This window comes from Micromonospora sp. CMU55-4, assembly GCF_011602315.1.
Classification (GTDB): Bacteria; Actinomycetota; Actinomycetes; order Mycobacteriales; family Micromonosporaceae; genus Micromonospora; species Micromonospora chalcea.
In genome coordinates this window covers 225,070-593,639 of the sequence record NZ_JAAOLH010000003.1, presented here as the reverse complement: position 1 = coordinate 593,639, position 368,570 = coordinate 225,070, and the positions used below count along the sequence as shown (strand labels likewise).

At 73.6% G+C, this 368,570-nt stretch carries 330 protein-coding genes, 1 pseudogene and 3 riboswitches (1 of these 334 running past the window's edge); of the genes and pseudogenes, 188 read left to right on the top strand and 143 right to left on the bottom strand.

Translation table 11 applies throughout. The annotated features are described in order from the left end of the window. Window positions 1-318, bottom strand: a 318-nt coding sequence (locus tag HA073_RS08865) for a C39 family peptidase (RefSeq protein WP_205796416.1), incomplete at its 3' end; no start/stop codon positions are given. 847 nt (window positions 319-1,165) lie between these two features. Between HA073_RS08865 and HA073_RS08860 the strand changes: the two genes are divergently transcribed. Further along, window positions 1,166-1,681, top strand: coding sequence for a GNAT family N-acetyltransferase (locus HA073_RS08860; RefSeq protein WP_244206014.1), 516 nt, complete (start codon window positions 1,166-1,168; stop codon window positions 1,679-1,681). Window positions 1,682-1,956: 275 nt separating this feature from the next. Next, window positions 1,957-3,255, top strand: coding sequence for an NAD(P)/FAD-dependent oxidoreductase (locus HA073_RS08855; RefSeq protein ID WP_064446170.1), 1,299 nt, complete (start codon window positions 1,957-1,959; stop codon window positions 3,253-3,255). Between the two features lie 25 nt (window positions 3,256-3,280). Here the strand turns inward: HA073_RS08855 and HA073_RS08850 are convergent, their stop codons facing one another. The 3 genes from HA073_RS08850 to HA073_RS08840 form a co-directional block, all read right to left on the bottom strand. Next, entirely contained in the window at window positions 3,281-4,363 is a 1,083-nt protein-coding gene (locus HA073_RS08850) for an AI-2E family transporter (RefSeq protein WP_043324573.1), read from the bottom strand. 39 nt (window positions 4,364-4,402) lie between these two features. Beyond that, the gene (locus HA073_RS08845; protein ID WP_210888407.1) at window positions 4,403-5,191 is read right to left on the bottom strand and encodes a spermidine synthase; all 789 of its coding nucleotides are present in this window, start codon (window positions 5,189-5,191) and stop codon (window positions 4,403-4,405) included. Window positions 5,192-5,262: 71 nt separating this feature from the next. Further along, a complete protein-coding gene (locus tag HA073_RS08840) occupies window positions 5,263-6,234 on the bottom strand; it encodes a DUF2267 domain-containing protein (protein WP_113973793.1) in 972 nt (323 codons plus the stop codon). A gap of 183 nt (window positions 6,235-6,417) precedes the next feature. Here HA073_RS08840 and HA073_RS08835 point away from each other — a divergent pair, with 183 nt between their 5' ends. After that, window positions 6,418-6,732 carry a hypothetical protein gene (locus HA073_RS08835; protein ID WP_166456100.1) on the top strand — a complete coding sequence of 105 codons (315 nt, stop codon included), beginning with the start codon at window positions 6,418-6,420 and terminating at the stop codon, window positions 6,730-6,732. 74 nt (window positions 6,733-6,806) lie between these two features. Here HA073_RS08835 and HA073_RS08830 read toward each other — a convergent pair whose 3' ends face one another. Together HA073_RS08830 and HA073_RS08825 are read right to left on the bottom strand one after the other, a co-directional pair. After that, window positions 6,807-7,154, bottom strand: a complete 348-nt coding sequence (locus HA073_RS08830) for an STAS domain-containing protein (RefSeq protein ID WP_233514741.1) — start codon at window positions 7,152-7,154, stop codon at window positions 6,807-6,809. A gap of 43 nt (window positions 7,155-7,197) precedes the next feature. Next, window positions 7,198-7,542, bottom strand: a complete 345-nt coding sequence (locus HA073_RS08825; protein WP_043324565.1) for an STAS domain-containing protein — start codon at window positions 7,540-7,542, stop codon at window positions 7,198-7,200. 257 nt (window positions 7,543-7,799) lie between these two features. Between HA073_RS08825 and HA073_RS08820 the strand changes: the two genes are divergently transcribed. From HA073_RS08820 to HA073_RS08800, 5 genes are all read left to right on the top strand, one after another. Continuing rightward, window positions 7,800-9,560 carry a PP2C family protein-serine/threonine phosphatase gene (locus tag HA073_RS08820; protein ID WP_043324563.1) on the top strand — a complete coding sequence of 587 codons (1,761 nt, stop codon included), beginning with the start codon at window positions 7,800-7,802 and terminating at the stop codon, window positions 9,558-9,560. Next, a complete protein-coding gene (locus tag HA073_RS08815) occupies window positions 9,557-10,603 on the top strand; it encodes a B12-binding domain-containing protein (RefSeq protein ID WP_043330192.1) in 1,047 nt (348 codons plus the stop codon). Before HA073_RS08820 ends, HA073_RS08815 begins: the two co-directional genes overlap by 4 nt. Before the next feature lie 77 nt (window positions 10,604-10,680). Further along, window positions 10,681-11,028 carry an STAS domain-containing protein gene (locus HA073_RS08810; RefSeq protein ID WP_043324561.1) on the top strand — a complete coding sequence of 116 codons (348 nt, stop codon included), beginning with the start codon at window positions 10,681-10,683 and terminating at the stop codon, window positions 11,026-11,028. Window positions 11,029-11,098: 70 nt separating this feature from the next. After that, entirely contained in the window at window positions 11,099-11,545 is a 447-nt protein-coding gene (locus HA073_RS08805; RefSeq protein WP_030504307.1) for a response regulator, read from the top strand. Between the two features lie 117 nt (window positions 11,546-11,662). Beyond that, a complete protein-coding gene (locus tag HA073_RS08800) occupies window positions 11,663-12,136 on the top strand; it encodes an ATPase (RefSeq protein WP_166456099.1) in 474 nt (157 codons plus the stop codon). A 10-nt stretch (window positions 12,137-12,146) separates the two neighbouring features. Here the strand turns inward: HA073_RS08800 and HA073_RS08795 are convergent, their stop codons facing one another. Next, window positions 12,147-12,986 (bottom strand): hypothetical protein, encoded by an 840-nt coding sequence (locus HA073_RS08795; RefSeq protein WP_375336227.1) that lies wholly within the window; start codon window positions 12,984-12,986, stop codon window positions 12,147-12,149. A gap of 352 nt (window positions 12,987-13,338) precedes the next feature. Here HA073_RS08795 and HA073_RS08790 point away from each other — a divergent pair, with 352 nt between their 5' ends. Beyond that, window positions 13,339-14,289: an endonuclease/exonuclease/phosphatase family protein gene (locus HA073_RS08790; RefSeq protein WP_166456097.1), complete on the top strand. Its 951-nt coding sequence runs from the start codon at window positions 13,339-13,341 to the stop codon at window positions 14,287-14,289. 4 nt (window positions 14,290-14,293) lie between these two features. Here the strand turns inward: HA073_RS08790 and HA073_RS08785 are convergent, their stop codons facing one another. Together HA073_RS08785 and HA073_RS08780 are read right to left on the bottom strand one after the other, a co-directional pair. Continuing rightward, window positions 14,294-14,722, bottom strand: a complete 429-nt coding sequence (locus HA073_RS08785; RefSeq protein WP_013285994.1) for an OsmC family protein — start codon at window positions 14,720-14,722, stop codon at window positions 14,294-14,296. Between the two features lie 80 nt (window positions 14,723-14,802). Then, window positions 14,803-15,753, bottom strand: coding sequence for a serine/threonine-protein kinase (locus HA073_RS08780; protein ID WP_064446162.1), 951 nt, complete (start codon window positions 15,751-15,753; stop codon window positions 14,803-14,805). Window positions 15,754-15,883: 130 nt separating this feature from the next. Between HA073_RS08780 and HA073_RS08775 the strand changes: the two genes are divergently transcribed. Next, a complete protein-coding gene (locus tag HA073_RS08775; RefSeq protein WP_043324550.1) occupies window positions 15,884-16,108 on the top strand; it encodes a hypothetical protein in 225 nt (74 codons plus the stop codon). A 3-nt stretch (window positions 16,109-16,111) separates the two neighbouring features. Here HA073_RS08775 and HA073_RS08770 read toward each other — a convergent pair whose 3' ends face one another. Both HA073_RS08770 and HA073_RS08765 read right to left on the bottom strand, forming a co-directional pair. Next, on the bottom strand, window positions 16,112-16,909 hold the full coding sequence (locus HA073_RS08770; protein ID WP_064446161.1) for an alpha/beta fold hydrolase: 798 nt from the start codon (window positions 16,907-16,909) through the stop codon (window positions 16,112-16,114). Continuing rightward, window positions 16,906-17,799, bottom strand: a complete 894-nt coding sequence (locus HA073_RS08765) for an SDR family oxidoreductase (RefSeq protein ID WP_166456096.1) — start codon at window positions 17,797-17,799, stop codon at window positions 16,906-16,908. The genes HA073_RS08770 and HA073_RS08765 overlap by 4 nt, the downstream gene beginning before the upstream one ends. Before the next feature lie 137 nt (window positions 17,800-17,936). Here HA073_RS08765 and HA073_RS08760 point away from each other — a divergent pair, with 137 nt between their 5' ends. The 5 genes from HA073_RS08760 (at window position 17,937) to HA073_RS08740 (ending at window position 24,733) form a co-directional block, all read left to right on the top strand. After that, window positions 17,937-18,683: a response regulator transcription factor gene (locus HA073_RS08760; RefSeq protein WP_064446159.1), complete on the top strand. Its 747-nt coding sequence runs from the start codon at window positions 17,937-17,939 to the stop codon at window positions 18,681-18,683. After that, window positions 18,661-20,193, top strand: coding sequence for a cell wall metabolism sensor histidine kinase WalK (locus HA073_RS08755; protein WP_113973783.1), 1,533 nt, complete (start codon window positions 18,661-18,663; stop codon window positions 20,191-20,193). The genes HA073_RS08760 and HA073_RS08755 overlap by 23 nt, the downstream gene beginning before the upstream one ends. Before the next feature lie 45 nt (window positions 20,194-20,238). After that, window positions 20,239-22,692: a glycosyltransferase family 39 protein gene (locus tag HA073_RS08750; RefSeq protein ID WP_166456095.1), complete on the top strand. Its 2,454-nt coding sequence runs from the start codon at window positions 20,239-20,241 to the stop codon at window positions 22,690-22,692. Window positions 22,693-22,695: 3 nt separating this feature from the next. Then, complete coding sequence (locus HA073_RS08745) at window positions 22,696-23,919, top strand: dolichyl-phosphate beta-glucosyltransferase (RefSeq protein ID WP_064446156.1); 1,224 nt, start codon at window positions 22,696-22,698, stop codon at window positions 23,917-23,919. Between the two features lie 103 nt (window positions 23,920-24,022). Next, complete coding sequence (locus tag HA073_RS08740) at window positions 24,023-24,733, top strand: helix-turn-helix transcriptional regulator (protein WP_166456094.1); 711 nt, start codon at window positions 24,023-24,025, stop codon at window positions 24,731-24,733. An 11-nt stretch (window positions 24,734-24,744) separates the two neighbouring features. Here the strand turns inward: HA073_RS08740 and HA073_RS08735 are convergent, their stop codons facing one another. After that, entirely contained in the window at window positions 24,745-25,146 is a 402-nt protein-coding gene (locus HA073_RS08735) for a VOC family protein (RefSeq protein ID WP_043324537.1), read from the bottom strand. 179 nt (window positions 25,147-25,325) lie between these two features. Between HA073_RS08735 and HA073_RS08730 the strand changes: the two genes are divergently transcribed. The 4 genes from HA073_RS08730 (at window position 25,326) to HA073_RS08715 (ending at window position 30,394) form a co-directional block, all read left to right on the top strand. After that, the gene (locus tag HA073_RS08730; protein ID WP_166456093.1) at window positions 25,326-25,484 is read left to right on the top strand and encodes a hypothetical protein; all 159 of its coding nucleotides are present in this window, start codon (window positions 25,326-25,328) and stop codon (window positions 25,482-25,484) included. Then, a complete protein-coding gene (locus tag HA073_RS08725) occupies window positions 25,481-26,896 on the top strand; it encodes a methyltransferase domain-containing protein (RefSeq protein WP_166456092.1) in 1,416 nt (471 codons plus the stop codon). Before HA073_RS08730 ends, HA073_RS08725 begins: the two co-directional genes overlap by 4 nt. Continuing rightward, entirely contained in the window at window positions 26,889-28,934 is a 2,046-nt protein-coding gene (locus HA073_RS08720; protein ID WP_166456091.1) for a sulfatase-like hydrolase/transferase, read from the top strand. Before HA073_RS08725 ends, HA073_RS08720 begins: the two co-directional genes overlap by 8 nt. Window positions 28,935-29,110: 176 nt before the next feature. Next, window positions 29,111-30,394 (top strand): citrate synthase, encoded by a 1,284-nt coding sequence (locus HA073_RS08715; RefSeq protein ID WP_113973772.1) that lies wholly within the window; start codon window positions 29,111-29,113, stop codon window positions 30,392-30,394. A 179-nt stretch (window positions 30,395-30,573) separates the two neighbouring features. Here the strand turns inward: HA073_RS08715 and HA073_RS08710 are convergent, their stop codons facing one another. The 10 genes from HA073_RS08710 to HA073_RS08665 form a co-directional block, all read right to left on the bottom strand. Further along, a complete protein-coding gene (locus HA073_RS08710) occupies window positions 30,574-31,971 on the bottom strand; it encodes a glycosyltransferase family 4 protein (RefSeq protein WP_166456090.1) in 1,398 nt (465 codons plus the stop codon). A gap of 268 nt (window positions 31,972-32,239) precedes the next feature. After that, entirely contained in the window at window positions 32,240-34,189 is a 1,950-nt protein-coding gene (locus HA073_RS08705; protein ID WP_166456089.1) for a TOMM precursor leader peptide-binding protein, read from the bottom strand. After that, window positions 34,186-36,090 (bottom strand): hypothetical protein, encoded by a 1,905-nt coding sequence (locus HA073_RS08700; RefSeq protein WP_166456088.1) that lies wholly within the window; start codon window positions 36,088-36,090, stop codon window positions 34,186-34,188. The genes HA073_RS08705 and HA073_RS08700 overlap by 4 nt, the downstream gene beginning before the upstream one ends. Then, window positions 36,087-36,968, bottom strand: a complete 882-nt coding sequence (locus tag HA073_RS08695) for a TauD/TfdA family dioxygenase (RefSeq protein ID WP_166456087.1) — start codon at window positions 36,966-36,968, stop codon at window positions 36,087-36,089. The genes HA073_RS08700 and HA073_RS08695 overlap by 4 nt, the downstream gene beginning before the upstream one ends. Continuing rightward, window positions 36,961-38,544: a hypothetical protein gene (locus HA073_RS08690; protein ID WP_166456086.1), complete on the bottom strand. Its 1,584-nt coding sequence runs from the start codon at window positions 38,542-38,544 to the stop codon at window positions 36,961-36,963. The genes HA073_RS08695 and HA073_RS08690 overlap by 8 nt, the downstream gene beginning before the upstream one ends. 1 nt (window position 38,545) lies before the next feature. After that, window positions 38,546-39,334: an ABC transporter permease gene (locus HA073_RS08685; protein ID WP_223201086.1), complete on the bottom strand. Its 789-nt coding sequence runs from the start codon at window positions 39,332-39,334 to the stop codon at window positions 38,546-38,548. A gap of 7 nt (window positions 39,335-39,341) precedes the next feature. Beyond that, on the bottom strand, window positions 39,342-40,136 hold the full coding sequence (locus tag HA073_RS08680) for an ABC-2 family transporter protein (RefSeq protein WP_069089834.1): 795 nt from the start codon (window positions 40,134-40,136) through the stop codon (window positions 39,342-39,344). Further along, a complete protein-coding gene (locus tag HA073_RS08675; RefSeq protein ID WP_166456085.1) occupies window positions 40,133-41,140 on the bottom strand; it encodes an ATP-binding cassette domain-containing protein in 1,008 nt (335 codons plus the stop codon). The genes HA073_RS08680 and HA073_RS08675 overlap by 4 nt, the downstream gene beginning before the upstream one ends. Before the next feature lie 18 nt (window positions 41,141-41,158). Further along, window positions 41,159-42,511, bottom strand: coding sequence for a glycosyltransferase family 2 protein (locus HA073_RS08670; protein ID WP_082930928.1), 1,353 nt, complete (start codon window positions 42,509-42,511; stop codon window positions 41,159-41,161). A 94-nt stretch (window positions 42,512-42,605) separates the two neighbouring features. After that, the gene (locus HA073_RS08665; protein ID WP_166456084.1) at window positions 42,606-42,824 is read right to left on the bottom strand and encodes a hypothetical protein; all 219 of its coding nucleotides are present in this window, start codon (window positions 42,822-42,824) and stop codon (window positions 42,606-42,608) included. A gap of 543 nt (window positions 42,825-43,367) precedes the next feature. Here HA073_RS08665 and glgX point away from each other — a divergent pair. From glgX to HA073_RS08645, 4 genes are all read left to right on the top strand, one after another. After that, the gene (gene glgX / locus HA073_RS08660; RefSeq protein ID WP_166456083.1) at window positions 43,368-45,488 is read left to right on the top strand and encodes a glycogen debranching protein GlgX; all 2,121 of its coding nucleotides are present in this window, start codon (window positions 43,368-43,370) and stop codon (window positions 45,486-45,488) included. Window positions 45,489-45,491: 3 nt separating this feature from the next. After that, the gene (treY, locus tag HA073_RS08655) at window positions 45,492-47,792 is read left to right on the top strand and encodes a malto-oligosyltrehalose synthase (RefSeq protein ID WP_166456082.1); all 2,301 of its coding nucleotides are present in this window, start codon (window positions 45,492-45,494) and stop codon (window positions 47,790-47,792) included. Next, entirely contained in the window at window positions 47,789-49,522 is a 1,734-nt protein-coding gene (treZ, locus tag HA073_RS08650) for a malto-oligosyltrehalose trehalohydrolase (RefSeq protein ID WP_113973757.1), read from the top strand. The genes treY and treZ overlap by 4 nt, the downstream gene beginning before the upstream one ends. Window positions 49,523-49,689: 167 nt before the next feature. Continuing rightward, window positions 49,690-50,337: a maleylpyruvate isomerase family mycothiol-dependent enzyme gene (locus HA073_RS08645; protein WP_166456081.1), complete on the top strand. Its 648-nt coding sequence runs from the start codon at window positions 49,690-49,692 to the stop codon at window positions 50,335-50,337. Between the two features lie 18 nt (window positions 50,338-50,355). Here HA073_RS08645 and map read toward each other — a convergent pair whose 3' ends face one another. Further along, entirely contained in the window at window positions 50,356-51,129 is a 774-nt protein-coding gene (gene map / locus HA073_RS08640) for a type I methionyl aminopeptidase (RefSeq protein WP_166456080.1), read from the bottom strand. 66 nt (window positions 51,130-51,195) lie between these two features. Between map and HA073_RS08635 the strand changes: the two genes are divergently transcribed. The 3 genes from HA073_RS08635 to bla all read left to right on the top strand — a co-directional run bounded on the left by HA073_RS08635 (window position 51,196) and on the right by bla (window position 53,218). Next, window positions 51,196-51,486, top strand: coding sequence for a helix-turn-helix domain-containing protein (locus HA073_RS08635; protein ID WP_043324508.1), 291 nt, complete (start codon window positions 51,196-51,198; stop codon window positions 51,484-51,486). Window positions 51,487-51,536: 50 nt separating this feature from the next. Further along, the gene (locus HA073_RS08630; protein ID WP_166456079.1) at window positions 51,537-52,145 is read left to right on the top strand and encodes a DUF6518 family protein; all 609 of its coding nucleotides are present in this window, start codon (window positions 51,537-51,539) and stop codon (window positions 52,143-52,145) included. A gap of 146 nt (window positions 52,146-52,291) precedes the next feature. After that, complete coding sequence (gene bla, locus HA073_RS08625; protein ID WP_166456078.1) at window positions 52,292-53,218, top strand: class A beta-lactamase; 927 nt, start codon at window positions 52,292-52,294, stop codon at window positions 53,216-53,218. Between the two features lie 12 nt (window positions 53,219-53,230). Here the strand turns inward: bla and HA073_RS08620 are convergent, their stop codons facing one another. After that, window positions 53,231-54,709 (bottom strand): glutamate--cysteine ligase, encoded by a 1,479-nt coding sequence (locus HA073_RS08620; protein ID WP_113973747.1) that lies wholly within the window; start codon window positions 54,707-54,709, stop codon window positions 53,231-53,233. A gap of 157 nt (window positions 54,710-54,866) precedes the next feature. Between HA073_RS08620 and HA073_RS08615 the strand changes: the two genes are divergently transcribed. After that, complete coding sequence (locus tag HA073_RS08615; protein ID WP_069089827.1) at window positions 54,867-55,238, top strand: DUF3817 domain-containing protein; 372 nt, start codon at window positions 54,867-54,869, stop codon at window positions 55,236-55,238. Here the strand turns inward: HA073_RS08615 and HA073_RS08610 are convergent. Then, window positions 55,219-56,109, bottom strand: a complete 891-nt coding sequence (locus HA073_RS08610) for an alpha/beta fold hydrolase (protein ID WP_069089871.1) — start codon at window positions 56,107-56,109, stop codon at window positions 55,219-55,221. The two genes, HA073_RS08615 and HA073_RS08610, sit on opposite strands and share 20 nt — an antisense overlap. Window positions 56,110-56,145: 36 nt before the next feature. Continuing rightward, on the bottom strand, window positions 56,146-56,694 hold the full coding sequence (locus HA073_RS08605) for a hypothetical protein (protein WP_176722897.1): 549 nt from the start codon (window positions 56,692-56,694) through the stop codon (window positions 56,146-56,148). A gap of 142 nt (window positions 56,695-56,836) precedes the next feature. On the opposite strand from HA073_RS08605, the gene HA073_RS08600 reads away from it, so the two are divergent. The 4 genes from HA073_RS08600 (at window position 56,837) to HA073_RS08580 (ending at window position 62,930) form a co-directional block, all read left to right on the top strand. Further along, on the top strand, window positions 56,837-57,961 hold the full coding sequence (locus HA073_RS08600; protein WP_166456077.1) for a Vms1/Ankzf1 family peptidyl-tRNA hydrolase: 1,125 nt from the start codon (window positions 56,837-56,839) through the stop codon (window positions 57,959-57,961). Next, on the top strand, window positions 57,954-59,702 hold the full coding sequence (locus tag HA073_RS08595; protein WP_140946441.1) for a thiamine pyrophosphate-binding protein: 1,749 nt from the start codon (window positions 57,954-57,956) through the stop codon (window positions 59,700-59,702). The genes HA073_RS08600 and HA073_RS08595 overlap by 8 nt, the downstream gene beginning before the upstream one ends. A gap of 440 nt (window positions 59,703-60,142) precedes the next feature. Next, a complete protein-coding gene (locus HA073_RS08585) occupies window positions 60,143-61,552 on the top strand; it encodes a hypothetical protein (RefSeq protein WP_166456076.1) in 1,410 nt (469 codons plus the stop codon). Window positions 61,553-61,796: 244 nt separating this feature from the next. Continuing rightward, complete coding sequence (locus tag HA073_RS08580) at window positions 61,797-62,930, top strand: SigB/SigF/SigG family RNA polymerase sigma factor (protein WP_064446137.1); 1,134 nt, start codon at window positions 61,797-61,799, stop codon at window positions 62,928-62,930. 103 nt (window positions 62,931-63,033) lie between these two features. On the opposite strand, the gene ctaD is transcribed toward HA073_RS08580, so the two are convergent. The 5 genes from ctaD to HA073_RS08555 all read right to left on the bottom strand — a co-directional run bounded on the left by ctaD (window position 63,034) and on the right by HA073_RS08555 (window position 68,687). After that, on the bottom strand, window positions 63,034-65,037 hold the full coding sequence (gene ctaD, locus HA073_RS08575; protein ID WP_166456075.1) for a cytochrome c oxidase subunit I: 2,004 nt from the start codon (window positions 65,035-65,037) through the stop codon (window positions 63,034-63,036). 87 nt (window positions 65,038-65,124) lie between these two features. Next, complete coding sequence (locus tag HA073_RS08570; protein ID WP_064446135.1) at window positions 65,125-65,856, bottom strand: ATP-binding protein; 732 nt, start codon at window positions 65,854-65,856, stop codon at window positions 65,125-65,127. Between the two features lie 130 nt (window positions 65,857-65,986). Then, a complete protein-coding gene (locus HA073_RS08565; protein WP_166456114.1) occupies window positions 65,987-66,439 on the bottom strand; it encodes a DUF4383 domain-containing protein in 453 nt (150 codons plus the stop codon). Window positions 66,440-66,526: 87 nt separating this feature from the next. Next, complete coding sequence (locus HA073_RS08560) at window positions 66,527-67,681, bottom strand: glycosyltransferase (RefSeq protein ID WP_166456074.1); 1,155 nt, start codon at window positions 67,679-67,681, stop codon at window positions 66,527-66,529. 19 nt (window positions 67,682-67,700) lie between these two features. Further along, window positions 67,701-68,687 (bottom strand): glucosyl-3-phosphoglycerate synthase, encoded by a 987-nt coding sequence (locus HA073_RS08555; protein WP_375336229.1) that lies wholly within the window; start codon window positions 68,685-68,687, stop codon window positions 67,701-67,703. A 247-nt stretch (window positions 68,688-68,934) separates the two neighbouring features. Between HA073_RS08555 and HA073_RS08550 the strand changes: the two genes are divergently transcribed. The 6 genes from HA073_RS08550 (at window position 68,935) to HA073_RS08525 (ending at window position 75,778) form a co-directional block, all read left to right on the top strand. Continuing rightward, on the top strand, window positions 68,935-69,951 hold the full coding sequence (locus HA073_RS08550; protein WP_166456073.1) for a Gfo/Idh/MocA family protein: 1,017 nt from the start codon (window positions 68,935-68,937) through the stop codon (window positions 69,949-69,951). Continuing rightward, window positions 69,944-71,032, top strand: a complete 1,089-nt coding sequence (locus tag HA073_RS08545; RefSeq protein WP_166456072.1) for a zinc-binding alcohol dehydrogenase — start codon at window positions 69,944-69,946, stop codon at window positions 71,030-71,032. The genes HA073_RS08550 and HA073_RS08545 overlap by 8 nt, the downstream gene beginning before the upstream one ends. Before the next feature lie 157 nt (window positions 71,033-71,189). Beyond that, on the top strand, window positions 71,190-73,484 hold the full coding sequence (secA2, locus tag HA073_RS08540; protein WP_043324478.1) for an accessory Sec system translocase SecA2: 2,295 nt from the start codon (window positions 71,190-71,192) through the stop codon (window positions 73,482-73,484). A gap of 192 nt (window positions 73,485-73,676) precedes the next feature. Then, window positions 73,677-74,393 (top strand): GAF and ANTAR domain-containing protein, encoded by a 717-nt coding sequence (locus HA073_RS08535; RefSeq protein WP_205796412.1) that lies wholly within the window; start codon window positions 73,677-73,679, stop codon window positions 74,391-74,393. 76 nt (window positions 74,394-74,469) lie between these two features. Further along, window positions 74,470-74,973, top strand: a complete 504-nt coding sequence (locus HA073_RS08530) for a DUF2231 domain-containing protein (protein WP_064446131.1) — start codon at window positions 74,470-74,472, stop codon at window positions 74,971-74,973. A 52-nt stretch (window positions 74,974-75,025) separates the two neighbouring features. Continuing rightward, a complete protein-coding gene (locus HA073_RS08525; protein ID WP_166456071.1) occupies window positions 75,026-75,778 on the top strand; it encodes a class I SAM-dependent methyltransferase in 753 nt (250 codons plus the stop codon). On the opposite strand, the gene HA073_RS08520 is transcribed toward HA073_RS08525, so the two are convergent. Both HA073_RS08520 and HA073_RS08515 read right to left on the bottom strand, forming a co-directional pair. Further along, the gene (locus tag HA073_RS08520) at window positions 75,756-76,712 is read right to left on the bottom strand and encodes a DUF3500 domain-containing protein (protein WP_205796651.1); all 957 of its coding nucleotides are present in this window, start codon (window positions 76,710-76,712) and stop codon (window positions 75,756-75,758) included. The genes HA073_RS08525 and HA073_RS08520 overlap by 23 nt on opposite strands. Before the next feature lie 47 nt (window positions 76,713-76,759). Continuing rightward, entirely contained in the window at window positions 76,760-77,152 is a 393-nt protein-coding gene (locus HA073_RS08515; RefSeq protein WP_064446128.1) for an ankyrin repeat domain-containing protein, read from the bottom strand. A 70-nt stretch (window positions 77,153-77,222) separates the two neighbouring features. Here HA073_RS08515 and HA073_RS08510 point away from each other — a divergent pair, with 70 nt between their 5' ends. The 9 genes from HA073_RS08510 to HA073_RS08465 all read left to right on the top strand — a co-directional run bounded on the left by HA073_RS08510 (window position 77,223) and on the right by HA073_RS08465 (window position 83,158). Then, complete coding sequence (locus HA073_RS08510) at window positions 77,223-77,600, top strand: hypothetical protein (RefSeq protein WP_064446127.1); 378 nt, start codon at window positions 77,223-77,225, stop codon at window positions 77,598-77,600. A gap of 106 nt (window positions 77,601-77,706) precedes the next feature. After that, window positions 77,707-78,159: a cysteine dioxygenase family protein gene (locus HA073_RS08505; RefSeq protein ID WP_166456070.1), complete on the top strand. Its 453-nt coding sequence runs from the start codon at window positions 77,707-77,709 to the stop codon at window positions 78,157-78,159. A 38-nt stretch (window positions 78,160-78,197) separates the two neighbouring features. Continuing rightward, window positions 78,198-78,692, top strand: coding sequence for a rhodanese-like domain-containing protein (locus HA073_RS08500; RefSeq protein WP_064446509.1), 495 nt, complete (start codon window positions 78,198-78,200; stop codon window positions 78,690-78,692). 51 nt (window positions 78,693-78,743) lie between these two features. Further along, window positions 78,744-79,313: a winged helix-turn-helix domain-containing protein gene (locus tag HA073_RS08495; protein ID WP_043324471.1), complete on the top strand. Its 570-nt coding sequence runs from the start codon at window positions 78,744-78,746 to the stop codon at window positions 79,311-79,313. 291 nt (window positions 79,314-79,604) lie between these two features. Continuing rightward, window positions 79,605-80,210, top strand: coding sequence for a winged helix-turn-helix domain-containing protein (locus HA073_RS08490; protein ID WP_030504027.1), 606 nt, complete (start codon window positions 79,605-79,607; stop codon window positions 80,208-80,210). Between the two features lie 95 nt (window positions 80,211-80,305). Next, window positions 80,306-80,935 (top strand): uridine kinase, encoded by a 630-nt coding sequence (locus HA073_RS08485; protein ID WP_069089814.1) that lies wholly within the window; start codon window positions 80,306-80,308, stop codon window positions 80,933-80,935. Window positions 80,936-81,117: 182 nt separating this feature from the next. Beyond that, window positions 81,118-81,516: a TraR/DksA C4-type zinc finger protein gene (locus HA073_RS08480; protein WP_043324464.1), complete on the top strand. Its 399-nt coding sequence runs from the start codon at window positions 81,118-81,120 to the stop codon at window positions 81,514-81,516. Between the two features lie 47 nt (window positions 81,517-81,563). After that, window positions 81,564-82,433 carry a DUF72 domain-containing protein gene (locus HA073_RS08475; RefSeq protein WP_030504024.1) on the top strand — a complete coding sequence of 290 codons (870 nt, stop codon included), beginning with the start codon at window positions 81,564-81,566 and terminating at the stop codon, window positions 82,431-82,433. Between the two features lie 296 nt (window positions 82,434-82,729). Further along, complete coding sequence (locus tag HA073_RS08465) at window positions 82,730-83,158, top strand: DUF2267 domain-containing protein (RefSeq protein ID WP_166456069.1); 429 nt, start codon at window positions 82,730-82,732, stop codon at window positions 83,156-83,158. A gap of 71 nt (window positions 83,159-83,229) precedes the next feature. Here HA073_RS08465 and HA073_RS08460 read toward each other — a convergent pair whose 3' ends face one another. Beyond that, window positions 83,230-83,973, bottom strand: a complete 744-nt coding sequence (locus HA073_RS08460) for a PIG-L deacetylase family protein (RefSeq protein ID WP_166456068.1) — start codon at window positions 83,971-83,973, stop codon at window positions 83,230-83,232. A 187-nt stretch (window positions 83,974-84,160) separates the two neighbouring features. Between HA073_RS08460 and HA073_RS08455 the strand changes: the two genes are divergently transcribed. Both HA073_RS08455 and HA073_RS08450 read left to right on the top strand, forming a co-directional pair. After that, complete coding sequence (locus tag HA073_RS08455; RefSeq protein WP_026268594.1) at window positions 84,161-84,463, top strand: hypothetical protein; 303 nt, start codon at window positions 84,161-84,163, stop codon at window positions 84,461-84,463. 3 nt (window positions 84,464-84,466) lie between these two features. After that, window positions 84,467-85,741 carry a cupin domain-containing protein gene (locus tag HA073_RS08450; RefSeq protein WP_166456067.1) on the top strand — a complete coding sequence of 425 codons (1,275 nt, stop codon included), beginning with the start codon at window positions 84,467-84,469 and terminating at the stop codon, window positions 85,739-85,741. Window positions 85,742-85,824: 83 nt separating this feature from the next. On the opposite strand, the gene HA073_RS08445 is transcribed toward HA073_RS08450, so the two are convergent. The 5 genes from HA073_RS08445 to HA073_RS08425 form a co-directional block, all read right to left on the bottom strand. Then, the gene (locus tag HA073_RS08445; RefSeq protein ID WP_166456066.1) at window positions 85,825-86,496 is read right to left on the bottom strand and encodes a keratin; all 672 of its coding nucleotides are present in this window, start codon (window positions 86,494-86,496) and stop codon (window positions 85,825-85,827) included. Next, window positions 86,493-89,165 (bottom strand): FtsK/SpoIIIE domain-containing protein, encoded by a 2,673-nt coding sequence (locus HA073_RS08440; RefSeq protein WP_166456065.1) that lies wholly within the window; start codon window positions 89,163-89,165, stop codon window positions 86,493-86,495. Before HA073_RS08440 ends, HA073_RS08445 begins: the two co-directional genes overlap by 4 nt. Further along, a complete protein-coding gene (locus tag HA073_RS08435; RefSeq protein WP_069089807.1) occupies window positions 89,158-90,036 on the bottom strand; it encodes a hypothetical protein in 879 nt (292 codons plus the stop codon). Before HA073_RS08435 ends, HA073_RS08440 begins: the two co-directional genes overlap by 8 nt. A gap of 9 nt (window positions 90,037-90,045) precedes the next feature. Then, window positions 90,046-90,306 (bottom strand): hypothetical protein, encoded by a 261-nt coding sequence (locus HA073_RS08430; protein ID WP_030504016.1) that lies wholly within the window; start codon window positions 90,304-90,306, stop codon window positions 90,046-90,048. 174 nt (window positions 90,307-90,480) lie between these two features. Then, the gene (locus HA073_RS08425) at window positions 90,481-90,858 is read right to left on the bottom strand and encodes a hypothetical protein (RefSeq protein WP_043324447.1); all 378 of its coding nucleotides are present in this window, start codon (window positions 90,856-90,858) and stop codon (window positions 90,481-90,483) included. Between the two features lie 112 nt (window positions 90,859-90,970). Here HA073_RS08425 and HA073_RS08420 point away from each other — a divergent pair, with 112 nt between their 5' ends. From HA073_RS08420 to HA073_RS08410, 3 genes are all read left to right on the top strand, one after another. Continuing rightward, on the top strand, window positions 90,971-93,520 hold the full coding sequence (locus tag HA073_RS08420; RefSeq protein ID WP_064446117.1) for an ATP-dependent Clp protease ATP-binding subunit: 2,550 nt from the start codon (window positions 90,971-90,973) through the stop codon (window positions 93,518-93,520). A gap of 62 nt (window positions 93,521-93,582) precedes the next feature. Continuing rightward, window positions 93,583-93,753, top strand: coding sequence for a hypothetical protein (locus HA073_RS08415; protein ID WP_166456064.1), 171 nt, complete (start codon window positions 93,583-93,585; stop codon window positions 93,751-93,753). After that, window positions 93,753-94,103 carry a DUF3140 domain-containing protein gene (locus HA073_RS08410; protein WP_043324444.1) on the top strand — a complete coding sequence of 117 codons (351 nt, stop codon included), beginning with the start codon at window positions 93,753-93,755 and terminating at the stop codon, window positions 94,101-94,103. The genes HA073_RS08415 and HA073_RS08410 overlap by 1 nt, the downstream gene beginning before the upstream one ends. Before the next feature lie 47 nt (window positions 94,104-94,150). On the opposite strand, the gene HA073_RS08405 is transcribed toward HA073_RS08410, so the two are convergent. The 3 genes from HA073_RS08405 to HA073_RS08395 are packed head-to-tail and all read right to left on the bottom strand — an operon-like array spanning window position 94,151 to window position 96,059. Further along, complete coding sequence (locus HA073_RS08405; RefSeq protein ID WP_043324442.1) at window positions 94,151-94,387, bottom strand: hypothetical protein; 237 nt, start codon at window positions 94,385-94,387, stop codon at window positions 94,151-94,153. Window positions 94,388-94,407: 20 nt separating this feature from the next. Next, window positions 94,408-95,394 carry a LysR family transcriptional regulator gene (locus HA073_RS08400; protein WP_043324440.1) on the bottom strand — a complete coding sequence of 329 codons (987 nt, stop codon included), beginning with the start codon at window positions 95,392-95,394 and terminating at the stop codon, window positions 94,408-94,410. A 47-nt stretch (window positions 95,395-95,441) separates the two neighbouring features. Continuing rightward, entirely contained in the window at window positions 95,442-96,059 is a 618-nt protein-coding gene (locus HA073_RS08395; protein WP_030504010.1) for a hemerythrin domain-containing protein, read from the bottom strand. Window positions 96,060-96,186: 127 nt separating this feature from the next. Here HA073_RS08395 and HA073_RS08390 point away from each other — a divergent pair, with 127 nt between their 5' ends. After that, entirely contained in the window at window positions 96,187-97,515 is a 1,329-nt protein-coding gene (locus HA073_RS08390; RefSeq protein ID WP_043324436.1) for a M20/M25/M40 family metallo-hydrolase, read from the top strand. Between the two features lie 62 nt (window positions 97,516-97,577). Next, entirely contained in the window at window positions 97,578-98,231 is a 654-nt protein-coding gene (locus HA073_RS08385) for a hypothetical protein (protein ID WP_030504008.1), read from the top strand. 54 nt (window positions 98,232-98,285) lie between these two features. Here HA073_RS08385 and HA073_RS08380 read toward each other — a convergent pair whose 3' ends face one another. Both HA073_RS08380 and HA073_RS08375 read right to left on the bottom strand, forming a co-directional pair. Next, a complete protein-coding gene (locus tag HA073_RS08380) occupies window positions 98,286-98,477 on the bottom strand; it encodes a DUF5703 family protein (RefSeq protein WP_043324435.1) in 192 nt (63 codons plus the stop codon). Window positions 98,478-98,547: 70 nt separating this feature from the next. Then, on the bottom strand, window positions 98,548-99,516 hold the full coding sequence (locus HA073_RS08375; protein ID WP_030504007.1) for an aldo/keto reductase: 969 nt from the start codon (window positions 99,514-99,516) through the stop codon (window positions 98,548-98,550). Window positions 99,517-99,679: 163 nt separating this feature from the next. Here HA073_RS08375 and HA073_RS08370 point away from each other — a divergent pair, with 163 nt between their 5' ends. Next, window positions 99,680-100,732: an LLM class F420-dependent oxidoreductase gene (locus HA073_RS08370; protein ID WP_166456063.1), complete on the top strand. Its 1,053-nt coding sequence runs from the start codon at window positions 99,680-99,682 to the stop codon at window positions 100,730-100,732. Further along, window positions 100,729-101,565: an undecaprenyl-diphosphate phosphatase gene (locus HA073_RS08365; RefSeq protein ID WP_043324430.1), complete on the top strand. Its 837-nt coding sequence runs from the start codon at window positions 100,729-100,731 to the stop codon at window positions 101,563-101,565. The genes HA073_RS08370 and HA073_RS08365 overlap by 4 nt, the downstream gene beginning before the upstream one ends. A 57-nt stretch (window positions 101,566-101,622) precedes the next feature. Here HA073_RS08365 and HA073_RS08360 read toward each other — a convergent pair whose 3' ends face one another. Further along, a complete protein-coding gene (locus HA073_RS08360) occupies window positions 101,623-102,213 on the bottom strand; it encodes a hypothetical protein (RefSeq protein ID WP_166456062.1) in 591 nt (196 codons plus the stop codon). Between the two features lie 844 nt (window positions 102,214-103,057). Here HA073_RS08360 and HA073_RS08355 point away from each other — a divergent pair. The 4 genes from HA073_RS08355 to mshC all read left to right on the top strand — a co-directional run bounded on the left by HA073_RS08355 (window position 103,058) and on the right by mshC (window position 106,560). Next, a complete protein-coding gene (locus HA073_RS08355; RefSeq protein WP_166456061.1) occupies window positions 103,058-103,771 on the top strand; it encodes an MSMEG_4193 family putative phosphomutase in 714 nt (237 codons plus the stop codon). An 86-nt stretch (window positions 103,772-103,857) separates the two neighbouring features. Next, window positions 103,858-104,439, top strand: coding sequence for a DUF3090 domain-containing protein (locus HA073_RS08350; protein ID WP_043324423.1), 582 nt, complete (start codon window positions 103,858-103,860; stop codon window positions 104,437-104,439). Further along, entirely contained in the window at window positions 104,436-105,254 is an 819-nt protein-coding gene (locus HA073_RS08345) for an SCO1664 family protein (RefSeq protein ID WP_166456060.1), read from the top strand. Before HA073_RS08350 ends, HA073_RS08345 begins: the two co-directional genes overlap by 4 nt. A 67-nt stretch (window positions 105,255-105,321) precedes the next feature. After that, complete coding sequence (gene mshC, locus HA073_RS08340) at window positions 105,322-106,560, top strand: cysteine--1-D-myo-inosityl 2-amino-2-deoxy-alpha-D-glucopyranoside ligase (RefSeq protein WP_166456059.1); 1,239 nt, start codon at window positions 105,322-105,324, stop codon at window positions 106,558-106,560. A gap of 427 nt (window positions 106,561-106,987) precedes the next feature. On the opposite strand, the gene HA073_RS08335 is transcribed toward mshC, so the two are convergent. Both HA073_RS08335 and HA073_RS08330 read right to left on the bottom strand, forming a co-directional pair. Further along, window positions 106,988-107,785 (bottom strand): GntR family transcriptional regulator, encoded by a 798-nt coding sequence (locus tag HA073_RS08335; protein ID WP_166456058.1) that lies wholly within the window; start codon window positions 107,783-107,785, stop codon window positions 106,988-106,990. 115 nt (window positions 107,786-107,900) lie between these two features. Continuing rightward, window positions 107,901-108,770 carry a PAC2 family protein gene (locus tag HA073_RS08330; RefSeq protein ID WP_030504102.1) on the bottom strand — a complete coding sequence of 290 codons (870 nt, stop codon included), beginning with the start codon at window positions 108,768-108,770 and terminating at the stop codon, window positions 107,901-107,903. A 241-nt stretch (window positions 108,771-109,011) separates the two neighbouring features. Here HA073_RS08330 and metH point away from each other — a divergent pair, with 241 nt between their 5' ends. Continuing rightward, complete coding sequence (gene metH / locus HA073_RS08325; RefSeq protein WP_174535564.1) at window positions 109,012-112,527, top strand: methionine synthase; 3,516 nt, start codon at window positions 109,012-109,014, stop codon at window positions 112,525-112,527. A 141-nt stretch (window positions 112,528-112,668) separates the two neighbouring features. Here metH and HA073_RS08320 read toward each other — a convergent pair whose 3' ends face one another. The 6 genes from HA073_RS08320 to HA073_RS08295 form a co-directional block, all read right to left on the bottom strand. Beyond that, window positions 112,669-113,070, bottom strand: a complete 402-nt coding sequence (locus HA073_RS08320; RefSeq protein ID WP_166456057.1) for a hypothetical protein — start codon at window positions 113,068-113,070, stop codon at window positions 112,669-112,671. 71 nt (window positions 113,071-113,141) lie between these two features. After that, window positions 113,142-113,543, bottom strand: a complete 402-nt coding sequence (locus tag HA073_RS08315; RefSeq protein ID WP_166456056.1) for a hypothetical protein — start codon at window positions 113,541-113,543, stop codon at window positions 113,142-113,144. Between the two features lie 146 nt (window positions 113,544-113,689). After that, window positions 113,690-114,370 carry a DUF6069 family protein gene (locus HA073_RS08310; RefSeq protein ID WP_309227997.1) on the bottom strand — a complete coding sequence of 227 codons (681 nt, stop codon included), beginning with the start codon at window positions 114,368-114,370 and terminating at the stop codon, window positions 113,690-113,692. Between the two features lie 5 nt (window positions 114,371-114,375). Further along, the gene (locus tag HA073_RS08305) at window positions 114,376-115,377 is read right to left on the bottom strand and encodes an RNA polymerase subunit sigma-70 (RefSeq protein WP_375336226.1); all 1,002 of its coding nucleotides are present in this window, start codon (window positions 115,375-115,377) and stop codon (window positions 114,376-114,378) included. 72 nt (window positions 115,378-115,449) lie between these two features. After that, window positions 115,450-115,785, bottom strand: a complete 336-nt coding sequence (locus tag HA073_RS08300) for a YnfA family protein (RefSeq protein WP_166456053.1) — start codon at window positions 115,783-115,785, stop codon at window positions 115,450-115,452. A gap of 79 nt (window positions 115,786-115,864) precedes the next feature. Beyond that, complete coding sequence (locus HA073_RS08295) at window positions 115,865-116,044, bottom strand: hypothetical protein (protein ID WP_147265157.1); 180 nt, start codon at window positions 116,042-116,044, stop codon at window positions 115,865-115,867. On the opposite strand from HA073_RS08295, the gene HA073_RS08290 reads away from it, so the two are divergent. After that, complete coding sequence (locus HA073_RS08290; protein ID WP_043324402.1) at window positions 116,043-116,222, top strand: hypothetical protein; 180 nt, start codon at window positions 116,043-116,045, stop codon at window positions 116,220-116,222. The genes HA073_RS08295 and HA073_RS08290 overlap by 2 nt on opposite strands. A 9-nt stretch (window positions 116,223-116,231) precedes the next feature. Here the strand turns inward: HA073_RS08290 and HA073_RS08285 are convergent, their stop codons facing one another. After that, window positions 116,232-116,597 (bottom strand): hypothetical protein, encoded by a 366-nt coding sequence (locus HA073_RS08285; protein ID WP_166456052.1) that lies wholly within the window; start codon window positions 116,595-116,597, stop codon window positions 116,232-116,234. Between the two features lie 165 nt (window positions 116,598-116,762). On the opposite strand from HA073_RS08285, the gene HA073_RS08280 reads away from it, so the two are divergent. Next, on the top strand, window positions 116,763-117,503 hold the full coding sequence (locus HA073_RS08280) for a neutral zinc metallopeptidase (RefSeq protein ID WP_166456112.1): 741 nt from the start codon (window positions 116,763-116,765) through the stop codon (window positions 117,501-117,503). Window positions 117,504-117,618: 115 nt separating this feature from the next. Next, a complete protein-coding gene (locus tag HA073_RS08275; protein WP_104112479.1) occupies window positions 117,619-118,257 on the top strand; it encodes an HAD family phosphatase in 639 nt (212 codons plus the stop codon). 52 nt (window positions 118,258-118,309) lie between these two features. On the opposite strand, the gene HA073_RS08270 is transcribed toward HA073_RS08275, so the two are convergent. From HA073_RS08270 to HA073_RS08255, 4 genes are all read right to left on the bottom strand, one after another. Then, window positions 118,310-120,859 carry an ABC transporter permease gene (locus tag HA073_RS08270; protein WP_064446105.1) on the bottom strand — a complete coding sequence of 850 codons (2,550 nt, stop codon included), beginning with the start codon at window positions 120,857-120,859 and terminating at the stop codon, window positions 118,310-118,312. Then, the gene (locus tag HA073_RS08265) at window positions 120,859-121,623 is read right to left on the bottom strand and encodes an ABC transporter ATP-binding protein (RefSeq protein ID WP_104112477.1); all 765 of its coding nucleotides are present in this window, start codon (window positions 121,621-121,623) and stop codon (window positions 120,859-120,861) included. The genes HA073_RS08270 and HA073_RS08265 overlap by 1 nt, the downstream gene beginning before the upstream one ends. A 261-nt stretch (window positions 121,624-121,884) precedes the next feature. After that, a complete protein-coding gene (locus HA073_RS08260; protein ID WP_064446104.1) occupies window positions 121,885-122,568 on the bottom strand; it encodes a response regulator transcription factor in 684 nt (227 codons plus the stop codon). 606 nt (window positions 122,569-123,174) lie between these two features. Then, window positions 123,175-124,089: a PD-(D/E)XK nuclease family protein gene (locus HA073_RS08255; protein ID WP_043324392.1), complete on the bottom strand. Its 915-nt coding sequence runs from the start codon at window positions 124,087-124,089 to the stop codon at window positions 123,175-123,177. Between the two features lie 118 nt (window positions 124,090-124,207). Between HA073_RS08255 and HA073_RS08250 the strand changes: the two genes are divergently transcribed. The 3 genes from HA073_RS08250 (at window position 124,208) to HA073_RS08240 (ending at window position 127,039) form a co-directional block, all read left to right on the top strand. Then, window positions 124,208-125,350 (top strand): M50 family metallopeptidase, encoded by a 1,143-nt coding sequence (locus HA073_RS08250; RefSeq protein ID WP_375336225.1) that lies wholly within the window; start codon window positions 124,208-124,210, stop codon window positions 125,348-125,350. After that, entirely contained in the window at window positions 125,347-126,291 is a 945-nt protein-coding gene (locus HA073_RS08245; RefSeq protein WP_043324388.1) for a tRNA (adenine-N1)-methyltransferase, read from the top strand. Before HA073_RS08250 ends, HA073_RS08245 begins: the two co-directional genes overlap by 4 nt. A gap of 175 nt (window positions 126,292-126,466) precedes the next feature. Further along, window positions 126,467-127,039 carry a hypothetical protein gene (locus tag HA073_RS08240; RefSeq protein WP_043330176.1) on the top strand — a complete coding sequence of 191 codons (573 nt, stop codon included), beginning with the start codon at window positions 126,467-126,469 and terminating at the stop codon, window positions 127,037-127,039. Between the two features lie 61 nt (window positions 127,040-127,100). Here HA073_RS08240 and HA073_RS08235 read toward each other — a convergent pair whose 3' ends face one another. Beyond that, window positions 127,101-127,394 carry a ferredoxin gene (locus HA073_RS08235; RefSeq protein WP_043324386.1) on the bottom strand — a complete coding sequence of 98 codons (294 nt, stop codon included), beginning with the start codon at window positions 127,392-127,394 and terminating at the stop codon, window positions 127,101-127,103. Window positions 127,395-127,571: 177 nt separating this feature from the next. Between HA073_RS08235 and arc the strand changes: the two genes are divergently transcribed. From arc to HA073_RS08195, 8 genes are all read left to right on the top strand, one after another. Continuing rightward, window positions 127,572-129,353: a proteasome ATPase gene (gene arc, locus HA073_RS08230; protein ID WP_043324384.1), complete on the top strand. Its 1,782-nt coding sequence runs from the start codon at window positions 127,572-127,574 to the stop codon at window positions 129,351-129,353. A gap of 167 nt (window positions 129,354-129,520) precedes the next feature. Continuing rightward, a complete protein-coding gene (dop, locus tag HA073_RS08225; RefSeq protein ID WP_036344014.1) occupies window positions 129,521-131,038 on the top strand; it encodes a depupylase/deamidase Dop in 1,518 nt (505 codons plus the stop codon). 107 nt (window positions 131,039-131,145) lie between these two features. Further along, the gene (locus HA073_RS08220; protein WP_030504127.1) at window positions 131,146-131,352 is read left to right on the top strand and encodes a ubiquitin-like protein Pup; all 207 of its coding nucleotides are present in this window, start codon (window positions 131,146-131,148) and stop codon (window positions 131,350-131,352) included. A gap of 191 nt (window positions 131,353-131,543) precedes the next feature. Next, entirely contained in the window at window positions 131,544-132,026 is a 483-nt protein-coding gene (locus tag HA073_RS08215) for an endonuclease VII domain-containing protein (RefSeq protein ID WP_104112475.1), read from the top strand. Continuing rightward, entirely contained in the window at window positions 131,945-132,784 is an 840-nt protein-coding gene (gene prcB / locus HA073_RS08210) for a proteasome subunit beta (protein ID WP_309227996.1), read from the top strand. Before HA073_RS08215 ends, prcB begins: the two co-directional genes overlap by 82 nt. 63 nt (window positions 132,785-132,847) lie before the next feature. Then, a complete protein-coding gene (prcA, locus tag HA073_RS08205; RefSeq protein ID WP_113973697.1) occupies window positions 132,848-133,681 on the top strand; it encodes a proteasome subunit alpha in 834 nt (277 codons plus the stop codon). A gap of 149 nt (window positions 133,682-133,830) precedes the next feature. Beyond that, window positions 133,831-135,189, top strand: coding sequence for a Pup--protein ligase (gene pafA, locus HA073_RS08200; RefSeq protein ID WP_030504131.1), 1,359 nt, complete (start codon window positions 133,831-133,833; stop codon window positions 135,187-135,189). A gap of 62 nt (window positions 135,190-135,251) precedes the next feature. Beyond that, entirely contained in the window at window positions 135,252-135,470 is a 219-nt protein-coding gene (locus tag HA073_RS08195) for a hypothetical protein (protein ID WP_030504132.1), read from the top strand. Between the two features lie 7 nt (window positions 135,471-135,477). Here HA073_RS08195 and HA073_RS08190 read toward each other — a convergent pair whose 3' ends face one another. Then, window positions 135,478-136,422, bottom strand: coding sequence for a hypothetical protein (locus HA073_RS08190; RefSeq protein WP_166456048.1), 945 nt, complete (start codon window positions 136,420-136,422; stop codon window positions 135,478-135,480). A gap of 239 nt (window positions 136,423-136,661) precedes the next feature. Between HA073_RS08190 and HA073_RS08185 the strand changes: the two genes are divergently transcribed. After that, a complete protein-coding gene (locus tag HA073_RS08185; RefSeq protein WP_043330172.1) occupies window positions 136,662-137,210 on the top strand; it encodes a carboxymuconolactone decarboxylase family protein in 549 nt (182 codons plus the stop codon). A gap of 12 nt (window positions 137,211-137,222) precedes the next feature. Here the strand turns inward: HA073_RS08185 and HA073_RS08180 are convergent, their stop codons facing one another. Together HA073_RS08180 and HA073_RS08175 are read right to left on the bottom strand one after the other, a co-directional pair. Further along, complete coding sequence (locus HA073_RS08180) at window positions 137,223-138,308, bottom strand: DUF3866 family protein (RefSeq protein ID WP_166456047.1); 1,086 nt, start codon at window positions 138,306-138,308, stop codon at window positions 137,223-137,225. A 44-nt stretch (window positions 138,309-138,352) separates the two neighbouring features. After that, on the bottom strand, window positions 138,353-139,342 hold the full coding sequence (locus tag HA073_RS08175) for a cation diffusion facilitator family transporter (protein ID WP_043324375.1): 990 nt from the start codon (window positions 139,340-139,342) through the stop codon (window positions 138,353-138,355). Between the two features lie 104 nt (window positions 139,343-139,446). Here HA073_RS08175 and HA073_RS08170 point away from each other — a divergent pair, with 104 nt between their 5' ends. From HA073_RS08170 to tatC, 5 genes are all read left to right on the top strand, one after another. Next, window positions 139,447-140,445, top strand: a complete 999-nt coding sequence (locus tag HA073_RS08170; RefSeq protein ID WP_113973691.1) for a YafY family protein — start codon at window positions 139,447-139,449, stop codon at window positions 140,443-140,445. Next, the gene (locus HA073_RS08165) at window positions 140,442-141,449 is read left to right on the top strand and encodes a YafY family protein (RefSeq protein WP_043324373.1); all 1,008 of its coding nucleotides are present in this window, start codon (window positions 140,442-140,444) and stop codon (window positions 141,447-141,449) included. The genes HA073_RS08170 and HA073_RS08165 overlap by 4 nt, the downstream gene beginning before the upstream one ends. A 10-nt stretch (window positions 141,450-141,459) precedes the next feature. Continuing rightward, window positions 141,460-141,708: a hypothetical protein gene (locus HA073_RS08160; RefSeq protein ID WP_043324371.1), complete on the top strand. Its 249-nt coding sequence runs from the start codon at window positions 141,460-141,462 to the stop codon at window positions 141,706-141,708. A 216-nt stretch (window positions 141,709-141,924) separates the two neighbouring features. Continuing rightward, the gene (tatA, locus tag HA073_RS08155) at window positions 141,925-142,254 is read left to right on the top strand and encodes a Sec-independent protein translocase subunit TatA (RefSeq protein ID WP_064446099.1); all 330 of its coding nucleotides are present in this window, start codon (window positions 141,925-141,927) and stop codon (window positions 142,252-142,254) included. 21 nt (window positions 142,255-142,275) lie between these two features. Next, window positions 142,276-143,229 carry a twin-arginine translocase subunit TatC gene (gene tatC / locus HA073_RS08150; RefSeq protein WP_166456046.1) on the top strand — a complete coding sequence of 318 codons (954 nt, stop codon included), beginning with the start codon at window positions 142,276-142,278 and terminating at the stop codon, window positions 143,227-143,229. A gap of 261 nt (window positions 143,230-143,490) precedes the next feature. Here tatC and HA073_RS08145 read toward each other — a convergent pair whose 3' ends face one another. After that, window positions 143,491-144,375, bottom strand: a complete 885-nt coding sequence (locus HA073_RS08145; RefSeq protein WP_166456045.1) for an ABC transporter substrate-binding protein — start codon at window positions 144,373-144,375, stop codon at window positions 143,491-143,493. Between the two features lie 184 nt (window positions 144,376-144,559). Here HA073_RS08145 and HA073_RS08140 point away from each other — a divergent pair, with 184 nt between their 5' ends. The 3 genes from HA073_RS08140 to HA073_RS08130 all read left to right on the top strand — a co-directional run bounded on the left by HA073_RS08140 (window position 144,560) and on the right by HA073_RS08130 (window position 147,054). Further along, the gene (locus HA073_RS08140) at window positions 144,560-145,258 is read left to right on the top strand and encodes a hypothetical protein (protein WP_064446096.1); all 699 of its coding nucleotides are present in this window, start codon (window positions 144,560-144,562) and stop codon (window positions 145,256-145,258) included. Between the two features lie 111 nt (window positions 145,259-145,369). Beyond that, on the top strand, window positions 145,370-146,020 hold the full coding sequence (locus HA073_RS08135; RefSeq protein ID WP_187694154.1) for a fasciclin domain-containing protein: 651 nt from the start codon (window positions 145,370-145,372) through the stop codon (window positions 146,018-146,020). 116 nt (window positions 146,021-146,136) lie between these two features. Next, complete coding sequence (locus tag HA073_RS08130; RefSeq protein WP_374226008.1) at window positions 146,137-147,054, top strand: diacylglycerol kinase; 918 nt, start codon at window positions 146,137-146,139, stop codon at window positions 147,052-147,054. Here the strand turns inward: HA073_RS08130 and HA073_RS08125 are convergent. Together HA073_RS08125 and HA073_RS08120 are read right to left on the bottom strand one after the other, a co-directional pair. Continuing rightward, a complete protein-coding gene (locus HA073_RS08125) occupies window positions 147,017-147,973 on the bottom strand; it encodes a DMT family transporter (RefSeq protein WP_166456044.1) in 957 nt (318 codons plus the stop codon). The genes HA073_RS08130 and HA073_RS08125 overlap by 38 nt on opposite strands. 57 nt (window positions 147,974-148,030) lie before the next feature. Further along, window positions 148,031-148,795: an HAD family hydrolase gene (locus HA073_RS08120; protein ID WP_043330167.1), complete on the bottom strand. Its 765-nt coding sequence runs from the start codon at window positions 148,793-148,795 to the stop codon at window positions 148,031-148,033. An 86-nt stretch (window positions 148,796-148,881) separates the two neighbouring features. Between HA073_RS08120 and HA073_RS08115 the strand changes: the two genes are divergently transcribed. Further along, complete coding sequence (locus HA073_RS08115) at window positions 148,882-151,662, top strand: RNA helicase (protein WP_166456043.1); 2,781 nt, start codon at window positions 148,882-148,884, stop codon at window positions 151,660-151,662. A gap of 166 nt (window positions 151,663-151,828) precedes the next feature. Next, window positions 151,829-152,716, top strand: a complete 888-nt coding sequence (locus HA073_RS08110; protein WP_064446091.1) for an MHYT domain-containing protein — start codon at window positions 151,829-151,831, stop codon at window positions 152,714-152,716. A gap of 8 nt (window positions 152,717-152,724) precedes the next feature. On the opposite strand, the gene HA073_RS08105 is transcribed toward HA073_RS08110, so the two are convergent. Continuing rightward, window positions 152,725-153,648 (bottom strand): 5'-3' exonuclease, encoded by a 924-nt coding sequence (locus HA073_RS08105; protein ID WP_064446090.1) that lies wholly within the window; start codon window positions 153,646-153,648, stop codon window positions 152,725-152,727. Between the two features lie 99 nt (window positions 153,649-153,747). Between HA073_RS08105 and HA073_RS08100 the strand changes: the two genes are divergently transcribed. The 4 genes from HA073_RS08100 to HA073_RS08085 all read left to right on the top strand — a co-directional run bounded on the left by HA073_RS08100 (window position 153,748) and on the right by HA073_RS08085 (window position 157,382). Then, window positions 153,748-154,833 carry a DUF4037 domain-containing protein gene (locus tag HA073_RS08100; RefSeq protein ID WP_166456042.1) on the top strand — a complete coding sequence of 362 codons (1,086 nt, stop codon included), beginning with the start codon at window positions 153,748-153,750 and terminating at the stop codon, window positions 154,831-154,833. Window positions 154,834-154,961: 128 nt separating this feature from the next. Further along, the gene (locus tag HA073_RS08095; protein ID WP_043324356.1) at window positions 154,962-156,326 is read left to right on the top strand and encodes a PHB depolymerase family esterase; all 1,365 of its coding nucleotides are present in this window, start codon (window positions 154,962-154,964) and stop codon (window positions 156,324-156,326) included. A gap of 152 nt (window positions 156,327-156,478) precedes the next feature. After that, entirely contained in the window at window positions 156,479-156,601 is a 123-nt protein-coding gene (locus HA073_RS08090; RefSeq protein WP_043324353.1) for a ribosomal protein bL36, read from the top strand. A gap of 4 nt (window positions 156,602-156,605) precedes the next feature. After that, the gene (locus HA073_RS08085) at window positions 156,606-157,382 is read left to right on the top strand and encodes an SDR family oxidoreductase (RefSeq protein ID WP_166456041.1); all 777 of its coding nucleotides are present in this window, start codon (window positions 156,606-156,608) and stop codon (window positions 157,380-157,382) included. Here the strand turns inward: HA073_RS08085 and HA073_RS08080 are convergent. The 4 genes from HA073_RS08080 to HA073_RS08065 form a co-directional block, all read right to left on the bottom strand. Further along, window positions 157,342-158,097, bottom strand: a complete 756-nt coding sequence (locus HA073_RS08080) for a glycosyltransferase family 2 protein (protein ID WP_223201081.1) — start codon at window positions 158,095-158,097, stop codon at window positions 157,342-157,344. The two genes, HA073_RS08085 and HA073_RS08080, sit on opposite strands and share 41 nt — an antisense overlap. A gap of 90 nt (window positions 158,098-158,187) precedes the next feature. Next, window positions 158,188-158,826 (bottom strand): YdcF family protein, encoded by a 639-nt coding sequence (locus HA073_RS08075; RefSeq protein WP_069089783.1) that lies wholly within the window; start codon window positions 158,824-158,826, stop codon window positions 158,188-158,190. Window positions 158,827-158,842: 16 nt separating this feature from the next. After that, window positions 158,843-159,112: a DUF4873 domain-containing protein gene (locus HA073_RS08070; RefSeq protein WP_166456040.1), complete on the bottom strand. Its 270-nt coding sequence runs from the start codon at window positions 159,110-159,112 to the stop codon at window positions 158,843-158,845. Continuing rightward, window positions 159,109-159,825 (bottom strand): TetR family transcriptional regulator, encoded by a 717-nt coding sequence (locus HA073_RS08065; protein WP_030504073.1) that lies wholly within the window; start codon window positions 159,823-159,825, stop codon window positions 159,109-159,111. Before HA073_RS08065 ends, HA073_RS08070 begins: the two co-directional genes overlap by 4 nt. 48 nt (window positions 159,826-159,873) lie before the next feature. Here HA073_RS08065 and HA073_RS08060 point away from each other — a divergent pair, with 48 nt between their 5' ends. After that, window positions 159,874-160,764 (top strand): diiron oxygenase, encoded by an 891-nt coding sequence (locus tag HA073_RS08060; RefSeq protein ID WP_113973663.1) that lies wholly within the window; start codon window positions 159,874-159,876, stop codon window positions 160,762-160,764. A gap of 43 nt (window positions 160,765-160,807) precedes the next feature. Here HA073_RS08060 and HA073_RS08055 read toward each other — a convergent pair whose 3' ends face one another. The 5 genes from HA073_RS08055 to HA073_RS08035 form a co-directional block, all read right to left on the bottom strand. Continuing rightward, the gene (locus HA073_RS08055) at window positions 160,808-162,259 is read right to left on the bottom strand and encodes a cellulase family glycosylhydrolase (RefSeq protein ID WP_199496085.1); all 1,452 of its coding nucleotides are present in this window, start codon (window positions 162,257-162,259) and stop codon (window positions 160,808-160,810) included. Window positions 162,260-162,397: 138 nt separating this feature from the next. After that, window positions 162,398-162,688, bottom strand: coding sequence for a BON domain-containing protein (locus tag HA073_RS08050; RefSeq protein ID WP_043324334.1), 291 nt, complete (start codon window positions 162,686-162,688; stop codon window positions 162,398-162,400). Next, a complete protein-coding gene (locus tag HA073_RS08045; protein WP_166456039.1) occupies window positions 162,682-163,248 on the bottom strand; it encodes an STAS domain-containing protein in 567 nt (188 codons plus the stop codon). Before HA073_RS08045 ends, HA073_RS08050 begins: the two co-directional genes overlap by 7 nt. Next, a complete protein-coding gene (locus HA073_RS08040; RefSeq protein ID WP_030504078.1) occupies window positions 163,245-163,556 on the bottom strand; it encodes a hypothetical protein in 312 nt (103 codons plus the stop codon). Before HA073_RS08040 ends, HA073_RS08045 begins: the two co-directional genes overlap by 4 nt. A 9-nt stretch (window positions 163,557-163,565) precedes the next feature. Then, window positions 163,566-163,931 (bottom strand): STAS domain-containing protein, encoded by a 366-nt coding sequence (locus tag HA073_RS08035; RefSeq protein WP_043324327.1) that lies wholly within the window; start codon window positions 163,929-163,931, stop codon window positions 163,566-163,568. Between the two features lie 150 nt (window positions 163,932-164,081). Between HA073_RS08035 and HA073_RS08030 the strand changes: the two genes are divergently transcribed. From HA073_RS08030 to HA073_RS08015, 4 genes are all read left to right on the top strand, one after another. After that, window positions 164,082-164,756 carry a response regulator transcription factor gene (locus tag HA073_RS08030; protein ID WP_043324324.1) on the top strand — a complete coding sequence of 225 codons (675 nt, stop codon included), beginning with the start codon at window positions 164,082-164,084 and terminating at the stop codon, window positions 164,754-164,756. Further along, the gene (locus HA073_RS08025; RefSeq protein ID WP_043324322.1) at window positions 164,753-166,102 is read left to right on the top strand and encodes a HAMP domain-containing sensor histidine kinase; all 1,350 of its coding nucleotides are present in this window, start codon (window positions 164,753-164,755) and stop codon (window positions 166,100-166,102) included. Before HA073_RS08030 ends, HA073_RS08025 begins: the two co-directional genes overlap by 4 nt. Beyond that, a complete protein-coding gene (locus HA073_RS08020; RefSeq protein WP_064446082.1) occupies window positions 166,099-166,662 on the top strand; it encodes a GerMN domain-containing protein in 564 nt (187 codons plus the stop codon). The genes HA073_RS08025 and HA073_RS08020 overlap by 4 nt, the downstream gene beginning before the upstream one ends. Window positions 166,663-166,804: 142 nt before the next feature. Next, window positions 166,805-167,614, top strand: coding sequence for a SigB/SigF/SigG family RNA polymerase sigma factor (locus HA073_RS08015; RefSeq protein WP_043324319.1), 810 nt, complete (start codon window positions 166,805-166,807; stop codon window positions 167,612-167,614). Window positions 167,615-167,670: 56 nt separating this feature from the next. On the opposite strand, the gene HA073_RS08010 is transcribed toward HA073_RS08015, so the two are convergent. Then, on the bottom strand, window positions 167,671-169,665 hold the full coding sequence (locus tag HA073_RS08010; protein ID WP_166456038.1) for a glycosyl hydrolase family 28-related protein: 1,995 nt from the start codon (window positions 169,663-169,665) through the stop codon (window positions 167,671-167,673). Window positions 169,666-169,864: 199 nt separating this feature from the next. Between HA073_RS08010 and HA073_RS08005 the strand changes: the two genes are divergently transcribed. The 7 genes from HA073_RS08005 to HA073_RS07975 all read left to right on the top strand — a co-directional run bounded on the left by HA073_RS08005 (window position 169,865) and on the right by HA073_RS07975 (window position 183,620). Next, window positions 169,865-170,866 (top strand): LacI family DNA-binding transcriptional regulator, encoded by a 1,002-nt coding sequence (locus tag HA073_RS08005; RefSeq protein ID WP_166456037.1) that lies wholly within the window; start codon window positions 169,865-169,867, stop codon window positions 170,864-170,866. Between the two features lie 376 nt (window positions 170,867-171,242). Continuing rightward, window positions 171,243-172,619 carry an ABC transporter substrate-binding protein gene (locus tag HA073_RS08000; RefSeq protein ID WP_043324313.1) on the top strand — a complete coding sequence of 459 codons (1,377 nt, stop codon included), beginning with the start codon at window positions 171,243-171,245 and terminating at the stop codon, window positions 172,617-172,619. 60 nt (window positions 172,620-172,679) lie between these two features. Then, window positions 172,680-173,639 carry a carbohydrate ABC transporter permease gene (locus HA073_RS07995; RefSeq protein WP_166456036.1) on the top strand — a complete coding sequence of 320 codons (960 nt, stop codon included), beginning with the start codon at window positions 172,680-172,682 and terminating at the stop codon, window positions 173,637-173,639. A gap of 3 nt (window positions 173,640-173,642) precedes the next feature. After that, a complete protein-coding gene (locus HA073_RS07990) occupies window positions 173,643-174,530 on the top strand; it encodes a carbohydrate ABC transporter permease (protein ID WP_104112845.1) in 888 nt (295 codons plus the stop codon). Window positions 174,531-174,605: 75 nt separating this feature from the next. Continuing rightward, window positions 174,606-176,231, top strand: a complete 1,626-nt coding sequence (locus HA073_RS07985; protein ID WP_166456111.1) for a glycoside hydrolase family 13 protein — start codon at window positions 174,606-174,608, stop codon at window positions 176,229-176,231. Between the two features lie 154 nt (window positions 176,232-176,385). Further along, complete coding sequence (locus HA073_RS07980; RefSeq protein ID WP_166456035.1) at window positions 176,386-179,241, top strand: discoidin domain-containing protein; 2,856 nt, start codon at window positions 176,386-176,388, stop codon at window positions 179,239-179,241. A 92-nt stretch (window positions 179,242-179,333) separates the two neighbouring features. Then, complete coding sequence (locus tag HA073_RS07975) at window positions 179,334-183,620, top strand: discoidin domain-containing protein (RefSeq protein WP_166456034.1); 4,287 nt, start codon at window positions 179,334-179,336, stop codon at window positions 183,618-183,620. A gap of 210 nt (window positions 183,621-183,830) precedes the next feature. On the opposite strand, the gene HA073_RS07970 is transcribed toward HA073_RS07975, so the two are convergent. Beyond that, complete coding sequence (locus tag HA073_RS07970) at window positions 183,831-185,222, bottom strand: PLP-dependent aminotransferase family protein (protein WP_166456033.1); 1,392 nt, start codon at window positions 185,220-185,222, stop codon at window positions 183,831-183,833. 40 nt (window positions 185,223-185,262) lie between these two features. Here HA073_RS07970 and HA073_RS07965 point away from each other — a divergent pair, with 40 nt between their 5' ends. After that, a complete protein-coding gene (locus tag HA073_RS07965; protein WP_166456032.1) occupies window positions 185,263-186,225 on the top strand; it encodes a DMT family transporter in 963 nt (320 codons plus the stop codon). On the opposite strand, the gene HA073_RS07960 is transcribed toward HA073_RS07965, so the two are convergent. Beyond that, on the bottom strand, window positions 186,163-187,374 hold the full coding sequence (locus HA073_RS07960; protein WP_166456031.1) for a hypothetical protein: 1,212 nt from the start codon (window positions 187,372-187,374) through the stop codon (window positions 186,163-186,165). The genes HA073_RS07965 and HA073_RS07960 overlap by 63 nt on opposite strands. A 330-nt stretch (window positions 187,375-187,704) precedes the next feature. Between HA073_RS07960 and HA073_RS07955 the strand changes: the two genes are divergently transcribed. Then, window positions 187,705-189,270, top strand: coding sequence for a polysaccharide lyase family 1 protein (locus HA073_RS07955; protein WP_166456030.1), 1,566 nt, complete (start codon window positions 187,705-187,707; stop codon window positions 189,268-189,270). A 62-nt stretch (window positions 189,271-189,332) separates the two neighbouring features. Here HA073_RS07955 and HA073_RS07950 read toward each other — a convergent pair whose 3' ends face one another. From HA073_RS07950 to HA073_RS07930, 5 genes are all read right to left on the bottom strand, one after another. After that, the gene (locus tag HA073_RS07950; protein WP_166456029.1) at window positions 189,333-191,063 is read right to left on the bottom strand and encodes a cellulose binding domain-containing protein; all 1,731 of its coding nucleotides are present in this window, start codon (window positions 191,061-191,063) and stop codon (window positions 189,333-189,335) included. 27 nt (window positions 191,064-191,090) lie between these two features. Continuing rightward, complete coding sequence (locus HA073_RS07945; protein ID WP_069089767.1) at window positions 191,091-192,518, bottom strand: non-reducing end alpha-L-arabinofuranosidase family hydrolase; 1,428 nt, start codon at window positions 192,516-192,518, stop codon at window positions 191,091-191,093. 261 nt (window positions 192,519-192,779) lie between these two features. Beyond that, entirely contained in the window at window positions 192,780-193,844 is a 1,065-nt protein-coding gene (locus tag HA073_RS07940) for an SRPBCC domain-containing protein (protein WP_064446069.1), read from the bottom strand. Between the two features lie 21 nt (window positions 193,845-193,865). Then, a complete protein-coding gene (locus tag HA073_RS07935) occupies window positions 193,866-195,197 on the bottom strand; it encodes a low temperature requirement protein A (protein ID WP_166456028.1) in 1,332 nt (443 codons plus the stop codon). 87 nt (window positions 195,198-195,284) lie between these two features. Further along, window positions 195,285-195,875: a TetR/AcrR family transcriptional regulator gene (locus tag HA073_RS07930; RefSeq protein WP_166456027.1), complete on the bottom strand. Its 591-nt coding sequence runs from the start codon at window positions 195,873-195,875 to the stop codon at window positions 195,285-195,287. Between the two features lie 121 nt (window positions 195,876-195,996). Here HA073_RS07930 and HA073_RS07925 point away from each other — a divergent pair, with 121 nt between their 5' ends. Beyond that, complete coding sequence (locus HA073_RS07925) at window positions 195,997-197,637, top strand: MDR family MFS transporter (RefSeq protein ID WP_064446066.1); 1,641 nt, start codon at window positions 195,997-195,999, stop codon at window positions 197,635-197,637. Window positions 197,638-197,711: 74 nt separating this feature from the next. Continuing rightward, window positions 197,712-198,560 (top strand): phosphatase PAP2 family protein, encoded by an 849-nt coding sequence (locus tag HA073_RS07920; protein WP_166456026.1) that lies wholly within the window; start codon window positions 197,712-197,714, stop codon window positions 198,558-198,560. Between the two features lie 7 nt (window positions 198,561-198,567). Here the strand turns inward: HA073_RS07920 and HA073_RS07915 are convergent, their stop codons facing one another. Beyond that, complete coding sequence (locus tag HA073_RS07915) at window positions 198,568-200,625, bottom strand: cellulose binding domain-containing protein (protein WP_166456025.1); 2,058 nt, start codon at window positions 200,623-200,625, stop codon at window positions 198,568-198,570. Window positions 200,626-200,868: 243 nt separating this feature from the next. Here HA073_RS07915 and HA073_RS07910 point away from each other — a divergent pair, with 243 nt between their 5' ends. From HA073_RS07910 to mmsB, 9 genes and pseudogenes are all read left to right on the top strand, one after another. After that, the gene (locus HA073_RS07910; protein WP_043324278.1) at window positions 200,869-201,618 is read left to right on the top strand and encodes a lytic polysaccharide monooxygenase; all 750 of its coding nucleotides are present in this window, start codon (window positions 200,869-200,871) and stop codon (window positions 201,616-201,618) included. Further along, entirely contained in the window at window positions 201,603-202,223 is a 621-nt protein-coding gene (locus HA073_RS07905; protein WP_166456024.1) for a DUF305 domain-containing protein, read from the top strand. Before HA073_RS07910 ends, HA073_RS07905 begins: the two co-directional genes overlap by 16 nt. 15 nt (window positions 202,224-202,238) lie before the next feature. Continuing rightward, window positions 202,239-203,585, top strand: a pseudogene (locus HA073_RS07900) (PEP-utilizing enzyme); the annotation flags it as partial. Window positions 203,586-203,633: 48 nt separating this feature from the next. After that, on the top strand, window positions 203,634-204,002 hold the full coding sequence (locus HA073_RS07895; RefSeq protein ID WP_166456023.1) for a MerR family transcriptional regulator: 369 nt from the start codon (window positions 203,634-203,636) through the stop codon (window positions 204,000-204,002). A gap of 42 nt (window positions 204,003-204,044) precedes the next feature. Then, window positions 204,045-205,139: a 12-oxophytodienoate reductase gene (locus HA073_RS07890; RefSeq protein WP_166456022.1), complete on the top strand. Its 1,095-nt coding sequence runs from the start codon at window positions 204,045-204,047 to the stop codon at window positions 205,137-205,139. A 171-nt stretch (window positions 205,140-205,310) separates the two neighbouring features. Next, window positions 205,311-206,687 (top strand): endo-1,4-beta-xylanase, encoded by a 1,377-nt coding sequence (locus tag HA073_RS07885; protein WP_166456021.1) that lies wholly within the window; start codon window positions 205,311-205,313, stop codon window positions 206,685-206,687. A gap of 195 nt (window positions 206,688-206,882) precedes the next feature. Beyond that, window positions 206,883-208,022 (top strand): multiple monosaccharide ABC transporter substrate-binding protein, encoded by a 1,140-nt coding sequence (gene chvE / locus HA073_RS07880; RefSeq protein WP_043323299.1) that lies wholly within the window; start codon window positions 206,883-206,885, stop codon window positions 208,020-208,022. Between the two features lie 83 nt (window positions 208,023-208,105). Further along, on the top strand, window positions 208,106-209,644 hold the full coding sequence (gene mmsA / locus HA073_RS07875; RefSeq protein ID WP_166456020.1) for a multiple monosaccharide ABC transporter ATP-binding protein: 1,539 nt from the start codon (window positions 208,106-208,108) through the stop codon (window positions 209,642-209,644). Continuing rightward, window positions 209,641-210,888 carry a multiple monosaccharide ABC transporter permease gene (gene mmsB / locus HA073_RS07870; RefSeq protein WP_043323303.1) on the top strand — a complete coding sequence of 416 codons (1,248 nt, stop codon included), beginning with the start codon at window positions 209,641-209,643 and terminating at the stop codon, window positions 210,886-210,888. Before mmsA ends, mmsB begins: the two co-directional genes overlap by 4 nt. A 59-nt stretch (window positions 210,889-210,947) precedes the next feature. On the opposite strand, the gene HA073_RS07865 is transcribed toward mmsB, so the two are convergent. Next, a complete protein-coding gene (locus HA073_RS07865) occupies window positions 210,948-212,603 on the bottom strand; it encodes a glycoside hydrolase family 27 protein (RefSeq protein ID WP_113972957.1) in 1,656 nt (551 codons plus the stop codon). Between the two features lie 642 nt (window positions 212,604-213,245). Between HA073_RS07865 and araB the strand changes: the two genes are divergently transcribed. The 9 genes from araB to HA073_RS07820 all read left to right on the top strand — a co-directional run bounded on the left by araB (window position 213,246) and on the right by HA073_RS07820 (window position 225,513). Then, window positions 213,246-214,919 (top strand): ribulokinase, encoded by a 1,674-nt coding sequence (gene araB / locus HA073_RS07860; RefSeq protein ID WP_166456019.1) that lies wholly within the window; start codon window positions 213,246-213,248, stop codon window positions 214,917-214,919. Further along, window positions 214,916-215,587, top strand: coding sequence for an L-ribulose-5-phosphate 4-epimerase (locus tag HA073_RS07855; RefSeq protein WP_043323308.1), 672 nt, complete (start codon window positions 214,916-214,918; stop codon window positions 215,585-215,587). Before araB ends, HA073_RS07855 begins: the two co-directional genes overlap by 4 nt. A 96-nt stretch (window positions 215,588-215,683) precedes the next feature. Continuing rightward, window positions 215,684-216,679, top strand: coding sequence for an ABC transporter substrate-binding protein (locus HA073_RS07850; protein ID WP_043323310.1), 996 nt, complete (start codon window positions 215,684-215,686; stop codon window positions 216,677-216,679). A gap of 70 nt (window positions 216,680-216,749) precedes the next feature. Then, complete coding sequence (locus HA073_RS07845) at window positions 216,750-218,291, top strand: sugar ABC transporter ATP-binding protein (protein ID WP_043323312.1); 1,542 nt, start codon at window positions 216,750-216,752, stop codon at window positions 218,289-218,291. Further along, on the top strand, window positions 218,288-219,358 hold the full coding sequence (locus HA073_RS07840) for an ABC transporter permease (RefSeq protein WP_043323315.1): 1,071 nt from the start codon (window positions 218,288-218,290) through the stop codon (window positions 219,356-219,358). The genes HA073_RS07845 and HA073_RS07840 overlap by 4 nt, the downstream gene beginning before the upstream one ends. Next, the gene (yjfF, locus tag HA073_RS07835; RefSeq protein ID WP_043323316.1) at window positions 219,355-220,347 is read left to right on the top strand and encodes a galactofuranose ABC transporter, permease protein YjfF; all 993 of its coding nucleotides are present in this window, start codon (window positions 219,355-219,357) and stop codon (window positions 220,345-220,347) included. Before HA073_RS07840 ends, yjfF begins: the two co-directional genes overlap by 4 nt. A gap of 26 nt (window positions 220,348-220,373) precedes the next feature. Beyond that, window positions 220,374-221,876, top strand: a complete 1,503-nt coding sequence (gene araA / locus HA073_RS07830; RefSeq protein ID WP_166456018.1) for an L-arabinose isomerase — start codon at window positions 220,374-220,376, stop codon at window positions 221,874-221,876. A 247-nt stretch (window positions 221,877-222,123) separates the two neighbouring features. Next, window positions 222,124-224,202 carry an RICIN domain-containing protein gene (locus HA073_RS07825; protein ID WP_205796401.1) on the top strand — a complete coding sequence of 693 codons (2,079 nt, stop codon included), beginning with the start codon at window positions 222,124-222,126 and terminating at the stop codon, window positions 224,200-224,202. A 321-nt stretch (window positions 224,203-224,523) separates the two neighbouring features. Next, a complete protein-coding gene (locus HA073_RS07820; protein ID WP_176722811.1) occupies window positions 224,524-225,513 on the top strand; it encodes a LacI family DNA-binding transcriptional regulator in 990 nt (329 codons plus the stop codon). A 124-nt stretch (window positions 225,514-225,637) separates the two neighbouring features. On the opposite strand, the gene HA073_RS07815 is transcribed toward HA073_RS07820, so the two are convergent. From HA073_RS07815 to HA073_RS07805, 3 genes are all read right to left on the bottom strand, one after another. Beyond that, the gene (locus HA073_RS07815; RefSeq protein WP_166456017.1) at window positions 225,638-228,391 is read right to left on the bottom strand and encodes a beta-L-arabinofuranosidase domain-containing protein; all 2,754 of its coding nucleotides are present in this window, start codon (window positions 228,389-228,391) and stop codon (window positions 225,638-225,640) included. A 55-nt stretch (window positions 228,392-228,446) separates the two neighbouring features. Further along, window positions 228,447-229,829: a glycoside hydrolase family 43 protein gene (locus tag HA073_RS07810; RefSeq protein WP_069088442.1), complete on the bottom strand. Its 1,383-nt coding sequence runs from the start codon at window positions 229,827-229,829 to the stop codon at window positions 228,447-228,449. Between the two features lie 182 nt (window positions 229,830-230,011). Continuing rightward, window positions 230,012-230,224, bottom strand: coding sequence for a hypothetical protein (locus HA073_RS07805; protein WP_043323325.1), 213 nt, complete (start codon window positions 230,222-230,224; stop codon window positions 230,012-230,014). A 166-nt stretch (window positions 230,225-230,390) separates the two neighbouring features. Between HA073_RS07805 and HA073_RS07800 the strand changes: the two genes are divergently transcribed. Further along, the gene (locus HA073_RS07800; protein ID WP_166456016.1) at window positions 230,391-231,617 is read left to right on the top strand and encodes a sensor histidine kinase; all 1,227 of its coding nucleotides are present in this window, start codon (window positions 230,391-230,393) and stop codon (window positions 231,615-231,617) included. Beyond that, the gene (locus tag HA073_RS07795; protein WP_030499160.1) at window positions 231,605-232,261 is read left to right on the top strand and encodes a response regulator transcription factor; all 657 of its coding nucleotides are present in this window, start codon (window positions 231,605-231,607) and stop codon (window positions 232,259-232,261) included. The genes HA073_RS07800 and HA073_RS07795 overlap by 13 nt, the downstream gene beginning before the upstream one ends. 56 nt (window positions 232,262-232,317) lie before the next feature. Here the strand turns inward: HA073_RS07795 and HA073_RS07790 are convergent, their stop codons facing one another. Then, the gene (locus HA073_RS07790; RefSeq protein ID WP_166456015.1) at window positions 232,318-233,484 is read right to left on the bottom strand and encodes a serine hydrolase; all 1,167 of its coding nucleotides are present in this window, start codon (window positions 233,482-233,484) and stop codon (window positions 232,318-232,320) included. Window positions 233,485-233,719: 235 nt separating this feature from the next. Between HA073_RS07790 and HA073_RS07785 the strand changes: the two genes are divergently transcribed. Then, window positions 233,720-234,190 carry a hemerythrin domain-containing protein gene (locus tag HA073_RS07785; protein ID WP_064445625.1) on the top strand — a complete coding sequence of 157 codons (471 nt, stop codon included), beginning with the start codon at window positions 233,720-233,722 and terminating at the stop codon, window positions 234,188-234,190. Window positions 234,191-234,241: 51 nt separating this feature from the next. Here HA073_RS07785 and HA073_RS07780 read toward each other — a convergent pair whose 3' ends face one another. Then, window positions 234,242-235,099, bottom strand: a complete 858-nt coding sequence (locus tag HA073_RS07780; RefSeq protein ID WP_166456014.1) for a hypothetical protein — start codon at window positions 235,097-235,099, stop codon at window positions 234,242-234,244. A 349-nt stretch (window positions 235,100-235,448) separates the two neighbouring features. On the opposite strand from HA073_RS07780, the gene HA073_RS07775 reads away from it, so the two are divergent. The 5 genes from HA073_RS07775 to HA073_RS07755 all read left to right on the top strand — a co-directional run bounded on the left by HA073_RS07775 (window position 235,449) and on the right by HA073_RS07755 (window position 242,129). Then, window positions 235,449-237,065: a cellulose-binding domain-containing protein gene (locus tag HA073_RS07775; protein ID WP_166456013.1), complete on the top strand. Its 1,617-nt coding sequence runs from the start codon at window positions 235,449-235,451 to the stop codon at window positions 237,063-237,065. A gap of 180 nt (window positions 237,066-237,245) precedes the next feature. After that, window positions 237,246-238,055, top strand: coding sequence for an ABC transporter ATP-binding protein (locus HA073_RS07770; protein ID WP_166456110.1), 810 nt, complete (start codon window positions 237,246-237,248; stop codon window positions 238,053-238,055). 28 nt (window positions 238,056-238,083) lie between these two features. After that, window positions 238,084-239,073, top strand: a complete 990-nt coding sequence (locus HA073_RS07765) for an iron-siderophore ABC transporter substrate-binding protein (RefSeq protein WP_166456012.1) — start codon at window positions 238,084-238,086, stop codon at window positions 239,071-239,073. 5 nt (window positions 239,074-239,078) lie between these two features. Continuing rightward, window positions 239,079-241,181, top strand: a complete 2,103-nt coding sequence (locus HA073_RS07760) for an iron ABC transporter permease (RefSeq protein WP_069088447.1) — start codon at window positions 239,079-239,081, stop codon at window positions 241,179-241,181. Window positions 241,182-241,226: 45 nt separating this feature from the next. Beyond that, window positions 241,227-242,129, top strand: coding sequence for a siderophore-interacting protein (locus tag HA073_RS07755; protein ID WP_043323340.1), 903 nt, complete (start codon window positions 241,227-241,229; stop codon window positions 242,127-242,129). A gap of 46 nt (window positions 242,130-242,175) precedes the next feature. On the opposite strand, the gene HA073_RS07750 is transcribed toward HA073_RS07755, so the two are convergent. From HA073_RS07750 to HA073_RS07735, 4 genes are read right to left on the bottom strand one after another with little or no spacing between them, the layout of a single operon-like run. Further along, the gene (locus HA073_RS07750; protein ID WP_166456011.1) at window positions 242,176-243,960 is read right to left on the bottom strand and encodes an IucA/IucC family siderophore biosynthesis protein; all 1,785 of its coding nucleotides are present in this window, start codon (window positions 243,958-243,960) and stop codon (window positions 242,176-242,178) included. Next, entirely contained in the window at window positions 243,957-244,541 is a 585-nt protein-coding gene (locus tag HA073_RS07745) for a GNAT family N-acetyltransferase (protein WP_064445630.1), read from the bottom strand. Before HA073_RS07745 ends, HA073_RS07750 begins: the two co-directional genes overlap by 4 nt. Next, window positions 244,538-245,812, bottom strand: coding sequence for a lysine N(6)-hydroxylase/L-ornithine N(5)-oxygenase family protein (locus HA073_RS07740; RefSeq protein WP_113972946.1), 1,275 nt, complete (start codon window positions 245,810-245,812; stop codon window positions 244,538-244,540). Before HA073_RS07740 ends, HA073_RS07745 begins: the two co-directional genes overlap by 4 nt. A gap of 26 nt (window positions 245,813-245,838) precedes the next feature. Beyond that, window positions 245,839-247,392, bottom strand: a complete 1,554-nt coding sequence (locus HA073_RS07735; RefSeq protein WP_069088450.1) for an aspartate aminotransferase family protein — start codon at window positions 247,390-247,392, stop codon at window positions 245,839-245,841. Between the two features lie 228 nt (window positions 247,393-247,620). On the opposite strand from HA073_RS07735, the gene HA073_RS07730 reads away from it, so the two are divergent. Beyond that, a complete protein-coding gene (locus HA073_RS07730) occupies window positions 247,621-249,657 on the top strand; it encodes a penicillin acylase family protein (RefSeq protein WP_166456010.1) in 2,037 nt (678 codons plus the stop codon). Continuing rightward, entirely contained in the window at window positions 249,654-250,211 is a 558-nt protein-coding gene (locus HA073_RS07725) for a GNAT family N-acetyltransferase (protein WP_064445634.1), read from the top strand. Before HA073_RS07730 ends, HA073_RS07725 begins: the two co-directional genes overlap by 4 nt. A 13-nt stretch (window positions 250,212-250,224) precedes the next feature. On the opposite strand, the gene HA073_RS07720 is transcribed toward HA073_RS07725, so the two are convergent. Next, entirely contained in the window at window positions 250,225-252,450 is a 2,226-nt protein-coding gene (locus HA073_RS07720) for a hypothetical protein (RefSeq protein ID WP_043323352.1), read from the bottom strand. A gap of 174 nt (window positions 252,451-252,624) precedes the next feature. On the opposite strand from HA073_RS07720, the gene HA073_RS07715 reads away from it, so the two are divergent. Next, entirely contained in the window at window positions 252,625-253,542 is a 918-nt protein-coding gene (locus HA073_RS07715) for a redoxin (RefSeq protein WP_113972942.1), read from the top strand. A 22-nt stretch (window positions 253,543-253,564) separates the two neighbouring features. Continuing rightward, a complete protein-coding gene (locus HA073_RS07710) occupies window positions 253,565-254,794 on the top strand; it encodes an epoxide hydrolase family protein (RefSeq protein ID WP_051610913.1) in 1,230 nt (409 codons plus the stop codon). A 53-nt stretch (window positions 254,795-254,847) separates the two neighbouring features. On the opposite strand, the gene HA073_RS07705 is transcribed toward HA073_RS07710, so the two are convergent. Next, window positions 254,848-255,813, bottom strand: coding sequence for an N-acetylmuramoyl-L-alanine amidase (locus HA073_RS07705; RefSeq protein WP_030499177.1), 966 nt, complete (start codon window positions 255,811-255,813; stop codon window positions 254,848-254,850). Continuing rightward, complete coding sequence (locus tag HA073_RS07700) at window positions 255,813-255,965, bottom strand: hypothetical protein (protein ID WP_166456009.1); 153 nt, start codon at window positions 255,963-255,965, stop codon at window positions 255,813-255,815. The genes HA073_RS07705 and HA073_RS07700 overlap by 1 nt, the downstream gene beginning before the upstream one ends. A 210-nt stretch (window positions 255,966-256,175) precedes the next feature. On the opposite strand from HA073_RS07700, the gene HA073_RS07695 reads away from it, so the two are divergent. Then, window positions 256,176-257,411, top strand: coding sequence for a glycoside hydrolase domain-containing protein (locus tag HA073_RS07695; protein WP_166456008.1), 1,236 nt, complete (start codon window positions 256,176-256,178; stop codon window positions 257,409-257,411). A gap of 55 nt (window positions 257,412-257,466) precedes the next feature. Here HA073_RS07695 and HA073_RS07690 read toward each other — a convergent pair whose 3' ends face one another. Then, window positions 257,467-258,357 (bottom strand): SGNH/GDSL hydrolase family protein, encoded by an 891-nt coding sequence (locus HA073_RS07690; RefSeq protein WP_043323357.1) that lies wholly within the window; start codon window positions 258,355-258,357, stop codon window positions 257,467-257,469. Window positions 258,358-258,768: 411 nt separating this feature from the next. Here HA073_RS07690 and HA073_RS07685 point away from each other — a divergent pair, with 411 nt between their 5' ends. Then, window positions 258,769-259,842, top strand: a complete 1,074-nt coding sequence (locus HA073_RS07685) for a hypothetical protein (RefSeq protein WP_043323358.1) — start codon at window positions 258,769-258,771, stop codon at window positions 259,840-259,842. Between the two features lie 63 nt (window positions 259,843-259,905). Here the strand turns inward: HA073_RS07685 and HA073_RS07680 are convergent, their stop codons facing one another. From HA073_RS07680 to HA073_RS07620, 13 genes are all read right to left on the bottom strand, one after another. Continuing rightward, window positions 259,906-261,759, bottom strand: coding sequence for an AfsR/SARP family transcriptional regulator (locus HA073_RS07680; protein ID WP_166456007.1), 1,854 nt, complete (start codon window positions 261,757-261,759; stop codon window positions 259,906-259,908). Window positions 261,760-261,860: 101 nt separating this feature from the next. Beyond that, the gene (locus tag HA073_RS07675; protein WP_113972937.1) at window positions 261,861-262,817 is read right to left on the bottom strand and encodes a Gfo/Idh/MocA family protein; all 957 of its coding nucleotides are present in this window, start codon (window positions 262,815-262,817) and stop codon (window positions 261,861-261,863) included. After that, on the bottom strand, window positions 262,801-263,646 hold the full coding sequence (locus HA073_RS07670) for an inositol monophosphatase family protein (protein ID WP_069088457.1): 846 nt from the start codon (window positions 263,644-263,646) through the stop codon (window positions 262,801-262,803). Before HA073_RS07670 ends, HA073_RS07675 begins: the two co-directional genes overlap by 17 nt. Next, window positions 263,643-264,176, bottom strand: coding sequence for a flavin reductase family protein (locus HA073_RS07665; protein WP_166456006.1), 534 nt, complete (start codon window positions 264,174-264,176; stop codon window positions 263,643-263,645). The genes HA073_RS07670 and HA073_RS07665 overlap by 4 nt, the downstream gene beginning before the upstream one ends. After that, the gene (locus tag HA073_RS07660) at window positions 264,173-265,666 is read right to left on the bottom strand and encodes an amino acid adenylation domain-containing protein (RefSeq protein WP_064445641.1); all 1,494 of its coding nucleotides are present in this window, start codon (window positions 265,664-265,666) and stop codon (window positions 264,173-264,175) included. The genes HA073_RS07665 and HA073_RS07660 overlap by 4 nt, the downstream gene beginning before the upstream one ends. Window positions 265,667-265,731: 65 nt before the next feature. Beyond that, window positions 265,732-266,844 carry an acyl-CoA dehydrogenase family protein gene (locus tag HA073_RS07655; protein WP_113972934.1) on the bottom strand — a complete coding sequence of 371 codons (1,113 nt, stop codon included), beginning with the start codon at window positions 266,842-266,844 and terminating at the stop codon, window positions 265,732-265,734. Then, window positions 266,837-267,997 (bottom strand): acyl-CoA dehydrogenase family protein, encoded by a 1,161-nt coding sequence (locus HA073_RS07650; RefSeq protein WP_166456005.1) that lies wholly within the window; start codon window positions 267,995-267,997, stop codon window positions 266,837-266,839. The genes HA073_RS07655 and HA073_RS07650 overlap by 8 nt, the downstream gene beginning before the upstream one ends. Then, complete coding sequence (locus HA073_RS07645; RefSeq protein ID WP_043323366.1) at window positions 267,994-268,248, bottom strand: phosphopantetheine-binding protein; 255 nt, start codon at window positions 268,246-268,248, stop codon at window positions 267,994-267,996. Before HA073_RS07645 ends, HA073_RS07650 begins: the two co-directional genes overlap by 4 nt. A 4-nt stretch (window positions 268,249-268,252) precedes the next feature. Continuing rightward, window positions 268,253-269,500, bottom strand: a complete 1,248-nt coding sequence (locus HA073_RS07640; RefSeq protein WP_166456004.1) for an alanine racemase — start codon at window positions 269,498-269,500, stop codon at window positions 268,253-268,255. After that, on the bottom strand, window positions 269,493-270,992 hold the full coding sequence (locus tag HA073_RS07635; RefSeq protein WP_166456003.1) for a class I adenylate-forming enzyme family protein: 1,500 nt from the start codon (window positions 270,990-270,992) through the stop codon (window positions 269,493-269,495). The genes HA073_RS07640 and HA073_RS07635 overlap by 8 nt, the downstream gene beginning before the upstream one ends. Next, window positions 270,989-272,233 carry an acyl carrier protein gene (locus HA073_RS07630; RefSeq protein WP_166456002.1) on the bottom strand — a complete coding sequence of 415 codons (1,245 nt, stop codon included), beginning with the start codon at window positions 272,231-272,233 and terminating at the stop codon, window positions 270,989-270,991. Before HA073_RS07630 ends, HA073_RS07635 begins: the two co-directional genes overlap by 4 nt. Window positions 272,234-272,309: 76 nt before the next feature. Then, the gene (locus HA073_RS07625) at window positions 272,310-273,524 is read right to left on the bottom strand and encodes an inositol-3-phosphate synthase (RefSeq protein WP_051610915.1); all 1,215 of its coding nucleotides are present in this window, start codon (window positions 273,522-273,524) and stop codon (window positions 272,310-272,312) included. Window positions 273,525-273,563: 39 nt separating this feature from the next. Beyond that, window positions 273,564-274,838, bottom strand: a complete 1,275-nt coding sequence (locus tag HA073_RS07620; protein WP_240925580.1) for a DegT/DnrJ/EryC1/StrS family aminotransferase — start codon at window positions 274,836-274,838, stop codon at window positions 273,564-273,566. Window positions 274,839-274,943: 105 nt separating this feature from the next. Here HA073_RS07620 and HA073_RS07615 point away from each other — a divergent pair, with 105 nt between their 5' ends. The 3 genes from HA073_RS07615 to HA073_RS07605 are packed head-to-tail and all read left to right on the top strand — an operon-like array spanning window position 274,944 to window position 278,808. Further along, window positions 274,944-276,080, top strand: coding sequence for a glycosyltransferase (locus tag HA073_RS07615; protein ID WP_240925579.1), 1,137 nt, complete (start codon window positions 274,944-274,946; stop codon window positions 276,078-276,080). 14 nt (window positions 276,081-276,094) lie between these two features. Next, window positions 276,095-277,534, top strand: coding sequence for a condensation domain-containing protein (locus tag HA073_RS07610; RefSeq protein WP_166456000.1), 1,440 nt, complete (start codon window positions 276,095-276,097; stop codon window positions 277,532-277,534). 38 nt (window positions 277,535-277,572) lie between these two features. Beyond that, window positions 277,573-278,808 carry an MFS transporter gene (locus HA073_RS07605; RefSeq protein WP_166455999.1) on the top strand — a complete coding sequence of 412 codons (1,236 nt, stop codon included), beginning with the start codon at window positions 277,573-277,575 and terminating at the stop codon, window positions 278,806-278,808. 21 nt (window positions 278,809-278,829) lie between these two features. Here HA073_RS07605 and HA073_RS07600 read toward each other — a convergent pair whose 3' ends face one another. Beyond that, window positions 278,830-279,858 carry a ribonucleotide-diphosphate reductase subunit beta gene (locus HA073_RS07600; protein WP_043323372.1) on the bottom strand — a complete coding sequence of 343 codons (1,029 nt, stop codon included), beginning with the start codon at window positions 279,856-279,858 and terminating at the stop codon, window positions 278,830-278,832. Beyond that, complete coding sequence (locus tag HA073_RS07595) at window positions 279,849-282,257, bottom strand: ribonucleoside-diphosphate reductase subunit alpha (RefSeq protein WP_166455998.1); 2,409 nt, start codon at window positions 282,255-282,257, stop codon at window positions 279,849-279,851. The genes HA073_RS07600 and HA073_RS07595 overlap by 10 nt, the downstream gene beginning before the upstream one ends. Window positions 282,258-282,369: 112 nt before the next feature. Continuing rightward, window positions 282,370-282,586, bottom strand: a riboswitch (cobalamin riboswitch). A 120-nt stretch (window positions 282,587-282,706) separates the two neighbouring features. Here HA073_RS07595 and HA073_RS07590 point away from each other — a divergent pair. After that, the gene (locus HA073_RS07590; RefSeq protein ID WP_043323375.1) at window positions 282,707-283,534 is read left to right on the top strand and encodes a PrsW family glutamic-type intramembrane protease; all 828 of its coding nucleotides are present in this window, start codon (window positions 282,707-282,709) and stop codon (window positions 283,532-283,534) included. 35 nt (window positions 283,535-283,569) lie between these two features. On the opposite strand, the gene HA073_RS07585 is transcribed toward HA073_RS07590, so the two are convergent. From HA073_RS07585 to HA073_RS07565, 5 genes are all read right to left on the bottom strand, one after another. Beyond that, the gene (locus HA073_RS07585) at window positions 283,570-284,196 is read right to left on the bottom strand and encodes a LysE family translocator (protein WP_166455997.1); all 627 of its coding nucleotides are present in this window, start codon (window positions 284,194-284,196) and stop codon (window positions 283,570-283,572) included. Window positions 284,197-284,199: 3 nt separating this feature from the next. Then, a complete protein-coding gene (locus HA073_RS07580) occupies window positions 284,200-284,712 on the bottom strand; it encodes an acyl-CoA thioesterase (RefSeq protein WP_030499185.1) in 513 nt (170 codons plus the stop codon). A 130-nt stretch (window positions 284,713-284,842) separates the two neighbouring features. Beyond that, window positions 284,843-285,044: riboswitch (cobalamin riboswitch) on the bottom strand. A gap of 195 nt (window positions 285,045-285,239) precedes the next feature. Further along, entirely contained in the window at window positions 285,240-285,845 is a 606-nt protein-coding gene (locus HA073_RS07575) for a copper resistance CopC family protein (RefSeq protein ID WP_166455996.1), read from the bottom strand. Window positions 285,846-285,878: 33 nt separating this feature from the next. After that, window positions 285,879-287,102, bottom strand: a complete 1,224-nt coding sequence (locus HA073_RS07570; RefSeq protein ID WP_166455995.1) for a Dyp-type peroxidase — start codon at window positions 287,100-287,102, stop codon at window positions 285,879-285,881. Beyond that, window positions 287,099-287,665 carry a copper chaperone PCu(A)C gene (locus HA073_RS07565; protein ID WP_166455994.1) on the bottom strand — a complete coding sequence of 189 codons (567 nt, stop codon included), beginning with the start codon at window positions 287,663-287,665 and terminating at the stop codon, window positions 287,099-287,101. The genes HA073_RS07570 and HA073_RS07565 overlap by 4 nt, the downstream gene beginning before the upstream one ends. Window positions 287,666-287,878: 213 nt before the next feature. On the opposite strand from HA073_RS07565, the gene HA073_RS07560 reads away from it, so the two are divergent. Next, window positions 287,879-288,280 (top strand): Fur family transcriptional regulator, encoded by a 402-nt coding sequence (locus tag HA073_RS07560; RefSeq protein WP_043323380.1) that lies wholly within the window; start codon window positions 287,879-287,881, stop codon window positions 288,278-288,280. A gap of 46 nt (window positions 288,281-288,326) precedes the next feature. On the opposite strand, the gene HA073_RS07555 is transcribed toward HA073_RS07560, so the two are convergent. The 4 genes from HA073_RS07555 to HA073_RS07540 form a co-directional block, all read right to left on the bottom strand. Then, the gene (locus HA073_RS07555; RefSeq protein ID WP_043323383.1) at window positions 288,327-288,719 is read right to left on the bottom strand and encodes an SCO5389 family protein; all 393 of its coding nucleotides are present in this window, start codon (window positions 288,717-288,719) and stop codon (window positions 288,327-288,329) included. Between the two features lie 141 nt (window positions 288,720-288,860). Beyond that, a complete protein-coding gene (locus HA073_RS07550) occupies window positions 288,861-294,320 on the bottom strand; it encodes a carboxyl transferase domain-containing protein (RefSeq protein ID WP_064445656.1) in 5,460 nt (1,819 codons plus the stop codon). Window positions 294,321-294,552: 232 nt separating this feature from the next. Continuing rightward, a complete protein-coding gene (locus HA073_RS07545) occupies window positions 294,553-294,783 on the bottom strand; it encodes a DUF2188 domain-containing protein (protein ID WP_043323386.1) in 231 nt (76 codons plus the stop codon). 86 nt (window positions 294,784-294,869) lie between these two features. Further along, complete coding sequence (locus HA073_RS07540; RefSeq protein WP_166455993.1) at window positions 294,870-296,249, bottom strand: rhodanese-like domain-containing protein; 1,380 nt, start codon at window positions 296,247-296,249, stop codon at window positions 294,870-294,872. Between the two features lie 191 nt (window positions 296,250-296,440). Between HA073_RS07540 and HA073_RS07535 the strand changes: the two genes are divergently transcribed. Continuing rightward, window positions 296,441-297,091: a bifunctional 2-polyprenyl-6-hydroxyphenol methylase/3-demethylubiquinol 3-O-methyltransferase UbiG gene (locus HA073_RS07535; protein WP_166455992.1), complete on the top strand. Its 651-nt coding sequence runs from the start codon at window positions 296,441-296,443 to the stop codon at window positions 297,089-297,091. Window positions 297,092-297,097: 6 nt separating this feature from the next. Here HA073_RS07535 and HA073_RS07530 read toward each other — a convergent pair whose 3' ends face one another. The 7 genes from HA073_RS07530 to HA073_RS07505 all read right to left on the bottom strand — a co-directional run bounded on the left by HA073_RS07530 (window position 297,098) and on the right by HA073_RS07505 (window position 303,161). Then, the gene (locus HA073_RS07530) at window positions 297,098-298,300 is read right to left on the bottom strand and encodes a sugar efflux transporter (protein WP_205796399.1); all 1,203 of its coding nucleotides are present in this window, start codon (window positions 298,298-298,300) and stop codon (window positions 297,098-297,100) included. 68 nt (window positions 298,301-298,368) lie between these two features. Further along, the gene (locus HA073_RS07525) at window positions 298,369-298,674 is read right to left on the bottom strand and encodes a DUF2470 domain-containing protein (protein WP_013286808.1); all 306 of its coding nucleotides are present in this window, start codon (window positions 298,672-298,674) and stop codon (window positions 298,369-298,371) included. Further along, a complete protein-coding gene (locus tag HA073_RS30540; protein ID WP_240925578.1) occupies window positions 298,671-299,336 on the bottom strand; it encodes a heme oxygenase (biliverdin-producing) in 666 nt (221 codons plus the stop codon). Before HA073_RS30540 ends, HA073_RS07525 begins: the two co-directional genes overlap by 4 nt. Window positions 299,337-299,339: 3 nt before the next feature. Next, complete coding sequence (locus tag HA073_RS30535; RefSeq protein WP_240925577.1) at window positions 299,340-300,209, bottom strand: heme ABC transporter ATP-binding protein; 870 nt, start codon at window positions 300,207-300,209, stop codon at window positions 299,340-299,342. Beyond that, window positions 300,206-301,306 carry an iron ABC transporter permease gene (locus HA073_RS07515; RefSeq protein WP_113972921.1) on the bottom strand — a complete coding sequence of 367 codons (1,101 nt, stop codon included), beginning with the start codon at window positions 301,304-301,306 and terminating at the stop codon, window positions 300,206-300,208. Before HA073_RS07515 ends, HA073_RS30535 begins: the two co-directional genes overlap by 4 nt. Further along, window positions 301,303-302,337: an ABC transporter substrate-binding protein gene (locus HA073_RS07510; protein WP_309227995.1), complete on the bottom strand. Its 1,035-nt coding sequence runs from the start codon at window positions 302,335-302,337 to the stop codon at window positions 301,303-301,305. The genes HA073_RS07515 and HA073_RS07510 overlap by 4 nt, the downstream gene beginning before the upstream one ends. After that, complete coding sequence (locus HA073_RS07505) at window positions 302,334-303,161, bottom strand: neocarzinostatin apoprotein domain-containing protein (protein WP_166455991.1); 828 nt, start codon at window positions 303,159-303,161, stop codon at window positions 302,334-302,336. Before HA073_RS07505 ends, HA073_RS07510 begins: the two co-directional genes overlap by 4 nt. 193 nt (window positions 303,162-303,354) lie before the next feature. Between HA073_RS07505 and HA073_RS07500 the strand changes: the two genes are divergently transcribed. From HA073_RS07500 to HA073_RS07490, 3 genes are all read left to right on the top strand, one after another. Then, window positions 303,355-304,848 carry an HtaA domain-containing protein gene (locus HA073_RS07500; RefSeq protein WP_064445664.1) on the top strand — a complete coding sequence of 498 codons (1,494 nt, stop codon included), beginning with the start codon at window positions 303,355-303,357 and terminating at the stop codon, window positions 304,846-304,848. Between the two features lie 95 nt (window positions 304,849-304,943). Next, window positions 304,944-306,134, top strand: a complete 1,191-nt coding sequence (locus tag HA073_RS07495; RefSeq protein ID WP_166455990.1) for a WxL protein peptidoglycan domain-containing protein — start codon at window positions 304,944-304,946, stop codon at window positions 306,132-306,134. Continuing rightward, window positions 306,131-307,033: a hypothetical protein gene (locus HA073_RS07490; protein ID WP_166455989.1), complete on the top strand. Its 903-nt coding sequence runs from the start codon at window positions 306,131-306,133 to the stop codon at window positions 307,031-307,033. Before HA073_RS07495 ends, HA073_RS07490 begins: the two co-directional genes overlap by 4 nt. On the opposite strand, the gene HA073_RS07485 is transcribed toward HA073_RS07490, so the two are convergent. Next, entirely contained in the window at window positions 307,030-308,604 is a 1,575-nt protein-coding gene (locus HA073_RS07485; RefSeq protein ID WP_166455988.1) for an FMN-binding glutamate synthase family protein, read from the bottom strand. The two genes, HA073_RS07490 and HA073_RS07485, sit on opposite strands and share 4 nt — an antisense overlap. Window positions 308,605-308,644: 40 nt before the next feature. Here HA073_RS07485 and HA073_RS07480 point away from each other — a divergent pair, with 40 nt between their 5' ends. The 4 genes from HA073_RS07480 (at window position 308,645) to HA073_RS07465 (ending at window position 311,150) form a co-directional block, all read left to right on the top strand. Next, on the top strand, window positions 308,645-309,256 hold the full coding sequence (locus HA073_RS07480) for an RNA polymerase sigma factor (protein WP_069088477.1): 612 nt from the start codon (window positions 308,645-308,647) through the stop codon (window positions 309,254-309,256). Next, window positions 309,249-309,962: a hypothetical protein gene (locus HA073_RS07475; protein WP_166455987.1), complete on the top strand. Its 714-nt coding sequence runs from the start codon at window positions 309,249-309,251 to the stop codon at window positions 309,960-309,962. The genes HA073_RS07480 and HA073_RS07475 overlap by 8 nt, the downstream gene beginning before the upstream one ends. A gap of 65 nt (window positions 309,963-310,027) precedes the next feature. Beyond that, window positions 310,028-310,552: a hypothetical protein gene (locus HA073_RS07470; RefSeq protein ID WP_166455986.1), complete on the top strand. Its 525-nt coding sequence runs from the start codon at window positions 310,028-310,030 to the stop codon at window positions 310,550-310,552. Window positions 310,553-310,589: 37 nt separating this feature from the next. Then, complete coding sequence (locus tag HA073_RS07465) at window positions 310,590-311,150, top strand: DUF5872 domain-containing protein (protein WP_043323404.1); 561 nt, start codon at window positions 310,590-310,592, stop codon at window positions 311,148-311,150. Window positions 311,151-311,214: 64 nt separating this feature from the next. Here HA073_RS07465 and HA073_RS07460 read toward each other — a convergent pair whose 3' ends face one another. Continuing rightward, window positions 311,215-312,408 (bottom strand): endo-1,4-beta-xylanase, encoded by a 1,194-nt coding sequence (locus tag HA073_RS07460; protein ID WP_043323406.1) that lies wholly within the window; start codon window positions 312,406-312,408, stop codon window positions 311,215-311,217. Between the two features lie 202 nt (window positions 312,409-312,610). After that, window positions 312,611-313,591 carry a LacI family DNA-binding transcriptional regulator gene (locus HA073_RS07455; RefSeq protein WP_176722818.1) on the bottom strand — a complete coding sequence of 327 codons (981 nt, stop codon included), beginning with the start codon at window positions 313,589-313,591 and terminating at the stop codon, window positions 312,611-312,613. Between the two features lie 159 nt (window positions 313,592-313,750). On the opposite strand from HA073_RS07455, the gene HA073_RS07450 reads away from it, so the two are divergent. The 31 genes from HA073_RS07450 (at window position 313,751) to HA073_RS07300 (ending at window position 349,115) form a co-directional block, all read left to right on the top strand. Continuing rightward, on the top strand, window positions 313,751-315,061 hold the full coding sequence (locus HA073_RS07450) for an ABC transporter substrate-binding protein (RefSeq protein WP_166455985.1): 1,311 nt from the start codon (window positions 313,751-313,753) through the stop codon (window positions 315,059-315,061). Next, on the top strand, window positions 315,058-316,056 hold the full coding sequence (locus HA073_RS07445) for a carbohydrate ABC transporter permease (RefSeq protein ID WP_166455984.1): 999 nt from the start codon (window positions 315,058-315,060) through the stop codon (window positions 316,054-316,056). Before HA073_RS07450 ends, HA073_RS07445 begins: the two co-directional genes overlap by 4 nt. After that, window positions 316,053-316,919: a carbohydrate ABC transporter permease gene (locus HA073_RS07440; protein ID WP_043323413.1), complete on the top strand. Its 867-nt coding sequence runs from the start codon at window positions 316,053-316,055 to the stop codon at window positions 316,917-316,919. The genes HA073_RS07445 and HA073_RS07440 overlap by 4 nt, the downstream gene beginning before the upstream one ends. A gap of 39 nt (window positions 316,920-316,958) precedes the next feature. Beyond that, complete coding sequence (locus HA073_RS07435) at window positions 316,959-319,283, top strand: glycoside hydrolase family 3 N-terminal domain-containing protein (RefSeq protein ID WP_166455983.1); 2,325 nt, start codon at window positions 316,959-316,961, stop codon at window positions 319,281-319,283. Between the two features lie 149 nt (window positions 319,284-319,432). Further along, the gene (locus HA073_RS07430; RefSeq protein ID WP_166455982.1) at window positions 319,433-320,536 is read left to right on the top strand and encodes a glycosyltransferase family 39 protein; all 1,104 of its coding nucleotides are present in this window, start codon (window positions 319,433-319,435) and stop codon (window positions 320,534-320,536) included. Between the two features lie 101 nt (window positions 320,537-320,637). Next, window positions 320,638-322,491, top strand: a complete 1,854-nt coding sequence (locus HA073_RS07425; RefSeq protein ID WP_166455981.1) for a glycosyltransferase family 2 protein — start codon at window positions 320,638-320,640, stop codon at window positions 322,489-322,491. Further along, the gene (locus HA073_RS07420) at window positions 322,485-323,618 is read left to right on the top strand and encodes a glycoside hydrolase family 26 protein (protein WP_064445672.1); all 1,134 of its coding nucleotides are present in this window, start codon (window positions 322,485-322,487) and stop codon (window positions 323,616-323,618) included. The genes HA073_RS07425 and HA073_RS07420 overlap by 7 nt, the downstream gene beginning before the upstream one ends. Window positions 323,619-323,659: 41 nt before the next feature. After that, window positions 323,660-324,541 carry a DUF1963 domain-containing protein gene (locus HA073_RS07415; protein ID WP_113972912.1) on the top strand — a complete coding sequence of 294 codons (882 nt, stop codon included), beginning with the start codon at window positions 323,660-323,662 and terminating at the stop codon, window positions 324,539-324,541. Window positions 324,542-324,695: 154 nt separating this feature from the next. Then, window positions 324,696-325,586, top strand: a complete 891-nt coding sequence (locus HA073_RS07410) for an alpha/beta hydrolase (protein ID WP_113973098.1) — start codon at window positions 324,696-324,698, stop codon at window positions 325,584-325,586. A 93-nt stretch (window positions 325,587-325,679) separates the two neighbouring features. Beyond that, window positions 325,680-328,397 carry a LuxR family transcriptional regulator gene (locus tag HA073_RS07405; protein WP_166455980.1) on the top strand — a complete coding sequence of 906 codons (2,718 nt, stop codon included), beginning with the start codon at window positions 325,680-325,682 and terminating at the stop codon, window positions 328,395-328,397. Window positions 328,398-328,953: 556 nt separating this feature from the next. After that, window positions 328,954-331,233, top strand: coding sequence for an FAD-dependent oxidoreductase (locus tag HA073_RS07400; protein WP_166455979.1), 2,280 nt, complete (start codon window positions 328,954-328,956; stop codon window positions 331,231-331,233). After that, entirely contained in the window at window positions 331,230-331,550 is a 321-nt protein-coding gene (locus HA073_RS07395) for an antibiotic biosynthesis monooxygenase family protein (RefSeq protein ID WP_166455978.1), read from the top strand. The genes HA073_RS07400 and HA073_RS07395 overlap by 4 nt, the downstream gene beginning before the upstream one ends. Beyond that, entirely contained in the window at window positions 331,547-332,773 is a 1,227-nt protein-coding gene (locus tag HA073_RS07390) for a cytochrome P450 (protein ID WP_166455977.1), read from the top strand. The genes HA073_RS07395 and HA073_RS07390 overlap by 4 nt, the downstream gene beginning before the upstream one ends. A 52-nt stretch (window positions 332,774-332,825) precedes the next feature. After that, a complete protein-coding gene (locus tag HA073_RS07385; RefSeq protein ID WP_043323429.1) occupies window positions 332,826-333,491 on the top strand; it encodes a TcmI family type II polyketide cyclase in 666 nt (221 codons plus the stop codon). 93 nt (window positions 333,492-333,584) lie between these two features. Continuing rightward, on the top strand, window positions 333,585-333,968 hold the full coding sequence (locus HA073_RS07380; RefSeq protein WP_043323431.1) for a DUF1622 domain-containing protein: 384 nt from the start codon (window positions 333,585-333,587) through the stop codon (window positions 333,966-333,968). A 55-nt stretch (window positions 333,969-334,023) separates the two neighbouring features. Then, window positions 334,024-336,156, top strand: coding sequence for a heavy metal translocating P-type ATPase (locus tag HA073_RS07375; RefSeq protein WP_166455976.1), 2,133 nt, complete (start codon window positions 334,024-334,026; stop codon window positions 336,154-336,156). A gap of 94 nt (window positions 336,157-336,250) precedes the next feature. Beyond that, window positions 336,251-336,649 carry a molybdopterin-binding protein gene (locus HA073_RS07370; RefSeq protein ID WP_043323433.1) on the top strand — a complete coding sequence of 133 codons (399 nt, stop codon included), beginning with the start codon at window positions 336,251-336,253 and terminating at the stop codon, window positions 336,647-336,649. Continuing rightward, window positions 336,646-337,428, top strand: a complete 783-nt coding sequence (modA, locus tag HA073_RS07365; protein WP_166455975.1) for a molybdate ABC transporter substrate-binding protein — start codon at window positions 336,646-336,648, stop codon at window positions 337,426-337,428. Before HA073_RS07370 ends, modA begins: the two co-directional genes overlap by 4 nt. Further along, window positions 337,425-338,222 carry an ABC transporter permease gene (locus HA073_RS07360; protein ID WP_064445678.1) on the top strand — a complete coding sequence of 266 codons (798 nt, stop codon included), beginning with the start codon at window positions 337,425-337,427 and terminating at the stop codon, window positions 338,220-338,222. Before modA ends, HA073_RS07360 begins: the two co-directional genes overlap by 4 nt. Next, complete coding sequence (locus tag HA073_RS07355) at window positions 338,219-339,274, top strand: ABC transporter ATP-binding protein (protein WP_166455974.1); 1,056 nt, start codon at window positions 338,219-338,221, stop codon at window positions 339,272-339,274. The genes HA073_RS07360 and HA073_RS07355 overlap by 4 nt, the downstream gene beginning before the upstream one ends. A gap of 104 nt (window positions 339,275-339,378) precedes the next feature. Then, entirely contained in the window at window positions 339,379-339,642 is a 264-nt protein-coding gene (locus HA073_RS07350; RefSeq protein WP_205796395.1) for a hypothetical protein, read from the top strand. A gap of 49 nt (window positions 339,643-339,691) precedes the next feature. After that, on the top strand, window positions 339,692-340,711 hold the full coding sequence (locus HA073_RS07345) for a zinc-binding alcohol dehydrogenase (RefSeq protein WP_375336224.1): 1,020 nt from the start codon (window positions 339,692-339,694) through the stop codon (window positions 340,709-340,711). A gap of 2 nt (window positions 340,712-340,713) precedes the next feature. Then, complete coding sequence (locus HA073_RS07340; protein ID WP_043323437.1) at window positions 340,714-341,112, top strand: 6-carboxytetrahydropterin synthase; 399 nt, start codon at window positions 340,714-340,716, stop codon at window positions 341,110-341,112. A gap of 4 nt (window positions 341,113-341,116) precedes the next feature. Then, window positions 341,117-342,154 (top strand): glycosyltransferase family 4 protein, encoded by a 1,038-nt coding sequence (locus HA073_RS07335; protein ID WP_166455972.1) that lies wholly within the window; start codon window positions 341,117-341,119, stop codon window positions 342,152-342,154. Next, window positions 342,151-342,960 carry a class I SAM-dependent methyltransferase gene (locus HA073_RS07330; RefSeq protein WP_166455971.1) on the top strand — a complete coding sequence of 270 codons (810 nt, stop codon included), beginning with the start codon at window positions 342,151-342,153 and terminating at the stop codon, window positions 342,958-342,960. Before HA073_RS07335 ends, HA073_RS07330 begins: the two co-directional genes overlap by 4 nt. Before the next feature lie 147 nt (window positions 342,961-343,107). After that, a complete protein-coding gene (locus HA073_RS07325; RefSeq protein WP_240925600.1) occupies window positions 343,108-344,004 on the top strand; it encodes a lysylphosphatidylglycerol synthase transmembrane domain-containing protein in 897 nt (298 codons plus the stop codon). A gap of 69 nt (window positions 344,005-344,073) precedes the next feature. After that, window positions 344,074-344,703: a GTP cyclohydrolase II gene (gene ribA / locus HA073_RS07320; protein ID WP_030499246.1), complete on the top strand. Its 630-nt coding sequence runs from the start codon at window positions 344,074-344,076 to the stop codon at window positions 344,701-344,703. Next, window positions 344,700-345,389: a RibD family protein gene (locus HA073_RS07315; protein ID WP_043323447.1), complete on the top strand. Its 690-nt coding sequence runs from the start codon at window positions 344,700-344,702 to the stop codon at window positions 345,387-345,389. Before ribA ends, HA073_RS07315 begins: the two co-directional genes overlap by 4 nt. 107 nt (window positions 345,390-345,496) lie before the next feature. Next, window positions 345,497-347,176 carry an extracellular solute-binding protein gene (locus tag HA073_RS07310; RefSeq protein ID WP_043323449.1) on the top strand — a complete coding sequence of 560 codons (1,680 nt, stop codon included), beginning with the start codon at window positions 345,497-345,499 and terminating at the stop codon, window positions 347,174-347,176. After that, entirely contained in the window at window positions 347,173-348,198 is a 1,026-nt protein-coding gene (locus tag HA073_RS07305) for a sugar ABC transporter permease (protein WP_064445683.1), read from the top strand. The genes HA073_RS07310 and HA073_RS07305 overlap by 4 nt, the downstream gene beginning before the upstream one ends. Next, a complete protein-coding gene (locus HA073_RS07300) occupies window positions 348,195-349,115 on the top strand; it encodes a carbohydrate ABC transporter permease (protein WP_043323451.1) in 921 nt (306 codons plus the stop codon). The genes HA073_RS07305 and HA073_RS07300 overlap by 4 nt, the downstream gene beginning before the upstream one ends. 9 nt (window positions 349,116-349,124) lie before the next feature. Here HA073_RS07300 and HA073_RS07295 read toward each other — a convergent pair whose 3' ends face one another. The 5 genes from HA073_RS07295 to HA073_RS07280 all read right to left on the bottom strand — a co-directional run bounded on the left by HA073_RS07295 (window position 349,125) and on the right by HA073_RS07280 (window position 353,384). Beyond that, window positions 349,125-349,862 (bottom strand): amino acid ABC transporter ATP-binding protein, encoded by a 738-nt coding sequence (locus tag HA073_RS07295; RefSeq protein WP_064445684.1) that lies wholly within the window; start codon window positions 349,860-349,862, stop codon window positions 349,125-349,127. Then, a complete protein-coding gene (locus tag HA073_RS07290; protein WP_069088490.1) occupies window positions 349,859-350,635 on the bottom strand; it encodes an amino acid ABC transporter permease in 777 nt (258 codons plus the stop codon). The genes HA073_RS07295 and HA073_RS07290 overlap by 4 nt, the downstream gene beginning before the upstream one ends. A gap of 38 nt (window positions 350,636-350,673) precedes the next feature. Further along, window positions 350,674-351,528 carry an ABC transporter substrate-binding protein gene (locus tag HA073_RS07285; protein WP_043323458.1) on the bottom strand — a complete coding sequence of 285 codons (855 nt, stop codon included), beginning with the start codon at window positions 351,526-351,528 and terminating at the stop codon, window positions 350,674-350,676. Window positions 351,529-351,638: 110 nt separating this feature from the next. Continuing rightward, a complete protein-coding gene (locus tag HA073_RS30845; protein WP_255481362.1) occupies window positions 351,639-351,764 on the bottom strand; it encodes a hypothetical protein in 126 nt (41 codons plus the stop codon). A 33-nt stretch (window positions 351,765-351,797) separates the two neighbouring features. Further along, window positions 351,798-351,908, bottom strand: a riboswitch (SAM riboswitch). Window positions 351,909-351,977: 69 nt separating this feature from the next. Continuing rightward, complete coding sequence (locus HA073_RS07280; RefSeq protein WP_240925598.1) at window positions 351,978-353,384, bottom strand: NAD(P)/FAD-dependent oxidoreductase; 1,407 nt, start codon at window positions 353,382-353,384, stop codon at window positions 351,978-351,980. 446 nt (window positions 353,385-353,830) lie between these two features. Between HA073_RS07280 and HA073_RS07275 the strand changes: the two genes are divergently transcribed. Both HA073_RS07275 and HA073_RS07270 read left to right on the top strand, forming a co-directional pair. Beyond that, window positions 353,831-355,129: a hypothetical protein gene (locus HA073_RS07275; RefSeq protein ID WP_166455969.1), complete on the top strand. Its 1,299-nt coding sequence runs from the start codon at window positions 353,831-353,833 to the stop codon at window positions 355,127-355,129. Between the two features lie 64 nt (window positions 355,130-355,193). Beyond that, complete coding sequence (locus HA073_RS07270) at window positions 355,194-355,646, top strand: hypothetical protein (protein WP_064445687.1); 453 nt, start codon at window positions 355,194-355,196, stop codon at window positions 355,644-355,646. A 1-nt stretch (window position 355,647) separates the two neighbouring features. On the opposite strand, the gene HA073_RS07265 is transcribed toward HA073_RS07270, so the two are convergent. Together HA073_RS07265 and HA073_RS07260 are read right to left on the bottom strand one after the other, a co-directional pair. Next, window positions 355,648-358,179: a DUF6493 family protein gene (locus HA073_RS07265; RefSeq protein ID WP_166455968.1), complete on the bottom strand. Its 2,532-nt coding sequence runs from the start codon at window positions 358,177-358,179 to the stop codon at window positions 355,648-355,650. Further along, window positions 358,176-359,510, bottom strand: a complete 1,335-nt coding sequence (locus HA073_RS07260; RefSeq protein WP_166455967.1) for an SWIM zinc finger family protein — start codon at window positions 359,508-359,510, stop codon at window positions 358,176-358,178. Before HA073_RS07260 ends, HA073_RS07265 begins: the two co-directional genes overlap by 4 nt. A 59-nt stretch (window positions 359,511-359,569) precedes the next feature. Here HA073_RS07260 and HA073_RS07255 point away from each other — a divergent pair, with 59 nt between their 5' ends. Next, window positions 359,570-360,112, top strand: a complete 543-nt coding sequence (locus HA073_RS07255) for a GNAT family N-acetyltransferase (protein ID WP_043323469.1) — start codon at window positions 359,570-359,572, stop codon at window positions 360,110-360,112. 38 nt (window positions 360,113-360,150) lie between these two features. Further along, on the top strand, window positions 360,151-360,561 hold the full coding sequence (locus tag HA073_RS07250) for a hypothetical protein (RefSeq protein ID WP_069088496.1): 411 nt from the start codon (window positions 360,151-360,153) through the stop codon (window positions 360,559-360,561). Between the two features lie 47 nt (window positions 360,562-360,608). Here HA073_RS07250 and pgi read toward each other — a convergent pair whose 3' ends face one another. Further along, window positions 360,609-362,243: a glucose-6-phosphate isomerase gene (gene pgi, locus HA073_RS07245; protein WP_166455966.1), complete on the bottom strand. Its 1,635-nt coding sequence runs from the start codon at window positions 362,241-362,243 to the stop codon at window positions 360,609-360,611. 243 nt (window positions 362,244-362,486) lie between these two features. Here pgi and HA073_RS07240 point away from each other — a divergent pair, with 243 nt between their 5' ends. The 3 genes from HA073_RS07240 to HA073_RS07230 all read left to right on the top strand — a co-directional run bounded on the left by HA073_RS07240 (window position 362,487) and on the right by HA073_RS07230 (window position 366,445). After that, window positions 362,487-364,457: an ABC transporter ATP-binding protein gene (locus HA073_RS07240; protein ID WP_166455965.1), complete on the top strand. Its 1,971-nt coding sequence runs from the start codon at window positions 362,487-362,489 to the stop codon at window positions 364,455-364,457. 77 nt (window positions 364,458-364,534) lie between these two features. Further along, complete coding sequence (locus HA073_RS07235) at window positions 364,535-365,584, top strand: aldo/keto reductase (protein ID WP_104112602.1); 1,050 nt, start codon at window positions 364,535-364,537, stop codon at window positions 365,582-365,584. A gap of 318 nt (window positions 365,585-365,902) precedes the next feature. Beyond that, a complete protein-coding gene (locus tag HA073_RS07230) occupies window positions 365,903-366,445 on the top strand; it encodes an RNA 2'-phosphotransferase (protein ID WP_166455964.1) in 543 nt (180 codons plus the stop codon). A 7-nt stretch (window positions 366,446-366,452) separates the two neighbouring features. Here HA073_RS07230 and HA073_RS07225 read toward each other — a convergent pair whose 3' ends face one another. The 3 genes from HA073_RS07225 to HA073_RS07215 form a co-directional block, all read right to left on the bottom strand. Continuing rightward, complete coding sequence (locus tag HA073_RS07225; protein WP_166455963.1) at window positions 366,453-367,736, bottom strand: sulfite oxidase; 1,284 nt, start codon at window positions 367,734-367,736, stop codon at window positions 366,453-366,455. 84 nt (window positions 367,737-367,820) lie between these two features. Further along, window positions 367,821-368,459, bottom strand: a complete 639-nt coding sequence (locus tag HA073_RS07220) for a hypothetical protein (protein WP_064445696.1) — start codon at window positions 368,457-368,459, stop codon at window positions 367,821-367,823. Further along, window positions 368,456-368,570: the 3' end of a selenium-binding family protein gene (locus HA073_RS07215; RefSeq protein WP_166455962.1), read on the bottom strand. The gene runs 1,292 nt beyond the window's last position; the window shows 115 of its 1,407 coding nt (coding positions 1,293-1,407); its start codon lies beyond the right edge, outside the window; the stop codon is at window positions 368,456-368,458. Before HA073_RS07215 ends, HA073_RS07220 begins: the two co-directional genes overlap by 4 nt.

The window sequence follows — 368,570 nt, the reverse complement described above, 5'->3', positions numbered from 1 at the left end:
CACGGGGGTGATGTCGTTGATGGAGTTGGTGCCGGCTTCGGTGGTGCCCATCTCGCGGGCCATGGCGTGCACGTCGATGTTCTTGCCCTGCACGCTCAGCGCGTTGCGGGCGGCGGCGGGGCCGCAGAAGTAGAAGTTCGGCTGCGCCTCGTAGCGCACGTCCAGCTCACGCTCGCCGTGGCCCCTGCGGTCGGTCACCACACCGGTGCCGGTGGTGGGGGCGGCGTGGGCGGCGATGGCGGGGCCGGCGATGCCACCGGCGGTGGCGACGACACCGGCAGCGGTCAGAACGGTCTTGCGCAGCAGAGTGGTAGCCATGATGGTTGCCTCCCTGAAGTGGGGGATACGCGGCGGGGGTGCCGCGAAGGGGGAAAGTCTTGGGTGCCCGTGGAGGGGCTGGCACGCGGGCGGCCCGGAAGGGGCCAGCTCGTCGCGGCTCGGGGGATGTAACGACCTGCGGGCCGGGGATGATTCCCTCCGACCGTGGCTGCCAGCCGGGGGTGACCGGTGGCGTGGGTCTGGGGGATGTAACCACGACCGGACCGGGGCCATTCCCGGGGACGGCGGCGTGCCCGTCGCTCGGGGATGTAACGACGTCCGGGCCGGGCTGATTCCCTGACCTGGCGACCCGCGCGGGGGTGCCGGGCGGCTGGTGTTCGGCGCTCGTCCCGGTGTCCCGGGGTCAGCCATGTACAACGCCCCGCGCCCGCCACCGATTCCACCCTGACGGTGGCACCGACCACAGCCCCGCAACACAGCGAACCGGGCACCGACCGCCAAACGACCCGGCCCGCACATCGCCGACGGGTCCGCTGGCTCAAGAGCCCTCAAGATCCACCATGTGTGCGCGATCTTGCACTTATTGCCCCGGCAAACCTCGCAAAACAGGCAAGTCTTGGGCGGTAACTGCAAGATCGCGTGGGCGTGGGCGTGGGCGTGGGCAAGGGCGTGGGCGCGTCCGAAGGGCGGATTGGCGGTCTTGCCGATCGGGACGAGACCTCGTGCTGGGCGAGATCTTGGAACGAAATGGCCCCTATGGGGGCGCGTTCCTTCCAAGATCTCTTGTGGTCCTGAGAGGTGGAACAGCGCTCCCGGTGAGTAGGACAGCGGGTGGCGGAGCTGACCCGGGTGGGGCGGAATGGGGGCGGTGGCCGAGAGTGGGACGGTGCGATATCTGCGCAGCGACGGCCGCGTCGCCATCCGCCGCCCCCGCCCCGCCGACGAGGCGGAGTTCGTCGCCGCCGCCCGGCGCAGCCGTGATCTGCACCATCCGTGGCTGTCCGCGCCGGACGACACGCAGCTGTACGCGGCGTACCTACGCAAGATCCGGCGGCGGGACAGTTCCGGGTTCCTGTTCTGCGACCGGGAGAGCGGTGAGATCGCCGGGTACGCGAACATCAGCGGCATCGTGCGGGGCGCGCTGCGCGGCGGCTACCTCGGATACGCGGCGTTCCGCCCGTACGCCGGGACCGGGCACGCCTCGGCCGGGGTGCGCCTGGTGATCGGGTACGCGTTCGGGCCGCTCGGTCTGCACCGGCTGGAGGCGAACATCCAACCCGGCAACGAGCCGTCGAAGCGGCTGGCGCGTCGGCTCGGCTTCCGGCTGGAGGGCTTCTCCCCGGACTACCTGTTCATCGACGGCGCGTGGCGCGACCACGAACGCTGGGCGATCACCGCCTGACGACCGGCCGCGCCACCGCCGAACCGAGCAGCCCCAGCTGCCCGGCTTCGGGAAGGCGACCGGACTGCGGTACCCGGCCCGGTCCACCGCCCGCACACCGAAGAGCACGTTGTCCTTGGACAGGTCGACGGTCACCTCGGTGACGTCGCCGACCGGCAGCACCCCGCGGCGGAGGCGGTACATCCTCGCGTCGATCGCGAGGAATGTCCATATAGCCGCTGATGGATGGATCTTGGGTGTGTTTGTCGCAGGTCTGCCCGGGAACGGCAGCAGGCATGACGAAACCACGTGTGGTGATCGTGGGGGCCGGGTTCGCCGGGTACCACGCGGCCAAGACGTTGCGCCGACTGGCCCGCGACCGGGCCGAGATCGTCCTGCTGAACACGACCGACTACTTCCTCTACCTGCCGCTGCTGCCCGAGGTGGCGGCCGGCGTGGTGGAGCCGACCCGGATCGCCGTGCCGCTCGCCGGCACGCTCGACGGCGTCCGCGTGGTGGTCGGCGAGGCGGACCGGGTCGACCTGCAGAACCGGTGGGTCGGCTACCGCTCGATCGAGGGTGACCACGGTCAGCTCGCGTACGACCGGCTCGTGCTCAGCGTCGGCAGCGTCAACAAGCTGTTGCCGATCCCCGGCGTGACCGAGTACGCCCACGGCTTCCGCGGCCTGCCCGAGGCGCTGTACCTGCACGATCACGTGGTCCGACAGATCGAGCTGGCCGAGCTGACCGACGACCCGGCCGAGCAGCGGGCCCGCGCCACGTTCGTGGTGGTCGGCGCCGGCTACACCGGCACCGAGGTGGCCGCGCACGGGCAGCTGTTCACCGACCGGCTGATGGCCCAGCGCCCGCACCTGAAGGTCCGGCCGCGCTGGATGCTGCTCGACCTCGCGCCCCGGGTGCTGCCCGAACTGGACCGCCGGATGTCGGTCACCGCCGACCGGGTGCTGCGCAAGCGCGGCGTGGACGTGCGGATGAACACCTCGGTCGCCGAGGCCACCCCGGACGGGGTGATGCTCACCGACGGCGAGTACGTCCCGACGTGCAGCCTCGTCTGGTGCGTCGGCGTACGCCCCGACCCGTTCGTGGCCGAGCTGGGGCTGCGCACCGAGAAGGGCCGGCTGGTGGTCGACGAGTTCCTCAACGTCCCCGGCTTCCCGGAGGTGTTCGCCTGCGGCGACGCCGCCGCCGTGCCCGATCCGACCCGCCCCGGGCAGGTGTGCGCGATGACCGCGCAGCACGCCCAGCGGCAGGGCAAGCTGGCCGCGCACAACATCGCCGCGTCCTACGGTCAGGGCGTGCGCAAGTCGTACAAGCATCACGACCTGGGCTGGGTGGTGGACCTGGGCGGCAAGGACGCGGCGGCGAACCCGCTGAAGGTCCCGCTGGCCGGGCTGCCGGCCAAGGCCGTCACCCGCGGCTACCACCTGCTCGCCATGCCCGGTAACCGGCCCCGGGTCGCCGCGGACTGGGCGCTCGACGCGACTCTGCCCCGCCCCGCCGTGCAACTGGGCCTGGTCCCGGCGAACGCGGTGCCGCTGGAGAGCGAGTCACCGGAGCTGGCCCGCCGCCGCTGAACGCCGCGCACCCGCCGGCCGGCCCTCACCCGCCGGCCGGCGGCCGCTGCGCCGGCTCGCCGTCGGCCGGCTCCGGCAGGGCCTGCCGCCCGGCCGGCACGAACTCGCGCAGCAGCACCTGCGCGATGCCGGCCGCCGGGATCGCCAGCAGCGCGCCGACCAGGCCGCCCAGCTCCACCGCCAGCAGCAGGCTGACCAGCACCGTCAACGGGTTGAGCCGCACCGCGCGGGCCATGATGACCGGCTGCAGCAGATGGTTCTCCACCTGCTGGTAGACCACGAAGAAGACGAGCACCACGATGCCGGCGGTGGGGGAGTGCACGAATCCCGCCCCGGCCGCGGCGATCGCCCCGAGCGTGGCGCCGACCAGCGGGATCAGGTCCACCACGGCGACCGTCAGCGCGATCACCGCGGCGAACGGCACGCCGAGCAGGAACAGCACGACGAACGTCAGGCCGCCGCAGATCACGCTGATCAGCACGTTGCCGCTGAGGTAGCCGGTGACGATCCGGGACGAGTCACGGCCGATGCGCCGCAGCCGCCGCGCCGGGCCGTCGCCGACCAGCCGCAGCGTCGCGGCGACGATCTTCGGCGCTTCCAGCACCATCAGGTACGCCAGCACCACCACCGTGACCAGCGCGGTCACCGCCTGGGCCACGCTGCGGACCACCCCGACCGTCGGATCGCCGAGCCGCGAGCCGAACCGGCGCAGCTGGCCCGGCTCGGCGTACCGGAGCAGGTGGAAGCGGTCCAGCAGCCGCCCGACCGGTCCCCGCCCGGCCTGGGCCTCGCGCACCAGCTCCGGCAGCCGGTCGGCGAAGCGGGCCACCTCGTCCACCAGCGGCACCAGGATCAGCGCGCCGACCGCGGCGAACAGCGCGAACGCGGCCAGGAACACCAGCAGCGTGGCCAGCGCGCGGCGGCGTACCCGCCGCTGCAGGCGGTCCACGAGCGGTTTCAGCGCGACCGCGAAGAACACCGCCACCAGACCCCACACCAGCACCCGCCGGGTCGCCCAGACCAGCGCCAGCCCGACCACCGTGGCGAGGACCAGCCCGATCACCACAAGCGTCCGGCGCGCGGTGGACCGGTCGTCGGCGGTGCTCATCCGGCGCGGCTACCCGCCGCGCGGGGCGGAAAACCCGGCTCAGCCCAGGTCGGCGTCGGTGACCGGGAGGGCGCCGGCGGCGAACGCGTCGAGCGTCGCGTCGTGCAGCACGGTTCCGGGCACCGGATCGGCGGCGGCCCGGGCGGCGAGCCGGCGCGCCGGCAGCCGTCCCGGCGTGGGCGAGGCGGCCAGCACCACGTTGCCGTACCGCCGTCCGCGCAGCATCCGCCGGTCGGCCACCAGGCAGACGTCGGCGAACACCGCCCGCAGCGTGGCCACCTGCCCCCGGGTGTGCGCCAGCGGCGGCAGGTCGGTGAGGTTGATCAGATAGATGCCGTCCGGGCGCAGCACGCGGGCCACCTGCGCCGCGAACTCGACCGCCGCCACCTGCGGGGGCATCCGGGCCGCCCGGTACACGTCGGCCACCACCACGTCGTACGCCCCGGACGGCGCCTCGGTGACCGCCTCCCGGGCGTCACCGATCGCGACCACCACCTCCGGCGGCAGCGGCGGCAGCTTCCGCCGGACCAGCTCGACCACGCCCGGGTCCCGCTCGATCACCCGCTGCGCGGAACCGGGCCGGGTGCGCGCGAGCCAGCGCGGCAGTGTGAGCGCGCCCCCGCCCAGGTGCAGCGCCGTCAGCGCCGCGCCCCGCGGGGCGGCCAGGTCGATCGCGGCGGCGATCCGCCGCACGTACTCGAAGTGCAGGTACCGGGCGTCGGCCACGTCCACGTACGACTGCTCGACCCCGTCGGCCAGCAGCGTGCGCCCGGACGGGCGGGCCGGGTCCACCACGATCTCCAGGGTCTCGGTGTCGTCGTGATCCACGGCGGCACACGGTACCGCCCGGCCACGGATGGCCCCGGCCCGCGGGGGACCGGGACCGTTCCGCCGCCGGGTCAGCCGGCCGCCATCCCGGCGCCGGCCTCGTCGACTGCCGCGTCCACCCGGTGCGCGAGGTCGACGTCCGCCGCGGTCACGCCGTCGACCTGCTGTGTGCGGACCGTCAGCACGGCGTTGTCCGGGTCCGGCCGCCCGATCTGCGGCGCGCGCCCGGCCTCGGACTTGAGCTGGTCCAGCCGGTCGAGCACCCGGTCCAGGTTGCCGCCGGGCAACTCGATCGTGCGCACCAGCGACCGCCGGTCGCTGGACCAGTAGGGCAGCGCCGCGAGCGCGTCACGCAGCTCCGGCTCGGTCAGTGGCGCGGTGGCCGAGGACGCGCCCACCAGGCCGCCGCCGAAGTCGGTCGGCCCGAGCAGGTCACGCAACTCGTCGGGTACGCGCAGCGACTCGACCAGCTCCGCGTCGGCCTCACTGAGCGCGGCGAGCGTCGCCTCGGCCTGGTAGCGCGCCTGCTCCGGGGTGAGGCGGCTGTAGCGGCCGACCTCGGCCAGGAACCCGGGCAGGTCGCGGCGGGGTTCCATGCCGTACACCGGCACCACGTCGTGCAGGGTCAGCGGCACCGCCTCCAGCAGTCGCTCACGTTCCACCTCGTCCAGCGCCTGGGCCAGGGCCAGCACGGTGCCCTCCGCGGCGACCTTGGCCGTGGTGAAGTCCACCCCGGCGCGCCGGCTCACGTCGTCGACGAGATCCCGGTAGCTCATCGAGACCCCGGGTGACGGCGTCGGGTCCGGCAGCGGGCGCTGCTGCTCCGCGACGGCGACCGGCGGCGGCGCGGGACCGCCGCGCGTGGTGTCCGGCTTGTGTCGTCCGGCCGGCGGCGGGCCGGACCGGTCGTGCCGGTCCAGCGAGGTGACCTGCTTGGACGCGCTCAGGCTGGCGCCGGTCTGGCTCGGCCGCAGCCCTCGCTCGCGGGCCTCGCGGGCGAGAGCCCGGCGGCGCTGGTTGTCGCCCTCCATCTGCTTGCGCATCGTCGCACCTCGTTCCTGGTCGGTTGCGCTTGCGCCGACCGCGTTCCCGGCGCTGCCGGGAAGCTAACGGGAGGCCCGCCCGGCGGAGGCTTCACTCGCTGCGGGTGAGGAGCGCTCACCCCGGCGGGCGGCAGGATCGGATGGACCGGACAACTTCCGACGCACGCGGAAGGGCAGGTCGACATGAAACGGATCGTGGAGATCGTCCCCGCCCGTCCCGGGTGGTACGCCCGCTGGCGGATCGGCCCGGACGTCACCCGCTGCTACCCGGTGACCCTCTGGGCGCTGCTGGAGCACCACGACGGCACCGGGCGTGAGGTGATCGGCGTCGACTGCGTCGGGCAGTGGCCGGGCGCGGACGACGACGGTGCTACCGGAGACTTCGTCCGTTACCTGTTCCAGACGCCCGATTCCGGCGCGCCGGAGGACGCCGAGACCCCGATCGTGGGAGAGCCGCACACCACCGGCCCGCGCCGGCAGGCCGCGCCCGCCGCCTGAGCCATCCTCCCGGTCCCCGGCCCCTGGTCCCAGGGCCGGGGGCCACCCCTTCCCGGCAACGGCGTGCCGCGCGGTCAGCCCACCTCGCGGGCGCCGCCGGTCACGTCGCGGGGCGGGGCGGCCAGCAGCTCGGCCAGGCCGGTGCGGTCCAGCAGATGCCGTACCTGCGGATTGGTGTTGCGCAGCCGGACCGCGCCGGTGCCGGAGCGGTGGATCACCACGAGCGCGCTCAGCCCGGACGAGTCGCAGAGGACCACGCCGCCGAAGTCGAGCTCCACCTCCTGGCAGCCGTCGCGGCGAAGCCGCGCAACGGCCTCGACCAGTTCCGGGGCGGTGTCGTAGTCCAGCTCACCGGCCAGCCGCACCCGGACGGCGCCGGCGTCGAGCCGGTCCACCTCGATGGTCAGCATCTGGGAGGGCACGCTCCCATGTTCCCAGCCGGACCCCGGCGGGAAACCCCCGGGGTCACGCGGAGGCGGCCGAACCCGTGGCGGGCGGCCCGGTCCGGTCGTCGACCGGCGCACGGTCGAGCAGGCCGGTGACGCCGGTCAGGTCGAGAATGGTCTCCAGGAACCGCGGGACCGCGCGCAGCTCGATCCGGGTGCCGACCTGCTGCCCCTCCCGCCAGGCGTGCACGATCACGGACAGGCCGGTGCTGTCCAGGAACAGCAGGTCGGCGAAGTCGAGCACGAGCGTCGCGGGACGCCCGGCGAGCAGCCGGTCGACCTCCGCGCGCAGCGGCGCCGCGGTGGCGTAGGCCAGGTCGCCGCCGACGCCGATCACCGGGACGGCAGGGTCGGAACGATCCACGGAGATGCTCAGCGGGGTCGCCTCGGACCTTCTGCGTTGAGGAACCACCATCACGCCTTTCCGCACGCTGCCGGTCGGGCAGGGATGCCTGGATCGTAACAACAGCGGCACCGCCCCGCTGGGCGCGCGCGGGCCGCCCCAGCAGCGTCGGCTGGGTGGCGGTACCGGCATACCGGCGTAGTGTGGGGCGAAGAGATGTGGCCACAGGCGCCGTGCGGCGCCCCGGGGGTGCCGACGAGGAGAGTGGGGCTCAGCTGGTGACTGCTGCCGACGTCAGGGGTGCCGACCCGGGCGACGGACGGATCTCCACGCCGAGTGCCGCACGGGTCCCGGCGTGGTCCGCCGCCGCTGCGGCGACGCCTGCCCTGCCGCCGCTGGCAGCCGACCGCGGCCCCGCCGTCCCGGACTGGTCCGAGGTCGTCGAGCACTTCCGGGAGGGCCTTGTCGTCTGCGACGCCGACGGTGTCGTGCGGCACGTGAGCCCCGTCGCGGAGCGCCTGGTCCCCGAGGTGACCGCCGGAGAGCTGCTCGCCGCGGCGGGCGTGGACGCGCTGCGCGGCGACGGCCCGGCGGAGTTCACCCACCACGGGCGACGGCTGCGCGTACGGCCGGTCGCGCTGTCCGGTCACCGGCGCTGCTGGTACGTCGAGGACGTCACCGAGAGCGTCAGCCGGGCCGACGCGCTGCTGGCCGAGCGGGCCCGCTCGGCGTTCCTCGCCGTGGTCGGCGAGAAGCTCGGCAATCCGCTGCACCCCGACCGGGCGGCCGCGGCCGTGGTCCGCCTCGCCGTACCGACGGCGGCCGACGTGGCGGTCCTGGTGCTCGCCCCCCGCTCCGGCCGGTCCCGGTGGTGGCGGGCGGTACGCGCGGACGACCAGGCGCCCGTGGTGGACAGCGGCGTGCTGCCCGCCCCGGCGCTGCCCGTGGCCATCGAGGCCGGCCTGTCCGGCGCCGAGCCGCACGAGCTGGACTGGCTGGTCGAGCAGGCCGCCGAGGCGGGTTGGCTGCCCGGTCTGGACACCTCCGGCGCCGTCGCCCGGGTGGTGCCGCTGCCCGGCCGGGATGCGCCGGCCGGCGCGCTGCTGGTGGCCCGCCGCGCCGACCGCTGGTACGACGAGGCCGATGTGGACCTGATCCGCGCGTTCGCGGCACGGGCCGGCGCGGCGCTGACCACCGCTCTGCTCTACCGCGACCAGGCCGAGGTCGCCGACACGCTGCAGGCCAGCCTGCTGCCGGTCGAGCCGGCTCCCGCGACCGGCGTGCAGTGGGGCACCGCGTACCGGCCCGCGCAGGCCGGCCTGCGCATCGGCGGCGACTTCTACGGTTCGCACCAGCTCACCGACGGCGGGTCGGTCTTCTTCCTCGGTGACGTGTCGGGCAAGGGCGTGGAGGCGGCCGTCTTCACCGGCCAGCTGCGCCAGTGCCTGCAGGCGCTGCACCGGGTCGAGAGCCAGCCCGGGCGGCTGCTGAAGCTGCTCAACGACGCGCTGCTGGAGACCACCCAGGCACACGGGCAGGGCCGGTTCGCCACCATGGTGCTCGGCGTGGCGCGTCCGCACCGCGACGGCGGCCAGACCCTGACCCTGGCCGGTGGCGGGCACCTGCCCCCGCTGGTGCTGCGGGAGTCCGGTGACGTCGAGGTGGTGCCGTTGCGCGGCATGCTGATCGGCGTGGTGCCCGATCCCCGCATCGGCGAGGTCACCGTGCGCCTGGCGCCGGGGGAGACCTGCCTCTTCTACAGCGACGGCGTGACCGAGGCGCGGGGCGGCCGGCGCGGCGACGAGCAGTTCGGCGCCGAGCGGCTGCTCAACGCCGTGGCCGGCTGTAACCGGATGCCGGCGCCCGCGCTGGCCGAACGGGTCGAGCAGGTGACCTGTGACTGGCTCGCGCACGGCGACCACGACGACATAGCGGTGCTGGCGCTGCGGGCGACCGGCCCGGCCGGGCGGGCGCCCCGGCACCTGCACGCGGTGCCGGAACCGGCCGCGGCCGAGCTGACGAGGGAGTGGTCCGCGTGACAGTGCCGACTGTCGGGGTCGATGCGGGTCACGCCTTCGCCCGCTACCTGGAGTGCCTGGCCGACGCGGACGAGTCCGCCGCCGTGGCGGTGGCCGTGGGGCTGCTGGAGGCGGGCGTGCCCGCCGAGCGGGTGCTGCTCGACCTGGTCGCGCCGGCGCAGGCCGAGGTGGGCGAACGGTGGGCGCGCAACGAGTGGAGCGTCGCCGAGGAGCACGCCGCCACGCACATCAGCGAGCGGGTGGTGGCGGCGGTGGCCGCGTACGCCGATCCCCGGCCGACGCGGGGACGGATCGTGATGGCCTGCATGGACGGCGAGTGGCACGCGCTGCCGGCCCGGCTGGTGGCCGAGGTGCTGCGGTTGCGCGGCTGGCAGGTCGTCTTCCTCGGCGCCAGCGTGCCCGCCGCCCACCTGGTCTCCTACCTGCACCGTTACGACGCGGAGGCGGTGGCGCTGGCCTGCGCGCTGCCGATGCGGCTGCCGCACGCCCACCGGATGGTGGAGGCGTGCCGCCGCTCTGACGTGCCGGTGGTGGTGGGTGGCCGGGGCTTCGGCGAGGACGGCCGCTGGGCGCGTGTGCTGGGTGTGCCGTGGGCGCCGGACGCGCCGGCCGCGGCCGACCTGGTGGCCGACGAGCGGGCGCTGCGTGCGGCGCCGCCGGCCCGGCTGGACCACCTGGCCGACGACGAGTACGCCAGCCTGGTCAAGCGGCGCGGCGAGTTGATCGACAGCGCCCTGGCCGACCTGCGGGAGCGGGTGCCGTCGGTGTCCGGCTACACCCCGGCGCAGCTCGACTCCACGATCAGCGACCTCGGTTACATCGTGGACTTCCTGGCCGCCGCGCTCTATGTGGACGACGGGACGCTGTTCACCGCGTTCGTCGAATGGCTGGTGGAGATCCTGGTCAGCCGCGGGGTGCCGGCGGGGGCGGTCGGCCTGACGCTGGAGCACTATGGACAGCAGTTGCGCGACTTCCCGCGCGCGGCCGGTTTCCTCGACCGGTCCCGGGCTCTGGTCGGCGGCCTGTCTGCGGCGGGCCGCTGACGGCACCCGGATGGGCCGTCCCATATACTTGCACTACTGCAAGCGTTCGCCTGCGGTGGGGAGCGAGGGGGGCCAGGGTGACGTTCACCGTCACGTACGCCCAGCGGGACGGGGGCGGTGTCTGCCTCCGGCTCGCCGGTGAGCTCGACCTGGGCACGGCCCCCGAGCTGAACTCGGCGATCGACCGGCTGATCGCCGAGGGTCAGCGCGAGCTGCTGCTCGACCTCGCCGAGCTGACCTTCTGCGACTCCACCGGCATCGCCGCCTTCGTGCGCGGGGACAATCTCGTCGCCGCCGACGGCGGCTGGCTGCGCCTGACCGGGGCGACCGGCCGGGTGGCCCGGGTGCTGCAGGTGACCGGGCTGGCCGAGGTGCTCCGGTACGCCCGTGACACCGTCGACCCGGCCGCGCCGGCCGCCTCCTGATCCGGTACATTTCCCCGCCAGCAACCGGCCGTGCGGCCGGCCGCCCTCCTCGAGACAAGCAGGTAAGACGATGGGTCAGAGCAGCCCGAGCCCGGTTCGCATCCTGGTGGTGGACGACGATCCGGGTGACGTCCTGATGATCGAGGAGGCGCTCGCCGACTCCGACGTCGACAAGGTCATCGACGTGGTCGCCGACGGTCAGGAGGCGATGGAGTTCCTTCGGCGCGAGGGCCGGCACGCCGAGGCGCAGCGTCCGGACGTGATCCTGCTGGACCTGAACATGCCCCGGATGGACGGGCGGCAGGTGCTGGGCGAGGTCAAGGGCGACGAGAGCCTGCGGACCATCCCGATCGTGGTGCTGACCACCTCCAACGCCGACACCGACGTGGTCAGCAGCTACACGTTGCAGGCCAACGCGTACGTGACCAAGCCGATCGACCTGGACGACTTCAACGACGTGGTACGCCGCATCGACGAGTTCTTCGGCCGGGTGGTCGTGCTCCCGAAGCACCAGTAGGTGCGGGAAGTCCGGGCCTCCGCATCCTGAACATTTTGTGGGAACGGCCCCGCCCGTGAGCGACCGGCCCGCAGGATCGGCAGTGGGGACGAACACCGGCTGCCTGGGGGGCGACGCATGAGGTTCTCGGTGGTGGAGACCGGATACGACAGGCGTCAGGTGGATTCCTGCCTCGACGAGCTGAGCCTGCGGCTGGGGCGGCTGGCGGCGCGGGCGGAGGGCGCCGCCGGGGCCGGCCGGGAGTGGGATCAGATCCGGTCCGACGCCCTGCACCTGTGCGACTTCCTGCACCGGCGGACCGCGCCGGTCGAGGGCCCGGAGGCGGCCCGCCCGTCGCCGGCCGAGCGGGAGGCCGCCGAGCTGCTGGCCACCGCCCGCGCCGAGCTGGAGGCCGCCCGCGAGGAGGCCCGCCGGTTGCGGGAGGAGGCGTACGCCGACGCTCTGCGGGCCCGCCGCGAGTTCGAGGCGGCCCTGCTGGCACGGCGTCGCCGCGAGTCCCGGGTGGACGAGATCCTGGCCGGCGCGCACGGCGAGCGGGTGCCGGTGGACACCCCGACCGCCGCCGCGGGCGTGCGGCCCGGCGCCGCCTGACCGGTCGGGGTCAGGTCAGCGCCGCCACGATCGTCGCGGCCCGGTCCTCGTGCCGGGCGTACGCGTCCGGGTACGCGGACACCTGCACCGCCTGGGCGGCGGCGGTGACGCTCATGTCCGCCCAGCCGGGCACCTCGCGCAGGGCGGTGTAGAAGGCGCGGGCCGCGTACGACGGCCGCATGAGCTGGGCGACGGTGCCCCAGCCGCTGCTGGGGCGCTGCTGGAACAGCCCGACCGAGTCGTGGTCGGAGCCGCTGCCCTGGTGCGGGTGGTCGAAGGACTCCGGGAGCACGTCGCTGGCCAGGTTGTAGAGGTTGCTCTCCTGCATCGCGGTGGCCACCGCCACGACGAGCGCCCGGCGGGGCATGCCCATGTCCCGCCCCACGTCCACGATGATCTTCGCGTTGTTCATCTGCCGCTGGTCCAGTCCGGCGACCGGCCGCGGGTTTGTCGGGCGGGCGGGCTTGCGCGGCGGCTTCTTCGTCGACGCGGCCGGGCTCGGCGTGGCGGCCGGGGCGGGCAGGACCGGCGCCGCGGCGACAGGTGGCGCGAGGCGGGTGAAGTCGCGGGAGGCCCGCTGCTCGGCGGCGGCCCGGTCGGCGACCGCCTCGCGTACGTCCAGCCGCGCGGGGCCGGTTTCGCCGACGCCTGCTACGCCGATCAGGCCGAGGCAGCAGGTGACGCCGGTGGCCACCGCGATCCGGCCCGGTACGGAGCGGGCCGGGCCGCGCCGGGGCTGCTCCGGGGCGCGGTGACGCCCCACTCTCCGTTCGGCTGATGCCGGGTCAATCGTTCGGCGAACCGGGCGGTTGGCGGGCAGCGGCTGGTGGGAGGGGTGGTCGGGAGGCACCCGCCGAGGCTAGAGAGCTTCCGGCCCGTTGCCATCGGGGTGATTGGTGGCATGCGCCACAATCTGCCGGATTCGCGGCCGACAATTCACTCGGCCGATCACCAAACAAGCGAACCTCGCGTACCCGGAACATGCCTCATGTCGGTTTAAGGCTGGGAAAGAGGACGCGAGCACGAGCAACCCGGGCCGCGCGCCGCCCTCCACCGTTCGGGGGAGGGCAGGCTGGTCGAGCAGCCCCGCCGGTGCGGCGGTCCGCCGACCGGAAGCATCGACCGCCCCGGATGGCGGCGACCGCTGTGGATCATGGCGAGGCCCCGGCACGGTGACCCGGGCGCTCGTTACGATTCCGACGGTGACCGAGCAGAAGGCCGACGAGCGTGGCCCCGGAGAGCCGTCCGGCCGCCGGAGGCGGCGCGGACTCGTCGTCATCGCCTGCGCCGGGCTGCTCGCGGCGCTGCTCGCCGGCCATCGGGCGGTGCCGAACGTGCACGGGCTGGGCAGCCTGCTGGACAGCGCCGTTCCGCTGCTCGGCCTCGGCGTACCGGTGCTCGCGCTCGTGGCGCTGCTGCGCCGCTCCCGCCCGGCGCTGCTGGCGGTGCTGCTGCCGGCGCTGGTCTGGGCCGGCCTGTACGGGCGCGCGTGGCTGCCCCCGGCGGCCGGCGCGGCGGGCGCCTCGGTGCGGGTGGCCAGCCAGAACCTGCGTGTCGGCAACCCCGACCCGGCCGCCACGGTGGGCGCGCTCGCCGGCGACGGACCGGACCTGATCGGGCTCCAGGAGGTCGCCGACGGCGACCGGGTGGCGCCGGTCCTCGCCGGCCGGTACCCGCACCGCGCGGTGGTGTCGACGGTCGCGCTGTGGAGCCGGTGGCCGATCCGGGAGGCGCACGGCGTCGACACCGGGCTGGGCTGGGACCGCGCGCTGCGCGCCGTGGTGGCCGCCCCCCGGGGCGACCTGACCGTGTACGTCGTCCACCTCGGCTCCGCGCGCGCCGGGCACACCGCCACCCGGGACCAGACCGTCGCCGCGCTGGCCGACGCCGTACGCGCCGACCCGGCGGAGCGGCTGGTGGTGCTCGGCGACCTGAACACCGCCACCACCGACCGGGTCTTCGACCCGCTGACCCGGCTGCTGCGCGACGCTCAGGCCGAGGCCGGGCAGGGATTCGGCTTCACCTGGCCGGCGGAGCTACCGGTGACCCGACCGGACCACGTCCTCTACCGGGGACTCACCCCCACCACTGCCGGGGTGCTGCACACCCCGGACAGCGACCACCGCGCGGTGACCGCCGGCTTCCGCTGGTGAGCGCTCAGTGCCGGCCGTTCTCCGCCGGGGTCACCGTGAGCCGGTGCCGGCTCGGGTCGCCGCTGGAGAACGGCCAGAGCCGGTCGGCGTACGCGACCAGGTCGGCCAGCTGATCCCGGGTCAGTCCCGCCGAGGAGATCTCGGCGTGCACGTCGGCCCGGTAACGGCCGTCGTCGTCGCGGCCCAGTTTCGCCTCTGCGGTCACCTGCACGGTGTGCGCCTCGTCGGTGATCTCCCCGGCCGCCTCCACCGCCGCGTGGTGCAGGCAGGAGGCGAACGCCGCGGCCAGGAGCTGCTCCGGCGTCAGACCGGTGCAGTGCGGCGCCAGCGGGGACGCCAGGGCGGAGGAGAGACCGCCGTCGTCGGTGCGTACGTGACCGCCCGCCGCGGTCGCCGTGGCCGTCTCGGCCAGCCAGGAACTCGGATCCGGCATCGCGTTCCTCCCGTCACTCACCGGACCGCGTTCCCGGACCCCGAGCAGCGAAACCGCGCCCGGGCGGGCAGTAGGAGCGCTCAGCCGACCCGGCCGCTCGGCGCGGCGTCGACGGCCATCGCCTCGGTGGCCTCGGCGGCCGCCCGGCTGGTCCACGGCGAGACCTGCTCCGCGCGCTGGCGGGGCAGCACCGCGCTCATCGGCACGTACACCCGGGCGTCCACCGCCTCGGCCAGCAGCAGCGCGGCCATCGGGCTGGTCGGCCGGGCCGCCGGGTCGGCGTCGAGGCAGCTGCGGCACAGGTCGGCCACCTCGGGCGGCAGCCCGGGAACGTCGGGCAGCGGCCGGGGCTCGGGCCGGCGTCCCCCCGGCCCGAGCAGCCGGGTGGTGCTGTCCGCCTCGTACGGCAGGTGACCGGTGAGGCAGTAGTAGAGCAGCACGCCGAGGGCGTACATGTCGGCGGCCGGGGTGGCGGGCTGCCGGTCGAGCTGCTCCGGCGCCAGATAGGCGGGAGTGCCCACCACCACGCCGTCCGGAGTGTGGTCCGGCGCGCCGGCCGGGGTGGCGATACCGAAGTCGAGCACCTTCACCCCGCACGGGGTGAGGATCACGTTCGCGGGCTTCACGTCCCGGTGCACGATGCCGTGCGCGTGCGCGGCCGCGAGCGCGGCGCACACCTCGGCGCAGACCCGCGCCGCGATCCGCCAGTCCAGCGGCCCCGCGCGCAGGTGCGCGGCGAGCGTCTCGCCCTCGGCCAGCTCCATCACGATGTACGGCGCCGGCCGGCCGTCGGGCAGCGTGGCGGTGCCGAAGTCGTGCACGCTCGCGACGTTCGGGTGCACCAGGCGAGCCGCCGAGCGCGCCTCGGCCCGGATCCGCTCCACCGAGCCGGCCTCGCCGTCGAGCCGGGGCGAGATCAGCTTCACCGCGACGGTCCGGTCCAGCACACGGTCGTGCGCCCGCCAGACCTCCGACATGCCACCCAGGCCGGCCCGCTGTTCGAGCTCGTACCGCCCGCCCAGCGTCCGCATCGCCCACTCCTCGCCTCGTCCGGTGTGCCCTCCGGTCCCGCTACCCGGCCCCGGAGCTGTGCAAACCGGCGGGGGTTTCCATTCCGGCGGGGTAGCTTCGCGGCGAGGGGTCGACACAGGGAGGGCAGCGGTGGCTTCGGTGCGCGTACGGTTCGTCGGCGGTCCGGCCGACGAGCTGACCCGGGACCTGCCCGCGGGGCCGGACGGCGGGCCACCGCCCCGGTGGGTGCTGCGGCATCCCGAGGAGCCGGCCGAGGGGGTGGCCGACCACCTCTACGAACGCGACGAGCACGCCGCGGCGGGCGGCTGGACCATGCGGTACGTGCACACGTTCCCGTTCGGCGCGACCGAGTGAGGCTCAGCCCGCCCGGACGCCGGTGGTGCCGAGGATGACCGAGGCGACCAGCTCCGGATCGTCGTGCATCGGCACGTGGCCGCAGCCGGGCAGGTCCAGGTGCCGCGCGGCGGGCAGCCGGGTACGCGCCAGCGCCGCCTGCCGGTAGGGCAGGATCCGGTCCCGGGTGCCCCACGCCACGGTGACCGGCACCGTCGGCGCGCCCGCGTAGGCGTACCCCCGGCCGGCGCGCGCGACGGCGCGGAACGCCCGCGCCTGGCGCAGCGCGCGGGCGTCGGCGACCGCGTCGTCGAGGGTCATCCGGTTGGGCCGGGCCAGGATCATGCCCATCGCCAGCATCCGCAGCGCGGGCGCGGCGAACAGGCGGCGCAGCACCGGCTCGGGCAGCCGGGCCGCGTTGCGGTGCAGGGCGAGCACGGTCAGCGCCCAGCGCAGCTCGCGGGCGGTGCAGAAGCCGGCCGGGGACAGCGCGGTGGCCGAGGAGACCGCGCCGAGCGCGGCGAGTTCCAGCGCGATCGCCCCGCCGAGGCTGTTGCCCGCGACGTGCGGGCGCTCCAGCCCGAACGCGGCGAACAGTTCGACCATGGCCGCGGTCAGGCCGGGCATGTCGGCGGGCAGCCCGGTGGCGGGCACCGGGGAGCGGCCGAAGCCCGGCAGGTCGACGGCTATCACGTCGTGCGCCTGCGCGAGCCGGTCCAGCACCGGCCGCCAGGCGCCGCCGTGGTGACCGATGCCGTGCAGCAGCACCAGCGTGGGCCCGGCGCCGCGCCGCTCGTAGACGACCTCCACCGGCGCGGTCACGGCCGTCCCTGCGGCGTGCTGGGGCCGAAGCCCCGCCCCAAGGCGCGGGCCTGTTCCTCGATCAGCGGCACGGTGGCCCGGGCGGTGCGGCCCACCAGGCGGTCGGCCAGCGGGCTGACCAGCATCGAGCGTACGGCCTGCACGCCGGCGACGGCGCGTGGCACGTACACCCGGCGGCTGCGCCGCTCGATCGCCCGGACGAACGCCTCGGCGCACTCGGCCACCGTCGTGGTGCGCCGCAGCGGCCACGGCAGCTTCGCCAGCGCCGTTTCGAAGGCCGGCAGGTCGGCGCGCGCCTCGCGGACCAGGTCGGTGTCCACCCACGACGGATGGGCGGTGCCCACCGCCACGCCCCGGTGCGCCAGCTCCAGGCGGATCGCGTTGCCGAACTGCTCGACGCCGGCCTTGGAGGCGCAGTAGGCGGCCATGCCGGGCAGCGCGGCGAACGCCGCGGCCGAGGACACGATCAGCAGGTAGCCGCCCCGGTCGACGAGCGCCGGCACGGTCGCGGCGGCGGTGCGCATCACCCCGATCAGGTTGACCTCGACCGTACGCACCAGCGCCTCGACGTCGCCGACGGCGATCGTGCCGCGGTTGGCCACCCCGGCGTTCGCGACCACCGCGTCGATCCCGCCCAGCGCCGCCACGGTACCGTCGACCGCCTCGGCCAGCGCCTGCTGGTCGGTGACGTCGGCGGCGAACCAGGCGTGCCCGGGACCCAGCTCGGCGGCGAGCGCGGCGAGCCGGTCGGGTTCCAGCCCGACCAGTGACAACCGCGCGCCGCGTGCGGCGGCGAGGCGGGCGGTGTGCTCGCCGATGCCCCGGGCCGCGCCGGTCACCAGCACCACCTTGCCGGCCAACCGGCCGGAAAAACGACCGTCGATGGACATGCCGGGAAGTTACCACCGGGTAGCCCGGGTGTGGAAGACCCGGCCGGACCTGCCCGGATTCGAAGTCGGCCGGCGCGCACAGCTGGTACACAGGATCGGGACAGCCCGGCGACAGCGGGTCCGCCCACGATGGGGGCATGGTCATGAACGGGCAGGCCGCGCAGGGCCGCATCGAGCTGCACCGACCGGACGGCGAGCCGGTGCGGGTGCTCGTGGTCGACGACGAGCCGACGCTCACCGATCTGCTCGCCATGGCCCTGCGGTACGAGGGCTGGCAGGTCGCGACCGCCGGCAACGGGATGGCGGCGATCAGCACCGCCCGCCAGTTCCGCCCGGACGCCGTGGTGCTCGACGTGATGCTGCCCGACCTGGACGGCTTCCAGGTGCTGCGTCGCCTGCGCGAGGAGTCGCCGAGCGTGCCGGTGCTGTTCCTGACCGCCCGCGACGCCGTGGAGGAGCGCGTCGCCGGGCTCACCGTCGGCGGCGACGACTACGTCACCAAACCGTTCAGCCTGGAGGAGGTCATCGCCCGGCTGCGTGCGCTGCTGCGCCGCTCCGGCTTCGCGGTCGCCGCCCGCCAGGAGGCGGTGCTCACCGTCGGCGACCTCACCCTCGACGAGGACAGCCACGAGGTACGCCGCGGCGACGACCTGATCACGCTCACCGCCACCGAGTTCGAGCTGCTGCGCTACCTGATGCGCAACCCGCGCCGCGTGCTCAGCAAGGCGCAGATCCTCGACCGGGTCTGGAACTACGACTTCGGCGGCCAGGCCAACGTGGTCGAGCTGTACATCTCGTACCTGCGCAAGAAGATCGACGCGGGCCGCGCGCCCATGATCCACACGCTGCGCGGGGCGGGTTATGTCCTCAAGCCCGCCGAGTGACGCCCGCGGCCGGCTGCGCCGCCGCCTGGCCGGCTGGTCGCTGCGCCGCCGGCTCGTGCTCTCCGTGGTGGCGCTGCTCGCGCTGGTCAGCCTCGGCATCGGCGGCCTGACCACAGTCGCGCTGCGGCACTTCCTGATCAACCAGATCGACAACCAGCTCACCTTCGGCGACCGGCGGCCCGCCGACTTCGAACGCTGGGCCCGGCGCGGCATCGACCCGCCGCGCCCGGACCAGCGGCCCACCCCGCCGAACTCCGACGAGGTCGCGCCGGACCCCCCGGGCGGCTTCCCGCCAGGCTCCATCGCGGTCCGGGTGCCCGGCGCCGCCGAACCCGTCGGCCGGGTCCGGTCCGAGAGCGGCGGCAGCGAGGAGGTGCCCGCCGCCGACCTGACCGCGCTGGCCCGCGTACCCGTCGGCGACCGCCCGCGCACCGTCGTCGTCGGGGACCGGGGGGACTACCGCGCGGTCGCGCTGCCCTCGCCGCGCGGCGACGGCGACGTGCTGGTCCTCGCGATCCCGCTGGCCCAGGTGGACGACACCGTCATGTGGATGATCGTCGCGCAGGCCGGGGTGATCGGCGCCGGCCTGGTCATCGCCGGCGCCCTCGGTCTGCTCATCGTGCGGGTCACGCTGCGCCCGCTCAACCGGGTCGCCGCCACCGCCGCCCGGGTCACCGAACTGCCGCTCGATCGCGGTGAGGTCGCCCTGTCGGTGCGGGTCCCGGCCGCCGACACCGACCCCCGCACCGAGGTCGGGCAGGTCGGCGGCGCGCTCAACCGGATGCTCGGCCACGTCGCCGCCGCGCTCTCCGCCCGGCAGGCCAGCGAGACCCGGGTACGCCAGTTCGTCGCCGATGCCAGCCACGAGCTGCGCACCCCCCTCGCGGCCATCCGGGGGTACGCCGAGGTGGCCCGCCGGGGCCGCCAGGAGGTCCCGCCCGACGTGGCGCACGCGCTACGCCGCGTCGAGTCGGAGAGCACCCGGATGACGAGCCTCGTCGACGACCTGCTGCTGCTGGCCCGGCTGGACTCCGGCCGCCCGCTCGCCGCCGAACCGGTCGACCTGACCGCCACGGCGGTGAACGCGGTGAGCGACGCCCACGTCGCCGGCCCCGACCACCGCTGGCAGCTCGACCTGCCCGACGAGCCGCTCACCGTCACCGGCGACGCCCACCGGCTGCACCAGGTGCTGGCGAACCTGCTCGCCAACGCGCGGGTGCACACCCCGGCCGGCACCACCGTCACGGTCCGGCTGGCGCCCGCCGACGGCGGCGTCGAGCTGCGCGTCACCGACGACGGACCGGGCATCCCGGAACAGTTGCAGCCGGAGGTCTTCGAGCGCTTCGCCCGCGGCGACAGCTCCCGCTCCCGCGCGCAGGGCAGCACCGGCCTCGGCCTGGCCATCGTCGCCGCCGTGGTGGAGGCCCACCACGGCCGGGTCGACGTGGTCAGCCGGCCCGGCCACACCGCGTTCACGGTCTGGCTGCCCGGATCCACAGCAGACGCATAGGTCACTCACGGCAGCGGGCCAGCGGACGCTCCGAGGCTTGCCGGCATGGACAGAACCGAGAGCCTGCCGACCCCGCCCACGGCCGGTCCACCCGGCGCCGAGCCGGCCCCCGCGCCCGTACCGGAGGAGACCCGCGCCGACCGCTGGGCCCGCCCGGCGCTGCTCGGCCTGCTGGCCGCCACCGCGCTGCTCTACCTGTGGGGTCTGGGCGCCTCCGGCTGGGCCAACGCCTTCTACTCGGCCGCCGTGCAGGCCGGGTCGCAGAACTGGACCGCGTTCTTCTACGGCTCGTCCGACGCGGCCAACTCGATCACGGTGGACAAGACCCCGGCCTCGCTCTGGCTGATGGCGCTCTCGGTGCGGATCTTCGGCTTGAGCAGCTGGTCGATCCTGGTGCCGCAGGCGCTGCTCGGCGTCGCCTCGGTCGGCGTGCTGTACGCGACGGTCCGCCGCTGGTACGGCCCGGCCGCCGGACTGCTCGCCGGGACGGTGCTCGCGCTCACCCCGGTGGCGACGCTGATGTTCCGGTTCAACAACCCGGACGCGCTGCTGGTGTTCCTGCTGGTCGCCGCCGCGTACGCGACGGTGCGCGCGGTCGAGACGGCGAGCACCCGGTGGATCGTGCTGACCGGCGTGCTCGTCGGGTTCGGCTTCCTCACCAAGATGCTCCAGGCGTTCCTGGTGATCCCGGTCTTCGCCGGGGTCTACCTGCTGGCCGCGCCGACCGGCCTCGGACGGCGGATCCGCCAGCTCCTGCTGGCCGGGCTCGCCGTGGTCGTCTCCGCCGGCTGGTGGGTGGCGATCGTCGAACTGGTGCCGGCGAGCGCCCGCCCGTACGTCGGCGGCTCGCAGAACAACAGCATCCTGGAGCTGACGCTCGGCTACAACGGCCTGGGCCGGATCACCGGCGACGAGGTGGGCAGCGTCGGCGGTGGCGGCGGACGGCCCGGCGGCGGTGGACCGTTCTCCGGTCAGACCGGGCTGCTGCGGATGTTCGACACCGAGGTCGGCGGGCAGATCTCCTGGCTGCTGCCGGCCGCGCTGATCCTGCTGGTCGCCGGGCTGTGGCTGGCCGGGCGGGCACCGCGTACCGACCGGACCCGGGCCGGTCTGCTGCTCTGGGGCGGCTGGCTGCTGGTCACCGGACTGATCTTCAGCTTCATGTCCGGGATCTTCCACGCCTACTACACGGTCGCCCTGGCCCCGGCGGTCGGCGCGCTGGTCGGCATCGGCGTCACAGCGCTGTGGCGGGCCCGTGCCGGCGCCGCTTCGGCTGCACCTGGCCAGGCCGCAGCGGCCCGGTGGCGTGGGTTCGCCGCCACGCTTGTCCTGGCCGCCACGCTGGCGGTCACCGCCTGGTGGTCCTGGCGCGTGCTCGGCCGCACCCCCGACTGGTACCCCTGGCTGCGCCCCACGGTGCTCGCAGTGGGCCTGACCGCAGCCGTCCTCCTGGCCGCACAGGCGTTCCTCACCACCGGCCCCCGCCGGCCCGTCCCGCCCCCTCCCGCCTCCCCGCCCTCTCCCGCCTCCCCGCCCACCCCGTTGATCAAGGAGTTTGTGTCCGGGAACGGCGTTCAGGCTGACGCAAACTCCTTGGTCAACTCCGGCATGGGGGTGGCGGCGGGGCACCGGGGCGGGTTTGCCGGGCGGGTCGTGCGGTGGCTGGTGCCGGTGGTGTCCGTCGCCGGGATCGCGGTGGCGCTGGCCGGGCCGGCCGCGTACGCGATGCAGACCGCTTCCACCCCGCACAGCGGTGCCATTCCGAGCGCCGGACCGGCCGGAGCGGGGGGCTTCGGCGGCCCGGGTGGCCCGGGCGGGCGGATGCCGGGCGGCGGGGACGGGCAGTTCCCCGGTCGCCCGGGCGGCGGGAACGGGCAGTTCCCGGGCTTCCCGGGCTTCCCGAACGGCACCGGCTCCAGCGGCACGGGTCCGGACGGCACCGGCCCGGGCGGCGGAGCGAACGCCGGCGGATTCCCCGGCTTCCCGGGCGGTGGTTCGGCTCCGGGCGCGCCCGGCGGCACCGGTCAGGACGGCGGCACCGGTCAGGACGGCGGCGCCGGTCCGGAGGGTGGCGCCGGTCCGGAGGGTGGCACGGGACCGGACGGCCGGGGGCAGCGCGGCGGCGGCATGGGCGGGCTGCTCGACGCCCGCGAGCCGAGCGCCGAGATGACCGCGCTGCTCACCGCCGACGCCGACGACTACACCTGGGTCGCCGCCACGGTCGGCTCGAACAACGCCTCCGGCTACCAGCTGGCCACCGGGCGGCCGGTCATGCCGATCGGCGGCTTCAACGGCAGCGATCCGTCGCCGACGCTCGCCCAGTTCCAGCGGTACGTCGCCGACGGGCGGATCCACTACTTCCTCGGCGGCGGCGGGTTCCGGGCCAACGGCGGCAGCAACGCCTCGGCCGAGATCGCCGCCTGGGTCGCCGAGAACTTCACCGCGACCACCGTCGACGGCGTGACCGTGTACGACCTGAGCAGCGGAAAGCAGGGCTGAGCGATGACTGACACGTACGCGCCCCGGGCCGCCGTGCGGGCCCGGCCCGCCGCCGGCAGCGCGGTGCTGGACGTGGTGGTCCCGGTCTACAACGAGGAGACCGACCTCGGCCCCTGCGTCCGGCGGCTGCACGCGCACCTGACCGCGCACTTTCCGTACCCGTTCCGGATCACGGTGGCCGACAACGCCAGCGTGGACGGCACCCCGGAGGTTGCCCGGGCGCTCGCCGACGAGCTGCCCGAGGTGGGGGTGCTGCGCCTGGACGAGAAGGGCCGTGGGCGGGCGCTGCGCGCCGCGTGGTCGGCCTCGCCCGCGCCGGTGCTCGCGTACATGGACGTGGACCTGTCCACCGACCTGGCCGCGTTGCTGCCGCTTGTCGCGCCGCTCATCTCCGGGCACTCGGATCTGGCCATCGGCACCCGGCTGGCGCGGACCAGCCGGGTGGTCCGGGGCGCCAAGCGGGAGGTCATCTCGCGCGGCTACAACCTGCTGTTGCGCGGCACGCTCGCGGCGCGGTTCTCCGACGCCCAGTGCGGGTTCAAGGCGATCCGCGCCGACGTGGCGGCCGGGCTGCTGCCGCTGGTACGCGACACCGGCTGGTTCTTCGACACCGAGCTGCTGGTCCTGGCGCAGCGGGCCGGGCTGCGCATCCACGAGGTGCCGGTGGACTGGGTGGACGACCCGGACAGCCGCGTCGACATCGTCGCCACCGCGCTGGCCGACCTGCGGGGCATCGGCCGGCTGGGCCGGGCGCTGGCCACCGGGGCGCTGCCGCTGGCGCAGCTGCGCGCCCAGCTCGGCCGGGGACCGTTGCCGGCCCCGCCGGCGCGTGTGCCGGCCGGCCTACCGCGCCAGCTCGTCCGGTTCGCCGCGGTGGGCGTGGCGAGCACGCTCGCGTACCTGCTGTTGTTCCTGCTGGCCCGCGGACCGCTCGGGGCGCAGCCGGCGAACCTGCTGGCGTTGCTGCTCACGGCGGTGGCGAACACGGCGGCCAACCGGCGGCTCACGTTCGGGGTCAGCGGCCGGCGGCACGCCGGCCGCCACCACCTCCAGGGCCTGCTGGCGTTCGCGCTGGGCCTGGCCCTGACCAGCGGCTCACTGGCCCTGCTGCACGCCGCCACACGCCCGAGCCGCAGCCTGGAGCTGGTGGTGCTGGTAGCGGCCAACCTGGCCGCGACAGCCCTGCGCTTCCTCCTGCTCCGCCTGGCCATGCACCACCGCCCCTGACCCACCCCGAACACCCCGTCGATCATGAGGTTGGCGGCGCGACACGCCGGGCGCCGGCACCGTCAACTTCATGATCGACGGGGCGGGTGGCAGGGTTGGGGGCGTGTACCGGGAGTGGGGGGCGGCGGGGGTTCCGGGCGCGGTGCTGTGGGGCAGCGTGTCCGGCGGGGGTGAGACGCGGGTGCTGCCGGACGGGTGCCTGGACCTGCTCTGGTCCAGCCGGTCCGGGCTGCTGGTGGCCGGTCCGGACCGCACCGCGCACCTGTCGCGGTCCGCGCCGGGGGACCAGTGGATCGGGCTGCGCCTGCCGCCCGGCACCGGCCCGGCCGTGTTCGGCGTGCCCGCCGAGGAGCTGCGCGACCGCCGCGTCCCGCTGGCCGACCTGTGGGGCCGCGCCGCCGCCGAGGTGACCGAGCGGGTCGAGGCGGCGCTGGCCGCGCCGGGCGACGAGGCCGCCGGGGTGCTCACCTGGGTCGCCCGCGACCGGCTGCGCGCGGCCGGCGGCCCCGACCCGGTCGGCGCGCATGTCGCCGCCCGCCTGGCCGCCGGGGCCACCGTCGCCGCGACCGCCGCCGAGGTCGGCCTCGGCGCGCGGGCCCTGCACCGCCGCAGCCTGACCCTGTTCGGGTACGGCCCGAAGACGCTCGCCCGCATCCTGCGGATGCGCCGGGCGCTGGACCTGGCCCGCGCCGGCGCGCCGCTCGCCGAGGTGGCCGCGCGCAGCGGGTACGCGGATCAGGCCCACCTGACCCGCGAGGTGCGGGAGCTGGCCGGGGTGCCCCCGTCGCGGCTGCTCGCCCCGGCCACCGCCTGACCGGCCGCCTTTCAGTCACCCGCCGGCAGCGGGGCGAACAGGTCCACGCCGTTGCCGTCCGGGTCGTGCAGGACCGCGTACCGCTGGCCCCAGAACGCGTCCCACGGGGGCAGCTCCCCGTGGTGGCCGGCGGCGGTCAGCTCGGCGTACCAGCGGTCCACCTCGGCCGGGTCGGCGCACCGGAAGGCCAGGCTCATCCGGTTGTTGCCGCCGGACGGGTCGAAGTCGGGGTGGAAGCTGCGGATCACCTCGACCGTGTCCCAGGCCAGCCGTACGCCGTTCGGCAGGGTGACCTCCACGTGCCCTTCCGTCTCGGCGCCGGCCGGGATCGGCAGCCCCAGCCGCCGGTAGAAGTCGAGTGTGCGGGCCATGTCGGTGACCACGGCCCCGACCAGATCGAACTGCGGTGTCATGGCGTCACGGTAGGCGCGACCGGTCCGGCCCGTCTTGAACGGATCGGACGGGGGACGAGTGGCCGGTGTGGCCCCGCGTGCGACGCCCGAGGCGTTACGGTGGGGGACAAGTCCGGCGCGAAGCATGAAAGCTCGCATTCCGGGCGCGCACTGACGACCGGCGACGGAAGGAAGCAGCCGTGACCCACCTGGCCTACCTGGACGCGGGATCGGGCAGTCTCATCGTGCAGGCGGTGGTCGGCGGCGTGGCCGGAGTGGCCGTGGCCGCCAAGCTCTACTGGCGCCGCCTGGTGTCCCGGTTCCGCCGTCAGCCCAGCGACCAGGGCCCCACGGCGTGACGGTCCCCGACACCGGCGTCCGCGTCGAGCCCGGCTCCTTCCGCGACCCCGGCAACCGGGTGTTCCACCGGGGCGAGGAGGTGCTGCGCGGGCTCGACGAGCGCTCCGCCCGGGACTGGCGTGCGCTGTCCGTCACCGACTTCTTCCGCCGCGCGGCCGAGCGGGGGCAGATCGTCGCCACCGAGGAGCTGACCCCGACCCCCGTCGACACGCAGTGGGCGGCGGTGCTGCGGCACGAGCGGATCCCGTTCGTCTCGCACCCCTACGAGTGGTCGTACGCGATGCTGCGCGACGCCGCGTTGCTGCACCTCGACGTGCTGCGCGCCGCCCTGGAGGCCGGCTTCACCACCAAGGACGGCTCGGCGTACAACGTGCAGTGGCGCGGCGCGCGACCCGTCTTCATCGACGTCGGCTCGTTCGAGGCGCTGCGCGACGGCGAGCCCTGGGCCGGCTACCGGCAGTTCTGCCAGACGCTGCTCTACCCGCTGCTGATCCAGGCCCACCTCGGGCTGGACTTCCAGCCGTTCCTGCGGGCCCGCGTCGACGGCGTCGAGCCGGACCAGATGCGCCGGCTGTTCGGCGGCGCCCGGCGCTGGCGGGCCGGCGTGCCCACCCACGTGCACCTGCACGGCGCGATGCAGGCCCGCAACTCCGCCGCGAGCACCACCGACGTCCGCGCCCAGTTGCGCGCCGCCGGATTCTCCCGCGAGCTGGCGCTGGCCACGGTACGCGGGCTGACGAAGCTGGTCCGCCGCCTCGACCACCGGCCGGGCGACAGCCACTGGGCGGACTACCAGCGCACCTGCGCGTACTCGGTGCCGGACCGGCAGGCCAAGGAGGAGTTCGTCGACCGGGCGGTGGCCGCCGTCGGTGGAGGCTCGGCGCTGGACCTGGGCGCCAACGACGGCCGGTACGCCCGCATCGCCGCCCGGCACGCCGCGCACGTCGTCGCGGTCGAGCAGGACCCGGCGGTGGTCGACACGCTCTACCGCGCGCTGCGCGACGAGGGCGAGACGCGGATCCTGCCGCTGGTGATGGACCTGGCCGACCCGTCGCCCGGCGGCGGCTGGCGCGGCGTCGAGCGGGCCGCGTTCGCCGACCGGGCCCGCGCCGACGTGGTGCTCGCCCTGGCCGTCGTGCACCACCTGGCGATCGGGCGCAACGTGCCGCTGCCCGGGGTGCTGGACCAGCTCACCGCGCTCACCGCCACCGGCGGCAGCCTGGTGGTGGAGTTCGTCCACCCGGACGATCCGATGGCCCGCCGCCTGCTCGCCAACAAGCCCGACGGCCTGTTCCCGCACTACCGGCGCGACGCCTTCGAGGCGCTGCTGGCCCGCCGGGGCCGGGTGGTCGCCCGCACCGAGCTGCCGTCCGGCACCCGGACGCTCTACCAGGTGGTGGTGGGTGGCTGAGCGCACCCTCGCGCCACCCCGGGACCACACGGCCGGCCCGGACCGGCGGGAACGCCCGCCCTGGTGGCGGTCCGAGCTTGCGCGGCTGGCGGAGGTGACGGCGCTGGTCGGGCTGGTGGTGACCCAGCCGCTGCTCGACGTGCTCGGCCGCAGCCCCGACTTCTTCCTGTTCCACCGCGCGTCCCGGGGCGACGTGCTGCTTCTGGTCGCCCTGATCGCGCTCGCGCCGACGGTACCGTTCGCGCTGCTCGGCGCGCTGGCAGTGCCCGCCGGACGCCTTATCCGGGCCGCCGTGCACGCCACCTTCGTTGGCCTGCTGCTCGCCGCGCTGGCGGTCCAGGTCGGCCGGCACGTCACGCCGCTTCGGGGCGTACCCCTGCTCGTCGCCGCCGGTGTGGCCGGAGCCGCCGGGGCGGCCGCGCACCGGCGGTGGCGGGCGCCCCGGCGGGTGCTGCGGGTGGCCGCCGCCGGGCCGCTGGTGTTCGTCGGGTTGTTCCTGTTCGCCTCGCCCGCCTCGGCGGTGGTGCTGCCGCGCGGCGAGGGCGGCGCGGCCGGGATCGCCGGCGCGGGCGCGCATCCGCCGGTGGTCATGATCGTGCTGGACGAGCTGCCGCTGGTGTCCCTGCTCGGCCCGGACGGACGCATCGACGCCGAACGCTACCCGAACTTCGCCGCGCTCGCGGCCGGGTCGACGTGGTACCCCAACGCGACCGGCGTCAGCGGCTGGACGCCCTACGCGCTGCCGGCGATGCTCACCGGGCGCTACCCGGAGCAGGGCGCGGCGCCGCACTACTCGCAGTACCCGGACAACCTGTTCACCGCGCTCGGGGGCCTCTACCGGATCAAGGCCGAGGAGAGCATCACCCGGCTCTGCCCGCCCAGCCGCTGCGAGCAGGCCACCACGCCGGAGCAGGGGCTCGGGGTGCTGGTCCGGGAGAGCGGCAAGCTGATGGGCCGGATCGCCGCGCCGGTGGACAGCCGCGTCGACCCGGAGGACTCCTACCGCGAGCGGACCGCCGCCGAGGCCGGGCTGGACGCCGCCGAGCCGGTGCCGGACGACCCCAAGTTCCGCTGGGACACCCTCGACGACAACCAGCCGGCCCGGTTCACCTCGTTCCTGGCCGGGCTGCGCCCCGACCCCCGGCCCACGCTGCACTTCCTGCACCTGCTGATGCCGCACTCGCCGTGGGCGTACCTGCCGTCCGGGGCGCACTACGCCGCACCGGAGGACCTGCCCAACGACGGGACCGGCTGGGTCGACCTGGCCCGCGCCCGGCACCTGGCCCAGCTCGGCTACACCGACCGGCTGATCGGCGAGACGCTGCGGACGCTGCGCGCCACCGGTCTCTACGACAAGGCGCTGGTGGTGGTCACCGCCGACCACGGGGTGAGCTTCCGGCGGGACTGGCAGGGGCGGGGGATGGACGCCATCGAGCACGCCGCCAACGAGGTGGCCTGGGTGCCGATGTTCGTCAAGGAACCCGGCCAGCGCGCCGGCCGGGTGGACGACCGCAACTGGGAGCACGTGGACCTGCTGCCCACGATCGCCGACGAGACCCACATGCGGGTGCCCTGGCAGATGGACGGCCGGTCGGCCAAGGCGGCTCCGCGCGAGCGAGCCGACAAACGCTTCTACGACCGCCCCGGCCAGCCGGTGACGATCACCGGCGGGGTGCCCGCCCCGCTCCCGCCGCCGGCCGCTGATCCGCTCGTCGGGACCCGGGTCGGGAACGTGCCGGTGGGCGGGTCCGCCACGGTGGCGAACCGGGACGCGTTCGACGCGGTCGACCCGGCGCGCGGCGGCCTGCCGGCGCTGGTCTGGGGGACGGTCCCGGACGACGTGCCCGACGGGACACGGCTCGCCGTCGCGGTGAACGGCACGGTCGGGGCGGTGGCGCCGGTAGTGCCCCCGGACGCCGGTGGCCGGCGGTTCGCGGCGTTCCTCCCCGACGACCGGCTCTTCGCCGCCGGCGCCAACCGGCTCGACCTCTACCGGGTCGGCGACGACGGGGCGCTGCGGCGGCTCACGCTGTCGTGACGGGCCCCCGGCCGGCGCCCATGGTCGCGCTCCCAACCGGTTTCCGGACGGCCTGGCCGGGAAACAGGTGACGCACACCTCACCCCGAAACCATGACGAGCGGTGTTCTCCGCGCCGTGATTACGGTAGAAGCGAAGGCAATTCAACGAAGATCTTGCCGGCGAAGCGAGGAACAGATGACGGAAGTCAAGCTCGACCACCCCGGTGGGCAGCTGTCGATGCCGGTGCAGTCCGCGGTTGAGGGCCCCGCCGGGATCGGGGTGAGCAAGCTGCTCAAGGAAACCGGGATGACCACGTACGACCCCGGTTTCGTGAACACCGCGTCCTGCTCGTCCGCCATCACCTACATCGACGGTGATGCCGGCATCCTGCGGTACCGGGGTTACCCGATCGACCAGTTGGCCGAGAAGTCCTCCTTCCTGGAGGTCTCCTACCTGCTGATCTACGGCGAGCTGCCGACCCAGGCGCAGCTCACCGAGTTCAGCGAGCGGATCCGGCGGCACTCGCTGCTGCACGAGGAGATGCGCCGGTTCTTCGACGGCTTCCCCCGTGACGCGCACCCGATGGCCGTGCTCTCCTCGGCCGTCAGCGCCATCTCCACCTTCTACCAGGACAGCCTGGACCCGTTCGACTCCGAGCACGTGGAGATGTCCACGGTGCGGCTGATGGCGAAGGTCCCGACCATCGCCTCGTACGCGTACAAGAAGTCGATCGGGCAGCCGCTGCTGTACCCGGACAACTCGCTCGGCTACGTCGAGAACTTCCTGCGGATGACGTTCGGCGTGCCGGCCGAGCCGTACGAGGTCGACCCGGTGGTGGCCCGGGTGCTGGACATGCTGTTCATCCTGCACGCCGACCACGAGCAGAACTGCTCCACCTCCACCGTGCGGCTGGTCGGCTCCAGCAACGCCAACCTGTTCGCCTCGGTCTCGGCCGGCGTGAACGCGCTGTTCGGCCCGCTGCACGGCGGCGCCAACCAGGCCGTGCTGGAGATGCTCCAGAAGATCCAGGCCGACGGCGGCGACGTCCGCTCCTTCGTGCAGAAGGTGAAGGACAAGCAGGACGGCGTGAAGCTGATGGGCTTCGGGCACCGGGTCTACAAGAACTACGACCCGCGTGCCGCCATCGTGAAGAAGGCCGCCCAGGACGTGCTCGGCCGGATGTCCAAGCCGGACCCGCTGCTCGATCTCGCGGTGCAGCTGGAGGAGATCGCGCTCGCCGACGACTTCTTCGTGTCCCGCCGGCTCTACCCGAACGTGGACTTCTACACCGGCCTGATCTACAAGGCCATGGGCTTCCCGACGAAGATGTTCACGGTGCTGTTCGCGCTGGGCCGCCTGCCCGGCTGGATCGCGCAGTGGCGCGAGATGATCAACGACCCGGAGACCAAGATCGGTCGCCCGCGGCAGATCTACACCGGCGCCACCGAGCGGGAGTACGTCCCCGCCGACAAGCGCTGAGCGTGTAAGGAAGGGCCCCTTCTTAACGCCTCCGGTAGAGGAGGGGCCCCCTTTTAACACGCGGACGACGAAGGCCGCCGACCCGAGCAGGGTCGGCGGCCTTCGTCCTGTGCACCGGGGGGAGGGGCGTTAACAAGGGGCCCTTCCTCTACCCGAGGCGTTAATAGGGGGCCCTTCCTTTACCGCAGGCCGGCGGCGGTGAGGAGGTTGCCCTCGGGGACGCGCGGCGTGGGCCGGCCGTGTGTCATGCGGTGCTGGGCGCGGGCGGCGGTGAACGACGGGTCGCCGGCGATCGCGGCGGCGTACGCGGCAGCCGTGCGGGACGCGATGGCCGCCCAGCCGTACCGCTCGTGGACCATGGCGCGGGCCCGCCGGGCGAGCACGCGGGCCCGCTCTCGGTCCGACAGCAGCGCGTGCACCGCCTCGACGAGCCCGTCCGGGTCGTGCGGGGCGAACGTCATCCCGGTGACGCCCGGCTCGACGATCTCGGCCAGGCCGCCGGTACGGGCCACCGCCAGCGGCGCGCCCGCGGCGGCCCCCTCCAGCGCCACCATGCCGAACGGCTCGTAGATGCTGGGCACCGCGAAACAGTCCGAGGCGGCCATCACCGCGGGCAGGTCGGCGCCGCCGAGGAACCCGGGCATGCTGACGGTGCCGCCCAGCCCGAGGCGGTGCACCTCGGCCTCCAGGTCCGCCCGGTACGGCCCGTCGCCGACGATCACCGCGCGTAGGCCGGGGTGCCGGTCGCGCAGCCGGGGCAGCCCGGCCAGCAGGTGCTGTACGCCCTTCTCGTACACCAGGCGACCGGCGAACGTGACCAGCGGGCCGTCGGCGGCGAACCGCGCCCGGGCGGCGGCGACCGCCGACGCGGGCACCCGCCAGCGGTGCGGCTCGACGCCGTTGGGCACCACGTCGACGCGGGCGGCGTCCACGCCGAACAGCGCGCCCACCTCGTCGCGCATGTAGCCGGAGCACACGATCACGCGCCCGGACTCGCCGGCGAGCCAGTGCTCGACGCCGTGGATGGTGCGGTTCATCTCCTCCGGCAGCCAGCCCTGGTGCCGGCCCGCCTCGGTGGCGTGGATGGTGGTCACGAGCGGCGCGTCCAGGTGCTCGCGCAGCGTCATCGCGGTGTGCGCGACGAGCCAGTCGTGGGCGTGGATCACGTCGTAGGCGCCGGAGGAGGCGGCGCGCAGCGCGGCCCGCGTCAGCGTGTGGTTGAACGCCATCGTCCAGGCCAGCAGTGACCCGGTGGCCAGGGGGAAGGTGACCGGGTCCTCGGCGGCGCGGACGACACGGACGCCGTCGGCGTACTCCTCCAGGGGAGCGCCCTCGGCGTGGCGGGTGACGACCGTGACCTCGTGCCCGGCGGCGGCCAGCGCCACGGACAGCGCGTGGACGTGGCGGCCGAGCCCGCCGACGAGCACCGGCGGGTACTCCCACGACAGCATCAGGATGCGCCGGGTCCGGGGCCCGGCCCCGGCCGGCGACGGCGGGGCCGGGCGGGAGGTGAGAGTGGGCCGGTGGAGCCGGTCCGTCGCGGTGGCGGGCTGCGCGCCGACCCGCAGAGTGGTCACGTCGATCTCCGTCCATGCAGGGTGAGGCACGCCGGCAGCGGTGGCGGCGTCGAGCGGTGGTCAGGAGCGACCGGACGGCCGGCCGGGCGCCGGCACCAGCTCGCCGACGACGGCCTGGCCGGATACCGATCGCGGGCCACCGGGAGGGTGCTGACGTCGATCGGCAACCGGAACCGTCCAGTCACCCTGCCAACCTACTGTGCCGGATCCTCTCGCGCGCGGTGAGCGATCCTCATCACTCTCCGACGCCTCCGCGCACATGGGACGGTCACGGGAACGGGTGCGGATACGGGTTGATCTCCTCCGGGGCGAGCGGTTCGGCCCGGTGTCCGAGCCGGACCGGCAGCTCGCGCAGCCGGGGCAGGTCGACGCGCCGGTTGCGGTGACCGAACGTCATCGGCAGCAGCCCCGGGATCAGCACCTTCACGCTGGTGAGGCCGACGGCCTCCTGCTCGCGGGCGGTCTGGTCGACGACCACCACGTCCAGGCCCTCGTCGAGGTAGCGTCCGGTCACGTGCCGCAGGTCGTCGAGCAGGTCCGTGGCCGGGCGGTAGCGCGCCGCCGGTGGGAACGCCTCCGCCATGGACCGGATCTCGTCGCGCTCGTACAGGAACGCGAAGCGCGGCCAGGCGTCCGGGTCGGCCGCCGCCAGCAGGTGGTCCTCCATGGTCCGGACCAGGTCGGAGTCGGCGACCAGGCCGGGGGCGGTGGTGTCCTGGGCGACCATCTCCCGGGTGGCCTCGGCGACGCTGGCGAGCTCCACCAGCGCGGACCACAGGGCGCGCTCCGGGTCCAGGTGCGCCCCGGCGCCGCAGAACGCCCGGGGACGTCCCGGCCGCACCTCGTCGTCGACGAGCATCAGCCAGACCGCCGGGACGCCTTCGGGCATGGTGATGTCGAAGACGTCCAGGCGGCTGCCGGTGGTGCGCTGGATCCAGTCGACGAGCACGCGGGTCATCGGGTCGGCGGAGGTCATCGGGTCGACGCGCGGCACCGGTAGCCGGGCGTACCAGGTGGACAGGAAGGCGTCCCGTTCGGCGACCTCGAAGATGCCGTGCAGGATCGCCTCTTCGAGGTTCGCGCCCAGCGCGCAGCCGTTTGAGCACTCCGGACCGAAACCCGTGCCGTGCGAGCCGTAGTAGGCGAAGGTCTCCGGCACCAGCACCGGGCCGTCGCGCCGGAACGAGTACGCGTACACCCATTCCACGGGCTGGTCCGGGTCGTACGCGACCGCGTGGTCGTCGGGCGGCGCGGGCGGCAGCCCGAACTCCGTCGGCTCGACGGCCCGCCGCGGTCCGAGCTCGCGGAACGAGGCGCGGGTGACGGTACGGCGGGCGCGTGGCACGTTGCCGCCGAGCCGTTCCAGCGCCTCGGCGACGGCGACGGCCACGCTCGCCGGGTAGGTGAAGGTCCGGCCGTAGCCGGCCAGTTCACCACAGCACAACGGGCCACCGATCGCGCCGGCGAGGACCATCGGATGGTTGTGGTGGACGGTGATCGACGACAGCAGCCCGGTCTCCTCGTCGTGCAGCGCCGCCAGCAGGGCTAGGTGCTCGTCGGGAAGGCTGCGGGCCCGGTAGTCGTCCGGTGCCCGCTTCGGCCGGGACGTCAGCGTGAAGGTGCCGGCGGCCGGGCCGTCGTCCGGCAACGGGCCGCACACCGGGCACCCGGGTTCGGGGACGAACCGGTGCCGCTTGACGGCCATCGAGGCCGTGGCGACCTCCAGCACCGCTTCCGCGCACCGGCCGTCGCCGCCCTGCGCGACCCGGCGCAGCTCGTCGGCCACGAGCGCGGCGACCGCGGCGCGTACCGGCGGGCCGAGGACGGGCCGGGCGGGCTGCACGGTGCCGTCGTAGAGCCCCTGCCACAGCGCGGACCGGTGCGGTGTCCCGGTGGTCCGCGCCCGGCGTTGCCGCACCTGGAGGCAGTGGTGGCAGCCCGGCCGGCCGGGTGTGACGAACGGTCCGATCCGTACGCCGCGCGGCGTGGTGTACACCGGCAGGAAGGACCGGCCGGCGTCGGCGGCAGCCCGGGCGGCCACGTCGACGTCCTCCGGTGGCCCGTCGACGACGAAGACGTCGACGTCGGTGACCGGGGCGGCGCCCAGCGCCTGTTCCACCGCCCGGCGCAGGGCGCCGACGCCGAGGATCCGCAGGCCGGGACGCGGCGCCACGTCGGACGGGGCGGGGACGGCCGGTGTGGTCGTGACGTCGGTCATGCGCTGCTCCCCGCTCGTGGCGACCACGCCGCCCTGATCATGAACGGCATCACCCGCTGCGCCCCGGGCAGCGAGTCGGCGGGCCGCACCAGCAGCGACCGTCCGTCCCGTGCCAGCTCGCGCAGCAGCGGCGGCAGCGCCGTGTCCCAGTCGTAGCCGCCCACGTCCGGCCCGACCTCGGCGCCGTCCGGGCGGCGTCCGGTCAGGACGGCGACCGCCGCCTGCATCGCGTTCGCCAGGGCGGTGTCCGTGTCGGTGGCGCAGCTGCGGGCGACCCATCCGCCGCCGACGGCGACGAACACGGTCGGGGTGCTCGATCCGTCGTGCCACGCCCGCGGCTCGTGGCCGAGGAGGGCCAGCTCGTGTGCCATGACGCGGGTCGGCTCCGGCCACCGCGCCCGGTCGAGCCAGCCGCCGGGCGGCCCACCGTCGGCGACCTCGGGTGGGGTCGCGGCCGCGCGTCGCAGTTTCAGGATCGCCCGGCCGCGCGCCTCCGCCCAGGTGTGACCGCCGGCGATCACCACGCCGTCCGGCCGTGCGTCGACGACAGCGCCACGCGCGGTGTCCCACCACACCGTGGCGGTGTCGCCGGCGCAGGCCCGCGCCGCGAGCGTCTCCAGTGCCGCCGTGGCGGCGCGCAGCAGCGCCTGCTCCCGGCTTGCGCCGACGGCGGTGAGCAGCCGCGGTGCGCCGCCGGCCAGGTCCACGACCGTCGCCTCGACGCAGCTGACCGAGATCTGCGAGTGGGCGCCGGTGTCGATGGCCAGCAGCGGGCCCAGCCGCGCGTCGACCAGGAACGGCATCCGGGCGACGAACTCCTCGACGCCCACCGGCGTGCGGGCGGCCATCGCGTCGACGTGCGCGGCGAGATCGGCGTACGGGGCCGGGGGCCGGCAGGAGCGGCAGCGGGGGTGCACGTCGAGCAGATGCTCGCTGGTCACAGCGGTTTCCAGGTCCACGCGGGTCATCCGGTTCGTGGCGGTGGTCTCCGCTCCCATCCGGTGGCGCAGGTACGCGAACCCGAGCGCCGCGCCGATCAGGCCGCAGACCGGCGCCGACAGCCACTCGGACGTCGTGTCGGGCTCGTCGGCGTCACCCGGGGGGAGCCCGGCGCCCTGCCGGCTGAGCAGGCCGCACTCCCAGCAGCCGCCGGTGACGCCGCCGCCGGTCGGGCCGATCCACGCCTCCGCGCCGCCGGGCACCGCGTGCAGGACCGGCACCCCGATCGCCCGGGCCGCCCGGTTCAGCCGCGTCGCCCGCCCGGCCATCGGACGCGCGGCGCAGTGCAGCACCGCGTCGTACCCCGTCAGCAGGCCGGCGAGCCCTTCGTCGGTGTCGAGGGCGGCGGCCGCGTCCAGCAGCGTCAGCCCGGTCGTCGGATCCTCGGCTCGACGCCGCTGCACGATCCGCCGGAAGCCGTCGCGTTCGGTGCCGGTCTCGGTGGTCTCGACCAGCGAGGCCGTACGCAGCCCGAGTTCGAACAGCGTCTGGACGAGCGCGAGCATGCCGGCGCCGGCGCCGACGAGCAGCACCCGCCCGTCGCGGAACGCCTCGAAGCGGCTCAGCGGCGCGTCGCTGACGTGCTCGGCGAACGCGATCGAGTCCCGGTAGGTGTCGAGTTCCCAGTCCCGCAACGTGTGTGGCGGCTCGCTGTCGAGGTCGCGGGCGATGCCCCGCCGCACCAGCATCCGGACCAGGTCGGTGACGAGCTGCCGCTGCGCCGGGGGCAGACCCGCGGTCAGCGCCTCCACCGTGCGGGTGCCGTCCAGATGCGGGGCGAGCCGCTGCACGAGGCCGTACGCCGACGCGCCCGCCAGGTGCGTGCCGGCGAGTCCCGTCTCCAGGTACACGCCGTCGTCGACCGGCACGTACATCAGGTCGTCGCGGAGCTTGACCCTCACGCGGCCGTCTCCTTCCGCAGGTGTCCCATCCGCACCGCGACCGCGCGTCCGGCGTCGGTGAACGCCTGCCGGCCGTGCAGGTACCGGGAGTTGTCCACGACCAGCACGTCACCGGACCGCCACGGCACCGCCACCGTCAGCCGCGCGGCGACGTCCGCGGCGGTGGCCACGAGGTCCTCGGGCACCGGCGCGCCGGTACCGGAGCGCACCCGCAGCCGCCGGTCGTGGTACTCGCCGGGCTGAGGGCGGCTGATGAACAGCGAGTTGCAGAACGCCGGCACACCTTCGAAGAGGGTCGGTGGCGTGCACCGGGTGCCGAAGCCGACAGTCATCGCGTCCTCGTCCACGTTGATGTGGATCGACTCCCACGGCCGCAGGTACGGCTCCCACTGCCGCAGCATCCGCTCCGCCGCCTCCGGGTCGGTCGTGCCGCACATCCGCTGCCACACCGGTGTGGGCAGCTCGCTCTCCCAGCGCAGCGTCAGTTCCTCGCAGGCGGCGCGGACCGTGGCGGGCAGGGCGGCCAGCAGCGCGAGACCGTCGCACAGCGTCGTGGCCCCGCCGTCGGCGGCGGGCCGCTCGCACCGGAACATCAGCAGGTCCGGGGCGCCGGGCGCGTACGACGCCTCCCGGTGCAGCGGCATGCCCTGCGTTCCCCGGGTGACTGTGGTCGTCGTCGGGTCACCGCCGATCACGTCCCGCTCGTCGTGGAACCCGCCCTGGTACGGCGACGCGGTCATCAGCGCGTCGCCGAGCGCGACGTAGTCCTCGTGCCGCCACCCGCCGCGCAGCAGCACCGCGCCGTGCTCGGCGACTGCCGCGAGCACCGCGTCCGGCGTGGGGGTGCCGACGAGCGCCGGAACGTCCTGTTCAGCCATGAGGGTTCCCTTCGGTGAGATGGGCCGCCAGCACCCCGGGACGTGGCGCGGGCGTGCCGACCAGCAGTTGTGTCAGCGGGGACGCCCCGTCCGGCAGGCCGAGCCGGGCGGCGACCGCGTCGGCGGTGAGGCCGCCCAGCGCCCGGCTCGCCGCGCCGGTCGCGGTGGCGGCGAGCCCGGCCAGGTGAAGGGCCACACCGGCGAGCAGGTGCAGCCGGTGGAACGAGGCCGGGGAGAGCTGGTCGACGGGCCGGCTCCCGGCGTGCACCAGGTAGAGGGTCGCGCCGCGGGTGACCATCCGGCGGTCGACCCGGTGCGGGTACGCCGCCGCGTCGTCGGCCGCTCCCGGCGGCCCGGTCGGCACCAGCCGGTGGTGGTGCGGCTGGTAGCGGTACGCGTCCGCCGGGATGCCGTCGACGGTCCGGGCGAGGCACCAGGGCTCCGGGTACAGCGGCTGCCGGGCCAGCGCCGCCAGGGCCGGCGAACCGGCCCGGCCGGCGGCGCAGGCCAGGATGTCGGCGACCTGCCCGGCGGTCAGCCCCGGGGCGAGGTTCGCGGCGGAGGCGCGGCGGGCGGCGGCCGCGACCAGGTCGAGCGGCCGGGCCGGCGGCAGGTCCAGCGCCCGGCCCGCCGCCGGACCCACCGGAAGGCGGTCCGCCGGGAGGCGCCGGGCCGGGACGCCGTCGGCCGGAAGACGGTCGGCCGAGGGTGGCTCGGCGTCGGCGTACCGGTCGTACCTTGCCCGGTGCAGCGCCACCGCGCTCGGGTGGGCGGCGTCGTGGCCGAGCCGGTCGTGGTCCAGCCCGGTCGCCGGGGGCGGCCCGCCGGACGCAAGCGGTGTCCCGGGGACGTCCGCGTACGCGGGGAACTCGATCGCCGCGTAGGTGGCCTCCAGTTCGGCGTCGAGTCCGAGCAGCTCACCGGCGAGCGCCGGATCGAGGTCCAGGCGCGGTGTCGCGTCCACCGGCGACGTGAGCAGCTGGGCCAGCAGGACACCGGAGTCGAGGATGCCCAGCCGGTAGCCGAACGCCCCGTACTTGCTGGTGTTCTTCCACGGCCGGTGGGTCAGCAGCAGCGCGTGCCGGGGCGCCGCCGCGACCCCGAGGAGCCGGTCGAGCCGGGCGGCCGGGCTGCCCGGGCGCAGCAGTTCCAGGCAGTGGTGCGGCGGGTCGTAGTGGTAGACGCCGGCCGCGAGGTCGGGGGAGCCGGCCCAGGCGAGGTAGATCTCGTTGGGGTGGAACGCCCCGCCGGAGGGCACCGACCGGCGCAGCGTGTGCCAGCCGGGCAGCAGCCGCGACGGCGTGGGCGTGTCCGACGGGGCGCCGGTCAACGCGGACAGCCCGGCCAGCGTGATCGTCTCCGCCCGGCGTGGCGCGTACCCGAGCAGTATCGCGCTGAGCCGGTCGAGGCAGCCGTCGCCGAGCGGCACGGACCCCGGGCCGGGCCACCGCAGCGGCCGGCGGGTCGCGCCCGGGTACCGCTTGCCGCACGGCGGCAGGTACGCCGTCGGCTGCCCGGTGTCGTCCCGCACCGCCGCCAGGTACCGGCCGGTGACGCCGGCCCGCGTGGCTGCCATCTCAGCTGCCCGCGCTCTCGTACCGGCGCAACCCGGCCCGGAAGACCGCCCACGCCCCGGCCGCGCAGGCCGCCGCGACGACCGGGGTGAGCGCGCCCGCCGTGGTCGAGGCGCCCTTGTCCAGCAGCGCGGCCGTCGGGAAGTAGCCGACGAACGCGACGGGTACGAGCGTCAGCAGCGAGCGCAGGCCGGTGCCGTACAGGGTCAGCGGATAGCGGGCCAGGTCGCCCAGGGTGTGCACGCTCGCCGCGAGCGAGCTGGACGGGCTCAGCAGCCAGAAGACGACAGCGTTGGTGGCCAGGTTGACCGCCAGCTTGACCAGGACTCCGCTGGCGAGCAGCACCACCGCCCAGAGCACCGTCAGCGGCGTCCAGGCCAGGTCGAGGTGGACGGCCGCGGCGCCGAGCAGCGCCGCGCCGAAACCGACGTTGCCGAGGCCGTTGAACCCGACCGCGTTGCCGGTGACCTGGAGCACCACCGGGTAGGGCCGGACCAGCAGGTAGTCCAGCAGGCCGAGGTTGACCAGGCCGCCGAGATGCCAGGTCCCCTCGAACAGCAGGGAGCCGACGCCCTCGGCGAGCATCACCATGGCGCAGACGTACAGCACCTCCCAGCGGGTCCACCCGCCGAGCGCGGTCACCTGCCGGAACACCATCACCACGAAGACCAGCCCGGCGAGCTGACCGAGCACCGTCGCCCCGATGGTCAGGAGCGCGTCGGCGCGGTACTCGAGCACCGCCCGCAGATGCGCGCCGAGCAGCCGGCGGTAGATCCGTGCCTCGTGCATCATCGGCCGGTCACCCGCCGTGCGCGGTCAGCCGCCGCACGCCCGCGGACCACAGCAGCCGGGCCGCGCCCCACAACACCAGAACCCAGAGCAGTTGTACGCCGATCAGCGTCACCGCCTCGGCGCCCCGTACCTGCCCCAGGTAGATCAGCGCCGGGGTGGAGACGATGCCGGGGAACGGGGAGAGCTGGCAGACGACCTGGAGCCAGCCGGGGAACAACGCGATCGGCACCAGCGCCCCGGAGAGGATGTTGGTGACCGCCACCCGGGACAGGCTCAGCCCGTGGAAGTTGCCGGTCCAGAAGCACAGCAGCCCGACGAGGTAGACCAGGCCGAACTTCAGCGGCACCACCGCCAGCAGGCTGAGCAGGAACAGCCCGGCCTGCCCGGCGGCGGGCAGCGCGGCGCCGCCGAACGCCGACACCAGCGTCGCCGCCATCACCGCCACCGTCAGCACCTCACCGACGACGTATCCGAGTGACAGCGCGAAACGCGAGAGCTGGTAGTCGATCGGCCGGACCAGGTCGAGCGCCACGGTGCCGTGCAGCACCGGGCCGGCGATCTGCGCGTCGGTGAAGCTCGACAGCAGCGCCCCGGTCAGGAACGCCACGACCAGGTAGCCCTTCATCTGCTCCCAGGACAACCCGCCCACCTCGCCGCCGGCCGCGCCGGCGAAGACCGCCTGCCAGACCGCGAACAGCGCCACTGTCTGCACCACGACCCCGGTGAGCTGGAGGAGGAACTCGCCCCGGTAGATCAGCAGCGTCGACCAGGACATCCGGGCCAGCGTCAGGTACGCCCTCATGCCGGCACCGACGGGCTCAGCTCGCCGGCGTACGCCCGGCGCACCACGTCCTCAATGGACGGCTCGTCGATCCGGATGTCCACCACCGGCGCCTGACGGGCGACCACCGAGACGATCTCGCCCGCGCCGTACGCGCCGTGGTCGAACGTGACGGCGATCTGCCGTGCCGACCCGTCGTGGACCAGCCGGACGCCCGGCAGGTCGGCGTCGAGGTCGCCGTGCCAGTCGGCGCCGAGCGTCAGGTGCACGGTCCGCTGGTCGGCGACCAGCCGGCGGACGGCGTCGATCGAGCCGTCGAAGATGATCCGGCCCCCGTCGATGATCACGAGCCGGCGGCAGACCTGCTCGATGTCACCGATGTCGTGCGTGGTCATCAGCACCGTGGTCCCGCCCGCGCGCTGGGCCCGCAGGAAGTCCCGGACGGCCTGCCGGGCGACGATGTCCAGCCCGATGGTCGGCTCGTCGAGGAACACCACGGGCGGTGAGTGCAGCAGCGCGGCGGCCAGGTCGGCTCGCATCCGCTGGCCGAGCGAGAGTTGCCGGGCGACCACCGGTAGCAGCCGGCCGAGCCCGAGCAGCGCGTCGAACTCATCCAGGCGTGCCGCGTACCGGGCCCGGGGAATGCGGTGGATGTCGCGCAGCAACGCGAGGGAGTCGCGGACCTGCAGGTCCCACCAGAGCTGGCTGCGCTGACCGAACAGCACGCCGATGTTGCGGGCGTTGGCGTGCCGGTCGCGGTGCGGGTCGAGGCCGCAGACGCGTACCCGCCCGGCGGTGGGGTGCAGGATGCCGGTGAGCAGCTTGACCGTCGTCGACTTCCCGGCGCCGTTGGGCCCGACGTACGCGACCGCCTCGCCGGAGGAGATCGACAGGTCGACGCCGTCCACCGCCACGTGCTCGACGTGCCGTGGCCGTACGAGATGGCGCAGCGAGCCGCGCAGGCCCGGCTGCTTGTCGGCGATCCGGAAGCGCTTGGTCAGGCCACTGGCCTCGATCACTGGCATCGGCGGTGTCGTTCCCGGTCAGCCGGCCGCGACGGCGGCACGGTGGTGCGGGCGCAGCCGCAGCACCGTGCCGAGGCCGTCGACCTCGGTCAGGGTGGTCTCGAACGCGGCGCCCATGACCCGGCCCAGGTAGCCCAGGCTCGCCGGGTCCGGGTCGAACCGCGCCGAGAGCTCCGCGCCGGTGGAGACCAGGTGCACCTCGTCGGCGAGGGCACCGGCGACGTTGACGAACTGGCACAGGTCCTCCCAGTAGAGGTACCGCCAGAAGTCGACGCTGACCACGGCGTCCAGGCTGTCCGCGGCGACCGGTGGCCTGATCCCGACCAGGTGGAAGTTGGCCGGACCGGCCGGCGCCCCGTAGTCGTAGGTCAGCGCGCCGTCGGGCAGCCCGGCCTCGGCGCTGCCGGTGCCGACCCACAGCACCCGGTCGCCGGGCAGGCGACCGGCGAGCCGCTGCACCGCCGGCCCGATCCGGCACCAGGAGCGGCGTACGCAGTCGTCCATCGCCCGGCGGTAGTGCACCACCCGCTCGGCCGCGCGGGCCACGTCCACCGGCCCGGCGAACTCCCACTCCACGACCGGGTACTTGAGCGCGACCCGATCGAGGTTGTCCATGAAGTCGTTCCAGTTCTGGATGACGTTGCGGTGGTGCGGCAGGTGGTAGACGGCGGCCAGGTCGTCGTAGGCGAAGTTGCGGTTGAGTACGCCGAGGTGCGCGTGCACCCGGTAGAACAGCTCCATGTCCTCCAGGCCCCAGCGCAGGCCGAAGCCCTCGTCGAAGCCGCCGACCGCCTCGAACACGTCCCGGCGCACCGAGGCGTTGTGGGTGAAGCAGAACAGCCACCCGGCCAGCAGCCAGTCGTCGCCGGACGGTCCCTCCTCGGTCCCGAACCGCATGTCGCCGCCGCCGCGCCCACGCAGCCGGGGTACGGGCATGGTCGGCTGGTCGGCCAGCGCCGCGTGCACGTGCTCGATGCCGGTCTCGTCGCGCCGGCCCATCAGCACCGCCGGCGCGGACGGGTCGCGGTGGTGGTCGAGGTGGCGGCGCAGCAGGTCCGGCGTGGCGTACGAGTCGGCGTCGAGGAACAACAGCAGCGGCGCGGTCGCCCGGCGCGCGGCCTCGTTGCGGGCCGCCGCCCGGCCGCCGCGCTCGGGCCGTTCGACGAAGTGCAGGCGCAGCCCCTTGCCGGCGTCGGCGATGCCGGAGTACTGGCTGCCGTCCCCGCCGTCGCGGACGACGATGACCTCGAAGCGGTCCGGGTCCAGCGTCTGACGCCGCAGCGACCGCAGCGTGAGCTCCAGGCAGGGGGCGTCCGCGTGGGTGGGGATCACCACGCTCAGCTCGACGGCTCGACCGGGTTCAACGCTCATCTGACGTACCTCTCCGCTTGTCCCACGAGCCGGGCCACCGGCCGCGCTGACGATGGGACGGAGCCGCCGGCGATCGCCGGCGGCTCCGCGATGATCAGTGGCAGTTGACGCAGCACCACTGGATCGGCCGGCCCTGGCACGCGGCGCCGCCGCAGGAGCCCTTGCCCATGGCGGACGGGTCGGTCAGCGTGATCCCGCCGCCCGTCGGCATGGCGTACAGCCCTGCCGACGCCTCGTCGCTGGCGCCCGACCAGGAGACCGCTGTGGTGTCCAGGTCGGACAGGTCGATCGACAAGTTCCTGCTTTCACCCATCGATTCATCCTCTTTTCGGATCGATGTGGACAGTGGAACGAAGCGTAGGCCGGTACTGGCGGGATTCGCACCGCGCTGATGTAACAGGGAGATAAAGCGAGGCGGAACCGTCAATTCGCGCAGGTGAAGGCCGGTCGGGAACGGAAAGATTCCGGGCGGTGACGCGGCGTAGTTCCGGGATCCACTATTCGAGACGCCCAGGTCAGGTGGGGTCGAACGATGAATCACCGCATCAATTGCCTCCTTCTCCGATCGCGTGAAGACGATGTAACGAGAAGATTAAGTAGGGGAAGGTGTCAATGAATGCGGGCGACCCTCTATTGTGAAGTGACCTGCTTATTCGCCGACCCCGGCTATGGAATGCCGGGACGGGTGGCCCCGATCGCCGCAGGCGGGCCCGAACGTGACATCCGGCCCCACGAGGGCGGATTTCGGTTACCGTCCGAACGGGTGGATTGACGAGGCGTACGACTGGGCATCACCGGCGTGCGCATCGGCGGCCCCCTGTCCGCTGCGCTCACGATCATGGGCCGAAGGAGCGACATGCAGGTCTGGCCGGGCGAGAGCTACCCCCTCGGCGCCACCTACGACGGGATGGGCACCAACTTCGCGATCTTCTCCGAGGTGGCGGAGAAGATCGAGCTCTGCCTGTTCGACGAGTGGGACATCGGCACCGAGCGCCGGGTGGAGCTGCGCGAGGTCGACGCGTACGTCTGGCACGCCTACATCCCCGGCGTCGAGCCCGGCCAGCGCTACGGCTACCGGGTGCACGGGCCGTGGAACCCGGCCGAGGGGCTGCGCTGCAACCCGCACAAGCTGCTGCTCGACCCGTACGCGAAGGCGGTCGACGGGGAGATCATGTGGCACCCGTCGGTGTACGACTACGAGGTCGGCGGCGACCCGGACCGGATGAACACCGAGGACTCGGCGCCGTACATGCCGAAGTCGGTCGTGGTGAACCCGTACTTCGACTGGGGCAACGACCGGCCGCCGCGCACCCCGTACCACCACTCGGTGATCTACGAGGCGCACGTGCGCGGGCTGACCATGCGCCACCCGGGCATCCCGGAGGAGCTGCGCGGCACGTACGCGGCGATCGCCTCGCCGGTGATGATCGAGCACTTCAAACGGCTCGGCGTCACGGCGGTGGAGCTGATGCCGGTGCACGAGTTCGTGCACGACCACCGCCTGGCCGACCTGGGGCTGCGCAACTACTGGGGCTACAACACCATCGGCTTCTTCGCCCCGCACCACGGCTACTCCGCGCTGGGCCGCCTGGGCCAGCAGGTGCAGGAGTTCCGGGGCATGGTCAAGGCGCTGCACGCCGCCGGCATCGAGGTCATCCTCGACGTGGTCTACAACCACACCGCCGAGGGCAACCACCTCGGGCCGTCGCTGAGCTTCAAGGGCATCGACACGCCCAGCTACTACCGGCTCTCCGAGGACGACCGGCGCTACTTCGTCGACTACACCGGCACCGGCAACAGCCTCAACGTCCGCAGCCCGCACTCGCTGCAACTGATCATGGATTCGCTGCGTTACTGGGTGACCGAGATGCACGTCGACGGCTTCCGGTTCGACCTGGCGGCCACGCTGGCCCGCGAGTTCTACGAGGTGGACCGCCTGTCCACCTTCTTCGAGGTGGTGCAGCAGGACCCGGTGGTCGGCCGGGTGAAACTCATCGCCGAGCCGTGGGACGTCGGCCCCGGCGGCTACCAGGTCGGCAACTTCCCGCCGCAGTGGACCGAGTGGAACGGCAAGTACCGCGACACCGTACGCGACTTCTGGCGCGGCGAGCCGGCCACGCTCGCCGAGTTCGCCTCCCGCATCTCCGGCTCCGCCGACCTCTACCAGGACGACGGCCGCCGCCCGTTCCACAGCATCAACTTCGTCACCTGCCACGACGGGTTCACGCTCACCGACCTGGTCTCCTACAACGACAAGCACAACGAGGCGAACGGCGAGGACAACCGGGACGGGGAGAGCCACAACCGGTCCTGGAACTGCGGCGTCGAGGGCGAGACCGACGACCCGGGCGTACGCGCGCTGCGGGCCCGGCAGCGGCGCAACTTCCTGGCCACGCTGATGCTGTCCCAGGGCGTGCCGATGCTCGGCCACGGCGACGAGCTGGGCCGCACCCAGCGCGGCAACAACAACGCCTACTGCCAGGACAGTGAGATCGCCTGGGTGGACTGGGACCGGGCCGACGACGAGCTGCTGGACTTCGTCCGCCGGCTCACCGACTTCCGCAACCGGCACCAGGTGTTCCGCCGCCGCCGGTTCTTCACCGGCCTGCCGGTGGGCGGCCGGGCCGCCGGCTCCGGACTGCCGGACCTGGCCTGGTACACCCCCGACGGCCGGGAGATGACCGGCGAGGACTGGGGCAACGACTTCGGCCGCTCGGTGGCCCTGTTCGTCAACGGCGACGGCATCGGGGAACGCGGCCAGTACGGCCAGCGCCACCGGGACGACTCGTTCCTGCTGCTGTTCAACGCGCACGACGCGCCGCTGGACTTCACGCTGCCCGGCGAGGAGTTCGGCAGCCGGTGGGAGCTGGTGATCAGCACCGCGGAACCCGACCCGGAGAAGACGACACTGGTCGAGGCGGGCGGCACGGTCTGCGTGCCGGACCGCTCGCTGCTGGTCCTGGAGAGGACGGCCTGACCCATGCCCGACGCCCCCCGCTCGACCTACCGGGTCCAGGTGCGGCCCGGCTTCGACCTGGACGCCACGGCCGAGCTGGCGGGCTACCTCGCCGCGCTCGGCGTCACCCACCTCTACACCGCGCCCCTGCTCACCGCCACGCCCGGCTCCACGCACGGCTACGACGTGGTCGACCACCGCGCGGTCAACCCGCAGCTCGGCGGCGAGGCGGCCCGGGCCCGGCTGGTCCGGGCGCTGCGCACGGCCCGGCTGGGCCTGGTCGTGGACATCGTGCCCAACCACGCCGGCGTCGCCCGGCCCGAGGCCAACCCGGCCTGGTGGGACGTGCTGCGGCGGGGACGCGAATCGGCGTACGCGCGCTGGTTCGACATCGACTGGGACCGGGGGCGGCTGCTGCTGCCGGTGCTCGCCGACAGCGCCGACGCGCTCGACGACCTGAAGCTCGTCGACGGGGAGCTGCGCTACCACGAGCACCGCTTCCCGGTCGCCGACGGCACCGGCGACGGCACGCCCCGGCAGGTGCACGACCGGCAGCACTACGAGCTGGTGAACTGGCGGCGCGGCGACGCCGAGCTGACGTACCGCCGGTTCTTCGCCGTCTCCGACCTGGCCGGCCTGCGGGTGGAGGACCCGGAGGTGTTCGACGCCACCCACGCGGAGATCCTGCGCTGGGTCGACGCCGGGGAGGTCGACGGCATCCGCGTCGACCACCCGGACGGGCTGCGCGACCCGGCCGGCTACCTGGCCCGGTTGCGCGCCGCCGCGCCGCAGAGCTGGCTCGTGGTGGAGAAGATCCTGGAGTACGGCGAGGACCTGCCGGACTGGCCGGTCGACGGCACCACCGGCTACGACGCGCTGGCCGCCGTGTCCGGACTGTTCGTCGACCCGGACGCCGAGGCGGACTTCACCGCACTCGACGGCCGGCTCACCGGCCGGCACACGTCCTGGGCGGACCTGACGCACGCCACCAAGCTGGAGGCCGCCACCCGGCTGCTCGCCGCCGAGCTGACCCGGCTGGCCGCGCTCGTGCCGGAGCTGCCCGGCGAGCAGGTCCGCGCCGCCCTGGCCGAGCTGGCCGCGTGCTTCCCGGTCTACCGCGGATACCCGCCCGAAGGCGCCCGGCACCTGGCCGCCGCCCGCAGCGAGGCAGGCCGCCGCCGTCCCGACCTGACCGGCGTGCTCGACCAGGTCACCGCCCGGCTGCGCGACCCCGGCCACGAGCTGGCCGCCCGGTTCCCGCAGCTGACCGGCGCGGTGATGGCCAAGGGCGTGGAGGACACCGCGTACTACAGGTGGAGCCGGTTCGTCGCGCTCAACGAGGTCGGCGGCAGCCCGGCCCACTTCGGTGTGCCAGCGGCCGAGCTGCACCGCTTCGCCGCCGCCCGGCACGTGCGCTGGCCGGCGAGCATGACCGCGCTGTCCACCCACGACACCAAGCGCGGCGAGGACGTCCGCGCCCGGCTCGCGGTGCTGTCCGAGCTGCCCGGCCGCTGGGCCGAACGGGTCGCCGACTGGATGTCGCGCGCGCCGCTGGCCGACCCCGCGCTGGCCCACCTGCTCTGGCAGACCGCCGTCGGGGCGTGGCCGATCGAACGGGAACGACTGCACGGGTACGCCGAGAAGGCCGCCCGGGAGGCGTCCGTCACCACCAGCTGGGCCGACCCGGACCCGGGCTTCGAGCACGAGCTGCACGCCCTGGTCGACCGGATGTACGACGACCCGGAGTTGCACGCCCAGATCACCGCGTTCGCCGCCGAGATCACGCCGCCCGGCTGGTCGAACGCGCTCGGGCAGAAGCTGGTCCAGCTCGCCATGCCCGGTGTGCCGGACGTCTACCAGGGCACCGAGCTGTGGGAGAACTCGCTCGTCGACCCGGACAACCGGCGGCCGGTCGACTTCGTCGTACGCCGGGACCTGCTGGCCCGGCTCGACGCCGGCTGGCGGCCCGCGGTGGCCGCCGACGGCGCGGCCAAGCTGCTCGTGGTGTCCCGGACGCTGCGCCTGCGCCGCGACCGCCCGGACCTGTTCGGCGGCTACCGGCCGGTGCCCGCGCGCGGCCCGGCCGCCGCGCACGCGGTGGCCTTCGACCGGGGTGGGGCGGTCGCGGTGGCGACCCGGCTGCCGCTGCGGCTGGCCCGCTCCGGCGGCTGGCGGGACACGGCGCTGTCACTTCCCGTTCACGAGTGCACCGACTTGTTCACCGGACGGGTCTACAGTGGTTCTGAGCTGCTCCTTCATGATCTGCTGAGCACCTACCCCGTCGCCCTCCTCGCACCCACCGACTCTGTGGAGGCCGCCGCATGACCGAGTTCACGGTGTGGGCGCCCGAGGCCGCCCGGGTGCGGCTGCGCCTGCCCGGCGTCGCCGACCACGCGATGCGTCAGGCGCCGGACGGCTGGTGGCGGGTCGAGGTCCCCGGCGCCGGGCCCGGCACCGACTACGCGTTCCTGCTCGACGACGACGCCCAGGCGCTGCCCGACCCCCGCTCGGCCTGGCAGCCGGCCGGGGTGCACGGGCCCAGCCGGCTCTACGACCACGCCGCGTTCGCCTGGACCGACGCCGCCTGGACCGGCCGGCAACTGCCCGGCAGCGTGCTGTACGAGCTGCACATCGGCACGTTCACCCCGGAAGGCACGTTCGACGGGGCGATCGCCAGGCTCGACCACCTGGTCGACCTCGGCGTGGACATGGTCGAGCTGCTGCCGGTGAACGCGTTCAACGGCGAGCACAACTGGGGCTACGACGGCGTCTGCTGGTTCGCGCCGCACGAGCCGTACGGCGGCCCGGACGGCCTGAAACGGTTCGTCGACGCCGCCCACGCCAAGGGCCTGGGGGTGATCCTCGACGTCGTCTACAACCATTTCGGGCCCTCCGGGGCCTACGCGCCGCGGTTCGCGCCGTACCTCACCGAGCAGAGCAACACCTGGGGCCGCACCGTCAACCTGGACGGCCCGCACTCCGACGGGGTACGCCGCTACATCGCCGACAGCGTGCTGGGCTGGCTGCGCGACTACCACGTCGACGGGCTGCGGCTGGACGCCGTGCACGCCATGCCGGACGGCCGGGCCGTGCACTGGCTGGAGGAGGTGGCCGCCGAGGTGGAGGCGCTGTCCACGCACCTCGGCCGGCCGCTGTCGCTGATCGCCGAGAGCGACCTCAACGACCCGCGCCTGATCACGCCCCGCGAGGCGGGCGGGTACGGCCTGCACGCCCAGTGGAACGACGACGCCCACCACGCGCTGCACACGCTGCTCACCGGCGAACGGCAGGGCTACTACGGCGACTTCGGCTCCCTGGAGTGCCTCACCGACGTGCTGACCGGCGGGTTCTTTCACGCCGGCACCTGGTCCAGCTTCCGCGGCCGCAGCCACGGCCGCCCGGTCGACAGGCAGCGCACGCCCGGCCACCGCTTCGTGGCGTACCTGCAGAACCACGACCAGATCGGCAACCGGGCCACCGGCGACCGGATCTCCGCCACGCTGTCGCCCGGCCTGCTGCGGGTCGGCGCGACGCTGCTGATGACCGCGCCGTTCACGCCGATGCTGTTCATGGGGGAGGAGTGGGCGGCCGCCACACCGTGGCAGTTCTTCACCAGCCACCCCGAGCCGGAACTCGCGACGGCGGTCGCCACCGGCCGCAGACGCGAGTTCGCCGACCACGGCTGGGCCACCGACGACGTGCCGGACCCGCAGGACCCGCAGACGTTCCTGCGGTCCCGGCTGGACTGGGCCGAGCTGGACAAGCCCGAGCACCGCGAGACGTACGACCTCTACCGGCGGCTGATCGCGCTGCGCCGCTCCCGGGCCGACCTGTCCGACCCCCGGCTGGACCGGGTCGACGTCCGCCACGGCGACCGGTTCCTGGTGATGCGGCGCGGCGACACGCTCGTGGTGGCGAACCTGGCCGGCCGGGCGCAGCGGATCAACCTGCCCGGGGTGGTACGCCGGGTGCTGCTCGCCACGTCCGAGGGCGTCACGGTGATGCGCGACGGAATCGAGCTGCCGCCGGAGTCGGCCGCGATCGCGGCGCTCTGACCGCTCCCGGGCCTCCGGCCCTCAACGCCGATCTTGGAGTTGTGGCGCCTCGAAGGTCGCCCATGCCCGGTTTGCGAACCACCACAACTCCAAGATCGGCGGGGCGGGAGCGGTGAGTTCGTCCAGGCAGCGCGGTCCTACCTCCGAAGGCCGACCCTGGAGGTTTCATGTCCGACACGCTGACCCGGCGCGAGCTGTGGGCGCTCGCGCACGCCGAGCGCGCTGCCCTCGCCGACGACCTCGCCGATCTCGACGCCGCGCAGTGGGCCCGACCCTCGCTGTGCGGCCGGTGGACCGTTGAGGAGACACTCGCGCACCTGACGGCGGCGGCGAGCGTCGGCCGGGCGCGCTGGGTCGCCAGCGTGCTCGGCGCCCGGTTCGACTTCGATCTGCACAACGACCGCCGGCTGGCCGAGCACCGGGGCGCCGACCCGGGGGAGACGCTCGACCGGTTCCGGCGGATCATCGGCAGCACCACGTCGACGTTCGGCCCGACCGAGGCGTGGCTCGGTGAGGTGGTCGTGCACGCCCAGGACATCCGGCGGCCGCTCGGCCTGGCCCGGACGCCCCCGGTCGAGGCGGTGACGCCGGTCGCCCGGTTCTACGCCGGGCGGGACTTCACGGTGGCCGGGCGCAGCGCGATCGACGGCCTGCGGGTGGAGGCGACCGACGGGCCGTTCACCGCCGGCGACGGCCCGCTGGTCAGCGGCACCACGCTGGCGCTGACGATGGCGATGGCCGGGCGGGCCGCGTACTGCGACGACCTCACCGGGCCCGGTGTCCCCACGCTGCGGGAGCGCTGCACGCCCGTGTGACCACGGCGGGTGCCCGGGTCACGGCTTCGGCAGCGTCAGGATCTCCGCGCCGTCGTCGGTGATGGCGATGGTGTGCTCGCTGTGCGCGGTGCGGCAGCCGGTCGCGCTGCGCAGCGTCCACCCGTCGGCGTCGGTGACGAGCGTGGCGGTGTCCGCCATCACCCACGGCTCCAGCGCCAGCAGCAGCCCGGGGCGCAGTTTGTACCCGCGTCCGGGGCGGCCGGTGTTCGACACGTGCGGGTCCTGGTGCATCGTAGACCCGACGCCGTGCCCGCCGAACTCGGTGTTGACCGTGTAACCGGCCGCGGTGAGGACCGATCCGATGGCGTGCGAGAGGTCGCCGATCCGGGCGCCGGGACCGGCGGCGGCGATCCCGGCCTGCAACGCCCGCTCGGTCGCGTCGATGAGCGCGACGCTCTCCGCGGGCCGGGCGTCACCGACGAGGAAGCTGATCGCGGAGTCGGCCACCACTCCGCCGAGGCTGACGGCCAGGTCGAGGCTCAGCAGGTCGCCGTCGGCGAGCGTGTAGTCGTGCGGCAGGCCGTGCAGCACCGCGTCGTTCACCGACGTGCAGATGTAGTGGCCGAACGGCCCGCGCCCGAAGGACGGCTCGTAGTCGACGTAGCAGGACTGCGCCCCGGCCTCGACGATCATGCGCTGGGCCTGCCTGTCGATGTCGAGCAGGTTGGTGCCGACGGTGGTGCTGCTCCGGAGGGTCTGCAGGATGTGGGCGACCAGGGCGCCGGTGTCCCGCGCCCGCCGTACGTCGGTGGGGTTCAGGATCTCGATCATGCGGGCGCCTTCCTCACGCGACCAATAAGTATCCCGGTCATGTTATCCCGGTATTAGAATCTCGGCATGGTCCGGTTGCCCCTCACTCCCGCCGAGGTCGAGCGCGGGCAGCGCCTCGGCGCGCTCCTGCGCCGCGCCCGGGGTGAGCGATCCATGCTGCTCACCGCGCTCGACGCGGGTGTCTCCCCGGAGACGCTCCGCAAGATCGAGTCCGGCCGGGTGGCCACCCCGGCGTTTCCCACCATCGCCGCCATCGCCGACGTCCTCGGCCTCTCCCTGGATGCGGTCTGGTCGGAGATCAACCACTCCGACGAGGTGGCGCGTCTCGCGCCGTCCGAGCGGCGCCTCGCCTCGTAGGGCAGCCCTCTCGACGGGGTCGAGCATACCGAGTATGTAAGATTCCGCGCATGCCACCCTCGCGTCGCGCCGTCGCGCTTGTCGTTCCCGTCGCCGGTTTCCTGCTCGGCTTCCTGGACTTCGTCTGGATCAAGTGGGTGCCGTTCCCGTTCGCCGAACTGGGCAACTCCACAGCCACCTGGGCGGTGGCCGCGTTCGCGCTGGGCTGCTGGATCCGGTCGGGCGCGGTGCGTGCCGCCGTGGCCGCCAGCGTCCTGCTGATCGTCGCGGTGCCCAGCTACTACCTGGCGGCGACGCTGCTCCAGGGCGACGACCTCGCCGTGATCTGGGCGCTCACCTCGTTCGTCTGGATGGCGTTCGGCGTGGTGGCGGGCGTGGTGTTCGGCGTCGCCGGCATCTGGGCGCGGACCGACGGATGGCGGCGCGTCGTGGGGACCGCGCTGCCGGTGGCCGTGTTCGTGGAGGAGGCGCTGCGGTTCGCGCTGAAGTCCGGGTCCTACCCCGGAGCCTGGTGGAACGTGGCGATCGACCTCGGGCTGGCGGTGCTGCTCGTGGTGCTGATCGGCCGGTCCGCCCAGGTGCGGCTGCTGGCCGCCGCGGTGGCGCTGCCGCTGGCCGCGGTGGGCGCGCTCACGTTCGCCGCCGTCGCGGGGAGCTGACCTGCCCCGCCGCCGAGGCTGCGAGCCACCCCGCCGGCCGAGGATGCGGGCCACCGCGTCGGCCGAGGCGGCGGACCACCGGCCCGACCGGGATCGGCGACAATGACCCGAGAACGGCGTGGTCCGGATGACGGGGGAGGAAACGGATGATCCGACGGCAGGTGCTCACGGCGGCGATGCTCACGGCGACGGCCCTGGTGGCCGGCTGCACAAAGGACCGGCCCGAAGCCGCGTCGCCCACCAGCGCCCCGACCGCACCCGCCGCGTCGGCGACGCCGAACGCCGAGCCGGTGCCCGCGCCGGCCGAGCTGGCGGCGCTGGAGCGGCGCTTCGGCGCCCGGATCGGCGTCTACGCCGTCGACACCGGCACCGGCCGCACCCTCGCGCACCGGGCCGACGAGCGGTTCGCATACGCCTCGACGTGCAAGGCGCTCGCCGCCGGCGCGATGCTGGCCGCCACGTCCGACGCCGACCGGGACCGGGTGGTCCGCTACCGGCGCGCCGACCTGGTGGCGCACTCACCGGTGACCGAACGGCACGTGGAGACCGGGATGACGCTGCGGGACGCCGCCGAGGCAGCGGTGCGGTACAGCGACAACACCGCCGGCAACCTGCTGTTCGACGCGCTCGGCGGCCCGGCCGGCTTCGCGCGGGCGCTCCGGGATGTCGGTGACCGGGTCACCCGGCCGGTCCGTATCGAGCCGGAACTCAACGCGGCCACGCCCGGCGACGAGCGCGACACCAGCACGCCCCGCGCGCTGGCCGGCTCGCTGCGGGCGTACACGTTGGGTGAGGCCCTGCCGCCCGCGGACCGGGACCTGCTGCTGGGCTGGATGCGGGCCAGCACCACCGGCAGCGGGCTGGTCCGGGCCGGCGTGCCGGCCGGGTGGCAGGTGGCGGACAAGTCCGGCACCGGCGGGTACGGCACCCGCAACGACATCGCCGTGGTGTGGCCGCCGGACTCCGCGCCGATCGTGCTGGCGGTCATGTCCAGTCGCGGCAGCCGCGACGCGAAGCCCGACGACACCCTGGTCGCCGAGGCGGCGCGGGCGACAGTGACCGCGTTGCGCTGACGGGAGGCCGGCTCAGGGGATGGGCCACTCGTGCACGGGCCGGTTGCTGTGCATCAGGTCGACGTAGTGGCGGACCACCTCGCGCAGCGCCGCCGGACGGTCCAGGTGGTCGGCCGACTCCAGCCGGTGCAGCGTCTCCACCTGCCAGGTCGCGCCGTTGCGGCTGGTCAGGCAGCGCTGCTCGACGATGCCGAGCAGCCGGTCCCGCTCGGCGGGGTCGAGGCCCCACCGGTCCAGCCCGTGGTGGGCCATCGGCAGCAGCCGGCGCAGCACCAGCTCGGTCACCGGCAGGTAGCCCAGGCCGGGCCAGTACACCTGGGCGTCGATGCCGTGCCGGGCGCAGGCGTTGAAGTTCTCCTCGGCCGCGCTGAACGACATCTGCGACCACAGCGGACGGTCGGACTCGGCGAGCGCCCGGACCAGGCCGAAGTAGAACGCGCCGTTGGCGACGGTGTCCAGCACCGTCGGCCCGGCCGGCAGCACCCGGTTCTCCACCCGCAGGTGCGGGCGGCCCTTCAGCACGTCGTAGACCGGCCGGTTCCACCGGTAGATGGTGCCGTTGTGCAGCCGCAGCTCGGCCAGTTTCGGCACGCCGCCGCTGTGCAGCGTGGTGGCCGGGTCCTCCGGGTCGCAGACCGGCAGCAGCGCCGGGAAGTAGCGCACGTTCTCCTCGAACAGGTCGAACACGGAGGTGATCCAGCGTTCCCCGAACCACACCCGCGGGCGTACGCCCTGGGCCTTGATCTCCTCCGCCCGGGTGTCGGTGGCCTGCTGGAACAGCGGCACCCGGGTCTCGCGCCACAGCTCCCGGCCGAAGAACAGCGGCGAGTTCGCGCCGAGCGCCACCTGGATGCCGGCGATCGCCTGGGCCGCGTTCCAGTAGTCGGCGAACTGCGCCGGGCTGACCTGGAGGTGGAACTGGGTGCTGGTGCAGGCCGCCTCCGGGGTGATCGTGTCGGCGGTGGTGGCCAGCCGCTCCACCCCGCTGATCGCGATCGGCAGGTCCTCGCCCCGGGCGGCGAAGATCTGCTCGTTGAGCAGCGCGTACCGGGGATTGGCCGACAGCGTCTCGGCGGTCAGGTGCTCCGGGCGCAGCGTCGGCAGGATGCCGACCATCACCATGTGCGCGCCGACCGTGCGGGCCTTTGACTCGGCGGCGTTCAGGCTGGCCCGCACGTGTTCCTCGAACGCGGCGGTGCCGGTGCCGGCCAGCCGGCGCGGCTCGACGTTGATCTCGACGTTGAACTGGCCCAACTCGGTCTGGAACGCCGGGTCGGCGATCGCCTCCAGCACGTCGGCGTTGCGCATGGCCGGGTCGAAGTCGTCGTCGACCAGGTTCAGCTCGATCTCCAGGCCGGTCATCGGCCGCTCCACGTCGAACCGGGACTCGCGCAGCATCTCGGCGAACACGTCCAGGCACCGCCGGACCTTCTCGCGATAGCGGGCCCGGTCCTCCCGGCTGAAGGTACGCACGCCGACGTCCTCGCCCATGGTCACCACCCTGTCACCGTTGGTTCTTCCCAACCTCGCACGGAGTGGCGGGTCAGGAAAGGTCCGCCAGACCCTTTTCTGTACCCCGTGGCGGCCCCGGTGATCCCCGTCGCGGGGCAGCGGGTTCCGTCCGGGCCGCCCGGCCCGGGCGGCTAGCATGGCCGCCGACGGCGAAGGGGAGTGGCTGATGCGCGACGGGTGGATCCGGGCGTTCGTGGTGGCGGCGTTCGCCGAGGGCTGCTCGTGGGCGGCGCTGCTGGCCGGCATGGCGGTCAAGTACGGGCCGCCCGGAAACGAGATCGGCGTGAAGATCTTCGGCCCGATCCACGGCGCGTTGTTCGTGGTCTACGGACTGCTGACGCTCGTGGTGGCCCGGCGGCGCCGCTGGACGCTCGTGCAGACCGGGCTGGCCCTGGTCAGCGCGGTGCCCCCGTTCGCCACCGTGCTGTTCGAGCGCTGGGCGCGCCGCCGGGGCCTGCTCGACGCGCCGGCCCCGGTCGAGCGACCGCTCACCCCCGCCGGTCGCTGACCGAGGCAAGGTCCTCCGCGAGGAAACCGGCCAGCACGTCGGTCAGCTCCCGCGGCGCCTCCTCGGCCATGTGGTGCCCGGACGGGATCGAGGCGGTCCGCACGTCGTCGGCCCAGTCCCGCCAGATCGCGGCCGGGTCGCCGTACAGGTCGACCATGTCGTCGCGCTCGGACCAGGCGAACAGCACCGGGCAGCCGATCCGGCGTCCGGCGGCGCGGTCCGCGTCGTCCGCCGCCCGGTCCGGACCGAGCCCGGCCCGGTAGTCCTCACACATGGCGTGCACGGTGGCCGGATCGTGGATGGCGCGGCGGTAGTCGGCGTACGCCTGCTCGCCCATCTCCTCCGGTGAGCCGCCGTACCAGGCGTCCGGATCGGCGTTTATCACCCGCTCGGCCGGTTTGGCGAGCTGGCCGAGGAAGAACCAGTGCCACCAGCGGGCGGCGAACCGGGCGTCGCAGCGGGCCAGCGCCTCACCGATCGGCACCCCGTCCAGCACACCGAGGCGGCTCACCCGGTCCGGGTGGTCCAGGGCGGTGCGCATGGCCACGTACGCGCCGCGGTCGTGTCCGACGACGGCGGCCCGGCGGTGGCCGAGCGCGTCGAGCAGCCCGACCACGTCCGCGGCCATCGCCCGCTTGGAGTAGACCGTGTGCTCCGGGTCGCTCGGCGGCTTCGACGAGCCGCCGTAGCCGCGCAGGTCCGGGCAGATCACCGTGTGCCGCGCGGCCAGCCGCGGCGCCACCCGGTGCCAGGTCGCATGGGTACGCGGGTGCCCGTGCAGCAGCACCACCGGCGGCCCGGAGCCGCCGTGGCGTACGCGCAGGCGCACCGCGCCGGCGTCGATCTCGGTGAGCGTGAATCCGGCGAACATGGCCGCAGCGGTGCCCGCCACCGGCGACGGGGAAACCTAGGTCAGCGCGGAGCAGGCGGCCACGCCGAACAGCAGCACGGCGCCCAGCACGGCCTGGAGCAGCAGCGCCGGACCCAGGTGCGACCAGAGCGTGGCGGTGCGCGGGGTGAGCAGCTGCCCGGTGGTCAGGTTGACGATCCGCTCGATCCGGGGCGGCAGATCCTCGTCGCGCTGCGCCCGCAGCGTGAGCTGGACGTGGTCGCCGGGGTGCAGCGCGCTCTGCGGCAGGTGGCCGTGCAGCTCGACCTCGACCAGCCGGCCGGCGGCGTCGCGGACCCGGACCGGGGTGACCAGGAACTCCGGCCCCTTCTTCAGCTCCTTGAAGCTGCGCCGGGCCCCGCCGCCACCGCTGCTGAGCAACGCGCGCACCACCTTCAGCAGCAGCCCCACCACCCCCGCGGCGGTCAGCACCGCGACCAGCGCCGGCTGCCCGACCCGTACCTCCCGGGCGTAGCCCTCCATCAACCGGACGAGACGTCCGGTGACGACGCGCTCCGCCGGGTGGACGACGCGACGGGTATGCAGCTCCGTGTCCATGTTCACCACCGAGAGTTCCGATCCGTGCACAGATGGTATCGACCCGTGGAGTTGAACGACGTGAATGAACACCGGTCACGCCCGGGCGGCCGGCAGGTGAACTCCGCCGGGGCGCGGGTATGCGTGCGGCCGAGCCGGAAAGGGGTCGAGCATGCAGCTGTCCTTCCTGCGCCCGCTCTACAACCGTCCCGGGCCCTGGTGCTCGGTGTACATGGACGCCTCCCGCGACACCCAGGACGCGCGAGCGCAGGTCGACCTGCGCTGGCGGGCCCTCAAGGGCGATTTGCTGAGCCAGGGCGCCGACCCGGTCACCGTCGAGGCGGTGGAGGAGGTCGTCCGCCGGCACCAGCCGATGCCCGGTGACTACGGGATCGCCGTGTTCGCCACCCGGGGCCGCGTGGTGCTCACCGAGTACCTGTCCGCGCCGCCGCTGCGTGACCTGGCGAGCTGGTCGGCGCTGCCGCACACCATGCCGCTCGTGGCCCAGCGCGGCGAACAGGTGGCCTGGGTGCGGGTCCTGGCCGACCGTACCGGCGCGGACGCGATGGCGGTCAGCGCCGGCGGCGTTCCGCGCCGCGCCCACGTCACCGGCGGACAGAGCCGGCAGCTGCGGCGCGTACAGCCGGGCGGCTGGTCACAGTCCCGCTACCAGCGCGCCGCCATGGAGGCGTGGCACCAGAACGCCGGCGACGCCGCCGCCGCAACCGCAGACCTGGCCGAGCGGGTCGGCGCGGACGTCGTGGTGGTGGCCGGGGACATCCGCGCCACCGGCATGATCGCCGCCCAGCTGCCGGAACGGTGGCAGGACGTGTTGGTCCGCACCGACGCCGGCGCCCGCGACGTCGGCGCGGACGACACGCTGATGGACGACATCACGGCGCAGACCGTCGCCGAGGTCGCCGACCGGCGCGTCACCGCCGCCCTGGACCGCTTCGGCGTGCAGGAGGACGTCGGGGCCGGCCTCGACGCCGTGGTCTCCGCGCTGCAACGCAACCAGGTCGACACCATGCTCATCGTGGACGACCCGTCCGCCGACGGCGAGCTGTGGGTGGGCCCCGAGCCGACCGAGATCGCCACCGACCCGGGCCAGCTGTCGGACATGGCGGTGGCCGACCCCCAGCGGGTACGCGCCGACGCCGCGCTGCTGCGCGCGCTGATCGGCACCGACGCGGACCTGACGGTGCTCGCGCCCGAGGAGGCGCCGGAGCTGACCGACGGGGTCGGCGCGGTGCTGCGCTACGTCGACGCGAGCACGCCCGGGCGGGGTAATGGCTGAGCGCATCGTCGCCGACCTGGTGGTCGAACGCCTGCGGGCCTGGCGGGTGCCGCGGGTCTTCGGCTGTCCGGGCGCGGCGATCGCCCCGCTCGTGGGCGCGCTCGACGACGCGGGCGGGGACCCGGCGTTCGTCCCCGCCCGGCACGAGGAGACCGCTTCGTACATGGCCACCGGGCACGCGAAGTTCACCGGCGGCGTCGGGGTGTGCCTGGCCACCCAGGGGCCCAGCGCGGTGCACCTGCTCAACGGGCTCTACGACGCCAAGCTGGACAGCAAGCCGGTCGTCGCGATCGTCGGCGAGGACGTCACCGGCCCGCTCGGTGGCGCGCACGAGGAGATCGGGCTGAGCCGGCTCTTCGGCGACGTGTGCAACCAGTTCGTCCGCTACGGCCGCCGCCCGGAGCAGGTGCCGGCGCTGCTGGACCAGGCGTTCCGTACCGCCGCCGCGACGCGCAGCCCGACCTGCGTGGTGCTGCCGCGCGCGTTGCAGGTCACCGCCGTACCGGACCTGCTGCCGCAGACCGCCGGAGTGGTCACCGCGACGCCCGGCGAGCCGCTGGCCCGGGTGCTGCCGCACGACGCCGACCTGGACGCCGCCGCCTCGCTGCTGGGCAGCGGGCAGCGGGTGGCGATGCTCGTCGGCCAGGGCGCGCACGGCGCGGCCGAGGACATCGTCGCGCTCGCCGACCGGCTCGGCGCGGGCGTGGCCACGTCGCTGCTGGGCAAGCCGGTGCTGGACGAGCGGCTGCCGTTCCACACCGGCGTGCTCGGCGAGGTCGGCACCACCGCCGCCGCGCAACTCATGGGCGGCTGCGACACGCTGCTGATGATCGGCACCAACGATCCGTGGACCGACTGGTTCCCGATGCCCGGCCAGGTACGCACCATCCAGATCGACATCGACGGCCGGCGCGTCGGCACCCGCTACCCGGTGGACGTGCCGCTCGTCGGCGACACCGCCGAGACGCTGCGGGCACTGCTGACCCGGGTGCCCGACCAGCCCCACCGCGAGTGGCGCGGCATGGTGGAGAAGATGGTGGACCGGTGGCGGGAGACCGCCGCCGAGCGGGCCGCCACGCCCGCCGAGCCGGTCAACCCGCGGCTGGTGCTCCACGAGCTGTCCGCCCGGCTGCCCCGGCACGCCTCCGTCGCCGTCGACGTCGGCTCGGTCGTCTACTGGTACGCCCGGCACCTGGAGCTGCCACCGGGGGTGCAGGCGCGGCTGTGCGGCACGCTCGGCTCGATGGGCTGCGCGCTGCCGTACGCGGTGGCGGCCAAGCTGGCCCGCCCGGACGAGCCGGTGATCGCGCTGCTCGGCGACGGCGCGATGCAGCTCAACGGCCTGGCCGAGCTGATCACGGTGGCACACCACTGGACGCGGTGGCGCGATCCCCGGCTGATCGTGCTGGTGCTGAACAACCGGGACCAGTCCGGTGTGGGCGGCGGGCGTACGCCCGGGGGACGACGCTCCGACGTGCCGTACGCCGGGTGGGCGCGCCTGCTCGGGCTGCACGGCGTACGGGTGGACCGGCCGGACCTGGTCGGCGCCGCCTGGGACGAGGTGCTCGCGGCCGACCGGCCCGCCGTGCTGGAGGCGGTGGTGGATCCGTCCACGCCGCTCGACGTGCCCGAGCCGGCGCTGGCCGACCTGCGCGGCCTGGTCGCCGACGGTGACGCCGCCCGCCGGGTGCGGGAACGGGTGATCCAGACCGAGGCCATCGCGGCCGACGAGATCGTCTAGCGGCATCCGGGCGGCCCACCCTCTCTTCCCTCGCGATCTTGCAGTTCCGGCCCCCTGAGTGCCCGGTTCAGGACGGTTTTCCGGGGACCGAAGTGCAAGATCGCGGGGGAGGTGGCAGGGGGGCAGCGCTCGCGGTCGCCGGGCGGCCCGGAGACGTCTCGATCGGCGTGCCCCCTCGGGTGTGACCAGCGCGAAGTCGTTGCGTTCCAGCGGCGGTCCGTCCCGGTACGGGGTGATGGTCGCCGCCGGGGTGCTCCCGTCGTCGGGCATGCGCCGTGCAGTGCCCGTCCCGGTCCGGCCCATACCCGCCCGTGACGGCGGGCGCGCGGCGCGACGGCGTACCTGGGTGCCGCGGGCGGTGCGGCCACCGGGCGGGCCTTGGTCCTGCCCCGTGGGGAGATGCCCCGTTTAGACCCCAGAGGGACGGGAAGCCGGGCCGCGTGGTGAGCGAACGAGTCGAACGGGCCGGCGGCGCGGGACTGCCCGCCGAGCGGGTGGTGGCGGCCGGCAGCGCCGCCCGGACCCTGGTCGCCGCGACCGCCCGGGCGCTGCGCGGCGACGACTGCGGCGACCTCGGCCACCCGGGCGCGCTGTCGCGCCTCGGCGGCGCGCCCGAGCCGGTACGCCGGGCCGCCGCGTCGCGGGCCGCCGGGCGGGCCGCGCTCACCGCCGCCCAGATCGCCGCCGTGGACGCCGAGCGGGTGGCCGGATGGTTCACCGGACAGTACCCGGACCGGCGCTGGCCCGGCGTGGTGCTCGGTTCACCGCACGGCGCCGCCGCCCACCTCGCGGTGGCGCTCGGCGTGCCGTGGTTGCCGGCCGGCTTCGAGATCACCGCCCGGTGGAACCGGGGGGCGGTGGACCGCCCGGACGCCGCGTACGCGCACGGCGCCACGCTGGCCGCCCGGCTGCTCGACGCCAATCCGCGCGTGCACGTACGCCAGGTGCACTGCCCGGCGAGCCGGGGCGCGGCGGCGGGCGCGGTGGTGACGTTCGCGGTGCGCTGGCGCACGCTGCCGAAGGCGTACGCGCGTTTCCTGGCCGACCGGCTGGAACCGGCCGCGCCGGTGCTGCTGCTGCACGACGCCCGCACCTGGCCGGTGCGCGACGGCGGCGACGGGCACAGCTTCCAGACCGGCTGCCCGGCCGGCGGGCTGGACCCGGTCGACTTCCACCCGGACGCCCGCGCGCTGGGTCAGGTGCTGCGCGCCGCCGGCGGGGACGAGTCGCGCTGGGTCACGCCGGAGGTCACTGTCGCGGGCGCGTTCGCCGAGCACGGTGTGGAGTCCGGTTTCGAGCACGACGCCCGGTCTGCGGGGGACCGGCACGGGCACCCGCTGCACCGGGTCGTGGTGCCGCAGCCGGACGCGCTGAGCGCGGTGACCGCCGACCTGTACCGGCGCTGGCTGCGGCGGGCCGGCAAGACCGGGGACCGGCTGGTGGTGGAGTGCGGGCGGCTGCTCGATCCGGGGCAGGTGCTGCGGGCCGGCCTGGTGCCCTACTGGTGCGAGAACGCCACCGCGCGCCGGGTCGCCGGCGTCGAGTGGTGGCTGGCCGGCAGCGAGCCGTTCAGCTCGGTGGACGTGCTGCCCGAGCCGCCCGGCCTGCGCTCGCCCGCGCACGCGGGCCTGCCCCAGTGGCTGGCGGTGGCCGGTTTCGGGCGCAAGCGGCGGGCCCTGGACCGGGGTGCCGCCCGCGGCTACCCGGTCGCCTCGGTACCCACCCGACGTGCCACGGAGGTGTTGCGCAACCAGCCCTGCGACCTGCCCACGCCGCCGCCGCTGCGGGCGGCCGAGGCCCTCACCGCGCTGCGTGACGCGGGCGCGCACCAGGGCCTGCTGGTCTGCTGAACCGCCGCCGGGACCGGCTGCCGGGCAACCTGGCGAAACTTCCTCGCGATCCTGCGGTCCGTGATTGAGTACCTACGGAGCGGGAAGACCGCTCGCCGCGGAACGGCCCACGACGCCGTGCGGCGGACGGCCACCGCCTTCGACGTACTCCGTCACGTAACCCAACTTCCTCACCCGGTGCGTGGTCCGACCACGCGCACGACCGGTTACGACCGGGCGGGGACCTTCGGCGAGGGGGGCGCGGATGTTCGGACAGACCACCACACCCACACCACCGACCACCGACCGGGGTCTGGAGGACCTGGACGCCGCGGCGCTCGCGTACGCGGCCCGGATCGAGGGACTGCCACCGGAACGGCGGCAGGAGGCGCGGGACGACCTGGTCCGGTTCGCGCTGCCGTTCGCCGGCCGGCTGGCCCGGCGCTACCGGGGACGCGGCGAGCCGCTGGAGGACCTGGAACAGGTGGCCCGTCTCGGGCTGGTCAACGCCGTCGACAGGTACGACCCGGAACGGGGCTCGTTCACCGCGTACGCGGCGATCACCATCGTCGGCGAGATCAAACGGCACTTCCGTGACCGCACCTGGGGCGTGCACGTGCCGCGCCGGTTGCGCGACCTGATCCTCGAGGTCGGGCAGGCCACGGCGACGCTCACCAGCGAGCTGTCCCGCGCCCCCACGGTGGCGGAGCTGTCCGCCCGGCTGGAGACGCCGGAGGAGGAGATCCTCGCCGCGCTGGAGTCGGCCGCCGGCTACAGCCCGGCGTCGCTGAACGCGCCGGTCGGCGGGGAGAGCTCGGCCGAGTTCGGTGACCTGGTCGGCGAGTCCGACCACGCGCTGGAGTCGGTGGACGACCGGGTCACGGTCAGCGGCCTGCTGCACCGGCTGCCCTGGCGGGAGCGCCGCATCCTGGCGATGCGCTTCTACGGCAACCAGACCCAGGCGGAGATCGCCGCCCGGTTCGGCATCTCGCAGATGCACGTGTCCCGGCTGCTGTCGCGGGCGCTGACCTGGCTGCGCCAGGCGATGCTGGCCGAGGCGCCGCCGCCCTGGCAGAACGGCGCCGCCGAGGCCGAGCCGGCGAAGGCCCGCATCTCGGTGAAGCAGAACGGCGACCGGGTGGTGGTCGAGGTCGGCGGCGAGGTCGACCGGGCCGGCGCGGACCAGCTGCGCCGGGCCGTGCTCAAGGCGGTCACCGGGCAGCCCCGCGAGGTGGTGGTGGACCTGGTCGGCGCGGGTGGCTTCGACGCCGGCGGGATCGCCGCGCTGATGGCCGGGCGGGACGCCGCCGCGCGTACCGGGGTGCCGCTGCGGCTGACCCGGGTGCAGCCGGCGGTGCGCCGCTCGCTGACCGCTGCCGGACTGCCGGCCGCCGACTGACCCGCCGCACGCACGTACCGCGCCGGCTCCCACCACGGGAGCCGGCGCGCGGCGTACGCGACGGGGGCCGGCGCCCGCACGGCGCCGGCTCTCGTCCGGTGTCTCAGTTCTCCGGGGTGTCCCCGTGCCCGCGCGGGTGCCGCCACCTGTCGTTGGGCTGGTCGTCGCGCTCGGCGTTGAGCGCGCTGTCCTCCGGCTCGTCGGTCTCCTCGAAGCTGGGCCGGCGTACCTCCTCCGGCACCGGCACCTCCACCGGCCGGGCGCCGGACTGCGGAGCGGGCTGGTAGTCCACCGCCTCGGGCGCCCCGTACGCGCCGCCGGCCGACGGGGACTCCGGCAGGTGCCGCTCGTGGTGCAGCTCCTCGCGGAAGCTCTGCGGTGGCTTGGTGGTGCGCTGCGGCAGGTCGCGGCCCAGGTCGGAGACGAGCGGGCCGTACTTTAGGTCGAACGCCGGCCGCTCGGAGCGGATGCGCGGCATCCGGTCGAAGTTGCGCAGCGGCGGCGGGCACGTGGTGGCCCACTCCAGTGAGTTGCCGAAACCCCACGGGTCGTCCACGGTGACCATCGCGCCGTACCGCCACGACTTCCAGATGTTCCAGATCACGAACAGGGTGGACGCGCCGAGGACGAACGAGCCGATGCTGGAGATCGTGTTCAGCGTGGTGAAGCCGTCACCGGGCAGGTAGTCGGCGTACCGGCGGGGCATGCCTTCGTTGCCGAGCCAGTGCTGCACCAGGAACGTGGCGTGGAAGCCGACGAACATGGTCCAGAAGTGCATCTTGCCCAGCCGCTCGTCGAGCAGCCGCCCGGTCATCTTCGGGAACCAGAAGTAGAGCCCGCCGAACGCGGCGAACACGATGGTCCCGAACATCACGTAGTGGAAGTGCGCCACCACGAAGTAGCTGTCGGTGACCTGCCAGTCCAGCGGCGGGCTGGCCAGCAGCACCCCGGTCAGGCCGCCGAGCAGGAACGTCACCAGGAAGCCGACGGCGAACAGCATCGGCGTCTCGAACGTGATCTGTCCCTTCCACATGGTGCCGATCCAGTTGAAGAACTTCACGCCGGTCGGCACCGCGATCAGGAAGCTCAGGATGCTGAAGAACGGCAGCAGCACCTGACCGGTGGCGAACATGTGGTGCGCCCAGACCGTCATCGACAGCACCGTGATGGCGATGGTGGCCAGCACCAGGCCGGTGTAGCCGAAGATCGGCTTGCGGGAGAACACCGGAATGATCTCGGTGATGATGCCGAAGAACGGCAGCGCGATGATGTAGACCTCGGGATGGCCGAAGAACCAGAACAGGTGCTGCCACAGCATCGGCCCGCCGGTCGTCGAGTCGTACACGTGCGAGTGCAGCAGCCGGTCCGAGGCCAGCGCCATCAGCGCGGCCGCCAGCAGCGGGAACACGAAGATCACCAGCACGCTGGTGAGCAGCGCGTTCCAGGTGAAGATCGGCATCCGGAACATGGTCATGCCCGGGGCCCGCAGCGTCACGATCGTGGTGATCAGGTTGACCGCGCCGAGGATCGTGCCCAGGCCGGACACGGCCAGGCCGACCACCCACAGGTTCCCGCCGACGCCGGGGGAGTGCTGCGCGGTGCTCAACGGCGTGTACGCGGTCCAGCCGAAGTCCGCCGCGCCGGCCGGGGTGGCGAACCCGCCCACGACCATCAGCGCGCCCAGGAAGTAGAGCCAGTACGCGAACGCGTTCAGCCGGGGGAACGCCACGTCGGCGGCGCCGATCTGCAGCGGCACCAGGTAGTTGGCGAACCCGAAGAACAGCGGCGTCGCGAACAGCAGCAGCATGACCGTGCCGTGCATGGTGAACATCTGGTTGTACTGCTCGGGGGAGACGATCTGCATCCCCGGCCGGGCCAGCTCCGCCCGGATGATCAGCGCCAGGATCCCGCCGACGATGAAGTACGCGAACGACGTGATCAGATAGAGCAGGCCGATCTGCTTGGCGTCGGTGGTGCGCAGCAACCGCCACAGCGCGTTGCCCTTCACCGCTTCCCGTACGGGCCCGGGGAAGCCCCCGAACCGGGCCGGCGCGAGGATCGCGGGCCCCCGGTCTCGTGCCGGTTCCGTGACTACCCGCTTGGGCATGGCATCTCACCCCGTGTGACGACAGACAGGACGGGCGGGCGTACCCGGCCCTCTGCCCATGTAACCAGGCGAGAGCGGAGAATTCGGTCAATTAGCCGGGAGCATGGCCCAGACAACCTTGCCGGCGCCGACCGGGGTGCTGCCCCAGCGCTGGGTCAGCTCCCGCACCAGCATCAGCCCGCGGCCCCCCTCGGCGCGCGGATCGCGGCTGCTCGCGGCGCGCGCGTCGGCCGGGCTGCCGTCCATCACCGCCACCCGCAGGTACGGCCGGCGCAGCGTCAGCGTCACCTGCATCGGGGTGCCGGCGTGCCGCACCACGTTGCCGACCAGCTCGCTGAGCACCAGCGAGGCCGGGCCGGCCAGCTCCGGCACGTTCCACCTGCCGCACGCCTCGGTGACCAGCTCCCGGGCCCGCCGGCAGGCCCCGGCCACCGGCTCCAGCCGCGCCCGCAGCCGGGGCGCCGAATCCGCGCCGGCCAGCGCCGCCGCCTCGGCGCAGTCCCGGCGCACCGGCACCACCCGGCAGGCGGTGGTCTCGTTCAGCCAGGCCGCCGTCTCGGCGCAGGGCGCGGCGAGCACCATCGGCACCGCCGGCCAGTCGGCTGCGCGCCGCGCGGCGGCGGCGAAGACGGACAGCGCCAGCGGCTCGCCGACCTCGATCTCCTCCAGGTCGACCACCAGGGCGTCCGGCTGCGCGGCGAGGCACCGGTCCAGCACCTCGTGCACCGCGCGCATCGTGCCCAGGTCGAGCGCGCCGGCCAGCCGTACGACAGTGACCGGCGACTCGTCGCGGACCTCGCACCTGATCCGGGTCACCATCGCCGTCCTCGTTTCCGTTTCGTCGGGGAGGGTCGGCCGCGGCGGTCGCCGCCTCCCGCAGCCGGAGGACTACGGACGTACCCGGGCCCCCGGCCCCCGAAACCGGGCATCCGGGCCGCCGGGGCGCAGGTCAGCGGCGGTCGCCGCGTCGCGACGCGAGCAGCCCCAGGACCAGCATGGCGGCGCCCAGCAGCAGGTGCAGCCAGGCGTCGGCGCGGTTCACCGCCAGCACGTTCGCCGCGTCGCGCCGGTCGACCGCCAGGCCGGTGAGCCACAGCGCCAGGTAGACCGCCCCGGCGCCGACCAGGAACGCGCGGGCCCCGGCGACGGTACGGGCCAGCGCCAGCCCGGCCACCCCGAGGACCAGGTGCACCAGGTTGTGCACGACCGAGACCTGGAACAGCCCCAGCAGCCGGGCGCCCGACCCCGGGCCGGCGAAGCGCAGGTCCGCGTAGTCGCTGGTGATGCCGGGCACGAAGCCCAGCGCGCCGAACAGCAGCAGGAGCACGGCGAACCCGGAGGCGATCCGGCGCACCGGCGCCCGGCCGTCGGCCGGGTTGCGGCGCGCCCGGGAGTGCGCCATCGAGTTCGTCACGCCGGCCTCCTCGCCACGCGGGGAGCGACGGTTTCCCGGGCCCGGCGCGGGCAAACGCCGGCCCGGCGGCGTACGTCAGGCGGGCTGCAACGGCTGCTCCGCGCCCTGGCGGACCCGCTCGTACAGCTCCAGGTAACGCTGCGCCATCCGGGCCGGGGTGAACCGGCGCGCCGCCTCGCGCCGGCACTCGTCCGGCTCCAGGCCGCCGGCGGCGAGAACCAGGTCGCCCAGTTCCTCCTCGACGCCGGTGAGCAGGCCGGTGCGGCCGTGCTCGACCAGCTCCGGCAGGCAGCCCCGGGCGGTGGCCACCACCGGCGTGCCCAGCGCCAGCGACTCGACCACGGCGGTGCCGCCCGGCTCCTCCCAGCGCAGCGGGAACAGCGACGCCCGCGCCGAGGCGACCAGGTCGTCGCGGTCCCGCCCGGCCACCGTGCCGACCCAGCGCACCCGGTCGCCGTCGACGTACGGCGCGACGTGGTCGTGGAAGAAGCGCACGTCCGGGTTCTGCCGCGCCTCGTCGCCGGCCGCGGCGAGATCCTCCGGCCGGTGGTACGGCCCGACCGGCCCGGCCAGCACCAGCGGGAAACCGGCCTCGTGGGCCAGCCGCGCGCCCAGGTCCTGCCCCTTGCCCGGGTTGATCCGGCCGAGGATCACCACGTGGTCGCCCTTCGCCACCGAGGCTTGCCGGTCCGCGTCCACCGCGAGCGGGGTGGACAGGTGCACGTGCCCCACCGCGTGCGCGCGCAGCGCCTCCGGAGCGCGCGCCAGCTGCGACGCGGACACGCCGTTGACCCGTACCCGGTCGCCGCCGTCGAGGTTGCCGTACAGCTCGGGGTGCTTGGCCAGGTCCCAGTGCAACGTGTGCAGCGCGGGCGGGGCGTCCGGGCCCATCGCCGCGAGCGTGGCCAGCCCGACCGCCTCCACGTGGTCGTGCACCAGGTCGATGTCGTCGCGGGCGTGCAGCGCCCGCACCACCCCGGACAGGTGCGCCTGGGACACGCCACACACCTGGTTGTACGGCCGTTGCAGCGCGTGGAACTGGCCGTCCGGGAAGACCGCGATCTTTTCGTCCACCGGCAGCGTGCTGCTCTCCACCGAGGCCAGCACCACCCGTACGCCCAGCCGGCGCAGCTCCGGCACGAGCGTGGCCACCACGTTCTCGATCCCGCCGTAGCCGGGCGGCGGCACGGACAGCCACGGACCGGCGTTCATCAGCACGGTGAGCGTCATGCGTTGTTCCTCCTCGCGCTCACGCGGCCGCGACCCGGCGGCGGCGCGGGATGCGGTGCCGCAGCTGCGCCAGCGGCGGGCGCTCCTGCACCGACACGTCGTTGACCACGACCTCGCGGTCCAGGTTGGGCAGCGCCTCCGAGCCGCCGCGGCGGAACTGGGTCAGCAGCGCGCCCGGCATCACCCCGGGCGCCGCCCAGCCGCGCCGTTGCAGCCGCGACCAGGCGGTCAGCATGATCTGCGCGGACATCCGGCCCAGCGCCGCGGTGTCCTGGTGCCGGTGCTTGCGCTCGCCCAGGTCGACCTGGGCCAGCGCGTCCAGCCCGACCAGCTCCAGCAGGTCGATGAGCATGGCCGTCTCCACCCCGTACCCGGTGACGAACGGCACCCGCTCCAGCACCCGGCGGCGACCGGCGTACTCGCCCGCGAGCGGCTGCACGAAGCCGGCCAGCTCCGGCCAGAACAGGTTGAGCAGCGGCCGGGCCATCAGCTCCGTCACCCGGCCGCCGCCGTCGGGCTCCACGCTCGTCGCGCCGACCAGCGGCCGGTGGTAGAAGCCCTTGACGAAGTCCACGCTCGGATCGGTGAGCAACGGCCCGAGCAGCCCGGTCACGAAGTGCGGCCGGAACTCGCGCAGGTCGGCGTCGACGAACGCGACCACGTCCCCCTCGGCCGCCGCCAGCCCGGCCCAGAGCGCGTCGCCCTTGCCGGTCAGCCGGGGCAGCCCGCGCGTCATCGCGTCCTGGCTGACCACCTCGGCGCCGGCCGCGCGCGCCACCTGCGCGGTCCGGTCGGTGGACCGGGAGTCGACCACGATCAGTTCGTCGACCAGCTGCACCCGGTCCATCAGGTGCTCCCGGACCGTCGCCACGATCGCGCCGACTGTGGCCTCCTCGTTGCGTGCCGGCAGCACCACGCTGACCCGGCTGTTTCCCTTTGCCCGGACCAGTCGCTGCGCCGGCCAGTCGGCGGCGGTGCTGGTGCGGTACGTGGCCCACGCCTCCACCACAGGTGAGACGGTCGAATCTGATTCCCGCACGGGCACCCCCATTAGTGGTGGAATCGCGAACCATGGTTTTCCCAATCCCGCATCCGCGCTAACCGGATCTTGCCTGACAACCTGATCACCAGGTGCGTACCGGGCGGTTCCGGGCAGATGAACGTTGCGTTGCGCCCCTCGGCGACGTTTCGGGCGCGGCCGCCGCGGGGAGTGGTGACCGCAGTCTTCCAGTCGTGGCGAGAGGGTTGGTCGGATGCGTACCTGCCGGGTGGGACTGGTCGGAGCCGGCGGGGTGGCGCAACGCCACGCCCGGGTGCTCACCGGCTTCGAGGACGTGGAGCTGCTCGGCGTCACCGACGTCGCGCCGGACGCGGCGGAGGCGCTCGCCGGCACGTACGGCGGCCGGGTGTTCCGCGACGTGGACGAGCTGCTCGCGGCCGGACCGGACGCGGTGTACGTCTGCGTGCCGCCGTTCGCCCACGGGCCGGTCGAGGAGGCGGTGGTCGCCGCCGGTGTGCCGATGTTCGTGGAGAAGCCGGTGGCGCTGGACCTGGAGACCGCCGAGCGGGTCGCGGCGCTGGTGGAGCAGCGCGGGCTGCTCACCGGCGTCGGGCACCACTGGCGCTACCTGCACGTGGTGGCGGAGGCGCGGCGGCTGCTCGCCGGCCGCCCGGTGCGGATGGTCAACGGCGCCTGGCTGGACAAGGTGCCGCCGGTGGCCTGGTGGGCGCGGCGGGACCGCTCCGGCGGCCCGGTGGTCGAGCAGGCCGCGCACGTGCTGGACCTGGTCCGGCTGCTGGCCGGCGAGGCGGTCGAGGTGAGCGCGTACGGCGACGGCAGCCCGCCGCCGGTCGACGGCGCCGACATCGACTCGGTGACCGCGGCCACGCTGCGCTTCGGCTCCGGCGCGGTCGGCACGCTCGCCGCGTCGTGCGTGCTGGGCTGGAAGCACCGGGCCGGCGTGGAGATCCTCGCCGACGGGCTGGCGCTGTGGCTGGCCGAGGACGGCCTGACCGTCCGGGACGGCGACGGCGAGCGGCACCTGCCCGCCGACCCGGACGGCGCGCGGATCGCCGTCGACCGGGCCTTCGTCGACGCCGTTCGTGGTCTCGGCGACGACGTCCGGGTGCCGTACGCCGAGGCGCTGCGCACCCACCGGCTGGCGCTGGCGGTGGCCGAGTCGGCGCGTACCGGCCGGCCGGTGGCGCTGCCGAACGGCCCGGCGGCCCGGCGGCCCGTCGCGGACGCGGGGGTGGGCGTCGATGCGTGACCGGGTGGTGGTGGTCGGCGGCCCGGGCCGGGTCGAGTTGACCGAACTGGACGCGCCGGAGCTGCGCGAGGGCACGTTCCGGGTGGAGACGCTCTACAGCGGCGTGTCCGCCGGCACCGAGCTGAGCTTCGTCAAGGGCACCAACCCGTACCTGCACGTGACCTGGGACGCCGCGCTCGGACTGTTCCGGCCCGGCGGGGCGAGCACGCCGTACCCGGTGACCCGGCTCGGCTACATGCAGGTCGGGCGCGTGGTGGAGAGCCGTACCCCGGCCGTCGCGGTGGGCGAGGTCGGGGCCATGACGTACGGCCACCGCAGCGGCTGGGTCGCCGACCCGCTCACCGAGCGGTTCGTGCCGCTGCCCGACGACCTGGACCCGCTGCTCGGCGTGTACGTCGCGCACATGGGCCCGATCTGCGCCAACGGGCTGCTGCACGCCGCCGCCGACCTGTGCGGCGCCGACGTGCGCACGCTCGGCGACGGCGTACGCGGTCGCCGGGTGGCGGTGGTCGGCGGCGGCGTGGTGGCGCTGCTGACCGCGCTGTTCGCCCGCCGCCACGGCGCCGCCTCGGTGGTCGTGGTCGACCCGACGCCGGCCCGGCGGCAGGTGGCCGAGGCGCTCGGCCTGGACACGCTCGACCCGGACGCGGACGACCCGGCGGTGGTGCTCAAGACCCGGTGGAACCACGCGGCCGGGGACCGGGGCGCGGACGTGGTCTTCCAGTGCCGCGGCCAGGACTGGGCGCTGCAACTCGCGCTGCGCCTGCTGCGACCGCAGGGCACGGTGATCGACCTGGCGTTCTACCAGGCCGGCGCGGACGCGGTCCGGCTCGGCGAGGAGTTCCACCACAACGGGCTGTCGCTGCGGTGCGCGCAGATCGGCCGGGTGCCGCGCGGCCTGGCCCCCACCTGGGACCGCGAGCGGCTGTCCGCGGAGACGGTGGAGCTGCTGCGCCAGTACGGCGACATGATCCGCAAGCACCTGATCTCCGCCGTGGTCCCCCTGGACGAGGCCCCCGCCCTGCTGACCGACCTGGCCCAACGCCGCCGCACAGAACTCCAGGCAATCCTGACCCCCTGACCCCCTTTTCAGGGCGTCGATCATGAGGTTGGCGGCGACAAAACGGGCGCCGGACGCCGCCAACCTCATGATCGACGGAAGCGGACGGGGCGGGCGGAACCCGGCGCGCGGCGGGCGGGGGTCACAATCGGCTCCGGTTCGCGTACCGTTGCCGCTCATGGGTGTGTCGCAACGGTTGAAGACCAGGTTCCGCCGGTTCCTCCAGCGCCCGGGGACGACTGTCGACCTGGCTCCGCTGGAGAAGCTGCTGCCGGCGATCGAGGCGCGCGAGGCTGACCTGGAGAAGCTCTCCGACGCCGAGCTGACCGAGGCCGCCGGCCAGGCGTCGGGGTACGAGGAGATCTGCGCGATCGGGCGCGAGGCGGCCCGGCGCGGGCTCGACCAGCGCCCCTACGACGTGCAGCTGCTCGGCGCGATGGCGCTGCTGTCCGGCAAGGTCGCCGAGATGGCCACCGGTGAGGGCAAGACGCTCACCGCGACCGTCGCCGCGTACGGCCACGTGCGGCTGGGCAACGGCCCGGTGCACGTGCTCACCGTCAACGACTACCTGGCCCGCCGCGACGCCGAGTGGATGACGCCGGTCTACGACCTGCTCGGGCTCAGCGTCGGCTGGGTCAACGAGGCGTCCACGCCCGACGAGCGGCGCGCCGCGTACGCCTGCGACGTCACCTACGTCTCGGTCAGCGAGGCCGGCTTCGACTTCCTGCGCGACCAGCTCGTCACCGACCTGGCCGACCGGGTGCAGCCGCCGCTGAAGACCGCGATCGTGGACGAGGCCGACTCGATCCTGATCGACGAGGCCCGGGTGCCGATGGTGCTGGCCGGGGCGGTCGGCGGCGAGCAGGACCCGGTGCACGCCGCCGCCGCGCTCGTACGCGGGCTGCGCAAGGGCAAGCACTACACGGTCGCCGAGGACGGCCGCAGCGTCGCCTTCACCTCGGTCGGCCTGGCCACCGTCGAGGCCAAGCTCGGCGGCATCGACCTGTACGACGAGGAGCACGTCGGGCAGCTCTCCGCGGTGAACGTGGCGCTGCACGCGCACGCCCTGCTGCACCGCGACGTGGACTACATCGTCCGGGACGACTCGGTCGAGCTGATCGACGAGATGCGCGGCCGGGTCGCCCAGCGCCGCCGCTGGCCCGACGGGCTGCAGGCCGCGGTCGAGGCGAAGGAGGGCCTGGACGCCACCGCCGAGGGCGAGGTGCTGGGCACGATCACCGTGCAGGCGTACATCGCGCTCTACCCGACGGTCTGCGGGATGACAGCGACCGCGGTGCTCGTCGGCGACCAGCTCCGGGAGTTCTTCGGCCTCGAGGTCGCGGTGATCCCGCCGAACACCCCCTGCGTCCGCGAGGACGAGCCGGACCGCATCTACGCCACCCGCGCCGAGAAGGAGGAGGCGCTGGTCGACGAGATCACGCGCTGCCACGAGGCGGGGCGGCCGGTGCTGGTCGGCACGCTCGACGTCAAGGAGTCCGAGGGGCTGGCCGCCGCGCTGAACGCCGCCGGCGTGTCGTGCGTGGTGCTCAACGCCAAGAACGACGACGAGGAGGCCGGGATCATCGCGGAGGCCGGCGCGTACGGCGCGGTGACGGTCTCCACGCAGATGGCCGGCCGGGGCGTCGACATCCGGCTGGGCGGCAGCGACCAGGCCGACCGGGACCGGGTGGCCGAGCTGGGCGGTCTCTACGTGATCGGCAGCGGCCGGCACGACAGCCGCCGGGTCGACGACCAGCTCCGCGGCCGGGCCGGGCGGCAGGGCGACCCGGGCGGGTCGGTGTTCTTCGTCAGCCTGGAGGACGACCTGGTGGTCCGGCACGCCGGCGACACCGTGCCGGCCTCGCCCCGGATGAACGCCGACGGCCTGGTCACCGACCCGCAGGTCGACTACGCGGTCGAGCACGCCCAGCGCGTCGCCGAGGGCGTCAACCACGAGATCCACCGCAACACGTGGCGCTACAGCCAGGTGATCGAGCAGCAGCGCAAGGCGCTCGCCGAGCGCCGGGAGCGGCTGCTGACCAGCGACATCGCCGCGCTGATGCTGCTGGAGCGGGTGCCGGAGAAGGCCGGCGAGATGGACGAGGACCTGCTCGCCGACGTGGCCCGCAAGATCGCCCTCTACCACCTGGACCGGCTCTGGGCCGACCACCTGGCCGAGCTGTCCGAGGTCCGCGAGGGCGTGCACCTGCGGGCGCTGGGCCGCCTCGACCCGCTCGACGAGTTCCACCGCAGCGCGGTGCCGGCGTTCAACGCGCTGGTGCCCGAGATCGAGACGCGGACCGTGGCCACGTTCGAGGAGACCGAGTTCGACGAGGGCTGGGAGCCGGACTCGTCGAAGCTGGTGCGGCCGAGCGCCACCTGGACGTACCTCGTGCACGACAACCCGTTCGGCTCGGAGCTGGACCGGCTGATCGCCTCGGTGGGCCGGCGGCTCATCTCCGGGTCGCGCTGACCCGCGCGGAAAGGCCCTTCCCGGCGCGACCGGGAGGGGCCTTTTTGCGCGGTTTCGCCCGCGGTCTGGGAGGGTAGTAGGCCGAGGCCCGGCCACAGGAGGGACGGACATGGGACAGGCAACGGCGCCGAGCGGGGACATCGGGTGGACGGTGGAGGCCACGGCCCGGTGAACCTCGACACGCGCCAACCCATGATCGACAACCTTGGTGTGCTGGAGACCGCCGCGCTGCTGCGCGAGCTGACCGCCGGACTGATCGGCGCGGCCGGGTTCGACGAGGCGCTGGACCGCCTGGTCCGCATCGCCCGCGACGCCGTACCGGCCGTGGACAGCTGCGGCTTCACCGCGCTGCGCGCCGGTGAGCCCGCCGGTGTGGCCGCCTCCGATCCGGAGCGGGCCGAGCTGGACGACCTGCGGCACGGCCCGGACACGCCCGCGATGACAGCGATCCGCCGCCGGGAGATGATCACCGCGGGCGGGCTGTCCGGCGACCCGCGCTGGCCGGTCTGGAACGAGCGGGCCCGCGCCCTGGGGGTGCACGGGGTGATCTCCGCGCCGGTCGACATCGACGAACAGGTCATCGGCGCGATCAACCTCTACGCCGACTCGCCCGACGCGCTGACGCCCCGGCACCAGCTCACCGCGATGCTCCTGGCCGAGCACGCCGGGCTGCTGCTGGCCGCCGCGCGCGACCGCGAGCGGGCGGCCACCCGCGCCGGTCAGCTCGACGACACGCTGCTGGCCGAGGGGGTGGTCGGGCAGGCCGTCGGCGTGATCATGACGCAGCGCGGCTGTCCCGCCCCGGAGGCCCTGCGGGTGCTGCGCAGCGCGGCGTCCTCGCTGGACATCCCGCTGCGCGAGGTCGCCGAGCGGCTCGTGCTGACCGTCTCCCGGCCCCGGGACAACTGAGCGACAGTCGTTTCACCCCGCGGCGCCTCGGGTAGCACTCTGGACTGGTGAGCTGCGCGGACCTGGGGAGGAAGCGATGCAGAGCCGTCTACGGGTGCAGGGGCACCCCATCCAACCGATGCTGGTGACGTTCCCGTTCGGCCTGTTCGTCTGTGCCGCGGTCTTCGACCTGGCCGACGTGGCGGGCGGTCCGGCGTTCCTCGGTGAGGTGGGCTACTGGACCGCGGTGGCCGCGCTCGTCGCGGCCGGGCTCACCACCGTCGCCGGAATGGTCGACCTGTGGGACGTGCGGGCCGGCCGGACCAGCCGGACGGTGCTGATGTTCAACCTCGTCAACGCCGTGATGGCGGCGCTGTTCCTGCTCTCCTGCCTGATCCGGGCGAGCGCGCCGCAGCGGGGCGCGACCGGTGTCCTGCTCGCCGCGGAACTCGTGGCGCTCGCCGTCGGCGCGGTCGGGGTGGCCCTGGGCGCGCGGCTGATGCAGCAGTTCGACCGGGTCACCGAGCCGGCCGGGTTCGAGCCGTTCGCCGAGGTGCCCGCCGGTTCCACAGTCGAGATCGCCCGCCCGCGCCCGTACTGACGCCGGCCGAATTCCGTTGCCGCGGTCGGCGCGGAGCGGCAGGCTCGCGGGCATGGTCGGGACGTTCGAGGAACTGGTAGCCGAAGCCGAGGCGGCGCCGGTCGAGGGCTGGGGCTTCGACTGGCTGCGCGGCCGCGCCACCGAGGAGCGCCCGCCCTGGGGGTACGCGCGACTGGTCGGCGAGCGGATGGCCGCCGTGAAAGCGGCGCTGGACATCGACACCGGCGGGGGAGAGGTGCTGGCCGAGGTGCCCGCGCCGCCGCCGCTGCTGGTCGCCACCGAGGCGTGGCCGCCGAACGTGCCGGTGGCCCGGCGCAACCTTCGCCCGCTCGGCGCGACAGTGGTGCGGGTGGGCGACCGCCCGCCGCTGCCGTTCCGGGACGCCACGTTCGACCTGGTGGTGAGCCGTCACCCGGTGCACACCTGGTGGGACGAGGTGGCCCGGGTGCTGCGGCCCGGCGGCGCCTACCTGTCCCAGCAGATCGGCCCCGGCACGATGCGGGAGCTGAGCGAGGCGATCCTCGGGCCGCTGCCGCCGCCGGAGCACCGCCACCCGGAGGTGGCGGTCGCCGACGCGCGGGCCGCCGGGCTGCACGTCGTCGACCTGCGCGAGGCCACGCTGCGTACCGTCTTCCACGACATCGGCGCGGTGGTCTGGTTCCTGCGCAAGGTGGTCTGGACGGTGCCCGGCTTCACCGTGGGCCGCTACACCGACGAGCTGCGCCGCCTGGACGAGCGGATCCGCGCCGACGGACCGTTCGTCGCGTACGCCCGCCGCTTCCTCATCGAGGCGCGCCGGGGCTGAGCGGGCCGGGCCGGTGGGCGGCGGCGTGGTGCGCGGCCAGCACGTCGGCGCCGAAGTCACCGGCCGGGCGGCGCAGCACGGTGTGCGCGTGGTTGCCGTCGTCGGTGGTGTTGTCGTACTCGATCAGCAGGTCCTCGCCCTGCACCCGGTAGTAGTGCCGCCGGCCCGGCTCGACCGGCCCGGCCCAGGCGAAGTGCAGCTCGCCGCCGTCGAGCCGGTCGGCCTCCCGGGCCGCCAGTTCCGGCGGGAGCCGGTCCAGGTAGAGCGCGACCAGCCGGTCCAGCAGCGCCCGGCCGGTCGGCCGCAGCCGCCCCCGGGGTACGCCGGGCGGGTCGAGCCGGCCGGGGGCGGTGGCCCGGGTGGCGCTGATGATGTCGGCGGGCGCCTCGTCGGCGATGATCGCGGCGGAGCGGCCGCCCGGACCGAGCGCGTCGAGCAGCTCGCGGGCCAGGTCCTCCTCCGGGCCGAGCGGCCGGGTCACCGGGCGGCCGGCGTGCCGGACGGTGGCCGGGTTCGCGCCGAGGAAGACCGGCGCGGGGGAGACCCGGTCGTCGGCGACGGTCATGCTCACCGACAGGTGGTGTCCCTCGAACCGCCAGGCCCAGTCGTCGTCGCGGTCCGGGTCGCCGAAGACGGCCACCCAGTAGTCGCCGCTGTGCCGTCCGCGCCGCCAGTCCTCGGCCCGGTCCAGCACCTCCTCCAGCGCCATCACGGTCATGGCCTGCGCGTACGCGGCCGGGCTGAGCGCGGTGGCGAGCAGCCGGTGGGCGGCCTTGCGGGCGTCGACGTCCAGGCCGGCGAGCGCGACGCCGGGCCGGGGCCGTGGCCGGTACTCCAGCCAGCGCCGGGCCGGCTCGTCGTCGAAGGCGTGCCGGGCGGCGTCGCGGGCCGGCTCGTCCAGCGCGGCCAGGAACGCCGCCGCGGCCGCGCGCATCTGCTCGGGTACGGGATCCTCCACCGTCTCTGTATACCGCCTGGGGCTCACTCGCGGCGCAGCAGCGCCAGCATGTCCGGCAGCTCGAAGAACCGGGCGGTCTCGACCGCCGACGGGCCGCCGTGGTCCGGGTCGGCGCCGGCGTCCAGCAGCGCGCGGACCGCCGCCTCCTGACGCCGGAACACCGCCGCGGCGAGCGCGGTCTGCCCCCTGTCGTTCACCCGTGCCGGGTCGGCGCCCCGGGCCAGCAGCGCGGCCACGGTGTCCGGGTGGGCGTGGTACGCGGCGAGGATCAGCAGCGTGTCGCCCTTGGCGTTGGTGAGGTTGACCGGCAGCCCGGCGTCCACGTTGGCGGCCAGTTCCTCGGTGGCGCCGGCCCGGGCCAGGTCGAACATCCGGTGGGCGAAGGCGATGGTCTCGTCGTCGAGTTCGTCGGGCATCCGCCCAGGCTATGGCGTCGCGGCCGGACGCGCCTGGTAGCTTGCGCAGCCGGGCACGGGAGGCGCGCGCATGGACGATCGGGTGTACGTGGGCAACGCGGCGGTGGACGGCGCGACCGACGCGGGCTGGCTGCTGGGCCACTTCAAGCCGGCCGGGGACGTGCGGCACAGCACCGACGTCGAGGTGAAGTGGGGCGTGCACCCGGCGGGGGAGAGCCGGTCCCGGTGGGCCACCGGTGAGCGGCGTACCGCCCTGCTGGTGCTGATCAGCGGCGCGTTCCGGATCGAGCTGCCGGACCGCACGGTGGTGTTGCGCGCGCCCGGTGACTACGTGGTGTGGGGCCGGGGCGTGGACCACTCCTGGTACGCCGAGCGGGAGTCCACGGTGCTCACCGTCCGCTGGCCGTCGGTGCCCGGTTACAAGGTGGATCCGCCGGTCCTGCGCTGAGCCGCGAGCCGGCGTCCCAGCATCTGGTATTACCTACTTAACCGATAGGCTTTGCCGTCTAAGCTGTGCGGGTACATCCGCTCCGCACCGTGAGGACGTCCCGCCGATGACCAGCACCGCTCCCGCCGATCTGCTCGCCGTCGCCGCCCGCTGGGCCGACCCGGACGGCTGGCCGGTGCCGCTGTGCTTCGACGCGTCCGAGCGGTGGTACGCCCGCCTGGACGCCGGCGACGAGCACGAGGTGTGGGCGCTGAGCTGGCTGCCCGGACAGGGCACCGGCCTGCACGACCACGGCGGCAGCGCCGGCGCGTTCCTGGTCGTGGCCGGCGTGCTCACCGAGGAGACGGTCAGCGGCGCGCGGCTGCGCCCGCACCGGCTCGCCGCCGGCGCCGGGCGGCGCTTCGGCGTACGGCACGTGCACCAGGTCACCAATCACGGCGACCAGCCCGCCGTGAGCGTGCACGTCTACCGGCCGGCGCTGACCCGGATGACCCGCTACCGCCTCGTCGCCGGCCGGCTCCGGATCGCCGAGGTGGCCGAGGCCGGCGTGGCCTGGTGACCCACCCCCGCAACCCCGACGAACGGAAGGACGCCACGATGGCGCAGATCCCCACCACCGCAACCGAGCGCTGTCCGGCTCCGCCGCCGGGCTCGCGGGGCATCGACGAGATCCTCGCCGCCGCCCGGGCCCGCCTGCGCCGCCTCGACCCGGAGCAGGCGCACCTGGCGTGCCGGGCCGGGGCGCTGCTGGTGGACATCCGCCCGGCCGCCCAGCGCGCCGCACAGGGCACCGTGCCGGGCGCGCTCGTCGTCGAGCGCAACGTGCTGGAGTGGCGCTTCGACCCGCGCTGCGCGGCCCGGCTGCCGCAGGCGGTCGACTACGACGTGCCGGTGATCGTGCTCTGTCAGGAGGGCTACACCTCGTCGCTGGCCGCCGCCGCGCTCCAGGACATCGGCCTGCACCGGGCCACCGACGTCGTCGGCGGCTTCGCCGCCTGGCACATCGCCGGCCTGCCCACGCTCGGTCCCACCCCGCCGACCCGACCCTCGTCCGCCGCGCCCCCGGTCACCGCCGGTGGGGCGCTCCGCTGACCGTCCCGCCACACCGGCGGGGCGGGGCGACCGCCCGCACAGGAGGCTCCCATGTCCGTCGTCGCCCTCACCACCCGTCCGGCCCGATCGGGCCGCCCCGACCGGGCAGTGCCGCCCCGGCCACGTACCGCGCCGACCGTGACCATCACCCTCGACCTGGGCGCCGGCCCACTGACGCCGGGCCTGGCCCGCCTGGCCGAGCTGCTGGACGAGCTCGCCGCCTCCGGCGAGGCGCTGGTGAGCCCGGACGAGCACCGGGCCGCCCGTACCGTGCTCGACCTGCGCCGCGCCGCCGCCGCGCCACCGCCACCGGCCGGCGGCGGCGTGCGCATCCTCACCGGCACCCGCCGGGTCCGGCTCGGCGACACCGAGATCACGCTCACCCGCATCGAGTACGACCTGCTGCTCTTCCTCGCCGAGCACCCGCGCCGGGTGTTCACCCGGCTGCAACTGCTCGCCAACGTCTGGGGCTACGAGCACGCGGTGGCCCGCACCGTCGACGTCCACGTCCGCCGGCTGCGGGCCAAGTTCGGGCCGGACACGCCGCTGGTCACCACCGTCTACGGCGTCGGCTACCGCCTCGCCGACGACGCCGCGATCACCGTCGACCGCGACGCCTGACCCGCACTTCCCGCACGCGGCGCACCCGGAGAGCCGGGTGCGCCGCGTTCACGTTCAGGACGCATCCGCCATTGTGAACCGCCGGGGAGACCCCCCGTACCAGCCCGAAACGACGCTCTGCTGTAATCAACGGGCCTCGCACGCAGAGCGAGCGCACGGCTCCGATGTGTTCGTCAAATGTCACATTCATGCAACGCAGCCGCCTCTTGACCCTCGCAGAGACGCCGGGAAGCATCGATGAGGCGGCGTCCCGGGCCGTGGGGAGATACCCGGACCAGCCCAAGGAGGACCATGTCGGTCAGCCCCGCCTCGTCGCGCGCCGGATGGCATACGTCCCAACCCGCGGTCCCCGGTCGTCCCCCCGGCGGCCAGCGTCGTCCCGCCAACACCGCCGCGCCCATGCTCACCGTCACCCTGAACATCCCACTGGCCTGTGAGGAGTCGCTCACCCCGGCCGCGCGCCGGCTGCTCGACGCCGCCCGCGAGATGCTCGAACGCGGCGACGCGGTGGTCAGCGCCGCGGTTCCGGCCGAGCGCCGGCCCGACGCCGTCCCGGCCGGCCGCGCGCCGTCCCGGCCGCTCGCCCCGACCATCCCGACCCTGCACATCCTGGCCTCGTCCCGGTCGGTGCTGCGCGACGGCGAGCCGCTGCCGCTGACCCGGCTGGAGTTCGACCTGCTGCTGCACCTGGTCGCCCACCCCCGCCGGGTGTTCACCCGCCTGCAACTGCTCAACGCGGTCTGGGGGTACGAGCACGCCGGCGTCCGCACCGTCGACGTGCACGTCCGCCGGCTGCGCGGCAAGGTCGGCGTGGACGTCCCGCTGGTCACCACCGTCTACGGCGTCGGCTACCGGCTCGCCGACGACGCCCGCGTCACCATCGACCGCACCGGCTGACCGGGACACCCACGCGCCGATCGCCGCCGGACGGAGCCCCGACCGCCCGGAGGTATCAGGTGGTGACCCGCCCGCCCGCGCGGCACGATGGTCCGATGCGTGTGCGCCCGATCAGCCCCGACCGGCTCGTCACCGAGCTGGCCGGGCGTCTCGCCCGCACCGGGACGCCCGGCCGGCTGCGGGTCGCCGTGGACGGCCCGCCCGCCGCCGCACCGGACACGCTCGCCGAAGCCCTCGTCGCCCCGCTGCGCGCCGCCGGCCGGCCGGTGCTGCACGTACGCGCCGACGACTTCCTCCGCCCCGCCTCGGTCCGCCTGGAGCACGGCCGCACCAACCCCGACGCGTACTACGAGGGCTGGCTCGACGAACCCGGACTGCGCCGCGAGGTGCTCGACCCGGCCGGCCCCGACGGCTCGGGCCGGCTGCTGCCGTCGCTCTGGGACGCCGCCGCCGATCGGGCCAGCCGGGCCGCGTACGTGGATCTGCCGCCCGGCGGGGTGGTAGTGGTCAGCGGCGCGCTGCTGCTCGGCGGCGCGTTGCCGTTCGACGTCACGGTCCACCTCGTGCTGTCCCCGGCGGCGCTGGACCGGCGTACCGACCCGGCGCTGCGCTGGACGCTGCCCGCCTTCGCCCGCTACGCCGACGAGGTCGACCCCGCGTCCTTCGCCGACGTGGTGGTCCGGGCCGACGACCCGCGCCGCCCCGCGCTGGTCGAGGCGGCCTGACCAGCGGCTACGGACTCACCGGAAACACTCAGGAAACAGCCGGTTTGGCCCGCCGTGGGCGGGGGTAATCGCCCGGCTCACAGAGCACGGGTGATCTCGTCGCCCGCGCATCCACAGTCGGACCGGGGTCCGGGGCGCTGGCCGCCCCGGTCCGGTATGAGGACGTAGGAAGGCAGGCAGCGATGCTCGTCCACGACACGACAGCCACCGGCCGCTCCCAGGCGGAGGTCGACCAGATCCGGCAGTCCCTGCGGTCGCGGTACGACGAGCTGACCGCCGAGTACGAGCAGACGCTGGCGCAGAGCCACGTGCTGCGGCTGGTCGAGGTCGGCGACACCGCCGGCGACGACCAGGCCGACAGCGGCACCAAGACCGCCGAGCGGGACACCGCGCAGTCGCTGCTGCGCACCATCCTGGACCGGCGGGCGCAGTTCGAGCACGCGCTGACCCGCCTGGACGAGGGCACCTACGGCTTCTGCGAGGGCTGCACCGCGCCGATCCCGGTGGAGCGGCTGGAGATCTTCCCGTCCGCCACCTCCTGCGTGGCCTGCAAGCAGACCCGGGAGCGGCGGGCGGCCTGACGCCGATGCGGTTGCCGGTCGGTCCGCCGACGCGATGAACTCCCACCATGGGTGAGATCAAGGTGGGCACCGCCTCGTGGACCGACCGGACCCTGCTCGACTCCGGCTGGTATCCGGACAGCGCCGACACGCCGGAGCGCCGGCTTTCCTACTACGCCCGGCAGTTCCCGCTGGTCGAGGTGGACGCCACCTACTACTCGCCGCCGGCCGAGCGCACCGCCCGGCTGTGGGCCGAACGCACCCCGGCCGGGTTCACGTTCAACGTCAAGGCGTTCAGCCTGCTGACCGGCCACCCCACCCGCGTCTCCGCGCTCTACAAGGACCTGCGCCCGGACACGGACAAGCGCAACGTCTACCCGGACGACCTGCCCGCGCAGGCGTACGAGGAGGTGTGGACGCGGTTCCTGTCCGCCCTGGACCCGCTCGTCGAGGCGGGCAAGCTGGGCGCGCTGCTGTTCCAGTTCCCGCCCTGGTTCACCATCAAGCGGGACAACAAGCAGTACCTGCTGGAGGTGGCCCGCCGGTGCGCGCCGTTGCGCCCGGTCTTCGAGTTCCGGCACGCCTCCTGGTTCGACGGCGACAACGCCGAGGAGACGCTCGGGTTCCTGCGTGAGCACGCGCTGCCGTTCGTCTGCGTGGACATGCCGCAGGGACACAAGTCGTCCGTCCCGCCGGTGCTGGCCGCCACCGCGGACCTCGCGATGGTCCGCTTCCACGGGCACAGCGACAAGTGGACCAGCAAGGACATCCACGAGAAGTTCGGCTACGACTACTCCAAGCGGGAGCTGCGCGACTGGGCGCCGAAACTGCGCGAGTTGGCCGGCGAGGCCGAACAGACACACGTCCTGATGAACAACTGCTATCGGGATTATGCGCAGCGCAACGCCCGTACCCTCGCCGACCTGCTGGACGCCTGAGCCGGCCTCACCCGCTCCGGGTGAGGCCGGCTCACCCGTCCGCGCCGCAGCATGACCGTGGACGCGCTCCGCCGGCCGGGCGGAGGCGCCGCGACGAGGAGGTGGGTCATGACGGTACGGGTGGTGGCGGATCGACGCCGCGGTGGCGTACTGCACGTGGTCGGCAGCTCCGAGGCGCCTCGGCGGGCCGAACGGCCCGGCTGGTTCCGTCCGACCCGGCTGTGGCGGGGGCCCAGCGGACCGCCGCGCCGCGCCGAAGACCGACGCTGGGAGACCGACGCACGGGGGTGATCCCGATGGCCGAACAGATGTTGTCCGCGTTCGAGTCCTCGCTGGACAAGACGAACGTGATGCTCAAGGAGATCGAGTCCGCGTACGGCTGGCCCAAGGAGCAGCGCAACCAGTCCTACGCCGCGTTGCGTACGGTGCTGCACCTGCTGCGGGACCGGATGCCGGTGCAGGAGAGCGTCGAGTTCGCCCAGCAGTTGCCGGTGCTGGTGCGGGGCGTCTACTTCGACGGCTGGCAGCCGGAGAACGTGCCGATCAAGCTGAACCGGGACGACTTCCTCTACGAGGTGCGCCAGGGCTTCCCGTACGACGCCGAGGGCGGCGCGCAGCGGGTGGTGCAGGTCGTGCTGGACACGTTGCGCCGGCACGTCACCCAGGGCGAGTGGCAGGACGTGAAGTCCACCATGCCGAAGGATCTGCGTCAGCTCATTCCCTGACCCGGCGCTGGCCCGGTCCGTCCCGCCCCCTCGGCGGGGCGGGCCGACGGCGTCCCGACCGTCGCCGCGCCCTACTGAAGGCTGATCTGGAACACCTCGAACGTGGCGCCGAACCGCGCGCCGAGCCGGCGCCCGGCCGGCCGGGCCATGCCCTCCAGGAACTCCTCGGCGTCGAAACCGCCGTCGCCGAGTCCGGTCAGGTACGCCCCGTGCGCCCGCAGCGACGCCACGCCCTTGTCGAACGTGTCGGTCACGTCCACCCCGTGCCGGGCGGCCGGCGACCCGGCCGCCCACACCTCGCGGACCCGCGACCACGGCTGGATGCCGTCGGTGAGCTGCTCCGGGAAGATCCACCGGTTGCCGGCGTCGCGGACCGCGTCCAGCGTGGCCCGGCCGCAGGCGATGTGGTCGGCCTGGTTCAGCGCGTACGCCCCGTCCCAGGTCTCCCGGAAGTTGTTCGTCAGCACCACGTCCGGCCGGTGCCGGCGCACCACAGCGGCGATGGCCCGGCGCAGCGGCACGCCGTACTCCAGCAGCCCGTCGGGCAGGCCGAGGAACTCGACCACTGACACCCCGACCACGGCGGCGGAGGCGCGCTGCTCCTCCTCGCGTACCACCCGGGCGCGCTCCGGCGTCATCCCGTCGATGCCCGCCTCGCCGCTGGTCAGCAGGCAGTAGACGACCTCCTTGCCCTGGGCGGTCCAGCGCGCCACCGCGGCGGCGGCGCCGAACTCCAGGTCGTCGGGGTGCGCCACCACTGCGAGCGCCCGCTGCCAGTCCTCGGCCAGTGGGGTGAGCGGCTCCGGCTGCGTCACGTGGACCTCCTCGCACGTCGTCCTTCCGTCATCCTGGCATCCGCCGGTCCCGGACGCTTGCCCCGCGAACCGTCCGTACGACGGTGTCCGGGCGTCTACGGTGTGGTTAGAGAAGATCGGGCGTGGGGTACCACCCGCTGCACACGGACCCCGGCACCACGCGGGGCGGCACACCGAGGGAGCACCCATGGCATTGAACGACGACGACATCCAGAGCAGCGGCGGCAGCGGCCTGGAGGGCCCCGCTGACGGCGGTGCCACCCCGGGTCAGCACGACGGTGGCGCGGACGGCGGCGCGGAGGGCCCGGCCGACGGTGGCGCGACGCCGGGTCAGCACGACGGTGGCGCGGACGGCGGCGCGGAGGGCCCGGCCGACGGTGGCGCGACGCCGGGTCAGCACGACGGTGGCGCGGACGGCAGCGCGGAGGGCCCGGCCGACGGTGGCGCGACGCCGGGTCAGCACGACGGCGGCGCCGACGGCAGCGCCTGACACATGAGCACGCACGTCGACCCGCCGGGTGGCCACGGCCGCCCGGCGGTTCCGCTTTCCGCCGCCGAGGCGCTTGCCCGGTGCGTCGCGGTGGAGCCGGCCAAGTTCGCCGCCGACCACTGGGGGCGAAGCCCGCTGCTGTCCCGCGCCGCGGAGCTGCCCAGCCCGGACGGCTTCACCGACCTGCTCAGCCCCGCCGACGCCGACGAGCTGCTCAGCCGCCGCGGCCTGCGTACCCCGTTCCTGCGGGTCGCCAAGGACGGCCGGCTCGTGCCGGCGGCGCGGTACACCGGCGGCGGTGGCGCGGGCGCCGAGATCGGCGACCAGGTCCTCGACGAGAAGGTGCTGGCGCTCTACGCCGACGGCGCGACGCTGGTGTTGCAGGGCCTGCACCGCACCTGGCCGGCGATCGTCGACTTCGCCCGCGACCTGGGCATCGCGCTGGCCCAGCCGTTACAGGTGAACGCCTACCTGACCCCGGCCGGCAGCCAGGGCTTCGCCACCCACTACGACACCCACGACGTGTTCGTGCTCCAGGTCGACGGACGCAAGCACTGGCGCATCCACCCGCCGGTGCTGGCCGACCCGCTGGAGCGCCAGCCCTGGGGCGGCCGGGCCGACGAGGTCTCCGCGACCGCCGAAGGACGCCCCGAGCTGGACGTGGTGCTCTCTCCGGGCGACGCGCTCTACCTGCCGCGCGGCTGGCTGCACAGCGCCCAGGCGCAGGAGTCCAGCTCGCTGCACCTGACCGTGGGCATCCGGGCGCTGACCCGGTACGCGGTGGTCGAGGAACTGCTCGCGCTGGCCGCCGAGGACGCGCGGCTGCGCGCGAGCCTGCCGTTCGGGCTGGACCTGGCCGACCCGGACGCGATCGAGCCGGAGCTGACCGAGACCGTCGAGGCGCTGCGCGACTGGCTGCTGCGGGCCGACCCGGCGGCGGTGGCCGGCCGGCTGCGTGCCCGGGTCTGGCCGGCCGCCCGCCCGGCGCCGATCCGGCCGCTGGCCCAAGCCGAGGCGCTGGCCCGGCTGAACGCGGACAGCGAGGTCGCGGTGCGCGGCGGCCTGCGCTGGCAGCTCACCCCGGCCGCCGACGGACGGGTGACGCTGCGCGTGCCCGACCGCACGCTCACCCTGCCCGGCACCTGCGAGGCGGCGCTGCGCGCGCTGCTCACCGGCGAGGTGACGAGGGTCGGCGACCTGCCCGGCCTCGACGACGACGCCGACCGCCTGGTGCTGGCCCGCCGGCTGCTCAAGGAGGCAGTCCTGGTTCCCGCCTGACCCGATGATCATGAGGTTGACCGGCGGCGCGACGGCGTGTCGCGCCGCCAACCTCATGATCGGCGGCGGGTGAGGGGCGGCGGTCAGCGGGTGTAGGTCACCGTCAGCAGGAGCAGGGTCGTCGCCAGGCCGGAGACGGCCACCAGGATCATCGGGCGTGGGGTCAGCACCGCGTGACGGCGGTCGGCCAGCAGCCGTGCGGGCGCCAGCCCGATCACCGGGCCGAGCAGCGTCACCACCAGCGCCAGCACCGGCAGACCCACCGCCAGGTCACCGCTGGCGCCGGCCGCCAGCGCTCGCGCCGCCACCCCCAGCGCGTACGCCACCAGCGCCCCGCCGATGCCGCAGGCGATCAGCAGCGGATTCACCGAGCCGGGCAGCTCACCCGGGGCGCCGGTGCGCTCCAGCAGGTCCCGGACCGCGCGCAGCAGCGGCACCGGGTCACCGGCGGCCCCGCGTACCGGGCCGGGCGGGTCACCCAGCCGCCGGGCGCCCACACCGAGCCGGGCCCGCAACTGCGTCCACAGGTGAGTGACCTCGCCGTCGACCCGCTCCACCATCCGGGACGCCTCGGCCACCTCCGTCTCGGCCTGCCGCACCTGCTCGGTGGCCTCGGTGACCGCCCGGTCCGCGGCGGCCACCTGCTGGTCGTACCAGGTGTGCGCCTCGGCCCGCTGGGCGGCCACCCGGGCGGTCAGCTCGGCGAGCCGGCGGATCTGCGCGCTGTACGTCTCACTGGTAACCGGTTCGTTCATCGGGACGGACCATAAGGGATGATCACCTGTCCGGTGCGGTGCACCGCCCGGTCGAAGTAGAGACCGCGCCACGGCCGGGGATACCAGTCCGGCCCTCCGCTGCCCGGATACAGCGAGGAGCCCAGCTCACCGCCCTGCACGTCGAGCGCCACCCAGGCGCCGATCTGATCCGTGCGCGCGCCCGCGCCGCCCAGGTCGGCCCGCATCCGGGCCACGCCCCGCCACCAGGCCAGCACGTGCGTACGCCGTTCCGGCCCGTCGTGCAGGATCCGGCGCAGCTGCTCCAGCCCGGTGCGCGTACCGGCCTTGCCGGCGAGCGCCGCCGCGGCCGCGTCCACCGCGTACAGCAGCAGGAAGTGCGGGGTACGCGACGCGCCCGGCGCGCCCAGCCCGTCACCTGCCTCGGCCATCAGCTCCGGCACCGTCTCCTCGTCGTACCAGGAGGCGTCCCCGGCCAGGTCCTCGTAGAGCGCGCGGGCGGCCGGGTCGGCGTCCGGGTCCAGGCAGGCGATGGAGAAGCGGGCCGCGCCGGGCGGGTACTGCCGGGCCAGCGAGCGGGCGGCGGCGTCGAGCACCGCGCACGCCTCGTCCACCCGGGTGCCCAGCACCGCCAGGTTGCGGCCCGGGGCGCGGGGCAGCCGCAGCGCCGCCGAGCGGGCCTGCACGTCGATGATCTCGCCGAGCAGCGCCACCGGGTTGCGCGGGACGCCCTGCTCCGGCGCGGTCAGCGCGCGGAAGTCCGGCGCGTCGGCCAGCTTCGGGATCGCGTCGCCGTCGAACAGCCGGGCCGGCGCGGCGTCCTGCGGGCGCATCCGCCACAGCCGGTGCTGGAGCTCGCTCCACGTCTCCCAGTCGCTGGCCGACGGGATGCGGGCCACCTCGTTCCCCTCGGCCAGGCCCGACTCGGCGTTGATGACCGCGTGGTGGCGGGGCAGCGACTGCGCCGCGTCGTTGCGCTCGGCCAGGATGCGCAGCGCCTTCGGCAGCGCGATCCGCAGCGTGAACTGGGCGACCAGCGCGGGCCGCCCCCACAGCGCCTCGATGCCGCGCACGTCCTGCGAGGCGAGCACCAGGTGGATGCCCTGCGACCGGCCCCGCCGGGCCAGGTCCTCCAGCAGGTCGGCGGCCTCCCGGGCGACCACGTCCCGGCCGGCGAGCAGCGCCTGGAACTCGTCCACCACGGCCACGATGCGTGGCCAGTGCCCGTCCGGGTCCACCGCGCGCAGCTCGGCGAGCTTGGTGACCTCGTGCTTCTTCGCCGCGTCGGCGCGGCGGCGCAGCTCCTCGGCGAGGAAGCGCAGCAGCGCCAGGCCGAACTCCCGGTCGGTGTTGACGTTGATGCCGACCAGCCGCATGTGCGGCAGCCAGCTGGGGTCGCGCCGGCCCTGCGCGAACCGGGCGAAGGACACGCCCTCCTTGAAGTCCAGCAGATAGAACTCCAGCTCGGCGGGGGAGTAGCGGGCCGCGAGCGCGCCGATCCAGGCGAAGATCAGATTGGTCTTGCCGGTGCCGGACGGGCCGCCGATCAGCGCGTGCGGCGGGTAGTCGCCGAGCGTGAGCAGCACCTGCCGCCCGTGCGGGCCCTCGCCGACCGGCGCGCTGAGCCCGTGCGACGAGTCCTCCCGCCAGTACTCGTCCGGCGGCGGGAGCAGGTCGGTGAACGGCGTCGGGGGAGGGCCGGCGGCGACCCGGGAGGCAACCGCGCGGCAGGTCTCGGTGACCAGCGCGGGCGGCGGCGGCGCGTCGAGCCGCACCGGCAGCCCGGCCACCCGGGCGTCGTCCGGCTCGACCACGATCCGGGTGACGGTCGGGTCGTCGGGCAGCTCGATGCCGCGGACCACCAGGTGCACGCCGCACGCGGCGCCGGTGCGTACCACCCGGTCGAGCTGGCCGCGCTCGTGCCGGGACAGTTCGTCACCGCCGAGCAGCACCGCCACCCGCCACGGCTCCGGGCGGCGTCCGGTGGCGGCGGCCAGGTCGCGCAGCGAGGCGTACTCACCGGCCAGCACCGTGGCGTTGATCCGGCGGATCTGCTCCACCAGGTCGTCCAGCAGCCGGCCCAGGCCACCCGGTCCGACGAAGGTGAGCAGCCCGGCGGTGCCGAGCGGGGCGAATCCGGCCAGCCCGCCGCCCAGGTGCTCCGGGTCGTAGCCGTACAGCCGCACCGCGCCCGGGTCGGCGCGGCCGACCGAGCGCAGCAGCAGCGCGGGCACCACCGCCGCCAGGCCGTCCCGGTCGCCGCCGGCCAGGTGCGCGTGCCCGGCGTCGAGCAGCGGCACGAGCGCGGGCACCGGTTCGGCGCCGTCGAGGCGTACCGTGCCGACCCGCAACGCGCCCGGTGGCTCGGACCGGCCGGCGGGGGTGGCCTGCCAGCGGTCCCAGGGCGCGGACGCCGCGCCCGGCGCCTCCCGCTGCGCCGCGGCGGCGGCCCGGCGGGCCAGCTCCGCGAGGCGGGCGGTGTGCCGGGCGTCGATCTCGGCCAGGCGCCGGTCGCGGGCCGCGCCCACCCGGGCGGGCACCGCGGCGGCGGCTTTGCGGGTACGCGCCAGCCGCTCCCGGCTCGCGGTCAGTTCCGCCTCGGCGGCGGCGAGCCGGGTACGGGTGGTGCCCAGGGCCTCGGAGAGCATCCCCCGGACCCGCGTCACCAGTTGCGTGCGGACGTCAGCCACGGGACGTCTCCCGTTCGTCGGTGTCCTTCGGCAGGTCCCGGCCGAGCCGGTCGAGCAGCACCCCGGTGAGCACGCCGGCGGTGACCGCAGGGTCGGCCGCGTGCGGCTGCTCCGCGTCGTCGTCGCGGCGCGGCGGGGGCATCCGGCACACCCGGGTCAGCAGCGTGTCCAGCACCGGCCGCGGCAGGCCGGGCAGCAGGTCACGGACCCGGGACTCCAGCGCGCCGCGCAGCCGGGGCAGGTCGTCCGCGCGGGGCGGGTGGCCGAGCAGCTCACCGGCCAGCTCGCGCAGCAGCGGCGGGGCGATCGCGGCCAGCCCCAGCCCCACGTCGGCGTGCGCGCCGCGCAGGTCGCGGTGCAGCCGGTCCCGGTCACCGGAGCGGACCCCGGCGACCACCCGGCGCAGCAGCTCCCGGGAGTCCCCGACGCGCTCGTCCGGCTCGTCGGGCGATCCCTCCCGGCCGCCGGTCAGCTCCGCCACCCGTACCGCCCACCAGCGCCGTACCGCGGGTTGCTCGCCCGGCTCGGGCGCGGCGCCCGGCGCGGGCGGCGCCTCGCCGCGCGGCGTGTCGTGCCTGGGCGGCCGCTCGCCCGGCGGGGCCGGCGGCGCGCCGTCGGGGGCCAGCCCGATCGCGGCCAGGTATGCGGTGAGCTGTTCCTGCGCCACACGCAGCGCGTAGCCGGCGGTTTCGGCGTGCTCGGTGGCCGAGGACAGCTCCGGCACCCCCATCGGGTCGGCCGACTCCTGGCGTACCCAGCGCAGCCGCTCCTGCGCCTGGCCGAGCTTCTCCAGCGCGGCGGCGAGCTGGGCGAGGGGCAGGTCCTCGGCGGCGGCGCGGACCTGGGCGCCGATGTCCTCGACGATGGACACGGCCCGGCCTCAGAGCGTCGCGACGTAGAGTTGCGCCTGCTCGACCGCGACGAGTGTCGCGGCGAGACACTCCTCCAGCTCCTGGCTGGCCTGTGTCAGCGAGGCCTGGGCCGCCTCGACCGTCTCGTGGCCGCTGCCCTCCAGCGCGCCGGCCAGGGTCTGCTGTGCCTCGGCCAGCTTCTCGCCCGCTGCCTGCACCGCTGTCTGGCCGTCACCGATCTGCTGGAGCGCGACATCGATGGCGGCCTTCAGCTCGGCGACGCTCGCCACGGAACCTCCTGGGGGCAAAAGAGATCTCCATTACAACCCATCGGAACGAGTGGGCGAGCATCCACCCTCAGGCGGTTGTCGCCCGCGTGTCCGGTTGTGGCCCTGACGTGCGCGAAGACCTCGCCGCCGGTCCCGTCGGCGAGCCCGCCGGTCCCGTTGACGGAACCGGATGATCTAGCGGCCGAGCCAGCGCGGGCCGCGTACCTCCGCGCCGAGCGCGGTCACCCGCTCGCGCAGCTCCCGGTCGGCGGTGACCACCACCCGCCGCCGCTGCGGCGCGGCGGCCACCAGCTCCACCACCGTGTCGTCGCCGGAGCCGGGCGCGGACACCACCTCGACGCCGGGCGCCGAGGTGACGTGCCGGGCCGCGCCCTCCACCACCAGCACCACCTGCACCGGCGGGGGTAGCTCCGGCGGCAGGCCCGCCTCCCCGACGGACGCCAGCGCGTCGCGCAGGCGGGCGGCCGCGCCGGCCCGGTCCCGCCACCAGCCGTCCGGGCGCGAGCCCACCACGTTCGCGCCGTCCACGACCAGCAGCGGTCTGCTCTCCATGCCCTCAGCCTGCCATCCGGTCGCGTTTGTCGCGCCGACCGCCGGGTAGCCACCGCCGACCGTGCCGCGCGTGCCGGGTACCGGTCGTGCCGACCGACTGCGGAGGACGATGATGATGGGACCGGGTGACTTCGGCAACGACCCCTGGGACGAGTTCCTGGCCCGATACTTCGGCCGGGGCGAGGGGGGACGCCGACCGGCGCACCGGGTCGACATCACCCGACTGATGACCGCCGACGCCCGGGAGATGCTCGCCGACGCGGCCCGCCGGGCCGCTCAGAAGCACAGCAACGACCTGGACACCGACCATCTGCTCTGGGCGGCGTTGCAGCGCGAGCCGCTGCGCGACCTGGTACGCCGGGCCGGCGCCGACCCGGACACGCTCGTCAACGCGCTCGGCGGGCGGGGTGAGGGCGCGCCCCGGGGCGAGGTGCCGCCGAACCTGTCGCTGACCCCGGCCGCGAAGCGGGCGCTGCTGGACGCGCACCAGCTCTCCCGCGCGATGGGCGCCAACTACATCGGTCCCGAGCACATCCTGATGGCGCTGCCGCTGAACCCCGAGTCGCCGGCCGGCCGGATGCTCGCCGCCGGCCGGATCCAGCCGGAGTCGTTGCAGGCGGCCAGCGCCGAGCGGGGCGCGGCCGGCACGCCGCGCCCGGACCGCGGCACCCCCACCCTCGACCAGTACGGGCAGGACCTCACCGAGCTGGCCCGGATGGACCAGATCGACCCGGTGATCGGCCGCGCCGACGAGATCGAGCAGGCGGTGGAGATCCTGTCCCGGCGGACCAAGAACAACCCGGTGCTGATCGGCGAGGCCGGCGTCGGCAAGACCGCGATCGTGGAAGGGCTGGCGGAACGGATCTGCGACGGCGACGTGCCGCAGACGCTGATCGGCAAGCGCGTGATCCAGCTCGACCTGTCCGGCCTGGTCGCCGGCACCCGCTACCGGGGTGACTTCGAGGAACGCCTGAAGAAGGTGATCGACGAGATCCGCGCCCACCGCGACGAGCTGATCATCTTCCTGGACGAGATCCACACGCTGGTCGGCGCGGGCGGCGCCGGCAGCGAGGGCGGGATGGACGCGTCGAACATGCTGAAGCCGGCCCTGGCCCGCGGCGAGCTGCGGGTCATCGGCGCGACCACGCTCGACGAGTACCGGCGCAGCATCGAGAAGGACGCCGCGCTGGCCCGCCGGTTCCAGCCGGTGCTGGTGCCCGAGCCGAGCGTGGAGGACACCGTGGCGATCCTGCGCGGGCTGCGCGACCGGTACGAGGCGCACCACCAGGTCCGGTTCACCGACGAGGCGCTGATCGCCGCCGGTGAGCTGTCCGACCGGTACGTCACCGACCGGTTCCTGCCGGACAAGGCGATCGACCTGATCGACCAGGCCGGCGCGCGGGTGCGGCTGCGGACGCGCACTCCCGCCGAGGACGTGCGCGAGCTGGAGCAGCAGCTCGAGGACACGCGCCGGGACAAGGAGCAGGCGGTCTCCGACGAGCAGTACGAGCGGGCCTCCGCGCTGCGCGACCGGGTCGCCGAGCTGGAGGACCAGGTGCGCCGCGCCCGCGGCGACGAGGGACCCAACCACGTGCCCGAGGTGGGGCCGACGGAGATCGCCGAGGTGGTCTCCCGGGCCACCGGCATCCCGGTCACCCAGCTCACCGAGGAGGAACGCGACCGGCTGCTGCGCCTGGAGGGGCACCTGCACGAGAAGATCATCGGCCAGGACGACGCGGTCAGCGCCGTCTCCGAGGCGGTGCGCCGCTCCCGTACCGGGCTGGCCGACCCGAACCGGCCGATGGGCAGCTTCCTGTTCCTCGGCCCGACCGGCGTCGGCAAGACCGAGCTGGCCCGCGCGCTGGCCGAGGCGCTGTTCGGCGAGGCGGACCGGATGGTCCGGGTGGACATGAGCGAGTTCCAGGAGCGGCACACGGTCAGCCGGCTGGTCGGCGCGCCGCCCGGGTACGTCGGCTACGAGGAGGCCGGCCAGCTCACCGAGGCGGTCCGCCGCCGCCCGTACGCGGTGGTGCTGCTGGACGAGATCGAGAAGGCACACCCGGACGTGTTCAACATCCTGCTCCAGGTGCTCGACGACGGCCGGCTCACCGACAGCCAGGGCCGGACGGTGAACTTCAAGAACACCGTGCTGATCATGACGAGCAACCTCGGCTCGGAGCTGATCACCGGCGCCCAGCGCACCGTCGGCTTCGCCAGCGGCGCGCCCGGCCAGCAGGAGAGCGACGAGCTGCGGGAACGGCTGATGCGCCGGCTCCAGGAGAACTTCCGCCCGGAGTTCCTCAACCGCATCGACGAGGTGATCATCTTCCAGCGGCTGGAGGCCGAGCAGCTGCGCCAGATCACCGGGCTGCTGCTGGAGGAGACCCGCCGCCGCATGCACGCCCAGGACATCCAGGTCGACTTCAGGACCGCCGGCGTGGACTGGCTCGCCGAGCACGGCTACCAGCCGGAGTTCGGCGCCCGCCCGCTGCGCCGGGTGATCCAGCGCGAGGTCGACAACCGGCTGTCCCGGATGCTGCTGGAGAACGAGATATCCCCGGGGCAGAAGGTCATTGTCGACGCCCGCGACGACCAGCTGGTATTCGACGTCACCGCCGGTGAACGCGGGCACGCGGCAGCCACCACGTCTCATCCCCGATGACCGGCGACGGTCCGTTCCCACGGGCCGGACCGCCTCGTCACCGACGGATCGAAAGGGCGGACATGACCGAACCCGAGGAGGTCCCCGACGGCGACATCGGGGCCGGTGAGCCGATCGAGGCGGCCCCGACGGCGAACCCGTCCCGGGTGCGGGTGCCGCCGGAGGGCCTGAAGCAGCACACACCGAACGAGGGCGAGCCGGCATCCGGGCCGCCGCCGGCAGAGGAGGCGTGATGGCACGCGAGGCGCGACTCGACCCCGAGGTCGAGGTGATCTGGGACGACTTCCACGCCGAGGTGAACGTGTCCTCCGAGACGCTGCGGCAGTGGCTGCTGACCCGCGGCTCGGGGGAGGAGGCGTTCGGCCCCGGCCCGGACCTCGACCTGCCCGAACCCGGCCGGCAGATCCTCGCCGTGCTGCGCAAGCGCAAGGTGGACCTCACGCCGGAGGACATCGAGGTGATGCGCGAGGCGATCACCCGGATCCGGGAGCTGACCGCGCAGCGGCCACGCCGGGGCAACGCCGACGACGAGTGGCGGCACGCCCTGCTCGACCTCGGCCACGACGTCCTGATCGAACGCTGAGCCGGTACGCCGGCGCCCGGGCGGGTCACCCACCCGGGCGCCGGCGTCTACTCCGACTCCAGGCTGGGCAGCCGCAGCCCGGCCGCGTCCGCCGCGGCCAGCAGGTCGTCCCGGGCCCGCTCCGCACGGCTGAGCAGGTTGGCGTACTCGGTGACGTCGGCCGGGTCCGGCACCTCCGGCAGCCGCCGCAGGAACGCCTCCACCTCGGCGGCGGCGGTGGTGTGCGCGGTGGCCGCCTGACGCAGCAGCTCCCGCTGGTCGGCGGCCGGATACAGATCAGTCATGTCGCCGGTGTTACCCGGGTTCAGGCGATTCGCACCCCGCCGGTGCCGTTGGGCTGCACGCCGAACTCCGGGTGCGCCAGCAACCAGCCCAGATAGTCGGGATGGTTGGCCAGCGCGTCCGTGTACGCCGCCACCGCCGCCGCCAGCACCGGGTCGGCCACCGCGGCCGCCGGCACGTCCGGGTGCCAGCCGAGCAGCAGCCGCCAGCGCAGCGGTGAACCGGCCAGCCGCCGCGTGACCAGCCCGGCGACCGGCCGGAACGTGGCCTGGCACAACGCCACCGCCTCGCCCGCGTCCACCAGCTCCAGGGCGGCCCGCACGTCCGCCTCGTACACCTTCTTGGGGGTGAAGCCGGCGCGGGCGCACGCGGCGGCGAAGCAGTCGCCGAAGCAGCCGTCGCCCGGCGCGGCCACCCACCGCTCGTGACTCAGGTCGACCAGGTCGATCTCGGCGCGACCGGCCAGCGGGTGGGTCTGCGGCAGCAGCACGCAGATCGGCTCCACCGCCACCTCCCGCCAGCTCAGCCCGAACCCCGCCGACGGCGTCGAGTCGCCGCACACCCCGGTGAGGGCGAAGTCGAGCCGGCCGCCGGCCACCATCTGCGCCAGCTCGTCCACCGACCACGAGGCGTACGTGGTGATCTGCGCGTCCGGCCGCTCGGCGGCGAGCCGGTGCACCAGCCGGCCCATGATCGGGCTGTTCACCCCGCCGAAGCGGTAGCGGCGCAGCGGGTCGCCCGCGCCGGCCATCCGGGCCGCCTCGTCCCGCAGGCCCTTCATCGCCGGCAGCAGCACCCGCGCCCGGTCCAGCACCAGTTCGCCCAGCGCGGTCGGGCGGGCGCCGCGGCGGTCCCGTTCGAACAGCGGCCCGCCCAGCGCCCGTTCGATCCGCTGAAGCTGGGCGGTCAACGCCGGCTGGGCCAGGCCGAGCGCCGAGGCGGCCTTGGTGACGCTCCCCGTCTCCGCGATCGCGCAGACCACACGCAGGTGTCGCAGCTCCAGATCCATACCGTGACGGTAGGACCACGAACCGATACGCGAAAGGGGCGATCGGCTCAGCTCTGGCGGCGGTGTTCCAGGTCACTCAGCCGGGTACGCCGTCCGGAGACCGCGTCGCGCACCTTGTCGAGCACCCCGACCGCCGGCTCGACGATCTTGTTCCAGGGCGGGGTGGCCGGCGTGCCGGGGTGCGGCCGGGTCGGCGCCGCCTCCTCCGCGATCTCCCACCGGTTGCCCAGCCGGATCAGCTCGGCGTCGCTCGCCACCTCCCGCAACGGCGTGACCAGCGCGGCGACGCGGCTGACGTGCCGGCGCACCCGCTCGGCCACGTCGGCGACCGCCGGGTCGTCCGCGCCGGACAGCTCCTTGAGCGCGGTCAGCAGCCCGGCGTCGGCCTCGATCTCCCGCTCCACCAGCTCGACGGCGTCCGGCATGGCGGCCCGGGCCGCCGGGAACAGATACTGCTCCTCGGCCGACAGGTGCCGGGACACCGCGGCGGTCAGCACGTCCAGCACGTCGCGCCGCTCGGCCGCCGTCAGCGCCGCGTCGGTGACCCGGTCGGCCAGCCCCAGCAGCGCCCGGTGCTCGGTGTCCACGAGGTCGGCCACGCTTCGCCCACCCGGCCGGTACGCGTCGTCGGCGGCGGGCGGCAGCGGCGGCAGCGGGACGGTCATGGGGCCCTCCTCGTGACGGCCGGGGTCGATGTCCCGGGCGCCTCCGCCGGTACCCGGCCGGGAGATCCACGAAACCGCGGCGCGCACCGACGGCCGCGACGACCCCGCCTGCTGATATAAGGAAGCGATGACGAGCGACGCCCTCCCCGCCCGGCCCGACGCCACCGACGAGGTCGTGGACCTCTGCCGCGACCTGCTGCGCATCGACACCACGAACACCGGCGACAACGACACCAGCGTGGGGGAGCGGCGCGCCGCCGAGTACGTGGCGGAGAAGCTCGCCGAGGCCGGCGTCGACGCCGAGATCCACGAGTCTGCCCCCGGCCGGGCGAACGTGGTCGCCCGCATCCCCGGCACCGAGCCGGGCCGCGACGCGCTGCTCGTGCACGGCCACCTCGACGTCGTGCCCGCCGACCCGGACGAGTGGTCGGTGCACCCGTTCTCCGGCGAGATCCGCGACGGCTACCTGTGGGGCCGCGGCGCGATCGACATGAAGGACTTCGACGCCATGGTCCTCGCCGTGGTCCGCGGCTGGCAGCGCGCCGGCGTCCGCCCCCGGCGCGACATCGTGCTCGCGTTCACCGCCGACGAGGAAGCCGGCAGCGACTACGGCGCGCACTTCCTCACCCAGCGGCACCGCGACCTGTTCGACGGCTGCACCGAGGCGATCGGCGAGGTCGGCGGCTTCTCCTACTCCGTGGACGAGCAGCGCCGGCTCTACCTGATCGAGACCGCCGAGAAGGGCATCGACTGGCTGCGCCTGCACGCCAAGGGCCGGCCCGGCCACGGCTCGATGATGCACGACGACAACGCGGTCACCGCGCTGGCCGAGGCGGTCGCCCGGATCGGCCGGCACCGCTTCCCGGTGGTGATGACCGACACCGTACGCGCCTTCCTGGCCGAGGTGTCCGACGTGCTCGGCATCGAGATCGACCCGGACGACCCGGAGACCGCGATCGCCAAGCTCGGCCCGATCGCCAACATCATCGGCGCGACCATCCGCAACACCGCCAACCCGACCCGGCTGGCCGCCGGCTACAAGGACAACGTCATCCCCGGCCGGGCCACCGCCACCATCGACTGCCGCAGCCTGCCCGGGCAGAGCGAGGAGCTGGAACGGCAGCTGCGCGAGCTGGTCGGGCCGGACATCGCCATCGAGTACGTCCAGCGCCAGCCGGCCCTGGAGACCACGTTCGACGGTGACCTGGTGGCGGGCATGTCGGCCGCGCTGCGCGCCGAGGACCCGGGCGCCCACCCGGTGCCGTACATGCTCTCCGGCGGCACCGACGCCAAGGCGTTCTCCCGGCTCGGCATCCGCTGCTTCGGTTTCGCGCCGCTGCGGCTGCCCGCCGACCTCAATTTCTCCGGCCTGTTCCACGGCATCGACGAGCGGGTTCCGCTGGACGGACTACAGTTCGGCGTGCGGGTTCTGGACCGCTTCCTGCGTACCTGCTGACCGCGCCCACAGCGGCGCCGTCGGCACGGAACCCTCCCCCCATCGCGAAGGGACTGCCACACATGACCGACCAGCACGGTGAGCTGGATGCCGCCCTCGAGCGGGTGATCGACGCCGCTCGCGCCCACCTGGCCGCCGTCCGGGCCGCTCAGGGCCGGATCGACGACGACGCCGTCTGGCAGGCGTACGTCGCGTTGAACAACGCCTCGTTCGCCTACGACGAGCAGCTGCTCGACGCGTTCGGCGAGGTGACGCCCTGGGACGTGGAGTCGATCGACCCGGACGAGGCCGACGAGCGCTTCGGCGCCGTGGAGGGCGGCGAGCCCACCGACCCGCACCCGCGGGTCATCTCGGTGCGGCAGCGGCGCGACTACCGGGTGCCGAGCGTCGCCGCGCTGCTGCGTGCCGCCGAGGCGGCCCGCCGCGACGGCACCCCGGAGGACGACGAGCCGGCCCCGGTGGAGGGCGTCGGCGAGGCGGTGCTGGAGCTGCTGCAGAGCGGCGACGGCTCGCTGTCCGCGCTGGACGTGCCGGAGCTGGAGCCGCTCGACGGCGTGGTCATGGTCAGCGAGGTCGGCACCCCGGTCGACCTGGAGTCGTTCGACGACGACGACCCGGTCGGGCCGTTCCAGCCGGCCGCCGACGACCGGCTGGTCGGCCGGCTCGACGAGCACCCGTTCATGGAGCTCGACGAGGAGCACGACCACGCGCACTAGGCCGTGCGCGTCCCCGGGGCGGCGCCGCGTCGCGCGGCCCCGGGGACGGGCCCGTCAGTACGACAGGCCCGGCTGCGGCTTGTTCACCAGGCGGCGCCGCAGCACCACCTGCCGCGTGCCGTCCCGGTAGAGCCGCACCCGGGCCAGCTCCCAACCAGAGAACTCGGCCTGGATCGCCAGCTGCGCCGCGGCGGTCAGCCGATCGACGTTCGAAGGCAACCGCAGCGGCGCGTATTCGTAGTCCATGCCCCTATGCTGCCCAGGTCGCGGGCCCTCCGCCACCCCCTGACGGTGACCCGGACCGCCCCGGCGCGGCTCATCCGTCGCGCTCCGGGTAGCCCACCGGCACCGCCGACACGTCGTCCAGCGCCGTGACGATCTCCTCCGGCAGCGTCATCCGCTCCACCTGCAACGCGCCGAGCAGCTGCCCGACGGTCCGGGCGCCCAGGATCGGCGCGGTCACGCCGGGCCGGTCCCGCACCCAGGCCAGCGCCACCTCCAGCGGCGACACGCCGAGCCCGCCGGCCGCGATGGCGACCGCCTCCACGATGCTGGAGCAGCGCGGCTCCAGGTAGGTGGCGACGAACCGTTCGAAGTGCGGCGACACCGCCCGCGAGTCGGCCGGGCGGCCGTTGCGGTACTTGCCGGTCAGCACGCCCCGGCCCAGCGGCGACCAGGGCAGCACGCCCAGCCCCATCCCGGCGCAGGCGGGCAGCACCTCCCGCTCCACGCCGCGCTCCAGCAGCGAGTACTCCACCTGCGCGGCGACCACCGGGGCGCGCCCCGGCCAGGCGGCCTGCCAGGCGGCGGCGCGGGCGGTCTGCCAGCCGGAGAAGTTCGACACGCCGACGTAGCGGGCCTTCCCGCTCGACACGGCATGGTCCAGGGCCGAGAGCGTCTCCTCCAGCGGCGTGTCCGGGTCGTACCCGTGCACCTGCCAGAGGTCGACGTGGTCGGTGCCGAGCCGGCGCAGCGAGGCGTCGAGCGTGCGCAGCAGGTGCCCGCGCGAGCCGTCCCGGCGGCGGCTGCCCGGCCGCAGCCCCGCCTTGGTGGCGATCAGCAGCTCGTCGCGGTCCACCAGGCTGCCCAGCAGCGAGCCGATCACCGATTCGGCGTCGCCGTCGGCGTACACGTCCGCGGTGTCCACGAGGTTGCCGCCCGCGTCGAGGAAACTCTTCAGCTGGGCGGCCGCGTCGTCGGCGTCGGTGTCGCGTCCCCAGGTCATGGTGCCGAGCGCGAGCCGCGATACCGCCAGCCCGCTTCGGCCGAGCGGTCGCTGTTGCATGCGTGAACCTTATTTCGAACCCGGCGTCACGGATATCCTCGCCGCAGTCAAGTTCCCGCGCGACATCAGACCGGTGTGACATGTTCGGGTGAGCCGGACGTCGAGGGCGCCACGCTCATTGCGTAACCTGATGCGACCTGTGGTGCGGATGGCGGGAGGATCAGTGCGACTCGGGCTCAACCTCGGATACCAAACGGCGTGGAGCACGCCGTTCGACCACCTGGCATTGGCCCAGGAGGCGGACCGGCTCGGCTACTCGGTCGTGTGGGCCGCGGAGGCGTACGGCTCGGACTCGCCGAGCATCCTGTCCTGGATCGCCGGACAGACCGAGCGGATCGACGTCGGGTCGGCGGTCATGCAGATCCCGGCCCGCTCGCCCGCCATGACCGCGATGACCGCGGCGACCATCGACACGATCTCCGGCGGCCGGTTCCGGCTCGGCCTGGGCGTGTCCGGCCCGCAGGTCTCGGAGGGCTGGCACGGCGTGCGGTTCGCCAAGCCGCTGGCCCGCACCCGGGAGTACGTGGACATCGTCAAGCTGGCGGTCGCCCGCAAGGAGGTCGCGTACGACGGCGAGCACTACACGCTGCCGCTGCCGGACGGCCCGGGCAAGGCGCTGCGGCTGGGCTTCCACCCGCCGCGCGAGCACATCCCGATCTACCTGGCCGCCGTCGGCCCGAAGAACCTGGAGCTGGCCGGCGAGATCGCCGACGGCTGGCTGGCCGTCTTCTACTCCCCGGAGTTCGCCGAGGAGCACCTCGCCTCGGTCCGGGCCGGCCGCGCCGCCGCCGGCAAGGAACTGGCCGGCTTCGACGTGGTGCCGTCCGTGCCGGTGGTGATCGGCGACGACGTCGCCACCTGCGCCGAGCTGGTCCGCTGGTACGCCGCGCTGTACGTCGGCGGCATGGGCAGCCGCAAGCAGAACTTCTACAACCAGCTCGCCACCCGGATGGGCTACGGCGACGCGGCCCGCGAGGTCCAGGACCTCTACCTGGCCAAGCGGCAGCGCGACGCGGCCGCCGCCGTACCGATGGAGTTCATCGACCGCACCTCGCTGCTCGGCCCGAAGGAGCGCATCGCCGAGCGCATGCGGGAGTACGCCGCCGCGGGCGTGACCACGCTGTCGGTGTCGCTGTTCGTGGCCGACCGGGAGAGCGGGGTGCAGACCCTGCGGACCGTCGCCGAGGCGCTGGAGCTGTCCGGAGTCGGGGAGTGACCTGGATCGAGGCCATCGTCCTGGGCCTGGTCCAGGGGCTGACCGAGTTCCTTCCGGTGTCCTCGTCCGGGCACCTGCGGATCACCTCGGAGCTGTTCTTCGGCCGGGACGCGGGCGCGTCGTTCACCGCGGTGACCCAACTCGGCACCGAGGCCGCCGTCCTGATCTACTTCGCCAAGGACATCTGGCGGATCGTCCGCACCTGGTGTCTGGGCCTGTTCGACCGCTCGGTGCGCTCCAGCCTCGACTACCGCATGGGCTGGTACGTCATCGTCGGCACCATCCCGATCGGCATCTTCGGACTGATCTTCAAGGACCAGATCCGCACCGCCGGCCGCAACCTCTGGCTGATCTCCTGCACGCTGATCATCGGCGCGGTACTGCTCGCCTTCGCCGAGTACTGGGGCCGGCAGACCCGTACGCTGGAGAACTTCCGGATGCGCGACGGCGTGGTGATGGGCTTCGCCCAGGCCGCGGCGCTCGTACCAGGCGTGTCCCGCTCCGGCGGCACGCTGACCGCGGGCCTGCTGCTCAACCTGACCCGGGAGACCGCGGCCCGCTACTCGTTCCTGCTGGCCATCCCGGCCGTGGTGATCTCCGGCGTGTTCAGCCTGCCGGACGTCTTCGAGCCGTCCGCGCCCGGCACCGCCGCGCCGAGCGTGGCGCAGATGGTGGTGGCGACGCTGATCGCGTTCGCCGTCGGGTACGCGGCCATCGCCTGGCTGCTGCGCTACGTCGCACACCACACGCTGTACGTCTTCGTGCTCTACCGGGTCGCGCTGGGCAGCCTGGTGATCTGCCTGCTGGCCACCGGCACGATCAGCGCCACCTGACGCTGTCATGCGAAAGGCCGGCACCCCGATGTTCGGGGTGCCGGCCTTTCGCTTGTCTCAGCTGTTCCAGTGCTCGGCGACCAGGTCGGCGGCCTGCTGCTCCCACTGGGCGTAGTGGTCGGGGTACGCGCTGACCTGGACGGTCTGGGCGGCCTTGGTCAGCGGCATGTCGCGCCAGCCGTCGACCTGCTTGAGGCCCTTGAGGAACGCGGTGGTGGAGTACTCGGGGTCGGTGATCTGCTCGACCGTGCCCCAGCCGCTGGAGGGGCGCTGCTGGAACAGGCCCTGCGAGTCGTGGTCGTTACGGTCACCGAGGTGGCCGAGGTTCTCCAGCTTCGACTCCTGCAGCGCGGTCGCGATCGACACGACCGCGGCACGCTCGTCCATGCCGGCCTTCTTCGTCGCCGCGATGATCGCCTTCACGTTCTTGGTCTGCTCGTCATCGAGGTCGATGCGAGACTGGGCGCCCTGCACGCCGTGCGGGATCAGCGCGGCGCTGTCGAGCTTCGCGGCCTGGGTGGTGGTGACCGCGGCGGCGTCGCGGGTGGTGGGGGTGCTGGTGTCGTGGTTGAGGGGGCCGGCGGCGAGGCCACCGGCGACGGTCAGACCGGCGATACCGAGGATGCTCTTGCGCAGGATCGTGTTCATGAGGGGGCTCCATTCGGGGGTCGACGCACCCGGGGGCGAGTGCGTGGGCACCGTCAGGCGCTCAAAAAGTCTGGGGGATCCGGCGTCTGCTCACGCGGACCGCGGACGCCGGGGGTGGCGTGCGGGGCTCGCTGGTCGCGCCGGAGGCATGTCCAACGACCGCCGGCCCGGGATCATTCCCGGACGCTGCCGCCCGCCTTCTCGGGCTGCGGGGGCGCTGCTGCGGTCGTTCACCAGGTATAACGCCCCGGCCCCGCAGGCGATTCCGCCGTGCGGGTGTCCCCGACCACCCCGAAATCAGACACCCGACGCAAACGGACACGCCCTCCCCGACGCCCCGCTCTCTCGTTCCGACGCATCCGGCCCACTCCGCCGACCGCTCCACCTGCGCACGCCCATCTCCGCCCCGCTCACGTAGCGCCCGCTTACGTCGCGCCCACGTCGCGTCCGCCAACGCCCGGGCTTCCCTGCCGCGTCGATCATGAAGTTGGCGGCACCTCGTGTCCGTTTTGTCGCCGTCAACCTCATGATCAACTGGGAGGTCGGGTCGCCGACGGCAGGGCTCGCCGGAGATCTTGGTACGGAGCGGCCCCTACAAGGGCGGGAACGTACCAAGATCTCCGGCGTGCGCCGCTACCTCAGGAGATCTTGGAAGGAAAGGGCTCTCATAGGGGCCCAAATCTTCCAAGATCTCCGGCGGAGTGCCGCGCGAGACGAACGAGCTGCGCAATGCGACGGGCGATCACGATCGACGCGGACGGGATGTGAGGGCGGGGACGGGGTGTGAGGGCGGGGAAGGTCGGCGTCGTGGCGGGACGATCAACGTCGGGGCGTACCGCCTAGGGTGGTCTGCGTGGCGACCCTTCTGCTTCTGCGACACGGCCGGACCACCGCGAACGCCGACGGCGGCCTGGCCGGGCGGCAACCGGTCGAGCTGGACGACACCGGCCGGGCGCAGGCGACGGCGGTGGGCGCACGCCTCGCCGGGCTGCCGCTCGCGGCGGTGGTGACCAGCCCGCTGATCCGCTGCCGGCAGACCCTCGAACTGGCCCTGCCGGACGCCGAGCCCGTGGTGGACGACGGGCTGATCGAGTGCGGGTACGGCGACTGGGAGGGGCAGGCGCTGAAGAAGCTGGCGAAGGAGCCGCTCTGGCCGGTGGTGCAGCAGCACCCGAGCGCCGCCGAGTTCCCGCACGGGGAGTCGATGGCGGCGATGTCCGCGCGCGCGGTGGCGGCGGTACGGGCGTGGGACGCGCGGGTCACCGCCGAGCACGGACCGGAGGCGGTCTGGCTCGCGTGCAGCCACGGCGACGTGATCAAGGCGATCGTGGCGGACGCGCTCGGCGTACACCTTGATCTTTTTCAGCGGATCGTGGCCGACCCGGCGTCGGTGACCGCGATCCGCTACACGCCGCTGCGGCCGTTCCTGGTCCGGCTCAACGACACCGGCGGCGACCTGTCGGCGCTGGTCCCGCCGCCGCGCAAGCGGCGCCGGCGCGCGGCGCGGCCGGCCGAGTCGGACGCGGCGGTCGGCGGGGGCGCGGGCGCGGCCGGATAGCCGGCCCGGCGCGGCGCGTTCGCTCTGGGCGGATTCGGCGTCGGTGGGCTGCGCGGCACTTCCACGCGCCGGATAGGGTCGTGGGTATGACGCACCAGGTGCACGCCTTCGAGCCGCCGGAGCGGTTCGTCGCCGGTACGGTCGGCCCGCCGGGGGAGCGCACGTTCTTCCTCCAGGCGCGCGGCGGCGGCCGGCTGGTCAGCGTGTCGCTGGAGAAGGTCCAGGTGTCGTTGCTCGCCGAGAAGCTCGAGGAGCTGCTCGCCGAGGCGCAGCGCCGCTTCGGCGTGCAGCTGCCGGAGGCCGCGCCGCCGACGGGCGGCGACAACGAGCCGCTCGACACCCCGGTGGACGAGGAGTTCCGCGTCGGCACGCTGGGCCTGGCCTTCGACGTGGACACCGCGACAGTGGTGATCGAGGCGATCGCCGTGGGCGAGGCGGAGGTCGAGGTCGAGCTGGGCGACGCGGACGACGACGCCGACGAGGAACCGGACGAGCCGGACGACGACCTCGACCGGCTCCGGGTCCGGCTGACCCCGGAGGCGACCCGCGAGTTCATCGAGCGGGCCAAGCGCGTCGTCAACGCCGGCCGTCCCCCCTGCCCGCTGTGCGGGCAGCCGCTGGACCCGGCCGGTCACCTCTGCCCCCGGAACAACGGCTATCACCGGTGACGTCGTCGGAACTGCAGCCCCGACAGGACGGCGCCGAGGCGCTGCGGCTGCTCACCGACGGTGAGCTGACCCTGGAGGGGCGGCTTGTCGACGCCTCCAACGCCACGCTGCGCGCCGTCGTCGCGCTCGGCGACGTCACCGCCCACTGTGTCTACAAGCCGGTACGCGGTGAGCGCCCGCTGTGGGACTTCCCGGACGGCACGCTCGCCGGCCGCGAGGTGGCCGCCTACCTGGTGTCCCGGGCCACCGGCTGGGACCTGGTGCCCCCCACGGTGCTGCGGGACGGCCCGTTCGGTCCCGGCTCGTGCCAGCTCTGGATCGACGAGCCGGACGACGCCGAGCCGCTCGTCGGGTTCGTGCCGGCGCGGGAGATCCCGCCGCGCTGGTTCCCGATGGCCGCGGCCCGCGACGACGACGGCGCCGCGTACGCGCTGGCGCACGCCGACGACCCCCGCCTGGCCCGGCTCGCCGTGCTCGACGCGGTGATCAACAACGCCGACCGCAAGGGCGGTCACGTGCTCGTCGGCCCGGACGACCGGATCTACGGCGTCGACCACGGCGTGAGCTTCCACGTCGAGGAGAAGCTGCGTACGGTGCTGTGGGGCTGGGCCGGCCGCGAGCTGCCGCCGGACGCGGTGGAGATGCTCGACGGCCTGGCCGGTCAGCTTCGCGGCCCGCTCGGCGAGGAGCTCGCCGAGCACCTGACGATCGGCGAGACGGCGGCGCTGGCGGCCCGCGTCGAGCGGCTGCGCGACACCGGCCGGTTCCCGCTGCCCCCCGAGGAGTGGCCGGCGATGCCCTGGCCGCCGATGTGAGCCGCTGTCGCGTTGATCACCCGTAGGGCGGCACCCGAGCGTCTGACGGATCGTTAGGCTGGCGGTCATGGAGTCTTGGGCGGGACACGAGGTGCCGCGGCTGCCCGGCGAGGGCGTGCCGCTGCGGTTGTACGACTCGGCGCGGCAGGGCGCCCATCCCAGCCGGCCCGAGGGCGCGGCCTCGATGTACGTCTGCGGCATCACCCCGTACGACGCCACGCACCTGGGGCACGCCGCCACCATGATCGCGTTCGATCTGGTGCAGCGGATGTGGCGCGACGCCGGCCTCGACGTGCGGTACGTGCAGAACGTCACCGACATCGACGACCCGCTGCTGGAACGCGCCGAGCGCGACGGCGAGGACTGGAAGGTCCTGGCCATGCGGGAGACCGCGCTGTTCCGCGAGGACATGGAGGCGCTGCGGATGATCCCGCCGGCGCACTACGTCGGCGCCGTCGAGTCGATCCCGGAGATCGCCGAGAAGGTGCTGGTGCTGCTCAAGGACGGCGCGGCGTACCGGCTCGACGACGGCACCGGCGACGTCTACTTCGACATCTCCGCCGCCCCGCGCTTCGGCTACGAGTCGAACCTGTCCCGCGAGGAGATGCTCGAACTGTTCGCCGAGCGCGGCGGCGACCCGGAGCGCGCCGGCAAGCGCGACCCGCTCGACCCGCTGCTGTGGCGCGGCGCCCGCGAGGGCGAGCCGTCCTGGCCCGGCGGCGAACTCGGCGCGGGCCGCCCCGGCTGGCACATCGAGTGCACGGTCATCGCGTTGAACCTGCTCGGCGACCGGATCGACGTGCAGGGCGGCGGCAACGACCTGATCTTCCCGCACCACGAGTGCTCCGCCGCGCACGCCGAGCGGCTCACCGGCGAGGCGCCGTTCGCCGACCACTACGTACACGCCGGCATGATCGGCCTGGACGGCGAGAAGATGTCGAAGTCCCAGGGCAACCTGGTCTTCGTGTCCCGGCTGCGGGCCGACAAGGTCGACCCGATGGCGGTGCGGCTGGCGCTGATGAGCGGCCACTACCGCACCGACCGCTCCTGGACCGAGGATCTGCTCACCGAGGCGCGGGAGCGGCTGGGCCGCTGGCGGCGGGCCGCCGCCGCGCCGGCCGGGCCGTCGGGGGCGGCGTTGCTGGCCGAGGTACGCGAGCGCCTGGCCGACGATCTGGACACGCCGGGCGCTCTGGCGGCGGCTGACCGTTGGGCCGACGGAGCGTTGAACGGCGTCACGGACGACCCGGAAGCCCCGGCGCTGTTCACCGACACGGTCGACGCGCTCCTGGGCATCGCCCTGTAGCCGTTCCACCCGGCCGCCCGCGCACCCGTCCCTCGCTCACCCGTCCCCGCCCCCGCGCCGCGCCTCGTCCTCGCGCCGCTCCCGCCTCGCCTCGCTCCCGCCTCGCCTCGCCTCGCCGATCTTGCACTTGCGGCCGGCCTTCTCGCCGTTTCGCCCCAGTTTGCGGGGTTCGAAACCGCAAGATCGCGTCGCTCGGCGGGCGGGTGGAACGTGACGGGTGTCTCGAGGGCGGTTTGACACCCACGGTGTTCCACCCGGCACGACCCGACCCGGGGGGCTCCGCCCGGGCGTGGCCGTTCCGGGAGCATGTGTGCGCCGGCCCCGCCGGCACGCCTCGGCGATCTTGCACTCGCGGCCCCTGGAGCGTCGGAAATGCGCCGTCTGCCGGGGCGGAAAGTGCAAGATCGCCGGGGCGGGGGCAAAGCGGTCAGCCCAGGACCAGGCCGGGGTCGGGGTCGGGGTCCTGGTCGGGAGCCGGGGCGGGGATCCTGTACTCCTCGGTGAGCGTGGTCATCGGGCCGGGCCAGGTCGCCTGCGCGACCTCGATCGGCTTGCGTCGCTCGTCGTACGCCACGTGCAGCAGGTGCAGCACCGGCGTGTCCGGGCGGATCTGGAGGATCTCCGCCTCCTCCCGGCTGGGCTGGCGTGCGCTGATCGTGTCGGTGGCGGTGAGGTACCGCCGGCCGGTGACCTCCTCGACCTCCTGGTAGAGCGGCCGGCCGAACGCCTCGGCCCGCTCCAGTGACGTGCCGGCGGTGTCGGCGGGCAGGAACCAGGACGCGCCGACCTCGACCGGGGAGTCGTCGGTGCGTACCAGGTGCCGGCGGCAGAGCAGTTCGGTGCCGTCGGCGACGCCGAACGCGTCGGCCACCTCGGCCGGGGCGGGGGAGCGGCCGACCGAGACGAGTTGCTGGCGGTACCGGGCGGCCAGGTCGGTGTGGTAGCCGCGGAAGCCGCCGTACCGGCCCCGGGACAGGCGGTTGAGGCGGCGCCGGGTGCCCCGGACGTACGTACCGGAGCCGGGTTTCGTGATCAGGATGCCCTCGACCCGCAGCTGGTCGACGGCGCGCTGCACGGTCTGCTTCGCCACGCCGAACATCTCGGCGATGGCCGGGATGGACGGCAGCCGCTCGCCGGGACCCCAGTCGCCGCGGCGCACCTGGGCCTTGAGCTGCGCGGCGATCTGCCGGTGCGGGAACTCGGCCGCGCCGGGGTTGATCTGCATCCGGGCCTCCTCAGAACAGCTAGGTTCCTAGGATGCCCTAGAGGGTGTGACCGCGCCACCCCGGACACGCAGAAGCCGGGCCCCGGCAAGGGGACCCGGCTTCGACGGAAAACGGCTACCAGGAACCCGCTGTCGGCCCGGCGGAACCGCCGCGGCGACGCAGGTACTTCTCGAACTCCTGGGCGATCTCGTCCCCGGTCAACGGGGTGATGCCGGCGTCGCCGACCCGTTCCTCCAGCTCACGCACGTACTCGCCGAGTTCCGCGTCCTGCTCGGCGGCGCTGCGCACCCGCTGCTCCCACTCGGCGGCCTCCTCGGCCAGGTCGGCCATCGGCACCGGCAGGTCGAGCACCTCCTCGACCCGGTGCAGCAGCGCCAGCGTGGCCTTCGGGCAGGGCGGGTTGTTGGCGTAGTGCGGCACGTGCACCCAGAACGACACCGCGTCGACCTCGGCGCGGGTGCAGGCGTCGTGCAGCACGCCGACGATGCCGGTCGGCCCGTCGTACCGGGTGGGGGTGAGCTGGTAGCGCTTGGCGGCGTCGGCGTCCGACGCGCTGCCGCTGATCGGCAGCGGCCGGGTGTACGGCACGTCTGCCAGCAGCGCGCCGAGCAGCACCACCCGCTCGACCTCCAGGCTGTGGCAGATCTCCAGCACCTGCTCGCAGAACGTCCGCCAGCGCATGCTCGGCTCGATGCCCCGGATCAGCACCACGTCCCGCTCGGTGCCCTCCGGGCTGGCCACCATGAACCGCGTGGTGGGCCACTCGACGCGCCGGGTCTCCCCGTCAGCCATGGTGATCGTCGGACGGCTGACCTGGAAGTCGTAGAAGTCCTCCGGGTCCAGCTCCGTCACCTGCCGGGCCTGCCAGACCTGCTCCAGGTGTTCCACGGCGGCGGTGGAGGCGTCGGCGGCGTCGTTCCAGCCCTCGAAGGCCGCGATGGCGACCGGCGAGCGCAGTACCGGCAGCCCGTCGAACTCGGTCACGCCGTCACCTCACCCTGCTCGTCGGGCGCGGCGTCGCCCCGTCGCACTGTCGCACCCCTGTTGTCCTTCACGTCCGCCAGCCTACGTGCCGCCGACGGGGCCGGCCCGTCGGCCGCGCCGGTCGCCGAGGGTGACCACCCGGGCGAACCGGCGCAAAGGCGTACGCCGGTCGGCCGGGCAGTATGTGGGAAGGCCCGGTTCGGGTGAGTCTGGCGTACTCGGGCGCACTAACCTGGGCCATGTGCCTATTTCGTTGCGTGACCTGCTGGCCGATCGGATCCTGATCGCGGACGGCGCGATGGGGACGATGCTCCAGGCCGCCGATCTCACCCTTGACGACTTCGACGGCCTCGAAGGCTGCAACGAGATCCTCAACGTGACCCGGCCGGACGTGGTCCGCGGCGTGCACGACGCCTATCTGGCCGCCGGCGCGGACTGCGTGGAGACCAACACGTTCGGCGCGAACCTGCCCAACCTCGCCGAGTACGGCATCCCTGGCCGCATCCGGGAGCTGTCCGAGGCGGGCGCGCGGATCGCGCGGGAGGCCGCCGACGAGTACGCGACGCCGGAGCACCCCCGGTTCGTGCTCGGCTCGATGGGTCCGGGCACCAAGCTGCCCACGCTCGGGCACGCGAGCTACGCCTCGCTGCGTGACGCGTACCAGGAGAACGCCGCCGGCCTGATCGCCGGCGGGGCGGACGCGCTGATCATCGAGACCTGCCAGGACCTGCTCCAGGTCAAGGCGGCGGTGGTCGGGTCGAAGCGGGCCCGCGCCGAGGCGGGCCGGGACGTGCCGATCATCTGTCAGGTGGCGGTGGAGACCACCGGCACGATGCTGCTGGGCAGCGAGATCGGCGCGGCGCTGACCGCGATCGAGCCGCTCGGCGTCGACCTGATCGGGCTGAACTGCTCGACCGGCCCGGCGGAGATGGGCGAGCACCTGCGCTACCTGGCGCAGCACTCGCGTATCCCGATCTCGGTGATGCCGAACGCGGGCCTGCCGGTGCTCACGGCCGACGGGGCGTACTTCCCGCTCAGCCCGGACGAGCTGGCCGACGCGCTGGAGCGGTTCGTCACCGACTACGGCGTGGGCCTGATCGGCGGCTGCTGCGGCACCACCCCGGAGCACATCCGGGTGCTGGTGGAGCGGCTGGGCGGGCGGGCGCCGGTGGCGCGGGAGCCGAAGCCGGAGGCCGGCGTCTCCTCGATCTACCACCACGTGCCGTTCGCCCAGGACGCCAGCATCCTGATGGTGGGGGAGCGGACCAACGCCAACGGCTCGAAGGCGTTCCGCGAGTCCATGCTCGCCGGGGACTGGCAGGCCTGCGTGGAGGTCGCCCGCAGCCAGGCCCGGGACGGCTCGCACCTGCTCGACCTCTGCGTCGACTACGTGGGCCGCGACGGCACGCAGGACATGCGGGAGCTGGCCGGCCGGTTCGCCACCGCGTCGACGCTGCCGATCGTGCTGGACTCCACCGAGCCGGCGGTGATCGAGGCCGGCCTGGAGATGCTCGGCGGCCGGTGCGTGGTCAACTCGGTCAACTTCGAGGACGGCGACGGCCCCGACTCCCGCTACGCGCGGGTCATGCCGGTGGTCAAGGAGCACGGCGCCGCCGTCGTGGCGCTGCTCATCGACGAGGAGGGCCAGGCCCGCACCCGCGAGTGGAAGGTACGGGTGGCCTCCCGGCTGATCGACGACCTGACCGGCCGGTGGGGGATGCGCCGGGAGGACATCCTCATCGACGCGCTGACGTTCCCGATCGCCACCGGGCAGGAGGAGACCCGCCGCGACGGCATTGAGACGATCGAGGCGATCCGGGAGATCGCGGCCCGCTATCCGGGCGTCAACTTCACCGCCGGCATCTCCAACGTGTCGTTCGGCCTCAACCCGGCGGCCCGGCAGGTGCTCAACTCGGTGTTCCTGCACGAGTGCGCCCAGGCCGGGCTGACCTCGGCGATCGTGCACGCCAGCAAGATCCTGCCGATGTCGCGGATCCCGGACGAGCAGCGCGAGGTGGCGCTCGACCTGGTGTACGACCGGCGCCGCGAGGGATACGACCCGGTGCAGCGGTTCATCGAGGCGTTCGAGGGCGTGGACGCGGCGTCGGCGCGCGCCACCCGGGCCGAGGAACTGGCCGCGCTGCCGCTGGACGAGCGGCTCAAGCGGCGGATCATCGACGGTGAGCGCAACGGCCTGGAGGCCGACCTGGACACGGCGATGGCGCAGGGGCGTACGCCGCTGTCCATCATCAACGACCTGCTGCTGGACGGCATGAAGGTGGTCGGCGAGCTGTTCGGCTCCGGCCAGATGCAGTTGCCGTTCGTGCTCCAGTCCGCCGAGGTGATGAAGACCGCGGTGGCGTACCTGGAGCCGCACATGGAGAAGACCGACGACGACGGCAAGGGCCGGATCGTGCTCGCCACGGTGAAGGGCGACGTGCACGACATCGGCAAGAACCTGGTCGACATCATCCTGTCCAACAACGGCTACGACGTGGTCAACATCGGCATCAAGCAGCCGATCAACGCGATCCTCGACGCGGCCGAGGAACACCGCGCCGACGCGATCGGCATGTCCGGCCTGCTGGTCAAGAGCACCGTCATCATGAAGGAGAACCTGGCCGAGATGGCCTCCCGCGGCGTGGCCGAGCGCTGGCCGGTGCTGCTCGGCGGTGCGGCGCTGACCCGCGCGTACGTGGAGGACGACCTGCGGTCGATCTACCCGGGTCAGGTGCACTACGCCCGCGACGCGTTCGAAGGGCTGTCCCTGATGGACCGCGTGATGGCGGCCAAGCGCGGCGGCGCGCCGGTGATCGACCCGGAGCGCGAGGCGGCGCTGGCGGCCCGCCGGGAGCGCCGCGAGCGGCAGCGCGCGCAGGTGCGCGAGGCCCTGCCCGAACTGGACGACGCCTCGGTCCGCTCCGACGTGGCGGTGGACGTTGCCGTGCCGAAGCCGCCGTTCTTCGGCACCCGCGTCGTCAAGGGCGTGCCGCTGGCCGACTACGCGGCGCTGCTGGACGAGCGGGCCACGTTCCTGGGCCAGTGGGGGCTGCGCGGCGCCCGCGGCGGCAAGGGCCCGTCGTACGAGGAACTGGTCGAGACCGAGGGCCGGCCCCGGCTGCGGTACTGGCTGGACCGCCTGATCTCCGACCAGGTGCTGGAGGCGGCCGTGGTGTACGGCTACTTCCCGGCGTACTCCGAGGGCAACGACCTGGTGGTGCTGGACGAGAACGGGCACAGCGAGCGGGCCCGGTTCTCCTTCCCCCGGCAGCGGCAGGAGCGGCGGCTGTGCCTGGCCGACTTCTTCCGGCCCAAGGGCGACCAGCTCGACGTGGTGGCGTTGCAGCTGGTCACCGTCGGGCAGCCGATCAGCGAGTACACGGCGAAGATGTTCGCCGGCAACGAGTACCGCGACTACCTGGAGGTGCACGGCCTGTCGGTGCAGCTCACCGAGGCACTGGCCGAGTACTGGCACCGGCGGATCCGCGCCGAACTGGTGCTGCCCGGCGGCGGCACCGTGGCCGACGACGACCCGGCCGACCTGGCGGGTCTGCTACGCACCGACTACCGGGGCTGCCGGTACGCGTTCGGCTACCCGGCCTGCCCGGACCTGGAGGACCGGGCGAAGATCGTGGAGCTGCTGGGCGCGGAGCGGATCGGGGTGCAGTTGTCCGAGGAGTTCCAGTTGGTGCCGGAGCAGGCCACCGACGCGATCGTGGTGCACCACCCGGAGGCGAACTACTTCAACGCCAAGTGATCGCCGTAGGCGCTCTGACCTCCGGTGGAGCGCCTACGGCAAGCTCCAGCCGTTAGAGGTGGACCAACGGTGCCGAACCGTGACCATGCAGCCTCGAACCGGCGGAACAACGCCGCCCTTACTCATGTGGTCGGTGTGCCGTCACGTGTCGTAGAGGCCGTCCCACGGCTCGTGGAACCCTAGGCGATCCGGATACAGCTCGACCCAGTCGACGTGGCTGCCGTCGCCCGCCCGGTCGCCGGACTCGTCGACCAGACCGAACACGACGCCGTCCTGACGGGTCTGGAACAGTCGTACGGCGATGTCGCCGTACGACCTGCCGGGCAGGCTCGCGAGCAGCCCGTCGAGTGCCTCGCTCAGCGCGCCTCGATGCGGAACCCGCTTGATGGTCGAGTTCCGGTACGTCCCGTCGTGGTCGAACAGGTGCACGTACGCGTGGTGGTCCCACGCCGAGGCGAGGAACAGCCCTTCGTCGTAGCGGCCGATCGTGTCCGTCCGGTGGCCGGGCTCGTGCGCGATGGGAATCAGCCGGGGTACGGGCATCCGGTCACCGTAGCGGACGAGCGCGGGGCGCCCGCCGTGGCGGCGGACGCCCCGAAGCGTCGACGTGCCGGTCAGCCGATCAGCGTGACCGAGTAGTCGTACGTCGTCCCGGTCACCGAGTACGTGGCGGTCTGCCCGTTCTCGCAGTACGACACGAAGCTGCTCGGGGTCCGCGTCGCGCCGGCCACCGCGTCGACCACCGGGCGGACGTCGGCGCCGACCGGCAGCGCGGTGGTGGTGAGATCGATCGTCCGCGACTGGTTGATCGGGTAGTTGTCGGTGTTCGCCGTCTCCAGGCCGTTGCTCGCCTGAACGCTGAAGGACATCACGAAGGCGGCGTTGTTCACCACGGCGATGCGCTGAACGCAGGGTTCGGCCTGCGCGCTGGCCGCGGAGGCCCCAGCCAGTGTCGATGCACCGGCGGCGAGCGTCCCGGCGAGTGCGGCTCCGACGAGCCTGGCGCGGAAGGTCATGGTGTCACCTCTCGGTCGAACGTGGCGCCGGGCGCCGACTGGCGGCGCCCGGCGTTCGGTCCATATCGGAGTGCCCGCACGTCTTCGATCGAACCCTGCGAATCGAGAGTGTTTTGTGGCCCGGCCCACTCACCGGGAGCGGAGTGTCAGTCGGTCCTCGCGCCCAGGCTTCGCGTCAGGGCGGGGATCATCACCGCGGCCGCGAGCAGGTGCAGAGCGACCAGCGTGACGCTCGTCGTGGCGGCGGCCCCGACGAGGAACGGCGGCGCCAGCGACAGCGCGGTCAGCGCCACCGCCGTCCACACGAACCGCGACGCGGGACGCGCGCTGAACCGCAGCAGTACGGCGGCGATGACGACCCCGACGAGGGAGAAGAATCCGGTCACCACGGTGAAGCCGCCGAGCGGGATGGCCTCGTCACCGCCGTCCGGGATCGCGAAGTCGACGCCGGCGGCCCGCGCGAGCGCCGCGCCGAGCGTGGTTGCAGTCATCGCGACGAGTGTGGCGACGACGCCGGTGACGGCGAGCCGCCGGAAGCCGTGCGAACGGCGAGAGCCCACGCCGGTGTCGGTGCTGCTGATCATGTCGCTCCTCCAGAAGTCGGGGGTCAGGACTCGTACCGTCGCGGTGCGGCGGCCGGGGTTGCGCAGCGCGCGTGCGCCGGTGTCGCGCAGCCAGAAACCGGCGTCGCGGCGCAGGACCGGCCCGGGGGCGCCGTCGCGTAGCTCCAGCTGCACCCGTCCGCGCGTGACCACGCCGTACGCGGAATGCCATTGGGCCGCGACCACCGCGACGCGCGCGCCGCCGGGCAGCGCGAGCGTCCGCACCGGCACTACGGGGTACGGTCGGCCGGCAGGCGCTCGGGCAGCCCGAGGCGCGGGAACTGGTCGGCGTGGAACGTGACGATCTCGGTGATCGCCCCGCCGGTGACGCGCAGGGCGTCGACGGTGAGCGGCAGGTACGCGCCGTCGCTCTCCTGCCACAGGTAGAACGCGACGGCGGGCTGCCGGTTCACGGCGGTGGGCACGGCCCGCATGCTGCCCAGGCTCTCGAAGCCGTCCGCGACCCAGTCGGCGACCACCGCGTCCCGGCCGATCTGCAGCCCCGGGGTGGGGGGCATCGAGCAGCGCACGTCGTCGCGCAGCATGGCGGCGAGAGCGGCGACGTCCTTGGCGACGGCGGCGTCGGTGAAGCGGCGTACCAGCTCGCGGGTGCGGGTGTCGGTCTCGTCGCCGGTCCAGTCCTGCCGCTGCGCGGGCAGGTGTTCCCGCATGCCGGCGCGGGCGCGCTGCAACGCGCTGTTCACCGAGTTGACCGAGTCGCCGAGCAGCTCCGCGACGTCCTTGGCCGGCCAGCCGAGCACGTCGCGCAGGATCAGCACGGCACGCGGGCGTGGCGCGAGGTGCTGCACCGCGACCAGGTACGCCAGCTCGATCGTCTCCCGCGCCACCGCGACGGCTTCCGGCTCGTCCGCGCCGGCCGCGGGCAGCTCGTCGAGCAGCCGGTCCGGGTAGGGCTGCAGCCACCGCACCTCGCCGCCGGTCGCGGGCTCGGGCCGGCACTTGGCCAGCAGGTCCAGGCAGGCGTTCGTGGCGATGCGGTACAGCCAGGCCCGGAACGTGGAGCGTCCGGCGAACGTCTCGCGCCGTCGCCAGGCGCGCAGGAACGTCTCCTGGACGGTGTCCTCGGCGTCCTCGAACGATCCGAGCATCCGGTAGCAGTGCACGTGCAGCTCCCGCCGGTGCCGCTGCGCCAGCCCGGCGAACGCCGGCTCGTCGACCTCACCCAGATCGCGTACGCCCAGCTCCGCCCGCCGTGGCTCCGCACCCATCACGTCATCCTCCCGCCTCGTCGTGGTCTGTCGCAGGTGTGACGGGTACGGGCGGGAAAACTCATCACCGCGCCGTCAGCTCGTGCGCGGCGCGTACATGATGATCGCGACGCCGACCAGGCAGATGGCCGCGCCGGCGAGGTCGTAGCGGTCGGGCCGGAACTTGTCGACGACCATGCCCCAGGCGAGCGACCCGGCGACGAACACGCCGCCGTAGGCGGCGAGGATGCGGCCGAAGTTCGGGTCCGGCTGGAACGTGGCGACGAATCCGTAGGCGCCGAGCGCGATCACCCCGGCGGCGACCCAGAGCAGGCCGCGGTTCTCCCGCCAGCCCTGCCACACCAGCCAGGCGCCGCCGATCTCGGCGAGCGCGGCGAGCAGGAACAGCAGGATGGACCGGACGACAGTCATGCGTCAGACCGTAGCCGGGCGCGAGGGTCGCGACGCCCGGCGCGGCGACACCTGCGGCCCGCCCGGTCCGCAGGCGTGATCACCGGCCGCCACCTGCGGCGACGTCGGGAATACGGCTGTGCTCGGCGGCCCGGCGGACTACCGTCACCGGAGTACGGGCCGACGCCGGACCAGGCGGCGCGTCCACGCCCCCGCCGTCGGCGTTGACGTGGCGGAAACGCCCGAGGGCGAGCATGGGTACGACGAAAGGGGCGGACATGACCGACGAGGTGACGTCGCAGGTCCCGCCGGACCCGGCTCCCGTGCTGAGCGCGCCCGCCGGCACCGGGCCGGTCGGACCGCCGAGCAGCCTGGACCTGTGGGCGCGTGCCCAGGTGCTGCACCGCTGCTTCGGCGACGACGACGGCGAACCGCACATCATGCGCGGCCTGGACTGACCACGCCGCTCAGCGCACCGTCACGCCGGCCCGCGCCAGCGTCTCCCACCAGGACGCGAGGTCCGGCACCGGCTCGGCGCGGGCGGTGAGCTCGTCCAGCCGCCGCAGTTGTTCCCTGCTCGGTGGCGGTGAGACGGTGGCGCCCACGCCGACCAGGGCGTACCGGTGGCCGCCGACGGTGAGCAGCATCGTGCCGAAGATCGTTCCCCGGGCCTCGACCTGCCCGACGGGCGCGGCGAACACCTCCGCGCCGCGCCGGTCGCCGGCCCGCAGCCAGCCCTCGTCGAGGGTCATCAGCACCGGCACGCACCGCAGGCCGTTCCAGAGGCTACGTCGCCAGTAGACAATTCCGGCGTACGACGGGTGCGGCTCCATCCCGGCGACGGTACCCGGGCCGATCCAGCGTGACCGGCGCGGGCGCCCGGGACGCCGTCGCCTGGTGAACGTTTCCCGGCGGCCGTGCGTGTGAGCCGGTGAGCATCACCGGCGTCCGCCGGGGGTACTGCTGCGGGACACGGGTACGAAAACCGGGAGGTCATGGTGGGGGACAGGGCGGGACGTCAGGGGCGCGGGCCGATCGCCGGGCTGGTGGTGGCCGCGCTGGTCGCGGCCGGCTGCATGGCCGGCGGCGTCGACCAGGGCGAGCCGCAGCAGCCCGCACCCCGCAGCAGCGGGCAGCCCGAGTCGCAGACCACCCGGGCGGACGGCACCACCAGCGTCGCCGAGTTCAAGCAGGACATCGAGGACGCGGTCCGGCTGGCCGAACGCTACTGGGCGCAGCAGTTCCGCGCCTCCGGTCAGCGGTTCACCCCGATCCGGCGGGTGGTGCCCTACAGCCGGGAGGGCGAGGTTGCCTGCGCCGGGCAGGCGCTGCCGCGCAACAACGCGGTGTACTGCTCCGCCGGCGACTTCATCGCCTACGACGTGAACTGGTCGGTGGCGGCGTTCCGGCAGATCGGCGACGCGTTCCTGTTCTACCTGCTCGGCCACGAGTACGCCCACGGCATGCAGGTGCGGCTGGGCATCCGCTACAACTTCACCATCCAGCAGGAGCTGCAGGCCGACTGCATGGCCGGGGCGTACCTCGGGGACAGCGTGCGCGCCGGGGTGCTGGAGCTGGAGGACGGCGACCTGGAGGAGTTCCGGGAAGGGCTGCTGGCGGTCGGCGACGACCCCGACCAGCCGTGGTTCGCCGAGGGCTCGCACGGCACCGCCGAGCAGCGCAGCGATTCGTTCTTCCGGGGATACGAGAAGTCGCTGGGCGCGTGCGGTCTCGGGTGATGCCGCGGGTCACCAGGGGCGGGGACGGTGACGGGCGGGCCCGGCGCGGCTGGCAGGATCGGCGGGGTACCCGTATCGAAGGAGGCCCCCGCTGAGCAGCAAGCACCCCGCCGCCGTGCTCTTCGACATGGACGGCACGCTGGTCGACAGCGAGAAGCTGTGGGACGTCGCGTTGCAGGAACTGGCCGCCGTGTACGGCGGTGTCCTGTCCGACGACGCCCGCCGCGCGATCGTCGGCACCGGGATGGCCGACGCCATGCGGATCGTGCACGACGACCTGGGCCAGCCGGAGCGGGACGTGCAGGAAAGCGCCGACTGGATCAGCGCCCGGATCCTGGAGCTGTTCCGCACCGGGCTGCGCTGGCGTCCGGGCGCGCTGGCGCTGCTGCGGGCGGTACGGGACGCCGGCATCCCCACCGCGCTGGTCACCTCCAGCGGCCGGTCCCTGGTCGAGGTGGCCCTGGACACGCTGGGCCGGGACAGCTTCGACGCGGTGGTCTGCGGCGACGAGGTGGACGCGGCCAAGCCGCACCCGGAGCCGTACCTGACCGCCGCGCGTCTGCTGGGCGTACCGGTCGAGCGGTGCGTGGCGATCGAGGACTCACCGACCGGCGTGGCGAGCGCGCTGGCAGCCGGTGCGGCGGTGCTGGCCGTTCCGGCCGAGGTGCCGCTGGCGCCCGCCGACGGGGTACACCAGATGGAGAGCCTGCTCGGGGCGGACCTGGAGCTGCTCGCGGCGCTGCTCAACCGTTAGGAAGGGCCCCTTCTTATGCACGAGGCGTTAAGAAGGGGCCCTTCCTTTCACGTCAGTCGTGGGCGATGGCGCCCAGGACGTTGATCCGCGCGGCGCGGATCGCCGGCAGCACCGCGGCGACCACGCCGATGATCGCGGCCAGGATCAGGAACGTCACCATCTGACCCCACGGCAGGATCAGGTCGGTGATGCCCTCGTCCTTGAGCGCCTCCACCACCGCCGCGCCGAGACCGGTGCCGACCACCACGCCGAGCAGCGCGCCGAAGATGGAGATCACCACCGCCTCGACCGTGATCATGCGCATGGTCTGGGCGCGGCGCAGGCCGATCGCCCGCAGCAGACCCAGCTCCCGGGTGCGTTCCAGCACCGACAGCGCGAGCGTGTTGATGATGCCCAGCACGGCGATCACGATGGCCAGCGCCAGCAGGATCTGGATCATCTGGAGCAGGGAGTCCAGCTGACCTGTCTGCTGCTCGATGAACCCGGCCCGGTCGGCCACCGACACCTCGGGGCTGTCCGCCAGCAGCCGCTCGATCTGCGGCTGCACCGCGTCCACCGACGTGCCGGGGGCGAGCTGCAGGAAACCCTGGATCGGCTGCGGGATGGCGAAGTCCGCCGTTGCCTGCGGCGGCAGCGTCACCGGGTTGGTCAGCTGTGAACTCTCGTAGATGCCGCTGACCGTGTAGGTGCGGGCGTCGCCACGGGACAGCTGCACCGGCACCGTCGAACCGACGCTGAGGTTGCGTGCCTTCGCGGTGTCCGAGCTGACCAGCATCTGGTCCGGCGCCAGCTTGCTGATGTCACCGGCGGCGGCCTTCGCCCCGAAGATCTGCTGCAGCGCGGCCACGTTGCTCGACACGGCCACCCAGGTCCGCTCGCCGCCGACCACTGCCATGTCGCCGTACTCGCCGTCGACCATCTGCACACCCGGGATCGCGGCGGCCTTCTCCAGGACCGCCGGGTCGAAGCTCGCCGGACGCGGCCCGGACGTGGACCCGGAGATCACCAGCTCCGCCTTGATGGTGTCCTCGGCCAGCGCGCCGATGCTGCCCTTGGCCGAGTCCAGGATCACCGTCACGCCGGTGACCAGGGCGATGCCCACCATCAGCGCGGCGGCCGTGATCGCGGTACGGCGCGGGTTGCGGCCCGAGTTGAGCCGGCCCAGCTTGCCCGGCACCGACCAGGAGAACATCGCGCCGAGCAGCGAGACCACCGGCCGGCTGATGATCGGGGTCAGCAGCGCCACCCCGATGAACGCGAACAGCACGCCGCCGAGGATGGTCGCCAGGGTGCTGTCGCCGGCGTGCCCGCCGAGACCGAGGAACAGCAGCACCGCGCCGATGCCGGTGACCACGGCACCGCCGATGGTGACCTTCGTCAGCGGCCGGTCCGGCGTGGCCACGTCCTGCATCGCGGCGATCGGCGGGATGCGCGAGGCGCGCAGCGCCGGCAGCAGCGCGGCGACCACAGTGATCAGCATGCCGACCGCGAACGCGCCGATCACCGCCGAGGCGGGCACGCCCAGCCCGGCCAGGGTGAGACCCCCGGCGAGCTGACCGAACAGGTACGCAAGCAGCGCGCCCACGCCGATGCCGGCGGCGAGCCCCAGCACCGAGGCGATCAGGCCGACCGCGAGCGCCTCCAGCACCACCGAGCCGATGACCTGCTTGCCGCTGGCCCCGATCGCGCGCATCAGGGCCAGCTCACGGGTGCGCTGCGCCACGATGATCGAGAACGTGTTGAGGATCAGGAACGTGCCGACCAGCAGCGCCACCGCGGCGAACCCGAGGAGGATCTTGTTGAAGAACGACAGCCCTTCCTTGAGGCCGGCCGAGGCGTCGGCGGCGAGTTGCTCGCCGGTCTTGACCTGGTAGTCGGCGCCCAGCGTGCGGGCCAGCTCGTCGCGCAGCGCGGCCGGCGTGGTGCCGTCGGCGGCCTGGACGCTGATGTTGCTGAACACGTCCGGCTTGCCCAGCATCAGCTGCTGCGCCACCGGGGTCGTGAAGTAGACCTCGTTCGCGCCACCGATCGAGTCCCGGCCGCCGCTGTAGCCGAACACGCCGACGAGCGTGAACTCCTTCTTCGGGGCGAGGGTCAGCACGCCGACCCGGTCGCCGACCTTGACCTTGCCCGCCTCGGCCAGCGCGGCGTTGATCACGATCTCGTCGTCGGCCTGCGGGCCGCGGCCCTCGCGCAGCTCCAGCAGGTCGCTCTCACCGAGCCAGTTCTGGCCCAGCTGCGGCGGGCCGAACGAGGTGACCACCTTGCCGTTGCTGCCGATCATCCGGGCGCCCTCGGCGGCCACCACGCCCTCGGCGTCGGCGACGCCGGGCACCGCCTTGACCCGGTCCAGCACCGACGCCGGCATCGGAGTGCTCAGCGGCATCCCCTCCGCCGTGGAGACGTCGATCTTCGGCTTGGCCTCGACGCTCACGTCGACCTCGGCGTACGCGTCGGCGAAGACCGCGTCGAAGGACCGCCCGAGCGTGTCGGTGAGCACGAACGCGCCGGAGACGAACATGACGCCGAGCACCACCGCCAGCCCGGACAGCAGCAGGCGCAGCTTGCGCGCCAGCAGGCTCTTGAGCGTTGCCCGCAGCATCAGTTGCCCACCTCGACCGGGGCGTCCAGCTTCTTCATCGTGTCCAGCACCGTCTCGGCGGTCGGCTCGATCAACTCCGAGACGATCTGCCCGTCGGCGAGGAAGACCACCCGGTCGGCGTACGCGGCGGCGGTCGGGTCGTGCGTGACCATGACGATGGTCTGGCCGTGCTCGCGTACCGAGTTGCGCAGGAACTTCAGCACCTCGGCGCCGGAGCGGGAGTCCAGGTTGCCGGTCGGCTCGTCCGCGAAGATCACCTCGGGGCGGGCCACGAGCGCCCGGGCGCACGCCACGCGCTGCTGCTGGCCACCGGAGAGCTGCGCCGGGCGGTGCCCGAGCCGGTCCCGCAGGCCGACCGTGTCGATCACGACGTCGTACCAGGCCGGGTCGGGCTTGCGCCCGGCGATCGACAGCGGCAGCAGGATGTTCTCCTGCGCGGTGAGCGTCGGCAGCAGGTTGAACTGCTGGAAGATGAAGCCGACCTTGTCCCGGCGCAGCTTCGTCAGACCGGCGTCGTTGAGACCGGTCACAGTGGTGTCGCCGATCATCACGGTGCCCTTGGTCACCGTGTCCAGACCCGCGAGGCAGTGCATCAGTGTGGACTTCCCGGAACCCGACGGCCCCATGATCGCGGTGAACCGGCCGCGCTCGAACTCGGCGCTCACCCCCCGCAGCGCGGCGACCTGCGCCTCGCCGCTGCCGTACACCTTCCACACATCGTTCGCCCGGGCCGCGGCCTGCTCTTGGCCTACCGTCGCGGTCACGTCATGTACCTCTTCCGTCTGTCGTTCTCAATGCCGCACCGCCCCCGCTGGTCGGTGCGGCGGAATCCATCCTCGGGGTCGCGAGCCCGAAAGCCCTCCGACCTGGGGTGGAATCCGTGCCGATCTTCCGGTGAGGGTCGACCCCCATCCGGGCTCAGGGTGACCCCTGACCGGCAGGCGACGCCGACGCTAGAGCCTCACCCGGCGTGATGGTCAACACATCAGCCCCGCCGCTGGTCACGGTAGGTGACCCGCGCCACCTCACCGCCCCGGACGAACCAGACCCGTCTCGTACGCGAGCACGACCGCCTGAACCCGGTCGCGCAACCGTAGCTTCGTCAGCACGTGCCCGACATGGGTTTTCACAGTCGTCTCGCTGACCGACAGCACCCGGGCGATCTCCGCGTTGGACAGACCGCGCGCCATGTGGGTGAGCACCTCCCGCTCCCGGTCGGTCAGCGGGTCCAGCGCCCGCGCCGGCGCGGCGGCCGGATCGGGCAGCAGCTCGGCGAAGCGGTCCAGCAGCCGGCGCAGGATGCGCGGGGACATCGCCGCGTCCCCGGCCGCCACCGTGCGGATCGCCGCGACCAGGTCCTCAGCCGGCACATCCTTGGTCAGGAACCCGCTGGCGCCGGCCCGCAGCGCCCCGACGACGTGTTCGTCCTGCTCGAACGTGGTGAGCACCAGCACCCGCACCGGTAGCCGCGCGGACACGATCGCGCGCGTCGCGGTCACCCCGTCCATCCGCGGCATCCGGATGTCCATCAGCACCACGTCGGGCAGCAGCCGCCGCGCCAGGTCCACCGCCTCCGCGCCGTCGCCGGCCTCACCCACCACGTCCAGGTCGTCCTCCGCGCCCAGCACCATCCGGAATCCGGTACGCAGCAGCGGCTGGTCGTCGGCGAGCAGAACCCGCACCGGCCGGGACACGGCGCCGTCGGTCATGCGTCCCCCTCGTCGTCCGGGCGGCGGTCCGGCCGGGACCCGTCGGCGCCGGCACGCGCGCGATCCGCCCGGCGTGAGCCGGGCCGCGGTAACCACCGTAGAGGGCGCTGGCCGTGCGGTCGCCGATCAGGCCGCCCCGATCCCGCAGGTTGGCCGGGCTCCGCGCGCTCAGGCCCGCGCGGGATCGCAGGCGCTCTGCGCGCCGGGTCCGCGCGGATCGTGGGCGGTCTGTGTGCCGGGCTCGCTGGCGCTCCACGGTGGCCCGGCACCGCGATCGTTCGTGGGACGATCCGATACCCGATTCGTCCCACGGCGACCCGGCGCCGGATCCACCCAGCTCGGGGAGCGCCGCGCGCCGCGCTCGGCGAACCCGTCCCGGCTGGTGGTGCACGCCCGCACGCATGATCGACTCCACTGCGCCGAGGTGGCTGCATCCCACCCCCGTCGACCCCACCACCTCGCCGATGTGGTGCGCGTGCCCGGTCATCCCCGACCGGAAGGGCCGGCGGCGGGGGCGGGCGGTCAGTTCTACCACCACCGAGCAGGCCACCGCGGTGTGGTCGGTCCCCTCCACGGCGCTCTGCCCGCCTCGGGCGGGAGCGGAGGTTACTCGTCGGCGCCGGGCGCCACCGGGCGGGAGCGGGCGTCCACCAGCGGGTCGGGCGCGGCGGCGGCCACCGGGAACGGCGGCGGCGTGCCGCCGTAGCTCGGGCACAGCGCCTGGTGGCTGCACCAGTCGCACAGGCGGCTCGGGCGGGGCCGGAAGTCCTGCCGGGCGGTGGCCTGCTCGATCGCCCGCCACAGCGCCACCACTGTGCGCTCGAAGCGCACCAGCTCGTCGGCGTCGGGGGCGTAGTCGCAGACCTCGGCGTCCTTGAGGTAGAGCAGGCGCAGCACCCGCGGCACCACGCCCCGGGTGCGCCACAGCACCAGGGCGTAGAACTTGAGCTGGAACAGCGCCCGCGCCTCGAACGCCTCGCGCGGCGCGCCGCCGGTCTTGTAGTCGACCACTCGCAGCGCGCCGTCGGGCGCCACGTCGAGCCGGTCGAGATAACCCCGGATGAGCAGTTCGTCGTCCACCACCGCGGAGATCAGCGCCTCGCGCTCGGCCGGCTCCAAGCGGCGTGGGTCCTCCACCGCGAAGTAGCCGTCCAGCAGCGCCGTCGCCGACCGGAGGAACTCCTGCGGACCGGCGGTGTCGCCGTCGGCGAACAGCGAGGCCAGCTCCGGCTCCTCGGTGACCAGCCGGTCCCACTGCGGCGCGACCAGATCACCGGCCGACTCCGGGGTGCGCGCGGCGGCCGGAAGGTCGAACAGCCGCTCCAGCACGGCGTGCACGAGCGTGCCCCGGGCCTGCTCGACAGTCGGCCGCTCGGGCAGCCGGTCGATGCTGCGGAACCGGTAGAGCAGCGGGCAGGTCTTGAAGTCGGCCGCCCGGGACGGCGACAGCGACGCCCGCACCGTGACCGGCGCCGGTGCCGTCTGGTCGCCGTGGCTGTCGATCATCGGTTCCGCCGTCATGCCCGGAAGGTTAGGCCACGCCTGTGACACCGCCACCGTCGCCGCACCGGAGCATGATCGGATCTCCCTCTCAGTGACCGCGGCGGCCCGCCGCGCACGCTCACGTAGCATCGGGCCGGTGCAGCAGCGGAACCGAGGACCCCGCCGGCCGGGGCTCAGCCTCGGCCGGGTGCTCGGGGTGCCGCTGCGCGTCGACGCCTCGATGCTGCTGCTCACCGTCGTCGTCACGGTGCTGTACGCGGCGCTGGCCCGCCGCCAGCTCGACCTCGGCCCGCTCGGCGGCTACCTGGTCGGGTTCGGCTTCGTGGTCTCGCTGCTCGGCTCGGTGCTGCTGCACGAGCTGGGGCACGCGCTGACCGCCCGCCGCTACGGCATCGGTGTGCGCGGGATCACGCTGGAACTGCTCGGCGGGTACACCGAGATGGACCGCGACGCACCCACGCCGCGGATCGAGCTGCTGATCTCGCTGGCCGGGCCGGCCGTGTCCGCCGTACTCGGCGCCGGCGCGGTCGCCGCCACCCTCGCGTTGCCCGCCGGCACTCTCGGCCACCAGCTCGCCTTCCAGCTCGCGGTCAGCAACGTCGTGGTGGCGATCTTCAACAGCCTGCCCGGTCTGCCGCTGGACGGCGGGCGGGCGCTGCGCGCCGCGGTGTGGGCGCTCACCCGCGACCGGCACCGCGGCACCGAGGTGGCCGGCTGGGTCGGCCGGGCCGTCGCGCTGGGCACGCTGGCGCTGGTCGTGGTGCTCACCATGCGCCGGGCGCTGGCCCCGCTGGCCCTGCCGCTGCTGCTGCTCGTCGCGCTGACGCTGTGGCGCGGCGCCGGCCAGTCCATCCGGCTGGCCCGTATCGGCCGCCGGCTGCACCTGGTCGACCTGGCCCGGCTGGCCCGCCCGCTGCTGCCGGTGCCCACCGGCACGCCGCTGGCCGAGGCCCAGCGCCGCCGCGACGAGGCGGCCACCCCGCACGCGGCGCTGGGCGTCATCGACTCCGCCGGCCGTACCGTCGCTGTGGTCGACCCGGCGCGCGCCGCCGCCGTACCCCCGGAACGGAGGCCGTGGGTCGCGGTGGACGAGGTGGCCCGCGACCTGTCCGCGGTGCCGGCCCTGCCGGTCGGCGCGGACGGCGAGCGGGTCCTGGAGACCGTACGCACCCACCCGGGCGCGCAGTACGTCGTGACGGCAGGCGAAGATGTGGTCGGCGTGCTGCATATCGCGGATCTCGCCCAGCTCCTGGAACCCAAACGGAAGACGAACACGTGACCGTAGAGATCTCCACCGTCCCGGCGTTGCCCCCGGTCCACCGCGGGCCGTTCCGGCCGGGCGACCGGGTCCAGCTGACCGACCCCAAGGGCCGGATGCACACCGTGACGCTGGAGCCCGGCAAGGAGTTCCACACCCACCGGGGGATCCTCAAGCACGACACCCTGATCGGCCTGCCCGACGGCAGCGTGGTCACCACCGCCGGCGGCGGCACCGCGTTCCTGGCGCTGCGGCCGCTGCTGTCGGACTACGTGCTCTCCATGCCGCGGGGCGCCCAGGTGATCTACCCGAAGGACTCGGCGCAGATCGTCGCCATGGGCGACATCTTCCCCGGCGCCAAGGTGCTGGAGGCCGGCGCCGGGTCCGGCGCGCTGTCCTGCTCGCTGCTGCGGGCCGTCGGCACCGAGGGCGAGCTGCACTCGTTCGAGCTGCGCGACGACTTCGCCCAGATCGCCCGCCGCAACGTGGAGGCGTTCTTCAACGGCCCGCACCCGGCCTGGAACCTGCACGTCGGCGACGTCGCCGACTGCGCCGAGACCGGTTTCGACCGGATCATCCTGGACATGCTGACGCCGTGGGAGATGCTCGACATGGTCGAGCGGGCGCTGGTGCCCGGCGGCGTGCTGATCGGCTACGTGGCCACCACGCCGCAGCTGTCCGAGCTGGTCGAGGCGCTGCGCGAGCGTGGCGGCTGGACCGAGCCGCGCGCCTGGGAGTCGCTGGTGCGCGACTGGCACGCCGAAGGGCTGGCGGTCCGCCCGGACCACCGGATGATCGCCCACACCGCGTTCCTGGTCTCCGCCCGCAAGCTCGCCCCCGGGGTCACCGCGCCGCCGCGCCGCCGCAAGCCCAGCAAGGGCGCCGAGGCGTACGCGCAGCGCCGCGACGCCCTGCGCGCCGCCGCCGCGGCCCGCGCGGAGCAGGAGCCGCAGGAGTCCTGACCCCCGACGCGCGGGCGCGCGCGTACGGGCGGATCATGTGTGCCGGTGGGCACGACACCTGAGCGGGTGGAGACGGTGGCATGAGCGAGCGGATCGGGGCGCGCGTCGGGCGGCGCGCCCGTGCCGGTGACCTGGACCGGTGGCAGCACGGCGGCGCGGCCCGGTGGGAGGCGGCGTGAGCAACCCCGGTTACGGCAACGGTGACCTGCCCGCCGTCTTCCCGGACTGGTCGCCCTACACCGACCTGGAGTCGGCCGCCCGCGCGTACCTGCGCGACCCGGACATCGCGCTGGAGGCGCTCGACGGCGTGCTGCGCGGCGCCTCCGTGCTCGGCTTCACGCTGGAACGGTTCGTCAACGAGGTGAACGGCGTGTGGCAGGAGGTCGTCGTCTGCGACGGCAGCCGGCTGGTGCTCTGGCACGGCGAGGACGTGCCGCCGGGGGAGGGGCCGCCCGGCGCGATGACCTCGTCGCTGCGGGTGGTGCCGCTGTCGACAGTCACCGAGGTCGGCTGCCGGCGGCGGCTCATGCGGGCCGAGAACGGCACCGTACGGGTCGACAGCATCGACGTGTACCTGCTGCTCAGCTCCCTGGACGAGGCGCCGCCCAGCGACGAGGTGGCGGGCGCGCCCCGGCACGACGCGCTGCGTTTCGGCAAGACCCTCGACGACGGCGGGGCGGGGCAGATCGCCCGGCTGGAGGAGTTCGCCCGGCTGGTCGCCTCGGTGGTCGGCCGGCCCCTGCTCTGAGGCGGACGAACGGCGGGCCGGGGACGTGTGGTCCCCGGCCCGCCGTGCAGCTGTCCGGGCCTCAGTCGTCGGCCTCCGGGCCGGCCACCTCCACGCCGTCGCTGCCGCGCACCACGTGGATGCACTCGCCCGGGCACTCCTTCGCCGAGTCGATCACCTCGAGGCGCAGGTGCTCCGGCACGTCCACCCGGGCGCCGGGGGCCTGCCGCAGCTCGCCGTCGGGGCCCTTGACGTACGCCAGGCCGTCGACGTCGAACTCGAAGACCTCCGGCGCGTACTGCACGCAGAGCCCGTCACCGGTGCAGAGGTCCTGGTCGACCCAGACCTGCAACTGGTCGGTCGCGACGTCGGTCACGAAGCACCCCCCATGTTCTCCCGTCCCACGCTCCGACGGTACCCGAACGCCCGTACCCACCCCGCGACCAGCCCTTCGCGATCAAGCTTCGGTGACGAGCGCGTTGCTGTGGACCGAATCGGGCTCATAGCGGCTAGTGTTAGGTCAGAACGTTCAAGCCCCCCGGGGAGGTGGGACGTGGCACGCAGCGACGACGCGGACTCGCGCGCCGCACGGTGGGAAAAGGAAGCCCACGATCTCTCCACGCAGGTCGCGTTCCTGCAAGAGGAACTCGCTCTGGTGCGGCGCAAGTTGACCGAAAGCCCTCGACACGTCCGGCAGCTCGAAGAGCGGCTGGCGGCCACCCAGGCCCAGTTGGCGCGGCTGACCGAGAACAACGAACGGCTCGTGAGCACCCTCAAGGAGGCTCGCGCGCAGATCGTGACGCTCAAGGAGGAGATCGACCGGCTCGCCCAGCCACCGAGTGGCTACGGCGTCTTCCTGGCCAAGCACGACGACGGCACGGTGGACGTGTTCACCGGCGGGCGCAAGCTCCGGGTGGCGGTCTCGCCGTCGCTGGAGGCCGACGAGCTGCGCCGTGGCCAGGAGGTCCTGCTCAACGACGCGCTCAACATCGTCGACGCGTTCGGTTTCGAGCGGGTCGGCGAGGTCGTGATGCTCAAGGAGATCCTGGCGGGCCCGGACGGCGCGCCGGGTGACCGGGCGCTCGTGGTGTCGCACTCCGACGAGGAGCGGATCGTGCACCTCGCCGAGACCCTGATCGGCAGCGCGATCCGGGCCGGCGACTCGCTCATGATCGAGCCCCGCTCGGCGTACGCCTACGAGCGGATCCCGAAGAGCGAGGTCGAGGAACTGGTCCTGGAGGAGGTGCCCGACGTCAACTACGAGGACATCGGTGGCCTCCAGGCGCAGATCGAGCAGATCCGCGACGCGGTGGAGCTGCCCTTCCTGCACTCCGACCTGTTCCGTGAGCACCAGCTCCGGCCGCCGAAGGGCATCCTGCTCTACGGTCCGCCCGGCTGCGGTAAGACGCTGATCGCCAAGGCGGTGGCCAACTCGCTGGCCAAGAAGATCGCCGAGCGGGAGGGCAAGGAGCGGCACACCAGCTTCTTCCTCAACATCAAGGGCCCGGAGCTGCTCAACAAGTACGTCGGCGAGACCGAGCGGCACATCCGGCTGATCTTCCAGCGGGCGCGGGAGAAGGCCGGTGAGGGCACTCCGGTGATCGTGTTCTTCGACGAGATGGACTCCGTGTTCCGCACCCGCGGCTCCGGCGTCTCCTCGGACGTGGAGAACACCATCGTCCCGCAGCTGCTCAGCGAGATCGACGGCGTGGAGGGCCTGGAGAACGTCATCGTCATCGGCGCCTCCAACCGGGAAGACATGATCGACCCGGCGATCCTGCGTCCCGGCCGGCTCGACGTGAAGATCAAGATCGAGCGGCCGGACGCCGAGGCGGCGAAGGACATCTTCTCCAAGTACATCCTCGCCGGCCTGCCGCTGCACGCTGACGACCTGGCCGAACACGGCGGCGACGCCCAGGCCACCGTCGCGGCGATGATCGACGCGGTGGTCCTGCGGATGTACTCCGAGACCGAGGAGAACCGCTTCCTCGAGGTCACCTACGCCAACGGCGACAAGGAAGTCCTCTACTTCAAGGACTTCAACTCCGGCGCGATGATCCAGAACATCGTCGACCGGGGCAAGAAGATGGCCATCAAGGAGTTCCTCACCTCCGGCCGCAAGGGGCTGCGCCTGCAGCACCTGCTCGACGCCTGCGTCGACGAGTTCCGGGAGAACGAGGACCTGCCCAACACCACCAACCCCGACGACTGGGCGCGCATCTCCGGCAAGAAGGGCGAGCGGATCGTCTACATCCGCACGCTCGTCTCCGGCGGCAAGGGCGCCGAGGCCGGACGGTCCATCGAGACCGCCAGCAACACCGGCCAGTACCTGTAGTCCGACCCTGCGACGAAGGCCCGTGGCGCACCCGCCACGGGCCTTCGCGCGTACTCAGGGAAGCCGCCACACCGGACCCGGCGCTGCCGCCACGCCCCCTCGGCGCGTCACGCCGACTACGCTCGACATGACGGGGACCGGGACGGCGAGCGGGAGCGGGCAGGTCGATGAGCGTCAGAAGGATCATGGGCACCGAGGTCGAGTACGGCATCTCCGTGCCCGGTCAGGCCGGAGCCAACCCGATGGTCACCTCCTCCCAGGTGGTAAACGCCTACGGGGCGCGGCCGGAACTCAACCGGGGCGGCCGGGCCCGCTGGGACTACGAGGAGGAGTCGCCACTGCGCGACGCGCGCGGGTTCACCTACTCCGGCGCCGCGTACGACCCGGCCGAGGCGCTCGCCGACGAGGACCTCGGCCTCGCCAACGTCATACTCACCAACGGCGCGCGGCTCTACGTCGACCACGCCCACCCGGAATACTCCACGCCCGAGGTGACCAACCCCCTCGACGTGGTCCGGTGGGACAAGGCGGGGGAGCGGGTGATGGCCGAGGCGGCCCGGCGGGCGGCGACCATCCCGGGCACCCAGCCGATCCACCTGTACAAGAACAACACCGACAACAAGGGCGCCAGCTACGGCGCGCACGAGAACTACCTGATGCGCCGGCAGACGCCGTTCGCCGACATCGTGGCGTACCTGACGCCGTTCTTCGTCACCCGGCAGATCGTCTGCGGCGCCGGGCGGGTCGGCATCGGCCAGGACGGCGGCCAGACCGGTTTCCAGATCTCCCAGCGGGCCGACTTCTTCGAGGTCGAGGTGGGGCTGGAGACGACGCTCAAGCGGCCCATCATCAACACCCGCGACGAGCCGCACGCCGACGCCGACAAGTACCGCCGGCTGCACGTCATCATCGGCGACGCCAACCTCTCCGAGATCTCCACGTTCCTCAAGGTCGGCACCACCGCGCTGATCCTCACCATGATCGAGGAGAAGGCGCTCGGCGCGGACCTGGGCATCGCCGACCCGGTGGGGGAGCTGCGCGCGGTCAGCCACGACCCGTCGCTGAAGCACCTGATGCGGATGCGCGACGGCCGCAAGCTCACCGCGCTGGACGTGCAGTGGGCGTACCTGGAACGGGTCAGCTCCTTCGTGGACGACCGCTACGGCAAGGACGTGGACGCGCAGACCGCCGACGTGCTGCGCCGCTGGGAGAGCGTGCTGGACCGGCTCGGCCGCGACGCGTTCGAGTGCGCAGACGAGCTGGACTGGGTGGCGAAGCTGCGGCTGCTGGAGGGCTACCGGGAGCGGGAGAAGCTCGGCTGGGGCTCGCACAAGCTGCAGCTGGTCGACCTGCAGTACTCCGACGTGCGGCCGGAGAAGGGCCTCTACCACCGCCTGGTGCAGCGTGGCTCGATGAAGACGATGCTCAGCGACGAGCAGACCCGCACCGCGATGACCGAGCCGCCGGAGGACACCCGGGCCTACTTCCGGGGCCGCTGCCTGGCGCAGTACGCCTCCGAGGTGGTCGCCGCGAGCTGGGACTCGGTCATCTTCGACGTGGGCCGGGAGTCGCTGGTGCGGGTGCCGATGATGGAACCCGAGCGGGGCACCCGGGCGCACGTCGGTGAGCTGTTCGACCGCTGCGAGAGCGCCAAGGATCTGCTGGAGACGCTCACCGGCGGGTGACCCGGATGCCGGAAGGCCCGTCGGGTGCCGGAACCGGGCGCGCGGCGGGCCTTTCGTCGCTCCCGCGAGGTAAGTTGATCGCAGGCGATCGTGGAGGAGGCACCACCATGGCGACCCAAGAGGGTGGGCAGACCCAGTCCGGCAAGTCCCGCGAGGAGGTCGACGAGGTCACCGCGGAGGCGAACCCCGAGGTGGCCGAGCGGCACGCCGAGATCACCGAGGACGTCGACGACCTGCTCGACGAGATCGACTCCGTCCTGGAGGAGAACGCAGAGGAGTTCGTGAGGGGATATGTGCAGAAGGGGGGTCAATGAGTCTTATGTCCGATTTGCCTGAGGCTTCGGACAAGCTTTGCCCCCAGTGCCGCCGCTCGCTTCCCGCGTCGGCGTTCCACCGTAATCGGCGTCGTCCAGACGGGCTGGCGTTCTACTGCAAGACGTGTGCCGCTGCTCGCTCAGAGGCGAGTCGCCGGAAACGTGGCATCGCGCCGCAGCGAAGGGCTGCCGTGCCGGTAGCCGACGGCCTCAAGTGGTGCCCCGACTGCGAGCAGATCAAGCCCGTTGACGATTTCCCCCGAACGACCAACGCCAGCGGTCGGCACAGCTACTGCAAGCCGTGCCACATCGCCCGCGGTAACGAGACGAAGCAGCGACTCTACGGCGGCAATCGCGAGTACCACCTGCGCCGCCGCTACGGGGTCGGGGAGAAGGAGTTCCAGGAGCTCCTGACCGAGCAGGGCGGCGTCTGCGCGATCTGTCGGCGCCCCGATCCGGAACATCTGGACCACGATCATCGCACCGGATGGGTGCGCGGGATACTCTGCTTCAACTGCAACGGTGGTCTTGGCCAGTTCAAGGACAACGCCGAAGTCCTGGCCAGGGCGATCACGTACCTGAGAGGAACCACGTGGCAGCGGGTTTTGATCCATCCGGGCGTCTTCCAGATGTGTTCACCAACGCGGGGACGTCCTCCTTCACAGCGTTCCTGAGCAAGGTGGCCCCCGAGATGCTGCCCGGCCGTCGGCCGCTGCCGCCCGGCATGGCCGCCGACATGGCGCCGCACGCGACCACCATCGTGGCCATCTCGGCCGCCGGTGGCGTGGTCATGGCCGGCGACCGGCGCGCCACGATGGGCAACCTGATCGCCCAGCGCGACATCGAGAAGGTGCACCCGGCCGACGCGTACTCGCTGGTCGGCATCGCGGGCACCGCGGGCATCGGCATCGAGCTGATGCGACTGTTCCAGGTGGAGCTGGAGCACTACGAGAAGATCGAGGGCGCGATGCTCTCGCTCGACGGCAAGGCCAACCGGCTCGCCTCGATGATCCGCGGCAACCTGGGCGCGGCCATGCAGGGCCTGGCCGTGGTCCCGCTGTTCGCCGGTTTCGACCTGGCGGCGAGCGACCCGGCGCGGGCCGGGCGGATCTTCAGCTTCGACGTGACCGGCGGCCCGTACGAGGAGACCGGCTACGACGCGATCGGCTCCGGCTCGCTCTTCGCCAAGTCGGCGCTGAAGAAGCGGTTCCGGACCGGCCTGTCGGTCGAGGACGCGACGCGGCTGGCGGTCGAGGCGCTCTACGACGCGGCGGACGACGACACCGCCACCGGCGGCCCGGACCTGACCCGGCGGATCTACCCGGTCGTGATGAGCGCTACCGCCGAGGGCACCCACCGGCTCACCGACGCCGAGACGGCGGCGATCGCGGAGAGCGTGGTGGCCGGCCGGATGGAGAACCCCGGCGGCTGACCCCGCTTCCCGTCCACCGACTCAGCAGTCCCGCACCATCAGGTCCGAAGGAGAACCGCCGCCGTGGCCATGCAGTTCTACGCCTCGCCCGAGCAGATCATGCGCGACCGCTCCGAGCTGGCCCGCAAGGGCATCGCCCGGGGCCGCAGCGCGGTGGTCCTGAGCTACGCCGGCGGGGTGCTCTTCGTCGCCGAGAACCTGTCCAGCACGCTGCACAAGGTCAGCGAGATCTACGACCGGATCGGCTTCGCCGCCGTCGGCCGGTACAACGAGTTCGAGAACCTGCGTCGCGCGGGCGTGCGGATGGCCGACCTCAACGGCCTGAGCTACGACCGGCGGGACGTGACCGGCCTGGCGCTCGCGAACGCGTACGCGCAGACGCTGGGCGCGATCTTCACCGAGCAGTCGAAGCCGTTCGAGGTGGAGATCTGCGTGGCCGAGGTGGGCGCCACGCCCGAGGACGACTCCCTCTACCGGGTGACCTACGACGGTTCGGTGAACGACGAGCCGGGCCGGATGGCGATGGGCGGCCAGGCCGAGGCGATCAGCGGGGTGCTGAAGAACGAGCACCGGCCGGAGATGTCGCTGTCGGAGGCGGTCCGCGCCGCCATGAAGGCGCTGAGCAGCGTCGGCGGCGAGGGCGGCGCGGCCCGCACGATCGCCGCGAACCAGCTGGAGGTGGCGGTCCTGGACCGGCGCCGGGTGGGGCGTACGTTCCGGCGGGTCACCGGCGCGGCGCTGACCGCGCTGCTGAACGGCGAGGCCGAGGGGGACGTCGCCCCGGCGCCGGGCCAGGCGAAGACGCCAACAGTGCCCACGGAGGAAGCGAAGAAGCCGACCACGTCGGCGGGCTCGGCCGATCTGGAGGGCAACGCGGAGGACAAGCCCGCCGAGTGACACCTACGCGAAAGACCCCGTCGCCGCGTCGCGGTGGCGGGGTCTTTCGCGTACGGGAGGCCGCCGGCTTTGCGGTCCGCGCGGGGGAGATCGCAACCGGTGAGCGTCGGCGATGCCCATCGGAGGCTCCGGGCGGCTAATGTCTCATCATGGAGCGGCGAATCTTCGGCCTCGAAACCGAGTACGGCGTCACCTGCACCTATCGCGGGCAACGCCGACTGTCCCCCGACGAGGTCGCGCGGTACCTGTTCCGGCGGGTGGTGTCGTGGGGCCGGTCGAGCAACGTGTTCCTGCGCAACGGCGCCCGTCTCTATCTGGACGTGGGCTCGCACCCGGAGTACGCGACTCCGGAGTGCGACTCGGTGACCGACCTGGTGGCGCACGACCGGGCCGGTGAGCGGATCCTGGAGGGGCTGCTCGTCGACGCGGAGAAGCGGCTGCACGACGAGGGCATCGCGGGTGAGATCTACCTGTTCAAGAACAACACCGACTCGGCCGGCAACTCGTACGGCTGCCACGAGAACTACCTGGTGTCCCGGCACGGTGAGTTCGGCCGGCTCGCCGACGTGCTCATCCCGTTCCTGGTCACCCGGCAGTTGATCTGCGGCGCGGGCAAGGTGCTGCAGACGCCGCGCGGCGCGGTCTACTGCCTGTCGCAGCGGGCCGAGCACATCTGGGAGGGCGTCTCGTCGGCGACCACCCGCAGCCGGCCGATCATCAACACCCGGGACGAGCCGCACGCGGACGCGGAGCGGTACCGCCGGCTGCACGTGATCGTCGGTGACTCGAACATGAACGAGGTCACCACGCTGCTGAAGGTCGGCACCGCCGACATCGTGCTGCGGATGATCGAGGCGGGCGTGGTGATGCGGGACCTCACGCTGGAGAACCCGATCCGGGCGATCCGCGAGGTGTCGCACGACATCACCGGCCGGCGCAAGGTGCGGCTGGCCGCCGGCAAGGAGGTCTCGGCGCTGGAGATCCAGCAGGAATACCTGGCCAAGGCGACGGAGTTCGTGGAGCGCCGGGGTGGTGACCAGACCGCGAAGCGGGTGGTCGACCTGTGGGGGCGGGTGCTGCGCGCGGTCGAGACCGGCGACCTGGACCCGGTGGCCCGGGAGATCGACTGGGTCACGAAGCTGAAGCTGATCGAGCGGTACCAGCGCAAGCACGACCTGCCGCTGTCGCACCCGCGGGTGGCGCAGATGGATCTGGCGTACCACGACCTGCGGCGTGGGCGCGGCCTGTACGGGCTGCTGGAGCGTCGCCGCGAGGTGGACCGGGTGGCCACGGACCCGGAGATCTTCGAGGCGAAGGAGACGCCGCCGCAGACCACCCGGGCGCGGCTGCGCGGCGAGTTCATCCGGCACGCCCAGGAGAAGCGGCGTGACTTCACGGTGGACTGGGTGCACCTGAAGCTGAACGACCAGGCGCAGCGCACGGTGCTGTGCAAGGACCCGTTCCGGGCCTACGACGAGCGGGTGGAGCGCCTGATCGCCAGCATGTGACCGCCCACGGGCGGCCGGTGCCCGGCACCGGCCGCCCGTGGCACGGGTAGGCTGTCGTCGCGATGAACACTTCCGAATCCGCCGGTCGCCCCGACCGTGAGACGTCCTCCGGCCGCGACGGCGGCGAGAAGCTCAACTGGATCGATCGCCGCCGGGAGAAGATCCGGGCCGAGATCGAGCGCAACCGGCGCGGTGACTACACGGTCCCGACGTGGGTGCTGGCGGCGGCGCTGGTGCTGATCGTCGGCGGGTGGCTGGCGTTGATCCTGCTGCTCGGCTGAGTTCGGCTCAGTTGTACGGCATCCGGGGGAACCAGCCGAAGCCGAACATGGCCGGCACCCGGATGTCCCAGTAGATGACGGTGAAGACGCCGAGCGCGACGAGCAGCGCTCCGGTGACGGCGGCGGCGCGGCGGGGGTCCGCCATCCAGGCGAGGAAGCGTCCGCGGCTGATCGCCACGGCCAGGGCGAAGACGGCCGTGACGAGCAGGATGTTCCCGAGGGACTGCAGCGTGAACGCCAGCGCCCCGTAGAGCGGGTTGCCGGTGTCGACGGCCCAGTGGAACAGCTTGTTGAACATCGGGTAGGGGCGGCCGACGAGGAACCCGCCGACGAGCGCGCCGATGGTGATCACCCGGGCGACGGGCCGGTGCGCGAAGATGTCCGGCACGAGCTTGAGCGCGGCGAGCCCGAGGTAGGTGAGGGCGAGTCCGATGACGCCGAAGACGACCGAGGACTGGATGAGGCGTACCGGGACGGTGCCGACCGTCTCGGTGGACAGCTGGGGCAGCCGGTCGCCGAGCAGGACGCCGATGATGCCGTAGGCGGCCGAGACGACGACCATGCCGAGCGCGAGCCAGCCGACCGGGCGCAGCAGGGCGCGCAGCGCGGACCGGGTGCCGCCGGCGGGGTCGGCGCCGGAGACCTGGCTCATCGGCCCGACCGAGGCCGCCACGGCGATGTTGCAGGCGGTGAAGGTGCCGGCGAAGCCGGAGACGAAGGCGAAGAGCATCCCGGCGACGGCGCCGGTGATGGCGGTCTCCTTGGCGTCGTGGCCGAGCACGGTGTTGGCGACGTTGTCGCCGATGACCTTGTCGACGAGCTCGAAGGACCACAGGACGGCCAGCAGCACGCCGGCTGCCGCGCTGATCAGGGCGAGTCGGAGGGGATGCGGCGGGCGGTGGGTGGAGATCCTGGCGTCGGGGGCCGCGTTCGGGAGTTGTCGCAGTGCCATGGGGGGTCGCCTCCTAACGGCGGCCAGCCGCGTTTCCCGCGCGGCTGCCTGGCGCGGACGGCGGTGACGGGATGGCCGGAGTCGATTTCCCGGACAGTATGGGGAGGCCGCGCAGGGCCCTGGTTCTTCGATCATGCTGACCTGTCTCCGGTGTCTGGCCCGGGCGGCGGGGGTGGCGGCACTCTGGACGGCGGGCCGCCGGCGTGACCGGGCCGGCACGGACAGGGGAGCGTGACGTCATCGCACACATCGATCTCGGGCTGGACGAGAAGGCCTATCCGGGCATCCAGGGGCCGCTGCGGTTCCGCCCGGAGACGGCGAAGCCGCTGGGCGAGCTGGCGGAGGTGCTGTTGCGCGCTCCGCATCCCACCTTGACGCCGGGGGAGCGGGAGCTGATCGCGGCGTACGTCTCCGGCCTCAACGACTGCGACTTCTGCTGTTCGTCACACGCGGCGTTCGCCGCCGCGCAGCTGCCCACGGGGATGGAGTTCGTCGACCGGGTGCGCGCGGACGTGGCGACCGCGCCGGTCGGCGCGAAGCTGCGGGCGCTGCTGCACATCGCCGCCGCGGTCCGGCGCAGCGGCCGGGAGGTCACCACCGAGCTGGTGGAGGCGGCACGCGCGGAGGGCGCCACCGACCTGGAGATCCACGACACGGTGCTGATCGCGGCGGCGTTCTGCATGTTCAACCGCTACGTCGACGGGCTGGGCACGTGGACGCCGCAGGATCCCGAGGTGTTCGCGCGGGCCGCAGACCACCTGGTCGCGAACGGCTACCTGGCGATCTGAGGGCGGCGGGGCTCAGCCCAGCAGGCGGGCCGCGTGGCGGCCGGCGGCAGCGGCGGCCAGGAAGTAGGCGTGGTCGGCGTCCAGGCCCCGGCCCATCGTGGACAGGCCGACCGGGCCGGCCCGCAGAGCCGCGTCGAGGCCGTCGGTGGGCACTGTGACGATCGTGTGCCGGTCGGCCAGCGGCGCGAGCGCCGCGGCGACCTCCGCCGCGAGGGCGGGGTCGAGGCCGTCCGGCACCACCAGCCCCGCGGGGGCCAGCGCGACCCGGCCGTACGCGGTCAGGCTGTGGTGGGAGACGCCACGGTGCCGGGGCCGGGCGTCGGCGTCGGAGATGCGCAGCGAGCCGACCGGGCGCCCGCCCAGCGTGGCGACCGCGTTGACGGCTTCGCCGACGGCGACGCCGGAGAAGCCCCAGCGGGTGCCGGTGCCGAGGTTGCCGGGGCCCTGGGCGACGATCGTCAGGTCCGCGCCGAGTACGTGCCGGGCGGCGAGCAGGCCGCTGTGCAGCGTGCTCGCCTCCAGGTCGCCGCCGAACGCCTGACCCACGCTCACCGTGCCCACGAGGTGCCCGGCCAGGCCGGCCAGGGTGCGGGAGAACCAGGCGGGCAGCGCCCCGCCGTCGGTGAGCACGTACGCGACCCGGGCGTCGGGCGCGTCGGCGCGTACCCCGGCCAGGATCGCCGGCAGCGCGGAGTGCAGGTCGGCGGTGACCACCGGCATGCCGTCGACCGACTCGGCGGCTGCGAGCAGTTCGTGGTGCGGCGACGCCTCCTCGTCCACGCCCAGCAGGATCGGCTGCAGCGGCGTGTAGCGGGCCTTGACCAGGTGCCCGGCGTCGCGGCTGTCGCCGGCCTGCGGCGGGTCGGCGGGCAGCCGGTCGGGCAGCGCGACGACCAGCGCGTAGCCGCCGGTGCCGAGGCCCATCAGCAGCGCCCCGGCGTTGAGCAGCACCCGGTCGCCGGGCTCGGGCTCGCCGACCAGCGCCGGGTAGGCCAGGGCGCGCATCCGGACGCCGTCGGGCAGGTCGACGTCGAGTTCGACGGCGCCGGCCCATCGTCGCCGTACCGCCGTGACCGTGCCGGACCGCCATCGCACCATGCGGTGCACGGTATCGGCCGGGGTGCGGGCGGGCCGGGGGCGGGTCAGGTGTCGCCGTCTAGCGGGCGACCCGTCTCGTCCTGGGTGGTGCGGGCGGGCCGCCCGGCCGTGCGGGAGCGGGTGGGGTCGAGGAAGACGTACGCGATCTCCGGGAAGCGCCCGGTGAGCCGGCGTTCGGCCTCGTCGGCGGCGGCCTCGATGTCGGCGCCGGTGGCGTCGTCGTGGAAGTCGACCTTGGCGGCGACGAGGATGTCGTCGGGGCCGAGGAACATGGTCATCAGCGTGTCGATCCGGTCCACGGTCGGCACGTCCGCGAGCTCCCGTTCGATGCGCCGGTGCAGCCGGTCGGAGACCGAACGGCCGACCAGCAGCGAGATGTTGCTGCGGGCCAGCACGACGGCGACCACGAGCAGCAGCACGCCGATGAGGATCGAGGCGATCCCGTCGTACAGCTCGTCGCCGGTGAGGTGGGACAGGGTGAGCCCGGCGGCGGCGATCAGCAGGCCGACCAGCGCGGCGCTGTCCTCCAGGAAGACCGCCTTGACCGTGGTGTCGGCGGTCAGGCGCAGGTAGCGGCGAGGGGTGGTGCCCCAGCGGCGCGACTCGCCGCGCACCTGCCGCACCGCCCGGGCCAGCGACACCGACTCGATGGCGAACGAGACCGCCAGCACCACGTACGCGACGAGGTACTCGCCGCTGTGCTCGTGCACCAGGATGGTGGTGACGCCGTGGGTGATGGCGAAGCCGGCCCCGGCGACGAAGGTGAACAGCGCGGCGAGGAACGCCCAGACGTAGCTCTCCTTGCCGTACCCGAAGGGGTGCCGGGTGTCGGCGGGCCGCGCGCCCCGGCGCAGCGCCAGATAGAGCAGCACCTCGGTGGTGGTGTCGGCGAGCGAGTGGGCGGCCTCGGAGAGCATCGCCGCGGAGCCGGAGATCAGGCCCGCGACCAGCTTGGCGACGGCGATGGCGAGGTTCGCCGCGCCGGCCACCACGACCGTGCCGACGCTCTCGGTCTTGACCTCCGCTTCCACCATGCGCTCACCCTATGACCGGTCGATGCCCGTCGCCGGTCGGGAACACCTCCGCGCCGCGCCGCGCGGGTGCCCGCGCGCCATGCGCGGGCTGCTAGCGTTTGCACGTGTCCCGGACCCGTACCGAACGCCTGGTCAACCTGGTGATCTGCCTGCTGTCGACGCGACGCTTCCTGACCGCCGCGCAGATCGCCGCGACCGTGCCCGGCTACGAGCACGACCCGGACGACGCCAAGGACCACGAGGCGTTCCAGCGCAAGTTCGAGCGCGACAAGGCCGAGCTGCGTGAGCTGGGCGTGCCGCTGGAGACCGGCACGGCGAGCGTCTTCGACGCCGAGCCGGGCTACCGGATCGCGCCGCGCGCCTACGCGCTGCCCGACATCCCGCTCGAACCGGACGAGGCCGCGGCGGTGGGCATCGCCGCGCGGCTGTGGCAGCACGCCGGGCTGGCCGCTGCCGCGTCGTCCGGGCTGGCGAAGCTGCGCGCCGCCGGCATCGACGTGGACCCGCAGGCCACGCTCGGCCTGGAGCCCATGGTCACGGTCGACCCGGCGTTCGCGCCGCTGACCGCCGCTGCGCGGGACCGCCGCGAGGTCAGCTTCGACTACCGGGTGCCGGACCGGGACGCGCCCACCCGCCGCCGGGTGCAACCGTGGGGCGTGGTCTGCTGGCGCGGCCGGTGGTACGTGGTCGGTCACGACCTGGACCGCGCGGCGACCCGCTGCTTCCGGCTGTCCCGGGTGGTCGGCACGGTCCGGGCGACCGGCGAGCCGGGCGCCTACGAGCCGCCCGTCGGCGTCGACCTGATCAGCCACGTGGCCCGCTGGTCCGGGCCGGTGGAGCGCACCGGCCGGGCCACGGTGCTGGCCACTCCGGGCCGCGCCGCCGGGCTGCGCCGCTGGGCGGTGGAGTGCCAGGCCGGCCCGGACGGCGACCGGCTGGTGCTGCCGTACGCCGACGCCGACTACCTCGCCGGCCAGATCGTCGGGTACGGCCCGGACGTGCGGGTCCTGGAGCCACCGGAGGTACGGGAGGCGGTCATCCAGCGGCTGAAGGAGGTCGCCGCCCGGCACGACGAGCTGGCGACCGCCGGGGGTGCCCGGTGACCCGCCCGGCGGCCCGCGCCGGCCGTGCCTCCGCCGACCGGCTGGCCCGGCTGCTCAACCTGGTGCCCTACCTGCTGGCCCGCCCCGGCATCGAGATCGCCGAGGCGGCGCACGACCTCGGGGTGACCGAGAAGCAGCTCCGGGAGGACCTGGAACTGCTCTGGGTGTGCGGGCTGCCCGGCTACGGCCCCGGTGACCTGATCGACATGGCGTTCGACGGCGACCGGGTCACCATCACCTACGACGCCGGCATCGACCGGCCGCTGCGGCTCACCCCCGACGAGGCGCTGGCCCTGGTGGTGGCGTTGCGGATGATCGCCGAGACGCCCGGGGTGGCCAACCGGGAGGCGGTCGAGCGGGCGCTCGCCAAGATCGAGAACGCCGCCGGTGACCTGGCCGGCGCGCCGGTGGAGGTCCGCCTGCCCGGCGACAGCGCCCGGGTACGCGAGCTGCGCGCCGCCGTCGAGCGCGGCCGGGCGCTGCGGATCACCTACTACACCGCGGCGCGGGACGAGACCACCGAGCGCACCATCGACCCGCTGCGGATGCTGATGGTCGGCGGCCGGGCGTACGTGGAGGCGTGGTGCCGCCGTGCCGAGGCGGTGCGGCTGTTCCGGGCCGACCGGATCGACGCGGTGGCCGAGCTGCCGGAGCAGGCGGTCGTGCCGCCGCAGGCCCGCCCGCACGACCTCAGTGACGGCGTGTTCCGCCCGTCGGCCGACCTGCCGCTGATCACGCTGCGGATCGGCCGGGGCGAGCGGTGGATCACCGAATACTATCCGTGCGAGCGCGTCGAGGCCGACGGCGAGCAGTGGCTGGTGTCGCTGCGCGTCACCGACCTCGGGTGGGCCCGGCGGTTCGTGCTCGGGCTGGGCCCGGAGGTGACGGTGGTCGCCCCGGCCGAGCTGGCCGAGCAGGTACGCGCCCAGGCCGTGGCCGCGCTCGACGCGTACGCGACCCCGGCCGGCACCGCCGACCCGGCGGCCGCCGGCGTCACCCGATAGGCTGACCGCCGTGGTGAAGTGGATCGTGCTCGGAGTCGTGCTGTTCGCGCTTGTCGTCCTGGCGCTGGCGGTCCGTCCGGTGGTGAGCCGCCTGTCCGGGCTGCGCCGTTCCGCGCTGGCGTTGCAGCGCCGGGCGGCCGAGGCGGAGTCGCTGCGTACCGCCGCCGAACAGCTGCAGGCGCGGGCCGAGTCGCTCCAGGAACGGATCGTCGTCGCGCAGGAGCGGATGACGTTGATCAAGGCCAAGCGCGGCGACTGATCGAGGGCCCCCGGCCCGGTGAGCGTCGTTTGCGCGTAACCGGGCGGTTGCGCGCAGAAATGCGCGGACCTGGACGGTTGACGGGACACTTCGGGTTGGTCGAAACTTCACCGATCGGGCCCGCACCAGCAGGCCCACCGGGGTGGCAAGCCGCTGCGACGCACGTACGATGGGCGGCGACCCACCCTCACCGACACAGAGCGACTGGAGCTTCCCATGGGTGCCCTCAAGCCGTGGCACATCGCCGTACTCGTGGTCGTGCTGATCCTGCTGTTCGGCGCGAAGCGGCTCCCCGACGCGGCCCGCTCGCTGGGCCGATCCCTGCGGATCATCAAGGCCGAGACCAAGAGCCTGCAGGACGACGACCGTAACCTCGCCGAGAAGGCGGACGCGCAGGCCGGCTACCAGCCGCTCCCGCCGCAGCAGCCGGTGCAGGGGCAGCCGTACGCGCAGCAGCAGCCGTACGCGCAGCAGCCGTACGCGCCGCAGCCGCAGCAGCCGGTCGCGCCGCCGGCCGACCCGGTGCAGCGCGTCCGCGAGAACTGATCCGAGAGGGCCCCAACCACCGTGGCCTTCGGGTTGAAGAAGCGCGGCCCGAGCAACTTCGCGCGGGCCGCCGACGGCTCGATGACGCTCATGGAGCACATCCGTGAGCTGCGCAACCGGCTGTTCCGCGCGTCGTTGGCGATCCTGGTCGGCTTCGGCTTCGGCGTCTGGCTGTCCGGGCCGGTGCTGCACATCCTGCAGAAGCCCTACTGCGACCTGCCCAAGGCGCGGTTGATCGACGGCAACTGCAACTTCGTCCAGCTCGGTCCCGCCGACCTGTTCCTGCTGCAGATGAAGGTGGCCCTCTGGGTCGGCCTGATCATCGCCGCGCCGATCTGGCTCTACCAGCTCTGGGCGTTCATCGCGCCCGGCCTGCACCGGCACGAGCGGCGGTACGCGTACTTCTTCACCGCGCTGGCGGCCCCGCTGTTCGCGGCCGGCGCGGTGCTGGCGTACTTCGTCACGTCCAAGGGCCTGGAGTTCCTGCTCAACGTCTCCGGCGGCGGCGACGTGACCACCACTCTCGACATCACCCGCTACGTCGGGTTCGTCACGAACCTGATCCTGCTGTTCGGGGTGGCGTTTGAGTTCCCGCTGATCGTGCTGATGCTCAACTTCGTCGGCCTGGCCAGCGCCAAGCGGCTGCTCAGCTGGTGGCGGGTGGCGGTGTTCGTGTTCTTCGCGTTCTCCGCCGTGGTCACGCCGACACCCGACCCGTTCGGCATGACCGCGCTGGCGATCTGCCTCTGCGCGCTCTACTTCGCCGCGGTGGGGGTGGCGTTCATCAACGACAAGCGGCGCGGTCGCGGGCGTGAGGTCTACGCCGGCATCGCCGACGACGAGGTGTCACCGCTGGACCTGTCGACCGAGCCGGTGCCCGCCGGGGGCCGGATCGAGGCGTCCGAGCCGATCGGCGCGCCCGAGCCCGTCGTCGCCCCGAAGGCGATCGAACGCCGCTACGACGACATGACCTGACCGACCCCGCTCACCTCCGGACGCCGTCCCCACCTCACGGGGGCGGCGTCCGCGTTTCCGCAGCCGCCCCTCGCCGCCGCGCCGAGTGCCCTCCGCCGACCTTGAACTCGATGCGCGCGCGACGGCCGCCCTCACGTTGATCATGGACTTGCTGCCCCTCGGATGACCGGTTTCCGCACTTTGCCCGGGCAGGAAGTGCAAGATCGCCGGGGCCGGGGCCGGGGCCGGGGCCGGGGCCGGGGCGGGGGCGGGGGCGGGGGGTCAGGTGATGCGGCGGGCTGCGTTGGGAGCGGCGGCGGGGAGCGCGTCGGGGTGGAGGATGGCGGCTATCGCCTCGGTGCCGTCGACCAGGCGCGGGCCGGCGCGCACGATCAGGCCGTCCGCGTCCAGCGCCCACACCTGCGCGCCGGGGAAGTGCCCGGCCACGCCGACGGCCTGCTCGGCCGCGCCGTCGAGACGGAAGCCGCACGGCGCGACCAGCACCACGTCGGGTCGGGCGGCCCGCAGGGCGTCCCAGGTGGTCGGGCCGGACCGGGCGCCGCGATGGGTGCCCACCGGCTCGCCGCCGGCCACGTCGACCAGGTCGGGAATCCAGTGCCCGGCGCCGAACGGCGGGTCCACCCATTCGACCACCGCGACCCGGGGCCGGGGCCGGCCCGCCACCGCCGCGCGGACCGCCGCGAGCCGGCCGCGCAGGCCGTCGACAAGGGCCTCGGCGCGCTCCGGCACCCGGGCCGCCGCGCCCACCGCGCGGATCGACTCCAGCACGTCGTCCAGGGTGTACGGGTCCAGCGACAGCACCTCCGCCCGGCACCCGAGGTGGTCCACCGCGTCGGCGACCCGGCCCGAGGGCAGCGCGCAGACCCGGCACAGGTCCTGGGTGAGGATCAGGTCCGGGTCCAGCCCGGCCAGCGCCCCGGCGTGCAGCGTGTACAGGTCGGCCCCGGCCGCGACCTGCGCCTTGACGTAGGCGTCGATGTCGCCGGGACTCATGCCCCGGGTGTCCCGGCCGCCGACGACCACAGTGGTGCCCGCCCGGTACGACGGGGGCACCTCGCACTCGAACGTGACGCCGACCAGGTCGTCGCCGAGACCCAGCGCGTACACGATCTCGGTGGCGGAGGGGAGCAGGGAGACCAGCCGCATGCCGCCATCATGCCGGTCCCGCGGATCGCCCGGTGCGCGGGCACATCGGGTCGCCCTCGGGCCTTGCCGCGACGCCGTACGCGCTTAGACTCTGCTGACTCCGCCGAGCCCCCCGGGCGGTGTGCCGGGGTGCGTCGGCGCCCCGTTCCGGTCAGTCCGTCTGACCTGCGCTCCGGAGAACCCGATGAAGAGCCGTACCGCCGCCGTCCTGACCGTCCTCTGCGCGGCCACCGCGCTCACCGCCTGCGGTGACGACGAGCCCGCGCCGAAGGGCCAGCAGGTGCCGGTGACCGCCACCGACACCAGTTGTGAGGTCACCACCACGCTGTTCACCCCGGGCACCGTCACGTTCACCGTGACCAACCGGGGTCAGCAGGCCACCGGGGTCTACGTCTACGGCCGCGAGGGCGACGCCTTCACCAAGGTGATCGCCGAGGTGGCGGACGTGCCGGCGGGCCGTACCGGCGACCTGCGTGCCTCGCTGCAGACCGGCACGTACGAGGTGGCCTGCAAGCCCGGCCGGCAGGGCGACGGCGTGCGTACGAAGATCACCGTGTCCGACGACGGCAACCTGGCCAGCGCCGCAGCCGAGGTGGCCTACGACCGGTCGGTGACGATCGAGCTGACCGACGACGCGATGACCGGGGTGGACGCCCTGATCGCCGAGCCGGGCGAGAAGCTGGCGTTCAAGGTGACGAACAAGACCGCTGGGGCCCGGACGCTGTACGTGCTCAACCCCGACGGCAAGCGGGTCGCGGAGATGAAGGCGGAGGCCAACGGCACCGCCGAGACGGTGGTGACGCTCGGCGCGGCGGGGGACTGGTCGCTGAAGGTCAAGGGCGACGGCGTGCCGTCGGTGAGCAAGCGGCTGGTGGTGCGCTGAGGCGGCCGCGAAAACACCATCGATCCGGCTGCATCCACCGGGGACGGTGCGGGCGAAGCATTGGTCGTGACGACAGTCACGGACCTGGTCGCTTCGACGAAAGGCTCCCCGATGAACATCGCTCGTCTCGCCGCCCGGCTGGCCGTGGGCGCCACCGCGGCGGCGGTGGCCACCACCGCCGTCGCCGTGCCCGCCCAGGCCGGCGCCAAGCAGCCGGGCACGCGGTCGCTGGCCGCCGTGCTCACCGCGGACAAGAGCGGCTTCGACCGCAACTCGCGGGACTTCGACGTGCTCACCAAGGCGGTCCTGACGGTGCTGCAGGCCAAGCCGGACTCGCCGGTGAAGGTGCTCACCGACGGTACCGTCGCGCTGACCGCGTTCGTGCCGAACGACTACGCGTTCCGCGAGCTGGTCCGGGACATCACCGCCGCGAAGAAGCTGCCCGGGGAGAAGGCCGCGTTCGACGCGGTCGCCGGCCTCGGCGTGGACACCGTGGAGGACGTCCTGCTCTACCACGTCGTGCCGGGCGCGACGATCGACCGGAAGGCGGCGCTGAAGGCGGACGGCGCGGACCTGACCACCGCGCTCGGCGCCACCGTCGAGGTGGACGTGAAGCGCTGCTGGTACGGCCGCGAGGTGCGCCTGGTCGACGCCGACACCAGCGACCGCAACGCCAAGGTGGTGCGGTACGACATCAACAAGGGCAACAAGCAGATCGCGCACGCGGTGGACCGGGTGCTGCGCCCGATCGACCTTCCCTGAACCACCCCCGCCACGGCGCCCGGCACCCCCTGCCGGGCGCCGTCGGCGTGTGCCGCCCACCCGCCGTGTGACCTGGCTCTGGTGGGCGGCGTGAGCGGTGCCGTACGGTGCTCGCCGTGACCGCGCACGATCATGTCCCGCCCGGCCCCGTCGCCGTGCTCGCCAACCCGACCGCCGGCCGGGGGCGGCACCGCGGTCTGCTGCCCGGGATCCTGGAGCGCCTCGCCGGAGCAGGCCGCCCGGTCGAGCTGCTGCGCGCGCGTACCCCCGAGGAGGCGGAGGCGGCGTGCCACGCCGCGGTCGCCGGCGGCGCCGGGGCGCTCGTCGCGGTGGGCGGCGACGGCACGATGCACCGCGCGTTGCAGGCGGTCGCCGGCACCGATGTGCCGTTCGGGCCGGTACCGGCGGGCACCGGCAACGACTTCGCGGTGGACACCGGCTTCCCGGCCGACCCGGTGGCCGCGGTCGAGGTGATCGCCGACGCGCTCGCCGCCGGCCGTGCCCGGTCGGTGGACCTGGCGCGGCTGTCCCGGCGCGGCGAGGCCGACCGCTGGTTCGGCGCGGTGCTCGCGGCGGGCTTCGACGCGATCGTCAACGAACGCGCCAACCGGATGCGCTGGCCGCGCGGCCCGCGCCGGTACGACCTGGCGATAGTGGTCGAGCTGGCCCGGCTGCGGCCACGCCGCTACCGGCTGGTTCTCGACGGGGTGGCGCAGGAGGTCGACGCGGTGCTGGTCGCGGTGGGAAACACGGCCAGCTACGGCGGCGGCATGCGGATCTGCCCGGACGCCGACCCGCACGACGGCCTGCTGGACGTGGTGGTGGGCGGGCGGTTCGACAGGCGCACGCTGATGCGGGTCAAGCCGCAGATCTACCGGGGCACCCATGTCACGCACCCGCTGGCGCGCGTCTACCGGGCGCGGACGGTGGAGCTGGCCGCCGAGGGGATCACCTCGTACGCCGACGGGGAACGCTCCCTCGACCTGCCGGTGACCGTCACGGCCGTGCCGGCGGCGCTGCGGCTGCTGCGCTGACCGCCGCCACGCCCTCGGCGTCCGGTGGGCCGGGAACGGGCGGCGGCGCGGTGGACGGGGCGGCGGCGCAGACCGCGCTGGCGCTCGCGGCGACCACCAGCCCGATCGCGAGCACCTCGACCGGGTGCAGCGCCTGGCCGAGCACCAGCCAGCCGGCCACCGCGGCGATCGCCGGGCCGAGGCTCATCATGACCGCGAACGTCGCGGTGGGCAGCCGCCGCAGCGCCGCCAGCTCCAGGCTGTACGGCAGCACGGAGGCGAGCAGCGCCAGCCCGGTACCGAGCCCCAGCACCACCGGGTCGGCGAGGCGACCGCCGTCGTCGGCCAGCCCGAACGGCAGCGTCAGCAGCGCCGCGACGGTCAGCGAGAGGGCCAGCCCGTCCGCGCCGGGGAACCGCGCGCCGATCCGCGCCGAGCAGACGATGTACGCGGCCCACATCGCGCCCGCCGTCAGCGCCAGCGCCGCGCCGACCGGGTCGAGCCGGTCGAACCCGCCCTGCCCGAGCAGCGCCACCCCGCCCAGCGCCAGCGCGGCCCAGAACCAGGCCGCCGCCCGGCGCGCGCCGAACACCGACAGCGCCAGCGGGCCGAGCACCTCCAGCGTCACCGCCGGACCGAGCGGGATCCGCTCGATCGCCTGGTAGAAGATCGAGTTCATGCCGGCCAGGGCCAGCCCGAACGCGACCACTGCGGCCCAGTCCCGGCGCCCGTACCCGCGCACCCGGGGGCGGCACACCACGAGCATCACCAGCGCGCCGATGGTCAGCCGCAGCGTCACCGCCCCGGCCACCCCGGTGCGCGGGAACAGCAGCGCCGCCAGCGCGGAGCCGAACTGCACCGACAGCGCCCCGCCGAGCACCAGCGCGACGCCGCCGAGCCGGCCCGGCGCACGCGGCGGCAAGGGGTGGACACCGGTCATGCCCCTGACCGTAGCCGGTGCGCCGGGACGGGTTCGCGCCGCTGGCGGGGTGTGCGCTCAGCCGACCCCGGCCAGGTCGAGCACCGCGCCGAGCCCGTTCGGGCGGCCGGCGTCGGCGCACGGCAGCACCAGCACCCCGCACCCGGCCGCGACCGCGCCCGCGTCGGCCGGGGTGTCGCCCACCATGAGCGTGCGCTCCGGGTCGACGCCGAGCATCCCGCAGGCGCGCAGGAAGATGCCCGGGTCCGGCTTGCAGCGCCCCACCTCGTACGACAGCGCGTACGCGTCGACCAGCCCGTCGAGATCCCAGGCGGCGAACAGCGGTCGCAGGTCGAAGCCGATGTTGCTGACCACCGCCACCTTCACCCCGGCGGAGCGCAGCGCGCCGAGCACCGGCTCGGTGTCCGGGTACGGCACCCAGCCCTCGGGCACCAGCACCCGCTCGTAGAGCGCGTCGGCGAACCCGTCGATGCCGGTGTCCACCGTCTCGGCCAGCCCGGTGTACGCGCCCCGGTGGGCCTGCGGGTAGAGATCGCGGTCGGCCCACAGCTCGGCCAGCCGGGGCGGCACCCGGGCCGGCAGCGGGCCACCCGCGCGCCCGGCGGTGAGCAGCCGGTCGGCCAGCGACGTGGCCCGGATCCGGTCCAGCTCGACGCCGCAGGCGGACGCCGCGGCGAGCACCCAGGTCAGCGGCTCCTCCACCTGGGCGAGCGTGCCGTGGAAGTCGAAGAGCACCGCCTCCACGGGCCGGCGGGACGGGCGCGGGCCCACGACGTCGTCGGCGCCGCTGGCGGCATGGGGCAGTTCGGTACGGTCCGGCACGTCGTGCACCCTACCGACCCGCTCCGACCGTCCTGCCGGATGGCCTTGACCGGTACTCGTCGGCCGTACCGATTAATCTTGGATCCATGTCGAGCCCCGCCGAGCGGTACGCCGCGGCGCGCCGCCGGGCCGCGCAGGCCTCCGCCTTCCCGGCCCTGGACGAATTCTCCCTGGATCTCGGGTTCGATCTCGACGACTTCCAGCGCGAGGCGTGCGAGGCGCTGGAGCGGGGCAGCGGCGTGCTGGTCTGCGCGCCCACCGGCGCCGGCAAGACCGTGGTGGGCGAGTTCGCGGTGCACCTGGCGCTGCGCGGCCGGCCCGGCGGCGACGCGCCTGCGGCCCGGCGCAAGTGCTTCTACACCACGCCGATCAAGGCGCTGTCCAACCAGAAGTACCACGACCTGGTGGACCGCTACGGCGCCGAGCAGGTCGGCCTGCTCACCGGCGACAACGCGATAAACGGCGACGCGCCGGTGGTGGTGATGACCACCGAGGTGCTGCGCAACATGCTCTACGCCGGCTCGGCCACCCTCGAGGGCCTGGCGTACGTGGTGATGGACGAGGTCCACTACCTGGCCGACCGGTTCCGTGGCGGGGTCTGGGAAGAGGTGATCATCCACCTGCCCGAGTCGGTCACGCTGGTGTCGCTGTCGGCCACCGTCTCCAACGCCGAGGAGTTCGCCGACTGGCTGGTCACCGTACGCGGCGAGACCGCCGTGGTGGTCTCCGAGCACCGCCCGGTGCCGCTGTGGCAGCACATGCTCGTCGGCAAGCGGATGTTCGACCTGTTCCACGACGCCGACGCGGCCCGCAAGCACGACGTGCACCCGGAGCTGCTGCGCTACACCCGGGACACGATGCGCCGGCTGGAGCTGGGCGAGGGCCGCAGCGCCGGCCCCGGTGGCGGCCGGCGCGGCCCGCGTTGGCGCGGCCCGATGCGCCCGGACATCGTCGACCGGCTCGACCGGGAGGGGCTGCTGCCGGCGATCCTGTTCATCTTCAGCCGGGCCGGCTGCGACGCCGCAGTGCAGCAGTGCCTGGCCGCCGGGCTGCGCCTGACCTCCCCGGAGGAACGCGCCGAGATCCGCCGGGTGGTCGAGTCCCGGGTCACCGCCATCCCCGGCGAGGACCTGTCCGTGCTCGGCTACTGGGAGTGGCTCGACGGGCTGGAGCGCGGGCTGGCCGCCCACCACGCCGGCATGCTCCCCGCGTTCAAGGAGGTCGTCGAGGAGCTGTTCGTCCGCGGGCTGGTCAAGGCCGTCTTCGCCACCGAGACGCTGGCGCTGGGCATCAACATGCCGGCCCGCTGCGTGGTGCTGGAACGCCTGGTCAAGTTCAACGGCGAGGCCCACGTCGACCTCACCCCGGGCGAGTACACCCAGCTCACCGGCCGGGCCGGCCGCCGGGGCATCGACGTCGAGGGCCACGCCGTGGTGGTCTGGTCGCCGGAGACCGACCCCCGGCACGTGGCCGGGCTCGCCTCCACCCGCACCTACCCGCTGCGCTCCAGCTTCCGGCCGTCGTACAACATGGCCGTCAACCTGGTCGGCAGCGTCGGCGCGGCGCCGGCCCGCGAGCTGCTGGAGTCCTCGTTCGCGCAGTTCCAGGCCGACCGGTCGGTGGTCGGTCTGGCCCGGCAGGTGCAGCGCAACACCGAGACCATCGAGGCGTACGGCGCGGAGGCCGCCTGCCACCACGGCGACTTCGACGAGTACTTCGCGCTGCGGGTGGCGATCGCCGACCGGGAACGGGCCATCGCCCGGCAGGGCCAGACCCAGCGCAAGGCGGCGGCTGTCGCCTCGCTGGAGCGGCTGCGGGTCGGTGACGTGATCCGGGTGCCGTCCGGGCGGCGGGCCGGCCTGGCGGTGGTGCTGGACCCGGCCACCGGCGGGTTCGGTGAGCCCCGGCCGCTGGTGCTCACCCAGGACCGCTGGGCCGGCCGGGTCACCCCCGGTGACTTCACCACCCCGGCGGAGGTGCTGACCCGCATCCGGGTGCCGAAGCACTTCAACCACCGTTCGCCTGCGGCCCGGCGGGACCTGGCCGCGGCGGTCAGCGGCACCGGCCTGGACCGGCACGGCGGCCGGCGGGGCGGCCGGTCCCGTCAGGCGGCGGGGGAGGACCACCGCCTCAGCCAGCTCCGCGTCGAGCTGCGCGCGCACCCGTGTCACGCCTGCCCGGATCGGGAGGAACACGCCCGCTGGGCGGAGCGGCGGCGCCGGCTGGAACGCGACACCGAGGAGCTGCGTCAGCGGGTGTCCGGGCGGACCGGCTCGCTGGCCCGTACCTTCGACCGGATCGTGGCGTTGCTGACCGCGCGCGGCTACCTGGCCGCCGACGGTGAGGTCACCGACGCCGGCCGGATGCTGGCCCGGATCTGGACCGAGGCGGACCTGCTGGTGGCCGAGTGCCTGCGCCGACGGGTGTGGGACGGCCTGTCCCCGGCCGAGCTGGCCGCCGCCGTGTCGGTGGTGGTCTTCGAGGCCCGGCGGGACGTCGACGAGCGGGCGTCGTTGCCGCGTGGCGGGGTCGCCGACGCGGTCGACGAGACGCTCAAGCTGTGGGGCGACATCGAGGCCGACGAGGCGGCGCGCGGCCTGGCGGTGACCCGCGAGCCGGATCTCGGGTTCGCCTGGCCGATCTACCGGTGGGCGCGCGGCGAGGCGCTGGCCAAGGTGCTCGCCAGCGGGCACCAGATCGACGGGGAGATGCCGGCCGGCGACTTCGTCAGGTGGGCGCGACAGGTGGTCGACCTGCTCGGGCAGGTCGCCGACTCGGGTGGCGCTTCGGCCGAGCTGCGCGGCACCGCACGGCAGGCCATCGCGGCGGTCAACCGGGGCGTGCTGGCCTACCACGCCTCCGCCTAACGGTCACTTTCGGTCACCGATCTCCGGAAACCGACGCATCGCTGCGTCACCGCGCTGACACCCCGCGAATTGTCGGGGGGTCGATGCATGCCCTGGTCAGGGCCTATCCCATCATTGCCCCGGGGCGCCGTGGGTCGCGCTGCGTCGATGGTGAGGGAAGGGCGTCGTGGGCGAGATCAATCACTTCGAGTACGGGTGGATCACACCCGCGCTCAGCTACGCGTTGTCAGTGCTCGGCTCGGCGCTCGGACTGGTCTGCGCCGGGCGGATCCGGACCGCCACCAGCGGCGGCCAGCGCGCCTGGTGGGGCCTGCTCGCCGCGTGGGCGCTGGGTGGCACCGCGATCTGGGCCATGCACTTCATGGCGATGCTCGGGTTCGCCGTCTCCGGCACCCGGATCCGCTACGACGTGCCGCTGACGGCCGCCAGCACCGCGATCGCGGTGGCGTCGGTCGGCATCGGGCTGGCGATCGTGGGCACCGGCCGGCTCGCCGCGCCGCGTCTGCTGGCCGGCGGGTTCTTCACCGGCGCCGGGGTGGCCGCCATGCACTACACCGGCATGGCCGCGATGCGCCTGGACGGCTCGTTCGGCTACGACCCGCTGCGGGTGACGCTGTCGGTGGTCATCGCGATCGTGGCCGCCACCGTCGCGCTCTGGCTGGCGATGACCGTCCGGCGCGGGCTCGCCATCGCCGCCTCGGCGCTGGTCATGGGCATCGCTGTCAACGGCATGCACTTCACCGGCATGAGCGCGCTGTCGGTGCACCTGCACGAGAGCCGCGGCCCGGCCTCCGGCACCGAGGTGAGCGGACTGCTGGTGCCGATCGTGCTGGCGGTGGTCTTCGGCGTGGTGGGGCTCGTCTACGCGCTGCTCGCCGCGCCGTCGGACGACGACCGGGCCGGGGCCGCGTACGTCAGCTCGCGGCTCGGTGACGCGCCGCGGACGGTCGCCGCCGAGCCAGCGCCGGACCCGGTGGGCCTGCGTGCCCGGTCGACGCTGGCGCAGCCCGGCGCCCAGTTCCCGAGCCGCCGGAGCACCGACCGCCCTTCGTGATCAACTGATCACGATCGGTCGCCCGCCAGCGCGTCGACCAGGCGGCGGCAGGACCCGGCCAGGTTCCAGCGCTGCGCCAGCTCCAGCAGCCGCTCCGGGTCGGCGGGCGACGTCGGCAGCGTCGGGTCCAGCTCGGGCAGCGGCACGTCGGTGGCGACCCGGACCACCTTCGGCGCCACCGCCAGGTAGTCGCGGGCGGCGTCGAGCTTGGCCCGCAGCCCCGGGGCGAAGCCGGAGCCGGGGTCGTCGAGCGCGGCCAGGATGCCGTCGAGCCCGCCGTAACGGTCGATCAGCCGGGCGGCGGTCTTCTCACCCACCCCGGCCACGCCGGGCAGGCCGTCGCTGGGGTCGCCGCGCAGCGCCGCGAAGTCGGCGTACCGGTCGGCGGGCACGCCGTAGCGGGCCCGCACCGCCGCGTCGTCGCAGTCGTCCAGCTTGGCCACGCCCCGCCCGACGTAGAGCAGCCGCACCGGGCGCGCGTCGTCGACGAGCTGGAACAGGTCGCGGTCGCCGGAGACCACCTCGACCGGGCCGGGCTGGGTCACCGAGAGCGTGCCGAGCACGTCGTCGGCCTCGTAGCCGGTGGCGCCCACAACCGGGATGCCGAGCGCGTCGAGGACCTCCAGGATCATCGGCACCTGCGGGGACAGCGTGTCCGGCACGACCTCGCCGCCCTCGGGCGCGACCCGGTGCGCCTTGTACGACGGCAGCAGCTCCACCCGCCACGCCGGCCGCCAGTCGTGGTCCATCGCGCAGATCATCCGGTCGGGACGGCGGGTGCGGACCAGCTGGGCGAGCATGTCGAGGAAGCCGCGCACGGCGTTCACGGGCTGGCCGTCGCTGGTCTTCGCGGCCGACTCGGGAATGCCGAAGTAGGCGCGGAAGTAGAGGCTGGGGGAGTCGATCAGGAGGATCGGCTGTCGGTGTGCCACGGCGACAAGCCTTCCACAGCCCTCTGACGAGATGGGGGAGGCGACCGCGGGACCGGAAACCCGGGCGCGCGCGGGTCCCCGGATGCGCAGACTGGCGGGGTGAGCTTCGTACCCGGCCTGACCCTGGCCCGCCGGTTCCACGACGAGGTGGTGGGTCCGCTGCTGGCGCGGCGGCTGCCCGGCCTGCGGTACTCCGCCGGTCTGCTCGACGGCGGCTCCGAGCTGCTCGGCCTCGACACGCCCCGCTCCACCGACCACGACTGGGGTCCGCGTACCCAGGTCTTCGTGGACAGCGCGCACGACGTGGCGCCGGTACGGGCGGCGCTGGACGCGGACCTGCCGGCGCGGTTCCTCGGCTGGCCGACCCGGTACGCCGGCGGCCCGGCGGTACGGCTCGGCACGGTGCACGCCGACGGCGACCGGCACGGCGTGAGCGTGGACGAGCTGGGCGCGTGGCTGCGGGACCGGCTGGGCGCCGACCCGCGCGCCGGCATGTCGGTGGCGGACTGGCTGGCGACACCGACGCAGCGGCTGGCGGAGCTGACCGGGGGAGCGGTGTTCCACGACGGGCTCGACGGGGCTCTCACCGCCGCCCGCGCCGCGCTGGCCTGGTATCCGGACGACGCGTGGCGGCACGTGCTGGCGTCCGGGTGGCAGCGGGTCGCGCAGGCCGAGCACCTGGCGGGCCGGTGCGCCGAGGTCGGCGACGAGCTGGGCAGCCGGGTGGTGGCCGCCGGGCTGGCCCGGGACCTGATGCGCCTCGGGCTGCTGCTGCGCCGCCGCTGGCCCCCGTACGCGAAATGGCTCGGCACGGTGTTCGCGACGCTGCCGGGCGCGGCGCCGGTGGTGGACGGGCTCGCCGCCGCGCTCGGTCCGGGCGAGTGGGCGGTCCGCGAGCCGGGCCTGGTCCGGGCGCTGGAGACGGTGGCCGGCTGGACCAACGACGTCGCGCTGGCGCCACCGGTGGACCCGGCCGCCCGGCCCTTCCACGGCCGGCCGTTCCTGGTGCTCGACGCGGGCCGCTTCGTCGAGGCGCTCCGCGCCGCGATCACCGACCCGCGGCTGCGCGACCGGCCGCCGATCGGCGCGGTGGACCAGTACGTCGACAGCGTGGACGTGCTCACCCACCCGGACCGCGCCCGCCGGGTGGCCGCGGCTGTTGTCCGTCCGCCGGGCGCGGCCTAGACTCCGATTCGAGTCGCATCGATCCGCGACTGTCTATCTCGTCTCCGAGGGTCCGGGCCGCCCGTCGCAGGCGCCTCGCCGGCGAGAACGCCGCTCCGTGCGGCGTTCCCACCACCGAGGAGAACAGCATGCTGTCCAGAATGAGCAGACTCCGGCTGCTCGGCGCGGCGCTCGCCGCCGCCGGGCTCGCCGTCGGAGCGGCGCTCGCCGTCCCCGGGCCGGCCTCGGCCGCCGCGCTGACCGAGGTGACGAACTTCGGCACCAACCCGAGCAACCTGCGCATGTACCTGTACGTCCCGGACACCGTCGCGGCCCGTCCCGGGCTGCTCGTGGTGAACCACTACTGCACCGGCAGCGGCCCGGCCATGTACTCCGGCACCCAGTTCGCGTCCCTCGCCGACCGGTACGGCTACATCGTCGTCTACCCGTCGGTGACCCGCAGCAGCAAGTGCTTCGACGTGTCCTCACCGCAGGCGCTGCGCCGCGACGGCGGCAGCGACCCGGTGGGCATCAAGTCCATGGTGGACTACGTGCGGCAGCGCTACCCGGTCGACTCGCAGCGGATCTTCACCACCGGCACCTCGTCCGGCGCGATGATGACGAACGTGCTGCTCGGCGACTACCCGGACGTGTTCCGCGCCGGGGCGGCCTTCGCCGGGGTGCCGTTCGGCTGCTTCGCCACCACGAACGGCTCGGAGTGGAACAGCGAGTGCGCCAACGGCCAGGTGCTGAAGACCCCGCAGCAGTGGGGCGACCTGGTGCGCAACGCCTACCCCGGCTACACCGGCCCGCGTCCGCGGATGCAGATCTGGCACGGCACCAACGACGAGACGCTGCGCTACCCGAACTTCGGCGAGCAGATCGACCAGTGGACGAACGTGCACGGGCTGAGCCAGACGCCCGACTACACGGACAGCCCGCAGTCCGGCTACACCCGGACCCGCTACGGCGGCACCGGCGGCACCGCGACCGTCGAGGCGATCAGCATGCAGGGCGTCACGCACAACCTGCCGGTGGACGCGGCCCAGGCGATCCGCTTCTTCGGCCTGGACACCGTGCCGCCGACCAGCCCGCCGCCCACCACGGCCGTCCCCACCACGCCGCCACCCACCACGCCCCCGCCGACGACGCCCCCGCCCACCACGGCGCCGCCGCCCACGACGCCGCCGCCGTCGGGGGCCTGCCGGGTCGGGTACGTGGTGAACGCCTGGAACAACGGCCTCACCGCCTCGGTGACGATCACCAACACGTCCACCACGGCGATAAACGGCTGGAGCCTCGCGTTCACCCTGCCGGGCGGCCAGACGATCACCGGCGGCTGGAACGCCACCTACAGCCCCACCAGCGGCGCGGTGACCGCCCGCAACGTCTCCTACAACCCGGTGATCGCACCGGGCGGCTCGGTGGACATCGGCTTCCAGGCCACCCACACCGGCAACGCCGGTAAACCCGGCTCGTTCACGCTCAACGGAAGCCCCTGCACGGCCGCCTGATCCGCACGCCAGTACGCCGAGGTGGCGGCATCCCGGACACGGTGATGCCGCCACCTCGGCGAAGCGGTGGCGATCACGCGGGACCGGGCATGAGCACCGCCGCGGCGGGTACCCGTACCGGACGGACACCGGCGGGAACCGAAGGAGCGGATATGAAGGTCCGAAGCTCCCTGCGCGCACTCAAGCGCAAGGCCGACTCGATAGTGGTCCGGCGCCGGGGCAAGCTGTTCGTGCTGAACAAGTCCGACCGGCGGCAGAAGGCCCGGCAGGGCTGAGCCGGTGGCGGACATCCTGATCACCGGGGCCGGCAGCGGGCTCGGCCGGGGCACGGCGCTCGGGCTGGCCCGCACCGGCCACCACGTGATCGCCGCGGCACAGATCTGGCCGCAGGTCCGCGAGCTGCGCGCCGAGGCCGAACGGGCCGGCGTCGCGCTGGACGCGATCAAGCTGGACGTCACCGACCCGGCCGACCGGGCCGCGGCCGCCCGCCACCGTGTCGACATCCTGGTGCTCAACGCGGGCCTGCAGGAGGCCGGCGCGGTGGTGGAGATCCCGATGGAGCGGGTCCGCCGCTCGTTCGACGTGAACGTCTTCGGCCACCTGCACCTGGCACAGGACCTCGTGCCGCCGATGCTGGCCCGGGGCGCCGGCAAGGTGGTCTGGGTGTCCTCGGCGGTCGGCGTACGGACCCGGCCGTTCATCGGCGTCTACGCCGCCACCAAACACGCGATCGAGGCGCTCGCCTGGGCCATGAAGGGCGAGCTGGAACCGCGCGGCGTCCGCGTTGCGGTGATCAACCCCGGCCCGTACCGGACCGGCTACAACGACACCGGCGTGGAGACCATGTCCCAGTGGTGGGACGAGTCCACCGCGCTGCTGCCGCGCCCTGACTTCGGCGACTACCTGGGCCACCAGCGCGACCCCCAGGAGATGATCGACGAGATGGTCCGCGCGGTGCCCGCCGACGACGGGCACCCGTACCGCACCACGTGCCCGTCGTCGCTGCGCGAGCAGCTCAGGGAGTTCGAGTCGCAGGTGTGGGACGCGACGTCGTGACGGCGGTGTCCGGGATGCGCTCCGGGTGGGCACCGCCGGTCAGCCGGGCCGCGGCGAAGCCGACCAGCGGACGGTAGATGCGCACCGAGTCGGCGAGCGCGGAGAAGTGCGAACCCGCGTTGCCCGCGTGGTAGCGGGTGGCGATGTCCACCTGCTCGACCGGCAGCCCGGCGCCCACCGCGCGCAGCAGCACGTCCATCTCGTACTCGAAGCGGTCGCCGGGGACGGTGACCAGCCAGTCCAGCAGCCCGGCCGGGTACGCCCGCAGCCCGGTCTGGGTGTCCCGCACGTCCCGCCCGGTCGCCAGTCGGAACGCGACCCGGGTCGCGGCGTTGCCGAACCGGCTGCGCGCCGGCACCTCGCCGTCGAAGCGGCGCACGCCGAGCGTCATCGCGCCGGTGGCGCGCATCCGCCCGGCCACCCGGCACACGTCCTCCACGCGGTGCTGACCGTCGGCGTCCACACAGGTCACATCGTGTCCCGGGTGGCGCGTGGCGGCGTACCGGAAACCGGTGCGCAGCACCACGCCCTTGCCCCGGTTGACCCGGCGGCGCAGCACCTCGGCGCCCCGGTCGCGGGCCGCGCGCAGCACCCCGGCTGCGGCCGGGCCGCTGCCGTCGTCCACGACCAGCACCCGCGCCCCGGGCAGCGCGGCCCGCAGGTCGGTGACCAGCGGCGGAAGCCGGTCACCCGGCCGGTACACGGGCACGAGCACGATCACTGGACCTCCCGGGGTGGACTCGCCCGCCGGCACGGTCCGCCGGGTCGATCGAGGAGCGTCGTACCCCGGGCCCGCGACCGCGAATCACCGCCGGGGCGTGAGGCGTCCGATCCGGTCGGCCGCGCGGCTCAGCGCGCGCTCGCGGCGCAGCGACGCCTCCGGAGTACGCACACCGAGATAGCCGAGCCGGCTGAGCGCCCGGACCGCCCGCTCACGCCGGGCCGGCACCGGTTCGGGCGCGGTCACCGGCACGTCGGCCAGCGCCGGGCCGGACAGGCCGAGCACGCGCGCGGCGAGCAGCCGGACGCGGGGCAGGTGCCACGGGTGCGTGACCAGCCCGAGCGGGCGCCGCGCGGTGAACTCGGCCGCGCCGAGCAGCCCGTCCTGCACGGTGTGCGCCAGGTTCTGCAGCGTGGTGCGGGACCGGGTCTCGGCCGCCGACCGGGCGTACGCGTCGAGGCCGGCCTCGCGCGCCAGCGCCCGCATCAGCTCGCCCTCCCGGAATCCGGGCGGCGGACCGGGCGCCCCGGCCGGGCCGTGCGGCCAGCCGCCGGTGAACACGACCCGGGCGCCGGGCGCGCGGCGGAACTCCTCGGCGTGCGCGCGGACGTACGCCACCGCGGCCTCGGTGCGCGCGACGCTCTCGGCGGTGAGCCGGTAGCCGTCGTCGCCGGCCACCACGCCACGGCCGAAGACCAGCAGCACGGTGGCGGTCGGTGTCATCCCCTCACCGTACGTGTCACTCCTCCTCCGGGGGCCAGGGAGGCGTGCCGACGCCGGTGATGCGCACCCCGCCCCACGGGTCCACCTCGGTCAGCCGGGCCCGGGTGACGCGCTCGCCGATGCGGATCTCCACGTCGCGGCGGCCGGAGCGCAGCAGCCGCACCAGGCGTGGCTCCGGCTCGACGCGCCCGGCCCAGTGGTAGCGGCCGTCGACCGGCTCGAACCGGCCGCCGGCGTGCAGCCGTACCCGGGTGCCGGCGATCTCGGCCGGGCCCTGCCAGGTCACCTGTCGATCCGTTCGTGCGCGCGGGTCAGCTCCGGCGGCAGGTCCGCGCCCCGGCGGACCCCCTCGATGCCGCTCCACAGCAGCGTGGTCAGGTACTCGGTGAGCGCGGACCGGTGGATCGGCTGCCCGTGCGTGGTCCACCAGTCGCCGACCGCCTGCACGAACCCGACCAGCCCGTACGCCCAAGGCTCGGCCGGCCCGGCGTCGAGACCGAGCGCGCGCAGCCGGTCGCCGATGACCCGGGCCAGCCCGGTGGCCACCTGCCGGCTGGTGCCGGCGACCACCTGCTGGATGCCGGGATGGCCGGACTCGTGCACCAGGAACCGGTAGAGCGAGGGCTCGAACTCCACCACGCTCAGGTACGCGTCGATCGTCGCCTCGACCAGCGCCCGCTCCTCGCGGACCTGCTCCACGGCGGGCGCGACGGCGGCCACCACGCGCGCCGCGACCACCTCGCTGACCGCGAGCCAGAGCTGCGCCTTGTCGGCGAAGTAGCGGTAGAGCACCGGTTTGCTGACCCCGGCGGTGGCCGCCACCTGGTCCATGTCGACGTTCGGGCCGTGCCGCAGCAGCGCCTGCACGGCGGCGGCGATCAGTTCCTGGCGGCGCTGTTCGCGGTGCTCCGCCCAGCGGTCACGCCGCCCTCCGGACCGTGGCGGGGACGGCTCCGGCGAGGGGTCGGGGCCATTGACATCGGTGGTGGTGCGTCGCATGCTACCACTCGTAACAGTTACTGGAAGTTACGTCAATATGGAGGGGTCATGGCCGGATTCCCGCGCGAGGCGGTAGCCGCCCGCCTCCTCACCGCCTCCGTGCGTACCAGCTACGACCCCCTGGTGGACGTCGACTGGTCGGCGCCACCAGTGCCCGGCGCGTACTGGCTGCCGCCGCAGCGCAGCAGCCTCTACGGCACGCCACTGTGGGACGGGCTGACCGAGGAGCAGCGGGTCGAGCTGACCAAGCACGAGGTGGCCAGCGCCGCCAGCGCCGGGATCTGGTTCGAGACGATCCTCATGCAGATGCTGATCCGGCACTACTACGACGCGGATCCGACCAGCCGGCACGCCCAGTACGCGCTGACCGAGGTCGCCGACGAGTGCCGGCACTCCATCATGTTCGGCCGGCTCATCGAGGCCACCGGCGCGCCCGTCTACCGCGCCGAGCCCGTCGACCACCTGCTCGGGCGCTGGCTCAAGGCCACCGCCACCGGCCCGCAGATGTACGCGGCCATCCTGATCGCCGAGGAGATCCTCGACTCGTTCCAGCGCGAGATCATGGCCGACGAGTCGTTGCAGCCGCTGATCCGGATGGTGTCGCGCATCCACGTGGTGGAGGAGGCCCGGCACGTGCGCTTCGCCCGCGACGAGCTGGCCCGGCAGGTGGAGGCGGCCGGGCCGGTCGCGCTCACGTACGCGCGGCTGGTGATCGGGCGGGCCGCGTACTCGATCACGCGGCGGCTGGTGCACCCGCGGGCGTACGCGTCGGTCGGGATCGACCCGGCGGCCGGTCACGCCGCGGCGCGGGCCAACCCGCACTGGCGGGCCACGCTGCGCTGGTCGGCGCAGCGGATCGCCGAGCATCTGACCGAACTGGGTCTGGTGGCCGGGCCGGGCCGGCTGCTGTGGCGCCGGGCCGGGTTGATCGAGGGCTGACCGGCGGCGACCCGAAGGGGAAGGATCGCCGCCGGCCGCCCGGTCAGGAGGTCGGGAAGTTGTCGGGGGTGCGGATCCGGTCGCGCATGTACGCGCCGGACTGCGTCAGCACCGACGTCCCGCTGAACGAGCCGGACGCGCACGTGCCCGGCCGCAACGCGGCCGAACCCTCGGGGGCGTCGGAGAACGTCCAGTTGGCGTAGCTGATCTTCAGCCGGTCGAGCAGGTCGAGCCAGGCGTTGCTGCTGGCGACGTCGACGGCGCCGTCGCCGGTGTAGGTGACGGTGCCGAACTCGGTGACGAACAGCGGCAGCCGGGAGGCGGCCCGCTGCACCTCGTTGCGGTAGTTGTCCTGGTGCGAGGCGGCGTAGAAGTGGAACGTGTACATGATGTTCTGCGCCCGCACCGGGTTGTTCACGATCTCGTCGGAGTTGCTGCCGTCGGACACGCCCAGCGAGGACCAGCCGCGGGTGCCAACGATGATCACCGCGTCCGGGTCGTTGGCCCGGATCACCGGGATGACCTGCTCGGCGTAGTTGCGGATGGTGGACCAGCTGACCCCGTTGGGCTCGTTGGTGATCTCGTAGATCACGTTCTTCTTGGCCGCGTTGCGCGCCGACACGTTGGCGAAGAACGTCTTGGCCCGGTCCAGGTTGTACATCGGGTCACCGGGGGTCAGCGTGTGGAAGTCGATGAGCGCGTACATGCCGCGGGCCTCGGCCTTGTCCACGAGCGTGTTCACCTGGGCGGTGAAGCCGGCCGGGTTGGTCTCGTAGCCCTGCTCCTGCACGTACATCGAGATGCGCAGCAGGTCCGACTGCCACTCGTCGGCCAGCACGTCGAGCGAGGTGTCGGTGTAGCAGTTGGCGAACCACTGCAGGCCGTGGGTGCTCATGCCGCGCAGCTGGATCGGCCGCCCGTACTGGTTGCAGAGGTTGACCCCGCAGACCTGGAGCTGGCCGTTGATCGCGACCGGGGTGGTGCCGGTCGGCGGCGGCGTCGTGGGCGGGGGAGTGGTCGGCGGCGGGGGCGTGCTGGGCGGCGGGGTGCTCGGCGGGGGCGTGCCGGTGCCGCCGGTGCAGACCGTGCCGTTGAGCGTGAACGAGGTGGGGCTCGGGTTCGACCCGGTCCAGGAGCCGTTGAAGCCCACAGTGGTGCTCGCGCCGGTGCCGAGCGCGCCGTTGTAGTCCGCGCTGCGCGCGGTGACCGAGGAGCCGCTCTGCTGCCAGGTGGCCGACCAGCCCTGCACCACGCGCTGGCCCCCGTCGGGGAAGGTGAAGCCCAGCGTCCAGTTGCTCACCGGGTCGCCGAGGTTCGTCACCGCGACGGTGGCGGTGAAGCCCCCGGGCCACGAGTTGGTGGTGTAGGTGACGGCACAGCCGGTCGCGGCCATCGCGTTCGGCGACGGCAGGACGGCCGTCGCGGCCAGGGCGAGCGCGCCGACCGCGCCGCCGACGAGCAGGTGCCGCCGGGACGGGCGGGGAATCGAGAACATACGGGAAGGTCCCATCGCTTGATGGTGATCGGACGGTGCCCGTCGTGAACCTGCCCGGAAAGCCCGACGCGGCGGCCTGGGGGAGCGCTCCCAGGGCGAGCGTAGAGGCGGATGTCGATCCGTGCAACAGCCGGTGGCTCAGCGGCCGCCGCGCCGCCCACCGTAGAGCCGCAGCGCGTTGCAGACGTCGAACACGCCCGGCACGTCCCAGGCCAGCTCGGCGGCGACCAGGCGGGTTTCCGGATCGGCCACCAGGCCGGCGAGGATCACCACCCGGTTCTGCACCGTGACGGTGATCTGCTGCCGCCGGGTGGTCCAGTCGGCGCTGAGCCGCTGGGCGACGAGCGAGGCGAGCCGGGTGTCCGCGTCGTCGGGCTCCGGCTCACGGCCGGTGTACGGGAACTCGGGGTACGGCCAGGGCATCACCACGGGGAGGGCTCCTTCTGTTCGGTCATTACCGCGCGCCGGGACGCGGGCCCCGGCGCCGGGGCGCGGCCGTCAACGACTGTGAAGACGCCGTCGAGCCGCATCGTGTGCAGCACGGTGAGCACGAAGCGCGACGGCGACAGCAGGCACAGCCGCCGTCCGTCGCGCCGGGCGTCCTGGTGCGCGCGCACCAGCAGGCCGAGCCCGGCCGAGTCGATCACCTCGAGCGCGGACAGGTCGACCAGTTCGCGGTCGCCGCGCACGGAGCGTTCCGCGAGCGCCCGGCGTACCGCCTCGGCGGGATCGACGTCGGCGGCGGCCGGGGCGCCGGCCACCTGCTCCAGGTCCTCGGTGCCCAGGCCGTCCTCGGCGACCGTGGCCCGGACGCTGCACCGGGGGCAGTGGTGCGGGCCGGACGCGAAGGGCGAGCCGACCCAGTCGTGCTCGAACACGAGCGTCCACACCACCTCGGCGTCGGGCAGCGTCGCGCCCGCGCCGGTGACGCTGTCGCCGCAGCCGTCGCAGATGAGCATCATCAGGTGGTCCGCGGGGACGACTGTCACACCTCCTCCTTCCGTCGGGCGCCCGGATCGGGCGCCTGCCGGTCCGCGCCCGTGCCGCCCGCCGTCACCACCGCCAGCACGACCGCCACGGCCGCGAACGCGGTCTGCGTCACCAGGGACAGCAGCGGCGAGGCGTCGGGGCGGCGGTCCACCAGCCCGACCACGATCGCGCCGAGCAGCGCGGCGGCCACGCCGAGCGCCAGCGTCAGCCAGACCGGGACGGCCTTGCGTCCCGGCACGACGAGCCGGCCCACGCCACCGACGGCGAGACCCACCACGAGTGCTCCGACGAGCGTGCTTCCGGTCACGGCCCCTCCTCAGCGGGGTGCGGACGCGACCCGGGCCCGGCCGCGCGCAGCCGGACGGGGCGTGTCGACGACGGGTACGGCGCCCAGCCCGGAGGTCTGCAGGATGCGCCGGATCCGTGGGTGCGGGTTGCTCAGCGTGAGCACGCCGTCCTGCCGCGCCAGCCGCCGGTGCACGTCCAGCAGCAGCGCGACCGCGGCGGCGTCCACATGCCGGCACCCGGCGAGGTCGATCGTCAGCTCGCGGGGGCGCAGCGCGAGGATGCGGTCCAGCACGTGCGCGACCTCGGGCAGCCCGGCGAGGTCCAGTTCGTCGGTGATGTCCACCCGCACGTGCGGCACGGCGGACTCCGGCGGGGACGGCAGGGTAGCGGGCATCAGGTCGCTTCCGTGGCGGGTTCAGTGTCGATCCCCACTCTGCGCAGCGATCTTGGAGGTCCCCGGACGGTTGTATGACGGTTCGATGACAAAAACCACGAACGGCCCACGCGGTTGGGCTACCCGTGCCCGGCCGGTCATGATGCCCATATGACGGCCGTACTGGTGATCGAGGACGACGACCGCATCCGGCTCGCGCTGCAGCTCGCCCTGGAGGAGGAGGGCTACGAGGCGTACGGCGCCCCGACCGCGGAGGACGGGCTGCGACGGCAGCGGGAGAAGCCGTCCGACTACGTGCTCGTCGACCTGATGCTGCCCGGCATGAACGGGTTCGACTGCATCCGCCAGCTGCGCCGCGACGACGACGTGCCGGTCGTGGTGATCAGCGCCCGCGACGACACCCACGACATCGTCGCCGCGCTGGAGGCCGGCGCCGACGACTACGTGGTGAAGCCGGTCGCGATCAAGGAGCTGTCGGCCCGGCTGCGGGCGCTGCGCCGGCGGGTCCGCACCGTGTCCGGGCCCGCCCCCGCCCAGTTCTTCGGCGAGCTGGAGATCAGCGCCGAGGCCGGCGAGGTGCGCCGCTCCGGACGGCCGGTCCCGGTCACCCGCACCGAGTTCCGGCTGCTCTGCGAGCTGGCCGAGCACGCCGGCCGGGTGCTGTCCCGCCAGCAGTTGCTCAGCCGGGTCTGGGGCTACGAGACCGGCGACGAGCGGCTCGTCGACGTGCACGTCGGCCGGCTGCGGCAGAAGATCGAGTCGGACCCGGCGAACCCCCGCCACCTGGTCACCCTCCGCGGCCTCGGCTACAAGCTGCAGCGATGACCCGTCCCGGACTGCGCGCCCGCGTCACCGCGGCGTTCGCCGTCGGCGCGTTGCTGCTGTCCGCGCTGATGGCCCTCTTCTCGTACGACCTGACCCGGCGCTCGCTGCTCGACGAGCGGGAGCGCACCGCGGTGCGGGCCGCCTACTACGACGCGGCGGTGGTCCGCTCCGGCCTGGACACCGGCACGCCGGACGTGGTGGCGGTGCTGCGCTCGCTCGACACCGGCAGCGCCCGCCGCCCGCTGCTGCACCTGCCCGACGGCTGGTACGCCCGCACCGCCGACGTGGGCGCCAGCTCCGTGCCGGTGGAGTTGCAGCGCATGGTCGCCGACGGCAAGCCCGCGGTGCAGCGGATCCGCCTCGACGGGCAGCCCGCGCTGCTGGTCGGCGTGCCGCTGCCCGGCGCGCTCGGCTACTACGAGCTGACCTCGCTGCGGGAGGTCGAGGAGACGTTCCAGGTGGTGGGCCTGGCGCTGATCGCCGTGGCGATCATGGTGGCCGGGGCGGGCGCGGCGCTCGGCTGGTACGCCACCCGGCACAGCCTGCGGCCACTGACAGCGGTCGCCGACGCGGCGGAACGGATCGCGGGCGGGGACTTCGCCACCCGGCTCGATCCGACCACCGACCCCGACCTCACCCGCCTGTCCAGCTCGTTCAACGAGATGGTCGACAAGCTGGTGCATCGCATCGAGCGGGACCGGCGCTTCGCCGCCGACGTGAGCCACGAGCTGCGCTCGCCGTTGCAGACGCTGGCCGCGGCGGCGAGCGTGCTGCACCGCCGCCGCGAGCACCAGGACGAACGCACCGCCACCGCCGCCGGCCTGGTGGCCGACGAGGTGACCCGGTTCCAGCGCCTCGTCGACGACCTGATCCAGCTGGCCCGCACCGAGCAGCCGGCGCACCGCGAGACGGTCGACGTGGTGGAGCTGGCCCGGGCCGCCTGCCGGGAACGATCGCTGCCGGAGAGCCTGGTGCAGGTGGCAGGCGACGTCCCGCACGAGTGGTGGGTCGACCGGCGCCGGTTCGCGCAGACGCTGCTGAACCTGGTGGAGAACGCCGAGCGCTACGGCGGCGGCCCGGTCGCCGTACGCCTGGGCGGGGGCGACGGCGTGGGCGTGCTGGAGGTCGACGACGACGGACCGGGCGTGCCGCCGGGCGACCGGGAGATCATCTTCGACCGGTTCGTGCGGGGCCGGGCGGCGCACGACCGCGCCGGCACCGACGGCACCGGACTCGGCCTCGCCCTGGTGGCGCAGCACGCCGACGCGCACGGCGGGTCGGCGCGGGTGCTGGACCGCGCGCCCGGCGCCCGTTTCCGGGTCGAGCTGCCCGGAGCGCTCCGGTGAGCCGGCGGCGGCTCGCGCCCGCCCTGCTCGCCGTGGCGCTGCTCGCCGGCTGCGGGGTGCCGGTGGACGACGAGCCCCGGCTCGTGCAGACGCCGCCCGGGGCCTTCCCGACGCCTGCGGTGTCCTCGACCGCCGACGGGGACGGGCGGGTGGACGAGCCGTTCTGCTTCGTCCGGGACGACGGCCTGGTCGTGGTCAACCGCCGGGTGGACGGGCTGCCCGGGGTGGACACGCACCTTCAGCACCTGCTGGCCGGTCCCGGTCCGGGGGAGCGCCGCCAGGGGCTGTCCACGGCGCTGCCGGGCACGGTGGCGGTGGCCGGGGCCACGCTGGCCGGCACCGTGGCGACAGTCGACGTGCGCCAGGCCGGTGAGGAGACCGGCCGCAACGACGAGGTGCTGGCCTTCGGGCAGATCGTGTGCAGCCTCACGCAGCGACCGGACGTGTACAGCGTCGCGTTCCGCCGCGGCGGGCAGCCGCTGGAGGTGCCGCGCGCGGACGGAAGCCTCTCGGTGCTGCCGCTCACGGCTGCCGACTACCGCCCGTTGATGCCACGCTGATCGCCGTTGCTCGCCCCTATGTCCGGATATGACACTAAATCTCCATCGTCCGTTCGGTTGATTTGGCGATGGCCTTTGGTCTAGTGTGGCTGGCACGACCGGTGTGGGAGGCCACCCGTTCTCCGAGGACAGGAAGGGCAGCATGACCACGATGACCATGGCATCGACCGCGACCGAGGTGCAGCGCGCGCCGCAGACCGGTGAGGAGTCCCGTGCCAGCGAGCTGATCGCGGCGCTCGCCGCGCTGCCCGCCGGCCACCCGCAGCGGGCCGCCCTGCGCAACCAGGTCATCGAGGCGTGGCTGCCGCTGGCGAACCACCTGGCCGCCCGCTACAGCGGGCGCGGCGAGCCGGCCGGCGACCTGGCACAGACCGCGGCGCTGGGCCTGATCAAGGCGGTGGACCGGTTCGACGCCTCGCGCGGCGTCGACTTCGCCGGCTTCGCCATCCCGACGATCCTCGGCGAGATCAAGCGGCACTTCCGCGACCGCACCTGGAACATCCGGGTTCCGCGCCGCCTGCAGGAGCTGCGGCTGCGCATCTCCGAGGCCAACAGCACGCTGACCCAGACGCTCAACCGGGCCCCGACCGTCGCCGACATCGCCGCCCACCTCGACGTCACCGAGGAAGAGGTGCTCGAAGGCCTGGAAGGCGCCCGCGCCTACAACGCGGTCTCGCTGTCCACCCCGATCGGCGACGGCGACAGCGCCACCGAGCTGGGCGACACCCTCGGCGCCGAGGACAACGAGTACGAGCTGGCCGAGCTGCGCGCCTCCCTGGGCCCGGCGCTCGCCACGCTCGACGAGCGGGAGCAGAAGATCCTCACGCTGCGCTTCTACGGCAACCTGACCCAGAGCGAGATCGCGGCCCGCGTCGGTGTCTCCCAGATGCACGTGTCCCGGCTGCTCGCCCGCGCCCTGACCAAGCTGCGCGGCCAGCTCACCGAGGCCTGAGCCACACACGTACCGCGACCCCCGCCGGCCCGTGACGGCGGGGGTCGCGTCGTGTGTCACCAGCGCGACGGCGGTGGCGGCGGCACCAGCGGCGGACGGTCGTCGCAGGTGATGGTGTTCGGCAGCAGCCACGGGGCCAGCCAGCCGCCGTCGTTGCCGCCGAGGTCGGTCAGGGCGAACTCCGACCCGGCCGGGGTGAAGTGGAACGACCCGCAGTTGTTCACGCCGACCGCGCCCACGTTGCGGGCGTCCACGTTCGCGAAGCTCGCCCCGCCCGCCGTACGCGCGCTGACCACCGACGTCCCGGCGCCGTCGACCCGGATGTCCCGGAAGCGGACGTTGTCGATACGGACGCTGTCCTTCACCGGCCAGTCGCTGACCAGCATGATCGCGTTGTAGGTGCTGTCCAGGTACGCGTCGCCGCTGACCAGGATGTCCGCGTCGATGCTGCGGTCCAGCGCGTAGAACCAGATCGCGCCGAGGCCGATGTTCCAGTTCAGGTCGTACGTGCCGGCCCGGACCGTGGTGTTGCCGGTGATCCGCAGGCGGCCGGTGAACGGCTCCGCCCCGAAGCGGGAGCCCACCTGGATCGCGCTGCCCTCGCGTACCGGGTCGGCGACCAGGTTGTGCGCGACGGTCAGGTCCGCGCCGCCGTACAGCGCGATGCCGTTGGCGAGCACCGGCGACTGCACCGTGTTGTACGCGAACGTGTTCGACGCGTTCGCCGTGCCCTCCGACCACATGGCGAGGGCGTCGTCGCCGCTGTTGCGGACCACCGAGTTCGTCACCGAGGAGCGGGTGACGCCGGTGTGGAAGTTCAGCCCGTCGGCGATCTGGTCGGCGATCACGGTGTTGGTGACCCGCAGCCCGGTCATCGGCCCGTCGAACCACATGCCGACCTTCGTGTGGTGCAGGTAGAGGCCGTCGATCGTGCTGTGGTTGAGCGCCCCGCCGATGGCGTTGACCTGGTCGGTGTCGATCCGTTCGCGTACGTCGCCCTCGATCGCGAAGCCGGACAGGTGCACCTCGCTGCTGCCGCCGTCGGCGGCGTCGCGGCCGTAGAAGCCGACGCCGGTGTGCCGGGAGCCGTCGGGCGCGGGCGTGTCCAGCGTGACCTCGCGTCCCCGCACGATCGTGTACCAGCTGCCCGCACCGGCGATCGTCACGTCGTCCACGACGATGTGCCGGTCGACCTGGTAGGTGCCGGGCGGCAGGTAGAGCGGGCGGTCCACCCGCCGGGCGTACGCGACGGCCCGGTCGAGGGCGTCTGCGGACTCCCGCCGGCCGGTCGGGTCGGCGCCGAAGGACAGCGCGTTCACCGCGCGGGGGACCACGCGCGGCGGCGCGACCAGGTGCGCGTCCACCAGGTCGATCACCGTCCACGCGGCGGCGGTGCCGCGCGGCGCGGTCAGCCGGACCACCTCACCGGCCCGATGGGTACGGCCGAGCAGCAGCCGCTGCTCGTCGTAGAAGTGGTGCGGCCGGAACGGCTTGCTGATCACCGGCGCGGGCGTGGTGGCCGCCGGGACGCAGGAGCACTCGGTGATCCACCAGTCCGGGTGCAGCAGGTCGGCGCCGGGGTCGTTGGTGAACGGGTACTGGTTGTAGAGCCAGGCGTACTGCGAGGTCAGCGTCATGGTGCGGGCGGGCGCGTGCCCGACGGACACCCGCAGCGGCGCGGTGATCCCGCCGCCGCCCGGCGCGTCCGGGATGCTGTAGCGCACGGTCAGCGCGTTCGTGGGCCGGGGGAGCGTGAGTTCGACGTGCTGGCCGGGCAGCAGGCGCACGGCGCGGCGGCCGGACGCCTCACCGGCGAGTGTGTACGCCGACCGGTCCGGCCCGATCACGGTGCCGGTGGTCCGGCCGTGTTCCGCCTCCTGCTCGACGTAGTCCACAGTCGCACCGCGACCGGCGACGAGCGCGGGGTCCAGCCCGGCGCGCGTCACCACGGGGGCCGGTCCGCGCGGCGGGCCGGCCGTGGCAGCGCCGGGCGGTACGAGCAGGGCGGCGGCGAGCGCCGCCGCGAGGATCCTCGGCACGCTCCGCGACATCGGAGCACCCACTTTCTCGGGGGACGGGTGGCCTCGGCGGCGCAGGCCATCGACAAGGGCCCTCATGTTATTCCGGTGTTCTGCTGCCTTTCAAGCATCAATCTGCTCGTATCTTTCGGACCTCCTGTCGCCTGTCTTGGCAAGAACCGACCTGTCCGGCTGTTCATTTCTTGCAAGAATCCGACGTACGATTGCCGCCGTGACGAAGCGCCTGACCGAGGTGGCCCGCAAGGCGGGCGTCAGCGAGGCGACGGTGAGCCGGGTGCTCAACGGCCGCGGTGGCGTGTCCGAGGCGACCCGGACCGCCGTGCTGACCGCCCTCGACGTGCTCGGCTACGAGCGCCCGAGCAAGCTGCGCGGCGAACGCGCCCGCCTGGTCGGCCTGGTGCTGCCGGAGCTGCAGAACCCGATCTTCCCGGCGCTGGCCGAGGTGGTCACCGGCAGCCTCGCGCAGCGCGGCTTCACCCCGGCGTTGTGCGCCCGCACCATCGGCGGCGTACCGGAGTCCGGGTACGTGGAGATGCTGCTCGACCACCAGGTCAGCGGCGTCATCTTCGCCGGTGGCTCGTACGCGCTCGCCGACGCCTCGCACGAGCACTACCGGCGCCTCACCGACCGGGGCCTGCCGGTGGTGCTGGTGAACGCCGGCGTCGAGGAGCTGGGTTTCCCGCGCGTGTCCACCGACGACGCGGTCGCCGTCGAGCAGGCGTACGGCCACCTGCGCTCGCTCGGCCACGACCGGATCGGCATGGTGCTCGGCCCGGCCGACCACGTGCCCTCGCGCCGCAAGCTCGACGCCATGGTCCGGGCCGCCGGCTGGGGCGAGGACCGGTCCATGGTGGAGCGGTCCAGCTTCTCCATGGAGGGCGCGCGGGTCGCCGCCACGAAGCTGATCGAACGCGGCGCGACCGGCATCGTCTGCGCCAGCGACGTGCTCGCGCTGGGCACCATCCGGGCCGCCCGGCGTTTGGGCTGCGCGGTGCCGGCCGACGTCTCGGTGGTCGGCTTCGACGACTCGGCGTTCATGACCTGCACCGACCCGCCGCTGACCACGGTGCGCCAGCCGATCGAGACCATGGGCCAGGCCGCCGTGGACCTGCTGGTGACCCAGATCGAGGGCGCCGGGGTGCTGCACGACGAGCTGCTGTTCGAGCCCGAGCTGGTGGTACGCGGCTCCACCGCCCCCGCCCCCCGCCGCTGACCCCGGGGCCCACGCCGCCCCCACGCCGCTCCCCCACGCCGCCTCACCCCACCCCACCGCATCCGTCGATCTTGGAGTTGTGGTGCCCGGAATGCGGCACTGATGCCGGTATGTGAGGCGCCACAACTCCAAGATCGATGGTCCGGCCGACTGGAGCCGCGTACTTCCGAGGTCAAGTCGAATTCTTGCGTTTGCCAGTCGGCATCTTGCTGGATTCGGTTCGCGTCGCTACAGTGACTCCACTCACACCTGACCCGGGGCGCGGTTTCCGGAGGCAGGGCGCGTGCCGGCTGCCGTTCCACCACCAGAGGCAGCCGCGCGGTCACCGCACATCAGTGAAGGCCATGGATACACCCGTTCCCGAAGGGATGGACAGATGTCCGTACCGCAGTATCGGAAGGTCGCGGCGCTCGCGCTCGCGACCGGCCTCGGGCTCAGCCTTGCGGCGTGCTCCACCAAGAGCGACGACAGCGGCGACGCCGGCGGCAAGGTCACCATCACCGTCGACTGCCAGCCGGTCGGCGCGCAGAAGGAGCTGCTGAAGAACTGGAACGACGACGTCGCCGAGTTCCAGCGGCAGAACCCGGACATCGTCGTGAAGAGCGTGAGCGTCGGCGAGCAGTGCAACAACCCGCCGGACTTCACCGCCCGCCTGGCCGGCGGCACCGTCACCGACGTGTTCTACGGCTACATGACCGACCTGCAGCAGGTGCTGGACTCCGGCCAGGCGATGGACATCGGCCAGTACGCCACGAAGGACACGATCCCCACCTGGGACAGCGTCGACCCGGCGCTCAAGGAGGTCTTCACCGACGGCGGCAAGCTCTACGCCGTACCGGTGAAGAACTACTCGATGGGCCTGATCTACAACAAGGCGCTGTTCCAGCGGGCCGGGCTCGACGTGAACAACCCGCCGAAGACCTGGCCGGAGGTGCGGGCCGCGGCCAAGAAGATCTCCGCGCTCGGCGACGGCATCGCCGGGTACGCCGAGTACAGCGCGGGCAACACCGGCGGCTGGCACTTCACGTCGCTGCTCTACTCGCAGGGCGGGCAGGTGCTCAGCGCCGACGGCAAGAAGGCCGACTTCAACAACGCGATGGGCAAGCAGGTCCTGCAGAACCTCAAGGACATGCGCTACGGCGACAACAGCATGGGTGCCCGGCAGCTGCTCCAGTGGGGTGACCTGCTCACCAACGCCGGCGCCGGCAAGGTCGGCATGTTCATCGGCGCGCCGGACGCGACCCAGGCGATCGTCAGCCAGTTCCAGGGCAAGTACCAGGACTGGGCGATGGGCCCGCTGCCCGGCCAGGACGGCCCGGCCAAGGCCACGCTGGGTGGCGGCGAGGGCTACTTCTTCAAGAAGGGCCTCAGCCCCGAGCAGGTCAAGGCCGGCCTGAAGTGGCTCGCCTACCAGAAGCTCACCCCGGGTAAGGGCCAGTTCGACTACGTGCGCGCCAAGCCGCAGAACTACCCGGTCGGCCTGCCCCAGCCGCTGCTGTTCACGAACGGCAGCGACGCGCAGAAGCAGGAACTGGAGCTGCGCAAGGCGAACGCCAACGTGGACACCACGAACTTCGCGGTCTTCGAGGCCAACCCGGTGCCGATCAAGGGTGAGCCGCGCAACGCGCAGGCGATCTACGCGGTGCTCGACGCGGCGATGTCCGGGGTGCTGACCAACCCGAACGCGAACATCGACGCGCTGCTCAAGACCGCCGAGGACAAGGTCAACCAGCTGCTGGCCGCCGACAGCTGACCCGACCGGAGGTGGGGCCGGCGCACCGGCCCCACCTCCCCGAGCACCGCAGGAGTCGCCTTGGCGCTCACCACCGCCCCCGGCGCCACCCGCCGTACCGGTCCTGCCGCGTCGACGCCGTCGCGTACCGCCGGACGCCGCGCCGGTCTCGGCCGCAAGGTCCGGGACAACCTCACCGGGCACACGTTCCTGATCGGCGCCGTCATCTGCTTCGCCGTCTTCTCCTGGTACCCGATGGTCCGCGGCGTCGTGATGAGCTTCCAGCGCACCCGTCGCGGCGAGACCACCTGGGTCGGCTGGGACAACTACAGCCGGATCATCGCCGATCCGAGCTTCTGGACCGCCTGGAAGAACACGTTCGTCTTCACCGGCCTGGCGCTCGTCCTCGGCTACCTGGTGCCGTTCTTCGTGGCGATCCTGCTCAACGAGCTGCGCCACGCCAAGGGCTACCTGCGGGTGCTCGTCTACCTGCCGGTGATGCTGCCGCCGGCGTCCGCGCTGTTCCTGTTCAAGTTCTACGCCTACGACCCGAGCGAGGCGGGGCTGTTCAACGCGGTCCTCACCGCGCTGGGACTGCCCACGTCGGAGTGGATGCAGTCGCCCACCATGACGATGCCGGCCATGGTGATCGCGTCGACCTGGATGAACATGGGCGGCGCCGTGCTGATCTACCTGGCCGCGCTGCAGAACATCCCCGGCGAGCTGTACGAGGCCGCCGAGATCGACGGCGCCGGGGTGTGGCGGCGCATCGTGCACGTGACGGTCCCGCAGACCCGGCTGATCCTGGCGCTGCTGGCGATGCTCCAGATCGTCGCCACCATGCAGCTGTTCATCGAGCCGCTGATCCTCGCCAACGGCGCCGGTACGCAGGACTCGGCGACCTCCGTGGCGTACCTGATCTACCAGCACGGGTTCTTCCAGAACGACCTCAACGGCGCCGCCGCGCTCGGCGTGATCATGCTGGTGGTGCTGGCCGGGTTCTCCGCCGTCTACCTGCGACTGACCGCGAGACAGGACTAGGACATGGCCGCCGACAGCACCACCCGTACCCTCATCTCCCACGCCCAGCTGCGCCGCGGTCGCGGCCGCGTCCTCTACTGGGCCGTGCTCACCGTGGTCGTGGCCGGGTTCACGCTGGTGTTCCTCGGCCCGCTGTACTGGATGGTCACCGGCGCGCTGAAGTCCGGCCAGGAGATCGCCCAGACCCCGCCGACGCTGTTCCCGCGCGACCCGCAGCCGGGTAACTACGTCGACGCCTGGACCAACCTGGATCTGGCGAAGCTGCTGTTCAACACGTTCTACTACGCCACCGGGGCGGTGGTGTTCCAGCTCGTGTTCGACACCGCCGCCGCGTACGCGCTGTCGAAGCTGCGTCCGGTGCTGGGCGGGTTGATCCTCGGCATGATGCTGGCGACGCTGATGATCCCGGCGATGGTGCTGATCGTCCCGCAGTACGTGACGGTGATCGACCTGCCGATCGTGCACGTCAACCTGCTCGACTCGCCGTTTGCGATCTGGCTGCCGCTGGTGGCGAACGCGTTCAACATCTTCCTGCTGAAACGGTTCTTCGACTCGATCCCGGAGGACCTGATGGCCGCCGCCGTGATGGACGGCGCCTCCCCGCTGCGCACGCTCTGGTCCATCGTCCTGCCGATGTCGCGACCGATTCTCGGCGTGGTGGCGATCTTCGCGGTGACGGCGGTCTGGAAGGACTTCCTCTGGCCGAAGCTGGTCATGCCGTCGCCGGAGACGCGGACCGTCAGCGTCGGCATCTATGCCTTCGCCGGTGGCACCCCGATGAACGTGGTCATCGCCGCGTCGGTGATCGCCGCCATCCCCACCGTCGTGCTGTTCCTGATCTTCCAGCGCAACATCATGTCCGGCCTGACCACCGGCGGCCTCAAGGGCTGACCGGGCGCCGCCCGCCGCCGGCCGTACCGCCCGCCGCCGCAGAACCGACCCCGCAGAAAGCAGGTGCCCGTGTCCATGGCCGACAACAGCCCGTGGTGGCGCTCCGCGGTGATCTACCAGGTCTATCCGCGCAGTTTCGCCGACGGCAACGGCGACGGGATCGGCGACGTCGCCGGCATCCGGTCCCGCCTGGATCACCTCGCCGCGCTCGGCGTCGACGCCATCTGGTTCAGCCCCTGGTACCCGTCGCCGATGGCCGACGCCGGCTACGACGTGTCCGACTACCGCGACATCGACCCGGTCTTCGGCACGCTCGCCGAGGTGGAGGCGCTGATCGCCGAGGCGCACGCGCTCGGCATCCGCAGCATCGTCGACGTGGTGCCCAACCACTGCTCCGACGCGCACCAGTGGTTCCGGGCCGCGCTCGCGGGCGGGCCGGGCGCGCCCGAACGGGACCTGTTCTGGTTCCGCCCCGGCCGGGGGCCCGGCGGCGACCTGCCGCCCACCGACTGGACCGGCGAGTTCGGCGGCCCGACCTGGACCCGCACCACCGACCCGGACGGCACTCCCGGCGACTGGTACCTGCACCTGTTCGCCCCGCAGCAACCCGACTTCAACTGGGACCACCCCCGGGTCCGCGAAGAGTTCGAGGACATCCTGCGGTTCTGGTTCGAGCGGGGCGTGGACGGCATCCGCATCGACTCGGCCGGGCTGCTCGTCAAGGACGGCACGCTGCCGGAGGTCCACCCGGACCGGCCGCACCCGTTCCGCGACCAGGACGGCGTGCACGACGTGTACCGCGCCTGGCGGCGCATCGCCGACTCGTACCCGGGCGGGCGGGCACTGGTCGGCGAGGTGTGGCTGCCGGACCGGCAGCGGTTCGCGAACTACCTGCGCCCGGACGAGCTGCACACCGCGTTCAACTTCGACTTCCTCGGCTGCGCCTGGGACGCCACCGCGCTGCGGGAGAGCATCGACGGCACGCTGGCCGCGCACGCCCCGGTCGGCGCGCCCGCCACGTGGGTGCTGTCCAACCACGACGTCACCCGGCACGTCACCCGGTACGGCCGCGCCGACACCCGGTTCAGCTTCGCCGCCAAGCGCGAGGGCATCCCCACCGACCTGGAACTGGGCACCCGCCGGGCCCGCGCCGCCGCGTTGCTGTCCCTCGCGCTGCCCGGCGCCGCCTACGTCTACCAGGGCGAGGAGCTGGGCCTCTGGGAGGTCGAGGACATCCCGTACGAGCTGCGGCAGGACCCGATGTGGGAGCGGTCCGGACGGGTCGACCCCGGCCGCGACGGGTGCCGGGTGCCGCTGCCCTGGCAGGGCGACACCCCGCCGTTCGGGTTCAGCCCCGACGGCGCCGCAGCCGCGCCGTGGCTTCCGCAGCCTGCCGACTGGAAGGATCGTACGGTCCGCGCCCAGACCGGCGACCCGCACTCGATGCTGGAGCTGTACCGGGCCGCGCTGGCGCTGCGCCGCGCCGAACCGGCGCTCGGCGACGGCACCCTGGCGTGGCTGCCCGCACCGGAGGGCGTGCTCGCGTTCGCCCGCGAACCCGGCTTCATCTGCCTGGTCAACCTCGGCGACGCCGCCGTGCCGCTGCCCGCGCACGACGAGCTGCTGCTCGCCAGCGGCCCACTCGACGACGACCGGCTGCCACCGGACACCGCGGTCTGGCTGCGTACCCGATCGGCCTGACCGCGGCGCCGGCGGCCCCGTCCCGCCGCCGGCGCCGCCGAACCACCCGGCGGCCCGTCCCGGCCGCCACAGACGCCGTACACCTGGGGAGGAGGAAGGAGAGGCAACGCCGCACGGGGGGATCTGGCCACCGACGAAAGGGAGCACACCCCGCATGGCCGAGCACCGCACCGCGCACCGCCACCGCAGCACCGGCGTGGCCGTCCTGGCCGCCGCCGCGCTCGCCGCCTCGACACTCGTCGTCGTGGCGCTCACCACGACCGCCACCCCGGCGTACGCCGCCGGACTGTCCCCGTTCGACATCACCGGACGCGGCGCCACCGTGCCGTTCCGCGAGCAGGAAGCCGAACAGGCCACCCACAACGGCACGAAGATCGGCCCCGACCGGCGCTACGGCACGCTGCCGTCCGAGGCGTCCGGCCGGGAGGCGGTCATGCTCGACGCCGTCGGCGAGTACGTCGAGTTCACGCTCACCGCCCCCGCGAACGCGGTCACGTTCCGGTACAGCCTGCCGGACAACGCCGCCGGCACCGGCCGCGACGCCACCATCGACCTGCGCGCCAACGGCACGCTGGTCAAGGCGGTGCCGGTCACCTCCCGGTACGGCTGGTACTACGGCGGCTACCCGTTCAACAACAACCCGGGCGACACCAACCCGCACCACTTCTACGACGAGACCCGGACCATGTTCGGCACCACGTACCCGGCCGGCACGAAGATCCGCCTCCAGGTCTCCTCGACCGCCCAGTCACCCACGTTCACCATCGACCTGGCCGACTTCGAGCTGGTCGGGGCGCAGATCACCAAGCCGTCCGGCGTGCTGGACGTGGTGACCGACTTCGGCGCCGACCCGACCGGCGCCACCGACTCGACGGCGAAGTTCCAGGCCGCGGTGGACGCCGGCAAGGCGCAGGGCCGGGCGGTGTGGATCCCGGCCGGCACGTTCACGCTCTGGGACCACGTGGTGGTCGACGGCGTGACGCTGCGCGGCGCCGGCCCCTGGTACTCGGTGCTCGGCGGCCGGCACCCGACCGACCGTAAACGTGCCGCCGGCATCTACGGCAAGTACGTGCCGGGCGGCGGCTACTCCGGCGAGATCCGCCCGCACGAGGCCGCTGGGCCCAGCCGCAACGTCACGCTGCGGGACTTCGCCATCATCGGCGACATCCGGGAACGCGTCGACGAGGACCAGGTCAACGCCATCGGCGGCGCGATGAGCAACTCGGTGGTGGACAACCTGTGGTTGCAGCACACCAAGGTCGGCGCCTGGATGGACGGGCCGATGGACAACTTCACCATCCGCAACAGCCGCATCCTGGACCAGACCGCCGATGGGGTGAACTTCCACTGGGGCGTCACCAACTCCACGGTGACGAACACGTTCGTCCGCAACACCGGTGACGACGCGCTGGCCATGTGGGCGCAGAGCGTGCCGAACGTGGGCAACTCCTTCACCCGCAACACCATCGGCGTGACGATCCTGGCCAACCACCTGGTCACGTACGGCGGGCGGGACATCACCATCGCCGACAACGTCACCGCCGACTCGGTCACCAACGGCGGCGGCATCCACGTGGCGAACCGCTATCCGGGCGTCACCGGACCGACCGCCGTGGCCGGCACGATCACGGTGGCCCGCAACACGCTGATCCGCAACGGCAACTCCGACTACAACTGGCAGTTCGGCGTGGGCGCGATCTGGTTCTCCGCGCTCAACGAGCCGATCCAGGGCGCCGCGATCAACGTCACCGACACCGACATCCTGGACAGCTCGTACGCGGCGCTGCACTGGATCGAGGGGCAGACCAGCGGCATCTCGTTCGACAACGTCCGCATCGAGGGCGCTGGCACGTACGCGCTCCAGGTGCAGGCACCCAGCCAGGTCCGGTTCACGAACGTGCGGGCCACCGGCATCGCGCAGTCCAACCCGATCCACAACTGCGTCGGCAGCGGCTTCCAGATCACCCAGGGCGCCGGCAACTCCGGCTGGTACACGCCCACCCCGTACTGCGGGCCGTGGCCGCAGCCGCAGTGGGGCAACGGACCGTCCAGCCCGCCGCCGACCAGCCCGGCCCCGACCACGGCAGCGCCGACGACGGCCCCGCCGACCACACCGCCGCCGGCCGGCGGGAACCTGGCCCTGGGCCGCCCGGCCACCGCCACCAGCACCACCCAGACGTACGCCGCCGGCAACGCCGTCGACGGCAACCCGGCCAGCTACTGGGAGAGCGCCAACAACGCGTTCCCGCAGTCGCTCACCGTCGACCTCGGCACGTCCCGCACCGTCGACCGGGTGGTGCTGAAGCTCCCGCCCGGCTGGGAACGGCGTACCCAGACGCTGTCTGTGCTCGGCTCCACCGACGGCTCCTCGTACACGACGCTCGCCGCGTCGGCGGGCCGCGTCTTCGACCCGGCCGCTGGCAACACCGTGTCGATCGCGCTGCCGTCCGGCGACCGGCGGTTCGTCCGGGTCACCGTCACCGGCAATACCGGCTGGCCGGCGGGCCAGCTCGCCGAACTGGAGGTGTACGGCGGCGGCACCACCACGCCGCCGCCCACCACGACCCCGCCGCCCACCACCGCGCCACCGACCGGCAACCTGGCGGCGGGCCGGCCGGTCGCGGAGACCAGCCACGCCGACGTGTACGGCGCCGCCAACACCGTCGACGGCAACGCGAACACCTACTGGGAGAGCGCCAACAACGCCTTCCCCCAGTCGGTGACGGTCGACCTGGGCAGCGCCCGGCCGGTCGCCCGGGTGGTGCTGAAACTGCCCCCGTCGGCGGCCTGGCAGACCCGCACCCAGACCGTGGCGGTGCTCGGCTCCACCGACGGCTCGTCGTTCTCGACGCTCAAGGCGGCGGCGGGCTACACGTTCGACCCGGCGGGCGGCAACAGCGTGTCGATCGCGCTGCCCGCCGGTGACCGCCGCTTCGTGCGGCTGACGTTCACCGGCAACACCGGCTGGCCGGCCGGCCAGCTGTCCGAGTTCGAGGTGTACGCCTCCTGACCCGGCGCGGCGGGGACCATCCCCGCCGCGCCACCGCACCCCCACCCCCGAACGCCTCTCCACCTCCCCCGGGAAGAAGGTGTCCGTCCACCATGTCCAGACTCCGTACCGGAATCGTCGCGGTGCTCGCCGCGGTCGGCCTGGTCGTCACCGCGGCCCCCGCCCCACCGGCCCTCGCCGCCGGCGGCCCGAACCTCGCCGCCGGGCGCACCGCCACCGCCAGCAGCGTCAACGGCCCCTACGTCGCGGCCAACCTGACCGACGGCAACCAGGGCAGCTACTGGGAGAGCAGCGGCGCGCTGCCCCAGTGGGCCCAGGTCGACCTCGGCACCAGCCGCGCCGTCGACCAGGTCGTGCTGAAGCTCCCTGCCGCCTGGGAGGCCCGCAACCAGACGCTGTCCGTGCAGGCCAGCGCCGACGGCAGCGGCTTCACCACAGTCGTCGCGCCCGCCGCCCGTTCGTTCAGCCCGGCCGCCGCCAACACCGTGACGCTCGGCTTCACCGCCACCGACGCCCGCTACCTGCGGGTCCTCATCACCGCGAACACCGGCTGGGCCGCCGCGCAGCTCGCCGAGCTGGAGGTGTACGGCGCGGCCACCTCCTCGACCAACCTGGCGCTCGGCCGGACCATGACCGAGAGCGGTCACGCCGACGTGTACGGCGCGGGCAACGCCAACGACGGCAACGCGGCCACGTACTGGGAGAGCCCGAACAACGCGTTCCCGCAGTGGATCCAGGCCGACCTGGGCGCCGCCACCAGCGTCAACCGGCTGGTGCTGCGGCTGCCGTCCGGCTGGGGCGCACGCACCCAGACGATCACCGTGCAGGGCAGCACGAACGGCTCCACCTTCGGCACGCTCGTCGGCTCCGCGTCGTACGCGTTCGACCCGGGCGGCGGCAACACCGTGACGGTCACCGTGCCCACTGCGTCCACCCGGTACGTGCGGCTGCTGTTCACCGCGAACAGCGCCTGGCCCGCCGGGCAGCTCGGCGAGCTGGAGGTCTACGGCCCGGTCACCGGCGACACCCAGGCGCCGAGCGCGCCCGGCAACCTCGCGTTCACCGAGCCCGCCACCGACCAGGTGCGGCTGACCTGGACCGCGTCCACCGACAACGTGGGCGTCACCGGCTACGACGTGTACGCCAACGGCGTGCTGCGCACCATCGTCGGCGGCAGCACGCTGACGTACACCGACACCCAGCCCGCCGGGACCACCGTCTCCTACTACGTGCGGGCGCGGGACGCGGCCGGAAACGTGTCGGCGAACAGCAACACGGTCACCCGCACCGGCAACACCGGGGACACTGTCGCGCCCACCGCGCCCGGCAACCTGGCCTACACCCAGCCGGCGAGCGGGCAGATCCGGCTGACCTGGACCGCGTCCACGGACAACGTGGGCGTCACCGGCTACGAGGTGTACGCCAACGGCTCGCTGCGCACCACGGTCAGCGGCTCCACGCTCACCTACACGGACAGCCAGCCGGACAGCGCCACCGTCTCGTACCACGTGCGGGCCCGCGACGCCGCCGGGAACGTGTCGGCGAACAGCAACACCGTCACCCGTACCGGCAGCAGCACCGGCGGCACGAACCTGGCGGTCGGCAAGCCCGCCACCGCGTCGTCGATGGTGCACGTGTTCGCCGCCGCCAACGCCGTCGACAACGACGTCACCACGTACTGGGAGGGCGCGCCCGGCGCGTACCCGAGCACGCTCACCGTCGCGCTCGGCGCCAACGCCGCGATCAGCGCCGTCGTGGTGAAGCTCAACCCGGACCCGGCGTGGGGCGCGCGCACCCAGACGTTCCAGGTGCTCGGGCGGGAGCAGTCCGCGTCCGGGTTCACCAGCCTGGTCGGCTCCGCCACGTACTCCTTCAACCCGAACAGCGCCAACACGGTGACCGTCCCGGTCTCCGCGACCGCAGCCGACGTCCGGCTCCAGTTCACCGCGAACTCCGGCTCCGCCAACGGCCAGGTCGCCGAACTCCAGGTCATCGGCGTCCCGGCGCCGAACCCGGACCTCACCGTCACGGCGGTCACCGCCTCGCCGTCCGCGCCGGTGGAGACCGACGCGATCACGCTGTCCGCCACCGTGCGCAACGCCGGCACCGCGGCCTCCGCCGCCACCGACGTCAACCTCTACCTGGGTACGACGAAGGTCGGCACCGCCGCCGTCGGCGCGCTCGCCGCGGGCGCGTCGAGCACTGTCTCGGCCAACATCGGCGTACGCGACGCCGGCAGCTACCCGCTCACCGCGAAGGTCGACGAGTCGAACGCGGTGATCGAGCAGAACGAGGCGAACAACTCCTACACCAGCCCGACCCCGCTGACCGTCAGCCCGGTCGCCAGCTCCGACCTGGTCGCCTCCGCCGTCACCTGGTCACCCGGCACGCCGAGCGCCGGCGCCACCGTCTCCTTCGCGGTGACGCTGCGCAACCAGGGCACGATCGCGTCGGCGAGCGGCGCGCACGGCATCACGCTGACGGTGCGCGACCAGTCCGGCGCGGTGGTCCGCACGCTCACCGGCTCGTACAGCGGCACGATCGCGGCCGGTGCCACCGCCGGACCGGTGTCGCTCGGCACGTGGACCGCCGCCAACGGCCGGTACACGGTGCGGGTGGTGCTCGCCGACGACGGCAACGAGCTGCCGGTGAAGCGGCAGAACAACACCAGCGACCGGGCGCTGTTCGTCGGCCGCGGGGCGAACCTGCCGTACGACGCGTACGAGGCCGAGGACGGCACGACCGGAGGCGGCGCGCAGGTGATCGGCCCGAACCGCACCATCGGCGACCTCGCCGGGGAGGCGTCCGGGCGCCGCGCGGTCACGCTCAACACCACCGGCGCGTACGTCGAGTGGACCACCCGCTCGGCCGCGAACGCCCTGGTGGCCCGCTACTCCATCCCGGACGCGCCGGGCGGCGGCGGGATCGACTCGACCATCAACGTCTACGTCAACGGTGTGCTGCACAAGCCGATGAGCCTCACCTCGAAGCACATCTGGCTCTACGGCGCCGAGGCCGGTCCCAGCGACTCGCCGAGCGCGGGCGCGCCCCGGCACCTGTACGACGAGGCGAACGTGCTGCTCGACGCCACGGTCCCGGCAGGCAGCCGGATCCGGCTCCAGAAGGACCCGGCGAACAGCACCACGTACGCGATCGACTTCGTCAACACCGAACTGGTGTCGCCGCGCGCCAACCCCGACCCGGCCCGCTACAAGGTTCCGACCGGGTTCAGCCACGCCGACGTGCAGAACGCGCTCGACGCGGTACGGATGGACACCACCGGCACGCTGGTCGGCGTCTACCTGCCCGCCGGCACGTACGAGACGGCGCAGAAGTTCCAGGTGTACGGCAAGGCGGTGCAGGTCGTCGGCGCCGGCATGTGGTACACCCGCTTCCAGACGCCGCGCAACCAGCAGAACACCGACGCCGGTTTCCGGGTCGAGTCCTCGGCCAGCGGCTCGACCTTCGCCCACCTGGCGTTCTTCGGCAACTACACCAACCGGATCGACGGGCCCGGCAAGGTGTGGGGCGAACTGAAGGACGTGGACGACCTGACGCTGGACAGCGTCTGGGTGGAGCACACCGTGTGCGCGTACTGGGGGGTGAGTGTGGACGGGCTGACCATCCGGGACAGCCGGTTCCGCAACACCTTCGCCGACGCGGTGAACATGACCAACGGCAGCACGAACAACCTGGTCACCAACTCGGAGGGTCGCTCCAACGGCGACGACGCGTTCGCGTTGTTCTCCGCCACCGACTCCGGCGGCTCCGGCGGCAACCACGGCAACGTGTTCGAGAACCTGACCGCCACGCTGACCTGGCGGGCAGCAGGGCTGGCGGTGTACGGCGGCTACGACAACGTGTTCCGCAACCTGTACATCGCCGACCAGCTCACGTACTCGGGCATCACGATCAGCTCGCTGGACTTCGGCTACCCGTTCGTCGGGTTCGGCGCCAGCCCGCCCACCCGGTTCGAGAACATCTCGCTGATCCGCTCCGGCGGGCACTTCTGGGGCGCGCAGACGTTCCCGGCGATGTGGTTGTTCTCCGCGTCCAAGGAGTTCCGTGGCATCCGGGTGAGCGACGTGGACATCGTCGATCCGACGTACTCGGGGATCATGTTCCAGACCAAGTACAACGGCAGCCAGCCGGAGAACCCGATCACCGACACGGTGCTCACGAACGTATCGATCTCCGGCGCGCGGCGCAGCGGTGACGCGTTCGATGCGAAGTCCGGCTTCGGCATCTGGGTCAACGAGATGCCCGAGGCAGGTCAGGGCCCCGCGGTCGGCGCGGCCACCTTCACCAACCTCCGCCTGACCGACAACGCCCAGGACATCAAGAACACCACAAGTACGTTCACGATCACCCGCAACTAACCTCGCGGCCTCTCCCACCCCCGCGATCTTGCACTCTCGGCCCCCGCGATGCCGGATTACTCCTGGTATGGGGGGTGCCAAAGTGCAAGATCGCGGGGGCTGCGGGGCGGCGCGTCGATCTTGGAGTTGTGGCGCCTCTGATAGTGGGGCGAAGCCGACAAGCTGTGGCACCACAAGTCCAAGATCGACGGAGGGTGTAAGGCTGCGCGGTCAGTGGGGGAGGGCGGTGGAGAGGCGGCGGATCGCCTCGTCCATCTGCTCGGGTGGGGCGGCGGCGTACGTCAGGCGCAGGTGCGGGGCGGGGGGTTCGGCGGCGTACCAGGGGCGGCCGGGGAAGACTGTCACCCCCGCTGCCGCGGCAGCCGTGGTCACCGCTACGTCGTCGGTGTTGTCGGGCAGGCGTACCCACAGGTGCAGGCCGCCGCGCGGGACGTCGCGCGGCGCCAGCTGCGGCAGGTGGCGGTTCAGTGCGGCTAGCAGCGCCTCCCGGCGGGCCCGCAGTTGTCCGCGCAGGCTGCGGCGGTGCCGGTCCCAGGCGGGCGCGGTCAGGAACTCCAGCGCTGCCTGTTGCAGCGGCCCGGCGACGAACAGGTCGTCGAGCAGGCGGGCGGCGCGCAGCCGGGCTCCGGCCGGTCCGCGCGCCCCGAGCGCGGCGATGCGCAGGCCGGGCGCTGCCGGTTTGGTGAGTGAGCGCAGGTAGACGACGTGCCCGTCGGGGTCGTCGGCGGCCAGCGGTGGCGGGGCCTCGCCGTCGATGGTGAGGTCGCGGGCGTAGTCGTCCTCGATGAGGAACGCCCCGGCGTCGCGTACCGCCTCGGCGACCTGGGTGCGTCGTGCGGCGGAGAGCGTCGCGCCGTGCGGGTTGGCGTGCAGCGGCTGGCAGTAGAACAGGCGGGCATCGGTGCGGGCGAACGCGGCGGCGAGCTGGTCGGGGCGTACCCCGTCGGTGTCGGCGGGCACCGGCACCACCCGCAGCCCGGCGGCGCGCGCGGCGGCGAGCGCGCCCAGGTAGGTGGGGGATTCGACGAGCAGCGTGTCGCCGGGTGTGGTGAGCGCCCGCAGCGTGGTGGAGAGCGCGGCCTGCCCGCCCGGGCAGATCACCATGTCCTCGGCGCGCAGGCCCCCGCCGGCCGCTCGGGCGAACCAGGCGCGCAGGTCGGCGCGTCCCTCGACCGGGCCGCGCTGCCACGCCGCCGGTTGCCGGGCGGCGCGGGCGAGCGCCGCGCCGAGCGCGGCGGCCGGCTGGAGGTCCGGGTCCAGGTAGCCGCCGGTCAGCGGGATCGCGCCCGACGGCGGTAGCGCCAGCAGCGCCTGCATCTCCTCCTCGCCGTCGCGCCGCGAGCCGAGCGCGACGGTCTGCCACGACAGGTCCGGCCGTGGTGGGTCGGCGCGCCGGTTCGACACGTACGCGCCACGTCCCGGCCGTGTCTCGATCAGGCCGTCCGCGACGAGCCGCCGGGTCGCCTCGGCGACGGTGACGGGGGAGACGTGATGGTGGGCGGTCAGCTCCCGTACCGACGGCAGTCGCGTGCCGGGGACGGCGTCCGCCGCCAGCGCACCCAGATGCCGGACGACACGCTCGATAGCGCTACCATCATTCATGACGGCACAGAGTAGCGCTACTGCACCAACGACGGTAACGGTGGGAGCGGGCGGCGGGGTTGCCCTCGGCGCGCTGGGCGTGCTGGCCTTCAGCATGTCGCTGCCGGCCACCCGCGTCGCGGTGCACACACTCGACCCCTGGTTCGTCGCGTTCGGACGGGCCGTCGGCGCGGCGCTGCTCGCGTGGGCCTACCTGCGGTTCACCGGCGCCCCACGCCCCACCCGGGACCAGTGGCGACGGCTGTCCATTGTCGCGCTCGGCGTCGTGGTCGGCTTCCCGCTGTTCACCTCGCTGGCGCTCACCACGCAGACATCGGCGCACGGCGCGGTGGTGGTCACCGTGCTGCCCGCCATGACGGCGGTGTTCGCGGTGCTGCGGGCCGGGGAACGGCCGCCGCCGCTGTTCTGGATCGCCAGCGTCGCCGGACTGGCGCTGGTGCTCGCGTTCCTCGCCGCCGGCGGCTCGATCCGCGGGACGCTGGCGCCCGCCGACCTGTACCTGCTCGCCGCCGTGGTGCTCTGCGGACTCGGGTACGCCGAGGGTGGCCGGCTGGCCCGCGAACTCGGCGGCGCCCGCACGATCTGCTGGGCGTTGCTGCTGTCGCTCCCGGTCACCGTGCCGGTCACGGCGGTTGCCGCTTTCGTCCACCCGCCGCACGGCGGCATCGCCGCGTGGGCCGGGTTCGGCTACCTCACAGTGGTGTCGATGTTCCTCGGCTTCTTCGCCTGGTACGCCGGGCTGGCCCGGGGCGGCATCGCCAAGGTCGGCCAGATCCAGCTCGTCCAGCCGGTGCTCACGCTGATCTGGTCGGCACTGCTGCTCGGCGAGGCGGTCACGCCCGGCGCGCTCGTGGTGGCGGGCGCGGTGCTCGCCTGCGTCGTGCTCATCCAGCGCACCCGGGGCGGCGCGACACCGTCGCGCGCCCCGGGCCGGTCGCCCTCAGCAGGGCGCGATGGTGCCGGTCACGCTGGAGACGTACGCGTGGCTGACGAAGTGTCCTGACGCGAGGCGGTTCCACTGGGTGGTGGTCCGGTACGGGCCGCTCACCGACTGGCCGCTGACCGAGCACTCGATCGGCACGTCGGCGTACGTGGCGGCCAGCCCGACGACCGGGTTGCTCGTGCTGGGACCGGAGCGGATGTTGAGCGGCCCGCTGCCGATGCGGCCGCGGGTGCCGGTGCCGGTCCAGAGGTAGGCGACGTCGACCCAGGCGTTGTCGGTCAGCAGCAGGCCGTCCCAGAACGTGCCGTCGGCGAGGTCGATGCCGGCCGGGCTGCCCACCACCCGTCCGAACTGGTCCCGCCCGCCGTTGTAGCCGCTCTGGTACGCCGCCTGCGCCTCGGGCCGGCCCTGCGGCAGGTCCTTCCACATCTCCCGGGTGCTGCTGGGGTTCCAGTAGTCGTCCTTGGTGTTCCACGGTCCGACGTCCCAGACCGGCGCGTACTCGCAGCGGCTGCGGGTGGTGGTGCAGATCCGCACGGTGTAGTCGCCGGTGTTCTTCGGCGCGAGGCCGCGGAACGAGGGCAGCGCGACGAAGTGGTCCCGGGAGACGATCACGTGCCCGTTGGCGGTGGTGCCGCCGACCAGCCCCTCGCGGGTGGCGTACACCCGGTAGGTGAGGCCGGGCGTGGCGGCCGTGACGGCGGCGACCGAGTCGGCGGTGAGCCGGACCGTGCGCAGGCTGGGCGCGGCGGACGGCCGGTCGGCGGTGAGGACCACCCGGATCTGCACCCGGGTGACCGGCTGGTCGAAGACGGCGGCGCCGGTCACGGCCCGCCATTCGGTCCACGCGCCCGATCGCCAGCCGCGCGCCGCCACCTCGACGGCGCCGTCGCGGGCGGGGACTGCGACGACGTCGGCCCGGACCCGGTTGGCCGGTGCGGCGAGTGAATGCGGCGCGACGAGCAGCGTGCCCTCGGCCGCGATGCCGCGCCGGGCCGCGGGCCGGTACGCCGGGTCGGCGAGGCGCAGTTCCGTGCCGGTCCAGCGGACGTTGACGTCGTCGGAGTCGACTACGGCCAGGTCGGCGCTCCAGGTGTTGCCGGTGGCCGGTGCCGCCAGGGGCGTGGCGGGGGCCGGGGAGGCGGCCAGGACGGCGGCGACCGCGCCGGCGACGACCGCCGGGGTGCGGGTCCTGCGGGATCGGGACATGGCGCTCCTCGTGGGGGCAGAGTTAGACGGGTGTCGATGCGAGGGTGAGGTGCAGGCAACCATCGATCTCGCCGCCCGTCAAGGTGGCGTCCCCGGCGTCCGGCCGCCCTGAGCAGTGCAAAAAACCTGCAAACGCTACCTCTTGCCCTGAGCGAAAGCGCTTTCATACGATCGCGTTACATCGATGTTTCGTTTGCGGCCCGGGCATCGCAGATGAACGACATCCGCCGGCGACGCGCCTGATCGCGTCGCGGCTCCGCACTGTTCCCATTCGGTTGCTGCCGCGGCTCGGCGGCAATTCCCGCGTGCTCGAAAAAGGAATGAGGCGACATGAGAAGACCAGTCGCGCTGCGACTCCACGCGGCACTGGCCACGGCGGTCGTCGGTATCGCCGTCGCCGTGGCGCTGCCGTCCCCGCAGGCGTCGGCGGCGGCCGGCAGCGCCACCGGCTACGCCACCCAGAACGGCGGCACGACCGGCGGCGCGGGCGGGCAGACCGTACGCGCCACCACCGGCACCGCCATCCACGCCGCGCTCTGCGGCCGGGCCAGCAGCAGCACCCCGATCATCATCGAGGTGACCGGGACCATCAACCACGGCAACACCAGCAAGGTCTCCGGATCGAGCTGCAACACCGCCGACGGCGTGATCGAGCTGAAGCAGATCAGCAACGTCACGATCATCGGGGTGGGCAGCGGCGCCGTCTTCGACCAGCTCGGCATCCACATCCGCGACTCCCGCAACATCATCATCCGCAACGTGACGGTGCGCAACGTCAAGAAGTCCGGCTCGCCCACCTCCAACGGTGGTGACGCGATCGGCATGGAGAGCAGCGTCCGTAACGTCTGGGTCGACCACGTGACGATGGAGGCGTCCGGCGGGGAGTCGGAGGGCTACGACGGCCTGTTCGACATGAAGGACGACACCCAGTACGTGACGCTGTCGTACAGCATCCTGCGCAACTCCGGCCGCGGTGGCCTCATCGGATCGAGTGAGAGCGACCGCGGCAACGGCTACATCACGTTCGAGCACAACCTGTACGAGAACATCGACTCCCGTACGCCGCTGCTGCGCGGCGGGATCGCCCACATGTTCAACAACCACTACAACGGGCTGCACGAGTCGGGCATCAACTCCCGGGCCGGCGCACGGGCCAAGGTGGACAACAACTACTTCCGCAACTCCAAGGACGTGCTCGGCACGTTCTACACCAGCGAGCGCGGCACCTGGCAGGTCAGTGGCAACATCTTCGACAACGTGACCTGGTCCTCGCCCGGGACCGACAACTACCCGGCGGGTCCGAACGTGACCTCGACGACCACCGTGAGCGTCCCGTACTCGTACCGGCTCGACGCGGCGAGCTGCGTGCCGGACATCGTGCGGCAGACGGCGGGCGCGAACACCGGCCTGCGGGTGTCCGACGGCAACTGCACGCCGCAGTCCCCGGCGCCGACGACGCCGGGGCCGACCACGCCCGCACCGACCACGCCGCCGCCCGGGACGACCACCCCGCCGCCGTCCGGCGGGACCAACCTGAGCCTCGTCTCCGGCGCCGGCGCGGACGGGTCCAGCAAGGCCGACGGCACCAGCTACGGCAACGTGCGCGACGGCAACCTGAGCACCTACTGGTCGCCGTCCGGGTCGACCGGCACCGTCTCGATCAAGTGGGGCTCGGCCACCACCGTCTCCCGCGTGGTCATCCGCGAGCCGTCCGGCACCTCGGGCTCGATCGGGTCCTGGCAGCTCGTCAACAACGACACCGGCGCGGTGCTGGCCTCCGGCAACGGGGCCGGCCAGATCACCTTCGGCGCGACCTCGCTGAAGAAGATCAACTTCAAGATCAACAGCTCCAACGGTACGCCGAGAGTCGGCGAGTTCGAGACGTACGCCAGCTAGCACGTCACACACGAGCGGGGGCGGCCGATCCGGCCGCCCCCGCCCTTGTTGCGTGTCCCCGGTCAGAGGGTGAGCACGACGGTGGAGATGCTCCGCGCGCCGACGTTCACGGTGACCTGGTTGCCGTTCACACCGACCGGCTGGCTCGCCGCGCTCGCGTTCTGCGACGTGGCCACGTACTCCGCCCGGCTGACGTTCTGCGGCGCCTGGATGATCGCGTTGTTCACCGCGCTGGTGGACCGGTTGAGGATCACCAGCGTGACCTTCCCGTCGCCCTGATAGGCCGTCACCTCCAGCGGCGACGCCTTGGAGCTCTTGGTCAGGGCGACCCGCTGGTAGCCGGGACGCACGTACTTCGCGTACTGCGAGAACGCGTACCCGCGCTTGAGCGGCGCGCCCGCCACGGTGCCGTACGCGGACTCGCCGTCACCGATGAACGAGTAGTAGCGCTTGCCGTACCACCAGACGTACGCGCTCCAGTTCGACTCCATCGACTTGTGCACGGTGCGCATGATGTCGTCGAGCGTCTCGTTCCAGGCCGCGGCGTTGGCCGGGTTGCCCCAGATGTTGGAGCCGCCGCCGTCGGCCTCGTGCAGGTTCCACTCGGTCATCCACACCGGCTTGTTGTACTGCTGCGCCAGCGTGTACGGCTTCAGCCGGCCGGACGCCTCGGTGCCGTAGAGGTGCCCGCCGATGTAGCCGATGTTGTTGCGGGCGGCCGCGTCGTTGAGCGTCGGGTCGGTGTAGCCGTAGTTCAGGTTCACCGCCTCGGCGACCATCAGCTTGGTGTTCTGAACCTTGGCGCCCTGCTCCCGCACGAAGGTCTGGAGTTCGGTGCCGCTCCAGTCCATCGAGTCGTAGTCAGGGTGCCAGTCCGGCTCGTTCTGCACGGACGTGACGTCGATCGTCACACCCTGGTTGCGCATGTACTGGACGTAGCTGTTGAGGTGGTTGGCGTAGTCGTCGTAGTAGTCGGTGCGCAGCTTGCCACCGTTGATCCGGCTGTTGTTCGTCTTCCAGGCCGCCGGGGCGGTCCACGGCGACGCCATGATCTTCACGTTCGACCCGTACGACTTCGCCGTGCGCAGCGCGCTGACCTGGGTGCTCCACTCGCCGGACACCGGCGAGATGCCGGTACGCACGATGGACAGGCCGAGCTGGTTGGGGCCGAGCCCGACGAGCGTCTGCGTCTCGGCCGTCGACCAGGCGCCGCCCCAGATCGACACGGCGGCGCCGAACCCGTCGATCGTCTGGTAGCGGCTGGCGGTGTTGACGGTGATGTCCGCCGCCCCGGTCGGCGGCGGGGTGCTGGGCGAGGTGGTCGGCGAACTCGTCGGTGACGTGGACGGCGAGGTGGACGGCGACGTGGGCGTCGTGCCGCCGGTGCAGGTCACCCCGTTGAGCGCGAAGCTCGTCGGCGCGGGGTTGCTGCTGGTCCAGGCCCCGTTGAACCCGAACGACGTGCTGCCGTTCGTGGGGATGGACCCGTTGTAGTCGACGTTGCGGGCGGTCACCGCCGCTCCGCTCTGGGTAACGGTGGCGTTCCACGCCTGGGTGACGGTCTGGCCGGCGGCGTAGGACCAGGTGAGCGTCCAGCCGTTGACCGGGTCACCGAGGTTGGTGACCGTCACGTTCGCGCCGAAGCCGCCCTGCCACTGCGACGACACGGCGTAGGTGACCGCGCATCCGGCGGCTGCCGCTCCGGCCGGCAGCGCCGCGGCCATCGCGGTGGACGCCAGCAGGACCGCGCCGGCCGACAACACCGCGGTACGGGTCGTTCTGTGCCTTCTCATGCGACCTTCCTTCCTGGACGGTCCGGCTCAGCGCTGGAGGGTGAGCAGTCCGGGGCGGTAGGGCAGGAGGCCGTAGTCGCCGCCGGAGTTGGGGGAGCGGCCCTGGTAGAGCAGTTGGAGGTTGCAGGGGTCGACGGTGAAGGTCTGGTCCGCGGTGGTGCGGATGAGTTCGCCGTGGCTGATGTCGTTGGTCCAGGTGGCGCCGCTGTTGGCCTTGCCGGCGAACGGGTTGGACTCGGTGGCGGCCTGCGGGGTCCAGGAGCCGTTCAGGCTGGTGGCGGTGAACGAGCGGAAGTAGCGGCCCTGCGAGCCGATGGCCTCGACGATCATCAGGTAGCGGGTCTGGCCCTGCAGCTTGTAGACCTGCACGGCTTCGAACAGGTTGTTCGTGGAGTCGGACATGATGGTGGTGTAGTTGGAGCCGAAGCTGCCGGGGAAGTTCCCGATCGGCATGCTGGAGCGGTAGATCTTGCCGTTGTCACCGGCGAAGAACAGGTACATGTTCTGGTCGTCGGCGATCAGGGTCTGGTCGATCGGGCCGGTGCCGGAGCCGGAGATGCTGCCGGTGAACAGCGGCTGCGCCGAGGACCACCCGTTGGGGTTGGTGGGGTCGTTGGAGGTGCGGTAGGAGAACGCGGTCGGTCCCCACTGGTACGCGAGGACCCAGATGTTGCGCGGCGCGAAGTAGAACAGCGTCGGCGCCACGGTCCCCGACGACATCGCGTTCTGGCTGGCCGACGCCATCTGCGACCAGTTGGAGAACAGACCGAAGTTCATCGACCCCCACCTCGTGCCGGTGTCGTGCGTCGTCGCGTAGACCAGGTGCTGCCCGTTGTAGGGCACCACCGTGAAGTCCTTCAACGACACCCAACCCGACCGCGGCTGCGCCAACGCGCCGGTCGAGGACCACCGGTACGACGACGGGAGACTGCAGGTGTTGCCCGGCGGCGGCGTCGTGGGTGGCGCCGTGGTCGGCGGTGCCGTGGTGGGTGGCGCGGTGGTGGGTGAGCCGGTCGGGCCGCCGGTCGGCGTGGTGCCGCCGGTGCAGGTCACGCCGTTGAGCGCGAAGCTGGTCGGCACCGGGTTGCTGCTGGTCCAGGAGCCGTTGAAGCCGAACGACGTGTTGCCGTTCGTCGGGATCGACCCGTTGTAGTCGACGTTGCGCGCGGTGACCGCGGACCCGCTCTGGGTCAGGCTCGTGTTCCACGACTGGGTCACCGTCTGCCCGGCGCCGAACGACCACGTCAGCGTCCAGCTCGACACCGGGTCGCCGAGGTTCGTGATGGTGACGTTGGCGCCGAAGCCGCCCTGCCACTGCGACGAGATCGCGTAGTTCACGGAGCAGCCCGCGGCGGCGGCCCCGGCGGGCAGCTGCGCCACGGCGACCGACGCCGACGCGAGCAGCGCGGCGCCGGCCGACGCCAATATGGCATTGACTGACCTGGATCTGGACATGAATTGACCTCCTGCGGGGGCGGCGGCTCTGGCATTGGCGGTGGCGATTGTTTTGTGAGCGTTAACAGCCGCGTCAGGGATGTTACGGGAGCGCTCCCATGCGCTCAACAACCCATTTCCGCACCCACCGAATCAGCGCGGCCCCCACCCGCCCGCCCCGGACGCGACGATCATGAAGTTGACCGCGTCCAATGCGGACAAATCCGCGGCCTAACTTCATGATCAACGGGGTAAAAGGGGAGGGGGAGAGGGATGGGGGCGTCAGGCGGGGGTGCAGGGGGTGTTGTCGGCGGTGCACGCGACGGGGGCGTCGTGCTGGGGGTCCGGGTCGCGTACGTCGAAGCGGATGGTGGCGGACTCGCCGCCCGGCAACGCGCCCCCGGTGAAGGTGACCACTGTGCCGTCCTGGGTGGCCTCGGCTCCGCTGACACTGCCCACAGTGGCGCCCTCGTGCAGCGTCACGGTGACCGTCCAGCCCGGACGCGGTGACGGGCCGGGATTGCGCAGCACCACCTCGCCCCGGTAGCCGAAGATCCGGTCGTTCACCGTCTCGTAGGTGGCGCTCAGCGGCGTCGCCGCCACCGTCGAGGGCGTCGCGCTCGGCGTACGGCTGGGGGTGGGTGACGGCGTCGGCGAGGGCGACTCGCTGCGGCGGCTGGCGCTGGGCGTGGGCCGCGCGGTCGTGGGGCGCGCGGAGGGCGTCGCGGTGGACGGCATGACGAGTGACGTCGTGGGGGCCGGCGCAGCCGGGGCGGGCGGCTCGTCGCCGGTGGTCCATACCGTTGCTCCGGCTGCCGCGGCCAGCAGCGTGACCGCGCCCGCCGCGAGCAGCGCCCGGCGCCGTCCGGGCCGGCGGGGTTCGTCGCCGAGCAGCCGGACCACAGGCAGTTCGGCGGTCAGCCCGCCCTCGGCCCGGCGCAGGTCCACGTTCTGGAACGCCAGCCAGTCCAGAATGGCCGGCAGCCGTCCGGTGACCGCCTGCTCGTGCTGCTCGGCGCGGGCGTCGGCGTCCCAGTCGCCCTCTTCGAGCACCTCGCGTACGGACAGCCGGGTGCCGTGTGCGGTGGGAGCCAGGTCGCAGGCCAGGCGGGTGGCCCGGTCGGCCTCCCGGCAGCGGACGACCAGCCGGTGCGGCGCGCGCAGCTCGACGGTCTCGACCTCGGTGTCGGTGTCGTAGCCCGGCAGCGCGGCGGTGGCGAGGATCCACCGGTCGGACCCGGGCGCGCTGTCGGTGAACCACTTGGCCAGCAGCGCGCGTTCCGTCAACGCCCGCCAGGTCCGGGCGGGCGGGTGGAACAGGTCGACCTCGGTGACGATCTCGATCACGCGGAGACTCTAGGGCCTGTGTCAAGGTCGGTGCGGGGCGCTGTCGCCGCCGTCGTGCCAGCGGGCCCGCCAGGCGGCCTCGCTCTCCTCGGCGCTCGACTTCTCCTCGTGCATGAGCCGGCGCAACGCGATCCGGGAATCGGCGAAGATCACCAGCTCGGCCGCCACGAGCGCCACGCAGATCGCGGTGAGCAGACCCAGCGCGCCGAGCGCCGGCAGGTGCCGCCCGACCGGCAGCGCCACGGCGAGCAGGACCACGGCGCCGACCCGGGTCCAGGACAGCGTCCGCAGCGCGCGCCACTGGAACGCCATGTTCGCGGCGAAGTAGACGAGCACGCCGCCGAAGAGCAGCGGCACCGCCGGGCCGTGGCCGCGCTCCATCGGGCCGCCGGCCGGGTCGGTGACGATGCGGACCAGTTCCTCGGCGCCGATCGCGAACAGGATCACCCCGGCGATCATGGGCAGGTAGAGGTAAGCGTACGCGTCGCGGGCCAGCGCCACCCGCGCGTGACCCTGGGCGGCGTGCAGCGCGATCCGGGCGGCCGGGCCGATCATGTCGAAGTGCGCCCACCAGAGCGCGGCGGTGAACAGGATGCCGAAGATCGCCGCCGGGATCGCCGGCCAGGTCACCGGCTGGCCGAGCAGGTTGCCGCCCACGCCGACCGAGATGACCGACTCGCCGAGCGCGATGATCAGGATCAGGTCGTACCGCTCGGTCCAGTGCTCGGCCGAGGTGATCTTCCAGCCGTCGGTGCCGGCCAGCAGGCCACTGCTGTACTGGATGGCCACCACGGCGATCCACAGCCCGTCGCGCAGCCACGGGCCGACCTCCGGCGGCACGCGCGGCGGCAGCAGCGCCGCCACCAGCAGCAGGGTGGCGGTGACCAGCGCCTCGGGCAGGAACAGCCGCAGCTTGCGCCGGGCCGGCGGGTCGTCGCGCGTGGCGTACCAGTACAGCGCGGTGTGCACGGCCCGGATCACCACATAGCTGATCGTGACCAGGATCGGCCCGGCGCTGCCCTGTTGCAGGTCGCCGAACGTCTGCGGCAACGCGAGCGCGAACGTGAACAGCGCGATCATGCCGACCACCATGAGGATCGGCACGAAGCCCTCGCCGAGGCGCAGCCGGGCGGCCACCGCGCTGTGCACCACCCAGCACCACCACAGCACGGCGAGCACCAGCAGCGCGTGCAGCAGTTCCCCGGGGGTCACGTTGGCGGCGGTGGCCCGCGTGATGATGAAGAAGGACACCACGAAGACGAGGTCGAAGAAGATCTCGAACCGGTCGACCCGGGTGGCGGGGGCGACGCCGGTCGCCGGCCCGAGCCCCTTGCGCCACCGGTCGCCACCCACCGGGCGAGTCTGTCAGCCCAGGTCAGGCAGGGTGCCGCTTTCGCCGGCCATTCCACCGGTCCGACCGGGCGGCGGGCGGGGGAGTGCTCAGCCGGCAGCCGGGGCGGCCAGGGCGAGCACGACGCGCAGCACGTCGCGCAACGGGCGCCCGGGGCGCTCCAGCCACTCGTGGGCGGCAATCCGCAGGGACGCGAGGAACGTCGCGGCGATGATCCGGGCCCGCAACGCCGCGTCCGGTCCGGTCACCCGGCGGGCCAGCTCCGCGGCCATCTCCCGCTCCAGCGCCGCGTACGCGGCGACCTGGTGGGCGGCCAGGCTCGGGTGACCGTGCAGTCGCCGGCGCCGGTTGAGCCAGGGCTCGGCCGGGTCGTCGTAACCGTCCTCGGCCTGGGCCAGGGCGGCCCGGGTCAGCGCGGCCCACGGTGGCAGCTGCGGCGGTTGTTGCGCGACCAGCGCGAGGAGCCGGCGCAGCCGCAGCGTGTCGCCGTGGAAGAGGGCCTCCTCCTTGCCGCTGAAGTAGTTGGAGAACGTGCGCCGGGAGACGTTCGCGGCGTCGGCGATCGCCTCGACGGTGATCCGGTCGGGGCCGTGCTCGACGGCGAGCGACAGCGCCGCCTCGTGCAGCGCCTGCCGCGTGGCCGCCTTCTTCCGCTCGCGCAGCCCGGTGCACTCCTCCATGCGACAAGCCTAGGTGACCCATTTCTCAATGGGCAAAGTTGCCCGACGGGCAAGGTTTAGTGTTGATTGCTTGAGGCAACGAAGCGGCCAACCCGCATCGACACATCTGGAGGACGCGCGTATGAGCGCACCCACCGTGACGGCTGAGGCCGCCCCGATGAGCAAGCGGAAGACGCTGGAGGCGCTCAGCGGTCTGCTGCTCGTGCTCTTCGTGGCCATGCTGAGCAGCACCGTGGTCTCGACGGCCCTGCCGAAGATCATCGGAGCGCTCAACGGCTCGCAGACGCAGTACACCTGGGTGGTCACCGCCACCCTGCTCACCGCGACCGCGACCACCCCGATCTGGGGCAAGCTGGCCGACCTGTTCAACAAGAAGCTGCTGATCCAGATCGCCATCGTGGTGTTCCTGGTCGGGTCGATCGCGGCCGGCTTCGCGCAGAGCGCCGGGCAGCTCATCGCCGCCCGCGCGTTCCAGGGCATCGGCGTCGGCGGTCTCCAGGCGCTGGTCCAGGTCGCCATCGCGGCCATGATCCCGCCGCGTGAGCGGGGCCGCTACAACGGCTACCTGGGCGGCGTCATGGCGCTGGCCACCGTCGGCGGCCCGCTGCTGGGCGGCCTCATCGTGGACACCTCCTGGCTCGGCTGGCGCTGGTGCTTCTTCGTCGGCGTACCGGTCGCGGTGGTCGCGCTGTTCCTGCTCCAGGTCACCCTGAACCTGCCCACCGTGCGCCGGAAGAACGTCAAGATCGACTATCTGGGCGCCACGCTCATCGCCGCCGGCGTCAGCGTGCTGCTGATCTGGATCTCGTTCGTCGACGACTCGTTCGCCTGGGCCTCCTGGCAGACCGGGGCCATGGTCGGCGGCGCGGTGCTGCTGCTCGCGCTCGCGGTCTGGGTGGAGGCGCGAGCCGCCGAGCCGGTGGTGCCGCTGCACATCGTCCGCGAGCGCACCACCGCCCTGGCGATCCTGGGCAGCCTCGCGGTCGGCATGGCGATGTTCGGCGGCGCGGTCTTCCTCGGCCAGTACTTCCAGATCGGCCGCGGCTACAGCCCGACCGAGGCCGGTCTGCTGACCATCCCGATGATGGTCGGCGTGTTGATCTCCTCGATCGTGGCCGGCCGGATGATCACGGCCACCGGGAAGATCAAGCCGTACATCGTGTTCGGCGCGGTCGTGCTGGTCGTCGGGTTCGCCATGCTCGGCACCATCGACCACGAGACGTCGCTGGTCTTCGTCGGCCTCGCGATGTTCATCGTCGGCGTCGGCGTCGGCATGACCATGCAGAACCTAGTGCTCGCGGTGCAGAACACCGTCGCGCTCAAGGACATCGGCGCGGCCAGCGCCAGCGTCGCGTTCTTCCGCTCGCTCGGCGGCACCATCGGCGTGTCGGTGCTCGGCGCGGTGCTCGCTCGCCGCGTCAGCGACCGGATCACTCACGACCTCGCCGCGGCCGGCATCCCCACCACCGGCGGAGGCGGCGGCAGCACGCTCAACCTCGACGCGCTGCCCGAGCCGGTACGGCAGATCGTGCGGGCCGCGTACGGGGACGCAACGGGGCACATCTTCCTGATCTCGGCCGCCATCGCGGTGGTGGGTATCGTGGCGGCGCTGCTGCTGCGCCCGGTCACCCTGCGTTCCAGCCTCGACCTGCCGGACACCGGCCGGTCGGTGGCGGTGGGAGCGGACGCCGTCGACGGCGCGCCCGCCTTCGACGAGGTGAGCGTGGACTCGGCCGGGCGGGAGGAACGCGCCCGCCGCTGAGCCCGTACCCCCAGGGCCGTCGCCGACCCCGGCGGCGGCCCTGATCCGTGCCGGGAGGCACCGAAGGAGGAGTCGTGGACATCACGCGGGCCGCGCCGCCGCGCCTGGCCGCATGGCGGCGGGCCGCGCGTGAGCTGGCGCTCGTCGCCGTGCTCTTCCTCGCCTACAAGGCGGGCCGGCAGGTGGTGGCCGACCACGCCGAGGTGGCGCTCGCCAACGGCGAGTGGATCTGGCGGCTGGAGCGGCTGCTGCGCCTGCCCGCCGAGGCGGCGGTGCAGGGGCCGCTGCTGTCGCACGAGATCCTGATGCGGCTGGCGAACAGCTACTACGCCTTCGTCCACTTCCCGGCCACCGTGCTCTGCCTGGTCTGGCTCTGGCTGCGCCGCCCGGCCCACTACCTGCGGCTGCGGCGCGCCCTGGCGGCGCTGACCGCGGTGGCGCTGGTGCTGCACGTGTGCGTCCCGCTCGCGCCGCCCCGGCTGACCGAGCTCACCGGTCTGGTCGACACCGGCACCCGGTTCGGCCCGAGCGTCTACGGACCGCCCGACACCGACCAGCTCAGCAACCAGTACGCGGCCATGCCGTCGCTGCACGTGGGCTGGGCGCTGGCGATCGCGCTGGCGCTGATGGCGGTCACCACCGGACGCCTCCGCTGGCTCTGGCTGCTCCACCCCCTGGCGACAGCGCTCGTGGTGGTGGTCACCGGCAACCACTACTGGCTCGACGGGCTCGTCTCGGTCGCGCTGCTCGTGGCGATCCTGGCCGTGCTGCCCCGGCCCGCGCCGGACCGGCCCGCGCTCGTCGAGGCAGCCGGACCGGTGCGTCCGCACGTGGTGCCGGCGCCGCGCCGCGCCGGCCACCGCCGGAACCCGCGGGTCCCGGCGGCGGCCGACGCGCGGCTGCGCCCTCCCGGGCGGGGCTGAGGGCCGGTCAGCGCAGCGTGCAGACCGTCCCGTTGAGGCGGAACGCGCCCGGCGGCACGTTCGGCCCGCTGTACGCGCCGACGAACCCGACGGTCGTGCTCCCGCCGTCGGCGGCGAGCCGCCGGTTGTCGGCGGTGGGCGTCACCCGGACGTTGCGGCTCTGCTGGTCCCAGGTGGCGCTCCACCCGCTGCTCACCTGCTGCCAGTCGGTCGGCCAGGTCCAGGTCAGCGTCCAGCCGTCGACGGCCTTCGCGCCGGTGTTGATCACCTCGACGTTCGCCACGTACCCGTTGCCCCAGTCGTTGTCGTCGTTGAACCGCACCGCGCAGGAGCTCTCGGCGGGGCTGCCGGTGGCGAAGGTCAGCGGCGGCGACGACCAGGAGACCCGCCCGGCGGTGTCCCGGGCGAGCACGTTGACCGTGTAGCGGGCGCCCGGTTCGAGGTTGCCGACCGTGAGCGACGTGCCGGCGGTCTCGCCGAGCTGCTCGCTCACCGCGCCGTACTGCCGGTGCACCTCGTACTTGGCGATCGGGGACGCGCCCGGCGTGGCCGCCGGCCAGGAGATGGTCGCCGCACGGTCGGTCACCGCGCCCGCCGTCGGCCGGCCCGGGGCGCCGGGCCGCCCGGCCGAGCTGCCGGCCGGTCGCAGCACGAGCGTGGTCAGCGAGTACGGCGGCAGCGTGCGCACGGTGGCGCTGCCCGAGCGGCCGGTGCTGATCCCGGTCGCGCCGTTGGCGAGCGTGTGCACTGTCGGCGCCTCGTCGGCCGGGGTGAAACCGGCGTAGTCGAGCGCCACCGGGTGGGCGTTGTCCGGGTCCTTGTTGAGCAGCAGGACCGCGACGCTGCCGTCCGGCCTCCGGACCGCGTGCGCGGCGACCAGCGGCTCGTCGGTCCCGGCGCGGACGAGCTGGTCACCGGGCCGGGCGAACAGGTTCATCATGGACAGCGCGTGGTACGGCGCGAACGGGGTGTTGAACGCCGGCTGACACACCTCGCCGTCGCTGGTGCAGTTGCCGCTGGACAACAGCCCGAAGTCGCCGTAGTCGGTCTGCCCGGCCACCTCGGAGACGGTGCCGATGCCGTTGTGCACGTTCCACCACTGCACCGTGAAGACGCCCTGCTCCAGCAGGCCGCTGTAGGCGTCGGCCAGGAAGAGCGCGCCGGGCGCGGTGGTGCGGCCGGCGTCCACGTTCAGCTCGGTGAAGCTGATCCCGATCCGGTCCGCGCCGGGGCCGGCGTACCTGGCGATCTGCTGGCGCAGCAGCCAGGCCGCGTCGGGCAGGTGGTTGGTCCGGGCCAGCGAGTCGGCGGCGTTGCCGCCCGGGTACCAGTGCACGTCCACGAAGTCGATCTTCGGGCCGGCGAGGGAGAGCACGGTCTGGTTCCACGGGCCCGGGTCGGAGCCGGCGGTGATCCCGTCCGGCCAGTTGCCGGGCATGGTGAGCACCGCGCCGACCTTGATGCTCGGGTCGACCGCCTTCATCGCGTCGGCGTACTCGATCACCAGCCGCGCGTACTGGGCGGCGCTCTTGTCCGGGTGGTCGTCGGCCTCCCAGGCCGAGCCGTAGTGGCCGTTGCCGTAGTTCTCGTTCCCGACGGTCCACCACTTGGCGCCGTAGCCCTTTGTGACGTTGGCGTACCGGACCCAGGCGGCGGCCTCGGCGGGCGTGCCGGTGCCGTAGTTCGCGATGATCATCGGCTGGGCGCCGACGCGGCGGGCGCCGGCCATGAACGTGTCGAAGTCGGTGTTCGGCGCGACGTAGCCGCCGGGCGCGGTGTGCGTCTCCCAGTGGTAGATGTCGGCGTACGAGCCGCCGGGGTAGCGCAGCATCTTCACACCCGCGGCCTTGAGCAGGTCGGACGTCTCGGCGCTGCCGAGCTGCGAGTCCCAGATGGCGTGGTTGACGCCGAGCGCGGTCTCCGGGACCGTGGCCAGCCCGGCGCGGGTGTTCACGGTGACGGTGACCGGGTCGGTGGGGTCGGCGGCGGCGACCGGTCCGCCGACGGTGCTGAGCGCGGTGGCGAGCAGGAGCAGGCTGGCCGCGAACGCGGTGGTTCTCCTCATGCGGGGGTGTCCTCCGGGGAGTGGGACGACGAGGCGATGCCCGGTCTGCGTCGTCCTCCGGACGCCTGGCGGCGGCGGGATGCCCAGGAACGACGATCGGCTCCGCGCGGCGAGCCATCGGCGAGGATCATACGCCCGGCGTCGGGGAGTGCAGGGCTTAATTTATAGACAGGAGTCTTTACTGTAAACAATGTTTAATTTATGTTCGGGGCACCTTCCGTTCCCCCCGAAGGAGTTGCCGCCATGCGTCGAAGAATCACCCTCCCGCTGCTCACCGCAGGCGCCGTGACCGGCACGCTGGCGCTCGCCGCGCCCGCGCAGGCCCACGGCTACGTCTCCTCGCCGCCCAGCCGCCAGGCGCTGTGCGCGCAGAACCGGGTGCCCGACTGCGGCCAGATCAAGTACGAGCCGCAGAGCGTCGAGGGCCCCAAGGGCCTGCGCAGCTGCCACGCCGGCATCGCCCAGTTCGCGGTCCTCAACGACGACAGCCGCAACTGGCCGGCCACCTCGGTCGGCAGCACCGTCACGTTCACCTGGGTCAACACCGCCCGCCACGCCACCGCCAACTGGGAGTACTGGATCGGCGGCACCCGGGTCGCCGTGGTCGACGGCGGTGGCCGTCAGCCCGGCGCGACCGTGTCGCACACGGTCAACCTCGGCGGCTTCTCCGGCCGGCAGAAACTGCTCGCCATCTGGAACATCTCCGACACCGCCAACGCCTTCTACTCCTGCGTCGACCTGCAGATCGGCGGCGGTGGCGGCAACCCGACCCCGTCGCCCACGCCGACGGCGGCGCCGACCACCCCCGCGCCCTCGCCCACGCCCACCCGGACCAGCACGCCGGCGCCGGGCGGCACGTGGACGGCCGGACGGGCGTACCAGGTCGGTGACACGGTCACCTACGACGGCCGCAGCTACCGCTGCCGCCAGGCGCACACCGCCATCGCCGGCTGGGAGCCGCCGAACGTGCCGGCGCTGTGGCAGCAGATCTGAGCCCGCGTACCCGCGCGGCGGAGCCGGCCGGTCCCCGGCTCCGCCGCGCGTCCGCGGCGCTGCTCGGCGTGGTGCTGACCCTGGCCGGTTGCGGCGGCCCGCCCGCGGCCGATCCGTTCCCGCCGGTCCCGTCCGCCACGGCCTCGGCCCCGGACACCACGGTCAGCGGGATCGACGCGCTGTTCCTGGCCATGATGGTGGCCCACACCGAGCAGACGCTGGAGATCGTGCGGCTCGGTCTCGACCGCGCCACCGATACGCGGATCCGCACGCTGATCGCCGCCGTGCGGGCCACCGAGACCGACGAACTGGCCACCATGCGCGAATGGCTGCGCGACGCCGGGCCGTCGGCCGCCGCCGCGGCCGCCCGGCACGACCACTCCGGGCACAGCGACGCCGCCGCCGGACTGGCCCGGCTGCGCGCCGCCGCGCCCGCCGACGCCGACCGCGTGCTGGTCGACGTGCTGAGCCGGCACCAGCGCACCGCGGCCGACCTGGCCCGCGCCCAGGTCGCCGCCGGCACCAGCGAGCGGGTACGCGAGCTGGCCCGCCGGATCGAGCGCTCCCGGACCGCGGAGATCGAACTGATGGGCCGGATGGGCTGAAACAGCGCGCTGGCAGGCCCGCCCGCGGATGGGCCGCCACCGCCGATCGACACCGATCCGGCGATCGTCACCGGCCTCGTCGCGCGCAGCCGGGAGTCCCTCGCCGCCCTGCGCCGCGACATCGAGGGCCGCAGCGGACCGGAGCTATTCGACTTCCTGATCGAGGCGTTCGCCGAGCACAAGCGGGTGCTCACCGATCCGGTGAGCGCCCAGGTGATCATGGCCGGGATGCAGGCCGCCTGGTGGCTCAACGACAAGCTGGGGGAGTGGCTCGGCGAACGCGACGCCGCCGACACGCTCACGCTGTCCGCGCCCGGCAACGTCACCGCCGAGATGGGGCTGGCGCTGCTCGACGTGGCCGACGTGATCCGGCCGTACCCCGAGGTGGTGGCGTTCCTGCGCGACCACGCCGGCGACGGGTTCCTGGACGAGCTGCCGAAACTGCCCGGCGGCGCGCAGGCGCGCGCGGCCGTCGAGGACTACCTGGACCGGTACGGCATGCGCTGCGTCGGCGAGATCGACATCACCCGGCCACGGTGGAGCGAGCGCCCGGCCACGCTCGTGCCGCTGATCCTGGACAACGTCCGCACCTTCACCCCGGGCGCCGCCGCGCGCCGCTTCGCCCAGGGCCGGGAGCGGGCCGAGGCGAAGGCCCGGGAGGTGCTGGACCGCCTGCGCGCGCTGCCCGACGGTGAGCGCAAGGCCGCCGAGACGCAACGCATGATCGACCGGGTACGCACGTTCGCCGGCTACCGCGAGTACCCGAAGTACGACATCGTGAGCCGCTACGCCGTCTACAAGCAGGCGCTGATGGCCGAGGCGGACCGGCTGGCGCGCGCCGGTGTGCTCGCCGGTCCGGAGGACGTCTTCTTCCTCACCTTCGACGAGTTCCGCGAGGTCGCGGCCACCGGGCGGGCCGACGCCGGGCTGATCCGGCGGCGCCGCGGGGAGTTCCGGGCGCATCAGGCGCTCACCCCGCCCCGGGTGCTCACCTCCGACGGCGAGGCCCTCGACGGCTCGTACCGGCGCGACGACGTGCCGCCGGGCGCCCTGGCCGGGCTGGCGGTCTCGGCCGGCGTGGTCGAGGGGCGGGCGCGGGTCGTGACGGACCTGACCCGGGCCGACGTGGAGCCGGGCGACATCCTCGTCACCGCGTACACCGACCCGAGCTGGACGCCGCTGTTCGTCGCAGTCGCCGGACTGGTGACGGAGATCGGCGGCCTGATGACCCACGGCGCGGTGATCGCCCGCGAGTACGGCCTGCCCGCGGTGGTGGCGGTGCCGGACGCGACCCGGCTGATCCCCGACGGCGGGCGGATCCGGGTGCACGGCACCGACGGGTACGTCGAGCTGCTGTCCTGACCGGCGCGGCATGCTCGATGATGGAGGTCCGGCGAGCGGGGAGGCGCGATGCGGATCGGGGAGCTGTCGGCGCGTACCGGGGTCAGCGCCCGGTCCATCCGGTACTACGAGCAGCAGGGCCTGCTCGCCGCCCTGCGCACGCCGAGCGGCCAGCGGGTCTTCGCCGAGTCGGCGGTGGACCGGGTCCGGCTCATCCAGCGGCTGTTCGACACCGGGCTGAGCAGCCGCCGGATGGCCGAGCTGCTGCCCTGCGTGACCGACCCGGAGATCCGCACCTCGTGGCTGACCGACCGGCTGCGCGAGGAACGGGCCCGGATGACCGCCGAGATGGCACGGCTCGCGCACGCCGTCGCGGTGCTCGACGACGTGGTGGCCGACATGACGGTGACCGAGGACACCCGGGATCCGGCCGCCTGAGCGCTTGCCCTTGACACCGGTGTCAACTCCTAGCGTCGGGTCATGAACGCGACTCTGGACACCGCATCGCCGGTGACGCCGCTGCTGGAGCCGGTCACCGTCGCCGGCCTGTCGTTGCCGTCCCGCTTCGTGATGGCGCCGATGACCCGCAACCGCGCGCCGGGCGGCGTGCCGACGCCGGAGATGGCCGAGTACTACCGGCGCCGCGCCGCGGCGGGCGTCGGCCTGATCGTCACCGAGGGCGTGCTGGTGGACCATCCCAGCGCCGGCCACGAGGACACCGTGCCACGGATGACTCCCGGCGCGGCCGAGGCCGGCTGGCGCGGCGTGGTCGAGGCGGTGCACGCCGCCGGCGGCCGGATCGCCGCGCAGCTGTGGCACCTGGGCAGCCTGCGCGAGCCGGTGGACGGCGCTCCGGCGTGGACCCCCTCGGGGGTACGCGAGCCGGGCCGCCCCGCGCCGCACGCGATGACCGCCGCCGACGCGGACGTCCTGCTGGCGGCGTACGCGGAAGCGGCAGGGGTGGCGGTCCGGGCCGGGTTCGACGCGGTCGAGATCCACGCCGCGCACGGTTACCTGCTGGACGAGTTCCTGTGGCCGTACACGAACCGCCGGACCGACGCGTTCGGTGGCTCCCCGGCGCGGCGGGCGGCGTTCCCGGCGGCCGTGGTCCGCGCGGTGCGCGAGCAGGTCCCGGCACACCGGCCGGTGATCGTGCGGTTCTCCCAGTTCAAGGAGCGGGCGTTCGACGCGCGGATCGCCGAGACCCCGGCCGAGCTGGCGCGGATCCTCGGCGCGTTCGCCGAGGCCGGCGCGGACGTGCTGCACGCCTCGCAGCGTCGCTTCTGGGAGCCGGCGTTCCCCGGCTCGCCGCTGAACCTGGCCGGCTGGGCGAAGCGTCTCACCGGTCTGCCGTCGATCACTGTCGGCTCGGTCGGGCTGCGCCGGGACTTCCTGCGCGCGGGCGGCCCGGAGTCGGTGGCGGGCCTGGCCGCGCGGCTGGCGGACGGGGAGTTCGACCTGGTCGCGCTGGGCCGCGCGCTGCTCGGCAACCCGGCCTGGGTGACGCACGCCGCGGCCGGCCGGCTGGACGAGATCGTCGACTACCGCAAGGCGCACGAGGACGTCTATCCGTAGGCGCCAGGGGTTGACGCCGGGGGATGTTATCGCTCACAGTCGATGGCAGGGCATGAGCGCCGCAAGGCTCACCGGGCGAGCCGCGCTGGTCGTACCCCGACACCGTCACCGGACGCGGAGTCGGGGGAGTCGCACCACCACCATCGCGTAACCCCCGGAAGAGGAATCCGCATGAGACGAAAGAGAGCCTTGCTGACCACCGGCATCCTGGCCGGCGCGCTCGCCGCCGGCATGGCGGTGGCCCTGGCGCCGGCCGCGAGCGCCGGCACCACGCTGCGCGCGGCGGCGGCCGAGAAGGGCCGTTACTTCGGCGCCGCGGTCGCCACCAACAAGCTGTCCGACAACACGTACGCCACGGTGCTGAACCGCGAGTTCAACTCCGTGGTGGCCGAGAACGAGATGAAGTGGGACGCCACCGAGCCGCAGCAGGGGCGGTTCAACTACAGCGGTGGCGACCGGCTGGTCAGCCACGCCCGCGCGAACGGGATGTCGGTGCGCGGGCACGCGCTGCTCTGGCACCAGCAGCAGCCGTCGTGGGCGCAGGGTCTGTCCGGCAGCGCGCTGCGCAACGCCGCGATCAATCACGTCACCCAGGTCGCCACCCACTTCCGGGGGCAGATCTACGCCTGGGACGTGGTGAACGAGGCGTTCGCCGACGGCGGCAGCGGCGGGCGCCGTGACTCGAACCTGCAGCGCACCGGCAGCGACTGGATCGAGGCCGCGTTCCGGGCCGCCCGCGCCGCCGACCCGGGCGCGAAGCTCTGCTACAACGACTACAACACCGACGGCATCAACGCGAAGTCGACCGGCATCTACAACATGGTGCGCGACTTCAAGTCGCGTGGCGTGCCGATCGACTGCGTCGGCTTCCAGTCGCACCTGGGCACCACGATCCCCGGTGACTACCAGGCCAACCTCCAGCGGTTCGCGGACCTGGGCGTGGAGGTCCAGATCACCGAGCTGGACGTGATGACCGGCGGCAACCAGGCGAACATCTACGCCGCCGTCACCCGGGCCTGCCTGGCGGTGTCGCGCTGCGCCGGCATCACGGTGTGGGGCGTGCGGGACTGCGACTCGTGGCGCGGCTCGGACAACGCGCTGCTGTTCGACTGTTCAGGCAACAAGAAGGCGGCGTACAACGCGGTGCTCGACGCGCTGAACTCCGGCACCAACAACCCGCCGCCGACCACCACCCCGCCGCCGAACAACCCGACCACCCCGCCGCCCAACAATCCGACCACGCCACCGCCGGGTCAGGGCGGGTGTACGGCCTCGGTGACGCTGAACTCCTGGACCGGTGGCTTCGTCGCCAACGTGAAGGTGACAGCGGGCTCGTCGGGCACCCGGGGATGGACCGTCACCATGACGCTGCCGGGCGGCGCGAGCGTCACAAACACCTGGAGCGCCACCGCGAGCGGTAACAGCGGCACGGTGCGGTTCACGAACGTCGACTACAACGGCCAGCTCGGCGCCGGCCAGAGTGCCGAGTTCGGGTTCCAGGGCAACGGAAGCGGATCGGGCATGACGCCCACCTGCTCCGCCTCCTGAGCTCAGGCGTCGCGGGGGCGGTACGACGTGCCGCCCCCGCGACGTCCGGTCGCGTCCTACCTGGAGCGCCGTCTCTGTTACAAGAAAGAGACATGCACATTTCGCGCGATTGGTTGACGGGGCAACTTGTGAGCGTTAACACTCGCCGTGACGGTTACCTGTGTCACAGGGGCCCACGGAGGGGAGAGGACGCTCGTGCGCAGACGAATCCTGGCCGCAGTCAGCGGCGCCGCGCTCGCGATCAGCCTGGCCGCGTGCAGCGGCGAGGGCGCCGGAGGCGGCTCGGACACCAGCTCCGCCAAGCCCGGCGACCTGACGATCGGCGTCTCGATGCCGACCCAGACCTCGGAACGGTGGATCGCCGACGGCAACTCGGTGAAGGAGAAGTTGCAGGCCAAGGGCTACAAGGTCGACCTGCAGTACGCCGGGGACGACATCCCCACCCAGTCGCAGCAGATCGACCAGATGATCACCCAGGGCGCGGACGTGCTGGTCATCGCCCCGATCGACGGCACCGCGCTCAGCGGTCAGCTCCAGGCCGCCGCGGCCGCGAAGATCCCGGTCATCTCCTACGACCGGCTCATCCGTAACAGCCCCAACGTCAGCTTCTACGTCAGCTTCGACAACTACAAGGTGGGCGTGGCGCAGGCCAACGCGCTCCTGGTCGGCCTCGGCCTGCTGAACAAGGACGGGTCCAAGGGCGCCGCGACCGGCCCGTTCAACGTGGAGCTGTTCGCCGGCTCGCTCGACGACAACAACGCCGGCTTCTTCTTCAACGGCGCGATGGACACGCTCAAGCCGTACTTCGACGCCGGGACGCTGAAGGTCAAGTCGGGGCAGACCAAGATCGAGCAGGCCGCCATCCTGCGCTGGCAGCAGGAGACCGCGCAGAAGCGGATGGAGGACCTGCTCACCTCCAGCTACAACGACGGCAGCAAGGTCGACGGCGTGCTGTCGCCCTTCGACGGCCTCTCCCGGGGCATCATCACCGCCCTGCAGAACGCCGGTTACCGCGGCGGCGCCAAGAAGATGCCGGTGGTGACCGGGCAGGACGCCGAGGTCGCGTCCGTCAAGCTCATCAACGACGGCGTGCAGAGCTCCACCGTGTTCAAGGACACCCGCCTGCTGGCCGAGCAGGCGGTGATCGCCGCCGAGGCGTTCCTGCGCAAGGAGGAGCCGAAGGCCAACGAGACCAAGGCGTACAACAACGGCGTCAAGGTCGTGCCCGCGTTCCTGCTGCCGGTCCAGACGGTCTACAAGGAGGACATCAAGTCCGTCCTGATCGACTCCGGTTACCTGACCGAGCAGGAGGTCGCCGCCGGCCGAGCAGGCTGATCCGGCCGGCGGGCCCGGTGGCGCGGTACGCCACCGGGCCCGCCCCGCTCCGGACACCACGACCACGAGCAGGACGGATACCCATGAGCGACCACATCCTCGAGATGCGTGGCATCACGAAAACCTTCCCCGGGGTCACCGCGCTGCAGGACGTCTCGCTCGCCGTACGGCGCGGCGAGATCCACGCGATCTGCGGCGAGAACGGCGCCGGCAAGTCCACCCTGATGAAGGTGCTGTCCGGGGTCTACCCGGCGGGCAGCTACGACGGCCAGATCGTCTTGGACGGCGAGCCGGTCGGCTTCCGGGGCATCCAGGACAGCGAAGCGCGCGGCATCGTCATCATCCACCAGGAACTCGCGCTGGTGCCGTACCTGTCGATCGCCGAGAACATCTTCCTCGGCAACGAGCGCCGGGGCCGCGGCGGGCTCATCGACTGGCACCGCACCAACGCCGAGGCCGCGGCGCTGCTGCGGTCGGTCGGGCTGCACGAGAACCCGGTCACCCCGGTCATCCAGCTGGGCGTCGGCAAGCAGCAGCTGGTGGAGATCGCCAAGGCGCTGTCCAAGAAGGTGCGGCTGCTGATCCTCGACGAGCCCACAGCGGCGCTCAACGACGTCGACTCGGCGCACCTGCTCGACCTGATGCGCAGCCTCCGCGACCAGGGCATCACCTGCATCATGATCTCGCACAAGCTCGGTGAGATCACGGCGATCGCCGACTCGACCACCGTAATCCGCGACGGCCGCACCGTCGAGACGCTAGACATGGCCGACGATGGCGCGACCCAGGACCGGATCATCCGCGGCATGGTCGGGCGCGACCTGGCCACCTTCTACCCGACCCGCGACGTCACCCCCGGCGAGGAGGTGCTGCGGATCGAGGACTGGACGGTGCGGCACCCCACCCAGGACCGCCTGGTGGTCGACCGGGCCTCGCTGCACGTGCGCGCCGGTGAGGTCGTCGGCATCGCCGGCCTGATGGGCGCCGGGCGCACCGAGCTGGCCATGAGCGTGTTCGGCCGCGCCTACGGCCGCGACATCAGCGGCCGCCTGTACGTCAAGGGCCGCGAGGTGCGGGCGCGCACGGTGGCCGAGGCGATCGCCAACGGCATCGCGTACGCCACCGAGGACCGCAAGCACTACGGCCTCAACCTCATCGACGACGTCCGGGGCAACATCTCGGCCGCCGCGCTCGACAAGCTCGCCCGCAACGGCTGGATCGACGGCAACCGGGAGATCCAGGTCGCCGAGCGGGGCCGGCGCGACATGAACATCAAGGCTCCGACCGTGATGTCGGTGGTGGGCAAGCTCTCCGGCGGCAACCAGCAGAAGGTCGTGCTGGCGAAATGGCTGTTCACCGACCCGGACGTGCTGATCCTCGACGAGCCGACCCGGGGCATCGACGTCGGCGCGAAGTTCGAGATCTACACGATCGTCAACCGGCTGGTGGCCGAGGGCAAGGCGGTGGTCCTCATCTCCTCCGAACTGCCCGAGCTGCTCGGCATGTGCGACCGCGTCTACACCCTCGCGGCCGGCCGGATCACCGGGGAGATGCCGGTGCGCGAGGCCACCCAGGAGAACCTGATGGAACTCATGACCAAGGACAGGGATCTCGTCCGATGACCAGCACGAAGCCCACGCCCCAGAAGGTCGCCGCGCCCGACACCGGCGCGGCCGCGAGCCTGCACACCGGCACCAGCGACCCGCGCACGCTGATCCTCGGCAACCTGCGGCAGAGCGGCATCTACATCGCCCTGGTGGTGATCGTCGCGCTGTTCGCGGTGCTCACCGACGGTGTCTCGCTCAGCCCCGGCAACCTGACCAACATCGTGCTCCAGTACTCCTACATCCTGGTGCTCGCGATCGGCATGGTCATCGTGATCATCGGCGGCCACATCGACCTGTCCGTGGGATCGGTGGTGGCGCTCACCGGAGCGGTCTCCGCGGTGCTCGTCATCCGGGAGGGCATGCCCTGGTGGGCCGGCGTGCTGGCCGCGCTCGCGGTGGGCGTCGCGGTCGGCGCGTGGCACGGCCTCTGGGTCGCGTACGCCGGGATCCCGGCCTTCATCGTCACCCTGGCCGGCATGCTCCTGTTCCGCGGCCTCACGCTGCGGGTGCTGGACAACATCTCGCTGTCGCCGTTCCCCGAGGAGTACCAGCGGGTCGCCGCCGGCTTCCTCAACGGACTGCTGGGCGGCGAGGGCTACGACGCCTTCACGCTGTTCATCGGCGCGTTCGCCGTCGTCGGGTACGCGGTGGCCGTGTTCCGGACCCGGGTCGCCCGGGTGCGCCACGAGCAGCCAGTGGAGTCGTTCCCGCTGTTCGTCCTGCGGATCGTGGTGGTCGGCGCCGTGGTCATGTGGTTCGCCTGGCAGCTCGCCAACGCCCGCGGCCTGCCGATCGTGCTCATCGTGCTGGCCGTGCTGGTGCTGATCTACGGCCTGCTCACCCGCCGTACCGTGTTCGGCCGGCAGGTGTACGCGATCGGCGGCAACCTGCCCGCGGCGATGCTGTCCGGCGTCCGGGTGAAGCGGGTCAACTTCTGGATCTTCGTCAACATGGGCTTCCTGTCCGCCGTGGCGGGCGTGATCTACTCGTCCCGGTCCAACGGCGCCCAGCCGGCCGCCGGCAACATGTTCGAGCTGGACGCGATCGCGGCCGCCTTCATCGGCGGCGCGGCGGTCACCGGCGGGGTCGGCACCGTGGTCGGCGCCATGGTGGGTGGCCTGATCATGGCGGTGATGAGCAACGGGATGCAGCTCATGGGCGTCGACCAGTCCGTCCAGTCGGTGGTGAAGGGTCTCGTCCTGCTCGTGGCGGTGGCGTTCGACATCTGGAACAAGCGCCGGGCGGCCGGCGCCCGGTGACGGCCGGCCGGACGCTCGCCCCTTCGTCCGGCCGACCGCCGTTCACCGGCCGCAGCCGCTCACGCCCGGCTCCACCGTTGGTTGGTGTTGCCGTGGCAGGTCCAGACGATCACCCGGGTGCCGTTGGCGGTGCCCGCGTTGTCGACGTCCAGGCACAGCGACGGGAAGCGCCCGTTGCTCACCGTGCCGTTGCCGTTGATGGTCCACTGCTGGTTGGTGCCGCCGTTGCAGTCCCAGATCTGCACCCGGGTGCCGGCGGTCGCGTTCGTCGGCACGTCCAGGCACTTGCCGAGCACCTGCAACGCCTGCCCGTTGGCGGTGAACTGCTGGTTGGCGTTGTTGTGGCAGTCCCAGATCAGCGTGCCGGTGCCGTTGGCGGTGCCGGCGTTGTCGACGTCCAGGCACCGGCCGGACGACTCGCTGCGCAGCCGGAACGTGGTCGGGACCGGTGGCGGGGTGGTGGTGCCGCCGCCGCTGACCCGGTAGACCACGGTGCCGTGCGCGGGCACGCTGGCGGAGATCGTGCCGCTGGTGCTGGAGGTGGCGTCGGTCCAGGCGTCGCGCAGCGTGAACGAGCTGCCGCTCTTGCCGATCGCCGCCGCCGTGGTGGAGACGGTGGTGGTCGAGCTGCCCTGGTTGAACAGGGCGACCGCCACGTCTCCGTTGGCGAGCGGCTTTGCCAGCACCCGCCGGGTGCCGTCGAAGGAGACCTGGACCGCCTGACGGCCGAGCGTGTCCTGGTTGATCGCGACCAGGTTGGCGTTGCGCAGGATCGCCAGTGTGGCCGCGTTCGCCGAGCGGACGTCGTGGCCCATCATCAGCGGCGCCGCCAGCATCGACCAGAGCGCGAAGTGGCTGCGCATCTCGGTGTCGTTCATGCCCCCTCGGCCGACCTCCAGCATGTCCGGGTCGTTGAAACCGCCGGGGGCGGCGTACCCGGCCAGGGGCACCGTGACGTCGACGATGTTCTGGATGCCCATCGGGTAGCCGTTGGTCTGGCCGGTGTTCCACGCGTTGGTGATGTCCTCGGTGGTCCGCCAGAGGTTCGCCACGTCGCTCCAGTTGCGCTGCGGCCCGGTCTTGGCGTGGTAGCTGTTGGGGTTGATGCTGTAGACGATCGGCCGGCCGGTGGAGGCCAGCGCGTCGCGCATGATGCCGAACCGCGCCACCTGGTCGTTTATCGTCCCGGTGCCGGAGCACCAGTCGTACTTGAGGTAGTCCACGCCCCACGCGGCGAACTGCCGCGCGTCCTGGTACTCGTGGTTGAGGCTGCCGGTGGCGCCGGGGAACGCGCCGCCGACCTGGGCGCAGGTCTTGTCCAGCGGCACCTGGTAGATGCCGAACAGCAGGCCACGGGCGTGCAGGTAGTCACCGAGCGCCTTCATCCCGCTGGGAAACCGCTGCGGGTGCGCCTGGAGGTTGCCCTGCGCGTCCCGGTTCGGGTTGAACCAGCAGTCGTCCACGACGACGTACTTGTACCCGAGGTCGCGCAGTCCGTTGGCGACGATCGCGTCGGCGGTCTGCTGGATGAGGGTCTCGTTGATGTTGCAGCCGAACGTGTTCCAGGTGTTCCACCCCATCGGCGGCGTACGGGCGACGCCGTTGTCCAGCGCCCGGGCCGGGCGTGGGGCGACTGCCCCGTCGGTGACGGTGGCTGCGAGCGCCACCGCCGCGACACCCAGGACGGCGAGCGTCCGTCGGGTCCATCTGCGCACTGGGTCCTCCTCGGTGGCCGGGCGCCGTCCGTGCCGGTACCCGGAAGGGAGCGGCCCGCCGGTCGCACGGCGTCGCCCGTGGTACACGGGGACGGACGCGGCACGGCAGTTCCACCAGGGCCGATCGGTGCCGGCGGGCGCTCGTGGGTGGTGGGGTTCCGGCGGTCGACGGGGTCGCCGTCCGTCGCCGCCCGGCTGCGGCGCCGGGGTTTCCCGGACAGCGGCGCCACAGTGTGGGGATGGCGAAATGTTATCGCTGACATCAAACACTGTAAATAGCCTGGCGACCCTCGGGCGGCTTGCGGCGGCCTGCTGCCGAGGGTGCCGCGGCGAGAAAAAGAGCCGCTGAGCGGCCTTCTGGGCGGCCCCGAGGCGGCATCTGGGCCCTCGGGCCGGGGGGAGTCGGGAGCGCCGAGAGAATTTCCGGAAGTTCCATCGATTGTTGTCGCTAACAGGCCGTCTGCCCGAGGTTCGACCGCGCCGTCGGCGTGGATCTCCCGGCCGGCGGCCGGGCCGGTCCGCGCGGGGCGGAGGACGCCGGTTCCGGGCGCCGCCGCTCGTTACGTAGCTGTTGCCCGGACGTGTCTTGACGGATGTGTATGTGAGCGCTAACACTAACTCCGTGACACGGCGGAGGTGCAAATGAGCGAAGTGGACGCGACCGACCGGTACGTGATCGGGGTCGACTTCGGCACGTTGTCCGGCCGGGCGTTGGTGGTCCGGGTCCGCGACGGCGCTGAACTCGGCACCGCGGTGCACGACTACCGGCACGGGGTCATCGAGACCGCGCTGCCCGACGACGGCCCGGCGTTGCCGCCGGACTGGGCGCTGCAGGACCCCGACGACTACCGCGACGTGCTGCGCCACGCCGTACCGGCAGCGCTCTCGGCGGCCGGTGTGGACCCGGCACTGGTGGTCGGGATCGGCATCGACTTCACCGCCTGCACGGTCCTGCCGACGCTCGCCGACGGCACGCCGCTGTGCGAGATCCCGGAGCTGCGCCACCGGCCGCACGCCTGGGTCAAGCTCTGGAAGCACCACGCCGCGCAGCCGCACGCCGACCGGATCAACGCGCTGGCGCACGAACGCGGCGAGCCGTGGATCGGCCGCTACGGCGGCAAGATCTCGGCGGAGTGGCAGTTCGCCAAGGGGCTGCAGATCCTGGACGAGGACCCGGAGATCTACCGGCGCGCCGATCGTTTCATCGAGGCGGCCGACTGGATCGTCTGGCAGCTGTGCGGCGTCGAGACGCGCAACGTCTGCACCGCCGGCTACAAGGGCATCCGGCAGGACGGCCGGTACCCGTCCCCGGACTACCTGGCCGCGCTCGACCCGGACTTCACCGACTTCGTCACCAAGCTGGACGGTCCGCTGCTGCCGCTGGGCGCGCGGGCCGGCGCGCTCGACGCCCGCGCCGCCGCCTGGACCGGCCTGCCCGAGGGCATCGCGGTCGCGGTCGGCAACGTCGACGCGCACGTCACCGCCGCCGCCGCCCAGGCGCTGCGGCCCGGCCGGCTGGTGGCCATCATGGGCACCTCCACCTGCCACGTGCTCAACGGCACCCACCCGGCCGAGGTGCCGGGCATGTGCGGCGTGGTCGACGGCGGCATCAGCCCCGGCGCCTGGGGCTTCGAGGCCGGGCAGAGCGGCGTGGGGGACATCTTCGGCTGGTTCGTGCGCCACGGCGCCCCGGCCGGATTCGATTCGCACGAGCGGCTCACCGAGGCCGCCGCGGCCCAGCCGGTCGGCGCGCACGGCCTGGTGGCGCTGGACTGGTGGAACGGCAACCGGTCGCTGCTGGTCAACCACGACCTGAGCGGGCTGATTGTCGGGCTGACGCTGGCCACCCGGCCGCCGGACGTCTACCGGGCGCTGCTGGAGGCCACCGCGTACGGCACCCGGATGATCGTCGAGGCGTTCGCGCAGGCCGGAGTGCCGGTCGACGACCTGGTGGTGGCCGGTGGGCTCACCTCCAACCGGCTGCTGATGCAGATCTACGCCGACGTCACGAACCGGCCGCTGAGCATCATCGGCTCCGCCCAGGGGCCGGCGCTCGGCTCGGCCATCCACGCCGCTGTCGCGGCCGGCGAGTACCAGTCGATCCACGAGGCGTCCGCCGCCATGGGCCGGATCGAGGAGGCGGTCTACCGGCCCGTACCGGAGAACGTCCGGGCGTACGACGCGCTCTACGCCGAGTACCGCGCGCTGCACGACCACTTCGGCCGCGGCGCGAACGACGTCATGCTGCGCCTGCGGGCGATCCGCAACGCGGCGGTCGACGCCCGCGCCGCCGCGCCCTTGGAGGTGGTCGGATGAACAGCCAGGTCGCCGAGCTGCGCGAGACGGTGGCCCGCCTGCACCGCGAGCTGACCCGCTACGGGCTGGTGGCCTGGACCGCCGGCAACGTCTCGGCCCGCGTACCCGGTCAGGACCTGATGGTCATCAAGCCCAGCGGCGTCGACTACGACGACCTGACCGCCGAGTCCATGGTGGTCTGCGACCTGAGCGGCACTGTCGTCGACGGCGGCGGCTCGCCGTCCAGCGACACCGCCGCGCACGCCTACGTCTACCGCGCGATGCCCGAGGTCGGCGGCGTGGTGCACACCCACAGCGGCTACGCCACCGCCTGGGCGGCCCGGGGCGAGGCGATCCCGTGCTGGCTGACCGCGCAGGCCGACGAGTTCGGCGGGGAGATCCCGGTCGGGCCGTTCGCGCTGATCGGCGGCGACGACATCGGCAAGGGGATCGTCAGCACGCTGTCCGGGCACCGCTCGCCCGCGGTGCTCATGCGCAACCACGGCGTGTTCACCATCGGCCGGGACGCCCGGGCGGCGGTCAAGGCCGCCGTGATGTGCGAGGACGTCGCCCGCACCGCGCACCTGGCCCGAGCGCTCGGGCAGCCGCTGCCGATCGCGCCGGCCGACATCGACTCGCTCTACGACCGTTACCAGAACGTCTACGGCCAACGCCCGCCGGCGCCCTGACCCCGGACCGGGCGCCGCGCACCCACCCCACCACCACACCCGGACGCACCGGCTCCCCGCCGCGCGTCCGGAACATCCAACCCCGGAGGAGAACCGATGAGTACCAGGAGCACGGCCCGCAGGGTCATCGCCGCGCTCGCCGGCGTGCTGCTCGCCGGCAGCATGGCGGCCTGCGGCAACAGCGACACCGGTGGCGATTCCGGTGACGGCAACGACAAGATCGTCCTGGGTTTCTCCCAGGTGGGCGCCGAGAGCGGCTGGCGCACCGCGAACACCACCTCGATCAAGGAAGCGGCCGCCGAGGCCGGCATCGAGCTGAAGTTCGACGACGCGCAGCAGAAGCAGGAGAATCAGATCAAGGCGATCCGCAACTTCATCCAGCAGAAGGTCGACGTGATCGCCTTCTCGCCGGTGGTGGAGTCGGGCTGGGACACCGTGCTCAAGGAGGCCAAGGACGCGAAGATCCCGGTCATCCTGACCGACCGCGCGGTCGACTCGGCCGACAAGTCGCTCTACAAGACGTTCCTCGGCTCGGACTTCGTCAAGGAGGGCCGCCTCGCCGGCGAGTGGCTGGTGGAGCAGAAGAAGGCGGCGTCCGGCCCGGTCAACATCGTCGAGCTGCAGGGCACGACCGGCTCGGCCCCGGCCAACGACCGGAAGAAGGGCTTCGCCGAGGCGATCGCCGCCAACCCCAACCTGAAGATCGTCGCGTCGCAGTCGGGTGACTTCACCCGGGCCGGCGGCAAGCAGGTCATGGAGCAGTTCCTCAAGGCCAACCCGAAGATCGACGTGCTCTTCGCGCACAACGACGACATGGGCCTGGGCGCGCTCGAGGCGATCAGCGCGGCGGGCAAGACGCCCGGCAAGGACATCACCATCATCACCGTCGACGCGGTGAAGGACGGCATGCAGGCCCTCGCGGACGGCAAGTTCAACTTCATCGCCGAGTGCAGCCCGCTGCTCGGCCCGCAGCTGATGGAGCTGGTCAAGAAGGTCAAGGCCGGCGAGGAGGTCCCCGCCCGGATCGAGACCGAGGAGACCACCTTCACCCAGGAGCAGGCCAAGGAGGCACTGCCCAACCGCAAGTACTGACCCACCCCGGGGGTCGCCGTCGCGAGACGGCGGCCCCCGTGCCACCACCGTCTAGAAGAGGTCCGATGGGATGACGGGTAACCGTCCGGTCCTGACCATGACCGGCATCAGCAAGACCTTCCCCGGGGTCCGCGCGCTGCACGACGTCGACTTTCGGCTGTTCCCGGGCGAGGTCCACGCCCTGATGGGTGAGAACGGCGCCGGCAAGTCCACCCTGATCAAGGTGCTGACCGGCGTCTACGGGACCGATGCGGGCGTCATCACCCTCGACGGCGAGCAGGTCTCGTTCAGCGGGCCGATGCAGGCCGCCGCGGCCGGCGTCAGCACCGTCTACCAGGAGGTCAACCTCTGCACCAACCTGTCGGTGGCGGAGAACGTCTTCATCGGCCGCGAGCCGCGCCGGCTCGGCGCGGTGCGCTGGGGCGAGATGCGCCGGCGGGCCCGCGACCTGCTGGCCCGGCTCGACCTCGACCTCGACGTCTCCGCGCCGCTGGGCACGTACTCGCTCGCGGTGCAGCAGATGGTCGCCATCGCCCGGGCGATCGACGTGCAGGCCCGGGTGCTGATCCTGGACGAGCCGACGTCCAGCCTGGACGCCGGCGAGGTGGCGCAGCTGTTCCGGATCATGCGCCAGCTCCGTGACGAGGGCATCGCGATCCTGTTCGTCACGCACTTCCTCGACCAGGTCTACGGCATCGCGGACCGCATCACGGTGTTGCGCAACGGCACGCTGGTGGGGGAGTACCGCACCGAGGAGCTGCCGCAGTTCAGCCTGGTCGAGAAGATGATCGGGCAGGAGCTGGACGTGCTGGAGCGGCTCGACGAGCAGCAGAAACGCGCCACCGTCGACACCGCGGACGAGGCCCCGCTGGTGGACGCCGACGGGCTGGGCCGGCGTGGCGCGGTCGCCCCGTTCAGCCTGCGCATCCACGCCGGTGAGGTGGTCGGCCTGGCCGGACTGCTCGGCTCCGGCCGTACCGAGGTGGCGCGGCTGATCTTCGGCGCGGACCGGGCCGACCACGGCCAGGTCCGGCTCGACGGCGGCCGGGCGCCGGTGCGCAACCCGATCCAGGCCATCGGCCAGGGCGTCGGCTTCTGCTCGGAGAACCGGCGGGCCGAGGGCATCGTCCCGGAGCTGACGGTCCGGGAGAACATGATCCTGGCGATGCAGGCCGCGCGCGGCTGGCTGCGTCCGATCCCGCGCCGCCGCCAGGACGAGCTGGTCCGCAGGTACGTCGAGGCGCTGAGCATCCGCCCGGCCAACCCGGAACTGCCGGTGCGCAACCTGTCCGGCGGCAATCAGCAGAAGGTGCTGCTGGCCCGCTGGCTCATCACCGAGCCGCGCCTGCTCATCCTGGACGAGCCGACCCGCGGCATCGACGTCGGCGCGAAGGCCGAGATCCAGAAGCTGGTGGTGCAGCTCTCCGACGGCGGCATGGCGGTGCTGTTCATCTCCGCCGAGCTGGAGGAGGTGCTGCGCCTGAGCCATCGGGTCGCGGTCATGCGCGACCGCGAGATGGTCGCCCAGCTCGACAACGACGACACGCTCGACGCCGACCGCGTCATGCGCACCATCGCCAGCGGCACCACGCGGAAGGAGGTGACCCGATGACCGCCGTCGCCGCCCGCCTCCGCCCGCTCACCGGCCACCGCCTGTTCTGGCCGGCGCTGGTGCTCGTGGTGATGCTCGCCGCGAATACCGTCTACCGTCCCGGCTTCCTCGCCGTCGAGGTCAAGAACGGCCACCTGTACGGCACGCCCATCGACATCCTGCGGCTGAGCGCGCCGCTGATCCTGGTCGCGCTCGGGATGACGCTCGTCATCGCCACCGGCGGCATCGACCTGTCCGTCGGGTCGCTCTGCGCCATCAGCGGCGCGATCGCCTGCCTGCACATCAGCGGGGCGGCCGACCAGAACAGCCCGGCCACGGTGGCCACCGCGCTGGCGCTGGCCTTCGGCGCCGCGCTGGTGCTCGGCGCGTGGAACGGCGTGCTCGTGGCGGTCATCGGCATCCAGCCGATCATCGCCACGCTGATCCTCATGGTGGCCGGCCGGGGCATCGCCCAGCTGGTCACCGAGGGGCAGATCATCACGATCAACTCCGGGCCGTACCGGGCGATCGGGCTCGGGCACTTCCTGACGCTGCCGCTGGCCATCCTGATCGCGCTCGCCGCCGCGCTGCTGGTGGCCGCGTTCACCCGGCGTACCGCGCTCGGCCTGATCGTCGAGTCGGTCGGCGGTAACGCCGAGGCCAGCCGGCTGGCCGGCATCCGGTCGCGGCGCATCGTCTTCCTCGTCTACGTGATCAGCGCCGCCTGCGCCGCGCTCGCCGGCTTCATGGTCACCGCGAACGTGTCCAGCGCCGACGGCAACGCCGCCGGCCTGTGGATCGAGCTCGACGCGATCCTGGCGGTCGTGATCGGCGGCACGTCGCTCGCCGGTGGCCGGTTCTCCCTCGGCGGCACCGTCCTCGGCGCGCTGATCATCCAGACCCTGACCACCACTGTGTACGCCATGAACATCTCGCCGCAGACGTCGCTGCTGTTCAAGGCGGTCGTCGTCATCGCCGTCTGCCTCGTGCAGGCCCCGGCGTTCCGCGCCCGGCTGCGCCGGCGGCGGCGCGGGACCGAGCCCGGGCCGGCGGCGCCGCAGCGGGAGAAGGAGCAGGTGCCGGCATGAGCAGCACGTCGTTGACCACCGGCCGCTCCTGGCGGCCCAGCCTGCCCCGGCGGCACGTCCCGGTGCTGGCCACGCTCGCCCTGCTGCTCGTCATGTACGGCATCGGCGTGTCCCAGTACCGCGCGTTCTCCAACATCCAGGTCGTCTTCAACGTCTTCATCGACAACGGCTTCCTGCTCGTGGTCGCGGTCGGCATGACGTTCGTGATCCTCACCGGCGGCATCGACCTGTCCGTCGGCTCGGTGGTCGCGATGACCGCGATGGTGTCGGCGTCGCTGTTGCGCGACGGCCTGCCCGCGGCGCTGGTGCTGGTCATCGCGCTGCTGATCGGCCCGACGCTGGGCTTCCTGATGGGCTGCGCGATCCACTTCTTCGAGATCCAGCCGTTCATCGTCACACTCGCCGGGATGTTCTTCGCCCGCGGCATGTGCACGTTCATCAGCGACTCCTCGATCTCGATCACCGACGGCTTCTGGACGTCGATGTCGCAGCAGCGCATCGGCGACCCGGCCGGCAACTTCGTCTCGATCAGCGTGCTCATCGCGTTCGCGGTGGTGCTGATCGCGGCGTACGTGCTGGCGTACACCCGGTTCGGCCGCAACGTGTACGCGGTCGGCGGCAACGCGCAGTCGGCGCTGCTGATGGGCCTGCCGGTGGCGCGGACCCGGATCGCCGTCTACACGATCAGCGGGCTCTGCTCGGCCATCGGCGGCATCCTGCTGTCGTTCTACACGCTCTCCGGCGCGCCGCTGATCGCCGTCGGGATGGAGCTGGACGTGATCGCGGCTGTGGTGATCGGCGGCACCGTGCTCACCGGCGGTTCCGGGTACGTCTTCGGCACCGTGCTCGGCGTGCTGGTGCTCGGCGTGATCCAGACCCTGATCACGTTCGACGGCAGCCTCAACTCCTGGTGGACCAAGATCGTGATCGGCGGGCTGCTCTTCGCGTTCATCCTCCTCCAGCGCCTCATCGGCATCCGGTTCAAGTGACGGTTCCTAGCGCGGAAGGCAACAACATGGCAACTCACCCCCAGCCCGAGGTCTGGTTCCTCACCGGCAGCCAGGGCCTCTACGGCGAGGACACCCTGCGGCAGGTCGCCGAGCAGTCCCGGCAGATCGCCGCGCGCCTGGACTCCTCGCCGGACATCCCCGTCCGCGTGGTCTGGAAGCCGGTCCTCACCTCCAGCGCGGACATCCTGGCGGTGTGCCGGGACGCGGCCGTGCAGGGCGCGGTCGGGGTGATCGCCTGGATGCACACGTTCTCCCCGGCCAAGATGTGGATCTCCGGGCTGGACGCGCTACGGACGCCGCTGCTGCACCTGCACACGCAGGCGAACGTGGCGCTGCCGTGGGACGAGATCGACATGGACTTCATGAACCTCAACCAGGCCGCCCACGGCGACCGGGAGTTCGGGTTCGTCCAGACCCGGCTCGGGGTGGCCCGCAAGACCGTCGCCGGCCACGTCACCGACCCGCGCGTCGTCGGCCGGGTCGCGGCCTGGGCCCGGGCCGCCGTCGGCTGGTCGGCGCTGCGGACGCTGCGGCTGGCGCGCTTCGGCGACAACATGCGCGACGTCGCGGTCACCGAGGGGGACAAGGTCGAGGCGGAGCTGCGCTTCGGCGTATCGGTGAACACCTACGGCGTCAACGACCTCGTCGCGGCCGTCGACCAGGTGGCGGACGCGCAGGTGGACGACCTGGTCAAGGAGTACGACGACACCTTCCGGGTGGCGCCGGAGCTGCGGCCCGGCGGGGACCGGCACGACTCGCTGCGGTACGCGGCGCGCCAGGAGCTGGGCCTGCGCGCGTTCCTGGAGGCCGGCGGGTTCCGGGCGTTCACCACGAACTTCGAGGACCTCGGCGGGCTGCGCCAGCTTCCCGGGATCGCGGTGCAGCGCCTGATGGCCGACGGCTACGGCTTCGGCGGCGAGGGCGACTGGAAGACCTCGGTGCTGGTGCACACGCTCAAGGCGATGGCCGTCGGGGTGCCGGGCGGCACCTCGTTCATGGAGGACTACACCTACGACCTGACGTTCGGCCAGGAGCTGATCCTCGGCGCGCACATGCTGGAGGTGTGCCCGAGCATCGCCGCCGACGTGCCGAGCGCGGAGGTGCATCCGCTGAGCATCGGCGGGCGGGAGGACCCGGTGCGCCTGGTCTTCGACGCCGCCCCCGGCCCGGCCGTGGTGCTGGGCATGGCGGACATGGGGGAGCGGTTCCGGCTGGTGGTCAACGCGGTGGACGTGGTGCCGCCGCCGCACCCGCTGCGCCGGCTGCCGGTGGCGCGCGCGGTCTGGCGTCCGCAGCCCGACCTGGCCGGCTCGGCGGAGGCGTGGATCACCGCGGGCGCGCCGCACCACACCGTGCTCTCCCAGGCCGTCGGCGTGGAGGAGCTGCGTGACCTGGCGGCGATGGCCCGGACCGAGCTGGTGGTCATCGACGCGGAGACGCGCCCGCACCGCTTCGCCGACGAGCTGCGCTGGAACCAGGCGTACTACCGGCTCGCCCGGGGCTTCTGAACCCCCTCGCCGCCCGCCGCGCCGACCCCGCGTGGCGGGCGGCGTGTTACGCCTTGACGAACGCCATGTTATCGCTCACAGTCGATGGATAGGGTCGCCGGCACCGCTCGCGGGCCGTTCCGGGCGCGATCTGCGCCGCAGTTGCCAGGGATCCGACTCCCGCCTGGGTGGGCATCGCTGTTAGCGATAACGCCGACGTCGTCGGCGCGCGTCGCCGTGCCCGGGCTCCGGTCGACGAAGGAGGATCATGGTGACGGCTCGACTGTCCCGTGGACGTGGACGCCTGTCCCGGCTGCTGGCCGGGGTGGTGGCGCTGCTTGTCGGTGGCGTGGTGGTGGGCGCCGTGCCCGCGCCCGTCTCCGCGGCCACCGTGGACACCAGCGCGTACTACGTGCTGGTGAACCGCAACAGCGGCAAGGCGCTGGACCTGTACAACCAGGCGACGAACGACGGCGCGCGGATCACCCAGTGGACGCGCAACGACGGCGCCTGGCAGCAGTGGCAGTTCGTGGACTCCGGCGGTGGCTACTACCGGCTGCGCTCCCGGCACTCGGGCAAGGTGCTGGACGTGACCGGCGCGTCCACCGCCAACGGGGCCGCGGTGGTCCAGTGGACCGACCACGGCGGCACCAACCAGCAGTTCCGGCTGGCCGACTCCGACAGCGGGTACGTCCGGCTGATCAACCGGAACTCGAACAAGGTGATGGAGGTGCAGAACGCCTCCACCGCCGACGGCGGCAACATCGTCCAGTACGACGACTGGAACGGCGCGAACCAGCAGTGGCAGCTGGTGCGGGTCGGCGGCAACCCGGGTGACCCGGGCACGCCGAGCGGCAACTTCACCAACCCGGCGGTCTGGCAGGACTTCGCCGACGTCGACATCATCCGGGTCGGCGACGTCTACTACATGTCCGCCTCCACCATGCACTACTCGCCCGGCGCGCCGGTGCTGCGCTCCTGGGACCTGGTGAACTGGGAGTTCGCCGGGCACTCGGTGCCGCGGCTGGAGTTCGGCACCAAGTACGACCTGAGCGCCAGCGAGCAGGCGTACGTGGACGGCATCTGGGCGTCGACGCTGAACTACCGGCCGAGCAACCGCACGTTCTACTGGGCCGGGTGCATCGATTTCGCGCAGACCCACATCTACACCGCCACCGCCGTGGACGGCGCGTGGAGCCGCCTCGCCACCATCCCCAACTGCTACTACGACGCCGGCATGCTGATCGACGACAACGACACCATGTACGTCGCGTACGGCAACGGCACGATCAGCGTGGCACAGCTCTCCGCCGACGGGCGCAGCCAGGTGCGGGCGCAGCAGGTCTACCAGACGCCGTCGAGCATCGGCACGCTGGAGGGGGCGCGCTTCTACAAGCGCAACGGCGCGTACTACATCTGGCTGACCCGGCCGGCCAACGGCCAGTACGTGCTGAAGTCCACGAACGGCCCGTTCGGCCCGTACGAGCAGCGGCAGGTGCTGCTGAACCTGCCCGGCCCGATCTCCGGTGGCGGCGTGCCGCACCAGGGCGGGCTGGTGCAGACGCAGACCGGCGCCTGGTACTACATGGCGTTCACCGACGCCTACCCGGGCGGCCGGATGCCGACGCTGGCGCCGATCACCTGGACCTCCGACGGCTGGCCGCAGCTGCAGACCGTCAACGGGGCCTGGGGCGCGAGCTACCCCAACCCGCTGCCGACCCGCCCGGTCAAGCCGCTCACCGGCACCGACACGTTCTCCGGCACCACGCTCGGCCCGCAGTACGAGTGGAACCACAACCCGGACAACAGCAGGTGGTCGGTGAACAACGGCCTGCGCCTGCAGACCGCCACCGTCACGAACGACCTGTACCGGGCCCGCAACACGCTCACCCACCGCATCCAGGGTCCGACCTCGACCGGCACCATCGAGCTGGACTACTCGACCATGCGCGACGGTGACCGGGCCGGCCTGGCGATGCTGCGGGACAGTTCGGCCTGGATCGGCGTACGGCGGGACAACGGCGCGACCCGGGTGGTGATGACAAACGGTCTGACCATGGGCTCGAACTGGAACACCACGAGCACCGGGACGGAGATCGCCAGCGCGGCGGTGTCCGGCGGGCGGATCTGGTTGCGGGCCAACGCCGACATCCGGCCCGGCTCCGGACGGCAGGCGCGGTTCTCCTACAGCACCGACGGGGTGAACTTCGTGTCGCTGGGCAACGCGCTGACGCTCAACAACGCGTGGCAGTTCTTCATGGGCTACCGGTTCGGCTTCTTCAACTACGCCACGCAATCGCTTGGCGGCGCGGTGACGGTGCGGCAGTTCTCGCTGACGACACCGTGACAACGGTCACCATTCGCGGCCGTTGACACATCTTCCATAGCTCGGGGTGCGGCTCCGGCAATCGCCGGAAATGCCGCACCCCGGGCCCAATTCCACCCGCTCCGAGCTGCCTGTTCGTGCCGCTGCGCAACGGAAGGGAATGAGCCGCCTGTCGATTCCGCGATAATCGGCGCGCCACGGTGGGAACGGTCGATCTGCGGTAGCGATACCGATGGGACCGCTGGCGTAGACTGTCGCCACCCGGGACGGTCCGGTCGAGATCGACCGGGTGTGGCCGCCGCGGGCAGTGGCGAAAGTGAGGTGGCCGTGCGCGGTCCTGCGATGACGGACGTGGCTCGCCTCGCCGGGGTTTCGCACCAGACGGTCTCCCGGGTGCTCAACGGGCATCCCAACGTGCGTGAACAGACCCGGCTGCGGGTCCAGGCCGCCATCACCGAGCTCGGCTACCGGCCCAACCGCGCGGCCCGCGCGCTGGTGACCGGCCGTTCCCAGGTGATCGGCGTGGTCGCGCAGAACACCACGCTGTACGGCCCGGCGTCGCTGCTGGCCGCGCTGGAGCAGACCGCCGCCGAGGCGGGTTTCGCGGTGAGCGTCGGCAGCGTCCGCGACCTCGACCACCGTTCCATCTCGGCGGCGGTGGAGCGGCACCTGGCGCACCGGGTGGCCGGCATAGTGGTGATCGCGCCCGTCGAGTCGGCCGGGGAGGCGCTGGAACGGCTGCCCCACGACGTGCCGCTGGTGACAGTCGACGGCGACCCCCGGCGGCCGATCCCGCTGGTCACCGTCGACCAGGTCGCCGGCGCCCGGGCCGCCACCGAGCACCTTCTCGCGGCCGGGCACCGCACCGTCTGGCACGTGTCCGGCCCGTCGGACTGGTTCGACAGCGCCGGCCGGATCGAGGGGTGGCGCGAGGCGTTGCGGCAGGCGGGCGCCGAGGTTCCGCCGCTGGTCCCGGCGGACTGGTCCGCTGCCGCGGGTTACCGGTGCGGGCAGATGCTGGCCCGGATGCCGGAGGTCACCGCGGTCTTCACGGCGAACGACCACCTGGCGCTGGGCGTGCTGCGCGCGCTGCACGAGCACGGCCGCCGCGTACCGGACGACATCAGCGTCGTCGGGTTCGACGACGTGCCCGAGGCGGCGTACTTCATTCCGCCGCTGACCACGGTGCGGCCCGACTTCACGGCGGTGGCCGCGGCGAGCCTGGACCTCCTGCTGGCCCAGATCGAGTCGGAGTCGGCCGGCCCGCTGCGCCAGACCATCGCCCCGACGCTGGTCCCGCGCCGAAGCGTGGGCCCACCCCCCACCCGCTGACCCACCCGGCGTCCCACCCGCCCTCGCCGATCTTGCACTTCGCGCCCGCAGGATGTCCGGTTGGCGAACTTCGCGGGGGCCGAAAGCGCAAGATCGGCGAGCTGGGGCGGCGGGGGTGGGTGGGTCAGAGGAAGCGCCAGCGCTGGTGGGCGGCGCCGGTGTCGTCGGCGAGGACAGCCTGCGCGCCCTGGGCGCCGGAGCCGCCGCTGAGACCGAGGACGCGGCCCCCGTTCGCGCCCTGGATCCGGAACCAGCCGCCGCCGCCGTGCCGCAGCCGCCACCTGTGGTCGGCGGCGCCGTTGTCGGCCCACTGGACGATCCGGGCGCCGGCCGCTGTCGAGGCGCCCTCGACGCCCAGCACCTTGCCGCTGTTGCCGTTGCGTAACCGCAGGTAGCCGCCGGTGTCCACGAGCGCGGTCCAGAGGTGGTCGGCGGTCCCGGTGTCGCCCCACTGGATGACCGGCCCGCCGTCGGCGGTGGACATGTTCTGCACGCCGAGCACCAGCCCGCTGCCGAGGTTCTGGATCCGCCGCGCCCCGTTGGGCAGGAACCGCCACTGGTTGTCGAGGCTGCCGTTGTCCGGGTCCTGCACGGCGAACGCGCCCTGGGCGGTCGAGCCGCCGGAGATGCCGAGCAGCTTGCCGGTGTGCACGTTGCGCAGCTTGTGGCTGCCGTCGCCGACGTCGACGACGGTCCAGAGATGGTCGGCGGTGCCGTTGTCCGCCCACTGCAGGATCCGGGCGCCGTCGGCGGTGGACATGTTCTCCACGCCGAGCACCTTGCCGCTGTTGACGTTGCGCAGCCGTAGCGCCGACCCGTCGACCACGAGCTGCCAGTCGTGGTCGGCGGTGCCGGTGTCACCCCACTGCAGCGCGAGCCCGCCGTCTGCGGTGGACATGTTCTGGATCCCGAGCACCAGCCCGCTCGCCGCGTTCGCCAGCCGGAAACTCGCCTCGCCGCCACCACTGCCCGTGCCGACCCGCCAGTAGACCGTGTAGTTGTGCCCGTGGGCGTCGTAGAACGGGCCGAGGTCGACGGTGGCGCCGTCGGCCCGGGCGGTGAACGCGAGACTGCCCGTGCCGGTACGGGTGACCGAGGCCGGGTCCAGCGTCGGCAGCGCGCTCAGCGTGGTGTTGCCGTAGTTGCCGGAGAGCACCACCGGCCCGTACGTGATCGCCGCCACCGCGGCGTCGTCGTTGGCGGCCACCGTCGCCACCCGCATCGGCAGCCGGACCGTGACCGTGTCGCCGGAGGCCCAGGCGCGGGTCAGGACGGCGTAGCTGCCGGGCGTGGTGGCGATGCCGGCAGCGACGCCGTTGACGCTGACGCTCGCCCCGGCGGCCCACGCCGGGATCCGGATCCGCATCGTCCACGACCCGCTCACCGAGCCGGTGACGGTCAGCGTCGTGGTGTCGCCGACCGGGTACGACGTGGCCTGGGTGACGGTGATGCCGCGCTGGCTCCAGGTGAGCACCGAGGGCATGAACAGGTTGACGGTCAGCGTGGTGCCGTTGTGGAAGTAGATCGCGTCCGCGAGCGTGGTGTTGGTCTCCAGCCCGGTGCCCTGGCAGCACCAGAAGGAGTTGTAGTCGGTGCTCCAGGTGCCGCCGCCCCACGCCGGGCCGACACCGCGCCGCCCGCCCGGGTTGAGCGGGGTGAAGTACGTGACGTGACCGTGCGCGTCGGCCGGGTTCTGCTGGCCGATCATGTGGTTGAGCAGCGCGCGCTCGTAGAAGTCGACGTACGCGACGCGGTCCGGGTCGAGCTGCCACAGCTCCCGGGTCAGCTTGAGCATGTTGTACGTGTTGCACGCCTCGCACGTGTCGTTGCGCAGGTAGCCGGCGATCGCGTTCGGGGCACGGAAGTGCTCGGCCTGGCTGTTGCCGCCGATGGCGTACGTGTGCGCGCCGACGGTGATGGCCCACGCGTTGGTGGCGATGTCCCGGTAGCGGGTGACGCCTGTGGCCTTGTACTCCCGGGCCGCGCCGATCCACTTGGGCACCTGCGTGTTGGCGTGCAGCCCGTTGAGCTGGTCGGAGTTGGCGGCGAGCGGGTTGAACACGGCGGCGTGGTCGAACCGCTGCGCGACGGTGAGCCACCGCCCGTCGCCGGTCTGCTGGTAGAGGTCGGTCAGCACCGCGTTCATGCCGCCGAACTCGGTGCCGAGCATGGCCTGCATCTGGGCCGAGGTGAGCCGGCCGGTGCGCTGGTCGACCCAGCCGGCCAGCGCCAGCAGCACGTCCCGGGCCTGGGTGCTGCCGATCAGCCGCCACACGTCCAGCAGCCCGGCCAGCGTCTTGTGGATGCAGTAGTAGGGGACGTTGCCGTTGCTGAGCGTCCGGGCCTCCAGCGCGGTGAAGTCGGACTCCGGGAAGCCGGACAGGTAGCCGGCGCTGAACCCGGCCGCGCCGTTGTTGGCCTGGCAGCGGGCCAGCTCGGCGACCATGGTGAGCGCCTTGTCCCGGCAGGTGGTGTCGCCGAGCACCGCCCACGCCTGCGCCCAGGCGGTCAGGAAGTGACCCTGCATGTGGGTGCGGAACGGGAAGTTCGGCGCGTCCCAGCCACCGTTGGCGGCGGCGCCGCCGGTGGACAGGCGGTGGTTGGCCCGGAAGTTGTAGAGCAGCCGGTTGACGTCCACGAAGCGCAGGTACGCCACTGTGCGGTTCTCGTTGTCCTGCCACCGGCTCGCGGTCAGCCGGACCTGGCCCGGGTCGAACGCGTACGCGGACACGCCGATGTCGGGGCGGGCCGGTGGCAGCGCGGCGTGCGCCGTACCGCCTGCGGTGACGGACCCGGCGGCGGCGCCGGCGGTCGCCGCGACGGCGGTGGCGCCGGTGGCGCGGAGCAGGAATCGGCGGTTCACCAGGGGAGCGGGCATGGACGGCCTCCGTGGCGGGGGACGGTGGTGGCGGGGACGGTGGTGGTGGGAACGGCTACGCGGTGACCCGGAAGGTGGCGTCCTGCCGGTCGACCGCGGGGGAGCCGGCGCCGAGCGGATCGATGCGCAGCCGGTAGTCGTAGTGCCGCAGGTAACGGGTGGGGTAGTTGTACGAGCGGAACGACGACCAGGTGGCGTCGGCCAGGCCGGCGGTGCGGTGGAAGGTGGCGTCGGCGCGGAACGTGGCGGTGCCGTCGTTCGGGTCCAGCCGGACCGCGTAGTCGTAGTGCCGCAGGTAGTTGCCGGGGTAGTTGACCGACTCGAACGAGACGCCGGCGGCGTCGGCCAGGCCGGGGACCATCCGCCACATCTGGTCCTGGTACGGGTCGAACGGGTACGCGTCTACGCGGGCGATCCGGTCGGCGTGCCGCACGTAGCGGTCGGGGAAGTTCGACGACTTGAGCCGGACCCAGTTCGGCGTGCCCCAGCGGTTGACCAGCCCGGCGTACTCGGCGTCGGTGATGCCGATCATCGAGCCGTGTTTGGAGTTCAGCGGCGGCGTGTAGTCGCGCTGGTTCAGCGGCGTCCACGAGTTGCCGGAGATGGTCGTCGTGGACCAGGCGTAGTAGTCGTTGTTGACCGGGCTGAACGAGTCGCCCCACAGCCGCCAGCCGCCCTCGTTCGTGCGCAGCAGAAGCGGCGCCTCGATCGCGTTGCCCTGCCGCAGCCCGCTGGTGTACGTGGTGAAGCTGTTCGGCGCGGCGGTGGTGGAGCGGGCGCCGTAGAGATATCCGTCGTCGAGGTTCTTGTAGTAGAGGTACGTGGTGCCGCCGTCGACCACCACGTCGCCGTCGAGCACGCCGAAGGCGGGGCTGAAGTAGACCTGCGACGCGCTGACGGTGCGGAAGTCGCTCGTGTAGTTGACGAACAGTACGTCCCGGCCGTTGTTGGCGGAGTAGACGATGGCGTACTGCCCACGGGCGGCGTCCCAGAACGCGGTCGGCGCCCAGGTGTGGGTGTCGAGCGTGTGCATCCGGATGCGCCGGTAGCCGGTGAACGCGGTCAGGTCGGCCGAGTCCCACACGTGCAGGTACTGGCTGGTCAGCCCCCAGTTGGTGCCCTTGAGGTCGGTGGCCAGCACCACGAACGTGCCGTCGGTCCTGCGCAGCACGAACGGGTCGCGCAGGCCGAGCTGCCCGGCGGTCGGGGTGACCACCGGGTTGTTCTGGTTCAGCGGAGTCCAGTTCAGCCCGTCCCGGCTGACGGCCAGGTGCAGGCCGTAGTCGGCGCCGAGGCCGTTCGGCGTCTCGGTGAAGTAGGCCATCGCGTAGGCGGTGTTCGCCGCCGCGAACGCGCCGCGGGGCAGGCTGAGCGCGCCGGAGGCGGCGGCAGCCGCGGACAGGGCGCCGACTGTGAACGCGCGTCGGGTCAGGGGCACGACGGGGGCCTTTCTCTGCGGTGGAGATGACGGCCGCGTTAACGCTAACAATCCCCCTTAGCCTGGCGTTCATATAGCTGACTGTCAATTGATTCGCAGCGCTGACGCGAACGCCGCAGGGCGGGCCGCTCGTTCTCGCGGCCCGCCCTGCGGCGGCTGTCCGGCGCCCGGCCGGCGACGGATCAGCGGTTGCGGTAGTGGTCGACGGCAAGCGTCCCACCGCTCAGCAGCGCCAGCGCGCCGAAGGCGGAACCGGCCCACGGGTTGCCGACGACGCTCGACAGCACCACGTTCGCGGCCACGCTCACGATGAGCACCAGCCAGAGCAGCGGGCGCATCCGGGTAATCGACGACGGGGCGGCGGCGGTCTCGGCGGTACGGTCCAGGTCGTTCACGGCTGCCTCCTCGATGATTTCTGCTACCACCGACAGTAGGGACGGGAGCGGCCGGTAACGATCCCGCCAGCACGACAGTCGTGGTACAGCAGGCTGTACTTTCCGCGCCCGGGCCTGCCGGGCGGCGACAGCGGTGACCTATCGTTTCGCCCGGGGGTGGGCCGGGATGGAGTACGTGCGGAGGCGGTTCCGCGTGGCGGTGGCCGCTCTGGAGCACCTCGTCGGCGGGCTGGGCACCGCAGTGCTGGCCCTGGGCACGCTGCTCGGGACGCTCGTCGTCGCGGCGGCGTGCGTCGGCGGGGTCGGGCTGCTGCTCGTACCCGGACTGCTGCAGGCCGTGCGGTCGGTGGCCGACCGCGAGCGCGCCCGGCTGTCCCGGTGGGGAACGCCGATCCCGGCGCCCGGCCCGGTCCCGGCCGGGGTGCGCGCGGCGCTGCGCGACCCGGTGGTACGGCGGGAGCTGCGCTGGGTGGCCGTCCACGGGACGCTCGGCTTCGGGGCCGGGCTGCTCGCGCTGGTGCTGCCGATCTACGCCGTGCAGGACATCACGTTCCCGCTCTGGTACCGGCTGGTGCCGCCGGAGGCCGGCGCGCCCGGCATCGGCTGGTGGCACATCGACGGGCTCGGCGACGCGCTCGCGGTCGCCGTGCTCGGGGTCGGCTGGCTGCTTCTCGCGGTCTCGACCGGCCCGGCGCTCGCGCGGATCCAGGCCCGGCCGGGCCGGCGGCTGCTGCCCCCGCCGCCCGGGTTCGACCTGTCGCTGCGCGTCGCCGAACTCACCGCCACCCGGGCCGCCGCGCTCGACGCGCACGCGGTGGAGCTGCGCCGGATCGAGCGTTCGCTGCACGACGGCACCCAGAACCGGCTGGTCGCGGTGAACGTGCTGCTCGGCGCCGCCCGGCGGGCGGTGCGCCGCGATCCGGACCGCGCCGACGAGATCCTGGAACGCGCGCAGGACGCGGCCGAGCAGGCGCTCGGCGAGCTGCGTACGGTGGTGCGCGGCATCCTGCCGCCGGTGCTCGGCGACCGGGGACTGGCCGGGGCGCTCGCCGGACTCGCGGCGGAGTGCGCGGTGCCGTGCCGCCTGTCGGTGGACGTCGACGTGCGCTGCGCGGCCTCGGTGGAGGCCACCGCGTACTTCGTGGTGGCCGAGGCGCTCACGAACGTGGTCCGGCACAGCGGGGCGGACGGCGTCGAGGTCGTCGTGCGCCGGGAACGGGACCGGCTGCTGGTGACCATCACCGACGACGGGCGCGGGGACGCCGACGAGACGCGCGGCTCGGGGCTGACCGGCATCCGCCGGCGGGTCGAGGCGTACGACGGGCGGATGACACTGACGAGCCCACCGGGAGGACCGACGAGGATGCACGTGGAGCTGCCATGCGGATCGTGATCGCCGAGGACGACGCGTTGCTGCGTGAAGGGCTGGCGCTGCTGCTGCGCGCCGAGGACCTGGACGTGGTGGCCACCGCCGGCACGCCGGGGGAGTTCCTGACCGCTGTCGACGAGCACCGGCCGGACGTGGCGATCGTCGACGTGCGGATGCCACCCACCCACACCGACGAGGGCATCGTCGCCGCGGTCGAGGCCCGTCGCCGACGTCCCGGCCTCGCGGTGCTGGTCCTGTCGGCGTACGTCGAGCAGGCGTTCGCCACCGAGCTGTTCGCGGTCGGCGCCTCCGGGCTCGGCTACCTGCTCAAGGAGCGGGTGGGCCGGGTCGAGGAGTTCCTCGCCGCGCTGCACCGCGTCGCGGGCGGCGGCAGCGTGATCGACCCCGAGGTGGTCGGGCAACTGCTCGCCCGCAACCGGCGGCCGGACACCGCGCTGGCCGAGCTGTCGCCGCGTGAGCACGAGGTGCTGGCGCTGATGGCCGAAGGGCTGGGCAACGGCGCGATCGCCGAGCGGTTGTTCGTCACCGAGGGCGCTGTGCACAAGCACATCCGCAGCATCTTCGCCAAGCTGAGCCTGCCGCCGGACGACCGCGCCGACCGCCGGGTCACCGCGGTGCTGCGCTACCTCGACGACGGCCGCCGGTAGCGCACACGCACGCGCGCCGCCTCGCGGTGAGGCGGCGCGCGGACGGGTCGGCCGGATCAGCGGCGGGTGCCGCACAGGGCCGCGTCGACGGTGCTGGTGACCGCCTCCAGCATCTCCAGGCTGGTCGGCAGCGCGGTCACCGCGACCACGGCGCTGCGCCCGTCGGTGGTGGACAGGTTGCGCGTCTCGAAGCCCTGGATGTCGCCGCCGTGCCCCCAGGCGTGACCGCCGCAGGGCAGCTCGTGCCGGGCGATGCCCAGGCCGTACTCCCACACCCCGTTGGGCTCGAAGTCGGGCGCCGGCACCGTGCGCGTCAGCGCCGCCTGCTGGGCCGGCTTGAGCAGCTTGCCCGCCAGCAGCGCCTCGAAGAACGTGCGCAGGTCCGACGGCGTGGAGACGAGCTGACCGGCGGCCCAGCCCAGCGACGGGTCCATCCGGGTCACGTCGACCCACGGCGCGCCCGGCTCCACCGCGACGTATCCGCGCGGCAGGCGGCCCGGCAGGTCCTGCTCGCCGGTCTGCGGCCAGTACGTGTCACGCAGCCGCAGCGGCTCGATGATCCGCTGGGTGATCTCCTCACCCACCGGACGCTTGGTGACCCGTTCGATGATCAGCCCGGCCAGCACGAAGTTGGTGTTGCTGTACTCCCACTTCTGACCCGGCGGGAAGCGCCGCGACTGGGTGAGCGCCTCGTCCAGCAGCCGGCGCGGGTCGAAGTAGTCGCTGCGGCGGTCCACCAGATCCTGCGCCTCGCTGAACACGACCTCGTCGTAGTCGGGCAGGCCGCTGGTCTGCTGCAGCAGCTGGCGTACGGTGATCTGCCGCCCGTCGTTGCCGTTGGCGCGCACCATCCCGGGCAGGTAGCGCTCGACGGTGGCGTCGAGGTCGATGCGGCCCTCGCCGACGAGCTGGAGGACGACCACGGCGGTGAACGTCTTGGTGTTGCTGCCCACGCGCACCCGGGCGTCGCGGGGGATCGCGGCGCCGGTGCGCAGGTCACCCACGCCCGCGGTGTAGTCGCGCACCCGGCCGTCGCGGCGTACGGAGGCCAGCACTCCGGGGAATCCGTGCTCGGCGACCAGGCCGTCCAGTCGCGTCTGGACGGCGTCGGCGGCGGGACGCCGTGCGGCGGTGGTCGCGGCGGACGCGGCGGGCACACCGAGCGCGGTGACGGTCAGCAGGGCCGTGGCGCCGACGGCGATCGGGAAGGTACGGCGGGTCATGGGAACTCCTCGACGGAGGTGAACGGGTACGGCCTCAAGCCTCGCCAGAACCGGTCCCGCGTTCCATCCCACCAGCTACCGGGCCGGGGTAGCGCTGGCACTACTTGATCGCTCCCGGCGTCGCCGGTTAGGCTCCGCGCAGCGTCGCGTGCCGGTGGCAGACCGTGTCAGGCATGGAGGCGCCGGATCGAAGGGAGCACGACGATGACACTCGTCGTCCCTTCGCCCTCGCCACGTGGCTGAGGGCGAACAGACCAGGCTGGTGGCCTGGAGCCGGGAGATGCGCGCCGTCCACGAGCGGCTGCGCGAGGCGCTTGAGGTGACCCGGCGGGCGCTCGCCGCCGGTGAGCCGGCACGGCCCGCGACACGGGACCTGCTGCTGTTCTGCCACGGGTTCTGCGCGGCGCTGACCGCGCATCACGAGGGCGAGGACCGCAGTCTCTTCCCGGCGGTCGCGACGCGCCATCCGGAGCTGCGCGAGACGCTGGACCGGCTGCGACAGGACCACTCGATGATCGGTTACCTGCTGGCCGGGCTGGGTGCGGCGGTGGCCCGCGACGCCCCGCCCGACGAGCTGGCCCGGCACCTGGAGGGCGTTGCGGCGATCATGGAGTCGCACTTCCGGTACGAGGAGCGGCAGCTTCTTTCGGTGCTGGAGACGCTGGCGCTGGACGCCGACCCGGCCGACGTCCTCGGACCGCTGTGACCCCGGGTCGCGGCCCGGCGGGATGCGCGCCGCCGGGCCGCGACCGGGCGTTCAGTTCAGGCCGCAGGTGGCCAGCGCGTCCAGGTTCGGGCGCTGCGCGCCGACCCGGTTGAACGCGATCTCGATGCGGTCGAGCGCCGCGACGCGCTTGCTGCGCAGCGGCCCGAGGATCGCGTTGTCGATGAAGGCCGGTCCGCCTTCGGGGCGCACCGCGAGCTGGGCGAGGCGGGCGTTCGCCTCGGCGATCTGCTTGTCCAGCGTGGCCAGTTCGGCCTGCACCTGGCTCGCGGCCGCCGCCGGGACGGCGGGCAGCGCGACACGCGGGCAGTTGACCGTCCGGGCCGGTCCGGCCGCGTTGCCGTTCTGGCCGCCGGCGTTCCCGTTCTGGCCCCCGGCGTTGCCGTTCTGACCGCCCGCGTTGCCGTTCTGGCCGCCGGCGTTCTGGCCGGCGCCGCCGTTGACGGCGCTCGGCACGCCCGGGGCGTTGAGCGAGCAGGCCGCCAGCGCGTCCAGGTCCGGGCGCGGCGCGCCGATCCGGTTGAACGCGATCTCGATGCGGTCGAGCACGGCGACGCGCTTGCTGCGCAGCGGGCCGAGGATCGCGTTGTCGATGAACGCCGGTCCGCCCTCGGGGCGTACCGCCTGCCGGGCCAGCCGCTCGTTCTGCCGGGCGATCTCCTGGTCCAGGTTGGCCAGTTCCCGCTCCACCTGGGCCGCTGCCGCCGCCGGTACGGCCGGCAGCTTGTCGCGTACCGTCGGGCAGTTCACGGTCTGCGCGGCGGCGGTGGTGGCCGGGCGGTTGTTCTCGCCCGCCGACGCCAGTTGCAGCCCACCGGCGAACAACAGCGCCGCGAGGGCGCCCACCCCGCCGAGCTTCAGGACCGCGGTCTTGCGCGTACCCCTGGCCATGCACCTCTCCTCTGGTTGACCGGGAGGGTGCGGCGGCTGCCGCGCCGTCTCCACGGTGCGAAGTGACGACTGGAGGAATCGTGCTCGTGCCCGCTCCGGCATCGCGGTTCCGGCCGATGTTCCGGTCGGCAGTGGATACGGACGGCGGCGCGAGATCGTTCAGCGCACCCCGGATGTTTGACCGCATCGACGTCCGTCGTTAGGCTGCGCTGAAAGCGCTTACTGCGCGGGAGACGTGAGCGTTCGGCATGACACGGACGTCCGGGCGACAAGGCCCGCCCCTGACACCGACCGGGCATCGGTGCCGGTAGCGGCGTGGGCACCGCACCACCACCCGGAGGAGACCATCATGATCAACCGACACCGTCGTACGGTGTTGTGGACATCGGCCGCGGCGACGGCGGCGCTCGCCGCGTCCGGCCTGGCCGTCGGCGCGACCGCCGCCCAGGCGGCCGCCGGCTGCCGCGTCGACTACGCCGTCACCGCGCAGTGGGGCGGCGGCTTCACCGCCAACGTCAACCTGACGAACCTCGGCGACCCGCTCAACGGATGGGCCGTCACCTGGACGTTCGCCGCCGGGCAGACCGTCGCCCAGGCCTGGGGCGCCGAGATCACCGCCAGCGGCGCGTCGGTGCGGGCCGCCAACGTCAGCTACAACAGCAGCCTCGGCACCAACGCGAGCACGTCGTTCGGCTTCAACGGCACCTGGAACGACACCAGCAACCCGGTCCCGACCTCGTTCGCCGTCAACGGTGTCACCTGCACCGGTGGCGTCACGCCCACCACCGGCACGCCACCGACCAGCGCCCCGCCGAGCAGCCCGCCCACGAGCACCCCGCCGCCGACGACGCCGCCACCGACCACGCCGCCGCCGGTCGGCGGGGCGATCTACGCCGCGCCGAACGGCACCGCCGGGGCGGCCGGCACCCAGGCCAGCCCCACCACCATCGCCGCGGCGATCACCCGCGTCGGCGCCGGCGGCACGATCTACCTGCGCGGCGGCACCTACAACCTGTCCCAGACGGTCACCGTCGCCGCCGGCAACAACGGCACGTCGAGCGCCCGCAAGAACCTGTACGCCTACCCGGGCGAGACGCCGATCCTGAACTTCTCGGCGATGAGCGAGGACCCGGCCAACCGGGGGCTGGCGCTGAACGCCTCGTACTGGCACGTGCGCGGGCTCGTGGTGGAGCGGGCCGGTGACAACGGCATCTTCGTCGGCGGCAGCAACAACATCATCGAGCGGACGGTGACCCGGTTCAACCGCGACACCGGGCTGCAACTGTCCCGGATCGCCTCCAGCACGCCCCGCGACCAGTGGCCGGCGAACAACCTGATGGTCAGCGTGGAGTCGCACGACAACGCCGACTCCGACGGCGAGGACGCCGACGGCTTCGCGGCCAAGCTCACAGTGGGCGGTGGCAACGTCTTCCGGTACGCGGTGTCGCACCACAACATCGACGACGGGTGGGACCTCTACACCAAGTCCGACACCGGCGCGATCGGCACGGTTACCATCGAGGACTCCCTCGCGTACAGCAACGGCACGCTCAGCAACGGCACCCAGAACGGCAACGGCGACCGCAACGGCTTCAAGCTCGGCGGTGAGGACATCGCCGTCAACCACACCGTGCGGCGCACCATCGCGTACCGCAACGGCAAGCACGGCTTCACGTACAACCGGAATCCGGGCACGATGACGATCTCGAACAATCTGAGCATCGACAGCACCGAACGGAACTTCTCGTTCGACGCCGGCACCTCGGTGTTCCGGAGCAACACGTCCTGCCGCTTCGCCGGCGGCGGCTCCAACGACAAGACGGTCGGCAACGTGGACGGCTCGAACCAGTTCTGGTCCGGCTCCAACGGTTCCCGCTGCGCCACGTACTCCGGTGCCCTGGCCTGGTCCTTCGCCGGCGACGGCCGCCTCACGGTGACCCTAGGCGGCCGCCAGGTCTCGCTCTGACCCCGGCACCCCACCGGGTTGACCATGAGGTTGGCGGCCGGATCGTAGATCGACAACGCCGTCAACCTCATGATCGACCGGGTTGGGGCCGGGGTGGGGGAGGGGGAGATCGGGCCGAAGGACCGGCTTGACAGGATGATCGAGTCTTAGGTTAGCCTAACCTGCGTGACGAGCGAAGCAGTGCGGGCCGACGGCCTGACGGGCAGTGAGCTGCGGCTGGGCTACCACGGCAAGACGGTGGTGCACGACGCCGCCATCACGCTGCGCCCCGCAGCGGTGACCGCGCTGGTCGGCCCGAACGGCAGCGGCAAGTCGACGCTGCTGCGCGGGCTGGCCCGCCTGCACCCGCTGGAACACGGCGAGGTCGTGCTCGCCGACGGCACCCCGGCCCGGGCGCTGTCCCCCCGGGACTTCGCCCGCCGGGTCACGCTGCTGGCGCAGAGCCGCCCCACCCCGAGCGGGGTCACGGTGCGGGACGTGGTCGGCTACGGCCGGCACCCCTACCGGCAGCGGTGGCGCGCCGGCGACCCCGACGGGCCCGCCGCGATCGACCGGGCCATGACCGTGACAGGTGTCGACGGCATGGCCGGCCGGCCGGTCGACGAGCTGTCCGGCGGCGAGCTGCAACGCGTCTGGCTGGCCACCTGCCTGGCCCAGGACACCGCGATCCTGCTGCTGGACGAGCCCACCACGTTCCTGGACCTGCGCTACCAGGTGGAGATCCTCGACCTGATGCGCGACCTCGCCGACACCGCCGGCGTCGCCGTCGGCGTGGTGCTGCACGACCTCAACCAGGCCGCCGCCGTCGCCGACCAGGTCGTGCTCCTGCACGAGGGCCGGGTCCGCGGCACCGGCACGCCGCACGAGGTGTTCACCGAGGCGGCACTCACCGAGGCGTACGGCATCCGCGTCGAGGTGATCGTCGACCCGGTCACCAACCTGCTCTCCACACGTCCCGTCGGCCGGCACACGACCCGTATCCCCGCCTGACCGATCCCTGCACACAGAAGAGAAACCGATGCTGCGTACCCGCCTGACCCTGCTCGCCGCCGCCGCGGCGAGCGCGCTGCTGATCGCCGGCTGCGGCACCACCGAGGAGCCCGCCGCCGCACCGTCTTCCTCCGACGCCGCGCCCACCGGCCCGGTCACCGTCACCGACAGCCGGGGCAAGACCATCACGCTCAAGAGCCCCGCCACCAAGGTCGTCGGCCTGGAGTGGGGCGAGGTCGAGATGCTCGTCGGCCTCGGCGTGATGCCGGTCGGCGTGGCCGACCCCAGGGGGTACGCCACCTGGGTGACCGCCGCCCCGCTCGACCCGAGCGTCAAGGACGTCGGCACCCGGGGTGAGCCGAGCGTCGACTCCATCGTCGCCCTCCAGCCAGACCTCGTGGTGATGGAGGCCGAGCGCGGCTCCGCCGTCGTCACCCAGCTGGAGAAGTACGTCCCGGTGCTGGTCACCAAGGGCAGCGACGCCTCCGACAACATCGGCCGGATGCGCTCGGACCTGAAGATGATCGCCACCGCGACCGGGCGCACCGCGCAGGCGGACAAGCTGCTCGCCGACTTCGACGCCGCGCTCGCCGACGGCAAGAAGAAGATCGCCGACGCCGGTGCGGCCGGCAAGCAGTTCGCCATCGCCGACGGCTGGAAGGAAGGCAGCACCGTCTCGATCCGGATGTTCGGCGAGGGCGCGCTCGTCTCCCAGCTCGGCATCCAGCTCGGCCTCAAGAACGCCTGGACCGGCAAGACCGACGAGATGTGGGGCCTGGGCCAGACCGACGTCGAGGGCATGACCGTCCTCAAGAGCCAGGACCTGCACTTCTTCTACAACGCCTCGGACGGCACCGACGTGTTCGCCGACGGCCTCGCCGGCAACGCGATCTGGCGTTCCCTGCCGTTCGTCCAGCAGAACAAGCTGCACAAGATGCCCAACGGCATCTGGACCTTCGGCGGCACGCTCTCCGCCAAGCAGTACATCGACGAGCTGGTCAAGGTCTACACGGCTTGAGCGCGATGACCGCCCCCGCCCCACCGGGGCCGGCCACCCGGCCGGCCCCGGCCGGGCCGCCGCCCGCCCGGCGCAGCCGGGTCGCCGGCGCGTTCGCCCTCGCCGCCGCGCTGCTCGTCGCGATCACCGCGGTGCACCTCACCCAGGGCACCTCCTCGGTCGGGGCGCTGGACCTGCTCCGGCTGCTCACCGGCGGCGACGACGAGACCGCCCGGGTGCTCGTCGCCTCCCGCCTGCCCCGGCTGCTCACCGGCCTGGCCGTCGGCGTCGCGCTCGGCTTCGCCGGCGCGGCGTTGCAGTCGACCACCCGCAACCCGCTCGCCTCGCCGGACACGCTCGCCGTCAACGCGGGCGCGCACCTGGCGATCGTCTCCACCGCCGCGTTCGGGATCGCGCTGCCCGCGCTGCCCGCGGGCGGGCTGGCGTTCTGCGGCGGACTCGCCGCCGCCTCCCTGGTCATGCTGCTCTCGGCCGGCGGCCAGGCCGCCACCACCCGGCTCATCCTCGCCGGCTCGGCCACCGCGATGGCGCTGTCCTCGCTGACCATGCTGCTCATGCTGCTGTTCGAGCAGGCCACCATCGGCCTGTTCGCCTGGGGCAACGGCTCGCTCGTGCAGGGCGACCTGGTCGCGTTCACCCAGCTCGCCCCCGTGATCGCTGTCGCCGCACTGGTGCTCGTGGCACTCGGGCACCGGCTGGACCTGCTCGCCCTCGGCGACGACACCGCCACCGTGCTCGGGCTCAACGTGCGTCGTACCCGGCTGACGGTCGTGCTGCTCGCCGTGCTGCTCTCCGCCGCGGCGGTCACCCTGGCCGGCCCGATCGGCTTCGTCGGTCTCGGCGCGCCGGTGATCGTCCGGCTGCTCGGCAAGTGGGTGCCCGAGGTGCACCGGCACCGCGTCCTGATGCCGCTGTCCGGCATCGTCGGCGTGGTCATCGTGCTCGGCTCCGACGTGCTGCTGCGCGCCGTGCTCGGCGGCCAGGCCGGTGTCGACGTGCCGACCGGCGTGGTGACCACGCTCTTCGGCGCGGTGCTGCTGGTCTGGCTGGCCCGCCGCCACCGCGACGCCGGACCGACCCGGCAGGCGCCGGGCGGCCACGCCGCCGTGCGCTCCCGCGGCTTCGTCGCCGCCGTCGTCGCGGTCTGCGCGGTCGTCGTCACCGCCGCGCTGGTGCTCGGCATGCTCGCCGGTGACACCTGGGTGCTGCTGGGCGACATCGTCAACTGGGTGCAGGGCCGCACCGGACCGGCGTACACCTTCGTGCTGGACGCCCGCTGGCCGCGCGTCGCCGCGGCGCTGCTGGCCGGCGCCGCGCTGGCCCTGGCCGGCACCACAGTGCAGGCGGTCTGCCGCAACCCGCTGGCCGAGCCGGGCATCCTCGGCATCACCGGCGGCGCCGGCATCGGCGCGGTGTCGCTGCTGACGTTCGCGCCGATGGCCGGCGTGCTCGCCCTGTCCGGCGCCGCCGGTCTCGGCGCGGTCGTCGCGTTCGCGCTGGTCTACGGCCTGGCCCGGCGGCGGGGACTCAACTCCGACCGGCTGGTGCTGATCGGGTTCGCGGTCTGGCAGGGCGGCACGGCGATCATCACGTTCATCGTGGTGTCCTCCGACCCGTGGAACACCGGCAAGGCGCTGACCTGGCTGTCCGGCTCCACCTACGGGCGCACCGCCCCGCAGGTGCTGCCGGTGGCGATCGCGCTGCTGGTCGCGCTGCCGGTGGTGGCCGCCGTGCGCCGCGAGCTGGACCTGCTCGCGCTCGACGACGACACGCCCCGGGTGCTCGGCGTCCGGCTGGAACGCGCCCGGCTGGTCGCGCTCGGCCTGGCGGCGCTGCTCACCGCCACCGCCGTGTCGGCGGTCGGCGTGATCGGCTTCGTCGGCCTGGTCGCGCCGCACGCGGCCCGGGCGCTCGTCGGCGGGCGGCACACCCGCGTCCTGCCGGTCGCGGTGCTGCTCGGCGCCACCCTGGTCAGCCTCGCCGACACGCTCGGCCGCAGCGTCATCGCCCCCGCCCAGGTCCCCGCCGGTCTGGTCACCGCCATGATCGGCACCCCGTACTTCGTCTGGCTGCTGTGGCGTTCCCGCGCCGCCGCGGCCGCCCGTTGACCCGTTCGCCGACGAACCACCCCCCGCACGTGAGAGGAATGACGCATGACCAGCACCCTGGCCGTCGCGCCCTGGCGAGTCTTCACCGTCGAGGTCCGCGCGCTACGCCGGCTCGGCCCGTCGTTCCTGCGCGTGACGCTCACCGGCCCGGACCTGGACCGGTTCGCCGACAACGGGTACGACCAGCGGATCAAGCTGGCCCTGCCGCCGGTCGACGGCGCGTCGGGGGAGCTGCCCGACGGGCCGGACTGGTTCCCGCGGTGGCGTGAGCTGCCGGACGCGCTGCGCAGCCCGATCCGCACCTACACGGTCCGCGCGGTCCGGCCGGAGGCGTACGAGGTGGACGTGGACATGGCGCTGCACGGCGACGGCGGCCCGGCCACCCGCTGGGCCCGGCGGGCCCGCCTCGGCGACCGGATCGCCGTGGTCGGCCCGGACGCCGGCTGGGACGGCCCGCACGGCGGTGTCGAGTTCCAGCCGCCCGCCGGGGCGACGCTGCTGCTGGCCGGCGACGAGACCGCAGCGCCGGCGATCTGCGCGATCCTGGAGCGGCTGCCCGCCGACGCGCGTGGGCACGCGCTGGTGGAGGTGCCGGAGACCGGCGACGAGCTGCCCTGCCGGCCCCCGGCCGGCGTCACGGTGACCTGGCTGCCCCGCGACGGCGCCCCGCACGGCAGCCGGCTCACCCCGGCCGTGACGAGCCTGGCCGGCCGGCTGGTGCCGGTACCTGTCGCGGCGGGCGCCGCACCGCTGGCCGAGGTGGACGTGGACCGGGACATCCTCTGGGAGGTGCCGGAGCGGCCCGACGGCGCGGCGCTCTACGCCTGGCTGGCCGGGGAGGCGGCGGTGATCCGCGGCCTGCGGCGGCACCTGGTCACCGAGCGGGGCATGGACCGGCGCGCGGTGGCGTTCATGGGCTACTGGCGGGCCGGTCGCGCGGAGAACTGATCGTCTCGCGGGAGCGGGCCGGCGCACGACGCGCCGGCCCGCTTCGTCATCCGCGCGGCGCGTACGGGGCGAGCGGGTTGACCAGCGTGCCGGCGAACTGCAACGCGGCCGACGGGTCGGACAGGTCCACCATCTGCTGGTTGTTGCGCAGCTGGAGCCGGTTGAGGCAGGACAGCGTGAACTCCGGCGCGAACAGGTCGTGCCGGCGCATCCGGTCGGCCAGGTGCGGCACCGTGGCGGCGTAGTCGGCGGCGCACGCGGCGACGGTGCGCCAGAACTCGGCCTGGTCGAGCACGCCCCGGGTGTGCAGGGTGGCGCTGAGGTGCCGCAGGAAGCAGTCGAAGACGTCGGTGAAGATGGACAGGATCTTCTCGTCCTCGGGTACGGCGGCCCGGATCCGCCGGACCCGCTCCGGCAGGTCCGCGTCCGGGTCCATCACCACGATCTCCTCGGCGATGTCCTTGAACACGACCCGCTCGACGACGCCGTCGCGCAGCACCAGGATGACGTTCTCGCCGTGCGGCATGAACGCCAGGTCGTGGGCGTACAGGCTGTGCAGCAGCGGCACCAGGTAGGCGTCCAGGTAGCGGCGCAGCCAGTCGGCCGGCGCCAGCCCGGACTCGTCGATCAGCGCCGCGGCCAGCGACCGGCCGTCGCGGTCCAGGTGCAGCAGCGAGGCCATGGTGGCCAGCCGCCGCCCGGGTTCCAGCCCGGGCACCGGGCTCTCCCGCCACAGCGCCGCCAGCATCTTCCGGTACGGCGAATAGCGATCGGTGGCCGCCTCGTACTGCCGGTGCCGGTAACCGATCGCGGCGCGCTCCCGGATGATCGACAGGCCGGTGCGCTTGAGCACCGGGTCGCCCTCGATCAGCCCGGCCAGCCAGTCGTTGATCGCCGGCGTCGCCTCCATGTACGCGGCGGACAGCCCGCGCATGAAGCCCATGTTCAGCACCGACAGCGCGGTCTTCACGTAGTGCTTCGCCGGGTCGCTGACGTTGAAGAAGGTGCGGATGGACTGCTGCGCCAGGTATTCGTCCGGCCCCTCGCCGAGGCAGACCAGCCGGCGCGCGGCCACCTCACCGGCGAACGTGACGGCGAGCTTGTTCCACCACTGCCACGGGTGCACGGGGACGAACAGGTAGTCGGCCGGGTCCAGGCCCAGCCCGGTGAGCGTGCCGGTGAACCCGGCCAGCGTCGCCTCGCCCAGCTCGGCCCGCATCAGCGTGTCGTAGTCCAGGTCGTCGGCGCAGGTGAACGTGGTGTGGTCGCGGTGCGCGGCGAGCCAGAGCAGCCGTACCGGCGCGGCGGCCTCCGGGGCGTACGCGCGGTACTCGTGCACGCCGAAGCCGAGGCGGCCGTTGTTGGCCACGAAGCAGGGATGGCCCTCGGTCATGCCGGTCTCGATCGCCTGGAACCCGGCGGCGGCCAGCTCGGCGGCGCTCACCGCGGGCTTGGCCAGCTTGTACGCGGTTCCGGCCAGCGTGGAGGTGATCTCCTCCAGGTAGACCGGCAGGATCGCGTCGGTGAGGCCGAGCGCGCCGCGCAGCTCCACGCACAGATCCACGGCGTCCGGCGGCAGGTCCGCGCCGTCGCGGCGGCGCACGATGCTGTCCGCGTCGACCTCCCAGTGGTCCAGCGTCAGCCGCCGCGCGGCGAACCGGTACTCGACGGCGGCGTCGTCGCTGCGGACCAGCCACTGCCCGGGGCCGGTGGGCTCGGGGGTGATCAGGCGCTCGTGGGCGAACTCGGCGAGCGCCTTGCGCACCAGCAGCCGGTTGGCGGTCGCCCACGCCTCGGGGGTCAGGTGGTCCACTGCTGCGCTGGCGTTCACGCCGGTGCCCCTTCCTCGCCTGCGGGCGCGCCGGTGGCGGCCCGGAACTGGTCCCGGGTGCAGACGCTGAGCAGCGCCTCCTTCTCGGGCTTGCGGATCGGGCCGACGACGGTGAAGCCGACGGCCGCGTTGAGCGCGTGCACCGCCGTGTTGCGCACGTCCGGTTCCACCACCACGCGGCGGGTCGCCGGGTCGGCGAACAGCCAGGCCATCACCGTGGTGATGACGGCGCGGGTGAAGCCGTGCACCGGCGTGTCGGCGGGCGCGCAGAGGAAGTGCATGCCCACGTCGCCGGGCTCCGGGTCGTACAGGCCGACCAGCTCGACGTGCGCCGGGTCGTACCGTTCGGCCAGGAACGCCGGGGTGCCGCGCCACGACCCGAGGTACGCGTCGTGGTGCGGGTGGTCGGCGATGCGCCGGTACTCGGCGGCGACCGCGGCCACGTCGGCGTCCTGCATCAGCCAGAACGCGGACTTGGGATGGGTGACCCAGCGGTGCAGCAGCGCGGCGTCGGCGTCCGGGTCCAGCGGGCGCAGCGCGAACTCGCCCAGCGCGTCGTCGACGCGGGTGAACGCGCTCACGCCGGCGCTCCGAACTCCTGGAAGGCGATGCTCTTCTCCACCGGGTAGTGCTCGCGGCCGGTCATCTCCCGGATCAGCCACGAGTTGCGGTACGGGCCCATGCCCAGGTCCGGCGAGGTGATGCTGTGCGTGTGCGTGCCCCCGTTCTGCAGGAACACCCGGCGGCCGGTGTGGTCGACGCTGTAGTTGCGGGCCACGTCGAAGCGGCCGTGCGCGTCGAAGCGCAGCCGGTCGCGTACCGGCGCGAGGAACTCCGGCACCCGGTAGTGGTAGCCGGTGGCCAGCACCAGTCCTGCGGTGTCCAGCGTGAACGCGCGGTCCTGCTCGGTGTGGCGCAGCCCGAGGCGGTAGCGGCCGTCGGCGTACGCCGCCTCGACCAGTTCGGTGTTGGTGAGCAGCCGGGTCGGCGCCGGCCCGTGCAGGCTCTTGGCGTACAGCAGGTCGTAGATGTCGTTGATCAGGTCGGCGTTGATGCCCTTGAACAGCGGCTTCTGCGCGGCCTCCAGCGCGTAGCGGGTCGGCTCGGGCAGCGCGTGGAAGTAGTCCACGTAGTCCGGCGAGGTCATCTCCAGCGTGAGCTTGGTGTACTCCAGCGGGAAGAACCGGGGCGAGCGGGTCACCCAGGTGAGCTGGTAGCCGTACGTGTCGATGTCGCCGAGCAGGTCGTGGTAGATCTCGGCGGCGCTCTGGCCGCTGCCGACGATGGTGATGCTGTCCTTGGCCCGCAGCGCCTCCCGGTGTTCCAGGTAGCGCGAGTTGTGGATCATGTCACCGCCCAGCCCGGCGCAGGCCGGCGGCAGGTACGGCGGGGTGCCGGTGCCGAGCACGAGGTGCCGGGCCCGGTGGGTGACCGGCCCGTCCGGCGTGTCGGCGCGCACCACGTACCGGTCGTCGGTCGCGTCGTACTCGACGGCGGTGACGGCGTGCCGGAAGCGCAGGTTCGGCAGCTTGGCGGCGGCCCAGCGGCAGTAGTCGTTGTACTCGGCGCGCAGCGGGAAGAAGCTCTCCCGGATGTAGAACGGGTAGAGCCGCCCGGTCTCCTTCAGGTAGCTCAGGAACGAGTACGGCGAGGTGGGGTCCGCGAGCGTGACCAGGTCGGCGATGAACGGCGTCTGGAGCCGGGTCGATTCGAGCAGCATGCCGGGATGCCAGTCGAAGCTGTCGCGGGCCTCCAGGAACAGCCCGTCGAGGTCGTCGATCGGTGCGGTGAGGCAGGCCAGGCCGAGGTTGTAGGGGCCCAGCCCGACGGCGATGAAGTCGTGGGTCGACATGGGTTCTCGTTCTCCTCGACGGGGGGTCAGCCGACCGGGCAGGACAGCTCGGCGGCAGCGGTCCGGGCGTACCAGGCGGCGTGGTCGGCGATGAGGTCCAGCACGTGGGCGATGTCGTCCACTGTGGTCTCGGGGTTGAGCAGCGTGAGCTTCAGGTGGTGCGCGCCGTCGACCTTGGTGCCGGCGACCAGGGCGGCGCCGGAGGCGGCCAGCGCGTCGCGGGCGTGCAGGTTGGCCTCGTCGGCCAGGTCGGGTGCGAGGCCGGACGGCCGGTAGCGGAAGACCACTGTGCTCAGCTGCGACGGTGCGGCCACCTCGAAGCGCGGGTCGGCGTCGAGCCGCTGCCACGCCTGCGCCGCGAGGTCGACGACCTGGTCGAACAGCTCGCCGACCGCGTCCGGCCCCATGATCCGCAGGGTCAGCCACAGCTTGCAGGCGTCGAACCGCCGCGTCGTCTGGATGCTCTTGTCGACCTGGTTCGGGATGCCCTGCTCGACCGCGCGGGCCGGGTTGAGGTAGTCGGCGTGCCAGGTGGCGTGACGCAGCGCCCGGCCGTCGCGCACCAGCAGCGCGCTGGAGCTGACCGGCTGGAAGAACGACTTGTGGTAGTCGACTGTCACCGAGGTGGCCCGCTCGATGCCGTCGAGCAGGTGGCGGCGGGTGGGGGAGACGAGCAACCCGCAGCCGTACGCGGCGTCGACGTGCATCCAGACGCCCGCATCGGCGCAGATGTCGGCGATCTCGGGCAGCGGGTCGATGCTGCCGAAGTCGGTCGTGCCGGCGGTGGCGACCACTGCCATCACCACCTGACCGTCGCGGTGGCAGTTGTCGATAGTGCGGGCCAGCTCGTCGGCGCGCATCCGGCGGGCCGCGTCGGTGGGTACGGTGAGCACCGCGTCGGCGGCGAGGCCGAGCAGCTTGGCGGCCTTCTGCACGCTGAAGTGCCCGGCCGCGGAGGTGATGACGCGCAGCCGGGACAGCACCTGCGGCCGGTCCGGCCGGGTGGCCGCGCCACCCACCGCCCGGCGGTACGCCTCCTCCCGGGCCAGCAGCATGGCCTGGAGGTTCGACTGGGTGCCGCCGCTGGTGAACACCCCGTCGGCGGTCGGACCCAGCCCGATCCGCCCGGCCGTCCACTCGATCAGGCGCCGCTCCATCAGGGTGGCCCCGGTGCTCTGGTCCCAGGTGTCCAGTGAGGAGTTCACCGCGCTGAGCACCGCCTCGCCGAGCAGCGCCGGGATGACCACCGGGCAGTTGAGGTGGGCGAGGTAGCGCGGGTGGTGGAACCACACCGCGTCGCGTAGCCACACGTCGTGCAGCTCGTCCAGGGCGGCGTCGGTGTCGCCGAGCGGCCGGTCGAGGTCGATGCCGCCGATGAGCGGCGCCAGCTGGTCGGGCGTGACGCCGGTGAACGGCGTGTCCACCTCGCCGACCCGCCGGGCGACCCGGTCGACGCCGCGCGCCAGCACGTCCCGGTACCGCCCGAGCGAGCCGGCGTTGAACAGGTGGTCGCGGGCCGTGGCGGCGGCGCGGCCGGTGTCGGTGGGCGCGGCGCCGGTCGGGCTCCCGATCGAACTCATGCGACTTCCCAGCGGTCGTACGGACAGGACGTGCGGCCACAGCCGCGGCGATCAGGTTAGGTTAGGCTCGCCTAACTAGCAAGCGCGACTCGGTGCGCTTTGTCCTGGAACTACCGCCGGTTGGCGCCTGCCGCGTGTCGCGGTAAGGTCGCCCTCGGTTAGGGGAGGTTATCCTAAGTTGACTGTGGAACGGAACCGCCGCCCGGCGCGCCGAGGCGGGCCGAGACGGTGACGCACGTCGATCGCGATCAGTGGGGCGTGCCGCAACTGTGGGCCGGTGACGCCGACGCGCTGGCCCGTCTGCAGGGGCGTGTCGCCGCGACCGACCGGGCGTGGCAGATCAGCGTCGAACGATGGCGTGCCGAGGGCCGCCTCGCCGCCCACGTCGGACCGTCCGAGCTGGCGTGGGACCGGTTCGCCCGCCGCGTACGGCTGGACGACACCGCCCGGCGCTGCTACGAACGGCTGGACCCGGACACCCGGCGGTGGGTCGAGGCGTACGTGGACGGGGTCAACGCCGGACTCGCCGAGGGCGCCGCCGCCGCGCCCGAGTTCACCGCCACCGGCGCCGCGCCTGAACCCTGGCGCCCCTGGTCGCCGCTCGGCGTGTTCCTCGTCCAGCACGTGCTGTTCTCCACCTTCCCGAACAAGCTCTGGCACGCGCACGTGGCCCGCACGCTCGGCCCCGAGGCGGCCGGACTGTTCGCGGTCGAGGGACCGGCCTCGTCCGGCAGCAACGCCTGGGCCCTGCCCGCCGACCCGGCCACCGGGCGTGGCCCGCTGATCGCCGGTGATCCGCACCGGCTGCTCGAACTCCCCGGCGTCTACCAGCAGGTCCGCCTGGCCTGCCCGGAGTTCGACGTGGTCGGTCTCGCCTTCCCCGGCGTGCCGGGCCTGCCGCACTTCGGCCACACCGGGCACGTGGCCTGGGCCGTCACCAACGCGATGGCCGACTACCAGGACCTCTACCGCGAGCGGCTGCGCCGCGACGGCGACCGGGTGCTGGCGCGCGACGCCGACGGCTGGACCCCGGTCGCGCGTCACGTCGAGGAGATCGAGGTCCGCGGCGGCGACCCGGAGACGGTCGAGGTGATCGAGACGCCGCGCGGGCCGGTGATCGACCACGACCGGGTCACCGGCGAGGCCATCGCGCTGCGCGCCCCGAGCCGGGTGGAGGCCCGGCTCGGCTTCGAGGCGCTGCTGCCGCTGCTGCGCGCCCGGCGCGCCGCCGACGTCGCCGACGCGCTGCGCCACTGGGTCGAGCCGGTCAACAGCGTGCTCACCGCCGACACCGAGGGCGGCGTCCGCCGTCTGGTCGCCGGCCTGGTCCCGGTACGCGACGAACGGTGCCGCCGGGAGCCGGTGCCGGCCTGGGAGCCGGCCTACCGGTGGCGGGGCGACTACGTGCCGCCGGTGGACGAGCGGGTCGACGGCGTGGCGGTGTGCGCCAACGACCGCCGCGACGACGTCGCAGCGCACGGTGTCGATTTCGCCCCGCCGCACCGGGCGCGCCGGATCCGCGCGCTGCTCGCCGAGGGCGCCGAGGCGTCCACAGTGCACACCGACGACCGGCTCCCGGCCGGCCCGCTGTACCGGCTGCTCGACCGGCTCGACCCGGGCCGGCTCGACGAACCCGCCCGCGCGCTGCTGCGGCGGCTGCGCCGATGGGACCGGGCGATGGCGGGCGGGTCGGCCGAGGCGGGCGCGTACGCGGCCTGGCGGGCGGCGCTGGCCCGGCGGCTGCGCGTACACCCGGGGTTGCGTGCGCTCGACGAGCCGTGCGGGTTCGACGAGTTGTTCGCCCCCTGGACCGACCCGGCGGCGCGGATCGGCCTGGCGCTGGATCACCTCGCGGCCGGGTTCGACCTCGCGGAACCGGCGGCCGAGGCGTTGGCCGAGGTGGCCGCCGGCCCGCCGCCCGGTGAGTGGGGCAGCCGGCACCTGCTGCACCCGGTGCACCTGGGCGTCGCCCCGGCGGTCACCGACGCGGTGACCGCGATGCGGGAGCGGGTGGCGCTGGCCGGTGACACCGACTGCGTGCTGGCCACCTCCAGCGTGCCGGGCGTCTCCGACGCCTGCTGGCGCGGCCCGGTGGCCCGCTACGTGTGGGACCTGACCGACCGGGCGGCCAGCCGCTGGATCGTCCCGTTCGGCGTGTCCGGGCGCCCCGGCGATCCGCACTTCGCCGACCAGCTGACCCACTGGGCCGCCGGGACGCTGATCCCGGTGCCCGCCGGCCCACTGACGGGAGACGAGACGACGTGATCCACCTGGAGTCGATTTCCGGCCTCGGCGCGCTGGCGCTGGAGCCGCTCCGCCCCGAGCGGGACGCCGGCCTGCTGCACGGCTGGGTGATCCGGCCCCGCAACCGGTTCTGGGGCATGGGCTCGCACACCGTCGACCAGGTACGCGACATCTACGCGTTCGTCGACGGGCTGGAGACCCACCACGCGTACCTGATCCGGCTCGACGGCGAGCCGATCGGGCTGTTCCAGACGTACCAGCCGGAGGCGGACCCGGTCGGCGAGCGTTACCCGGTGCAGCCCGGCGACGTGGGGATGCACCTGCTGCTCGACCCGCCCCGGCGGTACCCGCGCGGCGTGACCGGCGCGGTCTTCCCGGCCCTGATGCGGTTCCTGCTGCGTGACCCGGCCGCGCGTCGCGTGGTGGCCGAGCCGGACGTGCGCAACGACGCCATGCTGCGCCGCCTGCGCATCGAGGGCTTCACGTTCGGCCCCGACATCGACATGCCGGACAAGCGGGCGAGGCTGGCGTTCCTCACCCGGGAGCGGTTCGAGGCGGAGCACCCGCCCGCGTGAAGCCATGCCCGCGTCACGGCTCGGCGGCGCGCAGCCGCCCGGCCAGGTCCCGCACCGTCTCGGCGTACGCCGGGTCGTCCTCCGACGGGAGGTGACCCTTGATCGGCGGGGGGACGCTGTCCCAGGGCGGGGCGACCAGGCTCTCCGGATCCCGGAGGCGACGGTCCACAGTTGCCTCCGGGCCGGTGACGCGGGCCGGCTCGTCCGGGCGGTGCGGGGAGAAGATCCATCCGCCCAGCGCGTCGGTGTCCCGCCACAGGTTGCGCCAGCGCCAGCCGATCCGGCCGCCGATCCCGCGCAGCATCTCGCCGCCGACGTAGGCGGGGAACAGGCGGGCGTAGAGCCGGCGCAGCGGCGAGCTGTAGGTGAGCAGGGCGACCCGCGCGCTGACCTCCGCCGGTAGCTGCAGGACGGTCGCGGCGACGAGCACCGAGCCGTGGCTGTAGCCGGACAGCAGCACCCCGTTGCCGCTGTGCACCAGGTACGTGATGCGCCGGGCCAGCTCCGGCACGGCCCGCTCGGCGTAGCAGGGCGGTGCGAACGGGTGTGCCGCCCGGGGCCAGAACGTGGCCAGGTCGAAGAGCACGCCGACGTGGTGCCGGAACCCGGGACTGCGGTAGGCGAAGATCCCGGCGAGGATGAGGGCCAGCACCGCCGCCGAGATCGCCACCCCGCCCACCTCGATGCCGAACATGACCAGCTCCGCCGGGACGTGCGTGCGGTGCTCCAGCGTCTCGCCCGGATCGGGACGGACCAGCGCCATCGCGGTGGTCGCCGCGCCCAGTCCGGCCATGACGGCGAACAGCACCGCCAGCGGCACCAGCAGGTCGGTGAACCGGGCCCGCACGATCATCGTCCGGACCTGCCGCAGCCGGGGCGCCGCCTCGGCCGGCGGCGACGGGAAGTCCCGCTCGACGATCGCCCCGGCGGCCCGCATCCGGCCGCGCCGGGACACCAGCGCCACCACTGCCGCGACCACCAGGGTGACCAGCAGCGCGCGGAAGAAGCCGTAGATCGCCCAGGTGTACGCGTGCGCCGGGCCCGGTATGTCGTCCGCCGGGGACACGCCCCGGTCCAGCAGGTCGGCGGTGCGCTGGACCAGCTCGGCGGAGTACGCCACCGCGAGCCCGCCCGCCGCCGCGGCTACCACGAGCGCCCCGAGCCCGTTCGGCGGCTGGTGGCCGCGGACTCGTAGGCGGTGCCAGATCAGCACCGCGGCCAGGCCGCCGAGCAGTACCGCGTGCGTGACCAGCAGCCAGGTCAGGATCGAGCCGTAGCCGGGCAGCCCGCCGCCGGCACGCCAGCGGGCCGGGGCGAACAGCAGATACCCGGCCACCACGACGGTGAGCCCGATCGCGGTGCCGCGCAGCACCCGGGCGACCCGGTCACGTCGCGGGTCGGTGGGCGCCCGGTCGACGAGCGGCGGCACGCAGACCAGGACCAGGCAGGCGAGCAGCACCGCGCCGGTGACCGCCAGCAGCACCGCCACCGTGGGCGGGACGCCCTGCGCGGCCCGGGCGGCGAGGAGACAGCCGTCGAGGGTGGCGAAGGCCGCCGCGATGTGGATCGAACGCAGCCGGCCCATCAGCGGCTCGGTGTCCCACTGGCCGATCGTGCTCAGCGGAGGCCCGGCCGTCGCCCGCTCCGGCGCCCGGAACGCGGTGAACGAGCGTCCCGGCCGCCGGGAGCCCCACCAGACCAGGCTCACCGCGGCCGCCGGGACCAGCGCCAGCACCACCAGCCGCAGCCCGACCGGCCGCCCGCCCATCCAGGACAGCCACTCCCGGTCGGCGACGCACGCCGGGACGGACAGGCACTGCCAGGCCACCAGGTCCAGCGCGACCCCGGCCCCGGCGAGCACGTACAACGCGGTCAGGCTCAACCCCAGCACCCGGCACAGCGCCCGCACCACCGCGCCGCCGACGGCGTCCCCCGGCCGCATCCACACGGCCACGTTGAGCAGCATGAAGGGCATCAGGAACAGCAGCGAGAGGGTACGCAGCGCGGTGCCGGACGGCAGGTCGTTCCACTGGTACGCCTCCAGCGTCACTCCGCTCGCGCCGCGCCCGTCGGCCAGGTCCGGACGGGGACGGTAGAAGCCGGCGCTGCGGTCGCCCGCGACCTGCCGGACCAGCGGCCGGCCCAGCACCTCGGCGGCCCCGCCCGCGGAGACCCCGTGCACCCGCAGCTCCACCACCTCGCCCGGCGGGGCCTGCGCCCGCCCTGGTCCAGCCGTCATCGACCCTCCGCGACGTCCCGGCCGCCCACGCCGCCTGGCACGGCCCGCCCTCGGGTGGCGCAGCGTCCTACCCCGCCGGGCGGCGGGCAAACGCCCGCGCACCTGCCTCGGGCGGCCGTTCGAAACCGTGCCGTCCGGGTAACCGCCGACGGTCCGCCGAGGAAGGGGTCCCGCATGACCGGTGCTTCGCGTGACGACCTTGCCGTGGCGACCCGGCTGCCGCCGATCGACGTCCGCCGGTGGGTGAACTCCGCGCCGCTGACGCCGGAGGAGCTGCGCGGGCGCGTGGTTCTGGTCGACGTCTGGGAGTACACCTGCGTGAACTGGATCCGCACCGCCCCGTACGTGCGGGCGTGGCACCGCGACTACCGGGATCTGGGGCTCACGGTGATCGGCGCGCACGCGCCGGAGTTCGCCTTCGGCCGGCTCGCGGAGAACATCGACCGGGCGGTCCGCGACCACGGTCTCACCTACCCGATCGCGATCGACGACGACTACACGTTCTGGCGCGCGCTGCGCAACGACGCCTGGCCCGCGCGGTACCTCTTCGACGCCGACGGGCGGCTGGCCGACCGCTGGGTCGGCGAGGGCGGCTACGACCGCACCGAGACGGAGATCCGGCGGCTGGTCGAGTCCGCCGCGCCCGGGACCGCGCTGCCGCCGGTCACCCCGGAGGTGACAGCGTTCGTGACGAGCCGGCAGCCCACGTACGCGGGGATCACCCCGGAGACCTATCTCGGCGCCGAGCGGGGCGTGCCCGGCACGTACGCGCTCACCGGCGACTGGCGGGTCGAGGGCGAGTACGTCGAGGTCGCGGGCGGCCACGCCGAACTGGTCCTGCCGTTCACCGCCGGGGAGGTGAACCTGGTGGCCGACCCCGGACCGGCGGGACCGGCCGGGGTTCGCGTGCTGCTGGACGGGAAACCGGCCGCTGACGCGCGCGGCGCCGACGTGGACCCGGACAGCCGGGTCGTCGTCGACCGGGCGGCCATGATCCGGCTGGTCGACGGCGCGCCGCCGGGGGAGCACCGGCTCACCCTGCGCGCCGAGCGGCCCGGTCTCCGCGCGTACGTCTTCACGTTCGGTCCCTGACCCGACCCGAGGAGGACAACCCGTGGCCGTCAAGACCCTGACGCCGACGCGTACCGGCGCCGACATCCGCGAGTTCCGCGTCGACGTGCCGGAGGCGGACCTGCAGGACCTGCGGACCCGGCTCGCGGCCACCCGGTGGCCAGAGCGCCAGACGGTGGACGACCAGTCCCAGGGTGTGCCGCTGGAGACCAGCCAGGCGCTGGCCCGGTACTGGGCGACCGAGTACGACTGGCGCAAGGTCGAGGCGCGGCTCAACGACCTGCCGAACTTCGTCACCGAGATCGACGGCCTGGACATCCACTTCATCCACGTCCGGTCCCGGCACGACGACGCGCTGCCGCTGATCGTCACTCACGGGTGGCCGGGATCGGTGATCGAGCAGCTGAAGATCATCGGCCCGCTCACCGACCCGACCGCGCACGGCGGCCGCGCCTCGGACGCGTTCCACCTGGTGATCCCGTCGATGCCCGGCTACGGCTTCTCCGGCAAGCCGGACGGGCCCGGCTGGGACCCGCAGCACATCGCCCGCGCCTGGACCGAGCTGATGCGGCGGCTGGGTTACACCCGGTTCGTGGCCCAGGGCGGCGACTGGGGCGCGCTGATCACCGACATGCTCGGCGTGCAGGCGCCGCCGGAGCTGGCCGGCATCCACACGAACATGCCGTGCGTGGTGCCGCCGGACATCGACGCGCTGCTGCAACGCGGCATCACCGGCGTGAACAACCCCCTCGCGGAGCTGCCGGCCGGGCTCTCGGACGAGGAGCGGGCCGCCTGCGAGCGGATCGACTTCTTCTGGAAGCACTCCGCGTACGCGCTGATCATGACGACCCGCCCGGAGACGCTGACGGCGCTCGCCGACTCGCCGGCCGGGCTGGCGACGTTCATGCTCGACCACGACGCAGCCAGCCTGGATCTGATCTGCGCCGCCTTCGCCGGCCGGCCCGGCGGCCTGAGCCGCGACGACATCCTGGACAACGTCACGCTCTACTGGCTGACCAACACCGGCGTGTCCTCGGCCCGGCTGTACGCGCAGAACGCGCTGTCGTTCTTCGCCGCGAAGGGCGTCCGGGTGCCGGCCGCGGTGAGCCAGTTCCCGGACGAGATCCTGCTCGCGCCGCGCAGCTGGGCGGAGCGGGCGTACCCGAACCTGATCCACTACAACCAGCTGGACCGGGGTGGGCACTTCGCCGCCTGGGAGCAGCCGGAGTTGTTCGCGCAGGAGATGCGGGCGGCCTTCCGCTCGCTGCGCTGACTGCCGGGACGGATGCGGCCGGGTGGGATGTCCACCCGGCCGCGTCCGCGGATTCAGACCTCGGTCAGCCGGACCGCGTCGGCGATGACCAGGCCGGCGGCGGAGCTCCACCGGCTGACCGCCACCCGGTTGGCGTCCCCGGCCGGCAGCGTGAACGTGCCGAGTGAGCGCCACTGCCCGCCGGTCGCCCGCTGGTCGACGGTGACCGTCCGGTTGCCGGTGGTGGTGGCGACGATGTACGGCGTGGCCGCGTTGTAGCCCGCATTCGCCGGCCACCACGCGTCGACCCGGTAGTTGCCGGTACGGGGGACGTTGAACTTGTACCAGGCGGCGTCGCTCGCGGCGACCGGGTCCGCGTACCGGTAGTCGGCGCCGTAGCGCTGCCCGGAGTAGGTCGAGGTGCCCCAGTTGGCGCTGGCGGTGAACCGGCCCGCGGTGGCGTTGTCCACCGTCGACGTCCAGCCGGTGCCGCCGCCGGCCATCTTGGCGGCCACGTCGGCGCGCATCGTGTTCAGGTCGATGAAGGACGGGTCGATCTTGCCGGTGGTGCTGGTCTCCCGGTGCCCCCGGGCGTAGCTGGAGTCCCGGCCGAGCCGCTTGAGCACGGCGGCGGTGGCCGCGATGCTCGCGTTGTACTGGGCGGTGGTCATCCGCTGGTCGACGCCGTTGTAGTCGATCTCCCAGCCGATCATCAGGGTGTTGCCGTCGCCGGCCGGGATCGGGCCGCTGCCGCCGCTGGTGCCGGCGTGGTTGCACCGGCCGGCCGAGATCACGTGGAACACGCCGTGGTAGTCCACGAGCGCCTGGCAGAGCGGGCCGGGCAGGTCGGAGCGGCCGTTGATGCAGATGTTCAGCGCCGGGTGCGGGTTGGTGGCGCTGGACGTGGCGGCGGTGTGGTGCCAGAGCACGCCGATCGGGTCGAACGAGCCGGAGCGCATCCGGTTGAGCCAGTCGCCCTCGACCACCACCTGCACGCCGGCGGCCCGCAGCACGTCAACGAGCCAGGGAATGGTGGCCATCACTGCTCCCGGAGCAGGTCGGCGAGGCACTCGGCCTTCGGCGCGGCGTGCGCCGTACCGGGACGGACGGCCACCACGAGGGCGGCGGCCGCCAGGGCGGGTACGCCGAGCAGACCTCGGCGTCGCAGACGGGGGGATCGTGACGTGGGCATGGCGCTCCTCGGGTGACGGCGCAGTATCGATCGACGCTCGTGAGTGTGGGCACGCTATCCCGGCGTCGGGCGCTCTGTCGATACCCTTCAATGATCGTTTCCATTGTGAAAACTTTCGCCACCGCCATCTGTCGTCGTTCGTCGATGCGTGGTAGAAATCCTGCCCAAGTCTCGCCGTCGAGCGAGGAATCCTTCACAGGAGGGGCGCCGATGAGAGCGTTCGTCACGGCCCTGACACTTCTCGTTGTGGCCGCGGCCGCGGCCCCGGCCACCGCGGCCGCCCCGGCCGCGGCCGCCGCCACTGTCGCCGCGGTCGGCCCGCAGCCCGGCACCTTCACCGGCAAGGGCTTCGACACGTGCACCGCGCCGTCGCAGGCCGCGATGGACGCCTGGCTGACCGCCTCGCCGTACCGCGCGGTCGGCGTCTACATCAGCGGCGCCAGCCGCACGTGCGCCCAGCCCAACCTGACCGCGACCTGGGTCGCCGACCAGACCCGCAAGGGCTGGCGGCTGATCCCGATCGAGCTGGGCTACCAGGCGCCGTGCGGCACCCGTACGCCGAAGATGTCCGCCGACCCGGCCACCGCCCGCGGGCAGGGCCGGACCGCGGCGGACAGCGCGGCCGCCGCCGCGACGGCGCTCGGCATCGGCGCGGGCAGCACGCTCTACAACGACATCGAGCAGTACCCGTCGAACGCGAGCTGCCGGGCCGCCGTGCTCTCCTTCCTCTCCGGCTGGGTCGAGCGGCTGCACACGCGCGGCTACCTCGCCGGCATGTACTCCAGCGGATCCTCCGGCATCACCGACGTCTGCAACGCCTACGACGACACCCGGTACCTGCGCCTGGACCAGATCTGGATCGCCTGGTGGAACGGCGTCGCGGACACCGACGGGGGCACGTACTGCGCCGACGACCGCTACGCCGACCAGCAGCGCCTGCACCAGTACGCCGGGGACGTCACCGAGACGTGGGGCGGCGTGACCATGAAGATCGACCGCAACTACCTGGACGTACGGGCCGGCACCCCGCCCGCGACGTGGAGCGTCACGGTCGACAACGCCACGTCGGGCGGGTTCAGCGCGGGCGCGGCCTGGGGCGCCTCCGCGTACTCCGGGCAGCGCTACGGTGCCGACTACCGCTTCGCCACGCCGGTGGCGGCCAGCGATGTGGCCTGGTTCCGGGCGAGCCTGCCCGCGACCGGCGCCTACGAGGTGTCGGTGTGGTACCCGGCCGACCCCGGCTACAACGACCGCACCCCGTACCTGGTCGCCACCACGACCGGCAACCGGTCGGTGGCGGTCGACCAGCGCACCGGCGGCGGACGCTGGGTCTCGCTCGGCGTGTTCACGCTCGCCGCCGGCGCCGGGGACAAGGTCGGGGTGAGCCGCTGGAGCGCCGGGACCGGGTACGTGGTCGCCGACGCGGTCCGTATCACCCGGGTGTGAGCCCGCGGGCCGTGAGCCGGTTCCGCCTCGGCGGGGCCGGCTCACGGCGTCCGGGTCAGCTCAGGTGCGCCAGCAGGGCGGTGGCCATGCCCTGCTCACCGCGGGCGTTCGGGTGGAACGGCGCGGCCGAGTTCTGCGGCACCAGCCCCTCCACCCAGCGGGTGCCGCTGCTCTTGCACGCGTCCCGGCCGATCGACGGGGTGTAGACGTCGGCGTAGCTGGCCCCGCCCGCCGCCGCGGTGTCGGCGAGCATCGTGTTGAGCGCCTTCTGGACGCCGCGCAGGTACGGCACGTCCTGGTAGGCGATCGGCACCACCGGCCAGCAGCCGTACCCGCTGTCGGGCAGGATCGCCGGATAGCCGAGCACCACCACGCGCGCGTTCGGCGCGGCCTGGCGGACCGCCCGCAGCACGGCCGTCACCTTCGGCGCGGCGGCGGCGATCCGGGCCCGCAACTGGTCGGTGCCGCCCGCGGTGAACCGGTCCTTGCAGGGCGACCCGAGCGGGCTGCTCACGCTCGCCTCGGCGCAGTCGCCGATGATGCCGGAGAAGCCGATGTCGTTGCCGCCGATCTGGACCGTGACCAGCGCCGTGCTGGCGGTGACCGCGTTGACCTGCGGTGGCAGCGCGATGCCCAGCGCGCCGTCGCCGCCGTACAGGATGTCCTCGGTGGTGGCCCCGGAGCAGCTCACGTCGGTGAACGACGACGAACCGGCGGACGCCGCGACCAGGGACGGGTAGTTGCGGTTGGAGCGCAGGCAGTTCAGGTCGACCTGGGTGGGCACGAGCGGGGCGGAGGTGTAGGAGTCGCCGAGCGCCACGTACCGCCCGGTGGGCGCGGCGGCGACGGCGGGCGCGGTGGCCGCGAGCAGCACGCCGGCGGTGGCGGCGGCGACCGCGGCGAGTCTGGTGGCGGTCCGCATCAGCGGCAGGCGGGGACGGTTCATGGGGCCCTCCCGGAGGGGTCCTGGTGGTGGTGCTGGGATTCTGTCCACGCCTGTGGCGCACGTCAATATAGACAGTGCTCACTAAAGCGTGTCCCGGGATGTGGTCCGGCACTGCCTGGGGGAGGGTTGCCGACGCGGTCTCAGGTGTTGTGTGCGTCACACTTTTCGGCGTCCCCGGAGTCGGGTGCCGGGAGCCCGTCGATGGGTCGATTCGTTGCGGCGCAACGCTCCCCGGCACTGTCGCTCCTGGTGGCTGGACCGGGGCCGGATTCGCGGAGGCACGCACCGGAGCCACCCCGGCACGGCTGGTGAGCGACCGATCGAACGTCGGCGATCCCGGATTTGCGGCCGTCATTACGCTGCGAAGTGGTTGATCGCCGGAACCACGGACGACAGGTGGAAGAACCTCAGATGAGTGACAATCACCCTCCCTACGGAGGCTATCCGGACCCGAACGCCGGAGCGTGGGGCAACCAGCCCGACCCGAACGCCCCGTACGGCGCGCAGCCGGCCTCCGGCGCGCCCTACGGCTCGCCGCCGGCGTCAGGTGCCCCCTACGGCTCGCAGCCGGCGTCGGGCGCGCCCTACGGCGCCCAGCCGGCCTCCGGCGCACCGTACGGCGCCCAGCCCGCTTCCGGCGCGCCCTACGGATCGCAGCCGGCCTCCGGCGCGCCGTACGGGGCGCCGCAGCCCGCGGTGTCGTACCCGGGGCAGGCCGGCTTCCCGCCGCCGGCCGCGCCCTACGCGCCCGGCACGCCCCAGGGCGGCGGCGGCAAGAGCAAGGGGCTGATCGTCGGCCTCGCCGCCGGTGCGGTGACGCTGACGCTGCTCTGCTGCGGCGGCGGGCTCGCCTACGTCGCCTTCAACGGCGACGAGGAGGACCCGAAGCCGGTCGCCTCCGGCAGCGCCACCCCCGGGCCGGACGGCAGTCCGTCCGCGACCCCCAGCGCTGACGGGCCGGAGTCGCCCGGGCCGGACGGTCCCACCAACAACGACGCGATCACCGCGCGGTACGCCAGCGAGATGTCGGCGGTCTGCGACGGGGGACCGATCCTCAACGCCGCCCCGTACACCGCGCCGGCGGGCTCGAAGGCGTACGTCTTCTCCAACTCCCCGGACCGGCCGACGTTCTGGTCGCAGAAGACGATCAGCTCGGCCAAGCCGTACTACGCCAAGTCGGCGGACTTCGCCACCGTGTCCGTCATCGGCTGCCTGAAGATGGTCGAGGGCAGCGAGGGCACGCCGAAGAAGTGCCAGTACAAGAACAGCGAGGACAAGGTCGTCACCGTCGACTACATCTCCTCGCGGTACACGCTGACGTTCCACGCCGCCAAGACCGCCGAGAAGGTCGGTGACGGCGGCACGGTGAACGCTCCGGCCGCCCGCTGCCCGAGCTTCATCTCCTACAACAAGGTGACGATGAAGTCGTACGCGACGCCGGACAGCGGCACCATCGAGGCCGCGCTGGACCGCTTCCTCAAGTGAGGAGACCCGGATCGGGGTGTGCGCGTCGGCTGACCCGCACACCCCGATCCGGCTGCCGGCGGGTCAGGTGGCCGGCAACGGGCGGCCGTGCGCGTCCACACACTCGCGGGCGAAGAGCCGCAGCAACTCCGGCAGGTGGAAGTGCTGGCCCGGATCGTCCGAGTCGACGGGCAGCAGCAGATTGTGCTGGACCAGGTGCTCCACCATCCGGTTGGCCTGCTGCCGGGGCAGGCGCAGGATCTCCACCGCGCTGGCCGGGGTGATGAACGAGCCGGCGCGGGCCAGCGCGCGCAGCGCCCGGCGGGCGTCGACGTCCAGCGCCTGGTAGCTGACCGAGAGGCTGCCGCGCACCGAGATGTCCCCGACGGCCAGCTCGGACAGCCGGTTCTCCTCGTCCTCCAGGTGCGCGGCGAAGCCGGGCAGGGCGACGTCGGGCTGGGTGACGAGCCGGCTGCCGACGATCCGCAGCGCCAGTGGCAACAGGTCGCAGGCCGCGGCGATCCGGCCGAACACCTCCGGTTGCTCACGTACCCGGCGCTCACCGGCGATCGTGGCCAGCAGTTCCACCGCGTCGGCGCGGTCGAGCGCGCCGAGCGTCAACCGCCAGCCGACGTCCAGGTCCAGCAGGCGCTGCCGGCTGTTGATCAGCACCAGGCTACGGCCCGCGCCGGGCAGCAGCGGGCGCACCTGCTGCGCGCAGTGGACGTCGTCGATGATGAGCAGCAGCCGTCGGCCGGCGAGCGCGCACCGCAGCGCGGCGGAACGCTCCCGGATGTCCTCGGACACGTCGGCCAGCGGTACACCCAGCTCGACGAGCAGCTCCCTGATCAGTTCGCCGCTGCCGCGGGGTGTCTCGTCGCTGCTGTCGAAGCTGACGAAGAGCTGACCGTCGGGAAAGAGGTCGGCCAGGTCGTACCCGCTGGACACCGAGAACGACGACTTGCCGACGCCCGGCGCGCCGGACACGAGCACGACCCCGGCGTGCTCGTCGGCGCCGGCCGGGTCGGCGATCCCCTCGGCGATGGTGCGGAGCTGGCTGGCCGTGGTGTCCCGGCCGACCAGGGACGGCGGCTTCATCGGCAGGGCCTGCGGGCTCGGCGGCGGGCCGGGCGGCGCCGCGGGCCGGGCGCCGAGGGCCGCCGGCCAGCCGGACGGTGGTCGGACCTCGGCGGAGTCCCCGTCCAGCGCGGCCTGGAGGGCGCCCTGGAGGGTGGGACCGGGGTCGACGCCGAGCTCGTCGACGATGCCGCGCCGGGCCTGCTGGTACACGGCCAGCGCCTCGGCCACACGCCCCTCCAGCGTCAGCGCGGTCACCAGCTGCGCCTGCCGGCGTTCGTCGAGCGGCTCCTCGGCCACCATCCGGCGCAGCGACGGGATGACCCGGGCCGGTTGCCGCAGTCGCAGGCGCAGGTCGAACAGCTCGGTCGTGATCTCCCGGTGCTGCTCCCGCAGCGCCGTGACGGTCGCGCCCAGGTCGGTGCCCGGATCCGCCAGGTCCTCCAGCGGGGGCCCGCCCCACAGCTCGACCGCCTGGTCGAACAGCTCGGCGGCGACCTCCGGCCGGTCCCCCCGCGCGGCCCGGCGGGCGTCGTCGGTGAGACGCCGGAACCGCAGCAGGTCCAGCTCGTCCTCGTCGACCCGCAGGTGGTAGCCGGTGCCGTCGTGGACCAGCCGGTCGGCCGAGTCGCCGCCGCGGTCCAGCGCCTGCCGCAGCCGGTGTACGTACGTCCGCAGGTTGCGTACCGCCGACGCGGGCGGCGCGTCCGGCCACAGGCCGTCGACCAGCCGGGAGGTGGCGACCGTGCGCCCCGGGCTCAGCAGCAGCACGGCGAGCAGAAGGCGGGGCTTGGTGCCGGTGAGCGTGATCGGGTGATCGTCCACGTGAAGGGCCAGCGGGCCGAGGACACTGAACCGCATCGATGCATTCCCCCGCTCCGCAGGACCGTCCACAGTGTGGTGCACGGCTGGAATTCCCACCTTCGGCTGGGGAATACCTCGATCCCAGATGGTGCAAGTTGTCACCGATCGGTGTGTATCTCGTGACCCCGGGTGAGTTGCGCCGTCGCCCGGTGCGCCGCGTCGAGCACCGCCACCGCGTCCGCCACCCCGGCGCCCGCCGACCGGCCCGCGCGGACCAGCTCGGCGAAGTCCTCCGCCTGGCAGGCCAGGGCCGCGTACATGGTGGCGTCCCCGTCGGCCGGGTCGAGGAAGGCCAGCCGCTCGTGGTCCCGGGTGCCGAACACCTCCACCGTCGCCATGTCGCCGCCCCGGTGGTGCCGGCCGAGCGAGACCAGCGCGGTACCGCCGCCGGACAGGCCGAGCAGCGCCTGCGCGCTGTCCACGTCCCGGCCGCGTACCGCCGGGTCGGTGACCGGACCGGCGGGCTGCGCGGCGACCCGGTCGATCTCCTGCCCGGTCAGCCACCGGATCTGGTCGAACTCGTGCACGCCCATGTCCACGAAGATCCCGCCGCTGCCGGTGCGGAACGCCGCCGCCGGCGGCTCGCCGTCCCACTGCGACGCGGCCACGAACAGGACCTCGCCGAGCGCGCCGCCGGCAATCCGCTCGCGCAGCCGGCGCAGCTGCGGGACGAACCGCCGCCAGTAGGCGACCTGGAACGGGATCCCGGCGGCGGCGGCCACCCGCCCCGCCTGCGCGGCCCCGGCCGGGTCGAGCCCGGCCGGCTTCTCGCACAGCACCGGCAGCCCGGCCTCGGCGGCGGCCGCGACCAGCTCGCCGTGCCGGCCGGTGGGCGCGGTCACCAGGAGACCGTCCGGCGTGGCGTCCGCGAGCAGGTCCGCCACGCTCGGGTACGCGGGCAGCCCGGCCGCGGCGACCTCCGCCCGTGCCGCCGGAACCGGGTCGACCACGTGCCGGATCCGGACCGTCCGGTGGTCGGCCAGGGCCCGCAGGTGGTGGCGGCCCATCCGGCCCGCCCCCACAAGTGCCAGCCGGAACTCATCGCTGCCGGTCATCGTCGGTTCCCTTCTTCTCGTCGGCGTCGTCCGTACGGTCGGGGCTCAGCCAGCCGGCCAGCGCGGCCACGACGGCCGGCGCGCCGGTGGCCAGGACCGCCATCCCGTCGTGGCGCCACCGTCGGGTCACCCCACCGGCGGCCTCGACCAGCGCGGTGCCGGCCGCGACGTCCCACGGCGCGGGGTCGAAGCTGACGAACGCGTCCAGTTCCCCCCGGGCCACCGCCGCCAGGTCGCAGACCGTGGAGCCGGAGTTGCGCAGGTCCGCGACGAGGGGCGCGACGCCGACGAGCGACTGGTACGCCCGCCGCCGCGGGCCGGGCGCGTTCGGCACCGCGAACGCCACCAGGGCGTGCCCCGGCGCGGCCTCCCGGTCGACGGTGACCGGGACGTCGCCGTCGAGCGCGCCGTCGCCGTCGAGCACCAGGCAGGCGCCGGTTGCCGGTTGCAGGATGGTGGCGGCGACCACCTGGCCGTCGCCGTCGTCGCAGCCGATCGCCACCGCGATGCTCACCGCGTAGCGGCTCGCCCCGTGGCTGAAGTTCAGCGTGCCGTCGAGCGGGTCGACGATCCAGCGCAGGCCGGAGCAGCCGGCGCTGAGCCCGGACTCCTCGGCCAGGACGGCGTCCTGCGGCCGGTCGCGGGCGAGCAGGTCGAGGATGGCCCGTTCGCTGGCGTGGTCGGCGGTGGTCACCGGGTCCTGCGCCGCCCCGCCCTTGTGCATGGTCCGGAAACCCTGGCTCCGTGCCTCGCGGATCGCGTCCGCCCCGGCCCGCGCGGCGCGCAGGCTCAGGTGGCGCAGGTCGCCGGGAGCGGCGCCGATGCTCATCGCGCCACCTGCGCTTCCGCCGGTGCGGCGACCCGCGCGTAGTGGCCGTCCACGAACAGCAGCGGTGGGGTCGGCCGGAGCAGGCCGGCGGAGCGGACCGCGCCGATCAGCACGGCGTGGTCACCGGCCGGGTCGGCGGAGACGGCCTCGCAGCCGAAGTACGCCACCCCGTCGGTCAGGCGCGGGCAGCCGGTCGCCCGCTCCGCGTCGTAGGTGACACCGGTGAAGCCGTCGGCGCCGCTGGGCCGTCCCCGGCTGGCGAACCAGGCCGCCTCCGCGCGCTGGTCGTCGGCGAGCACCGTCACCGCGAAACGCCCGGTACGCCGGACCGCGCCGAGCAGCCGGCAGTCCCGCCGCAGGCAGACCAGCAGCATCCGGGGCGACAGCGACACGGTGGTGAAGGAGTTGACCGTCATGCCCACCGGGCCGTCGGGTCCGACGGCCGTCGCCACCGCCACTCCGGTGGCGAACCGCCCGGCCACCGAACGGAACGCCCCTTCCTGGTCGTGTCCGTCTCCTGTCCCGGTCATCGTCGTTCTCCTCTCGTCGCGCTGCCGACCAGGTCGGCGGTCCGGCGCCGGTCGGTCTTGCCGTTGGCGTTCGTGGGAAGCGCGGCCACGTGGTGGATCCGGGCCGGCACCATGTAGCCGGGCAGCCGGTCCGCGCACCGGCGGGTCAACTCGGCGGTGATCCCGGCGGCGCCGGTGTAGACGGCGCGCAGGGCGACGTCGGCGCCCGCGCCGAACGCCAGCACCACCGCGTCCTGCACCCCCGGGTGGCCGCGCAGAACCATTTCGATCTCGCCGAGTTCGATCCGGTAGCCGCGCAGCTTCACCTGGTCGTCCAGGCGGCCGTGGTGCACGAGCGTGCCGTGCTCGCGGCGGACCCGGTCCCCGGTGCGGTAGTACCGGCGACCGGCGTACGTGACGAACCGGTCCTCGTCGTCGGCCGGGTCGAGGTAGCCGTCGAACCGCTGCGGCCCGTGCACGCACAGCTCGCCGTCGTCACCGCCGACGGTGCCGTCCTCGCCGCGCAGGATCGCGTCGAGCCCGGGGTGCGCGTCGCCGATCGGCACGGTGCCGTTCGAGGTGGCCGGCCAGTCCGCCGGATCCGCCGGCAGCCGGTGACCGGTGCAGGTCACGGTCAGCTCGGTGGGACCGTAGAGGTTCTCCACCACGCTGCCCGGCGCCGCCGCCGCCCACGCCCGCGCCTGCTCCAGCGTCAGCGCCTCGCCGGCGAAGAGGCTGTGCCGCAGGCCCGGCATGGCGCCGGGGGAGAGCATCCGCATCCGGCGGGCCAGCGAGACCACCGAGGGCACCGAGAACCAGTGCGTGATCCGTCGTTCGTTGACGAACCGCACCGGCGTCAGCACCTCGTCGGGCTGCGGCACCACGAGCGTGGCGCCGCCGCCCCAGGCGACGAACATGTCGAAGACGGACGGGTCGAAGGTCAGGTCGAAGGTCTGCGACAGCCGGTCGCCCGGGCCGACCGGGTAGCGGTCCCGGCAGCACGTGAGGAACGCGTCGACGTTGCGGTGCCGGATCGGCACGCCCTTGGGTCGCCCGGTCGAGCCGGAGGTGAACAGCAGGTACGCCACGTCGTCCGGCGCCACCGGGGCGGCCGGCGGCGGGACGCCCGGCGCGCCGTCGAGGCGTACCGTCACGGCGTCGCCCGCGACCTGCGCCGCCGTCGCGGCGCCGGCGTCGTCGACCACCAGCGCGTCCACCCCCGCGTCCCGGCACAGCCGGGCGGTGCGGGCCGGTGGGAAGGCCGGGTTGAGCGGCACCACCACCGCTCCGGCGCGCAGCGCGGCCAGATAACCGGCGTACGCGGGCAGGCTGCGGGCGGCCAGCAGGCCGACCGCGCGCGGGCGTCGGCCCACCTCGGTGTGGATCCGGCCGGCGAGGCCGTCGGCGAGGTCGCGCAGCCGGCGGTAGGTCACCGGCTCCCCGCCGACCTCCAGCGCGACCGCCTCCGGCACCCGTGCCGCGGTTCGCTCGAACCACTGGTAGAGACTCACGGCGTTGCTCCCTTCGCTGTGCTGTCGTCGATCGGCGTCCCGCCGCCACCGGGCGCGGGACGCCCTCAGGTCACCGCGCCGGCCAGCTCGTCGGCGTGGTCGGCGATGCCGGCGAGCATCGCTCCGGTTGCTCCGCCGGCGATGCCGAACATGGCCGCCTCGGTGCGCAGCTGCGCCTCCCCGCCGTCGCGGAACGCGTCCGCGCCGCGCAGGCGCACCGCCTCGGCGGCGACCCGGTCCACGGTCTCGGCGGCGCTGACCTTGAGCAGCATCCCGGTGACCGCGGACGGGACGGCCGCCGGCGCGTCCAGCAGCGGCGCGCACAGCGCGTCGAGCTGGTGCGTGGCGACCAGGCACCGGGCGTACCGCTCGCGGACCGCCGGGCGGTCCCACAGCGTGCCCGCCCCGGCCGGCCGGCGCCGCAGCCAGTCGCGCAGGCCCGCCAGCATCCGGTGGCACATCGCCCGGGCCCACAGCGCCCCGGCGACCCGTTCGACGCCGACCTGCCGGGCGAACCCGGCCAGCGCCCGGCCGGGGCGGCCCAGCACGGCGTCCGGGGCCAGCGCCACGCCGGCGAAGCGCAGGTGGCCCACACCGGACCCGGCGAACGCCCGGCCGGCGGATCCGACTGTCACGCCGGGCGCGTCGGCCGGCGCCAGCACCCAGCAGAAGCTGGTGAAGTGCCGCGCCTCGCGGTGCCGGGCCAGCACCAGCGCCGCGTCGCAGCTCGTCGCGTTGGTGATCCAGTCCTTGCCACCGTCCAGTACGGCGCCGTCGTCGCCCAGCTTCACCCGGGTCGTGGCGTCGAGCAGGTCCGATCCCGACCCGGCGGCGTCGGTGACGGCCAGCGCCACCACGGTCTCGCCGCGCAGCATCCCGCGTCGCGCGCGCTCGGCCGGCCCGGTCGCGCCGGCCAGCAGCGGCAGCACCGTGGCGACCTGGACGCAGACCGACAGCGTCACGCCGAGCGGGCACCGGGCGTCCAGCTCGGTGAGCAGGGCCGACAGCCGCCGGGGGTCGGGCTGGACGCCGTCGGCGTAGAGCGCCTCGATGGTCCCGGCGGCGCCCAGCGCGCGCCACACCGCACCCGGGTCGGTGGGGTCCACGCCGGACAGCGCGGCGCCCGCCGGGGCGGCGTGGTCCCCGGCCGACGTCGGTGTCGCCCTCGGCTCAGGCAAGACGCACCCCCGGGTCGCGCAGTGACAGCGCCCCGTTCGCCAGGCGCAGCCGGTCGTTCGCGTAGTTCAGCGAGGCCGAGCGCAGATCCCGGAACGTGCGCTCCAGCGCCAGCGGCGAGTCGGTCAGGTAGCCGTGGCGCAGGCCCGCCAGCTCGACCAGTTCGTGCGCGGCGGCGAAGGACTCCTCGGCCGCGCGGATCTTCAGCGTGTTGAGCAGCAGTTGCACCGGCGCCGCCGACATGTCCGGCGCGTCGGTGACCACCGAGACGGTGTGCCGCAGCAGCGCGTGCGCCGCGTCCAGCCGGGCCCGGATCCCGGCCAGCCGCAGCAGCACCAGCTCGGAGGAGGGGGCGAACTGCCGCCGTCCCGCCTCGCTGCGGGCGTGCCGCAGCACCCGGGCGTACGCGCCGGCCGCCGCCCCGATCCAGGCCGCCGCCCAGCCGACGTGCGCCAGCGGCGCGAAGACAGTGGTGGCGATCTCCCGGAACCCGCCGTGTTCGCCGATCACCTGCCACTGCGGCACCGCGCCGCGCAGCCGCATCGGGACGCTGTGCGTGGCCCGCATGCCCAGCGGACGCCACCCGCCGGTGACCTCGACCTCCACCTGGTCCCGGTCGGCGTAGACCAGGTCCACCTGGGCCGCCGAGCCGGTGCCCGGGGCGCGGGTGGTGATCAGGAAGGCGTCCGCGTACGGGCCGCCGGTGACGATCGGGGCCTGCCGGTCGACGCGCAGCATCTCGCCGTCGTGCTCCAGCGCCGACTCGGCGGTCAGCAGGTGACCGCCCTTGCCGGCCTCGGTGGTGACCGAGCCGAGATACCGCTCGCCCCGGGCCACCGACGGCAGCACCTCGGCGCGCAGCTTCTCCCCGCCGTACGCGGTGATCGCGGCGACCTGCTGGCAGTGCATGGCGAAGACCATCGCCACCGACATGTCCACCCGGCCCAGTGCCAGCGTGACGTCGACCAGGTCCGGCAGCGTCCCGCCGGCGCCGCCCTCGGCGACCGGGACCAGCAGCCCCAGCAGCCCGGTACGGCGCATGGCGGCCAGCGCCTCGGTGGGGAAGGCCGCGGTCTCGTCGGCCTGGCGGGCGTGCTCCGCCGCGATCTCGGCGACGGTCTCGACGGCCGGGGCGTACCCGGCGACGGCCGTCATCGGGAACCACCGCCGACCGGTGTGCGCAGCTCCTCGACCACGCCCCACAGCCCGCCGGCGGTGGCGAACGTGGAGTCGACCAGCTTGTCGTCGGGCACGGCGACCCCGAACGTCTCCTCGATGGCGAACAGCAGCTCGATCTCGCGCATGGAGTCCAGGCCGAGGTCGCGCAGCCGCGCGTCCTCGGTGATCTCCTCCGGGCCGGCGAACTTGAGGAACGGCCGGAGCAGCTCGGTGAATTCGGTGTTCATGACGTCACCTTTCTTCTCGTGGTTCGTCAGTGGCTCCCGGCGCGTCGACCGGGTGCCGTGTCAGGGTCAGCCGGGACGTCTCGACGACGCGGTCGCCGTCGCAGACGACCTCGACCGGCGCCGGGTGGCCGAGGAAGGCCAGCAGGCTCGCCGAGAGCCCGTACGCCCCGACGTTCGGCACGGCGAGCACGTCGCCGGGCCGTACGTCGGGCAGGCTCGCGGCTCGGGCCCAGGTGTCCAGCGGCGTGCACAGCGGCCCGGCGACGATCGCGGCCTCCAGTGGCGCGCCGTCGCGGTCGTCAGCGGCGTGCAGGGCGGGCACGAGCGGCGGCAGCCGGCGCAGGCCGGACATCCCGCCGAGGTGGTTGATGCCGGACTCCAGCACCACCACCGGCGTGCCCTGCGACCGCTTGACGTCCAGCACCCGGGTCAGCAGCGTGCCGGCGGTGGCGGTGAGGAACCGTCCCGACTCGAAGGCCACCGTGGGCGCGCCGTCGCGCCAGCCGGGGAAGAGCCCGTCCAGGGCCGGGCCGACCCGGTCGGCGAGGCCGGTCAGGTCCGCGTTGTGGCCGGGCCGGGCGAACGGCGCGCCGAAGCCGCCGCCGAGGTCGAGCAGGTTCAGGTCGATGTCGAGCAGGTCCCGCAACCGCCGGGCGGTACGCGCCGCGGCGGTGAACTGGGACACCAGCGCGTCCACCGAGTCGACGTTGCTGCCGGTGTAGAGGTGGAACCCGCGTACCGGGGCCGACGGGCGGGAGCGGAACCGGTGCGGTTCCCGCTCGATCCAGTCGGCGTCGGCGCCGAACTGGGACGCGACGCCGGTCATGGTGAGCCCCTGACCCGGGTTGGGCACCCGGTCGTTGACCCGCAGCAGGCAGCGCAGTTCGACGCCGTGCGCGGCGGCGATCCGGTCGGCCTGGTCCAGGCCCTCGGGCGAGTCGACGGAGAACCAGCGGACACCGGCACGCACCGCCTCGGCCACCTCGGCGTCGCGCTTGCCCGGTCCGGTGTAGAGCATGCGGTCACCCGGCACGCCGGCCCGCAGCGCCGCGGCCAGCTCGCCCGGCGAGCAGATCTCCGCGTCGCAGCCGGCGGTGTGCAGCGCCGCCACCAGTGCCGGGTGCGGGTTGGCCTTGAGCGAGTAGAACAGCCGGCTCGGCGCGGGCAGCGCGGCGACCAGGGCGGCGTGGCTGGCGCGTACCCGGGCCAGGTCGTAGCGGTAGGCCGGGGTGTCGAAGGGCAGGTCAGCCATCGTGCTCACCCGCCAGCCGGGCCAGCGCCCGCCGGTCCACCTTGCCGTTGCCGGTGAGCGGCAGGTCGGGCAGCACGACGCAGCGCGCCGGCACCTTCATCTCCTCCAGCTGCTCCCGCAGCCGGCGCAGCACGTCGGCGGGGGTGAGCGCGGCCACCACGAACAGCGTCGCGCCGTCGTGGCCGTCGGCCGGCGGCAGCACCCCGGCCGCGGCCACGCCGTCGACCCGGTACGCCGCGGCCTCCACCTCGGTGGCGCTGACCCGGGTGCCCTTCTCCTTGTAGACGTCGTCGCGCCGGCCGGCGAAGTGGACGTACCCGTCGTCGTCCACATGGCCGTGGTCGCCGGTGTGCAGCTGCGGGAAGAGCCCGTGTACACGGCGGAACCGCTGGGCGGTCAGCTCGGGCCGCCGCCAGTAGCCGGCCATCACGTGCGGGCCGCGTACCACCAGCTCGCCGGGAACGCCCGGTGGGTGACGCCGCCCCTCGGCGTCCACTGTGAAGATCTCGGTGCCGGGTAGCGCCCGCCCGCAGGCGCCGGGCCGGCGCAGGTCGGCGTCCGGCGGCATGATCGCCGCGCGTTTGCACTCGGTGAGGCCGAACATGAGCTGGACGCTCAGGCCGGGCAGCAGCCGGCGCAGGCCGGCCAGCACCTCCGGGGGCATGGCGGCGCCGGTGTTGGTGAGCAGGCGCAGCGGCGGGCGCGGCGCGCCCGCCCGGCCGAGCAGCCGCAGCAGGTTGATCGCCAGCGACGGCACGCAGGGCAGCACCGTGGCGCCGGACTCGACCAGGCTCACCAGCAGGCGGCCACCGGTCTCCGCGCTGTCGCCCAGGCGCAGCCGGGCGCCGGCGACGGTGCTGAGGAAGATCTGGTAGAGGCCGTAGTCGAACGACGGCGGCAGCAGGACGTGCACCACGTCGTCGGGCCGGTAGCGCAGCTCCGACTGGATCGCCCGGACCGCGAACGTGACCTGGGCGTGCGTGGAGACCACGGCCTTCGGCATGCCGGTGCTGCCGGAGGTGTAGATCAGGCAGACCGGGTCGACGGCCAGCGGGCCCGGCCCGGCCGGCGCGTCGCCGCCGGCCGCGCCGGATGCCGCGCGCCGCAGCGCGGCGGCCCCTCGCGCCGGGACGCCACGGGCGTGGCACAGGCCGGTGAGCACCCGGTCGTCGGTGAGGACCAGGACCGGTTCGGCGTCGTCCAGCACGTGGGCGAGGGCGACCTCGGGGGCCGGCGTCCGGAGAACGACGAAGACCGCGCCGGTACGGGCGACCGCGTACAGCAGCGCCGGCAGCGTCGCGTCGGCGGGCAGCGCCACCAGCACCCGGTCGCCGCGCCGGACGCCCTGCCCGCGCAGCCAGCCGGCCAGGCGCAGACTGTCGGCCCGCACCTGACGGTACGTGCGCTCGACGGTCCCGTCCCCGGCGGCGGGCGCGTCGGGGCGCGCGCCGGCGGTGTGGTCCAGCAGGTCGTGCAGCAGTTCGGCACTCATCGGGCACCTCCGGTGGCGGCGCCGAACATGGCGCACAGGGAGCCGACGTCGCGCAGGTCGGCCGCGGAGAGCGCGGTGGCCGGAACCTCGACGCCGAGCCGCCGCTCGACCCGGTCGATGACGTCCACCAGCCGGAACGAGTCGAAGCCGGGAAGCTCCCGGAGCACGTCGGTGGTGCGCAGCGTCGAGCCGTCCAGGTCCAGGGTTTCGCCGAGCGCGCCGAGCACCGCGGCGCGTACGCCCTCCCCACCTGCCGGGTCCGGCGCGGGCGGCACGGCGTCGTGGCCGGGCGTGGCGGCCGGTTCGGCGATCGACTCCAGCGCGTCGAGGTGGTCGGAGATCAGCTCGCCGAGCGCGTCCGCCAGTTCCGGCGCGGCCGGCCGGCCCGCCTGGGCCCGCCGCAGCGCCACGTAGCTGCGCGTGGCGAGCTGCTGCCAGCGCGCGGCCTGCCCGGCCAGCGCGGCGGCGGCCTCCGGCGCAACCGCCGCGAGCCAGCGCTCGTGCAGGTCGCGTGCGCGGGCCAACAGCCAGACGTCGAGCACGAAGCGGTGCAGCCCGGCCACCGTGTCCAGGGCGGCGCCGGTGCGGTCCAGGTAGCGGGCGATCTCCGGGCGGGCCCGGCGAGCCCGGGCGGCGTTGCCGGCGAGCATGGCGGGCACGTCGATCGCCGGCGCCGGGTGCGCCGTCACCGCCAGCGTGTGCGCGCCGCCGGCCAGCGCCGCGTCGAACGCGGCGATGGGCAGCCGCCACACGCCGGGCCGCGCGGGGCCCCAGGCGGTGTCGTTGTGGTAAGCGTCGACCACCGTGACCTGATCCGGCCCGGCCTCGGTGGCGAGGAAGCTGTGCCGCATGTGCTCGTGCCCTTGGTAGGGACACCACGGCAGGTCGTACGCGTCGGCGGTGACGTAGAGCGGCTGGCCGGGCGCGCACAGCCGACGGACCTGCGGGCCGTCGAGCTGCATCCACCGGCCCTCGACGCGCAGGCCCAGCAGGTCGACCGCTTCGGCGGCCCGGTCGTCCGAGGTCGCCTCGACGGAGATCAGAGCGTCCTGATCCCGGGTGCGGAACCCGTACCGGGCGCCGAGGGCGAGATGGCTGCCGGACCCGTTCGCGTAGTCGGCGAGCAGAGCGAAGCTCGTCTGGAGACAGTCCAGCGCGGTCGCGTGCAGACCGGTCAGGATCGGCGTCCACACCGGATCCGTGCTCGGCCGGTCCGGCGCGTTCGGGACGTGTGGGGACATGGGAGGCTCCTCGATGCGGATACGTGGGGCGGGGCCGCCGGCGCGGAAGTCGCCGCGCCGGCGGCCGGTACGAAGGTCAGCTGTCGCCGCGGCCGTCCAGCCCGTTGGCCCAGCTGGCGAGCGCCTGCGCCTGCTCGGCCAGCGCGTGCTCGTCGGTGCCGATCGGGTCCTTGAAGAAGAACCCCAGCTCCTCGATCGGGCCGACGTGCCCGGCGCGGTGCGCCGCGGCGGTCAGCCGGGCCAGGTCGAGCACCAGCGGGGCGGCCAGCGTGGAGTCCACCCCGCTCCAGGTGAGCTGCATGGACATCCGGACGCCGAGGAAGCCCTCGAACGAGACGTGGTCCCAGGCGGTCTTGTGGTCGCCGAGGTCCGGCACGTTGTCGATGTGCAGCGGGGCGGTGACGTCCTCACCGAGCAGCGCGGGCAGCACGCCCGACTTCGAGCTGAGCTTGCTGCGGGCGTTGCGCGGGTCCTCCAGCGTCGCGCCGTCACCGCCGCCGAGCAGGTTCACCCCGGCCCAGGAGAGCACGTGCAGGGCGCGGCTGGTGAACATCGGCGCCAGGGCGGTACGCAGCAGCGTCTCCCCGGTCTTGCCGTCGGAGCCGGCGAACGGCACCCGCTCCCGCTGCGCCAGCATCTCCAGCGCGGGCAGCCGGGCGCCGGTGGACGGGGTGAAGTCGACGAAGCCGCAGCCGGCCCGGAACGCCGCGTACGCGACCACCGAGCTGGCCGGCAGCGCCTTGTCGTCCGGGTCGGCCAGGGCGCGGGTCAGCGCGTCCAGGTCGTCGTGCTCGGGCCGGTGGTCGGCCGGCGGCTCGGTGGAGGACACGTTGATGACGACGACCCGGGACAGCCCGTGGCGGGCGCGGAACTCCTCGATGTCGCCGGCCAGCCGGTCGACCACCTCGGCCAGCGGTCCGGTCTCGGTACGCGCGTCGTAGCCGGTGCGCAGGTTCTGCTCGACCTCGGGCAGGCTGCCCCGCACGGCGGCCAGCACCGGCGCCGGGATGACACCGGAGTCGACGAGCGACTCGGCCTTCTTCTCCAGCGGCGTGTCGACGATGTCGTGCCCGCCGACCACCAGGTCGGTCCAGCTCACCAGCGGCGCGTCGCGCAGCATGCCGGTGTCGGTGACGCAGCCGGTCGAGTCGGCCATGCCGGCGCGCAGCGCCAGCAGACCGGTGATCGCCGTGGTGGCGACCGAACCGCGGGCGCCGTTGAGCCACACGCCGACGGGTGCGTCCGTTTCGGGGGACGGGGCGTGCGAGGTCTCGCGTTGGGTGACGGTCACGGGAAGACTCCTTCTCTGGGTGCGCCGGGACGGCGCGGTTCAGCGGGTGAGCACCTTGGTGACGGCGGCGGCGATGTCCTCCATGTCCTGTTCGGTGCCGAGGAAGGTGCTGTGGTGTGTCTGGACGGTGTGTGCGGCGAGCCACTCGGTGTTGGGGTACGTGCGCTCCCGGTGGATCGCCGCGAAGCGTTCGGCCAGCGGCGCGAGCAGCGGCTTCGTCCACGGCTGCAGCAGGCGGCTGCGGTGCAGCGGCTCGTCGGTGCAGTAGAACCGCTGGCCCAGCTCGGCGGTGAGCGCGGCGGCCACGGCGGCGTTGTCCAGGCCGGCCGGCAGCTCGTCGAAGACGATCGTGCCCTCGTAGATCGAGATGCGGGTCTGCCCCGGCGCCGGTTGCAGCAGCCGTACGCCGTCGACACCGTCCAGCAGCTCGCCGAGCAGCCGGTAGTTGTGATTGCGCACGTCGTGCTGGCCGTCCAGGACGGCCAGTTGCGCGCAGGCCACGGCGGCGGAGAACTCGCTCAGGCAGAAGTTGGCGCCCTGCACACCGGCGCTCTCCTCCAGGTCCAGTTCGCCGGCCGGCGTCCGGTCGTCCCGGTAGCGGCGCGAATCGGCCCGCAGCTCCTCGAGCACCGGCGCGAGCGTGTCGTCGTCGGTGACCACGGCCCCGCCCTCACCGCAGGTGAGGACCTTGCCGTGCTGGAAGCTGAAGCAGCCGAGCCGGCCGAGCGAGCCGGCCTGGCGGCCCTGCCAGGTGGCGCCGTGGGCCTGCGCGCAGTCCTCCACGACGGAGATGCCGCGCGGCCGGGTGACCGCGTCGAGCGCCGGCACGTCGGCCATGTTGGAGGCCCAGTGCACGGCGACCACGGCCCGCGGGTCCACGGACAGGTCGAGGTGGTCCGGCCCGACGCAGCCGGTGTCCCGGTCGACGTCGACGAGCACCGGGACCAGGCCGGCGCGCAGCGCGGCGGTCGCGGAGGCGGTCCAGGTCAGCGCCGGTACGAGCACCGTCTCGCCGTAGCCGAGGCCGAGTGACTCCAGGGCCACCACCAGGGCACTGGACCCGTGGTCGACCGGCACGCAGTGGCGGGTGCCGACGTAGCGGGCGAAATCGGCGGCGAAACGTCGCTCGAACAGGACGGTGTCGCCGACGGACGGGCTGCTGATCGCCCACCGGCCGCCGGTCAGCACCGCGGACAGGTTGGCGGCGGCATCCGGCGCGGGGGTCGGCCAGCGTGGCCATGGGCGGTCCGGCGGGCGGACCGGCTGGCCGCCGTCCACGGCGAGCCGCCGGTCGATGGGGATGGAGGTCGTCATGCCTTCGACCTTGATGGCCATCGATACATCAGCGGTACATGTGCGATGGCCGCAACGGCCGGCGCTGTGTATCGGCGCTGTACCCCGGTGGTCGAACCTCGGGGCATGAGCCGATCCGCATCGCCCGTGGGCGAACCGACCGAACCCCGCGCCGTCACGCGCGGCGTCTCCGTGGTCATCCCGGTCAAGGACCGGGTGGCGGAGATGCGCCGCCAGCTCCGCAGTCTGCGCGACGCCGCCCCGAACTGCCCCGAGCCGGTGGAGGTGGTGGTCGTCGACGACTCGGCGCCCGCCGCGGCCGCCGCCCACCGGGCGGCCTGCGCCGAGTACGGCGCCCGCTACGTGCGCGGGCCCCGGCACGTCGGGGCCAAACGGAACCTGGGCGTCCGGCACGCCCGCCACGACCTGGTGCTGTTCACCGACTCCGACTGCCGGGTGCCGGCCGACCTGATCACCCGGTACGCGGCCCGGCTGCGCGCCTCCGGCGAGGAGGTCGCCGGCGTCACCGGCCCGGTGATCGTCGAGCCCGGCGACAGCGCGTTCTTCCGCGTGATGCGCCGCTCCTACCTGCTGCTCGGCGACCTGACCCGGCCGCTGCACTACGAGCGCGTGTCCTGGGGCGCCGGCGCGAACATGGCCGTCAAGCGTGCCGTCTTCGAGGCGGTCGGCGGGTTCCCGGAGGACTCCCCGATGCCGCTGGGCGGGGAGGACCTGCACCTCGGGCTGCTCCTCACCGACGCCGGCTACGTGCTGCTCACCGACCCGGACGGCGTGGTCACCCACGACACCGGCGTCGCCGACACCTTCCGCGCGGTCGCCTACCGGTTCACCACGTACGGGCGCTCCGAGCAGTGGCTCTGCCTGGCCCACCCGCACCGGCGCCGGTTCGTGCTCAACACCGCCAGCACGCTCGCCGTGACCGCGCTGGCCGGGCTGCTGACCGCCCGGCGCAGCGGGGGACGCAGCCTGCTCGCGGTGCCGGCCGTCGCGGCCGCCGTGATCGCCGCGAAGACGCCCGGCCGGCTCGGCGGCGACCGGGGACCGCGTGCGGTGGCCGAGTCGGCGGCCTGCGCGGCGATCGAGACGCTCTTCGACGGGGCCGCGTTCGTCACCTCGCTGCGGCTCGGCCGTCCCGACCTGCTCTTCACCGGCTTCCGCGCGCCGGACGAGGCGGACTACCAGCCGGACGAGACGGACCACCGGCCGGTCGCGCCGGTGGCCACGCCGCCGGTGGCGGCCTGACGGGGGGAGTGGCAGTGCCGACGACGTACCCGCTGGCCCCCGGCCAGCAGATGATGTGGGAGTTCATGACCGCGCTCGACCCGGCCCGTCCCGGCGCCTCACGGCTCGTGGTGGTGGAGTTCCGCCGGTTGCGCGGCACGCTGCGGGTCGACGTGCTGCGGCAGGCGATGCAGGACGTGGTGGACCGGCACGACGCGCTGCGGATGCGGTTCGACCGCATCGGCGTGCAGCCCGAGGTGCGGATCCTGCCGCACGTGGAGTCGCCGCTGGAGTACGTCGACCTGTCCGGACTGCCGCCGGCCGAGCAGCAGGCCCGCGTCGAGCAGATCGCGTACGCGCACCGCAACGACGCGTTCGACCCCGGCCGGGCGCCGCTGTGGCGGGCCGCGCTGGTCCGGCTCTCCGCGACCGAGCACGTGCTCGCGCTCTGCTTCTTCCACATGGTCTCCGACGGCTGGTCGTGCCGCGTCGTGGTGGAGGACCTGTGCCACGCGTACGCGGCCCGGCTCGGCGCGGCCGACCCGCAGCCGCCGCTGGGCGTGGACCCGGCCGCGCTCGCCGCGCTCCAGGAGGCGGAGCAGTCCGGCAACGGCGTCGACGCCGCCGCCCGGGCCGCGTACTGGCGGGACCGGCTGCGGCCGGTGGAGCCGTACCAGCTCTTCCCGGCGTCGCCGCCGGCGCCGGACGTCGCGCTCAGCGCCGAGGTGGCCACCCGCTTCGCGTTCCCGCCCGAGATCACCGCGCGGCTGCGCCCGGCCGCACGGCGGGCCCGCACCAGCCCGTACGTGCTGCTGCTCGCCGCGTACCTGGTGCTGCTGTCGCGGCGGGCCGGCCGGTCCCGGGTGGTGCTGGGCACCACCACGCTGGGCCGGGAGAGCCCGCTGTCCCGGCAGCTCGTCGGGCAGTTCACCAACAACGTCTACCTGCCGGTCGACGTTGCGCCGGACGCGCCGATGAGCGCTGTGGTCGGCGCCGCGCACGCCTCGCTGGCCGGGGCCGTCGCGCACGCCACCGCGTACCACCGGCTGGCCCGGGCGGTCCGTCCCGGCTTCGCGGCGATCCGCCCCTGGCCGGACAACCACCTGTTCGACGCCTGGTTCCAGTCCGCCGCGTCGGCGTCGCCGGTGCTGCACTGCCCGGATCTGCGGGTGGAGCCGGTCGACATCACCGCCCGGGCCGCGCCCGGCACCCCGCCGCCGGTGGTCGCCGCCGACGTGCCGCCCGAATGTCTGCCCGTCTGGGTCAAGCGGGGTTCACCGATCGTCGTGGTGGACGACGACCGGGCCGGCGGCGTGGTGATCCGCAACCGGGGTGTCTTCGGCGACGACCTGGTACGCGGGCTGATCGACGACTACGTCGCGGTGGTCTCGGCGCTCGTCACCGACCCCGGCACCACACCGGAACGGGTACGCCTTCCTGACGGTGCGTGCTTCCTCGACCACGCGATCGGGTAGGAGTTCCGACGGACCGATCCCAGAGAGGTACGACGACCATGACGGACACCTCGACGAACCAGCACACGACGGAGCAGCCCGCGCCGCCGGTGCCCCGCTCGGCCGTACGGGCCCGCTGGTCGGTGGCGCTGCTCTTCGTCATCATGGGCCTGGCCATCGGCGGGTGGTCGGCCCGCGTGCCGGAGGTGCGGGACGCGGTAGGGGTCGGCAACACCGGCTGGGGCCTGGCGAACATCGCCACGAACGCGGGGGAGCTGGTCTCCCTGGTCGTGGTGGCGGTGCTGATCAGCCGCATCAACACCCGCCGGCTGGCGCTGGCCGGGGCCGCGCTGATCCTGCTCAACGCGCCGCTGCTGGCCGCGTCCACCACTGTGGTGGCGCTGGTCGGCGGGCTCGCGGTCTGGGGCTTCGCGGCGAACCTGCTGGCCACGCCGATGAACGCCCAGTCGGTCGAGGTGCAGAAGCGGTACGGGCGGCCCATCCTGTCCACGTTCCACGCGGGCTTCAGCATCGGCATGCTGGTCGGCGGCCTCTGCGGCACCGGGGCCGCGGCGATCGGGATGTCGCCGTCGGTGCAGATGGCCGTCACCAGTGTCCTGCTGGGCGCGCTGCTGATCGGCACGCACCGCTGGCTGCCCGACACGCCCCGCCAGGAGACCAAGGACGGCGAGGCGCGGCGCCGGCTGCGTGACCGGTTCACCCCGCAACTGCTGCTGCTCGCGGTGATCGCCTTCCTCGCCTCGTTCATCGAGATGGCCGGCGCCCAGTGGAGCGCGCTGTACGCGACCGAGGTGGCCGGCGCCACGGCGGTGCTCGCCGCGGCCACGTACACCTGTCTCTCGCTGGCCGCGACCGTCGCCCGGCTGTTCGGCGACCGGCTGGCCGGCCGGGTCGGGCGGATCCGCTTCGTCCGGCTGTCCGCGCTGGTCGCGACAGCCGGCGTGGCGCTGCCGGTGGCGTACCCCCATCCGGCGGCGGTGATGGCCGGGTTCGGACTGCTCGGGTTCGGCCTGGCGTGCGTGACCCCGACGGTGCTCGGCTTCGCCGGTGAGCAGCCGGGCCTCACGTCCGGCGAGGGCGTCTCCGTGGTGGCGATGGGCCAGTGGCCGGGCGCGCTGCTCGCGGCGCCGGTGATCGGCCTGCTCGCCGGCGCGCTGGACCTGCGTACCGCGTTCGTGGTGGTGGCCGTGCTGGCGCTCGCCGTGGTGGCGTTGATCGGGCGGGTGCGGGCGGCGGCGCTGCCCGGCGAGAGCCCGGCCCCGCCCCGGCCGTGACGGCCGGGGCGGGGGCGGCGGTCAGAAGTCGTCGTCGAACGTGACGCTGCCGGTCACGCCGACCTGGTACGCCGACACCCGCCGCTCGAAGAAGTTGGACAGCTCCTGCACGTCCTGCAACTCCATGAACGCGAACGGGTTGGCGCTGCCGTACATCGGGGCGATGCCGAGCACCGCCAGGCGCCGGTCGGCCACGTGCTGGAGGTACTCGCGCATGTCGGCCAGCGACATCCCCGGCACGCCCTGGCCCAGCAGGTCCGCGGCGAAGCTCACCTCGCACTCCACCGCCTCGGCCAGCATCTCCTTCACCTGCTTCTCCATCTCGGCGTCGAACAGGTCCGGTTCCTCGGCGCGTACGGTCTCCACCACGTCGAACGCGAACGCCATGTGCATCGACTCGTCCCGGAACACCCAGTTGGTGCCGGAGGCCAGCCCGTTGAGCAGGCCCCGGGACCGCAGGAAGTAGACGTAGGCGAACGCGCCGTAGAAGAACAGGCCCTCGATGCACGCGGCGAAGCAGATCAGGTTGAGCAGGAACGCCCGCCGGTCGTCGCGGGTCCGCAGCTCCCGCAGCTCGAAGATCGAGTCGATCCACCGGAAGCAGAACTCGGCCTTGCGGGCGATCGACGGGATGTTCTCCACCGCGGCGAACGCGGCGAACCGTTCCTTCTCGTCCGGCACGTACGTGTCGAGCAGGTTCAGGTAGAACTGGACGTGCACCGCCTCCTCGAACAGCTGCCGGGACAGGTAGAGCCGGCCCTCGGGCGAGTTGACGTGCTGGTAGAGGTTGAGCACCAGGTTGTTGGCGACGATCGTGTCGCCGGTGGCGAAGAACGCCACCAGCCGCGACACCAGGTGCCGTTCGGCGGGGGACAGCTTCGCCAGGTCGGCGAGGTCCGAGTGCAGGTCCACCTCCTCGACCGTCCAGGTGTTCCTGATCGCGTCCTTGAACCGGTCGAAGAAGCGCGGGTAGCGCATCGGCCGCAGGGTCAGGTCCATGCCGGGGTCGAGCAGCATGTGCCGGGTCGGTGCGGTGGTGGTCACTGGCATGCCTCGCAGCTCTCGGGGTTCTCCAGGGAACAGGCCAGCGCCTCGTCGTCGCTCACGGCGGAGACCACGCCGGGCACCGGGGCGGGCACCGGGGCGGGCACCGGGGCGACGGTGGCCTGCTGGATGCGGGTGGCGGGACGGGAACGCAGGTAGTAGGTGGTCTTCAGCCCGGCCTTCCAGGCGTACAGGTACATCGAGGACAGCTTGCCGATGGTCGGCGCGCTCAGGAACAGGTTGAGCGACTGGGACTGGTCGACGAACGGCGCCCGCGCGGCGGCCAGGTCGATCAGCGCCCGCTGCGGCAGCTCCCAGGCGGTGCGGAACAGCTCCCGCACCGGCGCGGGCAGCTCGGTGATGTCCTGCACCGAGCCCTCGGCCCGCTTGATCCGGTCGCGGACCTGCGGCGTCCACAGTCCGCGGGCCTTCAGCTCCCGCACCAGGTACGTGTTGACCTGGAGGAACTCCCCGGACATCGTCTCGCGCTTGAACAGGTTGGACACCTGCGGTTCGACGCACTCGTAGCAGCCGGCGATGGAGGCGATGGTGGCGGTCGGTGCGATCGCCACCAGCAGCGAGTTGCGCAGCCCGCCTGCGGCGATCCGCTCACGCAGCGCCGCCCACCGTCCGGCCTGCGCCGGCTCCGCGCCCCACAGGTCCGGGTGCAGGTCACCCTTCGCGGCCCGGGTCTGCGGGTACGCCGGATGCGGCCCGAACCGCTCGGCCAGCCCGGCGGAGGTCTCCAGCGCGGTCAGCAGGATCTCCTCCTGCACGCGGGTGGACAGCTCCTTCGCCTCGGGGGAGTCGAACGGCAGGCGCAGCGTGAAGAACGCGTCCTGCAACCCCATCAGGCCGAGCCCGACCGGCCGCCAGCGCGGGTTCGACGCCGCCGCCTGCTCGGCCGGGTAGTAGTTGATGTCGATCACCCGGTCGAGGAACACCACAGCGGTGCGGACCGTGGCGCGCAGCCGCTCCCAGTCCACCCCGTCGGCGGTGACGTGGGCGCCGAGGTTCACCGAGCCGAGGTTGCACACCGCCGTCTCGGCGTCGTCGTTCACCTCCAGGATCTCGGTGCACAGGTTGGACAGGTGGATCACGTTGCCCGGCTCACCGGTCTGGTTGGACAGCCGGTTCGCGGCGTCCTTGAACGTCATCCAGCCGTTGCCGGTCTGCGCGAGCGTGCGCATCATCCGCCCGTACAGGTCCCGGGCCCGTACCGTGCGGACCGCGTTCTTCTCCGCCGCCCGGTACGCGGCGTCGAACGCCTCCCCGTACAGGTCGGGCAGCTCCGGGGCGTCCGACGGATCGACGAGCGACCACTCGCCGTCGGCCTCGACCCGGCGCATGAACTCGTCCGGGATCCAGTTGGCCAGGTTGAGGTTGTGCGTACGCCGGGACTCCTCGCCGGTGTTGTCCCGCAGCTCCAGGAACTCCTCCACGTCCGGGTGCCACGGCTCCAGGTAGACGCAGGCCGCGCCCTTGCGCCGGCCACCCTGGTTGACCGCGGCCACCCCGGCGTCGAGCGTCTTGAGGAACGGCACGATGCCGTTGGACCGGCCGTTCGTGCCCCGGATCAGCGCGCCCCGGCCGCGCACCCGCGACCAGGCGATGCCGATGCCGCCGGAGAACTTCGACAGCTTCGCCACCTGGTGGTAGCGCTCGTAGATCGAGTCCAGCTCGTCGCGCGGCGAGTCGACCAGGAAGCACGACGACATCTGGGTGTGCCGGGTGCCGGAGTTGAACAGCGTGGGGGAGCTGGGCAGATAGGCCAGGCTGGACATCAGCCGGTAGAAGCCGACCGCCTCGCCCGGGGTGCGGGACAGCCCGCAGGCCACCCGTAGCAGCCAGTACTGCGGCGTCTCCACCACCAGCCGCGACTGCGGGTGCCGCAGCAGGTAGCGGTCGGCCACGGTACGCAGTCCGAAGTACTCGAACCGCCTGTCGCCGTCCGGGTCCACGGCGTCGTCGAGCTTGCGGGCGTGCCGGGCGACGAATGCGGCCGTCTCGTCGCCGATCAGCCCCAGCCCGTGCGCGTACGCGATCGACTGGCTGAAGCTCGCCACGCCCTGACCGCGGACCTCCTTGTCCACGTACGCGGCCAGCAGCCTTGCCGCCAGCTTCGAGTACTGCGGCTCCTCGCCGATCAGCTCCGCCGCGGTCTGGATCGACAGCCGGTCCAGCTCGGCGGTGGTCGCCCCGTCGTAGAGCCCGCTGATCGTCTTGGTGGCCACCCGCAGCGGGTCCACCTCGTCCAGGTCGGCGACCCAGCGTTCGACCGCCCGGACGATCTTGCCGACGTCCACCGGCTCGGTGTCGCCGTCCCGTTTGCGTACCCGCATCGCCGGCCGGCGGGCCTCGGACCCGCCGCCGGTGGCCGGCGGGCTTTCCTGCACGACAGTCATGACCTCTCCTCGCTGTCACCGTCTGGAGACGGCGGGAGACGCCAACGGGCACGGCGCGGCCGGCCCGGCTGCTGGCGTCGGTCGTCCCGCGCGACCTCCGGCCGCCGTACGCGGAGGCGCACGGCGCGCTGGCAGGTCTTCGGACTCGCGGGCCCGACCGGGGTCGCCGGTCGCCTACCGGCCGTCGCTTCCCAGGCCGGTGGCCCAGTGCTGTTGACGGCTGTCGTTCCCACTCACCGCTGCGGGGCAGTCCCGGATTTCCACCGGGTTCCCTCTTGCCTCGGCCCCGCCCCGGAGGGCTCGGCCGAACCAGCTGCGGCACCACCATATATGGCGGTGGGGGCGGTTGGGCAACACCAGATGTCGTGTCGGGCGTGTCGCATGGATCTCACTGTCCACAGTGCCTACCCCCGATGCCGGCGCTCGCCGCCGGGCGCGATACTCGGCGTATGGGGAATACCGGACGCCGCTGGGCGTGGGTGGCGGTCCTGCTCGTCGGCGTCGGGCTTCACCTGCTGGTGCTGGAGACACTGTCCGGCACCGGCACCGTCACGTTCGTACCGGCGCTGATCGTGCTCGGCGCGTGCGTCGCGCCCGCCACGTTCCTGGCCTTCGCCCAGGGGCGGCCGGCCCGCCGCCCGGTCCCCGGCTCCGTCGTCGGCGTCGCCGCGCTTCTCGGCGGCGTGGTCGGCGTGGTCGCCGCCGGCTGGCTGGAGTACGGCACGCTGCACCGCCTCGGCGTCCTGCCGATGGCGCTCGTCGGCCTGGCCGAGGAGACCGCGAAGCTGATCGTGCCGGCCGGCATCCTGCTGCTGTGGCGGCGGCACCGGTCACCGGCGCAGGGCCTGGTGATCGGCGTGGCCTCCGGCGCCGGGTTCGCCGCGCTGGAGACCATGGGGTACGCGTTCGCCGCGTTCGTCGGGTCGGAGGGCAACCTCGGCGCCGTCGAGCGGACGCTGCTGGTTCGCGGTCTCACCGCGCCCGCCGCGCACCTGGCCTGGACCGGGCTGACCGCCGCCGCGTTGTTCACGTTCGCCGCCGCGCCCGGCGGCCGGAGACTGGCGGCGTTCCTGCTCACCTTCGCCGCCGCCGTCACGCTGCACACCTGCTGGGACACGTTCGGCACGCAGCCCGCGTACGTGTTCATCGGCGGTGTGTCGCTGGGCTGGGTGCTGCTGCGCCTGCACCTGGACCGCGAGCGGCCCGCCGCCCCGCCCCGGGCGCCGGAGCGTGATCCTCACCAGCTCGCCGAGGTGGCGGGGTCGGAGCCCTCCTGATGCCGCCATCTCGGCGAGCTGGAGTCGAGCAAGCGTCAGCCGGCGGCCAGCCGGACACCGAGCGCGACGAAGGCGACAGCGCAGAGCCGGTCGACCCGCCGCGACCAGCGGCTGTCGCCCCAGCGGCGGGCGAACCGCCCGGCGCCCACGCCGAGAGCCAGGTCCACGGTGAGCTGCACCGCGACGAACAGCGCGCCGAGCAGCACCAGCTGTGCCGCCACCGGGCCCGCGTCGGGCCGGACGAACTGCGGCAGGAACGCCACGCTGAACAGGATCATCTTCGGGTTGAGCAGGTTCGTGAGCAGCCCGCGCCGGAACGCCCGCCCGGCGCCGCCGCCGTCCGCCCCGTCCGCCGCGACGCCGGGCCGGCCCGTGCCGCGCAGCGCCCGCAGGCCCAGCACGATCAGGTACGCCGCACCGGCCCACCGGATCGCGGTGAACAGCACCGGGGACGCGGCGATCACGGTGGCGAGTCCGGCCACCACGGCGGCGACGTGCACCGCCTCCCCGGCCGCGACCCCGAGCGCCGCCACCGCCCCGGCCCGCGCGCCGTACCGGGTGGCGTTGGCGAGCACGAACATCATGTCCGGCCCGGAGGTGAGCATGAGCACCACGATCGCGGCCAGGTATCCCGCGAGCGTGGCCGCCGACAGTCCGAGCACGCCTCAGCCCTCCTCGGCGCCGTCGAGCAGCGCCCGGCGCAGCGCCAGCCGGTGTTCGCGCCGGATCTGCGCCTCCCGGTAGCGCCGCCGGTCACCGTCGGTGCCGGGCAGCAGCGGCGGCACCGGCCGGGGCTGGCCCTCGTCGTCCACGGCCACCATCACCAGGTGCGCGGTCGCCACGTCCACCGGCGGCACCGCGCGGTCCCAGCGGTCCGCGCTGACCTTCACGGCCACCTCCATCGAGCTGCGGCCGGCCCAGGTGATCCGGGCGTCCACGTGCACCACGTCACCGACGCGGACAGCGCGCAGGAAGGCCGTCTCGTCGATGGCGGCGGTGACGGCCGGTCCGTCGGAGTGGCGGGCGGCGACCACCCCGGCGACCGAGTCGATCAGGTTGAGGATCCGGCCGCCGTGCACCGTGCCCATCAGGTTGGTGTGGTGCTGGTCCATGATCTGCGACAGGGTCAGGTGCGACGCCGACGGTGGTCGGCCGGTGAGGGTGATGGCATCGGTCACGGTGCGGTTCCGTCCTCGCAGAAGCGGACCGCCGACCGGACGGGGGAGTTGCACGTCGAGGCACGCCGACGGCTCCCGCCCGGCGTGTCACCCGCCCGACCCACCCGCGAGGTCGACGGCAGCGCGCACCGGTGGTACGCGCGACGCGGGCAGGTCTTCGGACTCGCGGGCCCGACCGGGGTCGCCGGTCGCCTACCGGCCGTCGCTTCCCAGGCCGGTGGCCCAGTGCTGTTGACGGCTGTCGTTCCCACTCACCGCTGCGGGGCAGTCCCGGACTTCCACCGGGTTCCCTCTTACGACACCCGGCCGTCGCCGACCGGGTGAACCAGCGCTCCCGGCAGCCTAACCCAGCCCCGACCCGCCCTCGCCGCGACCCGCGTTCCGCCCTTCGGCGCACTGCCCCCGGCCGTCCCACAGGCGCGCAGGCTCCGGCACACCCGGTGCCGCCCCGCATGCGCCGTCCGCATGGCGGGACGTCTCTCCCGCTCATCAGGAAGCCGGGCGGACCCGCGTCAGCGGGCGACGGGTCAGGAGGCGCGGCGGCGTCGAAGCAGTAGCGCGGTCACGCCGGCTGCCGCCACCGCGGCGACCGCTCCGCCGACCAGGATTCCCACCGGCAGACCGCCGTCGTCGGCGCCCGTCGAGGCGTCGGCACTCGCCGGAGACGCGTCCGCGCCTGCCGCAGCGCCCGCCGAGACGTCCGCGGAGGCGGCCGGCGAGGGAGTGGCCGGTGACGGGGCGGCCGCCGGGGGAGCGGCCGGGTCGGCGACGGTGAAGCGGTACGAGCCCTGGACCGGGTGGCCGTCGCGCGAGACCACGCGGTAGGCGACGGTGTAGGTGCCGTTGGCCAGCGGCTCCTCGATCGTCACCGTGCCCGTCGCGCCGTCCACGGCGGGCGCGCTCGCGGGCACCTGACGGTCGGTGGAGTCGCGCAGCGTGATGGTGGTGAAGGCCGGGTTGAGCCGTTGCAGGAACCGCAGCGTCACCTGCGTCGGCGCGGTGGTGAGCCGGGCGTCGCGGGCCGGCGTGGCCTCCTGCAGCGAGTTGTGCGCCGCCGCGGGCGTGGCCGGGACCAGCAGCAGCGCCGCGGTGAACAGCGCGGCGAGGAGTGCGGAGACGGTACGGGTACGCATGACGCGCCTTCCTGGTCGTGGTCAGCGTCGTGGTCAGCCGAGCAGTTGCTGGCCGATCCAGCCGCCCTCGGGGCAGCCGGGCGGTACGGCGAACACGGCGGAGCCGATCGGGGTGGTCCACTCGTTGAGCAGGTCCCGTTCGGCCAGCCGCCGCTGGATGGGCAGGAACTGCCGGGCGATGTCGGCCTGGTACGCGGCGAAGACGAGCCCGCTGTCCGCGTGTCCCTCGGCGGTCGGCGCGCCGTCGTAGTTGTAGGGCCGGCGCAGGATCTTCTGCCGGTCGTCGGTGACGCGGGCCCGGGTCAGGTGCGAGAAGTCCGGGATCACGGTGAGCCCGTCCGGTCCGAGCGCGGCGAAGTCGGGCTCGTCGTGCTCCGCCTCGCCGGTCAGCGGCGCGCCGGTGTCGAGGCGCCGGCCCACCGCGAGTTCCCGGTCGGCGCGGCCGAGCAGGTCCCACGTCTCCAGGTTCATGCTGATCCGGCGCACCACCAGGGTGGTGGAGTCGCGCAGCCAGTCCGGCCCGTCGGTCACCCAGACGGCGGTGTCCGCCGACACGCCGGGCTTCGGGTTGGCGGTGCCGTCGAGCTGGCCGAACAGGTTGCGCTGGGTGCGTCCGGGCTCGGCGCCGGCGGCCCGGCGGAAGCCCTGCTGCACCCAGCGGACGGTGGCGAACGGGCGGCTGTCCTTGGTCAGGACCCGTTGGGCGTGCGCGACGGTGAGCGGGTCGTCGGCGCAGATCTGCAGCAGCAGGTCGCCGCCGGACCAGCGGGGCTGCAACCGGTCGATCCGGAACGCCGGCAGGTCGGCCACCGACGTGGGGCGGCGGTCGTCGAGCCCGGCGGCGTAGAGCCCGGGGCCGAAGCCGAACGTGACTGTCAGCCGGGCCGGCAGCAGGCCCAGTTCCGGCTCGGTGTCGGCCAGCGCCGGGCGACCCTGGGTGAGCCGGGCGGCGTCGTCGGAGAGCAGTCGCAGCATCCGCCCGAGCGCGGCCCGGTCCGTGTCCGGGCGCAGCGTGTACGCGACGAACGCGGCGTGCGCCTGGGGCTCGGTGGTGACACCGGACTGGCGCGCGCCGTGGAACGGCTCGACAGCGCTGCCGACCTGGGCCACCGGGACGGCGTCGTCGGGGCGTACCCCGTGGGAACGGAGGGCGGCGAGGGCACCCGCGCCGGCCAGCGCGCCCCCGGCGGCCGCCGCGCCGCCGGTGAGCAGGCCGCGCCGGCTGACCCGGCGCGCGGGCGCGCCGGTTCCGGTCATGACGCGGGGCTCGCGCCGTGTCCGGGCGCGTACGTCTCCTGGGCGCCGGTGAACGGCTTGGCCACCGCGGTGAACGTCTGGGTGCGCCCGTCGGCGAAGGTGAGCGTGACGTCGAGCTGGTCGCCGGGGCGCACCGGGCGGGTCAGGTCCATCAGCATGAGATGGTCGCCACCGGGCTCCAGCGCGGCCTGGGCTCCGGCGGCGACCACGACGCCGCCCTGCTTCTGCCGCATCGCCATCTTCCCGTCGGTCATGGCCATCTCGTGGATCTCGGCCCGGGACACGTCGGTGGTCACCCCGGTGATCGTGACGTCGGCGTCGCCGTCGTTGACGAGCGTGGCGAACGCGGCGGTCATGCCCTTGTCGGCGGCCTTCACCCACGGGTCGCGGATCGTCAGCACGCCCGCTGCCGCGCTCGCCGGGGGCGAGGCGGGCGCCGACGCCGACGGCGCGGTTGTGGGCGTGGCGTCGGCGGAGCCGCAGGCGGCGACGGACGCGGCCAGGACGGCGGCGCCGATCAGGGCCGCCGTGCGTGGGAAGCGTCGGCTGGTGGTGCTGGGCATGCGGTCGTCCCCTCGAAGATCCGGTGTTCGTACCGTTGGTCGGGGCGGCGCCGCGGATAGTTCCGGCCCGGGGAGTCGGTCGCGTCACATGCACCCGGGCTCACCGCGACCGGGGACCGGGGAGCGCCCGGAAGGCATAATGGTTCCGGGTGTCACGTGGCGCGCCGGGCGCGGCCGTGGCCGGAGAGGGCGCCCGGACGAGGGAGGCGGACGGTGACGGCGACGACCGGGGCGACCCGCAACACCCGGCAGCGCGCCGAGGTGCTGGCGCTGCTGCGGGAGCTGGACGGCTTCCACAGCGCGCAGCAGTTGCACCAGATGCTCGTGCAGCGGCAGGCGAAGGTGGGTCTGACCACCGTCTACCGGACGTTGCAGCTGCTCGTCGACAACGGCGAGATCGACTCGGCGCGGCTGCCCGGCGGCGAGCACCTCTACCGGCGGTGCAGCCAGAGCCGCCATCACCACCACCTGGTCTGCCGCCGCTGCGGCCGTGCGGTGGAGGTGGCCGGCCCGGCCGTGGAGCGGTGGGCCGACCAGGTCGCCGCGCAGCACGGTTTCACCGACGTCGGGCACACCCTGGAGATCTTCGGCACCTGCGACCGCTGCGCCGCCTGAGCCACCGCCGCGGGCGGGCGGTGACCCGCCCGCGCCGGGCCGCCGGTCAGCAGTTGCGCAGCGCCGGTGACTGGTTCAGCAACTGGCCGCGGCTGGAGGTGAACCGGCGGTACGCCTCGGAGCCGGCCGCGCCGGGGCGGAAGGCTGCCACCCGGTGGCAGTTCTGGAACGCCAGCGTGATCCCGAAGTGCCGCTCCAGCCCGGCGCGGATCGCGTCGCTGGCCATCGCGCGCAGCAGTTGCCCGCGCTCGGCGTCGCCGGGCGGCGGCACGACGTTGTCGGCGAACTCGGCGTCGGTCGCGGCGAGGTCGGCGGCGACCCGGCTGACCGTCTCCCAGGCGTACGGCAGGGAGTCGCGGACACAGGCGACGAACGCCTCCTCGTCGACGGGACCGGTCTCGGCGGCGTGCAGCAGGGCGGGCGGAACGGTGAGCGACATGGGTCCTCCGGCAGCTCTAACGAACACGGTTTCCATTACCATCTGAGCACACCATGTCGCCGGACGACCGTCAAGGACCGGCGCACGCGAAACGGCGGACGGACCCGAAGGCCCGTCCGCCGTGTGACGTCGCGGAACGTGTCAGCGCAGGTGCGCCTCGATCGCCTCGATGACCCGGGGCCGCAGCTCGGCGGCGCGGATCACCGCGTCGACCGAGCCGACCTCGACCGCCCGCTGGATGCTGTGCACCCGGTCGAACTCGGCGGCCACCTCGCCCAGCTTCTCCGCCCGCACCGACCCGCGCAGCTCGTCCAGCTCCGCGCTGAGCGTGGCCCGCTCGGTACCGGTGGCGGACGCCACCCGGCCCTCCAGCTCGCGTACCCGGGAATCGGCCGCGGTGCGGGCGGCGACCTCACCGGCGAACACCACGGCGGCGGCCGGCGCGCCACCGAGCACCGAGGCGAACGACCCCTCGATCGCCAGCACCGTCATGTCCGGGTTGAGCGCCTTGGAGAAGACCACGAACGCGCCGCCGTGATAGCGCGAGATCACGCAGAACACGATCGGGCCGCGGAAGTTGACGATCGCCCGGCCGATCTCCGCGCCGTACTCCAACTGGAGCTTGCGCATCGACTCGGGTGAGCCGTCGAAGCCGGACAGGTTCGCCAGCACGACCAGCGGCCGGTTGCCGCTGGCCGCGTTGATCGCCCGCGCGGCCTTCTTCGAGGAGCGCGGGAACAGCGTGCCCGCGGTGTAGGTGTCCGGGCCGTCGGTGGGCGGGAAGCCGTGCCGGGGCACCGACCGCGACTCGATGCCGAGCAGGCACACCGGGATGCCGCCCAGGTGCACGTCCTGCACCACAGCGGTCTCCGCGTCGGCCATGCCCGCCCACCGCTCCAGCACCGGATGGTCCTGGTCGGCGAGGGCCCGCATGACGGTACGGATGTCGAACGGCTTCTTGCGGTCCGGGTTCGCGGTGGCGGAGAAGATCTCGCCCACCGTGGCGAAGTCGCTGCCGGCCACCGCGTGCGGGTAGCCGCAGATGTCCCGGTCCACCGGGTCCATGGTGACGGCCCGGCGCGGCGCGTGCTCGCCCGGCACGACGTACGTGTGGTCGTAGTGCGCCATCAGCACGTCCCGCGCGCCCGGCAGGTCCGGCGCCCAGTACTGCGCCTGCCCGTTCGGGCCCATCACCCGGTCGTAGCCGCCGATGCCGAAGTTGTCCTCGGCGGACACGCCGCCGGAGAAGTCCAGCGACTGCTTGCCGGTGAGCACCATCGCCGAGTCGGGCGTCATGACCAGCACGCCCTTGGTGTGCATGAGCATCGTCGCCTCGGCGTTCCAGTACGGCTGGGCGCCGACGTTGATGCCCGCGACCACGATGTTGATCTCGCCGCCGTCCTGGGTGAACTCGACGATCCGCTTCAGCGCCGCGGCCACCCAGTCCATGTTCTCGGTGCCGGAGGTCATCGAGATCCGGGCGCCGGCGCTCAGCGCGTACCACTCCAGCGGCACGCCCATCCGCTGCGCCAGGTCCAGCGCGGCGATCACCCGCCGGCACTCCGGCTCGGACAGCGCGCCCAGCGACTTGGTCGGATCGCCGAGCAGCACCACCCGGGTCACGCCCTGCGGGTGGCGGGGCGTCGGCGTGGTGACCACGCCGGCCACGATCGCCGCGCTGTTGCGGCCCTTGGGCCGGTCCACCGGCACCAGCTGGTGGTCCGCGTCCAGGTCGTGCTCGACGAAGTCGCCCAGCAGCCCGGTCAGCTCGTACGGGTAGACGGTGTTGCGGCTGGCCGCCCGCAGCACCTTCAGCCGGTACTCGTCCAGCGGCTCGACCGGCTCGCTCGGCGGCTCACCCACGTCGAGCCGGGCGTGCCCGGTGACGTCGAAGGTGATCCGCACGCCGACCTTGGTCAGCTCGCCGGTACGGCGGTCGCGCTGGCGCGCGATGAACAGGATCTCCTCCAGCTCCGCGCCCACCGTGGTGGGGCGTACCCGGCCGGCGATCAGCTCCATCTCCTCGCGGGTCAGCTCGCTGGGCGGCCACACGTAGATGACGATCCGGTTGGTCGGGAACCGCGACTTCGACGGCCGCCGCGACTGCGCCCGGCGAATCGAGTCGATGCAGGCCGCCACCGTGTCCTCGGTGGTGGGCAGCGACACCAGGCGGCCGTCCTGCTCCCGCAGCCCGGTCAGGTCGCGTACCTGCGCGAACGCGACCAGCCGCTGGTCGGACGGGTTCTGCCGGGCCACCGCCTGGAACAGGTAGACCTCCTCGTCCAGCGACGGCAGGCGGGTCAGGTCGAACTCGCGCAGCCGCTCCAGCTGCATCCGCTGCGCGATGTGCGGGTGCAGGCCGCGGATCAGGCGCTCCTCGGCCATCCCGTTTTCGCCGGGCCGGAACGTGAAGTGGTGGTGCATCACCGCGCCGCCGCGCCCGGCGACGGTGGTGGTGATCCGGCGTACCGCCGCCGGCAGCGGGTGCGCGTTCAGCACGTCGAGCAGCGCGGCGGCGGTGGCGTCGAAGTCCTCGGGCTGGTTCTCCCAGGACAGGTAGACGTCCGCGTCGACGGCGTCGCGGTCGCCGGCCACCTCGGCCAGTCCGCGCAGCGCGTCGCCGAGCGCGTCGAACCGCACCGCCGCCGACACGACGCTCGAACCGTCCCGCCCGGCCACCACGAACGTGCAGCCACCGGTGGCCCGGGTGGTGACCTCGGTGAGCGCCTTGTTGCCGTAGTAGCGGCGGGTCAGCACCTCCAGCATCGTCGCGTTGTCCAGGTCGTCGCGGACCAGGCGCTGGCCGAGCAGCCGGACCAGCGGCTCGGTGCTGCGTACCATCTCGGCGACCCGGTCGGCGCGGTCCGGCGCGTCCGGGTGCGTGTCGAGGTGCCGCAGGTGCGCGCGGACCCGCGCGTAGACCCGGGCCCGGTTGCGGCGCAGCAGCGGCTGGGCGAACCAGGCGAACACCACGCCCCGCGCCAGGTCGGCGACGACCGGGAAGCGGACCTGGGTGGCCGCGACGAGACGCTCCAGGGTGAGGCCGGCGGGCTCGCGCAGCGCCTCGTCCGGCGGCGGCTCGCGCAGCCACGAGCGCAGCAGCGCGGCGATCACCGTGGCGTCCGCGGCGGCCCGCTGCAGGGCCAGGAAGATCCGGAAGACCGCGGCCTCCAGCTCGGGGGAGCGGTCCAGCTCGGTGACACCGTAGTGGGCAAGCGCCTTGGCGAGGCGGGCCCGGAACGAGTCCGGGGAACCGGCCCGCTCGACGTCGAGGCTCTGCAGGTAGGTGTGGAAGTACTCGCGGGCGCTGTGCACGTGCCCGGCCGGCCCGTCGTCGCCGGGACGGTTGCGGCTCAGCTCGGCCAGGTCGGCGAAGACGCCGACCAGTTCCAGCTCCTCGGCCAGCGGCCGGTGCCCGGCCTCGGTGGCCGCCCGGCGCGCGTCCAGGTAGTCGTCGAGCACCCGGCGCTCGTCGTGCGGGTCGACGTCGTAGCCGAGCAGCAGCGCGCACAGGTCCTCCTGGCCGCGCTCGGCCCGGGACCGCGCCGGCACGTCCGCCGCAGGCGCCGGCAGGTCCAGCTCGACAGCGGGACCGGCCGGGCCGTCGGCGGCCTCGGCGCCTTCCTCGACGAGCGGCTCCAGACGCAGCAGCGGCGCACCCGCCTCCACCTGGGTGCCGACCTGAACCGACGACTCCTTGAGGCGGGCCCGGAACGGCGCGCGCAGCACCGTCTCCATCTTCATCGCCTCCAGCACCAGCACCGGCGCGCCGGCCTCGACCTCCGCGCCGACCGCAAGTGGCGTGGCGACCACGAGCGCCGGCATGGGGGAGCGCACCACGCCGCCCTCGTCGCGGCTGATCCGGTGCGTCACGCCGTCGACCTCGACCAGGTGCACCGGGCCGTGGGTGTCGGTGAGCAGGCGGAACCGGGCGCCGTTGACGGCGATCTGGCCGGTGTGCCGGTCGAAGCGGTCCAGCTCGACGTCGGCAGTGCGCACGTCGCCACCGGCCTCGACACCGACCCGGAACCGGTGCGCGCCGACCCGGGCCACCCGCATCCGGTAGGTCACGCCGCGCAGCTTCAGGTCCAGCGGCCGGCCGCTGCGGTGCTGCACCTGCGGGCGTCCACCCGCCGCTGTGGACAGCAACCGCTGCCGCTCGGCGGTCTCGTCCTCCTCGTAGGCCTCGATCGCGGCGGCGGCGAGCGCGACGGCGGAGTGCCGGTGCGCGACCAGGCGGCCCTCTCCGCGTACCCGGTCGATCCAGCCGGTGTCCGCGCTGGCGTCGATCACCTCGGGCTGGTCGAGCAGGTCGAGCACGAAGCTCTTGTTCGTCGCGCCGCCGGCGATGACCACTGTGGTGTTCGCCATCGCCCGGCGCAGGCGGCCCAGCGCCTCGTCCCGGTCCCGGCCGTACGCGATGATCTTGGCGATCATGGAGTCGAAGTCGGCCGGGATGGTGTCGCCCTCGCTGACGCCGGTGTCGACCCGGATGCCCGGCCCGGCGGGCAGGTCCAGCCGGGTGATCCGGCCGGGGGAGGGCGCGAAGTCGCGGTCCGGGTCCTCGGCGTTGAGCCGCGCCTCGATCGCGTGCCCGCGCTCGACCGGCGGCTCGCCGGTGAGCCGGCCGCCACCGGCCACGTGCAACTGCGCCTTGACCAGGTCGAACCCGGTGGTCGCCTCGGTGATCGGGTGCTCGACCTGAAGGCGCGTGTTGACCTCCAGGAAGGCGAACAGCCGGTCGCCCGGGTGGTAGAGGAACTCGACAGTGGCCGCGCCCCGGTAGCCGACCGCCACCGCCAGGCGCTCCGCCGAGGCCTTCAGCTCCGCCGCCTGCTCCGGGGCGAGCACCGGCGACGCGGACTCCTCGATCACCTTCTGGTTGCGCCGCTGCACCGAGCAGTCCCGTACCCCGAGCGCCCACGCGGTGCCCTGGCCGTCGGCGATCACCTGCACCTCGACGTGCCGGGCGCCGGTGACCAGGCGCTCCAGGAACACCACGCCGCTGCCGAACGCCCGCGCCGCCTCCTGGCTGGTGCGCTCGTAGGCGTCGGCCAGTTCGGCGTCGCTGCGGATCACCCGGATGCCGCGCCCGCCGCCACCCGCCGTGGCCTTCAGCATCAGCGGGTAGCCGATGTCGGCCGCCGCGCGCAGCGCGTCCTCCAGGCTCTCCACCGCGCCGCGGCTCCACGGCGCGACCGGCACGCCGACCTCCTCGGCGATCAGCTTCGCGCCGATCTTGTCGCCGAGCTTGCGCATGGCGTCCGGGCTCGGCCCGACGAACGTCACGCCGATCTTCTCGCACAACTCGGCGAACGCCGGGTCCTCGGCCACGAAACCCCAGCCGACCCAGGCGGCGTCCGCGCCGGTCTCCACCAGCGCGCGTTCCAGCGCCTTCAGGTCCAGGTACGGGCGGGCGGACGCGGGGCCCAGGTCGTAGGCGACGTCCGCCTCGCGGACGAAGGTGGCGGTACGGTCGACGTCGGTGTACAGCGCGACGGTCTCGATCCGGCTGCCGGTCTCCGCGGCCAGTTCCCGGACCGCGTGGATGAGCCGCATCGCGGACTCACCACGGTTGACGATGGCGACACGGGTGAACACGTGACCGTCCCCTTCGATAGAACCACGGTGGCGCGCCGGGTGGCGACGATGCCCCCGGCTTGCCTCACCCTTCCGCCTGCGCGCGTACGGCGCCATGTCGTAACGGCCGAAGCCTGAGCGGGAGCCGTTGTAGGAACCGAACAAAACTTTTTAGCCAGCCACTCACTACCCGCCGGTACGCGCTACGGCGCCGGACCCGTGCGGGTCCGGCGCCGTGACGTGCGTGCGGGGCTCAGCCCGGAATGTCCCGGGGGTCGCGCTCGCGGGGGTACGTGTTCTTCTCGCCGATGGTGCCGTCCTGCTTCTTGATCACGTGCTCGGTGCCGCGCTCGACCGCCATCTCCCGGCCGGCCGCCTCCGCCTCCGCCTTGGTGTCGTGGCGGCTGCTCGCGCGCTCGTTGCCCTCCGGCCGGTTCTTCCACTGCCCGTCCTGCTGGTAGGTGTCGATGTCGCCCTTCGCCATGCCGTCAGCTCCCTCGATCGCGTGTCCGATGACAAATGTCTGCCCATGCGAGGGGAGTGCTAATCCTGGCGGCCCGGATCCGTGCCTCACGCCGTGGCGTGCAGGCCCTGCCAGGCGCCGTAGCCGCCGAGCAGATCGGACACGTCGGCGTGACCGGCGTTGCGCAGCAGGCTGGCGGCGACCGAGGAGCGGTAGCCGCCGGCGCAGTGCACGACGATCGGGCGCCCCACGGGCACCTCGCCGAGGCGGTGGGTCAGCTCGGCCAGCGGGATGTGCCGGGAACCGTCCACCGCGCCCTGCTCCCGCTCAGCGGCGTTGCGGACGTCCAGCACCACCGGCGCGTCCGGGCCGTCGAGGGCCGCGCGCAGCTCGGTGGCGGTGACCCGGCTGGCCCGGGTCATCTCGGCGGTCATCTCCAGGAAAGCGCTCTCGGGCTTGCGGAGGTAGCCGATCACCCGGTCGAAGCCGATGCGGGCGAGGCGGACGACGATCTCCTCCTCCCGGTCCTGCGGGGTCACCACGAGCACCGGTCGGTCGGGTGCGACGACGCTGCCGGCGGTCTCGGCGAACCTGCCGTCGGCCGGGACGTTGAGCGCGCCGCGCAGGTGCCCGGCGGCGTACTCCTGCGGGTCGCGGGCGTCGACCACGACGGCGCCGTCGGCTCGGGCGGCCAGGAACTCGGCCGGGGTGAGTGGGCGGGCCGGCCGGGCGTGGTCGAACAGCTCCCGCGCCTTGCGGTTGAGCACCGCGTCGAAGGCGAAGTAGCCGGGCGCGGCCGGCTGCCCGCCGGTGACCAGGGCGAGGAAGCGCTCCTCGCTCATCGGCGCGCAGGCGTAGTTGGTGCGGCGCTGCTCGCCGATGGTGGACTGCCGCTCGGTGGACAGGTTCTTGCCGCAGGCCGAGCCGGCGCCGTGGGCGGGAAAGACGCGTACCTCGTCGGGCAGGCCCATCAGCTTGTGCTGGACGCTGTCGTAGAGCATGCGGCCGAGTTCCTCGGCGGTCACGCCGAGCGAGGCGAGCAGGTCGGGGCGGCCGACGTCGCCGATGAACAGCGCGTCGCCGGTCAGCACGCCGTACGGGACCGCGTCGTCGGCGCGCTCGTAGACCAGGATGCTGATCGACTCGGGTGTGTGGCCCGGGGTCTCCATGATCTCCAGGGTCACGTCGCCGAGGCTGATCCGTTCGCCGTCGGTGAGCTTGCGGCTCGGGTACTCGGTCTCGGCCCGGTGCCCGTAGCCGATCCACGCGCCGGTCGCGGCGGCCACCTCGAGGTGCCCGGCGAGGAAGTCGGCGTGGAAGTGGGTGTTGATGACGCCCTCGATGGTCAGGCCGTGCGCCTTGGCGTCGGTGAGGTACTCGTCGATGTCCCGGCGCGGGTCGACGAGCACGGCCCGGCCGGTGCGGTCGTCGGCGATCAGGTACGAGGCCTGGGACAGGCAGTCGAGGTAGTACTGGGTGAACAACATGAGCCGCACTCCTTCGCGCAGTGATGTCGGGCGATACGGCAACTGTAGCGCATACCCCCGGGGGTATATTCCGAGGCGGCTGCCGCCCGGAAGTATTTGCCGGAACGGCAAGGTTCCTTGCTGGCCGGTGGACCCCGGCGCACGATGGCGAGGGCCCGGGCGGGCAGACGCCCGGCGGCGAGGAGGCGGACATGACGGGGCACCACCGCGAGCACCCGGCGGCGGACACCGACCCGGCCCGGTTCTGGGACGAGCGGTACGGCCAGCGGGACCGGATCTGGAGCGGCCGGGTGAACCCGGTCCTGGCCGAGGTGGCCGCCGCGCTGCCCCCGGGCACCGTGCTCGACCTGGGCAGCGGTGAGGGCGGCGACGCGGTGTGGCTGGCGTCGCGCGGCTGGCGGGTCACCGCCGTGGACATCTCGTCCGTCGCGCTGGACCGCCTCGCCGTGGAGGCCGAGCGGGCCGGGGTGGCGGAGCGGATCACCACCGTCCGGCACGACCTCACCCAGGGCTTCCCGCCCGGCCGGTACGACCTGGTGTCCGCGCAGTTCTTCCAGTCGCCGCTGGTCCTGCCCCGGGAGACGGTGCTGCCCCCGGCGGCCGAGGCGGTCGCTCCCGGCGGCCGGCTGCTCGTCGTCGAGCACGGCGCGCCGCCGCCCTGGGCCGGGCCCGACACCGGCCACCACCGGTTCGCCGAACCGGAGGAGATCCTGGCCGCGATGAGCCTCGACCCGGACGGCTGGGACACCGAGCGGCTGGGCGCGGCGCGCCGTACCGCCACCGGCCCGGACGGCCAGACCGGCGAGCTGATCGACCACGTGGTGCTGGTGCGGCGCCGCTGACCCCGGTCAGGCCCGCGCGGGCGGCCGGGTCAGCAGCAGCACCAGCAGCCCGGCCGCGCACAGCGCGGTGCTCATGCCGTACGCCCACCGGTAGCCGACCTGCGCGGAGAGCCCGAGCAGCGGCCCGGCGAGCATCGCGCCGATCGGAAACGTGTTGGTGAACAGCGTGGTGGCCCGGCCCGGCTCGCCCGGCAGCAGATCCTGCACGTAGGCGATCCCGACGCCGGACACCGCGGCGATGAACAGCGCGTTCACCGGCTGCGCGAACAGCAGGAACGGCACGCTCGGCGCCAGCGCGGCGGCCGCGTAGTAGGCGACCCCGCAGCCGCCGCCGACCAGGATCAGCGGCCGCAGCCGGACCCGCGCGGTCAGCGCGCCCAGCCCGAGGATCAGCGGGATCTCCAGCGCCGCGCACAGGCCCAGCACCAGCCCGGCGCGGGAGGGGTCGTCGTGCAGTTCGGTGTCGATGAACAGCGGCATCGCCTGCACACCGACCGTCAGCGGACACTGGAGCAGCACGAACGTGAGCGCCGTCAGCGCCAGCCGCAGCCGGGACGCGCCGCGCGGGCCGGGCGTGGCGCCGTCCGGATCGGCCGCGACCGGCCGCGCCGGCAGCGGCAGCTCCTCCAGCCGGAACGCGGCCACCAGCGCGGCCAGCGCGTACATGACGGCGGCCATGCCGTAGACCAGGCGGAAGCCGCCGACGTCGAGCAGCACCGCGGCCAGCGCCGGCCCGGCCACCCAGGCGACCGAGAACACGGTACGCATGAGGCTGACGCCGAACGCCGCCCGCGCCGGATCGTCCCTGTCGAACAGCGCCCGGGTGTACGCGAACGACTGCGGGAACAGCGAGTTCGCCAGCGCGGTGGCGGTCGCGGTCAGCCCCAGCAGGATCCAGTAGTCCCGGACGTACGCGGTCAGGCCCGCGCCCAGCACGCCGGCCAGCGCGGCGCCGACCAGCAGCGCGCGCCGGATCGGCAGGCGGTCCGACAGCCGGCCGATCAGCGCGGAGGCGACCACCCCGGACAGCGGCGCGACGACCAGGAACACGGTCACCCGTAACGGACTGGCGTGGACCTCCCGGTCGAGGAACAGCGACAGGAACGGCAGCACCACGGCGGTGGACAGACCGACGGTCAGGAAGACCACACCCAGCGGGAGCAGCCGGAATCGGCCGGCGCGCACCGCCGGCCTCGTGTCCACAGCCATGCGGCGGACTGTACGCCGCGGCGGCGCGGCGGCCGACCGGGTTTCCGCGGCCCGGACGGTCCCGGCGCTCAGCCGGCCGGGCGGGGCGGTACGCCGGCCCGGTCGCAGGCCTCCCGGTACATGCGCACCACCTCCCGGCGGATCTGCGCCCGTTCGGTGAGCCGGTGGGCGAACGGGACGCGCACCGGAACCTCCGTGCCGCCGACGGTGACGGCGAAGTCGATGCCGTCGGCGTCCAGGCCGGTGGTGCGGGCCGCGGTGGCGTCCGGCCGGCCGCCGAGCGTACGGCAGATCAGCAGCGCGTCCCCGGCGTGGTCGTCGTTCATGTGCCGGCTGACGGCGGCGACCACCTCCGGCGGAAAGCCGGCGCTCACGCGGCGCCCTCCCGGCTGCCCGCCGCCACCAGGCGACCCAGGTCGGTGAAGACCGCGATGTTGTGCTCGTACGCCACCAGCACCTCGTCGCGCAGCGCTGACCGGCCGGTCTCGTCCAGCGCGAGCGCGTCCAGCCTCGCCCGGTAGGCGTCCTTGTACGACTTCGGATCGGTGATCCGCGGGAAGCGGTAGAACGACGCCCCGGCCTCGCCGGTCACCCCGTAGTGCCGGGCCACGCAGCGCCCGATGTGTCGCCCGCCGGACAGGTCGCCGAGATAGCGGATGTAGTGGTGCGCGATGAACCGCTCGGGCGATCCGGCGCAGGCCGAGGTGATCCGCGCGGCGTACGCGACAGCGGCCGGGATCGGCTCCATCACCTCGCGCCAGCGCGGGCCGAGCAGGAACCGCAGGTCGGCGGCGAGTGCGGGCAGCCGGGTCAGCGCGTCGTCGACGAACGGGCCGGCCAGCGGGTCCTCGCGCATCGTCTCCGCGACGCCCTCCAGCGCCGCGTAGATGCCGTGGTGCGCGACGACGAGCGCGGTGTAGCCGGCCACGTCGAGCTCACCGGCGGTGAGCGCGGAGACGTACCGCTGGGACTCGGCGCTCTGGTGCGCGTCGCGGGTCTCGGCGCGCAGCCGGGCCGCGAACGTCTGTGTATCCATCTGCTATCTCTCCTCGTCGGCTGACGGTCTTGCGGGCCGGCCGCGTCGGGGCACGATCAGCGGCAGCCCGTCACGCGGGTGGGGAACGACGTCGATGTCGTACCGGTAGACCCCGCTGAGCAGCGGGGCGGTGAGCACGTCGCGCGGCGCCCCGGCGGCGCGGACGCGACCCTCGCCGAGCAGGGTCACGGTGTCCGCGTACGCCCCGGTCAGCGTCAGGTCGTGCAGCACCACGACCACGGCGTCCCCGGCGCGGGCCCGCTCCCGGGCGATGTGCATGACCAGTTCCTGGTGCCGCAGGTCGAGCGCGGCGGTCGGCTCGTCGAGCAGCAGCGTGGTGGCCCGCTGCGCCAGGACCCGGGCCAGCGCGGCGCGGGCCTGCTCGCCGCCGGACAGCGCGGGGTACGGCCGGGCCGCGAAGCGGGCGACGTCGCAGCGGTCGAGCACGTCGGCGACGACGGCGTCGTCCTGGTCCCGCTCGGGTCGCCCGGCCCACGGCGCCCGGCCCATCCGCACCACCTCCCCGACCGTGAACGGGAAGCTGAGCGTGTTGCGCTGGGCGAGGACGGCCCGGCGCCAGGCCAGCTCCACCGGGCTCCACGACTCGCGGGGCAGACCGTCGACCTCGATCCGGCCGGCGGCGGCCGGCACGTCACCGCTGATCGCGCCGAGCAGCGTCGACTTCCCGGCGCCGTTCGGCCCGACCAGGGCGTGCACCTCGCCGGCGCGTACCTGAAGGTCGATCCCGTCGAGCACGGTCCGGCCGGCGCGTTCGACGCGCAGCCCGGCCACCCGGATCCGGACGTGCCCGGCGGGCGCCGGGCGCGGCGGACGGGCGGCGGCGAACCGGCGCGGTGTACGCGGAAGGCTCATCCCCAGCCTCCGGCCCGGTCGCGGGTGCGGCGCAGCAGCCAGAAGAACGCCGGGCCGCCGATGACCGCGGTGAGCACGCCGAGGGGCAGCTCCTGGTGTTCGACGAGGGTACGCGCCGCGAGGTCGGCGCCGATCACCACGACGGCCCCGCCGAGCGCGCTGGCGACCAGCAGCACCCGGTGGCCCGGTCCGGCGACCATCCGGATCAGGTGCGGCACGACCAGTCCGACGAAGCTGATGATGCCGGTGAACGCGACAGCGGCGGCGCCGAGCAGCGCGGTGACGACGATCAGCCGCAGCCGCAGGCGTTCGGTGTTCACGCCGAGGTGCCGGGCGGCGGGTTCGCCGAGCGCGAGCAGGTCGAGCCGGCGCGCGTCGGCGCAGGCGACGGCGAGGCCGACGAGCAGGCACGGCGCGGCGAGACCGACGGCCGTCCAACTGGCCTGGGCGAGGCTGCCGAGGTTCCAGAACGCGATGGCCTGCACGCCGGACTGGTCGGTGACGAACATGAGCAGCCCGATCACCGAGCCGGCGACCGCGTTGACCGCGACGCCGGTCAGCACCAGCGTCACCACCTCGGTCCGGCCGCCGGAGCGGGCCAGCGCGTACACCAGGTAGGTGGTGGCGAGGCCGCCGGCGAAGGCGGCGAGCGGCACGGTCCATCCGCCCAGGACGGTGACGCCGGTGACGATGGCCAGGGCGGCGCCGACGGCGGCGCCGGCCGACACCCCGATGACGCCGGGCTCGGCGAGCGGGTTGCCGAAGACGCCCTGCATGACCGCGCCGGCGCAGCCGAGGGCGGCGCCGACGACGGCCGCCAGCAGCACCCGGGGGAAGCGGACGATCCAGAGCGCGTTCTCGCCCTGCGCCGCCGACGGCAGCGGACCGAGGTCCAGCCCGAGGCGGTGCAGCACGGAGCCGAGCACCTCGGCGGGGGAGATCGCCACCTGGCCGCGCCCGGCGGCCAGCAGGGCGACGAGCACGAGGGCGGCGCCGAGCCCGGCCACCAGGACGGCGCCCCGCCGGCCGGGCGACCGGGGCGCGCCGGTGACTGGCGCCGGGGCGGCGGGTGCGGGCCGCTTCCGTAGCGTGGTCACGACGGGTCCTCGCACGAGTAGACGGCGCGGGCCAGGGCCTGGACGACCCGGCCGGAGCGGACGCCGAAGGTGAGCAGCGTGCCGTCGGCCATGTCGACGACGCGCCGGTTCGCCCCGGCCGGCGTCTGCGCCACGCCGGGCAGCTTCACCAGGCCGTCGACGCCGCCGACGGAGGCGAGCCCGGCGCTCATCACCAGGATCACGTCGGGCGCGGCGTTGATGAGGCCCTCGCTGGTCAGCGGACGGAACTTGGACAGCCCGGCGGCGCTGCCGGCGTCGACGCCGCCGATCGCCTCGATCATCGCGTCGGACCCGGCGCCCCGGCCGCCGATCAGGTAGACCCCGGCGGTGCCGCGCAGGTAGAGGAACGCGATCCGTGGCGCGCGGCCCGCCGGGGCGGTACGCCGGGCCTCGGCGATCTCGCTCCGCACGCGGGTCACCAGCCGTTCTCCGGCCTCGGGCACGCCGAGCGCCGCCGCGATCGCGCGGATGTGCGCCGGTACGCCGTCGAGCGTCGGCTCGGCAGGTACCCGCACGACCGGGATGCCGGCGGCGCGGAGCTGGCGCAGCACCTCGGGCGGCCCGACGCCGTCGTCGACGAGCACGACGCTGGGGTCGAGGTCGAGCACCGCCTCGGCGGAGAGGTCGTGCCCGCCCGGGGTGACCACCGGCAGGTGCGCGGCGGCGGGGAACGTGGTCGAGGTGTCCCGCCCGATGACGTTGCCGCCCAGGCCGAGGCCGAAGACGATCTCGGCGATCGAGCCGTGCAGGTTCACCGGGAGGATGCGGCTGACGTCGTCGACGGTCACCGTCGTGCCGTCGCCGGAGCGTACGGTGGCCGGCAGCGCGGGCGTGGGCGCCGGGCGGACCGGCTCGACGTCGGCGTCGTCCACTGTCGCGGTGACCGGGCTGCAGCCGGCGGCGGACGGCGTACCCGATCGGCCCGGCGCGGCGCAGCCGGTCGCCGCCAGGGTCACCGCGAGCAGCGCGACGAGTGGTCCCCGGCCCGGTCGCCGGTGCGGGCGGCTCACCGGCCGGCACCGCGACGGCGCCGCCAACGGCCGAGGCCGAGCAGGATGACCAGGGCCAGCGCGGCGGCCACCACCCCGACGGTCCATCCGCGTCCGGCCCCGGAGGTGTCGCTGACCCGCGTGACGTGGAGGTCGGAGGCCGCGGCCTGCGACGGCGCCCCGGCCCCGGGCGCGGCGCCCGTCACCCCTGCCGCCCCCGCTGCGGCCGGCGCGTTGCCGGAGGCGGCCGGGGCCGGCGCGTCCTGTCCGGTGGTGTTCCGGGGCGTGGCGGCGGGCGTGGTCGCCTTCGGCGCCGGGCCGGCCTTCGGCGGGGCGCTCGTGGCGCCGGCGGCGAACGTGACCGGCACCCGTACGTCCTGGGACCGGTCGGAGGCCCGGGTGTGGTCGGCGCGGGTGACGACCGCGCACCGCCGGACGGTGCAGTCGACGTCGCCGATGGTGGGGGTCACCTTGACCGTCACGGAGAAGGAGCCGCCGGGGCCGTACGGCTCGGGCAGGCCCTCGGCGTAGGCGGGCGGGTTCGACGAGATCCACTGCGAGGCGCCGAGGCTGCCGGTGGTGTCGGCGCCGCCGCCGCACGGGGTGGCCGCCACGCCCGGTCCGTTGTCGACGCAGTACGCGACGTAGATGCCCTTGTCGACGTCGTAGCCGCGCCCGGAGACGGACACGGTGGCGCCGGAGCGGCTCAGGCCGGTGCTCGGGGTGACGGTGAGCTTCTGGCCGCCGCTGCCGGTGGCGGTGCCGGCGTGGGCCGGCGCGGGCGTGGCGACGACGGCGGCGGTGAGCAGAACGGTGGTCCAGATGGTGCGGCGCCGTGCTCGCATCGGGCTCCTCACACGACAGGTCCGGCCGGACGTGCCGGCCGAGCGGTTACTTAGGTTTGGCTAACCTAAGTGGCGAAAGCGCAGGTGGCAAGGGGTCCGTTCGGCTGAAGATCTTGGGACGCTTCGTGGATCACCCGATCATCTTAGGTTTGCCTAACCTAATGCCTTCGCTTCCCCTCCCGAGAGGAACAGCATGTTCAGATCCAGAGCCGGAGCCCTCCGGTCGATGCGCTGGGCGGCGGTGCTCGCCCTCGGCGTGTCGAGTGCGCTCGTGGGCGCCGGACCCGCCTCGGCGGCCGAGGCCGAGATCGCCAGCGGCAGCCTGACCTGGGGTTTCAAGGCCAGCTTCCGCAACTACGTCAAGGCCGGCAACGGGGACCCGCCGATCGCTGTCAGCAACGGCGCCACCGTCAACGCCGACGGTACGTTCACGTTCCCGTCGACCGGCGGCACGCACGACGCCGCCACCGGTACGACCAACGCCACGTACGGCGGCACCGTGGTGTTCTCGTACCCGGCGCACCTGCTGACCATCACGCTGGCCAACCCGACTGTCGCCGTCTCCGGCGGCACCGCCTCGCTGAAGGCGGACGTCGACCTGGCCACCACGATGACCGAGCCGGTCTCGGTGAAGCAGGCCACCATCGCCACCCTCACCGGCGCTCCCGCCACCAGCGGGAACACGGTGACCGGCAGCAACCTCGCCGCGGCGCTCACCAGCGTGGGAGCCGGCGCGTTCAACGGCTTCTACGCCGCCGGTGAGGCGCTGGACCCGGTGTCGTTCACGTTCACCACGGCAGGCGGCACCGCGCCCGCGACCCCGGCGGTGACCGTCGACCCGGCCCAGGGCCTCGACCCCGCCGGCGCGACTGTCACCGTACGCGGCACCGGCTTCGACCCGGACTTCAACAACGGGGCCGGCATCTACGTCTCGTTCGGACCGAAGGTCGACGAGCACTGGGCCAACGCCGGCGTCCTCCAGGTCACCAAGTGGGTCAACAAGACCAACGAGCCGACCGACGCCCGGGACCGGATGGCCGCCGACGGCAGCTTCACCACGACGCTGCCGATCAGCGCCGTCTACACCGACCGCAACGGCGACGAGGTGGACTGCACCGAGGTGCAGTGCTACGTCATCACCTTCGCCGCCCGCGGCTCGGCCGACCGCCGCCAGGACACGTTCACGCCGATCACCTTCACCCGTACCGGCGCGGGTGGGAACTCGGCCCAGCAGCGGATCACCAGCACGGTGACCGGCGGCCCGCTCAGCCTGAGCGTGGCCGGCGCGAACGTCGCCCTGCCGCCGGTCGGCAAGGGCGAGTACGCCCGGGCGCCGCTGAACACCGCCACGGTGGCCGACCTGCGCGGTGCCGGCACCGGCTGGAGCCTGGTCGGACAGGTGTCCGACTTCACCTCCGCCGCCGGTGGCGTCATCGCCGGGAACTACCTCGGCTGGGCGCCGACCGCGAACGTGGTGGACGACCCGCTGGGCGGCACCACCGGCGCCGTCACCCCGGGTGCGGTGGCCGCTCCCGGCGCCGGTCTCGGTGAGGCCCGAGCGTTGTGCACGGCCGGCGCCGGGACCAGCAACGGCGTCTTCGCCTGCGGCGCCGAGCTCAACCTCGGTGTGCCGGCGTCCGCCGCGGCGGGCGACTACGTCGCCACGCTCACCCTGACCCTCTCCTGATTCACCGACCGGGTCGGCCCTGGTGGGGCGCGGGCACGTCGTCCGTGCCCCACCAGCGGCGTCTGCCCGGCGACCACCTCGCAGCGGAGCACGGTATGCCCCTCCTCACGCCCTCCACCCGCATCCCGGTCGCCCGGATCGGCGCCGCGCTCGCCGCCGTGCTGCTCGCGGTGCTGCTCGGGTCACCGTCGCGCGGCGAGGCGGCCCCCCGGCCAGCGCCGTCCGCCGACCCCGGCGCCGCCCGCTGGGCGGTCCAGCCGTCCGGGCCCGGCGGGCCGACCGGGCGCAACTACTTCACCTACGACCTGGCGCCGGGTGCCACGATCACCGACCACGTCGGGGTGACCAACCTCGGTGACCGGCCGCTCACCTTCGCGGTGTACGGCACCGACGCGTACACCACCACCGACGGCGCCTTCGCGCTGCTGCCCTCCGACCGGGCCGCCACCGACGTCGGCGCCTGGATCGGCGTCGAGCGGCGGAACTGGACCGTCCAGCCCGGCCGGCGCGCGGACATCCCGTTCCGCCTCACCGTGCCGCGCGACGCCACGCCGGGCGACCACACCGGTGGCGTGATCGCCGCGGTCGCCCAGGACGGCGTCACCGCCGACGGGCAGCGGGTCCGCCTCGACCAGCGGATCGCCGCCCGGGTCTACCTCCGCGTGGCCGGCGAGGTCCGCCCCGCCGTGACCGTCGAAACGGTACGCGTCGACTACGACACCCCGCTCAACCCGATCGGACGCGCCGACCTCACGGTCACCTACCGGATCCGCAACAGCGGCAACGTCCGCGTCGGCGGCACCGGCGCGGTGGTCGTCGACGGCCCGGGTGGCTGGACGCTGTCCCGGACCAGCCCGGTCGACCTGCCGGAGCTGCTGCCCGGCGCCGAGTTCACCGTCACCGAGCGGGTCACCGGGGTGCCGCCCGCGCTGCGGCTGACCGCGACAGTGGACCTCGCACCCACCACCGTCGACACCGCGCTGCCCCCGGTGCGGCGCACCGCGAGCGTGTGGGCGCCGCCCTGGCTGCTGATCGCCGCTCCGGCGGCCGCGGGAGCCTGGCTCCTCCACCTGCGCCGTCGTCGACGCCGCCCCACCTCGGCCGCGCCCTCCACCACGCCCGGGCCGGCGCCGGTGTCCGAGCCTCCGGCGACGGTTGCACCCGCCGGGCCGGCGTCGGTGTCCGAGCCCTCGGCCGCTCCCGGCGGGCCGGCGGATGCGTCCCGGGCCCCCGTCGCGGGAACGGCCGAACCCCCGGCGGGCGGCACGGCGGCCGGTGCCCGGTGACCCCGGTCCTGCCGGCCGCCGCCGCGATCCTCGCGCTGGCCGTGCCGGTCCCGGCACCGCCGTCCGCCCCGGACGGCGCCGCCGTCTCCGCCCCGCCCGCGCCGTCGTCCACTGCGGCCTCCGCGCCGCCGCGGCCCGCTGTCGTCGTGCCGTCCGGCCCGCTGACTGTCGGGCAGCGGGTCACCGTCACGCTGCGCGGCTGGCCGGCCGGCCCGGTCCACCTCACGGTCTGCGGTAACGACGCCCGCCGGGGCGCGCTCGACTGCGCCAACGAACAGGCCACCACCGTCCAGGTGCCGGCGGGCACGACGGCGGCGCCGATCGCGCTGGCGGCACCGCCGGTCGCCTGTCCCTGCGTGCTGCGCGCGCATGCGCTGACCGGCGCCGTCCAGGCCACCGCCGCGCTGCCGGTCCGCGGCGTGACCGCCGCCCCGGCGCCCGCGCCGGCCGCCACGCCGCGCCTGCACCTCGACGAGCTGCGCGTCGCCGGCCGCCGCCCGCTGCGGGAATGGTTCGGGCTGCCCGAGACGCTCACCGTACGCGTCGCGCTGCGCAACCCCGGCCCGGCCGACGTGGTCGACCCGCCGTTCACGCTGCTGCTCGGCCGGCCCGGACGGGCGCACACCATCGTCGCCGCCCCGCCCCTGGGCACCATCGGCGCCGGGCAGGTCCGGACGTACGAGATCCCGGTGCCGGTGGACGTCGCCGTGCTCGGGGCACACGAACTCCACGGCCGCGTCGACCTGCCGGAACGGCCGGTCGCCTTCGTGGTCGAGACCAGCCGCCACCCCTGGGGACTGCTCGGCGCGGCGGCGGTCCTGGTGGTGGCGCCGATCGTGCTCCGCCCGCGCCCGCCGCGCCGCCGGGGGCGGCACCGCACCGGCGAGGGAACCGGCTAGCCGACGGCGGTGGGGGAGGGCGGCGCGCTGCCGCCCTGCGGCGCCTCGGCGGTCATCAGCCGCACGATCTCCGCCCGGTCCGCTGCCGACGGCATCCCCCACTCCGGCCGGTAGCCGAACGCCCGGTCCAGCGGGATCGACGAGGTGCGGCCGTCGAGGATCTCCACCGCGTCGGTGCCGATCAGCCCGGGATGCTCGACGCCGCACGCCTCGGCCACCTTGACCAGGTCGCGGCGCAGCGTCCGGATGTAGTTCGCGGCCCGCACCGACTTGCGGGCCGGGTCCAGACCCCGGGCCAGCCACGCGTTCTGCGTGGCGACGCCGGTCGGGCAGGTGTCGGTGTGGCACTTCTGTGCCTGGATGCAGCCGATCGCCAGCATCGCCTCCCGCCCGACGTTGACCATGTCGGCGCCGAGCGCGAACGCCACCACGGCGTTGTCGGGCAGGCCGAGCTTGCCGGCGCCGACGAACACCACCTTCTCGTGCAGGTCGCGTTCGGCGAAGGTGCGGTAGACCCGGGAGAAGCCCTGCTGGAACGGCAGCGAGACCGAGTCGCTGAAGATCAGCGGCGCGGCCCCGGTGCCGCCCTCGCCCCCGTCGACGGTCACGAAGTCCACGCCGCGCCCGGCGTCGCGCATCAGCGTGGCCAGATCCTCCCAGAACCCGAGGTCGCCGACGGCGGACTTGATGCCGACCGGCAGGCCGGTCTCGGCGGCGAGCAGCTCCACCCAGTCGAGCAGGCTGTCGCAGTCGGAGAACTCGGCGTGCCGGGACGGGCTGACGCAGTCCTGACCGGCCGGGACGCCCCGGGTGGCGGCGATCTCGGCGGAGACCTTCGCCGCCGGCAGCAGGCCGCCGAGGCTCGGCTTGGCGCCCTGGCTGAGCTTGATCTCCAGCGCGCGTACCGGCGCCGACGCCACCAGGTCCTTGAGCCGCGGCAGGCTGAACCGGCCCTGCTCGTCGCGGCAGCCGAAGTACGCGGTGCCGAGCTGGAAGACCAGCTCACCGCCCATGCGGTGGTACGGCGACAGCCCGCCCTCGCCGGTGTTCTGCAGACAGCCGGCCAGCGCCGCGCCCCGGTTGAGCGCCTCCACCGCGTTGGCGGACAGCGAGCCGAAGCTCATCCCGGAGACGTTCACCACCGACTCCGGGCGGAACGCCCGCGCCCGGCCGCGCGCCGCCCCGAGCACCTTGGCGCAGGGCAGCGTCACGTCGTGCCCGGCGGTCGGCGCCGACGGCGGCACCGCCCGGCCGAACGTGCGGTGCTTGATGATCGGATAGCCGGAGGTGTGCTCGATGTCGTTGTCGGTGCCGAAACCGAAGTAGTTGTTCTCCTGCTTGGCCGAGGCGTACACCCAGCGCCGCTGGTCGCGGGTGAAGGGCCGCTCCTCGTCGTTGCCGGCCACGATGTACTGCCGCAGCTCCGGTCCGATCGACTCGATCAGGTACCGGGCCCGGCCCAGCACCGGGAAGTTGCGGCGCAGCGCGTGGTCGCGTTGCAGCAGGTCCCGCGCCGCCAGCGCGGCGACGGCGGCGACGGCTGCGGGTACGGCTCTTCTCGCCCAGCTCATCCCGCCACTCTTTCCGGCACGGTCACCGGTCAAACGCCTGATGGAACCCGGCCGCCCCGGGCGGTGTCATGGAAGCGGACCGACGGCGGAGGCTGCCCTGGACGACGACGACCTCGTCACCCGCGTACGCGCCGGCGACCGGGAGGCGTACGACGCCCTGGTCGCCCGGCACACCGCGTCCGCGTACCGGACGGCGGTGCTGCTGGGCGCCGGTCCGGACGCCGAGGACGTGGTCCAGGAGGCGTTCGTGAAGGCGTACCGGAAACTGTCCCGCTACCGGGCCGAGGCGTCGTTCCGGTCCTGGCTGCTCGCGATCGTCGCCAACGAGACCCGGAACCTGCACCGGACGCGCAGCCGGCGCGACGGGCTGACGCTGCGCGCGGCGGCGGCGGAACCGGTCGTGGCCGGCGGCGCCGACGACGGGCTCGACGCGGTGCTGGCGGCCGAGCGCCGGGCCGCGCTGGTCGGAGCGCTGCGGCTGCTGCCCGTACGCGACCGCGAGGCGATCGTCTGCCGCTACCTGCTGGACCTCGGCGAGGACGAGACGGCCACGGTGCTGGGGCTGCCCCGGGGCACCGTGAAGTCGCGGACCCACCGGGCGCTGGCGAAGCTGCGTGCCCTGCTGGACCGGGAGGTGGCGCACCGTGGATGACCTGGAGCGGGAGCTGCGTGACCTGACCGGCTGGCTGGAGCCGGCGCGGACGCCCGACGTCACCGCGCGGGTCCGCGCCCGGCTCGACGCGCCCGCGCCGCGCCGCCGCCGGCGGTACGTGCTGGCCACCGTGCTCGCCGCGCTGCTCGTGGTGGCGCTGCCGCCGGGCCGCGCCGCGCTCGCCGACGCGGTGACCGGGCTGCTGCGGTTCTCCGGCGTCGTCATCGACTCCGCGCCCGCCCCGCCGCTGACCGGCACGCCCTCGCCACTGCCCGCGCAGCGGCACGTCGCCCTCGCCGAGGCGCAACGCCAGGTCCGCTTCCCGATCCGGGTGCCGTCCCGCCTGGGCGCGCCGGAACGGGTGCTGGTGGCCGACCCGGACGGCGCCGGCGGCCACCGGGTGGTCAGCCTGCTCTACCGGGGCGGCACGGTACGGCTGGACGCCTTCGACGGCTCGCTCGACATCGTGTTCCACAAGCGGTCACTCGGCGCGGACGTGACGCTCACCCAGGTGGGTGGCGAGTTCGCGATCTGGGTCGGCGGTCCGCACGCGCTGGCGTACGTGGACCGGTCGGGCACGGAACGGGTCGCCACCGCGCGGTTGTCCGCGGCCACGCTCATCTGGGAGCAGGGCGGGCTGAGTTACCGGCTGGAGGGCGGCCTCACCCGCGAGCAGGCGCTGGACGTCGCGGCCTCGCTCCGGTGAGCGACGGGAACCCGGCGGCCCCGGCCGGTGTCCTGTTGACGAGAGCCGTCGACGGGGAGGCCGCGATGTTCGTTGCGAGAAGAGTCCTGCTGGTGCCGGTCCTGCTGCTGGCCGGGTGCTCCGGTCCGGCCACGGTCCCGGCTGGAGCGCCGGTGACCTCGGCGCCGGCGGCCACCGAGCCGGCCGCGCCGGCGGCCTGCGCCGAACGGGTGGAGACCGGCCGGTTGCCGGACTGGGCGGACGCCGGGTTCACCGGCGACACCCGGATGCGGCACGTCTTCGGCGCCGGGGGCCACATCGTGGCGATCCTGTTCGCGTACCCGCTCGTGCACGCCCGGGGCGACGGTGCGAACAACAAGATCCTCTGGGTGGCGCGTCCCGAGGAAGGCCGCTCCGAGCCGGCGCCGCGGACGCCTCTGGTGATCACCGCGACCCGGGACGGGACGGGCGCCCCGGTCGTCCGCGAGGTGACCGGCGGGCCCGGGCCGTCCATCGTCGACCTGCCGGCCGCCGGGTGCTGGCGGCTGCGGCTGGACTGGTCCGGCCGCACCGACACGATGGATCTGGTCTACCGGCCGGGACCCGGCTGACCGGCATGGCCGCCGCCGGCGCGGGTAACGCTGCGTCATGGCGAAGTACACCGAGCCGGAACTGCGCGAGCGCCTCAAGGCCGAGATCCGCGCCTCCGACAAGGGCGGACGGCCGGGGCAGTGGTCGGCCCGCAAGTCGCAGCTGCTGACGAACGAGTACAAGAAGGCCGGCGGGGGATTCGAGGGCCCGAAGGACGCACGGCAGCGGTCGCTGCAGCGCTGGGGCGGCGAGAAGTGGCAGACCCGCAGCGGTGACACGCGCGCCCGCAACGGCGGCGAGACCCGTCGTTACCTGCCCGAACAGGCGTGGAAGGAGCTGTCGGAGGAGCAGCGGCGCGACACCGACACGCGCAAGCGCCGCGCGTCGCGCTCCGGCCGCCAGTACGTGCCGAACACCGGCCCGGCGAAGCGGGCCCGCCGGGACGCCACCGCCGCGGAGCAGATGACCGAGCTGCCGGTGACCGAGGCGGTCAAGCTCGTGCGCGACCTCGACACCCGTCAGCTCGACGCGGCGCTGCGCCGGGAACGGCGTGGCAAGGCCCGCAAGACGCTCATCGGACGGCTGGAGTCGGAACTGGGCCGCCGCCGGGCGGCGTGAGCGTGATCCCGTGGCGTACCGCGACGCAGGGGCCGGCCCGAAGGCCGGCCCCTGCGCGCGACAGTCAGCGGCGCGGGTGCTGCGGGATGCGCGGCAGCACGTAGGGCGGACCGGAGAACATCAGGTCTGCCTTGAGCTCGTGGTAGGCGAGCTTGGGCTGGTAGTTCTCGTCGTACACGGTGGCCAGGCCCTCTGGCGGGTCGGAGAACGCGCCGGGCACCCAGGAGTGCTTGTCGGTGAAGCCCCAGAGCGTGAACGAAAGGCAGTGCCGCTCGGCCAGGCACGCCTGCATCAGCACGCTGAAGCCCGCCGCGGACGCCTGCAGGCGCGGGTTGATCTCGGCGGAGTCGCCGGCCTCCACCCCGTCGGTGATCTGGCTGCGCACGTCCACCTCGGTGAGCGCCGTGGCCAGCCCGAGCCCGGCGAACTTGCGCAGGGCCGCGACCACCTGGAGCGTGCTGAAGTTGCCGTACTGGGTGCCCAGGTGGCCCTGCGCGCCCACGCCGTCGATCGGCACGCCCTTGGCCCGCAGGTCACGGACCATGTTGTAGACGAACTGCGTCTTGTCGTCGGCCGGGTTGCCGGAGCCGAACGCCTCGATGTTGTAGTCGTTGTAGAACAGCAGCGCCTTCGGGTCGGCGGCGCGGGCCCAGCGGAACGCGTCGGCGAGGTAGCCGGGCCCGAGGTTCTGCGCCCAGAACCCCTTGTAGTGCAGGGTGGACGGGGTGTCCCAGGGGTCGCTGACCGCCTCGTTCACCACGTCCCACTGCCAGATCTTGCCCTTGAAGTGGGTGACCACCGCGGTGATGTGGTTGCGCAGGATCTGGCGCAGCTCGGCCTTGCTGATCGAGCCGTCCGCGACGCCGCTGGTCAGCCACGCCGGCAGCTGGTTGTGCCAGACCAGCACGTGGCCCCGGACCCGCTGGTTGTTCTTGCGGGCGAACTCGATCAGCTCGTCGGCCGGACCCCAGTTGTAGGTGCCGCGGGTGGGCTCCAGGCTCTCCCACTTCATCACGTTCTCGGCGGTGACGGTGGAGAACTCGGACGCGGCCAGCTCGCGGTACCGCGGCTCGGCGGCGTCGTTGAGGGCCGCCATGTCCACTGCGGTGCCCACGTACAGGCCGTGGCGCTTGGCCAGCTCGCGCAGGCTCTGCGCGGCCGGGTCGTACGGGCGTCCCGCCGTCGCGGGGACGACGTTGAGGGCGGTGGCGGTCACGACGGCGACCGCGCCGGCGGCGAGCCAGCGTCTCAGCTTCATCTCGTTCCTTCCGGGCAGGTGCGCTCGGCCCGAGGGCCGGCGGTGGCGGTGCCGGGGCCGCCGCGACGTGGAACGGAGCGGCGGGTGCCCGGGCGGGCGGTGCGGCTTCCGAAACTTCCGGGGCGTCTTCCGGAAGTAGCCCGAAACCTTACGGACCTCGATAGCCGCCCGTCAATCGCCGTTCGGGTAGGAGCGGGGCGTATCAGCGCAGGGGTGCGCAGGAGGCCCGCACGACCAGCTCGGTGGGGAGCTGGATGTGGGTCTCCCGCTCGACGCCGGCGATCAGGTCGATCAGCAGGCGCAGTGACTCGGCGCCCATGCGTTGCAGCGGCTGCCGGATCGTGGTGAGCGGCGGGTCGACCAGCGCCGACTCGGGGATGTTGTCGAAGCCGATGACCGACAGGTCGTCCGGTACGCGCAGGCCGAGGTCGCGGGCGACGTCCACGGTGGAGATGGCGGAGAGGTCGTTGCCGGCGAAGATCGCGGTCGGCCGGTCGGGGAGGGCGAGCAGTTCGGCAGCCGTGCTGGCGGCGCTCTCGGTGCGGAAGCCGCCCACCCGCACCAGCCGCTCGTCCACCGGCGTGCCCGCGTCGGCCATCGCCTTGCGGAACCCGGCCTCGCGCAGGCGGGCCGACTCCAGGTCGGGGCGGCCGCTGATGTGCGCGATCCGGCGGTGCCCGAGCGACAGCAGGTAGTCGGTGGCCAGTACCGCGCCGGCGAAGTTGTCGGAGTCGACAGTGGGCAGGCCGGACGGGCCGGTGTGCGGGTCGACGGCCACCACGTGGAAACCGTGCTTGGTCTCGACCACCGTCGGCGTCACGATCACCGCGCCGTCGATGAGCGTGCCGGACAGGCGTGCCAGCGAGCGCCGCTCCCACCCTATGGCCGCGCCCTTGCCGTCCCCGCTGGAGTAGGCGAGCAGTTGGTAGCCGCTGCCGGCGACCTCGCGGGAGGCGCCCTTGAGCAGCTCGGTGGAGAACGGCTCGAACTCGGCGACCAGGATGCCCAGCACGTTCGTCCGGTGGCTGCGCAGGCTCTGCGCCCCCAGGCTGGCCTCGTATCCGAGTTCGTGGATGACCTGCTGGACGCGCTCGACGGTGGCCTGTGCGACGCCGTACCGACCATTGACAACTTTCGATACGGTTGCCACTGAGACGCCGGCTGTGCGGGCCACGTCTGACATCTTGACGCGCTGCGGGAACACCACGCCGACGATGATAGAGGGCCTTCCCAGGGTGATCGAAGACGTTTTCGAAAACGTTATCGATACCGATTGACTTCACGTTACGGCCCTGTAAAACTCCCCGGCAGGTAACCCGACTAAGTGGTCGAGGAGACATCTATGGCGATGAAGCGCCGTGCGGGCGCCGTCCTGGCACTGTTTGTGACAAGCGCTCTGCTGGCCTCCGCGTGCAGTGGAGGTGGCGACGACGACAAGGCCGCCGAGAGCGAGCTGTACAAGAACCCGGTGACGCTGACCTGGTGGCACAACGCCTCGCAGGACGGGCCCGGCAAGACGTACTGGGAGAAGGTCGCCAAGGACTTCTCCGCGGCCCACCCGACCGTCAAGATCGAGATCGAGGCGATCGAGACGAACCAGCTCCAGCGCACCCGGCTGCCCGCCGCGCTGCTGAGCAACGACCCGCCGGACATCTTCCAGGCGTGGGGCGGCGGCGAGATGCGCGAGCAGGTCGAGGCCGACTACCTCAAGGACATCACCGACCAGGTGAAGAGCGAGGTCGCCGACATCGGCAGCGCCTCCGAGATCTGGCAGGTGGAGGGCAAGCAGTACGGCCTGCCGTTCCGGATGGGCATCGAAGGCGTCTGGTACAACAAGGACATGTTCGCGAAGGCGGGCATCACGGCGCCGCCGACCACCTTCGAGGAACTCAACGCCGCGGTCACCAAGCTCAAGGCCATCAACGTCATCCCGATCGCCCTGGGCGCCGGGGACAAGTGGCCGGCCGCGCACTGGTGGTACAACTTCGCGCTGCGGGCCTGCTCGGTCGACACGCTGAAGAAGGCGACCAAGGACCGGACCTTCGACGACCCGTGTTTCGTCAAGGCCGGCCAGGACCTGAAGAGCTTCATCGACACCAAGCCGTTCCAGAACAACTTCATCGCCACGCCGGGCCAGAACGACCCGACCAGCGCCAACGGTCTGCTCGCCAACGGCAAGGCCGCGATGGAACTGATGGGCGACTGGAACCGTGGCACCCTGGACACCGTCGCCACGGACAAGGCGGCCCTGGGCAAGTTCCTGGGCTGGTTCCCGGTGCCGGCGATCTCCGGCTCCGCCGGTGACCCGAAGGCGGCCCTCGGCGGCGGCGACGGCTTCGCCTGCTCGAAGAACGCCCCGGCCGAGTGCGTCGAGTTCCTCAAGTACATCGTCAGCCCCGAGGTGCAGAAGGGCTACGCCGCCACCGGCACCGGCCTGCCGGTCGCCAAGGGCGCTGCCGACGGCGTCACCGACCCGGCGCTGAAGTCCATCCTGGAGGCCACCTCCTCGGCCACCTACGTGCAGCTCTGGCTGGACACGGCCTTCGGCAGCACCGTCGGCACCGCGATGAACGACGCGATCGTCGCGATCTTCGCCGGCAACGGGACACCTGAGAAGGTCGTCTCGGCCATGAAGGCGGCCGCAAGCAAGTGACGTCCGCATCGCAGACCCGTACGCCCGCCGACGGCGCTCTCGCGCCGCCGGCGGGCCTCCGGCCCGGCGCACGAGCCGCCTCACGCCGCGCCGAGACCCGCCGCAAGTGGTACGAGATCGTCGGCCTGACGACGCCGGCGGTCCTCATCTACGTGCTGTTCGTGCTGGTGCCGATGGGCTTCGCGTTCTACTACAGCCTGTTCCGCTGGCGCGGGGTCGGGCCGCCCACCGAGTACGTCGGCTTCCGTAACTACACGCTCGCGTTCCAGGACCCGATCTTCCTCGACGCGCTGCGCAACAACGCCATCATCGTCTTCGGATCGCTGCTCATCCAGGGGCCCGTCGCGCTCGGCATCGCCCTGCTGCTCAACCGCCGCTTCCGCGGGCGCTCCGCGTTCCGCCTGCTGGTCTTCGTGCCGTACGTGCTCGCCGAGGTCACCGTCGGCATCATGTGGAAGCTGATCCTGACCGACGGCGGCACGCTCGACGCGCTGCTGCGGTCGGTCGGGCTGGGCGGGCTGGTGCAGGCGTGGCTGGCCGACCTCGACGTGGTCATCTGGACCCTGCTGTTCGTGCTCACCTGGAAGTACGTCGGCTTCGCCATCATCCTGCTGCTCGCCGGCCTGTCGAACGTGCCGCCCGAGCTGAACGAGGCCGCCGAGATCGACGGCGCGAGCTGGTGGCAGATCCAGCGTCACGTCACGTTGCCACTGCTCGGCCCGACCATCCGGATCTGGATGTTCCTGTCGATGATCGGCTCGTTGCAGGTCTTCGACATGGTCTGGGTGACCTCCGTGCCCGCGGTGCGGTCGCTCGGCGCCTCGGCCACCATGGCGACGTACATGGTGGACAACGGCTTCTTCGCCCGGCTGTGGGGCTACGGCAACGCGGTCGCCGTGATCCTGTTCGCCATCTCGTTCGTCGCGGCGCTGCTGTTCCAGCGGTTCCTGCTCAGCCGTGACATCGAGGGCGCCATCACCCGGAAGGGGAAGTGACAGTGGCCGTGAACTCCGTACCCGCCCCTTCGCCCGGGCGCCGTCCGGTGCAGTGGAGCTCGCCGCTGACGTACGCGATCGCGCTCGCGGTCGCGGCCGTGTCGATCGCCCCCGTCGTGTACGTCATCGTCGGTGGCTTCCGGACCACGCCGCAGATCGTGAACGACCCGGCCGGCCTGCCCGACCCGTGGGTCTGGGACAACTACTACCGGGTGCTCACGCAGAGCGACTTCTGGCGGCAGGCGTTCAACAGCGCGGTGATCGCTCTGGGCACCACGCTCGGCGTGGTGGTGCTCGGCATGGCCGCCGCGTTCGTGCTCGCCCGGTACTCGTTCCGGGGGCGTGAATGGCTCTACACGTTCTTCACGCTCGGTCTGCTCTTCCCGGCCGGCGCGGCGATCCTGCCGCTGTACCTCCTGCTGCGTGACCTGAGCCTGATCAACTCCTACTACGCGGTGATCCTTCCGCAGGTCGCCTTCTCGCTGCCGCTGACGATCGTCATCCTGCGGCCGTTCCTGTCGGCCATCCCGCGGGAGCTGGAGGACGCGGCCGCCATCGACGGCGCCGGCCGGCTCGGCTTCCTCTGGCGGATCGTGCTGCCGCTGTCGCGGCCCGCGATCGTCACCGTCGGTATCCTCGCGTTCGTGGCGAGCTGGAACGCGTTCCTCCTGCCGCTGCTCGTCCTCGGGGACGTCAACCTGCACACCCTGCCGCTGGGCGTGCAGAACTTCTCCAGCCAGTACACCACCGACACCGCGGGCGTCCTCGCCTTCACCTCACTGGCGATGCTGCCGGCGCTGCTGTTCTTCACCCTCGCGGAGAAGCAGATCGTGGGCGGGCTCCAGGGCGCGGTCAAGGGCTGAGCGGCAGCAGCACCAGCACAACCAATGGAAAGGCACACCATGACAGGGGTCCACGCGGTGGTGGACGGGCCGGTACCGGCCCAGGCAGATTCGGACCACGACCGGTCGGACGGGCACGACGCCGAGACGCGCGTACGGGAACTGCTCGCTCGCATGACGACCGAGGAGAAGATCGCGCAGCTCGTCGGGTTCTGGGAGAAGGAGGACGGTGAGGCGGTCGCGCCCCTGCAGGGCGAGTTCGCCGACAGCGGCCGGCTCGAAGACTTCGCCCGGCACGGGCTGGGTCACCTCACCCGTCCCTACGGCACCCGCCCGGTCGATTCCGCGGCCCGCGCGGCCTGGCTGTGGAAGTTCCAGCGGGACCTGGTGACCGGTACCCGGCTGGGCATCCCGGCCATCGTGCACGAGGAGTGCCTGACCGGCCTGTCGGCCTGGAAGGCGGCCACCTTCCCGACGCCGCTTGCCTGGGGCGCCGCGTTCGACCCCGAGCTGGTCACCGAGATGGCGGCGGCGATCGGGGCCTCGATGCGCGCGCTCGGCATCCACCAGGGACTGTCCCCGGTGCTGGACGTGATCCGGGACCCGCGCTGGGGCCGGGTCGACGAGTGCATCGCCGAGGATCCGTACCTCGTGGGCACCATCGGCACCTCGTACGTGCGGGGACTGCAGTCGCAGGGCGTGCTCGCGACGCTGAAGCACTTCGCCGGCTACTCCGCCTCGCGGGCCGGGCGCAACTTCGGCCCGGTGCACGCCGGTCCCCGGGAACTCGCCGACGTGCTGCTGCCGCCGTTCGAGATGGCGATCCGCGACGGCGACGCGCGCAGCGTCATGCACTCGTACGCCGAGATCGACGGCGTGCCGGTCGCCGCCGACCCGACCATGCTCACCGACCTGCTGCGGGACCGGTGGGGGTTCGACGGCACCGTGGTGGCCGACTACTACGGCGTCGCCTTCCTCAACCTGCTGCACCACGTCGCGGCCGACCACGCGGACGCGGCGGCGCAGGCGCTGGCCGCGGGCCTGGACATCGAGTTGCCCACCGGCGACGCCTTCCTGACGCTGACCGAGTCGGTGCGGGCCGGCACTGTCGACGAGGCGCTGGTCGACCGGGCGGTGCTGCGCGTGCTGCGCCAGAAGCAGGAACTCGGGCTGCTCGACGCCACGTTCGCCGACGAGCCGCCGGGTGCCGTGGACCTCGACTCGCCGGAGCACCGGTCGATCGCGCGCCGGCTCGCCGAGGAGTCGATCGTCCTGGTCGCCAACGAGGGCGTGCTCCCGCTGCCGGCGGGCCGCCGGGTGGCGGTGGTCGGCCCGAACGCCGACCGGCAGGGCGCGTTGTTCGGCTGCTATTCCTTCCTCAACCACGTGCTGGCCCATCACCCGGGCGTGGAGACCGGCTTCGAGGTGCCGACCGTCCTGGATGCGGTGCGCGCCGAGTTCGGCGCCGACCGGGTCACCTTCGCGGCCGGCTGCGAGGTGGACTCGGCGGACCGGTCCGGCTTCGACGAGGCGGTCGCCGTCGCGTCCGCCGCCGACGTGGCGGTCCTCGTGGTCGGCGACCACGCCAGCCTGTTCGGCCGCGGCACGGTCGGGGAGGGCTGCGACCGGGACGACCTGGAGCTGCCCGGCGTGCAGCGCCAGCTCGTCGAGGCGGTGCTGGACACCGGCACCCCGGTCGTCCTGGTGCTGCTGACCGGCCGGCCGTACGCGCTGGGCTGGGCGCTGACCCGGTGCGCGGCGGTGCTGCAGACGTTCTTCCCGGGCGAGGAGGGCGCCGGGGCGATCGCGGGTGTGCTCTCCGGGCGGGTCAACCCGTCCGGCCGGCTGCCGGTCACCCTGCCCGGCTCGGCCGGCGCGCAGCCGTACTCGTACCTGCACCCGGAGCTGGGGGCGGGCACGAACGGCACCAACCTGCCGGCGACGCCGGTGGCGCCGTTCGGTCATGGGCTGTCCTACACCACGTTCGCGTACACCGACCTGACCGTGCCGGCCGAGGTGCCGGCCGACGGGGCGCTGCGGGTGTCGGTGCGGGTCACGAACACCGGCGCGGTCGCCGGTGACGACGTGGTGCAGCTCTACGGCCGGGACCTGGTCGCCTCGGTGACCCGGCCGGTGGCGCAGCTGCTCGGCTACCGGCGGGTGCGTCTGGAGCCGGGGGCCTCGGTCACCGTCGAGCTGAGCGTGCCGACCACGCGGCTGGCCTTCACCGACCGCACGCTCACCCGCGTGGTGGAGCCCGGGGAGGTCGACGTCTGGGTGGGTACGAGCGCCCGGCGCGACGTCCAGGCGCGGACCACGCTGACCGGCGACACCGTCGAGATCACCGCCGCCTCGCCCCGCTGGACGACCACCGACCTCCGCTGAGCCGGGTCCGCCGGTCGTCCACGGGGCGGACGGCGGACCCTTTCAGCCCATATTGGCGTTATGTCGATTTTGGCTCAGTAGGCTCCAGGATGTCAGCCAGCCCCGGCTGGATCCCGGTCGCCGGCACCCACAGGGATGCGTGAGTCACGATGATGGACGCGGACACCATGGTCCTGCCCCGGATCGGGGACGCCGCGGTCGAGGACCCCTGGGGCGAGGACCGTCCGCGCCGCTCCACCGCCCGCGCCGCGACCGCCGCCGTGACCCGGTGGCGGATCGCGGCGTGGCTGCTGCCCGCGGTCCTGACCGGCGCGCTCGGCGCGACCCGGATCGCGACAGCGGGTCCGAGCGCCGGGGAGTCGGCGGCCCGCCGGGCGGCGACGTCGCCCTGGCAGGGGATCGGGCTCACCGGCGACGACATCGCGCTCGGGCCGTACCACCTGCTCCTGCGCGGCTGGGCGGAGCTGTTCGGCGCGACGGACCTCGCGCTGCGCGTACCGTCGCTGCTGGCCATGGTCGGGGCCGCGGCGCTCGTCGGCGCGCTCGCCACCCGGATCGCCACGCCCGCCGCCGGCCTGCTGGCCGGCCTGATCTTCGCGGCGCTGCCGACCTCGATCCGGTACGCGCAGCAGGCACAGCCGTACGCCCTGGCGGTGTTCGCCGCCGTGCTCGCCACCTGGCTGCTGGCGTCCGCGCTCGACCGGCCGCGCCCGCGGCGGCTCGTGCCCTACGCGGGCGCGGTGCTGCTGCTCGGTCTGTGCCAGCCGGTGGCGTTGCTGCTGCTCGCCGCGCACGGCTGGGTCGTGCTGGCGTTCCGCCGCCGGGACACCGTCCGGTGGCTGGCCGCAGTGGCCGTCGGGCTGCTGCCGGTCGCCGCGCTGCTCGCCGCCGGCGTGCGTGACGGCGGGCGCCTGGCGTCCGGCGCGTGGCCCGGCGCCACCGTGCTGGCGGCCACGCCCGGAGAGCTGTTCGGCGTCGTCGCGCTCGGCGGCGTGCTGGCCGGGCTGGCCCTGTTCAGCCTCCCGCTGCGGTACCCGGCCGCGTTCTGTACCGCCTGGGCGCTGGTGCCGGCGCTCGGGCTGCTGGCGCTGGCGCAGGCCGTGCCGGTCTGGTCGGCGGTGAACCTGCTGTTCACGGTGCCGGCCTGGGCGGTGCTCGGCGGGGTCGCCCTGGCCCGGGCGCGTGCCGCCGGCGCGCTCGCCGTGCTGGCTCTCGTGGCGCTGCTGGCGGCGGCGGCCCAGCTTCCCGTCTGACCGTCGACGAACGGGCGACGTCTGCCTGATTCGCCCTTTTTGTTGTTGATTGTCGGCTTAGCATTCGGTCGGCTCCTGAGCCTGCAGACCATGGGGGAAACGTGGCCGTCGCCGCCGATACACGCCCGTCCCGCGCCACGTCGGCCGGGCCGCCGGGCGGCCGCCCGATCGCGCCCGTCCCGCCCGGGACGCCAGCCGATCCGGACCGCCGGCAGCGCAACGTCCGCGCCCGCCTGGCGTACGCCCGGTGCGGCGCCGTCGCCGGTCCGCTGCGCCCGCCGCGCGGCCCGGACGCGGCGGTCGAGTTCCGCCCCACCGCCTCGGTGGCCGCGCGGGTCGTGCTGACGCTGCTGGTGCTCGTCAACAGCGCCGCCGGGCTCGTCTTCGTCGGCTGGCTGCTGCTGCCCCAGCACGTGCCCGGCCCCGGCGTGGTCGGGCTCGGCGGGTGGCAGACCGCCGCCGCCCGGCTCGCGTTCTGCGTCGTCGTCGGCGTCGAGCTGATCCGCCTGGCGCAGAACGTGGTGGTCTGGGTCTTCGCCTTCCACGCCCGGGACCCGGTGCCGGTCGACCCGCCGGTCGGCCTGCGGGTCGCGCTGCTCACCACCATCGTGCCGAGCAAGGAGCCGCTGGACGTCGCGGAGCGTACGCTGCGCCGGCTCCGGGAGATCGTCTACTGCGGGCACGTCGACGTGTGGATCCTCGACGAGGGCGACGACCCGGCGGTCCGGGCGATGGCCGCGCGGCTGGGCGTACGCCACTTCACCCGCAAGGGCCGGCCCGAGTACAACCGGCCCGGCGGCGAGTTCCGGGCCCGGACCAAGTCCGGCAACCACAACGCCTGGCGGGCCGAGCACGAGCACCGCTACGACGTGGTCGCGAACGTCGACCCGGACCACGTGCCGCTGCCGAACTTCCTGGAACGCACGCTCGGCTACTTCCGCGACCCGGATGTGGCGTTCGTGGTGACGCCCCAGGTGTACGGCAACATGCACCAGAACTTCGTCGCCCACGGCGCCTCCGTGCAGCAGTACCTCTACAACGGCCTGATCGCCCGCGGCGGCAACGGCCTGGACGCGCCGCTGCTCACCGGCACCGGGCACCTCTACCGCCCGGCGGCCTGGCGGACCATCGGCGGCTACCAGGACTCGATCATCGAGGACCACCTCACCAGCATCCGCGTGCACGCCGCCGTCAACCCGGCCACCGGCCGCCGGTGGAAGGGCGTCTACACCCCGGACGTGGTGGCGCTCGGTGAGGGGCCGACGTCCTGGGCGGACTACTTCAACCAGCAGAAGCGCTGGGCCGCCGGGATCTGCGAGATCCTGCTCCGCCGCGAGATGCGTACGCCGCGCGACCTGCCGTCGCGCCGTCGCTGGCAGTACCGCCTGCTCCAGTTCTACTACCCGAGCGTCGCGGTGAGCCTGCTGCTGGGCAACGCCGCCACCGCGCTCTACCTGCTGACCGGCGTCGACGCGGGCCGGCTCGACCCGCAGGTGTGGGCGACGCTGTGGGGCGCCACCGTCGGCACCTGGTTCCTGCTCTGGCTCTGGCTGCGGCGCTTCAACATCGCCCCGCACGAACGCGAGGAGGTGGGCATGGCCGGCATGGCGCTCGCCCTGTTCGCCGGGCCGGTCTACGTGGCTGCGGCGGCCGGCGCGCTGCTGCGCCGCCGGCTCGGCTTCGTGGTGACCGCCAAGGGGGCGCTGCGCACTGTGGAGTCCCTGCGCACGTTCCGGCTGCATCTGTGCTGGGCGCTGGCGGCGGCCGGACTGCTCGCGGCGAGCTTCGCGCTCGGCCACGACTATCCGCTGCTGCGGATCTGGCCGGCGCTGACGCTGCTGACCGGGCTCGCGCCACCGCTGATCGCCTGGGTGGAGGGCCTGCGGGACCGCCGGCGCCGGTCGGCGGAGGCGGCGTGGAAGCAGCCGGCGGCTGAGGGCGGTGTCCCGTGCTGAGGCCGACCGCGCCCCGAGTGGGCCTCGCGCTGGCCGGGTTGCTGCTGCTCGCGTACGCCTTCGTGGTGGCGCCCGGAGCGTGGCGCGACCCGGGCACGGGCGCATCGGCGCACGGGCGCGTCCCGGCGACGCCGCAGGCGAGCGCCGGCGCGCCGGGCGGCGGCCTGTTCCCCCCGGCCGGGCAGGCGTTCTTCGGGGTGATGACCGACAAGGGACCGCACGACTTCGCGCCGGTCGACCGGTTCGTCGAGGCGGCCGGGCGGGCGCCGCAGGTGATGCTCTTCGGCGCCGACTGGGCGTCGGCCGAGTTCGACCGGAGCCTGTTCGACCGGATCGCCGAGCGGGGCATGATGCCCATGCTCGGCTGGGAGCCGTGGGACCACACGGTCGACCTGGCGGCCCGGCGTACCGGCCTGGCGGTCCGGCAGATCGACCGGCTCCGGGCCACCCAGCCGGACTACCGGCTGGACCGGATCGCGCGCGGCGACTTCGACGCCTACCTGCGGTCCTGGGCCGAGGGGGTCCGGTCGCTCGGCTACCCGGTCGCGATCCGCTTCGCGCACGAGATGAACGGCGACTGGTATCCGTGGTGCGAGCGGGCCAACGGCAACCGCCCCGGCGACTACGTGCGGGCCTGGCGGCACGTGCACGACCTCTTCGCCCGGGCCGGCGCCACGAACGTCACCTGGGTGTGGAGCCCGAACGCCCGCTGGGACAAGACGACAGCCGGGCTGACCGGGCTCTACCCGGGTGACGACTACGTCGACTGGGTCGGCGTCACCGGCTACTACGGCACCGGCGCGTTCACCAAGACGTACTGGTCGTTCGACCAGATCTTCGGCCCGACCATCGCCGAGATCCGCAAGGTCACCCGCAGGCCGCTGGTGGTCACCGAGACCGGCGCCGCCGACACCGCCGGACGCAAGGCCCGGTGGATCCGGGAGACGTTCGGCTCCCTGCCCCGGTACCCGGACCTGATCGGGCTGATCTGGTTCGAGGTGGACAAGGAGCAGGACTGGCGCATCGCCGGGTCACCCGCCGCGGCGACCGCGTTCGCCGAGGCGGTGGGCGGCGCGCGCTACGACGTGACCTGGTCGGCGACATCGAGGCCGCGCGCCGGGCCCTGACCCACCCTCCATGTCGGACGGTGCCGCTACTCTCCACGATCATGGATGAGAGAGAGCAGTTCCGGCGGGCGGCGATCGCGCAGGGCGTGCCCGAGGGCGAGGTGGCCCGCTTCGCGGAGCTGATCCGGTTCCGGATCCACGCCTGGCGGCGTGAGGACGGCGTGCACGCCGGGCGGCGGGGCGGGCGGCCGCGGCTGCCGGTGGGCGTGCCGTGGCCCACGTGCCCGGAGGGCTCTCCGTTGCCGTTCCTGCTCCGGCTCGACTGCGCGGCGCTGCCCCGGGTGCCCGACCTCGCCCTGCCGGCCGACGGCACGCTGCTGTTCTTCCTCGACCAGGAGGGCGCACAGGACGTCTGCGGCATCGAGAACGAGAAGGCGTACGCGCGGGTCGTGTACGTCCCGGCCGGCGCCGAGACGGTGGACGGTGTGGACGTCCTACCCGCCGGGACCGACCTGGGCCGTTTCCTCGCCCCCGAGCACGAGATGTACGCCGGGCTCCAGGCGGAACTGCCGGACTGGCTGGACCGCTCGGAGGAGTGGCTGTGCGACACCCAGATCAAGCTGCTGCGCGACCTGCCGCACCGCAAGGAGATGGGCGCGCTGCTCGAGCAGCTCTGGCCGGAGCGGGACGGGTGGATTCAGCACGACGTCTTCGTCGGCGGCTACACCATCTCGGCGCAGGATCCGCCCGAGACGTTCATGACGGACCGGGAGCGGATGCAGCAGGCGAGCTCCCTGCCCCGCGCGGAGCGGCTGGTGGCTCAGTACGAGGAAGAGCAGCGGGTGGTGCGCGAGTGGGTGCCGCTGGCCCAGTTCGGCGTACCGGACGAGGAGTACGTCAACGCGCGGTTCCTGATCCGCCACGACGACCTCGCCGCCGGGCGGTTCGACGGGGTGCTGTCCTTCTGCGAGTTCACCGAGTGACAGCCGGGCCGGTTCAGCGTGCGGACCGCCCGCAGTGCCGCCGCCACGTCCTGCCCGCCGCCCGCGCGGACCGGTGATTTCGCCGATGCGCGCCGCGCCGAAGGCATCGATGCTGACCCATGTCGATGTAATTCCGGCGCAAGGAGTGACCGACGTGCCCACCACCATCCGTTCCCGTACCCCCGTCCGTGCCCTGGCCCGGTTCGCCGTGGCGGCGCTGCTCGCCACCGGCGGCGCGCTCGCCGCCCCGGTCTCGGCGAGCGCCGCCAGCCCCTACGAGCGCGGCCCGGCGCCCACCAGCGCCATCCTGGAGGCCAGCCGCGGCCCGTTCGCCACCTCGTCGATCAACGTCTCCTCGCTGAGCGTGACCGGCTTCGGCGGCGGCGTCATCTACTACCCGACCAGCACCGCCGAGGGCACCTTCGGCGCGGTCGCCATCTCGCCCGGCTACACCGCCTCCTGGTCCAGCCTGAGCTGGCTCGGCCCGCGGATCGCCTCACACGGCTTCGTGGTGATCGGCATCGAGACCAACACCCGGCTGGACCAGCCGGCCAGCCGGGGCCGGCAGCTCCTGGCCGCGCTGGACTACCTGACCGAGCGCAGCTCGGTGCGCGGCCGGATCGACTCGTCCCGGCTCGCGGTGGCCGGTCACTCGATGGGCGGCGGCGGCAGCCTGGAGGCCGCGGCGGCGCGGCCGTCGCTGCAGGCCGCCGTTCCGCTGGCGCCGTGGAACCTGGACAAGACCTGGTCCGATGTACGGGTGCCAACGCTCATCATCGGCGGCGAGACCGACAGCGTCGCGCCGGTGGCGACCCACTCGATCCCGTTCTACAACAGCATCCCGGCGTCCTCGGAGAAGGCGTACCTGGAGCTGGACGGCGCGAGCCACTTCTTCCCGCAGACGACGAACACGCCGACGGCGAAGCAGATGGTGGCCTGGCTGAAGCGGTTCGTCGACGACGACACCCGCTACGAGCAGTTCCTCTGCCCCGGCCCGAGCGGGTCGGCGATCCAGGAGTACCGCAACACCTGCCCGAGCGCCTGAGCCCGCCCGCTGCCGGGGTGGTCGTCGCGACGACCACCCCGGCAGCATGTCCGCCTCTTTTCCGACGGGTTGCCCATCTGTGACACTGCATGCATGCTTTCTGCATCGACAGTGCATATTGCTCTGCGGGGCCGGGACGACGAGTGCGACGCGATCCGCCGGCTCCTCGACCGGGACTCCGGCGGCGCGCTGCTGTTCCACGGGCCGCCCGGCGCCGGCCGCAGCGCCCTGCTGGCGTACGCCCGCCGGTGGGCGACGGGACGCACGGTGCTCACCGGCGCCGGCCTGGCCGACGAGTCGACGTTGCCCTACGCCGGCCTGCACCGCCTGCTCGACCCGGTGCTGGACGCGGACACCGCGCTGCCGGTGCGGCAGCGCCGGCTGCTGCGCCGCGTGCTCGGCGGCGACGGCTGCCCGGCCGACCAGCGGCTGGCCCTCGCCGCGGCGGTCCGCTCCCTGCTCGCCGCCGTGGCCGCGGACCGGCCGCTGCTGTGCACGGTGGACGACCTCGACATCGGCGACCGGCAGAGCGCCTGGACGCTCGCCGTCGTGGCGCGCCGACTGCGCCGGCTGCCGGTGGCGGTGCTGCTGACCGCCACCGCCCCGGCCACTGTCGACGGCGTGCCGGCGCACCGGCTGCGCCCGCTGGACGCCGACGAGTGCCACGCGATGCTCACCGACCGGGGGCACCGGCCGTCCGCGCCGGTGGCCGCCGCGCTGGCCACGCTCAGCGGCGGCAGCCCGGCGGCGCTGGCCGACCTGGCCGGCAGCCTCACCCCGGCCCAGTGGCGGGGCGAGGCGCCGTTGCCCGGCACGCCGCCGGTGGACGGCGCGCTCGCCGCCGCGTACCGGGCCCGCCTGGACCGGCTGCCGGCGCCGACCCGGCGGATGGTGCTGCTCGCCGCGCTCGACGACGCCGCCGACCCGGGCACGCTGGTACGCGCCGCCTGGTCCGCCGGTCTGACCGTGGAAGCGCTCGCCCCCGCCGAGGCGGCCGGGCTGCTGCGGACCGGGCCCGGCGGGGTGACGTTCCCGCACCCGCTCGCCCGCACGATGATCACCGCCGTCGCGCCGCTGGCCGACCTGCGCGCGGCGCACCTGCTGCTGGCCGGCACGCTCGCCGGCGGCCCGCTGGGCCGCGCGCTGCGCCACGCCACCGCCCCCGACTGCCCGGCCGACGTGCTCGCCGCCGAACTGACGGCGGCGGTGGACGGGGCGTCCGACCGCGCCGCCGCGGCCGCCGCGCTGCGCCGCGCCGCCGAGCTGACCGCCGATCCCGGGCGGGCCGCCGAACTGACGGTGGCGGCGGCCCGCTGCGCCTGGACCGCCGGCGACCCGGACCAGGCCCGGGGGCTGCTACGGCACCTGACCGCCGCGCCGCCCGCACAGGACCGGGCCGACCTGCTCCGCGGCGAGATGCAGCTGCGCTGCGACGCGCCCGCCGCCGCGGTCGCCACGCTGCTGGCCGCCGCCGACGCGGTCGCGCCGGCCGACCGGCGCTCCGCCCTGCTCGCGCTGGTCCGCGCGGGCGAGGCCATCTGCGTCACCGGCGACCAGTTCCGCTACGCCGAGGTGGCCCGCCGCGCGGAGGCGCTGCGGCGGCCCGGCGACCCGCCCGACCTGGACCTGCTGGCCACCTTCGCGGTGGGCGTCGGGGCGACCCTGCGCGGCGACCACGCCCGTGGCGGTCCGGCGCTGCGCCGGGTCGTCGTCCTCGGCGGCCGGCTGTCCGGGCCCGCGCTCACCCCGGGCGCGCTGGTCTGCGCCGCCGCGGCGGCGCTGCTGGTGGCGGTGGACGGGCCCGCGCACCGGCTCGCCGGCCGGGCGGTCGACGTGGCCCGCTCGCGCGGCGAGCTGTCCCTGCTGCCCCGGGCGCTGGAGCTGCGCGCCGTCGCCGAGTACTGGCTGGGCCGGCACGAGGCGGCGGCGGAGACCGCCCGCGAGGGCGTGCGCGCCGCCCGCGACACCGGCCAGCACGCCTGCGCCCAGGTGCACCTCGGCATCCTCGCGGTGCTGGCCGCGGTACGCGCCGACCGGGCCGGCGCGCTGGCCCGGATCGCCGAGATCGGTGACGGGGCCGCGCCCGGGAGCCGGCCGGACGCGTACGCCAGGTGGGCGCTCGGTGTGCTGGACCTCATCGACGGCCGGTACGCCGACGCGGTCGCCCGGTTGTCCACGCTGGCCCGCACCGGCACCGGCCGGGGGCAGGTGCTGGTGCAGGTGATGGCCACGCCGTACCTGGTGGAGGCCGCCGCCCACGACGGCAGGCGCCCGGCCGCCGCGCTCGCCGTGTTCGACCACTGGGCCAGCAGCACGGCCAGCCCGTCGCGGCGGGCCCTGGCGGCGCGCTGCCGCGCGCTGCTCGCGCCCCGGGGCGGCCCGGAGGCCGAACGGGAGTTCCACGCGGCGCTGCGGCTGCACCCGGCCGACACCGACCGGTTCGAGCGCGCCCGCACCGAACTGCTGTTCGGCCGCGAGCTGCGCCGCCGGCGCCGCCCCCGCGACGCCCGGGCCCACCTGCACCGGGCGCGGGAGACGTTCACAGTGCTCGGCGCGACCGTCTGGGCCGACCGGGCGGGCGAGGAGCTGCGCGCGGCGGGGGAGTCGGTCGGGCCGGCGCCGAACGGCCCGGAGCAGTTGCTGACCGGGCAGCAGCTGCACATCGCCCGGTTGGTCGCGCAGGGGGCGACCAACCGGGAGATCGCCACCCGGATGTCGCTGTCCACCCGGACCGTCGACCACCACCTGCGCAACGTGTTCCACCGGCTGGGTGTGCGCTCCCGCACCGAACTGGCCCGCCTGCTGGCCTGACCACCGGCCGCGCTGCGCCGGGCCGCGCCGCGACCGTCGTCGGGCCGGGCCGCAGGCACGTCGCGCCGCGCCGGCCCCGCGACCGGCACGGTGCACGCCGTGACCGTGCACATCCGCCACCCCTCCCCACCCCCGGTCGCGGAGAGTCACGGGAGTGTCCGGCGGGGCGTGCGCACATGGCCGCCTTTGCTCTGCAGCCGCGTACGCATCGATCACTGACAGTGCTCGTTCGGGATCTTGCCGAAATCGGGCTGACCGTCCGGGCCGCAGGTCAGTGCAGTGATGCGCCGATGGCTGCAGAGCAAAGGCGGCCGAAAGGCCTGCCTGCCCGACCCCGACGCTCTCACGCTCGGTGAGGTCGACGCAGAGTGAGGCAGGTGGGGAATCCGTCTGCCGGCTGCGCCGGTCGCACGGCATCAGCACGCTCCCGACCGTCGTGCGCGCCGTCCCGGCGGCGTCACCGGGGCCGGACCTCCGGCGGGTCGACGGTGACGAGGTGGTGACGCGGGCTGCGGCAGGGTCGCGGCACGACGACGGCACGGTTCGAGGGGGCTGCATGATCAGGACGATGCTCCGGCTGCGCGCGCGCCCCGGGTGCGAGCCCGCCGTCGGGCCCGCGTTCGAGACCGTGGCGGGGCAGCTCGGCGCGCTGGCCGGCAACCTGCGGCACGAGCTGCTGCGCGACGCCCTCGACCCGCGCGGCTTCGTCGTCGTCATCGAATGGGCCGACGAGGCGGCGCTGCGCGCGTACCGGCGCGGGCCGGTGGCGGCCCGCCTGGCCGGCCTGCTCCAGCCGCTGACCGAGCCGGCCGACGGCCCCGGCTACCCGCTGCTGCGCGAGACCGGGGACGGCGAGGGCCCGGTCTACGTGGACGTCGAGCTGACCGTGCCGCGCGACCGCCTCGCCGAGTTCCACCGGGGCTACCCCGAGGTGGTACGGCGGATGACCGCGATACCCGGCTACCGCCGCGAGCAGCTGCTGCGCGAACCCGGCTCGGACATCCACCACATCTTCGCCGAGTGGGACGGCGCCGCGCCGTTCCTCGCCTGGATCAGCGACCCGGCCCACGCCTCCGCGCAGGCCGGACCGATCGCACCGTTCCTTCTCGACATCCGGCGCCGCCTGTTCCACGTCGTGCCCGACGCGGACGGCAGCAGTCACCCCACCACGGGCTGGGAGGCCGACGTGCACAGGACAACAGACGTACTCGTCGTCGGGGCGGGGCCCACCGGGCTGACCGCCGCCGTCGAACTGGCCCGGCGGGGCATCGACTGCCTGGTGATCGACAAGCAGGCGACCCCGCCCGGCCACGCCGACAAGGCGATCGGCGTGCACTGCCGCACCATGGAGATCTGGGAGGAGCAGGGCGTCGTCCGGGAGGCCATGGACGCCGGCATCTGGCTCACCGGCAACATGGTGTTCGTCAACGGCGCGCAGACCCACCGGATGAGCTGGGAGCTGCCCGGCCTGCCGTACGCCCACCTCGGCCTGCCGCAGTACGAGACCGAGCGCATCCTCACCGACCGGCTCGCCGCCCTCGGGGTGCGCCCGCGGCGCGGCGCCGAACTCGCCGACCTCACCCAGGACGCCGACGGCGTGACCGCCACCGTCCGCACCGCCGACGGCGGCACCGAGACGGTACGCGCCCGGTACGTCGTCGGCGCCGACGGCGCGCACAGCCGCGTCCGGGAGCAGCTCGGGCTCACCTTCACCGGCGGGCTCGGCCGGTTCCCGCAACTGTTCATGCTGGTCGACGTCGACGTGGACTGGGACATGCCGGACGGGCACCTGCTGCGGTTCCTGCACATGACCGACGGGCAGATGGACGGCATGCTCGTCTGCGTACCGCTGCGCGGCGAGCACCGCTACCGCATAGCCACCCTCGCCCCGCCCCGGTTCTTCGCCCAGACCGGCGGACGCGACGCCCCGCCCGGGTTCAGCGAGGAACTCGACGAGCCCACCATCGAAGACGTGCAGGCCGCGCTGGACCGCCTCGCGCCACCCGGCACCCGGGCGAGCAACCTGCGCTGGTCGTCGGTGTTCCGGATCAGCCACGGCATCGTCGACCGCTACCGCGACGGCCGGGTCTTCGTCGCCGGGGACGCCGCCCACCTGCACCCGCCGGCCGGCGGCCAGGGCATGAACACCGGCATCCAGGACGCCTGGAACCTGGCCTGGAAACTCGCGCTCGCGGTACGCGGGCTCGCCGCGCCCGGACTGCTGGACAGCTACGAGACCGAGCGGCGGCCGGAGGGCGAGGAGATCGTCGGCCGGGCGGTACGGATGGCCGGCACCGAGGAGGTGGACCGCGCCGACCTGGAACGGCAGTTCCTCCAGGAGATGTCCATGCTGCTCAGTTACGCCGGCAGCCCGCTGGTCGGGGAGACCGTCGCCGACCCGGCCGCGCTCGGCGACGCGCCCCGCCCCGGCGACATCGCGCCCGACGTCGACGGGCTGCGCCGCCGCGGCGTCGGCCACCCGCTGCGCCTGCGTGACCTGACCCGGGGCACCCGGCACACGCTGCTGCTCTACGCCGACCGCACGGCCGGCGCGGAGGAACTCGCCGCGTTCACCGGCCTGTGCGCCGACGCGCGGCGGCTCGCCGGCGGGGAACTCGACGCGTACCTGCTGCTCGACCCGGACGCCGACGAACCGCGACTGCTGGACCCGCCGGTGGTGCGCGACGCCGAACGGCGCTTCCGCGCCGGGTACGGGCTGGACGGCACCGGCCTGTACCTGATCCGCCCGGACGGGCACGTCGGCTTCCGGGGCGCGCCGGTCGACCCGGACGCGCTGCGCAAGCACCTGCACCTGGTGTTCGGGGGCGCGCGGTGAGCCGGGTCCGGACCGTGCTGGCGATGCGGACCCGGGAGGGGTGCGCGGAGCGCTTCGAGGCCGAATGGCTCAGCGCCGCCGAACAGATCCGCACCCTGGACGGCTGCCTGCACCAGGACCTGGTCCGTGACGCCGACGACCCGCGCAGCTACCTGGTCATCAGCGACTGGGCCGACCGCGAGCGGCTGGACGCGTTCGGCCGCAGCGAGCAGCGCGACCGGCTGCTGCGCGTCATCCGGGAGCTGCGCGAGTCCGCCGACCGGCACACCTACCAGGTGCTGCACAGCGTGGCCGGCGAGCCGGGGGAGGGGCAATGACCGACGACGTGATGCCGGCGAGCGAGCTGTACACCGACTCGTTCGCGGCCGACCCGTACCCCGCGCTGGCGCGGCTGCGCGCCGAGCGGCCGGTCTGCCCGGTCGGCTCGCCGCGCTTCGACTCCTGGCTGATCACCCGCTTCGACGACGCCCGCACCGCGTTGACCGACCCGCGCCTGTCCAAGGACCTGTACGGCCCGGACCAGCACTACCTGAAGATCTTCGGCCCGAACTCCGAGGGCCTGAACCGCAACATGCTCAACTCCGACCCGCCGGAGCACACCCGGCTGCGTCGCGTGGTGTCGCAGGCGTTCGCGCCGCGGCGGATCGAGGCGCTGCGCCCCCGGGTGGCGTCGATCGTCGACCAGTTGATCGACAAGATGGCGCCGCACGGCGAGGCGGACCTGATGCACGAGTTCGCCATCCCGCTGCCGATGACTGTCATCTGCGAACTGCTCGGCGTGCCGCCGGCCGACCACGACCGGGTGCTCGACTGGACCCAGGTCATCCGCACCTCCGGCTCCACCAGCCGGCCGCCGGCGCAGGAACGGGCCGCGGTGCAGGAGGCCCAGTTGCGGCTGCACCACTACCTGGCCGGGCTGGTCCGGGCCAAACGCGACGACCCGGCCGACGACATCATCGCCGCGTTGATCCGGGCGGTCGACCAGGACGGGACGCTGTCCGAGGCGGAACTGGTCACCACCACGTTCCTGCTGCTGTTCGCCGGGCACCAGACCACCGCCGACTTCCTCGGCAACGCGGTGCTGGCGCTGCTCACCCACCCCGAGCAGATGGAACTGCTGCGCGCCACGCCGCGCCTGCTGCCGGCCGCGATCGAGGAACTGCTCCGGTTCGACGGGCCGCTGCCCGTGGCCAGCCCGCGCATCGCCACCGAGGACGTCGACTACCAGGGCGTACGCATTCCGCGCGGCGCGATCGTCGGAGTCGCGATCAACGCGGCCAACCACGACCCGGCGCACTTCGCCGACCCGGACCAGCTGGACCTGCGCCGCGTCCGGGGCCCGCACCTCGGGTTCGGGCACGGCGTCCACTACTGCCTGGGCGTCTCGCTGGCCCGGATGGAGGCCGAACTCGCGCTCGGCGCGCTGCTGCGCCGGCTGCCCGGACTGCGCCTGGGCGTGCCGCTCGCGCAGGTGCGCCGGCTCCCCGCCGCCTCGCCGTTCCGCGGCCTGCTGGAACTGCCTGTCACCTTCACCGCCTGACGGCGCCGCCGCCTCGCGCCGCCGCCCCCGTCGCAATCATCAAGGAGCAGTCATGGTCTTCCGCAACGTGATCGTCTGTCACATGGTCCCCGGCAGCGAGCAGATCGTCGGCGACGTGTTCGGCCACTACGACCAGGCCACCCGGCCGCAGGACCTGGGCGTCATCGGCCGGTACCTGCTGTCCCACCACGACCTCTACCTGCACGTGATCGAGCGGGAGCAGGACCCGCGGATCTCCGGGCAGACGCGCGGGCTGCCCGCCTTCCAGAAGATCGCCGAGGAGATCGGCCCGTACGTGACCCCGTACCCGCGCTACTGGAAGAACCCGTCGGACTCGGTGGCGAAGGAGTTCTACCACTGGGCGCCCGAGGGCGAGCCGCCCGCCGACACCACGCTCACCGTCATCGTCGGGCGGATCAAGCCCGGCGCCGAGCCGGACGTGGCGCGGGTCTTCGCCGAGTCCGACGCCGGGTCGCTCCCGGCCGACCTCGGGGTCACCGGCCGCTGGCTCTACTCGATCGACGACGTCTACGTGCACCTGCTGGAACAGGAGACGTCGGCGGCCGAGGCCACCCGCGACCGGCACGGCGACAAGCCCGCCTTCGGCAAGGTGATGCAGGACCTCGGCCCGTACATCGAGCCGTACCGGCCGGAGAAGTGGCAGGGCCCGCAGGACTCCCTGGCCACCGTCTTCTACCGCTGGCAGGCCCAGGACTGAGCACGCCTCCGCGCTCCCGCCCTCCGGGTGGCGGGAGCGCGGAAACGCCGCCCCCGCGACCGGCCGTACGCCAGGCTGGTGCGGGGGTGCCGGGTGCCGACGAAGGAGATCGTCCAGCACGTCGGGGCGCTGCTGGACCTGGCCGGGGTGCTGGTGATCGCGGTCGGTGTCGCGGTCGCCACAGTCGTGTTCGCGGTGCGCTGCGTCCGGACCCGGCAGGTGGTGGCGCACTACCGGGCGTACCGGCAGGGGGTCGGCCGGGCCATCCTGCTCGGCCTGGAGTTCCTGGTCGGCGGCGACATCATCCGGACCGTCGCGGTGTCGCCCACGTTCACCAGCGTCGGCGTGCTGGCGCTGATCGTGCTGGTCCGTACGTTCCTCAGCTTCTCCCTCGAGGTGGAGCTGGACGGTCGGTGGCCCTGGCAGGGCCGCCCTCCGGCGGACCGGCCGAGCGTCGGCGCCCGCCCCCAGCGCTGATCGCCCGTCACGTATTACCCCCAGGGGGTATGGTGGTCGGCGGAGGTGACGCCCGATGGAGCACTCACCCGCTCACCACGGCGACCACGGCACCGATCATGGCGGCGGCGCGCACGCCGGGCACGACCCGGAGCAGTTCCGCCGCCGATTCTGGCTGAGCCTGGCGCTGACCCTGCCGATCGTCGCCACCAGTCACATGGTGATGGACTGGTTCGGCTACTCGATCGACCTTCCCGGCGTGCGCTGGGTCGGCCCGGTGCTCGGCACCGTGGTCTTCCTCTACGGCGGCTGGCCGTTCCTCACCGGCGGCCTGCGTGAGCTGCGCGAACGCAGCCCCGGCATGATGCTGCTGATCTCGATGGCGATAGTCGTCGCGTACCTCGCCTCGGCCGCCACCAGCATCGGCCTGTTCGACCTGGACTTCTGGTGGGAGCTGGCCGCGCTGGTCACCATCATGCTGCTCGGCCACTGGCAGGAGATGCGGGCGGTCGGGCAGGCACGCGGCGCGCTCGGCGCCCTCGCGGCGCTGCTGCCCGACGACGCCGAGCGCCTGGACGACGCCGGGCGGCCGCATCCGGTGCCGGTCGGCGAGCTGCGGGTGGGCGACCTGGTGCTGGTGCGCCCCGGCGGACGGGTGCCGGCCGACGGCCGGATCGTCGAGGGCGCCGCCGAACTGGACGAGTCGATGATCACGGGGGAGTCGCGGCCGGTGGCCCGCGCCGCCGGGGACCGGGTGGTCGCCGGCACCGTGGCCACCGACTCCACCCTCCGGGTACGCGTCGACGCGGTCGGCGCGGACACCGCGCTGGCCGGCATCGGGCGGCTCGTCGCCGAGGCGCAGGCCTCCGGCGGGCGCGCGCAGGTGCTCGCCGACCGGTTCGCCGCGCTGCTGTTCTACCTGGCGGCGTTCGCCGGCCTGGCGACGTTCGCGGTGTGGGCGCTGCTCGGCGACCCCGACCAGGCGGTGGTACGCACCGTGACGGTGCTGGTGATCGCCTGCCCGCACGCGCTCGGCCTGGCGATCCCGCTGGTGGTGGCGCTGTCCACAGCGCTGTCGGCGCGCGCCGGCATCCTGGTCAAGGACCGGCTCGCGCTGGAGCGGATGCGCACCGTCGACACCGTCCTGTTCGACAAGACCGGCACGCTCACCACCGGCCGGCACACGGTGACCGGCGTGGCCGCCACCGGCGGGATGGACTCCGCCGCCGCCCTGGCCGTGGCCGGCGCGGTCGAGGCCGACAGCGAGCACCCGCTGGCCCGTGCGCTCGTCGCCGCCGCCGACGTGCGGCCGACGTCTCCCGGGCCGACGTCTCCCGGGCCGACGTCTCCCGGGCCGACGTCTCCGACCGGGTCCGACGCCGAGCCCGGCCCGGCGCGTCCGGTCGCGCGCGGCTTCCGGGCGCTGACCGGCCGGGGCGTGCGCGCCACCGTGGACGGCGTGGACTGGGCGGTCGGCGGACCGGCCCTGCTGCGCGAACTCGACGCCCCGGTGCCGGACGACCTGGCCCGGGCCGCGCAGGAGTGGTCGGGCCGGGGCGCCGCGGTGCTGCACCTGGTCCGGCTGCCCGAGGGCGGGCAGCCGGAGGTGACCGCCGCGTTCGGGCTGGAGGACCAGGTCCGCCCGGAGGCGCGGGCCGCCGTGGCCGAGCTGCGCGACCTCGGCGTACGCAAGATCGTGATGATCACCGGCGACGCGCGCCCGGTGGCCGAGGCGGTCGCCGCCGACCTCGGGTTCCGGCCCGGCGTCGACGAGGTCTTCGCCGAGGTGCTCCCGGCCGACAAGGACAAGGCGGTGGCCGAGCTGCGCGGTCGGGGACTGACGGTGGCGATGGTCGGCGACGGCGTGAACGACGCCCCGGCGCTCGCGCGCGCCGACGTCGGGCTGGCCATCGGCGCCGGCACCGACGTGGCGATCGAGTCCGCCGGGGTGGTGCTGGCCGGCTCCGACCCGCGCGGCGTCGGCGGCGTGATCCGGCTGTCCCGCGCGTCGTACCGGAAGATGCGGCAGAACCTGGCCTGGGCGGCCGGCTACAACGTGGTCGCGATCCCGCTGGCCGCCGGTGTCCTCGCCTGGGCCGGGATCGCGCTCAGCCCGGCGCTGGGCGCGGTGCTGATGTCCGCCTCCACCATCGTGGTGGCGCTCAACGCCCAACTGCTGCGCCGGGTCCGGATCACCCCGGCCGAATGACCCGCAGTTCCGGTTCCCGAGCCGCCTTGAGGTTCGCGGATGCGAGCCACCATGCCCCTTCCGGCTTGCATCTGCGGGCCGCTAGGGTGAGCGCGTGACGGTGTTCCGGATCGGTGAGGCAGCCGAACTGCTCGGGGTCAGCGCGGACACGGTCCGCCGTTGGATCGACGCCGGCAAGCTGCCGGCCACCCGCGACGAGCACGGCCACCGGGTGCTCGACGGCGCCGACGTCGCAGCGTTCGTCCGCGCTCCCGGCCACCCCGAGCTGTCCTCCGCCCGCAACCGGCTGCGCGGCATCGTCACCGCCGTGGTCAAGGACACCGTGATGGCCCAGGTGGACATCCAGGCCGGGCCGTTCCGGGTGGTGTCGCTGATGAGCCGCGAGGCTGTCGACGACCTCGACCTCCAGGTCGGCGCCGTCGCCGTCGCCGTGATCAAGTCGACCACCGTCGTGGTCGAGCGAGCCACCCCCAGGGGAAGGACCAGCCCGTGACCGTACGGTGGATCCGCGCCGCCCTCGCCGGCGCGCTGGTGGCGGCGCTCGGCCTGACCGGCTGCGGCGGCGCGGACGCCCCGGCCGGGCCCGACGGCGCCGGCCCGGTGACGGTGTTCGCCGCCGCCTCGCTCACCGAGTCGTTCACCCGGCTCGGCAAGGACTACGAGGCCGCGCACCCGGGCCGCACCGTTCGGTTCAACTTCGGCGGCAGCTCCGGGCTGGCCACCCAGATCACCCAGGGCGCGCCGGCCGACGTGTTCGCCGCCGCGTCCCCGGCCACCATGAAGACGGTCACCGACGCCGGTGACGCCGCGGGCGAACCGGCGGTGCTGGTCCGCAACCAGCTCGTCGTGGCCGTACCCCGGGGTAACCCGGCCCGGGTCGGCGGCCTGGCCGACCTCGCCCGCCCCGGCGTCAAGGTGGCGCTCTGCGCCGAGCAGGTGCCCTGCGGCGCCGCCGCGCGCACCGCGCTCGACGCGGCGGGTGTGCGGCTCACGCCCGCCACGCTCGAACAGGACGTCAAGGGCGCGCTGGCCAAGCTGCGCCTCGGCGAGGTCGACGCCGCGCTGGTCTACCGCACCGACGTCCGCGCCGCCCCCGGGCTCGACGCCGTCGAGTTCCCGGAGTCCGCGCGCGCGGTGAACGACTACCCGATCGTGGTGCTGCGCGCCGCCGGGAACCCGGCCGGCGCCCGCGCCTTCGTCGACTTCGTCCGCTCCGACGCCGGGCTCGCCGTGCTCACCGCCGCCGGGTTCCAGGCGCCGCCCGGCGCATGAGCCGCACGGTACGCCGGCAGCGGGTGCCGATCGCCCTGCTCGTGCCCGCCGGGCTGGGACTGGCCTTCCTCGTCCTGCCGCTGGCCGGTCTGCTGCTGCGAGCCCCCTGGACGACGCTGCCCGGGCGGCTGACCGAACCGGGTGTGCTCACCGCGCTGCGGCTGTCGCTGGTGACCGCCACCGTCGCCACGCTGCTCTGCGTGGCGCTCGGCGTACCCCTGGCGTGGCTGCTGGCCCGCGTGGAGTTCCCCGGGCGGCGGCTGGTCCGGGCGCTGGTCACGGTGCCGCTGGTGCTGCCGCCGGTGGTAGGCGGCGTGGCGCTGCTGCTGGTCTTCGGCCGGCGCGGGCTGATCGGCTCGTGGCTGGACGAGACGTTCGGCGTGACGCTGCCGTTCACCACCGCCGGGGTGGTGCTGGCCGAGGCGTTCGTGGCCATGCCGTTCCTGGTCATCGCCGTCGAGGGGGCGCTGCGCGGCGCCGACCCCCGGTACGAGGAGGCCGCCGCCACGCTCGGCGCCGGGCGGTTCACCACGTTCACCCGGGTCACGCTGCCGCTGGTCGCCCCGGGCGTGGCGGCCGGGGCGGTGCTCTGTTGGGCCCGCGCGCTCGGCGAGTTCGGCGCCACCATCACGTTCGCCGGCAACTATCCGGGCCGCACCCAGACCATGCCGCTGGCTGTCTACCTTGCGCTGGAGACCGACCTGCAGGCCGCGATCGTGCTGAGCCTGATTCTGCTCACCGTCTCCGTGGTCATCCTCGCCGCGCTGCGCGACAAGTGGGTCGGCAGCACATGACCGCGCTGCTGGACGCGCACCTGGTCGCCGACCGGGACGGCTTCACCCTCGACGTGCGGCTGCGCATCGCCGCCGGTGAGGTGGTGGCGCTGCTCGGCCCCAACGGCGCGGGCAAGACCACCGCGCTGCGGGTGCTCGCCGGGCTGCACCCGCTCACCGCCGGGCATCTCACGCTCGACGGCGCCGACCTGGACCGGCCGGACCGCCGGATGTGGACGCCGCCGGAACGGCGGCCGGTCGGCGTGGTGTTCCAGGACTACCTGCTGTTCCCGCACCTGAGCGCGCTGGACAACGTGGCGTTCGGGCCGCGCCGCCGGGGCGCCGACAAGCGGGCCGCCCGCGCCCGTGCCCAGGAGTGGCTGGACCGGGTCGGCCTCGGCGACCAGGCCCGGCGCCGGCCCCGGCAGCTCTCCGGCGGGCAGGCGCAGCGGGTCGCGCTGGCCCGCGCGCTCGCCGTCGACCCGGCCCTGCTGCTGCTCGACGAGCCCCTGGCCGCGCTCGACGCGCGGACCCGGCTGGACACCCGCGCCGAACTCCAGCGCCACCTCGGCGCGCATCCCGGCGCGACGCTGCTCGTCACCCACGACCCCCTCGACGCGCTGGTGCTCGCCGACCGGCTGGTCATCGTGGAGCACGGCCGGGTGGTGCAGGAGGGTGACGCCGCCACCGTCACGGCGCGGCCACGCACCGACTACGTGGCCCGGCTGGTCGGGCTGAACCTGCACCGCGGCCGCGCCGACGGGCACACGGTCACCGTCGGTGAGCTGGCACTCACCACCGCCGACACCGTCCACGGTGACGTGTTCGTCGCGTACCCGCCGGCCGCTGTGGCGCTGCACCCGTCCCGGCCCGAGGGCAGCCCGCGCAACGTGTGGGCGGCCACCGTCACCGGCGTGCAGCGCCACGGTGACAACCTGCGCGTGCAGCTGGCCGGCCCGGTCGAGGTGGCTGCCGACGTGACGCCCGCCGCCGCGGCCCACCTCGGGCTGATCCCCGGCCGGCCGGTCTGGGCGGCGGTCAAGGCAGCGGAGACGCGCGCCTATCCGGCGTGACAAACACCGCTGGTCGCGGCATGTGCGCAGGTGAGAGGTTTGATCTGCGCTCAACCGGTCACTGGGACGGTAGCGACGACGCAAAGGGGGACACGGTGCCCGACATGATCCGCAACAGGTCCAGTCAGGACGCCGACCTGCCACGGGGAGTCACCGACCCGTTGCTCTGGCGGGCCGCGTACGACGTGGCCGTCGCGCACCGGCCCGACGAGTCCGGCCGGTGCGAGAGCCTGCTGTGTGACGGTCAGGTCGCGCCGTGCGACGCGCTGACGGCGGCCCACCGGGCGATGGAGCTGGCCGGGGACCGGCACGCCGACCGGGCCGAGCCGGAAACGTGGCGTACGGAGCAGCGGCGGCGCGCCGCCTGAGCATCGGGTCGCGGGCGGTTCGAACCGTTGACGTCCCGCTTCCGTGTTTATGATCGACAACTCGGTCGGAATGCGGGGAAGAGGAGAGTTCGTGACGGTAGACGCCCAGGCGTTCTGGCTCCGCGCCTCCGGCGAGGGCGAGATCCGGCCGGTGCGCGTCGCCTCGCCCGGCCCGGGTGAGGTGCTGGTGCGTACCCGCTTCTCCGGCGTCAGCCGCGGCACCGAGACGCTCGTGTTCACCGGCCGTGTCCCGGCCGACCAGCACGCCGCCATGCGCGCGCCGTTCCAGGAGGGCGACTTCCCCGCCCCGGTGAAGTACGGCTACCTCAACGTCGGCACGGTCGAGGCCGGCGACGAGCGGCTGCTCGGCCGTACCGTCTTCTGCCTCTACCCGCACCAGAGCGCGTACGTGGTCCCGGCCGACGCCGTGACCGTCGTGCCGGACGGCGTGCCGGCGCAGCGCGCGGTGCTGGCCGGCACCGTGGAGACCGCGGTGAACGCGCTGTGGGACGCCGCGCCGCTGGTCGGCGACCGGGTCACGGTGATCGGCGGCGGGATGGTCGGCTGCGCGGTCACCGCGCTGCTGGCCCGCTTCCCCGGCGTCCGGGTCGAGCTGGTCGACGCCGACCCGGCCCGCGCCGACGTGGCCGCCGCGCTCGGCGCCGACTTCGCCGCGCCCGCCGACGCGGCCGGCGGTCGCGACCTGGTGGTGCACGCCAGCGCCACCGCCGACGGGCTGCAGCGCGGCCTGGAGCTGCTGCGTCCCGAGGGCACCGTGCTGGAGCTGAGCTGGTACGGCGACCGGCCGGTCACGCTCGCGCTCGGCGGCGCGTTCCACTCCCGACGGCTGCGCATCCGCAGCAGCCAGGTCGGCACGGTGTCGCCCCGGCGCGCCGACCGCAGCTACGCCGACCGGCTCGCCCTGGCCCTGGACCTGCTCGCCGACCCGGCGTTCGACGCGCTGCTCACCGGCCGGTCCCGCTTCGACGACCTGCCCGACGTGCTGGACCGGCTCGCATCGGGCCGTCTTCCGGCGCTGTGCCATCTCATCACCTACGGCGAGGAGTGAACGTGTTCAGCGTGACCGTCCGGGACCACATCATGGTCGCCCACAGCTTCCGCGGCGAGGTGTTCGGCCCGGCCCAGCGGCTGCACGGCGCGACGTTCGTCGTCGACGCCACGTTCCGCCGGCCGGAGCTGGACGACGACGGGATCGTGGTCGACATCGGGCTGGCCACCGAGCAGCTCAAGGCCGTGCTCGGCGAGCTGAACTACCGCAATCTCGACGACGAGTCCGCCTTCACCGGGGTGAACACCACCACCGAGGTGCTGGCCCGTACGGTGGCCGACCGGCTCGCCGACGCGGTGACGGCCGGCCGGCTGGGGGAGGGGGCGCGCGGCCTGACCGGGATCACCGTCACCCTGCACGAGTCACACATCGCCTGGGCGAGCTACGAGCGGTCGCTCTGATCGGATGAGCGTCGTCCACGTGGTGCTGCCGGGTGACATCGACGACCCGGCGGACCCCAGCGGCGGCAACGCCTACGACCGTCACGTCTGTCGTGGCCTGGCCGGACGCGGCTGGACGGTCCGGGAACACCAGGTGCCCGGCGGCTGGCCGCACCCCGGGCCACGCGAGCGCGCCGACCTGGCCGGACTGCTCGGCGGGCTCCCCGACGGCGCGACGGTGCTGCTCGACGGCCTGGTCGCCTCCACCGTGCCGGACGTGCTCGCCCCGCACGCCGCGCGGCTGCGCCTGGTGATCCTCGTGCACCTGCCGATCGAGGGGGAGACCGAGGCACGGGCGCTGGCGGCGGCCACCGCAGTGGTAGCCACCAGCGAGTGGACCCGCGGCCGGCTGCTCGACCGCTACCGGCTGCGCCCCGAACTGGTGACGGCCGCCCCACCCGGCGTCGACCCGGCGCCCGTCGCCCCCGGCACGCCCGGTGGTGGGCGGCTGCTCTGCGTCGCCGCCGTCACGGCGGTCAAGGGCCACGACGTGCTCGCCGCCGCGCTCGCCGAGGTGGCGGACCTGAACTGGACCTGCGACTGGGTGGGACCGCTGGAGCGGGACCGGCCCTTCGCCGACCGGATGCGCGGGCGGCTCGCCGCCGCCGGTCTGGGCGCCCGGGTCCGGCTCACCGGCCCCCGTACCGGGCCGGACCTGGCCGCCACCTACGCCGCCGCCGATCTGCTGGTTCAGCTCTCGCGACAGGAGACGTACGGGATGGTGGTCACCGAGGCGCTGGCCCGGGGCGTACCGGTGCTGGCCAGCGACACCGGCGGCCTGCCGGCCACGCTCGGGCACGCGCCCGGCGGCGAGCGGCCCGGCCTGCTGGTGCCACCGGACGACCCGGGCGCGACCGCCGCGGCGCTGCGCCGCTGGCTCACCGACCCCGGCCTGCGGGACCGGCTGCGCCGCGCCGCCCGGCAGCGGCGGGACACCCTCACCGGCTGGCTGGCCACAGTGGACCGGCTGGCGACGGCGCTGAAGGAGGCGACCGCGGCATGACCACCTCACTCCCGCCCGGCTTCGCGGACTGGCTGCGGCTGCGAGAGCCCGCCGACGCGGCGGCCCGCAGCGCCGAGCTGGCCGACGCGGTCCGCGACCGGATGCCCGCCGGCCGGCCGCTCGTCGTGCACGACCTGGGCAGCGGCACCGGCTCGATGGCCCGCTGGCTGGCGCCCCGGCTGCCCGGCCCGCAACACTGGGTGCTGCACGAACGCGACCGGGACCTGCTGGCGCTGGCCCGCTCGGCGCGGCTCACCGCCGCCGACGGGGCCGAGGTCACCGTGACGACGCTCGACTCGGACATCACCCGGCTGACCGCCGCCGACCTGGCCGGCGCGCACCTGGTCACCGCGTCCGCGCTGCTGGACATGCTCACCGCCGAGGAGGTCGGGCGGATGGCGGCGGCCTGCGCCGGGCACCCGACGCTGTTCGCGCTCACCGTCACCGGGCGGGCCGAGTTCACCCCGCCGCACCCGCTCGACGCCGAGCTGACCGCCGCGTTCAACGCCCACCAGCGGCGCACCGTCGACGGCCGGGCGCTGCTCGGGCCGGACGCCGTGGACGCCGCCGTGGCCGCGTTCTCCCGTCACGGCGTCGAGGTCGTGGTGCGCCCCACCCCGTGGCGGCTCGGCCCGGAGCAGGCGGAACTGGCCGCCGAATGGCTCACCGGCTGGGTCGCCGCAGCGGTCGAGGAACTACCGCATCTGTCCGGGCCCGCCGGGACGTATCAGAAGTGGCGGCTCGCCGAGGTCGCCGCCGGCCGGCTCGACGTGGTGCTGCATCACGCCGACCTGCTCGCCGGCTGAACCGTACCGGCTGCTGGCACGTGACAACCGGTGGGAACAAGGGAGGACCGTTTGTCACACGTCGCCGTCGCCGTCGCCGGACCCGTACCGGCTGTCACGCCCGCGCCGCCGCGCCGGGCCCGGACGCGCCGGACCTGGGTACGTCCGCTGCTCGGGCTCGCGGTGCTCGCCGTGCTCGTCGCGTCAGTGGGCACCGGTCCGTTCCTGGCCGGGCTGCGCCTGATCGACGCGCCGGCGCTGGCCGCCGCGCTCGGCATCGGCGTGATCACCACCGTCTGCTGCGCCTGGCGCTGGTCGCTTGTCGCCGGCGGGCTGGGCGTACGGCTGCCGATGCGCGCCGCGGTGGCGCACTGCTACCGGGCGATCTTCCTGAACTCGACGCTGCCCGGTGGCGTGCTCGGCGACGTGCACCGGGCGGTCCGGCACGGCCGCGACGCCGGGGACGTGGCCCGGGGCGTACGGGCGGTGGTCTGGGAGCGCACCGCCGGTCAGGTGGTGCAGGTGGTCATCGCGGTGGCGCTGCTCGCCGCGTTCCCGTCACCGGTGCGCCGGTACCTGCCGTGGCTGGCGGCCGGCCTGGCCGTGGTGGCGCTGGCGCTGGCGCTGGCCGCCCGTGCGGTGCCCCGCTCCGGGGCGTCCCGCTGGGCGCGGGCGGCCGGGACCGTGGTCGCCGATGTGCGCTCCGGCGTGCTGGGCCGCCGGACCTGGGCCGGTGTGGTGATCGCCTCGACTGTGGTGTTCGCCGGCCACCTGGCCACGTTCGTGGTGGCCGCCCGCACCGCCGGGACGGACGCCCCGCTGTCCCGCCTGCTGCCGTTGACGCTGCTCGCCCTGCTGGCCATGGCGGTGCCGCTCAACGTGGGCGGGTTCGGCCCGCGCGAGGGGGTCGCCGCGTGGGCGTTCGCCTCGGCCGGGCTGACCGCCGCGCAGGGTGTGGCGACCGGCACGGTGTACGGCGCGCTGGTGCTGGTGGCCAGCCTGCCCGGCGCCGCGGTGCTGCTGGCGCGGCGGATGCCCCGGCGGGAGCCCGGCAACTGTCGGTGATCCCGCCTACGGTGGGGGAGCGAGGTGTGCGTCGCCGGGTCCGCCCGGCGACCGGACGACAGGAGAACCATGGACGAAACCCTGCCCACCGCGACGGTCCGGACCCGCGTGACGGTCCCGCTACGGTTCCCCGACGGTTACGTGACGACCGCGCGCGTGCACACCTTTCACGGTCTCGTCGACGGGCGCGAGCACCTGGCGTTCGGGCTCGGTGAACACGTCGACGCCGACCCGCCGCTGGTCCGCCCGCACAGCGAGTGCCTCACCGGGGACGTGTTCGGCAGCCAGCGCTGCGACTGCGGGCCGCAGTTGCGCGAGGCGGTCGAGCGCATCGCCGAGGCCGGTGGCTACCTGCTCTACCTGCGGCAGGAGGGGCGGGGCATCGGCCTGTACGCCAAGCTCGACGCGTACGCGCTGCAGGACGACGGCCTCGACACGTACGAGGCGAACCTGGCGCTCGGGCGCGGCGCGGACGAGCGTGACTACACGGTGGCCGCGCAGATGCTCGGCGCGCTGGGCGTGGACCGGGTGGCCCTGCTCAGCAACAACCCGGACAAGGCGGCCCAGCTCGAACGGCTGGGCGTCACGGTGGCCGACCGGGTGTCCACCGGCGTGCACCTGTCGCCGGCGAACGCCGGTTACCTGGCGGCCAAGGTGACCCGCGCCGATCACGCCCTCGACCTGCCGTTCGTGCCGTGACCACCCGCCCGTACGTCCTGCTGAGCTGCGCGATGTCGATCGACGGCTACATCGACGACGCGACCACCGACCGGCTGCTGCTGTCGAACGACGACGACCTGGACCGGGTCGACGCGACCCGGGCCGGGTGCGACGCGATCCTGGTGGGCGCGGCGACGGTGCGCCGCGACGACCCCCGCCTGCTGGTGCGCAGCGAGCGGCGGCGCGCCGAGCGGGTGGCGCGCGGCCTGCCCCCGTCGCCGGTGAAAGTGACAGTCACCGGCAGCGGCGACCTCGACCCGGGGGCGCGCTTCTTCACCATGGGTGACGGGCTCAAGCTGGTGTACTGCCCGAGCGGAGTGGTGGACAAGGCCCGTGAGCAGGTCGGCGCCGTGTCCACGGTGGTCGACGCGGGCGATCCGGCCACCGCGGAGGCGGTGGTGGCCGACCTGGCCGGGCGCGGCGTGACGCGCCTGATGGTGGAGGGCGGCGGCTCGATGCACCGCCAGTTCCTCACCGCCGGCCTGGCCGACGAGCTGCACCTGGTGGTCGCCCCGTTCTTCGTGGGGGACCGTCGGGCGCCGCGCTTCGTCGGGGACGGCCGCTTCCCGTGGCACCCGGGCCGTCGGGCCCGGGTGGTCGAGGTACGCCAGATCGGCGACGTGGTGCTCACCCGCTACGCGTTGTCCGACCGCTGCCCGGCCTGACCCGTCGTCCCGCCCGGTCCACCCTTGTGCAAGCTCACGGTCGTGATTAGTTTGTTGACCATCCATACGAACTAATCCACTGCGCATCCCTTTCCGAAGGGGGACCGATGACCGCGCACCACCCCGACCCGGGCTCCTCCCGCCGTCGCTTCCTCGGCCTGGTCGGCCTCGGCGTGGCCGCCACCACCGCCGGCCCGCTGCTCGCCGGCTGCTCGGAGAAGCCGGCCGGCACCGGCGCCGCCCAGAACCTCGACGCCGTCTCCGGCCTGCTGCCCAACCACAAGGACCTGCCCGGCGGCATCAAGCCCGACATCGTCGGCACCCGGCCGGTGCCCGACGGCTACACCCGCTACCCGGCCAGCCTCGTCGACGCCGTCACTGACAAGCCCGGCACCAGCGGCAAGCAGGTCACCGCCATGACCCCCGCCTGGGGCCCGGCGCCGCCCGGCGTCGCGCAGAGCGCCTACCTCCAGGCGGTCAACGCCGAGCTGGGCACGCCCGTCAACTTCACCATCCAGGACGGCAACACGTACGCCGACAAGCTCAACGCGATGCTCGGCGCGCGCGACGTGCCGGACCTGCTGTGCGTACCGGGGTGGGAGGTGGAGAAGATCCCGCGCTTCGCCGAGGCCATCAAGGTGCTCTTCGAGGACCTGACCGACCACCTCAGCGGCGACGCCGCCGCCGCGTACCCGATGCTGGCGAGCTTCCCCACCGGGGCCTGGCGGCGGGCGGTCTGGAACGAGCGGCTCATGTCCGTGCCCAACCCCACCGACGGGCCGTTCCCGTGGGCGCTGTTCACCCGCAAGGACGTCCTCGACGCGCGCGGCCTGGCCGTGCCGGCGAACCTGGACGACCTGCTCGCCGTGGCCAAGCAGGTGACCGACCCGGCGCGCAAGGTGTGGGCGTTCAACGACGTCTTCGCCATGATCCAGATGTTCCACAAGGTGCCGGGTCACAAGGGCGGATGGCGGGTCAAGTCCGACGGCACCCCCGAGTTCAAGTACGAGACCCCGGAGTTCCGCCGCGCGCTGGAGGTGATGGCCAAGATCTACGCGGACGGCCTGGTCCACCCGGACATCGTGGCCAGCAGGGGCGCGGACGCCAAGCAGCTGTTCGCCAAGAACGGCGCGATCGTGTTCCTCCAGGACGGCGTCGGCTTCTGGCAGGGCGCCCAGGCCGAGCACCAGAAGACCAACCCCAAGCTGAACATCCAGCCGGTGCCGATCTTCTCCGCCACCGGCGGCGACCCGCTGGTCTGGGGCGACGACGAGCCGATTTCCTACACGTTCGTCAAGAAGGGCCTCGGCAAGGACCGGGTCCAGGAGCTGCTGCGGATCATCAACTGGTGCTCCGCGCCGCTGGGCAGCCAGGAGGCGCAGCTGCGGGACTTCGGCGTCGCGGGCAAGCACCACAACCCGTCGCCGAACGGGCCGGTCAAGACCGACCTGGCGTTCAAGGAGATCGCCAACCAGTACTTCTTCATCAGCGGCCGCAACCCCACCATCGGGCCGTTCCCGGACACCCCGCGCTTCGTGCCGGACGTGCTCGCGTACTCCAACGAGATGGTCAAGCACATGGAGCCCAACCCGTGGGCCGGGGTGAAGCTGGAGATGCCCGCCGCGTACAAGGCCAACCAGGTGCCCACCGAGGACAAGTTCACCGACGTGCTGCGCGGCCGCCGACCGCTGAGCGACGTGGACGCCATCGTCAAGGAGTGGAAGGCCGCCGGCGGCGAAGAGGCCCGGAAGCTGCTCGCCGACGCGCTGCCCAAGGCGGGCCGATGAGCGAGCCGGCCGTCCTGGCCGGGCCCGAGCGGGCCCGGCCGGACGCCCCGGCCTCGCCCGGCCGACCGCCCGGCCGACCTCCCCGCCGCCGCCGGGTGCCGCTACGCACCCGGCTGCGCCGGGACTGGCAACTGCTCGCCATGGTGGCGCCCGGCTTCGGAATCCTGCTGGTCTTCAGCTACCTGCCGATCGCCGGCAACGTGATCGCGTTCCAGGACTACAACCCCTACCTCGGCGACAACCCGTGGCAGGCGTTCGCGCACAGCGACTGGATCGGCTTCGGCCAGTTCCAGCTGCTGTTCTCCGACCCGGCGTTCTGGGACGCGTTCCGCAACACGCTGGCGATCACCGCGTTCCAGCTCGTCTTCTTCTTCCCGCTGCCGATCCTGCTGGCCATCGCGCTGCACAACCTGCTGTCCAGCCGGCTGCGCGGGCTCATCCAGACCATCGTCTACCTGCCGCACTTCTTCAGCTGGGTGCTGGTGGTCACGTTCTTCGTGGCGATGCTCGGCGGCGCAGGGCTGCTCGCCCAGAGCATGCGCGACGCCGGGATGCAGCCGTGGAACGTGATGACCAACCCGGACACGTTCATCGTGCTGGTCACCGTCGAGGCGGTGTGGAAGGACGTCGGCTGGGGCACCATCGTCTTCCTGGCCGCGCTGTCCACCATCGACCAGAACCTCTACGAGGCCGCCGCCGCCGACGGCGCCGGCCGGTGGCGGCGGCTGTGGCACATCACGCTGCCCGGCCTGCGCCCGGTTATCGTGCTGCTGCTCATCCTGCGCCTGGGCGACGCGCTCTCAGTCGGCTTCGAGCAGTTCCTGCTGCAACGCGACGCCGTCGGCCGGCAGGCCGCCGAGGTGCTCGACACCTTCGTCTATCACTTCTCCATCGCCACCGGGAACTACGGGTACGGCGCCGCGGCCGGACTGTTCAAGGCCGTCATCGGGCTGGTGCTGATCCTGGCCGCCAACCGGGTGGCGCACATGCTCGGCGAACGAGGGATCTACTCCAAGTCATGACCACGCTGATCCGCCGGGTCGCCGGCGACCGATCCCGCCGGCCGGTGTGGCAGGAACCGCCCACCCCGGTCGGGCAGGGCCTCAAGGCCGTCGTGCTCACAGTGCTCGTGGCGGGCGTGCTGTTCCCGCTCTGGGTGATCCTGGTGACCAGCCTGTCCTCGCGGGAGACCATCGCGCGGGCCGGCGGCCTGGTGGTCGTGCCCCGGGGCATCGACACGTCCGCGTACGAGACGATCTTCGCCGGGGGCGCTGTCACCCGGGCCCTCTGGATCAGCACGCTCGTCACGGTGATCGGCACCGCCATCGCGCTGACGGTCACCGTGCTCGCCGCGTACGGGCTGTCCCGGCCGGGCTCGCTGGGGCACCGCTGGCTGCTGGCGTACTTCCTGATCCCGTTCCTGGTCTACCCGCCGCTGGTGCCCCGCTACCTGGTGGTGACCGGGCTGGGCCTGAAGGACACCATCTGGGCGCTGGTCCTGCCACCGGCGATCAGCGTGTTCAACCTGGTCGTGGTGCGCGGGTTCTTCCAGGGCATCCCGTCGGAGCTGCTGGACAGCGCCCGCATCGACGGCGCGAGCGACTTCCGTACGCTGGCGCGCATCGTGCTGCCGCTGTCCCGCGCGGTCATCGCCGTGGTCGGCCTGTTCTACGCGGTCAGCTACTGGAACGTCTGGTTCGACGCGCTGCTGTTCATCGACCGCAACGACATGTACCCGATCCAGCGGGTGCTGCAGAGCTACCTGCTGGCCGGGCAGGCCCCGCACACCTCCGGCGGCAGCAGCGGGGTGACCATGCCGCCGACCGAGGCGGTCAAGATGGCGGTGGTGGTGCTGACCGTCGCGCCGATCGTCGCCGTCTACCCGTTCATCCAGCGGCACTTCGTCAAGGGCGTGCTGATCGGCGCGGTGAAGGGCTGAGGCGGCCGGTCACAGAACCTGGGACAGGAAGCGTCGCAGCCGCGGGTGCTCCGGCGCCTCGAACACCGCCTCCGGCGGGCCGGACTCCAGCACCACGCCCGCGTCCATGAACGCCACCGTGTCGGCGACGCTGCGCGCGAACCCCATCTCGTGCGTCACCACGACCATCGTCATGCCGGCCGCGGCCAGGTCCGCCATCACCGCGAGCACGCCCTTGACCAGCTCCGGGTCCAGCGCGCTGGTCGCCTCGTCGAAGAGCATCACCTGCGGGCGCAGCGCCAGCGCCCGCGCGATCGCGACGCGCTGCTGCTGCCCGCCGGAGAGCTGCGCCGGCCGCGCGTCGGCCTTGCCGGCCAGGCCGACCAGGTCGAGCTGGGCGCGGGCGAGCGCCACCGCCTCGTCCTCGTCGAGCTTCTTCAGCTTGCGCAGCGCCAGCGTGATGTTGCGCAGCACGCTCAGGTGCGGGAAGAGGTTGAACTGCTGGAACACCATGCCGATGCGCTGGCGCAGCGCGTCCGGGTCGTCGCGCAGCACGCTGCGGCCGTCCAGCAGCACGTCGCCCCGGTCCGGCTCGATCAGCCGGTTGATGGTGCGCAGCAGCGTCGACTTGCCGGAGCCGGACGGGCCGATCACGCAGGCGGCGCCGCCGCGCGCCACGTCCAGGTCCGCGCCGCGCAGCACCCGGTGCGCGCCGAAGGCCAGGTGCACGTCGCGGACGGCCAGGCTGACCGAGGTGGTGGTGGTCATCGCGGGTCCTTTCCGGACGGGGTGAGGTCGACCGGCTCGGCATCCGGCTCCGGCTCGGGCGGCGCGGCCGGGCGGCCCTGCCGCAGCCGCCGGTCCAGCCAGTTCACCGCGTGGGTCAGCGGCACGGTCAGCAACAGGTAGAACAGCCCGGCCAGCAGCAGCGCGGACTGGTTGCCGGTGTTCGCGGCGTAGTCCTGCCCGATCCGGAACAGCTCCCGCTGACTGGCCAGCAGGCCGAGGAAGTAGACCAGGCTGGAGTCCTTGATCAGCGAGATGAGCTGGTTGACCCAGGCGGGCAGCACCCGGCGTACGCCCTGCGGGATGATCACCAGGCGCATCGCCTCGCCCCAGGAGAAGCCGAGCGCCCGCGCGCCCTCCAGCTGGGCGGCCTCCACGCTCAGGATGCCGGCCCGGAAGATCTCGCCGAGGTAGGCGGCGGCGATCAGGGACAGCGCCAACACGCCCAGGGGATAGGGGTTCGGGCCCCAGACCTGCATGCCCAGCGGCGCCAGGCCGACGCCGATGAGCAGGATGGTCGCCGCGGCCGGCAGGCCGCGGAACACGTCGGTGTAGATCCGCGCCGGCCAGCGCAACCACCGGGTACGCGAGATGCCGGCGACGGCCAGCAGCATGCCCAGCACCGAGCCGAGCAGGGCGGCGGAGACCGCCAGGGTGAGCGTGTTGGGCAGCCCGACGGTCAGCATCTCGGGCAGCGCCTCGCGCATCGACTCCCAGTCGAAGAACGTCTCCCAGAGGGTGCTCAGTGGGTCCATGTCCGCTCCGTCCGCCCTGCTCGTGCTCGGTTACCGGCTCAGGAGGCGGCCGACGGCGCCGGCGCCGCCACCGACCCGCTGCCGGGCTTGAAGTCGGCCGGGATCGGCCGCCCCGGGTAGTACTCGGCCTGCAGGCGGCTCCACGTGCCGTCCGCGATCACCTCGTCGAGGCCCTTGTTCAGCGCCTCGCGCAGCTTGTCGTTGCCCCTCGCCACGGCGAACGCGGTCGGGGTGGGGCTGAGCTGCTTCGCCGCGACCTTGATCTTGCCGTTGCTGTCGGCGGCGGACTTGTCGCCGATCTCCGCCGGGGCGATCCAGGCGTCCGCGGTGCCGGCCTTGAGCTGGTTGATCGCGCTGTTGTAGTCGGGCACCCGCACCGGGTCGAGGTTCTGCTTGGTGGCGTAGTCGTCCTGCACGGTGCCCTGCACCACCACCACGCGCTTGCCGGCGAGCTGGTCGAAGCCGGTGAGCGTGGAGTCGGCCGGTACGTCCAGGCCGAAGTAGCCGAAGTCGTAGCCGTTGCCGAAGTCCACTGTCTTCTTGCGCGCCTCGGTGATCGTGATCGAGGAGCTGCCCACGTCGAACTTGCCGCTGTTGACCTGGGAGAGCAGGGCGGAGAAGTCGGTGCCCACGAACTCCACCTTCAGGTCGATCTTGGCAGCCACGGCCCGCAGCAGCTCGTTGTCGAAGCCGGTGAACTTCCCGTCCTTCAGGAAGACGTTCGGCGGCGCGTCGGTGAGCGTTCCGGCGCGGATCACGCCGGGCTGGAGCAGGCCGTACGGGTTGTCGGCCGCGTCGGTGTCGTCGCCGCCGCAGGCGGTGAGCGCGGTGACGGCGAGCAGGGCCGCCGCGCCGACGGCGGCGGCACGGGTCAGGACGGTACGGAAACGCACGATGTCTCTCCAGAGTGGATGGACGCGCGGAGGTGCGCGTCGGCGCCGGCCCGCCGGACGGACGGCCGGGCCGGAGAAGGGTGGATCGGAAAGAGGGGGGTGGCGCTCGCTCAGCGCGCGGGGCGACAGGCGTCGCTGCACACCCGCATCAGGTCGACGTGGCGGCGCTTGACCAGCGCGAAGCGGGCCGGGTACGCGGCGACGTCGCCGGAGGGGGTGGAGGGTGGTGCGGACATCGGTCTCCCTGGTCTGGTGCTGACCTGGGTGCCAGGCCACGCTTGCACCGGCGGCTGCCGGTGCCTGGTCTTCACCCGGGGCACCCCACCGCGGAGGAGGGTTGCCGGCCAGCGAGCCGGGGCTTCGCGCTGGCGCTCATGACCTGCCCAGAAGGCTAGCAGCACCGCCGGGGCGGCCGTCCAGCGGTTATGACCACCCTCACGCGCGGCGCCTTACCGACGGGCCGGGACGACCGGCGCGTCCCGGCCGGTGCCGTGCCGCGACGGGCTGCGCTGCTCGTGGTAGTCCTGTTCCACGTTGACGGTCCAGACGTCGTGCTCCGCGCCGTGCGCGATGTTCTCCGCGGTCAGCATCGCGGTGAGCATCGAATGGTCGGCGTTGTTGTACCGGTGCATGCCGTTGCGTCCGACCGGGTGCACGTTCGGCACGTTCGCAGCAAGCCAGCCCCGGATGACGTCGACGTTGCGCTGGTACCGCTCGTCGTAGACCGGGTACGCCTTCGGCATCCGGACCACGTAACCGGCCTCCACGCAGCCGGGCTTGACCAGGCCCAGCCGCTCCAGCTCGGCGGTGGCGAACGCGACCAGTTCGGCGTCCGGCGTCCGCCACATCTCGTCGCCCTCGAACACGAAGTACTCCAGCCCCAGGCACGTCCGCCCGTCCTTGACCAGGTACGGCGACCAGGAGCCGAAGTTCTGGATCCGGCCCACCCGGGCCGCCGGGTCGTGCACGTAGATCCAGTTGTCCGGGAACGAGAACTCCTCCGGCACCACGAGCGCGACGGTCAGGAAGTCTCGGTACCGCAGGTCGTCGGCGGCGGCCCGCACCTCGGGCGGTGCCTCCGGCCGCATCGCCCGCACCAGCGCGGAGATCGGCATCGAGGAGATCACATGATCGGCCGGCTCGGTCCGCTCACCGTCCGCGTCGACGAGCGTCACCGCTGTCGCCCGCCGGGCCGTCGGGTCCCGCCGTACCTCGGTCACCCAGGCGCCGGTGCGTACCTCGCCGCCGCGTCGGGCGACCTCCTCGGCGCAGCGCTCCCACATCATCCCGGGGCCGTGCTTCGGGTACTGGAACTCCTCGATCAGGCTGGTCACGTCCGTGCGGTCGCGCCGGGGCAGCAGCGCGTTGCGCATCGCGGTGGCCAGCGACAGGTTCTTGATCCGCTGGGCCGCCCAGTCGGCCTGCAACTGGTCCGCCGGCATCCCCCAGACCTTCTCCGTGTACGTCTTGAAGAAGATCGAGTAGAGCCGCCAGCCGAACCGCGCCGACACCCACCCCTCGAAGTGCGACTGGTCCTTCGGCGGGCGCAGCCGGGCCCGGCCGTACGAGGCCAGACAGCGCGCCGCCTCCAGCAGGCCGAGGTTGCGCAGCGCGTTTCCGGCGCTGAGCGGATAGTCGAACAGCGCCCCGCGGTAGTAGATCCGGCTCATCCGCGGCCGGAGCAGGAAGTCCTCGTCCGGCAGGATCTCGTGCCAGAAGTTCTCGACCCGGGACACCTTGGTGAAGAAGCGGTGCCCGCCGATGTCGAAGCGCCAGCCCTCGCGCTCCACGGTCCGGCTGATCCCGCCGACCACGTCGTCGGCCTCGTAGACCCGGACCGGCTCGCCGTGCCGCAGCAGCTCGTACGCGCGGTCAACCCGGCCGGCCCCGCCCCGATGATCACGGTTCCGTCGCCGTCACCCATGCCGTCCGCGCCCCCCGCCGCCAGCCTCCCGATGCGGCACCGCGCATACCCGTCCTGCCGCCGTCCTCACCTGCGCACCCACCCCGATGCGCCGCCCACCCACCCCACCCCGCCCCGCCCCGCCCCGACCCGACCCGGCCTGGCCCCGTCGATCATGAAGTTGACGGCGTTTGGTGTCTGATTTGTCGCCGCCAACCTCATGATCGACGCGGGCATGGGGGCGTGCCGGACAGGTGTGTGGGCGGGCCGGACGGGGCAGGCCGGAGGGGTGTGGGCCGGACGGGTGCCGGCGGGGACGGGTGTGGGCGGGGACGGATGGGGAATGCGGGCCGGGTTTCCGGCCGGGCCGTCGGCCAGGGGCCGACCGGTGGGAGCGCGATGACGGAGGAGCGGCGGGTCGATCCCGGTGGCGCGGTCGAACCCGGCGGCGCGGCCGGACCCGATCGCGCGGCCGGCCCTGCCGTCGGGGCGCGCTCCGGGCGTACCCGGTGGTGGTCGCGTGGAATCCGGGTCGCCCGCGGGGTGCCCGAGCCGTGGGGATTCGTGTTCGCCGTCTTCGTCGGCTCGAAGCTCGTGCTCAGCCTGCTCGGCGTGCTGGTGCTGGCCGCCTGGGACGGGGTGCCCGGCGCGCCGCCGGCCGGCGAGACCGGGATGCGGGAGCAGCAGGACGCGATCTCGTCGCACCGCTGGTTCTCGCTCTGGTTCGCCTGGGACTCGTTCCTCTACGAGCACCTGGCCCGGCTGCCACTGGACCGGCCGTGGCCGGACTTCGGCTTCCCGCTGCTCTATCCGTTCCTGGCCCGGCCGCTCGCGCCGCTGCTCGGCGGTCACACCGCCTGGGCTCTGCTGCTGGTCAGCAACGTGGCGCTGGTGGTGCAGCTCTACTTCGCGTACCGGCTGGGGGGCCGGCTGCTCGGCGGCGCCGCACCGGCCGACGGCCGGCGAGCGGTCCGGTACCTGCTGCTCCTGCCGACGGCGTTCCTGTTCCAGGCGGCGCTCACCGAGTCCCTGTTCGTCTGCCTGGCGCTGGCCACCTTCTGGTACGCCGAACGACGCCGCTGGCTGGTCGTCGGCGTGGTCGGCTACTTCCTGGCGATGAGCCGCTCCGTCGGCTTCCTCGTGGTGGCGCCGCTGGCGCTGGTGCTGCTCCGCCAGCACGGCTGGCGGGCCGGCCCGCGCGCGTGGCCGCGACTGCTGCGCGAGGGCTGGCCGCTGGTGCTGGTGCCGGCGGGCTGGCTGACGTTCATGGCGTTCTGCCGCTGGCAGAGCGGGGACTGGTTCGCCTACCAGCACGCGCAGGAGACCGGCTGGGCGATCCGGTTGCAGAACCCCGTCGCGACGGCGGTGTCCGCGCTGACCGGCGGCAACTCGGCCGACGCGCTGCGGGTGTGGATCGCGGTGGCGACGCTGGTGGTGGCGGTCGTCGGGCTGCGCCGCCGGGCCGACTGGCCGTACCTGGTCTACACGCTCGTCGTGGTGCTGGTGCCACTGTCGATGGGGCCGCCGGTGTACAAGAGCCTCCTGCGCTACCTGCTCGCCGCGTTCCCGGTCGCGTTCGTGCTGGCCCGCTGGGCTCGCCGGCCCGGCCTCGACGGCTGGCTCACCGCCGCGCTGGCGCTGCTGCAGGGCGCGTTGTTCGCGGTCTGGCTCACCTACTGGACCCACCTGATCATCTGACGACCGCCCCGGCCCGCCGCCCCGTCGTCCGGCGCTCCGCCCGGGCGGACCGCAGAATGGGCTGATGACCGATCGGCGGGTGACCCTGGACGACCTCGGCGCCTGGTTGATCAAGGGCAACGCGGACGCGGTGGACCTTACGGCCCGCTTCGCCGCCGACCCGCGCGTCACCGGCTGGTGCGTCCGCCCCGGCTACCGGGTACGCCTGATGCGCGCCGGCCAGCCGGTGGTGTTCTGGGCCAGCGGCAGCCGGGGCCGGACGCCGTACGGCGTCTGGGGCGTCGGGCGGATCGCCGCCCCGCCGCAGCCCGGCGCGCCGGGCGAGCCGTGGACCGCGCCGCTGGACCTGACGATCCTGGACGAGCCACTGCGGGTACGCCGCGAGGTGCTGCGCGCCGACCCGCGGCTGGCCGGGGCCGAGGTGCTCCGGCAGCCGCAGGCGGCGAATCCCTCGTACCTGACCGTGGCGCAGTTCGACGCGCTGTGCGCCTACCTGCCCGGCGACGGGGGCGGCTGACTCAGGCGGCCAGGGCGGCGGCGAGCCGCCGGGCCTCGGCGACCAGCCGGCTGCTGCCGCCCCGGGCCACCACGTCGGCCAGCCCTGGTACCTCGATCCGGACGCCCGTCGCGGTCGCCGCCTCCGCCGCCAGCGCGAGCAGGTCCGGCGTGCCCCGCGGTGGCGTCGGCCCGGCCAGCAGCGGCGGCAACGCCGCGGCGAGCAGCCGCCAGACGCTCAGCCGGGCGCCCGCCGCCAGCGCGTCCCGCAGCGGCGTGACGGCCCGGGTGAGGATCACCTGCCCCTGCGCCCCCATCTCGCCCAGATGCCCGCCCACCGCCGGCGCGTTCAGGTCACCGGCGGCGGCCAGGATCAGCAGCGCGTCGAGCGCGGCCACCCGGTCCGCCTCGTGCCGGGCGCACAGCCCGTACGCCACGGCCAGGTCCAGCGCGGGCCCGCCCGCACCAGTGCACTCGGCGAGCGCCAGCAGGACCGGCCCACGCCCGGCGAAGTCCTCCTGGGCGGCCATGGCCAGCTCGGGAAGGACCTGGGCGGCGACCACGCCCCGGTGGCCGGGCAGGACGGCCGGCCACAGGTGCCCGGCGTCGAAGATCCGGCGGCCGATCGCCGCCGGCCGCACAGTGAGCAGGCCGAACCGGTCGTCCACGTCGGCCGGTGGGGTGAGCGCGACGAGCCGCCGTCGTTCCGGTAACTGGTCGTAGCTCCAGTCGTAGCGGCCGGACCGGTCCCGCCGGCCCACCGTCACCACCTCCTGCACCGGCGCCGGCACGCCACCGCCGCGCAGCCAGGCCGCCAGCTCGACGCCGCCCGGCGTGCCGAGCGCCTCGGCGCGGGCCGCAAGCGGCTCGTCGACCCCGGCCGGCAGGCGCAACAACGCCTGCGTGTAGTCCCACCTCCAGTACGGCCGGTCGCCGAGCGCCGCCAGCCGATCGTAGAGCACCTGCGGTTCGACCGCCCCGGTGGCCGAGGTGGGCGCGGACAACAACCCTGGATCGTCACGGCCGTCCAGGCGCTGCCCGGCCTCGGCCAGCCGGAGGCGGTATAGCCACATCGGCGCGGGGCGGCCGGAGGCCACCGCGGCAGGCCCGCCACCAGCCGTAGCCAGCGTCGAGGCCCAGCCGTCGCGGCGCCGGGTGGCGTCCCCGATACGCGCGACGAACAGCAGCAGCCGGTCGATCTCGAACGAGGGGTCGGACCGGGCCCAGATGTGCTCGTACTCGGCCACCTGCTCCCGGCGCAGCACCGGCGCCAGCGCGACCTCGAGACGGTCGCGGTCACGGGTGCCCAGCCGCAGCAGCCCGTCCATGACCCGTTCCAGCACCGAGGCCGGCCACAGTCCGCGCAGTGTCGCCGCCACCTCCTCCACCAGCTCGTCCACGTCGGCGATCGGCGGTGGCGCGGCCGGCGCCGGCAGCGGCGGCGGCAGGTCGTCACGAGGCTCGGCCACGGTGGCGACCGCCTCTGGCCGGTGACCGTGCCGCGCCGCCAGCGCCAGCGCGCGCTCGCGCAGTCCGGCGTCCGGGTGACCGGCCGCCACGGCGAGCACCGCGCCGACCTCCGTGGCCTGATCCGGGTGCTGCCGGGCCAGCCGGTCGAGCCAGGTCAACTGTGCCCGGACCAGCGCCTTCTCCGGCCGGGCCAGCACCGTCCGGGCGGTTTCCCACAGCGCCTCCGGCTCGGCGGCGTCACCGGCCTCCCGCAGCGTCCGCTGGGCGGCGCGGGCCACCGGCCCCGGCCCGTCGGCGAGCAGCCGCAGGTAGGCGCTCGACCGCACCGCCACCTCGTCCGGAGTCGGCGCGAGCAGGTCGTGCAGGGCCAGGAACGGGCGCAGCGCCGCCGGCCGGTCGCCGCGCAGCAGCCGGCCGAGCACGCCGTTGAGCAGGGCAGCGCGGTCGAGCCGGCCCTCCGCCGCCAGCGCCGCCAGCGCACGGGGCAGGGCATCCGCGTCCGTGCCCGCGCCGTCGCCGCGGGCCAGTTCGGTGCCCACGCCGTCCACCTCGAACAGGCGCGGCAGCAGCGCGTCCAGGAACGGGTCCGCGCGCAGCCGGTCCACAGTGGGTGGGCGCGTCCCGCGTGGGGCCGGGGAGCCCTGTGCGGCCGCCCACCCGCGCACGAAGTCGTCCCCGGTCGGCGGCGGCGCCTTCTCCGCCAGCAGGAGACCGGCGACGAACCGCCAGCCCGCGAGCATCCGGTCCCGGGGCAGCCGGTCGGCCAGCTTGTACGCCACGTCCGCCAGCCAGGTCACCCCGCGTTCCCGGGCCACGTCGACCACCGGCGCGGCGTCGACGCCGCTCAGCCAGACCGAGCGGCGGCCGAGCAGCGCGGCCACCTTCGTCGGCGTGCTCAGCGTCCCCACCGCTGCGACCGCCAGCGTCGCCGCCTCGCCCTGCCACCACCAGGCGTCCCGCCTGCGGCGCACGTCGGCGACCAGTTCGTCGCCGAGCGCCCGGCGGGCCGGCTCGTCCAACCCGGCCAGGGCGGAGCGGACCTCGGACATCCTGCCGCGCACCACCGCCTCGACGAACCCGGTCACGACAGCACCTCCACCGGCGCCGCGACCATCGACACGGCCAGCGCGTGCCGGCACGGCCCCCGCTGCCCGCGGTGCCGCGCCCACCAGCGACAGGTGCAGGAGTATGCGCCGTCCGGGTGGCGGCGCACCCGGTAGACCTCGGCGTCGGTGCGTACCGTCGCGTCCCCGCCGTCGCGCTCGACCGCGCCGTGCTCGACCAGCGCCCGCGCGCCGAGCAGCCGCGGGTTGTCCCGCTCCGCGCGGCCCGCGTCGTAGGGCATCACCCGGTGGAAGTACGCCCCGTCCGCCACGTCGTACCCGACCCGCCCGGCGGTGCCCAGCTGGGCGAGCGCGGCACGCACCCGCCCGTCGGGCAGCGCGGCGGCGTCGGCCAGCGCGGCCACGTCGATCGTCGGATCCCAGTTGAGCAGCGCGCCCACCAGTTCCGCGTCGTCCACCACGTCGTCACCGGCGAGCGCCGCCAGCGCCGCGCCCTCGCCGGAGAACCCCCGGTACGGCTCGGGGGACAGCGTCAGCGACACCCGCAGCGCCCCGGTGTCCAGCTCCCACGTGCTCGGCACGGCCGGCGATCCGGCGCGCACGGCCGGGCCGTACACCCGCAGCGTGCGGGCGTGGCGCAGCACGCCGCGCAGCGCCGCCAGCCGGCCCGCGCCGGCCAGGCAGACCGCGCCCGGCGCCGGGCGGGAGGTCAGCCGCAGCGTACGCCCGGCGGGCACCGCCCACAGCACACTGCGGTCCGTCGCGGCGGGCAGCCGGCGCAGGAACGCCGCCGCCTCCGCCGCCGGGACCTCGGCGCGCGGCTCGAAGCCGGCGGTGAGCACGTGCACCTCGGCGAAGCCGCGCAGCCAGCGTCCGGGCAGCGGCACCTTCCGCTCGACCACCGAGCCGTCCATGGTGGAGACGGTCAGGTCGTCCGGGCCGACCGCCACGTGCAGCGGCTCGATGCCGCCCACCCGGGCCAGCGCCTCCCGCAGCGGCGGGTTCACGTCCACGTTCGTGGTGCCGTGGCCGCTGATCTCGCCGTCCAGCCCGGCCGGCAGGACGTCCATCCGGGCGTACACCCCGCAGCAGCCGGAGAACGACTCGAACCGCAGGCGGCCTCGGCTGCCGGTGACCACCGGGTCCAGGCTGGCCGGGTTGACCGGCTGGTGGTAGCGGGTGCGGGCCACCTCGGCGACGGCGAGCAGCCCGGCCGCCGCGACGGCCGGGGCGGTGAGGAACCCGGCGAAGAAGCGCGGGTTGGCCGCCGGGCCGCCGCAGGTCTGCAGATCGAGACCGGCGGCGCGCAGCGCGGACGGCTGAAGGTATCGGTACGTCTGGACGGCGTTCACGGCGCAGACCGTAGAGGGACCGACCGACAAAAGCGCGACGGTCCTGCTAGCTTCCTCGGATGTTCGCCCACGCCCTCACCGACGACGCGGAGCTGCGTCCACTGTCGCCCTGGCACGCCGACGAGTTCCTGGCCAACCTCGACCGCTGCCGCGAGCACATCTCGCCGTGGGTCGGCGCGTCCTTCGTCGCCACCGACGCCGAGTCGGCCCGCAAGGTCCTCCAGGCGTACGCCGACCGGTGGGCCCGCGACGACGGCGGCCTCTGGGGCATCTGGCAGCGCGGCACGCTCGTCGGCGGCGTGCTGTTCGTGTCGCTGAGCACCGCGCGCGGGGTGTGCGAGGCGGGCTGCTGGCTGGAACCGGGCGCCGAGGGGCAGGGCCTGGTCACCCGCGCCGCGCGCGTGATCATCGACTGGGCGGTGCGGGAGCGCGGCATCCACCGGGTCGAGTGGATCACGAAGGCCGGCAACGACCGCAGCATCGCCGTCGCCAAGCGGCTGGGCATGAGCCGCGACGGCGTCCTGCGCGGGGCCGCCGCGACGCCGGAGGGCCGCGCCGACATGGAGGTCTGGTCGGTGCTGGCGCCGGAGTGGACGGCCTGACCGCCGAAACTGTCGTACCCGGACGTGAACATGTGTCCATGGCTGTCCCCGCACTGGCCGACCGGTCCCCGCAGCCGCGCGCCCTGCCGCTGCGCGAGGTCCGCACCCGGCTCACCCAGCTCGTCTCCCTGGCCGAGCTGACCGACACCGTCACCCTCGTCACCCGCGACGGCGATTCCCGCCCGATCGCCGCGATCGTGCCCGCGCCGGCCGCCCGCACCGGGGCCCAGGCGCGCGCCGACGCCGAACGCGTCGCCGCGATCAGCGCCGGCTGGGCCCGCCGACTGGAGGAGCTGCACCAGCAGTCCGGCCGGCGGCACGCCGCCGAGCTGCGGGCGCTCGCCGACGCGCTGGCCGAGGCGTGGGCCGAACTCGACCGCCGCGCCCCGGCCGGCGACCCGGCGCTGATCCGGCTGCGCGCGGCGCACGCCGACCTGCTGCGCCGCTGACCCGTGGCGTCCCGGCCGGTCGCGCGCGGGACGCCACGGGTACGCGGTCAGCTCCGGCCACGCTCGGCCCGGTAGCGGCGGATCAGTTCGGCGGTCGAGGTGTCCACGTCGGCCAGGTCCGGGTCCGGTCCGGTGAGCTTCGGCGCGAGCTGGTTGGCCATCACCTTGCCCAGCTCCACACCCCACTGGTCGAAGGCGTTGATGTCCCAGACCGCGGCCTCGGTGAACGTGATGTGCTCGTAGAGCGCGATCAGCTGGCCCAGCGTCGACGGGGTGAGCTTCGGCGCCAGGATCGACGTGGTCGGGTGGTTGCCGGCCATCACCCGGTGCGCCACCACCTCGGGCGCGGTGCCCTCGGCCTCCACCTGCTCCCGGGTCCGCCCGAACGCCAGCGCGGCGGTCTGGGCGAAGAAGTTCGACATGAACAGGTCGTGCATGTCGCCCAGGTCGTGGTTGGGCCGGCTGAACGCGATGAAGTCCGCCGGGATCAGCCGGGTGCCCTGGTGGATGAGCTGGTAGAAGGCGTGCTGGCCGTTGGTGCCCGGCTCACCCCAGAAGATCTCCCCGGTCGGGTACGTCACCGGCGAGCCGTCGACGCGTACCGACTTGCCGTTGCTCTCCATGGTGAGCTGCTGCAGGTAGGCGGGGAAGCGGTGCAGGTACTGCGAGTAGGGCAGCACCGCGTGGGTCTCCGCGCCGAGGAAGTCGGTGTACCAGACGTTGAGCAGGCCGAGCAGCGCCGGCACGTTGCGTTCCACCGGAGCGGACCGGAAGTGCTCGTCGACCGCGTGGTAGCCGGCCAGCATCTCGCGGAACCGCTCCGGCCCGATGGCCAGCATCACCGACAGGCCGACCGCCGACGGCAGCGAGTAGCGCCCGCCCACCCAGTCCCAGAAGCCGAACATGTTCTCCGGGTCGATGCCGAAGTCCCGGACCCGCTGCTCGTTGGTGCTGACCGCGACGAAGTGGCGGGCCACCGCGTCGTCGTCCGCGTCCAGCCCGGCGAGCAGCCAGCGCCGCGCCTGGTCGGCGTTGGCGAGCGTCTCCTGGGTGGAGAACGTCTTGGAGACCACCACGAATAGCGTGCTCGCCGGGTCCAGGTCGGCGGTCTTGTCGTGGATGTCGGTCGGGTCGATGTTCGACACGAACCGGCAGCTGATGCCCGCGTCCCGGTACGCCTTCAGCGCCTCGTACGCCATCACCGGTCCCAGGTCGGAGCCGCCGATGCCGATGTTCACCACAGTGGTGATCCGCTCGCCGGTGTGGCCGCGCCACGAGCCGGAGCGCACCCGCTGCGCGAACGCCGACATGCGGTCCAGCACGGCGTGCACGTCGGCGACCACGTCCTGGCCGTCCACGGTGAGCGAGGCGTCCGCGGGCAGGCGCAGCGCGGTGTGCAGCACGGCCCGGTCCTCGGTCACGTTGATGTGCCGCCCGGCGAACATGGCCGCGATCCGGTCGGCCAGCCCGATCCGCTCGGCGAGCGCGCCGAGCAGCGCGACGGTCTCGTCGGTGATCAGGTTCTTGCTGTAGTCCACGTGCAGGTCGGCGACCTCACCGGTGAGCCGCTCACCCCGCTGCCCGTCGGCGGCGAACAGGTCGCGCAGGTGCGTGCCGCGCATCGCCTCGGCGTGCTTGCGCAGCGCCTGCCATTCGTCGGTGGTGGTGACGTCCACAGCCATCGGGTCGATCTTCTCCTTCACGACGGGCGGTCGGCCGGCCTGCGCCGGCGAACCCCACAAGCCTGCCACCCGGACCGGTCGCGCGCGACGCGACCCGGCGGCGACCACCGTGCGGGCGGTCTTTCGCCCGCCGCCCGGTGGACACGCGGTTGGGACGCCTGTACGACACGCCGAACACGGGGAGACATCTGTCGATTGCGGAACGTAAGCTCCGGAGTCGTCGGCGTACCGGAGGAGACGCGTATGGCAGCGGTTTTCGGTCCTCGGCGCCCCTCGGACGAGCACCCGCCGGACGAGCCCGCCCCGGCCGGGAGCGCGGCGGGCGACGAGACGTCGCTGCCGGAGCTGGCGGACGGGCACTGGATGAACCGCGCCACCGAGTTCGCCCACACCAGCTTCTGGTCGGTGGCGCGCCGGCTGCCCGCCCTCGTCCGCGAGGCCATCGGCCTGGCCTGGGCGACCAGCCGCCGAGACACGCTCGCCTCGATCGGGCTCAACGTGGTCGCCGGCCTGCTCACCACCTTCGGCCTGCTCGCCACCACCGGCGTGCTCCGGCAACTCTTCGCCGACGGGCCCACACCGGACCGGATCCGGGCGGCCCTGCCCGCGCTCCTGCTCGCGGCCGCCGCCGTGACGGCCCGGGGAGCGCTGACTGTCGCCGCCGGCTGGGCGCAGGCGCGGCTCATCCCGCAGATCAACTACCAGGTGGAACTCCGGCTGTTCGAGGCGACCACCGCTGTGGAACTCGCCGCGTTCGACGACGCCGGCTTCGCCGAGGAGATGGATCGTGCCCGGGATCGGGGCATGGCCGAGGCCGCGTCGATCGTGGACCACACCGTGAACCTGGTGACCGGGGTCGTGGGTGTGCTGGCCACCGCCGCCGCGGTCACCGTCATCCAGCCCGTCCTGCTGCCGTGCCTGCTGCTCGCCGCGGTGCCCGAGGCGGTCACCGCGGTCAAACTGGCGCGGCGGCAGTACCTGGCGCTGCTGGCCTGGATCACCCGTCGCCGCCGGATGTACCTGCTGGCCCGTTTGATGGCCGATCGGCACACCGCCGCCGAGATCCGTGCCTACCAGATGCGGGACTTCCTGCTGGCCGAGTACCACCGGATGATGACCGTCGAGACCCAGGCCCAGCTCCGGCTGGCCCGTTCGCAGACCGTCACCCGAGGACTCGGCCTGTCGGTGACCGGCGTGGCCGCGTTCGCGGTCTACGCCGTACTGGGCGGGCTGCTGATGGGCGGCGTGGTCGCGCTGGCGGCGGCGGCCACCGCGCTGCTCGCGCTCCAGGCCGCGCGGACGAGCCTGCGCACCGCGATCTTCGCCACCAACTCGCTCTACGAGGACGCGCTCTACTACCAGGACTACCGCGACTTCCTCGACCGGGCCACCCGGCGGATCCCAGCCGGCGGGCACCTGCCCGTCGACGGGTTCACGCGCATCGACGTCGAGCGGGTCAGCCTGCGCTACCCGGACACCGACACGGCGGCGGTCGACGAGGTAAGCCTCACGTTCCGGCGCGGTGAGGTGATCGCGCTGGTGGGGGAGAACGGCTCCGGCAAGACCACGCTCGCCAAGCTGATCGCCGGCCTCTACCGGCCCACCGGCGGCACGATCCGCTGGGACGGCGTGGACACCGCCGAACTGGACCCACGGCAGACCGCCGCCCAGGTCGCGGTGATGAGCCAGGACTGGTGGAAGTTCCCGTTCACCGCCCGGCAGAACATCCGCGTCGGCCGCCACGACCGCGCCGACGGGCCCGGCCCCAGCGTGGAGACCGCCGCCCGCGACGCCGCCGCGCACGACATGATCAGCGAGCTGCCGTTCGGGTACGACACGCTGCTGGACCGGCAGTTCAAGGACGGCCAGGACCTGTCCGGCGGGCAGTGGCAGCGGCTGGTGGCCGCACGCGGCCTCTACCGCGACGCCCGGCTGCTGATCTGCGACGAGCCGTCCGCCGCGCTGGACGCGCGTGCCGAGCACGCCCTCTTCCAGCATCTGCGGCGGCACCCGGACCGGGCCGTCGTGCTGATCACCCACCGGCTGGCGAACGTGCGGCACGCCGACCGGATCTTCGTGATGGACCACGGCCGGCTCGTGCAGTCCGCCAACCACGACACGTTGATGGCCCAGGGCGGGCTCTACCGCGAGCTGTTCGAGTTGCAGGCGGCCGGCTACCTCGCCGGCAGCGCGGAACCCGCCGCCGACGGTTGACCTCCAGCGCACTCGAACTCCTACCGTGACCGGACCGCGCGCCATCCGGCCGGCGCGGTGCGAACCAGGGAGCTCACATGCGCTATCGCGTCCTCGGCGGCACCGGCATCGAGGTCAGCGTCCACTGCCTCGGCACCATGATGTTCGGCGCGGTCGGCAACCCCGACCACGACGACTGCGCCCGGATCGTCCACGCGGCACTCGACCGCGGCGTCAACTTCGTGGACACCGCCGACATGTACTCGGCCGGCGAGTCCGAGGAGATCGTCGGCAAGGCCCTGCGTGGCCGCCGCGACGACGTGGTGCTCGCCACGAAGGTCCACTTCCCGATGGGGGAGGGGCCCAACCGGGGCGGCAACTCGCGCCGCTGGATCGTCCGTGCGGTCGAGGACAGCCTGCGCCGGCTGGGCACCGACTGGATCGACCTCTACCAGGTGCACCGCCCCGACCACACCACGGACGTCGAGGAGACGCTCGGCGCGCTCACCGACCTGGTCCGGGCCGGGAAGATCCGCGCGTTCGGCTGCTCGACCTTCCCGGCCGAGGAGATCGTGGAGGCGCACCACGTCGCCGAGCGGCGTGCGCTGGGCCGATTCCGCACCGAGCAGCCGCCGTACTCGATCCTGGCGCGCGGCGTCGAGACGTCGGTGCTGCCGGTGTGCCGCCGCTACCGGATGGGCGTGCTGGTGTGGAGCCCGCTGGCCTCCGGGTTCCTGTCCGGCCGATACCGGCAGGGGCGGCCCGTCGACCTCGGCGCCGGCCGTCCGGCGCTCACCCCGGCCCGGTTCGACCCGGCGCTGCCGGGCAACGCCGCCAAGTACGCCGCCGTCGAGGAACTGGTGGCGCTCGCCGACGAGGTTGGCTGCACGCTGCCGCAGCTCGCCGTGGCGTTCACCGCCGTGCATCCGGCGGTCACGTCGACCATCATCGGGCCGCGCACGATGGACCAGCTGGACGCGCTGCTCGCCGGGGCGGAGCTGACGCTCGACGACGCGGTGCTGGACCGCATCGACGAAATCGTCCCGCCGGGCACGAACCTCTACCAGCCCGACGGCGCCTGGTCCCCGCCCACGCTGACCGACCCGTCCCACCGCCGCCGCCCCCTCCCGGACCGAGCCGCAGCCTGACCCCTCGCTCCTCCCGCCCGCCCGCCCCGCCGGCCCTCAGCCCTCCATCTCGCCGATCATGGGGTTCCTGCCCCGGCAAAAGACCGTAAATCGGGCACCCGAGGGGCCGAAACCGCAAGATCGACGAGGCGAGGCGAGGCGAGGCGAGGCGGGGTGCGGCGGGTGCGGTGGGGCGGGCGCGGTGGGCGGGGCGGAAACGCGGGGCGAGGTGGCGCGGGGAGGCGCTGCGGAAGGGGCGAGGCGGGGCCGGGGAGGGGCGAGGGGGTGCGGGTGGGGAACTGCGTCGACAGGGCAGGGGCGTGGCTCCACACTGGACGGGTGGAACATCGCGATCTTGTTCGGGTGAGCAAGCGGCTGTCGCTGGCGTTGCGGCACCGGCCCGACGCGTACGGCCTGCGGCTCGACCGGGCGGGCTGGGTGCCGGTCGCGGACGTGCTCGCCGGGCTGGGGATCAGCCGCGCCCACCTGGACGCCGTGGTCGCGGGCAACGACAAGCAGCGCTTCGCGTTGGAGACCGGTCCGGACGGGGCCGACCGGATCCGCGCCAACCAGGGGCACTCGGTTCCGGTCGACCTCGGCCTCACCCCGGCCGCGCCGCCGCCCCGGCTGTTCCACGGCACCGGCGAGGCCGTGCTGGACGCCATCCGGGCGCAGGGGCTGCGCCGGGGCGGGCGGCACCACGTACACCTGTCACCTGATGTGGCGACGGCCCGGCGCGTCGGCGCGCGCCGGGGCGGCGCGGTGGTGGTGCTGACGGTGGACGCGGCGGCGATGGCCGAGGCGGGGTACCTGTTCTACCGCTCGGCGAACGGGGTGTGGCTCACCGACACCGTGCCGCCGGCCTACCTCGGCACCACCTGAGCGGGCGTCAGCGGACGGTGACCGGGTGGGCCACCACGGCGTCGAACAGGTACGCGAGGTCGTTCACGGCGGCCCGGTCGGGCTGGGCGACGCCGGTGCAGTCGGTGGCCCGGGCACGGAGCGTGTGCCGGCCCGTGGCCGGCGGGCGCCAGCGGACGGTCCAGCGCTGCCAGGCGCCGCCCCGATCCGCGGTGACCAGGTCGGCCGGGCGCCACCCGTCGCCGGTGTCCACCTCGACGTGCGCGATCGGGCCGTTGCCGGACCAGGAACGGCCGGTCAGCAGCACCTCCTCGCCGGCCGGCACCCGGGCGTCCCAGGGCAGCTCGAACGCGCTGCGCACCGGCTGGGCGGTGAGCACGGTGCCGTCGACGGGGTGGCCGGGGCCGAACATGCGGTAGAACTGCGTGTTCCACGGCGAGAACAGGGGGGTGGTGGAGACCTCGATCGCGCCCACCCACTTGATCGAGGAGATGCCGACCCAGCCGGGCACCACGACCCGCACCGGGAAGCCGTGGTCGGCGGGCAGTGGCTCGCCGTTCATCTCGTACGCCAGCAGCACGTCGTCCAGCGCCTTGGCGACCGGCATCGGACGGCGTACCCGGCCGAGGTTGACCCCGCCGGAGACGTAGTCCGGGTCGAGGCCCTCGGGCATCACGTCGACCGCCTCGTCGCGCAGCCCGGCCAGGCGCAGCACCGTGCCGAGCCGCACGCCGCGCCAGCGGGCCACGCCGACGCTGCCCAGCCCCCACGCCACGCCCGGGGCGGGGTCGCCCTGCTGCTCGGCGAAGTAGCGCCGCCCGTTGCCGGCGCACTCCAGCAGTGCCGCGTGCTCCTCGGCGGGCAGTCGGCGCAGCTCGTCGAGGTCGAACTCGATTGCGTCGTCCCGGGTCGGCGCGCCGCGCAGCCCGTCGCCGAACAGGCGCAGCCGCCAGGTGGCCGCGTCCAGGTGTGGCGTGACCGTGTGGTTGCGGACGAAGAAGCGGTCGATCGGGACCACGTACCCCTGGCCGGCCATCGACGGCCAGCGCATCTCGGCGTTGGTGTCCAGCGGGCGCAGCAGCTCCGCCGGCAGCGGCTTGACGATCGGCGCGCCGGGGTCGACGCCGACCGGCGCGGACGTCACCGCTACCGGCTCGCGCTCCGCGGCGGCGGCGGTCACCGCGGCCATCGCCGCGCCCACCTCCAGCAGCCGGTCGCGGTCGACGCCCGGCCCGTGTGCCTGCCCGGCGAGCCACTGCCGGCTCCGGTCGGCGTCGTGGACGGCTTCGGCTGAGGACGGGGACTGACTCACGGCTGACCTCCGGGGTGGGCGACGCTGCCTTTCCTATTCAACCAGTAGGACTTCCCGTCGATCCATAGCAGGTCGGCGGCACGGTCACGCCGCGCCGATCAGCGTCACCACCCCGGCCACCACGAGCACGCCGGCCCAGAGCCGGTCGACGTTGAACCAGGCCCGGCGCAGCACACCGACGCCGAGCACCTCGTACACGGCCACGGCCACGGCCAGCGCGACGCCGAGCATGGCGGCGGTGTGCACGGCCGCCGCGAACAGGCCGGTCAGCGCGCCGGCCGGCGCGGCGGCGAGGTGTCCGGCGTGCGGGCCGCCGCCGACCGCCGGTTCGGCGAGCAGCACCGGCAGCAGCATCAGGCCCGCGCCGTGCGCCGCCGACATCAGGAACGACCAGGCGGTGAGCTGCGCGGCCGACAGCCGCATCCCGGCCCACCGGAAGTGCCGGTCGGACAGCAGCCGCCACAGCCCGAACCCGACGAGCAGCACCCCGCCGGTGACCGCGACCGCAGTGCTCGCCGTCACCGACCGGGTGGCGCTGACCAGCGCGGCGACCACCGCCACCGACGCCAGGTGACCGGCCGCGATCGGCGGCAGCGCGGCCAGCAGCGCGGCCCGGCGGCGCTCCTGCAGGCCCCGGGCCACCGCGAACAGCCAGCCCATCGCCGGGTTCAGGCCGTGGAACGCGCCGAGGCCGGCCAGCGCCGCCCAGGTCGCGCCGGTCACGGGAAGCAGTACGAGTCGGACGAGGCGTCGCCGCCCTGCAACCGGGTCTGGTGCACGCGCAGGCCGCGGAACTCGTCCCCGCGCGGGAAGAACCGCGGATCCGGCACGAGG

Coding starts and splice junctions, on each gene's coding strand:
- HA073_RS08855 (WP_064446170.1), top strand. CDS start 1,957: ATGACGAAACCACGTGTGGTGATCGTGGGGGCCGGGTTCGCCGGGTAC.
- HA073_RS08850 (WP_043324573.1), bottom strand. CDS start 4,363: ATGAGCACCGCCGACGACCGGTCCACCGCGCGCCGGACGCTTGTGGTG.
- HA073_RS08840 (WP_113973793.1), bottom strand. CDS start 6,234: ATGCGCAAGCAGATGGAGGGCGACAACCAGCGCCGCCGGGCTCTCGCC.
- HA073_RS08835 (WP_166456100.1), top strand. CDS start 6,418: ATGAAACGGATCGTGGAGATCGTCCCCGCCCGTCCCGGGTGGTACGCC.
- HA073_RS08805 (WP_030504307.1), top strand. CDS start 11,099: ATGGGTCAGAGCAGCCCGAGCCCGGTTCGCATCCTGGTGGTGGACGAC.
- HA073_RS08800 (WP_166456099.1), top strand. CDS start 11,663: ATGAGGTTCTCGGTGGTGGAGACCGGATACGACAGGCGTCAGGTGGAT.
- HA073_RS08785 (WP_013285994.1), bottom strand. CDS start 14,722: ATGCCGGATCCGAGTTCCTGGCTGGCCGAGACGGCCACGGCGACCGCG.
- HA073_RS08780 (WP_064446162.1), bottom strand. CDS start 15,753: ATGCGGACGCTGGGCGGGCGGTACGAGCTCGAACAGCGGGCCGGCCTG.
- HA073_RS08765 (WP_166456096.1), bottom strand. CDS start 17,799: ATGTCCATCGACGGTCGTTTTTCCGGCCGGTTGGCCGGCAAGGTGGTG.
- HA073_RS08760 (WP_064446159.1), top strand. CDS start 17,937: ATGGTCATGAACGGGCAGGCCGCGCAGGGCCGCATCGAGCTGCACCGA.
- HA073_RS08755 (WP_113973783.1), top strand. CDS start 18,661: ATGTCCTCAAGCCCGCCGAGTGACGCCCGCGGCCGGCTGCGCCGCCGC.
- HA073_RS08750 (WP_166456095.1), top strand. CDS start 20,239: ATGGACAGAACCGAGAGCCTGCCGACCCCGCCCACGGCCGGTCCACCC.
- HA073_RS08745 (WP_064446156.1), top strand. CDS start 22,696: ATGACTGACACGTACGCGCCCCGGGCCGCCGTGCGGGCCCGGCCCGCC.
- HA073_RS08735 (WP_043324537.1), bottom strand. CDS start 25,146: ATGACACCGCAGTTCGATCTGGTCGGGGCCGTGGTCACCGACATGGCC.
- HA073_RS08715 (WP_113973772.1), top strand. CDS start 29,111: ATGACGGAAGTCAAGCTCGACCACCCCGGTGGGCAGCTGTCGATGCCG.
- HA073_RS08705 (WP_166456089.1), bottom strand. CDS start 34,189: ATGACCGACGTCACGACCACACCGGCCGTCCCCGCCCCGTCCGACGTG.
- HA073_RS08695 (WP_166456087.1), bottom strand. CDS start 36,968: ATGGCTGAACAGGACGTTCCGGCGCTCGTCGGCACCCCCACGCCGGAC.
- HA073_RS08690 (WP_166456086.1), bottom strand. CDS start 38,544: ATGGCAGCCACGCGGGCCGGCGTCACCGGCCGGTACCTGGCGGCGGTG.
- HA073_RS08685 (WP_223201086.1), bottom strand. CDS start 39,334: ATGATGCACGAGGCACGGATCTACCGCCGGCTGCTCGGCGCGCATCTG.
- HA073_RS08680 (WP_069089834.1), bottom strand. CDS start 40,136: ATGAGGGCGTACCTGACGCTGGCCCGGATGTCCTGGTCGACGCTGCTG.
- HA073_RS08675 (WP_166456085.1), bottom strand. CDS start 41,140: ATGCCAGTGATCGAGGCCAGTGGCCTGACCAAGCGCTTCCGGATCGCC.
- HA073_RS08670 (WP_082930928.1), bottom strand. CDS start 42,511: ATGAGCGTTGAACCCGGTCGAGCCGTCGAGCTGAGCGTGGTGATCCCC.
- HA073_RS08665 (WP_166456084.1), bottom strand. CDS start 42,824: ATGGGTGAAAGCAGGAACTTGTCGATCGACCTGTCCGACCTGGACACC.
- glgX (WP_166456083.1), top strand. CDS start 43,368: ATGCAGGTCTGGCCGGGCGAGAGCTACCCCCTCGGCGCCACCTACGAC.
- treY (WP_166456082.1), top strand. CDS start 45,492: ATGCCCGACGCCCCCCGCTCGACCTACCGGGTCCAGGTGCGGCCCGGC.
- treZ (WP_113973757.1), top strand. CDS start 47,789: ATGACCGAGTTCACGGTGTGGGCGCCCGAGGCCGCCCGGGTGCGGCTG.
- HA073_RS08645 (WP_166456081.1), top strand. CDS start 49,690: ATGTCCGACACGCTGACCCGGCGCGAGCTGTGGGCGCTCGCGCACGCC.
- map (WP_166456080.1), bottom strand. CDS start 51,129: ATGATCGAGATCCTGAACCCCACCGACGTACGGCGGGCGCGGGACACC.
- HA073_RS08635 (WP_043324508.1), top strand. CDS start 51,196: ATGGTCCGGTTGCCCCTCACTCCCGCCGAGGTCGAGCGCGGGCAGCGC.
- HA073_RS08630 (WP_166456079.1), top strand. CDS start 51,537: ATGCCACCCTCGCGTCGCGCCGTCGCGCTTGTCGTTCCCGTCGCCGGT.
- bla (WP_166456078.1), top strand. CDS start 52,292: ATGATCCGACGGCAGGTGCTCACGGCGGCGATGCTCACGGCGACGGCC.
- HA073_RS08620 (WP_113973747.1), bottom strand. CDS start 54,709: ATGGGCGAGGACGTCGGCGTGCGTACCTTCAGCCGGGAGGACCGGGCC.
- HA073_RS08615 (WP_069089827.1), top strand. CDS start 54,867: ATGGCCGCCGACGGCGAAGGGGAGTGGCTGATGCGCGACGGGTGGATC.
- HA073_RS08610 (WP_069089871.1), bottom strand. CDS start 56,109: ATGTTCGCCGGATTCACGCTCACCGAGATCGACGCCGGCGCGGTGCGC.
- HA073_RS08600 (WP_166456077.1), top strand. CDS start 56,837: ATGCAGCTGTCCTTCCTGCGCCCGCTCTACAACCGTCCCGGGCCCTGG.
- HA073_RS08595 (WP_140946441.1), top strand. CDS start 57,954: ATGGCTGAGCGCATCGTCGCCGACCTGGTGGTCGAACGCCTGCGGGCC.
- HA073_RS08580 (WP_064446137.1), top strand. CDS start 61,797: ATGTTCGGACAGACCACCACACCCACACCACCGACCACCGACCGGGGT.
- ctaD (WP_166456075.1), bottom strand. CDS start 65,037: ATGCCCAAGCGGGTAGTCACGGAACCGGCACGAGACCGGGGGCCCGCG.
- HA073_RS08570 (WP_064446135.1), bottom strand. CDS start 65,856: ATGGTGACCCGGATCAGGTGCGAGGTCCGCGACGAGTCGCCGGTCACT.
- HA073_RS08565 (WP_166456114.1), bottom strand. CDS start 66,439: ATGGCGCACTCCCGGGCGCGCCGCAACCCGGCCGACGGCCGGGCGCCG.
- HA073_RS08560 (WP_166456074.1), bottom strand. CDS start 67,681: ATGACGCTCACCGTGCTGATGAACGCCGGTCCGTGGCTGTCCGTGCCG.
- HA073_RS08550 (WP_166456073.1), top strand. CDS start 68,935: ATGCGTACCTGCCGGGTGGGACTGGTCGGAGCCGGCGGGGTGGCGCAA.
- HA073_RS08545 (WP_166456072.1), top strand. CDS start 69,944: ATGCGTGACCGGGTGGTGGTGGTCGGCGGCCCGGGCCGGGTCGAGTTG.
- secA2 (WP_043324478.1), top strand. CDS start 71,190: ATGGGTGTGTCGCAACGGTTGAAGACCAGGTTCCGCCGGTTCCTCCAG.
- HA073_RS08535 (WP_205796412.1), top strand. CDS start 73,677: ATGATCGACAACCTTGGTGTGCTGGAGACCGCCGCGCTGCTGCGCGAG.
- HA073_RS08530 (WP_064446131.1), top strand. CDS start 74,470: ATGCAGAGCCGTCTACGGGTGCAGGGGCACCCCATCCAACCGATGCTG.
- HA073_RS08525 (WP_166456071.1), top strand. CDS start 75,026: ATGGTCGGGACGTTCGAGGAACTGGTAGCCGAAGCCGAGGCGGCGCCG.
- HA073_RS08520 (WP_205796651.1), bottom strand. CDS start 76,712: ATGCGCGCGGCCGCGGCGGCGTTCCTGGCCGCGCTGGACGAGCCGGCC.
- HA073_RS08515 (WP_064446128.1), bottom strand. CDS start 77,152: ATGCCCGACGAACTCGACGACGAGACCATCGCCTTCGCCCACCGGATG.
- HA073_RS08510 (WP_064446127.1), top strand. CDS start 77,223: ATGGACGATCGGGTGTACGTGGGCAACGCGGCGGTGGACGGCGCGACC.
- HA073_RS08505 (WP_166456070.1), top strand. CDS start 77,707: ATGACCAGCACCGCTCCCGCCGATCTGCTCGCCGTCGCCGCCCGCTGG.
- HA073_RS08500 (WP_064446509.1), top strand. CDS start 78,198: ATGGCGCAGATCCCCACCACCGCAACCGAGCGCTGTCCGGCTCCGCCG.
- HA073_RS08495 (WP_043324471.1), top strand. CDS start 78,744: ATGTCCGTCGTCGCCCTCACCACCCGTCCGGCCCGATCGGGCCGCCCC.
- HA073_RS08490 (WP_030504027.1), top strand. CDS start 79,605: ATGTCGGTCAGCCCCGCCTCGTCGCGCGCCGGATGGCATACGTCCCAA.
- HA073_RS08485 (WP_069089814.1), top strand. CDS start 80,306: ATGCGTGTGCGCCCGATCAGCCCCGACCGGCTCGTCACCGAGCTGGCC.
- HA073_RS08480 (WP_043324464.1), top strand. CDS start 81,118: ATGCTCGTCCACGACACGACAGCCACCGGCCGCTCCCAGGCGGAGGTC.
- HA073_RS08475 (WP_030504024.1), top strand. CDS start 81,564: ATGGGTGAGATCAAGGTGGGCACCGCCTCGTGGACCGACCGGACCCTG.
- HA073_RS08465 (WP_166456069.1), top strand. CDS start 82,730: ATGGCCGAACAGATGTTGTCCGCGTTCGAGTCCTCGCTGGACAAGACG.
- HA073_RS08455 (WP_026268594.1), top strand. CDS start 84,161: ATGGCATTGAACGACGACGACATCCAGAGCAGCGGCGGCAGCGGCCTG.
- HA073_RS08450 (WP_166456067.1), top strand. CDS start 84,467: ATGAGCACGCACGTCGACCCGCCGGGTGGCCACGGCCGCCCGGCGGTT.
- HA073_RS08445 (WP_166456066.1), bottom strand. CDS start 86,496: ATGAACGAACCGGTTACCAGTGAGACGTACAGCGCGCAGATCCGCCGG.
- HA073_RS08425 (WP_043324447.1), bottom strand. CDS start 90,858: ATGGAGAGCAGACCGCTGCTGGTCGTGGACGGCGCGAACGTGGTGGGC.
- HA073_RS08420 (WP_064446117.1), top strand. CDS start 90,971: ATGATGGGACCGGGTGACTTCGGCAACGACCCCTGGGACGAGTTCCTG.
- HA073_RS08415 (WP_166456064.1), top strand. CDS start 93,583: ATGACCGAACCCGAGGAGGTCCCCGACGGCGACATCGGGGCCGGTGAG.
- HA073_RS08410 (WP_043324444.1), top strand. CDS start 93,753: ATGGCACGCGAGGCGCGACTCGACCCCGAGGTCGAGGTGATCTGGGAC.
- HA073_RS08405 (WP_043324442.1), bottom strand. CDS start 94,387: ATGACTGATCTGTATCCGGCCGCCGACCAGCGGGAGCTGCTGCGTCAG.
- HA073_RS08400 (WP_043324440.1), bottom strand. CDS start 95,394: ATGGATCTGGAGCTGCGACACCTGCGTGTGGTCTGCGCGATCGCGGAG.
- HA073_RS08395 (WP_030504010.1), bottom strand. CDS start 96,059: ATGACCGTCCCGCTGCCGCCGCTGCCGCCCGCCGCCGACGACGCGTAC.
- HA073_RS08390 (WP_043324436.1), top strand. CDS start 96,187: ATGACGAGCGACGCCCTCCCCGCCCGGCCCGACGCCACCGACGAGGTC.
- HA073_RS08385 (WP_030504008.1), top strand. CDS start 97,578: ATGACCGACCAGCACGGTGAGCTGGATGCCGCCCTCGAGCGGGTGATC.
- HA073_RS08380 (WP_043324435.1), bottom strand. CDS start 98,477: ATGGACTACGAATACGCGCCGCTGCGGTTGCCTTCGAACGTCGATCGG.
- HA073_RS08375 (WP_030504007.1), bottom strand. CDS start 99,516: ATGCAACAGCGACCGCTCGGCCGAAGCGGGCTGGCGGTATCGCGGCTC.
- HA073_RS08360 (WP_166456062.1), bottom strand. CDS start 102,213: ATGAACACGATCCTGCGCAAGAGCATCCTCGGTATCGCCGGTCTGACC.
- HA073_RS08350 (WP_043324423.1), top strand. CDS start 103,858: ATGACGCACCAGGTGCACGCCTTCGAGCCGCCGGAGCGGTTCGTCGCC.
- mshC (WP_166456059.1), top strand. CDS start 105,322: ATGGAGTCTTGGGCGGGACACGAGGTGCCGCGGCTGCCCGGCGAGGGC.
- HA073_RS08335 (WP_166456058.1), bottom strand. CDS start 107,785: ATGCAGATCAACCCCGGCGCGGCCGAGTTCCCGCACCGGCAGATCGCC.
- HA073_RS08320 (WP_166456057.1), bottom strand. CDS start 113,070: ATGCCCGTACCCCGGCTGATTCCCATCGCGCACGAGCCCGGCCACCGG.
- HA073_RS08315 (WP_166456056.1), bottom strand. CDS start 113,543: ATGACCTTCCGCGCCAGGCTCGTCGGAGCCGCACTCGCCGGGACGCTC.
- HA073_RS08300 (WP_166456053.1), bottom strand. CDS start 115,785: ATGACTGTCGTCCGGTCCATCCTGCTGTTCCTGCTCGCCGCGCTCGCC.
- HA073_RS08290 (WP_043324402.1), top strand. CDS start 116,043: ATGACCGACGAGGTGACGTCGCAGGTCCCGCCGGACCCGGCTCCCGTG.
- HA073_RS08295 (WP_147265157.1), bottom strand. CDS start 116,044: ATGTCCGCCCCTTTCGTCGTACCCATGCTCGCCCTCGGGCGTTTCCGC.
- HA073_RS08285 (WP_166456052.1), bottom strand. CDS start 116,597: ATGGAGCCGCACCCGTCGTACGCCGGAATTGTCTACTGGCGACGTAGC.
- HA073_RS08270 (WP_064446105.1), bottom strand. CDS start 120,859: ATGCTGCGGGCAACGCTCAAGAGCCTGCTGGCGCGCAAGCTGCGCCTG.
- HA073_RS08260 (WP_064446104.1), bottom strand. CDS start 122,568: ATGACCGACGGCGCCGTGTCCCGGCCGGTGCGGGTTCTGCTCGCCGAC.
- HA073_RS08255 (WP_043324392.1), bottom strand. CDS start 124,089: ATGACGGCGGAACCGATGATCGACAGCCACGGCGACCAGACGGCACCG.
- dop (WP_036344014.1), top strand. CDS start 129,521: ATGAGCGTCAGAAGGATCATGGGCACCGAGGTCGAGTACGGCATCTCC.
- HA073_RS08220 (WP_030504127.1), top strand. CDS start 131,146: ATGGCGACCCAAGAGGGTGGGCAGACCCAGTCCGGCAAGTCCCGCGAG.
- pafA (WP_030504131.1), top strand. CDS start 133,831: ATGGAGCGGCGAATCTTCGGCCTCGAAACCGAGTACGGCGTCACCTGC.
- HA073_RS08195 (WP_030504132.1), top strand. CDS start 135,252: ATGAACACTTCCGAATCCGCCGGTCGCCCCGACCGTGAGACGTCCTCC.
- HA073_RS08190 (WP_166456048.1), bottom strand. CDS start 136,422: ATGGCACTGCGACAACTCCCGAACGCGGCCCCCGACGCCAGGATCTCC.
- HA073_RS08180 (WP_166456047.1), bottom strand. CDS start 138,308: ATGGTGCGATGGCGGTCCGGCACGGTCACGGCGGTACGGCGACGATGG.
- HA073_RS08175 (WP_043324375.1), bottom strand. CDS start 139,342: ATGGTGGAAGCGGAGGTCAAGACCGAGAGCGTCGGCACGGTCGTGGTG.
- tatA (WP_064446099.1), top strand. CDS start 141,925: ATGGGTGCCCTCAAGCCGTGGCACATCGCCGTACTCGTGGTCGTGCTG.
- HA073_RS08145 (WP_166456045.1), bottom strand. CDS start 144,375: ATGCGGCTGGTCTCCCTGCTCCCCTCCGCCACCGAGATCGTGTACGCG.
- HA073_RS08140 (WP_064446096.1), top strand. CDS start 144,560: ATGAAGAGCCGTACCGCCGCCGTCCTGACCGTCCTCTGCGCGGCCACC.
- HA073_RS08135 (WP_187694154.1), top strand. CDS start 145,370: ATGAACATCGCTCGTCTCGCCGCCCGGCTGGCCGTGGGCGCCACCGCG.
- HA073_RS08125 (WP_166456044.1), bottom strand. CDS start 147,973: ATGACCGGTGTCCACCCCTTGCCGCCGCGTGCGCCGGGCCGGCTCGGC.
- HA073_RS08115 (WP_166456043.1), top strand. CDS start 148,882: ATGTCGAGCCCCGCCGAGCGGTACGCCGCGGCGCGCCGCCGGGCCGCG.
- HA073_RS08095 (WP_043324356.1), top strand. CDS start 154,962: ATGCTGTCCAGAATGAGCAGACTCCGGCTGCTCGGCGCGGCGCTCGCC.
- HA073_RS08090 (WP_043324353.1), top strand. CDS start 156,479: ATGAAGGTCCGAAGCTCCCTGCGCGCACTCAAGCGCAAGGCCGACTCG.
- HA073_RS08075 (WP_069089783.1), bottom strand. CDS start 158,826: ATGACACCGACCGCCACCGTGCTGCTGGTCTTCGGCCGTGGCGTGGTG.
- HA073_RS08065 (WP_030504073.1), bottom strand. CDS start 159,825: ATGCGACGCACCACCACCGATGTCAATGGCCCCGACCCCTCGCCGGAG.
- HA073_RS08060 (WP_113973663.1), top strand. CDS start 159,874: ATGGCCGGATTCCCGCGCGAGGCGGTAGCCGCCCGCCTCCTCACCGCC.
- HA073_RS08055 (WP_199496085.1), bottom strand. CDS start 162,259: ATGTTCTCGATTCCCCGCCCGTCCCGGCGGCACCTGCTCGTCGGCGGC.
- HA073_RS08035 (WP_043324327.1), bottom strand. CDS start 163,931: ATGCCCGCTACCCTGCCGTCCCCGCCGGAGTCCGCCGTGCCGCACGTG.
- HA073_RS08030 (WP_043324324.1), top strand. CDS start 164,082: ATGACGGCCGTACTGGTGATCGAGGACGACGACCGCATCCGGCTCGCG.
- HA073_RS08025 (WP_043324322.1), top strand. CDS start 164,753: ATGACCCGTCCCGGACTGCGCGCCCGCGTCACCGCGGCGTTCGCCGTC.
- HA073_RS08015 (WP_043324319.1), top strand. CDS start 166,805: ATGACCACGATGACCATGGCATCGACCGCGACCGAGGTGCAGCGCGCG.
- HA073_RS08010 (WP_166456038.1), bottom strand. CDS start 169,665: ATGTCGCGGAGCGTGCCGAGGATCCTCGCGGCGGCGCTCGCCGCCGCC.
- HA073_RS08000 (WP_043324313.1), top strand. CDS start 171,243: ATGTCCGTACCGCAGTATCGGAAGGTCGCGGCGCTCGCGCTCGCGACC.
- HA073_RS07990 (WP_104112845.1), top strand. CDS start 173,643: ATGGCCGCCGACAGCACCACCCGTACCCTCATCTCCCACGCCCAGCTG.
- HA073_RS07985 (WP_166456111.1), top strand. CDS start 174,606: ATGGCCGACAACAGCCCGTGGTGGCGCTCCGCGGTGATCTACCAGGTC.
- HA073_RS07980 (WP_166456035.1), top strand. CDS start 176,386: ATGGCCGAGCACCGCACCGCGCACCGCCACCGCAGCACCGGCGTGGCC.
- HA073_RS07975 (WP_166456034.1), top strand. CDS start 179,334: ATGTCCAGACTCCGTACCGGAATCGTCGCGGTGCTCGCCGCGGTCGGC.
- HA073_RS07970 (WP_166456033.1), bottom strand. CDS start 185,222: ATGAATGATGGTAGCGCTATCGAGCGTGTCGTCCGGCATCTGGGTGCG.
- HA073_RS07960 (WP_166456031.1), bottom strand. CDS start 187,374: ATGTCCCGATCCCGCAGGACCCGCACCCCGGCGGTCGTCGCCGGCGCG.
- HA073_RS07955 (WP_166456030.1), top strand. CDS start 187,705: ATGAGAAGACCAGTCGCGCTGCGACTCCACGCGGCACTGGCCACGGCG.
- HA073_RS07950 (WP_166456029.1), bottom strand. CDS start 191,063: ATGAGAAGGCACAGAACGACCCGTACCGCGGTGTTGTCGGCCGGCGCG.
- HA073_RS07945 (WP_069089767.1), bottom strand. CDS start 192,518: ATGTCCAGATCCAGGTCAGTCAATGCCATATTGGCGTCGGCCGGCGCC.
- HA073_RS07930 (WP_166456027.1), bottom strand. CDS start 195,875: ATGGAGGAGTGCACCGGGCTGCGCGAGCGGAAGAAGGCGGCCACGCGG.
- HA073_RS07925 (WP_064446066.1), top strand. CDS start 195,997: ATGAGCGCACCCACCGTGACGGCTGAGGCCGCCCCGATGAGCAAGCGG.
- HA073_RS07915 (WP_166456025.1), bottom strand. CDS start 200,625: ATGAGGAGAACCACCGCGTTCGCGGCCAGCCTGCTCCTGCTCGCCACC.
- HA073_RS07910 (WP_043324278.1), top strand. CDS start 200,869: ATGCGTCGAAGAATCACCCTCCCGCTGCTCACCGCAGGCGCCGTGACC.
- HA073_RS07895 (WP_166456023.1), top strand. CDS start 203,634: ATGCGGATCGGGGAGCTGTCGGCGCGTACCGGGGTCAGCGCCCGGTCC.
- HA073_RS07890 (WP_166456022.1), top strand. CDS start 204,045: ATGAACGCGACTCTGGACACCGCATCGCCGGTGACGCCGCTGCTGGAG.
- HA073_RS07885 (WP_166456021.1), top strand. CDS start 205,311: ATGAGACGAAAGAGAGCCTTGCTGACCACCGGCATCCTGGCCGGCGCG.
- mmsA (WP_166456020.1), top strand. CDS start 208,106: ATGAGCGACCACATCCTCGAGATGCGTGGCATCACGAAAACCTTCCCC.
- mmsB (WP_043323303.1), top strand. CDS start 209,641: ATGACCAGCACGAAGCCCACGCCCCAGAAGGTCGCCGCGCCCGACACC.
- araB (WP_166456019.1), top strand. CDS start 213,246: ATGAGCGAAGTGGACGCGACCGACCGGTACGTGATCGGGGTCGACTTC.
- HA073_RS07855 (WP_043323308.1), top strand. CDS start 214,916: ATGAACAGCCAGGTCGCCGAGCTGCGCGAGACGGTGGCCCGCCTGCAC.
- HA073_RS07850 (WP_043323310.1), top strand. CDS start 215,684: ATGAGTACCAGGAGCACGGCCCGCAGGGTCATCGCCGCGCTCGCCGGC.
- HA073_RS07845 (WP_043323312.1), top strand. CDS start 216,750: ATGACGGGTAACCGTCCGGTCCTGACCATGACCGGCATCAGCAAGACC.
- HA073_RS07840 (WP_043323315.1), top strand. CDS start 218,288: ATGACCGCCGTCGCCGCCCGCCTCCGCCCGCTCACCGGCCACCGCCTG.
- yjfF (WP_043323316.1), top strand. CDS start 219,355: ATGAGCAGCACGTCGTTGACCACCGGCCGCTCCTGGCGGCCCAGCCTG.
- araA (WP_166456018.1), top strand. CDS start 220,374: ATGGCAACTCACCCCCAGCCCGAGGTCTGGTTCCTCACCGGCAGCCAG.
- HA073_RS07825 (WP_205796401.1), top strand. CDS start 222,124: ATGGTGACGGCTCGACTGTCCCGTGGACGTGGACGCCTGTCCCGGCTG.
- HA073_RS07820 (WP_176722811.1), top strand. CDS start 224,524: ATGACGGACGTGGCTCGCCTCGCCGGGGTTTCGCACCAGACGGTCTCC.
- HA073_RS07815 (WP_166456017.1), bottom strand. CDS start 228,391: ATGCCCGCTCCCCTGGTGAACCGCCGATTCCTGCTCCGCGCCACCGGC.
- HA073_RS07800 (WP_166456016.1), top strand. CDS start 230,391: ATGGAGTACGTGCGGAGGCGGTTCCGCGTGGCGGTGGCCGCTCTGGAG.
- HA073_RS07795 (WP_030499160.1), top strand. CDS start 231,605: ATGCGGATCGTGATCGCCGAGGACGACGCGTTGCTGCGTGAAGGGCTG.
- HA073_RS07790 (WP_166456015.1), bottom strand. CDS start 233,484: ATGACCCGCCGTACCTTCCCGATCGCCGTCGGCGCCACGGCCCTGCTG.
- HA073_RS07780 (WP_166456014.1), bottom strand. CDS start 235,099: ATGGCCAGGGGTACGCGCAAGACCGCGGTCCTGAAGCTCGGCGGGGTG.
- HA073_RS07775 (WP_166456013.1), top strand. CDS start 235,449: ATGATCAACCGACACCGTCGTACGGTGTTGTGGACATCGGCCGCGGCG.
- HA073_RS07765 (WP_166456012.1), top strand. CDS start 238,084: ATGCTGCGTACCCGCCTGACCCTGCTCGCCGCCGCCGCGGCGAGCGCG.
- HA073_RS07760 (WP_069088447.1), top strand. CDS start 239,079: ATGACCGCCCCCGCCCCACCGGGGCCGGCCACCCGGCCGGCCCCGGCC.
- HA073_RS07755 (WP_043323340.1), top strand. CDS start 241,227: ATGACCAGCACCCTGGCCGTCGCGCCCTGGCGAGTCTTCACCGTCGAG.
- HA073_RS07740 (WP_113972946.1), bottom strand. CDS start 245,812: ATGTCGACCCACGACTTCATCGCCGTCGGGCTGGGCCCCTACAACCTC.
- HA073_RS07735 (WP_069088450.1), bottom strand. CDS start 247,392: ATGAGTTCGATCGGGAGCCCGACCGGCGCCGCGCCCACCGACACCGGC.
- HA073_RS07720 (WP_043323352.1), bottom strand. CDS start 252,450: ATGACGGCTGGACCAGGGCGGGCGCAGGCCCCGCCGGGCGAGGTGGTG.
- HA073_RS07715 (WP_113972942.1), top strand. CDS start 252,625: ATGACCGGTGCTTCGCGTGACGACCTTGCCGTGGCGACCCGGCTGCCG.
- HA073_RS07705 (WP_030499177.1), bottom strand. CDS start 255,813: ATGGCCACCATTCCCTGGCTCGTTGACGTGCTGCGGGCCGCCGGCGTG.
- HA073_RS07700 (WP_166456009.1), bottom strand. CDS start 255,965: ATGCCCACGTCACGATCCCCCCGTCTGCGACGCCGAGGTCTGCTCGGC.
- HA073_RS07695 (WP_166456008.1), top strand. CDS start 256,176: ATGAGAGCGTTCGTCACGGCCCTGACACTTCTCGTTGTGGCCGCGGCC.
- HA073_RS07690 (WP_043323357.1), bottom strand. CDS start 258,357: ATGAACCGTCCCCGCCTGCCGCTGATGCGGACCGCCACCAGACTCGCC.
- HA073_RS07685 (WP_043323358.1), top strand. CDS start 258,769: ATGAGTGACAATCACCCTCCCTACGGAGGCTATCCGGACCCGAACGCC.
- HA073_RS07680 (WP_166456007.1), bottom strand. CDS start 261,759: ATGCGGTTCAGTGTCCTCGGCCCGCTGGCCCTTCACGTGGACGATCAC.
- HA073_RS07675 (WP_113972937.1), bottom strand. CDS start 262,817: ATGACCGGCAGCGATGAGTTCCGGCTGGCACTTGTGGGGGCGGGCCGG.
- HA073_RS07670 (WP_069088457.1), bottom strand. CDS start 263,646: ATGAGCATCGGCGCCGCTCCCGGCGACCTGCGCCACCTGAGCCTGCGC.
- HA073_RS07665 (WP_166456006.1), bottom strand. CDS start 264,176: ATGACCGGGACAGGAGACGGACACGACCAGGAAGGGGCGTTCCGTTCG.
- HA073_RS07650 (WP_166456005.1), bottom strand. CDS start 267,997: ATGACGGCCGTCGCCGGGTACGCCCCGGCCGTCGAGACCGTCGCCGAG.
- HA073_RS07645 (WP_043323366.1), bottom strand. CDS start 268,248: ATGAACACCGAATTCACCGAGCTGCTCCGGCCGTTCCTCAAGTTCGCC.
- HA073_RS07640 (WP_166456004.1), bottom strand. CDS start 269,500: ATGGCTGACCTGCCCTTCGACACCCCGGCCTACCGCTACGACCTGGCC.
- HA073_RS07635 (WP_166456003.1), bottom strand. CDS start 270,992: ATGAGTGCCGAACTGCTGCACGACCTGCTGGACCACACCGCCGGCGCG.
- HA073_RS07630 (WP_166456002.1), bottom strand. CDS start 272,233: ATGTCCCCACACGTCCCGAACGCGCCGGACCGGCCGAGCACGGATCCG.
- HA073_RS07620 (WP_240925580.1), bottom strand. CDS start 274,838: ATGACGACCTCCATCCCCATCGACCGGCGGCTCGCCGTGGACGGCGGC.
- HA073_RS07615 (WP_240925579.1), top strand. CDS start 274,944: ATGAGCCGATCCGCATCGCCCGTGGGCGAACCGACCGAACCCCGCGCC.
- HA073_RS07605 (WP_166455999.1), top strand. CDS start 277,573: ATGACGGACACCTCGACGAACCAGCACACGACGGAGCAGCCCGCGCCG.
- HA073_RS07600 (WP_043323372.1), bottom strand. CDS start 279,858: ATGCCAGTGACCACCACCGCACCGACCCGGCACATGCTGCTCGACCCC.
- HA073_RS07595 (WP_166455998.1), bottom strand. CDS start 282,257: ATGACTGTCGTGCAGGAAAGCCCGCCGGCCACCGGCGGCGGGTCCGAG.
- HA073_RS07590 (WP_043323375.1), top strand. CDS start 282,707: ATGGGGAATACCGGACGCCGCTGGGCGTGGGTGGCGGTCCTGCTCGTC.
- HA073_RS07575 (WP_166455996.1), bottom strand. CDS start 285,845: ATGCGTACCCGTACCGTCTCCGCACTCCTCGCCGCGCTGTTCACCGCG.
- HA073_RS07570 (WP_166455995.1), bottom strand. CDS start 287,102: ATGACCGGAACCGGCGCGCCCGCGCGCCGGGTCAGCCGGCGCGGCCTG.
- HA073_RS07565 (WP_166455994.1), bottom strand. CDS start 287,665: ATGCCCAGCACCACCAGCCGACGCTTCCCACGCACGGCGGCCCTGATC.
- HA073_RS07555 (WP_043323383.1), bottom strand. CDS start 288,719: ATGTCGCTCACCGTTCCGCCCGCCCTGCTGCACGCCGCCGAGACCGGT.
- HA073_RS07545 (WP_043323386.1), bottom strand. CDS start 294,783: ATGGCGAAGGGCGACATCGACACCTACCAGCAGGACGGGCAGTGGAAG.
- HA073_RS07540 (WP_166455993.1), bottom strand. CDS start 296,249: ATGTTGTTCACCCAGTACTACCTCGACTGCCTGTCCCAGGCCTCGTAC.
- HA073_RS07535 (WP_166455992.1), top strand. CDS start 296,441: ATGACGGGGCACCACCGCGAGCACCCGGCGGCGGACACCGACCCGGCC.
- HA073_RS07530 (WP_205796399.1), bottom strand. CDS start 298,300: ATGGCTGTGGACACGAGGCCGGCGGTGCGCGCCGGCCGATTCCGGCTG.
- HA073_RS30540 (WP_240925578.1), bottom strand. CDS start 299,336: ATGGATACACAGACGTTCGCGGCCCGGCTGCGCGCCGAGACCCGCGAC.
- HA073_RS30535 (WP_240925577.1), bottom strand. CDS start 300,209: ATGAGCCTTCCGCGTACACCGCGCCGGTTCGCCGCCGCCCGTCCGCCG.
- HA073_RS07505 (WP_166455991.1), bottom strand. CDS start 303,161: ATGCGAGCACGGCGCCGCACCATCTGGACCACCGTTCTGCTCACCGCC.
- HA073_RS07500 (WP_064445664.1), top strand. CDS start 303,355: ATGTTCAGATCCAGAGCCGGAGCCCTCCGGTCGATGCGCTGGGCGGCG.
- HA073_RS07495 (WP_166455990.1), top strand. CDS start 304,944: ATGCCCCTCCTCACGCCCTCCACCCGCATCCCGGTCGCCCGGATCGGC.
- HA073_RS07485 (WP_166455988.1), bottom strand. CDS start 308,604: ATGAGCTGGGCGAGAAGAGCCGTACCCGCAGCCGTCGCCGCCGTCGCC.
- HA073_RS07480 (WP_069088477.1), top strand. CDS start 308,645: ATGGAACCCGGCCGCCCCGGGCGGTGTCATGGAAGCGGACCGACGGCG.
- HA073_RS07470 (WP_166455986.1), top strand. CDS start 310,028: ATGTTCGTTGCGAGAAGAGTCCTGCTGGTGCCGGTCCTGCTGCTGGCC.
- HA073_RS07465 (WP_043323404.1), top strand. CDS start 310,590: ATGGCGAAGTACACCGAGCCGGAACTGCGCGAGCGCCTCAAGGCCGAG.
- HA073_RS07460 (WP_043323406.1), bottom strand. CDS start 312,408: ATGAAGCTGAGACGCTGGCTCGCCGCCGGCGCGGTCGCCGTCGTGACC.
- HA073_RS07455 (WP_176722818.1), bottom strand. CDS start 313,591: ATGTCAGACGTGGCCCGCACAGCCGGCGTCTCAGTGGCAACCGTATCG.
- HA073_RS07450 (WP_166455985.1), top strand. CDS start 313,751: ATGGCGATGAAGCGCCGTGCGGGCGCCGTCCTGGCACTGTTTGTGACA.
- HA073_RS07435 (WP_166455983.1), top strand. CDS start 316,959: ATGACAGGGGTCCACGCGGTGGTGGACGGGCCGGTACCGGCCCAGGCA.
- HA073_RS07430 (WP_166455982.1), top strand. CDS start 319,433: ATGATGGACGCGGACACCATGGTCCTGCCCCGGATCGGGGACGCCGCG.
- HA073_RS07415 (WP_113972912.1), top strand. CDS start 323,660: ATGGATGAGAGAGAGCAGTTCCGGCGGGCGGCGATCGCGCAGGGCGTG.
- HA073_RS07405 (WP_166455980.1), top strand. CDS start 325,680: ATGCTTTCTGCATCGACAGTGCATATTGCTCTGCGGGGCCGGGACGAC.
- HA073_RS07400 (WP_166455979.1), top strand. CDS start 328,954: ATGATCAGGACGATGCTCCGGCTGCGCGCGCGCCCCGGGTGCGAGCCC.
- HA073_RS07390 (WP_166455977.1), top strand. CDS start 331,547: ATGACCGACGACGTGATGCCGGCGAGCGAGCTGTACACCGACTCGTTC.
- HA073_RS07385 (WP_043323429.1), top strand. CDS start 332,826: ATGGTCTTCCGCAACGTGATCGTCTGTCACATGGTCCCCGGCAGCGAG.
- HA073_RS07375 (WP_166455976.1), top strand. CDS start 334,024: ATGGAGCACTCACCCGCTCACCACGGCGACCACGGCACCGATCATGGC.
- HA073_RS07360 (WP_064445678.1), top strand. CDS start 337,425: ATGAGCCGCACGGTACGCCGGCAGCGGGTGCCGATCGCCCTGCTCGTG.
- HA073_RS07355 (WP_166455974.1), top strand. CDS start 338,219: ATGACCGCGCTGCTGGACGCGCACCTGGTCGCCGACCGGGACGGCTTC.
- HA073_RS07350 (WP_205796395.1), top strand. CDS start 339,379: ATGATCCGCAACAGGTCCAGTCAGGACGCCGACCTGCCACGGGGAGTC.
- HA073_RS07345 (WP_375336224.1), top strand. CDS start 339,692: ATGATCGACAACTCGGTCGGAATGCGGGGAAGAGGAGAGTTCGTGACG.
- HA073_RS07335 (WP_166455972.1), top strand. CDS start 341,117: ATGAGCGTCGTCCACGTGGTGCTGCCGGGTGACATCGACGACCCGGCG.
- HA073_RS07330 (WP_166455971.1), top strand. CDS start 342,151: ATGACCACCTCACTCCCGCCCGGCTTCGCGGACTGGCTGCGGCTGCGA.
- ribA (WP_030499246.1), top strand. CDS start 344,074: ATGGACGAAACCCTGCCCACCGCGACGGTCCGGACCCGCGTGACGGTC.
- HA073_RS07310 (WP_043323449.1), top strand. CDS start 345,497: ATGACCGCGCACCACCCCGACCCGGGCTCCTCCCGCCGTCGCTTCCTC.
- HA073_RS07305 (WP_064445683.1), top strand. CDS start 347,173: ATGAGCGAGCCGGCCGTCCTGGCCGGGCCCGAGCGGGCCCGGCCGGAC.
- HA073_RS07300 (WP_043323451.1), top strand. CDS start 348,195: ATGACCACGCTGATCCGCCGGGTCGCCGGCGACCGATCCCGCCGGCCG.
- HA073_RS07295 (WP_064445684.1), bottom strand. CDS start 349,862: ATGACCACCACCACCTCGGTCAGCCTGGCCGTCCGCGACGTGCACCTG.
- HA073_RS07290 (WP_069088490.1), bottom strand. CDS start 350,635: ATGGACCCACTGAGCACCCTCTGGGAGACGTTCTTCGACTGGGAGTCG.
- HA073_RS30845 (WP_255481362.1), bottom strand. CDS start 351,764: ATGTCCGCACCACCCTCCACCCCCTCCGGCGACGTCGCCGCGTACCCG.
- HA073_RS07275 (WP_166455969.1), top strand. CDS start 353,831: ATGACGGAGGAGCGGCGGGTCGATCCCGGTGGCGCGGTCGAACCCGGC.
- HA073_RS07270 (WP_064445687.1), top strand. CDS start 355,194: ATGACCGATCGGCGGGTGACCCTGGACGACCTCGGCGCCTGGTTGATC.
- HA073_RS07255 (WP_043323469.1), top strand. CDS start 359,570: ATGTTCGCCCACGCCCTCACCGACGACGCGGAGCTGCGTCCACTGTCG.
- HA073_RS07250 (WP_069088496.1), top strand. CDS start 360,151: ATGGCTGTCCCCGCACTGGCCGACCGGTCCCCGCAGCCGCGCGCCCTG.
- pgi (WP_166455966.1), bottom strand. CDS start 362,243: ATGGCTGTGGACGTCACCACCACCGACGAATGGCAGGCGCTGCGCAAG.
- HA073_RS07240 (WP_166455965.1), top strand. CDS start 362,487: ATGGCAGCGGTTTTCGGTCCTCGGCGCCCCTCGGACGAGCACCCGCCG.
- HA073_RS07235 (WP_104112602.1), top strand. CDS start 364,535: ATGCGCTATCGCGTCCTCGGCGGCACCGGCATCGAGGTCAGCGTCCAC.